At 40.6% G+C, this 461,373-nt stretch carries 388 protein-coding genes, 4 tRNA genes and 1 pseudogene (2 of these 393 running past the window's edge); 218 read left to right on the top strand and 175 right to left on the bottom strand.

The window, feature by feature from the left end:
• The 3 genes in view from WG989_RS02230 to hemA are tightly spaced (at most 1 nt apart) and all read right to left on the bottom strand, a layout consistent with a single transcriptional unit that may run on beyond the window.
• Positions 1-421 carry the 5' portion of a uroporphyrinogen-III synthase gene (locus WG989_RS02230; RefSeq protein ID WP_340427041.1) on the bottom strand. 281 nt of this gene lie to the left of the window's left edge, so 421 of the gene's 702 nt are visible here — the first part of the coding sequence; its start codon is at positions 419-421; its stop codon lies beyond the left edge, outside the window.
• Positions 408-1,346, bottom strand: a complete 939-nt coding sequence (gene hemC / locus WG989_RS02225; protein ID WP_340427039.1) for a hydroxymethylbilane synthase — start codon at positions 1,344-1,346, stop codon at positions 408-410. The genes WG989_RS02230 and hemC overlap by 14 nt, the downstream gene beginning before the upstream one ends.
• Position 1,347: 1 nt before the next feature.
• Positions 1,348-2,583: a glutamyl-tRNA reductase gene (hemA, locus tag WG989_RS02220; RefSeq protein ID WP_340427037.1), complete on the bottom strand. Its 1,236-nt coding sequence runs from the start codon at positions 2,581-2,583 to the stop codon at positions 1,348-1,350.
• A 250-nt stretch (positions 2,584-2,833) separates the two neighbouring features.
• Here hemA and hemH point away from each other — a divergent pair, with 250 nt between their 5' ends.
• The gene (gene hemH, locus WG989_RS02215) at positions 2,834-3,889 is read left to right on the top strand and encodes a ferrochelatase (RefSeq protein ID WP_340427035.1); all 1,056 of its coding nucleotides are present in this window, start codon (positions 2,834-2,836) and stop codon (positions 3,887-3,889) included.
• A 164-nt stretch (positions 3,890-4,053) separates the two neighbouring features.
• On the top strand, positions 4,054-4,596 hold the full coding sequence (locus tag WG989_RS02210) for a CopD family protein (RefSeq protein ID WP_340427033.1): 543 nt from the start codon (positions 4,054-4,056) through the stop codon (positions 4,594-4,596).
• A gap of 594 nt (positions 4,597-5,190) precedes the next feature.
• Here WG989_RS02210 and hemN read toward each other — a convergent pair.
• Positions 5,191-6,564: an oxygen-independent coproporphyrinogen III oxidase gene (hemN, locus tag WG989_RS02205; protein ID WP_340427032.1), complete on the bottom strand. Its 1,374-nt coding sequence runs from the start codon at positions 6,562-6,564 to the stop codon at positions 5,191-5,193.
• 154 nt (positions 6,565-6,718) lie between these two features.
• Here hemN and ileS point away from each other — a divergent pair, with 154 nt between their 5' ends.
• Both ileS and WG989_RS02195 read left to right on the top strand, forming a co-directional pair.
• The gene (gene ileS, locus WG989_RS02200; RefSeq protein ID WP_340427030.1) at positions 6,719-10,105 is read left to right on the top strand and encodes an isoleucine--tRNA ligase; all 3,387 of its coding nucleotides are present in this window, start codon (positions 6,719-6,721) and stop codon (positions 10,103-10,105) included.
• A gap of 1 nt (position 10,106) precedes the next feature.
• Complete coding sequence (locus tag WG989_RS02195) at positions 10,107-10,991, top strand: TraR/DksA family transcriptional regulator (protein ID WP_340427028.1); 885 nt, start codon at positions 10,107-10,109, stop codon at positions 10,989-10,991.
• 198 nt (positions 10,992-11,189) lie between these two features.
• Here WG989_RS02195 and rbp read toward each other — a convergent pair whose 3' ends face one another.
• Positions 11,190-11,606: an RNA-binding regulator gene (rbp, locus tag WG989_RS02190; protein WP_340427026.1), complete on the bottom strand. Its 417-nt coding sequence runs from the start codon at positions 11,604-11,606 to the stop codon at positions 11,190-11,192.
• Positions 11,607-11,775: 169 nt separating this feature from the next.
• Positions 11,776-13,599, bottom strand: a complete 1,824-nt coding sequence (locus WG989_RS02185) for an ABC transporter ATP-binding protein (protein ID WP_340427025.1) — start codon at positions 13,597-13,599, stop codon at positions 11,776-11,778.
• Positions 13,600-13,650: 51 nt separating this feature from the next.
• Between WG989_RS02185 and rbfA the strand changes: the two genes are divergently transcribed.
• Both rbfA and WG989_RS02175 read left to right on the top strand, forming a co-directional pair.
• On the top strand, positions 13,651-14,019 hold the full coding sequence (gene rbfA / locus WG989_RS02180; protein WP_340427023.1) for a 30S ribosome-binding factor RbfA: 369 nt from the start codon (positions 13,651-13,653) through the stop codon (positions 14,017-14,019).
• Between the two features lie 81 nt (positions 14,020-14,100).
• Positions 14,101-15,318 carry an FtsX-like permease family protein gene (locus WG989_RS02175; protein WP_340427022.1) on the top strand — a complete coding sequence of 406 codons (1,218 nt, stop codon included), beginning with the start codon at positions 14,101-14,103 and terminating at the stop codon, positions 15,316-15,318.
• Positions 15,319-15,393: 75 nt separating this feature from the next.
• On the opposite strand, the gene WG989_RS02170 is transcribed toward WG989_RS02175, so the two are convergent.
• Positions 15,394-16,233: a transketolase gene (locus tag WG989_RS02170; protein ID WP_340427020.1), complete on the bottom strand. Its 840-nt coding sequence runs from the start codon at positions 16,231-16,233 to the stop codon at positions 15,394-15,396.
• A 194-nt stretch (positions 16,234-16,427) separates the two neighbouring features.
• On the opposite strand from WG989_RS02170, the gene WG989_RS02165 reads away from it, so the two are divergent.
• Together WG989_RS02165 and frr are read left to right on the top strand one after the other, a co-directional pair.
• On the top strand, positions 16,428-17,582 hold the full coding sequence (locus WG989_RS02165) for a glycosyltransferase family 4 protein (protein WP_340427018.1): 1,155 nt from the start codon (positions 16,428-16,430) through the stop codon (positions 17,580-17,582).
• A gap of 76 nt (positions 17,583-17,658) precedes the next feature.
• Positions 17,659-18,222, top strand: a complete 564-nt coding sequence (gene frr / locus WG989_RS02160) for a ribosome recycling factor (RefSeq protein ID WP_340427016.1) — start codon at positions 17,659-17,661, stop codon at positions 18,220-18,222.
• Between the two features lie 46 nt (positions 18,223-18,268).
• Here the strand turns inward: frr and WG989_RS02155 are convergent, their stop codons facing one another.
• On the bottom strand, positions 18,269-19,138 hold the full coding sequence (locus WG989_RS02155; protein WP_340427014.1) for a DMT family transporter: 870 nt from the start codon (positions 19,136-19,138) through the stop codon (positions 18,269-18,271).
• A 74-nt stretch (positions 19,139-19,212) separates the two neighbouring features.
• On the opposite strand from WG989_RS02155, the gene WG989_RS02150 reads away from it, so the two are divergent.
• The 5 genes from WG989_RS02150 (at position 19,213) to WG989_RS02130 (ending at position 23,376) form a co-directional block, all read left to right on the top strand.
• Positions 19,213-19,959: a PPK2 family polyphosphate kinase gene (locus tag WG989_RS02150; RefSeq protein WP_340427012.1), complete on the top strand. Its 747-nt coding sequence runs from the start codon at positions 19,213-19,215 to the stop codon at positions 19,957-19,959.
• Between the two features lie 93 nt (positions 19,960-20,052).
• Entirely contained in the window at positions 20,053-20,418 is a 366-nt protein-coding gene (gene mscL / locus WG989_RS02145; RefSeq protein WP_182806726.1) for a large-conductance mechanosensitive channel protein MscL, read from the top strand.
• A 115-nt stretch (positions 20,419-20,533) separates the two neighbouring features.
• Positions 20,534-21,472, top strand: a complete 939-nt coding sequence (locus tag WG989_RS02140) for a DUF3078 domain-containing protein (protein WP_340427008.1) — start codon at positions 20,534-20,536, stop codon at positions 21,470-21,472.
• Positions 21,473-21,546: 74 nt separating this feature from the next.
• Positions 21,547-22,350: a segregation and condensation protein A gene (locus tag WG989_RS02135; protein WP_340427007.1), complete on the top strand. Its 804-nt coding sequence runs from the start codon at positions 21,547-21,549 to the stop codon at positions 22,348-22,350.
• A 117-nt stretch (positions 22,351-22,467) separates the two neighbouring features.
• On the top strand, positions 22,468-23,376 hold the full coding sequence (locus WG989_RS02130; RefSeq protein WP_340427006.1) for a carboxypeptidase-like regulatory domain-containing protein: 909 nt from the start codon (positions 22,468-22,470) through the stop codon (positions 23,374-23,376).
• Between the two features lie 53 nt (positions 23,377-23,429).
• On the opposite strand, the gene dxs is transcribed toward WG989_RS02130, so the two are convergent.
• On the bottom strand, positions 23,430-25,352 hold the full coding sequence (gene dxs, locus WG989_RS02125) for a 1-deoxy-D-xylulose-5-phosphate synthase (protein ID WP_340427003.1): 1,923 nt from the start codon (positions 25,350-25,352) through the stop codon (positions 23,430-23,432).
• 196 nt (positions 25,353-25,548) lie between these two features.
• Between dxs and WG989_RS02120 the strand changes: the two genes are divergently transcribed.
• From WG989_RS02120 to WG989_RS02110, 3 genes are read left to right on the top strand one after another with little or no spacing between them, the layout of a single operon-like run.
• Positions 25,549-26,604: a sensor histidine kinase gene (locus WG989_RS02120; protein ID WP_340427001.1), complete on the top strand. Its 1,056-nt coding sequence runs from the start codon at positions 25,549-25,551 to the stop codon at positions 26,602-26,604.
• A 43-nt stretch (positions 26,605-26,647) separates the two neighbouring features.
• Positions 26,648-27,385: a LytR/AlgR family response regulator transcription factor gene (locus WG989_RS02115; protein WP_340427000.1), complete on the top strand. Its 738-nt coding sequence runs from the start codon at positions 26,648-26,650 to the stop codon at positions 27,383-27,385.
• 29 nt (positions 27,386-27,414) lie between these two features.
• Positions 27,415-28,701 (top strand): M28 family peptidase, encoded by a 1,287-nt coding sequence (locus WG989_RS02110; protein ID WP_340426998.1) that lies wholly within the window; start codon positions 27,415-27,417, stop codon positions 28,699-28,701.
• A 74-nt stretch (positions 28,702-28,775) separates the two neighbouring features.
• Here WG989_RS02110 and WG989_RS02105 read toward each other — a convergent pair whose 3' ends face one another.
• From WG989_RS02105 to WG989_RS02095, 3 genes are all read right to left on the bottom strand, one after another.
• Positions 28,776-30,332 (bottom strand): DUF6770 family protein, encoded by a 1,557-nt coding sequence (locus WG989_RS02105; RefSeq protein ID WP_340426996.1) that lies wholly within the window; start codon positions 30,330-30,332, stop codon positions 28,776-28,778.
• 13 nt (positions 30,333-30,345) lie between these two features.
• Entirely contained in the window at positions 30,346-31,719 is a 1,374-nt protein-coding gene (locus WG989_RS02100; protein WP_340426994.1) for a M48 family metallopeptidase, read from the bottom strand.
• Positions 31,720-31,825: 106 nt separating this feature from the next.
• Positions 31,826-32,581, bottom strand: coding sequence for a phosphoglycerol geranylgeranyltransferase (locus WG989_RS02095; protein WP_340426992.1), 756 nt, complete (start codon positions 32,579-32,581; stop codon positions 31,826-31,828).
• Positions 32,582-32,997: 416 nt separating this feature from the next.
• Between WG989_RS02095 and WG989_RS02090 the strand changes: the two genes are divergently transcribed.
• Positions 32,998-36,372: a vitamin B12-dependent ribonucleotide reductase gene (locus tag WG989_RS02090; protein ID WP_340426990.1), complete on the top strand. Its 3,375-nt coding sequence runs from the start codon at positions 32,998-33,000 to the stop codon at positions 36,370-36,372.
• Between the two features lie 421 nt (positions 36,373-36,793).
• Here WG989_RS02090 and WG989_RS02085 read toward each other — a convergent pair whose 3' ends face one another.
• Entirely contained in the window at positions 36,794-39,226 is a 2,433-nt protein-coding gene (locus WG989_RS02085; RefSeq protein WP_340426988.1) for a hypothetical protein, read from the bottom strand.
• The gene (locus WG989_RS02080; protein WP_340426987.1) at positions 39,189-40,124 is read right to left on the bottom strand and encodes a hypothetical protein; all 936 of its coding nucleotides are present in this window, start codon (positions 40,122-40,124) and stop codon (positions 39,189-39,191) included. Before WG989_RS02080 ends, WG989_RS02085 begins: the two co-directional genes overlap by 38 nt.
• A 206-nt stretch (positions 40,125-40,330) precedes the next feature.
• Between WG989_RS02080 and WG989_RS02075 the strand changes: the two genes are divergently transcribed.
• From WG989_RS02075 to WG989_RS02020, 12 genes are all read left to right on the top strand, one after another.
• Entirely contained in the window at positions 40,331-41,695 is a 1,365-nt protein-coding gene (locus WG989_RS02075) for an alkaline phosphatase D family protein (protein WP_340426986.1), read from the top strand.
• A 19-nt stretch (positions 41,696-41,714) separates the two neighbouring features.
• Positions 41,715-42,194 carry a YcxB family protein gene (locus tag WG989_RS02070; RefSeq protein ID WP_340426985.1) on the top strand — a complete coding sequence of 160 codons (480 nt, stop codon included), beginning with the start codon at positions 41,715-41,717 and terminating at the stop codon, positions 42,192-42,194.
• A 141-nt stretch (positions 42,195-42,335) separates the two neighbouring features.
• A complete protein-coding gene (locus WG989_RS02065; RefSeq protein WP_340426983.1) occupies positions 42,336-45,470 on the top strand; it encodes a T9SS type A sorting domain-containing protein in 3,135 nt (1,044 codons plus the stop codon).
• Positions 45,471-45,597: 127 nt separating this feature from the next.
• Positions 45,598-47,847, top strand: coding sequence for a TonB-dependent receptor (locus WG989_RS02060; protein WP_340426982.1), 2,250 nt, complete (start codon positions 45,598-45,600; stop codon positions 47,845-47,847).
• 30 nt (positions 47,848-47,877) lie between these two features.
• Positions 47,878-48,177: a 2TM domain-containing protein gene (locus WG989_RS02055; protein ID WP_340426980.1), complete on the top strand. Its 300-nt coding sequence runs from the start codon at positions 47,878-47,880 to the stop codon at positions 48,175-48,177.
• A 28-nt stretch (positions 48,178-48,205) separates the two neighbouring features.
• Entirely contained in the window at positions 48,206-48,844 is a 639-nt protein-coding gene (locus WG989_RS02050) for a hypothetical protein (protein WP_340426979.1), read from the top strand.
• Positions 48,845-48,908: 64 nt separating this feature from the next.
• Positions 48,909-49,496, top strand: coding sequence for a hypothetical protein (locus WG989_RS02045; protein ID WP_340426978.1), 588 nt, complete (start codon positions 48,909-48,911; stop codon positions 49,494-49,496).
• Positions 49,496-50,155 (top strand): hypothetical protein, encoded by a 660-nt coding sequence (locus WG989_RS02040; protein ID WP_340426977.1) that lies wholly within the window; start codon positions 49,496-49,498, stop codon positions 50,153-50,155. Before WG989_RS02045 ends, WG989_RS02040 begins: the two co-directional genes overlap by 1 nt.
• Complete coding sequence (locus tag WG989_RS02035; protein ID WP_340426976.1) at positions 50,148-50,432, top strand: winged helix-turn-helix domain-containing protein; 285 nt, start codon at positions 50,148-50,150, stop codon at positions 50,430-50,432. Before WG989_RS02040 ends, WG989_RS02035 begins: the two co-directional genes overlap by 8 nt.
• 57 nt (positions 50,433-50,489) lie before the next feature.
• Positions 50,490-51,425, top strand: a complete 936-nt coding sequence (locus tag WG989_RS02030) for an ABC transporter ATP-binding protein (RefSeq protein ID WP_340426974.1) — start codon at positions 50,490-50,492, stop codon at positions 51,423-51,425.
• Positions 51,403-52,278 carry an ABC transporter permease gene (locus WG989_RS02025; RefSeq protein WP_340426972.1) on the top strand — a complete coding sequence of 292 codons (876 nt, stop codon included), beginning with the start codon at positions 51,403-51,405 and terminating at the stop codon, positions 52,276-52,278. Before WG989_RS02030 ends, WG989_RS02025 begins: the two co-directional genes overlap by 23 nt.
• Positions 52,279-52,326: 48 nt before the next feature.
• Positions 52,327-53,040: a LolA family protein gene (locus WG989_RS02020; RefSeq protein ID WP_340426971.1), complete on the top strand. Its 714-nt coding sequence runs from the start codon at positions 52,327-52,329 to the stop codon at positions 53,038-53,040.
• 11 nt (positions 53,041-53,051) lie between these two features.
• On the opposite strand, the gene pdxA is transcribed toward WG989_RS02020, so the two are convergent.
• Positions 53,052-54,155 carry a 4-hydroxythreonine-4-phosphate dehydrogenase PdxA gene (gene pdxA, locus WG989_RS02015; protein WP_340426969.1) on the bottom strand — a complete coding sequence of 368 codons (1,104 nt, stop codon included), beginning with the start codon at positions 54,153-54,155 and terminating at the stop codon, positions 53,052-53,054.
• A gap of 229 nt (positions 54,156-54,384) precedes the next feature.
• On the opposite strand from pdxA, the gene WG989_RS02010 reads away from it, so the two are divergent.
• From WG989_RS02010 to WG989_RS01995, 4 genes are all read left to right on the top strand, one after another.
• Positions 54,385-54,792: a hypothetical protein gene (locus tag WG989_RS02010; protein ID WP_340426967.1), complete on the top strand. Its 408-nt coding sequence runs from the start codon at positions 54,385-54,387 to the stop codon at positions 54,790-54,792.
• 64 nt (positions 54,793-54,856) lie between these two features.
• Entirely contained in the window at positions 54,857-56,839 is a 1,983-nt protein-coding gene (locus WG989_RS02005; RefSeq protein ID WP_340426966.1) for a T9SS type A sorting domain-containing protein, read from the top strand.
• A gap of 56 nt (positions 56,840-56,895) precedes the next feature.
• Entirely contained in the window at positions 56,896-57,651 is a 756-nt protein-coding gene (gene rsmA / locus WG989_RS02000; protein ID WP_340426965.1) for a 16S rRNA (adenine(1518)-N(6)/adenine(1519)-N(6))-dimethyltransferase RsmA, read from the top strand.
• Positions 57,652-57,663: 12 nt separating this feature from the next.
• On the top strand, positions 57,664-58,635 hold the full coding sequence (locus WG989_RS01995) for an NAD(P)-dependent oxidoreductase (protein WP_340426964.1): 972 nt from the start codon (positions 57,664-57,666) through the stop codon (positions 58,633-58,635).
• Here the strand turns inward: WG989_RS01995 and WG989_RS01990 are convergent, their stop codons facing one another.
• Positions 58,636-59,190, bottom strand: a complete 555-nt coding sequence (locus WG989_RS01990; protein WP_340426963.1) for a DUF2911 domain-containing protein — start codon at positions 59,188-59,190, stop codon at positions 58,636-58,638.
• A 104-nt stretch (positions 59,191-59,294) separates the two neighbouring features.
• On the opposite strand from WG989_RS01990, the gene WG989_RS01985 reads away from it, so the two are divergent.
• The 4 genes from WG989_RS01985 (at position 59,295) to WG989_RS01970 (ending at position 61,204) form a co-directional block, all read left to right on the top strand.
• Positions 59,295-59,504, top strand: a complete 210-nt coding sequence (locus WG989_RS01985) for a VF530 family protein (RefSeq protein ID WP_340426962.1) — start codon at positions 59,295-59,297, stop codon at positions 59,502-59,504.
• 257 nt (positions 59,505-59,761) lie between these two features.
• A complete protein-coding gene (gene greA, locus WG989_RS01980) occupies positions 59,762-60,232 on the top strand; it encodes a transcription elongation factor GreA (protein WP_340426960.1) in 471 nt (156 codons plus the stop codon).
• A 118-nt stretch (positions 60,233-60,350) separates the two neighbouring features.
• Positions 60,351-60,818 carry an HIT family protein gene (locus WG989_RS01975; RefSeq protein ID WP_340426959.1) on the top strand — a complete coding sequence of 156 codons (468 nt, stop codon included), beginning with the start codon at positions 60,351-60,353 and terminating at the stop codon, positions 60,816-60,818.
• Positions 60,815-61,204, top strand: coding sequence for a hypothetical protein (locus tag WG989_RS01970; protein WP_340426957.1), 390 nt, complete (start codon positions 60,815-60,817; stop codon positions 61,202-61,204). Before WG989_RS01975 ends, WG989_RS01970 begins: the two co-directional genes overlap by 4 nt.
• Positions 61,205-61,725: 521 nt before the next feature.
• Here the strand turns inward: WG989_RS01970 and ruvC are convergent.
• Positions 61,726-62,289, bottom strand: coding sequence for a crossover junction endodeoxyribonuclease RuvC (ruvC, locus tag WG989_RS01965; RefSeq protein ID WP_340426955.1), 564 nt, complete (start codon positions 62,287-62,289; stop codon positions 61,726-61,728).
• 118 nt (positions 62,290-62,407) lie between these two features.
• On the opposite strand from ruvC, the gene WG989_RS01960 reads away from it, so the two are divergent.
• Positions 62,408-63,313: a lysylphosphatidylglycerol synthase domain-containing protein gene (locus WG989_RS01960; RefSeq protein ID WP_340426954.1), complete on the top strand. Its 906-nt coding sequence runs from the start codon at positions 62,408-62,410 to the stop codon at positions 63,311-63,313.
• Positions 63,310-64,113, top strand: a complete 804-nt coding sequence (locus tag WG989_RS01955) for a DUF3108 domain-containing protein (RefSeq protein WP_340426952.1) — start codon at positions 63,310-63,312, stop codon at positions 64,111-64,113. Before WG989_RS01960 ends, WG989_RS01955 begins: the two co-directional genes overlap by 4 nt.
• A gap of 81 nt (positions 64,114-64,194) precedes the next feature.
• On the opposite strand, the gene WG989_RS01950 is transcribed toward WG989_RS01955, so the two are convergent.
• The 5 genes from WG989_RS01950 to WG989_RS01930 all read right to left on the bottom strand — a co-directional run bounded on the left by WG989_RS01950 (position 64,195) and on the right by WG989_RS01930 (position 68,564).
• Entirely contained in the window at positions 64,195-65,055 is an 861-nt protein-coding gene (locus WG989_RS01950) for an MBL fold metallo-hydrolase (protein ID WP_340426950.1), read from the bottom strand.
• Positions 65,052-66,362: an MFS transporter gene (locus tag WG989_RS01945; RefSeq protein WP_340426948.1), complete on the bottom strand. Its 1,311-nt coding sequence runs from the start codon at positions 66,360-66,362 to the stop codon at positions 65,052-65,054. The genes WG989_RS01950 and WG989_RS01945 overlap by 4 nt, the downstream gene beginning before the upstream one ends.
• A 63-nt stretch (positions 66,363-66,425) precedes the next feature.
• Positions 66,426-67,247 (bottom strand): undecaprenyl-diphosphate phosphatase, encoded by an 822-nt coding sequence (locus WG989_RS01940; RefSeq protein WP_340426947.1) that lies wholly within the window; start codon positions 67,245-67,247, stop codon positions 66,426-66,428.
• A gap of 115 nt (positions 67,248-67,362) precedes the next feature.
• Positions 67,363-67,599, bottom strand: a complete 237-nt coding sequence (locus WG989_RS01935; protein WP_340426946.1) for a DUF3098 domain-containing protein — start codon at positions 67,597-67,599, stop codon at positions 67,363-67,365.
• 113 nt (positions 67,600-67,712) lie between these two features.
• Entirely contained in the window at positions 67,713-68,564 is an 852-nt protein-coding gene (locus WG989_RS01930) for a cell division protein FtsX (RefSeq protein ID WP_340426945.1), read from the bottom strand.
• Positions 68,565-69,023: 459 nt separating this feature from the next.
• Here WG989_RS01930 and leuS point away from each other — a divergent pair, with 459 nt between their 5' ends.
• The 3 genes from leuS (at position 69,024) to WG989_RS01915 (ending at position 75,516) form a co-directional block, all read left to right on the top strand.
• Positions 69,024-71,801: a leucine--tRNA ligase gene (gene leuS / locus WG989_RS01925; protein WP_340426943.1), complete on the top strand. Its 2,778-nt coding sequence runs from the start codon at positions 69,024-69,026 to the stop codon at positions 71,799-71,801.
• A 45-nt stretch (positions 71,802-71,846) separates the two neighbouring features.
• Complete coding sequence (locus tag WG989_RS01920) at positions 71,847-72,269, top strand: hypothetical protein (protein WP_340426942.1); 423 nt, start codon at positions 71,847-71,849, stop codon at positions 72,267-72,269.
• A gap of 121 nt (positions 72,270-72,390) precedes the next feature.
• Positions 72,391-75,516 (top strand): S41 family peptidase, encoded by a 3,126-nt coding sequence (locus WG989_RS01915; protein ID WP_340426940.1) that lies wholly within the window; start codon positions 72,391-72,393, stop codon positions 75,514-75,516.
• Positions 75,517-75,744: 228 nt separating this feature from the next.
• Here WG989_RS01915 and WG989_RS01910 read toward each other — a convergent pair whose 3' ends face one another.
• Positions 75,745-76,836: a hypothetical protein gene (locus WG989_RS01910; RefSeq protein WP_340426938.1), complete on the bottom strand. Its 1,092-nt coding sequence runs from the start codon at positions 76,834-76,836 to the stop codon at positions 75,745-75,747.
• Positions 76,837-76,935: 99 nt separating this feature from the next.
• Between WG989_RS01910 and WG989_RS01905 the strand changes: the two genes are divergently transcribed.
• From WG989_RS01905 to ruvB, 3 genes are all read left to right on the top strand, one after another.
• Positions 76,936-77,415: a hypothetical protein gene (locus WG989_RS01905; protein ID WP_340426937.1), complete on the top strand. Its 480-nt coding sequence runs from the start codon at positions 76,936-76,938 to the stop codon at positions 77,413-77,415.
• Positions 77,416-77,519: 104 nt separating this feature from the next.
• The gene (locus WG989_RS01900; RefSeq protein ID WP_340426936.1) at positions 77,520-78,236 is read left to right on the top strand and encodes a peptidoglycan DD-metalloendopeptidase family protein; all 717 of its coding nucleotides are present in this window, start codon (positions 77,520-77,522) and stop codon (positions 78,234-78,236) included.
• Positions 78,237-78,311: 75 nt separating this feature from the next.
• A complete protein-coding gene (ruvB, locus tag WG989_RS01895; protein WP_340426935.1) occupies positions 78,312-79,346 on the top strand; it encodes a Holliday junction branch migration DNA helicase RuvB in 1,035 nt (344 codons plus the stop codon).
• Here the strand turns inward: ruvB and WG989_RS01890 are convergent, their stop codons facing one another.
• Positions 79,347-79,979: a response regulator gene (locus tag WG989_RS01890; RefSeq protein ID WP_340426933.1), complete on the bottom strand. Its 633-nt coding sequence runs from the start codon at positions 79,977-79,979 to the stop codon at positions 79,347-79,349. It abuts the gene before it with no gap.
• Positions 79,980-80,019: 40 nt separating this feature from the next.
• Positions 80,020-81,873 carry a tetratricopeptide repeat-containing sensor histidine kinase gene (locus WG989_RS01885; protein WP_340426932.1) on the bottom strand — a complete coding sequence of 618 codons (1,854 nt, stop codon included), beginning with the start codon at positions 81,871-81,873 and terminating at the stop codon, positions 80,020-80,022.
• Positions 81,874-82,347: 474 nt separating this feature from the next.
• On the opposite strand from WG989_RS01885, the gene WG989_RS01880 reads away from it, so the two are divergent.
• The 4 genes from WG989_RS01880 to WG989_RS01865 all read left to right on the top strand — a co-directional run bounded on the left by WG989_RS01880 (position 82,348) and on the right by WG989_RS01865 (position 86,895).
• Entirely contained in the window at positions 82,348-83,565 is a 1,218-nt protein-coding gene (locus tag WG989_RS01880; protein WP_340426931.1) for a hypothetical protein, read from the top strand.
• Positions 83,566-83,612: 47 nt separating this feature from the next.
• A complete protein-coding gene (locus WG989_RS01875) occupies positions 83,613-85,202 on the top strand; it encodes an SGNH/GDSL hydrolase family protein (RefSeq protein ID WP_340426930.1) in 1,590 nt (529 codons plus the stop codon).
• Positions 85,203-85,397: 195 nt separating this feature from the next.
• The gene (locus WG989_RS01870) at positions 85,398-85,952 is read left to right on the top strand and encodes a hypothetical protein (protein WP_340426929.1); all 555 of its coding nucleotides are present in this window, start codon (positions 85,398-85,400) and stop codon (positions 85,950-85,952) included.
• A 25-nt stretch (positions 85,953-85,977) separates the two neighbouring features.
• Positions 85,978-86,895 (top strand): hypothetical protein, encoded by a 918-nt coding sequence (locus WG989_RS01865; RefSeq protein WP_340426928.1) that lies wholly within the window; start codon positions 85,978-85,980, stop codon positions 86,893-86,895.
• Between the two features lie 67 nt (positions 86,896-86,962).
• Here WG989_RS01865 and WG989_RS01860 read toward each other — a convergent pair whose 3' ends face one another.
• Together WG989_RS01860 and WG989_RS01855 are read right to left on the bottom strand one after the other, a co-directional pair.
• Positions 86,963-87,769 carry a TerC family protein gene (locus WG989_RS01860; protein WP_340426927.1) on the bottom strand — a complete coding sequence of 269 codons (807 nt, stop codon included), beginning with the start codon at positions 87,767-87,769 and terminating at the stop codon, positions 86,963-86,965.
• A gap of 57 nt (positions 87,770-87,826) precedes the next feature.
• Positions 87,827-88,936, bottom strand: a complete 1,110-nt coding sequence (locus WG989_RS01855; RefSeq protein WP_340426926.1) for a quinone-dependent dihydroorotate dehydrogenase — start codon at positions 88,934-88,936, stop codon at positions 87,827-87,829.
• 134 nt (positions 88,937-89,070) lie between these two features.
• Between WG989_RS01855 and WG989_RS01850 the strand changes: the two genes are divergently transcribed.
• From WG989_RS01850 to WG989_RS01825, 6 genes are all read left to right on the top strand, one after another.
• Complete coding sequence (locus WG989_RS01850; protein WP_340426924.1) at positions 89,071-90,249, top strand: thiolase family protein; 1,179 nt, start codon at positions 89,071-89,073, stop codon at positions 90,247-90,249.
• 151 nt (positions 90,250-90,400) lie between these two features.
• A complete protein-coding gene (locus tag WG989_RS01845; RefSeq protein ID WP_340426922.1) occupies positions 90,401-92,086 on the top strand; it encodes a DUF1800 domain-containing protein in 1,686 nt (561 codons plus the stop codon).
• A 17-nt stretch (positions 92,087-92,103) separates the two neighbouring features.
• Complete coding sequence (locus tag WG989_RS01840; RefSeq protein WP_340426921.1) at positions 92,104-93,684, top strand: DUF1501 domain-containing protein; 1,581 nt, start codon at positions 92,104-92,106, stop codon at positions 93,682-93,684.
• A 107-nt stretch (positions 93,685-93,791) separates the two neighbouring features.
• Entirely contained in the window at positions 93,792-96,146 is a 2,355-nt protein-coding gene (locus WG989_RS01835) for a TonB-dependent receptor (RefSeq protein ID WP_340426919.1), read from the top strand.
• 28 nt (positions 96,147-96,174) lie between these two features.
• The gene (locus tag WG989_RS01830) at positions 96,175-96,714 is read left to right on the top strand and encodes a hypothetical protein (protein ID WP_340426917.1); all 540 of its coding nucleotides are present in this window, start codon (positions 96,175-96,177) and stop codon (positions 96,712-96,714) included.
• A 74-nt stretch (positions 96,715-96,788) separates the two neighbouring features.
• Positions 96,789-97,223, top strand: coding sequence for a DUF2721 domain-containing protein (locus WG989_RS01825; RefSeq protein WP_340426915.1), 435 nt, complete (start codon positions 96,789-96,791; stop codon positions 97,221-97,223).
• A 53-nt stretch (positions 97,224-97,276) separates the two neighbouring features.
• Here the strand turns inward: WG989_RS01825 and WG989_RS01820 are convergent, their stop codons facing one another.
• Both WG989_RS01820 and WG989_RS01815 read right to left on the bottom strand, forming a co-directional pair.
• Positions 97,277-97,705: a DUF983 domain-containing protein gene (locus WG989_RS01820; RefSeq protein ID WP_340426913.1), complete on the bottom strand. Its 429-nt coding sequence runs from the start codon at positions 97,703-97,705 to the stop codon at positions 97,277-97,279.
• A gap of 129 nt (positions 97,706-97,834) precedes the next feature.
• Positions 97,835-99,640 carry an ABC transporter ATP-binding protein gene (locus WG989_RS01815; RefSeq protein ID WP_340426911.1) on the bottom strand — a complete coding sequence of 602 codons (1,806 nt, stop codon included), beginning with the start codon at positions 99,638-99,640 and terminating at the stop codon, positions 97,835-97,837.
• 218 nt (positions 99,641-99,858) lie between these two features.
• Between WG989_RS01815 and WG989_RS01810 the strand changes: the two genes are divergently transcribed.
• Positions 99,859-100,740: a glycosyltransferase family protein gene (locus WG989_RS01810; protein WP_340426909.1), complete on the top strand. Its 882-nt coding sequence runs from the start codon at positions 99,859-99,861 to the stop codon at positions 100,738-100,740.
• 99 nt (positions 100,741-100,839) lie between these two features.
• Here WG989_RS01810 and WG989_RS01805 read toward each other — a convergent pair whose 3' ends face one another.
• Together WG989_RS01805 and WG989_RS01800 are read right to left on the bottom strand one after the other, a co-directional pair.
• Positions 100,840-101,901, bottom strand: coding sequence for a hypothetical protein (locus WG989_RS01805; protein WP_340426908.1), 1,062 nt, complete (start codon positions 101,899-101,901; stop codon positions 100,840-100,842).
• Between the two features lie 41 nt (positions 101,902-101,942).
• Complete coding sequence (locus WG989_RS01800; RefSeq protein WP_340426906.1) at positions 101,943-102,986, bottom strand: glycosyltransferase family 4 protein; 1,044 nt, start codon at positions 102,984-102,986, stop codon at positions 101,943-101,945.
• 214 nt (positions 102,987-103,200) lie between these two features.
• On the opposite strand from WG989_RS01800, the gene WG989_RS01795 reads away from it, so the two are divergent.
• Positions 103,201-104,490 carry an O-antigen ligase family protein gene (locus tag WG989_RS01795; RefSeq protein WP_340426905.1) on the top strand — a complete coding sequence of 430 codons (1,290 nt, stop codon included), beginning with the start codon at positions 103,201-103,203 and terminating at the stop codon, positions 104,488-104,490.
• A 4-nt stretch (positions 104,491-104,494) separates the two neighbouring features.
• Here the strand turns inward: WG989_RS01795 and WG989_RS01790 are convergent, their stop codons facing one another.
• From WG989_RS01790 to WG989_RS01695, 20 genes are all read right to left on the bottom strand, one after another.
• On the bottom strand, positions 104,495-105,229 hold the full coding sequence (locus WG989_RS01790; RefSeq protein WP_340426904.1) for an ABC transporter ATP-binding protein: 735 nt from the start codon (positions 105,227-105,229) through the stop codon (positions 104,495-104,497).
• Between the two features lie 10 nt (positions 105,230-105,239).
• Positions 105,240-106,037, bottom strand: coding sequence for an ABC transporter permease (locus WG989_RS01785; RefSeq protein WP_340426903.1), 798 nt, complete (start codon positions 106,035-106,037; stop codon positions 105,240-105,242).
• Between the two features lie 2 nt (positions 106,038-106,039).
• Entirely contained in the window at positions 106,040-108,199 is a 2,160-nt protein-coding gene (locus WG989_RS01780; RefSeq protein ID WP_340426901.1) for a glycosyltransferase, read from the bottom strand.
• Positions 108,196-108,873: a hypothetical protein gene (locus WG989_RS01775; protein WP_340426899.1), complete on the bottom strand. Its 678-nt coding sequence runs from the start codon at positions 108,871-108,873 to the stop codon at positions 108,196-108,198. The genes WG989_RS01780 and WG989_RS01775 overlap by 4 nt, the downstream gene beginning before the upstream one ends.
• A 202-nt stretch (positions 108,874-109,075) precedes the next feature.
• Positions 109,076-110,620 (bottom strand): rhamnan synthesis F family protein, encoded by a 1,545-nt coding sequence (locus WG989_RS01770; RefSeq protein ID WP_340426897.1) that lies wholly within the window; start codon positions 110,618-110,620, stop codon positions 109,076-109,078.
• Between the two features lie 84 nt (positions 110,621-110,704).
• Positions 110,705-111,514 carry a class I SAM-dependent methyltransferase gene (locus tag WG989_RS01765; RefSeq protein WP_340426895.1) on the bottom strand — a complete coding sequence of 270 codons (810 nt, stop codon included), beginning with the start codon at positions 111,512-111,514 and terminating at the stop codon, positions 110,705-110,707.
• A gap of 19 nt (positions 111,515-111,533) precedes the next feature.
• Positions 111,534-112,598: a hypothetical protein gene (locus WG989_RS01760; RefSeq protein WP_340426893.1), complete on the bottom strand. Its 1,065-nt coding sequence runs from the start codon at positions 112,596-112,598 to the stop codon at positions 111,534-111,536.
• A 5-nt stretch (positions 112,599-112,603) separates the two neighbouring features.
• On the bottom strand, positions 112,604-115,378 hold the full coding sequence (locus tag WG989_RS01755) for a rhamnan synthesis F family protein (protein ID WP_340426890.1): 2,775 nt from the start codon (positions 115,376-115,378) through the stop codon (positions 112,604-112,606).
• 24 nt (positions 115,379-115,402) lie between these two features.
• Positions 115,403-116,173 (bottom strand): class I SAM-dependent methyltransferase, encoded by a 771-nt coding sequence (locus WG989_RS01750; protein WP_340426887.1) that lies wholly within the window; start codon positions 116,171-116,173, stop codon positions 115,403-115,405.
• 36 nt (positions 116,174-116,209) lie between these two features.
• Positions 116,210-117,070 carry a dTDP-4-dehydrorhamnose reductase gene (gene rfbD / locus WG989_RS01745; protein WP_340426886.1) on the bottom strand — a complete coding sequence of 287 codons (861 nt, stop codon included), beginning with the start codon at positions 117,068-117,070 and terminating at the stop codon, positions 116,210-116,212.
• A gap of 4 nt (positions 117,071-117,074) precedes the next feature.
• Positions 117,075-118,028, bottom strand: coding sequence for an NAD-dependent epimerase/dehydratase family protein (locus WG989_RS01740; protein ID WP_340426885.1), 954 nt, complete (start codon positions 118,026-118,028; stop codon positions 117,075-117,077).
• Between the two features lie 26 nt (positions 118,029-118,054).
• Positions 118,055-118,624: a dTDP-4-dehydrorhamnose 3,5-epimerase gene (rfbC, locus tag WG989_RS01735; RefSeq protein ID WP_340426883.1), complete on the bottom strand. Its 570-nt coding sequence runs from the start codon at positions 118,622-118,624 to the stop codon at positions 118,055-118,057.
• Positions 118,625-118,647: 23 nt separating this feature from the next.
• Positions 118,648-119,037 (bottom strand): hypothetical protein, encoded by a 390-nt coding sequence (locus tag WG989_RS01730; RefSeq protein ID WP_340426881.1) that lies wholly within the window; start codon positions 119,035-119,037, stop codon positions 118,648-118,650.
• A 17-nt stretch (positions 119,038-119,054) separates the two neighbouring features.
• Complete coding sequence (locus tag WG989_RS01725) at positions 119,055-120,131, bottom strand: glycosyltransferase (protein ID WP_340426879.1); 1,077 nt, start codon at positions 120,129-120,131, stop codon at positions 119,055-119,057.
• Positions 120,132-120,288: 157 nt separating this feature from the next.
• A complete protein-coding gene (locus WG989_RS01720) occupies positions 120,289-121,092 on the bottom strand; it encodes a glycosyltransferase (protein WP_340426878.1) in 804 nt (267 codons plus the stop codon).
• Between the two features lie 12 nt (positions 121,093-121,104).
• Positions 121,105-122,646 carry a YifB family Mg chelatase-like AAA ATPase gene (locus WG989_RS01715; RefSeq protein ID WP_340426877.1) on the bottom strand — a complete coding sequence of 514 codons (1,542 nt, stop codon included), beginning with the start codon at positions 122,644-122,646 and terminating at the stop codon, positions 121,105-121,107.
• 78 nt (positions 122,647-122,724) lie between these two features.
• Positions 122,725-123,063, bottom strand: coding sequence for a hypothetical protein (locus tag WG989_RS01710; protein WP_340426875.1), 339 nt, complete (start codon positions 123,061-123,063; stop codon positions 122,725-122,727).
• Positions 123,064-123,098: 35 nt separating this feature from the next.
• Positions 123,099-124,262 carry a carbon-nitrogen hydrolase family protein gene (locus WG989_RS01705; RefSeq protein WP_340426873.1) on the bottom strand — a complete coding sequence of 388 codons (1,164 nt, stop codon included), beginning with the start codon at positions 124,260-124,262 and terminating at the stop codon, positions 123,099-123,101.
• A gap of 150 nt (positions 124,263-124,412) precedes the next feature.
• A complete protein-coding gene (locus WG989_RS01700; RefSeq protein WP_340426871.1) occupies positions 124,413-125,729 on the bottom strand; it encodes a MutS-related protein in 1,317 nt (438 codons plus the stop codon).
• A 21-nt stretch (positions 125,730-125,750) separates the two neighbouring features.
• Positions 125,751-127,145 carry a dihydroorotase gene (locus WG989_RS01695; protein WP_340426870.1) on the bottom strand — a complete coding sequence of 465 codons (1,395 nt, stop codon included), beginning with the start codon at positions 127,143-127,145 and terminating at the stop codon, positions 125,751-125,753.
• Between the two features lie 78 nt (positions 127,146-127,223).
• On the opposite strand from WG989_RS01695, the gene WG989_RS01690 reads away from it, so the two are divergent.
• Positions 127,224-128,939, top strand: coding sequence for a hypothetical protein (locus WG989_RS01690; protein ID WP_340426869.1), 1,716 nt, complete (start codon positions 127,224-127,226; stop codon positions 128,937-128,939).
• A 187-nt stretch (positions 128,940-129,126) separates the two neighbouring features.
• Here the strand turns inward: WG989_RS01690 and porT are convergent, their stop codons facing one another.
• Positions 129,127-129,843 carry a type IX secretion/gliding motility protein PorT/SprT gene (gene porT / locus WG989_RS01685; protein ID WP_340426867.1) on the bottom strand — a complete coding sequence of 239 codons (717 nt, stop codon included), beginning with the start codon at positions 129,841-129,843 and terminating at the stop codon, positions 129,127-129,129.
• Positions 129,816-130,562 carry a bifunctional demethylmenaquinone methyltransferase/2-methoxy-6-polyprenyl-1,4-benzoquinol methylase UbiE gene (gene ubiE, locus WG989_RS01680; protein ID WP_340426865.1) on the bottom strand — a complete coding sequence of 249 codons (747 nt, stop codon included), beginning with the start codon at positions 130,560-130,562 and terminating at the stop codon, positions 129,816-129,818. Before ubiE ends, porT begins: the two co-directional genes overlap by 28 nt.
• Positions 130,563-130,656: 94 nt before the next feature.
• Here ubiE and yihA point away from each other — a divergent pair, with 94 nt between their 5' ends.
• Complete coding sequence (yihA, locus tag WG989_RS01675) at positions 130,657-131,289, top strand: ribosome biogenesis GTP-binding protein YihA/YsxC (protein ID WP_340426862.1); 633 nt, start codon at positions 130,657-130,659, stop codon at positions 131,287-131,289.
• Positions 131,290-131,338: 49 nt separating this feature from the next.
• Here yihA and WG989_RS01670 read toward each other — a convergent pair whose 3' ends face one another.
• Positions 131,339-132,037, bottom strand: a complete 699-nt coding sequence (locus WG989_RS01670; protein WP_340426861.1) for a response regulator transcription factor — start codon at positions 132,035-132,037, stop codon at positions 131,339-131,341.
• 170 nt (positions 132,038-132,207) lie between these two features.
• On the opposite strand from WG989_RS01670, the gene WG989_RS01665 reads away from it, so the two are divergent.
• The 4 genes from WG989_RS01665 (at position 132,208) to WG989_RS01650 (ending at position 139,234) form a co-directional block, all read left to right on the top strand.
• Positions 132,208-132,579, top strand: a complete 372-nt coding sequence (locus WG989_RS01665) for a co-chaperone GroES (protein ID WP_340426859.1) — start codon at positions 132,208-132,210, stop codon at positions 132,577-132,579.
• Between the two features lie 403 nt (positions 132,580-132,982).
• Complete coding sequence (locus WG989_RS01660; protein WP_340426857.1) at positions 132,983-134,548, top strand: helicase HerA-like domain-containing protein; 1,566 nt, start codon at positions 132,983-132,985, stop codon at positions 134,546-134,548.
• 297 nt (positions 134,549-134,845) lie between these two features.
• The gene (locus tag WG989_RS01655) at positions 134,846-137,839 is read left to right on the top strand and encodes a SusC/RagA family TonB-linked outer membrane protein (protein WP_340426855.1); all 2,994 of its coding nucleotides are present in this window, start codon (positions 134,846-134,848) and stop codon (positions 137,837-137,839) included.
• 18 nt (positions 137,840-137,857) lie between these two features.
• The gene (locus tag WG989_RS01650) at positions 137,858-139,234 is read left to right on the top strand and encodes a RagB/SusD family nutrient uptake outer membrane protein (RefSeq protein WP_340426854.1); all 1,377 of its coding nucleotides are present in this window, start codon (positions 137,858-137,860) and stop codon (positions 139,232-139,234) included.
• A 55-nt stretch (positions 139,235-139,289) separates the two neighbouring features.
• On the opposite strand, the gene WG989_RS01645 is transcribed toward WG989_RS01650, so the two are convergent.
• Both WG989_RS01645 and WG989_RS01640 read right to left on the bottom strand, forming a co-directional pair.
• Positions 139,290-141,194: a RecQ family ATP-dependent DNA helicase gene (locus tag WG989_RS01645; RefSeq protein WP_340426853.1), complete on the bottom strand. Its 1,905-nt coding sequence runs from the start codon at positions 141,192-141,194 to the stop codon at positions 139,290-139,292.
• Between the two features lie 83 nt (positions 141,195-141,277).
• The gene (locus WG989_RS01640; protein WP_340426851.1) at positions 141,278-143,515 is read right to left on the bottom strand and encodes a heavy metal translocating P-type ATPase; all 2,238 of its coding nucleotides are present in this window, start codon (positions 143,513-143,515) and stop codon (positions 141,278-141,280) included.
• A 44-nt stretch (positions 143,516-143,559) separates the two neighbouring features.
• On the opposite strand from WG989_RS01640, the gene tsaE reads away from it, so the two are divergent.
• From tsaE to tnpA (WG989_RS01625), 3 genes are all read left to right on the top strand, one after another.
• Positions 143,560-144,003: a tRNA (adenosine(37)-N6)-threonylcarbamoyltransferase complex ATPase subunit type 1 TsaE gene (gene tsaE / locus WG989_RS01635; RefSeq protein WP_340426850.1), complete on the top strand. Its 444-nt coding sequence runs from the start codon at positions 143,560-143,562 to the stop codon at positions 144,001-144,003.
• A gap of 47 nt (positions 144,004-144,050) precedes the next feature.
• Positions 144,051-145,268, top strand: coding sequence for an alanine dehydrogenase (locus WG989_RS01630; protein WP_340426848.1), 1,218 nt, complete (start codon positions 144,051-144,053; stop codon positions 145,266-145,268).
• Between the two features lie 207 nt (positions 145,269-145,475).
• Positions 145,476-145,940: an IS200/IS605 family transposase gene (tnpA, locus tag WG989_RS01625; RefSeq protein WP_340426847.1), complete on the top strand. Its 465-nt coding sequence runs from the start codon at positions 145,476-145,478 to the stop codon at positions 145,938-145,940.
• Between the two features lie 158 nt (positions 145,941-146,098).
• Here the strand turns inward: tnpA (WG989_RS01625) and WG989_RS01620 are convergent, their stop codons facing one another.
• The 6 genes from WG989_RS01620 to WG989_RS01595 all read right to left on the bottom strand — a co-directional run bounded on the left by WG989_RS01620 (position 146,099) and on the right by WG989_RS01595 (position 151,655).
• On the bottom strand, positions 146,099-146,419 hold the full coding sequence (locus WG989_RS01620) for a cupin domain-containing protein (RefSeq protein WP_340426846.1): 321 nt from the start codon (positions 146,417-146,419) through the stop codon (positions 146,099-146,101).
• A 4-nt stretch (positions 146,420-146,423) separates the two neighbouring features.
• Positions 146,424-147,044, bottom strand: a complete 621-nt coding sequence (locus tag WG989_RS01615) for an ABC transporter ATP-binding protein (RefSeq protein WP_340426844.1) — start codon at positions 147,042-147,044, stop codon at positions 146,424-146,426.
• Complete coding sequence (lpxA, locus tag WG989_RS01610) at positions 147,025-147,831, bottom strand: acyl-ACP--UDP-N-acetylglucosamine O-acyltransferase (protein ID WP_340426841.1); 807 nt, start codon at positions 147,829-147,831, stop codon at positions 147,025-147,027. The genes WG989_RS01615 and lpxA overlap by 20 nt, the downstream gene beginning before the upstream one ends.
• Positions 147,824-149,254: a bifunctional UDP-3-O-[3-hydroxymyristoyl] N-acetylglucosamine deacetylase/3-hydroxyacyl-ACP dehydratase gene (locus WG989_RS01605; protein ID WP_340426840.1), complete on the bottom strand. Its 1,431-nt coding sequence runs from the start codon at positions 149,252-149,254 to the stop codon at positions 147,824-147,826. Before WG989_RS01605 ends, lpxA begins: the two co-directional genes overlap by 8 nt.
• Before the next feature lie 54 nt (positions 149,255-149,308).
• The gene (gene lpxD, locus WG989_RS01600; protein WP_340426837.1) at positions 149,309-150,361 is read right to left on the bottom strand and encodes a UDP-3-O-(3-hydroxymyristoyl)glucosamine N-acyltransferase; all 1,053 of its coding nucleotides are present in this window, start codon (positions 150,359-150,361) and stop codon (positions 149,309-149,311) included.
• A 76-nt stretch (positions 150,362-150,437) separates the two neighbouring features.
• Complete coding sequence (locus tag WG989_RS01595) at positions 150,438-151,655, bottom strand: HD domain-containing protein (RefSeq protein WP_340426836.1); 1,218 nt, start codon at positions 151,653-151,655, stop codon at positions 150,438-150,440.
• Positions 151,656-151,859: 204 nt separating this feature from the next.
• Between WG989_RS01595 and porX the strand changes: the two genes are divergently transcribed.
• From porX to WG989_RS01570, 5 genes are all read left to right on the top strand, one after another.
• Complete coding sequence (gene porX / locus WG989_RS01590) at positions 151,860-153,416, top strand: T9SS response regulator signal transducer PorX (protein WP_340426835.1); 1,557 nt, start codon at positions 151,860-151,862, stop codon at positions 153,414-153,416.
• 131 nt (positions 153,417-153,547) lie between these two features.
• Positions 153,548-153,835 carry a hypothetical protein gene (locus tag WG989_RS01585; protein WP_340426834.1) on the top strand — a complete coding sequence of 96 codons (288 nt, stop codon included), beginning with the start codon at positions 153,548-153,550 and terminating at the stop codon, positions 153,833-153,835.
• Between the two features lie 101 nt (positions 153,836-153,936).
• Entirely contained in the window at positions 153,937-154,713 is a 777-nt protein-coding gene (locus WG989_RS01580; RefSeq protein ID WP_340426832.1) for an MBL fold metallo-hydrolase, read from the top strand.
• Between the two features lie 90 nt (positions 154,714-154,803).
• A complete protein-coding gene (locus WG989_RS01575) occupies positions 154,804-155,748 on the top strand; it encodes a ComEA family DNA-binding protein (protein ID WP_340426831.1) in 945 nt (314 codons plus the stop codon).
• A gap of 172 nt (positions 155,749-155,920) precedes the next feature.
• Entirely contained in the window at positions 155,921-157,060 is a 1,140-nt protein-coding gene (locus tag WG989_RS01570; protein WP_340426829.1) for an acyl-CoA dehydrogenase family protein, read from the top strand.
• Positions 157,061-157,118: 58 nt separating this feature from the next.
• On the opposite strand, the gene WG989_RS01565 is transcribed toward WG989_RS01570, so the two are convergent.
• From WG989_RS01565 to WG989_RS01540, 6 genes are all read right to left on the bottom strand, one after another.
• Positions 157,119-157,292, bottom strand: a complete 174-nt coding sequence (locus tag WG989_RS01565) for a hypothetical protein (protein ID WP_340426828.1) — start codon at positions 157,290-157,292, stop codon at positions 157,119-157,121.
• A 182-nt stretch (positions 157,293-157,474) separates the two neighbouring features.
• A complete protein-coding gene (gene clpX, locus WG989_RS01560; protein ID WP_340426826.1) occupies positions 157,475-158,707 on the bottom strand; it encodes an ATP-dependent Clp protease ATP-binding subunit ClpX in 1,233 nt (410 codons plus the stop codon).
• Positions 158,708-158,847: 140 nt separating this feature from the next.
• Positions 158,848-159,480 carry a ClpP family protease gene (locus WG989_RS01555; protein ID WP_340426825.1) on the bottom strand — a complete coding sequence of 211 codons (633 nt, stop codon included), beginning with the start codon at positions 159,478-159,480 and terminating at the stop codon, positions 158,848-158,850.
• Positions 159,481-159,500: 20 nt separating this feature from the next.
• On the bottom strand, positions 159,501-160,199 hold the full coding sequence (locus WG989_RS01550) for a ClpP family protease (RefSeq protein WP_340426823.1): 699 nt from the start codon (positions 160,197-160,199) through the stop codon (positions 159,501-159,503).
• Positions 160,200-160,497: 298 nt separating this feature from the next.
• Positions 160,498-161,871, bottom strand: coding sequence for a trigger factor (gene tig, locus WG989_RS01545; protein WP_340426821.1), 1,374 nt, complete (start codon positions 161,869-161,871; stop codon positions 160,498-160,500).
• Between the two features lie 84 nt (positions 161,872-161,955).
• Positions 161,956-162,037, bottom strand: a tRNA-Leu gene (locus tag WG989_RS01540).
• A 171-nt stretch (positions 162,038-162,208) separates the two neighbouring features.
• Between WG989_RS01540 and WG989_RS01535 the strand changes: the two genes are divergently transcribed.
• The 5 genes from WG989_RS01535 to WG989_RS01515 all read left to right on the top strand — a co-directional run bounded on the left by WG989_RS01535 (position 162,209) and on the right by WG989_RS01515 (position 167,966).
• Positions 162,209-164,368, top strand: a complete 2,160-nt coding sequence (locus WG989_RS01535) for a RelA/SpoT family protein (protein WP_340426819.1) — start codon at positions 162,209-162,211, stop codon at positions 164,366-164,368.
• Between the two features lie 83 nt (positions 164,369-164,451).
• On the top strand, positions 164,452-165,714 hold the full coding sequence (locus WG989_RS01530; RefSeq protein ID WP_340426818.1) for an adenylosuccinate synthase: 1,263 nt from the start codon (positions 164,452-164,454) through the stop codon (positions 165,712-165,714).
• Positions 165,715-165,802: 88 nt separating this feature from the next.
• Positions 165,803-166,228 carry a hypothetical protein gene (locus WG989_RS01525; RefSeq protein WP_340426817.1) on the top strand — a complete coding sequence of 142 codons (426 nt, stop codon included), beginning with the start codon at positions 165,803-165,805 and terminating at the stop codon, positions 166,226-166,228.
• Positions 166,229-166,332: 104 nt separating this feature from the next.
• The gene (locus tag WG989_RS01520) at positions 166,333-167,520 is read left to right on the top strand and encodes an anthranilate synthase component I family protein (RefSeq protein WP_340426816.1); all 1,188 of its coding nucleotides are present in this window, start codon (positions 166,333-166,335) and stop codon (positions 167,518-167,520) included.
• A gap of 23 nt (positions 167,521-167,543) precedes the next feature.
• Positions 167,544-167,966, top strand: a complete 423-nt coding sequence (locus tag WG989_RS01515) for a hypothetical protein (RefSeq protein WP_340426814.1) — start codon at positions 167,544-167,546, stop codon at positions 167,964-167,966.
• Positions 167,967-168,390: 424 nt separating this feature from the next.
• On the opposite strand, the gene WG989_RS01510 is transcribed toward WG989_RS01515, so the two are convergent.
• From WG989_RS01510 to WG989_RS01475, 8 genes are all read right to left on the bottom strand, one after another.
• Complete coding sequence (locus WG989_RS01510; protein ID WP_340426812.1) at positions 168,391-170,169, bottom strand: patatin-like phospholipase family protein; 1,779 nt, start codon at positions 170,167-170,169, stop codon at positions 168,391-168,393.
• Between the two features lie 193 nt (positions 170,170-170,362).
• Positions 170,363-171,442: a lytic transglycosylase domain-containing protein gene (locus WG989_RS01505; protein WP_340426811.1), complete on the bottom strand. Its 1,080-nt coding sequence runs from the start codon at positions 171,440-171,442 to the stop codon at positions 170,363-170,365.
• A 9-nt stretch (positions 171,443-171,451) separates the two neighbouring features.
• Positions 171,452-172,915: an Asp-tRNA(Asn)/Glu-tRNA(Gln) amidotransferase subunit GatA gene (gene gatA / locus WG989_RS01500; RefSeq protein WP_340426810.1), complete on the bottom strand. Its 1,464-nt coding sequence runs from the start codon at positions 172,913-172,915 to the stop codon at positions 171,452-171,454.
• Between the two features lie 39 nt (positions 172,916-172,954).
• Complete coding sequence (locus tag WG989_RS01495) at positions 172,955-173,170, bottom strand: Sec-independent protein translocase subunit TatA/TatB (protein WP_340426808.1); 216 nt, start codon at positions 173,168-173,170, stop codon at positions 172,955-172,957.
• Positions 173,171-173,287: 117 nt separating this feature from the next.
• Entirely contained in the window at positions 173,288-173,413 is a 126-nt protein-coding gene (locus tag WG989_RS01490; RefSeq protein ID WP_340426806.1) for a hypothetical protein, read from the bottom strand.
• A gap of 174 nt (positions 173,414-173,587) precedes the next feature.
• Positions 173,588-173,941 (bottom strand): 50S ribosomal protein L19, encoded by a 354-nt coding sequence (gene rplS / locus WG989_RS01485; protein ID WP_340426804.1) that lies wholly within the window; start codon positions 173,939-173,941, stop codon positions 173,588-173,590.
• 124 nt (positions 173,942-174,065) lie between these two features.
• Entirely contained in the window at positions 174,066-175,631 is a 1,566-nt protein-coding gene (rny, locus tag WG989_RS01480; protein ID WP_340426802.1) for a ribonuclease Y, read from the bottom strand.
• Between the two features lie 207 nt (positions 175,632-175,838).
• On the bottom strand, positions 175,839-176,141 hold the full coding sequence (locus tag WG989_RS01475; protein WP_340426800.1) for a cell division protein ZapA: 303 nt from the start codon (positions 176,139-176,141) through the stop codon (positions 175,839-175,841).
• 123 nt (positions 176,142-176,264) lie between these two features.
• Here WG989_RS01475 and WG989_RS01470 point away from each other — a divergent pair, with 123 nt between their 5' ends.
• Positions 176,265-176,516, top strand: a complete 252-nt coding sequence (locus tag WG989_RS01470; protein ID WP_340426798.1) for a hypothetical protein — start codon at positions 176,265-176,267, stop codon at positions 176,514-176,516.
• On the opposite strand, the gene WG989_RS01465 is transcribed toward WG989_RS01470, so the two are convergent.
• Both WG989_RS01465 and pheT read right to left on the bottom strand, forming a co-directional pair.
• Positions 176,517-176,804, bottom strand: a complete 288-nt coding sequence (locus WG989_RS01465; protein ID WP_340426797.1) for a hypothetical protein — start codon at positions 176,802-176,804, stop codon at positions 176,517-176,519. It lies immediately after the preceding gene.
• 27 nt (positions 176,805-176,831) lie between these two features.
• Positions 176,832-179,255, bottom strand: a complete 2,424-nt coding sequence (gene pheT, locus WG989_RS01460; RefSeq protein WP_340426795.1) for a phenylalanine--tRNA ligase subunit beta — start codon at positions 179,253-179,255, stop codon at positions 176,832-176,834.
• A 550-nt stretch (positions 179,256-179,805) separates the two neighbouring features.
• On the opposite strand from pheT, the gene dnaB reads away from it, so the two are divergent.
• From dnaB to WG989_RS01445, 3 genes are all read left to right on the top strand, one after another.
• Positions 179,806-181,404, top strand: coding sequence for a replicative DNA helicase (gene dnaB / locus WG989_RS01455; protein ID WP_340426794.1), 1,599 nt, complete (start codon positions 179,806-179,808; stop codon positions 181,402-181,404).
• A 65-nt stretch (positions 181,405-181,469) separates the two neighbouring features.
• Positions 181,470-182,189 (top strand): RsmE family RNA methyltransferase, encoded by a 720-nt coding sequence (locus WG989_RS01450; RefSeq protein WP_340426792.1) that lies wholly within the window; start codon positions 181,470-181,472, stop codon positions 182,187-182,189.
• Between the two features lie 114 nt (positions 182,190-182,303).
• Positions 182,304-182,465: a hypothetical protein gene (locus WG989_RS01445; protein WP_340426790.1), complete on the top strand. Its 162-nt coding sequence runs from the start codon at positions 182,304-182,306 to the stop codon at positions 182,463-182,465.
• Between the two features lie 128 nt (positions 182,466-182,593).
• Here the strand turns inward: WG989_RS01445 and WG989_RS01440 are convergent, their stop codons facing one another.
• The 11 genes from WG989_RS01440 to WG989_RS01390 form a co-directional block, all read right to left on the bottom strand.
• Positions 182,594-183,067, bottom strand: a complete 474-nt coding sequence (locus WG989_RS01440) for a ribonuclease H-like YkuK family protein (protein WP_340426788.1) — start codon at positions 183,065-183,067, stop codon at positions 182,594-182,596.
• 213 nt (positions 183,068-183,280) lie between these two features.
• Positions 183,281-183,643: a CoA-binding protein gene (locus WG989_RS01435; protein ID WP_340426787.1), complete on the bottom strand. Its 363-nt coding sequence runs from the start codon at positions 183,641-183,643 to the stop codon at positions 183,281-183,283.
• Between the two features lie 44 nt (positions 183,644-183,687).
• Entirely contained in the window at positions 183,688-184,125 is a 438-nt protein-coding gene (locus tag WG989_RS01430) for a hypothetical protein (protein WP_340426786.1), read from the bottom strand.
• Between the two features lie 21 nt (positions 184,126-184,146).
• Positions 184,147-184,500 (bottom strand): hypothetical protein, encoded by a 354-nt coding sequence (locus WG989_RS01425; protein WP_340426785.1) that lies wholly within the window; start codon positions 184,498-184,500, stop codon positions 184,147-184,149.
• 88 nt (positions 184,501-184,588) lie between these two features.
• Positions 184,589-185,095 (bottom strand): GbsR/MarR family transcriptional regulator, encoded by a 507-nt coding sequence (locus tag WG989_RS01420; protein WP_340426783.1) that lies wholly within the window; start codon positions 185,093-185,095, stop codon positions 184,589-184,591.
• A gap of 55 nt (positions 185,096-185,150) precedes the next feature.
• Positions 185,151-186,287, bottom strand: a complete 1,137-nt coding sequence (locus WG989_RS01415) for an NAD(P)/FAD-dependent oxidoreductase (protein WP_340426782.1) — start codon at positions 186,285-186,287, stop codon at positions 185,151-185,153.
• The gene (locus WG989_RS01410) at positions 186,280-186,984 is read right to left on the bottom strand and encodes a methyltransferase domain-containing protein (protein ID WP_340426781.1); all 705 of its coding nucleotides are present in this window, start codon (positions 186,982-186,984) and stop codon (positions 186,280-186,282) included. The genes WG989_RS01415 and WG989_RS01410 overlap by 8 nt, the downstream gene beginning before the upstream one ends.
• Complete coding sequence (locus WG989_RS01405) at positions 186,977-188,065, bottom strand: type III polyketide synthase (protein ID WP_340426780.1); 1,089 nt, start codon at positions 188,063-188,065, stop codon at positions 186,977-186,979. The genes WG989_RS01410 and WG989_RS01405 overlap by 8 nt, the downstream gene beginning before the upstream one ends.
• Positions 188,058-188,921, bottom strand: coding sequence for a UbiA family prenyltransferase (locus WG989_RS01400; protein WP_340426779.1), 864 nt, complete (start codon positions 188,919-188,921; stop codon positions 188,058-188,060). Before WG989_RS01400 ends, WG989_RS01405 begins: the two co-directional genes overlap by 8 nt.
• 196 nt (positions 188,922-189,117) lie before the next feature.
• On the bottom strand, positions 189,118-189,876 hold the full coding sequence (map, locus tag WG989_RS01395) for a type I methionyl aminopeptidase (RefSeq protein WP_340426778.1): 759 nt from the start codon (positions 189,874-189,876) through the stop codon (positions 189,118-189,120).
• 248 nt (positions 189,877-190,124) lie between these two features.
• Entirely contained in the window at positions 190,125-191,780 is a 1,656-nt protein-coding gene (locus WG989_RS01390; protein ID WP_340426777.1) for a dihydrolipoyl dehydrogenase family protein, read from the bottom strand.
• Between the two features lie 187 nt (positions 191,781-191,967).
• Between WG989_RS01390 and WG989_RS01385 the strand changes: the two genes are divergently transcribed.
• Entirely contained in the window at positions 191,968-192,429 is a 462-nt protein-coding gene (locus WG989_RS01385) for an META domain-containing protein (protein ID WP_340426776.1), read from the top strand.
• A 4-nt stretch (positions 192,430-192,433) separates the two neighbouring features.
• Here the strand turns inward: WG989_RS01385 and WG989_RS01380 are convergent, their stop codons facing one another.
• A complete protein-coding gene (locus WG989_RS01380; protein ID WP_340426775.1) occupies positions 192,434-194,218 on the bottom strand; it encodes a DNA polymerase III subunit gamma/tau in 1,785 nt (594 codons plus the stop codon).
• A 151-nt stretch (positions 194,219-194,369) separates the two neighbouring features.
• On the opposite strand from WG989_RS01380, the gene WG989_RS01375 reads away from it, so the two are divergent.
• Positions 194,370-194,639 (top strand): hypothetical protein, encoded by a 270-nt coding sequence (locus WG989_RS01375; RefSeq protein ID WP_340426774.1) that lies wholly within the window; start codon positions 194,370-194,372, stop codon positions 194,637-194,639.
• Positions 194,640-194,643: 4 nt separating this feature from the next.
• Here WG989_RS01375 and WG989_RS01370 read toward each other — a convergent pair whose 3' ends face one another.
• Genes WG989_RS01370 through WG989_RS01360 form a run of 3 tightly spaced genes read right to left on the bottom strand, consistent with a single transcriptional unit; the run spans position 194,644 to position 197,957 of the window.
• Entirely contained in the window at positions 194,644-195,798 is a 1,155-nt protein-coding gene (locus WG989_RS01370) for a hypothetical protein (RefSeq protein ID WP_340426773.1), read from the bottom strand.
• Positions 195,795-196,775: a DUF2157 domain-containing protein gene (locus WG989_RS01365; protein WP_340426772.1), complete on the bottom strand. Its 981-nt coding sequence runs from the start codon at positions 196,773-196,775 to the stop codon at positions 195,795-195,797. The genes WG989_RS01370 and WG989_RS01365 overlap by 4 nt, the downstream gene beginning before the upstream one ends.
• Before the next feature lie 21 nt (positions 196,776-196,796).
• Complete coding sequence (locus WG989_RS01360) at positions 196,797-197,957, bottom strand: hypothetical protein (protein ID WP_340426771.1); 1,161 nt, start codon at positions 197,955-197,957, stop codon at positions 196,797-196,799.
• Between the two features lie 62 nt (positions 197,958-198,019).
• On the opposite strand from WG989_RS01360, the gene WG989_RS01355 reads away from it, so the two are divergent.
• The 4 genes from WG989_RS01355 to WG989_RS01340 all read left to right on the top strand — a co-directional run bounded on the left by WG989_RS01355 (position 198,020) and on the right by WG989_RS01340 (position 203,520).
• On the top strand, positions 198,020-199,480 hold the full coding sequence (locus tag WG989_RS01355) for a hypothetical protein (protein ID WP_340426770.1): 1,461 nt from the start codon (positions 198,020-198,022) through the stop codon (positions 199,478-199,480).
• A gap of 36 nt (positions 199,481-199,516) precedes the next feature.
• The gene (gene glpK / locus WG989_RS01350) at positions 199,517-201,001 is read left to right on the top strand and encodes a glycerol kinase GlpK (RefSeq protein ID WP_340426769.1); all 1,485 of its coding nucleotides are present in this window, start codon (positions 199,517-199,519) and stop codon (positions 200,999-201,001) included.
• A gap of 97 nt (positions 201,002-201,098) precedes the next feature.
• Positions 201,099-202,661, top strand: a complete 1,563-nt coding sequence (locus WG989_RS01345; RefSeq protein WP_340426768.1) for a glycerol-3-phosphate dehydrogenase/oxidase — start codon at positions 201,099-201,101, stop codon at positions 202,659-202,661.
• Positions 202,662-202,809: 148 nt separating this feature from the next.
• A complete protein-coding gene (locus WG989_RS01340) occupies positions 202,810-203,520 on the top strand; it encodes an MIP/aquaporin family protein (protein WP_340426767.1) in 711 nt (236 codons plus the stop codon).
• Here WG989_RS01340 and arsB read toward each other — a convergent pair whose 3' ends face one another.
• The 4 genes from arsB to WG989_RS01320 form a co-directional block, all read right to left on the bottom strand.
• Positions 203,521-204,597, bottom strand: coding sequence for an ACR3 family arsenite efflux transporter (gene arsB, locus WG989_RS01335; protein ID WP_340426766.1), 1,077 nt, complete (start codon positions 204,595-204,597; stop codon positions 203,521-203,523).
• Positions 204,598-204,603: 6 nt separating this feature from the next.
• Positions 204,604-205,221 (bottom strand): low molecular weight phosphatase family protein, encoded by a 618-nt coding sequence (locus WG989_RS01330; protein WP_340426765.1) that lies wholly within the window; start codon positions 205,219-205,221, stop codon positions 204,604-204,606.
• Positions 205,222-205,267: 46 nt separating this feature from the next.
• Entirely contained in the window at positions 205,268-205,603 is a 336-nt protein-coding gene (locus WG989_RS01325; RefSeq protein ID WP_324231944.1) for an ArsR/SmtB family transcription factor, read from the bottom strand.
• Between the two features lie 68 nt (positions 205,604-205,671).
• Complete coding sequence (locus tag WG989_RS01320; RefSeq protein ID WP_340426763.1) at positions 205,672-205,902, bottom strand: hypothetical protein; 231 nt, start codon at positions 205,900-205,902, stop codon at positions 205,672-205,674.
• A gap of 48 nt (positions 205,903-205,950) precedes the next feature.
• Between WG989_RS01320 and nifJ the strand changes: the two genes are divergently transcribed.
• Positions 205,951-209,508 carry a pyruvate:ferredoxin (flavodoxin) oxidoreductase gene (gene nifJ / locus WG989_RS01315; RefSeq protein WP_340426761.1) on the top strand — a complete coding sequence of 1,186 codons (3,558 nt, stop codon included), beginning with the start codon at positions 205,951-205,953 and terminating at the stop codon, positions 209,506-209,508.
• A 78-nt stretch (positions 209,509-209,586) separates the two neighbouring features.
• On the opposite strand, the gene WG989_RS01310 is transcribed toward nifJ, so the two are convergent.
• The 20 genes from WG989_RS01310 to WG989_RS01215 form a co-directional block, all read right to left on the bottom strand.
• The gene (locus tag WG989_RS01310) at positions 209,587-209,832 is read right to left on the bottom strand and encodes a hypothetical protein (protein WP_340426760.1); all 246 of its coding nucleotides are present in this window, start codon (positions 209,830-209,832) and stop codon (positions 209,587-209,589) included.
• A 65-nt stretch (positions 209,833-209,897) separates the two neighbouring features.
• On the bottom strand, positions 209,898-210,140 hold the full coding sequence (locus WG989_RS01305; RefSeq protein WP_340426759.1) for a hypothetical protein: 243 nt from the start codon (positions 210,138-210,140) through the stop codon (positions 209,898-209,900).
• 19 nt (positions 210,141-210,159) lie between these two features.
• Complete coding sequence (locus WG989_RS01300; protein WP_340426758.1) at positions 210,160-211,059, bottom strand: alpha/beta hydrolase; 900 nt, start codon at positions 211,057-211,059, stop codon at positions 210,160-210,162.
• A 78-nt stretch (positions 211,060-211,137) separates the two neighbouring features.
• A complete protein-coding gene (locus WG989_RS01295) occupies positions 211,138-211,590 on the bottom strand; it encodes a DUF1569 domain-containing protein (protein WP_340426757.1) in 453 nt (150 codons plus the stop codon).
• The gene (locus tag WG989_RS01290) at positions 211,581-211,988 is read right to left on the bottom strand and encodes a hypothetical protein (RefSeq protein WP_340426756.1); all 408 of its coding nucleotides are present in this window, start codon (positions 211,986-211,988) and stop codon (positions 211,581-211,583) included. Before WG989_RS01290 ends, WG989_RS01295 begins: the two co-directional genes overlap by 10 nt.
• A gap of 40 nt (positions 211,989-212,028) precedes the next feature.
• Positions 212,029-213,432 carry an NADH-quinone oxidoreductase subunit N gene (locus WG989_RS01285; RefSeq protein WP_340426755.1) on the bottom strand — a complete coding sequence of 468 codons (1,404 nt, stop codon included), beginning with the start codon at positions 213,430-213,432 and terminating at the stop codon, positions 212,029-212,031.
• A gap of 9 nt (positions 213,433-213,441) precedes the next feature.
• Positions 213,442-214,932, bottom strand: a complete 1,491-nt coding sequence (locus WG989_RS01280) for a complex I subunit 4 family protein (RefSeq protein WP_340426753.1) — start codon at positions 214,930-214,932, stop codon at positions 213,442-213,444.
• 102 nt (positions 214,933-215,034) lie between these two features.
• The gene (tnpA, locus tag WG989_RS01275; protein ID WP_340426751.1) at positions 215,035-215,496 is read right to left on the bottom strand and encodes an IS200/IS605 family transposase; all 462 of its coding nucleotides are present in this window, start codon (positions 215,494-215,496) and stop codon (positions 215,035-215,037) included.
• A 97-nt stretch (positions 215,497-215,593) separates the two neighbouring features.
• Positions 215,594-217,525, bottom strand: coding sequence for an NADH-quinone oxidoreductase subunit L (gene nuoL / locus WG989_RS01270; RefSeq protein ID WP_340426750.1), 1,932 nt, complete (start codon positions 217,523-217,525; stop codon positions 215,594-215,596).
• Positions 217,526-217,528: 3 nt separating this feature from the next.
• Positions 217,529-217,843, bottom strand: coding sequence for an NADH-quinone oxidoreductase subunit NuoK (gene nuoK, locus WG989_RS01265; RefSeq protein WP_340426749.1), 315 nt, complete (start codon positions 217,841-217,843; stop codon positions 217,529-217,531).
• On the bottom strand, positions 217,840-218,355 hold the full coding sequence (locus WG989_RS01260) for an NADH-quinone oxidoreductase subunit J family protein (RefSeq protein WP_324231934.1): 516 nt from the start codon (positions 218,353-218,355) through the stop codon (positions 217,840-217,842). The genes nuoK and WG989_RS01260 overlap by 4 nt, the downstream gene beginning before the upstream one ends.
• Before the next feature lie 28 nt (positions 218,356-218,383).
• Complete coding sequence (locus WG989_RS01255; RefSeq protein ID WP_340426748.1) at positions 218,384-218,824, bottom strand: 4Fe-4S binding protein; 441 nt, start codon at positions 218,822-218,824, stop codon at positions 218,384-218,386.
• Between the two features lie 48 nt (positions 218,825-218,872).
• Complete coding sequence (gene nuoH, locus WG989_RS01250) at positions 218,873-219,949, bottom strand: NADH-quinone oxidoreductase subunit NuoH (protein WP_340426747.1); 1,077 nt, start codon at positions 219,947-219,949, stop codon at positions 218,873-218,875.
• A gap of 28 nt (positions 219,950-219,977) precedes the next feature.
• Complete coding sequence (locus tag WG989_RS01245; RefSeq protein ID WP_340426746.1) at positions 219,978-220,409, bottom strand: ExbD/TolR family protein; 432 nt, start codon at positions 220,407-220,409, stop codon at positions 219,978-219,980.
• An 85-nt stretch (positions 220,410-220,494) separates the two neighbouring features.
• Positions 220,495-221,610 carry an NADH-quinone oxidoreductase subunit D gene (locus WG989_RS01240; protein WP_340426745.1) on the bottom strand — a complete coding sequence of 372 codons (1,116 nt, stop codon included), beginning with the start codon at positions 221,608-221,610 and terminating at the stop codon, positions 220,495-220,497.
• A 3-nt stretch (positions 221,611-221,613) separates the two neighbouring features.
• On the bottom strand, positions 221,614-222,072 hold the full coding sequence (locus tag WG989_RS01235; protein ID WP_340426742.1) for an NADH-quinone oxidoreductase subunit C: 459 nt from the start codon (positions 222,070-222,072) through the stop codon (positions 221,614-221,616).
• Positions 222,069-222,611 carry an NADH-quinone oxidoreductase subunit B gene (locus tag WG989_RS01230; RefSeq protein WP_324231929.1) on the bottom strand — a complete coding sequence of 181 codons (543 nt, stop codon included), beginning with the start codon at positions 222,609-222,611 and terminating at the stop codon, positions 222,069-222,071. Before WG989_RS01230 ends, WG989_RS01235 begins: the two co-directional genes overlap by 4 nt.
• 35 nt (positions 222,612-222,646) lie before the next feature.
• Positions 222,647-222,997: an NADH-quinone oxidoreductase subunit A gene (locus tag WG989_RS01225; RefSeq protein ID WP_340426740.1), complete on the bottom strand. Its 351-nt coding sequence runs from the start codon at positions 222,995-222,997 to the stop codon at positions 222,647-222,649.
• A 212-nt stretch (positions 222,998-223,209) separates the two neighbouring features.
• Positions 223,210-223,929 (bottom strand): ferredoxin--NADP reductase, encoded by a 720-nt coding sequence (locus tag WG989_RS01220; RefSeq protein ID WP_340426739.1) that lies wholly within the window; start codon positions 223,927-223,929, stop codon positions 223,210-223,212.
• A gap of 199 nt (positions 223,930-224,128) precedes the next feature.
• A complete protein-coding gene (locus WG989_RS01215) occupies positions 224,129-224,965 on the bottom strand; it encodes a dienelactone hydrolase family protein (protein ID WP_340426738.1) in 837 nt (278 codons plus the stop codon).
• Between the two features lie 319 nt (positions 224,966-225,284).
• Here WG989_RS01215 and atpD point away from each other — a divergent pair, with 319 nt between their 5' ends.
• Entirely contained in the window at positions 225,285-226,784 is a 1,500-nt protein-coding gene (atpD, locus tag WG989_RS01210) for a F0F1 ATP synthase subunit beta (RefSeq protein ID WP_340426737.1), read from the top strand.
• A 16-nt stretch (positions 226,785-226,800) separates the two neighbouring features.
• Entirely contained in the window at positions 226,801-227,052 is a 252-nt protein-coding gene (gene atpC / locus WG989_RS01205; protein ID WP_340426735.1) for an ATP synthase F1 subunit epsilon, read from the top strand.
• A 29-nt stretch (positions 227,053-227,081) separates the two neighbouring features.
• On the opposite strand, the gene WG989_RS01200 is transcribed toward atpC, so the two are convergent.
• Positions 227,082-227,765, bottom strand: a complete 684-nt coding sequence (locus WG989_RS01200; RefSeq protein WP_340426734.1) for a hypothetical protein — start codon at positions 227,763-227,765, stop codon at positions 227,082-227,084.
• Positions 227,766-227,877: 112 nt separating this feature from the next.
• On the opposite strand from WG989_RS01200, the gene WG989_RS01195 reads away from it, so the two are divergent.
• From WG989_RS01195 to WG989_RS01180, 4 genes are all read left to right on the top strand, one after another.
• Entirely contained in the window at positions 227,878-229,770 is a 1,893-nt protein-coding gene (locus tag WG989_RS01195; RefSeq protein ID WP_340426733.1) for a DUF4139 domain-containing protein, read from the top strand.
• A gap of 74 nt (positions 229,771-229,844) precedes the next feature.
• A complete protein-coding gene (locus WG989_RS01190; protein WP_340426732.1) occupies positions 229,845-230,531 on the top strand; it encodes a TIGR04283 family arsenosugar biosynthesis glycosyltransferase in 687 nt (228 codons plus the stop codon).
• Between the two features lie 48 nt (positions 230,532-230,579).
• Entirely contained in the window at positions 230,580-231,638 is a 1,059-nt protein-coding gene (locus WG989_RS01185; RefSeq protein WP_340426730.1) for a VOC family protein, read from the top strand.
• A 16-nt stretch (positions 231,639-231,654) separates the two neighbouring features.
• On the top strand, positions 231,655-232,731 hold the full coding sequence (locus WG989_RS01180; RefSeq protein ID WP_340426728.1) for a BamA/TamA family outer membrane protein: 1,077 nt from the start codon (positions 231,655-231,657) through the stop codon (positions 232,729-232,731).
• On the opposite strand, the gene WG989_RS01175 is transcribed toward WG989_RS01180, so the two are convergent.
• The 7 genes from WG989_RS01175 to WG989_RS01145 all read right to left on the bottom strand — a co-directional run bounded on the left by WG989_RS01175 (position 232,704) and on the right by WG989_RS01145 (position 241,250).
• Positions 232,704-233,330, bottom strand: a complete 627-nt coding sequence (locus WG989_RS01175) for a TIGR04282 family arsenosugar biosynthesis glycosyltransferase (RefSeq protein WP_340426726.1) — start codon at positions 233,328-233,330, stop codon at positions 232,704-232,706. The two genes, WG989_RS01180 and WG989_RS01175, sit on opposite strands and share 28 nt — an antisense overlap.
• 13 nt (positions 233,331-233,343) lie before the next feature.
• On the bottom strand, positions 233,344-234,318 hold the full coding sequence (gene arsM / locus WG989_RS01170) for an arsenosugar biosynthesis arsenite methyltransferase ArsM (protein ID WP_340426725.1): 975 nt from the start codon (positions 234,316-234,318) through the stop codon (positions 233,344-233,346).
• A gap of 24 nt (positions 234,319-234,342) precedes the next feature.
• Positions 234,343-235,323, bottom strand: coding sequence for an inorganic phosphate transporter (locus WG989_RS01165; protein ID WP_340426724.1), 981 nt, complete (start codon positions 235,321-235,323; stop codon positions 234,343-234,345).
• A 9-nt stretch (positions 235,324-235,332) separates the two neighbouring features.
• The gene (locus WG989_RS01160) at positions 235,333-238,539 is read right to left on the bottom strand and encodes a TonB-dependent receptor (RefSeq protein WP_340426722.1); all 3,207 of its coding nucleotides are present in this window, start codon (positions 238,537-238,539) and stop codon (positions 235,333-235,335) included.
• A gap of 80 nt (positions 238,540-238,619) precedes the next feature.
• A complete protein-coding gene (gene arsS / locus WG989_RS01155; RefSeq protein WP_340426720.1) occupies positions 238,620-239,687 on the bottom strand; it encodes an arsenosugar biosynthesis radical SAM (seleno)protein ArsS in 1,068 nt (355 codons plus the stop codon).
• 41 nt (positions 239,688-239,728) lie between these two features.
• Positions 239,729-240,064 (bottom strand): arsenosugar biosynthesis-associated peroxidase-like protein, encoded by a 336-nt coding sequence (locus tag WG989_RS01150; RefSeq protein WP_340426719.1) that lies wholly within the window; start codon positions 240,062-240,064, stop codon positions 239,729-239,731.
• A gap of 10 nt (positions 240,065-240,074) precedes the next feature.
• Positions 240,075-241,250 carry a DUF547 domain-containing protein gene (locus WG989_RS01145; RefSeq protein WP_340426718.1) on the bottom strand — a complete coding sequence of 392 codons (1,176 nt, stop codon included), beginning with the start codon at positions 241,248-241,250 and terminating at the stop codon, positions 240,075-240,077.
• 155 nt (positions 241,251-241,405) lie between these two features.
• Here WG989_RS01145 and WG989_RS01140 point away from each other — a divergent pair, with 155 nt between their 5' ends.
• The gene (locus tag WG989_RS01140) at positions 241,406-242,233 is read left to right on the top strand and encodes a purine-nucleoside phosphorylase (RefSeq protein ID WP_340426717.1); all 828 of its coding nucleotides are present in this window, start codon (positions 241,406-241,408) and stop codon (positions 242,231-242,233) included.
• Here the strand turns inward: WG989_RS01140 and WG989_RS01135 are convergent.
• Entirely contained in the window at positions 242,225-242,776 is a 552-nt protein-coding gene (locus WG989_RS01135) for a YqgE/AlgH family protein (RefSeq protein ID WP_340426716.1), read from the bottom strand. The two genes, WG989_RS01140 and WG989_RS01135, sit on opposite strands and share 9 nt — an antisense overlap.
• A gap of 169 nt (positions 242,777-242,945) precedes the next feature.
• Here WG989_RS01135 and WG989_RS01130 point away from each other — a divergent pair, with 169 nt between their 5' ends.
• The 27 genes from WG989_RS01130 to WG989_RS01000 all read left to right on the top strand — a co-directional run bounded on the left by WG989_RS01130 (position 242,946) and on the right by WG989_RS01000 (position 283,330).
• Positions 242,946-244,274 carry a sensor histidine kinase gene (locus tag WG989_RS01130; RefSeq protein ID WP_340426715.1) on the top strand — a complete coding sequence of 443 codons (1,329 nt, stop codon included), beginning with the start codon at positions 242,946-242,948 and terminating at the stop codon, positions 244,272-244,274.
• Between the two features lie 49 nt (positions 244,275-244,323).
• Positions 244,324-244,833 (top strand): hypothetical protein, encoded by a 510-nt coding sequence (locus WG989_RS01125; RefSeq protein ID WP_340426713.1) that lies wholly within the window; start codon positions 244,324-244,326, stop codon positions 244,831-244,833.
• Between the two features lie 311 nt (positions 244,834-245,144).
• Positions 245,145-245,600, top strand: coding sequence for a division/cell wall cluster transcriptional repressor MraZ (gene mraZ, locus WG989_RS01120; protein WP_340426712.1), 456 nt, complete (start codon positions 245,145-245,147; stop codon positions 245,598-245,600).
• 6 nt (positions 245,601-245,606) lie between these two features.
• A complete protein-coding gene (gene rsmH / locus WG989_RS01115) occupies positions 245,607-246,563 on the top strand; it encodes a 16S rRNA (cytosine(1402)-N(4))-methyltransferase RsmH (protein WP_340426711.1) in 957 nt (318 codons plus the stop codon).
• Positions 246,564-246,617: 54 nt separating this feature from the next.
• Complete coding sequence (locus WG989_RS01110; protein ID WP_340426710.1) at positions 246,618-246,944, top strand: FtsL-like putative cell division protein; 327 nt, start codon at positions 246,618-246,620, stop codon at positions 246,942-246,944.
• Complete coding sequence (locus tag WG989_RS01105) at positions 246,944-249,052, top strand: PASTA domain-containing penicillin-binding protein (protein WP_340426709.1); 2,109 nt, start codon at positions 246,944-246,946, stop codon at positions 249,050-249,052. The genes WG989_RS01110 and WG989_RS01105 overlap by 1 nt, the downstream gene beginning before the upstream one ends.
• Positions 249,052-250,518, top strand: coding sequence for a UDP-N-acetylmuramoyl-L-alanyl-D-glutamate--2,6-diaminopimelate ligase (locus WG989_RS01100; protein WP_340426708.1), 1,467 nt, complete (start codon positions 249,052-249,054; stop codon positions 250,516-250,518). The genes WG989_RS01105 and WG989_RS01100 overlap by 1 nt, the downstream gene beginning before the upstream one ends.
• A 63-nt stretch (positions 250,519-250,581) precedes the next feature.
• Entirely contained in the window at positions 250,582-251,859 is a 1,278-nt protein-coding gene (mraY, locus tag WG989_RS01095) for a phospho-N-acetylmuramoyl-pentapeptide-transferase (protein ID WP_340426707.1), read from the top strand.
• A gap of 235 nt (positions 251,860-252,094) precedes the next feature.
• On the top strand, positions 252,095-253,435 hold the full coding sequence (gene murD / locus WG989_RS01090; protein WP_340426706.1) for a UDP-N-acetylmuramoyl-L-alanine--D-glutamate ligase: 1,341 nt from the start codon (positions 252,095-252,097) through the stop codon (positions 253,433-253,435).
• A 41-nt stretch (positions 253,436-253,476) separates the two neighbouring features.
• Positions 253,477-254,718: an FtsW/RodA/SpoVE family cell cycle protein gene (locus WG989_RS01085; protein ID WP_340426705.1), complete on the top strand. Its 1,242-nt coding sequence runs from the start codon at positions 253,477-253,479 to the stop codon at positions 254,716-254,718.
• Positions 254,715-255,812 (top strand): undecaprenyldiphospho-muramoylpentapeptide beta-N-acetylglucosaminyltransferase, encoded by a 1,098-nt coding sequence (gene murG, locus WG989_RS01080; RefSeq protein WP_340426703.1) that lies wholly within the window; start codon positions 254,715-254,717, stop codon positions 255,810-255,812. The genes WG989_RS01085 and murG overlap by 4 nt, the downstream gene beginning before the upstream one ends.
• 118 nt (positions 255,813-255,930) lie before the next feature.
• The gene (gene murC, locus WG989_RS01075) at positions 255,931-257,304 is read left to right on the top strand and encodes a UDP-N-acetylmuramate--L-alanine ligase (protein WP_340426702.1); all 1,374 of its coding nucleotides are present in this window, start codon (positions 255,931-255,933) and stop codon (positions 257,302-257,304) included.
• Positions 257,305-258,462, top strand: a complete 1,158-nt coding sequence (locus tag WG989_RS01070) for a cell division protein FtsQ/DivIB (protein WP_340426700.1) — start codon at positions 257,305-257,307, stop codon at positions 258,460-258,462.
• A 195-nt stretch (positions 258,463-258,657) separates the two neighbouring features.
• Entirely contained in the window at positions 258,658-260,058 is a 1,401-nt protein-coding gene (gene ftsA / locus WG989_RS01065) for a cell division protein FtsA (RefSeq protein ID WP_340426699.1), read from the top strand.
• A gap of 113 nt (positions 260,059-260,171) precedes the next feature.
• Positions 260,172-261,998 (top strand): cell division protein FtsZ, encoded by a 1,827-nt coding sequence (ftsZ, locus tag WG989_RS01060; protein WP_340426697.1) that lies wholly within the window; start codon positions 260,172-260,174, stop codon positions 261,996-261,998.
• A gap of 632 nt (positions 261,999-262,630) precedes the next feature.
• Positions 262,631-265,558 carry a TonB-dependent receptor plug domain-containing protein gene (locus WG989_RS01055; RefSeq protein WP_340426695.1) on the top strand — a complete coding sequence of 976 codons (2,928 nt, stop codon included), beginning with the start codon at positions 262,631-262,633 and terminating at the stop codon, positions 265,556-265,558.
• A gap of 35 nt (positions 265,559-265,593) precedes the next feature.
• Positions 265,594-267,171 (top strand): RagB/SusD family nutrient uptake outer membrane protein, encoded by a 1,578-nt coding sequence (locus tag WG989_RS01050; protein WP_340426693.1) that lies wholly within the window; start codon positions 265,594-265,596, stop codon positions 267,169-267,171.
• A 50-nt stretch (positions 267,172-267,221) separates the two neighbouring features.
• Entirely contained in the window at positions 267,222-267,908 is a 687-nt protein-coding gene (locus tag WG989_RS01045; RefSeq protein WP_340426691.1) for a fasciclin domain-containing protein, read from the top strand.
• A 40-nt stretch (positions 267,909-267,948) separates the two neighbouring features.
• Positions 267,949-269,001, top strand: coding sequence for a DUF5007 domain-containing protein (locus WG989_RS01040; protein WP_340426689.1), 1,053 nt, complete (start codon positions 267,949-267,951; stop codon positions 268,999-269,001).
• A gap of 45 nt (positions 269,002-269,046) precedes the next feature.
• On the top strand, positions 269,047-272,232 hold the full coding sequence (locus WG989_RS01035) for a SusC/RagA family TonB-linked outer membrane protein (protein WP_340426687.1): 3,186 nt from the start codon (positions 269,047-269,049) through the stop codon (positions 272,230-272,232).
• A 25-nt stretch (positions 272,233-272,257) separates the two neighbouring features.
• Positions 272,258-273,814, top strand: a complete 1,557-nt coding sequence (locus WG989_RS01030; RefSeq protein ID WP_340426686.1) for a RagB/SusD family nutrient uptake outer membrane protein — start codon at positions 272,258-272,260, stop codon at positions 273,812-273,814.
• Positions 273,815-273,833: 19 nt separating this feature from the next.
• Positions 273,834-274,547, top strand: a complete 714-nt coding sequence (locus WG989_RS01025) for a hypothetical protein (RefSeq protein WP_340426684.1) — start codon at positions 273,834-273,836, stop codon at positions 274,545-274,547.
• A 57-nt stretch (positions 274,548-274,604) separates the two neighbouring features.
• Positions 274,605-276,275, top strand: a complete 1,671-nt coding sequence (locus WG989_RS01020) for a DUF5008 domain-containing protein (RefSeq protein ID WP_340426682.1) — start codon at positions 274,605-274,607, stop codon at positions 276,273-276,275.
• Positions 276,276-276,306: 31 nt separating this feature from the next.
• Complete coding sequence (locus tag WG989_RS01015; protein WP_340426680.1) at positions 276,307-278,064, top strand: DUF4983 domain-containing protein; 1,758 nt, start codon at positions 276,307-276,309, stop codon at positions 278,062-278,064.
• Positions 278,065-278,112: 48 nt separating this feature from the next.
• Positions 278,113-280,140, top strand: coding sequence for a M60 family metallopeptidase (locus tag WG989_RS01010; RefSeq protein WP_340426678.1), 2,028 nt, complete (start codon positions 278,113-278,115; stop codon positions 280,138-280,140).
• A 124-nt stretch (positions 280,141-280,264) separates the two neighbouring features.
• On the top strand, positions 280,265-282,025 hold the full coding sequence (locus WG989_RS01005; protein WP_340426676.1) for an alkaline phosphatase family protein: 1,761 nt from the start codon (positions 280,265-280,267) through the stop codon (positions 282,023-282,025).
• Positions 282,026-282,259: 234 nt separating this feature from the next.
• Positions 282,260-283,330 (top strand): phosphotransferase enzyme family protein, encoded by a 1,071-nt coding sequence (locus WG989_RS01000; protein WP_340426674.1) that lies wholly within the window; start codon positions 282,260-282,262, stop codon positions 283,328-283,330.
• Between the two features lie 126 nt (positions 283,331-283,456).
• On the opposite strand, the gene WG989_RS00995 is transcribed toward WG989_RS01000, so the two are convergent.
• Both WG989_RS00995 and WG989_RS00990 read right to left on the bottom strand, forming a co-directional pair.
• Positions 283,457-284,788 (bottom strand): hypothetical protein, encoded by a 1,332-nt coding sequence (locus WG989_RS00995; RefSeq protein ID WP_340426673.1) that lies wholly within the window; start codon positions 284,786-284,788, stop codon positions 283,457-283,459.
• A 407-nt stretch (positions 284,789-285,195) separates the two neighbouring features.
• Positions 285,196-285,603: a hypothetical protein gene (locus tag WG989_RS00990; protein ID WP_340426671.1), complete on the bottom strand. Its 408-nt coding sequence runs from the start codon at positions 285,601-285,603 to the stop codon at positions 285,196-285,198.
• Positions 285,604-285,794: 191 nt separating this feature from the next.
• On the opposite strand from WG989_RS00990, the gene WG989_RS00985 reads away from it, so the two are divergent.
• From WG989_RS00985 to WG989_RS00940, 10 genes are all read left to right on the top strand, one after another.
• Positions 285,795-286,868, top strand: coding sequence for a lipid A-modifier LpxR family protein (locus tag WG989_RS00985; protein ID WP_340426669.1), 1,074 nt, complete (start codon positions 285,795-285,797; stop codon positions 286,866-286,868).
• Between the two features lie 18 nt (positions 286,869-286,886).
• The gene (locus tag WG989_RS00980; RefSeq protein ID WP_340426667.1) at positions 286,887-288,188 is read left to right on the top strand and encodes a S8 family peptidase; all 1,302 of its coding nucleotides are present in this window, start codon (positions 286,887-286,889) and stop codon (positions 288,186-288,188) included.
• A 338-nt stretch (positions 288,189-288,526) separates the two neighbouring features.
• Positions 288,527-289,255, top strand: a complete 729-nt coding sequence (locus tag WG989_RS00975) for a hypothetical protein (protein WP_340426666.1) — start codon at positions 288,527-288,529, stop codon at positions 289,253-289,255.
• Positions 289,256-289,346: 91 nt separating this feature from the next.
• On the top strand, positions 289,347-290,195 hold the full coding sequence (locus WG989_RS00970) for a hypothetical protein (protein ID WP_340426664.1): 849 nt from the start codon (positions 289,347-289,349) through the stop codon (positions 290,193-290,195).
• Positions 290,196-290,379: 184 nt separating this feature from the next.
• The gene (locus WG989_RS00965; protein ID WP_340426662.1) at positions 290,380-293,118 is read left to right on the top strand and encodes a DUF1553 domain-containing protein; all 2,739 of its coding nucleotides are present in this window, start codon (positions 290,380-290,382) and stop codon (positions 293,116-293,118) included.
• Positions 293,119-293,126: 8 nt separating this feature from the next.
• Positions 293,127-294,635, top strand: a complete 1,509-nt coding sequence (locus WG989_RS00960; RefSeq protein WP_340426660.1) for a DUF1501 domain-containing protein — start codon at positions 293,127-293,129, stop codon at positions 294,633-294,635.
• Between the two features lie 82 nt (positions 294,636-294,717).
• Positions 294,718-295,644, top strand: a complete 927-nt coding sequence (locus tag WG989_RS00955) for a TIM barrel protein (RefSeq protein ID WP_340426659.1) — start codon at positions 294,718-294,720, stop codon at positions 295,642-295,644.
• A gap of 78 nt (positions 295,645-295,722) precedes the next feature.
• Positions 295,723-296,076: a four helix bundle protein gene (locus WG989_RS00950; protein ID WP_340426658.1), complete on the top strand. Its 354-nt coding sequence runs from the start codon at positions 295,723-295,725 to the stop codon at positions 296,074-296,076.
• 81 nt (positions 296,077-296,157) lie between these two features.
• On the top strand, positions 296,158-297,564 hold the full coding sequence (locus tag WG989_RS00945) for a c-type cytochrome domain-containing protein (RefSeq protein WP_340426657.1): 1,407 nt from the start codon (positions 296,158-296,160) through the stop codon (positions 297,562-297,564).
• 49 nt (positions 297,565-297,613) lie between these two features.
• Positions 297,614-298,495 (top strand): DMT family transporter, encoded by an 882-nt coding sequence (locus WG989_RS00940; RefSeq protein WP_340426656.1) that lies wholly within the window; start codon positions 297,614-297,616, stop codon positions 298,493-298,495.
• 61 nt (positions 298,496-298,556) lie between these two features.
• On the opposite strand, the gene WG989_RS00935 is transcribed toward WG989_RS00940, so the two are convergent.
• Both WG989_RS00935 and WG989_RS20930 read right to left on the bottom strand, forming a co-directional pair.
• Entirely contained in the window at positions 298,557-302,465 is a 3,909-nt protein-coding gene (locus WG989_RS00935; RefSeq protein ID WP_340426655.1) for a hybrid sensor histidine kinase/response regulator transcription factor, read from the bottom strand.
• A 60-nt stretch (positions 302,466-302,525) separates the two neighbouring features.
• Positions 302,526-302,696: pseudogene (locus WG989_RS20930) on the bottom strand (two-component regulator propeller domain-containing protein); the annotation flags it as partial.
• A 714-nt stretch (positions 302,697-303,410) separates the two neighbouring features.
• On the opposite strand from WG989_RS20930, the gene WG989_RS00930 reads away from it, so the two are divergent.
• From WG989_RS00930 to WG989_RS00895, 8 genes are all read left to right on the top strand, one after another.
• Positions 303,411-304,019 carry an RNA polymerase sigma-70 factor gene (locus WG989_RS00930; RefSeq protein ID WP_340426654.1) on the top strand — a complete coding sequence of 203 codons (609 nt, stop codon included), beginning with the start codon at positions 303,411-303,413 and terminating at the stop codon, positions 304,017-304,019.
• A gap of 150 nt (positions 304,020-304,169) precedes the next feature.
• Positions 304,170-304,403 (top strand): hypothetical protein, encoded by a 234-nt coding sequence (locus WG989_RS00925; protein ID WP_340426652.1) that lies wholly within the window; start codon positions 304,170-304,172, stop codon positions 304,401-304,403.
• A gap of 205 nt (positions 304,404-304,608) precedes the next feature.
• Entirely contained in the window at positions 304,609-307,713 is a 3,105-nt protein-coding gene (locus WG989_RS00920; RefSeq protein ID WP_340426651.1) for a SusC/RagA family TonB-linked outer membrane protein, read from the top strand.
• Positions 307,714-307,731: 18 nt separating this feature from the next.
• On the top strand, positions 307,732-309,558 hold the full coding sequence (locus WG989_RS00915; RefSeq protein ID WP_340426650.1) for a RagB/SusD family nutrient uptake outer membrane protein: 1,827 nt from the start codon (positions 307,732-307,734) through the stop codon (positions 309,556-309,558).
• A gap of 85 nt (positions 309,559-309,643) precedes the next feature.
• Positions 309,644-312,643, top strand: coding sequence for a SusC/RagA family TonB-linked outer membrane protein (locus WG989_RS00910; protein WP_340426649.1), 3,000 nt, complete (start codon positions 309,644-309,646; stop codon positions 312,641-312,643).
• A gap of 30 nt (positions 312,644-312,673) precedes the next feature.
• Positions 312,674-314,431: a RagB/SusD family nutrient uptake outer membrane protein gene (locus WG989_RS00905; protein WP_340426648.1), complete on the top strand. Its 1,758-nt coding sequence runs from the start codon at positions 312,674-312,676 to the stop codon at positions 314,429-314,431.
• A 32-nt stretch (positions 314,432-314,463) separates the two neighbouring features.
• A complete protein-coding gene (locus tag WG989_RS00900; RefSeq protein ID WP_340426647.1) occupies positions 314,464-315,492 on the top strand; it encodes a DUF5627 domain-containing protein in 1,029 nt (342 codons plus the stop codon).
• A 112-nt stretch (positions 315,493-315,604) separates the two neighbouring features.
• Positions 315,605-316,729, top strand: a complete 1,125-nt coding sequence (locus tag WG989_RS00895; RefSeq protein ID WP_340426646.1) for an endo-1,4-beta-xylanase — start codon at positions 315,605-315,607, stop codon at positions 316,727-316,729.
• Positions 316,730-317,319: 590 nt separating this feature from the next.
• Here the strand turns inward: WG989_RS00895 and WG989_RS00890 are convergent.
• Positions 317,320-317,403 (bottom strand) — tRNA-Leu (locus WG989_RS00890).
• An 89-nt stretch (positions 317,404-317,492) separates the two neighbouring features.
• Positions 317,493-318,641: a sensor histidine kinase gene (locus WG989_RS00885; RefSeq protein WP_340426645.1), complete on the bottom strand. Its 1,149-nt coding sequence runs from the start codon at positions 318,639-318,641 to the stop codon at positions 317,493-317,495.
• Positions 318,642-318,680: 39 nt separating this feature from the next.
• Between WG989_RS00885 and WG989_RS00880 the strand changes: the two genes are divergently transcribed.
• The 6 genes from WG989_RS00880 (at position 318,681) to WG989_RS00855 (ending at position 322,544) form a co-directional block, all read left to right on the top strand.
• Positions 318,681-319,721: a glycosyltransferase family 2 protein gene (locus tag WG989_RS00880; protein ID WP_340426644.1), complete on the top strand. Its 1,041-nt coding sequence runs from the start codon at positions 318,681-318,683 to the stop codon at positions 319,719-319,721.
• 48 nt (positions 319,722-319,769) lie between these two features.
• Positions 319,770-319,973, top strand: a complete 204-nt coding sequence (locus WG989_RS00875) for a hypothetical protein (RefSeq protein ID WP_340426643.1) — start codon at positions 319,770-319,772, stop codon at positions 319,971-319,973.
• An 88-nt stretch (positions 319,974-320,061) separates the two neighbouring features.
• Positions 320,062-321,579, top strand: a complete 1,518-nt coding sequence (locus tag WG989_RS00870) for a glucosyltransferase domain-containing protein (RefSeq protein ID WP_340426642.1) — start codon at positions 320,062-320,064, stop codon at positions 321,577-321,579.
• A 144-nt stretch (positions 321,580-321,723) separates the two neighbouring features.
• Positions 321,724-321,796, top strand: a tRNA-Gly gene (locus WG989_RS00865).
• A gap of 45 nt (positions 321,797-321,841) precedes the next feature.
• Positions 321,842-321,927: transfer RNA gene (locus tag WG989_RS00860), tRNA-Leu, on the top strand.
• A gap of 140 nt (positions 321,928-322,067) precedes the next feature.
• Positions 322,068-322,544 carry a hypothetical protein gene (locus WG989_RS00855; protein ID WP_340426641.1) on the top strand — a complete coding sequence of 159 codons (477 nt, stop codon included), beginning with the start codon at positions 322,068-322,070 and terminating at the stop codon, positions 322,542-322,544.
• Between the two features lie 98 nt (positions 322,545-322,642).
• On the opposite strand, the gene WG989_RS00850 is transcribed toward WG989_RS00855, so the two are convergent.
• Positions 322,643-323,479, bottom strand: coding sequence for an RHS repeat domain-containing protein (locus WG989_RS00850; RefSeq protein WP_340426640.1), 837 nt, complete (start codon positions 323,477-323,479; stop codon positions 322,643-322,645).
• Between the two features lie 74 nt (positions 323,480-323,553).
• On the opposite strand from WG989_RS00850, the gene WG989_RS00845 reads away from it, so the two are divergent.
• From WG989_RS00845 to WG989_RS00835, 3 genes are read left to right on the top strand one after another with little or no spacing between them, the layout of a single operon-like run.
• Positions 323,554-324,645 carry a DUF3667 domain-containing protein gene (locus WG989_RS00845; RefSeq protein ID WP_340426639.1) on the top strand — a complete coding sequence of 364 codons (1,092 nt, stop codon included), beginning with the start codon at positions 323,554-323,556 and terminating at the stop codon, positions 324,643-324,645.
• Positions 324,646-324,648: 3 nt separating this feature from the next.
• Positions 324,649-325,434 carry a nucleoside triphosphate pyrophosphohydrolase gene (mazG, locus tag WG989_RS00840; RefSeq protein WP_340426638.1) on the top strand — a complete coding sequence of 262 codons (786 nt, stop codon included), beginning with the start codon at positions 324,649-324,651 and terminating at the stop codon, positions 325,432-325,434.
• A 4-nt stretch (positions 325,435-325,438) separates the two neighbouring features.
• A complete protein-coding gene (locus WG989_RS00835; RefSeq protein WP_340426637.1) occupies positions 325,439-329,188 on the top strand; it encodes a sensor histidine kinase in 3,750 nt (1,249 codons plus the stop codon).
• A gap of 54 nt (positions 329,189-329,242) precedes the next feature.
• Here WG989_RS00835 and trxA read toward each other — a convergent pair whose 3' ends face one another.
• From trxA to WG989_RS00815, 4 genes are all read right to left on the bottom strand, one after another.
• Positions 329,243-329,623 (bottom strand): thioredoxin, encoded by a 381-nt coding sequence (trxA, locus tag WG989_RS00830; protein WP_340426636.1) that lies wholly within the window; start codon positions 329,621-329,623, stop codon positions 329,243-329,245.
• Positions 329,624-329,826: 203 nt separating this feature from the next.
• On the bottom strand, positions 329,827-330,915 hold the full coding sequence (locus WG989_RS00825) for a WD40/YVTN/BNR-like repeat-containing protein (RefSeq protein ID WP_340426635.1): 1,089 nt from the start codon (positions 330,913-330,915) through the stop codon (positions 329,827-329,829).
• 251 nt (positions 330,916-331,166) lie between these two features.
• Positions 331,167-331,547 (bottom strand): nuclear transport factor 2 family protein, encoded by a 381-nt coding sequence (locus WG989_RS00820; RefSeq protein ID WP_340426634.1) that lies wholly within the window; start codon positions 331,545-331,547, stop codon positions 331,167-331,169.
• Positions 331,548-331,601: 54 nt separating this feature from the next.
• A complete protein-coding gene (locus WG989_RS00815) occupies positions 331,602-331,811 on the bottom strand; it encodes a hypothetical protein (RefSeq protein ID WP_340426633.1) in 210 nt (69 codons plus the stop codon).
• Between the two features lie 148 nt (positions 331,812-331,959).
• Between WG989_RS00815 and WG989_RS00810 the strand changes: the two genes are divergently transcribed.
• The gene (locus WG989_RS00810; RefSeq protein WP_340426632.1) at positions 331,960-332,175 is read left to right on the top strand and encodes a hypothetical protein; all 216 of its coding nucleotides are present in this window, start codon (positions 331,960-331,962) and stop codon (positions 332,173-332,175) included.
• A 31-nt stretch (positions 332,176-332,206) separates the two neighbouring features.
• Here the strand turns inward: WG989_RS00810 and WG989_RS00805 are convergent, their stop codons facing one another.
• Both WG989_RS00805 and WG989_RS00800 read right to left on the bottom strand, forming a co-directional pair.
• Positions 332,207-333,235: a hypothetical protein gene (locus WG989_RS00805; protein ID WP_340426631.1), complete on the bottom strand. Its 1,029-nt coding sequence runs from the start codon at positions 333,233-333,235 to the stop codon at positions 332,207-332,209.
• Positions 333,236-333,467: 232 nt separating this feature from the next.
• Entirely contained in the window at positions 333,468-333,911 is a 444-nt protein-coding gene (locus WG989_RS00800; protein WP_340426630.1) for a DUF5990 family protein, read from the bottom strand.
• 527 nt (positions 333,912-334,438) lie between these two features.
• Between WG989_RS00800 and WG989_RS00795 the strand changes: the two genes are divergently transcribed.
• From WG989_RS00795 to WG989_RS00760, 8 genes are all read left to right on the top strand, one after another.
• Positions 334,439-335,044 carry an RNA polymerase sigma factor gene (locus tag WG989_RS00795; protein WP_340426628.1) on the top strand — a complete coding sequence of 202 codons (606 nt, stop codon included), beginning with the start codon at positions 334,439-334,441 and terminating at the stop codon, positions 335,042-335,044.
• A gap of 61 nt (positions 335,045-335,105) precedes the next feature.
• On the top strand, positions 335,106-336,338 hold the full coding sequence (locus WG989_RS00790) for a hypothetical protein (protein WP_340426627.1): 1,233 nt from the start codon (positions 335,106-335,108) through the stop codon (positions 336,336-336,338).
• Positions 336,339-336,431: 93 nt separating this feature from the next.
• The gene (locus WG989_RS00785; RefSeq protein ID WP_340426626.1) at positions 336,432-337,634 is read left to right on the top strand and encodes a FecR domain-containing protein; all 1,203 of its coding nucleotides are present in this window, start codon (positions 336,432-336,434) and stop codon (positions 337,632-337,634) included.
• A gap of 229 nt (positions 337,635-337,863) precedes the next feature.
• Complete coding sequence (locus tag WG989_RS00780; RefSeq protein WP_340426625.1) at positions 337,864-341,223, top strand: TonB-dependent receptor; 3,360 nt, start codon at positions 337,864-337,866, stop codon at positions 341,221-341,223.
• Positions 341,224-341,233: 10 nt separating this feature from the next.
• The gene (locus WG989_RS00775; RefSeq protein WP_340426624.1) at positions 341,234-343,012 is read left to right on the top strand and encodes a RagB/SusD family nutrient uptake outer membrane protein; all 1,779 of its coding nucleotides are present in this window, start codon (positions 341,234-341,236) and stop codon (positions 343,010-343,012) included.
• Positions 343,013-343,208: 196 nt separating this feature from the next.
• Positions 343,209-344,771: a sulfatase family protein gene (locus tag WG989_RS00770; protein WP_340426623.1), complete on the top strand. Its 1,563-nt coding sequence runs from the start codon at positions 343,209-343,211 to the stop codon at positions 344,769-344,771.
• A 330-nt stretch (positions 344,772-345,101) separates the two neighbouring features.
• Complete coding sequence (locus WG989_RS00765) at positions 345,102-347,966, top strand: glycoside hydrolase family 2 protein (protein WP_340426621.1); 2,865 nt, start codon at positions 345,102-345,104, stop codon at positions 347,964-347,966.
• A gap of 4 nt (positions 347,967-347,970) precedes the next feature.
• Positions 347,971-349,176 carry a hypothetical protein gene (locus WG989_RS00760; protein WP_340426620.1) on the top strand — a complete coding sequence of 402 codons (1,206 nt, stop codon included), beginning with the start codon at positions 347,971-347,973 and terminating at the stop codon, positions 349,174-349,176.
• 99 nt (positions 349,177-349,275) lie between these two features.
• Here WG989_RS00760 and WG989_RS00755 read toward each other — a convergent pair whose 3' ends face one another.
• From WG989_RS00755 to WG989_RS00730, 6 genes are all read right to left on the bottom strand, one after another.
• Entirely contained in the window at positions 349,276-350,022 is a 747-nt protein-coding gene (locus WG989_RS00755) for a hypothetical protein (protein WP_340426618.1), read from the bottom strand.
• Positions 350,023-350,080: 58 nt separating this feature from the next.
• Positions 350,081-350,869, bottom strand: a complete 789-nt coding sequence (locus WG989_RS00750; RefSeq protein ID WP_340426616.1) for a hypothetical protein — start codon at positions 350,867-350,869, stop codon at positions 350,081-350,083.
• A gap of 128 nt (positions 350,870-350,997) precedes the next feature.
• Positions 350,998-352,191 carry a hypothetical protein gene (locus WG989_RS00745; RefSeq protein WP_340426615.1) on the bottom strand — a complete coding sequence of 398 codons (1,194 nt, stop codon included), beginning with the start codon at positions 352,189-352,191 and terminating at the stop codon, positions 350,998-351,000.
• A 59-nt stretch (positions 352,192-352,250) separates the two neighbouring features.
• Positions 352,251-353,873: a DNA recombination protein RmuC gene (locus WG989_RS00740; RefSeq protein ID WP_340426614.1), complete on the bottom strand. Its 1,623-nt coding sequence runs from the start codon at positions 353,871-353,873 to the stop codon at positions 352,251-352,253.
• 803 nt (positions 353,874-354,676) lie between these two features.
• The gene (locus tag WG989_RS00735) at positions 354,677-355,057 is read right to left on the bottom strand and encodes a hypothetical protein (RefSeq protein WP_340426613.1); all 381 of its coding nucleotides are present in this window, start codon (positions 355,055-355,057) and stop codon (positions 354,677-354,679) included.
• A gap of 132 nt (positions 355,058-355,189) precedes the next feature.
• Positions 355,190-355,579 (bottom strand): helix-turn-helix domain-containing protein, encoded by a 390-nt coding sequence (locus tag WG989_RS00730; RefSeq protein ID WP_340426612.1) that lies wholly within the window; start codon positions 355,577-355,579, stop codon positions 355,190-355,192.
• Positions 355,580-356,102: 523 nt separating this feature from the next.
• On the opposite strand from WG989_RS00730, the gene WG989_RS00725 reads away from it, so the two are divergent.
• Both WG989_RS00725 and WG989_RS00720 read left to right on the top strand, forming a co-directional pair.
• On the top strand, positions 356,103-356,546 hold the full coding sequence (locus WG989_RS00725; RefSeq protein ID WP_340426611.1) for a hypothetical protein: 444 nt from the start codon (positions 356,103-356,105) through the stop codon (positions 356,544-356,546).
• Between the two features lie 244 nt (positions 356,547-356,790).
• Positions 356,791-357,324 carry a hypothetical protein gene (locus tag WG989_RS00720; RefSeq protein WP_340426610.1) on the top strand — a complete coding sequence of 178 codons (534 nt, stop codon included), beginning with the start codon at positions 356,791-356,793 and terminating at the stop codon, positions 357,322-357,324.
• 143 nt (positions 357,325-357,467) lie between these two features.
• Here WG989_RS00720 and WG989_RS00715 read toward each other — a convergent pair whose 3' ends face one another.
• From WG989_RS00715 to WG989_RS00705, 3 genes are all read right to left on the bottom strand, one after another.
• The gene (locus tag WG989_RS00715; protein WP_340426609.1) at positions 357,468-357,761 is read right to left on the bottom strand and encodes a hypothetical protein; all 294 of its coding nucleotides are present in this window, start codon (positions 357,759-357,761) and stop codon (positions 357,468-357,470) included.
• 132 nt (positions 357,762-357,893) lie between these two features.
• On the bottom strand, positions 357,894-359,561 hold the full coding sequence (locus WG989_RS00710; protein ID WP_340426608.1) for a DNA polymerase/3'-5' exonuclease PolX: 1,668 nt from the start codon (positions 359,559-359,561) through the stop codon (positions 357,894-357,896).
• A 313-nt stretch (positions 359,562-359,874) separates the two neighbouring features.
• The gene (locus WG989_RS00705) at positions 359,875-360,363 is read right to left on the bottom strand and encodes a hypothetical protein (protein ID WP_340426606.1); all 489 of its coding nucleotides are present in this window, start codon (positions 360,361-360,363) and stop codon (positions 359,875-359,877) included.
• A gap of 107 nt (positions 360,364-360,470) precedes the next feature.
• Here WG989_RS00705 and rimO point away from each other — a divergent pair, with 107 nt between their 5' ends.
• Positions 360,471-361,778: a 30S ribosomal protein S12 methylthiotransferase RimO gene (rimO, locus tag WG989_RS00700; protein WP_340426605.1), complete on the top strand. Its 1,308-nt coding sequence runs from the start codon at positions 360,471-360,473 to the stop codon at positions 361,776-361,778.
• A 109-nt stretch (positions 361,779-361,887) separates the two neighbouring features.
• On the opposite strand, the gene WG989_RS00695 is transcribed toward rimO, so the two are convergent.
• From WG989_RS00695 to WG989_RS00635, 13 genes are all read right to left on the bottom strand, one after another.
• Positions 361,888-362,388, bottom strand: coding sequence for a Spy/CpxP family protein refolding chaperone (locus WG989_RS00695; RefSeq protein WP_340426604.1), 501 nt, complete (start codon positions 362,386-362,388; stop codon positions 361,888-361,890).
• 10 nt (positions 362,389-362,398) lie between these two features.
• Complete coding sequence (locus WG989_RS00690; protein WP_340426602.1) at positions 362,399-362,701, bottom strand: hypothetical protein; 303 nt, start codon at positions 362,699-362,701, stop codon at positions 362,399-362,401.
• A 37-nt stretch (positions 362,702-362,738) separates the two neighbouring features.
• A complete protein-coding gene (locus WG989_RS00685) occupies positions 362,739-363,293 on the bottom strand; it encodes an RNA polymerase sigma factor (protein ID WP_340426600.1) in 555 nt (184 codons plus the stop codon).
• A gap of 66 nt (positions 363,294-363,359) precedes the next feature.
• The gene (locus WG989_RS00680) at positions 363,360-364,106 is read right to left on the bottom strand and encodes a LytR/AlgR family response regulator transcription factor (RefSeq protein ID WP_340426598.1); all 747 of its coding nucleotides are present in this window, start codon (positions 364,104-364,106) and stop codon (positions 363,360-363,362) included.
• The gene (locus WG989_RS00675) at positions 364,103-367,723 is read right to left on the bottom strand and encodes a two-component regulator propeller domain-containing protein (protein ID WP_340426597.1); all 3,621 of its coding nucleotides are present in this window, start codon (positions 367,721-367,723) and stop codon (positions 364,103-364,105) included. The genes WG989_RS00680 and WG989_RS00675 overlap by 4 nt, the downstream gene beginning before the upstream one ends.
• 110 nt (positions 367,724-367,833) lie before the next feature.
• Positions 367,834-368,958 (bottom strand): serine hydrolase domain-containing protein, encoded by a 1,125-nt coding sequence (locus WG989_RS00670; protein ID WP_340426596.1) that lies wholly within the window; start codon positions 368,956-368,958, stop codon positions 367,834-367,836.
• Between the two features lie 230 nt (positions 368,959-369,188).
• Positions 369,189-370,193 (bottom strand): DUF4097 family beta strand repeat-containing protein, encoded by a 1,005-nt coding sequence (locus tag WG989_RS00665; RefSeq protein ID WP_340426595.1) that lies wholly within the window; start codon positions 370,191-370,193, stop codon positions 369,189-369,191.
• Positions 370,194-370,237: 44 nt separating this feature from the next.
• A complete protein-coding gene (locus tag WG989_RS00660; protein WP_340426594.1) occupies positions 370,238-370,822 on the bottom strand; it encodes a hypothetical protein in 585 nt (194 codons plus the stop codon).
• On the bottom strand, positions 370,812-371,372 hold the full coding sequence (locus tag WG989_RS00655) for an RNA polymerase sigma factor (RefSeq protein ID WP_340426593.1): 561 nt from the start codon (positions 371,370-371,372) through the stop codon (positions 370,812-370,814). The genes WG989_RS00660 and WG989_RS00655 overlap by 11 nt, the downstream gene beginning before the upstream one ends.
• Positions 371,373-371,482: 110 nt before the next feature.
• Positions 371,483-372,106 (bottom strand): DUF4240 domain-containing protein, encoded by a 624-nt coding sequence (locus tag WG989_RS00650; RefSeq protein ID WP_340426591.1) that lies wholly within the window; start codon positions 372,104-372,106, stop codon positions 371,483-371,485.
• Positions 372,107-372,124: 18 nt separating this feature from the next.
• Positions 372,125-372,586: an IS200/IS605 family transposase gene (tnpA, locus tag WG989_RS00645; protein ID WP_340426590.1), complete on the bottom strand. Its 462-nt coding sequence runs from the start codon at positions 372,584-372,586 to the stop codon at positions 372,125-372,127.
• A 586-nt stretch (positions 372,587-373,172) separates the two neighbouring features.
• Positions 373,173-374,453, bottom strand: a complete 1,281-nt coding sequence (locus WG989_RS00640; protein WP_340426589.1) for a sterol desaturase family protein — start codon at positions 374,451-374,453, stop codon at positions 373,173-373,175.
• A 37-nt stretch (positions 374,454-374,490) separates the two neighbouring features.
• Positions 374,491-375,369: an AraC family transcriptional regulator gene (locus tag WG989_RS00635; protein ID WP_340426588.1), complete on the bottom strand. Its 879-nt coding sequence runs from the start codon at positions 375,367-375,369 to the stop codon at positions 374,491-374,493.
• A 125-nt stretch (positions 375,370-375,494) separates the two neighbouring features.
• Between WG989_RS00635 and WG989_RS00630 the strand changes: the two genes are divergently transcribed.
• The 9 genes from WG989_RS00630 (at position 375,495) to bshC (ending at position 388,280) form a co-directional block, all read left to right on the top strand.
• Positions 375,495-376,391, top strand: coding sequence for a dihydrodipicolinate synthase family protein (locus tag WG989_RS00630; RefSeq protein ID WP_340426587.1), 897 nt, complete (start codon positions 375,495-375,497; stop codon positions 376,389-376,391).
• 17 nt (positions 376,392-376,408) lie between these two features.
• The gene (locus tag WG989_RS00625) at positions 376,409-377,896 is read left to right on the top strand and encodes an aldehyde dehydrogenase (NADP(+)) (RefSeq protein WP_340426586.1); all 1,488 of its coding nucleotides are present in this window, start codon (positions 376,409-376,411) and stop codon (positions 377,894-377,896) included.
• A 45-nt stretch (positions 377,897-377,941) separates the two neighbouring features.
• The gene (locus WG989_RS00620) at positions 377,942-379,015 is read left to right on the top strand and encodes a 4-hydroxyproline epimerase (protein ID WP_340426585.1); all 1,074 of its coding nucleotides are present in this window, start codon (positions 377,942-377,944) and stop codon (positions 379,013-379,015) included.
• A gap of 100 nt (positions 379,016-379,115) precedes the next feature.
• Positions 379,116-381,083 (top strand): glycoside hydrolase family 127 protein, encoded by a 1,968-nt coding sequence (locus WG989_RS00615; RefSeq protein ID WP_340426584.1) that lies wholly within the window; start codon positions 379,116-379,118, stop codon positions 381,081-381,083.
• Between the two features lie 4 nt (positions 381,084-381,087).
• A complete protein-coding gene (locus WG989_RS00610) occupies positions 381,088-382,146 on the top strand; it encodes a glycoside hydrolase family 2 TIM barrel-domain containing protein (RefSeq protein ID WP_340426582.1) in 1,059 nt (352 codons plus the stop codon).
• 9 nt (positions 382,147-382,155) lie between these two features.
• Positions 382,156-384,501, top strand: coding sequence for a glycoside hydrolase family 127 protein (locus tag WG989_RS00605; RefSeq protein ID WP_340426581.1), 2,346 nt, complete (start codon positions 382,156-382,158; stop codon positions 384,499-384,501).
• Positions 384,502-384,510: 9 nt separating this feature from the next.
• A complete protein-coding gene (locus WG989_RS00600; RefSeq protein WP_340426580.1) occupies positions 384,511-385,755 on the top strand; it encodes an NAD(P)/FAD-dependent oxidoreductase in 1,245 nt (414 codons plus the stop codon).
• Positions 385,756-385,787: 32 nt separating this feature from the next.
• On the top strand, positions 385,788-386,618 hold the full coding sequence (locus WG989_RS00595) for an ATP/GTP-binding protein (protein WP_340426579.1): 831 nt from the start codon (positions 385,788-385,790) through the stop codon (positions 386,616-386,618).
• 66 nt (positions 386,619-386,684) lie between these two features.
• The gene (gene bshC / locus WG989_RS00590) at positions 386,685-388,280 is read left to right on the top strand and encodes a bacillithiol biosynthesis cysteine-adding enzyme BshC (protein WP_340426578.1); all 1,596 of its coding nucleotides are present in this window, start codon (positions 386,685-386,687) and stop codon (positions 388,278-388,280) included.
• Between the two features lie 2 nt (positions 388,281-388,282).
• On the opposite strand, the gene WG989_RS00585 is transcribed toward bshC, so the two are convergent.
• From WG989_RS00585 to WG989_RS00560, 6 genes are all read right to left on the bottom strand, one after another.
• Entirely contained in the window at positions 388,283-389,101 is an 819-nt protein-coding gene (locus tag WG989_RS00585; RefSeq protein ID WP_340426577.1) for a hypothetical protein, read from the bottom strand.
• A 31-nt stretch (positions 389,102-389,132) separates the two neighbouring features.
• Positions 389,133-389,648 (bottom strand): 5-(carboxyamino)imidazole ribonucleotide mutase, encoded by a 516-nt coding sequence (purE, locus tag WG989_RS00580; RefSeq protein WP_340426575.1) that lies wholly within the window; start codon positions 389,646-389,648, stop codon positions 389,133-389,135.
• A 146-nt stretch (positions 389,649-389,794) separates the two neighbouring features.
• Entirely contained in the window at positions 389,795-391,108 is a 1,314-nt protein-coding gene (locus tag WG989_RS00575) for a TolC family protein (RefSeq protein WP_340426574.1), read from the bottom strand.
• A complete protein-coding gene (locus WG989_RS00570) occupies positions 391,065-394,163 on the bottom strand; it encodes an efflux RND transporter permease subunit (RefSeq protein WP_340426573.1) in 3,099 nt (1,032 codons plus the stop codon). The genes WG989_RS00575 and WG989_RS00570 overlap by 44 nt, the downstream gene beginning before the upstream one ends.
• 3 nt (positions 394,164-394,166) lie before the next feature.
• Positions 394,167-395,216 (bottom strand): efflux RND transporter periplasmic adaptor subunit, encoded by a 1,050-nt coding sequence (locus WG989_RS00565; protein WP_340426572.1) that lies wholly within the window; start codon positions 395,214-395,216, stop codon positions 394,167-394,169.
• A 133-nt stretch (positions 395,217-395,349) separates the two neighbouring features.
• Complete coding sequence (locus WG989_RS00560) at positions 395,350-396,474, bottom strand: 5-(carboxyamino)imidazole ribonucleotide synthase (RefSeq protein ID WP_340426571.1); 1,125 nt, start codon at positions 396,472-396,474, stop codon at positions 395,350-395,352.
• Positions 396,475-396,696: 222 nt separating this feature from the next.
• Between WG989_RS00560 and hppD the strand changes: the two genes are divergently transcribed.
• The 3 genes from hppD to WG989_RS00545 all read left to right on the top strand — a co-directional run bounded on the left by hppD (position 396,697) and on the right by WG989_RS00545 (position 401,197).
• Positions 396,697-397,827: a 4-hydroxyphenylpyruvate dioxygenase gene (gene hppD, locus WG989_RS00555; protein ID WP_340426570.1), complete on the top strand. Its 1,131-nt coding sequence runs from the start codon at positions 396,697-396,699 to the stop codon at positions 397,825-397,827.
• A gap of 240 nt (positions 397,828-398,067) precedes the next feature.
• A complete protein-coding gene (locus WG989_RS00550) occupies positions 398,068-399,186 on the top strand; it encodes a L,D-transpeptidase family protein (protein ID WP_340426568.1) in 1,119 nt (372 codons plus the stop codon).
• A gap of 79 nt (positions 399,187-399,265) precedes the next feature.
• Positions 399,266-401,197, top strand: coding sequence for a T9SS type A sorting domain-containing protein (locus WG989_RS00545; protein ID WP_340426567.1), 1,932 nt, complete (start codon positions 399,266-399,268; stop codon positions 401,195-401,197).
• Here WG989_RS00545 and WG989_RS00540 read toward each other — a convergent pair whose 3' ends face one another.
• A complete protein-coding gene (locus WG989_RS00540) occupies positions 401,198-402,463 on the bottom strand; it encodes an aspartate kinase (protein ID WP_340426566.1) in 1,266 nt (421 codons plus the stop codon). It abuts the gene before it with no gap.
• A gap of 228 nt (positions 402,464-402,691) precedes the next feature.
• Here WG989_RS00540 and dnaK point away from each other — a divergent pair, with 228 nt between their 5' ends.
• Positions 402,692-404,596 carry a molecular chaperone DnaK gene (gene dnaK, locus WG989_RS00535; RefSeq protein ID WP_340426565.1) on the top strand — a complete coding sequence of 635 codons (1,905 nt, stop codon included), beginning with the start codon at positions 402,692-402,694 and terminating at the stop codon, positions 404,594-404,596.
• A gap of 136 nt (positions 404,597-404,732) precedes the next feature.
• Here dnaK and WG989_RS00530 read toward each other — a convergent pair whose 3' ends face one another.
• The gene (locus WG989_RS00530; RefSeq protein WP_340426562.1) at positions 404,733-404,885 is read right to left on the bottom strand and encodes a hypothetical protein; all 153 of its coding nucleotides are present in this window, start codon (positions 404,883-404,885) and stop codon (positions 404,733-404,735) included.
• 186 nt (positions 404,886-405,071) lie between these two features.
• Here WG989_RS00530 and WG989_RS00525 point away from each other — a divergent pair, with 186 nt between their 5' ends.
• From WG989_RS00525 to WG989_RS00500, 6 genes are all read left to right on the top strand, one after another.
• Positions 405,072-405,596: a TM2 domain-containing protein gene (locus tag WG989_RS00525; RefSeq protein WP_340426561.1), complete on the top strand. Its 525-nt coding sequence runs from the start codon at positions 405,072-405,074 to the stop codon at positions 405,594-405,596.
• Positions 405,565-406,113: a hypothetical protein gene (locus WG989_RS00520; protein ID WP_340426560.1), complete on the top strand. Its 549-nt coding sequence runs from the start codon at positions 405,565-405,567 to the stop codon at positions 406,111-406,113. Before WG989_RS00525 ends, WG989_RS00520 begins: the two co-directional genes overlap by 32 nt.
• A 95-nt stretch (positions 406,114-406,208) precedes the next feature.
• Entirely contained in the window at positions 406,209-406,703 is a 495-nt protein-coding gene (locus WG989_RS00515) for a cupin domain-containing protein (RefSeq protein WP_340426559.1), read from the top strand.
• 155 nt (positions 406,704-406,858) lie between these two features.
• A complete protein-coding gene (locus tag WG989_RS00510) occupies positions 406,859-407,287 on the top strand; it encodes a CBS domain-containing protein (protein WP_340426558.1) in 429 nt (142 codons plus the stop codon).
• 159 nt (positions 407,288-407,446) lie between these two features.
• On the top strand, positions 407,447-409,264 hold the full coding sequence (locus WG989_RS00505; protein ID WP_340426556.1) for an ABC transporter ATP-binding protein: 1,818 nt from the start codon (positions 407,447-407,449) through the stop codon (positions 409,262-409,264).
• A 112-nt stretch (positions 409,265-409,376) separates the two neighbouring features.
• Positions 409,377-409,856, top strand: coding sequence for a DUF3276 family protein (locus WG989_RS00500; RefSeq protein WP_340426555.1), 480 nt, complete (start codon positions 409,377-409,379; stop codon positions 409,854-409,856).
• 80 nt (positions 409,857-409,936) lie between these two features.
• Here the strand turns inward: WG989_RS00500 and WG989_RS00495 are convergent, their stop codons facing one another.
• Positions 409,937-411,034, bottom strand: a complete 1,098-nt coding sequence (locus WG989_RS00495) for a S1C family serine protease (RefSeq protein ID WP_340426554.1) — start codon at positions 411,032-411,034, stop codon at positions 409,937-409,939.
• Positions 411,035-411,036: 2 nt separating this feature from the next.
• A complete protein-coding gene (locus tag WG989_RS00490; RefSeq protein WP_340426553.1) occupies positions 411,037-411,603 on the bottom strand; it encodes an RNA polymerase sigma factor in 567 nt (188 codons plus the stop codon).
• A gap of 142 nt (positions 411,604-411,745) precedes the next feature.
• On the opposite strand from WG989_RS00490, the gene WG989_RS00485 reads away from it, so the two are divergent.
• From WG989_RS00485 to WG989_RS00430, 12 genes are all read left to right on the top strand, one after another.
• A complete protein-coding gene (locus WG989_RS00485; protein ID WP_340426552.1) occupies positions 411,746-411,931 on the top strand; it encodes a hypothetical protein in 186 nt (61 codons plus the stop codon).
• A gap of 412 nt (positions 411,932-412,343) precedes the next feature.
• Entirely contained in the window at positions 412,344-413,168 is an 825-nt protein-coding gene (locus WG989_RS00480) for a prephenate dehydratase (protein ID WP_340426550.1), read from the top strand.
• A 1-nt stretch (position 413,169) separates the two neighbouring features.
• On the top strand, positions 413,170-414,324 hold the full coding sequence (locus WG989_RS00475; protein ID WP_340426549.1) for a pyridoxal phosphate-dependent aminotransferase: 1,155 nt from the start codon (positions 413,170-413,172) through the stop codon (positions 414,322-414,324).
• Positions 414,314-415,192 carry a prephenate dehydrogenase gene (locus tag WG989_RS00470; RefSeq protein ID WP_340426548.1) on the top strand — a complete coding sequence of 293 codons (879 nt, stop codon included), beginning with the start codon at positions 414,314-414,316 and terminating at the stop codon, positions 415,190-415,192. The genes WG989_RS00475 and WG989_RS00470 overlap by 11 nt, the downstream gene beginning before the upstream one ends.
• Positions 415,189-415,650, top strand: a complete 462-nt coding sequence (locus WG989_RS00465) for a GNAT family N-acetyltransferase (RefSeq protein WP_340426547.1) — start codon at positions 415,189-415,191, stop codon at positions 415,648-415,650. The genes WG989_RS00470 and WG989_RS00465 overlap by 4 nt, the downstream gene beginning before the upstream one ends.
• A 38-nt stretch (positions 415,651-415,688) precedes the next feature.
• Positions 415,689-416,156, top strand: coding sequence for a hypothetical protein (locus tag WG989_RS00460; RefSeq protein ID WP_340426546.1), 468 nt, complete (start codon positions 415,689-415,691; stop codon positions 416,154-416,156).
• A 103-nt stretch (positions 416,157-416,259) separates the two neighbouring features.
• On the top strand, positions 416,260-417,348 hold the full coding sequence (locus WG989_RS00455) for a chorismate mutase (protein WP_340426545.1): 1,089 nt from the start codon (positions 416,260-416,262) through the stop codon (positions 417,346-417,348).
• A gap of 129 nt (positions 417,349-417,477) precedes the next feature.
• Entirely contained in the window at positions 417,478-418,497 is a 1,020-nt protein-coding gene (gene aroB, locus WG989_RS00450; protein WP_340426544.1) for a 3-dehydroquinate synthase, read from the top strand.
• 1 nt (position 418,498) lies between these two features.
• A complete protein-coding gene (gene aroA, locus WG989_RS00445; RefSeq protein WP_340426542.1) occupies positions 418,499-419,776 on the top strand; it encodes a 3-phosphoshikimate 1-carboxyvinyltransferase in 1,278 nt (425 codons plus the stop codon).
• Positions 419,777-419,791: 15 nt separating this feature from the next.
• Positions 419,792-420,787, top strand: coding sequence for a chorismate synthase (locus tag WG989_RS00440; RefSeq protein ID WP_340426541.1), 996 nt, complete (start codon positions 419,792-419,794; stop codon positions 420,785-420,787).
• A gap of 9 nt (positions 420,788-420,796) precedes the next feature.
• The gene (locus WG989_RS00435) at positions 420,797-421,240 is read left to right on the top strand and encodes a VOC family protein (protein WP_340426540.1); all 444 of its coding nucleotides are present in this window, start codon (positions 420,797-420,799) and stop codon (positions 421,238-421,240) included.
• Positions 421,241-421,242: 2 nt separating this feature from the next.
• Positions 421,243-421,542 (top strand): DUF952 domain-containing protein, encoded by a 300-nt coding sequence (locus tag WG989_RS00430; protein WP_340426539.1) that lies wholly within the window; start codon positions 421,243-421,245, stop codon positions 421,540-421,542.
• A 2-nt stretch (positions 421,543-421,544) separates the two neighbouring features.
• Here WG989_RS00430 and WG989_RS00425 read toward each other — a convergent pair whose 3' ends face one another.
• Together WG989_RS00425 and WG989_RS00420 are read right to left on the bottom strand one after the other, a co-directional pair.
• Entirely contained in the window at positions 421,545-422,201 is a 657-nt protein-coding gene (locus tag WG989_RS00425; protein ID WP_340426538.1) for a hypothetical protein, read from the bottom strand.
• Positions 422,202-422,203: 2 nt separating this feature from the next.
• The gene (locus WG989_RS00420) at positions 422,204-422,770 is read right to left on the bottom strand and encodes a M15 family metallopeptidase (protein WP_340426536.1); all 567 of its coding nucleotides are present in this window, start codon (positions 422,768-422,770) and stop codon (positions 422,204-422,206) included.
• A 228-nt stretch (positions 422,771-422,998) separates the two neighbouring features.
• Here WG989_RS00420 and WG989_RS00415 point away from each other — a divergent pair, with 228 nt between their 5' ends.
• The 5 genes from WG989_RS00415 (at position 422,999) to WG989_RS00395 (ending at position 428,394) form a co-directional block, all read left to right on the top strand.
• Positions 422,999-424,696: a L,D-transpeptidase family protein gene (locus tag WG989_RS00415; RefSeq protein WP_340426534.1), complete on the top strand. Its 1,698-nt coding sequence runs from the start codon at positions 422,999-423,001 to the stop codon at positions 424,694-424,696.
• 6 nt (positions 424,697-424,702) lie between these two features.
• Positions 424,703-425,119: a septal ring lytic transglycosylase RlpA family protein gene (locus tag WG989_RS00410; protein WP_340426533.1), complete on the top strand. Its 417-nt coding sequence runs from the start codon at positions 424,703-424,705 to the stop codon at positions 425,117-425,119.
• 90 nt (positions 425,120-425,209) lie between these two features.
• Positions 425,210-426,544 (top strand): OmpA family protein, encoded by a 1,335-nt coding sequence (locus tag WG989_RS00405; protein ID WP_340426532.1) that lies wholly within the window; start codon positions 425,210-425,212, stop codon positions 426,542-426,544.
• Positions 426,545-426,660: 116 nt separating this feature from the next.
• A complete protein-coding gene (gene trpS, locus WG989_RS00400) occupies positions 426,661-427,665 on the top strand; it encodes a tryptophan--tRNA ligase (RefSeq protein ID WP_340426530.1) in 1,005 nt (334 codons plus the stop codon).
• A 93-nt stretch (positions 427,666-427,758) separates the two neighbouring features.
• Entirely contained in the window at positions 427,759-428,394 is a 636-nt protein-coding gene (locus tag WG989_RS00395) for a deoxynucleoside kinase (RefSeq protein WP_340426528.1), read from the top strand.
• A gap of 81 nt (positions 428,395-428,475) precedes the next feature.
• Here WG989_RS00395 and pckA read toward each other — a convergent pair whose 3' ends face one another.
• Positions 428,476-430,080, bottom strand: a complete 1,605-nt coding sequence (gene pckA, locus WG989_RS00390) for a phosphoenolpyruvate carboxykinase (ATP) (protein WP_340426527.1) — start codon at positions 430,078-430,080, stop codon at positions 428,476-428,478.
• Between the two features lie 291 nt (positions 430,081-430,371).
• Here pckA and WG989_RS00385 point away from each other — a divergent pair, with 291 nt between their 5' ends.
• From WG989_RS00385 to WG989_RS00360, 6 genes are all read left to right on the top strand, one after another.
• A complete protein-coding gene (locus tag WG989_RS00385; RefSeq protein ID WP_340426526.1) occupies positions 430,372-431,661 on the top strand; it encodes an aminopeptidase P N-terminal domain-containing protein in 1,290 nt (429 codons plus the stop codon).
• Positions 431,662-431,727: 66 nt separating this feature from the next.
• The gene (locus WG989_RS00380) at positions 431,728-432,084 is read left to right on the top strand and encodes a four helix bundle protein (protein ID WP_340426525.1); all 357 of its coding nucleotides are present in this window, start codon (positions 431,728-431,730) and stop codon (positions 432,082-432,084) included.
• 50 nt (positions 432,085-432,134) lie between these two features.
• The gene (locus WG989_RS00375) at positions 432,135-432,896 is read left to right on the top strand and encodes a CDP-alcohol phosphatidyltransferase family protein (RefSeq protein ID WP_340426524.1); all 762 of its coding nucleotides are present in this window, start codon (positions 432,135-432,137) and stop codon (positions 432,894-432,896) included.
• Between the two features lie 15 nt (positions 432,897-432,911).
• Positions 432,912-433,157 carry a phosphoribosylformylglycinamidine synthase subunit PurS gene (gene purS / locus WG989_RS00370; RefSeq protein ID WP_340426522.1) on the top strand — a complete coding sequence of 82 codons (246 nt, stop codon included), beginning with the start codon at positions 432,912-432,914 and terminating at the stop codon, positions 433,155-433,157.
• A 77-nt stretch (positions 433,158-433,234) separates the two neighbouring features.
• Positions 433,235-433,900, top strand: a complete 666-nt coding sequence (gene rsmI, locus WG989_RS00365) for a 16S rRNA (cytidine(1402)-2'-O)-methyltransferase (protein WP_340426521.1) — start codon at positions 433,235-433,237, stop codon at positions 433,898-433,900.
• A gap of 77 nt (positions 433,901-433,977) precedes the next feature.
• Positions 433,978-434,424, top strand: a complete 447-nt coding sequence (locus WG989_RS00360; protein WP_340426520.1) for a PepSY-like domain-containing protein — start codon at positions 433,978-433,980, stop codon at positions 434,422-434,424.
• Between the two features lie 37 nt (positions 434,425-434,461).
• Here WG989_RS00360 and WG989_RS00355 read toward each other — a convergent pair whose 3' ends face one another.
• On the bottom strand, positions 434,462-434,698 hold the full coding sequence (locus tag WG989_RS00355; protein ID WP_340426518.1) for a hypothetical protein: 237 nt from the start codon (positions 434,696-434,698) through the stop codon (positions 434,462-434,464).
• 94 nt (positions 434,699-434,792) lie between these two features.
• On the opposite strand from WG989_RS00355, the gene WG989_RS00350 reads away from it, so the two are divergent.
• The 16 genes from WG989_RS00350 to WG989_RS00275 form a co-directional block, all read left to right on the top strand.
• The gene (locus tag WG989_RS00350) at positions 434,793-435,398 is read left to right on the top strand and encodes a contractile injection system cap protein (protein ID WP_340426516.1); all 606 of its coding nucleotides are present in this window, start codon (positions 434,793-434,795) and stop codon (positions 435,396-435,398) included.
• Complete coding sequence (locus WG989_RS00345; RefSeq protein ID WP_340426515.1) at positions 435,395-436,597, top strand: hypothetical protein; 1,203 nt, start codon at positions 435,395-435,397, stop codon at positions 436,595-436,597. Before WG989_RS00350 ends, WG989_RS00345 begins: the two co-directional genes overlap by 4 nt.
• A 26-nt stretch (positions 436,598-436,623) precedes the next feature.
• Entirely contained in the window at positions 436,624-438,693 is a 2,070-nt protein-coding gene (locus WG989_RS00340) for a phage tail sheath family protein (protein WP_340426513.1), read from the top strand.
• Positions 438,694-438,766: 73 nt separating this feature from the next.
• Positions 438,767-439,195 carry a phage tail protein gene (locus tag WG989_RS00335; RefSeq protein WP_340426512.1) on the top strand — a complete coding sequence of 143 codons (429 nt, stop codon included), beginning with the start codon at positions 438,767-438,769 and terminating at the stop codon, positions 439,193-439,195.
• 86 nt (positions 439,196-439,281) lie between these two features.
• Positions 439,282-439,734: a phage tail protein gene (locus tag WG989_RS00330; protein WP_340426510.1), complete on the top strand. Its 453-nt coding sequence runs from the start codon at positions 439,282-439,284 to the stop codon at positions 439,732-439,734.
• Between the two features lie 3 nt (positions 439,735-439,737).
• A complete protein-coding gene (locus WG989_RS00325; protein WP_340426507.1) occupies positions 439,738-439,911 on the top strand; it encodes a DUF5908 family protein in 174 nt (57 codons plus the stop codon).
• 1 nt (position 439,912) lies between these two features.
• Positions 439,913-440,593, top strand: coding sequence for a CIS tube protein (locus WG989_RS00320; RefSeq protein WP_340426504.1), 681 nt, complete (start codon positions 439,913-439,915; stop codon positions 440,591-440,593).
• A 5-nt stretch (positions 440,594-440,598) separates the two neighbouring features.
• The gene (gene vgrG, locus WG989_RS00315) at positions 440,599-442,350 is read left to right on the top strand and encodes a type VI secretion system tip protein VgrG (RefSeq protein ID WP_340426502.1); all 1,752 of its coding nucleotides are present in this window, start codon (positions 440,599-440,601) and stop codon (positions 442,348-442,350) included.
• A gap of 149 nt (positions 442,351-442,499) precedes the next feature.
• A complete protein-coding gene (locus WG989_RS00310) occupies positions 442,500-442,787 on the top strand; it encodes a PAAR domain-containing contractile injection system baseplate protein (RefSeq protein WP_340426501.1) in 288 nt (95 codons plus the stop codon).
• Positions 442,788-442,793: 6 nt separating this feature from the next.
• Complete coding sequence (locus WG989_RS00305) at positions 442,794-443,243, top strand: gp25 family contractile injection system sheath assembly initiator (RefSeq protein WP_340426499.1); 450 nt, start codon at positions 442,794-442,796, stop codon at positions 443,241-443,243.
• 1 nt (position 443,244) lies between these two features.
• A complete protein-coding gene (locus WG989_RS00300; protein WP_340426498.1) occupies positions 443,245-447,051 on the top strand; it encodes a baseplate J/gp47 family protein in 3,807 nt (1,268 codons plus the stop codon).
• Positions 447,048-450,095, top strand: coding sequence for a contractile injection system baseplate wedge protein (locus WG989_RS00295; RefSeq protein ID WP_340426496.1), 3,048 nt, complete (start codon positions 447,048-447,050; stop codon positions 450,093-450,095). The genes WG989_RS00300 and WG989_RS00295 overlap by 4 nt, the downstream gene beginning before the upstream one ends.
• Positions 450,096-450,136: 41 nt before the next feature.
• Positions 450,137-454,552, top strand: a complete 4,416-nt coding sequence (locus tag WG989_RS00290) for a carboxypeptidase-like regulatory domain-containing protein (protein WP_340426495.1) — start codon at positions 450,137-450,139, stop codon at positions 454,550-454,552.
• Positions 454,552-455,988, top strand: coding sequence for a contractile injection system tape measure protein (locus WG989_RS00285; RefSeq protein WP_340426494.1), 1,437 nt, complete (start codon positions 454,552-454,554; stop codon positions 455,986-455,988). Before WG989_RS00290 ends, WG989_RS00285 begins: the two co-directional genes overlap by 1 nt.
• A gap of 15 nt (positions 455,989-456,003) precedes the next feature.
• Positions 456,004-456,756, top strand: coding sequence for a CHAP domain-containing protein (locus WG989_RS00280; RefSeq protein ID WP_340426493.1), 753 nt, complete (start codon positions 456,004-456,006; stop codon positions 456,754-456,756).
• Between the two features lie 75 nt (positions 456,757-456,831).
• Positions 456,832-461,373 carry the 5' portion of an eCIS core domain-containing protein gene (locus tag WG989_RS00275; protein WP_340426491.1) on the top strand. Its footprint extends 453 nt past the window's final position, so the window shows 4,542 of its 4,995 coding nt (coding positions 1-4,542); the start codon lies at positions 456,832-456,834; the stop codon falls past the right edge of the window.

The following is a 461,373-nucleotide window of genomic DNA, read 5'->3' as shown; positions in this document are numbered from 1 at the left end:
TAGCTGGCAATTCATCTCTGCGTTGTTCGCCGCAAAAGAAAACCACTTCATCGATATCACTTTCTTCTGCAATCAGTTCAGCTAATTCTGCAGCATAGCCGGCAGTTCCGGCAACACTGTGTTCTCCAAAATTTTCCTTCAACAATAGTTTGGTGGTATTGCCCATGCAATAAATTACCCAATCAGGTTGTTGTCCGTCTTGCCAGGCAAGTACGGCATCCACTGCGTTCATGCTGGTGAATACAACAGTGGACGATTGCAGATAGGCCTGTTCAATTTCCTGTTGTGTGGCGATGTCTTGTATCGGTTCTGTGTCAATGAATGATAATTCATCGATCGAAATGCCCACAGCCTTCGCTTCGTGTACCAATGATTTATTCAGTGGCCGTGTAGATAGTATGTTGATTTTATTTTGCTGCATGTTGAATACTGTCTGCGATGGCTTGTCCGCCATGATTCAAAATTTGTTCGGCTGCATAAGAACCCATGTCTGTTGCTTCCCACACCGGCATGGTAATTTCAAATTCTGCTTTTTGTTTTCCATCGAGCGATAAAATATTTCCTTTAAAATGAATTTCATCATCTTTCATTTCTGCATAAGCGCTGATGGGAGTAGAACAACCGCCCATTAAAGCACGAAGAAAATCACGTTCGATCTTTGTGCAGAAGTCAGTATCCGCATCATTAAAATGAACACATGCATCCAATGCATAACTATCTTCTTCCCGACAAACAACCATGATGGCTCCTTGTGCAGGTGCTGGTAACATCCAATCTAATTCAATCGAATTTTCCGGACGAAGGTTAATGCGTTCCAATCCTGCAGCAGCAAAAATAGCTCCATCCCAATCTTCTTCTTTCAACTTACGTAAACGTGTATTTACATTACCACGCAGGTTATGAATTTGTGATGATGGAAATTTATTTAACCATTGCGCTTTTCTGCGAATGCTGCTTGTTGCTATTTGTTGTTCTGCTTTTCCAGGCATGATCCATTCGCCATTCACCATTGACCAATCACCTTTCCACACCAACAGATCTTTCACCGGTCCTCGTGGTAACACCGCAGCTTGTATAATTCCTTTTGGTAATTGTGTTGGCACATCTTTCATAGAATGCACGGCAATATCAATTGTATTGTTGAGTAAAGCAAGATCAAGACTACGAGTAAAAATGCCCTGCACACCCATTTCGTATAAGGGTGTTTTTAAATCGATATCGCCTTCACTTTTGATGTAAACTAATTCAGCAGTATAACCATGTTGGGCAAGCAATTCTTTTACTTGTGTTGCCTGCCATACTGCTAATTGACTTTCTCTTGTTCCAATGCGGATGATTTGTCCCATTTTAGTCTGTGCCCGTAGCAATAAACTCATTGATGGCTTCAATATAATAACAGCCACGCTGGTTTTGCTCCTTCATTTTTGACGCCATGCCATTGATCACCCGTTGAATTTTTTCATCGGTCTTGGTGCAGGCTGTATGATGCGGTTGCAAAGTTATGTATAATGGGGAAGTATGTATTTCTTTCAGCTTTGTTTTTACCGCTTTTAATACCGGTACATGTTTACGCATCTGGTACCAGTCGATAAATTCAGCTATATGCTCGGCAATGATGGCTTTTGCTTTCGGCACTTCAGCTTCACGCATTGCCAACGTCTCGTCTTTCAACTTCGATAGTTCATCCACATTCACAAGTGTGATGTTGGCTAGTTCCTTTGCCGACTGCTCCACATTGTACGGAATAGAAAGATCAATAATGAGTTTATGATTCAATCCTTCCAAGTGCGATTTTAAAATGGTAGGCTCTGTCGCATTGGTGGCTACCAGGATGATATCGGCTGTTGTAATATGTTGTTGCAAATCTTCTAACGGAGCCGATTGCAAACCTAATTCTTCAGCCAACGTTGTTGCTTTCTCTTCCGTGCGGTTGATAAGCGTTATATTTTTTGTACCGAGATAATCCACTAAGTTTTTGCAGGTGTTGCGTCCAAACTTACCGGTACCCAGCAACAATATCTTTTTGCTTTTAATTGCCTTGATATGTCTGCGGATATATTGCACAGCAGCAAATGAAACAGAAACGGTTCCATCGCTCAATGCTGTATTGTTCTTGATAGCTTTTGAAGATTGTAACATGCAATTCACCAAACGCTCTGTAAATGCATCGATACGATCATGCTGTTTGGCAAGCTTGGCAGCTTGTTTGATCTGTCCAACAATTTCGTAATCGCCGAGGATCTGCGAATCCAATCCACCGCCTACGGTAAAAAGATGGTTTATCGCTTCCTGGCCTTGTTTGATATAAGAAAGTTGTCTGAATTGCTCAACTGTTCCTTCGGTTTGTGTACAAAGCAAGCGAATAAGTTGATCGGCATTGTCAGCAAAACCATAGATCTCGGTACGGTTACAGGTTGAGATCAAAAAGAATTCATGCACAGCAAAATCAGGTGCGAGTTGCAGGATGGTATTGTATTGTTCCGGATTTACGGCAAACTGACCCCGGATCAATGCATCTGTTTTGCGGTAGTTGATACCCGCAATAAAAAATTTTGATATGTCTTTTGCGCCTGTTCTGTGCATGTGTTAATCGTAAGAAATTCTACAGCGCAAATGTAGTTGCAGACAGCACTATGAACCTAAAAAATCTGTCATTGCAATGTCATATTACCCATTGATTTTTATCATGATAACAACTGTTTGCTGTCAACGAAATCTTTGTAGCAAAAGCACTACAGTTCATCTTTAAAAAACGACAGTTAATACAGATTTCTTTGGAAAATGAACTTTTGTTTTGTATTGCCGTTACTTTTGCAAACCAGTAAAAATGCACATGGAAAAAGCAACACGCAAAGGAATCCTGTTAATGAATCTTGGTTCACCTGATTCAACCGAAGTAAAAGATGTTCGTCGTTACCTCAACGAATTTTTGATGGATGAGCGTGTGATCGATTATCCATATCTGTTGCGATTGTTACTGGTGAAGGGAATTATTACACGTTTTCGTGCACCAAAATCGGCAGAAGCGTACAGCACTATTTGGACTAAAGAAGGTTCACCTTTAATTGTGCTCACAAAGCAACTCCGTGATGCATTGGATAAAGAAGTTGATATGCCAGTCGAAATAGCGATGCGTTACGGCAACCCCACTGTGAAATACGCATTGGATCGTTTGCTGGAACAAAACCCTGAATTGGATGAAGTGATTGCTGTACCGTTGTATCCGCATTATGCCATGAGTAGTTACGAAACGGCGGTGGAGAGTGCAAAAGAGATCCATGCAAAAAATAACTACCCGTTTAAGCTGAGTTTTATTAAGCCTTATTATAATGAAGAGCATTATATCACGGCGATGGCCGAAAATATTCGCCCTTACCTTGAACAGGAGTACGATCACATTCTGTTCAGTTATCATGGTATTCCAGAAAGTCATTTAAAGAAATCAGATCCTACAAAAAGTCATTGTTTAAAAACAGGCGATTGTTGCAATGTGTCTTCAACAGCGCATGCAACCTGTTACCGTCATCAATGTTTTGTAACAACAGAACTGATTGCTGCAAAACTTGGTTTAACAAAAGATAAATACAGTTTATCGTTCCAATCGAGATTGGCAGGTGAACAATGGTTAACACCGTATACCGATTATCGTTTGCGTGATATGCCAAAAGAAGGCATTAAAAAATTATTGATCCTTTGTCCGGCATTTGTAAGTGATTGCCTGGAAACATTGGAAGAAATTGCAGAACGTGGAAAAGAAACGTTTGAAGAAGCAGGCGGTGAAACTTATACCATGATCCCTTGTATGAATGTGCATCCGTTATGGGTGGAAGCAATTGCAAACTATGTGGAAGGAGTGGCGAAGGGGGAGAGAGAGATGGTGCTTTCTTAATACGGTTATTATTGTAAGTAATTCTGAATATAGTTGGTTTTTGACTTTGTGAACTTTGTGGGGTATTTCTTTGTGCACTTTGTGGTTGAAATGGTTAACACTAAGAACACAGAGGGCTACACAAAGTACACGAAGAATATCACTGATTATTCATCACTCATCACATGTATTTATACATTAAGGCCATCCATATCATCTTTATCGTTACTTGGTTTGCGGGTTTATTCTACATGCCTCGGCTTTTTATTTACAATGTTGAAGCAAATACAAAAGATGAAACGAGCCGCAAAGTATTGCAGGAGCAGTTTGGCATTATGATGAAACGTTTGTGGTATGGCATTACCTGGCCATCAGCAGTGTTGACATTGGTCTTTGGAATATGGGTTTTGTTTGAAAGCGGTTACTCAGAAATTGTGTTTCAACCGGCAGGAAGGTGGATGCTCATCAAACTCATCTTTGTTCTTTTCTTATATCTCTATCATTTCTCCTTACATAGAATCTTTAAACAGCAAACTGCAGGTGTATTCAATTATTCATCACAGCAACTCCGTATCTGGAATGAAGTAGCAACGATCTTTTTAGTTGCAGTGGTGATGTTGGTAGTTGTGAAACAAAACCTCAGTGCATTGTGGGGAATACTTGGGCTTGTGTTGTTTGTATTGCTACTGATGAGTGCAATTAAGATTTACAAACTGATCCGAAAATAATACGATTTGTAACAACTAGGGCAGTTTAAAATCAAAGGAATAGTTGGGTGTCAAGAAAGATTAACGATTAAGTAATTTCGAATATGTATAGAGAGTTCTAAGAATTGAGCACCATCACTTTTTTGCAACAATTCTTATCTTTAAACGAAAGTAGCTAACATGAATAATCACTTTTCAAAGACTCTAATTGCTGTTATAACCGGTCTGTTTATGTATTCATGTAACTGTTCTTGTCTGTGTGATAGAAACATGGGGTGTGCTATTGCAGAAGCAAAATCAGCGTCCGGTGTGATTGTTGAGAGGCAGCTATATTGTTCCCTAACTAACTATGATACAGATAAGGCTGTCAACGATTCTGTTATCAAATTCAGGGAAAGATATCTGAATTCGAATGTTACAATTTCAATTCGGGATTCAATTTATGAAACGAAACAACTAAAAGGTTTAACCTGTAATGATGCTAATGACCTGAAGAGTCAGGGATATGGATGTTATTGTGCAAAATAATCTTACCGGATTTTGTTTAATTTAATGAAATCATTTGAACGCTGTCAACTATAAAAATGATTCGTTCGAGAAACTCATCACTCATCATCAGATCGCCTTACTATACAATTGTTTTCCATTCCGCTGTTTGTTCCGCTGCATGTACAAATCAAATGCACTGCAGATATTCCGGATAAACTGCCGGCCACTTGTTGTTACGGTTAAGCCTTGTTCATCCCATTCAACCAATCCATCTGCTGCTAATTGCTCCAACAACGGGAATGTATATTCCGTAAGCACTTCGGTGTCTTCTTTCCGGAAACTAGTTTTCCCGTTACAACTGATAGCAAGAATGTAGCGTCGAAAGCTGATATCTTCTTTGTTCAAAAAATAACCTTTGAAAACAGGCAATTCATTTTTTTGAATCGATTCATAATAATCATGAATTGTTTTCTTGTTTTGCGCAAAGGCTGTTCCAATATCACTGATACTGGATACACCCAATCCTAACAGCAACGAAGTATGTTGTGTGGTATAACCCATAAAGTTGCGATGCAAACTTCCATCACTCCATGCTTTAAACAAAGCATCATCCGGCAGTGCAAAATGATCCATACCAATGTCGGTATAACCTGCCGCCGTGAGTAATTCTTTTCCTTTCAAATACAGTTGTAATTTTTCTTCGGCCGTTGGCAAATCATTTTCATCAAACAAACGCTGGCCTCTGCTGGTCCACGGTACATGTGCATAGCTGTAAAACGCAATGCGGTCGGGTCGCAGCTCAACAACCTGTTGAATGGTGCGTGTAATACTTTCCAAGCTCTGTTTTGGTAATCCGTAGATCAGATCATAATTCACCGATTCAAAACCGATTTCCCTTGCATCGGCCGTTGCTCTGCGAACATTTTCTATCGGTTGAATGCGGTTGATGATGCGCTGTACTTCAGGATCATTATCCTGTACACCATAGCTGATGCGACGGAAACCAAGATTGCACAAAGTTTCAAGGTGTGCGAATGTTGTATTGTTGGGGTGACCTTCAATGCTGAATTCATGATCGGGATGAACAGTTGAGCGTTCCGTAATAAAATTGATCAGTCGTTTGAGGTTTTCCGGCGAAAAGAATGTTGGCGTGCCGCCGCCTAAATGCAATTCACGTATCACTGGTTTTTCAATGAACAGCGAAAGGTATAATGCAAATTCTTTCTCGATCATATCGAGATATTCTTCTTCAACGCTGTGATTTGTGGTGATCTTTTTATTGCAACCGCAATAAGTACATAGCGATTCGCAAAACGGGAGATGAATGTACAGGCTGATGCCTTTTTTGCTGTTGTGCAGGTTGAATTGTTGTTGCAGTTGTTGTTTCCATTGCTCCAGATCAATGGCTTCCTTCCAAACCGGAACGGTCGGGTAACTGGTATAACGGGGTACGGGCAGGTTGTATTTTTCAACCTGTGTTTTTTCGATTTGGGATTGCATGGCGCAAAATTCCCCGTTCTGGGAGCAAGCGGGACTGATGAAAATTGGGTGAAATGATGATTGCGGTCAGTTTGTCAAAGCCATTTTTACGTGTTCATTCACCCCTGAACTTTCTTACCTTTGGCCACTTTAAAAATTAGACAGGGATTGACTTATGAGCGTTAAATACAGAGAATTTTCGCAGCTGAATTTACCTTCCATCGAGCAGGAAATATTGGCGAAATGGGATGCTGAACAGGCATTTGAAAAGAGCATTGAAGTACGCAATGGCGCTGTACCCTTTGTGTTTTACGAAGGTCCGCCCAGCGCCAATGGTATGCCCGGCATCCACCACGTTATTTCAAGAACCTTGAAGGATCTGGTTTGTCGCTACAAAACCATGAAAGGTTTCCAGGTAAAACGCAAAGGCGGTTGGGATACCCATGGTTTGCCGATCGAGTTGGGTGTGGAGAAAGAATTGGGTATTACCAAAGAAGATATTGGTGTTAAGATCACCGTTGAAGAATACAATAAGAAATGCCGTGAAGCGGTGTTGCGTTATAAAGACAAATGGGATGAGATCACGAAGAAGATGGGTTACTGGGTTGATCTGAATGATCCATACATCACCTTCGAAAATAGTTACATTGAAACATTGTGGTGGTTGTTGCAGCAATTGTACAAAAAAGGATTGTTGTACGAAAGCGTAAGCATTCAACCATACTCACCTGCAGCAGGTACAGGTTTAAGTAGTCATGAATTGAACCAGCCCGGCACTTATAAAGATGTAAAAGATACCAGTGCAACCGTGATGTTCCGTGCAAGGCAAGATGAGCAAAGTAAAATTTTGCATGATGCAGTACATGGTGCAGAAGTGTTCTTTATGGCATGGACTACCACGCCATGGACATTGCCAAGTAACCTCGGCTTAACAGTTGGGCCACACATTGAATATGTGTTGGTACAAACCTTCAACCCCTACACACACTTGCCGGTGAACATTGTGTTGGCGAAAGATCTCGTTCATAAATATTTGAAAGCAGAAGGAGAGAATGGAGACTTTGAAGGCTACAATGGTGAACAGAAAATTCTTCCATGGAAGATCATCACTTCATTTAAAGGTTTACAACTGGAAGGATTGCATTACGAGCAACTCCTGCCTTATGAAGCAAACAGCATTGAAGAAGTTAAACGCATTACACCTGATGCTGATCCATTCCGTGTATTGATCGGTGATTTTGTTACAACAGAAGATGGTACCGGTATCGTTCATACTGCACCTGCATTTGGTGCAGACGATTATCGTGTAGGTAAGAAATACAATATTGGTATCTTAACCATGGTTGATCGTGAAGGAAAGTTCCTTGATGGCTTGGGTGAATTCAGCAACCGTTATGTAAAAAATTACAAAGACGAGAAAGATTATGTAGATGTGAATGTTGACATCTGTGTAAAACTAAAGAAAGAGAACAGAGCATTTAAAGTTGAAAAATACGAACACAGTTATCCGCATTGCTGGCGAACTGATAAACCAATTTTGTACTATCCGTTAGATGCATGGTTTATCAAAACCACTGCTATCAAAGACAGGATGGTGGAGTTGAATAAAACCATCAACTGGAAACCAAAGTCAACAGGCGAAGGTCGCTTTGGCAACTGGTTAGAGAACATGGTTGATTGGAACTTGAGTCGTTCACGTTTCTGGGGAACTGCATTGCCCATCTGGAAAACAGAAGATGGTGAAGAAGAAATCTGTATTGGTACTGTTGAAGAGTTAAAAGAAAATGCAGCAAAAGCAGATGCAACACTTGGCACCAAAAACGCAAAATATTTAGGCAACGATATCGATTTACATAAACCGTATGTGGATGAGATTGTTCTTATCAGCGCAAGCGGCAAACCCATGAAACGTGTACCAGACTTAATTGATGTTTGGTTCGATAGTGGTGCCATGCCTTATGCCCAATGGGGACTCGATCATGAGAAAGTAAAAAACGGAGACAAGTATCCGTTTAAACTTCCTGCAGGTGTAAACAAATTTGAAGATCTCTATCCTGCAAGTTTTATTGCGGAAGGTGTGGATCAAACACGTGGTTGGTTCTATACACTGCATGCAATTGCATCACTTGTATATGATAGTGTTGCTTACAAAACTGTTGTAAGTAATGGCTTGGTGTTAGATAAGAATGGTAACAAAATGAGTAAACGCCTCGGCAACGTGGTGAACCCGTTTGAAACTATTGAAAAGTTTGGTGCTGATGCTACACGCTGGTATCTCATCACCAATGCATCGCCTTGGGATAATTTGAAATTTGATATTGAAGGCATCAAAGAAGTGCAACGCAAATTCTTTGGTACGCTTTATAATACGTATCAGTTCTTCGCACTGTATGCAAATGTGGATGGCTTTGCGTTTAAAGAAGCAGCTATTCCCGTAAAAGAACGACCAGAGATCGATCAATGGATCTTATCATCGCTTCACACACTCATTAAAAAAGTGACTGAGGCAATGGATGATTACGAACCAACACAAGCTGGTCGATTGATCGAAGAATTTGTTGATGAACATTTAAGCAACTGGTATGTGCGTTTGTGCCGCCGACGCTTCTGGAAAGGAGAGTATGAGCAGGATAAGATCAGTGCTTACCAAACTTTGTATAAGTGTGTTGAAACTGTGCTTCGTTTAATGGCACCGGTTTCTCCATTCTTCAGCGATGCAATTTTCAGCGAGCTGAACAAAGTAAGCGGCAGGTTCAATGCAGCTTCTGTTCATCATGTTGATTTCCCCGTTGCCAACGAATCAGTGATCGATGCTGCACTGGAAGAACGCATGCAATTGGCGCAAGATGCCTCTTCGCTGGTGTTGTCGCTCCGTAAAAAAGTAAACATCAAGGTGCGTCAGCCTTTGCAGAAAATCCTGATTCCAGTGCTGAGCAATGGGATGAAGGAGCAATTCAGCAAAGTGGAGGATATTATCATGAGCGAGGTGAATGTGAAAGAGATCGAATACCTCACAGCAGATAATACCTTCATCAAAAAGAAGATCAAGCCCAACTTTATCGCTTTGGGTAAAAAAATGGGTGCAAAAATGAAAGCTGTATCGGCTGCACTGGGTCAATTCAGCCAGGAAAATATCAGTCAATTTGAGCGTGAAACTGTTTATAATCTGTTAATTGATAATGAAACGGTTACCCTATATTTGACGGATGTTGAAATTGTAAGCGAGGATGTGCCCGGCTGGATGGTTACCAACAAGGGAGCCGTAACCGTGGCGCTGGATGTAACCATCAGTCCTGAATTGCTCAACGAAGGCAATGCCCGGGAACTGGTGAACCGCATTCAGAAAATCCGCAAAGAGAGTGGTTTTGAGCTGACAGACAGGATCACCGTGCTGGTTTCCGACAACGAAAATCTCCGGCCGTCATTCACGCAATTTAAATCCTATATTTGCGCCGAAATTTTGGCAGACGATCTTGACTTTTCGCCAGCTTTACTGGATGGCACTGAAGTTGAGATAAACGATATTCCCATAAAAGTACAAGTACTCAAAAAAGGAGGATAGAATGGCAATCAAAAAGAAAGCAGCAAAGCCTGCTCCAAAGAAAGCGGCAAAACCGGCTGCAAAACCCGCCGCTAAAAAAACGGCGAAACCTGCCCCGGCTGCAAAAAAGCCAGCTCCTAAAAAAGCGGTTGCTAAGCCAGCAGTAAAGAAGGCAGCTCCTAAAAAAGCAGCACCGAAGGCAGCTCCTAAAGCGCCCGCCAAAGCGGCCAAACCAGCTCCTAAGCCTGTAGCGAAACCGGCAGTAAAGCCAGTTGCGCCAAAGGCGGTTGCTAAGCCAGAAGTAAAAACGCCTGCACCGGTTGTAAAACCAGACAGCGCTATTAAACCCACCGTTAAACAAGCGATTAAAGATTTGAAAAAAGAAGCAAAAAAGCCGGCTCCGCCGAAAGAAGTAAAGCCGATAAAAACCTCCGTATCTACTTCTGTGCGTTATCAACCTGATTTTACAAAGTCGGTACTTGATAAAAATGTAGTGGAAACACCGCAAGGTCCAATGGTTCGTTACAGTGATGCTGACCTGGTTGAGTTTAAAGAACTGATCCAACGGAAACACGAAGCGGCGAAAAAAGAACTTGGTTATCTGCAGGGATTAATTACCCGTAAAGATGATATGGGTGGCGATGGTGATGATGGCCGCTACATGACCATGGAAGATGGAAGTGTAAGTATGGAACGTGAGCAACTGAGTCAAATGGCAAGTCGCCAGATCACTTATATCGATCACCTTGAAAAAGCGTTGATGCGGATCGAAAATAAAACTTATGGTGTGTGCCGTGTAACCGGTAAGCTGATCGACAAAGCCCGTTTACGTGCCGTTCCGCATGCTACATTGAGTATTGAAGCAAAGATGGGAATTGTAAAAGGCCCTCAACCGGCTGGCGAATAAATCGTATTCAAGTTACTTGAAATATAAATCCTCCCATTACCGGGAGGATTTTTTTGTGCGTAAAGGGTTGCCAACCTTCTGCAATTTGCATCTGTTGATCATTATGCAAAAAGGTTGGCAACCCTGGATACACTTTACCCCAATAAAAAAATCCCTCCAAGTTGAAGGGATTTCAAATATTTGGACGAATAGAGCTGATTAATAATCTCTGTTATAACCGCCGCCGCCGCCACCTTTGTAGCCGCCACCGCCGCCACCTTTGTAGCCGCCACCGCCGCCGCCACCTTTGTAGCCGCCGCCACCGCCACTACCGCCGCGGAAGCCACCGCCTCCACCGCCGCCGAAGCTGCGCTTTTTAAATCCGCCATCATCTTTCTTAGGCTGAGCTTCGTTCACTACGATCTTGCGTCCCTGAACATCTGTGTCGTTCAGTTGGCTGATTGCAGCTTGCGCTTCTTCTGCATTGTCCATTTCAACAAATGCAAAACCCTTGCTACGGCCAGAAAATTTGTCGGTTAAAATTTTGGCAGAGGTTACTGCGCCAAATTGCTCAAACAGGGCAGCGAGGTCTTCGTTCGTCATGGACCAAGCCAGGTTTCCTACGTAAATGTTCACAAAAAATAAATTAAAAAAACAAAAATCATGAACCAGAGATAGCAACTGAAACCGGGGAAACTGATCGAGCGAAAAGCACCTTGCAGGTCAGAAAGCATGGACTGAATTCACATTAACTCTATAAAGATAGGGGAATTATTGAGAAAAGCGAATGGGCCAAAACAAAAACTTAACGCACTTCCTGCATGTCTACCAACTTGCGGTAAAAGCCTTGCTGGGCAACCAATTCATCATGTGTGCCCCGTTCTACAATTTCACCTTTTTGGAGTACCAGTATTTCATCGGCATGCCGTACGGTCGATAAACGGTGAGCAATCACCAAACTGGTTCGCTCTTGCATCAGGTGGTTGATGGCGTCTTGTACAAGTCGTTCACTTTCAGTATCAAGTGATGAAGTGGCTTCATCCAAGATTAAAATGGGTGGGTTTTTTAATACTGCACGGGCAATGGTAACACGCTGGCGTTCACCACCACTGAGTTTACTGCCGCGGTCGCCAATATTTTCATCGTAGCCATTTTCTTTTTTGATAATAAAGTCGTGGGCATTTGCAATTTTTGCTGCTGCTTCAATTTCAGCTCTGGTTGCTTCCGGTTTACTTAACGCAATGTTATTGGCAATACTGTCATTGAACAGAATGGGTTCTTGTGTTACAATGCCCATCAATTGTCGAAGACTGTTGATCGAATAATCTTTGATGTTAATACCATCAACAATTATTTCACCACTGCTTACATCATGAAAACGTGGAACAAGATCGGCCAGTGTTGATTTACCGGAACCGCTTGAACCAACTAATGCAATGGTTTTTCCTTTCGTTAATGTGAGGTTGATATTTTTTAAAATGGTTACATCAAAATAACCAAACGATACATTTCTAAATTCGATACTGTGTTCAAATGTTGGGATAACAATTGCATTTGTTTTTTCTTCAACCACCACCGGTGCATTTAAAATTTCTTCGATCCGCTCAATGGCAGCACTACCTCTTCGTGTATTATAAAATGCAGATGATAATGATTTGGATGGGTTGATGATCTGCGTAAAAAATAAAATGTAGGTAATAAATCCATCAGGTGTAAGTCCACCGGCATTATCACCTAGTACCAATCGACCGCCAAACCATAGCACACCACTTAACACCATTACTCCCATAAATTCAGATAGCGGTGAGGCCATGTCTTTCCTGAAATTCATTTTGTTGCGGATATGATTCAACTCACGGTTCATTTGATGAAACCGTTGCCCCAACAGCTTTTCAGCAGTAAATGCTTTGATGACCCGGATGCCCGTTAATGTTTCATCCAGTATCGAAATCACCATTCCGTTTTTTTCGCCGGCTTCAGTAGATTGCTTTTTTAACGAACGACTTACCCTACCAATGATAAAGGCAGTAATTGGTAAAAACACCAAAAGAAAAAGTGATAGCTGCGGACTGATGAGCACCATCATCACCAAATAAAACAAAATGGTCAGTGGTTCTTTGATCAATGCTTCCAACGCCATCATCACACTCCATTCAACTTCATTAGCATCGTTGCTCATACGGGAGATCAGGTCACCTTTGCGTTGTTCTGTAAAAAAACCAATGGGCAGTTGCAATACTTTATCATAAAGATCACCACGTAATCGTGTAAGTACGCCGTTGCGCATGGGTGCCAATGTGCGGTAAGAGAGATAGAGAAATACATTCTTCAGCAACACAGAGGAAATAATAATGCCACAGATAAATGCCAATGCAGCTTGCGTACCTTTTTCCTTGATAAGCATGCTGATGTTGTACATCATGTAATCAAGTATTCCTTTGGCTGATAAAGAAAACACGGGCTCTGTTAACAGCAGATCTTCCTGGTTAAATAGTAATTTCAGAAATGGTGCCAGCATGGCCAGCGATACCATCGAAAATAAGATTGATAACAGGATGAAAAGAAAGTATAAAGCGATCTTGCCTTTATACTCACTGAGGTATTTGAAAATGCGTTGAAACTGTTTCATGCGTTAAACGCCGCAAAGTAACTACTTTTACAGCGTTTAAATGTTGAAGATATGTTAGAAGGAAAAAGACAGAAACAGGTTGCCGGCGTTATTCATGAGGAAATAACGGGTATTTTCAGAAAGCTGGGATTGAGCATGATCGATGGGGGACTGGTGTCCATTTCATCTGTGAAAGTAACACCTGATCTGCTGGAAGCGAGGATCTACCTGAGTGTGTTCCAGGCAAAGGATAATGCGGCTGTTCTGAAAAAAGTGGAAGACAAAGCTCATGAGATCAAACGTGAACTGGCATCCAGCATCAAACACCAATTGCGCCGTATTCCCGAGATCAAATACTTCCTTGATGATACATTGGAACAGGTGTTTAAGATGGAAGAATTGTTTAAAAAGATCGAGGGAGAGAAGAAAGAGGAAGAGTAGGTAGCCCATAGTTGATAGTCGTTAGTAAAGTCGGCTTTGACTATTCACAATTGACCATTCACCATTCACAAAAAGACTCCATTGAATTTCCTGTTCGCCTGGCGTTATTTCAAATCAAAAAAATCAACCAATGCCATCAACATCATTGCGTGGGTAACCGTTTCTGCTATGGCAGTTGGTACCGCTGCGATTGTGGTGGTGTTGAGTATTTTTAATGGGTTTGAAGGATTGGTGAAAACATTGTACTCTTCGTTTTATCCCGACGTACGCATTACAGCATCGCAACAAAAAATCATGTTGCTGGATGATGCTACTCTTGCAAAAATAAAAGTGCTGAAAAATATTGCTGCCGTAAGTATGGTTGTAGAAGAAAATGTTCACTTGCAAAACGGGGATTACAGAACCAATGCGGTGATCAAAGCAGTAGATGAATCGTACAACAAAAGCAGCGGTGTTTCATCCATGATGGTGAATGGAAAATTTGAAACGGGAAGCATTGAAACCCCTGCATTGGTATTAGGAGTTGGAATAGAAAATGCATTGAACTTATTAAGCGACCGTTCGGTTACTCCGGTAACAGCATACCTCCCGAAACGTGGTGTTAGCTCCAGTAATCCGTTGGAATCGATCAGTACAGTAAATCTGCAACCAACAGGATCGTTTTCCATTCAACAGGATTTTGATAATAAATATGTGATCACCAATCTGGCGATCTTGAAAGAAATGCTGGGTATGAAGAGCAATGAATACAGTGCGGCAGAAATAAAACTCACTGATCCATCTGCTGAAAAAGAGACCATTGCAGCATTGCAGCAAATCATGGGTAATGGTTATTTGGTGGAGAACAGGTATCAGCAAAATCGTTCACTCTTCGCCGTTATGCAATTGGAAAAATGGGCCATTTATGGGATCCTTTCATTGATATTGGTGATCGCATCTTTCAATATGATCGGCGCACTCACCATGCTGGTTCTGGAAAAAGAACAGGATATACAGATACTTCAGGCCATGGGCGCCGAAAAGAAATTTATTCAACGTATCTTTTTAACTGAGGGAGTATTACTTGCATTTGTAGGTAGCGTCATTGGTATTTTATTGGCAATGTTGTTTGCTTATTTACAGGTAACATTTAAACTCATTCCGTTACAGGGTTCGTTTGTAATTGATTATTATCCGGTCGATATTTTTCTCACCGATATTTTACTTGTGATGTTCACTGTTTTTGTGATCGCCTTACTGGCATCGTGGGTGCCTTCGGTTAAAGCAGCACGGCAGAAAGTGTCGTTACGTGCACAATGATGAACTGAATCACGGACAAATAAAAAAGCAGAGAACTTTCATCCTCTGCTTCTATCTAAAAGTAAATCGTTGCAATTAATAATCGCCTAAGCTTGTTTCGCCAAGTTGGGTAAGGGCTTTTTCTAATTGCTCATCGTTTGGAGCAATACCATGCCACTCGTGACTTCCTTCCATAAAATCAATGCCTTTGCCCATCTCAGTTTTCATGAGGTTTACAATTGGCTTGCCTTTGCCAACAAAGGTTTTTGCTTTTTCTAAACCGGCAACCATCTGGTCCATATCATTTCCATCTTCAATAATGAGGGTTTCCCAACCAAAAGCTTCAAACTTTCCTTTAAGATCGCCTAGGCTCAATACTTTTTTAGTTGGACCATCAATTTGCTGGCCATTCCAGTCAACGGTAGCAATCAGGTTGTCCATTTTGTTATGCGCAGCAAACATGATCGCTTCCCAGTTCTGGCCTTCCTGCAATTCACCATCGCCATGTAATGAATAAACAACTGTATTTTCTTTGTTCAGTTTTTTAGTATAAGCTGCACCAATGGCAACACTCAACCCTTGACCAAGCGATCCGGATGCAATACGTACGCCCGGTAAATGCTCATGCGTAGTAGGGTGCCCTTGCAATCTTGTATTCAGTTTGCGGAAGGTATTCAACTCTTCTGCCGGAAAATAACCGCTGCGGGCCAATGTTGCATAAAACACCGGTGATATGTGCCCGTTAGAAAGAAAGAACAGATCCTCACCTGTTCCATCCATATTAAACGATGGATCGTGTTTCAGTAACTTGAAATACAGAGCGGTAAAATATTCGGTACAGCCCAAAGAACCACCCGGGTGGCCGCTTTGACATCCGTGTACCATACGTACGATATCTCTCCTGATTTGCGTTGCGATTTCTTTCAGTTCTGCCATGATTTTTAGAGTTGCGGGCAAAGCTAACAGAAAAAATAGTTCAACCGACTAAACTTTTTGCCCAAATTCGAGTCGATTACTGAGCTGTTTGTTGAAAAATAGGAAAACTACGATGGCATTTAATTTTATTGTTATCTGTTTCCGCTTTCGGCTCAGATAGTATAGATTTGCAACACACTTGAATAATCAACTGCATGGATCACCTGTTAATAGGATCAGTCATTGCTTTTTTAATCACATATTCAGCTATTCCGATCATTATTCGGGTAGCGGAAGCAAAGCATCTGTTTGATGTTCCTGATGATGATCGTAAGCTGCACAAAACACCGATCCCTTCACTCGGAGGTATTGGAATTTTTGCCGGGTTCATTTTAGGTTTTCTCATTGCTGTTCCTGCCGGTTGGATAGAAGTTCAATATTTTGCCGCCGCATTTTTAGTGATCTTTTTTCTTGGATTGAAAGATGATATTGTGGTACTTACACCACTCAAAAAATTCCTCGGTCAGTTATTGGCAGCGTTTATCATCGTGTACAAAGGAGGAATTCTCATTGATGGAATGTTTGGATTTATGGGCTTTGAGAAAATGCCTTTTATTTTAAGTCTTGCATTTACTTATCTCACCATTATTGTAATTACCAATTCATTTAATTTGATCGATGGGGTAGATGGATTAGCTGGTTCGCTGGGCTTATTTACATCGGCGGCATTTGGTGTTTATTTCTTTATGGCCGATCAGCCTTTCTATGCCATGATGGCTTTTGCTATGACGGGCAGCCTGGCTGGTTTCCTAATCTTTAATTCATCGCCAGCAAAAATATTTATGGGCGATACCGGTTCGTTGTTACTCGGTATCATCAACTCTATTCTTGTTATTAAGTTTATTCAAATAGCCACCGTTCCTACTGCTAAAATTTATTTGCCGGCAGCACCGGCCATTGGGTTTGCAATTTTGTTTGTTCCGTTGTTTGATACGCTGCGCATTTTTGCCTATCGCATTTTATCACGCCGTTCTCCATTCAGCCCCGACCGGAATCACGTGCATCATTTGTTATTGGCAAAAGGTTTTAGTCATCGGATGGTTACCTTCCTGGCCGTATCGTTTAACATCGTTATTGCCGGCGCAACCGTATTGGCACGTGAACTCAACATCACCTTTCTTTTGTTAGGGCTTATCAGTGTAGGGTTCTCGGTAATCAGTCTGTTGATCTACTCCAATCGCAGCAATCGTCAGAAACTGTTTGCACCTGATCAGCACATCGATGTGAATGGCAAAACAAAGGTGATTCCTCTTCCTACCAATGTAAACGCCTCAACTGCTGCCACCGAGAAAGGCGAAATCGCAAAATAATCGTTTGAAACTTTTCTTTGCATCGCAGCAATCAGCAACAATTTATTAGGTTTGCAGCTCATTAATTTTTACACGTATGTCAGAAGATCTATCGTTGATACTGAGTGATGCTGAAGAGCACATGGGTAAAGCTATTCAGCACCTGGAAATTGAATTGGTGAAAATTCGTGCAGGCCGTGCCAACCCCAATATGCTCGATAGTATTGTGGTGGATTATTATGGCTCGCCCACACCAATTGGACAGGTAGGAAATATTATTGCAGCCGATGCAAGAACAATTACCATTCAGCCTTGGGAAAAAAATATGTTGCAACCCATTGAGCGTGCCATCATCAATTCCAATATTGGCTTAACACCGCAAAACGACGGGAGTATTATCCGTTTGTTTTTACCACCGTTAACAGAAGAACGGAGAAGAGAATTGGTGAAGCGGGTAAATGCGGAAGGTGAACACACAAAGGTTGCTGTTCGTAATATTCGCAGAGATGCAATTGAACAGATCAAGAAACTGCAAAAAGATGGATTGAGTGAAGATGCAGCGAAAGATGCTGAGAAAGATGTGCAGGTGCTTACAGACAAATACAGTTCACAGATCGATAAACACCTCGAAGCAAAAGATAAAGAGATTATGTCGGTGTAAGATCGTTTGCAAATAAATGGAAGGGGTGCATTACTGCATCCCTTTTTTATTGCCGGTTGGCAAGATATACGCCTGACAAAATGATCAACAACCCGACAATTTCCAGTTGCCCGATTGTTTCACCCGCCAACAATCCCCAGCCAATAGCCACAAATGGAATTCCATACGTTACCATTGAAGAAAATAATGGACCAGCCCGTTTCATCAGCATATAAAATAAGATCGATGCAATGGCCGTTCCGAAAATTCCTAATACAGCCGATGCACTAATGGCTCTTATTACAGATGGTTCTGAAAAATTGTGATTAGCAAAACCTGCCACAAATAAAACGATCGTAGCAGGGATGATCAATGCTACAAATGCAATGGCAGCAATATCAAGTGATGCCACATGTTTTAAATAGCGATTGATGAGGTTTACATTCAACCCATACGAAAATGTAGCAATTACAATCAGCGATGCAAGAAAAAGATCGCTGTTAGCACTTCCTTTTTTTTGTGCGAGGAAGAGTAACAACATGCCGCCAAAACCGATCAATACACCTACTATTTTTTTCCAGGGAACAGATGTTCGAAATAAGAGTGCACCAATAATGATCACAAACAACGGCGTTAACGCATTCAACATACCGGCCAATGCACTGTCGATCTTTGTTTCCGCTACGCAAAATAAAATCGCAGGTATAAAACTGCCAAGTAAACCGGATATGATCAACAAGCCGAGATCCTTTCGTTGCATACGTTTAAAACTGTTAAGCGCAAAGGGTAATAAAACTACACCACCACTTAACATACGCATGGCCGCTACTTCATAAGCAGATAGTTCCTTTAATCCTTCTTTCATCAAAATAAACGAACTGCCCCATACAAGGCAAAGAATAAAAAAAAGCAGCCAGTTAAACAGTTTTGAATTCATAATGGAAGCTGCAAAGGTGTAGGAAAATTGCGTATTACAGGCAGCATGTTTTATATTCGTAGAAATGCAGATCTATGGCAAAAATTAAACTCAGTGCAATCAGTACTCGTGCGCCAAAAAAGGCTGACAAAGAAAAACTGAAAGCAGAAACAGAAAAGATACTTGTTGAATTAGATGAACTGCAGAACCGCCTGATCGCTGAAAGCAAACATTCATTGCTGGTGATCATCCAGGGAATGGATGCCAGTGGGAAGGATGGCATACTGCGTGATGTATTTGGATCGCTTAATCCGCTTGGCGTATCGGTCACATCATTCAAAGCACCCACCGAAGAAGAGTTTAGCCATGATTTTTTATGGCGTGTACATAAAGCTGCTCCTGCAAAAGGGATGATCAAAATTTTCAACCGCAGCCAATACGAAGATATTCTTGTAACACGTGTGCATGGCTGGTGCGATGATGCAACGGCTGTAAAACGAATGAAAGCCATTAATGATTTTGAAGAGTTACTGGTGAATCATAACAACACGAAGGTGCTTAAATTCTATCTGCATGTTTCCCCTGCTGAACAGCAGGAACGCTTACAGGAACGTACACATGATCCACGTAAAATGTGGAAGTACAATGAAAAAGATTTTGCCGAAGCAAAGCTTTGGAAAAAGTATATGAAGTATTACGAAGATTGTTTTCACTATTGTAACAAAGTGCCGTGGCAAATTATTCCCAGCGATCAGAATTGGTACAAAGAATATTTGATTGCAAAAACGGTGTACGATACGTTGAAGAAATTGAATATGCAATACCCGGGCCTGAAAAAATAGGCTTTGATTACTCAGATTATTTTGTAAGATTTGTATTGCCCTCCATAAAAAACCTACACTATTATTTAATTATTAAAATCAACAATTATGGGAATGCTGAAAGAATTTAAAGATTTTGCAATGAAAGGCAACGTAGTTGATCTTGCTGTTGGTGTAATCATCGGCGGTGCATTTGGTGCCATTGTTGGCGCTGTTGTGGATCACATCCTGATGCCGATTGTGGGAATTATTACAGGTGGTGTTAATTTCGACACCTTATCGATCAAAGTAGGTGAAGCAGAGTTGAAGTATGGGATGGCAATATCTGCCGCAGTTAAATTCATCATAATTGCATTCTTTCTTTTCCTTGTAATTAAGGCAATCAATAAAATGAAAAAAGCAGAACCACCTGCTCCTCCTGCAGCCACACCCGAAGACATTGTGTTGCTGCGTGAGATCAGAGATGCATTGAAAAAATAATTGACCCAGTTTGTATCAGCGGTAATAACAACCTGTTATTACCGCTTTTTAGTTTCTAAATTTCAGTGTGGCATTTTATTTGTCGACTTTTCTAATTAAAAATAAAACAACGCTTATGATAAAACAGATTTTCGCAGCAGTGCTGTTTTCAATAACAGTTGCAGAAGCACAGGCACAGGACGTAGAAGTAAAGCGATTAAAGGACGAATCAAATAAGACTGTAAAAAAAGAACCTGAGCAAAAAGAAGGCTGGACCAAAGGGGGCGTATTCAATCTCAATCTCAGCCAGGGTGCCAGCCGCAACTGGGCATCAGGTGCTGAAAAATTTTCGTTCTCCATCAATGCACTCATTAACAGCTTTGCCTATTATAAAAAAGAGCGCAACGTTTGGGATAATACGCTCAATGCACAATACGGTATTGTAAATGCAACCAGTATCGGTACACGAAAAAATGATGACCGTATTGATTTGCTTTCGAGATATGGATATCAGTTAGGCGATACGGCAACCAGCAAATGGTACTTGTCGGCATTAGCCAACCTGCGCACACAAATGACGCTCGGATACAATTATAGTGTTGATCCCAAACAAAAGAACTCCGGTTTTTTTGCTCCGGCTTATGTGCTCGTTTCGCCGGGTATCATGTACAAGCCCAATGCAACCTTCGATGTATTTCTGTCGCCGGTCACTTCCCGTTGGGTTATCGTAAACGAAGCTAATAAGGACATACGAAGACTGTTTAATTTTACAGATACCACCCAATCATCTATCAACGAGATCGGTGCATTTTTAACCGCCAATCTCAAAAAAGATCTGGCAAAGAACATCAGCCTGGCCAGTCGGCTCGATCTGTTCAGCAATTACAAAAACAACCCCCAGAATATCGATGTGTTCTGGACCAACACCTTGGGTTTCAAGGTGAATAAATACATCGGCATCAGCTACAATTTCGACCTCATTTACGACCACGATACAAAAAATGTGGAAACCGGCGGACTCATGGGTACGCAGCTCAAATCCCTCATGGGCATTGGTTTTACCGCCAACTTTTAATAAGGTTTAGTTCCCTACATTTGCAAGTCCCGGCACAGATTGGCCGGGACTTGTTCGTTAAAAACAGAAATACTTTGCAAACAGAATCATACCAGATAAAGCTACCCCAGTTTGAAGGTCCTTTCGATCTGCTGTTGTTTTTTATTGAGCGTGATGAACTGGATATTTACAATATCCCCATTACCCGCATCATAAAAGACTTCATGGATTTTATCCATCAAACCGAAAAGCTGAATATTGAATTGTCGAGTGAATTCATTTTGTTCATTTCAACGTTGATGCGGATCAAAGCAAAAATGCTGTTGCCCCGCAAAGAAATTGATGAGCAGGGAAATGAAATTGACCCACGTCAGGAGTTGATCGATAAAATACTTGAATACAAACGTTTCAAAGAAGCGAGTGTGCAGATGGCGGAGATGGAAGCAATGCGGATGTTGATGGTGAAGCGTGGCAATATTGCCAGCGAGCTCGCCGGCATTGGCGAAGAAGCAGGTGAAGGAACCGAGATACAAACCATTACCATGTTCAAACTCATGAAGACCTTTGAACGGGTAATGAAAAAACACCACGATCGTTTCAATAAACCGGTGCATACGGTGGTGCAATACAACTACACCATGGAAGGCAGCCGTGAGTACATGCTCGATGTGGTGAAGAAGGAAAAAACAATGGCCTTCGAAAAATTATTTGATGTAGTGGAGAATCGCATTCATGCTATTTTCTTATTCCTGTCGCTGCTGGAACTTTCGCAACAACGTTATATGACTTTGTTGGTTGGTGAAGGAAAAAATAATTTCATTGTTGAGTGGAACGAGAGCCGGGAAGAAGATGCAGAAGATTCATTTGTGTATCCACAGAATCCCGAAGAAGGAAATTGATTTTTACAAAACGTATTACGGAAGCCTCATCAGATATGGTGAGGCTTTTTTTATTGCTGTTGTAAGCCGAAAAATCATTTCCGTTTTTGTTAACAATCCAGGTATTATTTTGGCTGCATGAAACACCTTCTTTGCTTTGTACTTGTAAGTTTAGTTGCTAATAGCAAAGCAGTACAAGCTTTGGAAAGAATACAAGGTTTTTGTGTTGATGCTGATTCAAAAAAAGGTATTCCATTCGCCAGCATTCTTCTTCAAAACACAAAGCTGATTACCGATGCTGATAGTAGCGGTTTTTTTGAAATAGATATTATTGGCGATGATACGCTATTAATAACAAGTATCGGATACAGGGATCAGAAAATTGCTACCAGTGATTTAAAAAAGGAGCCTACTGTTTTTCTTCAACCTTTGCCTGTTCAGTTATCTGAAGTTTTTGTTGGCAAAAAGCAATCAATGACCATAGGTTTAACGAAAGGCAAGAAGAGGTTTGACATGAACTCCGATGATTGTGTGCGATTTGAAATGGCTACAAGAGTCAATGTCCCGGATAACGTTGGGCAATTTCAGCTAAAGCGTATTTCTATAAAAGGGATTGGTTTTAATGAAGCAAATCCTGTTCGTATTCATATTTACAACGTTGGAAAATTTGGAGAGCCCGCTTACGAGTTGATGAAAAAGGATATTGTTATAACAAAGAACTCATCAAAAAACAATGTATTGCACATTGATGTTGAAGACCAAGGTATTTTCCTGAGCGATGACCAGTTTTTTGTTGGGGTTCAGTGGATAGCTGATAGTATAAACAAGGAACGGATCAATATAAAAAAAAGACCTGTTGTTGGTCCAGGCATTTATTGTTCATTTAGCAATACTACTACCGTCACTTATACAAGGTCTTTGAATTTGAATGGATATAAATGGATGCTTCATGCCGATAGAATTCTTTATCCTTTTGACTATGATAAGATGCCATCAAAAATTAAGTCTCCATTAAATATGCTTGTGTCTTGTGATATTCTGTATTGATAAAAAAAATCCCACTGCTCAGCAATGGGATTTTCCTTTTATACAAAGTTCAATTAAGCATTTACTGTTACTCTTACATTCATCATCTCTCTCACCGTTTTTGCAATACCATTGGCATCAATGCCAATTTCTTCATATAATTGTTTCGGTGTGCCGTGTTCTACAAGGCTGTCAGGAATACCCATGATCTTAACTTCAGCTTTGTAATTATGTGCAGCCATAAATTCCAATACCGCACTTCCGAAACCACCCACTACCGTTCCATCCTCAATCGTTACGATCTTATCAAATTTCGCAAATACTTCATGGAGCATTTCTTCATCGATCGGTTTTGCAAAACGCATATCGTAATGTGCAGGATTGATGCCATCGTTCTTTAATTCACGAATAGCACTTGCTGCAAAATTGCCGGGATGGCCAAACGAAAGTATTGCAAGGCCTTCTCCATCTTTCAACTTACGGCCTTTACCGATTTCAATTTCTTTCATTTCGTTTCTCCACTCAGGCATTACACCTTCGCCTCTCGGATAACGAATCGAGATCGGTAATTTATGTGAATCGAGTTGAGCCGTGTACATCATGTTACGCAACTCCGCTTCATTCATTGGAGCAGCAACGATCATGTTAGGTACACAACGCATATAAGCAATATCATAACAACCATGATGTGTTGGCCCATCTTCTCCTACCAATCCTGCACGATCCAAACAAAAGATCACCGGAAGTTTTTGAATGGCCACATCATGCACCACCATATCATATGCCCGTTGCATAAATGATGAATAAATATTACAGTACACCTTCATGCCCTGCGTTGCCATACCTGCACTAAGTGTAACGGCATGCTGTTCGCAAATGCCCACATCAAATGCACGGTGTGGCATTTTGTCCATCATGAATTTGAGCGAGGAACCACTTGGCATTGCAGGTGTAACACCCACAATTTTTGCATTTTGTTCTGCCAGTTCAATCATGGTATGTCCAAACACATCCTGGTATTTGGGAGGCTGTACAGTATCGAATTTTTTCTTTTGAATTTCGCCGGTTACTTTATCAAACAAACCGGGCGCATGCCATTTGGTTTGATCTTTCTCGGCCAACTCATATCCTTTTCCTTTAACAGTTACTATATGCAACAGTTTAGGTCCGGGAATATTTTTGAGGTCTTTCAACGTATCAACCAGCTTGGTAATATTATGTCCATCGATGGGGCCGAAATAGCGCAGCTTCAACGCTTCAAACAAATTACTGCTCTTGTTCACAAATCCTTTGATGCTGTGTTCCAGCTTGCTTGCCATTTCACGGGTAAATGTTTTACCAACAGGAAGTTTGCCCAACGCCTTCCACACATCATCTTTAATACGATTGTAAGTAGGGGAGGTAGTAATATCGGTGAGATATTCTTTCAACGCACCCACATTCGGGTCGATGCTCATGCAGTTATCATTCAGAATGATCAGCACATCACTATCGGCCACACCGGCATGGTTCATGGCTTCAAACGCCAGGCCTGCCGTCATGGCACCGTCGCCAATTACCGCAATCGATTTTCTGTTTTCGCCTTTTAACTTGGCGGCCATTGCCATACCCAAAGCAGCAGAAATCGACGTGGAAGAGTGACCAACGCCAAATGTATCATATTCACTTTCGCTGCGTTTAGGAAAGCCACTGAGTCCGTTGTATTTGCGGTTCGTATGAAAGTTATCCCGGCGGCCGGTCAATATCTTGTGTCCGTAGGCCTGATGACCAACGTCCCATACCAATTGGTCGTACGGGGTATCATACACATAGTGAAGGGCTGTTGACAATTCCACCACACCAAGGCTGGCACCAAAATGACCACCATGCACACTTACCACATCAATAATATACTGGCGAAGTTCATCGCAAACCTGTGGTAATTGATCCATTGGCAGCTTTTTCAAATCGGCCGGAGAATCAATTTTCTGTAGCAGGGAACCGGGTTTTATTTCCATAAATTCCTGAATAATTAAGTAAAGGTAAAAAACTTACAAGCAATGTAAAGGAATGTTTGTGTAACAGCCAAAGCAGGAAATGGTTGAATTTGTGCACAAAAACTGTTTCGGCTCCTGACCATTTACCCAAATTTTTCGCCCTTTGTACCTTTAGGCAGGCGAAACCTATATCTTAACGGTTAGATTTGTAGCTACTATGCGTATAGGAATCAGTAAAATGGGAGCTTATTGGTGGTGCCAGCTGGCTGGCTGGGGCGGCAATATGCTCATGAATTTCTTTTTTGCCTGGACCTATAACCGGGAGATCACTTCTTCCTTCATCATACGTTCCCTCATTATTGCCGTGCTGGGGTTGATCATTACCCATTTCATGCGCTGGGTAATCATTCAAACCAATCTGCTGCATAAAACTTTTGAACGGCAGGTGGTTTATTTCCTTGTACTTACACTTGCTTTTTCGATGCTGTATCCGTTTATTTCGCTTTCGCTTTTTAATATATTCGACCTCTTTACACCGGAACAAAAACAATACAGTTTTACAAGGCTCCTGGTAGGTTCGGCCATTAATGCGTTTGTAACCTTACTGGTATGGAACCTCATTTATTTTATTTACCATTATGTTGAAAGCTTTCGTAAACAGCAACTCGATGCGTTAAAGATGCAGAGTGTGGTGAAGGAGCTGGAACTCAAAACGATCAAAGCACATATCAATCCGCATTTTATTTTCAATTCGTTGAATGGCATCCGTGCATTGGTCGATGAAAACCCTACCCGTGCAAGAACAGCTATTACCGAGTTGAGTAATATCCTGCGCAGTAGTATGCAGGTAGAAAAACAGGAAACCGTTCCGTTTGAAAAAGAACTGAGCATTGTAAAAGATTACCTGGCATTGGAACAAATGCGTTTTGAAGAACGGTTGAAAGTGAATTTTGATATTGATGAAGATACGTTGGAGCAACCTGTACCACCAATGATGTTGCAAACGCTTGTAGAGAATGCGATCAAGCACGGCATCAGCAAAAATGTTACCGGTGGTGTCATTAAGATCAGCTCAAAGTTTGTGAACGATCATCATGAACTGGTGATCCGGAATACAGGCCGGCTGAATGGCGATTTTAATCCGGATGGGTTTGGTATTTCCAGCACACAAAGCCGGTTGAAGCTGATGTTTGGTAATGATGCCGGTTTTTCCATCAGCGATGTAAATGGAAATGAAGTGGAAGCCAGAGTGGTAATGCCTGCGGGATTGTAGTAACTTTAAACTATTCGTTTAATTCGTATAAATAAAACCATCCATGAATAAAAGAGCAATCATTATTGATGATGAACGATTGGCCAGAAATGAGCTGAAAAAGCTGTTGATTGAATTTCCGGATATAGAAGTGATCGATGAAGCATCGAATGTAGATGAAGGTCTGCAAAAGATCGAAGCATTGAACCCCGATCTGATTTTCTTAGATATTCAAATGCCCGGCAAAACAGGCTTTGATCTGTTGAGTGAACTGGATCGTACACCCGAAGTGATCTTCACCACTGCGTATGACGAATATGCCTTGCGTGCATTTGAAGTAAATGCATTGGATTATTTGCTGAAGCCGATCGAACCCAAGCGTTTGGCAGATGCATTGCACAAACTCGACGAGGAAGAAAAAGAAACAACGGTTGATGGTGAACCACTGTCGGTAAACCGCAGCATGTTGAGTGAGAACGATCAGGTGTTTGTGAAAGATGGCGAACGCTGCTGGTTTGTAAAGCTGAGCGATATCCGTTTGTTTGAAAGTGTGGGCAACTATGCGAAAGTTTATTTTGGTCCCAACAAACCGCTCATCTTAAAATCACTGAATGCATTGGAAGAGCGACTAGATGAAAAAATATTCTTTCGTGCAAACCGCAAACACATTGTGAATCTCCGCATGATTGAAAAAGTAGAACCTTATTTCAACGGCGGTTTGTTATTGGAAATTCATGGTGGCGATAAAATTGAAGTGAGTCGCAGACAAGCTGTGAAGTTTAAAGAAATGATGAGTTTATAATCGAAACATTTTAAAGTAATACCTTATCAATGAAGAAATTTTTTGCAACGTGGTTATTGACCGCAATAGCCACGTTTTTATTTGCACAAACGAAAGTTGACAACATTATCAATGCAAAGGAAGTGGAACGGATTGAGCGTGTACTTGCATCCGATGAAATGAAAGGCAGGAGAGTATTTTCACCTGAGATCGATAAAGCAGCTGATTTTATTGCTGCCGAATTTAAAGCAGCCGGTTTAGAAACATGGAACAGCAGTGGCACATACCGCCAGGAGTTTACGATTCTTACTCCACGGTTCAAAGGATTGACTTGCAGCTTCGATCAGCAATCAGTTGATCCAAAGAATGTTGTTGTAATTACAACTGCAGCCAGTGTAACGATCAATGAACAATCGGGTTATGAAAAAGTAAAACTTGCAGCAGGAGTCAACCTGTTTTCAGAAGCTCAGAAGTATATCAGGTCTGGAAAAAATTACATTGTTTTAGTTGACACTTCATACAGTAAGAATTTTGGACGTTTGACCGGGTTCAAGCGTGGCATGTTTCCGATGAAGAACAGTGTTGTGTTTGTTTTAACTGCTGTTGATCCATCAACTTACAGTATTGAAGCACAGCATGAAATTACAGAACAAAAGTTGTCGAATGTTGTAGGAATTATTCCCGGAAAAAGTGAAAAGGATGAGTATGTGATCTTCTCCGGGCACTACGATCATATCGGTATTGGCAAGCCGGTTGATGGTGATTCGATCTTTAATGGTGCAAATGACGATGCCGCAGGAACTACCGCTGTTATTCTGCTGGCAAAATATTACAAAGCATTAAACAACAACGAACGCACCATCATCTTTGCTGCCTTTACTGCAGAAGAATCGGGTGGTTATGGTGCACAATATTTTTCAAAACAATTTGATCCGGCAAAAGTGGCTGCCATGTTCAATATTGAAATGATTGGTACAGAAAGTAAGTGGGGTAAAAACTCTGCATATATTACCGGTTTCGAAAAAACAGATATGGGTGCAATTATGCAGAAGAACCTGGAAGGAACAGGATTTGCATTTTATCCCGATCCGTATACTGATCAGAATTTATTCTATCGTTCCGATAATGCAACGCTTGCACGCCTGGGCGTTCCTGCACATACCATTTCTACATCAAAAATGGATAGTGAACCAAACTATCACAAAGTGTCGGATGAAGTGGAAACACTTGATCTTGATAATATGACCATGATCATTAAGTCCATTGCATTGAGTGCAAGAAGTATTGTGAGTGGGAAAGATTCACCAACAAGAGTGAAAGTGGAAGAGTTGAGATAATAACAGAAAACATTCATATAAATAAAGAAAAGGAGCATTGCTCCTTTTTTTATTTTCTGATCGATAGTCGAAACTTAATTCAGCTTTTCAAAATGCAAATCCAGTTTCTTATCTTTTTTATAATAATCCATAATCAATACTTGTCCCTGGCGGGCTGGTAATACAATTGATCTTGTGGCGTCTGATTTTGTTTGGATCTTATCCTGAGTAAGTTTGCCATCGCTGTATGTTATGGAGTTGAAGGTGGTTCCTTTGTAACCTTTGCCACGCTCATAATCACTGTAGCAAACAGAGAATGAACTACGATCTCTATTTACCTGTGTGTAAGCATAATCAAAAGCACCATAGCCATATTTTACAGCTTTCCCTAACATTTGGGTGCTCATAAATTCAGAACCGCCCGCAAGTTGAACATCGTTATCACTTTTCTTATAGATTGACGCTTCTTTAACAGTAAAATCAGGATCAAACTTAATAACAAGCATATCGGTTACTTTCAGTTTAACTGTGCTCACACTTGTACCACCGCCCGCAGCACCTACAAGTATAGTTGAGGCAATTCCAAGTGCGCTTGCAGCTTTTTTATAACCTTCGCCAATTGCATAAATGCTGCCATCTTCTGTTTGTATCATATTATGCAGGAACATAAACCCAAAGTCATCAATCTTACCACTACCACTTACCCCAAGATGTTTGCCAAGATCAAGAGCCCAGGAAGAATATTTTTCACTCAGCGTTTTTCCTGATTCGTCAATACCTATAAATGCAAACCCTTTTGATTTATCTTTCATTACATTGCCACCTTTATCAAAATACTCTCCGTACAAATAAGCTTTACCATCATTTAAAACGGACATACTGATTGGGTAGAAATTGTATTTCCCTTCGTTGGTTGATTTTTGAAACAGCAGTTTCCCGTTTTCAAGTGACAGGCCCAGTATATAGGAGTCGGGATTGCGATCCATTCTGCTGGAGTATTTCAGCATTTCAACATATACCACATTCTTATGGGTACCAAGGTAATCACCCACAAACATTTTGCCATCCATCGCCGGAACATAGGTCCATTGTTTTTTTGCAGCAGTGCCTACGTAGCTAATCTGAAATGTAAAATCTTTATTATCACGACTGGGGACATTTGAAATAAATCCTTTGCCCTCTACCGGATATAATCCTTTAAAATTACTGTCCTCATCATCCATTAAATAGTTCATTCTTAAGTAAGCTTCATCTTTTTTTGAAATACTTTTAGTGTAGGAGAATTTCTTTGTACCATCCGCACCGTAAACCTGATAGTCGAGAATATTGGCGTCAGAATTATAAAATAAAAACACAAGATCAGTTCCGTTAAACGACGATTCAATGATAGTGACGTTTTTCGAGTCCTGGAATTTTACTTCTTTTAATTTGTTCAGGTTTTGATCCATGATCTGTAATGTGTACTCGTTGGTTTTACGGTCGATCTTATCACTTACATAAAAGAAATAATAACCTTTCACCTCGCTGCCTTCTTTAATGGCATCGGAGTTGCGCAGTACGCTTGACTTCTGGATATTGGCGATACTTAACTTTTGTGCTTGCGTGCTTGCAATAAAGCTCATAAGCATAATTAAAACTGTTAGTCTTTTCATTTCTGAGATTTTTTTAATGTTGATTATTGTTTTTTTCGGCTATGTTTATTTGTTCTGCTACCGGTTGAAGTTCTTTTAGCGGCAATAAGTAACGGTTGCAGAAACTCCGGGTTACTTGCGCCATTTCATTAAGTCGTATGCGGTTGAGAAAGCGAAGGAGCTGATTGTAATCATCTGAATAGAATTTGTTCTCCGTATCAAGTAGTAAACCTGCCTTGTGATTTTTTTGTTGTTCGTACAGCTTATTCAAATCTCTTGCGATTAAATATGCAGCAAGATTTGTTTGTTTCTGCTGTTGTAATAAAAGCAAGTTATAATAGATGTTTCGGCTTACATTATCCGACTGATACGTATGTTCAATCATTTCAAGTAAAAGCTCTTCTTTCAGTTTCTGAAAATAATTTTCATCAACCAGAAAATCCTTACCGGTTGTTTGTGAAGCAACTGAGTCTTTCAATGCAGCAATACGTTGAGGGATATCTGGATGTGTTTTGAACGAGTCTATCTCTTTTGCTTGTTCTTCAGCAGTCTGCATATTTATTTTACTGAAGATTACCGACTCGTCCTGTATCCATTTCTTTTTAAACGGATAGTTTTCGAAGTTGAGTATTGTTTGTACGTTGAGCTTCGGAAAAACAGTTGCTTTATCAACCGTATCAAGTAATTGCAATAACGATACAATGCCGTTTGCATCATATCCTGTATTCTTAAAAAAGCTGAAAGCCTGCATATCAGCTTCTGTTTCCCTTGTGCGACCGTGATGCCTGCTGTTGAAAATCAAATTGAGACTGAGTTTTTCAAGCTCTGCATTTACACCATATTGTTTTTTCGAAAGCTCCTTGAGTTTCTTTTGGAATTCAGGACTGTTGGTTACTGTAACGTATTGATCAACCGACTGACGTGTATGTGACCGATAATAGTGCGCCAATTCATGACACAACACAAATGCGAGTTCTGCTTCGTTCTGCAGATGTATCACAAGCCCTGCATTGATGGCAATCGAACCATCGCCCATGCTGTAGGCGTTCGGCCACCAGTCACGTGTGAAAAATAAGCGAAGCTCATCGGCTTTCAGTACTGGATTCGCTTGAATGATTTTACTCAATACCCGTTGCAGGTACGAATATGGTTCTTTAGCTGTAATGCAACTTTTACCTGTGATTGTTTTTTCAATCTGTTCGAAATGTGTTTTATAGATCTCTTCATAATCTTTTTTCAATGATGGTGTTACTTGCGCCAGCCAGGATTTTTTTACGTTTTGTACAGATTGTACCCAATTCTTTTTCAGAATTGTATCATCGGTTTGAAAATTATAAAAAGGATTTTGCTGTGCCGAAAGCAACGAGCAGAGAAGTAACGAAGCGAACGTGTGGACAATGGTTTTCAAAAGCATACCGGGTTTAGGGTCCTGATAAAATCAAATGCCTGATCAAATGCATTTGGGTTAAACAGTGAATTGAATACCCGGTAAAAATAATACGTAGGAAGTAAACTTATGCTTTTACAGGCACACTATGTATAGCTGCGGCCATTTCTCTGATAAGTGTGGCGTTTTTCTCTATAGCATTGCCAATCACGATCACATCAGCACCTGCTTTACAGTTGCGGTATGCTTTTTCGGGGTCAGTAATACCGCCACCAATAATAAGCGGCACCTCTATTTGTTGTGCTACTGCCTGTATCATGTTTTCACTGATAGCACGTTTGGCACCGCTGCCGGCATCCATGTAAATCACCTTCATGCCCAGCATTTCGCCGGCCATAGCCGTACACATGGCAATTTCATTTTTATCGGAAGGAAGAGGCGTAGCATTGCTGATATACGATACCGTTGTTGGTGCACCACCATCAACTACCATGTAACCGGTTGAAATAATTTCCAGCCCACTTTGTTTTACAAAAGGAGCGGAGATCACATGCTGACCAATCAGTAATTCAGGGTTACGCCCGGAAATGAGCGACAGGTATAACAGCGCATCTGCATAATTGCTGATTTGTGAGGGGCTTCCGGGAAACAGGATTACCGGAATATCGCAGGAAGCTTTGATCTGCTGCACTACTTCATCCAATTGATTGGAAATAACCAGGCTGCCTCCTACTAAAAAATAATCCACTTTGGCGTCCACAGACAGGCGCACCAGTTGTTCAACAGCCGACGGATTTACTTTATCGGGATCGATCAAAACAGCGAATGATTTTTGTCCTCTCAGTTTTCTCTCCCGTAATTGTGTATAGATGTCTTGCTTCATTCAGCGAATACTATTCCTGCAAAAATGCAAAAAAATGTCCAGCTTTTCGAGATTGGACTGTTTTTATCTCACGGAACCCAAAACCGGTCAAAACGGACAGTTTTCAGGGCTGCTCAAATACTGCGTTTAGGTAGCTACGTTAGTTAAATTTCCGGCTGCTTACGCCTTCAAATTCAATGCAGGCAAGGCTAAGGGAATTCTTTTCATATCGCCAAGGTTTTTTATACTCATTTTGAAATCCGGAGGGTTGAAAACTCGATATCCACATGGAAAAGCATAGCTGTATTGCGTTTCCACGTGATTTCCACAACCTGTTTATAACTATGACTTTGGACTTTAGCTTGGAAAAAATATTTTCGTATTCTTTCGTTTAACGATTTCTTGGACTTACTAACCATCTAAACTTACACATTATTATGGCCAGCAAAAAGAAACAAGATCAGGGGCTGCAGTTCAGCCGCCGGTTCACAAAAGAGGGTGTAACTCCCTTCGACCTGTTTGAGTACGATTACCGCACCTCTGTAATCCGCAACCCATCGGGCGAGATAGTATTTGAGATGAATAATGTAGAGGTGCCGAAGGGATGGAGTCAGATTGCAACAGATATCTTGGCGCAAAAATATTTCCGTAAGGCGGGTGTTCCACAACCGGATGGTTCATTAGGCAGAGAAACTTCATCGAAGCAGGTTGCACATCGTATGGCCAACTGCTGGAAAGTATGGGGTGAGCGTTATGGTTATTTCGCCAGCGCAAAAGATGCAGAAGTTTTTTATGATGAGTTAGTATATAGCATTTTGAACCAGGTGTGCGTGCCTAACAGTCCGCAATGGTTCAACACAGGTCTGTATGAAAGTTATGGCATCACCGGAAAGCCACAAGGCCATTATTATGTAGATCCAACTGATGGGGAGTTAAAGAAATCGACTTCAGCATACGAGCGTCCGCAACCACATGCCTGTTTTATTCTTAGTGTAAGTGATGACCTGGTGAACGATGGAGGTATCATGGATCTGTGGGTACGTGAAGCAAGGATCTTTAAATATGGTTCTGGTGTAGGTACAAACTTCTCTACCATTCGTGGTGAAGGTGAAAAGTTGAGCGGTGGTGGTACGTCCAGTGGTTTGATGAGCTTCCTGAAAATCGGCGACCGTGCTGCAGGTGCAATCAAAAGCGGTGGTACAACACGTCGTGCTGCTAAGATGGTTTGTTTGGATTTAGATCATCCTGAAATATTAGACTTCATCAACTGGAAAGTTGAAGAAGAGAAAAAAGTAGGTGCGTTGATCAATGCAGGTTATGCATCTGATTATGAAGGTGAAGCATACCGTACAGTAAGCGGACAAAATTCCAACAACTCTGTTCGTATCCCGAATGAGTTTTTTGAGAAGTTAGAAAAAGGCGAAGACTGGGAACTGAAAGCAAGATCCGATGGCCGCACCATGAAAAAAATTCCTTCACAGGAAGTGTGGAACCAGATTGCTTACGCTGCATGGCGTTGTGCTGATCCCGGTACTCAATATGATACGACTATTAACGAATGGCATACTTCACCAAAAGGCGGACGCATCAATGCATCAAATCCTTGCAGTGAGTATATGTTCCTCGATAACACTGCTTGTAATCTTGCATCTGTAAACCTTCGTCGTTTGTTTGACGAAGAAACACAAGTGTTCGATGTACAGGGTTTTGAATATGTATGTCGTTTGTGGACTGCAGTATTGGAAATTTCTGTGTTGATGGCTCAGTTCCCATCAAAGGAAGTAGCGCAACTTTCTTACGATTACAGAACATTAGGTTTGGGATATGCCAACCTTGGTTCAATGTTGATGGTAATGGGTATTCCTTACGATAGCGAACAGGCACGTGGTATTGCCGGTGCATTGACCGCTGTAATGACGGGTATCTCTTACAAAACATCTGCAGAGATGGCGTCGTTCCTGGGTGCGTTTCCACGCTACGAAGAAAATGCGGAAGATATGTTGCGTGTAATGCGTAACCACCGTGCTGCTGCTTACGATGCAGAAGATGCGTATGTTGGATTGAGTATTAAACCACAGGGGATCAAAGCACAACACTGTCCTGATTATTTATTGACCAGTGCCTGCAAGAGTTGGGATGATGCTGTAGAGTTGGGTGAAAAATATGGTTACCGTAATGCACAAACAACCGTAATTGCTCCAACAGGAACAATTGGTTTGGTAATGGATTGCGATACAACTGGCGTTGAACCAGACTTTGCGTTGGTGAAGTTTAAAAAATTGAGCGGTGGTGGTTATTTCAAGATCATCAACCAATCAGTACCGGCAGCGCTTAAAAAATTAGGCTACAATGAAAGAGAAAGTGAAGCAATTGTAAAATATGCAGTAGGTGCTGCTTCGTTGAACGGTGCTCCACATGTAAACCCGCAATCGTTAAGTGATCGTGGATTTATTGCAGATGAGATCAAGAAAATTGAAGGCACATTGGCCAGCGCATTTGAAATTGGATTTGTATTTAATAAATATGCGTTGGGCGAAGAGTGTTTACAACGTCTTGGATTTACACCAGAGCAGTACAATGATTTTGAATGGAGCTTATTGGAAGCTTTAGGTTTTTCTGAAGAGCAGATCGCTGAAGCAAATGATTATATCTGTGGTACAATGACGGTGGAAGGTGCTCCATACCTGAAGCTGGAACATTATCCGGTTTTTGATTGTGCAAACAAATGCGGTAAAAAAGGCGAACGTTACATTCATCACAGCGGTCATATTCGTATGATGGGTGCTGCACAACCATTCCTGAGTGGTGCCATTTCAAAAACCATCAACCTCCCAAATGAAGCATCTGTTGAAGAAATTGCAGAAGCGTATTACGAAAGCTGGAAGCTTGGATTGAAAGCATGTGCATTGTATCGTGATGGTTCTAAACTGAGCCAGCCATTGAGCACAAAAGGTGATAAGCGTAAAAAGGGTAATGCTGATTTAGCTTCGGCTCAATCAACAGAAGAAGAAGCATCTACCGAAAGCCCGATGGTAGATATGGCGAAACTCACCGTTGAAGAATTACTGGAAGAGTTGAACAAGCGTGTGCAGTCATCGCCTGATACAAAATTGAAGCGTGATCTTGCACGAATTGTAGAACGTAGAAAACTACCAGCCAAACGCAGAGGCTTTACACAAAAAGCAAAGATCAACGGACAGGCGATCTTCCTCCGCACCGGTGAATATGGTGATGGTACATTAGGAGAAATTTTTGTTGACCTGGCTAAAGAAGGTAGTACGCTTCGCAGTTTAATGAACAGCTTTGCGATCTCAATTTCTGTAGGCTTGCAATACGGTGTTCCGTTAGAAGAGTTTGTAGAGAAATTTGTATTCACCAAGTTTGAACCAAGTGGTATGGTGGATCATCCGAATATTAAATCAACCACTTCGATCGTTGACTTTGTGTTCCGTTGCCTTGCATACGAATACTTAGGACGTACTGATCTGGTTCATGTATTAGACAAACCGGAAGTAGACAATACCGGCACTGATGATTGGGATGATATTCCTACCGGACTGGAGTACGAAAAAAAAACTCCTGAGTTAAGTGATGTACGTGTGGTAGGTGTAGTGAGCACACCGGTGCAAACACAAAAAGCACAACGTGTCATCAACACTGTGAAGATGGATAACAGTCTGGATGCAGTGAATGCCGCAGCAAAAAGTATGCAGAGTGATGCACCTACTTGTAACACGTGCGGACATATCACCATCAGAAGCGGTACATGTTACAAATGTTTGAATTGTGGTAACAGTATGGGTTGCAGTTAAATTCTGCATCAACAATTAATCTCAACAGAGGTTCCTATAACAAACGCTCCGGTTCTCCGGAGCGTTTTCTTTTTTGATGCAGTTGCCAGCGTATATGCTGAAAATAAAATAGTAGTACTACAAAGTAGTTTTTCGATTTTCTCAATTTTTCCAAGAGGAAACACTTATTTTTTTAATTATAAAATATAAAGGTTGGTTAAATAAATAATGAAAACCTATTTTTAAACCCTATTAAATCCGTACCCCATGAAGAAAACAATCGCTTACTCATTATTACTTGTAAGCATCTTTTATCTGAGTTCCTGTACTAGATCCCTGTCACCCTATGAAGCTGCTCATGGATCATATCGTAAATGTATACGTGTCAGATAAATAAAAAACCTCCCGGTAACACGCCGGGAGGTTTTTGTAAGTACCGTATTTACTTCCCGTTCACATAATCTTTCAAATACACACAGCTGTTAAATACTTCGGTAAATGTTTTTGTTTGCCGGTAGTTTTTTACAAAGTCTTCGAAGTATTTATTCTTCCGGAAATCTTTTGCGTACTGCTCATTTGCTTTTTCATATTGATCGTAATCAGCAAATGATTCATAAACCGGAATTGCATGTTGCTTTTGTGCACACTTCGCTGCCATAAATGTATAATGTGCTTTCAAATTCTGATTAGCTGTTAACTCTCTTGCTTTGAGATAAAGTTGTTCGGCAGCATACACTCCATAATACTCCCATTGCCAATCATCTTTTGTTGTATTGCTTTTTAATCCATCACCACTGCTCCAGCCATATTCCTGTAACATCCAGCTGTTACCCCAATAACTGGATTGATAAATACCATTGGCCATTTGAAAGTATGCGTTTGCTTTTTCTTCAGCCGTTCCTTTCGTTGTTTGCAGGGCAAGCTGTTTCATTTTTTGAACATATTGCAACTTGGTATACTGTACATTATCCTGTTTGGTTGGAGCATGTGTATCATACAGCAGATCGGCAAATGGATTTGCAGCCAGGTAAGTGCTGTACGGTTCTTTTTTATAATATGCAGCAGGCACTTGTTTGAACCATCTTTCTGCATTGTCCCAATCCTGTTCACGCAGGTAAGTAGTGCCAGCTATATCACATACATCGTCTTTTGAAAATTGATTATGATTTACGAGGTACTGTTCCCATTTTGATTTTGTGTTTGCCTGCATCAATGTGTGCAGCGCTTCCACTTCGTTACTGTTCATCTGTGTACGTAGAAACGCAATAGCGTTCCCGCTCCAATAGCTATACATGTCTTCTCCTTCGTTGGGCATTATCATGATCCTGTCTGCACAACCTAATACCAGTGCCGTTTTCGAAGCATCTTTTTGTTTACTGTACTGCACAGCTAATATTTCTGTAAAAAGATTCCGGTAAAACTTACGCCATTCTTCGTCTTTTTTTGCTTTGCTTTCGAGCCATTGAACAGCAGGCAGTATTTCCTCTTCAAACGAAGGATCGAGTTTTCCTTTTTCATTGATGCTTACCAATAAACTTGTCAGCATCCATTGATCTTTTACAGCGGCAGAAAGAGGCATGTCCTTCGCTATCCGCAAATACTCTCTTGCCTTTTTCAAGTCTTTGCTCATGTAGGCTGCATAAGCAGCAGCTACTTCAAATAATCCACGATTGGCAATCCGTTTGTCTTGCGCCACTTGATGACAGAAGTTGATCATCTCTTTGGTTTGCTTTTTACTTTCATTGTACAAACTATCGTAGTTAGCGTTATCGTAATCCCAGCTGAATAAACTCCAGGAATAGATCAGTTTTTTTCCTTTCAGTTGTTCAATAGAAGGATGCAGGTATTTTTCTTCCAGTTTGTTGATCTCACGAATGCTTAATAATTCCAATAATGGGGAAGTTGGATCCAGTTGATAAATTTCTTTCAACTCCGGCAGGTTATTGACTAAACTGTTGAATGCATACACAGCCGTAACATTTGCTTTTTCCCGATCGGTTTTGCAGAATTTCAACACAGCTTCTTTTGTTACTTTTTTTGTTCCTTCTTCATCTCTTGTGCTGAATGTAAAGCTCAGAAAATTACTTTTTCGTTTGATTGCATTGGTTGCACAAAGCTGCGTAAAGTGATAGGCCGCTTCTTCGTTGCTGCCCAATTTGTACATAGCGCCCGCTTTTAATGCAAGTGATAATTCCTGCAATACACTGTTTGTTTGATTTGGTTTGATGTATGTATCATAGTAGCTGATACATTCTTTGTATTGCTCACTGTAATGTGCCAATCGTGTTACTTGATAACCATAGCGGAGTTTTATAAATTCATTTTTAGCTACCGTCCAGAGTTGAATACCGTTTTTGATCAGCCGTTTCATTTTTGCATCATCACGGTTTCGCTCTTCCCAAAAATCTTCATCGCCAATAACAAATGGCTCCGCCTGTTTGGCAAACATGAGGTAGCCCAACGCTTCCAGATCTTTACTTTGCAAAAACCATTTCGTAAGACTGTTTTGTTTTACTGAATCAGGAACCAGGAGCGGTTGTTTTTTTTCAATATGATAATACAGATTACTGAGTTGTTTATAATTGTATTTCAATACAAAATCCTGTACATCTTTTTTCGTTGCTTTGTTTGATGCATAGTTGATCCATTCTGCACTGGTTGATTCCTTGGTGCTTACCGGTTCCTCTTCATCAAATAAAAACCGATAGCCGGTATAATAAAATGGTCGATAACTGTTGTCGTCCTGCAAGTGTTGTGAAAAGAAGGACGTATAATAGTCATACGGATCTGCATCTGGTCCGCAACCAATACTGTTTTGCGGAAAGCAGAGCAAACAACTACTGATAAAACTTACGATAAATTGTTTCCAGTTCATGGATGGGGTGTTTCGTTAAAAGTAATTGATCGAGATGATAAAATGAAACGGTGAAATGCTGATTTTGTGCTGCGGATTGACGAATAATATAATCGGCTGCTTGCAACAATTCGTCGGCTGTATTTTCTTCAAGTCGCAATTGATCCTGCGGTTGAAAATTTATTCCATTGAGTACAGCATCTTTTTGAAATGTAAAACGGTTTTGTTTCCATTCACCAATATTCCCGTTTAATTCTTCTTTTGGAATCTGATAAACGATGCCTTTGTATTGACCGTTTCGATACAATATATACCAATTGAAAACAGGCAACGCATAGTCCAATGGCAACGGATAGTGTTGCAAGCCGCCAAGGTATTTTTTTAGTTCATCCGTTTCAAGGATAGAATTGTTGGTTGCCGGATTTTTTAAATTGCCCATATTGTAACACATCAGCAAACCCCGGTCAACGGGCGGAATACCCGACTTGCTGCTGTACTTCACCTGATGCAAACGAATTGTTGCAGAAAGTATCGCAGTATCAGCAAATGTTTTTTTATCTGCACGTAACAAATGCTTCACGGTATTCACCAAACTGAAGTAGGTGTCTTTTGTGGAAACAGTCCAATCGCAATCCAATTGAAATTCAGGAACCTGATTCAATTGGTTCTTCTGCAACATTTCAGAAAGAAGTTTCATGATTTTTTTTGCCAATTCCTTGCCGGCAATTGTATCAAGTTTCGTTAATGCTTCATTGGTGATAAAAACAACAGGGATTATTTGAACCTGTTGCTTCTTTAGATGTTGAAGTGAAGCTGAATCGATCGATAGCTTTGCCACCGGTTGTGCAGATGATTGTTCTCCGTTCCATTCTACATCAAAAAACTTCACATACAATTTCTTTACTTCTAACTGTTGCAAAGCTGTTATTTCGTTTGTTGATAATTGAAGTGTGCTTTTCCAATAATAAAATCCACGGTCAACTATTACCTGCGGCGTTTGTTTGCAGGCGCTTATGCAAATTATCAGACAGATAACAGGAAACCATCGGCAGAAGCCGGTTATCAAACAAACTTTATTTACTTTGCAGCTTTCGAGCACTTACTTCCAACTTTATACACGAATTTATGAGAAGCTTTTATTGTTTCGCCTACCTGCCGGTACTGATTTTTTTTGCAGCACTTTCAACCAATGCACAGTTGGTTAGTGGTCCCATGCTTGGCCCGGTTGAATTACGCACTGCTAAATTGTGGATCGAAGTGAAACCCGGCAGCAGTGCCGACTTGTGGGTTTGGAAAAAAGGACAACCGACAACTGCAAAACGTATGATCAAGAAAACAACTGCTGATCAATGGTTTGCTCCACTCGTATTTGATGTGGTGGCGTTGGAACTGAATACAACATACGAGTATCAATTCATCATTAATAATGTTTCCAACAGGAAACCTGCAAAGGCAGATGGCTCATTTACAACAAAGGAATTATGGCAATGGCGCAAACCTGCTCCAGATTTTTCTTTCTTAACAGGTTCCTGTGCTTATATCAATGAACCGGCTATTGACCGGCCGGGAAAACCATACGGAGGAGACTCAAGTATTTTTGAAAGCATGGCGAAAGAAAAAGCAGCCTTTATGTTGTGGATGGGCGATAACTGGTACACCCGTGAAGTAGATTTTTATGATACATGGGGTTTGTGGAACAGAGCCAGTCATGACCGTTCAGTACCGGTGTTGCAAAAGTTTTTAAAATCAACTTCGCATTATGCCATGTGGGATGATCATGACTATGGCCCCAACGATATGGGGAAGAATTATATCCTGAAGAATACTTCCCGCAATGTATTTACCAATTACTGGCTCAATACTTCGTATGGTATGAATGATCAGGGCATTTATTCTATGATCAGTTATGCCGATGTAGATATTTTTATGATGGATGATCGTTGGTGGAGAAGTGCAGATAATATGAAAGATTCAATTGATGGAAAACCAAATGCAGATAAGCAGATGTGGGGCAAAGTGCAAATGGATTGGTTAAAAAATTCATTGCTGTACAGCAAAGCACCATTTAAAATTATTGCCAATGGAAGCCAGGTGTTGAATCCCGATTCACCATTTGATAAATTATTGAACTGCCCGGCAGAATACAATGAATTAATACAGTTTCTACAGGAAAATAAAATTACAGGTGTGTTATTTATGAGTGGCGATCGTCATCATACGGAAGTGATCAAAGTAAACCGCCAAGGTGCATATCCTTTATACGATATAACAGTTTCTCCTTTAACAGCAGGTACACATACATTTGGCGGAGCAGAAGCAAAAAATCCTTACCGTGTGTTTGGATTGGATGAAAAACAGAATTATGGAAAATTCAATTTTAGTGGTGCAAGAGGGCAACGTAAATTATCAGTTGAGTTTTTTGGTATAAAAGGTGATAAGCTGGGAGAGTGGAGTGTGAGTGAAAATGAGTTGAAATATCCACGTCAATAATAGAAAAGAAAATCGAGTTATGAATATTTCGTTCCGGTACGATCGTAAAAAAGTAATCCAGGCATTACGTTATCATTTTATTTCTAAAAAAGAAATACGCATCCTGATTATTCTGGTAAACGTGTTTGCGTTGTTTGCTGCAGCTATGTTCTTCTGGAAAAAAATTGCACCGGTTGCTTTTCTGTTGAGCTCATTTCTATGGTTTTCATTAATGGTATCGTTGTGGTTTATTTTACCGTTCACGGTTTACAGTCGTGCAAAAACCTTTCGGGATTCATTTAATCTTACGTTCCTTGATACATACATGCATCTTGAAAATCCAAATGGCAGTAAAAAATGGAATTACAGTGCATTTAAATACTTTATTGAAACACCGAACTTCTTTCATCTGTACATTGATGACCGTTCCTTTTTCCTGATTCCGAAAGATGCGTTTGATGACACGGATGCTACACACAATGCCCGGTTACTTTTACGGGAAAAGATTGGGCAGAAATAGGGATAACACTTAACCTAATATTTGTCAATCTTACGTTTGTAGAGAAACCTACTATAGATGAACCATAGCTTCTACTACATTCCTGCTAGTTGTTACTACTTATTTTTGTTTTTTATTCAATCTCTTTGTAAAACCTTTAGAATGAAATTCCCACACCCGCATTTTAAAGGGCTGCTGATGCCCTTTTTTTTATTGTTGCTGACATCTGTAACCTATGCCCAGTCACCTGGATTAATTGTCCGTCCTGCAGGTGCTGCAGGTCCGCTTGTTCTCAATCCAAACCAGGATTTTTTTAGTTCTGCAACATCTGCAGGCTTTACTACAAGCGATATTACTCAAAGTGAAATATTGTATAAGATTATTAAACCGGTAATGATTGAACCAACAGGCGACCTCGCTACAGGACCTGATGGTGGTTATTCTGATATTGTAAAAACAGTTGATAACAGCGGCTGTTATATTTACAATGATGGAACAAACCTCTTGTTCCGTTTACGAATTGGCAGTATTGTTAGTGGTGCAAAGGCGTATAATATTTTAATAGATACTGATCTGAAACTTGGCGCATCGGGTTCTGCTGCTGATCCCAATTATGTGGCTCCAACAAACAGTGGAAATGGTAACCCCGGTTTTGAACTGGAAGTGGCACTCGAAACAGGTACAAATGGGCGTGTGGCTATTTATAATGTGGATGGTATTGTAAACCCAACAGCAAGCAACACTTATTCTCTTGCAACCAATCAATTGATCTCTGTTGCACTGAGTCGTGAATCAGGTAATGCGGATTATTTCTATGATTTTTATGTGCCGCTGTCTGCATTAGGTATCACAGCATCAACACCAATCCGTCTGGTTATTTCAACCAATACAAATCCAGGGTCAGCATTCCAGGGAACACGTTCTGATATTTATGGTTTGAATGATGATAATTTTACAAGCACAACAGATGCATGGGAATTTTTAGGCGAGAATACGCCAAGCTTTACATTGACTGATATCACCTCAGGTGGCTCTGGCCCTTCGGATGCATGTACTGCTGCGCCAGCTGTAAATACAGGTATTGCTTCGGGATCAAACGTGAATATTACCGGCACGTGGACAAGACTTGATGCAACTAAACCTTCAACAGCTACTATCTCAGTTTATAAAAATGCTGTATTGGCCGGCACAACAACTGCAACGAGCGGAAGCCCGTGGACTTATATCATTGCAAGCGTTGCAAGTGGAGATATTATTACTGCAAAAGCACAATCAACCGGCGAGAGTATGTGTTTAACAAGTAACAGTGTAGCGGTAACAAGTTGCTCTCCATCAAATGTTTCAACTAACACAACAACCGTCATTACTTGTATTACGAATAAAGGTATACAAGGAACAAAACCGGCTAACGCACGAATCAAATTATATACAATTGCAGCGGGAGGCAACCTTGTTTTGTTGGCAGACGATGCAACAACAACGTTGAAAATTACTTATAACCAAACAACCGATCCTTCAGGTACTATTTGGGAATATAACAGTACAAACAATGGCGGACCAAACGCTGCGTGTACCGGTGGTGCGAATGATATGACATCGTCCAGTTATGCATTCTCGGTAATTGAATCAGGTAAGTGCGAATCCGCACCTGCCTTCAGTTGTTTAACACTCACACAAACCGCAGCGCCAACAATTACGCAAACAGTTCTCTATCCGGGCTCAACTATTAGTGGAACAGCAGTAACGGGTGCCACTGTTCGTTTATTTGTAAATGGATTTATTGTTGCATCAACAACAGCTTCAGGAAGTGCGTATAGTTTTTCCAGTCAAACATTTCAAACTGGTGATATAATTACTGTTCGTCAACAGGCAAGCGGACAGTGCATTAGTACAGCAGCAACGTTAACGGCTACCTGTTTTACATCGGCACCAGTTATTACAACAGATATTCAAGGTAATTTAACCGGAGCTGTAACAACAGTTACAGGAACTTCATCCGAACCTGCAGGTACAACTATTCGTGTCTATAATGGTTCGAATGTTTTACAAGGTACAACAACCGTTCAGGCGAATGGTACATGGTCTGTAACTGTTGCTGCGTTGGTAAACGGAACAAGCTATTATGCAACGGCACAAAACGGAAGCTGTTCTGTTAGTGCCAACTCTTCGTCTGCAACAGCAAGAGCTGCGACCACTGTTTGCCCCACGATCACCGGATCATACACCGAAGGCAATACATCCGTATCAGGAACCATCACCGGTCCGTTTACGGGTACAGTTTATTTGTACCAGGATGGAGGATTGATTGGCTCGGTGGCACTCTCTGCTCAATCAGCATGGACAGTAACCGTGTCAGCATCTAACCCATTGTATGCAGGCGGAGTATTAAGTGTTGGTGCGCAGGCAACAAGCAGCACATTAAACACCGCATGCGGTTCTACCACAACTGTTTCCTGTTCTGCTCCAACAACACCGTTGATCAGTCCAACAACATCATCGATCTCCGTTGGGCAAACAGTTACCTATACTGTATCAAATACACAGTCAGGTGTGTTATATATTGTTGAAGATGCAGGCAGCGGATTAAGTTATGCAACATCAGAATTTGGAAATGGTGGTGCAGAAACAATCACTACACAAACATTCACATCACCAGGTACATACAATATTGAAGTTGTTGCCGATAAGTTATCCGGCTCCGGTTGTTTATCTGTAGCAACGGCGTCAATTACTGTTTCAGGTACGTTGCCTGTTCAGTTGCTGTCGTTCAATGGACGTTTATTGAACGGACAATCACATTTGAACTGGAGAACAGCTACTGAGATCAACGCAAGTCATTACCTAATTGAAAGAAGTGGCGATGGGATTAATTTCCTTTCCATTGGTTCGGTAAAAGCAACCGGAAATTCAGTTACTGAAACTGCTTATCAATTTGTAGATGCATCTCCACTTGCAGCTTTTAATTTCTATCGTTTGAAAATGGTGGATGAAGATGGTAAATCAAGCTACAGTGCAGTTATCAAATTGTATAGTAGTGCATCCACCAAAGTGATCGCATCACCTAATCCATTTGACCAGTTAATAAATATACAGGCAACAGTTGAAGTAAGCGGAGATGCGTACGTCCGTTTATTCGATCAACATGGAAGGATTGTTTATACTACCATCAGATCGGTGTTTAAAGGGACAAATTCAATTCAGTTAAATAATCTTCCCCTGTTGCCGGCAGGCAATTATATTTTAGAGGTAAGAACAGGCCAACTTAAAAGCTCTCAACTTCTCCTGAAAAGAAAATAAGCAAATGAACTAACGGAAAATGCCCCCAGATCCAGGGGGCATTTTTTTATAATTCCTAAAAAAAATCTGGCTTGAATATTTGGTTTATAAAATAAACTAGTCTACGTTTGTGATATATTTATCAGAAATGAAAGCATTTACCTTCTTCATCAGCCTTATCATCACCCAATTGGTACTTGGGCAAACAACTATCACCGGTACTGTATTGGACAATAAAAAGAAGCCTGTGCCAGGTGCCTCTATTAGTATCAAGGATTCATACGACGGTGCTACTGCCGATTCAACAGGTCGCTTCAGTTTCAAAACAACAGATAAAGGCAATCAGATCCTTATCATCTCAGCCATTGGTTATAAAGCATTGGAAATGCCGGTTGAGTTAAAAGGAGGCGACCTGCAATTGCCTATTCAATTAAAAGAAGAGATCACCGAGATCAGCGCCGTTGTAATTACAGCAGGATCTTTTGAAGCCAGTGATCGTAACCGTGTTGCGGCGGTATTATCATCGATCGATATTGTAACAACAGCCAGTGCAAATGGCGACATAACAGGTGCATTAAAAACATTGCCAGGTGCACAACAGGTAGGAGAGAGTGAAGGATTATTTGTTAGAGGTGGAACTGCTACTGAAACAAAAACATTTATTGATGGAACATTGGTGAACAATTTCTTTTTCAGCAGTGTGCCCGGTATTGCACAACGTGGCCGCTTTTCTCCATTCATTTTTAAAGGAACGGTTTTCAGTACGGGTGGTTACAGTGCATTGTATGGTCAGGCATTATCGTCTGCTTTAATATTGGAGTCGATCGATTTGCCGGAGCAATCATCTGCCACATTAAATCTGTCGGTGTTAAGTCTTGGTGCCGGCTTTCAAAAATTGAATAAAGAGAAAACAGCATCATGGGGCGTAAATTATAATTACTCCAATCTTACAGCAGCATTTGCCGTGATCAAACAACAACAGGATTATTCAAAGGCGCCGAGCTCACATAACATGGATGCCAATTTTCGTATCAAGACATCAAAGAACGGGATGTTGAAGTATTATGGTTACTATATTACCAATGGTTTGGGCTTCACACAAAACAGTCTTGATTCATTGGGTTATAAAGACCGCTTCTCATTGGAAAACGGCAATATGTACCACAATCTTTCATGGAAAGAAAGTTTGAAGAATAAATGGAAGTTGATAACAGGTGTTTCTGTTTCAACCAACAAAGATGATATCAGCTTTGGAATGCAGGATGAAAATAAAAATGATGTGTTGTTGAGTGGATTAGAATTTAAACAGTTTGATATTAACAGCAAAGGATTCTATGCCAACGCCCGTTTTGTACTTGAAAAAAAGTTCAGAGGATTAAATACGTTGCGTGTTGGAACAGAGTATAATCATAGCGATGATAAAAGCAAGTTTACTGCCTTTAACGGCATGATGTTCAATACACGCCTCATTGAAAATATATATTCGGTATTTGCAGAACAGGATGTATATCTCACCAATAAACTGGCTGCAAAAATCGGAACAAGAGCTGAGCATTCGGCCATGCTCAATAAAACAAATCTCGCACCACGTGTTTCACTGGCGTACAAGCTGGGTAGAGAAAGCCAGGCATCATTGGCGTATGGAATTTTTTATCAGAATCCGGAGTTGCGCTATCAACCCGCTGTCAATCCACTCACATTCATGAAAGCAACGCATTACATTGCGCAGTATCAAAAAACAACCAGTCTTACAACTTTTCGTGTAGAAGCATTTTACAAAGAGTATGATAATTTATTGAAAACATCCAATGTAAATGGTAGAGAAATTGGAAGCAGCAACAATGGTTTTGGTGAAGCAAGCGGCTTTGAATTGTTCTGGCGTGATAAGAAACATGTAAAAGATCTTGATTACTGGATATCCTATTCGTTCCTCGACACAAAACGTGATTTCTTAAATTTCCCAACAGCTATCACTCCAAATTTTGCAGCAAAGCATACGGCTTCATTGGTGGTAAAGAAATTTGTAACGAAGATCAAAACCAATGTCAATTTTTCATACAATTATGCAAGTGGTCGACCGTACTATAATATTCAGTACGATCCCAATATCTCAAAAACATTTTTTGCAGATCAGGGTCGCATCCCTGCTTATCACAACATGAGCTTTTCACTGAATTATCTTCCGGCTATTGGAAAGCAAAATGCAAAAATGTTTCCGGTATATGTGTTAAGCATCAGTAACGTATTCAACTTTAAACAGGTGTATGGCTATAACTATTCAACCAACGGTATGCGCAAAACAGAACTGGTGCCGCCGTCACGCATGTTCATTTTCATTGGTGCATTCATCAGTTTTGGTGTAGACAGATCTGAGGATGCCATCAATAATAATTTATAAATCATCATTCATCATTCAACTTTATCAAACATGAGTAACTTTCAACGAATCCCTGATTCAAACGACGAAAAGGACAAGCAACTCTGGGAAATTGCAGAAAAACGTGCATCGTTCAAGCAACATCTGATCACGTATTTATTGGTCAATGCATTCTTCTGGATCTTGTGGTCCATCAATGGAGCAAAACATTACGGTGGTGGTGTTCCCTGGCCGGTGTGGCCAATGCTGGGCTGGGGTATTGGCATAGCATCGCATTATTTTGGTGCTTACGTTTATCCCAAAAGCAATAGTGTAGAACGGGAATATGAAAAACTGAAAAAGAACCAATAAAATTTTATCATCAATACAATTATACATCATGAAACAAGTACTTCTTGCCGTTCTTTTCGCTCATCTTTTTACAGCTGCTATTGCACAGAGTGAACGTTATACAGGCGCTATGCAAAAAAATATGCAGGCTATGGCCGATGCAAAAACACCGGATGCTATGCTGGATGTTGTCAACGCTTTTGAACGTATCGGCAATGCAGAAAAAAATCAATGGCTTCCGTTTTATTATGCAGCTGTTGCGCAGGTATGGCATGCATTTATGTTACAGGATACAAAACAGTTTGATCCGTTAGCAGATAAAGCAACAGCCTTTCTTGCAAAAGCGGAAGAGTTGGAAAAAAATAATTCTGAGATCGCACTGGTAAAATCAATGATCGCTACTGTGAAAATGAGTGCCGATCCCATGAGCAGGTACATGCAGTACGGCGCTATTATTGCTGAAAATATTGCATTATCAAAAAAACTGGATCCAACAAATCCACGTCCCTACATGTGGGAAGCGCAAGGGATCAGCAGAACACCTGAACAATTTGGTGGTGGATGTGCGAATGCAAAACCGGTATTTGAAGAAGGCGCAAAGCGTTTTGCAACATTCAAACCGGCATCTGCCATTCATCCGAATTGGGGCAAAGAACAAAACGAGCAGGCATACAATGCGTGTAAATAATGTGTATTAGTCCCGGAGTAAACACTTCGGGACTCCCTTATTTTTGACGTTTAAACATTCAAACATGGAACAACAGGAATTATCCACCCGTGACAGTTTGCAGTTGATCGAAAGCATGATTAACAAAGCGCAAAACCGTTTTAGCGAAAACGGTCATTTGTATTTATTATGGGGCTGGGTAGTTCTTGTGTGCAGTATTACCAGTTTTATTGCCATTTATTTTTATGGCAATGGGAAAAGCCTCATGTATGTGTGGATGCTCACCATTCCAACAGTGATCTATCAAATGATCTATCTTGCCCGTGTAAAGAAAAACACAAATGTTCGAACGTATACAGATGAGATCAACAGTTATGTTTGGCTGGTATTTGTAATTATGGGTTTTCTTGTTGGAATTATTGTTGGCAGAAGCGGACAACCCCAATTATTTAATCCGTTGGTTTTAATGCTCTATGGTATGCCCACATTTTTATCGGGAGTTATTTTAAAATTCAAACCGTTGCGTATCGGTGCAATTTGTTGCTGGGTATTGGCACTGGTATCTGTGTTGATTCCTTACCAATTTTCATTTTTGTTGCTGGCGCTTGCTGTTATCACCACATGGATTGTTCCCGGTTATCTCTTACGTTCACGTTTTAAAACTCAACACTGATGCAGGAAAAGCAATTGACGGAGCAGGAAAGTTTGCTGATCATTCAACAAATGATCAGCCGGGCAAAAAACGATTTTGTGGACACAGGCATTGGTCCCATTTTATGGGGTGCTGTTATAACTGTGTGCAGTTTGGTACAAGTAGGTATTATTCATTTTGGTTGGAGTTTGCCATTTGATATTTGGTTATTGGCATTATTGGCGATTGTTCCGCAAATATTTATATCGATCAGAGAACGGAACGAGCGGAAAGCAAAAGGTTGGGATCATGATATGATGGGTTATGTGTGGCTTTGTTTTGGCATAGGAATTTTTGTTGTAAATATTCTCAACAATATTGCTGCGAATGATCTGAATCCATTGTTACGTGATTACGGCGTTTTGTCCGGCAAAACAGATATTCCGAATTTCTGGACTTACGGCTCGGGATACCTCATGTTTGTATACGGTTATCCAACCATTGTAACAGGCGCTACCCGTAAATTTAAATTGATGGTGTTTGGTGGGATTTTTTGTTGGGTCGCAGCCATTATCAGTGCATTCACTATCGCAAAATTTGATTTTCTGCTCATGGCAGCTTCTGCTTCATTTGCCTGGTTAATTCCAGGAATTGTGTTGCGTAACAAATACCTGCAAAGCAGAAAGGAACAACATGTTTAAAGAACTGGATCCCATATTACATTCGCAGTTACGCCTGGCCGTAATGAGTCTGCTCATTGGTGTAAAGGAAGCTGAGTTTACCTTTATCCGTGAAAAAACAGGTTCAACAGCAGGCAACCTCAGTGTGCAGATCAGCAAACTCAAAGAAGCAGGTTATGTAGATGTGATCAAACAGTTTAAAGATAACTATCCACAAACCATTTGTAAGATCACCCCGCAGGGTATTACAGCTTTTGAAGCGTATGTGAAAGCCTTGCAAACTTATCTTCCCAAATAAGTTTCCCTTTGCTGCAAACCTTATCTTTACTTCGGTGTTATTGAAGCAGCAACGATTATGGAAACGATCATTCAGGTTACCCATCTCAGTAAAGTTTTTAAAGAAGTAACAGCCGTCAGCGATCTCTCGTTTACAGTAAGGAAAGGCGATGTGTATGGTTTTTTAGGGCAGAATGGCGCCGGAAAATCTACCACTATCCGCATGTTGCTTACACTTATTACTCCAACCGAAGGAGAGATCGAAGTTTTTGGATATAACCTGAACAAACACCGAAAAGAAATTTTAAGTAACACCGGTGCTGTTATTGAGCGTCCTGATCTCTACAAATATTTAACTGCATTTGAAACGCTGCAATTGTTTGCAAAAATGAGCAGTGTAAAACGCAGCAGGCAACAGTTGATGGATCAACTGGAACTGGTTGGTCTTGCACAACGGGCGCATAGTAAAGTGCGCACCTTTTCGCAAGGAATGAAACAGCGGTTAGGCATTGCCGTTGCACTGGTACACGATCCCCAATTGATCATTTTGGATGAGCCAACAAATGGACTAGATCCGCAAGGGATCGCTGATATCCGTAACCTGATACTTTTGTTGAGTGAAAAAATGCAGAAGACGGTATTGGTGTCTTCTCATTTGCTGAGTGAAATAGAACAGATTGCCAATCGCATGCTCATCATTGACAAAGGAAAAAAATTAGTGGAAGGAACAGTGAAGGAATTATTTCACCCCGATGATACGGTGGTGTATGTAGAAACGGGTGATAAAAATGCCTGTGAACAATTGATCAAAACAAGTCCGTACGTTAATAAATTTTTAGGAACAGATGCGTCCGGTATTGAGTTGAAGTTGTGTAAAGAAGAAGTACCTGCATTAACACGTTTTCTGGTAGAAAGAGGGGTGGAAGTGTTGGGTGTAACTGCACGACATACGTTGGAAGATTATTTTTTAAAGATCACAACAGCCAATCAACATGTGGAGCCTTTTAAAAATTGAGTTGTTCAAAGTGTTCAAGCGACCACGAACTTATATCGCATTTATTGCGGTGTTAGCGATCGTGGTATTAATACAGGTTGCCATTTATGCAGATGGTGCCAAGTATATGGACTTTGTGTTAAAAGATGTGAAAGATAATTTTGATGTTATTGGAAATCCGCTCAACGGTTATTTTGTTTGCTTTGTTATTTTACAAACGTTGTTGATACACGTGCCGTTACTTGTTGCATTGGTAAGTGCGGATATGATTGCAGGCGAAGCTAACATGGGTACCTTACGATTACTCATTACCAAACCGGTAAGCCGCACCAAATTATTGTTGAGTAAGTTTTTTGCCTCGGCCATCTATGCTGTTATTCTGCTCATCTGGATCGCAATACTTGGTCTGTTTGTTTCGATGCTCATATTTGGTACAGATGGATTGATGAATGCAAAAAGCTATGAGATCATTATCCTGAATGGAGATGATATTTTCTGGCGGTATTTACTTGCATTTGGCTTTGCGGCAATAGCACTCATCACAGTTTCTGCAGTCGGATTTTTCTTCTCCATTTTTGCAGAAAACTCGCTTGGCCCCATTGTTGCCACCATGAGTGTAATCATTGTATTCACCATTCTTACAACATTGGATATTCCGTTGTTTCAAAGTGTAAAAGATTTTTTCTTTACCTCGCATATGATCGCATGGAAAGGATTTTTTGAAATGAAGCTGAATGCAGATGGAGAATCGATCCCGGGCACCATTCGCAATTTACCGGCGGTGCTGCGTAGCGCAGGAGTGTTGTTGCTGCACATTGTTTTACTGGTAGGTGCATCGATCTTTATCTTTAAAAGGAAAGATGTGTTGAGTTAGATATATAGTTTTTAAAGTGAAAATGTAATGGCTAAAGTTGCAATAAATATGAATCAGAAATTCACTTGGGTGTTGTTGTGTTGTAAGATCGTTCTTACTTCATGTCTCTTATTTCATGCCTCATCAGCAACGGCACAACCGGCCGAAGAATTACTGAAGAAAGTAAAAGCAAAAATGGATAGGGTGAATGATTATATCGCCACCGGAAAAATGAAAACCGATGTGGTGTTCATTAAAGCGCCCATTGCCAATATCAAATCGTACTTTAAAAAACCAAACCGTTTTGCTATTAAACGGGATGGTGGAATTTCATTATTACCAAAAGGCGGAGTAAGTGTAAATGTAAGTTCGCTGTTGCTTACGGAAGACTATACAGCGATCGATGCCGGTCAAACAACCATTGCAGGAATTCCTTTACGCATCATTAAATTACTTCCGTTGAGTGAAAGCAGTGATGTAGTATTAACTACGATGTATATCGACGAAAAGAATTTCCTGATACGTAAGGCAAGTACTACTACAAAAGATAACGGTACGTACGATATGGAAATGCAGTTTGGGAAATATGCAGAATGGGGTTTGCCCGACAAAGTGATCTTTTCCTTCAACACCAAAGACTATAAACTTCCAAAAGGAATTACATTAGAATACGATGATGGAACAAAAAAACCTGAGCTGCCAAAAAATAAAAAGGGCAGAGTAGAGATCAGCTATAGCTCGTACGTCATCAACAAAGGTGTTACCGATGCGATGTTGAAATAAGCTGCAGCTGCTTACCGGTTACTTTGTTCTTCTTCAATTTTTTCGTCCACCACTCTTGCAAACATCGATGCACTAATTTTCCGCAATGGATTACTTCTTGCATCGGCATAGCCTTTTCTGCTACGGAAAATATCAATGGCTGTAAATAATGCTGCACGGAACGATGATTCATCAGCCTTGCCTTTTCCGGCAATATCAAATGCAGTTCCATGATCGGGACTTGTGCGGATGCCATCCAGACCTGCTGTATAATTTACACCTTCACCAATAGCCAGTGATTTGAACGGGATCAAACCCTGATCGTGGTACATTGCCAGCACCGCATCAAATTTTTCATACTGCCCTCTTGCAAAAAATGCATCAGAACTGTAAGGTCCAAAACAAAACACATCATTCTGTTTTGCTTCTTTGATGGCCGGTTTAATAATTTCTTCTTCTTCTTTGCCGATCAATCCTTCATCACCTGCATGTGGATTTAATCCCAGCACCGCAATTTTTGGCTTATCAATTCCAAAATCTTTTTTGAGCGATTGATTCACCAATTTCAATTTGCTAACAATGCTCTCACGTGTAATGTGTTGTGCCACTTCTGCAACAGGTACATGTTCTGTAACCAATGCCACACGAATATTATCAGCTACCATAAACATCACCACATCCTTTGCTTCAAATGCTGCCTTCAGGTAAGGCGTATGGCCCGTGTATGGAAATTCTTCCGATTGAACATTTTTTTTGTGAATAGGTGCTGTTACCAACGCATCGATCTGCTTTTCTCTCAACGCTTTTACCGCTTCGTTTAGCGATTTAATGGCATAAGTGCCGCCAATATCGGTCAGTTGCCCTGGTTGTATACTCACTTCCTCTTCCCAGCAACTATACACATTCACCGTTTTTGGACTCAGACGCTGGAAATCCCTTATTGCCTGATAAGAGAAATTTCCATCAGTCACCGACTTTTTATAAAAATTGATCGCTTTGTTTGAGGCGAATACAACGGGTGTGCATATTTCAGACAGCCGGGTATCGCTTAGTGTTTTGATTATCAATTCAAGACCAATGCCATTCAGGTCGCCACAGCTGAAGCCGATCACCGGTTTTTGTTCAGAAGTCATCATGGTTCAATGTTATTCCTACAAATGTAAAGGATTGCTTCCGTTCGCAAGTATCAGCTAAACGGATGGGAATCAATCAATTTTCACGAAGTGAAAATTACGGTTCGTAGAAATGTGCAGAATTTACGGTAAAAACGAAGGGAAAAAAGGTGGATTGATAAGTGGAAATTCATTGACAAATCTTAGGTTTTCGGATGCAGAGACTCTAATTTGTGCTAAAATCGTAATCCCCATGAAAACAATGATTATTGTGGCAGCGCTTGCGCTGTCGTTCAACTCAGTACAGGCCCACGATGGTCTGGTTTCCAAGCAACCATTTGCAATTGAAAAAGCAACTGCCGCAGCTCCGCAGGGTTTCGGTTATTTCCGCATTCACCGTCAGGCGGCCGATGTGGCACTGAACTGGGCTATTGAAGATCCGTCATCAGTAGTTTGTTTCAGCGTTGAACGTTCGTTCGACGGCGTAATGTTTTTTGAAATTGATGAGGTAGGCTGCACAGCAGGAAACCCAACTTACAAGTACAGAGATACGGGCGCATTTCCCGGCTCCCTTTACTACCGTGTTGTGGCCCGTATGGCTGATGGCACTACCGTTAATTCTCCTGTAGAGATGATTCGTATTGTTAGCAAAAGAGGTTAACTTTTTTGAAAGGCTGTACAGGTTACAGTGTACAGCCTTTCTTCCCTAATTTAAATCCGTTACTATGAAACAACTTTTACTCAGTCTGTTTCTTTTCGTTGCACTAACTGACCAAACACTCACTGCTCAAATTACAACGCATCAAATCAAAGCAAGGTTTGGTGTTGAGGCCGATTTGAGAGCCAACTACTATCTTAACGGAGCTGGAACTTCTGGTTTTATCACCATTGGTAGCGATGACTGGTTTAAGAATGATGCTTATAGTGGGCTGGGGGTTGGTGATTTTATTATCGACACAACTGGTGCTGCAAGTATTCTGGCATTGTATAATTCGCAACCTGCTACAAGAAACTATCCCTTCTTCCGGAATATGCGTTACCCTCAGTTTCATGTATTGAATGGGATGTTGCTGATTGATGCCATTTTTATTCGGGACCATCACGGTGATGATTCAACCATATTTGCATCGGGCAGTAATAAAAACGGAATGAATCCAAATACCTGGACAACTCCTGTTTCGCAAAGCATACCCGATAAGAACGAAATTCTTGATATGTTCATGCACGTAAGAAGGGATGGTGATGGTACTGAAACAAACGATTCGCTTTGGTTATTCGGTGGTGTGTCAATTGAAAACACAACAGGTAACCGTTATTTCGATTTCGAAATGTATCAAACAGATATTTATTACGATAGACCCAACCTCAATTTTAAAGGATATGGACCCGATGCAGGACATACTTCCTGGACATTTGATGGAGCCGGAAATATTGTAAATGCCGGCGATATTATATTAACAGCGGAGTATAGCAGTTCTAATCTTAGTATGGTTGAAGCAAGAATATGGGTTCATAAAGATGCATTGCTGATGACACCAACTGCTTTCAGTTGGGCAGGTTCATTTGATGGTGCAAGTGCAAGTGCAACTTATGGCTATGCAGGTATTATACCGAAAACGGCGGGCGCATTTTATAACGGATTGCAAAGTATCAACAATACATGGGCAGGTCCGTTTAAACTTGTATTAGGCAACCAAAACGTAGTAGATAATTATGTTGCCCGGCAGTTCATGGAATTCTCCGTAAACCTCAGTAAGCTTGGTCTTGATCCGTTGGTAAGGGATGGTGATGTGTGTGGATTGCCATTCAGAAGAATATTGGTAAAATCAAGAGCATCCACCTCATTTACCGCAGAGCTGAAAGATTTTGTGGGGCCATTCAGTTTCTTTCGTGCGCCGATGGCACAATTAGATACTGATTTCCCGATGTTGTGCCCTGGCGGTGCCGCTGATATATGGGTAACCAATGCCATTCCAACATCCGTTTACAATTGGACAACAACGAATGGAAGTATCGTTGGCCCTACAGTTGGTGGTCGTATAAATGTAGATCAGCCAGGTACTTATATTGTTTCGCAACAACTCATGGATAGCTGTGGTATTGCTTATGCAATGGATACTATTACACTTACAATGCTCAACTTTTGTGAAGTATTAAGTGGTAAGCCGCATAGCTTTAATGCACGGTTAAAAGGCAAAACGGCGTGGATCAACTGGAACAGTGAAAGCGAGGGAGGTGTTGCCTATTTTCAAATTGAAAGAAGCACCAATGGTGTAAATTATACAAGTGTGGGTTCACGAATTTCGCCACGTAGCAACGGTGCTTATCTTGAGCCCGATGACATCAGCACGCTCCGTTCAACAGAAGTATTTTATAGATTGAAATATGTTGGAACGGGTGGAATGGTACATTATACAAATTCAGTGCGTCTTTACCTGCGGCAAAACAACAGTTATGCCTTAGTGGTGGCTCCTAACCCTGTAAACGATCAATTTAAAATTACGTTTACAGCCGACCGGAACGAAACTGCTGAGATACGGATCACAAACAGTACCGGATCAGTAGTGTACCAAACATTCCAACTGGTGAACCCGGGAGTGAATACGTGGACAGTTCGTGAAGCGGCTAATTGGAGTCCCGGTCAATACAATGTTCAGTTTAAAACCGGTGATGAAACATTCCAAAAACGAATAATTGTATCGCATTAAAATTTCTAAAAAGCCCTCCGCAAATTCGGGGGGCTTTTTTCTGCTACTTTTGCAGCGTGGAGTATACGTTAAAGAAATCATTAGGTCAGCATTTTCTGAAAGATGAGACCATTTGTCAACGCATTGTTGATGCCGTAATGCAGGAGGAACCCAAACGATTAGTAGAAGTGGGTCCCGGTGCGGGAGCTATTACAAAATATTTTCTCAAACAACCAACTCTTGATTTTAAAGCAGTGGAACTTGATCTTGAAAAGATCGGTTACCTCGAACAAACATATCCGGCGATCAAAGGGAAGTTGTTACACGAAAGTTTTTTGGATACAGCCATGCCATTCACCGATCGTTTTGTGGTGGTCGGTAATTTTCCATACAACATCTCGTCACAAATTTTGTTTAAGGTGTTGGATTGGAAAGAACACGTGGATTGTGTAGTAGGTATGTTTCAGAAAGAAGTGGCCCAGCGTATTGCATCTAAACCCGGCAATAAATCGTATGGTATACTGAGTGTTTTGGTACAGGCTTATTTTGATGTGGAATATTTGTTTGATGTAGAACCGGCAGCATTTAATCCGCCACCGAATGTAAATAGTGGAGTTATCAAATTAAAGCCGGTAGCTGTTATACCCGAAATGAAAAGTGAACAGAAGTTTAAGTTATTGGTAAAAACAGCCTTCAATCAACGACGGAAAATGTTGCGGAATGGAGTGAGGGGAATGTTTGATGCAGAATTTTTAAAAGACGAGTTATTTAATAAACGGGCCGAACAATTATCAGTAGAAGATTTTGCAAAACTTACATTCAGAATGCAATAAGCAGTACGGATTTTGTATACAGCATCATCTTCTTCAACAATCAACAGCAGAAAATCAACAGTGAAAGTAATTATTACAGCCAGTTGTCATGAATACCTGCAGCAGAAACTGCAGGAGGGTGGATATGAAGTGATTTATACTCCTGCGATCACGTACGACGAATTGAAAGCAGTGATCCATGATGCAGCAGGCTTGGTTGTGTCAACACGTGTAAAAGTTGATCGTGGATTGTTGGAAGAAGCCAAGGAGTTGCGCTGGATCGGACGCCTGGGCAGCGGATTGGAACTGATCGATGTGCCATTTGCTGAAAGCAGAGATATTAAAGTATTCAGCAGCCCCGAAGGCAATTGCGATGCAGTGGGTGAACATGCATTGGCGCTGTTGCTCAACCTGATGAATAAGATCAACAGCAGTTACAACGAAGTAAAGCAACTCAAATGGCTGCGTGATGAAAATCGTGGGGTAGAACTCAATGGAAAAACAGTTGGAATCATTGGCTTTGGACATACCGGCCGGGCGTTTGCAAAAAAACTCCGTGGCTTTGATGTAACCATTTTGGCGCATGATAAATACCAATATGAATTTGGGGGCGAACAGGTAAAAGAAGCATCGCTTGAACAAGTGTTGCGGTATAGTGATGTGATCAGTATGCATTTACCGCTTACCAATGAAACCTATCATTATGCAGATACTTCGTTTTTTGAAGCAGCGCTGCAACGTCCGTTCTTTTTAAATACGTCCCGTGGTAAAGTGCATGGCAAAGCGGCCATCATCGATGCCTTACAAAGAGGATTGATCGCAGGAGCAGGATTGGATGTATTGGAAAATGAAAAGCTCACTACATATACAGAAATGGAGCAACAGCAATTCAACTGGCTGGCTTCGCAACCGAATGTAATATTAACACCACATATTGCCGGCTATACACACGAAGCATTTTTTAAAATGAGTAAAGTGCTGGCCGATAAGCTGGGGCTGCAATGATCAGTTGCTAACGGTAACGGGTACTTCAATTTTAAGTTTGTCCCAGCCAACGATGATCTTTCCTTTTTCAATAAAATACTGTAAACGTTCCAGCGGGTTTGATAATGTTATCGGTTTCACTTTAAAACGGATGATGTCATCTTTCGCATCATAATCATCAGTCAAATGCTGCTCATGATTTTTGTTGAGAATAAAGGTCCATTCGTTTTTCGACGGAATCGTGAAAATGGCATAGGTGCCGGCCGGAATGGTTTTGTTGCCGATACGAAATGCTTTATCAATTTGAATATTGGTAGCTGCATGAGCACCGGTAACCCATACTTCATCCAGCGGCACCACACCTCCCCAGATAATGCGGCCCCGCACACCCGGTGAGTAATAGTTGATACGTACATTGGCTGAACCGATTTTTCCAACAGCAGCTGATCGGATACTTTTTTTAGTGGTATCTTTTTTTGCGTTGGGGTTATAGTTGATACCGGCCGGCTTTTTATCCTGTGCTGATACTGTAATGCATGAAGAAATGAATAGAACCACGACAAGCAGATATTTCATGTACACGAGTTTGGTCAAAAATAGGCGATTCATTCATTGCAACAGTGAATAAAAGCAAATGGTTTCTCTTTGCTGAAAACACCGTTTTCATTTAACTTGGTTCCATGAATCAATCAAATGATCCGCTGCACGGCAAAACATTGGAAATGATCGTCACAAAACTGGTAGATCATTTTGGCTGGGAAGAGCTGGGGCAGTTGATCCGCATCAATTGTTTTACCAGTAATCCAAGTATCAAATCAAGTTTAACCTTTCTGCGCAAAACGCCATGGGCCAGGAAGAAAGTAGAGGAATTGTATTTGTCGATCATATAAAAGCGATCCGCATCCTTTTTAAAAATGGCGATTGCATCGAAATGCCCACAAATTAATTTTCATCAGCATTATCTCATCCGGCGCTTAATATAATCGATACAGTCTGTGGTCATACGGGCGGTTTTTTTACGTAAATAAACAAAGGCTGTTGGTTTCAAAAAAAAGGCTATTTTTGTTATTCAATAAAACATGCAACGCTTCAGCACAACTGAGGCGTTGTTATTTTTTTTGTATAACCGTAAACTCAAGGAGGATTTATGAGTGTCAATTATGTAACCAAAGAAACACTGGAGCGATTACAGGCCGAACTTCAGCATATGCGTGGAGTGGAACGTCCTGCTGCATCAAGAGCCATCGCCGAAGCAAGAGAAAAAGGTGATTTGAAAGAAAATGCAGAATACGATGCGGCCAAAGAAGCGCAGGGAATGCTGGAAGCAAAGATCAACCAATTGGAAAATGTGCTGGCCAACGCCCGTGTGTTGGATGAAACAACGATTGATACAAGCCGTGTTGCCATATTAACCAAAGTAACCATTACCAACCTGGCTACAAAAAAGAAGCTTACGTACCAGATCGTAAGTGAACAGGAAGCTGATCTGAAAGCCGGAAAAATTTCTGTTTCTTCTCCTATTGGAAAAGGATTGCTGGGAAAAGAAATTGGCGATGTGGCTGAAGTACAGGTGCCGGCAGGTGTTGTAAAATTTAAGATCGAAGATATTACGGTGTAAAGCTGCTGCGGGCTTTGAGCTTTGCGTGTTAATTTGAAAGCTTTGTAATGTGAGTATGTAAGTTGTTGTTAGCGAGTGGCAAGAAGCGAAGGGCGGATTTTGTACTAACTTTAATTTCATGAAAAAGGGAGCATTATTACAACGTGTCTTCTTTTATCTTCGTTCAAAATTGTTTGGCGGCATGAGTATTTTTTCAAAGATCATTGCGGGCGAAATACCATCTTACAAGATCGCAGAGAGCGATCGTTTTTTTGCATTTCTTGATATATTTCCTTTAGCTGAAGGTCATACGCTCGTTGTTCCCAAAAAGGAAACTGATAAAATTTTTGATGTAGATGATGCAGATCTGGCGGAGTTGTTGTTGTTTGCAAAACCAATTGCCAAAGCTATTGAAGCATCATTTCCATGCGATCGGGTGGGCATTGCTGCCATTGGGTTGGAAGTGCCGCATGCACATTTGCATCTTGTACCCATCAACAGTGCCGATGATCTGAATTTTACACGTGCAAAATTGAAATTAACCGAAGAGCAGATGAAAGCTGCTCAACAAAAAATACTGGACCATTTAAACCAACAGCAAGCATGAGTCAGCTCCACGATCAATACGGTTATAAACGGAAACGTGCCAAAAAAAGCCCACGACCTCAATTGATCACCATTCTCTGTGTGTTGTTATTTGCATGGGGCTTGTGGGAAATTGTGTATTCATTTACCGGCAACACTGCATTAAATAAAAGCGGGGTTGATACATTATATCCTGCAGTAAATGCGTTGATGATGGTGTTTTCGTTTGTTGCATTAAGTGGCACATGGAGCATGGAAAAATGGGGGCCGATCAGTTTTGTTATTGTAGTTACATTGAAATTATTGGTAGATCTGTTGTTTGGGCATTTCAACTGGATGTATGCATTGGGTTATATCCCGGCAGTGATCTTTTTACTATCGCTCAAAAAGATGCGGGTTACTGATTGATGGTTCCTGTTTAATAAACTGAAAAAATCTAACTTGTCAGCCAGATACCTGTTCCTGCTTTTTGTTTCCGTTATATGCTTTTCTTTGAGCAGTTTGTCTCAATCGTATTTATTGAGATCAAAACGAAATGTTGAAAAACAATTCAAAAAATATACTGCCGTTAATAAGGTCAGATCGTTTGTATATGCTACCGATTCTACGTTGCGTCTTTCGCTTCAGGATACTGCTTTCAATAAAATGGACCTTACCTGCTACTTTGATACAAGAGGAAAGTGTTATAAACAAACAAGAACAACAGATTGTGATGCTTGTTTCGAAAAGTATTTTTCAGAAATAAGAAATACGAAAATGTACAAATGGAAGAAGTTAAACGACTCTCTTTATTTGTCGAATACATTTTGGCAAACCGCTCTCATGGTTGATCCGTCTATCCCTTTTGCATTCACGCTGATTCATAAATATTATGAGAGGAAAAAACATGCATTATTGTATCAGCAAGCGAAGTAATAATGTGGCAAGGTCTATTTTTTTATTCTACCCGGATTTTGTTTCAAAAAATCATCCCAGCCTTTTAGTTTACCAGTAGATTTTAATACGGTGCCGGATGTTTGAAAATGATGGCACAAAGCAACAGACAATGCGTCGGTTGCATCAAAGTATTTTGGTTTGGCTTTGAACTGCAGATAGTGTTGCAGCATTTTCCAAACCTGTTCTTTGTCGGCATTGCCATTCCCGGTAACAGCCTGTTTTACTTTTTTGGGTGAGTATTCTGTAACCGATAAACCCGCACTCATAGCAGTTGCAATAGCAACACCTTGCGCTCTTCCGAGTTTGAGCATACTCTGTACATTTTTTCCAAAAAAGGGGGCTTCAATTGCAAAATCGGTTGGGTGATGGGTTTCAATTACTTCTTTTACTTTTTCATGAATGAGTTGCAGACGGATGTACACATCTTTATGTTTGGTCAACTTCAATACATCCATCTCGATCAAATGCAATTGATTTTGTTTAATACCGATGAGTCCGTAACCCATGATCACAGTTCCCGGATCGATCCCCAGAATGATTTTCGAAAAACTTTGCAAGGAGCAGGTTATTTTTGAACAAAATAAACTGAATCTGAGCAGGAATCTCAAAATCTTTATCAATTACTTTCTGGGGCCCGTACTTTTTGTGTGGATTAGCATCTCCTTATACAACCAAGTGAAGCTTCAACCCGACTTACCTCTTGCATGGCAGCAAATGAAAAATGCGTTTACCGGCAGCGATAGCTGGAAACTATGGCTGGCCATTGCACTGATGCCTGTAAACTGGGGTTTGGAAACATATAAATGGTATTTTCTTGTCAACAGGTTTGTGCCATTATCGTTTCAAAAAGCATTTGAGTCGGTGTTAAGTGGATTGTCGTTAGCGGTAAATACGCCCAATCGCATTGGAGAGTATGGAGGGCGGGTACTTTATTTGCCGGCGAATTTCCGGATGCAGGGAATAGCGTTAACCCTCGTGAGCAGTGTGGGTCAATTGCTGGTAACATTGATCTGTGGATGGATCGCATTGCAATTGCTGCAGCCGCAGTTATATAAGGTGCAACTGGGAGGAACACATTTTTCAGGAGTTTTGTTACGGGTGTTTGGTTTTTCGGTCTTGTTTTTTACAGCCATCACTGCTTTGTTCTTTTTCAGAATGCAATTGTTGGCGAGAATGTTGCAATGGATCCCGTGGCTAAAAGAAAAGTTATCATTTACCAGCGTGTTGCAAGGCTTATCGAACAAGACGTATCTTGCGATCCTGTTTTATTCGTTTTTACGATTCTTGGTTTTTGCATTACAGTACTTATTAATATGGCAGGCGCTGCAGGTTGAACTGCCTTTGTGGGAAGGATTCTGGAGCATTGCATTGATCTTTTTAGTAATGGCTATAGTACCGGGGTTTGCCATTGCAGATGTGGGAATAAGGGGTGCGGTGGCATTGAGTATTGTAAGTGTGTTCAGTGCAAACAGTGTGGCTATCCTTGCAGGTACAGCAGGCATTTGGCTACTCAACCTCGTACTACCGGCATTGATTGGGAGTTTGTTGTTGTTGACGATTAAATTATTTAAAGAACGATGAAGATCATTACGGCCTTCTTAACCTTGTTGCTTGTATCATTTACACCTGCTTCTACACAAACGGGTGATGAATTCTGTGGTGGTATCCGCAACTCAGCATGGCAAACCGGTGAATCGATCAAATACAATGTGTATTATACGCTTGCCGGAGTTTATGTAAATGGCGGTGAAGCGAATTTTAATATTAACCTTGAACGATATAATGGAAAACCGGTGTACCATATTATCGGTGATGGAAAAACAAATTCGTTCTTTGATGGTTTGTTTAAAGTAAGGGATAAGTACGAGAGTTTTATTGACACAAATACATTGCAACCCTACAAGTTCATCCGGAATATTTTAGAAGGTGATTTTAAAAAATTTGAAACAGTTACATTTAACCAGGGAGCTAATACTGCAACCTCGCAGGGTGGTACGTTTAAAACACCGGAATGTGTACAGGATGTATTGAGTGCAATTTATTATTCACGGAATATTGATTTTAATAAATACAAACCGAACGACCGTATTCCCTTCAATATGTTTATTGATGATAAGACCTATGGTTTATATATACGTTACCTCGGAAAGGAAACCATCAAAACAAAATACGGACGTTTCAACGCCATCAAGTTTAAACCATTGTTGATAGAAGGAACAATTTTTAAAGGAGGCGAAAAAATGACGGTATGGGTTACTGATGATGCCAACCGTATTCCTGTTCGAATTGAAAGCCCTATATCAGTTGGCAGTGTAAAAGTAGATATGATGGGCTATCGCAATACACGTCATAAAATGACGGCATTGATCAGTACACGATAATGAGTGGTTAGTTGTGAGTCTTCAGCGTGAGTCGAAGGACGGCATAGTCAATCGAGCGTAGTCGAGAGTGACAGCTTTAAATTACAACTCATCCAACCGAAACGCATCTTTCATCCGCACACCTTTTTCTGTTTGTTGTAAGCTGCAACATTCAATGTGCGGATCATGCTCGAAGAATAAGATGTAATCATTCTCCGCAGCTTCGGCTAAGAATTCTTTCTTTTCATTTAATGTTTGCAAAGGTCTTGTATCATACGCCATTACATAGGGAATAGGTAAATGTGCAGCCGAGGGTAACAGATCTGCCATGTACACAATTGTTTTTCCTTTGTATTGGATCTGCGGCAACATCATACTTTCTGTATGTCCGCTCACATAACGGATATCAATACCTGCAGCAAATGATGAAGAAGGTAGCTGATGAAACTTTTTTTCACCCGGTACCACAAACTTTAATTGTCCGCTTTCTTCAATTGGTAAAATATTTTCTTTTAAGAACGAAGCTTTCTCTCTGTCGTTGGGTTTAGTGGCCCATTCCCAGTGTTGTTCATTACTCCAGAATGTTGCATTCTTAAATGCAGGAACAAATTTATCGCCATCACGTACAATACTTCCACCACAATGATCAAAATGCAAATGCGTTAAAAACACATCGGTAATATCATCTTTTCCAAAACCATATTTTGCTAACGATTTTTCCAATGTATTATCGCCATGTAAGTGATAATGACCAAGAAATTTTTCATCCTGTTTATCACCAATGCCATTATCGATCAAGATCAAACGATTTCCATCTTCAATCAGCAAACAACGCATGGCCCAACTGCACAAATTATTTTCATCGGCCGGGTTTAGTTTATTCCACATTACTTTAGGTACTACACCAAACATAGCACCTCCATCTAACTTGAAATTTCCTGTATTGATCGTATAAAGGTTCATGACTGTTTTATTTGTTCCTTCTTTTGTGTGCGAAGTGTATGCCAAAGAAACACCAGGCCAATTGCAAAGAAGCCCATCAAGGCGAGTACAGAATTACGCTGTGAGCCATTGAACAACTCTGTGATAAGGCCAAAGCTAAACATCCCGATCACGATAGCGATCTTTTCTGTTACATCATAGAAGCTAAAAAAGGAAGTGGTGTCTTTTGTTTTGGGCATAAGCTTTGAATAAGTTGAACGGCTCAACGATTGAATACCGCCCATTACAAACCCAACGGCAACAGCCAATCCGTAAAATTCATAAATGCCACCCTTTGGAATCAGGTACCCAACATAACACAGCACGATCCATAGTGCAACAACAATCATAAGCGTTTGAATATTGCCGATCATACTGCTGATCTTGGAAATAGTGAAAGCGCCGGCAATGGCAACCAATTGTATCAACAGGATGGCGATGATGAGATTGTTAACAGGGATCCCCAGTTCGCTCTTTCCGTATAAGGTTGCTGCCAGCATAACAGTCTGAACACCCATATTGTAAAAGAAGAAGGAGGTAAGGTAACGTTTCAATACAGGCATTTGCATTACCTGGTGCCATACTTTCTTTAATTCAAAAAAACCATTTGCCAGAACATTGTGTTTGCTCTTTCGTTCTGTTTTTGGAGTAATGGGTAAGATGGCTAATGGGATCAACGAAAATAAAAACCACCAGATACCTACCAGTAAAAATGAAGAACGCAACGCTTCACCGGTTGTAAAACCAAACCATTCTTTATTAAACAATATAACAAAACAAACAAGTTGCAAAATAACACTGCCAATATAACCCATGCTGAAACCCTTTGCGCTGATGCGGTCTCTGTCTTCTTCTGCGGCAATTTCAGGTAAGTAAGAATTGTAAAAAACAAGGCTTCCCCAAAAACCAATACAGGCAAGAATGATCATGCCAATACCGAGATTAAGATTCTCTCCTCTAAAGAAAAACAACATGCTGCAGGAAATACTCCCAAGAATAGCGAAGAACCGCATGAAATGTTTTTTGTTTCCTTTAAAATCTGCAATGGATGATAAAATGGGCGAAAGAATGGCTACGATCAAAAATGCAATGCCCAATGCATAATTATACAAGGCTGTGTTTACAAAGTCCCGTCCCAGGAAACGAACCACGCCTGTGCCCGAATCGCCCCTGGTTACTTCTTCGTAATAAGCCGGAAACATGGTTGATGTAATAACAAGATTGTAAACACTGTTGGCCCAATCATACATGGTCCATGCATTTACAATTTTCTTTGGAGCTGTTTGCATACAGTTGGTTTATGTGGAACTGGTGATCTGCTGCTATGAAAATAAGATAATAAAACGAATTCCCTATTTGAGATAACCCGTGAAGATAAGAATGAGCAAAATGATGCCTGCAATAATTCTGTACCAGCCAAACAAACGAAAGCCGTGCTTTTGTAAAAAGCCTATAAAAAATTTGATGGCGAGCATGGCAACCACAAAGGCAACTACGTTCCCGATAATAAATGCCTGTGTGTTTTGGGCAGATGAAAGAATCAATTCATATCCTTTTTGCTCAATGCCGTTTTCTGTCCAGTCTTTCAAAAACAAGGAGTAGCCTGTTGCAGCGGCCATGGTTGGTACTGCAAGAAAAAAAGAAAACTCAGCTGCTAATGGGCGAGTAAGTTTTTGCTGCATACCACCAATAATACTGGCGGCACTGCGGCTAACACCGGGAATCATGGCCACACATTGCCACAAACCGATGATGAATGCTTTGCCAAACGAAATATCTTTTTCTTCGTGGATGGTGTGTTGCTTGAACACGTTGTCAATAAACAACAACACAACACCACCAACCAACAACGTAATTGAAACAGTAAGCGGACTCTCCAGTAATTCATCGATCTGGTCGCTGAATAAAAAACCCAGCAGCAACGCAGGTACTACAGCTACCAGCAACTTTGCATAAAATTCCCAGCGTTTGAAATCAACAAATTTTTTCCAGTATAACACCACTACGCTGAGGATAGCACCGAGCTGTATGGCAACGGTAAACAGTTTGGTAAAATTATCGGCCGGCACTTCCATCAGCCGTTCAGCAAGGATCATGTGCCCGGTAGATGAAACAGGAAGATATTCAGTTAAGCCTTCTACAATGGCGATGATGATTGATTCAAATGTAGTCAAGAATGCAAATTTGAAAATGGGTTAATTTGAAAATTTGAAAATAAAAAAACCGATTTGAGTATTTGAATTGTTCATTTTCAAATTTTCAAATCGGTTCATTTTCAAATTATGTCTTTTAGTCTTTTGGCTTTTTCATGATGGCGTAGATCTCAATGATCAATCCGGCAATGATCAGAATCGGTGCCAAAGTAATTCTGCGGAAACTGTACACCTCCTCTTTATTGAACACATTTGGATCGGCGCTCTTTCCACCGATCATCAGCAATAAGCCAACAATAATAGCGGCTGCGCCGATCATCATCCATTTGTAGTTCTCTTTTGTAAAAATCGTTGCTGTTTTTTTCTGACTCATAGTCTCAGTTTGAGGGGTGCAATATAAGGATTTTGGAATAGTTCATGGTCGATGGTTCATAGTTCATAGCCGGGCCATTTTTCCATGAACCATTAACTATGAACTATCAACTGTTAATACAACTCGTCGAGTTTCATCCGCAAATACTTCATCACACTTCGGTGGGTGCTGTACAGCGAAATGCCCACGCCAATCAGAATAATGGAACCAAAGAGAATGAGGTAAATTTTCGGATCACGAAGCGCCTTCATATCAGGAATATAGCTTTCGGCCCAGGTGATCACCGCCCAAATAGCAGCAATAGCAATACCTGAACTGATCAGTCCGTTGATGATCGCCCGTACGTTCATCGGCCGGGCAATAAACCCTCGGGTAGCACCCACCATCTGCATGGTTTTGATCAAAAACCGGTTGCTGAACATGGCCAATCGAATAGTGGTATCGATCGACACGATCACGATCGCACTCAATAAAATGGCGACGATCAGCAACACAAGTCCCACTTTCTGCGCCCGTTCATTTAATGTATTCACTAAGTCTTTGGGGTATTGCACTTCACTGATCACGCCGGGGAATTTCGTCAGCAGATCTGCCGTAATAATATCCAGACTGTCTTTCTGCACATAGTCTGCCTTGGCATAAAAATCCACACTTTCCGGTAATGGGTTTTCGTCAAGAATATTTTCCCAGCTTTCGTTGCCATCCTTGTTGTAAATTTCTTTGGCCATTTCTTTGTTGATGTAGGCCGATGATTTTACATAAGGTTGAGCTGCCACGTATGTGGTTAAACTGTCGATCGATTTTTTGTTGGTAGTGCTCAGCCATGCATGAAACTGGATATTTTCACGCAACGTGTTACCCACTTTCTGGAAGTTTAAAAAGATCCATCCAAGTACACCGAGAATGAAGAGCACCAATGCCACACCTATAATACTATACAGGTAAGATGGCTTCGAGCGTTTCATAGAAGCTTTGCTTTGTTCTTGCGCCATGCAGTGTTGATTTTGTAAGTTCGTAAAGCTTAAGAATCCTGCCCTACACAGGATGTGGGCAAATTTAGCAGATTTAGCCCTGCAATCCTTAATTTTGTTGCCCACTTAACGGTTGATATCTGCCATTATTTTACGGGTTGTGCAGAAAGAAGGAAGAATACAGTTTTTTAAGTCTTCTTTCACAGCTCTGTTCATCGCCTGTTGTGTCACTCACTTGTACGTTCTGTTTTTCAAATGAACAGAGAGTAGCACAAAGGTCACAGAGAACAAACACACAAAGCACACGAAGCCCGTGATCTTTGTGATTCACTTTGTGTTCTTTGTGGAACCAAAAATGAAGAAAGATGCATTGCAGATGCAGTGTGCGACGCAACAACAGATAAATAGAATTAATAATAGTCGACAACAAAATAAAACCAACCGAAACGGTACATGGAATATAAGTTCAGAGAAATTGAGAAGAAATGGCAACAGCAATGGATCAATACAAATGCCTACAAGGTTTCGAATGTAAGTGACAAGCCAAAGTTTTATGTGTTAGACATGTTTCCGTATCCGAGTGGTGCAGGATTGCACGTGGGTCATCCGCTCGGTTATATTGCCAGCGATATTTATTCCCGTTTCAAACGCCTGAAAGGATTTAATGTATTGCACCCGATGGGCTACGATGCATTTGGTTTGCCGGCTGAGCAATATGCCATTGAACATGGGGTACACCCCGCCGTTAGTACCGATCAGAATATTAATAATTTCCGCCGACAGTTAGATAATATTGGTTTCTGTTACGATTGGGACCGTGAGGTACGCACTTGTGATCCCGGTTATTACAAATGGACACAGTGGATCTTCTTACAACTCTTTAATAGTTTTTACAACCGTACAACAAACAAAGCTGAAAAGATCGATGTGCTGATCGCTTCGTTTGAAACAGAAGGTAATGCCAGCCACCCAATTCCTAATTCCCAATTCCCGATTACTTCGTTTACTGCAGAAGAGTGGAAGTCATTTGCTGAAAAAACGCAGCAGGACATCCTCATGCAATATCGCCTTGCCTATTGCGGTTATGGCGAAGTAAACTGGTGCGAAGCATTGGGTACTGTGTTAGCGAACGATGAAGTAGTGAATGGTGTAAGTGAACGTGGCGGACATCCGGTAGTGAAAAAGAAATTACGTCAGTGGTATTTGCGTATAACTGAATATGCTGATCGTTTACTCGAAGGGTTAGAGCGCATTGAATTCAGCGAAAGCATGAAAGAAATGCAAACCAACTGGATCGGAAAATCAAGCGGTGCTGAAATTGATTTTGCAATAAAAGGTCACGAACAACAACTCAGAGTTTATACAACGAGACCCGATACCATCTTCGGTGTTGACTTTATGGTGATTGCTCCAGAGTTGGAATTAGTTGATCAAATAAAATCAGCTGAGCAAACAACTGCCGTTGATGAATACATTGCTTATGTAAAAAGCAGAAGTGAGCGTGAACGGCAAGCGGAAAAAAAGATCAGTGGTGTGTTTACTGGCGCATATGCAGTGAATCCGTTTGATGGAAGAGAAATTCCGATCTGGATATCAGAATATGTATTAGCAGGGTATGGTACAGGTGCTATCATGGCGGTGCCATGCGGCGATGAACGTGATTTCAAATTTGCAAAGCATTTTAATATTCCCATCACTAACATTATTGGTAAACATTTTAATGGTGAAGATGCCAATGCAACAAAAGATGCAACGCTTGAAAACAGTGGTTTCTTAAATGGCACAGGCATGCGTGAAGCTGCTGAAATTGTAATTGGTAAGCTGGAGGAATTGGGAATTGGTACTCGCAAGGTAAATTACAGAATGCGTGATGCAGCGTTTAGTCGTCAGCGTTATTGGGGCGAACCGTTCCCGATTCAATGGAAAGAAGGAACAGCTTATGCGTTAAGCGAAACTGAATTGCCATTGCTGTTACCGGAAGTAGATAGTTATTCTCCCGGTCCTGAAGGTGAAGGTCCGTTGGCAAATATTCCTGAATGGGTGGCGAAAGAATTAGAAACAAACACGATGCCCGGCTATGCAGGTTCATCCTGGTATTTCTTACGTTATATGGATCCGCATAATGATAAAGCATTTTGTGATCGCAGTGTAAGTGATTACTGGAACCAGGTCGATATTTATATTGGTGGAACAGAGCATGCAGTTGGACATTTATTGTACAGCCGTATGTGGACGAAAGCCTTATATGATCTTGGACATATCGGCTACGATGAACCTTTTAAGAAATTGGTGAATCAAGGGATGATACAAGGTTCTTCCCGGTTTGTTTATCGCATTAACGGAACAAACACGTTTGTTTCAAAAGGTTTGTTGAAAGGTGATGAAGAATACGATGGTAAGAAATTAGATAAGCTTCATGTGGATGTAAACTTTGTTGATGGATATGAACTGGATATGGAAACATTCAGGAAATGGCGCAACAATGAACATGCAGGTGCAGAATTTATTTTAGAAGATGGTAAATACATCTGCGGCAGTGAAGTGGAGAAGATGAGTAAGAGCAAATTCAACACCGTCAACCCTGATGATCTTGTATCCAAATACGGTGCAGATACGTTCCGGATGTATGAAATGTTCCTTGGTCCGGTTGAGATCAGCAAACCCTGGGACACGAAGGGTATTGAAGGTGTACATCGCTTCATTAAAAAACTCTGGCGTTTGTTTTATGATGAAGTGAAAGGCCAGGTTTGGAATAACGATAAAGCAACTGATGCTGAACTGAAAGTATTACACAAGACCATTAAGAAAATTGAAGACGATACCGAACGTTTCAGTTTCAATACCGGTGTAAGTACGTTCATGATCGCTGTAAATGAACTCAGCGATCTCAAATGTCACAAGAAAGAAATCCTGGAGCAGTTGCTTATTCTTTTAACACCGTATGCACCGCATGTGAGTGAAGAGTTGTGGAGTGCATTGGGCAACAGTGGTTCTATTCTTGATGCTGCGTTTCCGAAATTTGAAGCGAAGTATGTAACTGAATCAACCAAAGATTACCCGGTTGCCATTAACGGTAAAACAAGAACCGAGTTAACATTGGATCTCAGCATTACACAAGCAGAAGTAGAACAGATCGTGTTGAACAACGAAGTGGTCTTGAAATGGCTCGATGGCAAACAACCAAAGAAGATCATTTATGTAAAGAACAAAATGATCAACGTAGTTATATAAGTTATTGCGGCGAAAAGCCGCATCACCCCTTAAATTCAAAACAGAATGAAAAGATTAGTAGTTATTGCAGCGTTAGCGTTTGCAGCTTGCGGCGAAAAGAATCCTAACAACAACGAACCTTTTGTAAAGGAACGTGCAACTGTAAATCCTGCAGCAATAAAGGAGTATGTAGTAAATGCTGCGGATAGTGCGCAGTTTAAAGTGCAATTGTTTGAGCAAAAAGAATCGTTGAATTTTGAAGTGAAGTTTTCGTATAAAGATGCAAGCAGTGAAAAGATCTTCACTTTGCCGAACATGGGCATCATGCCAAAACCTGAATTGAAAAGAGGTGATGATGATCTTTCCTGCATCATTGGATTTTATGATGCCGACAGTACATTTATGGAATACCGGTTGGTAAAAGTTGAGAACGGGTCATTATTCTATCGTCACCTGAAAGAGTACCAGGTAGAAGCGCCGAAAAAGTAATACAGTTGATACAACGATAGTGAAGGTTGATAAATGGTTTTTCACCATTCATCAACCTTTCTTCATTTCAAAGCTTTCCAATCGGGTAGTTTCGTACTTTCCCAGTACAAAACCTCCAAATATGAAATACTTGTTGTTGCTGTTGAGCAGCTTTATCATCAGTCAGTCCTTTGCGCAGGACAATGCATATTTTCTTTCCAATCCAACATTAACACCCGATGGCCAAACTGTGATCTTTTCTTTTGAAGGAGATCTATGGAAAGCCAATGTAAACGATGGACAGGCAGTTCGTGTTACAGCCATGCAGGGTTATGAAACATCAGCACGTGTTTCGCCCGATGGAAAGTGGATCGCATTTACCGGTCGTCAAACCGGCAATCCGGAAGTTTATATGATGTCGGTGAGTGGTGGCGATGTAAAACAAATCACTTATCACAGCGCTAATGATGAAGTAACCAGCTGGAGTTGGGATTCCAAACATATTTATTTCAACAGCGGCCGCATGGGACAGGTAGCCGGTTATAAAGTAAGCGCCGATGGTGGTACACCGCAACGTGTGTTTGGCAGTAATTTTTTCCAGTACGATCATAACCTGGTGGAACACCCAACCAGCGGTGAGATCTTTTTCAATGATACTTGGGAAAGCATAAGCCAGGTAAATCGGAAACGATACAAAGGCGCATTCAATCCTGAGATTCAGTCGTATAACCTCAAAACAAAACAACACAAGAAGTACACAAGCTGGGAAGGAAAAGATTTTGCAGCCAGCATTGACAGAAGCGGGAACATCTATTTTATTTCAGACGAAGCAAATGGTGAATACAATCTCTACACAATGGAGAGTGGAAAGAAAAAGGGCCTGACCCGTTTTTCTTCTTCTATCAAAACGCCGCAGGTAAATGCAGCAGGTGGCAAAGTAGTGTTTGAAAAAGATTATCAACTGTGGCTGTATGATGTAAAGACTGATAAAGAAAAGAAACTGAATATCTCGATTGTACGTAATCAGGTATTACCAAAAGATAAAGATTATGAAGTACGTGGCAACATCAGTGCATTTGATGTAGCACCCGATGGGAAAAAACTGGCATTTGTTTCCCGTGGCGAATTATTTGTGAGTGATGTAGATGGAAAATTTGTACAACAGATCAACCGCAACTCTGCAGAGCGTGTACGTGAAGTACGTTGGATGAGTGACAGTAAAACTGTATTGTTTAATCAAACACTCGATGGCTATACCAACTGGTACAGCATTCGTGCCGATAGTAGCAGCGCTGCTAAACAAATCACTAGCGATAAACGAAACAACAGAAGTCTTGTATTGAATAGAAAACGTACAATGGCAGTTTATCTCAGCGGACGAGATGAAGTGCGATTGCTGGATTTAAAAACCTTACAAAGCAAAACCATTGTGAAAGATGAGATATGGGCTTTTCAAAATAGTGATCCGGGTTTTTCTCCAAACGATGAGTATGTGTTGTTTACGGCGATCCGCAATTTTGAGCAGGACATTTTTATTCATCATATCAAAAACAATAAAACAACAAATCTTACCAATACCGGAATAACAGAAGCCGGTCCGGTATGGTCGGCCGATGGAAAATATATTTACTTCACTTCACAACGCCTGAAGCCATCTTATCCTTTTGGTATGGCCAATGCAAAAGTGTATCGCCTGCCGTTGGAAAAAATTGATGAACCCTATCGCCTTGATAAATACAATGAACTGTTTAAAGATGAGAAGAAGCCGGCTGCTGCAAAAACAGATTCGTTACAACAATCACAACCCATCAGTATTGATATGGATCTGCTGATGGAACGGATGCAGCAGGTAAGTCCTTCAGCCGGAGCACAATTTCTGATCAATGTATTCCAGAAAGGTGAGAAGGCAACAGTGCTGTATGTTAGCAATCATGGTGAAGGAAGAAATGCGATTTGGAAAACGGTGATCGAGCCATTTGAACAAAATAAAACTGAAAAAATTGCTGGTACAGATAATACCTTCGGCTTTGAAGTAGTGGAAGTGAGTGATAAATTATATGCGTTGACCAATGGAAATATCGTAAAGCTGAATCTCGATGCTAATAAAGTTGATCCGGTAGCCATCAGTTTTACATTTCGAAGAAGTCTGGCAGAAGAATTCAATCAAATGTTTTATGAAGCATGGGCCGGTATGGAAGAAGGGTATTATGATGAAAAGTTTCATGGACTCGACTGGAAGAAAACAAGAGATTATTACAAACAGTTTTTACCGCATTTGAACAGCCGTGCCGATTTGCGTACAATGTTGAATGATATGTTTGGTGAGCTTAACTCATCACACCAGGGCTTTGGCACATTTGGTGATGATGAAAACGTATCACTGCAAAGTGCAACTATGGAAACCGGAATTATTTTCGAGAATGATGATCCGTATAAAGTAAAATACATTGCACGTCGCTCGGCTGCCGATCGTAAATCAGTGGATGTTAAACCGGGTGATGTATTGGTGAAAGTGAATGATGTTATAGTTGATACAAAGATGGACAGGAATTATTACTTCACAGCACCATCAAGAGATAGGGAGCTACGTCTTACATTTAACCGTAACGGACAAATGATCAATGTGAAAATTCATCCGCAGGCAAGCTTGTTTTCAAATCTGTACGATGAATGGGTGGATGCAAATCAAAAGCGTGTGGATGAAAAAGGAAAGGGACGTATTGCGTATGGGTATATGAAAAATATGGGTACCGGTGAATTAGAGCAGTTCATTATTGATATGACGCAGGAGTTAACAACAAAAGATGCACTCATCTTTGATCTTCGTTATAACACGGGCGGAAATGTACACGATGAGGTGTTGAAGTTTTTAAGTCAGCGTACGTATTTACAATGGAAGTATCGTGAAGGAAAGCTGACACCACAATCCAATTTTTCACCAGCTGATAAACCAATTGTATTATTGATCAATGAACAATCGTTGAGTGATGCAGAAATGACAGCGCAGGGATTCAAAGCATTGAAGCTGGGTAAAATTATCGGGAATGAAACCTATCGCTGGATCATTTTCACCAGTGGTATTGGATTGGTGGATGGGTCAAGTGTACGCATGCCTGCGTGGGGTTGTTATTCACTTGATGGAAAAGACCTGGAGATGAGTGGCGTGCAACCGGATATTTATATCATCAATAGTTTTGAAGATAAGCTGAACGGAAAAGATCCGCAACTGGACAAAGCCATTGAAGAAATATTGAAGCAGTTGAAGTAATGAGTGATGAGTGATGAGTAATGAATGATGAGTGCAAGCCACAGTTCATCTTAATCTGAATTTATAAAGAAGGGTGTACATTCTTGTACACCCTTTTGTTATTTGCTAAATCATCATTCGTATGTTCATCGCTTGGCCGTTTGGAATGGCCTCGCTCAATCTCAGTGTTCTCCGTATCTCATCTCTCTGTGTTGAACTATTGTAAGTGAAGCGAACAATCTTCTCCACTCACTCTTTCCTTACAAACCGTATCATCGCACTGCTGTTCTCTGTGCTTTCAAGATTAGCCGTATAGCGTACACCATTCACATAGGCGATCATATAGGACGTATTCGGTGGTATGGAGCCGAGATTTTCGGCAACCATCACCAGTTCATTACTTTCACTCAGTTCAGTAACAGCAAACTTTACAATATGCGGTTTGTCGCTGAGTTTAACATGTTCAAAAACCAAACGGTTATTCATGAACAGTGAAATTGAATCGCCATCGATCTCTGCGTTGTCATAAAAATGAAGTTCAATGGTATCACCCAGTAATGGCAATTCTGTTGTTAATACTTTTTTGCGTTCAATAAATTTCTCTTTGATAGTTGGTGCTTTGGTAGAAATAACTGTTGGCTCTTTTACAGGTGGTTTGTTTTCTGTTTTGGTAACAGGTTGTGTTTCCTTGGGTATAGTTGGTTGCGGTTGTACAACTACGGGTTCGGGTTTTGGTTCTTCACGTTTCGGTTGTTCCGTTACAATAACCCGTGGAGGAGTAACTGCTACAATTTCCGGTTGTCTGTTTGTTTTATGAATCGTTGCCACACTGTCGATGAAGTAAGGATCGTTTGCACCTACTGTATAATTCTCGATCACATAATCCCATTCATCTGTAAACTGTGGTTGCTCCACTTTATCTAAATGCAGATCACCTTTGTTCTTTTGTTCTTCTTTGGTCACCGCTTTTCCATCAAGCATCATTACGCCACCGCCTGGACAATTAAAATCAGCTTCCATCAACAACGGCACAGCGCCGGGAGAGGTAATAGCAATCCGTCCTGTCTTTGCTTCGAGCAATTCATCATCCCACCAAATCACTTCATTGGTTTGCTGATTGAAATAACCTTTCACTGCATAGCGACGGTAGCTGTTCACCGATTCGTAGTAGTACGAAGTGCCAAACAAACTATCGCCCCGTTGAATCAGTTTGAGTTCCAGTTTAGCAGGACGTAATCCATTGCCCACTTTTCCCTTCCACACACCGGTGATCATTTGTGCCTGTGTAAAAAAGCTAAACAAAAGGAAAACAGTCAGTAAAGAGATGTAATGTTTCTTCATGCGATAGAGCTTAAACGAAATGTTGATCTAAATATTTTTTGCTGATGTTAATGTTTCAACAAAAGACGCAGGATTTTTGTATTAGTAGGAAATTAGCGTATGGCACAAGCAAATATTCAATTGATCGAAGCGCTGCGTGAAACAGCAGCCCGTCTCCGCAATGGAGCAGCTTATGCATGGGGCAACCATGGCGCCTGCAATTGCGGTAACCTTACACAGGTGGTTACCAAATTGAGCAAAGAAGAAATACTGGCGTATGCACACACCGGTATTGGAGAATGGACTGAGTTGGCAGAAGATTATTGTGGAGTTACAAATGCACCTGCCGGTTTGCTGATCACTAAATTGCAGGAAATTGGTTTAACGCCGAGTGATATCCATAATCTTGAATATCTGGAAGACAAAGCCGTGTTGCAACAATTGCCCGGTGGCTTTCGTTGGTTGAAACGGAACGTACGGGAAGATGTGATCGTTTATTTTGAAACGTTTGCATCGATGTTAGAAGAACAATTAGCAGAAAATATAACGATCCATTATGATCAGCTGTTTGAAGTACAACAGCCTGAACTTGTTTCGTAAGGCTCACCTATATTAACATCGCCCCGGTCACTTGACCGGGGTTCTTTTTTGAGAATATATTTCTGCATGCTTGCTGACAGAATGGTAATTTAGCAACATAAAGAATGCTTACACAAATGGCGACTCCACTCATCAATATTCTGGAAAAGAACAAACATCAATACTATCCCGTTGTGCCTTTTGAACCTGAAAAGGATCGATTGCTGAAAATGAATTTCACTGAATCAAATACAGAACTTACAAAAGAAGTGATTGAAGATGTGTCAAAGTTCAGCAGCTATGTTGATCAACAACTTGGAAATGCCGGCGCTCGTTATGGTATTGGCGGCTATGCTGAGCTTCGCAGTGTTTACAGCCGGAGTAATGTATTTGATTCACCCGATGGAGGAGAACCAAGGCGATTGCATTTGGGGACTGATATTTGGGGGAAAGCAGGAACACCTGTATCTGCACCTATCGGCGGCATGGTACACAGTTTTAAATTCAATGATGCGTATGGCGATTATGGTGCTACGATCATCTTATTGCATCAGTTGGAAAGTGTTGCGTTTTATACATTGTATGGACATGTAAGTTTGAAAGATCTGGCAATCACAGAAGGACAGTATATCAACCGTGGTGAACCATTTGCACATTTTGGTGAGCCGCATGAAAATGGTCACTGGCCTCCGCATCTGCATTTTCAGATCATTATTGATATTGAGTTAAAAGAAGGTGATTATCCCGGTGTTTGCCGTTTGAGTGATAAAGATTTTTATTTAGAAAATTGTCCGGATGCTGATTTGCTTTTGCAGATGAACAGGTATATCAATCATGAATAGCAAACTATCGCTTTACCACTCACCATTCACTACTCACCACTCACTTCATGCCCTTTTTCCTTAGTTTTACAACCGATGGCCAATCCCAATTTAAATAGCGATAAAGAAGCATTAACTTCTGTTGATAAGGAGTTTGAAAATAATATTCGTCCGTCGAGTATAGAAGATTTTTCCGGCCAGCCACAGATCATCGATAATCTCAAGATATTTATTAAAGCTGCGAAGATGCGTGGCGAAGCATTGGATCATGTATTGTTTCATGGTCCTCCCGGTTTGGGAAAAACAACGTTGAGTAGAATTGTTGCGAACGAACTTGGTGTGAACATTAAAGAAACAAGCGGACCGGTTATTGAAAAACCCGGTGACCTGGCGGGATTGCTTACCAGCCTCGAACCGCATGATGTGTTGTTTATTGACGAGATCCATCGCCTAAGTACTGTGGTGGAAGAATATTTATATGCGGCGATGGAAGATTACCGTATCGATATCATGATCGACAGCGGTCCCAATGCAAGAAGCATTCAACTCAACCTCAATCCATTTACATTGGTGGGTGCGACAACACGAAGTGGCTTGTTGAGTGCGCCATTGTTATCACGTTTCGCAATTAAGTCAAGACTGGAATATTATAATGCAGAAACATTGCAAAAAATTATTCAACGAGCTGCCGGAATTTTAAATGTGAAGATCACCAGCGATGCTACAAAAGAAATTGCTGGTCGCAGTCGTGCCACACCACGTATTGCAAATGGATTGTTGCGTCGTATGCGTGACTTTGCAATGGTATTGGGTAATGGTGTAATTGATTTGGGTGTAACACAACATGGCCTCAAAGCATTGAATGTAGATGAGTACGGGTTAGATGATATGGACAACAAAATTCTCCTCACCATAATTGAGAAGTTCAAAGGTGGCCCTGTGGGCATCACAACAATTGCAACAGCTGTTGGCGAGGAAGCGGGTACACTGGAAGAAGTGTATGAACCATTCCTGATACAGGAAGGCTTTTTACAACGTACACCAAGGGGAAGAGAAGTTACCGCCAAAGCGTATGAACATTTAGGAAAGAAACCCTACAGCAGTGGGGCTGGGCCAAATTTGTTCAGCTGATCAGATCAGTTTGTGTTCAAGGGCTAGTTTTAATAACTGTTGCGTTGAGCTTACATTCAGTTTCTGCATTAGGTTTTTGCGGTGTGTTTCGATGGTATAATGACTTAAAAAAAGCTTCTCAGCAATTTGAGGGCCATTGAATCCATCGTACAATAATTTCAGTATTTCTTTTTCTCTGCGTGTAAGACCGGGTAACTCTTGCGCAGCATCCTTTAATGAGTTGAATTGCTCCAGAATTTTTTGGTTGGCTGCTTTGCTGAGATAAATTTTGCCATTCATTACTTCATCAATAGCTTCCAGTAATTCATATCGCTCCATATCTTTCAGTAAATAGCCATTACCACCTTTTGCCAAAAACTGGCTGATGATGCCGGCTTCATTGGTGGAAGTAAGACCAATGATCTTTACTTCTTTGTTTTGTTTGCGGATGATGCTGCATAATTCGATACCATCAATATCAGGAAGGCTGATATCGAGGAGTATCACATCCGGTTCTGATTCAGTGAAAGATTCAATAGCCTGTTTGCCATTTTTACAAATGCCACAAACATTCAGATGCAGTTCATCTTTCAACATAGTGGAAATACCATCACCCACTAAAGGATGATCATCAACAACGAGGATTTTGATCATAGTACTTTGTTCGCTCCGCTGAAAATACAAAAAGCCAGCCTTATGTAACTATTTCTCCATCGTTAATTAAAAAATTCATCAGCACGGTTGTCCCAATCTCTTTTTGTGAATCGATAGACAACTGCCCGTTTAAATATTGTACCCTGCTTTTTACCGATGAAAGGCCTGCACTTATTTTCTCATCGCTTTCTTTCATATTGAATCCACGGCCATTATCTTCTACCGTAATACTTAAGCGATTGCCCTCTCTGTTAAATTGAACAATGGCTTCGGTTGCCTGCGAATGTTTAATAATGTTGTTAAGTAGTTCCTGTATAATGCGGAAGAGCATGATCTCCGTTGAGGCATTCAATCGTTTTTCCATACCGTACGATTGCATGGCTACTTTCAGCAATTTGCCTGCGCTGATGCTGTTGCATAATTCCTGTGTAGCTTGTACAACACCCATCTTCAGTAATACTTCAGGCATCATATTGTGTGCAATGCGGCGTACTTCTTCCGAAGCGGTATTAATAAGTTCATAGCTTTTAGAAAAGAGGGGATTGGTTTGCAACTCCTGTTGCTCGTGCTGCAATGTGCTGAAATGCATTTTTACAGTAGAAAATAAACCTCCAAGTCCGTCGTGTAAGTCTTTAGCAATACGTGTGCGTTCTGTTTCCTGCCCGTTCACCATACTTTGTAACGAAACAACCTGTTGTTGCCGTTCGAGGAATTTGATTTGTTCCTGTTGTAATATTTTGTCTTTTTCTGCAATGGTTCTTTTTTGTTGACTCACCCTATACAGAAATCCAAGAATTGATAATAATGTTATAGCAAGCAAACCAGTAATAATGAGCATCCTGTTTCTGCGTACTACAGCAAGCTCGTTTTGTGTGTTAGATAATTCGAGCGCTGAAATTTGTTTTTCCTTTTTACTGTTTTCAAACGATGCTTCGAGAAAAGAAGCATATTGTCTGGTTTTAGTTGATAGCACACTATCATTCAGTTTTTCATATTCAATACTGTATTTGTATGCATTTTTATAGTCATTAATGGCTGCATAATATGTACTCATTTGTGCACATACCCGGTATTGCACATCAATTGATTTTGATTTTTTTGCAAGAACTAATGCTTCATTAAGATAGTAGTATGCATTTGGTAAATCTTTTTTCTTTAAATAGGTCCTGCCTATTGCAAGATTGAGATATGCCGGCTGAAAATTTTCACGAAGTGATATTTTTAATCCGGTTTTATGAAGCATAAGAGCAGTGTCATATTCACCCTTACGTTCATAGTAGAGGCCCAGTATACTGTACGAGTCAGCAGCAAATGCAAGATCGCTGGTTTTTTCTATATATGCTCTTAAATAGGGAACGTATTTAGAAGCTTCATCTGTCTTTTTAATTCCGAGATATGCAACAATCAAATGATTATAAGCAAACGCTACTTGTGAGCTGTCGTTAAAGCGTTTTACTTTTTCAACCAACTCGAGGCTCAGTTTTATACTCTTATCATAATTTTCTAACGAACCGATCGTTGCAATGAGGTTCTGATAGGCTATTAATTCTCTGGCGGTATCTTTAACTAATTGAAAATATTCACACGCTTTGGAATAATGATAGGAGGCATTAAAAAAATCGCTCTGCATAAAATGCCAACTACCTCTGCCGTTACTGATTTTTGCAAGTAATTCCTGATTTTTTTCTGCTATAGCAATCTGTTCGGCTTCATCATACATATTGGCTGATTCTTTAAATTTATTCTGATCGGCATATACAAAGCCAAGGATGTAGGCCATTTTTGAAGAGCCTTTTTGATAACCAATTTTTTTACTAAGGGCCAACCCCTGCAATCCATAGTTGACGGCTTGGTCCAGATCGTAATAGCTTATATTATTACAGATTTCTATCAACAGGTTTACCTTATTTGAATCTTCCTTTTGTTTTGGTAATTCTTTTCGTAAACTATCTACTAATTGTTCCGGGGTTTGCGCAATAACATTTATCCCACAACAGCACAGGGTCAATAAGAGAAGACATAAGTTTAAGATTCTTTGCATAGTCATTTTTTTAGCTGTGCTATATATGCACGTAAGTATTACTGTGGCTTGATTAATTTGATAGTGAACAGGATTGTTATATAAAGCTGACTAATGAATTGCAGTGTGGAAGTTGAATAAGAAGAAAAGTGTGCAATCTTTCAGTTTATGAGAATAGTAGTACATAAGCAATTAGTTAATGTTGGGTTTATTTTCTTCGGTAAGATAAAATCTAAAGCCGTAAGTTCTCTACCTCCTTTCAGGTATTTTTTATTATTTAAAACCACAGGCATCAGGTATAGAAACAATTAGGGCACAACTGCAACTTTGAGGACGAAATAAATCACTATGCAGCGTTTCATTTTTTTACCCCTGTTTATAGTAATGCTTGTTGATGTTTCTGCACAGGATGCCGGTGCACCCAACAAAGTGTCTCCTAAAGAATTTGCAATACCTGCTTCTCCTGTATTTGACGTGATGGGTGTAACACCTTCACAAATCAATCGTACAGCCGATATTAAAGATTTTAAAGTTGACTGGTCGTTTAAATCATGGCGGCTGAGTCCCAACCTGGCAATACAATCGCAACCTTTCTGGGAATTATTCTATAACCGTAAAGATTTGAGTAAGTATCAAGCAGCATCCGGCTTTATGCGAAAGCTTGCTTCGGTTGATCTGTCTGTTGGTTCTGTACAAGATGAGAATAATGACCGGCGAATAGGGTTTGCAGTAAAGACAAACATTTTCCGATCAAGAGATCCGTTAATGGCAAAAGAACTGTATGCCGACATCTCCGAACGTTTCGGCGCCGAAAAGATCGAACTGGAAACAAAGCTGAAAGAATTAAAACAACAGTTAGACACTACTGTAAACATTCTTGCAAAACCTGAATTGCGGAACCAGATCAAAGCAACGGAAGATTTACTCTTAACAATCAACACTCGACGTAATGCAGAAATCAATGAACGGGCAAAAGTATTTATTGCCGAGCATTGGAATGTAACTTCTCTTGATGCAGCATTCGGCAGAGTGTATTCCTATCAAACCGATAGCAGCGGGTCTCTTAAATCACTTCGGTTAAACCGAAGTACGGCATGGGCCGGCTGGGCAAACTTCAGTATTGGTATGGGAAAAAAATGGCTGCTCTCCGGATTAGTGCGCAACAGCTGGTATCAGGAAGAACTGAATTTTCAAGTTCGTAATACATCAACCGGCGATGAGTTAACGCAGGTTGCAGTAGCAGATAATACATTACTAACGGCCGGGCTTAACCTACGCTACGGAGGTTCCTATTTTACCTTTTTTGCAGAATTTTTATATGAAAGAAAAGGCTTACGTACACCGGTTGAAGCATTGTCAAAAGTATTTGAATCGCCTGACGGATTTGAGGTAGTGGGTAATTCTGTTAAGTGGAATATCGTGCAGCCTAATACCATTGCCATTGGCGGCGATTGGCGCATGAACCGTAATGTGGTATTGAACTATGGTATGCGTGGCATTTTTGATAAGAACTGGAAGTTTACAGGGTTCATACCGGTGGTATCAATTGCATGTTTAATGCGGTAGGCCCAACTCAACAATAAATTAATGTCAACCCCCAAAAATATAATACCATGAACAAGCTTACAATGCCTGTTTTATTTTTAGCAGCATTCTTATTTTATCAAAGTGTGCATGCGCAGTTCTTTACTTCTTTGAAAGCTCCTCTGGCACCTGGTGAGCGTTTTGCTTCGGCTATTGTTGATTTAAGAGGTCTTTCGGTTTCTCAGGTGCGCATCAGTGTAGTGTATGGTACAGATTCTATTGCTGTCGCTAATGCATTTGATCTTGCCCGTCGGGATCCCACTAAGTATTTTGAATCAGTTACTACACAGGTTGGTGCTGTTATTGATGGAAAGGTTGAAGCTGTGGTCATCTTCCCGCATAGTGGGAGGCCGGCTATCAATTCAAGAGAAAGAGTTTTTTCAAAAGGTACAAAGCTGTTTTATTCATGGGCTCGAACGCACACCCCTTCAGGTGCCACCAGTTCCTTAACCATCAGCAATGGAAGAGTATTGAGTTTTGTTATGCCAAGGCCATTAACGATCGCTTTATTGGGAGATTCGTATGCGTCTGGCGAAGGTGCTAAAGGCAGTGCATGGTTGAATGATCCTTGTCATCGTTCTGCAAATGGCGGAGGTGAGTTGGCTGTGCGGAAATTGAAAGTAGAACGTAAACGTATTGAAATTGATTATATCAATGTTACATGCAGTGGTGCGAAACTTACAGACTTTTATCAGAATGCTCAATTAAAAGATGAGAAAAACCCTTCTGCAGGAACCAAGCAAGGTTTACAGGTTGATCTTGTAACAGCTTGGTTAAGGGCCAAAGGTTATGATGGTTTGGATATTTTATTATCTGACGGAGGTGGAAATGATTTGGGATTTGGAGATGTTGTTGTGCAGGGATTAACTTCTGTTTTTTCAGAGTTTAAAAATGATCAGGAGTTAATGTCTAGAGTACAAACTGCATTTACACGTCTTCCGGATAATTTCCTTTTGTTTAAGACTTATCTGCAATCAAAAGTAGACGTTGGAAGAGTTGTTTGGTTTAACTATCCCAATGTAATAACTGGTAATCCTTTACCAGGCGGGGGCTTTGATGCGAATTTTTGTATGCCTGGAATTGTTTCCGACAAACGACTTTGCTGGACAGCCGAGAATAATTTAAACGAAACAGACTGGAAATTTATTTATGATCGGTTTTTGGCTCCGTTGAATAAAGCTGTTGCGGTAGCTGCTGCATTGCACGGGTGGGATTTTGTGGATGTATCTAATGAAGCTTTGCGAAATGGAATCTGCAATTGCGAAGGTTATGTAAACTCTCTCTCCCAGTCACTTGCAAGGCAGGGCGATAAGTTTGGTACCATGCACCCAAATGCTACAGGCTTCAGGGAAATTTACAGAGATAAATTATATAATCAGCTTTTAACAAGTATTACGAATGTACATACAGCGTTTATTGCGGATGCAAAGGCGAGGGCAATTGCTGCGGCAAAAGAAAAAGCCATAGCAGAAATGGAGTTTAAAGCAATGGTATCAAAATTAACCACAATTATGTCAACCCAATCTCAGCTAACAAATAGTCTGTTGAAGTACAGAGTAGCTTTAGATCCTGTTAAACTTAACATTGATCCGAGTAAGTTGCAGAATTTGAATTTTTGATACAAACTGAAATTTTACAGGTTTTATACCTGTGGTATCAATTGCATATTTAGATGGGATAACACCTATTATGAATAAAAACTATTGTGATCGCTGTCAGTTGTAACAAGTAAACAGTTGTTATAATGTGAAATGATAGCATAACTATTTTCTGCTTTATACAATTCTACAATTTCATCAAATTAAAACAGTATTATGAAAAAAGTATTCTTTTCTATTACTTTAGTAATTGCAAGTATGCAATTGCATGCACAAACCCCTACTTTAACTTCTGAGTCAAGCAGGTTGTTGAAAACTGTGTTCGACTGTTCTACTCTTGCAAAGGCAGAGTACCGCTATATTTTTGATTATATCAAGAATAGACCGGGGTCTTGCGATGTTTATACAGCAATGGCCACATTAACGATGGTTGTACATGAAACCACATCAGATGTAATAACTACTTATACAGGCGCACCATTAATACCTCAGCTAATAACCTGTTCAAAGATTGATTTAACGCCAATGATTGTAAGATCAAATACAGGAGTAGTAACCACATTTGGGGGATTTCTTAATCCTACAACCGGCCGTCTGGCAACCAGTCTGTATCTAAAGTCGGGTATTTTAACAACAGATATTCCATTGCGGGAATTATCTGCAACCATACCAAATGGAGGCAAAGTATTTACCGGCAGTATTCAAATTGGTAATAGACAAGTAACAGCAGTTTTAACAGTACGTAATCAATGCATAAACATTGGTGGTTAATTTCTAAATCCCTAAATCACTTTGTATGAAACAGCGAATTATTTTGATCTTGTCTATATTCTCATTTACCTGCAGTTATGTCAACGCTCAGTCTTTATACTCCCGGCAGGCTTTTGCAAGCGGAACTCCGGAAAGTCATCAGATTGTGAAACGGCCGTATTATACTTCTACAGGAGAAGTGGTAGGCCCGTTCGATCGCAATTATCGTATTACAGGTTCTGGTAATACTGTTAATGCATTTACTGCTTTTGGTTCAACTTCAGAAAAATTAATTTTACTCATTGCACAAAAAGACTGGTTAGATCTTACAAATAGGATTGTTGTGAGCGGAACAGGAGTTACACTGTCAAGAATTATTTCGAAAGGAGTAGATGGTAGGGGATTATCTACTCAAAAATCCTGGATTTATTTTGAGTTAACGATCAGTCCGTCTGCTGCTGCCGGCAACCGAACAGTGAGGTTAATACGTCCATCGCTTCTTGGTACAGATGAAAGCACTTTTACATTAAACCTTCAGCAAAATGCAAGAATATTATTTCAAAGCTTATTTACAGCAGGGGGTAGAACTGTAACGGCAGGCACGGCTGAAGCACTTGGCACAGAAATAAGAGTGACTTTTGAAGGCCACCGTTTACACTTGGTGAGAGGTATAAAAAATAATGGAAACACTATAACTAACAGCATTCTTAGAAATCTCAGGATTGTTGAACGTAGTTCCAGCAAACTGGTGTTTGCATTTAATATTGCACTGGAAGGGGTGCTTACATATAGAGATTTTGCAATTAGATACCTAGATATGGAGCCTGGTTCAATTCTATTTAATTTAAACTGTGATGGAATTAACTTATGCAACTTTATTCAAACAAGAGCAACGTCTTCAGGTGGTTTTAATAGAGGGGTCTATTTTGTTTATGGTACTGATGCAGAGCGGGGAATTGAATAGTATTTTTTTAAATAAAAAAGGCGTCACTGAATAACCAGTGCGCCTTTCTGTTTATTTATGCAATTCTTTATTTCGCCATGTCATCATAACCTTCTTCTTTCGGTTGCAACACGGGCTCATTTAATTTCACTACATTCTTTTTCGATACACGTTTGCGCATTACCATGTTGAGCATTTCCACAGCAAAGGAGAACGCCATACCGAAGTAGATATAATTTTTCAAATGTAATTCGTGAGCAGCTTCTGCATTCCATCCTTCAATTACTAAACTTAAACCGATCATTACAAGAAAGGAGAGTGCAAGCATTTTCAATGTAGGATGCTGATGAATAAAACCTGCAATTTTTGGACTGAACAAAAACATCACCGTCATGGCAATTACTACAGCAGCAATCATGATCTCAACATGCTTTGCTGTACCACCGGCAGTAATAATGCTATCGAATGAGAACACCGCATCGATCAATATGATTTGACCAATGGCCTGACCAAACGAAATGCCTTTTGCATTTTTGGGATCCTGGTTCGGATCTTCCCCTTCCAGCTTTTGATGTATTTCGTGAACCGATTTATAAATAAGAAATAAACCTCCGGCGAGCATTACTAAACTTGCAAGGTCAAATCCTTTTCCTGCAATGGTAAATACTGCTTTTCCTTTTTGCGTCAGCAACCATCCTAAACCCATCAGCAATAAACTGCGGGAAAGAATACCGGTGATCATCCACAACCGGCGTGCCCGCTTCTGATCTTTGATCGATTTTAAACGGTTGAGAATAATACTTACAAAAATTACATTATCTATACCCAGCACTACTTCCAGCACAACAAGAACGATAAAACTGATAATACTCTCTGACGTAAAAAGATGTTCCATTTTTTTCCTGAATTGTCAATTTGCAAAAAGCAACAGGCAAATCATCTTGCCAATTACTTATTGATGTAAGTTGTTACAAATTTTCTTTGCGATTGCTGGGCCTTCATAAATAAAACCTGTCCACACCTGCACCAACGCTGCACCTGCATTTAGTTTTTCTTTTGCATCGGCCGCAGTGAAAACTCCACCACTTGCCATAACAGGTACCTCGCCTTTTAATTTTTGTGCAATGTACTGTACAATTTCTGTACTGCGTTGCTTCACTGGCAAACCACTGAGGCCACCTGCACCAATGGCCGTTACAACAGAAGCATCGGTGGTAAGTCCTTCCCGACTGATGGTTGTATTACTCGCCACCAATCCATCAAGTTGAATTTCTCTTGCCAGATCAATTACATCATCCAGCTGCGATTGAGTTAAGTCGGGTGCAATTTTCAACAGGATCGGTTTTTGTATATGTTCTTCTGCTTTTAGTTTTAAACGTGCAGCTCTCAGCGTTTGCAGATGTGATAAAATTTTATGCAGCGAATCTTTTTCTTGCAGCTCACGCAAGCCGGGTGTATTCGGGCTGCTTACATTCACCACAAAATAATCGACGTAATCAAACAGTTCATTAAAACAGATCTCATAATCTTTCCATGCATCTTCATTCGGCGTTACTTTGTTTTTACCGATGTTACCGCCGATGATGAGTGATGAATAATGAGTGGTGAGTTGCGTTTTGCTGCCATCGTACTTTGTATTTCGTACTTCGTTTTTCGAACGCCATTCCTTCAACCGCTGTGCCACCACTTTCACTCCTTCATTATTAAAACCCATGCGGTTGATGATGGCTTTATCTTTCGGTAAACGAAAGAGGCGTGGTGTATCATTGCCATCCTGAGGTTTGGGTGTAACGGTTCCTATTTCCACAAAACCAAAACCAAGCACTTCCAACTCCCGCAGGTATTTTGCATTTTTATCAAAACCTGCTGCAAGGCCAACCGGATTTTTAAATTCCAATCCCCATTTTTCAACAGCGAGGCCTTTTGCTGTTGGTTGAAAATTGTTGGCTAACAGTTTTCTGATGAATCCTATCGAACAGAAGAAATGCAGCGCATTCATGGCGAAGTAGTGAACTTTCTCTGCATCAAACAAAAAGAAAAACGAACGAATCAACTTGTACATGGCTGCGAAGATAAACCCCAAAAGCCGATCACAAATTAACAGCAATGATTTGGTGATATTTCTTTTGAAACCTTAACTTTGAACTAGAAAGTTGCATAAACAACTATTTAACGATTGAACCTAAAAATATTACTATGCAGGAAGCATATATCGTAGCGGGTTACCGCACAGCAGTGGGCAAGTCAAAACGTGGCGGATTCCGGTTTACAAGACCCGATGACCTGGCAATTGATGTTATCAAAGGATTGCTGGCAAGTGTGCCGCAGCTCGATCCAAAGCAGGTAGATGATGTAATTGTAGGAAATGCTGTACCCGAAGCAGAGCAAGGGTTACAGGTGGGCCGCATTATTGCTGCACGAGCTGTCGGTTTTCATGCACCGGGTATGACGGTGAACCGTTATTGCGCCAGCGGCTTGGAAACAATTGCTATTGCCACTTCAAAGATCAGGATGGGCATGGCCGAATGTATTATTGCCGGCGGAACCGAAAGCATGAGTATGGTGCCAACTGCAGGTTGGAAAACTGTGCCTGCTTATTCCATTGCAAAAGATGAACCTGATTATTATTTGAGTATGGGCTTAACAGCCGAAGCAGTAGCAAAAGAATACAATGTAAATCGTGAAGACCAGGATCTGTTTGCATACAACTCTCATATGAAAGCGAAAGCGGCTATTGAAAATGGTTATTTCAAAGGCGGCATACTTCCAATTAATGTTGAAGAAGTATCGCTTGATGCAAAAGGAAAAAAACAAACAAAAAATTATGTGATCGATACAGATGAAGGTGTGCGTGCAGATACCAACACAGAATCGTTAGCAAAGTTGAAACCGGCCTTTGCAGTGAACGGAACAGTAACTGCAGGTAACTCATCACAAACAAGTGATGGTGCTGCGTTTGTAATAGTGATGAGTGAACGTTTGGTGAATCAATTGGGATTAAAACCAATTGCACGTTTGGTAAATTGTGTTTCTGCAGGTGTGCATCCACGCATTATGGGTATTGGCCCTGTTGAAGCAGTGCCTAAAGTATTGAAACAGGCGAATATGAATTTGAATGATATTGATCTGTTTGAATTGAATGAAGCCTTTGCTTCGCAGGCGTTGGCAGTAATTCGTACGCTCAATCTTAATCCTGATATTGTAAATATCAATGGAGGTGCTATTGCATTAGGCCATCCGTTAGGTTGCACCGGTGCAAAATTGACCATCCAGATCACACAGGATATGAAACGACTCAATAAAAAATATGGCATTGTAACGGCCTGTGTTGGAGGTGGACAAGGCATTGCAGGAATTATTGAGAATATTATGTAAATGATGCAATCGTAATAAAAGCAAATGATCCCGCCTTTTTGGCGGGATTTTTTATGGTAGATATCCTCCGTACTATTTTTTATTCTCCTCATTAAACTTTTGTACCTTAAAACGTTCTAATTCAGGATTTCTATTCTAAACCAACTGCCTTATGGATCGCAGAGCATTTCTTACTGCAAAGAAAAAAACGCAACAGGTTGCTGTTGTAAAACCCAAACCCGTTGCTGGGCGCACTACAACCGACCTCACTATTTATACCGGTGCCTGGACCAAAACAGAAGTTACCCACCTGCTCAAACGAACAATGTTTGGCTCACGCCTAAGTGATATCAGCTATTTCGCAGCTAAAACCATGAATGAAGCTGTAGATGAATTATTAAATCCTGTTGATCCGTTACCTGCACCGCCGGTAAAAGAGTATGATGGTGTAACGGGTGTAACAACTCCCGATAACGATGTCGCCAATGGAGCAACCTGGATCAGCAATGTGAATAATGATGGTACCATTCAAAGCCGGCGCAGAGCCTCATTCAAAAAATGGTGGATCGGTTGTATGCTGCAGCAAGACAGGAGTATACGTGAAAAGATGACCCTGTTTTGGCATAATCACTTTGCAACAGAAACGGTGGATGTAGGTAATGCTAACTTTTTATACAAACATGCAAATCTTTTGCGCACAAAAGCATTGGGTAATTTTAAACAGCTGGTGCGGGATATTACACTTGATCCGGCAATGCTTATTTACCTGAATGGAAGATTAAATACCGCCAGTGCTCCTGATGAAAACTACAGTCGTGAGTTACAGGAGTTGTTTACATTGGGAAAAGAAAACAATCCAAATTATTCGGAGGCGGATGTAAAGGCTGCGGCAAAAGTGCTTACGGGATGGCGTGTTGATAGTAATGTGAATACATTTCCATCCTATTTCACTTCGTCACGCCACGATTCAACTAACAAAACATTTTCTTCTTTTTTTGGTAATACGGTTATTACCGGAAGAACAGGAACAACAGCAGGTGATCTCGAATTAGATGATCTGCTGAATATGATCTTTGCAAAGAATGTTGAAGTGTCACGCTTCATGGCAAAAAAACTCTATCGCTTTTTTGTGCATTATGATATTGATGCTGCTGCAGAAACAAACGTGATCGAACCATTGGCGTTACTATTACGTACCAACAATTGGGAAATAAAACCGGCACTGCAAGCCTTACTCAAAAGCGAACATTTTTTTGATGTAATGAATCAGGGAGCGATGATAAAATCACCCATTGATCATGCGGTTGCATTGTGCAGAGAATGGGAAGTTGTTTTTCCAGATGCGGTTTCATTTTATGCAGATGCATATGGTATGTGGAATTATATTATGACGGTTGCAGCAACGAATCAACAAAACATTGGCGACCCGCCAAGTGTAGCAGGTTGGCCCGCTTATTACCAGGTGCCGCAGTATTATGAGATATGGGTGAATACAGATACACTGCCCAAGCGAAATCAATTTAGTGATCTGATGATCGGAAATGGTTATTCACGCAGTGGAAAAAAGATAGTGATCGATGCCGTAGAGTTTACCAAGAAGCTCAGCAACCCTGCTGATCCAAACGCACTCATCAACGAGTTGTTTGAAGTGCTGTTCCAGATACCCATTACGCAGCAATCAAAAGATCAGCTGAAAAAAGATTTTCTGTTAACCGGGCAAGATCAGGATTACTATTGGAGCAATGCATGGAATATTTATATCGGATCGCCCACAACAACGAATTTCAATATTGTGAATACCCGTTTACGTGGCTTGTTTAAGTATTGCATGAATCTTGCTGAATACCAGTTGGCTTAATCCAAAAATCTGATTCAATGAAACGCAGAGACTTTTTACAAAATACAATACCTGCAGCTATACTGCCGTCCATCATCGATAATTTTTCGATCCGTGTGTTGGGTGATAACCCGGTAATGGCTGCATTGCTAAATACCTATGTTGAAACAGATCGTGTATTGGTGATCATACAACTCAATGGCGGTAACGATGGATTGAACATGGTGATACCACTCGATCAATACAGCAACTATTACAATGCAAGGACAAATATTGCGATACCGCAAAACAAAGTGCTCACCTTAAACGGTACGAACACAGTCGGCTTACATTCTTCCATGACGGGTTTGCAAACCATGTACAACAATGGTAAACTTCGTTTAGTACAGGCCGTTGGTTATCCGAATCCAAACTTTTCGCATTTCCGTGCAACCGATATCTGGATGAGTGCGAGTGATAGTGATGAGCAATTGTATTCCGGTTGGGCAGGTCGTTATCTCAACGATCAGTTTGCTAATTATCCTGTCGGTTATCCCAATACAACCATGCCCGATCCATTGGGCATACAGATCGGCTCTTCTGCATCATTAGCATTTCAGGGTCCGAGTGTAAACATGGGCATCAGCATTTCAAGTGCTACTAATTTTTATAATCTCATCAATGGTATAGAGGATCCGGCACCCGCAACAAAAGCAGGCAATGCATTGCAGTATGTACGTTTAGTGGCCAAACAATCCAATCAATATTCATCACGAATTTCTGCAGCGGCTGCTGCTGTGCCAACACAGGGAACTTATCCAACTACCAATACATTGGCCGACCAATTAAAAATTGTTGCCCGGTTAATTAAAGGTGGATTGAAAACAAGAGTGTACATGGTAAGTATGGGTGGATTCGATACGCACTCAGCACAAACCAATACAGGTGATACATCTACCGGCAATCATGCAACGTTGATGCAGCGGTTAAGCGATGCGGTGAAAGCGTTTCAGGATGATCTGCAGGGATTAGGTATTGAAGACCGTGTATTAGGTATGACGTTTAGTGAGTTTGGCCGAAGAATAAAATCGAACGCAAGTACAGGAACCGATCATGGAGCTGCTGCACCTTTGTTTGTATTTGGCAGCAAAGTAAATCCTGGCATCACGGGTGTAAACCCAACTATACCGGTAACTGCAGCGGTAAATGATAATATACCAATGCAATACGATTTTCGCAGCGTGTATGCTACCATTTTGCAAAACTGGTTTTGTGTTGATAATACAACGCTTGAAACGATCATGTTGCAAAATTTTCAGCAACTTGGTTTGTGTGCAAATGGTAATTGTGTATTAACGAATGTAGATGATAACCGTAATGCAGGTGTTACGTTGATCTCCAACTATCCAAATCCGTTTACATCAACCACCACCATAAGTTTTACAACCAAAGGCGGACATACATTGGTACAGATCATGGACGCCCTTGGTCGTGTACTTACTACACCGGTCGACCGAACTTACAGTGCAGGGAAATATCAAATCAGCTTCGATTCGTATACACTTCCTGCCGGTGTGTATTATATGCGTTTCCAGAACGGAAGCACACAGCAGGTGAAACCCATGCTGAAGGTGCGGTAAGCAATATCCTAAATAACGATTTGTGAAAATTTCAGCCTCATCCTCCCTTTTTTAAAATAGATTTTTCAAATTTGAAACTTTGTTGCATTTTTGCAACCATGTTTCAAATGAGCCGTATTTTCCTCTCACTGATTTTTATGTTGTGTTTGCAGCAAATGCATGCTCAATGCACACTTACACTGTCAGGTCATATCAATGATGCCGAAACAAAAGAACATTTGGATGAAGCGGTGATCCTGATCAAAGAGTTGAAGCTTACTCAAATATCTGATAAGGATGGATTCTTTGTTTTCAAAGGTCTTTGTCCCGGAACATATACAGTAGAAATTACACATGCCGGTTGTATTCCTGCTGAAAAACATATTCATCTTAAAGCAGATCTGGAAACGGATATTGATCTGGCGCATGCGGTAACTGAGTTGAGTGAAGTGGTGGTGCGTGGCGATCAATCATCAAAAAATGTAATTCCTGTTAGTGAAATAAAGGGTAAAGCACTCGAAGCAACACGTGGATTAAGTTTGGCAGAATCAATCAAAAAAATAAGTGGTGTAAGCGTATTACAAACAGGTGCCAATATTTACAAACCGGTCATTCATGGCTTGCATAGCAACCGTGTACTCATCTTAAACAATGGTGTACGTCAGGAAGCACAACAATGGGGTAATGAACATGCGCCTGAAATTGATCCGTTCATTGCCAATCGTATTTCTGTAATCAAAGGTGCGTCTGCTATTCGTTACGGTGCCGATGCTATTGCAGGTGTAATATTGGTTGAGCCGAAATTGTTGCGGTTCGATCCGGGTATTGGCGGCGAGATCAATACTTCGTTTTTCACCAATAACAGGATGGGTGTTTTATCGGCTATGATCGAAGGCAATAGTGCCAAACGTCCTGCTTTTAGCTGGCGTTTACAGGGAACTGCTAAACGTGGCGGGTATGCACGCACACCGAATTACTGGTTGGCAAATTCAGCCAATGAAGAATATAATTTTTCTGTTACGGCAGGATGGAAAAAACAAGACCGTGGTGCTGAATTATTTTATTCGCAGTTCAATACAAAGCTGGGCATTTTTGCAGGTTCACATATTGGTAATGTAACGGATCTGTGGAATGCGATTCTGGCAAAAGATCCACCTGATTATATTAAAGAGGTAGGTTTTTCGTATAACATAGACAGGCCTTATCAATCCATTCAACACCAGTTGTTGAAATTCAAAGCATGGAGAAATACAGGAACTATTGGTCGGCTGAATCTTGTTGTATCAGGTCAGTACAACAACCGCCAGGAGTTTGATCAAAAACGATTTGCCAGCAGCAGCAATGCACCACAGCTGGACTTAACAATTGGAACAGGTTTGGCAGAAGTAGTATGGGATCATTTTAATACCGGCGCATTCAGAGGAACAATTGGTGGTTCGTTCATGTATCAGAACAATAGTTACGAGCGTCGTTTATTTATTCCCAATTACGAATCAACCAATGCGGGATTGTTTGTGATTGAAAAATGGACAAAGAATAAACTGGACCTTGAAGCAGGTATCCGCTTCGATCGTAAATCAATTTTTAATACAACCGATAACGGGCAGGTAAATACCTATCCCGACAGGCTGTTCAACAATGCATCCGGGAATATTGGTTTCAACTATCGCTTTGTTCCTGCTTTTCGTGTAACAGTAAATGCATCTACTGCGTGGCGTGCACCACAGGTGAATGAATTGTATGCAGATGGATTGCATCATGGCGCTGCACGTATTGAAAAAGGTGATCCCAATCTTACACCAGAGCGTTCAAACAACATTGCAGCAAACCTCTTGTTCAACAACAGCAAATGGGATATTGATGCGGGTGTTTATCTGAAACGGATCGATGGATTTATTTTTCTTGAACCAACGTTTCCTCCGGAGTTAACTATTCGAGGAGCATTTCCATCGTTTCGGTATACACAAACCAATGCACGGTTAAGCGGATTGGATTTTTCTGCAGCCTATCAATTTGATGCACACGTAGCAGCTTCCGTAAAAGCATCATTGTTACGTGCATGGGATAAACAAAAAAAGCAATGGTTGATCCAGATGCCATCAGACAGGTACGAAGCAGCTGTTGAATATAATTTCGGCAATGCAAGGAAAGTGAATGATAGTTATGTAAGCATCAGCAGTACATGGGTATTGGAGCAAACAAGAGTTCCTTCAACCGGAAACATTGAAGTGCCCGGCACATCTATCAAGCAATCCGATTATCTTAATCCGCCACCGGCTTATTTTTTGCTTGCATTTGAGGCAGGAACAAAATTGAAAATGAAACATAGCAACTGGAGCTTTATATTATCGGTTACCAATCTTACAAATAAAGCTTACAGAGATTATATGAATGCGTTCCGTTATTTCAGTGATGAAATGGGACGGAATATTTCGCTTCGTGTACGCATTCCATTTGATCTGAAACATACACACAAATCATAAATCAATCATTCAACTAAATTTTATGAAAATGAAGCACTTGAAATTTTTAGCGGTAGTTATGCTTGGCGGACTGATACTCGCAGGTTGTAAAAAGAAAAACAACGAAGAAGAAAATGAAGAAGAACTGATCACAACCGTGAATGTAAAATTAACAGCGGCCGGTGGTGCAACGCAAACATTTACATGGAAAGATGTTGATGGACCCGGTGGTAATGCACCACAGATCAATACCATTTCAATTTCACCAAATACAACGTATGCCTGTGCGATCGAGTTTCTGGATGAAAGCAAAACACCGGCGGAGAATATTACAACTGAAGTGAATGCAGAAGGAGCCGATCACCAGGTCTATTACGAAGTAACAACTGCAGCACTTACCATTAATGGCTTAAATACAGATGCCGGCGGATTGCCATTGGGCATTACATCGAACTGGGTGGCCGGTACCAACAGCGGAGGTTCAGTAAAGATCACACTGAAACATAAGCCCGGTGTAAAAGCCTTAGGCGATTTGATTTCAAAGGGCGAAACCGATGTTGAAGTTACATTTCCTGTTGTGATTCAATAATTGCAATCGATATTATTTTTAAGGCCGCAGCAATGCGGCTTTTTCGTTTTGCAACACTTGATTACTTTTAAGGTATGAATGAGTTATCCATCACCACACCTGCTTTATTATTTCCTGCCATTACGTTACTGATGCTGGCGTACACCAATCGCTTTCTGGCATTGGCATCGCTGGTTCGTAAACTGCATGATGAATATGTAAAGGAAGAAGATACCGGAATGATTCACAAACAAATCAGCAATGTGCGTACACGCATCAGTATGATCAGGAATATGCAGGCGTTGGGTGTACTTAGTTTTCTGTTGTGTGTGGTGTGTATGTACTTGATATTTCGTGGTTTTGACAGCGCAGCCAAGTGGGTATTTGCCTTTAGCTTATTGAGTTTACTGGCGTCGCTGATTTTTTCATTATTGGAAATTTTTCTCAGCACAAAGGCCATCGACCTTGAGTTGAGCGATATGGAATTGAAACGCCCCAGCCTGTTAAAACATTTTCTGGACGACGAATAATGAATGACCCGTTATGAGTGGTAAAGTTTTCCACTCATCATTCATTACTCATCTTAATAATCAAACGTCTGTGGCTCCGATGTTTCGTAATCTTCATTATAGCGCACAAAGAAATAGAGATAAATGGCCCTGCTTAAACGCATCAGCCAGGGTTGCAATATCAGCAATAGAACAGAATTGATGCCCAGCCACCAGAATACACGGTTATCGCTAAACGAAACGCCGACCAATACCCACCATGCAACAAATGTTGCAACAGAAATAGCAACTGTTAGCGCATAGCTTACATAACCTGTTCCATACCAAAAGCCTGGCTCCATATCAAATTTTTGTTTGCATACAGGACATTCATCGTGCATGCTGAACGTGTGTTTGAAATTATAAGCGCTGTGATCTTTGAACAATTTCCCTCTTCTGCATCGTGGGCAATGCATGGAAAGCATGCTCCAGAAATAGTTCGGTCGTGGCTTTGATGCACTCATGTTCTGATTTTTTGCAAAGGTAGCCAACGAATAGTTACTATATGTGACAAAAAGCACGGGCCAAAGTTTCAAACCTTGGCCCGTGTAAATAGTTTCAATTTTTTATAGAAAGGTTACCTGCCTTTTTCACTAACTGGTAGCAGCCACCAGTTTTTTGCGCTCACCAATTTGCTGTCGCCACATTGCGTAGTACAATCCTTTCTCTTCCAGTAATTCGTGGTGCGATCCTGTTTCAACTACATCTCCTCCTTCCAACACGTAGATGCGGTCGGCATGCATAATGGTACTCAGCCTGTGTGCAATTAAAATACTGATCTGATTTTTTTCAGATGAAATATCCCGTATAGTAGTTGTAATTTCTTCTTCTGTAATGGAGTCAAGTGCAGAAGTTGCTTCATCAAAGATCAGAAGTCTTGGTTTGCGTAACAAGGCACGTGCAATCGACAAGCGTTGTTTTTCACCGCCACTCAATTTCAATCCACCTTCACCGATCATTGTTTCCAACCCTTTTTCTGCTTTGGCTAACAATCGCTGGCAACTTGCTTTGTTCAACACATCGGTTAACTCTTCATCTGTTGCGGATGGATTTACAAACATCAGGTTTTCTTTGATCGTGCCGCTGAACAATTGCGTATCCTGCGTTACAAAACCGATTTGGTTACGCAGGTCTTCGAAGTTGATGGAGTTTTCATCCATGCCATTGTATAAAATGCTTCCTTGCTGTGGACGATACAATCCTACCAGCAATTTCATCAACGTTGTTTTGCCTGAACCCGATGGACCAACAAAAGCAACGGTTTCGCCCACCTTTACATTGAAATTGATGGAAGTAATGGCATTTTGTCCCGCTGTTTGATGTTTGAATGAAACATTGTTGAATTGCAGGGTTTCGATGTTGCCGAGATGTAATGGATTGCGGGGAGTTGCTTCCGGTTTCTTTTCCATCAGCTTGTGAAAATTGGTAATGCTTGCTTCCGCTTCACGATAGGAGAGAAGAATATTGCCAATTTCCTGCAATGGCCCAAATACAAAGAAGGAAAATATCTGCATGGTTACCAACTGGCCTGCATCCATTCTACCATGAAAGATCGTCCACATGAGCATAAACAAGATAACCTGGCGCAATGTGTTTACAAATGTTCCCTGTATAAAACTGATGCTTCGGATGCGTTTTACTTTGGTGAGTTCAAGCCCAAGTATTTTAAACGTGTTTTTATTTAAACGGGATACTTCCTGTTCGGTTAATCCTAAACTTTTTACCAGTTCAATATTACGTAACGATTCGGTGGTGGCACCAGCCAGTTGCGTGGTTTGCGCTACAATGGTTTTTTGTACCGCTTTTACTTTTTTACTGAGCGCATTGGAAATGATGACCAATAAAATAATGCCGCCAAAGTAAATAAACGGAAGTGACCAGTGAATGCTCGAAGCGTAAATGGAAACGATGAGAATGCCAATGATAACGGGGAACAGAATATTGATAAAGGCCGATACAAATTTCTCTGTGTCAGTTCTTACTTTGGTTAAGATCGAAAGTGTTTCACCACTTCGTTGATCTTCAAAATCCTGGTAAGGTAGCTTCATGGCATGTTGTAATCCATCAGTAAAAACTTTCGTACCGAATTTCTGCGTAGTAAGATTCTGAAAATAATCCTGGAAGGCTTTGGCGATCCGACTCACCATAGCTACTGAAATTGACATGGTCAGTACAAAAAATACACCCGGTTCTTTCCAGCTAAACGAAGTAAAAAAACGGTTCCAGTCAAAATTTGAAGTAGGTGGTTTTTCAATACCCTGATGTTGGTTGGCAAGATTGATCAGCTTGCCAAACAGAATAGGATCGATCAATGAAAAACCGATATTGATAGCGGCCAGCGCCATCGTTAGTGCAACAAGTCCCTTGTAAGGGGTTAAATATTTGATGAGAAGTTTCATAATAAATGGTAAAGGCTGAAGAAGGTCAAAGTTTACACCATCTTTAAAAATAAGACAAGTTTGCAGGAAACAGCCTGCGGATTTTTTCTGAAAGCCGTAAATGATTCACAAGAACTGCCACATCCAACCGTATTGGTTTCCGCTTGGCAGAGATCGGTGGCAGCCATGTGAGCTGCTTTGTATCGAAAAAAATCGGTTCTTTGAAGATATTCTCAGTTATGAAGATTACCGGAGTTACCATTATCCGCAATGCTGTATTAAACGACTTCCCGGTGGTGGAAGCCATCCGTTCTATTTTACCTGTGGTGGATGAAATGATCGTTAGTATTGATAAAGGCGATGATGATACGGATGGATTGATCCGCTCGATTCAATCGGATAAATTGAAGATTGTGTATTCAACATGGGACATGAGTTTGCGTAAAGGTGGTGTGGTGTATGCATTGGAAACCGATAAGGTGATGCGACAGGTTTCGGCTGACACCGATTGGATCTTTTACATACAGGCCGATGAAGTGATCCATGAAAAATATCACAGCGTTATCCGGTCAACAGCAGAAAAATATTGTCATGAGCCACGAGTTGACGGACTGTTGTTTCAGTATTTACATTTTTATGGAACGTATGATTATGTAGGCGACAGCCGCAAGTGGTATAAAAGTGAAGTAAGGATAGTGAAAAACGACAAAACCATTACTTCTTACCGAGATGCACAGGGTTTTCGCAGAGGCGATAAAAAATTAAACGTAGTGCCGGTTGCAGCGGAAGTATATCATTACGGCTGGGTAAAAAGCCCGGAGCAGATGAAGCGAAAAATGGATAACACCCTTGTTTTTTACAGTGATGATGATGCGGTTGTGAATGAGTTTAAGCAACGGAACCAGGTATTTGATTTTAATGAATTTGATTCGATCCGGAAATTTGAGGGAGAGCACCCAATTGTGATGAAAGAACGTATTGCTTCAAAAAACTGGGAGGTGGTATTGGATGTAAACAAGAAAAAATTATCGCCCCGTATGAAGCTGCTTGCTTTCATCGAAAAATTAACCGGCGTACGACCATTTGCATTCAGCAATTCAAAAATAATCAGAATAAAGTAAGCCGTTTGCAAGCATGTGTACATGTTTCACATTCATCTGTTGTAAAAACGCAATTACCGTATCAAATTGAAACTACTCTAAGTTGTACATATCGATAGATCAAGAGGTAATGAAATGGTGCACTTTATCAGCCAGCAATTGCTCGTTATTGAATTTACCTGCTTTATAAGTTTGTACCAGTTTTTCCTTTCTGGTTTGATCAGCTTCAGTTTGTTGAATTAGTGCAAGCAGGTGCTGCATATTGTTGTAGTATATACTGTATGGTGCAATATCCTGGTTCTCCTGATAATTATCCGGCAGAAAAAACGGGAGTTGATAACCGAGGCCAAGATTAAATGATCCGGAAATTCTGCCGGAACCATAAAAGCCATCGTCGTCTGCCTTTAGAAGTGGAAGAATATAATCTGACTGCTGAATATAGGAGTGAAAGAGATCGTAGCTCAGGTAATGATCGAACGTAACAAAATGTTTTTTTAATTGCGGTGAGCTGTTTAGCAGCTTGTTTGTTTCTTCATCCAGGTGATTGTAGCCAAGCAGAATAAATTTAATATTCTCTGCAAGCTGGTTGCTATTCTCCACCTCATTGATAAGAGCAAGATAATCTCTCCGGGTTGTAAATACTTCTCCGGGTATCGTTATCCAGCATTCATTTGGCGGTTTTATAGGATTGAGCGTTGTAACAGCTGGAAAATAAACGGGATAAAAACTTTCAATCTGAAATTGATGATGCGGATGCAGCTTACTGATCAGGTAATCGCCCAGAACAAAAAATTTCTTCATCTTCCGGCTGATGATCTTTGTAAACGTAAAGCTTTTTTCAAGCCGCTTTGCATTGTGTACTATGCCCGTATAGTTGAGCCGGGGCAATAACAGCAGCAGGTTACGCACAATGGTAATTTCTGTTGTATTGAACACAACTGCCTGGATTTTATTTTTGATAATAAACTTGCGTAGCTGATATGCAATTCGCAAATGCTGCTTATTTGTTGGTCTGTCAGGAAGTTCCAGTAAAGCAACAATTTTTTCCCGCTCAGCAACTGAAGCAACTAACTTTTCATTGCAGGCAACGAACACCGAATTGTTTTTCATGTGCAGGTAATGCACCATGCTGTGTACACATTCAATATGCGATCCGCCAACTTCAATAATCAGTACATTCATTTCGTTCAGTTGCAGTAGTAAACTGTGTATACAACAGGCAATTATTCTGCCGGAAGTAATTTTGTATATAATTCCCAATACTGCCGGGCAGCATCTTCCCATTTAAAAAAAGCAGCCCGTTGTTTTACAATTTCCTGTTGTTGTGGGTTTGCATTGAAATGTTGCAACGCTTGTTGTAAAGTTTGCTGCATGTCTTCCGGATCAAATGAGTTAAAGTAATAAGCAGCATTGGATCCAATTTCAGGAAGACAGGTGTGCGTTGAAAGGATCACCGGTTTTCCAAAATGCATAGCTTCTACTACCGGTAGTCCGAAACCTTCCGAAATAGACGGAAACACAAATGCAGTCATGTGTTCAAGTAACCACCATTTTTCACTTTCAGTAACAGCGCCGGGAATGATCATTCTGTCGGCCACACCTGCTTTTTTTGCTGCTGCTTTTATTTCTTCAAGGTAATGATGATCCTGTGTAATGCCGGCAATTACAAGATGGTGATCATTGCCAACCAATAATGCAGGAAGGGTATGGAAATATTTCTTTTTTGTAATAGTGCCAATGGAAAAAATATAAGGTCTGTCTGTTTGAATAAACGATGGACGTTGACTCCCATCTGTAATGGCGGGGACGTTGCAACCGTTGTAAATTACCTGTACAGGTACATGATCAATGTTCAGGTGTTCCCGGATACACTGTAATGTAAATGATGATATTACTGTGAGTTGATCGGACCGATCGATGAGCGTTTGTACTTTTTTTAAATATCGTTTTTGTTTCTCAGGGCCTTTGGCTTCATCGTATAAAAAATTGAGATCATGGATGGTGAGTAGTTTTTTTACCTGCTTACTGGTCGGGTAGTAGTTGCTGCCTTGGTATGTACCATGCCATAGTTGATTTTTTTGTGTGACAGGATGATGCAGTTTATGCCACGAGCTTTGAAGGATGTACTTATCGGCCTGTTCTGCTAACTGCCTTTCTGAAGGAGGTATGTAAAGCGTAAGCGTAGGGTAGGTGGGTTGTTGCTGTTGAATCAGTGCTTTGCTAAGTTGTTTGCAGTAATGATAGATCCCGGTATTGGGATATTTCATGCGTTCACAATCAAAAATTATATTTGCCGGGTGCTGCTCTATTTTTTGGGCTTTATATGTTAAAGATAAGTGAAAAAGAAAATGATTTTAAAGAATAAGAACTGAAGCGTAGCTGCATGTTCGATTTGGTTGCTGATAAAACCGGATAGTATCATTACTTAAATAGTATGCAGGCAGCTTTAATTACCTGTAATTTTAACGGATATATTTTCGCATGAAAGCATTGTTTTTATTAGATACAGAAAGTAAGCTTTTCACTAAACGTGAAAAGGTATTGTATTGGCTTCTCTTTACTTTCTTCATCATTATTTTTATTCCACGGGCACCTGTGCTTTCAAATTCATTATTGGGAATTCTTGTTTTGTTTTCGTTTTCATTTAATTCAGTCAAAGAAAAGGTAGCCCTGTTGAAAAACCGAACGTTTGTAATGTTACTGATTGCGTACTACTTATTGCATGTGATCAGCACACTGTTTTCGGTAAATAAAGACGAAGCGATTGCTCAATTGCTGATACGGCTGCCCCTGCTCTTGTTTCCGATCGCACTTGGAACCATTGTTATCAGTAATGAGTTACGTGACCGTATTATATTGTGTATTGCTTCAATTATCAGCATTGTAGCAATTGTAAGTCTTGGCTTATCCTTTTCGCAATATGCTGAGAGCGGTAATTCCGGATTTATGTACAACGATAGTTTGACTGTTCACTTTGGCCAGCAGTCGATCTATGTAGCCATGCTGGTGAATCTATCGATTGTTGGATTTATTTATCTGCTTGCAAAAAAATCATCGTTGATCACAATTCCCGGGTTGATCTACCTGGCTATTGTTATTTTGTTCGGCTATCATTTTTTACTCGCCAGCCGCTCGGCCATGATCTTGTTGTATGGTGGATTGTTCTTTTATGCCGTTTATTACATTATTCGAAAGCGGAAATATCTCGAAGGCTTTACGCTGCTGCTTGGGATGTTTATCGGAGCGTTCATACTCTTTAAGTTTTTTCCAAAAACGATTCAGCGGTTTAAAGAGCTGACGATTACAAACTATCAATTTGGAAATACAGGGGCCGAGAGTCATTATGATATGAAGCTCAGTGAAGAACAGTGGAATGGCGCCAACACACGGTTGGCACTATGGAATTGTGGTTGGGAGCTTGCTCAAAAAAATCTGTTAACCGGAACAGGTATTGGCGATCGGGTCGATCAATTGCAGGCCGTTTACCGTGAAAAGAATTTCACCATGGCCATTCAAACAAACAAGAACGTACACAACAGTTACCTCGATGCGTTGCTCACATTCGGTATAGGAGGACTTTTTCTTTTCCTGCTAGGGTTTGTGCTGTTACCGCTTCTTCATGTGCTGAAGCGGCAGAACATGTTCGATCTGTTTGTTGTAACTGCCTTTATCGTTTCGATGATCTTCGAAGTATATCTTGGCCGAAGCTTTGGTTGTATGATCACGAGCTTCTTTTTCTCCTTCATCGCTGCAACAAAAAGAAATACATAGCCGATTATTGATTATCGGCCATGTAGAGTTCGATTGCTTTTTCAGTATTGCCGAAGTAGACCATTTCGCCGTTTTTCATAAAACCGGCACGACTGCAGTATTTCTGGATTGTATCCATTGAGTGACTAACAAGAACAACTGTTTTTCCTTGTATCCAGGAACTTTCAAAAACCTTGATCGCTTTTTCCTGGAACTTCATATCGCCTACCGCAAAAATTTCATCTAGGAACATAATGTCTGCACCAGCATTTACTGCAATAGAGAATCCAAGACGGGCAACCATACCAGATGAGAAATACTTGATCTTTGTATCAATGAACTCACGCAGCTCGGCAAAATCAACGATCGTATCAAAGATGGCATCAATCTCTTTGATCTTCATTCCTAATACAGAACCCGACACATAAATATTTTCCCTTGCAGTCAGTTCATGGCTCATACCTACACCTAGATTCATGAGCATGGTGCTGCCGTTTATTTTTACATAGCCTGTATCGGTAGGATATACGCCTGCTAATAATTTTACGAGTGTTGATTTGCCACATCCGTTTCGTCCTAACAATCCCACACATTCGCCTTTATTGATCTCGAACGAGGTCATTTTTAACGCAGGTATTTTTTTTCTTCTGGGAGGATTGAATAAGTTAAACAATCTGTGTTTTACGGTATTGTGACTATCCTCTGATATTTCAAATGTCTTACTGATATTTTTTGCGCTCAATGCGATCACTTTTTCCATAGTTTGTTATTTAAAGTTTTTCAGCAGCTTTTGAACCAAGTTTGTTTAATACTACTAATCCTAAAAGAAACAGAAACAATGCATAGGCCAAATCCCAGACAAGTAGAGTGAAATCAGGCGAACTTTTTTCCATCATTATTTTTCTAGCATTGATAATGAGCCCGGCAACAGGGTTGCCGTAATCAAATGAAGGCAACGCCTCTTTAAATACTTTTAAGCTGTAAAAAATAGGCGATAAGAAAAAAAGAAAGCTTGTAAATACCAGCCAGATTTGCGAAATATCTTTTGCGATAATGTAAATATTAGAGAGTATAAGTGATACTCCCAGTGAAAGAATGAAAAGGTTGAGAAAGATTACAACTATCCAAATGTTCTGAATGCTTATGCCAACAGAATCTTTTTCAAGAAAATTATAGAAAAGTAAAAACATTAGGAAATTGAAGAAAAAACCTATTGCATTACTCATTAAGGTAGAAATATAGATCTCCAGCTTATTCATGTTACTGTATTCGTACAAGTATTTTTTTGTATTAAGAATTTGTATGGTTCCAGATGTAGATTCTACAAAAAAGTTCCAGATTATGAGACCAATAAAAAGAAATGAAGCAAATGCAGGCACATCGGATTTCATAACAATTTTAAAAACAACATAGTAAATACAAATGTCCATGATGGGTTTAAGTAGTGCCCAAAGCAAACCCAGTTTGTTTTCATAGTACCTCAATTTAAACTCAATCTTAGCAAGAAGCCAAATTCTTTCAAGTTTATTGTTACTGCTAACCCAATCTTTTACAATTTTTAGAAGCATAATTATTTTTTTAGAAACCGGTATAATTGATAAGCAATGTTTTTTGTATGTCTGTTTCGCTTTATGAGTTTTATAACTTTTTGCGAATGCTTTCCTAAGAAAGGAATCTTGTCAGAAAGATGATAGTCTAACGAGGGGTTATCGTGTTGAACACCAGAACCATTTGTATTATAGAGATTAACCAACTCGTAGCCATAATTACTGTAAAAAGAACTAAACTTATTGCTGATGTACTGTACAAGCAGATTTTTCTTGTCCTTGGAAACATCCCGAATCATTGAATTGTTACGAACCCTATATCGGAATAGTGGTTCAGGTATAACTACTCCACCATAACCTGAAGCAAGCATGGAGACAACTGATGCGTAATCTTCAAGGCCTGCAAAAGTCATTTTTGTATCATATAAACCTGCTGCTATAATACTCTCTTTTTTAAAAACTAGTGCACTGGAATTGATAAGATTGTGGTACAAAATTAATGGCGGCTCTGGTGAAAATGTTGGCCATATTTTATCTGAGTTTTCAAAGTAGCGGGTCCAGCAACCAACAAAATGTACATTCTCATAAGTTGACAATATTCTTGCTGCAGTTGCGTAGTAGTCGGGTTCAACAATGTCATCTGCATCAAGCACAGCAATATATTCACCACTAGCGGCTTTAATTCCTATATTTCTGGCTGCGCCAACACCTGTGTTAACTGTGTCAATGACAACTACCCCAGCTTCAGATCTGTAAGTGTTTAGTTTTTGAATGCTTTCTTCTTCCGTACTGCCATCGTTAACAATTATAATTTCATGGACTTTACAAGAGCTGTTTTTGATCGAACGAATTGTTTCATCCAGGAAACGTCCCATATTATAAAAAGGGACTACGACCGATAGTTCTTTATTGCCCTTTGGAATATTGTCAATTCTTGAAATATCCTGTTTAATCCGAATATATGGAAACTTTTTTTTATAACTCCTTTGGAGAATAACACGATCAATGATTTGTTTTTTATTTTCATAAACTTTTTGATAGCCGAAATATTCGCTGATTCTTTTCTGTGCTCTGCTACCAATCTCCAGTTTCTTTTGCTTATCAAGTCCAAGGATAGTAGTTAATTGCTGTTGAAATGAGCCTGCTTTTTCATGGTCGAAAATAAAACCACTTATTGCGTTTTCAACTACTTCACGGTGCCCACCCTGTTCTGATACCAGGACAATTTTTCCTAAACTCATCATTTCTGCAGTAACATAGGGCAAGTTGTCGTTATTGCTTGGGACAATGACAACTTCTGCTTTTACCAGACGTTTTTCAACTGCTGATGGTTCAATCCTGTCTTCAAGTTTAAGTAAGCCTGAGTTAATATAAGATCTGTACTTTTTTCGAACGATTGCACCCATTGACAAGCCTTCAGGATGGTATACAATATCCTGTCCACCTATTAAGATCAGTGGTCTTTGAAAACCGTTATCCCAAAGTTGCTTAAAGTAGTATAGTAATTGCAGTATTCCTTTTTGAACAGTGAGTTTGCCAAAAAAAATAATTTCATTCCCGCCATCAATAGTAAATTGTTGTTCCTGAAATGTGTATGGGTTTGGAATAACAAAAATATTTGTATGATTCAGGGTGAACCTTTTGCTAAGCTCATCAATCATAAATTGGCTTGGTGAAATAACATGATCAGCTGCTTGCAAACAAAACCTTTCCATTTCACAGATCCAGTAATTTGGGTATCTGAATTCAGAAACGTGATTATACTCCATGTAAAGGAAAGATGGAGAATGCATCGTAATAATTACCGGCACATCTTTGCACCATGCGTAACCAAGATGTTTAAATTGTAAAAGATAGTACGCAATGCCAAGGTATTCCTGGGATTCTATTATGTCTGGTTTACCTTCTTGCTCAATAAACTCTTTTAAAATGTGGGCAAATTCGTAACTGATATTTGTAACATGTCCTAGAAATTCAGATGACTTTGTAGCTGTAGCGTTGAAACGAATAATCCTGATACTACCATCGTTAACGATGGTAGTATTCAGAGCAGTTGCATCGTTTACAAAAACAGAAACTGTATGTGCCTGTTGCTCCAGCATTTTTGCTGTATGATAACAGTAGGTGCTGATACCTCCTCCAAAGAATGGAGGATATTCTGTTGTTAGTAGCCAGTACTTCACAGCTTGTATTTTTTTGAATTGTCATCATAGAGTGATCGAAAGGTCCGTTTGCCTGTAATAACTTTTAGGATATGTCCCAGGCGCTTATACCAAAGAGGAAGAATTTCATATTCATTTTTATAAAAGTTAACAATGTCTGCAATTTTCTTTTTATAAAAAGAGCCAGGTTCATTAATATCTGAACCGTATTTGCTTAGTGACTCCAATGACTGGGCTAAAACACCATTTTGAAATGACAATTGCCTTCTGTCTTCATAAAGTTTGGTGTAATCTATAAAAAATTGCATTAACTGATGGTGTTTAGCTGCCAATATAATTTCAGCTCTATTCAATTTTAAGAGAAAAGGAGATATTTCATCTATAGAATTGATTTGAAAAAAAATCGGTTCATTAAAATCTTTTATTTTCATTAGTGTATTCGCATAATGCTCAACTACAGTTTTATCATCTGCGTTCAGAGTACTAATGAGATGATATTTTTTTACAGTAAGAGGGGAAATATTGGGAAAGCCCTGTTCTCTGCCTGCGCAATTTAATATGGAAAGAAAAGGAGCATTTGAACTTGTGGAAGCACTAGCTAAAATAAAGGGAGAGGAAAAGCTATCGTATTTATATTGGTAGTGAAAAAAAGAAGGAATGAGATATTCCTGAATAAACTGATTGATCTCTTCCACTTTTTTTTCTTTAATGTCAATATGAAAACAGAACCCCGGCTTTATTGATGAATGCAAAAGATGCGTGTAAAAAAAGGGTAGTGAGGATAAATTTTGATCAGTTATTTTAAAGCAAAAATGATACTCATTTGGCAGATTTAAATGGAGCGAACATTTAACATCTGATATGTCGTATAGAAAGTATGAATGTAGATACATGACGTTAAATGCCTTTAATTTTATAGCCTTGTGATGTCGAGATCATCGTAAATAATCGTTCCCATGCATGTATTAATGTTCCTTTGGTAAAGTCAAGTGCATTGCCAGTTTCAAAATCTTTTCTGATCGCAAGAGGCTTGTGTTCGGTAAAGAATGATTCTAAAACTGAACTTCGTATCCAAAAAATGGTGCCTGCAATGAAGTTGAAGTCTTTTGGGTGAAGCTTATAGTCTTTCAGCTTTTGTAAGAGGATATCATTACTTGTACAATCAAATTCTTTTTTATCGGGGTTGAATTCAGTTTTTACAAAATCTTTAGTGCCTATAATGCCTGTTTTTTTATTTGCTTCAAACTCTGATAGGACAATCTCAATTCTTTCCGGCTCAATCACTTTAAAAAGTTTATCTCGCCAGGTTTTTCCTGTTGGTGTGTGCGGGCTAAGCTTATCATGAATGATTAAAGTATAATCTGTTTTGTTTTCGGACTTTAACATTGCATCAATCAGAGCAAACTTCCCCCCGATGTCCCGTCCTTTGTTTGGAGTGTGTAAAATTACTGATCCTGAGAAAGATCGGGTAAGGACATCTATAAAATCTTCGTCATACATTAATCCATCTGAAAGGTTAAAATAAAAATCGGCTTTAAACGATTTTAAGATAGAGAGCTTTGAAAGGAAGTAATAGATACTATGAGGATAATAAAGATGACATAATATACTGATTTTTTTATCCGGTACTGTGACTGGCGATGTGGGCTCTAAACTATTTACTATAACTGATTTTATCAATTCTGTATTGAAATCGGAAACTTTCCGAACTACGTGAAATACTGAGTTTAGATTGCGAATGTTTTCAGGATTTTGTAGCAGCAGGTCACGTTTTAGAAATGGGTATTTAAATTTGGTTATTAGCGTATCCCAATAGAAATGAGTTGAATTCTGACTAAACACACTGTCTTTTTCAGAATCGAGATCTTCATAAGGAAACAAAGCCCTCCCTTTAAACCCTGCAGCAATCAATTCCTGACTTAGCCTTACTTCACCATCCTTAATAATTTCAAGCTTTGTTTTATTATTAAAATTCTGAGAGAATACTTTTTGGAAGGCATGCGATTGTAAAACCTGCCTATTCAACAGTAAAAAATACGATTGTATATGCCATGCCCCTTGAAAGTTGTCAGTTAATCCCCAAAAATCAGATTGATCGTCCTTGTACATGGATTCAAAGTGGTAGGCTAAATTGAAAAAAGGGCCAATGACACTGTCATTAGCTAATAGTAGATAGTCTGTATCTTTTGGTATAAGATTGTTTGCAAATGCCCAGCTCCATGCACCAAAATCAGCGCCTTTATTTTCCCGCAAAAAAAAACGGCAGTTAGGTATTTCCTTTTCAACCCTTGTTCTACTGTGCTCAGAAATCTCGGAATTTGACAAAAGCAGTATTCTATAGTGTAATGTAGAAAGTGACTTTAAGAAAATTAATACATAGTCAGATATTTCACTTCGACGATTGTAGTGTACAAATAAGCATATTTTAGAATGACTTTGCATTAAATGTATTTTATGTCAAATGCAGAAATTTTATTTCGCATTTCAAAGTATGAAGTTTTTATAATGTACAATAGTTGTAGTTATCTAAATTGATAATTCTGCTTTTATTGTCTTAAGTGCGTCTATCCGATTTGTTAAATATCCCGTTCCTTCTCTGCTAAGTTTGATAAAAAACTCACATCCTTCCGAGGGAAAGAAGGACACCTCTTTAAGATTAATTAGACCAAGCGAATTCAAGTCTTGTATTAAAAGCCTGAATGATGTTGGAGTAAAACACCATGAATGTAAATCAAGGTATATTTTATCTCTTATCACTGCATTCATCTGATTGTAGGCATCCTCTATTGAGAATTCGAGTGCTAATTCTCCTCTATATCCCTCAAACCAAGAAATATTCCCATCTCTTTTTGCAAAATTCAGAAAATATTCAGCTGCTGTACCGGGAGTGTGGATTTTGTTTTTGTGCAAATAGGCATCTATTACTTTAGAAACGCCGGTAATAGGCCGAAAATAGTCGAAGCAATATCGAACATCGGGAATGGCAAGGGACAAGACCCCGTTTTCTTTTAAAATCGCATCACATTCGTTTAGGAATGATATAATATCTGGCGTATGCTCAATTACATGCGATGCCAGTATCCAAGAGTAGGATTTACTTCTTCTGGTTAACTCAGAATATGATTCCCCTTTCCATACAAAATCTACTTCCTCAATATTCGAAAGATCTACATTGTGATCTTTGTATTTTTTAATAAGTTCGTCTTTGTTCATATGATCAATGATATGAACGTTGAATCCAGATTTTTTTGGAGCAATAGGGTTATGGCTTGGGCCAATTTCAACACCAAGCAAGGTTTTGTCAATCTTATACAAAAGTTTTTCTTCTCTGGTCATGAGTATTTCCAATAAATAATTACTTAGTAAATAGAGATTTGAATGTTCTTTTCCCGGTTGCAGCTTTTATTAAATGACCAACTCTTTTATACCAAACTGGTAGTACCTCGTATTCTTTCATATACCACTCAAGAATCGTATCTCTGTTTTTTACTACCTCATCAAGCCTGGTTTTTAATTCAAAGGAGTTTTGGTTGAAATCATTCGCAATTATTGGCGCTTCTACATGCACAAAAGCTGGAGTACTCCCATTATTTTCTACATGCCTTCTTAGATGATCGATTTCACGAATAACCTTGTCATATTCATAAACATACCACAAAGAATTGTTACGTAAAACTTTCAAGTTGTCATTGGTATTATCTAGTTTGATTTGTAATGCGCTTTTTTCAAATTCGAATTTGGCTTTAAGATCATCAGCGTTTTCATACAAGGATAATAACTTAAATACAACAGGATTTATCTGTGAAACCAAAGAAGAAAAGTGATCGGCTAGTTGATTCTTAGTGGTATAGTCAGATGATGATTCAATATGAATTATCCATTTTTTTTCTATGCTGTCAGGCGATATGATTTTCTTTATTAAGTCTTGCGAAACAATTCCTTTATCCGATGATGTAATATATTGGCTAAATGCTTCATTAGTAATACATAAGCTTTTTTTATCAGCATTTACTACTCGTTTCTTTTTATCAAGATCCGTTGTAATAATGTTTTTGATGCCCTGCAAGCGGAGCGTATTCAGCAATTCTTCTTTTTGCCGCCGAAACTCTCTTTCTGAAGACACTTCTTCATCAAAAAAGAATAAATAGTTTTGCCTATATCGTGCATAATTTGGTAAAAACGCAAAAAGCACCAGAAAGCTAACTAGGTATTCTTTGGTTATAACGCTGGGATTTAAAATGTCTTTAGTTATACAGAAACAAAATCTTGTTTCTGAGTTGTATAACTTTTTAAACAAGAATGCTTTATCGGAAAGGAGGTCCTTTGTAATTGGGAATATATATTCTTTTTTTTCCTTTTTATGTTCGGATAAAAGAAATTCAATCGGTTGCTCAATAAAAAAAAGGTAGTTTGATACCATATTAATTAAATGCCTTTTATAGTGTGTCCTGAATTTTTTGTAATCCAACAAAACATACGTTCCCACGTATGAACTTTCGTGCTAACCTTCTCATCAAGAACGTTGCCTGATTCGAGTTCATGTCGAAGGTTAATTGGATTATGCGTGGTAAAGAAATCTTTTATTATCGAAGATTTTAACCAATAAATCGTACCTGAAATATATTCATAGTCATTAATTTGAATTTTGTAATTTTTCAGGTACTCCTTTGAAAGATCATTATTATGTCTAAACGTTTCTGTTTGCGGATTATATTCATTAATGAAATGCTCTTTTGCACCTATGATGCCTGCGTTTTCGGTTTCAAAAAGGGATATAATACTTCTATAGTTGTTGGGGTCTAATATTTTAAAAAGATTTTTCTTCCAAGAATCACCAACCAATGTATGGAGGCTCTGCTTGTCATGCAGAAAGATCAAGTAACTACTATTAATGCCAAGCATTAAGTATAATTCGATGAGTGCAAACTTACTTCCAATGTCACGGCCAACGTTTGAGGTAACAATAACGTATGAGTTTCTAAAAGTTCTTTTTATGTCAGAAATAATCGCATCCTTATTTATACAGACCTCACTGATGCTAAATAAAAAATGATTATTACCTCTGTCGAAATGCCTGATACTTGTTTTTATTTCCTCCCAGGTATGATCGAAAAAGATATGTGTAAGAATTGTTACAGATGGTTCTTTTATAAGTGCAAGCTCAGTAATATCATACTCTTTTGAAATAACGTTCAAAACTTTTGGAGCCAGAATTTCAGTTGAAAAGTTTTGTTTTACGATTGAGGAAATTTTTGATCTTTCATTTTTCAACAAATGTGGATTTTGGTAATAGTCCATTACTTTAGATACCAACGAAGGAATATCTAGATATGGAACGGAGTGACCAGTGCCAAGCTTCACATATTCCTCAGAACCACCTGTATTTTCAAAACAGATAACGGGTGTTCCCATAGCACCACTTTCAAGGTTTACAAGTGGGAAAGGGTCCTCCCTCGAGATCATTAAAAAAACATTGAACAACTTAAAATAAGGTTGAGAGTCGTGTTGTTTTTCGATCAAATGGATTTTACTTTTAAAGTTGGTTTTGTTTATTTCTAAAGAAATGTCATTGTATAGTTGGCAGGTTTTATCGGCACCTAGCCAAACTATATGAATATTTTCAGCTTTATTACAGATGCTCATTCCAATAATTGGCAACAAGTCTGCTGATTTCCGCCATTCAAAAGTCCCGGACATGCCTATTACGAAGGCATCATTCGGTATGTTTAATTCTTTTCGTAAATTTTCTGTGTTGTCAGACTGTAAATCATTTTCTTGTATATCAATGAACTCGTTAATAACACTTGTCTTTGCAGGTTCTAGTTGTAAGAAATTAATTAAGTTCTTTTGCACAGATTCGGCACAGCAAATAAAGTGTTCTACCTCAGTACGAAACCAATCAAGATTATCTGTTATTGAGGAGAACTGATTGAGCACATATGAAAGCTCATGAACAAAAATGATTTTGGGGACTTCAAGAAATGACAAAAACTTCATTGCTTCCCCATTAACCATAGTATTTGAAAAAATCAGAGAAATATTTTCACTGATAAGCCTGTTTTTAATACTATTTTTTTCAATGTTTGAAAGTGAGTAGAAAAATGTCAAATTTCCAAAAGTAGAAAATTCTGTCAGTAAATCATGTCGGCCTTCTCTGCAAACTATAATTTCGAAAGGGATGTCAGTATTAGTTTTCAGCCATTTTAGAAAGTTCAGCAGCACTCGCTGCGCCCCTCCTATTTCAATGTTATGTGTAAGAAACAAAAACTTGCGTTTTTGAAGGATATAGTCTGTATTATTTTCTTTTTTTACTTCGTAATACTCTTTCAAAAAGGAATCAATTTTTTCTACTGGGTAGTTTGTATTTTTTTTGATTATACTCTTCCAATTTCCTGTGTTAACATATAATCCTCTTTGCCAGTAAATTTTGTCAATATCTTCTTTAATGAGTACTTCTCTCTTAAGAAACGGGAATTCAAAGCGTTCAATTAACAAACGCCAAAAGCCTAAAGTTGGATTCAAGTATTTTTCTCCATTACGATGGCTTTTGCTTAATATTTCAACATCAGTGTATGAACCTAAGCTGAAATTTGCCGACAAGAAATGCTTCGAGAGCCCCACTTCATAAAGGCCTATAACCTGTGTTTTGGTGAGTGTGGTATCGATATTTTGCCAGAAGCTTTTCCAATGACTGCTTTGAATAACCTTTTTTGAAAAATATAGAAAATAGCTTTGTAAATGGTATTCGATTTCAAGGCTTGCTGTCATTCCCCAAATGTCAAATCGCTTTTTCATGGATTTAATGATTGGAGGCAACTCATACAAAGGCCCAAAGACACTGTCATTTGCCAGCAGAATTGCATCAAAATTCTGTGGGAAGTTTAGAATTTCCAATGCAATTTTCCAAGATCCAAAATCAGGACACGTGTTTTTTCTTTCAATTATTAGGAAGGCGTATTCGCTAAGAATGTTAATACACTTATTTGATAATTTACTTGTAGATACAAATGCAATTGAAAACCCTGCTTTTTTTAATTGCTGCAAATAGTAATAAATGTATTCATCAATTTCTCCAGTAAAACTATAGGATGAAAAGACACATAATTGGGCTGTTAAATTCGATTCATTTCGAAATTTAATATCAAAATCTGCTTTGCTCTCTGTTGCTTTTAATATTTCCGGCTTAAAATTAATCGACATGGGTAATGTTTCTTAAATAAGAAATTAGTGTGGTTTTTGATATTGATTTATAAGGCTATTATCATCATCTAACAAAATGCTACCCTGGAGAGAAGGAAGCGTTTCTTTAGAACAGACTGCAATGAGATATTCTTTTTCTTTTTTAGAATCAGCTCTCCCTGGCTTATATTCATTTGCACCCATATGAAGATGGTCTATAGTATATATCGTATCATCTCCATTAGATATTTCACTGCCACCAATTATTTGTTGTTCAAAAAATGAAACATTAGGAAAGAACTGCCTTAGAAATAGTTCAAAATCTTTTCTATAAAATTCAGCTAAATGATAGGGGTTTGAGTAATTAGCTTCATCTGAATAGACTTTTTTGTTTGGAGTTGAGATAATCAATAAGCCATCCTGACAAATAGTTCTTGAAACTTCGCTAAGAAATAACTGTTGATCCACTTCGTTAATATGCTCAAGTGTTTCAAACGAGACGATAACATCAAAGAAGTTGTCATTAAAAGGCAGTTGTGTAGCGTTGGATTTCAGGAATTGTAAATTCTGAATCCTGTACTTTTCGTTTGCATGATTAATCGCTTCTTCAGACACGTCAACGCCGATTACTGAAGTGGCTGATTTTGCTAAGAAGGCTGATCCAAAACCTTCGCCACTTGCGATATCCAATACCTTTTTTTGGTTGCAAAAACGGCCGGCAAAAAAGTATCGATGCCAATGCTCGTAGCTAATTTTTGCAGCAGATAACTCTGGTACATATCTTTCTCCAGTATATTCCATTTCGTTATTCGACATTTTCAAGTCAATTAAAATCTGCTATTAAAGGGAATCTTATTTGAATTCCTTTGTTAAAAAGGAAGTCAGAGCCTGTTTCCATGTAGGCATCTTATTTATGCTTAATTGATTAAGATTGTTGTTCTCTAAGACGGAATAGAAAGGTCTTTTAACAACTAACGGAAAATCCCTAACACTGGCTGGTAATAAAGGGGTCTTTAAATCCAATGTGTCCCAAATTGCTCTTGCAAACTCATACCAGGAAACCTCTCCTTCACAAGTCATGTGATATAGTCCAAATGCATCTGTTTTAATAAGTTCAGCGGTATTTTTAGCAATTTCAAGAGTTGAAGTAGGTGTTAATATTTCATCACTTACAACTCTTACTTCAGGTTTTTCTTTCGCTAGCTTAATCATTGTCGTGATGAAATTCCCTCCTTTAGCTCTGCATGGAACTGAACCATAAATTCCAGATACACGAACTACGTATGCTGAGTCGCAATAGTTTCGTGCAAAATGTTCTCCAGCTAATTTGGTATTAGCATAAACATTTAAGGGATTGGGGGTGTCAATTTCTGTATAGGCCGTTTTTTTTAGTCCATCAAATACATAGTCTGTACTATAATGTACAAGCTTGATGTTTTCGCTAGCACAAATTTTTGCAAGATTAAGTACGCCCGATCCATTAACCCTAAATGCTTCATGAGGGAATTTTTCCGCTTCAGGAACAACATGGTAAGCTGCTGTATTTATAATGAAATCAGGTTTAATTGACTTCAATGTGTTATTCACACTATCAATATTGGAAATCTCAATTTCAGTATGTGTCAAACCAATAACCTCATGATCTTGTTTAGAAAGTACTTGAATTAGATCACTACCTAATTGCCCGTTTGAACCGATGACGGCTATTTTCATTATTTTAGTTTAACTGTTTGAATATGTGAATATTGTAGTAGTTGGGATTGTCAAAGTCTGTAAACTTATCCATGTTCACAATCAAGTTGTCTAAAATTGCAGTTACATCATGTTTAGGTTTAAAACTTAATGTTGTTACCGCTTTTTCATTGGAAACTTTATAGTTTCTGAAATCTTTAATGTTCTTAATGTTTAATTTGACTTGTTTACCCAATTTTTTTTCTATTGCCTCTTTTACAAGGTCTGCCACTTCGCCAACTGTATAGTTTCCGCTGGATAAATTAAATACGCCTGTAATACCATCAGAGCTTTCAATAGCACGGATGTAACCACTTACCGCATCTTCAATACTAAGAATAGGGCGCCAGATGGATGGGTTGTTTACAATAATTTCGCCGGTTTGCAAAGCTGTCTTAAACATTGTATTTACAATAAGGTCGAGCCGCATTCTAGGGCTATAGCCGCTTACGGTGCCTTTACGAAAACAGATTACTGAAAAATCTTTATCAGCCATACCGAGCACGCCCTCTTCGCCCTGCAATTTTGAAATTCCGTATGGATAATTTGAAACTGCAGGTGCAGTTTCATCATACAGCTCATTCACAGTATAACCATATACAGAACATGAGCTGGCATAAATAAATTTCTTTACTCCGGCACGTTTGGCGATATAAGCTAGATAAGAAGGGGAAGAAGCATTGTAAATAAAGTTTTTGGCTGGTGAAAATTCAGCCATCGGGTCGTTTGAAAGACCAGCAAGAAACATTACTTGGTCGTACTCTTTCAATTCGTTCTCGTTCAACTCAAAAATATCCTTTTGCAAAACTCTCACATCAGGAGGTAAATTGTTACCGAACCAAAGCAAGTCAATAACATCTACAACATACCCCCTCTCCAGTAATTTGGGAATAAGAGCTGATCCTACATAACCCGCACCACCTGCAATTAGTATTCTCATTTTTCTAAATAATTATCATTTGAATATTAGTAAATAAAATTTTTAGCCTCAGGGTTATTTATCCATTGCTCCAGTGTTTGTGCTTCTTCATCTTTTTTAGAAAGAATTGGATTCGATACTGGCCATTCAATACCAATGGCAGGGTCATTCCATAAAATCCCGGATTCTGCTTTTGTACTTGTGTACACACCTGTACATTTATATTGTATTTCTGCAAAGTCACTTACTACGCAAAATCCTCTTGCAAAACCTGCTGGAGCGTATACCATCTTACGATTTTCTACTGAAGCCTCAACTCCTTTCCATTTACCAAATGTGGGGGATCCTATACGAATATCAACGGCAACTAAAAAAGCTGCGCCCTGTGTTACTCTCATTAGTTTACCCATTGGAGGATCCCATTGAAAATGCAATCCTCTTACAACATTTTTTATTGAGCGAGAGTGATTGTCCTGAACGAATGTTGCATCAAGACCAAAAGCATCAAATTTGTCCTTTCGGTATGTTTCTGTAAAGAAACCTCTGTCATCCTGAAATACTTCCGGTGTAATAATTAAAAGATCTCTGATTTCTGTTTTTTCAACTTTAAATTCCATTTCTTATATATTGAAGACGTGTACTATTTTCTTTTATCCCAGAATTTCTGCCTTAAAACGCCTAAAAAACTCCTCTTCTCATATGTCCGCTTATACCACTCAATATCATTCTGATATCTCCTGATATCTTCCAGTAGTTTATTGATCAGTTGTTTCGTGCCTTCCTGTTTTTTGTTTTCTTCACTTAATGTTTTGTGAAGTTGTTTTTTCTCGTGCTCTTCCTCAGCAAGTTTAGCTTCGAGATCTTTTAAACGTTTGATCAACTCTTCGATCCGCTCACGTTTATATTCATTTTCCGAAAGTAAATGACTGTAAACCTGGCGTAACAGATCTTCTAATTGAAGTTCGGTGAGGTTGCCGGGTAATGCGATCAGTTTACCTTGATCTGATTGTTTGTTTTGTTGCGTATCCATATTGGTGCCTTACTGGTTTAATAGGTATAAGCAATACGATAGTTGCCTGCACTGCTGGCTGCATTGAACTCTGTTTTGCATAGATCTTTCGAATAACTGCCCATGGCATCCAACATAAATGGATTGTTGATGTAATAGAAGATCTGCGTACATGCCTGTGCTGTAGTTTCAAACAGATCGCCATTTACACCATAACGGATAATGTCTTTATTTCCTGTACAGTTCGATAAGATCAACGGTTTGCCAAGCGCCATTGCTTCCAAAACCCCAAAAGACAGTCCTTCGTAATCTGCAGTTGATAAATACAGGGAAGCTTTTGCTAATTCGCTCTTCACTTCATCTTCCGTAAGCCATCCAGTTATGCGAATATTAGGAGAGGTAAGTAGATCTTTTTCTTCACCATCACCGATCCAGACAAATTCAACATTTGAATAATTCAAAAACTGCTGAGCGATCTCATTAAAACGTCTCGGATTTTTTTGTGCCAGTATGCGACCTGAAAAAGCAATAATGAATTTGTTCTGATCAGTAGTTGAAGTAAAAAGTTTAGTACTCACAAACGGCAGGGTAGTGCCGTTGTTGATATATGAGGCATCGATACCCAATTGTTTGTACGCATCAGCTTCTGATGCAGATACACAAACAACCTTGCCTCCAAAAGAATGACCAATGAGTTCAAGTTGTTTGTATAATAATTGTTTAAATTTCCCCTGCTGCATAAGAAAGGGCGCACCATTTGGTGTATAAATCACATTCCTGATCTTTAACCAACGGCAGGCCAGCCTTCCAATAAATCCACTTTTCGATGAATGGAGATGTACAACATCAGCCGTGCGGAAACGCTTCAAAATATTGTACAGCTCAAATAAGGCTCTGGTATCTTTTACCAAATGAAGACCTCTTTGGGCCGATTTCCAATGAATGAATTTTACCTGGTGGGGTGGGAAAAGTTTTTTTACCTCAGCACGTTCCATTACTTCCTGCCGTTCGCCATGTATAACAATATGATAATCTTCCGGCAGATGCTCTACCAGTGATTTTACAAAGGTTACAACGCCCGATGCAAATGGCTCTACTACATGAACAATTCTCATTACAGATATTGTATTTTTTCTCAGGTTTAAATTGTTTGTCAGAAGTCTGACAAGCCAATCGTATAAACCGCTGCAAAGGTATTTGTTAGAATATTATTCGAGTGCACACTTATCGCTCAGAATGCACACTTATAAATTTTAACGAGCAAACAATTTCTTAATGTGGAAAAACAATCCGTTTGATGCGGATAATAATTTTATACGGAAGCAAAGCGAAAAAATATTGTCTGAGTAGACCAATGTAAATTAATGATTTAATTGATCCAAACGATTTGATGATGCGGATTTTTGATTGAATTTGTTCTTGTCTCTTTTTTACAGAGATGCCGCTTGTAGTTAATTCACTTTCAACCAGAAACTCTTGCTGGATATGGGTTTCATGCTTTTTTGCGAGTTCAAAAAAGAGTGCATAATCTTCAGCATAAGGGAAGTTATAGGGATATAAATTGGTTTCTTTCAATGCACTGTTTCTGAAAATAACTGTGGGGTGAATGAAGCTGCATTTCCAATGCATTTCACGAAGAATATCCTGATGATTTTGCTTTGCTGTATAACGGAATTGAATATTTTTTTTTCGATCAATAAACAAACAAAGTGATCCAAGTAGGCCTACATAAGTGTTTACACTTAAAAATTGAATCTGTTTGTAGAATCGGTCGGGGGTACAAGTATCACCACAATCTAAACGTGCTGTAAACAGCGCATCGTTTTTTTCAAGAATATATTTGAGGCCGCTGTTTAAAGCAAACGTAATTCCTTTATTTTCCGGCAGTCGTATAATTTCTATGTTCTGTTTTTGAAGAAATGCTTCAGGAAAACTGGCTGTACTAACCGGAATGTTGCTACCATCGTCCACTACCAGCACCTTGAATTTTTCTTTTGGATACTCAACCGAACTGAGAGAGTGGATAAGGCCCTCCGTATTGTTGTAACAAGGAATTAAAAGATAAAAATCAAGCATAACGATGTTTACTTATCCTGCCCATCCCTCCCTGTCGAGGCTCCTGTATTGAATGGCTTCGGCAAGGTGTTCCACTTTTATGTCTGAGCTTTGTGCAAGATCGGCAATGGTACGACTTACTTTTAAAATACGATCATAGGCCCGTGCACTCAAATTCAATTTATCCATTGCTGCTTTTAATAATGTTTGACCCGCCTGCGAGATCACACAAATTTCCTTCAGCTGTTTACTGCTCATTTGTGCATTGGCATAAATGCCTTCCACATCTTTGTATCGTTCGGCCTGTATTTCCCTGGCAGCAATTACACGGTCACGTATAACCGCACTTACTTCACTATTCTCAACCCTCGATAGCTCACTGAAAGGAACAGGTGTTACTTCTACATGCAGATCAATTCGATCTAACAAAGGACCTGAAATTTTATTCAGATATTTCTGCACAGCCCCCGGCGGACAGGTACATTCTTTTTCCGGATGATTATAAAAGCCGCAAGGGCAGGGATTCATGGATGAGATGAGCATGAACGATGCAGGAAAATCAATTGCGATCTTTGCTCTTGAAATAGTGACACGACGTTCTTCCATTGGTTGACGCATTACTTCCAACACCGTTCGTTTAAATTCAGGTAGCTCATCTAAAAATAAAACACCATTATGCGCCAATGAAATTTCGCCCGGTTGTGGGTTTGTACCACCCCCGACCAAAGCGACGTCCGAAATTGTATGATGCGGTGACCGAAACGGACGTTTTGAAATGAGTGTTGCATTCTCCGGAAGTTTACCTGCTACACTATGGATCTTAGTTGTTTCCAATGCTTCCTGCAAACTTAATGGTGGCAGAATAGTGGGCAATCGTTTTGCCAGCATCGTTTTGCCTGCACCGGGCGGTCCAATGAGTATTGCATTGTGACTACCGGCTGCTGCAATTTCCAAAGCACGTTTAATATTGCTTTGCCCTTTTACATCACTGAAGTCAAATTCAAATTCATATTGTGCGTTAAAAAATTCTTCTCTTGTATTAACAACCGTTGGTTGCAATGTTGTTTCGTCATTGAAAAAACCAATCACATCGTTGATGTGTTCCACACCATATACATTGAGGTTATTCACCATGCCCGCCTCTTTTGCATTTTGTTTAGGAACAATCAATCCTTTAAAATTTTCTTTGCGTGCCTGTATGGCAATGGGTAATGCGCCTTTGATCGATTGAATACTTCCGTCTAAACTCAATTCACCCATGATCACATAATCATACAGTCGTTCAGGATTGGGAAGTTGTTCTGTTGCTCCCAGAATACCCATGGCAATGGGCAGGTCAAATGCAGTTCCGGTTTTACGAATATCCGCAGGAGCAAGGTTAACGATCACTTTGGTGCGAGGGAAAAAATGTCCGGTATTCTTCAATGCACTTTCAATACGTTGCTCACTTTCTTTTACAGCACTATCGGGCAAGCCAACCATGAAAAACTTTTGTCCGCCGCTTACATTCACCTCAACCGTAATGGTAATAGCATTTACTCCGTACACAGCGCTTCCAAAGGTTTTAACGAGCATGTAGATGGTTGATGTTTTTAAATGAGTGTGTTAAAAATAATTTTTTTATGCGAGAAGCGGCAACAAATGAATATTCATTTAAAACCACAACGGTTGATTGCCCAGCAATACCTGCCAAATAAGTGTAACAATAGCAAGTATGCTGTACAATAGTTTCCGTACAAAAAACCTTACCTTTTCTTTGTTTGGCTGAAACCCCAGCCGCTCCAATAAAACTGAATAAAAAGTGCTGCCATCGTTCTCAGACAAGCCGTGTTTTGCATTGAGCAGGCAGCGTCCAAAAATTGCATGTTGAAGAATGATTGCAACAAATACAGGAACCGCAATTTGCCAGGATATCAGAAACGGAACAAAATAAGCACCGATCGTAATGATCAAATGAAAAATAAAAATAGCTGTTGATTTGGCTTGTGGCATATACATACAACAGGTTTATAGGAAGTTGGCGATACTTATTTATTCAGCCACAAACATACAATTCTTCCTTTACCAACTGCAGGTGGTAATACAGAGGTAGAATCGTTTTGCAAGAGTAGCACTCTTCCCTGCGGTTGCATATTCCACAAACTGCCAGTGAAAAATAGGTTCAATCCGTAATGGATGTTTGCTTTAAGAGCATGTGTGCCCATGCCGTATTTGAGCCAGGCATCGCCTTCTGTAATTTTCTTGTAGTCGGTTGTGTCAACATCGGCAGGTGCTTTCGATCCGTTGTAACCTTGCCATGCGGCTGACCAAATACTGTCCTTCCCGCCAAGTGATGGTACTACTATAAAATCAGCTTTGTTGGTGAGATTTGCATATGCCTGCGGATACCAGCTGTCGGCACAAATCAACACAGCCATTCTCCCGGCTTTGGTTGCGAAAATGGGTTGTTGTAATGAATCAGCAGCATGTGTAAAACCAAGTTCTTCATCGATCGGAAATTGTTTTCTGATCAATGGCGGAAGTATCTTGCCATCATTTCCAAATACAACCGATGTGTTATACAGTTCGCCCTTTTTTTCAATTACCAATTCTCCTGTGGTGCTGATCGATGCAGCAGGTAATAAAATGGAACCTGCAACAATGGTACAGTTGTATTCTTTTGCCAACAATGAAAATGTCTGTTGATATTGCTTCGCCATTTTTTCTGCTTTGAGATGAAAAATAGCGTACGTCGATTTGTCTTTTGCAGGTGAATTTAGATAGCCATATAGAAAACTGAACAGGTTCGATCGAACCATTGTCGTCATTGCTTTTTCTATACTTGGCTCCTTGTATACTTTTTCTTTTTCGTTAGCAGCTACCAACCATGTACCAATGTATTCAGGCAATACCACAATTGATTTATCGGTGAGTTTATTTTCACGTTTCAGTTGTTCAAAATAAAAACGGAGTGATGTTTCAAAATTAAAAGCGGTTGAATAGTTTACTTCCGTAAGGTAAGGTTGTATGCCGATGATGTTTCCTTTGCCACTGTCAACACCTGCTTCTATAAATTCAAAACGTGGTTTCAGCTCAGGCATTTTACTCCAGCCGGTTTCCTTTTCTTTTGCACGACCGGTGTACGACCAGATGAAGTAGCTGGTTAATACAACTGCAATAATGATTGTTATACGGATGAAGAATTTTTTCATAATCTGTAATTCCTTTGAGGTCTTTGTGAGTTGCTTCGTGTTCTTAGTGGTATAAATTAGTAGCACAAAGTGAACAAAGATTTCACAAAGTACACGAAGAAAAAATCGGCGAGAATCAGCTGTATCAGTGTCGTCTGCGACTCTATTCTTTTACAACTTCTCCAGCATCTCCACCACCTTCTCCCGTTTCAGAATCAAATAACCAAAGCGGTCGTTGCTGATTCCTTCTTTTAATTGATAACTGAATTGCAGTTGCTCATCAGTAGCCGTTGTTTCAAAATAGCGGAATGAAATGTTGGAATAGGGTTTCAACTCTTCACCAATTTCATACAAATGTGTTGAGAGAATAAATAATGAGCTTTTGATCTTTAATAATCCCTTGATCACAGCGGCGCTGCAATGCATGGCATCCTGTATATTGGTTCCTTTAAACAATTCATCGATCAACACCAGCCATTTTCGCCCATCTGTTATTTTCAATACAGTATTCTTGATGCGTTGCACTTCGTTGTAGAAATAGCTTTCGCCTTTTACAATATTATCCTGCACCTGAATATTACTCAATAAGCCGTCAAACAAACTTAATTCCATTGATGCTGCAGGAACTCCCATTCCCAAATGTGCCATGTACACAGCGCAACCCACCGACTTAATAAATGTGCTTTTACCTGCCATATTAGCACCGGTCAAAAACAAGAAGTTGGTTTGCGGATTTAAGGTAATGTCGTATGCCACGGGTGTTTGCAATAATAAATGGTACAAACCTTTTGCTTGTATCAACGGCTCATCCGTTTCTTTCATTTGCGGGAAATGAAGATTGAAATGAAGCACTGCCTTCGCCATACTGTAATACGCATCCAGCTTATGATAAATATCGATCAACAGCTCTGCTTGTGATTTATATTCGTTCCGCAGAAAATTACCAAACCGCAATAATTTTTGTGTACTCAGCTTTCCGGTTGCAGGAAGCCCGGTCATTTCCTGTATCAACGGATGCTTCATCAGTTTTCTGATGTCTTGCAACATGAACTGAAGAATAGGAGAGGCGTTATCTTTTTCCAGCAATTGTTGCAGCTTGTACATTCCTCTCAGAAAATCTACAAAATGTCCAACAGTATAACGCACCAAACGATAATCGGGTGCATCGAATACTTTGTATAAAAATGCCGGGATGGGTGAATAGCTGTCGGGTATTTTATCAAACGGATAACCATAGAACTTCTCCAGCATGAGAATAGTTCCATTGGTAATTTCTGTTGGCCATTGTGTAATTACTTCGCCGATCTGCAGAAGTGTTTGTTGTGTGTCAACGATCTTCTTCAGGTTATGATGCGGATGCGTTAACAGGTATTCCAGTTTCTGTTTACCGCCAAACGTATTGCAGAAGTTAATACGGTGCAGCAGCGAGTATTCCTCTTCACTGTTGAAGATGGAGAGGTCGTAGTATGTTACTTTATCTATTTCCAAGATTATACTGTCGTGTAAAAATTAATTCCTGTCAAATAAGATTCGTTGTCCCATCTGTGATTCATCAATACGTCCATTTCCATAAACTAAATGACCATTTACAAATGTATGTGTGATGCTGGCAGGAAATGTAAACCCTTCTAACGGACTCCAGCCACATTTGTAAAGTAGGTTTTCTTTGGTTACGGTTGATGGATTGTTTAAATCAACCAATACCAGATCGGCAAAATAACCTTCACGGATATAACCCCGCTCCTTGATCTGGAAACAATCAGCTACTGCATGACTCATCTTCTCAACAATTCGCTCCAACGAAATGCGGCCTTCTTTGTAATAATGAAGCATCAGCAACAGCGGATGTTGTACCAATGGTAATCCGGCGTGTGCATTTTCATACGAGCCTTGTTTTTCTTCCCATGTATGGGGTGCATGATCGGTTGCAATTACATCGATACGATCATCAAGCAATGCTTTCCACAATGCTTCTTTGTTTTCTTTTGCTTTGATGGCCGGGTTGCATTTAATGCGATAGCCAAGTGTTGTATAATCATCAGCCGTAAAATGCAGGTGATGCACACATACTTCACTCGTAATTCGTTTTTCTTTCAACGGCATCATATTTCCAAACAAGTCCAGTTCTTTTGCTGTGCTGATGTGCAGAATATGTAAACGGGTGTTGTATTGTCGGGCAATTTGTATCGCCATCAATGAAGATTCGTAACAACCATTTTCATCACGTACCAATGGATGATCAGCAGGTGATAATTCTCCCTTCAGTGCTTTGAGTCGCTCATAATTTTCTTTAATGATGCTTTCACTTTCGCAATGGGTAGCTATCAGCATTTCACTTTCACGAAACACTTTATCAAGTGTGTTGTAGTTATCGACCAGCATATTCCCGGTGCTTGCACCCATAAATATCTTGATGCCGCAAATGCTGTTTTTGAAATCATTTGCTTTCAATGTATCATCAGCACTTGTATTGCTGGTGCCCATGTAAAACGAATAGTTCGCTAACGAAGTTTGCGAGGCGATCTTGTATTTATCTTCCAGTAACTCGAGGTTCAGTGCATTGGGAATGGTATTGGGCATTTCCATAAACGAAGTAACGCCTCCGGCAACAGCTGCTTTTGCTTCGGAATGAATGTTTGCTTTATGTGTCAACCCCGGTTCACGAAAATGTACCTGGTCGTCAATAGCGCCGGGCAACAAATATTTTCCCTCGGCGTCTATTTCTGTAACAGCAGCATCGCCTGTAATAGAGGAGGCAATCTTTTCGATCCGTCCGTTCTTAATGAGCACATCGGCGGCTGTAATCTTCCCTTCATTGACCAATAAACAATTTTTCAACAGATAATTTTGCATAATATCAAGTAATGAATCATTCAATTTGGTTGATGTGAAACTGACATACATCCGGTTTTTTGAATTCGTCCACACATTGTCCGCATGTATCGTTGGTATAACTTATTTTTACCATTAAAACACAACCGCATGCAATTTAGCAAATGCAGTCTATGGTTAGCGTTACTTGCTATACCCTTTTTTTCCGCTGCGCAAAGTACGTACATGCAGCAGCAATCGAAACACCTTCATTTTATTGACCGGCTTGAATTGAAAACCGGTCATGTGAGCGATCTTAATTTCACCTCCACAAAGCCATACGACCGTCGTTATGCTGTGCAATGGCTGGGTGCCAAGGCCGATTCGATGCTGGCGCACACACCCTTATTTTATAACCAGGATACAGCGCTCCGGTTAAGCAAGGCCGATCAATACAATCTGCACAGTCTGTATCTCAACAACCAGGAGTGGGTAAAAGGCGATCGCAGTGTGTTTAAAAGTAAAAAACCATTCCTCAAGCATTTTTATAAAACGCCCGCCAGTTTTATTGAAAAGTATGGTGATGATTTTTTTATTGCCATCAATCCAATGATCAGTTATCGTCAATCAGTTGAATTGAATAATACCGATCAGAACATTTTCATCAACCAACGTGGTTTGAATGTGCGTGGTAACATTGGGCAACGGGTTGGATTTAGTGCCATGGCAATGGATGTGCAGGAGCGTGGGCCGTTGTTTGTGCAGAATTGGGTTGATAGTTTAGCGGCAGTGCCCGGTGCAAATTTTTATAAGACATTTAAACAAACCGGTGTTGATTATTTTGATGCACGGGGTTCATTCACTTTCAATGCTGCAAAGTATATCAACTTCCAGATCGGTTACGACCGCAATTTTATCGGCAATGGTTACCGTAGTTTAATGTTGAGTGAGTTTGCAGGTAACCAGTTATTTGTAAAACTCAACACACGCATCTGGAAATTCAATTACCAGAACCTGTTCATGGAATTGCACAGTGAAGGGAAAAGCAACAATAATAATAATCTGGTGCCTAAGAAGTATGCAGCCATGCATCATTTGAGTATGAATGTAATGCCGTGGTTGAATGTAGGTTTGTTTGAAGGTGTTGTATTTGGCCGCAAGGATAAGTTTGAATTTGGATATATGAATCCAATCATTTTTTACCGTACTGTAGAAGGAAATTTAGGAAGCAGTGATAATGCGATGGTGGGTGCTGATTTTAAGGCAAACCTGTTCAAGCGTGTACAGTTGTACGGACAATTGATCATTGATGAATTCAATTTTGCTGAGTTACGCAAAGACCGCAGTTGGTGGGGTAACAAAACCGGAACACAGCTTGGGTTGAAGTATATTGATGTAGCCAATGTAAACAATCTTGATCTGCAGTTGGAATGGAACAGTGTTCGTCCATTTACGTATTCGCATTTTGATTCAGTATCGAGCTACACGCATTACAACCAGCCATTGGCGCATCAGTTAGGTGCAAACTTCAGCGAAGTAATTGCCATGGTACGTTATCAGCCAATCGGCAAACTGAATTTAACCGGTCGTTTGATCTACTGGAAGCAGGGATTGGATAGTGCCAGTGGCCGCAACTCGGGTTCAGATATTTTTCGATTGAATACTGATGGCCGCAGCAGTAACTATGGGTATGCGTTGGGCAATGGTGTAAAGAGCACCGGTATCAATGCACTCTTCTTAGCCAGCTACGAGATCTACGAGAATATTTTTATTGATGCGAATCTGTTGTTTCGTCGATTTACCAAAGGAAATGAAGCTGCACAAAATACCACCATGCTTGGGTTAGGTGTGCGGATGAATTTGTGGTTCCGGGAGTATGATTATTGATGAGGGATAGAGTCACAGATCACACAGATGGAACGGATCAGAGCTGATTTTTATTCGTGTATTTAGTGAAAACTTTGTGTTCATTGTGTTACTTAATAGCACAAAGAACACAATGAATAGCACAAAGGAAACAAAGTGAAATCAGTGAAGATCAGTCCAATCAGTTTTATCAGTGTTTCTATTTCTCTTATCCTTCCAAATGGATGCTAAACACAATCATTCTTGCCTGAATCCGGTCAATCACATTTGAGTGAATCAAATTTGCATCCCGGCTGTGTACATTCTGAAAGCTGTTGCTGAATTTAATTTCAGGACTAAAAATAAACGTAGGGAAGTAGAAGTTGAAACCAAGTCCGGCTTCGTAACCCAAAGCAGCACGATTTAATTTTACAAGATCTTCTGCCCGGCGGGCCTGACTGTTACTGGCCAAATCATATTCATATTTGCCGCCGCCAAGAATATAAACTCGAAAATTATCAATGCGGTCGCTGCTGAACTTTAATTGCAACGGTAAGCTGATATAAATACTTTCAATATTTTTCTGCTGCCATTTTTCTTCACCCACCAATGGATAGTTCATGTAGTAATTGATACCACGGGTAGCAAAGATCAGTTGTGGGTTAATTCGTGCTTCCAAATGATTCACGAGGCGCAATGTACCCAACAAGCCTAATCCAAAACCACCACGGCTTACAGAACTAACGGTGGATACACTATCGTCCTGTAAAAATTTCGGATGATGGTTCATCTGAAAATATGAACTGTTACCGCTCAGTGTAATACCAAAATAGTAAGACTTCTGCTCATGGTTGGGCAAATTGGTTTCCCGTTGTGCAATTGCCGTTACAACACAAGTAAACAGAAACAGGGTAACGATTATTTGTCGCCGCAATAAATACTGCATATGCCAAGCGTAAGAGGTTTGCATGAAGTTTTTGTAAATCCTGTTTTATCCAGCACCGCCACAAAATTGTTTCCTTCCGGAAATGCTTTGATGCTGTTGTTTAGATATTGATAGGCTTTTTTGTTTTTACTGAATGCGCCGGCAACCTGTGGTGCCACCAATCCCATATAGAGATTGTAAGCTTGTAATACACCCGGCAGTTTGGGCTTCGAAAATTCCAGCACCACCAAACGACCACCCGGTTTCAACACACGGTAAATTTCACTGATGCCTTTTTCAAGGTTTTCGAAATTCCGTACACCAAACGCTACAGTTACTGCATCAAACGTGTTATCGGGAAAGTTTATTGTTTCACTATCGCCGCTTCTCAGCTCAATTACTGTCTCTAATCCCTTGGCTTTCACCTTTACACGACCGCCTTCCAGCATTCCTTCACTAATATCAATACCAATAATTTTTTCGGGCTGTAATTGTTTGGCTGCCATAATCGCTACATCACCGGTTCCGGTAGCCACATCCAGCATCAGTTTCGGCTGCAGATCTTTCAATTTGGCCAATGCTTTTCGGCGCCAGCCCGTATCAATACCGGCCGAAAGAAAACGATTCAGAAAATCGTAACGGGGAGCAATGTCATCAAACATCTCTGCCACCTGTTTCTTTTTGCTTTGTGAGGAGCCTGCATCGGGTACTACCTTGTCGTGTGAATATTGTTCTGCCATGGAGCGCAAAGGTAAGGAGGGAACTGTTATGGGTTATGAGTTAAGAGTTATGTGTTCCCCTTAACCTTTAACCTTTTAAAACTATCTTGCAGCCGTGAATATTAAATCAGCCACATACGTTATCAGCAGTCCAAGTGTTGAACAGTGTCCCAGCCCCGAAAAACGGGAATATGCCTTTATTGGCCGTAGTAATGTTGGCAAATCATCGCTCATTAACATGATTTGCAACAATACTAAGCTGGCAAAAACAAGTGCTTCGCCGGGTAAAACACAAATGATCAATCATTTTTTGATCGAAAGTATTGATGTGAAAACACATAAGGTACACGACTGGTACCTCGTCGATTTGCCCGGTTATGGCTATGCAAAAGTGGCGTTGGGCAAACGGAAGCAGTGGATCAAGATGATCGAGAATTATATCCGCAAGCGTGAAAATCTGGTGAACTTGTTTGTATTGATCGACAGCCGTCATACGCCGCAGGAAATCGATATCAGCTTTATCAATCAACTAGGCGAATGGAAAATTCCGTTTGCGATCGTATTTACCAAAGCTGATAAGAGTACACAGAAAGAAGTGGCTGCCAGTGTAAAAGCATTTTTGTATGCGTTAGGTGCAGATTGGTCTGAACTGCCGCCATATTTTGTATCGTCGGCGGTGAAGTACAGAGGCCGGAAAGAAATACTGGCGTTTATTGATGAAGCAAACAAAAGCGTTGAGTTCAAATAAAAAAAGAGAGATAATATCATCTCTCTTTTTGTTTATTGCTAAATCCTCTTTATTCTGATTCAACTAAACGGAAACCGTTACCGTGAATATTTACGATCTCCACTTTTGGATCTTCTTTCAAATATTTCCGAAGCTTGGCAATGTACACATCCATGCTGCGGCCGTTGAAATAGGTATCGCTGCCCCAAATGCGTTTCAACGCTGTTTCTCTTGGCAACAGGTCATTTTTATATTCACACAACATGCGTAACAATTCACTTTCTTTAGGAGAGAGTGTATTGGTTTTTCCTTCAATCGTGAGTTCACGCAATTTGGGATTGAAATGATATTGCCCCAGATCAAACTCTTTATTCTCCGTTTCCTGTTTTGTTTCTTCGTTACGTTTCAGGATGGCTTTGATCTTCATCAACAACACTTCACTATCGAATGGCTTGGTGATATAATCATCAGCACCCAGTTTGTAGCCGGTTAAAATATCATCCTTCATTGTTTTTGCACTGAGAAAAAACAACGGAACATCAGGATCAATATCACGAATATCTTCAGCCAATGTAAAGCCATCTACATGTGGCATCATTACATCCAGTAAACAGATATCGTACTTCTCACGTTGAAATGCAGCTAAGCCCAAACGGCCATCACGCTCCAGTGTTACATCAAAATCATTCAGCTCCAGGTAATTCTTTAACACATTTCCAAAACTGCTGTCGTCTTCAACTAACAATACTTTTGATTTAGCTTCTTCCATTGTTTCTTATTTATATTGACAAATAAAGATAAAACCTTTTGTAGCAACTTCTTTCAGGGAATAATATTTTGTTAAAGGAAGTACGCCAACTCTTGTAAGAGCAGCAAAAGTACACTGGGGTTGCAATCAGCTTTCCTGTTTCGTGTTATTTTTGCTGCTAAATGAATTTTATGCGTTTTACCTCCGATAACCGGTTTAAAAAGCTCATTGTAATTGGTGATCGTCTGTTGATCAAACCCAGTAAACCCGACGAACGTACGGCCAGCGGTTTATACCTGCCGCCGGGTGTGCAGGAAAAGGATAAAGTACAGCAAGGGTACGTGATCAAAACCGGTCCCGGGTATGCCATACCCATGCCGGTTGATGATGAGCCATGGAAAAGTGAAGACGAACAGGTAAAGTATGTGCCGCTGCAGGCACGGGAAGGTGATCTGGCAATTTTTTTAATGAGCGGCGCCACCGAAGTGATCTATGAAGGAGATAAATATTTTATTGTTCCGCAAAGCGCTATTCTGATGCTGGAGAGGGAAGAGGAGTTATAAAAAAAGCATCCCGTGAAAACAGGATGCCCATTATAGATAAGGAACCAACGTGAAAAAGAAAATGAAACTGTATCTGTTAAGGTGTTGAGCACATGTCAGCGATAAAAAATCTTATTGATTGATAAGGTGCAGAAACAGTTTCATAAAAACTAACTTGCTAAAGTGTTCCACAAAAGTAAAAGCTGCTTTGATTGATTGCAATACTACTTTTCGGGTGTTGGTTCCCGCTTGTAAAAAAGAATACCGCATAGAAATGCGGTATTGATAATAACGATCACTGAGAAAATTAATGCTTGAGCTGTAAAAGTATTCTGCAATAAAACCATTGTCAATACCACAAACAGGTATTTTTATAGACGAAGAGTTTTTTATTCTTATTCTTATCTTTCAATAAATTTCAACCATGGCAAGTAAGGAACTTTTTTTACAGGCAGTACAACAGGGTTACACATTCAAAGGCGAATCATTTCGTTTGGGTGTAGGTATGTTCGATAAACAGGTGGTGCAGGGAGCCGAAGTGTTATTGCCTTTAAAGACGATGAACCGACATGGATTGATCGCAGGGGCAACCGGTACTGGTAAAACAAAAACATTGCAGGTTATTGCTGAAGGTTTGAGTGATGCAAGTATTCCTGTTGTGTTGATGGATATTAAAGGCGACCTCAGCGGTATTGCTGCAGCCGGTGCTTCGAATTCAAAAATTGAAGAGCGTATTCAATTGATGGGAGGCGAATACAAACCCGCAGCTTTTCCGGTTGAGTTGATGACCTTGAGTGATGATGGGAAAGGAGTGCGGCTACGGGCCACCGTAAGTGAGTTCGGTCCCATCCTGCTTTCAAAAATTTTAGGATTGAATGATACGCAACAGGGAATTGTTGCCATGATCTTTAAGTTTTGCGATGATAACAAAATGCCGTTACTGGATCTGAAAGATTTTATCAAAATCATTCAGTACATCAGTGATGAAGGGAAATCAACAATAGAAAAAGATTACGGTAAAATATCAACATCCTCAACCGGTACTATTCTGCGCAAAGTAATTGAACTGCAGCAACAAGGTGCCGATGCGTTTTTTGGTGAACCCAGTTTTGAAGTAGATGATTTGATGCGAATCAGTGATGATGGGCGTGGTATGATCAGTATTTTACGGGTGATGGAGTTGCAGGACCGTCCAAAACTGTTCTCGACTTTCATGTTGAGTTTATTAGCAGAACTATATGCAACACTGCCCGAAGAAGGCGATATGGATAAACCTAAGCTGGTGTTGTTTATTGATGAAGCACATCTTGTTTTCCAGGAAGCCAATGAAGCATTATTGCAGCAAATTGAAACCGTGATCAAACTCATCCGTTCAAAAGGAGTAGGTATTTTCTTTTGTACACAAAACCCGCAGGATGTACCTGCCAGTGTATTATCACAATTAGGTTTAAAAGTGCAGCATGCCTTGCGTGCCTTTACAGCAGCCGATCGGAAAGTAATTAAACAAGCCGCAGAGAATTATCCAGAAACTGAATATTATGATGTGGATGAATTACTCACACAGTTAGGGATTGGAGAAGCCTTTGTTACCTTGTTAAATGAGAAAGGAATTCCTACGCCATTGGTACATACAATGCTGGTAGCCCCCCGCAGCCGCATGGATGTGTTAACCGATGCAGAAGTAGATACTCTTGTTGCCAAAAGTAAATTGGTAAAGAAATATGCCGAAACCATCGACAGTGAAAGTGCGCATGAAATAATTACTGCTAAGCTGGAAGAAGCAGCTGAAAAAACAAAAGCAGCTGAAGAATCGAAAGCTGAAGAAAAAGAAGAAAAGAAGCGACCTGCCAAAAAAGAGGAAACATTTTTTGATAACCCAACGGTAAAACAAGTGGGCCGTACAGCTGCCAGTATTATTACACGAAGTTTATTGGGTGCACTGGGCCTGGGTGGAAGAACAACCAAAAAGAAAAAAACGGGTTGGTTTTAAAGATTACTCATTAGACATACTTTTTTTTAAACAGAATTGCTGCGTTTTCGGCGGTGTACAGCTGTTGTTCAGGTATATGCAGCGACTTTCAGATACCCCGTGTCTTAACTTTAAATCAGTGGCTCCCTTGTCGATAAAAAAGACTCAATTCTTATAAACGACTGCAAGGGATTTACTATTTTGCTTTAATGAAAACTGACAACCTGTGGTCAGTGGACAGAGGAACGATTGCTTGCTATTTATCTATCGGCTGATCGGGTTGTTGGTTTTATTTTTTACAATCAAAACCAATTACGCATGAGAAAATCTGTGCAAAGGCTTGGACAGCTATTGCTGTTCCTGCTATTCTCCACTGCCGGCTTTAGCCAGTACACCGTTAAGGGAAAAATTACTGACGATGCCCGGAATGAACCATTACCGAATGTAAGTGTTCAAATCAAAGGAACAAGAATTGGAACTGTAACGGGTACCGATGGGACATTCAGCCTCGCTGTTCCCGACAACAAATCTGTTACACTTGTTATTTCTTTGGTAGGCTTCATGTCACAATCAGTGAATGTTACAAGCAGCAGTTCATCTGTTGATGTAGCACTGAAAACGGATGCATTGAATCTTGAAGAGGTAGTTGTAACAGGTTTGGCTTCCTCTGTTAAAAGAAGTAACCTCGCAAATGCTGTTACATCCATTAATTCAAAAGAATTAACCGGCACAACGCAAATTCAAACAACCGACGGTGCATTATACAGTAAAGTGCCCGGTGCAAACATTCGTATGAATGGTGGTGCGCCCGGTGGTGGCTTGTCGATTCAGTTACGTGGCGTGTCATCGCTGGTGGGTGCATCACAACCGTTGATTATCATGGACGGTGTTTATATCAACAACTCCTTCCAACGTACCGGCCGTGCAACTGTAAGTGGTGCTGCGGCTGGCGCCGGCGCACCTGCACAAGATGATGGATCTAATCGCTTAGCAGATATTAATCCCAACGATATACAATCTATTGAAGTATTGAAGGGTCCATCTGCCGCTGCTATTTATGGTACACGTGCCAATGCTGGTGTAATTATCATCACCACTAAAAAAGGTGCTACCGGTAAAACAGCGATCAGTTTCGGACAGGATATTGGTTTTGGTCGCCCACTACGTTTATTGGGTACCGATAGCTGGAGTGTAGATAAGATCAATTTCTTTTTCACAAATCCAACCAAACGGGCAACTGAGTTGGCTCGTTTTCAACAGGCGCAAAGCACCGGTCAGTTTTTTGATTTCGAAGATTTGTTTTACGGAAACACTGCCACGCTTTCAAATACACGATTAAGTTTATCGGGTGGTACAGATAAAACGAAGTTCTATATTGGCGGAGTTCTTACCAATGAAGAAGGGATCATTCGCCGTACAGGATTTGAGCGTTATTCGATCCGTGCAAATATTGATCATAAAATAAGCCAACGTTTAAGCTTCTCTGTTAATTCAAACTTTGTACGTTCTAATACAGATCGTGGATTTACAGGTAACCAGAACAATACAGGCGCTTCTATTGGATATAACATCGCTTATATTCCTAACTACTTTGATCTGCGTCCAAGTGCTGCAGGAATTTACCCGGATGTAGATTATGGCGGGCCAAGAGAGAATCCATTAGCAGTAACTGATAAAGCAACAAACAATTCATTGGTCAATCGTTTTATTCAGTCCGGTACATTGAACTGGCAAATTTTAAATCGTACAAATTCAGAACTGAAGCTCAGTATAACAGGAGGTATCGATTATTTGCAGAATACAACACTCATTCATCTCCCTGAAGACTTGCAGTTTCAACGTGCACAGGCAAACCCCGGCGATGTGTTACATGGCCGGCAAGAAAGCTTTAATAAAAATATACAGGCTGCATTGGTGCATAACATCACCGTTAAGAGTTTCAATTTTACAACACAGGCCGGTGTGGTTCGTTTGGAATTTGATAACAGCGGCATTTTTCTCAGAGGTCGTGGGTTAGCACCAAAACAAACGAATGTGCAGCAGGCGACAGTTCAACAAGTAGATCAGCAATTTGACAGCAGAATAAGAGAGGCTGGTATTTTTGCACAGGAAGAAGTTAACTGGGACGATAAAGTTGTTGGAACAGTTGGTGTGCGTTTTGATAAATCAACACTCAATGGCGATATCAATAAGTTCTATGCATTTCCAAAAGCATCGTTGGCAATAAACCTAACTAATTTTGATTTTTGGAATGTTGGATTCATCAATCAATTAAAACCACGTATTGCATACGGTGAAACAGCTGGTCCCGTTGGTTTTGGCTCCATCTTTACTCCGTTAACAGGTACAAATATTGGAGGGTTACTCGGTTCTGTTGTTTCCACTCAAATTGGTAATACCGCAATACGTCCTGAAACTGCACGTGAAATTGAATTTGGTATTGATGCGGGTTTTTTCAAAAATCGTTTTGCATTAGAAGCAACATATTATATCAAGACCACTGCAAATAATATTCAGAATCTTAATCTGTCACCGGCAGTAGGTGTAAATACAGTTCCAAGTAATGAAGCTGAACTTGAAAATAAAGGAATAGAGCTGGCTTTATCCGGAACTGTTATTCAAAAATCAAATATCCGCTGGTTCTCCCGTTTGATGTGGTGGAAGAATGATGTGATTGTAAAAAAACTTGGCATTCCTTCTTATCTCACCGGTGCATTTGGAACAGGTTTGGGAACATATCTTATTCAGCAAGGTGTAAGTCCACTAACAATAGTTGGATCTCCCGCAGTTACTCCGGGTGTATTTACAGTGTGGGGACAAAATCAACCTAAGTTTACAATGTCTTGGTTTAACACAGTAAGCTTCCTTAAAAATTTTGATTTAAGTATGATGTGGGAATGGAGAAACGGTGGAGATAATATTAACCTGTCCAGCTTTTTGACAGACTCAGGAGGCACAACAGATGGTTGGTTTGATGATGATGACAAAGACGGTATACCAAATGGTCGCCAGCGTCCACCGGCCCCTTATAACAATGCAGGTCGTTGGGTTCAGGATGCCAGCTTCTTTAAAATGAGAGAGATCGGTTTGTATTATAACGTTCCAAAAACATCCGTTAATAAATGGTTTAATGGTTTTGTTGACCGGATTCGTATTGGCGCATCAGGTAACAACGTATTCCTCATTACAAAGTATGAAGGTTACGATCCTGAAACATCTACGTTTGGGGCACAATCAGTAGCGGGTAATGTTGACGTAGGTCCTTATCCTACAACACGTCGCATTTTCTTTCATATTAACCTTGACTTCTAAAAAACTAAATACTATCGTATGAAATATAAATTCATAAAATCATTTCTTGGAAGCATTGCCCTTCTTTCGATGGTTGGATGTAATCCGCTAAAGCTGGAAGAAGTAGCCGATCCAAACAATCCATCTGTAGGAAGTGTGTCGAATAATGCTTCCCGTGCACAGATTCAATTTTTAATTACCGGACTTGAGTCACGCCATCGTGATTATCTGTTTACAGTAACCGCAGCGTTTGGAACTTTTGGCAGAGAGATCTGGTATTTCAATGCATCAGATCCCCGTTTTCAAACTGATTGGCTGGGACAAAGTGGACGCAGACCCGATGCGGCTTATTTTGGTTTCGGGGCAACAGGCGGAGCTGCTTATGCTTCACCTTATCAGGCTATCAGGCAAGCGATTGTATTACGGAATGCTGTTGCAAATACAGCTGTACTTTCGGAACAGGAAAAGAAAGCTGTAACAGGATTTGCTAAAACGATCATGGGTTATCAATTCATGATCCCTGCTAATTTTTTGTATAATAATGGCGTACGTGTTGATATTGAAGATCCACTAAATCCGGGGGATTTTGTTCCTTACCAGGATGCGTTAACATATATCAAAGGAGTATTGGATGAAGGATTTGCTGATTTAAATGCAGCGGGCACTGCCTTTCCTTTTACGCTTACTTCAGGATGGACGGGCTTCAATAATATTGATGGACTGAAAAAAGTAAACCGTGCCATTGCAGCAAGATTAGCCATTTACCGTAAAGATTGGCAAGGAGCGTTGGATGCTGCTAATGCATCGTTCATGAATTTAGCCGGAAATTTAACTGCCGGCCCGGCGCATACTTATGGCGCTGCTCCTGATGTATTCAATCCATTATTTTATGTGTTAGATGCAAGTCTCAGTACCATCATCGTTGTACATCCTTCTATGTTGGCTGATGCTACACCAAACGATGCACGTGTTGCTGCTAAATTCTTTCAACGTACTACTTCTGCAAGTGTGTCAACAGACGCAGGTACATTGTTTGGCACGCACCAGGATCGGCGTTGGGCTTCGAACACAACTGCTATACCGTTTATTAAAAATGAGGAGTTGATCTTAATAAAAGCAGAAGCTCATGCGCAACTCAATCAACCTGCTTTGGCTGTTGCTGCTATAGATGTTATTCGTAATGCCGCCGGTATTGGAGGTTACGGTGGCGCACAAACGCAAGCCGCATTGATCAGTGAAATTCTGTATCAGCGTCGCTATTCATTATGGGCCGAACCTTGGGGTCATCGCTGGATCGATACCCGCCGTTACGACCGGATGAATGAGATACCCGTTGCAGCCGATCAGGGAGCTGTGTTTACACAATTCCCGAAACCACAGGCCGATCTTAACTGGGATATTTATACAGGAGGATAATTATTTTTCTATTGAAAGAAGAAAGCACGTTGTACCAACAGCGTGCTTTTTTTGCTCATTTTATTTTCATCAACCCTTCTTTGCTCAATGTAATTTTTTCTTCCGCCACCAAATGGTCGATCACTTTCCAAACACGTTCTTTTTGTTTACTTCCCATTTTTGTCAACAGATCTTTAAGTACAACACCATTACCGCTTGCTTTTTCTGTTAAGAACAAACGGATTCGTTCAAACTCTGCGGTAGTAAGATCGTTTCCTTTTTTGCGTAAGCATACATCGCATACGCCGCAATCAACAATGGCCGCATCGCCAAAGTAATTACCGATTATTTTGCTGCGGCAACTGCTTTCATCGTTTACATAGTTGAGCATCGCTTTTACCCTTAATTCGAATTGCTCTTTACGCTGCAAACGGTTATGCGGGTTGATGAACAGATCGTCTACTGCCGGTCGGTTTTCACTGAACTGTAGTTGAGCATTGTCTTTTTGCGGCGAATAGTGAATGATGCCGTGCTGATGTAATTGCAGCAATGCCTGTTTCACAATCTCAAGATCAGTTTTTACAATGCTCACCAATTGTTTTTCTGATATGAACGATTCCATATCAAAGATGCCCCCATAGTTGCGGAGTAATGCTTTGATGAATGGCTCCAGTTGTGGATGCTGTTGTTCAAATTCAGCAATGCGATCTTTATTGGCGGTGAAAACAACTTTCGCCGGCAAGAATATCTGTTCAGCATAGTTGATCCAGCCTTCCTGCTCCAGTGTTTTAAGTGCATACACAGCTGTATGCATGTTCAGTTTAAACGTTCTTACAAAATCCTGCAGATCAAAATCCATCCAGATCAATTCACCACTTCCACTCGGCAGTTGCAAATAGTTCACCAAACATTGATATACTTTTTTTACTTCAGCAATGGATGGAAAACGAATCGCCGATGCATTGGCCAAGTCTGTGAGATCTTTTTCTTCGTACAATAAAACGGCATAGGATTTTTGTCCATCTCTCCCTGCACGTCCGGCTTCCTGGTAGTAATTCTCCAGACAGTCGGGCATGTCATGATGAATTACTACACGCACATCAGGCTTGTCGATTCCCATTCCAAATGCATTGGTACAAACAATTACCCGGGTTTGGTTTTGCAGCCAGGCTTCCTGTCGTTTACTACGCTCATCATTCGATAAACCTGCATGATAATAGTCGGCAGAAATATGCTGCAATTGTAATAATTGTGCGGTCTCCTGTGTCATCTTCCGGCTCTTGCAATACACAATGGCACAGCCCTGCACATTCGAAAGTATCTGTATGATTTTATTGATGCGGCTTTCTACTTTAAACACACTGAACGATACATTCGGCCGCAGGAAAGAGCCTTTGTAAATATGATGATTGCGAAACTGAAGTTGGTTACAGATATCGTCCTGCACAACAGGTGTAGCAGATGCTGTTACTGCTAACAGAGGAACGTTCCGTAACTCACTACGTAGTTCTTTTATTTTTAAATATGACGGACGGAAATCATAACCCCATTGTGAAATGCAATGCGCTTCATCCACAGCAATCAGTTGCACATTCATACCCGGCAAGTATTCAAGGAAGAGTTTTGTTTCCAACCGTTCGGGTGATACATAAAGAAACTTCAGTTGATCATTCACCGCCATTTGTAAAATATCTTTTACCTGTGGGAAAGGCATTCCCGTGTAAATGGCTGCTGCCCTGATATCTTTTCGATGCAATGCTTCTACCTGATCTTTCATTAAGGCGATCAACGGCGATATTACAATACACATTCCGTCTTTTGCCAATGCAGGTACCTGATAGCAAATACTTTTACCGCCGCCGGTTGGTAGCAGGGCAAGTGTATCCTTCCCCTGAAGTACAGATTCAATAATCTCTTTCTGTAAAGGGCGAAAGCTGTCGTAACCCCAGTATTGGGATAATATGTTTTCTAAATTGTCCATTTGGAAACACTACAAAGTAATGATGATCGATGCGATCTCCCTGACTTTTTTGAAGTCTTTATTGGCAGTATTTAGAAAAGTGGTTAAACCACTTTCTTCACAAACAACCGCACACTGTTGATTGCTAATACCACATCACTCAGTCCCATCACCAATGCACCAAACGTGGGCGTTAATAAACCAAAAGCGGCAACGGGAATAGCGATGATATTGTAAAAGAATGCCCAGAACAGATTCTGCTTGATTGTTAGAAACGTATGTTTTCCCAAGCCCAATGAAAGAGGCAGATTTTTTAATCCATGATTCATTAATACCACATCAGCTGTTTGCATGGCCACCTGCGAAGCTTCGCTCAACGATATACCAATGGTTGCTTTTGCCAATGCAGGTGCATCATTAATACCATCGCCCACCATTGCTGTTGGAGTTGTTTTACTCAATTGATCGATGGTTGCGAGTTTCTGCTCCGGTGTTTGCTCCGCAATAACTTCGTCTATCCCTAACTGTTTGGCAATCGCTTCGGACTTTGCTTTCCGATCACCACTCAATAAAATGGTTTTGATGTTTTTGCTTTTCAGATATTGAATAATACCGGTAGCTTCTTCACGTACTTCATCTTTCACGTCAACCCATCCAATCAAGACTCCGTTTCGTAATACATACACATTGTGTGTTTCGTCGGTTGTAAGGTTTGCAGCCGCTTTGTACGAACCGGCGATCCATTCCACACCATCTTTTGTTACAGCTTTCATTCCGAATCCTTTGATCTCTTCAATGGAAGCCCATCGCTCATCTTTATTTGTTTTCCAGGAAGTGGTAATACAAGCTGCAATCGGATGATTGGAATATTTCTCCAATGAGTAAACGATACGTTGAAATTCGTGAGTGGTGAGTAGTGAGTGTTGAGTGGGAGACTCCGCTGTTGAAGTCGTAGTATTATTGGTTGAACTGTTGTTTGACGATTGACTATTGCTCATTGCCAATTGTGTATTTCCCATTACCCATTCATCATTCACAATCTTATAATCGGCCAATACAAACTTTCCGGTAGTAAGCGTTCCTGTTTTATCGAATACAACCTGTGTAATATTTTTAAACAGCTCTAAACTTTTTGAATTGCGGAACAGCACACCATTTTTTGCAGCACGACCTAACCCCACAGCAATTGCAGCAGGTGTAGCTAATCCCATTGCACACGGGCAAGCAATCACCAACACAGCAATACTCCGCATCAACGCCGGTGTAAATTCTTTTAATATGATCCAGTTCACTGCAAGCGTTAATACTGCAATACCTAAAACAACAGGAATAAAAATGGCGCTGATCTTATCGGCCATTTGTTGTACAGGAGGTTTTTCACCCTGTGCCTGTTTCACAAGGTTTACAATATTGGCCAGTACAGAATCCTTCGCAGCAGCAGTTACCTGTGCTTTTACAGTACCATCCACCAATATACTTCCACCGATGAGTTGATCTTTTTGTTTTTTCGTAAGAGGTAAACTCTCACCGGTAATAATTGCTTCATTTACGGTTGCTTCACCCCATAATATTTTACAATCGGCCGGTATTTGTTCGCCGCTTTTAATAAGGATGAGATCACCTACATGCAACACGGTATTTTCAACCGGAAAAATTTGTTCCTGATGCTGATCGTCAAACGCAATCATATTGGCCATTACCTTTTGGCTTTTTGCCAAACTGTTAAGTGCCCGTTGTGTTTGCTGCACCGATGCATCTTCTAAATAGTTACCAAAGAAAACAAGTGTAATGATTGTTGCCGCCGTTTCATAAAACATGTACTCTTCGGCTTGTCCTGTAAGTGTACCATACAAACTGTATACAAATGCGGCCGTTGCGCCCACTGCCACCAATACATTCATATTGGGCATTCCGTTGCGGATACTTTTAATGGCACTTCGTCCAAAAAAACTCATCCCGATCACATATACCGGTAAACATAAACCCAACTGCACCCAAGGATTCATCAGCCAATGCAAATGAACCCAACCTTCAAACATATGGAGCATTAAGATCAATGTAAACGGAGCGCACAGCAATACATACCGAAGAAATTTATTCATCGGCTCTTTATCTGTTTGTTTGGTTGATACACCATTCTTTTCTGCCACCTGATAGCCAAGCGACTCGATCCCTTTTTCTATCTTATCGATTCCGTTTCCATCAACACTATCAAACATCACTTCGCCTGTTACCGGATTCACCTTCACATTTTTCATTCCTTCTTTTTCCAGGAATTTATTAATGGTGAGGGCGCAATTGGTACAGGTCATTCCATCTACTTTCCAATTCACTGTTTCCATAGTACAAATTTACGACGGAAGTAAAAGCACATCAATCAATATCTTTGCAACCACTATTCATTTTAACAGTGCAACGCACATTTACAAAACATACAATTCATACAACAGCAAAAGAAGTTTGGCAGCTTTGCAAACAGTACAAAGTATGGGCATTCGATGCGCCCATGGGCAGCGGTAAAACCACTTTTATACATGCGTTGTGTGATGTGTTGGAGGTGAAAGATGCGGTAGGCAGTCCTACGTTTTCCATCATCAACCAATACCAAACAAAAGAGGGGCAAACAATTTATCATCTCGATCTATACCGGATCAAAGATGAAAATGAAGCTATTCAGGCAGGTGTAGAAGATGTGTTGTACAGCGATGAACTTTGTTTGGTGGAATGGCCCGACAAAACGCCCGCCCTCTTTCCTCCCGATACCGTCTATCTTCATCTTGAGGTAATTGACAGCGACAGCCGAAGATTAACCATCCAAGTTCCAAAGTAGTTTTGTAATTTGAGTACTTTCTAAAAAATCAACCAGGCAGTGATTGTATGGCTTTATCGAAACCAATTGTAAGTGCATCGTTCAGCTACGAAACCTTAGAAGAAAAATTAGATATTAAGCCGAAAGGAGCCCAATTGTTTATTGGCATTCCCCGTGAGCAAATGTTTCAGGAAAACCGGATCGCCCTTACACCCGAAGCCGTAAGTGTGCTGGTGAGCAATGGTCATCGGGTGATGATCGAATACCTGGCTGGCGAGGGTTCCCATTTTACTGATAAAGATTATAGCGAAGCCGGTGCAAAGATCGCTTACGACCGCAAGGAAGTGTATCAGTGCGATATACTCATCAAATCAGCACCCGTATGTGAAGAAGAACTGGAGTTGCTGAAAGCCGGACAAACCATTATTTCGCCGATCCATATTGCGGTGATGAAACCGGAGATACTGGAAGGGATGATGGAAAAACGGATCACGGCCTTATCGTTTGAGAATTTAAAGGATGATTCCGGGCATAACCCTATTGTTCGGAGCATGAGTGAAATTGCCGGCAGTGCGGTGATGTTGATCGCCGGACAATACCTCAGCAGTTTCAATAACGGAAAGGGCGTATTGCTGGGTGGAATCAGTGGTATACCGCCAACAAAAGTCATTATCATCGGTGCCGGTATTGTGGGTGAATATGCAGCCCGAACTGCATTGGCCATGGGTGGAAGTGTAAAGGTGTTTGATAATAATATTTATAAGCTGAAGCGAATGCAAACGGCTATCGGTCATCGTATGTGGACATCCGTTGTTGAACCGAAAATATTAGCGAAGCAATTGAAGACTTGTGATGTGGCAGTAGGTGCGTTATCATCCATTGGTGGTGCACGAAGTCCTATTGTAGTATCCGACGAAATGGTAGCACAGATGCGGCCAGGTAGTGTGATCGTTGACGTTAGTATTGACCGTGGTGGTTGTTTTGAAACGAGTGAAGTCACCAGTCACGAAAGTCCCATTTTTATCAAACATGGCGTTATCCATTACTGTGTTCCGAATATTCCCAGCGGTTTTGCACGTACAGCCTCAACCGCTATCAGCAATGTATTGATGCCGTTGTTACTCGAAATAGCCGATGAAGGTGGATTGGAAAAATTACTCTGGCACAAACTGAATATCCGCAATGGCATTTATCTTTTCAAAGGATCACTCACCAATTTTTATCTCAGTCAACGTTTTGATCTGAAGTACACCGATTTGAATTTGTTGATTGCAAGCAGGGGGTAGGGAAACAAGAGGCTTATACTGAGCTATGCATTCTCTGTGTTGAATTCTTTAACGGAAAACTGCTGACGGGGCGACTCTACTAGAATAGAACAGTTTCGGTGATAATAGTGTTTTCGATAATTCGTTCAGTAGGAACATTCTGTTTCTAGAACATTTATTATCGGTGAGACGACTCCATAGGAGTCTCCTGATTTGAAAAACATTTATATGCCAAATACCTATTCCCAAATTTATCTCCAGTTTGTATTTGCTGTTAAACACAGACAAAGTCTTATCCCAAAAGAGCACAAAGAAGAATTACACAAATACATGACGGGCCTGGTGCAAAACCGAAAAGCAAAAATGATCGCCGTTCATTGTATGCCGGATCATGCACATTTGTTCGTAGGGTTTAAACCGGTGTTGTCGATCTCGGACTTTGTAAAAGAAATTAAAGTTGCCAGTAATGATTTTTTGAATGACAAGTCATGGCTGAAACATAAGTTTAATTGGCAGGAAGGATACGGTGTATTTTCATATGGCCATTCGCAAATTGATACAGTTGCCAAATATGTAATGAATCAGGAGCAACATCATCAAAAGAAAACATTTCAGCAGGAATACCTTGCATTTCTTGATAAATTTCAAATCCCGTTTGAGGAGCAATACCTGTTTGAATTTTTGGAGATGTAACAGGAGGCTCATACGGAGCCGGACCCATTGTGAGAGATGTTTTTAGAAACAGGAAGCTCCTCCGGAGCTATGCCACTTTGTGATTGGGAATTCTATAAACCGGTGACTCCTACGGAGTAAAAAAACAGCAATTTAAAATGTAAGGTAAAAACCAAGCATTATTTATATTCTTCTCTCTCCGGCATAAACACATCAATCACTTTGCAATTGGTAAGTGATCGACCGCCATGTTTTACATTTCCGGGAATGGTTACAACAGCACCGGCCGTTAATACTTCTGTTGTTCCATCAACCGTTAATTCAAATTCACCTTCTACTACATGCATGATCTGTTCATGAACATGCGAATGCTCTGGGATAGGAGAGTTGGCGGTAATATCCCAAAACGCAACAGTGGATGTGCCGGTGTGCACAAACTTACCGTTATAACCGGGGAACATTTCTTTCGATGGAATGGAGTTGAGATGATGGAAATACATGTGCTTATTGTTTATAATCCATGATACTGACTTTGTAATTGCAGAAGTTGTATTCCACTTCATCATTACTGCTTACGATCACCAAACGGTTGCTGCAATGTTGGTTGATCAATCGATGGTATAATGAAATGCCATCTGCATCTAAATTGGTGCAGGGTTCGTCGAGTAATACCACAGGTACATCACTCAATATGGCCTGTGCCAGTTTTACCCGTTGTTTCATACCACTACTGAAATTGCGGAGTTGCTTTTCTTTTGCTTTCTCTAAACCCAGCAAGTGAATAATACTGTCAACAGACAACGATGATAAAAAAGGTTTGAATGAATGATGAAACGACAGAAATTCATGCAAGGTCATTTCTTCCGGCAGTTCCAGGTAAGGAGCGGCAATGCCGAGATGTTGATGGTGATGTTCGGGTACAATTTTTTTATCAGCATCGGAAAAATCAATTATGCCTTCTGAATGTTGAACGGCACCGGCAATTACCTGCAGCAATGTTGATTTACCCGAACCATTGTTCCCGGTAATCGCATATGCATTAGCGTTTGTGAATTCGTAAGTAAAGTGACGAAAGATCCATTCTCTGTTGTATCGCTTACCGGCATCAGAAAGCAATATCTTCATCGCCACTGATTTGTGATTTACGTTTGATGACGCCGATCTCGGATTTCTTAATAAATCCAAGAATTTCATCTCTTGTTTCAGTAATTGGCAACATTTGCTCGATCAGCTCAACGGCTTTTGATACAATATGCTTTTCTACAAAAAGAATATGATAGATCTTAAAGATCTCTTCAATGGTTTCTTTACTGTAACCTCTGCGACTTAACCCCACATTGTTGATGCCCACATAGCTTAATGGCTCACGTGCTGCTTTTACATACGGTGGCACATCCTTACGGATAGCACTCATGCCGGCGATGTACGTGTGTTTTCCAATATGTGTAAATTGATGCGCTGCACTCATACCGCCAATAATAGCATAATCATCAATGGTAACATGTCCTGCTAACTGCACTGAGTTGGCAAGAATTACATTGTTGCCAACCATACAATCATGTGCAACATGTGCATAGGCCATGATGAGACAGTTGCTGCCAACTTTAGTTGTGTTCTTATCGGTTGTGCCACGATGAATGGTTACGCATTCACGAATGCTGGTATTATCGCCAATTTCTGTAAGTGTGTATTCGCCACGGTATTTCAGGTCCTGCGGAACAGCACCGATCACAGCGCCGGGAAAAATACTGCAGTTCTTTCCAATACGTGAAGAAGAGAAAATAGTGACGTTGCTCATTACATGCGTACCATCTCCAATTACCACATCGTCGTGAATAACGGAAAACGGATCAATGGTTACATTGGCGCCTATCTGAGCATTGGGGTGTATATGAGCAAGGTTACTAATCATTCTTTGTTCTTTTTACAATTTGAGCAGTAAGGTCGCCTTCACACACCACTTTGCTGCCCACAAAGATGGTTCCCCGCATTTCAACAATACCTCTTCTGATCGGATTTTTTAATTCCATTTTTAAAATTAAGGTATCGCCGGGTACTACTTTCTGTTTGAATTTACAATTATCTACCTTCAAAAAGTAAGTATCGTATTTATCTTCTGTATTTTTTGGAATCGCCAGCAAACCGCCGCATTGCGCCAATGCCTCGATCTGTAACACACCTGGCATCACGTAGTTGCCGGGGAAATGCCCTTGGAAAAAGGGTTCATTGTAGGTTACATTCTTTACTCCCACAATATAAGTATCTGTAAGGTCAATGATCTTATCAACCAATAAAAATGGATAGCGGTGCGGCAATATCTTTTCAATTTCCACCACATCATGTACCGGTGGTTTCTCCGGATAATACGGAGGTACGTTTACTTTGAAACGGTTCTTTTTAATATGCTCTTTGATCTTCCGGGCAAACTCTACATTACTCGCATGACCGGGACGGTTGGCAATGATATGTGCCTTGAACGGCATGCCCACCAACGCCAGATCACCAACAAGATCCAGCAGTTTGTGTCGTGCCGGTTCGTTGGGAAAACGTAATTCAAGATTATTTAAGTAACCTTCACTGGTAATTGCAAATTTCTCTTTACCAAATGCTTTAGAAAGTGTTTCTAATTGTTCATCGCTTACGGGTTTATCAACTACAACAATAGCGTTGTTCAAATCGCCGCCTTTGATGAGATTATTTTTGAGCAGGTATTCCAGTTCGTGAAAAAACGAAAAAGTTCTACAGGGAGCTACTTCAGTATTGAATTCACTTACATTTCGCAATTGAGCATGTTGCGTGCCCAATACCGGCGAGTTAAAATCAATTAATGTGTTGATGCGGTATTCGGTTGATGGCATTGCCACCATTTCTACTTTCTTATTTTCATCGAGGAAGTAGATATTATGATCGATCGTAAACCAGGTTTTGATGGCATCTTGTTTTTTACGGCCGGCTTTATCAAGTGCTTCCACAAACGGGCGTGAACTTCCATCGAGGATGGGGATTTCAGGTCCGTCGATTTTTACCAGTGCATTATCGATCTCACAGCCAACAAAAGCTGCCAGCAAATGCTCAACGGTATTTACAACGGCACCGTTGTGCGACAATGTCGTGCTGCGGTTGGTCTCTACAACAAAGTCCACATCGGCCTTTACAGTTGGTTGATTGGGCAGATCGGTTCGTTGAAAAACGATACCTGTATTTGGTTCGCCCGGCTCAAGGATCATCGTAACCGGTTTGCCGGTATGGATGCCTACCCCAGAGATGGTAATTGATTCAGCAAGTGTATGTTGATTGGCATGTTCGGTGCCATTACTGCCATTACTGTTATTCATGGGCACGAAAGTAATAAAAAAGAGGTGAAACGCTCGTAAGCGTGTAACGGCCAGTTAAATACTTTCTTTTTCAGCCATTAATTGTTTGATCAACAGTTCCAGTTCAGCGATCCGTTTTTCCAGGTCGGGGAGGTTTCGGAAGATGGCCTGACTCCGGAGTGTACTGGTATAATCGAAGGCGGGAGAGCCTGTTACAACACTGTTGGGAAGCTTCATGGATTTACTTACACCGCTTTGGGCGTTGATGCGGCTTCCATCAGCAATAGTAATATGGCCAACAATGCCGGCCTGTCCGCCGATCATTACCCGGTTGCCGATCTTGGTACTTCCGCTTACGCCGGTTTGAGCAGCAATAACGGTGTAGGTTCCTATTTCAACATTATGAGCGATCTGTATGAGGTTATCGAGTTTAGCACCTTTATGAATAATGGTTGAGCCCATCGTTGCACGGTCGATAGTGCAGTTGGCCCCGATCTCCACTTCATCTTCCACCAATACGTTTCCGATTTGCGGTACTTTTTTGTAGGTTCCGTCTGCCTGTGGAGCAAAGCCAAATCCATCGCCTCCTAAAACAGTTCCGGCATGGATGATCACTTTTTGTCCAACGACACAATCATGGTAAATTTTTACACCGGCGTGCAAAATGCTGTTATCACCAATCACCACATTATTGCCTAAGAAGCAATGGGGGTGCACTTTTACATTCTTACCCAGCTTTACATTTTCGCCGATGTAAGTGAACGCACCTACAAAAACGCTTTCTTCAATGATGGCCGATTTGGCAACAAACGATGGTTCCTGAATGCCCACCATTTTCTGCTCCATGATCTTTTCATAGGCCTGTAGTAAGGTAGCAAATGCGCTGTATGCATCCGGTACACGGATGAGTGCCGCTTTTACCGGTTCCCGCAACTCCAACGATTGGTTGATGATGATGATGGAAGCACCGGTGCTGTATAAATAATCTTCGTATTTGGGATTGGCTAAAAAGGCGAGCTGACCGTCAACCGCTTCTTCAATTTTACTGAAAGAACGAACTGTTGCGTTGGGGTTGCCTTCTATCGAACCATTAATGATGAGTGCAATTTGCGAAGCGGAAAACTCCATGTATCCTGTCTTAATATTTTAAAGTTACTTTCAAAAACGTTCCAAAACAATCTTTATGCTGGCATTTCTCCGCTTTTTATGCAAACGGAGGTCGGCAAAGGTAAAATTTTCGAACCGGGCTGTGAATGGCTTTGTGAATCAGTCCATATTCTACTTCCGATATATCTTTTACAGTTCCGTCCTTGTACAAAATGTTGATATGCTCATTGCCCGGGTTATACATTCTGTTTTCAGCAATCCCGTTAAATACAAAATAAGGCACTTCCTCGTCTGTTAATGACAACTGTTCTTTCGCTTTCCGCTGCACCAGTTCAATTTCTTTGCTATCAAACGGCTGCATCTGCAATTTTGTTTTAAGCATATTGCGGTTTAACAACCATTGGCTGAGTGTGCTCAACACTTTATCGGGATGATGCATCCATTTTTTGATGGAAGCCAGCACATCGTAATCGTCCAGTTCACAAAACTTAGCCAGGTTGTTTTTGATAAAGGTTGCCGATTGTGTTGTCCGCAAAAATTCATCCAGAATTGGGTTCGATGAAAAAGCACCCGGTTCTTTCTTCGCCAGTACTCTTGCCCGGTCCAGAATTTTTACCAGCATATTTTCTGCACTCAACACGGTTTTATGCAGATAAGCCTGCCAGTACATGAGGCGACGGGCCACTAAAAATTTTTCAATACTGTACACGGCCTTTTCTTCCACCATCAACTCATTGTTGTGCACCACCATCATTTTGATGATGCGATCGTACCCGATCACTCCTTCACTTACGCCACTATAAAAACTGTCACGTGTTAAATAGTCCATCCTGTCAACATCCAACTGGCTGCTGATGAGTTGATGCAAAAACAGTTTGGGGTAAGTTCCTTTGAAAATGGAGATGGCCATGTCCAAAGCGCCTTTGAATTCTTGATTCAGATGTTCAAATATGAGCAGCGATATTTCTTCGTGGTGCACATCTTCGATCAACACATGTTCCAATGCATGACTGAACGGACCATGGCCCACATCGTGCAACAGGATCGCTAATTTGGCTGCTTGTTCTTCTTCGGCCGTTATTTCAACTCCTTTGCCTTTTAACTCAGTCAGTGCAAGACACATTAAATGATATGCACCCATGCTGTGGTGCAATCGGGAATGAACAGCACCCGGATAAACAAGATGTGCCAATGCCATTTGGTGAATGCGGCGCAAACGCTGGTAAAAAGGATGTGATAAAACCCGGTAGATCAGCACATCATCGAAGGTGATAAAACCATGCACCGGATCATTCACTATTTTTCTGAACTTCATGTGCTTATTTATAGTTGCTTTTTATTGCCCCCATGTTATTCGCCATAAAAACGAACATCGCTATTGCGTAAATTACCCGTTCATTTTTATGGCTCATTTCATTTGTAAACTGTTAAATATCCAAACGGCAAGTGTGCAAAGGTAATGGCTTGTGCCTTGAAACTTGTACCTTGAGGGCTTAACTTTTGTTTTAAAACTGTAAGCATGGCATTAGCAAAAATTCTTTGGGTAGATGATGAAATTGAAAGTCTGCAATCACAAAAATTATTTCTTGAAAATAAGGGCTACGAAGTACATACATTAACTAATGGGTTTGATGCCATAGATTATGTAAAAGAAAACCCGGTGGATGTGGTGTTGATGGATGAAAGCATGCCGGGTATTACCGGACTTGAAACACTTACTAAGATCAAGGAAGTGAATCAATCCATTCCCGTAGTACTCATCACCAAAAATGAAACCGAGAACCTGATGGATGATGCCATTGGTTCACAGATCAGCGATTATCTCATAAAGCCCGTAAATCCGAATCAGGTACTATTGAGCTTAAAAAAGATCATCGATAATAAACGGTTGGTGAGTGAAAAAACAACTTCGGCTTACCAGCAGCAGTTTCGTAACCTTTTCATGGCACTCAACAGTAATCCCAACTTTAACGAGTGGATGGACATTTACAAAAAACTCGTGTATTGGGAACTGGAAATGAGTAAAGCCGACAGCCCCGAAATGAGCGAAGTGCTGCAACAGCAAAAGAGCGAAGCCAATAACGAATTCTTTAAATACATTTCACGGCATTATTCTGAATGGGTAAAATCGAAAAAGGCTGAGGCGCCCATTATGAGTCATACGTTGTTTCAGTTCAAAGTATTACCACATGCTGAAAAAGGAGTGCCGTTGTTTTTTATTCTGATCGATAATCTGCGCTTCGATCAGTGGAAAGCAATACAACCCATATTTGCTGAAAGCTTTCGCATTGCTGAAGAAGAATCGTTCTATGCAATTTTACCTACTGCTACGCAATATAGCCGTAACGCTATTTTCAGCGGTTTACTGCCGGTTGATATTGAAAAGAAATTTCCCAAGCAATGGAAAAATGACAATGATGAAGGCGGTAAAAATCTGCATGAAGAAGAGTTTTTCAGGGAGCAACTAAAACGCCTCGGCAAAGGCGATCTCAAAGTATCATTTACGAAAGTACTGAACCACCAGGCAGGGCAGGAGTTGGTGAATAATATTCATAATCTGCTGCAAAATGATATTAATGTGATCGTGTACAATTTTGTAGATATGCTCAGCCATGCACGTACCGAAATGGAAGTGTTGAAGGAACTGGCGAACGATGAAAAAAGTTATCGCAGCATCACCGTAAGCTGGTTTGAACATTCACCGCTTTACCAGGCGTTGCGGAAAATTGCTGACAAGAAGATCAACATAGTAATGGCAACCGATCATGGCAGCATCCGTGTACAAAAGTCAGCCAAGGTAATTGGCGATAAAGAAACCACGACCAACATCCGTTACAAACACGGACGCAATCTCAACTTCGAGCAAAAAGATGTGCTTTCGTTCCGTGATCCTGCCGATGCAGGGTTACCAATGCCCAACGTTAACTCATCGTATATTTTTGCAAGAGAAGATGTGTATCTCTGTTACCCCAATAATTATAATTATTACGCTAATTATTACCGTAACACGTTTCAACACGGCGGTGTAAGTCTGGAGGAAATGATCATACCGGTGGTAAGGATGACAAGCAAGTAACTGGATGTACGAAATAGGAAGTACGAAGTACGAATGTACGACTGTGGAAAAGTCCTCTGTACTGAAACAGGTTATGAGCAGAGGTAGAGGTAAATTTGCAACGAATTAAATACCCCTTTAGGGATTGTGGCATGAAGTTCAATCAATCTACATTAGATAAGTTAGAAGACGTTCTTGAACAGAGCGGTTATGTTGTGCGTTACGAACGTGGTACATTTCAAAGTGGCTATTGTATTCTGGAGCAGAAAAAAGTAGTGGTGCTCAATAAATTTTTACTGCAGGAAAGTCGCATCAACACCTTGCTCGAACTTATTCCTCAAGTGAACGTGAGCTTTGATGCATTAACAGCCGACAGCCAGAAGCTATATGAAGAAGTAATGGCGCTTGCTGAAGCGAAGGCGAAAGCGACAGAAGAATAATTAAAAATGATGAATGAGAACTAAAAAATGAAGAAGTTATCTCCCAACAACCAGTACTTTTTCATTGCTCATTTTCAATTTTTCATTTTTAATTTTACTTCGTGACCTATCCTCCCATCAAAATAACATTTCTCGGAACAGGCACCAGTAGCGGAGTGCCCATGATCGGATGCGATTGTGAAGTATGTACATCCTCCGATCCAAAAAACAACCGGCTGCGCAGCAGTATCATGGTTGAAACAGCCGATACCACCATTGTAGTTGATACCACACCCGATTTTCGTTACCAGATGTTACGACTGGGTGTAAAGAAAGTAGACGCCATTATTTTCACGCATCCACATAAAGATCACATGGCAGGTTTGGATGATGTACGTGCCTTTAATTACATCAACAAAAAGCCAATGGAAGTGTACTGTAATTATCTCACGGAGGAAGCCTTACGTCGTGATTTTTATTATGCATTTTCCGATACCAAATATCCCGGTGTTCCCGAGATCAATCTCAATACGATTACAGAAGCACCTTTTACGATCAACGAACTTACAATTGAACCTGTTCTTGTATGGCATTTAAAAATGCCGGTGCTGGGTTTTCGGTTTGGACCGTTCACTTACATTACCGATGCCAATTTTATTGAGGCCGATGAAAAGGAAAAGATCAAAGGAAGTAAAGTAATGGTGCTGAATGCGCTGCGAAAAGAAAAACATATCTCCCATTATAATCTCGAAGAAGCCGTTGCATTGGTGCAGGAATTGCAGGTGCCGGAAGCATACTTCACACATATCAGCCATCAGTTGGGCCTGCATGCATCTGTTAATGAGGAATTACCTTCAGGTATACACTTAGGCTATGATGGATTAGTACTGAATTTGTAAATTATCAGGCTGCTATACCCGCTTTGTAGTATTTCATTTCTCTGTTTGGACGATTATTTTTAGGGTATGCAGTTTACCCAAACCAAATGGATGAAGGAATATTTTTCCTTCACGAAAAAAGAACGCAATGCAGTATTGCTGCTTGGTACGCTTGCCGCATTGTTTGCCTTATTACCCACCATGTTTCCTTTCCTGGTAAAAGATGAGATCGAACTGGTTGTAGATACAGCGCTGCAAAATGAAATTGCTGCATTGCAGGTAGTCAATGAGTCATCAGACAGACGAACTGCTTCTTATTCGGATGCCGATCTCTATCAACCAAAACAATCACGATTCGAAAAATTCAGAAACGAACAATCAAATGCCGTGCTGTTTGCATTTGATCCCAATACAGCAAGCGAAGCAGAATGGCAACGATTGGGGCTTCGTGATAAAACCATTCAAACCATCCTCAACTATCGTTCGAAAGGAGGAAAATTTTTTAAAGCGGAAGATCTGCAACGTATTTATGGTCTTCGATCTGGCGATTATGAACGGCTGAAACCATATGTTCAAATTGCATCGCAACGAAAAGAACAAACATCGGGCTTTGCTGCTGCAACAGAACCTAAAATCGAACGGAAGGAATATGCCGCTGTTGCAGTTGATATCAACACAGCCGATACTGCCGAATGGAAACGACTCAAAGGCATTGGCTCCGGTTATGCCCGCAGAATTGTGAATTTCCGTTCCAAGCTGGGCGGCTTTGTTTCAGTTGAACAGGTAAAGGAAACATTTGGGTTGCCCGATTCTGTCTATCAACAGATCAAACCCCAGCTTCGTTTTGATGCTTCATCTGTACAACAAATTGATTTGAACAAAGCTTCGATTGATGAACTCAAAGCCCATCCTTATATTGCCTATGCTGTTGCCAATGCCATCGTTCAATACCGAAAAGAACATGGCGATTTTACGGACGTAGATGATATCCGGAAAATAGGCGCCATTGATGCGCCGTTATTCAACAAAATTGCTCCCTATCTTAGGGTCAGGTAGGAGGAAAAATATTTTTTTGCACTGCCACTAACAAATGTTAGCAATATTCCTATATTTGCATTGCCGTTTCGATTGATTGCTATAAGTAAGAAAGTTGAGTCATGGTACTGGTTGTAGGTCAGTTCATGGCTCAACTTATTTTAAAACCTATTTGAACAGCTTAAAACGAACAATGAATTTTATACAAGACGAAGTAACACAGCAGGTAGCACAGGTAGCAAAGGATTTCGCTCACAAACATATCAAACCACATGTAATGGAGTGGGACGAAACGCAGCATTTTCCAATCGATGTGATGAAGGAAATGGGAAAGCTTGGTTTGATGGGCATTTTTGTTCCGGAAGAATATGGCGGGAGTGGATTCAGTTATAATGAGTATGTAGCGGCCATTGTAGAAACTGCAAAAGTGTGTGGTTCTATCGGTTTAAGCCTTGCAGCTCATAATTCACTTTGCACCGGTCATATTTTATATTGTGCGAACGGAGAACAGAAGAAAAAATATTTACCCAAACTTGCAACAGGTGAGTGGATCGGTGCGTGGGGTTTAACTGAACCTAATACCGGTAGTGATGCGGGTAATATGCAAACAACCGCAGTAAAGGAAGGGGATGAGTGGATTTTGAATGGTACCAAATGTTGGATCACACATGGCATAAGTGCAGAACTGGCTGTTGTAATTGCACGCACCGGTGAACCAAGAACAAGTGGCAACTCCACCGCTTTTTTAGTTGAAAGAGGTACTGCCGGTTTCAAAGCCGGTAAGAAAGAAAATAAGTTGGGCATGCGTGCAAGCGAAACATCAGAAATGATCTTTGATAATTGCCGCATTCCTGATGCAAACAGAATTGGTGAAGTAGGTGATGGGTTTCGCCAGGCATTGAAAATTCTGGATGGTGGACGAATTTCTATTGCAGCTCTTTCATTAGGTATTGCAAAAGGTGCATTTGAAGCTGCTTTACAATATTCGCAGGAACGCTATCAATTCGATCAGCCGATTTCAAGCTTCCAAGGTATTTCGTTTAAGTTGGCAGATATGGCAACAGAAATTGCTGCGGCAGAGTTGTTGATCATGAAAGCAGCCGATTTGAAAAACCGTGGAGAAAAAGTAACCGAAGCCGGAGCCATGGCAAAATATTATGCAAGCGAAGTAGCAGTGAGAGTAAGTAATGATGCGGTACAAATTTTTGGCGGCTATGGTTACACCAAAGATTTTCCGGTAGAAAAATATTATCGTGATAGTAAACTCTGCACCATAGGTGAAGGCACCAGTGAAATACAAAAAATTGTAATTGCCAGAGAAGTATTAAAATAGGTCGATCGTAAATCAACATGAGAAAGCAAAGCCGTTTCAGTTTACTGAAGCGGCTTTCTTAGTCTAAGAAATCGTCTTCATCTTTCGGACTGTACTTGTTAAACAGTTTATCGATCGCTCCACCGAATACCGGAAATTTTTCCTTCGCAAAATTCTTGATCACTTCAATGGATTTGTATGCCTGCTGTTCGGTTAATCCTTCTGCCATTAAACGGTTGATGAGTTCCTGCATTTCTTAAAGTTTAAAGTGGAAAGTTAAAAGTTTAAAGTTGGATGGAGTCACTGATGACGCAGATTTTAATTAGTTAGCGGCGACTCTATCATTTTCTTCAAATAAAAAACCTGTTGACTTTACTCAACAGGTTCAACTATCGTTCACGTTCGTACTTCGTATTTCTTACCTCGTAGTTAGGCTTATGCCACTTTCAACAAGCCCAGCTTACTCTTATCAAACTTATGCATAGCATAGTCTAATGTAAGATGGAATTGTTTTTCCTCGCTGCCCGGCAGATCGAACATGGCATCGGTTAAAATACTTTCACAGATGCTGCGTAGTCCTCTTGCACCGAGCTTGTATTCCATTGCTTTCGCCACCATGAAATCATATACGTCTTCATCGATCAGTAATTCAATTCCTTCCAGGTCGAATAATTTATGGTACTGTTTGATGAGTGCATTTTTTGGTGTTACCAGAATTTCACGGAGCGTTTCTGCATCCAATGGATTGAGATAGGTAACAATTGGTAAACGTCCCAGCAACTCAGGAATCAAACCAAATGATTTCAGATCCTGTGCATTTACATATTGCAGGAGGTTCTTCTTCATGTGTTCCTGTTCTTCTTTATTTACATTGAAACCAATGGCATTGGTATTTACACGACGTGCAATCACTCTGTCAATACCATCAAATGCACCACCGCAAATAAAGAGAATATTTTGTGTGTTGATCTTGATGAGTTTTTGTTCCGGATGTTTACGTCCGCCCTGTGGTGGAACCAATACTTCTGTTCCTTCGAGCAACTTCAACATACCTTGCTGCACACCTTCACCACTTACATCACGGGTGATGGATGGGTTATCGCCTTTACGTGCAATCTTATCGATCTCATCTATATAAACAATTCCTTTTTCTGCTGCTGCTACATCGTAGTTACAAACCTGTAACAAACGTGTGAGAATGCTTTCCACATCTTCACCTACATAACCGGCTTCTGTAAATACGGTTGCATCAACAATGGCAAACGGAACATTGAGTAAGCGTGCAATTGTTTTGGCGAGTAATGTTTTACCGGTACCGGTTTCACCCACCATTACAATGTTGCTCTTTTCAATTTCTATTTCGCTTTCTGTTTTTTGCTTTAAACGTTTGTAGTGATTATAAACAGCAACGGCCAATACTTTCTTAGCTTCATCCTGGCCAATGATATATTCATCCAGGAAGCGTTTGATCTCCACTGGTTTTTTTACATTCAGTTTAAAGTTGGAAGTGGTTGCTTCATTGCGCAGTAATAATTCCTGAGCAATGATTTCCTGTGCATGCTCTACGCAGTTTTCACAGATATGTCCTTCCTGTCCCGCAATTAAGATCTTCACTTCGTCCCTGCTACGGCCACAAAAGGAACAGTGCAACATGTTGTTTTTCGCCATTTGAAATGGATTTTTCAGGTTGGTTTGATAATACAAAACCAACTCAAAGATAACAATGCTTTTTAATTAAGGTAGTATTATGATGAAAAAGGGATGGAATACTACAAGATTCCATCCCTTTTGCGATTAGATCGGATGAGTTAGAGTTTATCGAGAATGCCATCAACGATGCCATAATCAACGGCTTCTTTGGCATCCATCCAGTAATCACGGTCAAAATCTTTCAACACTTGCTCAATGGTTTTGCCACAGTTTTCTGCTAAAATCTTTGCTCCCATCTCCTTTGTTTTTGCAATTTGATTGGCGATGATCTCCAGGTCAGCGCTGGTACCCTGTGCACCACCAATACTTGGCTGGTGGATCATTACTTCACCACTTGGGAAAATGTAACGCTTGCCTTTTGTACCGCCGCTTAACAGGATAGAACCCATTGATGCAGCCATACCCATACAAATGGTGCTTACAGGTGAACTGATCAACTTCATGGTATCATAAATAACCATACCACTTGTTACGACACCACCGGGGCTGTTGATGTAGAGTTTAATTTCTTCACCGGGCTTTACAGCATCGAGATACAATAATTTGTTGACGATCTCTTTCGCAGAGTTATCGTGTACAACGCCCCAGAAAAAGATCTTGCGTTGCTCTAAGAATTTTTTATTGTAAGGACCAAATGCTGCTGCAGTAAAATTCTCTAACGGATTTTCTTTTGGTTCATCCTCTTCTTCGTCTTCAAAACGAACCGGAAATTTTAAATTATGCTGATACATAGTTTACTTGATTTTGAGGTTTAGCTTTCTTTTGTCTTGCGGGGATTCATTACCAATACTTCATCCACCAATCCATATTCTTTTGCTTCGATGGCTTTCATCCAGAAATCACGGTCGCTGTCTTCTTTTACTTTTTCAATTGTTTGACCGCTGTGGTAAGCAATGATCTCATAGAGTTCGTCTTTGAGTTTCTTTACTTCATTCACCATGATCTGAATGTCGGTAGCCTGTCCACCTGCACCGCCATACGGTTGGTGTAACATGATGCGTGAATGTTTTAAGGCAGTACGTTTTCCTTTTGTACCGGCACACATTAACACAGCGCCCATACTTGCAGCAATACCAATGGTGATCGTGCTTACGTCGGGAGTAATGTATTGCATGGTATCATAAATACCAAGCCCTGCATAAATACTTCCACCGGGACTGTTGATGTACATCTGTATATCACGAGTGCGATCGGTACTTTCTAAAAACAACATTTGTGCAGTTACAATGTTGGCTACATAATCATTGATCGGTTCACCCAGAAAAATAATACGATCCATCATGAGTCGTGAGAACACATCCATACTGGCTACGTTCAACGGACGCTCTTCAATAATGTAAGGCGTAAGATTGGTTGGGTTACTGAAAGCTGATTGATAATTATGCAATGTGGCGCCGGAGATACCACGATGTTTCACGGCGTATTTTTCAAATTCTTTATTCAAATCCATAATCGTTTTTTTTCCGGTTTGAAGTTAAGGGAAATCGTTTGGAATAAACTATTTTCAAATACCATGCGAGGCAGAAAATCAGGACATTAAGGCAGAACGTAAGTCGAAAGTGGAAAGTGGGAAGTGGAAAGTTGTTTAAGGTCGGTTATAATGGCTGGCTTTGTGGAGGAATGCAGATTTTAGATTGGCGATTGCAGATTTGCGAAATCGAACAAGACTAAGTGTAACTAAAACCCCGCTATTTTCTAGATAGCGGGGTTTATATCAATCTGAAATCTACATTCTTAAATCTAAAATCTTAATGGTGTTGATGTTGGTGCTCTTCGTTCATTTTAATAAACTCTTCTGCGCCTACTTCTTTCTCATCTTTATTCACCTGCTGCTCGGCCCAGTTAAATACTTTTTCTGTAACGAGGCGGCGGTAAGTTTGATCAACCTGTTGTTCATCTTTCAACAAACCATCAACGTATTGATCTAACCACTCCAGATTGCCATCACCAAGGTTCATGCTGCCGAAATAGCTCATCACCTGTTGACGCATACTGTCTTTTATTTCTTCCTGTGTTACATCTAAACTATTTTCAGTAACAATTTTATCGGTGATCAATGTCCAACGTAACTGATTGTTGAATGTTGGATACTCTTCTTCCACCTGCTCAGGTGTTTTTGGCTTTTCGCCGGAAGTAGCCAACCATTTTTTCAAAAAGCTTTCGGGCAGTTCCATGGTTGTTTCTTCCAGTAACACATGATACAGGTGATGCTGGAGTTGGTTGCTGCTTTGTTTATCCCAATACGCCTGAATATCTGCTTCAATGGCTGCTCGGAATTCGGCTTCTGTTGCAATGGTTTTACCGGGAAGAGCTTCTTTAAAAAACTCTTCGTTCATTTCACGTTTTTCAATCAAACCAACTTTTGTGATGGTGAGTTTGAAATGTTTTCCTTCTACTTCTGCTGCATCTTTAAAACCAAGATCACCAATTACCCAGTTGCGTTCTTTTTCTTCAAACGCATCCTGTAATGTAATTACAAGTGTATCGCCGGTTTTAGCGCCCTGCAATTTTGCACGGTATCCTTCAGTGAAATATTTAACCAGTAAAGAATTATCTTTTTTAACACCGCCTTCAACCACATTTCCGTCTGCATCGCTTTCTTCAAATGTGAGGTTGAGCACGCTATCGTCGCTGTTCACTGTTTCAGGCTCTGTCATTTTGCCGAAACGGTTTTGCAAACGCTCAATTTCTTCGTTCACCATCTCCGCCGTTGCTTTAACACGGAAGTAAGGGGCTTTCTTTTTACTGAGATCAATTTCAAAAGCAGGTTTCAAACCAATTTCAAAATCAAAGCTGTAATCAACAGGGGTATCCATGCTGGGCTTGAATTCAGTATTGGCAAGTGGGAGAGGCTGTGCAAAAATGTCCAGCTTTTCAGTGGCGAGGTAATCGTTCAATCCTTTTTCAATGTTGCGGATCACCTCTTCTGTAAAGATGCCGGGACCGTACATTTTCTTCACCATACCTGCAGGCACCATACCCTTGCGGAAACCGGGAATATTGGCTTGCTTGCTGTATGTTTTCAATGTTTTTTCAAATGCCGGGAAGTATTCCTCTTTTGTAATTTTTACAGTGAGTTTGTCTGTTAACAAACCAATGTTTTCTCTTGTAACTGTTGCCATATTTTTAGCTTTTAGCTTTTAGCTGCGAGCTTCAAGCTGTTTAAAAAAGCCCCTCCGCCAGAGGCGGAGAGGTTGAAGCGGTTGTCCGGATGGAGGGACTCGAACCCCCACACCTCACGGCATCAGATCCTAAGTCTGACGTGTCTACCAATTTCACCACATCCGGAAGAACTTTGTTTAAAAACGGGCTGCAAAGGTAGGGGTTTCAGTTATTCTATTCGTTTCGGAACTGAGCTTTTTCGTAAATTCGCCGTTACTGGAAACGATTACCACCATACCGGCCTATACCCTAACCCCCGAACAGGAGAAAAAGGAAATCCTTCGTCATTACCGCAGTTTGTTGCGCTCGCTCAAAACAAAACTCAAAAAAGGCGATAAGGAATTGGTGCGTACTGCCTTTGAAATGGCAGCCGAAGCTCACCAAACCATGCGCAGGAAAAGCGGCGAACCTTATATTCTACATCCGCTGGCAGTAGCGCAGATTTGTGTGGAAGAAATTGGCCTTGGTGTACGTTCTACCATTTGTGCATTGTTGCACGATACGGTAGAAGATACCGATGTAACGCTGGAAGACGTGGCCCGTGAGTTTGGAAATGAAATTGCACGGATCATTGACGGGTTAACGAAAATCTCAACGGTGGTGGACGCAAACTCCACGCAGCAGGCGGAAAATTTCAAGAAGATATTATTAACGCTTACAGATGATCCCCGTGTGATCCTCATCAAACTTGCTGATCGTTTGCACAACATGCGTACGCTCGACAGTATGAAACGGGAGAAGCAGTTAAAGATCTCCAGCGAAACGGTATATGTATATGCTCCACTGGCACATCGTCTTGGTTTGTACAATATCAAAACCGAAATGGAAGATCTGTCCATGAAATACCTGGAACCCGATACGTACAAAGAAATTGCACGAAAATTATCAGAAACAAAACGGGAACGTAGCCGCTATATCAATGAGTTTGTAAAACCGATCAAAGAAAAACTGGAGCGGACAGGCTTTACAAACTATGAATTATATGGCCGTCCGAAATCGATCCATTCCATTTCAAATAAGATCAAGAAGAAAGGCGTAAGCTTTGAGGAAGTATATGACCTGTTTGCCATCCGCATCATTATTGATTCGCCGGCCGATCGGGAAAAAGAAGATTGCTGGAAAGCTTATTCCATTGTTACAGATATGTACACGCCCAGTCCTGAACGTTTGCGTGACTGGTTGAGTAACCCCAAGAGTAATGGCTATGAAGCGTTGCATACAACGGTGATGGGGCCGCAAGGTAAATGGGTGGAAGTGCAAATCCGCACCAAACGGATGAATGAAATTGCAGAGAAAGGGTTGGCTGCACACTGGAAATACAAAGAGGGTAGTGGCGATGAAGACCGTTTCGATAAATGGTTTCATAATATTCGTGAGGCATTGAGTAATCAGGACAGCAGTTCTCTCGACTTTTTACAGGATTTCAAAAGCTCTTTCCTTACCGAAGAAATTTATGTGTACACACCAAAAGGCGATGTAAAAATGTTGCCGGTGGGTGCCACTGCATTGGATTTTGCATTTAGTGTGCATAGTGATGTTGGCAGCCGTTGTATTGGTGCAAAAGTGAATCACAAGTTGGTACCTATTGCACACAAGTTGCGCAGTGGTGATCAGATCGAGATCATTACCAGCAGCAAACAAAAGCCAAGTGAAGATTGGTTGAATTTTGTGATCACCGCAAAATCAAAGAGCAAGATCAAAGATGCGCTGAAAGAAGAAAAACGAAAAGTAGCAGACGAAGGGAAGTATGTGCTTCAACGCAAGCTGGAGCAGATGGGCGCAAGTTTCGATGTTCACAATGTAGAAACACTAACGCTGTTTTATAAATTGCCATCGCAGTTAGAACTGTTTTATAAGATCGCCACAAAATCAATTGATCTGAAAGAGCTGAAAGAACTTCAGATGCATGGCGATAAACTGGAATTACCAAAGCCGGTAAAACCTGTAATGGAGCCTAAACCGGAATACGATCCCAACCGCACAGGTTCGGCCAAGGATTCGGAGCTCATCATTTTTGGAGAAAGCAGCGACCGTATTGTGTATACATTGGCGAATTGCTGCAAACCTATTCCCGGAGATGATGTGTTTGGCTTTGTATCAACGGGCAAGGGATTGATCATTCATCGAACTACTTGTCCCAATGCATCAAGGCTCCTGGCCAACTTTGGTCATCGTGTGGTGAAAACCAAATGGGCGAAGAACAAAGAGATTTCCTTCCTCACCGGTATAAAGATCATTGGTGTGGATGATGTAGGTGTGGTAAGTAAGATCACAAATCTCATCAGTGGCGAAATGCGTCTCAACATCAGCGCCATTACCATTGAAGCGAAAGAGGGTGTGTTTGAAGGAAACATTAAGATTTTTGTGCATGATAAAGATGAACTCGACGAATTAGTGTCCCGTCTTTACAAACTAACGGGCATTCAGAACGTAGAACGTTACGACACCGAGCAGTAATTTTCCCCAACTGTATTTTTATTTCTTCTTCAGCTTGTGATTCACTTATTTTTGCCGCTCAAATTATTTACTCAAATTATTTTATGGTTGATGTAATTCTGGGCCTCCAGTGGGGCGACGAAGGGAAAGGAAAGATCGTTGATTTTTTTGCACCCAATTATGATGTGATTGCCCGTTTCCAGGGTGGCCCCAATGCCGGACATACTTTGTATGTAAATGGCGAAAAAGTGGTACTGCATCAAATACCCAGCGGTATTTTTCATAAAGGCATTGTAAACCTCATCGGAAACGGTGTGGTACTCGATCCTGTTACATTAAAACGTGAGTGCGAAAAAGTTGCGTCGATGGGTGTAAATGTAAAAGAGAATCTTTTTATTGCACAGCGTACCAACATCATCATTCCCACACACAGGGCTTTGGATAAAGCAGCTGAATTGGCGAAGGGTGATGAAAAGATCGGTTCAACCTTAAAAGGAATCGGTCCGGCTTATATGGATAAAACAGGCCGCAATGCGTTACGTGTTGGCGATCTGCTCGATCCGGAGTTCAATCAATTATACAATAAGCTGAAAGCAAAACATCAGCAATTACTCGGTAATTACAACTTCACAGATGATATCAGTGCATGGGAAGCAGAGTTTTTTGAAGCAGTAGAATTTTTGAAAACATTGAACATTGTGAACGGTGAATATTTCATCAATGCAAAAATCGCCGAAGGCAAAAAAGTATTGGCTGAAGGTGCACAAGGCAGTATGCTTGATGTTGATTTTGGAACATTCCCGTTTGTTACATCATCTAACACTATTTCAGCCGGTGTAAGCACAGGCTTAGGCGTAGCACCAAATAAGATCAGGGAAGTGATCGGTATCACCAAAGCATATTGCACAAGAGTAGGTAGTGGTCCGTTCCCAACTGAGTTGTTTGATGCAACAGGCGATGAGCTGCGGAAAGTAGGAAGTGAGTTCGGTGCAACAACCGGCAGGCCACGCCGTTGCGGCTGGATCGATCTGGTAGCACTGAAGTTCGCCTGCATGATCAACGGCATTACACAAATTGTGATGACGAAAGCAGATGTGCTGGACAGCTTTGCTGATCTGCAGGTTTGCACAGCATATAATGTTGGCGGAAAAGAAACACAGGAAATTCCATTCGAGATCAGCAAGGTAAAAATTGATCCGGTGTACAAAGCGTTCAACGGTTGGAGTCATCCAACGGCCGATTGCAAAACAGCCGCCGATTTCCCCGAACAAATGAATACCTATCTTGCTTATATAAATGAGTATCTTGGTGTAGAAGTAAAATATGTTTCCAACGGTCCGGGTCGTGATCAGATTGTAACCATATAAGACAAACTGCCTTACAAAAAAAATTATAAAGAAAAGTTTGGCTAATTCAAAAACCCGTTGAAATTTTACAGCATAATCGTTGTTACAAATGGCAAAGTCAATTAAGAAAACCGGCGACACATCTACTCCTCATCCGGAGAACACTAAGAAGGCTGATACCAAGCCAAAAAAGAATCACGAAGATGATGAGGACGAAGATGATGATCTCGAATTAGAAGATGATGAACCTGTCGTGAAGAAAGCCGGTAAAGGTGCCGCTAAATCAAAATCGAAAGATGATGAAGACGATGATGATGAAGCAGACGTAGAAGATGATGACTGGAACAAAGGCGATGAAGAGGATGATGATTACGATCCCGACTTTGAAGAGTTTGACATTCCGAAATCAAAAGGGAAAGCTGCCGGAAAGAAAAAAGCAGACGAAGAAGATGATTTCAAAATTGATGAGGACTTCAAAGAATTTGATATGATGGCCGGTGGTGATGATTTTGACGACGATGATGATGATTTTTAATCAATGAAGTGATACGAAGTTTCCAATCTTTTTCCATAACAGATTTTTCTGTAACCAAACGTCAAATGTTGAGCTGGTGTAACCGGTTCAACATTTGTTCTTTTTTGGACAACCATCATTACCAATTACCCGGCCATAGTTATGAATGCCTGGCGGGCTGCGGTGTTATTACTTCTGTAAAAGCAAATGCAGGCAATGCATTTGAATCTCTGCAAACATTTTTGGATCGACAGAACGATTGGTGTTTCGGGCACTTCGGTTACGATCTGAAAAATGAAACTGAACAATTAACCTCTGCACACGAAAATAAAATCGGATTTGCCGATCTGTATTTTTTTGTACCGCAGTATGTATTTCAGTTGAGTGAAACAACATTGCGGATCGGTACGTTGCAGGATGATCATGTAGCTATTTATGATGCTATCTGCAATGAAAAAATGGAAATGGCAGAAAAAGAAGCAGCCATTGTTTTTCAGGAACGTGTTTCAAAGGCAGACTACATCAACAGTATTAATCGTATTAAAGAACACATTCTTCGTGGCGATTGTTACGAGTTAAATTACTGCATGGAATTTTTTGCAGAACAATCAATGATTGATCCGTTGCGTGTGTATCAATCGTTAACAGCTATATCTCCCAACCCGTTTTCTGCATTTTACAAAGTTGACAGCAGTTATTTGCTCTGTGCAAGTCCTGAACGTTTTTTACGCAAACAGGGAACGCAGTTGCTTTCGCAACCGATCAAAGGAACCGTGAAACGAAATGTGGATGATGCCGTTGCAGATGCTGTGTTAAAGGAACAACTCCACAGTAGTAAAAAGGATCGTAGTGAAAATGTAATGGTAGTTGATCTGGTGCGGAACGATTTGAGCCGTGTATGCAAAGAAGGAACGGTGAATGTTGATGAACTGTTTGAAGTGTATTCATTTCCGCAGGTACATCAAATGATTTCTTCTATTGTTGGTGAAGTAAAAGAAGAATTGAATTTTACAGATATTATCCGTGCCACATTTCCCATGGGAAGTATGACGGGTGCACCCAAACGAAAAGTAATGGAGTTGATCGGGCAATACGAACAAAGCAGAAGAGGAATTTTTTCCGGAGCGGTCGGTTATATTGCTCCCGATGGAGATTTTGATTTCAATGTGGTGATACGAAGCATTCTTTACAACGAGGCCAGTAATTATCTTTCTTACATGGTTGGCAGTGGTATTACGTTTTACAGTGATGCAGAAAATGAATATGAAGAGTGTTTGTTGAAGGCAGATGCGATACGGAGTGTGTTGTCATAGAATGCTGAAAAAAATCTCAAAGAATGAGTAGAAAATTGAACTTTATTTTTCTGTTTTTTTTGGGTTTGTGTTCATGCATGAAGACAGAAAAGGATGTTGTGGGGATATATGTTAAAGAACCATCTTTTTATACAGTTGATAGCCTTTTTTTGTATGCTGACAGCACGAAAAATAGTGGGAAAGGCTTGACTTATATTTATGAGCAACGTTTTTATAACAAACTCAGTGGGGTCTTGTTGTTTAGAAATTTGCAGGATTGGAGGATTGGGAGTGATGGTCGAATTGAATTGTCAAACCTATATGTTGATTGGGATAATCGAACTGATTCGAAATCATTTTCGCCAGAAGCAATAACCAACTCAGTGATTTTTAGTAGCCTTCCTTTTGAAGGGAGTAATATAGTTGTAGACTATGATCGGAAGATATTTTATAAGAAAGTGAAATGAGTGCAGCTTGCCTCCCGACTAATCACATAAACGTAACTGCTGTCAACAATGAAACCAATCTATAAAACACTTTTGCTAAATGTTTTGATATCCATAATTGTTGTTATTGCGTTTTTCCTTACCGCTTTTTTGATGGGGTATGGTTCTAATAGTTCTTATGCCAGTGCTACGAATAGGCTGTATGTTGTGTTTATCTCCACCCACCTCATTGGCAGTATTCTGATTTTGCGAAAGCGGAAAATTTTAAATGCAACCAATATTGCTATAACGATACTGGAGTTGTTCATAATTTATGTATTGATAGCATGGTATTACAATAGCTAATTAAATTACAAAAGGCTCTTGCCCTTGCTGGCAGTATCGAAAAAAACACGCCGTGGTTGCGTCTCCCGACCAACCACTTCAAACAAGTACTAATTTCCCTTTACTTCCAGAACTGCATTTCCTCCTTTGTATCAGTAAGCTTCTGCTTGGTTTGTTGATATCCTTTCTCAATGAGCTGTTTCCAATTAGTCCAGTCTAAAAATTTAAACTCTTTCAAATCAAGTTCGAGAAATAGTGATACGTTGGGCTTACTGCTTTCCTGCCGATGGCGGCTGTTAATGGTAATACTGTTTACCAGAATTGAAGAAATGCCCGGCAGCTGATAGGTGGTTGTATTGGTGATCCTGCTCCAGAATAAGTGCCAGGAAGAAGGAATCTCATGCAGGTCAACCATGGTTGTTGCTTCAGCTGATAATGAAACAGCGATAATATGTCGTACCGGTTTTTTATACATTGCTTCTACCGGAAGATTATCAATTACACCGCCATCAATGTGTAAATGTTTGTTGATGATCACCGGAGGAAATACACCGGGTATGGCCATGCTGGCTGCTACCTGTAATTGTGTTAAACCACGTTCATGAATTTTCAAGGAAGCGCTGGAGAAATTAGCCGACACACAATAGGTATTCACCCATAGATCTTCGAGGTGTGAATCACCAAACATCGAGTCTAAAAATTTCCGGATCTTTTTACCCGACATCAACGATACAATGGGTAGCGTTAAATCGTTTGATGTTAATTTACTATCGGCCGCCAACTTGCACATCGCCGCCGACTTTTCAAAATCAAAATCAAGAAAAGATAATCCTGCACCATACACGGCACCTGCACTGGTACCGCCGATAAAATCAAATTCAACACCCTGTTCCAATAACGCTTTTGTGACACCTACATGAGCAAAACCCCTGGCACCACCACCGCCCAATACCAATCCGATTGCCTGGTGTGTAACAATGCGGCAAAATCGACGTGTATCAGCCGCATTATTTTTTCGCATGTGTAAATGCAGATCAACTTTGCGGTCATGAAACCAGCGTCTTGTATTGGAAGGCAAGGCTGCACTTTCTTCGTGTAACAATAGCAGGTAGATCTTTTTATTCATCACATTGTCTGAATACAAATGCAATACCTGTTCGATCTCATACAGCTCACTTTGTGCATGAAAATCGGTTGCTACGATCACAATATCACAATAAGCAATACATTGCCGGGCCCATTCCGGATTTTCCATATCACATACAAGGAAATTGAGACCGGGCTGTTTTTCCATTGCATCAAATGTGCTGTGATCCTGTTCACCTGTATGCGATGCAGAATCATAAATACTGATGCCGAAACCCATCTTTTGTAACTCTTGCTGGATAGCACCGGTGTATGCACTTACATCGTTGGCCGGTTGCAGATTGACAACAGCGATATTTTTTGGTGCCGCATCCATTTTTGTTTGATGGTTGTTGCGGCGCATCCGTTCAATAATAAATTTTGTAATAGTATTAGCGAAGGAAGGGAATTGCTGTACCAATGTTTTATAATCATCGTCCTCCAGTTGCAGAATCGTTGACTTCCGCAACGCTACTACCGATGCACTATGCGGCTCCTGTGTAAAGAGGGAAAATTCACCAATGGGTTCGCCGGTAGAAATATCGCCTAAAATAAAAATATCATTTTCATTATGCTGCATGGCTCTGAAACGGCCCGATAAAACAATATAAAACGAATGGCCTTTCTCGCCTTGCTGAAACAGGTATTGCCCTGCTTCAAATTCAAGAATGTTGGTGAGCTGTAGAATATTCTCCAGCTGCTCTTCATTCATTTTTCCAAATAAACGTTCCAGCGGCTGGCGGCAAAGCGATTTAAGGCTGAGTAGTTGACTCATGAAACTGACAGATAATCGTTAACAATATGGCTTGGGTTGTTTCAGAAGGAATGGAAAAATATCTGTTTGAAGATATGGTTTATTTGGAAGTATAGTTCATGCAATGAACTTTACATTTTACTCACCGTGTAGAGCTTTAATTGGCAATAAAGCAAGAGAGTTTGAGAAAAGCATTTTGATAGTAGGAAAAAGGTCAACCCCTTTTCTTCGGCACAGGTTTCTTCTTCACCTCAGGTAATTCCGATACTTTGGGATAAATATCTTTCATGCCATCATCGCCGTAAAAGCGCATCAACAGTTGCACGCTCTCATTGAGAATATTATAACGGTTGGCATTAAACTGCTGCATTTTATCGTTGGGCAAACGCAGATCAAAGGGTTGATTGCCTGCGAGCACTCCATCAAAATTGGGATTGAGTTGATTGAAGCGCAGCAGATCGATCACTAAATTTTTCGCCATTACCACCGAACTGAATTTTCCTACAATGGTTTGTACGCTGATGTTGGGATCTGTTTTCTCCGGTGCAAACACAGGAGCTGTTGGTTTTTTGCCATCGTTCACCATCGTGGTAATACCACCTTTGCCTTCCATGATGTAGTGCGTAGCGATAAACTTTTTTACATGGTTCCGGCTTTCGGTTGGTAAATAATATTGCAACTTCCAGAAGTCACGACTGCCACTTTTTTTAATTGCACTGTACACACGGCCGGGTCCGCCATTGTAAGCTGCTATCACTAATAACCAATCGTTGAGATCGTTATACAAGTAGGTAAGATATTTTGCGGCGGCATGTGTGCTGCGGAAATAATCGGTACGTTCATCGATCCAGCCATTCACATTCAATCCATATTCTTTGGCGGTGTACGGCATAAACTGCCACGGTCCACGTGCACCCACCCAACTGGTAGCATTGGTGCTGAGTCCGCTTTCAATTACGGCGAGGTATTTCAATTCATTCGGCAATCCGTATTGCATCAGTACATTATCGATCAATGTAAAATACGGGATGCCCCAGCTTTTCATTTTCTCCAGATTCTTACCATAGCGGTCAAGATAATCCTGGATAAAGCCCCATGCTTGTGGATGAATTTGGGCATCATACGAAGTGGAAGAGTTGAACTCCTTGTTCACGAACAAAGCCTGGAACCCATACTTCTCTACATTGCCTTGTTTTGTTGTATCAGCGGCTATGCCATTGGCAGCAGAATCTGTTTGTGCAAACGATCCATGCACACAACTGATAAAAACGAGGATGAGAAAAATTTTATACATCAGTAATTCTTACGATGCCTTGGAGGTTTTTAGTAACCCATCGGCAAGGCGGAGCAAAGATACTTCATCGAAATGCTTTGTCATGAGTTGAAGTCCGAAAGGTAAACCATTGCTATGTTGAAACAGGGGAATGGAGATGCCGGGGACACCCACAAGGTTGGCAAACACGGTATAGATATCGGCCAGATACATTTCAATGGGGTTGCTGTTTTTTTCGCCGATCTTAAAAGCGGTGGAAGGTGAAACGGGCATCAGCAAAACATCTATATCGCTGAATACCAGCTTTGTTTGCTCGTATAATTTGCGTCGCACCTGTTGTGCTTTTGTATAATACGCATCGTAATAACCGGCACTTAATACAAAGGTGCCCAGCATAATACGGCGTTGCACTTCTTTGCCAAAACCTTCGGAACGGTTAGCCGAGTAAAATTCTGTTAATTCTTCTTTCAACGGTACCGACTGGTGCCCGTAACGTACCCCTTCGTAACGGGAGAGGTTACTGCTGGCTTCGGCAGTAGTCAATACATAATAAGTTGGTACGATATAATCGATCAAGTCAAAGTCGAGTTCTTTCACTTCATATCCATCTTCCTTCAACCGGTTGATGAAATTTTTATGTGTTGTTCTTATCTCTTCATCCAACCCTTCGTGTTCCAGGGTTTGTTTGAAATAACCCAACACAGGTTTGGTAGAAGATGGTTGACTGATTGCAGCTGCATAATCAGGAACAGGTAATGAGGAAACAGTACTGTCGAACTCATCAGCACCTGCAATTACTGAAAGTACCAATGCTGCATCTTCAACAGAATTGGCTAATACACCGATCTGATCAAAGCTGGAGCCATAAGCAATGAGTCCATGTCGGCTCACTCTTCCATAGCTTGGTTTCATTCCAACAATTCCACAAAAATCGGCGGGTTGCCGAACGGATCCGCCGGTATCACTTCCCAAACTCACCATGCACAGATCAGCTTGTACAGCCACTGCAGAGCCACCCGAAGAACCGCCAGGTACTCTTGTTTCATCCAGTTTGTTTTTTACCGGACCGTACGCTGAATTCTCATTGCTGCTGCCCATGGCGAATTCATCACAATTATTCGTACCGATGATGATGGCATCTTCAGCTAATAATTTTTGTACCGCAGTTGAATTGTAAATGGAATGAAATCCATTGAGTATGTTGGAGGCAGCGGAGAGGGGGTGTTGCTGCCATGCAATTACATCTTTAATAGTAACTACTACACCATGCAGTTTGCCAGGTGTTTTACCTGCATTACGTGCCTCGTCCAACTCAGTTGCTCGTTTCATTGCTTCCTCTGCAAACACATGTACCAATGCATTGAGATGCTCAAATTGTTTGATTTGAGACAAGTAAAAATCAACGGCTTGTTTGCAGGAAGTAGTTCCGTCAAACAAATGCTGCTGGTATTCCTTTATGGTTGCAAATGGATACAATGAAGACGATCGCTTCAATACAATTGAAATGAAAAATAAAACAACAGACGAATGAACTTACTGTTTGTTCTGCGGAGGTGTGTCGGTAGTTGAGCTTTCCTCAATTTCCTTACGCACAGTGTTCTTGGCATCGTTAAACTCACGGATACCTTTACCCAAACCTTTCATCAGTTCAGGGATCTTACGACCACCGAATAACAACAGAATGATAATGGCAATGATGATGATTTCCTGTGTGCCGAGTACGCCTAAGAGTATGGGTTGAAAATTCATGATATAAATTTTAGAGGAACACAAAGTTACAGTTATTTATAACGCAGGCTTCGAAAGAAACCATAAAAAAAACCTTCCTGTTAGGGAAGGTTTCAATGCGTTTTGTTTCAAATGAGTTTAGCGGATAAAATTCTTACCACATTTACCTGCTTTGCCGTTAGCCGCCTGGTATGGCGAAATACCCCTGTTACAGGACATTAAAAACAGTGTAATGACAGTAAGTGCTACTAATACCTTTTTCATGATCGTAACCTGATTTTAGTTTAAAAATAGAGTAACGAAATTTCAAAAGGTATGGGATTATAAGGAATGGTTTAGATTCCGAGCTCGTAAATATAAGAACGAAATCTGATTATTAAAAGTATAAAGGGGGAAAGTTTTCTTTCCCCCTTTATACAAATATGCTTGAAACGATGATTATCTCATGCGCTTTTCCTTAATACGGGCACTTTTACCACTTCTTTCACGGAGGTAAAACAGTTTTGCACGGCTTACTTTACCTACTTTGTTCAGCAAAATAGAATCCACATTGGGAGAGTTTACCGGGAAAGTACGCTCAACACCAACACCATCAGAGATCTTACGCACTGTAAATGTAGCAGTTGCGCCTTGGCCTTGACGTTTAATCACGTCGCCACGGAAGCCCTGGATACGCTCTTTACCACCCTCAACGATCTTGTAGTTCACAGTAACGTTATCACCTGCTTTAAACTTGGGATGTTCTTTCCCAACAGTTAATTGTTCATGTATAAATGCAACAGCGGCGTTCATATCTCTTAATTTTTAGGACGGCAAAGGTAGGGGGTTTTTGCAGGAATTGGTAATTTGTTGGTAGGAATTTGGAAAAAAAGTTGAACCCCTGATTCCAAATCCCCAATTACCGATTCCTTTTCTATTATCTCGCTACGTTTACCGCTCTTTTTTCTCTGATCACAGTTACTTTGATCTGACCCGGATACACCATTTCTGTCTGTATCTTCTGCGCCATTTCAAAACTTAATTTATCTGATTCGGCATCGGTTACTTTTTCAGCTTCTACAATTACTCTCAACTCACGACCTGCCTGGATGGCGTATGCTTTTTCAACACCGGGATAAGCCATTGCAAGTGTTTCGAGGTCTTTGATACGTTGCAGGTACTGCTGCATGATCTCACGACGTGCACCAGGGCGTGCGCCACTGATGGCGTCACAAGCTTGAACGATCGGGGAGATCACATACTGCATTTCCATCTCATCGTGGTGAGCACCGATAGCATTTACAACCGCCGGATTTTCACCATATTTTTCAGCCAGTTTCGCACCTAACAATGCGTGGCTTAATTCCGTTTCTTCTTCGGGTACTTTACCAATATCGTGTAACAAGCCGGCACGTTTTGCCAGCTTCGGATTCATACCTAATTCAGCAGCCATGATCGAACAAAGATTGGCTGTTTCACGGCTATGCATCAACAGGTTTTGACCATACGATGAACGGAAACGCATACGTCCCACCATCCGGATCAACTCTTTGTGCATACCATGAATACCCAGTTCAATAACGGTACGTTCGCCGATTTCCATTACCTGTTCTTCTAACTGACGACGGGTTTTTTCCACTACTTCTTCTACACGTGCCGGATGGATACGTCCATCGGCCACCAAACGTTGTAAACTTAAACGTGCTACTTCACGACGAAGCGGATCGAATGAAGAAAGGAGGATCGCCTCAGGCGTATCATCAACGATCAGATCAACACCTGTTGCAGCTTCAATGGCACGGATGTTACGACCTTCACGCCCAATGATCTGGCCCTTTATTTCATCGCTTTCAAGGTTGAATACAGTTACGGTATTTTCAATGGTTTGTTCAGCTGCTGTACGCTGGATCGACTGGATCACGATCTTACGGGCTTCTTTATTTGCTTTCAGCTTGGCATCTTCAATAATTTCCTGTTGCAACACCAACGCTCTTGTGTGCGCTTCCTGTTTCAGGCTTTCTACCAATTGATTCTTGGCTTCTTCTGCACTTAAACCGGCAATTTTTTCGAGACGACGGATATGCTCTTCCTGGTGTTTTTCCAGTTCCGTACGCTTGAGGTTTACCACCTCGATCTGGCGATTGAGATTTTCTTTGATGGCTTCGTTTTCCTTGATCTGTTTGTCGAGGTTGGCCTCTTTTTGATTGATGGATTGTTCTTTCTGACGGGCACGATTCTCGCTTTCGTTGATCTTGCGGTTTCGCTCCATCACTTCACGATCATAATCCGATTTCAGTTGAACGAATTTTTCTTTTGCTTCCAGTTCCTTTTCCTTACGGATGGTTTCGGCCCGCAGTCCTGCTTCTTTAATGATGGATTGTGCCTGCAGATCGGCGTCTTCAAGTTGTTTCCTTGTATTTTTTGCGAAGATGATCTTCCCCGTTACCACTCCTATAATGAGTGCAACAGCTCCTATAATAATGTATAAAATTACTGGTTCCATTTTTGTTGACTGGTTTGTTGTTTGTTATCGGCAAATCGTTCCGTTCTATGGCGTTAACTAAGTTCATAGTGGGACAATAGTGAGCGAAAGTACAGAAAAAACAGGTAGAAAACGGCGAAAGCAACGGTCAAAGATCGCCGCTTTCGCATTGAAGCGCAATTTGTTCTGTTAAAAAAATGCAGATGGTTTGAGTAGTGGGATGAAAAACTATCCTTGTTGCAATAACTGATCGATCTGTTGTTCGAGTTTTTGCAAAGCAGCTTCACTGCTGGCTTGATCGGTTGCTTCGGTACCGGTTTTGTTGCCTGACGTTACATCGGTTGCATACCAGATGAGCACCATCGAAATATAGTCCTGCATATCCTTGCCTGCAAAACTGGTACGATATTCGAGCACTTTATCGTTGATGATCTTAACCGTTTTACGTACATGCTCTTCGTGCTCCGGACTTACTTTGATCCGGTAGCTACGATCGCCGATAACAATATTGATGGGAATTAATGAATCCATAATACCAAAATATGAAAAGGAAGCTATATATTAGATACTCGTAAAAAAATACCTTCTCTATCATCCGTTGCCAACTTTCATGAAACCGCACCGCTTTACTTATCTCTAAACCAACCTCAGGACATGTTTGCAAAAGTTAAACCACAAGTGTTTATTGATACACTTACGCTTGAACTTTCCACACCGGAGAAAACCGGGATCAAAGCTTTGCTGCGGGATGAATCGGGTATTGTATGCCGACGAATGGAAGCTGCTACTACCACACATCGCTCAGTTACTTGGAATGGTTTGAATGATCTGCCCTACGGCATTTACACACTTGAGCTGCAACAAGGAGAAGATGAGATGAAGATGCGTATCATCAAACGGGTGTAATTATTCAATAAGCAATGCTATACAACGATCGATCTCTTTGATGTAAAGCGACAACTTTTTTTCCAACTCCTTTTTTTCCTTATCATCCAAATGCTGTTGCGATGCTTTCAACATGGCATTCTGCATTTCAAGTACTTCCACTTCCTGTTTTTTCTCTGATTGGGTTTCTTTCAAACGCATCAACTCATTTTTCAGCTTCGCATTTTCTTTTTCCAGCTGCTGGTATTTTTTTACCAGCAACTGCATTTTTTGCTGAAGCGATTGGATATGTTGATCGAGTGTGGTCACAAAGCTGCTCTGTTTAGTTGAACGGTATTACTTTCTGATTTCTGCTGCCAGTTGTTTTTCCAATGATTGTACCAATGTATTCATCATCTTCTCTGTTTCATTATCGGTGAGTGTTTTTTCATCGTCCTGAAACACAAAATTGAGTGCCATTGATTTTTTACCTGCACCAATTTTTTCGCTTTCAAATACATCAAACAACGAAACAGATTGTAAGCGGCTCACTTTTGCCAGTGCAATAGTTTGTTCCACTTCTGCAAAGGTTGTTGCCTGCGGAATCACTATGGCCAGATCTCTTTCAACCGCAGGGAAACGTGCAATTTCTTTGTATTCCAGTTTTGCTTTAGCTGCCAACTGCGTTAAAATATTCCAGTTAATATCAGCAAAGTAAACCGGTTGTTTAATGTCGAATTGTTTCAAACGATTTGTATCCACAATTGCAACGGTTGCCACAACCTGTTTTTTGATCTTGTATTCTACACCTCCACTGAATCCAGCTGTTGCCTGCATCAGTTGTGTTTCAGCTTTTAAACCTGCCTGTTGCAAAATACTATTCACCACTGCTTTGAGATAGTACACATCTGTTGCAGATGCTTTCTGTTTCCAGGACGCTTCTGTGTTGCCGGATGTATAAATCGCAATATGGTCGGTTTCAAAATACTTGCCTGTTTCAGAAGTAGTGTAGGTTTTGCCAAACTCAAACAAGCGCAGATTGTTATTTCTGCGGTTGAGATTAAAAGAAACGCATTGCAATCCTGTTTCCAACATCGAAGGACGCATCACATTCAATTCTGCACTCAGGTTGTTGAGCATTTTTACAGTAGTGGCTAATACTTCTTCACTGTACCATGCACTGTTAGCAATAGAGTTGGTGAAAATTTCGTGAAAGCCCTGACCAACGAGTACATTGCTGATCTTTTCTTTATATGCAAAGCTTGTTTGATCTGATTCGGTGGAAGGAGAGATGGTAATGCTGGTTGGAATCTCCACATTATCTAATCCATCGATCCGCATTACTTCTTCCGCTAAATCGGCAGGAATTTCCATATCCGGTTTACTGAAAGGTGCAGCTACCCACAGTTCATCAATTGAATCTTTGATGATCTCAAATCCCAGCGACTCAAATATTTTCTTTACTGTATCGGGATGATAATTTTTACCACTGATCTTTTTCAGATAATGATATTTGATGGCGATCTGTGTTTTCTGTTTTGGTGTTGGATACACATCCACTACATCACTTGCAATTTCACCACCACCTAATTCTTTAATTAGTAAAGCAGCACGTTTCAACACGTTCACAGTATTGCTGATATCCACTCCTTTCTCAAAACGGGTGGCTGCATCGGTACGCAGGTTATGACGGAAGGATGTTTTACGTGTAGTGATGGGATTAAACCATGCACTTTCTAAAAAGATATTTTTCGTTGCTTCTTTTACACCACTTTTCATGCCGCCAAATACACCTGCAATACACATCGCTTCTTCTTTATTGCAGATCATCAGATCTTCGCTGCTCAGCTTGCGTTCTTTTTCATCAAGCGTTGTAAATACAGAACCTTCGGGTAAATTCTTTACAATTACTTCGCCGCCGGTAATGGCATCTGCATCGAATGCATGCAATGGCTGACCGGTTTCGTGCAATACATAGTTGGTAATGTCTACAATATTATTGATTGGTCGTACGCCAATTGCTTTCAAACGTTGCTTTAGCCAATCGGGACTTTCCTTTACTGTTACATTGCTGATGCTTACACCTGCATATCGCTGACATGCTTCTTTATTTTCTATCACCACACGAATGGGTAACGATTTATTATCAGCTTTGAAGCCGTTTACAAAAGGCGATTTAACGGTATAGTTTTTCTTATCGTGAAAATTCAAATAAGCAATTACATCACGTGCCACACCAATATGGCTCATGGCATCCATGTGATTAGGTGTTAATCCAATTTCAATGATCCAGTCGGTATAAGGTTTGAAATAATCGGCGGCCTCACTTCCAACACGCACATCATTTTTCAGGATCATAATGCCTGCATGGCTGCTGCCCATGCCGATTTCATCTTCAGCACAGATCATTCCATGGCTTTCAACACCACGGATCTTTGCTTTCTTCATGGTCATTGGTTCGCCTGAAGATGGATAGATGGTTGTGCCAACAGTTGCTACGATTACTTTTTGACCAACCGCCACATTGGGTGCTCCACAAACGATCTGCAATGGTTCGGCAGCACCAACATTTACAGTAGTAAGCGATAATTTATCTGCATCCGGATGTTTTTCGCAGGTCAATACTTCGCCGATCACCAGGCCTCTCAATCCGCCTTTGATCTCTTCGTATGCTTCCATGCTTTCTACTTCCAGGCCAATTGATGTGAGGATGCGGCTCAAACGCTCCGGTTCCACTTGCACAGGTAAATATTCCTGCAGCCATTTATAACTGATCGTCATTCGTTTACAACACTTTTATTCAGAAAGCTGCAAAGATAATTCTTTGAAGCCTTGCTCACGCAATCACTTTTAAGGGTTTTTGCTTATGAAAAATCGATTAAAATCGTCTAACAGTAAGCGGTAAACGAAAGTGCTGGTAATAATCGGAAACGAACGGCTGAAACCCTTGCTGTGGTTGATTTTTACAAGATTTTTTTGCTGAAAAAGAGGCGAAAGTTCATATTGTAGTTTGCAGCAGATGACCAAAAAAACGGTTCAAAATCTTTCTGCACAGCCGGTGTGCAAATAGTTCTGGAAAGGGCGAAGAAATAAATTAAATTGAGGATAACAGTAGTTAAAAATGTGAATGGAGACAATATTTGGGTGGATAACCGTTGAATGAATGTGAATAGAGCTTGCATAAATTTTACAAAAGAAATGTTTTTGCAGTCAGGTCTTTTGCATTTACATTCGTCGCCCTTGTTCCGTAACAATTGCTTAACATCAGAATTGCCGAAGCGATTGCAGGAAAAGGAACCCAAAATCACAAACTTGCATTTTACAGCGAAACATGGATCTTACTAACTTAAACAAAGACCGTAAAACAAAGAGAAAACCTGCTCTTGACCTTTCCACAATGGTGTATGGGAAGGTGCCGCCACAGGCCAAAGAACTGGAGGAAGCAGTACTAGGTGCCGTGATGTTGGAGAAGAGTGCGTTTGATGCGATCAGTGAAATTCTGCGCCCGGAATGTTTTTACGTAGACTCACATCAGCGTATTTTCAGAACCATGCAAAGTTTAACGGCCAAGAGTTTGCCGATCGACTTGTTAACGGTTGTGGAAGAGCTGAAGTTGAAAGAAGAACTGGAGATGGTAGGCGGTGCTTACTATGTAACCCGTTTGACCAATACAGTTGTTTCAACTGCGAACATTGAAGCGCATGCACGTATTATTCTGCAAAAATTTTTACAACGTGAATTGATCCGCATCAGTGGCGAGACCATTGGTGATGCGTATGAAGAAAGCACCGATGTATTCGATCTGCTTGATGATGCAGAAAGTAAACTGTTTGAAATAACCAATAACTATCTCCGCAAAAACTTTGATTCGTTTGATAATGTGTTGATCAAAACCATTCAGCGTATTGAAGACATGCGGAACAAACAGGAAGATATTACCGGTGTGCCAAGCGGCTTCCCGTCAATGGATCGGGTGATCTACGGATGGCAACCTTCGGATCTGGTAATTCTTGCTGCACGTCCTGCCGTGGGTAAAACTGCATTTGCGTTGAACCTGTTGCGGAATGCAGCGTTGAGTCCGTCGAAGCCAACACCTGTTGCCTTCTTCTCGCTTGAAATGGGTGCTGCACAGTTGGTGCAGCGTATTCTTTCGGCCGAAAGTGAAATTATGCTGGAGAAAATTTCCCGTGGTAAACTGGAAGATCATGAAGTGCAGCAGTTGTATAAAAAAGGAATTGAACGTTTGGCAAAAGCGCCCATCTTTATTGATGACAGTGCGGCGTTGAACATTTTTGAATTGCGTGCAAAGGCCCGTCGATTGGTAAACAAGCATGGTGTGGGATTGATCATCATCGACTATTTACAGTTGATGAGTGGAAGCGCCGGTAACAAGAATACCAACCGTGAACAGGAGATCAGTACCATTTCACGTGGTTTAAAACAATTGGCAAAGGAATTAAGTATTCCCATTATCGCATTGTCGCAGTTGAGTCGTGAGGTTGAGAAACGGAAGGATGGTAACAAGATGCCACAGTTGAGTGATCTCCGTGAATCAGGTGCCATTGAGCAGGATGCGGATATGGTGATGTTCCTGTATCGCCCCGAATACTATGATATTACGTCGAACGAATTTGGCGAAAGCAATCGTGGTGAAACACATATACGTATTGCCAAGCACAGAAATGGTTCGCTTGAAACAATTAAGCTGCGGGCGTTATTACATATCCAGAAATTTGTGGAAGATGATTTTGGTGACAATATGGGCAGTGGTGGATTCGGCGGACCACAAGGGCCAATGCCTGGTGGACCGGGTATGATGCCGGGTGGTGGTAACTGGAAGCCGGTTCCTACTGATGAAGGCCCGAAAGTATTTGTACAGAAAGGCAGTAAGATGAATGACATGAATTTTGATGAGGAAACGCCGTTCTAGATTTCGGATTGCCGATTTACGATTTTAGATTTGTGTCCTGCTAAATTATTGGCAGGACATTTTTTATGGCTTTACCTTTTTTTTACCTTGAATCGTTTGATGCATCGCAGCAACTCATTACGTTGAATGAAGAAACATCAAAACATGTTGTGCAGGTGTTGCGCATGAAAGAGGGTGAATTGTTACAGCTTACTGATGGAAAAGGTAGTTTGTTGTTGGCGAAGATCACGGATGCACACAAGAAACATTGTACGGTTCAAGTTCAATCTACAAGTTATAAACCCCAAGCTGCACGCAAAATAACCATCGCCATTTCGTTGGTGAAAAATGCGAATCGCTTTGAGTGGTTTTTGGAGAAAGCTACAGAGATAGGTGTTGCTGAAATTATTCCTTTGCTCTGCGAACGCACAGAACGGCAGCATTTCCGTTTCGATCGGATGAAAGGAATTCTTGTAAGCGCCATGTTACAAAGCCAACAGACATGGTTGCCTGTTTTACACGAGCCGGTAAAATTTGAAAATGCTTTACGTCAGACTTCCCCGTCTAACGGAATACTTAAACTTGTTGCCCATTGCGAAGAAACAGAGAAGAATTCATTGAATAAAGTCCTGAGCGAAGTCGAAGGGTCAAATTGCATTATCCTCATCGGTCCCGAAGGTGATTTTACCACTGCTGAAATTGAATTTGCACTTCAACAAAATTATCAACCTGTTGCGTTGGGTGAAACAAGACTACGTACCGAAACAGCAGGAATAGTTGCTGCTACATTATTGTGCATTGCCTAATAGCAGAAAATGCAAAACTGAAATATTGTTTTTTAAATTTAATAGGCCGACCTTACAATTGGTTCTATTTATCTCTGCCGCAAAATTTTTCTTTCATTTCTAAAACATGAGAATATGAAACGGGATATTTTATCTGTTGGCGGTATTGTATGTATTATTCTTTCTATTTTCTTTTTAGCGTATCTCTTTGTTACTTCTCTTACAAAACAATTTTTCAACGAAGTTCCTGACTATGCTGATACATGGATGGCCACGCCAGCAGCATTGAACAAGTAGACAGCATTGCACAGGCTGCTATACAATTCAAATAATTCAGTAAAAAAATTATGTTGGAGCCGAGGTTAGGGGAGACGAAGAACCTCACCGTGGTTCGCACAGTTGAAAGCGGAACCTGAATGAGTAGATCAGTTCACAATTTTGTTAGCACAGCTGCTACTGGCAAAAGCTTCCGGTTTGGCTTTAAAGGCAAAGCCCATTCCAAGAATATAGCCCATTGCTTCACGTAAGGCTTCGTTGCTTTTGAAGTGCGGATTGGTGTTAATGTCGGCATGTACTTCCATGTCAACATCATACTCTGTAAAGAGCTCGCATAACTCATAGGCAATTTCAATGCTCTTGGCCACTTCAACCAACATCCGTTCTTTGATGGAATACTTCTGTTTGGTTTTCTCGTTGTGGATGAACATAAAGCCACCATGACCTTCCCGCAGGAATACAATCACCGTTGCAAATTCTGTTTCGCTTCCTTTTACCTGGCTGTCGGTACCAATACATACTTTCAAGCGAAAACCTCTTCCCGTTTCCCTGAGAATAGCTGTACGCACTTCCTCTTTGATCGGGAGTTTGATGTGTTCGCCGTTAAATTTTCTCCAGTTCATAAAATGGGGTTTCCCTAATTTACGAAACTATTTCCGGCTGCTGCAAGTTTGTGGAGTTATGTGTTTATTAACAGTTGGGGATAAACGAAGAAGACGATAGACCACAGACCACAGACCACAGTCAATAGCAGAAGCTTTGTGTTGATTATTCATTCTGTAAAAGTGAGGGCTGTGTATTGATTTCTCCCCTTTGGGGAAATCAAGAGGGGCTGTTTAATACTGCCCTGTACTCAACATTACAAGCGTACATGCTTCCATTGGTTCGATGTTATTTTTCACTGCGAGTTGTTGCAGTTCTTCATTTTCTGCACCGGGGTTGAAGATGATGCGTTTAGGATGCAAGCCGAGAATATAATCGTAGTATTCTTTTTGGTGTGCAGGGTTCAGATAAAGTGTAACGGTATCAATATCTGAAAGTGGTAATTTTTCTGTTTCAATTTCTACAGTAGCTACCGTTCCTTTGTGCTTTCCGATTCCAACTACTTCATGACCTTTTGCCAACAAACTTTTCATTGCAAGGTAGCTGTAGCGATGTGGTTTGTCGGATGCACCGAGTACAAGTGTTTTCTTTTTCATGTTGCAAAGTTACGATTGTATTCAATGCTTTTTCGAGTGTGATTCTATCTCAAATAAATCATCATATTCGAAATAAATAACCAGATAAAGACTACAGCAAACGTGATGAACAACGTATTCATCAGTACTTCGCCAATTTTAAAGATGAGCTTGTTGGGAATTTCATACATCGGGTAATAAGCAAATTGTGTAATGACTTTCCCTGTCCAGTAGGCAGCGATCAAACCGGTTATTGCAATGGCAAGTTGACTGCCATTCTTTAATTCATCTGCAAGTAAGAATGAGATCAAGCCAAACGAAAAATTTAAACCTTGTATGTAACGGCCATATGTTTTTGCGATTTCCTGGTTAAGTGGTTTTAGTTTCTTGATATCGTTGTACCAATCGAAAACTTTATGACGAACGTAAGGATAAACCAAGGCGGTAAAAATTTGTCCGGCAGCACCAACATAAATAAGCCAGTTGGGGATTGTGTAGTTCATAACAATTTATTTATTGATCACTTATTTCAAATGCACAAACTCTCTCAGTTTCAGGAATTGCAATTCACGCCAGCAGATATAAGTATACATGATGGCCATAAAAGGTGCAGCATACAGTAAAATAAACAAGCCAATACCAAGAGGCGTAAGCAACAAAAGGATAGCGGTGAGCCAATGATAATAAATACGCCAGCTTCGGCTGCCAGTCAGCTCCTGTTTAATGGCATGTGCGATCATGCTGATCAATTGCACAGCACCAACCGTATAGTAAGCAATAAACAAGAGATTGTTATCGCTGGTAAGGATGTAGCTGATTATAAATCCGGCAATGAGCAGAAGGTTAAGATAGAGTTCAATTTGTTTGAGCTGTTTCATTTTCAAATATTTTAATATTTCAGAAAAAAATGAAAGTATTGTGTTTTAAAAAAGCCGAAACGAATCGGCTTGTATTGATCGTAATCAATTATTTAAAGAGCTTCAACGCAGTACTGATGAACCAGTTCTCATCACTTTTCACTACAACATCCAGCATATTATCGGCATGCGCACCAAACTTTTTGATACCTGCAATCGTGTCAAGAAAGGTTTTTACTTCCTTATCTTTTTTGTCGCCATCCACTTTACTTAACTGATCCATCAGTTTCATCATGGGGTCTAATTCACGCTTCTTACGTTCTTTAATGATCTGGCGGGCAACTTTCCAGATATCCTTTTCCGCAGTGAAATATTCTTTGCGTTCACCCTGAATAAGTACACGATCCACCAAACCCCAATCAATCAGGTCACGTATGTTCATGTTCACATTACCCCGGCTGATATTCAACTGGGCCATCACATCGTCCTGCGTCAATGGATCAGGACTGATCATCAGCAATGCATGAACCTGTGCCATGGTGCGGTTAATACCCCAATGTGTACCCATAGCGCCCCAGGTGCTGATGAACTGTTGTTTGGCTTCCGATAGTTTCATGGCCCTAAGTTAGCAAACAATTCCGAATTTTCAGTAATTACTGAAAATTAATTTTTTAATAAGATCGACCGTGTGTAAGCCGTATCAACGGTTTGGCCAGGAAGGGTAGCGTTTTGACTGAATTGATGAAGAGATTGGTGACGCTTGACTTGCCAAACAGCCCTTGAATCAGTCGGCCGGTTTTTAAACGTTTGGCAAACTGTTGTTGCCAGTTGCGGCTGTAGAATTCTTCCATTTGCTGCCGGGTGATTTGCTGTTGCAGAAACGCATGCACTTGTTCAAACGCAAGTTTGCTTCCATGCATGGCCATGCTCATACCGTTACCACAAAGAGGAGTGATCATACCGCCTGCATCGCCGATCATCAACATATGATTTTCCACCTGTTGTTTTTTATTGAAGCTGATCTGTGAAATGGTAACAGGCGAATCGTACAGAAATTCAGCTTCGTCAAATATTTTTTTAAGCTGTGGATTTTTACAGAGAATAGTTTTCTCCATCTGCTCAATACTGTTATTACTTTTTTGCAGATTAACAGCAGTGGTCAAATAACAAAGACAAATTTTTCCTTCTTCTATTTGCGAAATGCCACAGTATCCATTTTCAAAATTGTGCAAGGCAATTACATCAGCCGGACGGTTGATATTGATATGATATTTAACACCGATATAGTTGTTGAGCTTATTGGGCTTTTGCTGTACAAAATTTCGATTCCATTTTACATCGAGATTACTTCGTTTGCCAAAACAACCTGCGGCAACTGTTACGATGAACCCACCTGCAGTTGAATGAATACTAAAAACATCGTTCTGAAAAATCACATCATTCACTTTTGTTTCTTCCAGTAATAACACATTGTGTTGCCGGGCAATGTTTGCCAGCATTTCATCCAATTTGTAACGACTGATACCAAAGCCGCCAAGTGGCAGTTCGTGTTTAAAAATATTTCCATTCGGTGACGATAGTTCCAGCTGTTTGATGATAGGCAAGTTTAGTTTCGATAAAGGAATGCCTAACGATTCGATAAAGTTCCAGCTTTCCAAACTGATGTATTCGCCACAAACTTTATGGTAAGGATATTTTTCTTTTTCAAATAACACAACAGCATAACCTTGCTTTGCGGATTGAATGGCTAATGCCAATCCTGCCAACCCGCCACCAATAATTGCAATATCGTACTGTCGGTCAGTCATGTTTATAAATCAATAACCAACGAAAAGCCCACATCCACTTTAATTGATAATGGATGATGGATGATTGTTGTAGTATTTCGATTAGCTCATCTTTTTTAAAACCACGTGCAACACTTAAAGGTGCATCGTTTTTTACAAGATATGATTTTGAAAAGAGAGTCGTTAACAATTTGATGGAATGATAAGCAAGCAAATGACGGTGCAAGTCGTTTACAAAAAAACCAAGCGTGGAATGATTTTTCATCCACACAAATTGCTGTTGTAATTCTTCTTTAGTAAAGTGATGGCAGAACAAGGAAGAGAAAATAATACCTGGTTTTTGTGCGAACGCTACCGATGCATAATCGGAACAGATAAATTCAATTCCGTCATTCTCTTTTCTTGATCTGGCATAAGCAATGCAATGCGGGTTGATATCAACGCCAATCAGGTTAACATTAATACTTTTCTCTTTGCAGTAGTGTTGAATTGCTCTTAGATTATCGCCTCCACCACAACCAATTTCACAGATGTGCAGTGTTTTCGTGTGACTCGCCTTATTCATTAATTGCTGCAATCCCTTAATCGAAATTTGATGCCCACCCAACCATGTATTGATCACATCAAGTTCCTGCATATTCTGTTTGATGTCTTCAAACGGAATATCATCACGGTCGAGTAGTTCTTTTTGGTATGATCGTTTGGAAAGATCAGGCATGTGTTGAAGCTACAAAAGTTTCCATTGTTAAACCGGGTCCAAAGGCGGCACCAAAAATGGATTCATCAGAACTGCTGCGTTGCATCAGTTCTTTTAACACAAATAAAATAGTAGGAGAGGACATGTTGCCATAATCACGCAACACATCATAACAAGCCTGCAGTTTACCTTCCGGTAATTGCAGCGATTTGTGAATGGTATCTACAATACGTTTGCCGCCTGGATGAATACACCAGTTGCTGATCTCTTGCTGCTGCAAACCTGCATGCTGCAATGCACGTTCAACCAGCGGCGCAAAATCTTCTTTGATCAGATCAGGAATATATCCACTCAGCGTCATTAAAAAACCTGTGGACGAAAGCTCCCATGCCATATCCCGTTTTCCTTTCGGAACAACTTCGCTGTAAAAACTTTTCAGGTGTAATCCTTTTGGAGTCGCATCATCATGCATTACCAATGCTGCTGCACTTCCATCGCCAAACAAAAGAGTAGAAGCAATACTGTCCGGACTCGCATCTTTTTGAAAATGTAATGTGCACAACTCAGTACAAACGATCATCACTTTGGCAGCACGATCAGTTTTGCAAATCATATCCGCCATTTTTAAACCGTGAATAGCTGCATAACAACCCATAAAGTTGATGGACGTACGAAAGATATTTTTTGGAAGATCCATTAACTCCATCACCATCAGGTCAAGACCCGGCGCACTCATGCCTGTGCAACTAACGGTGATGAGATGTGTGATCTGCTGACTGTTGATCTTTCCCGCAATACATTGCCTGATGGCGTCAACAGATAACGGTGCCGCATAACGGTTGTACCAACGCATGCGATGTTCAAGATCTGGAAAGGGTTCAAGATTTTCGCTGTGCGGATAAAATTTCCATTCAGGTAATTGATGACTGTAATCGGGAATGGCTGAATAGCGTGTATCAATGCCGCTTTGGCTATAGAGAAATCTCAACTTTCTGTTTTCAACTGTGTCCAGTGCATACACTTCCTGCATGAACTGCAGAATATCTTTCTGCGCATGTTTAAATGCCGGAACGGCTGTGCCAATGGAAATGAGTTTACTCAAATTGATTCATGATTAAAATCGTAATAAATGCTGCGTTGGTGCATAAACTTGCCAAAACGTTCATTTGCATCGTATGTTTAAAATCTGCAAAACTTTCTGACTTCCATACTTTCACTGCCCACCATAAGAAATAAACGAGTATTGGAAGAAAAAAGATGCTGAGGATAAAAAATTCTTTGATCATGAGTGATGAAAAGAAGGTGTATCCAACAAATAACATAGCAACGGAGTAAACGACAGCGCAGAATACAAATGTTTTGCGATAGCCCAGCAGGTAACTGATAGTTATAACCCCATCTTCTTTATCCTGTTTGTGCTGATAAATTTGTGTGAGCGGATAAAATCCACCGATCAATAAGCTTGCTGCAATCATACCTGCAATCGGCATGCCCGTTTTTAACAGTTCTGAACTTCCATGGTACACCATCCAGAAAACCAAGCCACCCTGCAACGTTATAACGGTGAGATAGCCGACGATTGGATATTGTTTAAGCCTTACGCCACGATAACTGTATAACCTTGAGCCAAGGATGTAAACAAGAATTCCCAATGCAAACCATAAACTGATGAATAAACTCAATGCAACAGCTGAAACATCCATTATTATGGACGTATAGTATAATTGCTTTGTTGGTTGCAACGGATTAGCCAAGCCTCCAATAGGAGAAGTATCTCTATCCATGTAACTGTTATAGCCATTGCTCGATGGATACACAAGCACATGAAGAATAAAAAACATCAGTGCTGCGTTTACCCAGTTGATGTTTACACGTTGTGTTAAAGCAAACCAGTATACCGGCATCAAAAAAAAGGAAAAATGAAAACGCAGGAGTTGTATTGTACTTTTCTTGATCATAGTTGACGCTGCTGATTGTAAATGTAAGCTATGTTTATTGGGCGAATTATCGCCTGGCTGTCATTTGCTGTTTGAAGTTAGTACAACAAACCCTTCAAGAAAATGTTTTAAATGAATGAAGGGGTATAAAACTAAAATACCAACCGCATAGTGCTGGTTGGTATGAAGAAGTATAATGCAAGAGTAATTATGTTCGCTAAATCTCATTAGCTGCTGTAAGAATAACCGGCTTGCCATCAGTGATCATGATGGTATGTTCGTGTTGCACTACATAACCACCTTTGTTGCCAACAAAAGTCCAGCCATCTTCCAGCTCCACTGCCTGTGTGGAATGTGTGGCAATGAATGTTTCAATGGCAACCACTGAATTTTTGCGAAAACGGTTTGTATTGAAGCGATCGAAGTAGTTGGGTATTTCAAGCGGATCTTCGTGCAAACTTTTACCAACACCATGACCGGTTAAATTCTGGATCACCTTGCAGTTTGCTTTCTTCGCTTGTGTTTCGATGAGCTTTCCGATCTCTGCTATACGTACGCCACCTTTGATCTGGTCAAGTGCATTGTATAAAATACGTTTCGACAAATCAACCAATGGTTGATGTTGATACAGATCTTCACCTACAACAAAAGAACCGCCATTATCCGACCAATAGCCATTCAACTCAGCAGATACATCAATGTTCACCAGGTCTCCTTCCTGTAAAACAATATCAGTTGATGGAATACCGTGGGCAAATGATTTGTTTACACTGATGCAGGTGAAACCGGGAAAGTTATAGGTAAGATAAGGTGCGGATTTAGCGCCCATGTCTGCTAAAAGCTTTCCGCCAAACTCATCCAGTTCTTTTGTGCTGATGCCGGGCTTTGCATAGTCACGCATGGCTTTCAATGTGGAGGCCACAGCAAAGCTGATCGCTTGCATACCTTCGAGTTCTGCATTGTTGGTGATGGACATTTACTTGCTGTTTAGGTGGTAAAGATAAATCAGTGTTGTGTTTATACTTACATAAAAAGTACAATAGAATTACCAGCCCCTGAAGTGTGCGACGCAAGGAACGATGCGACTGGTACATCAGCTAAGTACAAAAATATTTTTTCTGCATTTTTCAGCAGATTCCTCGTACCTCGGAATGACAGCTGGCATCAACAAAAAAAATCCCGCCATTAAAGCGGGATAAATTTTTCAATAAAAGAACTTGTTACTTATACCAACATGGTAACAGGATTCTCAATATACTTTTTGAGTGTTTGTAAGAAGCTTGCACCCACGGCACCATCCACACTGCGGTGATCGCAACTCAAGGTTACTTTCATCACATTGGTTGTACCGAAGCTGCCATCCGCTTTCTTAATAACGATCTCTTTAATTCGGCCAACAGCAAGAATACAACTGTCGGGAGGATTGATGATGGCAGTGAAATCTTCAATATCCATCATTCCTAAATTCGAGATCGTAAATGTGTTGCCTGTAAATTCCTGCGGTTGCAGTTTACCTGTTCTTGCTTTATCGTATAAGCCATTTGCTTCAGCAGCGATCTGGCTTAAACTTTTTTGATCTGCAAATTTGAATACAGGAACAATCAATCCCTGATCAACTGCAACAGCACTGCCAATATGAATATGATTGTAAGTGCGGATGAATTCGCCCATCCATGAAGAGTTCACTGCAGGATGTTTGCGAAGTGCCATTGCACATGCTTTGATCATCATATCCTGGAAGCTGATCTTCACCGGGCTGATGGCATTCATTTGTGCACGTGCTGCCATGGCGTTATCCATGTTCAACTCCATTTTCAAATAGAAGTGAGGAGCTGTGAACATGCTTTCGCCCAAGCGACGTGCAATGGTTTTACGCATGCTGCCATTTGGCGTATCAACAAATCCTTCGCCAGCACCCGGTGTAAAGGCAATAACAGGAGCAGAAGGAGTTGCTGCTTTGGCTGCGGGAGCACTTGCAATAGCGGCAGCCGGTTTATAATTATCAATATCTGCTTTAATGATACGGCCACCATCGCCACTGCCTTGTACAGCGTGGAGATCAATGCCTTTATCAGCAGCAATTTTCTTTGCTAATGGTGAAGCTTTTACACGACCATTTTCGCTTGAAGATGTAGCCGGAGCAATTGATGTAGCTGTTGCAGGAGCGGCAGCCGGAGCAGCAGTACCTGCAGCTTGAGGTTGAGCCGGCGCACCCGGATTCTTAAACGCATTTACCAAAGCGGCCACATCAGTACCTGCTTTTCCAATTACGGCAATCACTTCGTTTATTTTGGCAGCCGAACCTGCCTCAACGCCTGTGTATAAAACAGTGCCGTCAACATAAGGAACTACTTCCATGGTGGCTTTATCGGTTTCAACATCAGCAAGACTTTCATCTGCTTTTACCGTATCGCCAACCTTTTTATTCCAGGCAACAATTTTCCCTTCCGTCATGGTATCGCTGAGCAGTGGCATGCGGATAACCGTTACACCCAATTGTGAAGCAAGTGCATCAGCATCAACACCGGCAGCTGCAGGAGCAGATGGAGTAGTTGCGGGAGCGGGGGCTGTAGTTTCAGTTGCCGCAGCGGCAGGTGCCGGTGCAGCAGTTCCACCTGTTATCAGGCTTTTATAATCTTCGCCTTCCTTTCCTACAATTGCAATGATTTCATTGATTTGTGCAGCCTTTCCTTCAGGCACGCCAATATAGAGTAATGTACCGTCGGCATAGCCTACCACTTCCATGGTTGCTTTATCTGTTTCCACATCAGCAAGCACATCGTCGCTTTTAACTTTATCGCCCACCTGCTTGTTCCATTTCACTATTTTTCCCTCGGTCATGGTATCACTTAACAGGGGCATACGAATCACTTCAGCCATAAGATCAATTTTTAGTCGTAATGAGGGCGTGAAATTAAGGCAATTTGAGCAAATATCGACCTGTGGTTTCTGGTCAATAACTGTTAGTTTTTAGGAGGACATGAAACAACCCGAAATAGTATAAAAAAATAATTTTTAGAAAGGCAACGGGTTTGGTAGTTTTAATGTCAGGATTTAAAAAACAGGTATGCGTTATTTTTTACTATCAGCAATATTGGTCGTGTTTATTGTGTCGTGCAAAAGAGAATCAAGCGGAAACAATGGACAAAGAACAGACCTTACAGGTACCTGGATGTTAACGGAGGTAAAAGATAAAAGTACCGGATCAACTATCAGCTATCCGGCAGGAACACAGGAGCGCATTCAAATTACGTTACGGGAAGATGGGTCGTTCGGTGGCAAAACAAGAGTGAATTTATTTGAAGGTGGAACTTACACGGTGCCGGCTACCGGCCGCATACTTTTTGGTTCATTGGGGATGATGACAAAAGTGGCAGAAGATCAATTAGGTACAGCATTTTTTACTGTATTGGGAGCCTGTCATCTTCAATCAATTTCGCCGTGTGCTCCTTCTACGTACACAATCAACGGGAACATGATGGTCATTGTCAGCCCCCTCCGTTATGATATAACATTTGTGAAGTTGTGAGTAATCAATAATCCAGTTCCAACCCTAAGCGGTCTTTCAATTCCTTTACCAACGGATATTTCTCCGTCATTTTCATGAATTGTTCTTTGGTAGATAAAGGCCGTTCGACGGGATTTGTATCTTCCGGTGCTTCAATAAGATCAACATGCATATTGAGGCCGGGGTTATGGAAAAAATGCTGGATATGCTCGAGCAAAGCGGTTTTTTCCTGTTTCAGAAAACCGAGCTGAATATTCCCGTTGCAAACAATTTCAAAATCAAGGGGCGATCTTAAGCGACATTCCATCATTTCGAAATTGGAAACCACTGAATGTTTGCTGGCCGTGCGAAGTTTGAGAATGTATTCCTGCCAGGCAATTTTGAGTTGCTCCGCATCCATTTCTTTTTGCTGGTCGGCTGTCTTGCTGCTCTCGGCTGCAATTTTTTCCCTGAGTTTGGACAATCCGCCTTTTACACCTGTAGTGGACGTTTGTTTAGGAACAGCTGTTGCTGTAGTTGGTTGTTGTGTATAGGTTGCCGGCTGTTCAACCCTGTAGCTCGGTTTGGGTTCTTCGATGATCAACTTCGCTGTACCTGATTCTTGAACTTTGTTCCCTGTACTTACAGCCTGCTCCTTCACTTCCATTGGCTTGAGTGCACGGAACTGAACAGCCTTTGCTTTATCAACTACTTTTTTTTTATCAGTGAGATCGAGTGCCTGTTGCAGGTAGGTGAGTTTGATCAATGCCAACTCAACATGCAGGCGCTTGTTACGGGCCTGTTTGTAATTGATCTCTGCTTCGTTCAATACATTCAATGCACTGATGATATAAGAAGCAGACGTTTTTTTAGAAGCAGAAGTGTATTTGTCTTTAAAGCTTTCCACCACTTCCAGCAAGTTGGCTACCTTTTCATCTTTACACACCAATAAGTTGCGGAAGAATTCAGCCATGGCATTTAACACCATATCACCTTCAAAACCTTTGCGGTTAATATCATCAAACAACAACATCGCATCCGCTAATTGCTGTTGCTGCATAGCTTCCAACAACTTGAAAAAATAATCTGCATCCAAAATATTCAGATGCTCCAATGTATTCTGATACGTTAATTCGCCATTGGTAAAACTTACGATCTTATCCATGATGCTGAGTGCATCACGCATACAACCTTCACTTTTTTGAGCAATTACCTGCAGGGCCGGTTTCTCAGCTTTGATCTCTTCTTTGTCAACGATCTCCTGCAAATGATCAACGGTATCGTTGGTGGTGATGCGTTTGAAATCGAAGATCTGGCAACGGCTTAAAATGGTGGGCAGAATTTTATGTTTCTCCGTAGTTGCTAAAATAAAAATGGCATAGGAGGGCGGCTCTTCCAATGTTTTCAAAAATGCATTGAAGGCACTGGAACTAAGCATGTGTACCTCATCGATGATGTACACTTTGTATTTTCCCATCTGCGGTGCAAAACGAACCTGCTCAATCAATGAACGGATATCATCCACCGAGTTGTTACTGGCAGCATCGAGTTCATGAATGTTGAGCGATGTGCCTTCGTTGAACGTGCGGCAACTCACACATGTATCACATGCTTCACCGTTGGGTTGAATGCTTTCGCAGTTGATGGTCTTTGCCAGAATACGGGCACAGGTGGTTTTGCCCACACCTCTCGGACCGCAAAACAAAAAGGCATGTGCCAACTGGTTGTGGCTGATGGCGTTTTTGAGTGTGGTGGTGATATGCGTTTGCCCCACAACTGTATTAAAGGTTTGGGGTCTGTATTTCCGTGCTGAAACAATGAATTTATCCATAACTGCGGGTGCAATTTAGGGAAAAAGCAGAGGATACATTTTTGTTCCCTGTCCATTTCCCTGGATTGTAAAGAACTTGCATTTACAGGCATCATTAACTAACTTTAATAGAGCCATTTTGATCCCGCCATATGGATTAAAAATTTCTTATATGAAAAGGGCTTTATTATTAATCGGACTTTCATTTTTTTTTGCTACTTGTGTAAAAGTAAATACTCCAAAATGTGAGGTATGGGAAGTGACTGATGAAAAAAACTATTTGGGAAGCGGTATTGATTGGAGTTGTGCGGGCAAGAGAACTTATCAACTTGTTTTTTGTGGCGATGCCTTAAAAGATGCCAGACCCGGCAATACAAAAGTGATCGGTGGTGGAGATTGCCAGACAACCAGGACTTTTGTTCGTTTTATAAGAAATTTTTAGAAATTCAAAACTCTCCCCCAGCTCCTCCGCCGCCAAAACTCCCGCCGCCAAATTTGGTCGTATCTGCCGGCTTTGCCTGTTGCCCCAATGTTTCAACAACTACCAGTGATTCGATCAGCGATTTTTCATCTTTGTGTTTGCTCTTCAACTCAGCATAAGTAAAACCAAACTTTGGTTGCTTTAAATAATTGATCAATGCATAGGAAAGAATAAGCAGAACTGCTCCTGCGATTGTCATTGCTACTTCTAATGGAACAACAGAATGATAATAACGGATCGTAAAGATCATGGCGGCAATCAACAGAATTCCTATTCGTAAAAAAATAACATCTTTCTTTTGGATGCCGATGACAATATAAACGAGCGGGATGAGAACCGTCAATATCCAGAACAACCATCCGAAAGGCAACGAACCATCACTGGTTAAATGAAACATGGCATTGTTCACTTCTCTCACCACATAATAATTTCCGGCTGCATAAAAGCTTAGCAAACTACAAATGATGATGACGGTAAAGCAATGCTCATAGTTTTTCAGGGTTTCTTTTTTTTCTAGTCGGTTCATTAAAAAATAAACGGTTGCGGAAGCAGCCATGAGCACAAATGGGATGACGGCTTTTGAAATTCCGAGATGATCTGTAAAGAGAAAAAAGAGCATGGCCAGAAAGCTGAGATACGCAACTGCACTCATGATCCTGTCTGCAAACCGGACCGAACAATAAAACGAAATGAAGAACGTAAGAATACAATTCGTCAATGCACCCGAATCAATGATGAGGATAAGGCTGCCCAACAGCATACCTGCAGAATTCCACATCAATGCATCATCTACTCCGGATTTATAATGATTGTTTTTATCAATCATGAATTCCAATGCTGCATAGGTAAGTAGTGAAAAGAACAACAACAACCCTTTCCATACATTTTCACCCGAACTCATGAAGACTAACGAAAAAAGACTGAAGGAAAACGAAACAATGATGCCGGTTAAGATGAACAGCCCGATGCGGATAAAAAAGTTCGGTGTATAAAATTGTACCGGGTATTTTTCTTTGATCTGCTGCAATTCCTCAGCGCTGAGCAGATTGTTTTCGAAGGCAGCCGTTGCTTGCTTGCGCACATCGTTATTGTGCAGCGATGTTTTGTTATAAGCGATCATGCTGCTTTTATTTTACGGTTCGATCGGATCAGGAATAAAACAAGACCAATTCCTGACGAAATAAAATAAAGTAATCCAATATAGATGGAGCTCAGTCCAAATCTCCCAACCGAATCGATCAGTTGAATAACTACGTAGCCCATACCAATATAAGTATATAAGGTAGTAGCTACTAAAAAATAGAATGATTTGTTTTGTATTGATCTTGTATAGAAAAAGAAAGCCAATGCGATCAGTAGCAGAAACCAGAGCAGGTACACATTATCGAAACGGAACATTGCTGCAAGGCAGGAAATAAAAAGAAGGTGGGTGCCAAAGTTGGCATAGATAAATTCAAAATGCGGTTTAAATGCTTTCATTTTTGAAATAAAAGCTAACGCAACAAGAAAAGCTCCAAGAAACAAACTTGTGTAAATAATGGTGCTGCTGTTAAAATCATTTGTCTTTAGTAATTGTGACGGTGTAACGGTTATTCCGATCCATGCGGCTAAGTTGGTAATAGCCAAACTGAGTATACCAAGGTGATCAAAAAAATAGGCAGAGAAGAATAAGACGAGCATTGGTAAAAAAGTAGCCAGTCCATATTTTGTTCCAAAAACATTGTATTGAAATTGCAGGTAAGCAATAAAACTCAAAAAGGTTAAACAGGCAAGGAGCAAAACATAATCAAAATAAACATTGGGCGATTCTACTTTAGATAACGCAAAAGGGAGTTTTGTTTTAAAACAATAAAAAAAGGCAGATGCACAGATTAATGCAATGAAAACTAAAATGGCTTGATGACCAATGGTATCAATATTTTTATAAATGAGGATACCAAGTCCGCCACTTAAAAGCAATACACCCAAGTATAGAAGCGTGCGGATATCCCAATGCAGGGAAATCGTTTTATTGTTTGAAGCGTTCTTTATTTGTTCAAACGAGCTGTCAGAAAGAAGACCTTCCGTGTGGATTTGTTCGAATAGCCGGGTATTCATGACAGTAATGATAAGAATTTTTTACAACACCGGATGCCGTTTAAATTCTTTCTTCCTGTCAAACAAAAAGCGATAGGTAATTAACCGACGGCTGATATGTGTGCCCAGGCTGGCAGCCACATTCATCATACGTGGATTAAAATCGCCGATCCATTGCATTTCATAATCATCATATAACATGGGGGCTTGTATCACTTTCGCCGCTTCAATGATCATGAACGCATCCACACCTTTGTGCTGATGCTCGGGCACAATACCGAAGATGATGCCCGTGAATTTTTTATTCCGCTTGGTTGCTTTTACCCAAAGAAATTTGAGTTTACTCCAAAGATCGAAACGCCCGTTTAATTCCATGAACCATTGATTGAGGTCGGGTAAGTTCAACCACACAGCAACCGGTTCATTGTTATAATAGGTAAACCAGCAAATGCGTTCATCCATCACCGGTTTCATCGCATTGAACATGGCCATGGCTGTTTTTTCTTCCATCTGCTTAAGCCCTGCATGACCAGCCCATGCTTTGTTATAAACCGTACAAAAATCTTTTGCAAATTTTTCGAGTTGATTCACTTTAATGTGAACGGCTTTGTAGTTGGGATCTTTTGCCAGGCGATCATGACGTTCATAAAATTTTTGATCCAGTTTATCCTTTACTTTCAGCGAATAGCAATATTGATTGAAGAATAATTGAAACCCGTAGTTCTCAAATAACTGTTGATAGTAAGGAAGATTATAATTCATGCAATACAGTGGCTGCTGAAAACCCTCTACCTGCAAACCCCACCAGCGGTCACGCTCACCAAAGTTGATAGGGCCATCCATGGCTTCCATTCCTTTGCTTTGCAACCAGTTCTTAGCTGTATCGAATAATAAGTTCGCTGCGTTTTGATCGTTGATGCATTCGAAAAAACCAATACCGCCAACGGGTACATCGTCACCTTTCGATTTGTATTTCTTGTTGACGAATGCAGCAATGCGTCCAATTAATTTGCCATCAGCATTTTTTAATACCCAACGGATCACTTCACCATGGCGATAAGCTTTGTTTTTCTTTTCATCAAATACCTGTTCAATATCCTTATCCAACGGACGGATCCAGTTGGCATCATGTTTATATATTTCTATAGCAACCTGTAAAAATTCTTTTGCCGATCGCCTGTCAATAACTTCAATTGTTTGCATAATGGAGTATCAAATTTAGCTGAACTTTCTTAACAGGATATTTTGTTTTATTTATGATTTATTTGCTGGTGAAAGAAGCGGCTACGTTTATTTTTGAACTACTAAACCTACTACTTATGAAGCAACTTATACTTCTCGTTACAATTTTCCTATTTATACTCCCTTTTGTTTCTAAAAGTCAAGACAGTAGTTTTCAATTGAAGGATTACAAATACCGCACACCTGGGTTTAAAGCATTACTGCTAAATTTCAACGCATCCGGAAGTTTATATGATGGGAAAGGGGGTACTCGAACGGATGTTAAGGGAAACCAATTTAACTCCAATTCCGTCATCAATTATTACCGGATAATCAGTACCGATAAGCGTCAACACATTTCCACAATTAGTTTTAACCCGGTATTCAATTTTGTTAAAAACGACAATGGTGGTGTGGTGACAGAACGTAACCGGCAACTTAGAATTGATGCTGACTGGCGCAGGATGGATCGTTTTTTTAACAGCAGAAATTTGTTTTTTGAGGTGGGAAATGAGCTGGGGGCTTCAAGCGCAAATCAAAAGAGTAGTTCACAATTCGTGGATTATAAATCAAAAAATAATACGGTTTCCAATATGCTGATACTTGGTGTTGGAAAAGGACGTTTGGAAAATGTGCAGGATGCTCAGATGGCAAAGTTCATTATAAACGACCTGCAGAAAATGGGGCTGCTTGATCGTCTGCCGGATGCTGCAACGGAATATGAACTAGCTGTGTTGATCACTGACATTAACAACCGTCGTGTGTTTGATGATCGCAAACGACTAATCTATGAATTGACACGTATCGATTCTTTTTTACAAAGTAAACAGTTGGTAAAGACCCCATCGATTGCCTACTTTACAACAGTGAATGATAACTGGTTGCTTGCATTCAATCCCGGACGGTTAAGTGGTACAAGAATCTATGCACAACTAAAGCCCGGGATTAGTTTCATTATTGCCGGAGTGAGACTGACAGACTCAACTTCATTTCCTTATAAGGATGATACGAAGCAGATCGAATATTTTTATGAACCGGAAATAGGAATTGAGCACCAAAAGCCAATAACACTGCAGTGGCAGCGGGTTGCTTCTGCGTCAATTCGTTTCAGACAAACTTTTAAGAGAGATACTAGAAAAAGTGAATCGATTTCCGGTCCATTGGAGTTTGAACAATTTGAAACATACCCGCAGTTATCGTTCAACTCTTTTTATGGGGTTGGCTATTTCCCAACAAACCGGACGATTGTAAATGGAGGCCTGAGCTTTGATGCTGTTTATAGGCAACAAAATATCGCAATAGGCCGACATTCATATTTTTCGCTTGTTCCGGGTTTGCGATTCTCGGCTGACTACTTTATTAATTTCCGTACAAGACTATTCCTTAATGCAGATATTAATTACTACTACACAGAGTTCAGGGATAATATACTCTCGATGCCTGTTTATAATAAAAATATTGTAACAGGCAATTTCAATTTCGGTTTTTCCCATGTCATTTTCTAATGATTGTTGCAACAGGTTTTTGTGTAACTTGTTTTCATGACGAAATACATTCTTGCCTTAGACCAGGGAACAACCAGCAGTCGTGCCATTGTGTTCGGGCATGATGGAAGCATTGTATCGGTTGCACAAAAAGAATTCAAACAGATATTTCCACAGCCCGGTTGGGTTGAACATGATCCTGAAGAAATCTGGAGTACACAATTGGGCGTAGCTGCAGAAGCGATCACGAAAGCAGGATTGAGCACAGAAAATATCCATGCTATTGGTATCACCAATCAACGTGAGACAACGGTGGTGTGGGATCGTAATACCGGCAAGCCGGTCTACAATGCAATTGTGTGGCAGGATCGACGCACAGCCGATTTCTGCGATGAATTGAAACGAAAAAATCTGCACATATTGATTCAACAACGAACAGGGTTGGTAGTTGATGCATACTTCAGTGCATCAAAAGTGAAATGGATCTTAGATAATGTGGAAGGCGCAAGAGCAAGAGCAGAAAAAGGTGAACTCTGTTTTGGGACTGTTGATACCTGGTTGTTGTGGAATCTTACAAAAGGACAGGTACATGCAACAGATGTAACGAATGCAAGCCGCACCATGCTCATGAATTTACAAACACTGCAATGGGATGGTGAGTTAGAAAAGATTTTCAATATACCCGGCAATATGTTGCCGCAAATACGCAGCAGCAGTGAAGTATTCGGCACCACACAAAACATACTAACGGCCACCAATATCCCTATTGCAGGCATTGCAGGCGATCAGCAGAGTGCATTGTTTGGTCAGTTGTGTACACACCCCGGCATGGTAAAGAATACTTACGGTACAGGTTGTTTTATGCTGATGAATACCGGTGAGAAAGCCGTTATCTCCAAAAACAATCTCTTAACCACTGTTGCATGGAAGATCAATGGTAAGACAGAATATGCATTGGAAGGAAGTGTGTTTATTGCCGGTGCGGTGGTGCAATGGCTGCGTGATGGACTGGGCATTATCCGCTCTTCAACCGATATTGAAAAACTTGCAGCGAAAGTAACCGATAGCGACGGTGTATATATGGTGCCGGCATTTACAGGTTTAGGTGCGCCTTACTGGAACCAACATGCAAGAGGAACCATTGTTGGTATTACAAGAGGAACAACTGCGGCACATTTTGCAAAAGCAGCATTGGATAGTATCGCTTATCAAACAGTTGATGTGTTGAAAGCCATGGAAGCCGATTCGGGCATTGAGATCAAAGAATTAAGGGTAGACGGTGGTGCTACTGTTAATAATCTGCTGATGCAGTTTCAAAGTGATCTGTTGAATACGGCGGTTGTTCGTCCCCGTATTACAGAAACAACTGCATTGGGCGCTGCATATCTTGCCGGACTCGCCACAGGTTACTGGAACAGTATTGATGAAATACAGGAGCAATGGCAGGTCGATCGAAAATTTGAGAGCAGCATGGACGAAGACAAACGGGAAAGCCTGATGAATGGCTGGAAGAAAGCGGTGAAGGCGGCACAGAGCTATTAAAGAAAGCCAATAGATATTAGCTGTTAGCCAACAAATATCTATCCCTTAACTTTAGGCGTTTAATTTTCGATTTTCCATTTTCAATTTTTCATTTTAGTTGAATCGTTCACAACAAATACAACAATTAAAAACCACTAACCATTGGGATATCATCATCATTGGTGGTGGCGCAACCGGATTAGGTGCAGCAGTTGATGCAGCAGCACGTGGTTACAAAACACTTTTACTGGAACAACACGATTTTGGCAAAGGAACATCCAGCCGCTCTACCAAACTCATACATGGCGGGGTGCGTTATCTGCAACAAGGGAATTTTCGTTTGGTGCGTGATGCACTTCGTGAACGTGGATTGTTGCTGAAGAATGCACCACATATTGCTCATCGTTTGAAATTGGTATTACCTGCTTATCGATGGTGGGAGAAATTATATTACGGACTTGGTTTGAAAGTATACAATTTTCTTTCAGCGAAATTAAGTCTGGGCCCGAGTGAAATTTTATCGATCAAGAAAACACAGGAATACATTAAAGGTCTTGATGGAAAAAAATTAAGCGGTGGCGTGGCGTATTACGACGGGCAATTTGATGATGCACGTTTATGTGTGTCGTTGGCGTTAACAGCTGCCGATGTAAGTGCAACAGTGTTGAATTATTGTAAGGTTACAAATCTCATTCATGAACAAGGAAAAGTAGCAGGCGTAAACATTCATGATTGTTTGACTGAGGAAACATACGAAGCAAGAGGCACTGTGGTGATCAACGCAACCGGTGTGTTTGTGGATGATGTGTTGAAGATGGATGATGATGGCTTGACAAAAACAGTTTCACCTTCGCAGGGAATACATATTGTTGTAGAGAAAACATTTTTCCCCGGCGATCAGGCCTTGTTTATTCCACGTACTGATGATGGTCGTGTTTTGTTTGCTGTTCCGTTTCATGATAAAGTAATTATCGGTACAACTGATACCAGTGTTGATACAGCGGTGATTGAACCATTACCATTGGAAGATGAAGTGGAGTTTGTGATCAATCATTTCAACCGTTATGTGCATACAGGTTTAAAACGCAGCGATGTAAAGAGTGTGTTCGCCGGTTTGCGTCCGTTGGTGAAAGTGCCCGGACAAAAGAAAACAGCTGTGCTTCCCCGTGATCATACCATTTGGGTATCAAAAGGCGGTATGATCAATATCAGTGGTGGTAAATGGACCACGTATCGCAAGATGGCACAGGAAGTAATTTTGAAAGCACACTATGAAGGTGGACTTGCATACACACGTTGTCAGACAGAAACCATGAAGTTGCATGGCTGGATGAAGAAAGTGGATTTCGACGATCCGTTGTATTATTACGGAAGCGATGCTGCTGCGATCCGTTACCTGCAACATCAGGGTTTTTCGCAATTGATTCATCCGAACTTACAATATACCATTGCGGAAGTAGTGTGGGCTGTAGGACATGAAATGGCCATGACGGTGGAAGATGTATTGGCAAGAAGAACAAGAGCGTTGATCCTTGATGCAAAAGCTGCAATAGAAGCAGCACCGCTTGTTGCTGATATTATGATGAAGGAATTGAATAAAGATGAAGTGTGGAAACAAAAACAGATCGAAGCATTTAATGAAGTGGCGAAGGGCTATGTGTTGGGAGAAGTACGAAGTTAGAAGTACGAGGTAAAAGAAGTAAGAAGCAGGAGGTAAGAAAGCGTTGTCACATTCTAACCATACCTGACGACAGGCAAGCGGTACAGATTTCTTTTGCTATGAACGATGAATCATCCACCACGAACAACTAAAACCAAACGACTGCCATATGTCACCCTTCCTTGCAGAATTCATCGGTACCATGTTTATCATCTTACTAGGTAATGGTGTTGTGGCCAATGTATTGTTGGCAAAATCAAAAGGACAAAACGGGGGATGGATCGTCATCACATTTGGATGGGCCATTGCTGTATTTGTAGGAGTGTACAGCAGTGCAACAGTGAGTGGTGCACATCTCAACCCGGCCATCAGTATTGCGTTGGCAGCGATCGGAAAATTTGAATGGACTTCTGTTCCGTACTATATTCTTGCACAGGTATTGGGTGCAATGACAGGTTCTTTTTTAATGTGGCTCGCTTACCGAAAACATTTTGATGAAGTGAATGATGCTGATGCAATGATGGCGATCTTTTGTACAGCACCAGCCATACGAAATACCGCTGCTAACCTTACAACAGAAATCATTGGCACATTTGTACTGATGTTAGGTGTGTTATTTATTGTAGCACCACAAAATAGTTTAGGAGCATTGGATGCATTGCCTGTTGCGTTACTGGTGTTAGGTATTGGTTTGAGTTTGGGCGGACCAACAGGTTATGCAATTAATCCTGCACGTGATCTTGGTCCACGGATCATGCATTTTATTCTGCCGATAAAAAATAAACGCAACAGTGATTGGAGTTATAGCTGGGTGCCGATTGTTGGTCCAATCATTGGCGCATTGATTGCTGTTAGAGTTTGGACCTTGCTGCAAGGCTGATCAGGCAGCTTGTTTTTGAACATAATATTTATTGCGTAACCAAAACGCAACATTCACCAAGGCGATCAATGCCGGCACTTCTACCAACGGACCAATTACACCGGCAAAGGCTTGTCCGCTGTTGATACCAAATACACCAATGGCCACAGCGATCGCTAATTCAAAATTGTTACCTGCCGCGGTGAATGCAATGGATGCATTGGTAGAATAATCAGCGCCCATTTTTTTACCGATGAAGAAACTCACCAAGAACATAATAGCAAAATAGATCACCAACGGAATTGCAATGCGTACTACATCCAATGGAATCTGTACGATCAATTCACCTTTTAAACTGAACATCACGATAATGGTAAACAACAATGCAATTAGCGTGATGGGTGAAACAAACGGAATGAATTTCGTTTGATACCATTCTTCACCTTTCAGCTTTAATAAAAAATAGCGTGTAAGAAAGCCGGCTAAAAACGGAATGCCTAAATAAATAGCAACCGTCTCTGCAATTTCTCCGATTGTTATATTCACAACTGATCCGCTGAAACCAAATAGCGGCGGCAATACAGTAATGAACACATAAGCATAGATGCTGAACATCAACACCTGGAAAATGCTATTCAACGCAACAAGTCCGGCTGCATATTCACGACTGCCTTCTGCCAGTTCGTTCCAAACAATCACCATGGCAATACAACGTGCAAGGCCAATCAGAATCAGGCCAACCATGTATTCCGGATAGTCGTGCAGAAAAATAATTGCCAGTGCAAACATGAGGATGGGGCCAATGATCCAGTTGAGCAGCAATGAAACACTCAACACTTTTGTATTCTTAAATACTTCTTTCAGTTTGTCGTATTTCACTTTCGTAAACGGCGGATACATCATCAGGATCAAACCAATGGCTAATAGAATATTGGTAGTGCCCGATGAAAATGAATTGATGAAAGTAGCTGAAGAAGGAAAGCAATAGCCAATGCTAACACCAATGGCCATTGCTAAGAAGATCCACAAGGTCAAATACCTGTCTAAAAAACTTAATTTCTTTCGCTCGTGTGCAGGGGCACAGTTGTTTGTACTCATAGTATGTTAGTTGTTTACAACTTTTGAAAACACATACAGGCATTCCATGGCAATCTGGTTGCTGCGTTCGGTATATTTTTCATCCTGCAGAATAGTGTTGTCAAATGCTTTCGGATCGTTGTAAGTAGTACCGATACGCAGATCGCAACCGGGAATGAACGGACAATTATCTTCTGCATCAGAACATGTCATGATGGCCGCAAAGTTTTGCGCAGGATTTATTTCGTGGTTATATACTTTCGAAAAACAAGTGGTGAATTTATCTTCAGCAAAGTACACTTCATACACAGGGTTCGTTGTTTCTGTTGTTTTTTTTACTTTGAAACCTGCTGTTGTAATTGCCTTGATCGCATTTGGGTTGAACGCTGTTGCTTCTGTTCCACCGGAAAATGTGTACACATTATCAATGTTATAATATGCTGCTGCTACTGCTGCCCATACCTGTCCTAAATGACTGCGACGGGAATTGTGCGTACATACATAAACGAGATTGATGGCTTCGTTTATTGCTGCTTTTCCGCTGATGTAAGCCGCAATTTTTTCCAGTAGTTCTTTACGCTCTGCCGGAATTTCTTTAAAGTTCTTTACCAGTGCTTCGCAACGTTCCTTGATTGGTTGGTACATGTATGATGTATTGTAAATTGAAATAATTTTTAATCGAAGAATATGTTTAACAGCATCCGTTTTCTTTTGCCGCAGGAAGACTATGAAAGAAACCTGTAACCAGTGTTTCTACTTTTTTCCATTCCTTTTCATTAATGCAATAGCTTACACTTGTGCCTTCGGTGCAGCCTTTGATGATGCCGATCTGTTTTAATTCTTTTAAATGCTGCGAAATCGTGGCCTGTGCTAAACCCAGTTCTTCCACCAGGCTGCCGCAGATGCAATGCTCTGCTTCCAGTAAATGTTGCAGAATGGCAATGCGAGCCGGGTGCGCCAAAGCTTTAAGAGTAGCTGCCAGCTTGTTTTGCTTTGCTGTAAAAATTTCTGTTTTAGTTGTACCCATTCAATCGCAATATTACGATCGATAAGGGAGCTGGCAAATTAATTTTGTGCTGGTTGAAGAATAGCACATCAATCGTTTTGCAGAAAATTCATCTTTAATGCAAGTTGTTGATTAGGCGACACAACAACGGAACAACCATGATCATCATTTGCACAATCGACGGGCTTAATGCCGCAATGAAAACAGAACCCCGACGAGTGCGACGCAACAGTTGACGCCATATAATGCAACTGCTGACCAACACCCATGCTTTCCCTGTTTTCCTCACCGCAATTAGTTTTTTTACTGATAAGCGTCATTCACCACCCATGCAGGGTCGGGTAATTTCGTTGCTTCAAATCAATTACATGGAAGCAACAACCAACCCCGTAACACAAGACAAAGCATTGTATGAAGTAATGGATGGCAATGAGGCCGCTGCATATATTGCTTATAAATGCAATGAAGTATGCGCCATTTATCCTATTACTCCTTCGAGCACAATGGGCGAGTGGGCCGATGAATGGAGTGCCAAAGGCATGAAGAATATTTTTGGTACTGTTCCCCGTATTATGGAAATGCAAAGTGAAGCGGGTGCTGCAGGTGCTATACACGGTGCATTGCAGGGCGGTGCATTGGCTTCTACATTCACCGCATCGCAGGGATTGTTGCTGATGATTCCCAACATGTATAAAATTGCAGGTGAATTAACACCTACTGTATTTCATATTGCCGCACGTAGTTTGGCTACGCATGCGCTTTCTATTTTTGGTGATCATAGTGATGTAATGGCGGTTCGTCCAACAGGTTTTGCGATGTTGTTTGGTAACAATCCGCAGGAAGTGATGGACATGGCGTTGATCGCTCAATCAGCTACGTTAAAAGCAAGAGTTCCGTTTCTGAATATTTTTGATGGCTTCCGTACTTCGCATGAACTCAATGAGGTTGAAGTAATCCCTGATGAAATCATTGAACAAATGATGGATATGGAAGCCATTCATGCACATCGTAACCGTGCATTGAATCCGAACAATCCTTCGATACGTGGTACGGCACAAAACCCTGATGTGTTTTTCCAGAACAGGGAAGCGGCCAATACTTATCATGCAAATGTTCCTTCTATTGTACAATCAACCATGGATGAGTTTGCAAAACTCACCGGACGTCAATACAGTTTATATGAATATTACGGACATGCACATCCTGATCGTGTAATTGTGATCATGGGCTCAGGGTCAGGTGCAGTAAAAGAAACTGTTGATTATTTGAATGAACGGGGATCGCATGTAGGGATGATCGTAGTACGTTTGTTCCGTCCGTTGGATGTGCAGGCGTTTATCAATACCATTCCGAAAAGTGTGGTAAGCATTGCTGTACTCGACAGAAGCAAAGAGCCAAACGGAATTGGTGAAGCACTTTACATGAACGTGGTGAATGCATTGAATGAAGCACAGGAAAATCATCATGCACATGTGATTGGCGGACGTTATGGTTTATCAAGCAAAGAATTTACACCGGCGATGGTGAAAGCAGTGTTCCGTGAATTGAAAAAAGACAAACCAAAAAATCACTTTACTATTGGTATTGATGATGATGTTACGCATACAAGTTTAGAGTACGACAAAACATTTAACCTGGAAACACAACATAAGTTCCGTGGTTTGTTTTTTGGATTAGGTGCCGATGGAACAGTGAGTGCAAATAAAAACTCCATCAAAATTATTGGTGATAAAACCAACGATCATGTGCAGGGATACTTTGTGTACGATTCAAAAAAATCAGGATCGTTAACGGTATCGCATTTACGTTTTGGTGAAAACCCGATTCATTCAACTTACTTAGTGCAATCTGCAAATTTTGTTGCTTGTCATCACTTCAATTATCTCACGAAGTATGATATTTTGAAAGATGCAGAAGAAGGTGCAGTGTTTTTATTGAATGCGCCATATGATCAGGATGAATTGTGGACTATGTTGCCGAAGAAAATTCAGGAAGAGATCGTTCATAAGAAATTAAAATTCTATGGCATTAACGCATACACTGTAGCAAAAGAAGCCGGTATGGGCAACCGTATCAATACCATTCTGCAAACCTGTTTCTTCGCCATCAGTAATGTATTGCCGAGAGAAGAAGCCATTGCAAAAATTAAAGAAGCGATTTATGATACGTATTGGAAGAAAGGTGAAGCAGTGGTGCAGAAGAACTATGAAGCAGTAGATCAAACACTGGCGAATTTATATGAAGTTGATTATTCAAAATATTTAATCGGCAACAGACCAATTGGTGATGCTGTTCCTGATTCTGCACCGGACTTTGTAAAAGAAGTATTGGGTAAAATTATTGCAGGCGAAGGTGATGAATTACCGGTGAGTGCGTTCCCGATTGATGGTACATTCCCAAGTGGTACAACCAAATGGGAGAAACGCAACATCGCTGATGCCGTGCCGGTTTGGGATACATCGTTGTGTACACAATGTGGTAAATGTTTTATCATTTGTCCGCATGCAGCCATTCGTCCGAAAGTGTACGACAAATCATTATTGGAAAATGCACCTGCAGGTTTTCAACATGTAGATCCGATTGGTAAAGAATGGAACAAAGAAATAGAAGCATACACGTTGCAGGTATCAACAGAAGATTGCACCGGTTGTACATTGTGTGTGGAGTTCTGTCCCATTACCAGTAAAACCGATCCCGGTCATAAAGCCATCAACATGATGGATAAAACACCGATTCAGGAAAAAGAAAAAGAGAATTGGGATTTCTTCCTGAGCATTCCTGAAGTAGACCGTACAAGAGTGAATAAGAATACTGTGAAAGGTTCACAGTTTTTTCAACCGTTGTTTGAGTTTAGCGGTGCATGCGCCGGTTGCGGTGAAACACCTTACTTGAAATTACTCACTCAATTGTTTGGTGAACGTATGATCGTTGCCAATGCAACAGGTTGTTCTTCCATCTTTGGCGGTAATCTTCCCACCACACCATGGACAACGAATAAAGCAGGTGTTGGACCGGCATGGGCCAACAGTTTATTTGAAGATAATGCAGAGTTTGGTTTGGGTATCCGTATGGCGAGTGAAAAGAAGAAAGAAATGGCGTTGCAATTGATGGATGAATTACGGCCGATGATTGGTGAAGAGCTGGTTGATAAAATTATCAATACCAATGAAACAACAGAAGCAGGCATTCATGAAAAACATGAATTGGTACTTGAACTGAAAAACCGTTTGAAGCATGAACGATCCATGGCTGCGTTGAACCTGTACCATCTTGCAGATTTTCTTGCAGAGAAATCGATCTGGATCATTGGTGGTGATGGTTGGGCTTATGATATTGGTTATGGTGGATTGGATCATGTACTGAGTACAGGTGAAAATGTAAACATCATGGTATTGGATACCGAAGTGTACAGCAATACCGGTGGACAAAAATCAAAATCAACTCCGTTAGGTTCCAGTGCGAAGTTTAGTGTGAATGGAAAAACTACCGGTAAGAAAGATCTGGCGATGCAGGCCATTGCACATGGTACAGCATATGTTGCGCAAATTGCGATGGGTGGAAATGATATGCATACCATCAGAACAATTCTTGAAGCAGAAGCATATCCGGGTCCATCGTTGATCATTGCATACAGTCATTGTATTGCGCATGGTATTGATATGGCTCATGGCGCAGAAGAACAAGACTTTGCAGTGAAGAGCGGTTACTGGCCATTGTTCCATTACAATCCAATGAAACCAAAAGGTCAACGCTTTGTGGTTGATTCAAAAGATCCTTCACTCGACCTGGCTGAGTTTATGTATCATGAAAACCGTTTCAACATTATTAAAGCAAAAGATCCTGAACTCGCTGCACGTTTTATGGAACAGGCACAGGATGCAAAAGTGAGCAGATGGGAACGATTGGAAACATTAAAAGGATTATAGCATATTGACCCATATGAATAAAGAAAAGGGAGTTTCGTGAGAAGCTCCCTTTGTTGTTTTTGGTATTCAATGCTTGATTTATTTCTTTCTCGAATCCAACTCTGCTTTAATTTTTTTCAGATTCATGAAGTTAATGATTGCAATAGGCATGAAGGCAAAAGGTAAAATAGCTGTAACGCTGAAACCTTTCTTCATGTAGGAAAAAACAGCAGAAATAAACATGATGATGATGGATGCAATAATAACTGTGACTGCGATGGTCATTATCCGCATGTTTTTCTTTAATTCTTCATCTGTCATTTCTGAAAGTTGCTTTTGTGCCATGTATTGAGTAGTTGGTTTAGTTGAAAGATGAATATTCGACACCTGATTGTTCAAAAAATGTTTTATTACTTTCTCAAAGCTAATTCTGCTTTGATCTTTTTAAGATTCAATAAGTTGCTAATAGCGAGTGGCGTAAACAAGAGCGGAAGAATAGTGGTAGTTGAAAATCCTTTTTTTGAATAGCCAATGATGGCAGATATCGTCATTACCAAAACCGCAACTGCCATCAGAACGACTGCGAAAGTTAATTCTTTCTGTCTTTTCTTTAACTCTTCGTCTGTCATTTCTGAAAGTTGCTTTTGCGCCATAAGTCTTGATTTGTATTTTTTAGTTTGCTTGTTGCAGGAAACGAGATACATCCGCTACCCATTCCTCTTGATATTTCAGCAGGTAATTTTCATGTCCTGCAAGTTGATATGTTTTCAATTCTTTTTTGCCTTTAATGTTTTTAAAGATCGCATCAATTTCTTCACGACTTACGTTTCTGTCTTTCTCACCATATAAAAGTAAGGTTGGACAATTTACTTTCAAAGAATATTTAACCGGATTGTGACCAAACGCCCAGAATCCATTTTGCACGCCACCCCAAAAAACCAGCAATCCCGCCATCGGAAAAACAGGCGCATTCATGATTCGGAACCGTGCACATGTAGTTTGATACATGGATCCAAATGGACATTCAATGATGATTGACTTTGGAGTTAGGTCGTGATCGCTGATCGATTTAAGTATGGCGACGGCACCCATTGAAGTCCCGAATAGATAAATATTTTGTTCTCCTTTCGTTTTTAAATAATCATAAACGGTTTTGACCTGCTCGGCTTCTTTGTAACCAAGTGTGGTTTGATTTCCTTCGGAGCCACCGCTTCCCATAAAGTCCACAAGTATTGTATTGTAGCCAAGCTTTTGAAATTCTTCCGCCTTATCCATCATGGAAGATTTTTCACCACTGTATCCATGAAAGATGGAAACAGTACCTTTTGCTGAATCTCTGTTGTAATGAGACTTCATATACCAGCATTCAATTCGCTTATTGCTTTGGAGTGTTACAACTTCCACGGTCTTTCCTGTATCCGTTTTATTGTTTGGTCGGGGATTGTTTACACCTGTAAGTAATGTTTTGATCTTATCAAGTGACGAAAGTTTTTCCGGGCTTTTTGTTTTTTCAACGGCTGCTTCTGAAAAATGTGTGAATTTATATGCATGGAAATATGCCACTGCATTCATGAAGAGAAATGCAATAACGAAAAGCCATAAAAGCCTTTTGTATGTTTTACGCTTAAACATAGTAGTGAAGATAATTGATTACACTCCAAACTGCCGCAGATGATGATCGAGATGTTTCCACATACTCCTGCCCCATTGCTCTGCTTTCATGGGGCCGAAGGTGGGATGCATTTTATCGCCGATACCACTTGCACCTCTTTCGTGAAAAGCTTTTACGATGGAAAGCATTTCTGCTTTTTCTTTTTCAAAATCACGATCGTCTTTAATAATAAAGTTTGGGGCAGTAGGTAAACTTTTCCGGTAAGGTCTTGAATTATACAACACAGGACGAAAGATCCAGCCGATATAACTGATGGGAAGTCGCTTTAATTTTTTACTGGTGAGTGGAACTTTGTAGGCTTCTTTGCAATGGGCCAGCATTTGTGCTGCAGTCATCTTTCCCCATTGACGTTCACTGGTTGCCGTTAGGTTTTGCAAACGAATGATGATCTCTTCATAGGCCTGCTGATCAAACAAATTCTTTACTTCCATTGATGACTGTTTTCGTCTAGAGAAAAGTAAGGGATATTATCGCTGCTTGTCGCTTCTTCCTGTTGCCAGTAAGCCAATGTAACAACACGGTTATCTTTTGTTTTCAACAACCGACCAAAAATCGCATTCGTTGCATTGAATGTAACATCGGTAACACCAACTGTAAATGTTTCAGGTGGCGGTGGGGCAGGAGCTGCTTCAACCGGAGCTTCACCTTCAACCGGTTTAGGAGCTGGCGCTGATTTTGGCGGAGGAGATGGAACAACAATTACTTTATAGCGATTGAATTCAAGCAAGTCTTTTAAAAACGCAACACGTTCTTTTGAAGCATTCTTTTCCACGATGGCACATTTCACTCCATCAAGGTCTTCGAATTCATGATTTTTATTAATAGCCATACACGAAAAGTTAAACACGAATTAATCGAATTACACGAATTTATTTCACCAATGAATAAATATATTCATAAGCACCGCTTACAATGCCGGTGATCACAATACCTGCAACACAAATGGCCATTGAAAGTTTTGGTGCCCATGTTATCTCTACTTTTTCAATCGGCGTTTCATTGGCATCCATAAACATGGCTTTGATGATACGCAGATAATAATAGAGCGATACCACCATGTTCAATGCAGCAATAGTGATCAACGGGTAATTATTTTTTCCAGCACCTGCTAGTATCAAAAAGAATTTTCCAAAGAAACCGGCTGTCGGTGGAATACCTGCCAATGAAAACAAAGCAATTGCTAATACCCATGTCAGCAATGGATTGGTTTTATAAAAGCCTTTGAAATCATCAATCGTCTCTTTCCCTTTTTCTGAACTTACCAAACTCAACACGCCAAACGCTGCAAGATTAGAGAATATATAAATGAGCACAAAATAAATAACCGAACTCTGTCCGATGGAATTTGCACCGGTTACACCGATCAAAATAAAACCAACCTGCGAAATCGAAGAGAAGGCGAGGAATCGCTTTACATTTTGTTGACGTATGGCAAAGAGATTACCAACGATCATTGATAAAACTGCCAGCACTGCAATGATATTGTACCAATGAAATATTAGTTGAGCAAACACAGAAAAAAGTACCGTAGTCATCGCAAAGATCATACTGCCTTTGGAGATCACGGATAAATATGAAGTAACAGCAATCGGCGAACCTTCGTACACATCGGCTGTCCACAAATGAAAAGGTACTGCTGATATCTTAAAACCAAAGCCCGCTAAAATGAGTATAAAAGAAAATAAGAATAGTGGTTGATCAGATGCTGCTGTCTGTAATTCCGCAAAACTCACCGTGCCGGTAACCCCATACATCATCGAAATGCCAAATAATAACAAACCTGATGCAAATGCAGACGACATGATGTATTTCATGGCTGCTTCAGATGAACGTCTTTTCTCCAGATCAAAATTGGCCAATGCTGCCAATGGAATACTTGCCAGTTCCAATCCTACATAGAACATCAAAAGATTACTGCTGCTCAGCATAAAGAACATGCCCAGCAATGTAGAGAGCATCAGCAAATAAAATTCTGTTGCATGTTTATGTTTCAGTAACCAGTTGTACGATTGTAAGGAGATAAGAAGCGTTCCGAGGTTGAGAATATTTTTTTCCAATCGAAGCAGATCATTTTGTTGAAACATATCGCCAAATAAACTTCCTTTTCCTTGAAAGAAAAATCCGGCAGCAAGGTTGATCGCTAATAAAACATTCACTACCAGCAACACATTCTTTGTCTTCCATTCCACTGTACTCAGCTTCATGAATAGTAAAATAAAGATGATTGCCGTTAACAGCAATTCCTGTTGCATCAAAAGAAAAAAGTTACTCATTGCTTCGTTTTACTTTATCGATCCTAACTTTTGTATAATTACTTCTGTCCCGGGGTTGATAAGATCTGTTAACCAGAACGGCACAATACCCATCACTAATATTCCAACTAATAGAACAACGGCCGCTGTTTTTTCATTCCAGCCGGCGTCACCTAATTGCAGATGTTCATTATTTTTTATTGGTCCCATGATCGATGAACCAACTGCTCTTAAAATATAAACCGCTGTTACTACAATGGAAGCACAGGCAACAATGGTAGCCGTGTGATAGAATGCGCCTGCACGTTGCCAGCTACCCATAAACACCGTCATCTCTGCAACAAATCCACTTAAGCCGGGTAAGCCAAGTGAACACAAACCTGCAATTACAAATACAGAAGAAATGAACGGCATTACTTTTAATAAGCCGCCAAGTTGTGCAACCTGTCTTGTATGTGTTCGATCGTAAATCATGCCGATGACAGCGAAGAAAAGGGCCGTCATTAAACCATGACTTACCATTTGCAACACAGCACCGTTGATGGACGTTTTCGTTAACATACCAATACCCAGCAATACAAAACCACAATGGCTCACGGAAGAGTAAGCGTTGATGTATTTAAGATCGGTCTGCATCATTGTCGCAAAGGCGCCATATAAAATTGCAATGCAGGATAAGATGATAATGATGGTTGAATAATATTCGGCTGCATCAGGCATTAAATACGTTGCAACACGCAGGCAACCATAACCGCCGAGTTTCATAGAGATACCCGCCAAAAACATCGATGCTGCTGTTGGTGCACTTGAGTGACCATCGGGCACCCATGTATGAAAGGGAAAGAGTGCAGTGAAAATACCAAACCCAATAAATGCAAACGGGAAGAATAAGTTTTGCAAGGCAGGCGAAATATTCTGTTTTGAAATCTCCAAGAGATCAAATGAATGAACGCCGTTGATGCTGGTATTATAATATAAACCGGAGAGTCCCACAAACACTAATGCAGAACCGGCCATCAACATCAACGCCAGTTTCAGGGCACTGTATTCTTTCTTGCCACTTCCCCAGATACCGATCAATAAAAACTTTGGTATCACTGCTACTTCCAGGAAGAAGAACATGGTAAAGAGATCGAGAGATATGAAGAATCCGTATGCTCCTAAACTTAAGAAGAGCAACAAAAAGAAAAATTCCTTATGCATGGTTTCCTGCTTCCATGAAACCAACACACCAGCTAATACCACAAATGCTGTTAAGAGAATCATCGCTACTGAAATACCATCTACGCCAACATGATAACCTATATTGAGTGCTTTGTACCATGTATGATTCTGTTCAAACAAGAACGCAGCATTGTTCGTTGCCCGTTCTGCAAGGAACTGCATCAACAGGAATAAACCTGCGCCCAATTGTACAACGGCAGCAACTAAAGCAACGAGGCGTACCTGTTTTTGTCCTTTCACTACTAATAACAGCAGCGAAAATACAAGTGGTAATATGAGTAGTAACGTGAGGTTCATATTCTGTTATTCGTTTTAGTGAAGTGCCATCGGCACGCCATATTAGTAGCCCCAAATTGTACAGGGGTTGTTGAGCTCCGTAGGAGCGATATGTTGAATTTGTCAGTCATAGAATTCAAATAGATATTTTGGGCTGAAATCAATTTCAAATTTTTCCAGAAATTCCACGTATTCCTGTTGAAAGGTTTTTCTTGTATGATGTTCAGGCTGATTCAGAATATAGTTTACAACAGTAGGTGCCTGTGATTTTGAATAACTGAAAGCTCCAAACCCTTCTTGCCAGCTAAATGACTCCGGAACAATTTTTTTGTCTTTGAGGAAAGAAGAAGAATTTGATTTAATATCTCTTGCTAAGTCTGATATAGATAAATCGGGCTTCATGCTCACAAGCAAATGCGTATGATCAGGCATGCAATAGATTGCATATAATTTTTGCTTCTTATTGTTTATAATACCTGTCATATACTTTTGCAGTTCTTCTCTAAACGGTTCTTTTATAAAATGCTCTCTGCCTTTTACAGCAAACACAATTTGTATGTATATCTGTGTGTAGGTGTTTGGCATTTCGGTTGATTTACATGTCGCTCCTACGGAGCTTGGCCTTTTATTGTGTCTTTATGTTCTACTAATATTACGCCCTTACAGGGCTTTTCTTCATTTATTATGGTTTCCAGAAATAAATAAATATGATTAAGAATGCAGCCAGTCCACCAAAGAAATACAACGTGTAGTTCTGTATTTTGCCGGATTGCAGATTTTTGATGAGACTTGAAATTTTTCCTGTACCTGTTGCAATACCATTCATCAACCCATCAACTATGTTGCGATCGATCCATGCAGCGGGCCGGCCAATAAAATTGAAGATGACTTTCTTTGTAATGAACAGGTACAATTCATCAATATAAAATTTCTTATATGCTGCTTTGTACAATCCGCCGAGTGCTGTTGCAACCTGTTGCGGTTTGTTGTTTTCATTTTTGTACATCAGCATTGCAATTAAAATACCTGCAAGACCAAGTGCCACAGGTGCAATAGAGAAACTTAAATGAAAATGCGATTCGAGTGCTTTGCCATCTGCAGAAACAAATTCGCCAAATGGAATAAAGCCTGCAGCAAGTGTACATACTGCTAAAAGGATCAACGGAAGTTTCATGGAGAATGTTCCTTCACCATGGTTGTTGTGGACGTCTGTTTGTTTATTCCAGAAAATAGAAAAATACAAACGGAACATATAGAAAGCAGTTAGCCCCGATGTGAGCAATGCGATCACGTACACGATCATGCTTGAATTGTAAGCAGCCAACAAAATTTCTTCTTTACTGAAGAAGCCTGCAAATGGAGGAACACCTGCAATCGCAAGACAAGCAATTAAAAAGCTGATATGTGAAATGGGCATGTATTTGCGCAGGCCGCCCATATCTTTCATATTGTTGCTGTGTACTAAATGAATAACAGCACCTGCTCCGAGGAACAATAATGATTTGAAAAATGCATGTGTAAACAAATGAAACATAGAAGCAGTGTAGCCCAAACCGTTTTCACCACCTGTGCCACTTACACCTAATGCAAACATCATGTAACCGATCTGGCTCATGGTAGAGTAGGCGAGTACACGTTTAATATCTGTTTGGGTACAGGCGATCACTGCAGCAAATAAGGCAGACACTAAACCAACAATTGTAACAATGGATAATGCTTCTTCATTCACAGCGAACAAAGGGAATAATCTTGCAACTAAATAAACACCGGCCACCACCATTGTTGCAGCATGGATCAATGCAGAAACAGGTGTAGGGCCTTCCATTGCATCGGGTAACCAGATATGCAGTGGGAACATGGCACTTTTGCCGGCTCCACCCATGAACACGAGGGTTAATCCCCATGTTAAGGCCGATACGCCAATGAATGATGCAGATGTGATGGTAACAAACTGTGATGATTGCTGCGCCGTTAAATTTTGTATAATGGTGTTGAAGTCTAAACTTTCGCCATAGAATGCCAATACTAAAATGCCGATGAGAAAACCAAGATCAGCAAAGCGTGTGACAATGAATGCTTTTTTTGATGCAGCCACTGCTGATGGTTTCTGAAAATAATAACCAATGAGTAAATAAGATGATGCGCCTACCAATTCCCAGAACATGTATATCTGGAAGAGATTAGATGACACCACCAATCCCAACATTGAAAAGGTAAACAGGCCGAGGAATGCATAGTAAGTTGCAAAGCGTTCTTCGCCTTTCATATATCCAAGGCTGAAGATGTGCACCATTAGCGAAACAAATGTTACCACCACCAACATCATCACCGAAATTGGGTCGAGAATGATACCCATGTCGATGGAAACATTTTCAGAAAACGATAACCAGGTGAATTTAAATGCAGTGATGGTTTGATAAGTGTCACCCACCTTTCCATCAACAAAAAAATACTGATAAGCAGTGTAGATGGAAAGCACAGTTGAGATCAACAGCAAACCTGTTCCTATAATGCCTGCTGACTGATTCATGTATTTCCTGCCAAACATACCCAGCAGTACAAATGCTGCAAGCGGTAGTAAAGGAATCAATGCGATGTATGAAGAGTAATTCATGTCTTAGTATTTCATTTCAGTGGCGTCTTCCACATCAATGGAATTATGACTGCGGTAGAGATTGATGATGATGGCAATCGCTACAGCTGCTTCTGCAGCTGCAATCGTAATAATGAAGATGGTAAAGAAGATGCCGTCTAATTTATCGGGATACAAATATTTATTGAATGCAACAAAGTTGATGTTGACACTGTTCAGCATTAATTCAATGGCCATGAGCATGGTGATCATGTTTCTTCTTGTAAACAAACCATACATGCCAATGAAGAACAGGGCCGTGCTGACGAATAGAATATTTGAAACAGGAATGTCGCTCATTTTTCTTCAGGTTTTGTTTTTAATGCAATAACAATACAACCAACCATGGCTGCCAGTAATAACATACTCACTACTTCAAATGGCAAAGAATAACCACCTTGCTCTGTATTCAACATTGCTTTACCAATGCGTGCAACATCATTATCAAACGGCTGATCAATGGTGACAAAGCCATATTGATCAATTAATAAATAGGTAAACGCAAAGCCAAACAATACGGCCAAGGCTCCTGCAATGGTTCTTACCAGTGGCGCTTTGGGCATTTCCTTGCCTGATTGCTGCGTTAGAAAAATTGAAAAGATAATGAGTACAACAATGCCGCCTACGTACACAACAATTTGCACCGCAGCAATAAACTGCACATCCATCCAGAAATAAAGACCGGCTATGCCAACTAATGAAAACAAAAGCCAGATAGCCGAACGGAAAATTTTTCTCGTAGTTACTGATAAAACACCCATGCTCAGAATAAAAGCTGAGATGAGATAAAATATAATTTGTGATGCAGTCATTTCAGTTCGTTATAAAACCAATATTCAATTATTCAACACCCTCCCTGATCTTCGATCCGGGTTGGTTCAATGTCTTTGTCAGTTTACTTCTGTCGAACACACTGTGTTCAAATGTTTGCGCCATCTTAATTGCACCTGTAGGGCAAGCCTCCACACATAAATTGCACATGGTGCATAATTCAAGATGATAAACAAATGTGTCGATTGCTTTTTTCTTCTTGCCTGTTTCTGCATCCACATCAAACTTGGTAATGATCTTGATGGTTGCATTCGGGCAAGCCAATTCACAAGCAGTACAACCGGTACACGCATGTTCATTGTTCTCATCATGTATCATTACCACTTCGCCTTTGAAGCGTTCGGGCAATACCAACGTATCCCTGTTATCAGGATATTGTTCAGTAATGATCTCTTTGTGGTGTGTGAAATAATAGCCGGTACGTTTCATACCTGTTGCTAGTGATTTCATTGCACCCCAGACGTCTTTTATGTATTGTTTTAAAAACATAATGCTACATTAAAAATGCCAACCCAATATGGCGATCAACGTTACCAGCAATAAATTAAACATGCTGATCGGTAATAAATATTTCCACTCAAGATTCAATAACTGATCAATACGTAACCGTGGGAACGTCCAGCGGAACCACATGATCAGAAATATTAAAAAGAATGTTTTTCCAAAGAACCATATACTCGATGGAATATAATCCATCACATGATTGAATGCATCCCAGTTACCAATGTGAAACGGCATCCATCCACCTAAAAATAATGTTGCACCGATCGCACAAACAATAAACACATTCACATATTCAGCCAGGAAAAAGAGTGCGAATTTCATCCCTGAATATTCTGTATGAAAACCTGCTGTTAATTCACTTTCTGCTTCTGCCATATCAAATGGAGCACGGTTCGTTTCTGCTGTTACAGCGATAATGAAAATGATAAAGGAAATAATAGCAGGGATATGTCCTTTAAATATCCACCAGCCATCAGCCTGTGCATTGATAATATCGCTTATACGCAAACTTCCTGTTAATACAACAATGGCAAGGATAGCAAGACCGGCAGATAATTCATAACTCACAATCTGAGCACCGCTGCGCATTGCACCAAGCAACGAGTATTTATTGTTGCTGGCCCAGCCTGCCATTAAAATGCTGATTACTGAGATAGATGATACTGCAGTAATATACAATACACCAATGTTGAGATCCCATAGTTGAAAATCTTTGGCAAAGGCGATGGGCGCCATCAACAACATGGCAACAATCATGGCCACAAACGGTGCTACATTAAATAATAATTTATCAGCGCCACCGGGTGTCATTCCTTCTTTCACCAATAACTTTAAGGTATCTGCTAATGATTGAAACATTCCCTTCGGACCCACACGATTTGGTCCTAAACGGATTTGTATCCATGCAGATACTTTGCGTTCCATGATCACCAATATTAATCCGAGCATTGCAAATAAGCCAATCACTGCCACACCTGCTATCAGCATTTCAATAATGAGTGCTAATGTTGGATTTAAGGTTTCATTGAGCCATTGATCAATGCTTGTTGCTATGTTACTTAAGCTCCACATTTATATTTGTTTATTCTTCTTCATTGTTTTACTTCAGCTTATTAGCTAAGTCGATGTCTTCCTTCTTAACATCTACGATTGCGTATTTCATGATCTTGTTAATCTGCATTTCATCTAAAATATCTACTGTGTTTTTGTAAGCTGTTGTTTCTAACGGAACAATAAGAACGGTAAAAGAATTCTTTGCTACTTCTTCTTTTACCAGAAAAGTTCTAACGTCCTCAAGTGATCCCTTTTTTGCTTCAGTATTGTTTTTATAATAAATAAATTCATTTACGCCACTAATCAAAACCGTTACAGTCGAATCCGGACTTATCAGTTCTCCCTTTGTTTTGTCAGCATTTACTACTACCGTTTTCGGGCTTGACATCCTTGTTGTTATATAAAAGAACACAACAGGTGTTGCAATCACAAATAGCAGTAGCACCGCTATAAGTAAAATCACTTTTTTACGTTTCATAGTTTGCGTTTTATAGATGTGTTATAGTGTTTTATAAATTAGTAAGTGTCTACAAATAAGTGAGCCCTGTGTTTTGGTGGTCTTCTTATCTATCAATATCCGGTATCACCAGATCCAATGTCCCCATTGCGGCAATCAAATCGCCGATCTTTCCACCTTTCACCAAATGATTCAATGCCGATAAATTGGAGAATCCTGGTGAACGGAATTTAATACGGTAAGGAGTTGTTCCACCTTCGCTCACAATGTACACACCCAACTCGCCACGTGCTGTTTCTGCTTTTGTATAGAATTCACCTTTGGGTAATTTCAACACAGCTTTTGTTTTTGCCTGAAAATCACCTTCCGGAATATTATCAATTAATTGTTCAATAATGCGGATCGATTGTTGCATTTCACGAAGCCTTACCATATACCGAGCGAACGAATCGCCACCTGTCTCCAGCACTTCATCAAATTCAAGCTTATCATAAATTTCATACGGATAGTGCTTACGTGTATCACAACTTACTCCGCTTCCTCTTGCTACCGGTCCCGTACAACCGTAGGAGATGGCATCTTCGGGAGAAATATAACCAACAGCTTTCATTCTGTTCTGGAAAATGATATTGCCGGTTACCATTTCATCGTATTCGTGAATTTTACTTTTGTATAGTTGTATGAAATCCTTCACCCGTTTTTGAAAGTTGGGATGAAGATCATGCATTACACCACCGGGTACCATGTAGTTCATGGTAAGTCGTGCACCACATGTTTCTTCCATAATATCATTGATGCTTTCCCTTTCACGAAATGCATGAAAGAAAGGAGTGAAGGCACCAAGATCCATCGCCATTGCTCCCCACCATAATTCATGTGAAGCAATACGTGTAAGCTCATCCATCAACACACGGATCACTTGTGCTCTTGCCGGAACTTCTATTTGCATTCCTTTCTCTACACACATGGCACATGCATGATTGTTGATGTGTGCAGAAAGATAATCCATGCGACTGGTTACATAAATAAACTGGCGGTAGGTAAGGCTTTCGCACATCTTTTCAATTGAGCGATGAATATAACCGAGATGCGGTTCTACATTCTTAATGGTCTCGCCGTTTAGCGTAATTACCAAATGCAATACGCCATGTGTGGCAGGGTGCTGTGGTCCTACGTTAATGATTAAATCGCCTTCTGTTGTTGTACCTACTTCTTCAAACATAAATTAGAGTCTGATCATGTTAATCGGATCTTCAAAATCTTTCAGCATTGGTTTCTTTCCTTCCCATCCATCGGGTAATATCAGCAAACGCAGATCGGGATGGTTCAGAAATTTCACACCAAACATTTCATATACTTCACGTTCGTGAAATTCTGCCGTGCGCCAAATATGGCTTACGGTTTCGATTTCAGGATTTATTCTGTCGACTTTTGCTTTTACCACCAGTTCGTGACGATGAATGGTTGAACGCAGATGATACACCATTGTTAAATGCGTTTTCCAATCAACACAGGTCAAACAAAAAAGAAAATTGAATTGCAGTGAAGCATCATTGCGTAAATGTTGAGCAAAGGATACCCAATCAGTTGCTTCGATGTTGATAGTTAGGAAATCGCTGCCATCTTCCATTACTGCGGAAGGTAGCCGTATTCCGATGCTTGTCTTTAATTCTTCGTTCGTCATATACTTTCTTTTCCTTCCTTTATTTGTTCTCTTGTTAAACCACTTTTGATCTTTTCCTGCAATGAGATCAACGCATGTAATAATGCTTCCGGGCGTGGCGGACAACCGGCCACATACACATCAACCGGTATAACATGGTCTGCACCTTTTACAACCGAGTATGTATTATAAAAGAAAGGGCCTCCGCTGATAGCGCAGGCACCCATTGCAATCACATATTTTGGATCGGCCATTTGATCGTACAAACGTTTCAGCACCGGTGCCATTTTATTTACGATGGTACCAGCTATAATAATTACATCGGCCTGACGTGGTGTGGCACGTGCTACTTCAAAACCAAAACGGGAGAAATCATATTTGGCACCTGCAGTACTCATCATTTCAATACCACAACAACTTGTGGCGAACGTAAGCGGCCATAATGAATTGGAACGTGCCCAGTTGATCACATCATCCAATTTGCTGAGGACAATACCACCGCCCGGTGTTTCGTGGATCTGTCCGGGAAAATCTGTTGCGGTATGTTGTTGTTCTGTCATCTGGTACTTTTGGTTGGGTGTTGTTTACGATTATTTTATTTCCATTTTAATGCGCCTTTTTTATGTGCATATAAAAAGCCCATAAATAAAATGAAGAAGAAGATCACAATTTCAATGAGCGCCAGCCAGCCAGTTTGTTTCGCTGCAACGGCCCATGGATATAAAAAGATGAGCTCCACATCAAAAATTAAAAAGATGAGAGCGAATAAATAATAACCTACATTAAATTGGATCCAGCTGGGGCCAACGGTTGGTATACCGCATTCGTAAGGCTCAGATTTTTGCTTGTTCTTTGTGGCCTTGGTCACCACTTTTGCGATAAGAATAGCGCCGGCCGAAAAGGCAATGGCAGCAAGTATTAACAGGATGAGTGAGGCAGCACCCATAAACAGATTGGTTTGTTTGTGGTTTAAATTACATCATTATTCTCTTCCACCTGTCGTTATCATATAAAAAGTTATTCAGAATCTTTTTTCAGAAAATGATTTCGACAAATGCTTTTCTTTTGAAAGGCGAAAGGTCGCAGTTGAATGAATGACATCAATTGATGATCGTCATCAAAAAAACTGTTTCCTCTCATCTGTTGTAATGATGAACATTATCCATATAACTCCTGATGAATCGCTTTCTTATCGTAGCCCATTTCCATAATGCGCTTCTTTGTTTCATCGATCATGGCTTTCCATCCGCAGAGATAAAAACTTGCTTCTTGTCTGCTGCTGCATAACTCTTCGTAGATAGGATGTACATAACCGGTGCGACCCTCCCATTCTTCCCGTGAAAGCGTGGGTACATAATGAAAGCCCGGAAGTTCTTTCTGCAGCTGTGTTAATTCTTCGTAATAAAGAAGGTCTGTTTTTTTGCGTGTGCCAAACAACAGATAAATATTTTTATGCGGAAGATTATGCAACTTAATATAATGTGCCATACTGCGGAATGGTGCAATACCTGTTCCTGTACAAATAAAGAAGAGATCTTTTTCAATTGGGTCGGGCAACGTAAACACACCCATAGCACCACGTACAGGAAATTCGGTTCCTACAGTTGCGTTATTAAATAACCAGGTGGTGCCTGCACCTGCTTCATTTAATACAATGAGCAGTTCAAATACATTGGTACCATCGGGCCATGATGCAATGCTGTAACTGCGTAGGCGTTTGCTTTGCTGTTCGTGAATCGGAAATTCGAGCTGCACAAATTGACCGGGCTTAAAATCAAATACATCCAGTTCTGAAAGCTGGATCCAGTAACGTTTTGTATTGGGCGTTTCGTCAACAATACGAATGATCTTGCCGGTACGCCAGGGTTGAAGCGCCATGAGTTGGTTGTTTTTGGTGCCTCAATTTATTTTATATGAAGTTATAAACCAATCTTTTTTACGAAAACGAGTGCGTAGAAATGTGTTTCATGCAGAATAACCTATTTACTCAAATGAGGAACTGATGAAGTTGCAGTAAAACTGCCTGCAATAAAAAAAGGGCTTTCTTTCGAAAGCCCTTCCACTAATTGAATAGTAATTACTGTTGTTGGAACAGCGAGGTAAAGAATTCGTTCATATCCTTCCAGCTGGCTGTATCAGCTGCTGCGTTATACTTGATTGGAATTTTAAATTTTTCGCCCATTGCTGTTGCGTTGGGATTGGTGAATGCGTGCACCGCATCTGCATATTCTTCAAATGTATAAGCAATGCCTGTTGAATCCATCTCTTTTTTGAATTTGGCCACTTCTTCAACCGGTACAAATGGATCGGCCGCACCATGACAAACAAGGATCTTTGATTTCAACAAGTCCTTATTAAGTGGAGTGCCAACTAAATTTCCATGAAAGCTTACCACGCCTTTTAAGTCGATACCCATGCGGGCAGTATTCAATACCATTGCTCCGCCAAAGCAATAACCGATAGCTGCAACATTGGCTGCATCGGTTTGCGGATAGGTTTTGATTTTAGCAATGGCCGCTTCAATACGGGTTTTTGCCATTTGTGGGTTTTGATAAAAAGGAGTTGCAAACGCTCCGGCACTATCCGGGTTATCGGCTGTTTTACCATTGCCATACATATCAATGGCCATAGCAATATAGCCAAGCTTCGCAAGTTCACGGGCACGCATCATTCCATAGTCAGTCAATCCCCACCATTCCGGAACTACCAATACAGCCGGGCGGGCACCTTCAATATTTTCATCGTACACCACAAAGCCATTCATGGTAATACTGTCGCCGGTATACGTGATGCTTTCTTCTTTCAGAACAGGTTCTTTCGTTTCAGTTGTTGTTGTGGCTTCTTCGTTGTTACAGGCAGCAAATGCTGCAATTGCTAAAACTGGTAACAAAAAGCGGAGAGACATACGTTTCATTCGTTTGTATTTAAGATTAAACATTGTGCTCAATAACCACAAAGTGAGCAAAAAGTTTTGAATTGACGGGTATTGTGCAAAAAGAAGCGGTTTTGTAAATCAGTCGATGGGCTGTGGGATGGAAGCGGCACCGGAGCAAAGCGGAGGTACAGCGTACAGCCCGAACCAAAGAAAAACCAAGGCTCAAAAGTCCACAGCCCCAAGGTTTTCCGGCTTTTTTCCCCAATTTTAAAAATCGGGGTCAACAAATTGGCAATTCATTCTCCCACCCTTACCTTTGCGCCCTGAATAATAACCCCTTTTCTTAAATACATTGACTATGGCCAATATTGGTAAGGTTAAACAGGTGATCGGAGCCGTTGTAGACGTTCAGTTTCACGGTACTCTCCCCGAAATTTACAGTGCTCTTGAATTAAAGCGTCCAAACGGTGAAATCCTTGTAATGGAAGTGCAACAGCACCTCGGCGAGGACAGTGTTCGTACCATTGCGATGGACGGAACCGAAGGTTTGGTACGTGGAATGGAAGTGGTGGATACAGGTAAGAACATTACCATGCCAACCGGTGAACTCATCAGCGGCCGTTTGTTCAATGTAACTGGTGATGCCATTGATGGTTTGCCACAGGTAAGTAAAGAGGGTGGTCGTGCAATTCACGCCAAACCTCCTGCATTTGAACATTTGAGTACAACCAACGAGATCCTGTTTACAGGTATCAAAGTAATTGACCTGATCGAGCCATATGTAAAAGGTGGTAAGATCGGTTTGTTTGGTGGTGCCGGTGTAGGTAAAACGGTATTGATTCAGGAATTGATCAACAATATTGCAAAAGGTTACGGTGGTTTGTCGGTATTTGCCGGTGTAGGTGAGCGTACCCGTGAAGGAAATGATCTGTTGCGTGAAATGATCGAAGCAGGCATTATGAACTATGGTGATGCTTTCAAGCACAGCATGGAAGAAGGTGGATGGGATTTGAGCAAAGTGGATATGGAAGGATTGAAAGAATCAAAAGCAACCTTCGTATTCGGACAAATGAACGAACCTCCAGGTGCACGTGCTCGTGTGGCTCTTTCAGGTTTGACAATTGCTGAGTATTTCCGTGATGGAGATGGTACAGGCAAAGGAAAAGATATCTTGTTCTTCGTTGATAATATCTTCCGTTTCACACAAGCCGGTTCTGAGGTATCAGCGTTGTTGGGCCGTATGCCTTCAGCGGTAGGTTACCAACCAACGCTTGCAACTGAAATGGGATTGATGCAGGAGCGTATTACTTCAACACGTAACGGTTCAATTACCTCTGTACAGGCGGTATATGTACCTGCGGATGATTTGACCGATCCGGCACCTGCAACAACTTTCGCTCACTTGGATGCTACTACGGTATTGGATCGTAAGATCGCCGATCTTGGTATCTATCCGGCGGTAAGTCCGTTGGAATCTACTTCACGTATCCTTACTCCTGCAATTGTAGGTGATGCACATTATAAAACTGCTAACCGTGTGAAGTTGATCCTTCAGCGTTACAAGGAACTGCAGGATATCATCGCCATCCTTGGTATGGATGAATTGAGTGAAGAAGATAAAATGACTGTATTCCGTGCACGTAAAGTACAGCGTTTCCTTTCGCAGCCATTCCACGTTGCAGAAGCATTTACCGGTTTGAAGGGTGTATTCGTAAGTATCGAAGACACAATCCGTGGTTTCAATATGATCATGGATGGTGAAGTGGATGAATATCCTGAAGCATCATTCAACCTCGTTGGTACAATTGAAGATGCCATCGAAAAAGGTAAGAAGTTAATGGCAGCAGCAAAAGGATAACTAATTTGAAAATTGTATGAATTTAGAAATATTAACTCCACTCGGAAAGACATACAGCGGCGATGTAATTGGTGTACAGTTGCCGGGTATCGACGGTAGCTTTGAAGTATTGGATAACCATGCTCCGTTAGTAAGTGCGTTGAAAGCCGGACAGTTAAAGATACTGGTTGAAAAAAACCGTAACGAACTGTTTAAGATCCAGGGTGGTTTTGTAGAAGTGCTGAACAATAAAGTAACAGTACTGATTGAAGGAAGCGAAGCTGTGTAAACAGATTTAGATAAGTTTTGCAAGTCCCGTCAATTTTTTGTCGGGACTTTTTTATTTAGTGGCCAACTGAAATTATCTCCTAATTGACGTTTGAGCATTTCAACAAGTCCAACGATTTTCTGACACTCTTTATAATCGTAAATCTGGGGTAACCAGTAAGAGATGTATCGATATGAATGTGGCGTTGCAATCTCGAAATCATAGCCATAACCATCAAGTACTGGCTTTATTTTAAAGTTTTTAATGTCTCCTTGGGTGGGTAACTGCAATAAGCTGAAATAATTTATGCTGTCACGAAACAGTTTCCAGCCGCAATACGGTACAATCTTTTTTACAACAAATACACTGTCGCCCAGCCCTGTTAAATCAGTTAGGGTAAATACATTTCCATCAGCATTAGTAATTGGTAACATAAAAGAGTTGTAATGGTGGCCACTGGCTGTACCATTACCTAATTTAAAAATTAAGACATTTTTGGTGATATCGAATGCATGATTGGGCCAAATCCTTATTTCCAGTGAGTCAGAAGTTCCCACAGTGATATCTGGTAAATCAAAATAGCCATATAGGGATCGTCGGAAATTTAACAACTGTTTCTTATGCAAAGAAGTATCGTTTAAATTCGGGTAAAATTGGAACTCGTTTTCTTTTTGAGAACTGCAACCTAGTATTATTAGAATAAAGCCAAGGCTGACTTTTTTAACTTTGTTCATGTTGGTTTAACGAATTAAATTCAGCTAAAGTATTTTGTTGTTTAACAAGGCTTGTGTTTAGGTTATGTAATTGTCCTTTTTCCTGCATCCATCGTTCATAAAACAATTGTTTATGAAAACGAAATGGCTGCAATTTCTTCTTTATGTTCTTCCAATTACAGTAGTTGCTCAATCAGTAAAACGTGTTCCTGTTGAAACAAAAATGGAACAGGTAACTGTGTTTACGAAAGGGGCACAGGTAAAGCGAACCGTGAAACAATCCATCTCTGCAGGTAAGCAGGAGATCGTGTTCACCGGTATCTCCACCGATATTGAAAAGCAAAGTGTGCAGGTGAAAGCCGATGGCAGACTCACTATTTTATCGGTGCGTGTTCAACGTGATTATTTAAAAGAACAGGAAGTACGGGAAGAGATCAAAACAACGCAAGAGAAATTCTTTCAGCTGAATGACAAGATCAGTCTTACATCTAAAGTGCTGGAAGTATTTAAACAGGAAGAAGCAATGCTGATCAAGAACCAGCAGATAGCAGGATCAACTGTTACATTGAAGCCAGAAGAATTAAGACAATCACTCGATTTTCAAAGAACACGATTAACCGAAGTATTGAAACAAGAACTGACGTTGCAAAAAGAGATCGAAGAGATGAACAAGGAACGAAACAAACTTTCGAATCAACTGGCAGAAATGAGCAGAAAGATCGATCTCTCTACCAATGAAATTGTCATTCTCGTTGATGTAAAGGAAACAGCAACCGTTCCGTTTGAAATAACTTATCTCGTGCAAAAAGCTGGCTGGTATCCTACTTATAATATCCGTGTGAAAGATGTGGTGAGCAAGCTGCAACTTGAAATGAATGCGAATGTGTATCAAACAAGCGGTGAGAACTGGAACAACATCAAACTGGTTTTATCAACCGGTAATCCGAATGATAATAATTCAAAACCATTGATCAATCCATGGTTTATATCTTATGTAGATGCACAGATGAGTAATTATATGAAGCAATGGACCATCAGCGGCAGCGATCAAATGTTAATGGGAAGAGTAACGGATGATAAAGGAATACCAGTCCCGGGTGCAATCGTAACAGTGAAAGGAACAACACAAAACACCACAACGGATGCGAATGGATTTTACCGCATCAAAGCAAATGGAAATACACAATCATTAGTTGTATCATCAGTTGGGTATGAAGCTTATGAATTTGCAGCAGGAAGAAGTTTTGTTAGTGTGGCTATGAAACCTATGAATAATAATCTGCAGGAAGTAGTTGTGGTTGGCTATGGAACTTCAAATGATTTGGCTGGGGCAGTTCCGGGTATACAAGTAAGAGGAAAAACATCATTGAAAATGGAAAACAAATCAACCCCTTTGCAGGTTATTACTACTTTTCAACCCATCACTACACAATACGAAATACAGGAAATCGCAACGGTGAATAACGATGGCAAAGTAAATACGATGAGCATCAATGATAAAAGTATTGAAGCATATTATGAATACTACGCTGCACCAAAACTGGATGAAGCTGCATACCTCACAGCCAAGCTTATTAATTGGCAGGATCTTAATTTAATTCCCGGCGAAACCAATTTGTTTTTTGAAGGAACATTCCTTGGTAAATCCTACCTCGATCTGTCAACCGATTCTGATACGTTATCACTTTCATTGGGAGTTGATAAGGGTATCACCGTTAAACGAACGTTGTTGAAAGAATTCAGCAACAAGAAATTCCTCGGTAGCAATCGTACCGATACCAAGCATTATGAAATAACTGTTCGCAATAACAAGAATGTGCCGGTGAATATTATTGTGGAAGATCAGTTCCCTATTTCAACAATCAAAGAAATTGAAGTGGGTGATCTGAAATATGATGGAGGAAAGTTAAATGACGAGACAAAGATCATCACTTGGACTTATACCATTGATCCAAAGCAATTGAAGAAAATGGAAATGAAGTACAACGTAAAATACCCAAAGGAAAAGAAATTACAACTCGACTAAAGAATCAAAAACCGCAGCAAATCACTGCGGTTTTTTTCTGCGCCTTGCCTATCTTCATCCCCAATTTTGTTTGCATGATCTCAGTTATCATTCCTGTTTACAACGAAGAACAAACCATTGCAGCGCTGGTAACTTACCTGAAGCAGCATGGCGGCTCTTTGCTGGAGGAAATCATTGTATGTGATGCTGCCAGTACCGATGCAACAAAAGACGAAGCAGCGAAAGCAGGAGCAACGGTTGTTGTATCGCCACAAAAGGGCAGAGGTGCCCAGTTAAACTATGGTGCATCAAGAGCAAGTGGTTCAGTCTTTTATTTTGTACATGCTGATGTGTTTCCTCCGCAAAGTTTTGCAGCCGATATTCAACAGGCAATCCGGGATGGATTTGCACTCGGGCGTTACCGAACAAAATTCAACAGCAACAAATGGTTTTTATCAATCAACGCATGGTTTACCCGGTTCGATTGGTTTATTTGTTATGGCGGTGACCAGACCTTGTTTATTACAAAAGAACTATTCCAGTCTACTGGTGGTTATCGAAATGATATGCGGGTTATGGAAGATTATGAGTTTGTAAAACGGGCGAGGCAACAGGGGCGCTATAAAATTCTCCGTAAATCTGCGCTGATCTCAGCCCGCAAATACGATAAGAACAGTTGGTGGAAAGTGCAAACGGCCCATCGCAAAATCATAGCCATGTATCGAAAGGGAGCCTCGCAGGAAGAGATGGCTGTTGCCTACAAACGCTTACTGAATTGGTAAATACAAAAAACTAATATCTTCACGCTTTCGTAAATAAAAATAAGTTCAATGAAACGGATCATCAGTGGTATTCAGCAGGTAGGAATCGGTGTAACAAATGCGGATGAAGCATTTATCTGGTATAACAAACATTTCGGCACCGATGTGGTGGTGTTTAAAGATGCTGCCCGTGCAGAGTTGATGAAGCGTTATACCGGTGGCGAAGGACATGAGCGTTATGCAATTCTTGCATTGAATATGCAGGGTGGAGGCGGTTTCGAAATTTGGGAATACCGCAGCCGTAAATCGCAACCGGCAGCATTTGAAGTGCAGTTGGGCGACACAGGCATTTTCGTGATCAAGATCAAATGTAAAAATGTAAAGGCTGCCTATGCTGAATATCAGAAAGCAGGTTTAAATCTGTTGAGTGCACCAAAAGAAAATCCGGGTGGCATTGAATCATTCTTTCTGAAAGATCCATACGGCAACATCTTTGAAGTAATGGCGGATGAGAACTGGTTCAGCGATACAGGACGACATACAGGTGGTGTTTGTGGCGTAACCATCGGCGTTATTTCAATAGCGAAAGCAATTCCGTTTTATGAAAAAGTATTGGGTTACGATAAGCAATTGTTTTTGGATGAAGGACATTACGACGAGTTCAGCAACATACCCGGCGGGCAACACAATTTCAAACGTGTGATGCTCGGACATACACGTAAACAGGAAGGCGCATTTTCAAAATTACTCGGCCCAACCTATGTTGAGTTGATTGAAGTAACAGACCGCACACCAAAACAAATTTTTGAAAATCGTTTATGGGGCGATCAGGGATATATTCATGTGTGCTTTGATATTAATGGTTACGAAGAACATGAACGCATCTGCAATGAAAATGGTTTTCCATTCACTGTTGACAGTGCCAACAGTTTTGATATGGGCGAAGCAGCCGGTCACTTTTCATACAATGAAGATCCGGATGGTACATGGATCGAATATGTGGAAACACATCGTGTGCCGATCCTGAAAAAAATAGGATGGTATTTAAACTTAAAAAACAGGAAGCCTGAAAAACCGTTACCCAACTGGATGGTAAAAAGTCTCAGTTTCTCGAGGGTAAAAGTGTAGCAGGCGCAACACAATTATGAGGTTTATTTTTTCTGCAGTCATCGTCTTCTTCTTTACAGCAAATGTTTTTTCGCAAGACAGCAGCAGAAAAAATAAACCTCGTCGTTTAACGGCGTTTCCTGTTGTGTTCTATTCACCTGAAACAAGTGTGGCTGTTGGTGGATTTGCAGCCTATACATTCCGGAATAAAAAAGATACGGCACAACGTTATCCTTCTCAAGTGCAGTTTGGGGCTGCTTACACATTTAATAAACAACTGTTATTGTATGCACCGTTTCGTATTTACACACCTGGAAGCAAGTTCACTGCTTATGGCGAAATAGGTTATTATAAATACTCTTATTATTTTTTCGGCATTGGAAATGATCAGCCAGCTGATTACAAAGAATTATACAAAGTAAACTATCCAAGAGTGCGATTGAATGTGTTGCGTAAGATCAATCCAAAGCTATATGCAGGCTTACGTTATTGGTTGGAAGATTATCGTGTGGTGGAAACAGAACCGGGCAAGCAACTTTCATCTGGTACAATCGAAGGAAGTACACGAAGCTTTATTTCAGGTATTGGCCCCGCATTGAATTACGATACCCGTGATAATATTTTCTATGCCGGCTCAGGGGTGTTTGTTGATGCAGGTGCACAGTTTTATGGCAATGCAACAGGCAGCAATTATCAATACAACCGATATACACTTGATGCATCTACATATCTTTCAACCAAACGAAAAAATGTGTGGGCCTTTAATCTGTTTGCAGATATGGTTGATGGAAATGTACCGTTCAGTCAACTGGCATTGCTGGGTGGTAATAAAAAAATGCGTGGGTTTTATGAAGGGCGCTACCGGGATAAAAATCTCCTGGCAGCTGGAACAGAATATCGTTTTAAGATCTACAAACGATTTGGGGGAACGGTGTTCGCCAATGCAGGTGCAGTAAATGATCAACTGAAAAATATGGCTGAAAAGATTCGTACAACGTACGGTGCCGGACTTCGATTTGCATTAAACCCTGCCGAAAAAATAAACCTGCGTTTAGATGCAGGTTTCGGGAAAAATTCAACCGCTTTTTATTTTACTATTGGCGAAGCTTTCTGATAATCAAGCAATTCTTTCAACTCTTCCCAATCAGTAAGCGTATCTACATCTCTTAACTGTTCGGTTACAGCAACCGTTAATCCTGCTTCTGTTGCATCGTTGATGGTGCTGCTGTAAACACTGTCGGTACTCCATGCTTTGTTACTGAAGAAAGGCAGATGAACAGCACGCAAGCCGAGTAAATAATAACCACCATCATCAACAGGGCCAATACAAACATCATGTGTTTCTAACAATTCAAATGCATGGTTCAGATGTACGGTGGAAAGTTGTGGACAATCGCTGCCAATAATGAGCACACGCTCATAGCCTAGTTCAAACAAAAATGAAAAAGCGTGTTGCATCCGTTCGCCCAAATCATTTCCATGCTGCAGTTGTTTGTAAAACGAATTTGTTTCCCACAGATCTAGACGGTTGATCTCATCTGCATAGAAAATAAATTTACCTGCAGAAACTGGTACCAGTACATCATGCGTATGCCGCAGCAACTGACGGTAAACGTCAACCGCTGCAGCATCGCCGATATCCTTTGCTAATCTTGTTTTTACTTTTCCCGGTTCGGGATTTTTTACAAATACAATAATCGCTTTTTTCGTCATGTAAGTTTTCGCATTAGCAGCATCCACCACCGTCGTAAAACCAGGTAGATCCTGAAATATAAATATCTTCACGGTTTAATGAAGCCAATGCTGCCGCAGTTTTATCGCACACCGCCAACGGCTGGTTGGGCAACAAGACATGTCCATTGTCATCATCAAAGCATTCTTCATTTCCAAAATAAATTGCTGTTTTACCGGTAAACACACAAGGTCCATCAGCAGGCATCGGATCTTTAATGGCACACACTTCCACACTTTCAATAAAGAGCAATTCATTGGTATCATAATTCTTTGGATCAAGAATACGATACGGACGCTTCGCTCTTATTTCAACAGTACCAAATCCAGCATCAGTGATCATCTTCACATAATCCCACAATGGTAAAGAACCACTCAAACACAAAGCACGCAAACGTTCATCTTCACGGAGGTTCTCCGGTATATCCTGCTCACAGGTTGGATCACTCATCACCAAACGGCCTCTTGGTTTCAACACACGATACATTTCTTCTAATGCCAGTTTCAATTCTTCCTGTTTAAAAATATTGAAGAGGCAATTTTGTGCAGCCACATCAATACTGTTGTCTTCAACCGGCAAATTCAATGCATCACCTTTACGCAGATCTACAAACTCTGAACGGAACCACGGATTCAAACGTTCAGCCTCCACAAAATTATCACGGCTCGCCTGCAACATTTCATCCACTACATCAACACCAATAACACCGTTCAACTGGCGACTGAAATAGGCAAACTGCAACAACTCCATTCCTCCGCCAACGCCAACATACAGTATTCGTGGATTCTTTACGAGATCTCTTGGATGAACGGTACTGCCACATCCGTAATTCATCTGTTGCATACGCACCGGAATATCTAATCCTGGCAATTGCCAAATGGGTGTAGTGGTGCAGCACAAACCAACTTGCGGGTTTTCAGCGGCTTCTTTGTAAACATTTTTTGTTGTTTCGAGATAAGTAGTGCTCATTGTCTTTTTTATTTGATGGTGAGTTTAGTTGATATACGATATAATAAAATAAATGGTTGCACTGATGATGGCTGCAATTGGCAATGTGAGTAGCCATGATAATCCGATCTTCGCTATTTCTTTGTTATCGGCAGTTTTTGCAGAAAGACCAATGCCATAAATACTACCAACAGATACATGTGTGGTAGAAACGGGTAACCCAAACTTACTGGCCATGATCACCATTGTGCCGGTAACCATATTCGCCAATAATCCCTGTTGGGGTGAAAGCCTTGTAATTTTTTTACTCATGGTCTCAGCAATTTTGCGTGCATTGATCAATCCTCCGATTGCCATTACAACTGCAAGTAGTAAAAAGTTGATGGGCATACTGAAATATGTTGAAAGTAATAGCAGTGAAATGAGTTTAGGTGTATCGTTCAACCCTCTTGCAAAACTTACAACGCCTGCGCTGACATAGTGAAGCGGGTTAAGAAACGATCCGTTGCCTGTTATGGATAATCCAGCAACAGTATAGTCGGTTTTCTTTGTTGTGGAAATGATTTTATGCAGAATGCCTGTTATAAGAATGGCGATCAACGGACTGAATAGTAAGGGAAGAAAAAATGTTTTGCCCAATACACTCAGATCAACCTTGCTGCCTGCTGCTACAATACCTGCACCAACCAATGCACCTACTAACCCATGTGTGGTTGAAACAGGAAAACCTAAAAACGTTGCCAGTAAAATAGTAATGCCGGTGCCGCCTGCAACGGCTAATACAAATTCTTTCGTTTGTAATATTTCATCGGGCACCAAACCTTTACCCGAAAAATTTTTTACCAAACCGTTTGCCAGGAAATAGGAACAGATCGATCCGGCAAATGTAAATAGTGTGGCAAGTAACAGTGCTTGCTTGTAATTCAACGTACCACTTCCCCATAAAGTAGCAGTTCCTTTAAAATTATCATTCGCACCATTGGCGTATGTAAGTAAAAGCACAGCAAGAAATAAGAGGATCGTCATGTGGTGGATTTAAAAGCTGTAACGAATACTGAATAACCCCTGCGCTCTGGAGATCAGTGCATCGTATTGCCAGGCTGTTGTTTGCGGATTCGAAAAATTTAATTCCGGTTGTAATGAACTGTTCACTCTTGCAACAGTGAGTAATTGGTAACTGCTGTTTAAAATATTGGGCACATAATATTGCCGTCCCCAGTTTCTCGAAATAAGATTGGAAAGATTAAATACATCCAGTGAAAAGCCAAGTGTATGCTTTTGTTCTTCGGAACCTAATTGTATCGAATACGTAACCTTCATATCAAGTTGCTGATTCCAGGGAGTGCGGGCTCCATTTCGCTCTGCATACTGGCCTCTTCGTTTCCTGAGATAGCGATCACGTTCGATATAGTTATTCAACTGTTCCCATTGTGCAGCAGCAGTTGTTACAATAGTTCCGGCTGCATCTTTTATATCAACCAGGTTACTTTCAATTTGATTGCGTGGAATATAGATCAGATCGTTATTGGGCGAACCATCACGGTTTATGTCGCCAATATAGGTATAGGTAAACGGACTGCCGGATTGCAGCGTGTAAACAAAGATCACATTTACACTGCTGTGTTTCCATTTTTGATTGTATTGAAGATTGCTGATGCTTCGATGACGCAGATCGAAGTTAGAATAAGATAACTGCGGGGCATTCGGTAAAATCGTTTGATTGAATTCCCAATTCGCTTGTGGTGAAACACGCACACCATTGGAAACATCTTTTGATACGCCATAAGTGTAAGCAGTAAAAAATTGAAATGCTTTGATGCGCTTTCCAGCTGTAACAGAAAGTTGATAGCGGTAACCTTGGTTGGTATTGGTGAGCAGGAATACATTGGTGAATGAAGGATTCAGCTTTTGTGCATTTCCATTTCCAAGATACACCGTTCTGTTATCACCTGCTCCGGTTAAGCTGGCGGTGCTGTCTTTGAGATTGATGGTTTTATACAAAACATCATTCAATGTTTTTGTATAAACAGCTTCAGCAGATATTGACCATCCATTTTCAGTTTTGAAATCAATCCCTAAACTGTTACGGAATACCTGTGGCAGTTTGTAATTGTTATCAAGCAAATTGATCTCCCGTATGCCGGGCTGATACGTGGCAGCGATCTGTGATACATCGTTGATCAACGGAACATTTGTTGTTGGACGAAAATCTACATTGCCATATGTTGTACCACTGTTGTAATACGGATAGGCAAGCCATGCAAATGGCATACGACCATTGAAGATGCCGCTTCCACCTCTTACAACAAGTTGTTGCGTTCCATTAATATTCCAGTTGAAACCGATTCTTGGTGCAATTTGCGGATATGGGTTGTTACTGTTTGAAAAGTTTTCGAATCCTTTTGTTTTTGTTACATCGGGATTTACATTAGGCCTGTCGGGGTAAGCTGTAAAATCAAAACGGATGCCTGCTGTTACACGTAAGTTTTTTGTTACCGCAATTTCATCCTGTATGTATTGACTCAATAAAAACACACGAAAACTGGCTGATGGATTGTTGCGGTTGAATTCATAATCGTTATTCTGCAAGTTGTACACGCCACGTATGCGGCTTGGCTTATCGGCATAAAAATCATCTACACTTCTGTAAGCCCATCTTCCGTTAAAAGCTGTAAGAAAGCGATAGTCGATATTGTAAAATTCATTGTGCGTGCCAATGGTGATCGTTTGTTTTCTTCGGTAGAACGTAAGGTTATCCGTAAGTTCAAGTGTTTTTAAATTCAATCCATATACCGCTGCTTCACGGTAAGCACCCAGGTAAATAGTGTTGGCAGTGTTGTAAGTAATTTCAATATGTGGGAACAGATCTCCTTTGATTTGGCGCTCATCTTTTGTATTTGTAAATCCGATGATCAGGTTATTGGACAAACGGTCGGAGAAATTTGATTTTGCTTCAAACACGGCACTATGCGTTTTACTGTTGTGCCGAAAGCCCTGGCTGCCGAAGTTGAGAATATTGGCTGAACGTTCATTGTTATCTGCAAATGCCTGTACATAATTATGCCGGATGCTCAGCTTATGTACACTGTTCACATTCCAATCCAGCTTCATAAAAAATTTATCGCTGTTGATCTTTAAGGTGACATCTTCATAAGAGCCAAGATCATAATTGTAACGGGATAGAACCGTATCGTACAATGCTTTTGCAAGTGCAAACGGTATCGCTGATCCATCGCTGCCTGGTGCAAATGCAACAGGTTCGTTTCTTCTGGCAATTTCAATAGCTGTAAAATAGAAAAGTTTATTCTTCACAATGGGGCCGCCTAAACGAAAGCCGGTTTGATAATCAGAAAAGTTTTCAATGCGTTGACGTTTTGCATCTGCAGTAGGTCCCGTTAACCATTGATTTCTTCCGGAGAAAAATGTAGAACCTGAAAATTGATTCGTACCACTTCTTGTAACAGCGTTGATACTGCCGCCTGTAAAATTCCCCAATGTAACGGTGTAAGGCGATACTTCTACCTGTACTTCCTGTATGGCTTCTAAACTGATCGGTTGTGTTTTTGCTAAACCACCCGGCGTGCCCGATGCCAATGATCCACCTGCACCGCTTGCAGGTTCAGTAAAACCAAAAGCATCGTTCAATGCAGCGCCATCAATACTTAAATTATTGTATCGGTAATTGGTGCCGCTTAAACTGTTACCATTTGCCTGCGGACTTAACCGTGTAAAATCCTGCAGGCTTCTGCTGATGGTAGGAAAATTTTCAATCTGGCTTTTTGAAATAGAAGTGCCGGCACCGGTTCTGCGAATGATTTTTTTATTACTTCTGATAATAATATCGTCTAATGTTGTAGCAAGTGGTTGCAACACAGTGTTGATAGTTTCGGTGTTGCCTAAACTTAATTGAATATCTGTAAGTGTATCACCCGCAAAACCGATATAGGAAAAAATGAGTGTATAAGGACCACCGCTTTTGAGGTTGGGTAAGTTGTACGTACCGCCTTTTTGCGAAGCGGTTGTATAAATTGATCTTGTTGGTTCATGAATTGCCTGCACCGTGATCTTTTCAAGCTCTTCACCATTTTCCGCTTTTACAGTACCACGTATACCGGCACTTGTAACCTGCGCAATTGTTGGTAAAACAAAAAGAAACGATAATACAGTTACAACAACAAATCGCTTTGTGAGAATAAGCAGGAATGATTTATTATAATGAATTACCGAAAATTGTTTCGCCATACCACAGTTATTACGCCTACGTATAAACGAAATAATTGTGCATGCGGTTTTTAAAAATCAACTATATAAACGGTTTTCAATTAGGCTACAGCGCCTCCACAACTACTGCCCATACCGGCTGTGCAGCCATAGCAATGCTGGTTGATGATAATTTCTCTGTTAGTTAATGCTGCTGCATTAAAGGTTGATAAATGCTGCGATCCTTTACACGATACTTTCATTTCCAGCATCTGGTTGAAATCACAATCATAGATATAACCATCCCAGCCAATGGAAAGTGTTGTTCGGCACATCACGTTTGAAGCAGCAGCCGGATTAAATGCAGCGATCAGTTTTTCCATATACTTCTCGTAGTTTTCTGTTTGCAACAGGTAATCGAGATAACGGCTGATAGGCATGTTTGTAATCGTAAACAACGAATTGAAAACGATATTGAAATCTTTTTTCAACGCTGCTTTGTATTCTTTTTCCAAAGCGTTTTGTGGTGCCGGTAAAAAAGCTCCGGCGGGATTGTAAACAAGGTTCAGAATTAACCCCGTGCCTTCCACTCCATAACCAACTGCATTTAACATTTGTAATGCTTTCACCGAATCTTCAAATACACCATCACCACGCTGACGGTCTGTACGGTCTTTTGAATAGGAGGGAAGAGATGAGGCAACTTCTATTTGATGCTGTTTGAAAAAATCAGGCAGGTCATGAAAACGTTTATTTGCCAGAATGATGGTGAGATTACAACGGACGATGATATGCTTCCCAAGCTTTTTGATCTCTTCCACAAACCAACGGAAATCCGGATTCAATTCCGGTGCACCGCCTGTAAGGTCAACTGTTTTAAATGAAGGATTGGCTGCAAGTATATCCAGACACAACTGCATGGTTTCACGGGTCATGATCTCTTTACGGTCGGGGCCTGCATCCACATGGCAATGTTTGCACACCTGGTTACACATTTTACCAACGTTGATCTGGAATATTTCCAATTGTGTTGACAGTAATGGATACAGACCAATGCTCTCTAGTTTTTGCTGAAAAGGTACCAGACGATATTCGTTGCCGTTATAACCATGTTCTAAAATCTCGATCTGCTCATGTACATCTGCCAAACTGTTTCCCTGTGCCTTTAATGATTTCGTGTTGCTGCTCATCTGTTGAGTAATTGATGGTTGGTAATTCGTTGGGTCTGGTTTTACATAGCGATCTCTTTCACCTTGTTCATCATTTGCACACCATGCACCAATGCTGCACCGCCTTTAATGGCTGCCGCTACATGCACTGCTTCCATCATTTGCGCTTCATCCCAACCCTTTTCAAATGCATCGCTGCTGTATGCATCAATACAATAGGGACATTGCACGGCATGTGCTACTGCCAAAGCGATCAATGATTTTTCTTTTGCTGTTAGAGCACTGTCTGCAAATGTGGCGCCGTACCATGCGAAGAATTTATCTGCCAGGTCTTTTTGGTATTCACCGATCTTTCCAAATTTGCCGAGATCTTCTGCGTTGTAATAATGATTGTGCATGATGTTGGTTTTAGTTCTGATAATTGTTTAAGTATAATGTCCAGTCGTATGATTTGAATTTGATTTTCGGATTCACATCAGTTGGTATAATCGCTTTTTCTTTCAGCAAACGGATCATTCCTTTCTTGCCGCCAAAGTCTTTCCGGAACCATCCCATAATAGCAGGAAGCTTCATGGTATTTGCTTGCTTATCATATTCCGCTTCGCCGGTTAAGTAAGCAGTTGCTGCAATATCCAATTGTTGATGTAAGTTTTCAGGATTATAAAAAGCAATCGGCGGACAACTTTTCGCTCCACAATTCAGCGAAAAGTGTAAACGATAGTCTAATTTCTTTACACGTAATTCCTTTTCAGTTTTACCGGGAAAAAGTTTATTAAGATAGCCGCCGCTCCATTTAATTTTTGAACGACGTAGAAAATCATGTTCAATATCATCAAGACTTAACTGCAATCCTGCAATAGTGATTTGCTTGCTTTTGAAGAATGCACTTCTGCTTTTGTAAGCATCAGGATTCTTTTGCAAAGCAGCCTGTACATAACCGTTATAAAGATTGATCCAGAATGCTTTCTTCTCATCATCCGTACTTAATTTGTTTTGCAGATCAGTGATTGTGATCGACCGGAGTTGTTCTTCCAATGCCGCAGTGCTTTCGCCTGTTTTTGCAGCATAGATATAATCCTGCGACAGTTTTACTAACACATTTTTGCTGCGTGTTTTTGTATTCATCACTTCATTGTAATTCGTGGTTGGTACACTTGTCGTTTTCTGTTCTTCGATCGGTTGCTTTTCTCCTTTCATCCAGTTAGCAACTGCTTCCTCTGTAATTTTTTCAGCTTCTGTAATGGCAATGATCTTTCCATCTTTCAAAATGATGGTATAGGGGTAGGCTGGCGGCTGAAATAAATTGGTAATGCTGTTATCTGCATCCGAAACAATCGGGAAAGCAAAATCTTTTCTTGCCGCAAGGAACTTCTGTAATCTTGCTTCTTCTTCATTTGATACCAGAACAACCGTCAGCTTATCTTTAAACTTCTCCTGGATTTTTACAAGCTGTGGTATTGCTTTGATACAGGGAACACACCATGTGCCAAAAAAGTCAAGAATCGTAATGTCATCCTGTAACGAATTGAAGTTCGTGGCAGGTTTTTCCTGGTTCAGTGTTTTGTTGATGGGAAAGTTTTGCACAGCATCACCCGTTTTGTATCCGTTCTGAGCCGATACAAGGGATGCCGGAAAAAGAAACAGTATGAAGAAGGGTCGTAATCGCAAAAAACCTATTTTCATGGATATACGTAAGTGGGAAAATTATAGATTAATAAATAACTCAATTAATACAACGAATGAACAATATTGTTGCAGCAATTCAGGAATCAGCTTCTTTTTTAGCAGAACGGGGTATGAAAGCAAAGCCGGTGGTGGGTATTGTACTTGGTACCGGGCTTGGAGCATTGGTTAATAAAATAGAGGTGGAGCTCACGATTCCTTATACCGATATCCCTCATTTTCCACAAGCTACCGTTGAGTTTCACAAAGGAAATTTATTATACGGCAAAATTGGAGGTGTGCAGGTAATTGCCATGCAGGGAAGGTTTCATTATTATGAAGGGTATAGTATGCAACAGGTTACGTTCCCTATTCGTGTAATGAAAGCATTGGGTGTTGAAACACTGCTGTTGAGTAACGCTGCCGGTGGTATGAATCTCCATTACAAAAAAGGCGATCTTATTCTCATCGATGATCATATCAATATGCTTCCTGATAATCCATTGCGTGGATTGAGCGATCCTTCGTTGGGTGAACGATTTGTTGATATGAGTGCGCCGTATGATGCTTCATTACAACAACGCATGTTACAAAAAGCAACGGAGCAAAATATTCCATTACACAAAGGGACTTATGTTGCAGTGATGGGGCCAAACCTGGAAACAAGAGCAGAGTACAGATGGTTGCGCAGCACCGGTGCAGATATGGTGGGCATGAGTACGGTACCGGAAGTAATTGTTGCCAACCAGATCGGTTTAAAATGTTTGGCAGTAAGTGTGATTACAGATGAATGTGATCCCGAAAATTTAAAGCCGGTAAATATTGCCGAGATCATTGAAGTGGCAGGTAAGGCGGACGAAAAACTCAGTACCTTGTTTGCATCGTTAATTGAAGGCTTAGTTTAACTGCGGGTCGATGGGGTAGTGGATCAATTGTTCAAATTCACCGCCCATTGATTTAACGGATTCTTTCCAGATATGATCGATATCGGTTTGAAACACGAGTTTTCGGGTAGCGTTTGCCGTTAGCCAGCTTTTTTCTTTCATCTCATCAGTGAGTTGTCCATTGCCCCAGCCGCTGTAGCCAAGATAAAAACGGATCTTGCCAAGGTCGAGTGTACCTTTTTTCAACATGCTGATCACCATTTCAAAATCGCCTCCCCAATAAATGTCTTTTGTAATGGCTTGTCCGCCGGGAATTTCATCGGGCAGTTGATGCAAAAAATGCAGCGTATCCATTTGAACTGGACCGCCATAATGTACGGGAACAGAATAGCCCTCCAGTTCCGTGATCAATTGATCGAGTGTTTGTTCAAATGTACGGTTGATCACCAGCCCAAAACTGCCTTCGTCTTTGTGTTCACAAAGCAACACAACCGTACGCATAAAGTTGGGATCTTTTAAAAATGGATCGGAAATCAATAATATGCCTGTACCCGGTTCAATCATAGAATTAATTTACATCGGAAATTTCAATTTTTCATGTTTTTTAGCAGGCTTCTGTCAAAACCACGTTAAAAAGAGCAGGTCTTTTTAAAACAGTTATTTCCTGTTACTTTCACGGGTATTTTTGCAGACATTGCAGGTTCCTTAACCAACTCAATTGTAAACAGTAGGCATGAAAAAGATTTTCCCGGTCATCATTGCATTGATCACATTGTCGTTGTTGGGTATTATCTACGTGCAGGTATCCTGGCTACGCAATCTGGCATTGTTGCGGGAAGAGCAGTTGAAGGAAAAATTATCAGCAGTTATTCAGGGTGTGGGCGAAGAATTGGTGATGCAGCGAAGCGATGCGTTCAATAACCTTGGCCGCATGCCGGGCATGAAATTTCCGGGCGACGGCTATGATATTTACAAACAATTTTCAGTTACCAACCGGTTCACCATTTTTGAAATAAAAGAGAAACTGCAAAAAGCATTTCTGCGGCAGAATTTAAAAGACACGGAGTTTGAGTTTGCAGTAGCAAGCGATAATGTGTTTGGTCATTATGAATTGAAATCGCCTCGCTTTATGGAAATGGCGGCTGATACTGTGCATAATTTAAAAGCATGGTATCCGTTGGTAGCCAGCAGTGGCAGCATATTGGAAAGTCTTGCGCCCGATGAAGTCTTTGTAATTGTGGTGCCCGATGTAAAAAGTTATGTGATCCAATCGCTCGGTTGGATGATCGCCGGTTCTGTTTTGTTTACATTGATCATCGTCACTGCGTTTTTTCTTACTGTAAGAACATTGTTGCGACAGAAAAAACTGGGCGACATGAAAAATGATTTCATCAATAACATGACGCATGAATTGAAAACGCCACTGGCTACTATTTCGCTGGCAGTAGATGCGCTCAAGAATGAGAAAGTACTCAGCAACCCCGAGAAGATGAGCTACTTTACCAACATGATCAAAGATGAAAACAAACGCATGAACAAGCATGTGGAATCCATTCTGCAGGCAGCACAAATGGAGCGGCAGGAAGTGCAGTTGAGTTTGCGTGAATTGCATGTGCACCAGATCATCAAAAATGTATTGAACAACTTGCAATTACAAATTGAAGAAAAGCAGGGAAAAGTAGATGTGCAGTTGAATGCAAGTAATGATTTGATGGATGCAGATGAAGTGCATCTAACCAATCTCATCAACAACCTTGTTGACAATGCATTGAAGTATTCAAAAGATGATTCGTTTCAATTAAATATTTCTACAAAAAATATCGGCAAGTCCATTCGTATTACGGTGGAAGATCATGGTATTGGTATGAATAAAGAAACACTGGCCCGTGTGTTTGAAAAGTTTTATCGTGCCCACACCGGAAATGTACACAATGTAAAAGGCTTTGGTCTTGGTTTGAGTTATGTAAAAACAATGGTGGAAGCCCATGGCGGCAAAGTAAAAGTAGATAGTGTGTTAGGCAAAGGCAGCACATTTACGGTTGATCTGCCGTTGAAGAAATAGGACTAAGCGGATTTCTATTTTTATACTGTTCATTAATGCAAGATTAACTATGAAGCAACTCACCTACTTTATTTTCTTGTTTCTGCTGTTTCACAAGAATGGAGTAACGCAAAAAAAAGATTTAGAATACACGATCTGGAAGCAAGAGGTTGAAAAAGTTGTTTTTAAAACAATCACCGATTTTGATCAAGATTCTACCCGATTTATCGAAGTTTTTTTAGTTTTTCAAGTCAGGCAGAATACTCAGCCTCTCATACATACTTTCCTCGTGTCTCAGAGTGGTATTCTAGATAGTTCATTAAATAAACCCGAACGCTTATACGGTACATCTTTTTTCGAAAATATTGTTTTGCAAAAGCTTAGTAGTTCTCAAACTGGTACCTACTTTATTCAACCGTTACTGTTTGGCAGGACAAGGGAAATTGATAGACATGTTATTGATCCCGAGTTTTATACAATCACTAATGTCCCTACGGGTGCATTTTTTGAAAAGAATGCCGACCTCAAAACATTAATCGTTTCAAAGCAGTTGAATTATATCTATACGGTAGGCCGATAATTATTTCCTCATTATTGTTGTTGCCAACTTCAACCCTCACCATTGCAAGGTTACATACCCTTCGTCAATGAAATAACATACTATACTGCTGAGTTATCTCCTTAATTCACACCCACCCGTCGGTTTTCCACAGGTAATACAGTTCTATTCACACCCACTTCACAAAAAAATCACCAAAACGGCGCTGTAATGCTTGCCTGCATTGGCTTTGGGTCGTGTGGAAAAAATAAAACTTCTACCATTTGTGTTGAAAGTGGGAAAAAGTGTTATTTTGTGTGTAATTGTGTTTAAAACGAATTAATTCATTCTAAATGATTGGTTTTCTGGGAGAATATGAGGTTACGCTCGACGCAAAAGGTCGATTCCTGCTCCCGGCTGGCTTTAAAAAGCAGTTGCCGGAAGATTGGAACACCCAGTTTGTGGTGAGCCGTGGTCTGGACGCATGTCTCAGTTTATACCATATGAAACAGTGGGAACCCATATTTGCCCGCATCAGTCAGTTGAATGATTTTGATCCGAAGGTACGCCAATTCCAACGCTACTTTTTGAACGGTGCAACCGTAGTGGAGCTTGATTCTGCAGGTCGATTGTTGGTACCGCAACAGTTGAAAGAGTATGCCGGGCTGGGGAAAGACATGGTGTTATTCGCCAAGGGCGACAAAATTGAAATTTGGGATAGTAATAAGTACAAACAGTTCTTTGACACCCTTTCAGCCGACGATTTCAGTAGTCTGGCGAATGAGGTAATGGCGAAACCATTGCAGTAATTGTGCATGGCAAAAAAGAAAACGATACTGCCTGCGGAAGATGGAGCGAACGGTGAGCAAGCGGATGTATATCACATTCCGGTAATGCTCACGGAAGCAGTGGATGCATTGAACATTGAGCCAAGTGGCGTTTATGTTGATTGCACATTTGGTGGTGGCGGGCATAGCCGGGAGATTTTAAAACGATTGGGGCCGGAGGGCCGACTGGTTGCATTTGACCAGGACCCCGACGCCAAACGAAATCTGCCCGACGATGAACGCATTGTTTTTGTGCCGCACAACTTCAAACACATCAGCCGTTTTTTAAAACTCAACCGTTTTGAAAAAGTGGATGGCGTGCTGGCCGATCTGGGCGTGTCCAGTCACCAGTTCGATGAAGGTGCAAGAGGTTTCTCTACCAGGTTTGATGGCCCGTTGGATATGCGCATGGATCCCATGCAGCCATTAACAGCCGCTATCATTCTGCAAACTTATTCGCAACAACAGTTGCATAAACTGTTCGAGTTGTATGGTGAAGTAACCAATTCCAAAACATTGGCCGCTACCATCGTTCAGCAACGCACTACCAATCCGTTTCAAACCATTGAACAGTTGAAACAGGCATTGCAATCAGTCGTGAAAGGGAATCCCAATAAATACTTTGCCCAGGTATTCCAGGCCTTGCGTATTGAAGTGAACCAGGAACTGAATGTGTTGAAAGAATTGTTACAGCAATTGCCGGGAGTATTGAAACCCCACGCACGGGTGGCGATCATTTCCTTTCATTCGCTGGAAGACAGATTGGTAAAAAACTTTTTTAAAAAAGGAAGTTTTGAAGAGGAGGCGTATAACCCATTCGATCGGGAAGAAAAAGAAAAGGTATTTCATATTATCAGTAAAAAACCTGTTGAAGCAACACCTGAAGAACAGAAAAAAAATCCAAGATCAAGAAGCGCACGGTTACGTGTAGCCGAAAAAATTTAAAACCCATTGTAAAACAAACGAACAGCATTACAAACGGAAATTACAAACAAACCAATGGCAGTAAAAGAGCCGAAGATTGATTTAAAAAAGTGGTTCAATTACCAGTGGATCGTACGCAACGTTCCATACTTCCTCTTTCTCTCTGTGCTGGCGATCATCTACATCGCCAATGGCCATTACGCCGACAATACCATCCGCAACATCAATCGTACAACCAAAGAACTAAAGGAGCAGGAGTATGAATACAAAACGCTCAACGGGAAACTGATGTTTCAGAACCGCCTGAGTGAAGTGGCAAAAGCAGTAGAGCCAATTGGTTTAAAAGAAAATATTCAACAACCCATCAAACTAACTGACAGCACCAAGCTGAAAGGAAATTAATGGAAGTAAAGAACGACATATTATGGAGAGTGTACCTGGGTTTCCTGGGGTTGATGCTGCTGGGTATACTCATACTCGGTAAGGCATTTTATACCCAAAGTATTGAAGGGAGCTATTGGAAAAGTATGGGTGATAGTATGCACACCCGCATTCTTGATCTGGCGGCTGAGCGTGGTACTATTTACAGTGAAGACGGAAGTATGCTCAGTACATCGTTACCACAGTTTGATGTTTACATTGATTTTGCTGCTGAAGGATTACGTTACAAGAACGGATTACGATTTAATGAGAACATCGACTCTTTGTCAATTGAATTGGCTGGTTTATTTAAAGATAAAACTGCCGCTACCTATAAAAAGGAATTGAAGCAGGCGTATAAATCAAAGTCACGCTATTATTCTTTGAAGAAGAAAGTATCGTTTGAAGAGTACAAACAGTTACGTGAGTTTCCATTGGTACGTCTTGGTAAAAACAAAAGTGGTTTTATTGCAGAGGTAAAAACCAAACGGTTGAATCCGTTTGGTGAGTTGGGTTTCAGAACAATTGGATTGTACAGAGAAAATTCAAAACTCGTTGGGCTTGAGCGTTCGTTCGACAGTGTTTTACGTGGTACTACCGGCAAGCGTTTGGTTCGCTATGTGTCAGGTGGCGTATTGATGCCGGTTGAAGGATACGAAGTAGAACCGGAAAATGGAGATGATGTGTACACTACGATCGATGTAAATATTCAGGATATAACCGAACGTGCATTGATGCGCACCATGACTACGAACGAAGCTTTGGAAGGTACCTGCATTGTAATGGAAGTGGCAACCGGAAAGATCAAGGCCATTGCAAACCTTGGTCGCACAAAAGACGGAACTTATTTCGAAACCGACAATTATGCATTGCGTACAGCAGAACCGGGTTCAACCATTAAGCTGGTAACCTTACTGGCTGCGTTGGAAGATAAGCATGTAACCATCAATGATAACATCACCATTCACGGTGGTCGATGGAATTTGAACGGCCGAAATATTGTGGATGATCATCATGGTCCTGAAGTAACAACTATTAAAACAGCCTTTACACAAAGCTCGAATGTGGCAATGAGTAAACTGGCCTATCAGTATTACACAGCTGATCCAAAAAAATACTACAAGCATTTCACCAATCTTCATCTCACCACCAAAACAGGAATTGAGTTGAACGAAGAATTTAATCCGTTGATCAGAAATCCGAATAAGGTAAAACCAAAACAATGGCATCCGCAAACATTGGCTTCGTGGGGTTTTGGTTATGAGTTGATGGTATCGCCTTTACAATTATTAATGGTGTACAATGCTGTGGCGAATAATGGGAAGATGATGAAGCCCTATTTGCTGAATGAGATCAGAAATTTCGGAACAGTGATCCGCAAAAATGAACCGGTGGTATTGAACGAAGAAATTGCAAGCGAATCAACCATCAAACAATTACAGGAATGTTTAGCTGCTGTGTGTACAGAAGGTACAGCACGTAAACAATTTGAAACAGCGCCGTACAGAGCATCGGGTAAAACAGGAACAGCGAAAGTAAATGATGGTACTTATAAATACAGAGATGGTGTATATCAATCAGCGTTTGCCGGTTACTTCCCAAGCGAAGCGCCGAAATATTCCATCATAGTTGTGGTAAAGAACAAGCCACATGCCGCCAACTATTATGGTGGTTCAGTAGCAGGGCCGGTGTTCAGAGAAATTGCAGATCACTTATATAAATACAGTCAGGAACAACAGCCATACACAATGGCAAAACCGTTTGCGGATTCAATGCTGTACAGTTTCAGTGGAATGAAACAGGAAGTGCAACAGATCTCAAAACAGTTTGGTTTCAGTTATACGGATCAGTTAGTGGGTAACTGGCGGATATCGTTCTTGAAAAATAATACCGTTCAATCACAAACCTATGCAACCAATGGGAAAGTGATGCCGAATGTAAAAGGTATGGGATTGAAAGATGCACTGTATGTATTGGAAACAGCCGGTATGAAAGTGCAGGTAACAGGAAAAGGAAAAATTAATGATCAGTCCATCGCTGCCGGTGCGCCGGTAGCAAAGGGACAGGAAATAACATTATATCTCAATTGATGGCAGTATTGAAAGACATATTGTACAAAGTGCATCTACGCAGCGTTCACGGATCAACTGCTCTGGAAGTAAGTGATCTGCAGATCGATTCACGTTTTGTGAAGCCGGGCACTTGTTTTATTGCCATCAAGGGAGTAGCTGTTGACGGGCATGCATTTATCTCAAATGCAATTGAGCAAGGCGCTGTTGCAGTGATCTGCGAAGAATTGCCGCAGCAGTTGAATGAGAATGTTACTTATATACAGGTAGCGAACAGTGCAGAGGCAGCAGGTTTTATGGCGAACCAGTTCTTTGGAAATGTAACGGAGCAAATGAAAGTGGTGGGTGTTACCGGCACCAACGGAAAAACAACGATCGCAACATTGCTGTTCAAAGTATTCAGCGGATTGGGTTACCGGTGCGGATTGGTTTCAACTGTAGAATATCATATCGGCGATAAAGTAGTTCCATCAACACATACAACACCGGATGTGATCAATTTGAATCGTTTGCTCAAAGAAATGTATGATGCCGGTTGCACTTATGTATTTATGGAATGCAGCAGTCATGCCATTCATCAGCATCGCATTACAGGTATTCATTTTACCGGTGCATTGTTCAGCAATATCACACACGATCATCTTGATTATCACAAAACCTTTGATGAATACATCAAAGTGAAGAAACGTTTTTTTGATGGATTAACAGCCGATGCATTTGCTATCAGCAACAAAGATGATAAGCGTGGTGAAGTGATGTTGCAAAACTGCAAAGCAAAGAAGCAATATTATGGGTTGAAGAATATTGCTGATTACAAAGGAAAGATATTGGAGAACAGTCTCACCGGTTTGCAGATGATGGTCAATAATGATGAAGTGCATTTTCGGTTGATTGGTGAGTTCAATGCATATAATCTGTTGGCCGTTTTTGGTGCGGCAGTTTCGTTAGGAGAAGACAAACATAAAGTGTTGCAGGTATTGAGCAGTGTAACAGGAGCAGAGGGTCGCTTTGATTATATCATTTCACCCAATGATCTAATTCTTGGTATTGTTGACTATGCACATACACCCGATGCATTGGAAAATGTATTGGCAACTATTAAGAAATTAAGAAGAGGCCATGAGCAGATTATCACCGTAGTTGGTTGTGGTGGCGACAGAGATAAAACCAAACGCCCGGTAATGGGTGAAGTGGCATGTGAATTAAGTGACCGGGTAATTTTTACAAGTGATAATCCACGCAGTGAAGATCCATTGGAAATTTTGGCTGACATGGAGTTCGGATTAAGCTCTGCTGCAAGGAGAAAATTTATTTCTATTGCTGATCGTAAAGAAGCCATCAAAACCGCAGTAAGCATTGCGAAGCATGAGGATATTATTTTGATTGCAGGTAAGGGTCATGAAAAATATCAGGATATAAAAGGAGTGAAATACTCTTTTGATGATAAGAAAGTATTGGAAGAAATGTTTGAATTATTAGAGAGATGAGTGATGAGTAATCAGTGATGAGTAACTATTCGCCACTGACCATTCACAACAAATAGAAAACGTATGTTAAAAAACTTGATCGATTGGTTGAACAGCATTGGGATTCAATTCCCTGGCGACAATCTGTTTCAGTTCATCACAAGCAGGGTGATGCTGGCAATGGTACTGTCGTTGGTGATCTCAGCCGTATTCGGTAAAAAGTTGATCAACTATCTGCGTAAGCGACAAGTAGGCGAAACAGTTCGTGATCTTGGTTTGGCAGGAGAGCAACAAAAGAAAGGAACACCAACCATGGGTGGACTCATCATCATTGTTGCCATTGTAGTTCCTACATTATTGTTAGCCGATGTAAGCAAAGTGTATATCCTGCTGATGTTGTTTGCAACCATCTGGATGGGCATGATCGGTTTTATTGATGATTATTTAAAGCTCCGTGCCAAGCGCATGGCACAACAGCAGGGAGTAAATTATAAGAAAGGCGATAAAGATGGATTGGCAGGTTGGTTTAAAATTCTTGGGCAGGTTGTATTGGGTGTTGCCGTTGCAACTACATTGATGTTTAACGATTCGGTTAGTGCTTACCGTGAGTTTGTGGGAACTGAATTGCCGGCAGATGCAAATGTGAAAATTGTGAAAATGGATGGTGTTGAAAAAACAATGATCAAAGCAGATGGACCTATTACCACAATTCCATTTGTAAAAGGGCATGAATTTAATTATTCAAAACTATTGCCGAAAGCGATCCGTGGAGCCACCTGGGTACTGTATGTAATGATCGTTGTGTTTATTGTAACAGCAGTATCAAACGGTGCAAATATTACCGATGGTATCGATGGGTTGGCAACAGGTGTATCAGCAGTGATCGGTATAGGGTTGGGCATATTTGCGTATGCAAGTGGTAACGTTCGCTTAGCAGATTATCTCAACATATTATATATACCCGGCATTGGTGAGTTATCCATTTTCATTGCGGCAATGGTAGGCGCATGTATCGGTTTCCTCTGGTACAATTCTTATCCGGCGCAAGTGTTCATGGGCGATACAGGAAGTTTAATGCTGGGAGGAATTATTGCATCACTTGCATTTTTAGTAAGAAAGGAATTGTTGATACCCATTTTCTGTGGCGTGTTTTTAGTGGAAAACCTGAGTGTGGTGCTGCAGGTCGGCTACTTTAAATACACAAAGAAAAAGTATGGTGAAGGCAGAAGGATCTTTTTAATGAGTCCGCTGCATCATCACTATCAAAAGAAAGGATTTCATGAGAGTAAGATCGTTACCCGCTTCTGGATCGTTACGATCCTTTGTGTGGTGATGGCGATCGTAACACTCAAAATTCGCTAAAGAGGTTATTGAAAAACCACCCCTGGTTTTCAATCCTTACCCAACCAATCCTATGTAAGACTAAATGACAAACCATCTATGTAGCACCTCTGAGATCCTGTACTAACCCATACTTGTGAAGAGCCTTTTTTATTTCTCTGTGAGAAATAGAAAAAGTAGAAAAACCAAAAAAGAAAACGTTACCGGTTTCCAGTAACCGGTAACATTTATCAAGCAACTGGAAACTTGAATGAACATGGCACACAAATGTTACATACTTGGTAGCGGCGAGAGCGGAACGGGCGCAGCTATTCTTGCAAAAAAGCAAGGGTATGATGTATTTGTGAGCGATGCAGGACCTGTGAAATCCTTGTATAAAGATGAGTTGAATGAGTATGGAATTGCATTTGAGGAAAGTATGCATTCGGCCGATCTCATTTTACAGGCCGATGAAATTGTGAAAAGCCCCGGTATTCCTGAAAAGAGCGACATGATGAAGCAGATCCGCAAAAAAGGAATTCCTGTGATCAGTGAAATTGAACTGGCGTGGCGATTTAAAGGCAATAGTAAAATTGTTGGCATTACCGGCAGCAATGGAAAAACAACCACTACCGCATTAACCTATCACATCTGCAAACATGCAGGATTGGATTGTGCAATGGTTGGAAACATCGGCATCAGCATTGCCAAACAAGTTGCGTTGGATCCAAAAGAAGTGTACGTAGCAGAGATCAGCAGTTTTCAATTGGATGATATCAAAGATTTCAGAGCAGAAATTGCGGTACTCACCAACATTACAGAAGATCATTTAGACCGGTACGATTACAAATTTGAAAACTACATCAACGCAAAATTTAAGATCATCCAAAATCAAACGAAAGACGATTATTTCATTTACTGTGCCGATGATCCGGTAACAGCAACGTATTTAAAAAAACTTACTCTCCATTCAACCCCATTACCATTCACCATGAAACAGGAACCACAAAAAGGCGCAATCATCAAAGACGGCACCATGACGATTGCAGTGAACGACGACAAAGTAACAATGAGCGTAGACGATTTTAAGATCAAGGGTAAACACAACCAGTACAACACCATGGCAGCAGGTATTGCAGCGGCTACATTAGGTATCCGCAAGGAAAAGATCAGAGAGGCCGTTACCACGTTCGAAAGCCTTGAGCACCGGATGGAAATGGTGGCAATGGTAAAAGGTGTGGAATACATCAACGATAGTAAAGCAACTAATATCAATTCTACCTGGTATGCATTGGAGAGCATGTCGAGACCAACCATTTTGATCTTAGGTGGTGTTGATAAAGGCAATGATTACGAGGTATTGAAAGAACTGGTGAAAGAAAAAGTAAAAGCCATAGTGTGCCTCGGTTTGGATAACCGTAAAATTCATGAAGCGTTTGGCGATTCTGTTTCACTGATCGTGAATACAACGAGTGCAGAAGATGCCGTACGTGCTGCTTATCATTTTGCAGAAAAAGGCGATTCAGTTTTATTAAGTCCTGCCTGTGCAAGTTTTGATCTGTTCAAAAATTATGAAGACAGAGGCGATCAATTTAAGAAAGCGGTAAGAGAATTATAAATACGAAGTAAGAAATACGAGGTAAGAAGAAAGAAAAATAAATGAGTCAATTAACCGACATATCAGCGAAGTTTTCACCAAGCGGCTTTCGGGATAAAACCAAAGGCGATAAAGTGATCTGGGCAATCGTCATTGTTCTGTCGCTGGTGAGCTTACTCGTAGTATATAGTGCTACCAATTCATTGGCGTATAAACTATACAAGGGAAATACGTTTGTGTATTTGTTCAAGCAAATTGCATTCATCACGCTCGGTATCATCATTGTTTATTTTGCGCATCGGGTAAACTATACCATTTATTCACGTGTAGCGAAATTGCTGTTTTATATCTCCATTGTACTGTTGATCTATACATTCTTTTTCGGTGCAACCATTAACGATGGAAGCAGATGGATCAAATTGCCCATCATCAATCTTACAGTACAAACATCCGACATTGCAAAGCTGGCGTTGTTCATGTACATATCACGTTTATTGTCGAAGAAACAACATGTGATCAAAGATTTTAAGAAAGGATTTCTTCCGTTGATGGCACCGATCGTTATTATTTGTTTACTCATTGCGCCTGCCAATCTTTCAACCGCATTGTTAACAGGCGCAACCAGTATGTTGTTGTTGTTTATCGGACGGGTAAGCATGAAACACATTGGTATTGTTGCGGCCGTGATTGCAATACCCGTGATTATTTTAATTGCCATTGCCGGCAGTTATTACGACAAAGAAGAAGGAAAAGCAAAAGAGTTGCCGGCAGTTCTTTCTGCCGGTCGTGTACCAACATGGATCAAACGTGTACAGGATTTTATGTATGCTAATAAATCGGAAGCACCGTACCAGGTACAACAGGCAAAAATTGCTGTTGCTAAAGGAGGCTTGTTTGGTTTAGGCCCGGGTAACAGTGAGCAGCGTAATTTTTTACCGCATCCGTATTCCGATTATATCTATGCGATCATCATTGAAGAATACGGTTTGATCGGTGCAGCCTTTATCATCTTTATCTACATGGTGTTTTTGTTCAGGAGTATTCGTTTGTTCCGGAAATGTCCGTTTGCATTCGGCGCCTTCCTGGCATTGGCACTCAGTTTTACATTGGTGATACAGGCCATGACGAATATGGCAGTGAATGTGGGTTTGTTTCCGGTAACAGGTGTAACACTTCCATTGGTGAGTATGGGTGGCAGTAGCTTTCTGTTTACCTGTTTATCCATTGGAATTATTTTAAGTGTAGCAAGGAATGTGGAAGAAGCGGAGGGTGATGCAGCAAACGCAAAAGCAGTAGCGGCATGAGTGTGAAAATTATAATGGCAGGTGGAGGTACGGGCGGACATATTTTTCCGGCCATTGCCATTGCCAATGCGATCAAAAAATTGCAACCCGATGCAGAGATCTTGTTTGTGGGAGCAAAGGGCAGAATGGAAATGGAAAAAGTGCCGCAGGCCGGTTATGAAATAAAAGGGATCGACATTATCGGTTTTAACAGAAGTTCTTTGATAAAAAACATTGGTTTGCCGTTTAAGTTGATACGAAGCTTTGTGCAGGTGCGTTCGATCGTTAATCAATTTAAACCCGATGCAGTGATTGGTGTAGGTGGTTATTCCAGTTTTCCGGTGTTGCGTTTTGCACAGAGCAAAGGCATTGCAACCTTTATTCATGAAAGCAATTCGTTTGCAGGCAAAGCAAATATGATGTTGGGTCGCCAGGCGAAAAAAGTATTTGTAGCCAGCGATGGAATGGAAAAGTTTTTTCCTGCACAAAAGATCATTATCACCGGTAATCCTGTACGTGCAGCCATTGCACATACAAAAGTTACTCGGGAAGAAGGGTTGAAGTTCTTTGGATTGAATACAGATAAAAAAACAGTATTGGTTGTTGGTGGAAGCCTTGGTGCAAAAAGTATCAACGAAGCCATAGATGCAGGGATTGATGCGTTTGAAAAAAATAATTTGCAGCTGATTTGGCAAACCGGGAAACCGTATGCAGCACAAGGCAAAGCAAGAGCAAACGGAAAAGCAAATGTGTGGGTGAATGATTTTATAAAAGAAATGGAGAATGCCTATGCTGCTGCTGATGTGGTGATTTCAAGAGCAGGTGCCATGGCCATTGCAGAGATCTGTTTGATTGCAAAGCCGGCTGTATTTGTTCCTTACCCGCATGCGGCTGAAGATCATCAAACGGTCAATGCAAAACACTTGGTGCAGAAAAATGCAGGACTGATGGTGAAGGATAGTGAAGCAAAAGAAAAGCTGGTGAACGCCATCATTGAGTTGGCGAAAGATGAAGCAAAACAAAATGAATTGAAACAGCAGATCGCAAAGCTGGGCGTGGGTGATGCTGATCTGGTAATTGCAAATGAAGTATTGAATACGATCGGGACGCTCTAAGCGGCCTGAACGAATAATGATCATGCTCCGTCAGACGCCCTCGTCGGACGGGACAACAGGAAGAACAAAACGAATAATAAGAATCGGTCCGACGAGGGCGTCTGACCTGACAACAAGAATGATTCAGTTGAACGATATAAAAGAAGTGTATTTCGTAGGAATAGGCGGCATTGGAATGAGTGCAATCGCAAGGTTCTTTAACGAAAAAGGAGTGAAGGTGAGTGGTTACGATAAAACAGTTACACCGCTTACATCGCAACTGGAAGCCGAAGGAATTGAAGTTCATTATAAAGAAGAAGTAGAACGTATTCCGAAGAATGTGCAACTGGTAGTGTATACACCGGCCATTCCGAAGGAGCATAAAGAGTATCAGTATTATTTGCAGAACGGATACAGCGTGGTAAAGCGAAGTGATGTACTGCAGATCATTACACAAAGTTCTTTGAATATATGTGTGGCAGGTACGCATGGTAAAACAACCATCAGTACAATGACGGGTCATTTGTTGCGCCACAGTGGTTTTGGTTGCAATGCATTTCTTGGAGGAATTGCAGTGAACTACAATCGAAACTTCTGGAGTAGTGAGAACAATGTGTGTGTGGTGGAAGCAGATGAGTACGATCGTTCTTTTCATAAGCTGAGCCCCGATATCGCTGTGATCACTGCAATGGATGCGGATCATTTAGATATCTACGGAACAGCCGAAGCAATGGAAGAAGCCTTCATCGAGTTTACACGAAAAATTAAACCCGGTGGCTGGCTCATCAGCAAACATGGATTGGAAAGAAAGAATGATCTCGTTGCAGAAAATCATATTACCTATCATTTGAATGATGCACAGGCAACCGTTCATTCAAAAAATCTGAAAGTACAAAACGGAAGTTATTTGTTTGATGCGGTAATGAATGAGTGGGTGTTGAACGATGTACAGTTGAATGTGGGTGGATTACACAATGTAGAAAATGTTTTAGCAGCGATCGCTGTTGCACATATACTAAAGATCGATGACGACAAGATCAGAGAATCAGTGAAATCGTTCAAAGGAGTGAAGCGCAGGTTTGAATATGTGATAGCGCCAGGTGAAGCGGATGTAACATTTGTTGATGACTATGCACATCATCCGGAAGAATTGAGAGCGTTGATCAGCGGTGCACGAAGCATGTTTGCAGATAAGAAGCTGGTATTGGTTTTTCAGCCACATCTGTTTACACGCACAAGAGATCTGGCAGATGGATTTGCAGAAAGTTTAGATATGGCTGATGAAGTAATGCTGCTGCCCATTTATCCGGCAAGAGAATTACCCATTGAGGGAGTAACAAGCGAACTTATTTTAAATAAGATGAAGTTGGTGAAGAAACAGATCGTAACAAAAGAAGAGTTGTTGAATGAGGTAAAGAATAAAGTAGATAAGGATACAGTGTTTGTAACAGCAGGTGCAGGCGATATTGATGCAATGCTGCCCGAATTAAAAAAGAAGATCGAACAGAAATAAATGAGCAGTAAGAAATTTTCATGGAAAAAGTTAGTAACGGCAACCGTTTGGTTGTTGGTAAGTTCAGCCACAATTGTGCTGCTGATCGCTGCTACCCGTAACCAGAATGGAAAGTTGTGTAAGGAAGTGGTGGTAAAGATCAAAGGTGCAAATGCGGTGGGGTATGTAAGCAAGCAACATATACTGCAAACAATTTCCGGTGGTCGACCCGATCTGATGCCGGGGCAGCTTATTAAAACATTTGATCTGCAGCAATTGGAAAAATTACTGGAACGCAACTTATGGATACGGAATGCCGAACTGTTCTTTGATAACAATGATGTGTTACATGTAGATGTTACGGAGCGTGAGCCCGTGGCAAGAGTGTTTCGTGTAGATGGTGAATCGTTTTATATCGATGAGTTGGGCGATGAATTACCGATCACCAACGATCAGGTGGCACGTGTGCCCGTGTTTACATCATTTCCAAATGAAACAACGGCTGCACGTACAAAGGATAGTGTGTTGAAACAGCAGGTAAGAGAAATGGGACAGTTCATTTTAAAAGATGAATTCTGGATGGCGCAGATCGATCAGGTGAATATCAACAACTATGAATTTGAATTGATGCCGAAGTTGGGTAACCATATTATTCAGTTTGGAAATGCGGAAAAGATCGCACCAAAATTTGACCGCCTGTTATTGTTCTATAAAAAGATCATGCACAAAACAGGATGGAATTATTACAGCACACTGGATGTACGTTACGATAAACAATTGGTGGCATTACGCAGAGACAGTGTAAGCTTATTCAAAAGTTTTGTAGTAGAACAAAATAACTATAAGATCAATACAACAATAGACAGCAGTTATATACCGAACGATTCATTGATCGGTAATACAAACGAATCCAATAACAGTTTGCTTACCTCTGGGCCCTATAAGAGAGAACCAACATCCGCAGAGCCCGTTTTAAAGTCCGCTACTGTGAAACCAGAACCAACGGAAAGTCGCAATGCGATGAAAAACCAATTCCCTACCCCTAAAGGAAAAGCACCAACACCAACATCCATTGAACAAAAACCTAAGCCCGTGAATGAAGAAGAAGCAGTGTTAAATGAGGCGAAGAGCCAACCTGTGAAAAAACAACCGAAAGCAGTGATGAAGAAGAAAGATTAAACGGCCTCCCCCAAACCCCTCCGGCAGAGGGGCTTTGCAAGGCACAAAGGCCAACTTGTCTAAGAGAGTAATGAATGGATAAGAAGTTGAAGTAAAAAGAAAAGATGAAGTGAGTGACACAACGAAGAACAGCTAAGCACAACAGTTGATAACCATAAAAACAAAAAAGCACACAACTAAAAACAACATACAACTATGACATCGGAATTACCAACAAACGGAGCCACATCGACCGCACAGGCTGTGAACAACAATCCCATTATTGTGGGGTTGGATATTGGTACCACAAAGATTGCAGCAATTGCCGGACGAAAAAACGAATTTGGCAAACTGGAAATTCTCGGCTTTGGCCGGGCAAACTCCAGTGGTGTGCAGCATGGAATGGTATTGAATATTGATCAAACCATTAAAGCCATTGAACAGGCATTGCAGAATTGTTATGCCAGCAATCCCAACTTAGAGATCAACGAAGTGTATGTGGGTATTGCAGGTCATCACATTAAATCGTTGCAAACACGTGGCGATATTGTTCGCCAGAACAACGAAGAGGAAATTGCACAACGTGAAATTGATCAACTCATCGGCGATCAATACAAAACCTATATTCCTGCAGGCGATCAGATCATTGATGTGATACCGCAGGAGTTTACGGTGGATAATTTTCAGAATATTCCCAACCCGATCGGCTATAGTGGCGTGAAAGTTGGTGCTAACTTTCATATCATCACCGGCGATAAAAATGCGATCCGCAATATTAACCGCAGTGTTGAAAAAAGTAATTTGAAAGTGAAGGACCTGGTACTGCAACCACTGGCTTCAGCAGCAGCAGTTATGTGTGAGCATGATCTGGAAGCGGGTGTTGCCATTGTGGATATTGGTGGTGGCACAACTGATCTTGCTGTTTTTTATGAAGGCATTTTAAAACATACAGCCGTAATTCCTTTTGGTGGTGAGAACATTACCAATGATATTAAAATGGGATTGGGCGTGTTACGTACACAGGCTGAACAAATGAAAGTACAGTTTGGAAGTGCGTTGGCCGATGAAGCAAAATCAAATGCATTTATTACCATTCCGGGTATTCGTGGAATGGCACCCAAAGAGATCAGTGTAAAAAATCTGTCGCACATTATCCAGGCACGCATGAGCGAGATCATGGATTTTGTAACCTATCATTTAAAGCAGGTTGGTTTAGATAACCGCATGCTCAATGGTGGTATCGTATTAACAGGTGGTGGATCACAATTGAAACATCTTATTCAGTTAACTGAATATGTTACAGGATTAAATGCACGTATTGGTTTTCCGAACGAGCATCTATCATCCGGGCATATTGATGAATTGGCGAAGCCAATGTATTCAACCTGTATTGGTTTGATCTTAAAAGGATACAACGTATTTGAGAACACACAAAACAAACTGAAAGGCATCGAAATAAAAGAAGAGCCTGTAGCAGAAGTGGTAAATGAATACGACGACCAGACAGAAACACATGTGGTACGTGTGAAAAAACGCAAGAGCCTGAAAGGATTTATGGACAGTATAAAAGATGGTTTGATCGATCTGTTTAACGAAGAAGAAGACAGGAAACTTTAAAAGAAAGTCTGTAGCCGATAGTTTTTAGTAGATAGTATAGGGACTACTAATGATTTAAGACTACAGGCTATCGGCTAATAAAAAACTTACTAACCCAGCAAACCCGGAAAGTTATGATACATTTTGATCTGCCAAAGGAAAAGTCATCCATCATTAAAGTAATTGGTGTAGGTGGCGGTGGTAGCAATGCAGTAAATCACATGCATGCTCAGATTATTGAAGGCGTAAATTTTATTATTTGTAATACAGATGCACAAGCCATTGCACAAAGCATGGTGCCGAATAAAGTGCAGTTAGGTCCGCATTTAACGCAGGGCCTTGGTGCAGGCGCCAATCCTGAAATTGGAAGGCAGGCAACCGAAGAAAGTTTAGAGGAATTAAAAACCATGTTGGAAGTAAATACCAAAATGGCGTTTATTACAGCAGGTATGGGTGGTGGAACAGGCACAGGTGGTGCTCCCATCATTGCAAAAATTTGTAAAGATCTTGGCATCCTCACCGTTGGCATTGTTACCACACCGTTTGGATACGAAGGAAAGAAACGTATTCAACAGGCAGAAGATGGTATCAACCGTTTGAAAGACTATGTTGATACATTGCTCGTGATCAGCAATGATAAATTGCGTCATCAGTTTGGTAATTTGAAAATGAAAGAAGCATTTTCAAAAGCAGATAATGTATTGGCTACTGCTGCCAAATGTATTACCGATGTGATCAACAGCACCGGCCAGATCAATGTGGATTTTGCCGATGTATGTACTGTAATGAAAAACGGAGGTGTAGCTATTCTTGGTAATGCAAGTGCAAACGGTGACAACCGTGCACAGCGTGCCATTGAAGAAGCATTGAATTCACCATTGTTGAATGATAACGATATTAAAGGTGCAAAATGGATCCTAATTAATATCAACAGTGCAGAAGGTGATCATGAATTTACAATGGATGAAGTAGAGATCATTCAAAACCATTTGTTATCACAAGCTGGTGAAAACACAGATGTGATCCTTGGTTTAGGTTATGATAGTACGTTAGGCGATAAGATCGGTATTACATTGATCGCAACAGGTTTTGAAGCAAAAGATCCGTTTGATAAAAAGCCTGCTGTTGTTGAAGAGGTAAAACCAAAGGTTGAAAAAATTGTGATGACACTTGGTGAACCGGAGAAGAAAGAATATTCACAACCGGCATTGTTTGCAGAAGAGATCAAAGATCCGATTGCGCCGAGTATTGTGGAAGAAGTAAAGAAGGTAGAGGTACCTGTAATGCAAACGCCTGCTGCACCAAAAGTTGAAACAGCACGTATTGAATTTACATTGGAACCAACAGCACCAGCACCAATGCCGGTTGCAGAAGAGAAACAAGTAGTGCATGAGCCAACACCGGTACCCGTTCAACAGAAAAGTATTGACACATATACAAACGAACCTGTTTCCCGGCCTGTAAGCGGGGGCTATTTAGCCAAGCCCGCCATTATTTACACCGAGGAAAGAGAAGAATCCATTCCGGAAAAAATAGCCGAAGAAAAACCGGTTGCGATTCCTGCTCAGTTGCAAATTGTGAAAGACGATGAAGAATCGTTTGACATGCAGCTGGTGGAAAAAACAGATCAACCAACGGCGGAGAAAGAGCTTCGGGCCGATCAAAATGTTCATCTTGCTTCTTCGGAAGAGCCTCCGGTAACGGATGAGGCAGAAGAGCAACGGAAGAAGGCAGCCGATCGTTTACAGAAGTTGAGAAACCTCTCGTTCAACATCAATGCACCGGATCCGAATAATGAGTTTGAAACTGTGCCGGCTTATCTCCGCCGTAATTTAGAATTGTACAACACGATTTCACCGGCTGAAAATTTTTACAGCAATTACACGGTGCAAAGTGATGAAAATAACCAGGCACAGATCAATACCATCAACACATTCTTAGATGGTAAAAAACCCGATTAATGAATTGCTCTGTGTTTCAACACAGAGACATCTTTGTTTTATAGTTGTAAGTTGAATTTTAGAATCGTAAGTTTTATTAGTTGTGTAAAAGCCCCGCCTTAAAAAGCGGGGCTTTGTTTTGCTTAAACCTTAAACATAAGAAAACTAGAATCAATTTTTTTTACTGTTGTTGAAAGATGAAAGGTAGCACTAAGTATAAGCTGATTTCATGACAATGGTAATCTTGCTCACTGATTCATATCAAGTACAGTTTCCAATCGTATAATTATCAAGTGGAATAAAATTCTTGTTTTTTATTCTTCTTTTTTAGCATTCATATTGCGTGTATAAAAGATCAATTGAATCTGCTGTAGTGAGTAGTAGAACATGCATTTTTCTTCATACAGGTTTTTCCCTTTTTAAAAAATTGCGCAAACGGTTGAAACCCCTGCGCAACCGTTTGCGCATGCGTTTTGGAAAATTGCCGCTGTTAAATCATTAATAATTCCTTCTAACTTGGTCTTGCTTTAAACGGGATAATGTATAGCGATTGATTTTACAAATGATATGTTTTTAAGAAACAAAAAATGTAAGATCTGATAACGGAAGAGTTGTTGTCGTTTGAAGTAAAGCTTAAACTAACTATTATAATTATGAGTACACGATTGTCATTAGCCACGGCTAAACAACGGCTTATTTTTTTTGCTTTCGTACTTTTTTCTGCTATTAACGGAAACGCACAAACTGATACGTCTGCACAGGCAACAGACGATTCCATTTTAGTGATTGCAACAAACGGGGTTAAGATACAGCAAATGTCTGCCGGTGTAAAAGGGATCAACCAGGTGCCTTTAAAATATGCAACTACTCAACCATACATTTCTTTACAACAAATCGTAAAAGGTAATTTGGCTGCTGTTTATGTACAGGAGCCAAGTGGCGAACCGGGTACAGAACAGAATATATTTGTTCGTGGTATTTCTTCGCCTCTTTTAAGCAAGCGTGAATTGTTTGATCAGCAGGCGGCTGTTTATCTGAACGGTATTCCACTTGTACAGGATAATCCGTTTGCATACGAAATTCAGAAATACGATTTCAACCGTATTGGACCTGCCACCAACTTACTTGCTGCCATTAACTTAGATAACATTGAATCGATCGAAGTAATTAAAGATCCGGTGATGCTTGCAAAACTTGGTCCCATTGCAACAAATGGTGCTATCTGGATCACAACAAAAAATGCACATTCGGGTTACAGAGAAATATCGATCAATAGTTATTATGGTTTTGCACAAAGCCCTTCGATTACTCCTGTAAATGCTGCATACGAAAATAATTTCCGCAAGCCGTTTTACGACAGGTTCGGAACTGTTGCCGACAGGTTGAACTATCCACCATATTTAAGAGATTCGACCAATGCAGATTATTATGGCCCGGCAAACTGGAGCGATAATTATTATAAGAATACACCGTTGTATAATGTTGACCTGAGTTTAACTGGTGGATCTGAACGTGCCAACTTCCGCTTTTTTGGTGGTGCTACTAAAAATGCATCAAGTGCAGATGAAACAGCGATCAACCGTTATACAGGATCCTTCTTTATTAATGCTGCTCCTATTAAATGGTTGATGGTATCAAGTATGATCAACTATACCCGGTTAGAACGTACACGCAACCTTAATATACGTGACAGGCTTGCTGAGCAGCGTTACATTCCTGATCTTACCAATCCGCTTACGCCAAATAAAAGTCTTTACGGTTCTTATCTCAATGAGTTTAATAAAGCCATTGATGATAACACATCAAACGTAATACAAGGTTACTTTGCTTTATCGGCCGATCTTAACAAGTTTGCTTACAACGGTCGTATTGCATTCGATTACAACGAAGGTATCCGTGATGCATTCTGGCCAACCACGTTATTAGAGAAGAATAATTTTGTATCGAATTATTTCGGGTACAACCAACGGGTGGTAATCAGCAATACACTGTCTTATAAAGTAAACGTAAATGAAAGACAGAAATTAGTACTGGAAGCCGGGCAGAATTTTATGGCCGATACTTACAAGTATGATTATGCATATGCATACAATGGCCCTAACGATTTCGTGAAGATCAATGTAGTGAATGGAGATCCCAATGCAGCTGATTATTTATTGCCAACCGCTTTCAGAGTGAATTACTTTCCAAGTAAAATGCGTTCGGCATTAGCATCTTTTTCGGGCAACGCTACCTACTCATTTAACGATGTTTTGAAACTGAGTGCGGTTGTAAGCAGAGATGGTTCATCGAACATGCAACCAGATAATCGCTGGACAACTAATTTCTCCGGCGGTGCAGAATGGGATATCAAAAAACAATTTGAAACAAAATTAAAACGTATCAATGCATTTACAGCAACTGCATCATGGGCACGTTTAGGCAGACTGTTGAGTGATGACAGGTTTAATGCAGGTGCACAATATCGTGTAGATATGGGCTGGGGAAGTGAACCAACATTGGGATCGTATGTTGGCATGCCAGGCATTTCAAGACCTTATACAAGCGGATGGATCGGTTATGGTATTCCATGGGCGTACAGTGATCAGTTGAATATCGGTGTTCGTTTAGCCACATTGAACAACCGCTTAAAATTTGCACTCGATATTTATAACAGGGATGATAAGCAAATGCTTTTACCTGTTCCGGTTCCTGTTGAATGGGGTTATACAAGTGCATATAAAAATGGTATGCATGTTCGCAACAATGGAGTGGAACTTACGGTGGTTGCTGATCTGTTGCCTGCTGAATCAAATGCAGTAAGTTGGAATTTTGCACTCAACATATCTCAAAATAATAATAAACTGATTGCTTTACCTGATGGATTGCAGGAGGTGATCATTGGAAATAACAAACTGTCTGTTGGCCGTCGTATTGATGCGTTTTGGGTACTCTTAAATAACAACAACGGAACAGCCTATCCTCCAACAGGACCGGTGCTAAGTTACAGAGGCGTTCCGTTCAAAGCAGGAGATCCACGATGGGTTGATGTTACAAGTGATGGTGTAATTAATGATGATGATAAAGTTTTAAGAGGAAATTATATTCCAAAAGTAAGTGGCGGATTCAATAACTCGATCGGGTTCAAATCATTTACACTTGATGCGCAGTTTTATTTTGCACTCGGCCGCAAAGTAATGAACCAGTATGCATCATCTCGTCTCAATTTTATAAACGTCGAGGCAAGCAACAATATTAACTCAGTAAAGGAAATTACATTCTGGGAAAAGAAAATGGATCTGTCATCTTACCCCATGTATAATCCATGGAGTGCGGTTGTTCCTTACCGTCTTGAACAGGATCTTTTTCTTGATGATGCATCATTTTTAAAACTCCGTTCGCTTTCTCTCAGCTACAGTTTAAAACCGAAAAAAGATAAGGGTATCACCAGTTGTGTATTTTATGTAACAGGTACAAACCTCTTTACACTTACACCATTTAAAGGTGATGATCCCGAACTCGTGAACTACAACGGCATTTATACTGGTTATGGCTTGCCGTTTTCACGCACATTCATTACAGGTGTAAGACTTGGTTTATAATCTCAAACAGAAATCATTCAAAATAATCAGGAAACATGAAGATTATGTCAGTAACAACAAACAAGCTGATAAGCATTGGAAAGAAACTGGTGCTTGCAACAGCGTTGGTGCTTTTCATGGGAGCTTGTAACAAGCAATTGGATATTCAATCATCACGCCAGGCAGATGAGTTGGGCCATTGGGATTCGTACGAAGATGCACGAAGCGGACTCATTGGATTATATGGATTGCTGCGTGCAGCAGTTGCGGATAACAATGCACATTGGATGTGGGGCGAATTAAGGAACGGCGATTTTCAGTCAGTTTCACGTCCCGATCTGAAAGCAGTGATTGAAGGAAACCTCAATGCATCGTTTCCAACAATTGAAGCGGTTACAAACTGGCGTCGTTTTTATGCAGTGATCAATGCAAGTAATCTGTTTATTGAACGTGTGGCAGGTTGCAAAGCCGATCAACGTTATACTGAATCGTATTATAAACTTGATGTTGCACAGGCAAGGGCCATTCGTGCATTCACATATTTCTACATTGCAAGGATCTGGGGCGATGTTCCGCTTATCATTAATACAAAAGAAGGAAGCTTTGATGAACTGCCACGCACCAGTCAATCAACAGTACTTTCATTTGCTGAGCAGGAATTGATCCAGGTAGCGCCTAATCTTCCGTTCCTGTATTCAGGTATTGATCCGGCACAGATATTTCCAAATAATTATTACGGTTATAATTCTTCTCAATGGTTAAATGCGCCAATTACAAGATTGGCTGCTTATGCAATGCTTTCACATATTGCTGCATGGCAGGGCCGTTACATTGATGTGGCTGTTTATACTGAGTTTGTGGTAAACAATGCAACAAAAAGCAACCTGTCGCTGGTAACAACTGCAAATCTTGTTTCAACATTATTTAACAGTGGTGTAAGTAATAACTATAACCAGCTGATTGGTTTCAGCTTTAACCGCAACATGGGCGAAACAACTTCCGAAGGTCATTTAGAGCAACTCACATTGGCAACTACAACACTTTATCCAATGTCGAAGCAGTTGCCTGAAATATATGTTTCAAAAGATTCTATTGCTGCAGCATTTCCAAGAAGCAATGGTGGTACCGATCAGCGTTTTGGTGTTGATCCGGCATCTGTGCAGCAAACAATTTATACCAATTACTTTGAAAACTATAGTGCAGCAGTTCCTGTGTTCAAAAAGATAAGAGTGGTGGATGGCAACGTGGGTAACGCAGGACAGTTTGCAGTATTCAATTCATCGATTGTTTTTACACGCCTCGAAGAAATAAAATTATTGCGTGCGGAAGCATTGGCTGTATTAGGACAAACAGATGCTTCGTACCAGGAATTAAATGGCATCAGAAGTATCAGAGGGCTGGCTTCTATTTCTCCGGCACCATCAAGAGATCTGTTAACTGAAGTGTTTGCAGAGAGGAGAAGAGAATTAATGGGCGAAGGATGGAGATGGTATGACCTGGTGAGGTTTAACCGGTTGAAACGTACAAACCCTGCTTTTAATGAGTTGATCGACAGAGGCGGTATTTACTGGCCAATAGCACAGGAAGTGTTGAACAGAAATTCGAAGATCACACAAAACAGTTACTGGCAATAATCGATTGCTTACACAACAGAAACTTCTTCATAAAAGTAAAAACGTACAGAATGAGTTTTATCAGAAAAAATTATTTGTTGATTGCAGCAGGCGTGTTGATCGTAATAGCATTAACAAGCTGCAGCAAAACCGACAAAGCTTATTACGATTACAAAAACACTGCGGGTGTTTTTAAAGGAACAACCTACGAGTACCTCTCTGCACAAACAGGTTTGTATGATTCGCTGCTGTTTGTTGCAAGTCGATTAACGGGATTAACTGACGTTTTGAAAACAGGTAACGTTACATTGTTTGCAGCTAATAACAGGAGTTTTGAACTGGCTCTCTTTAATATTAATCAGGCCCGGAAAGATTCGATTCCTGCCATGCCGCAGGTATCATTGGCTACGATTGATTCTGCAACACTAGATACTATTGTGTGCCGCTATATTATTCCGGGATTACAACATACAGATAGTTTGAAAGGGTTTACAGATGGTAAACTGTACACATCGTATCGTCACAATTACAATATGCAATTGCAATATGTTGCTACCAATGCATCGGGTTATGTAGGCGGTGGTCCTAAAGCCATTTCGTTCAGCGATCCACGGAATTCCATTTTTACACGCAACTGGGTAAGAGTAAATACAATTACGGTTGATATTAAAACATCAAACGGAATGGTGCATCTGCTACCGCCCGGTCACGACTTTGGTTTTGGAAACGATTTTATTAAACGAGTGAATAAACGATAGGTTTCAGCAATCTCTCATTTTCTATAAAAAGAAGATAACGATGAACAAGAGCATAAAAAATTTAGTACATAGCCGCCGTTATTATCTGGTAGCAGTTGTAGTGGTGCTGGCAGTAAGTGCCTGCAAAAAATACCTGCCGAAAGAACGGGAAACAGTTGGTGCCGATTCGCAATACACCATTGATACCTATCAACCGGTGCTAGGCCGCACTACTTTCTTTACTGATAATTTCTATCAAGGCAGCACTACATATCCATCCGATTTCAAGATCGTGAACCCACGCAGAAGAAATGGTGATCCTGCACCTGAGCTTACCGATGTTTTTCCTGTGCTTGTTTGGAAAAAAGCATACACCGGCAATGAGCAATCAGTTGCCGAAATTGAAGCGAAGCGTGAAAAACAATATCGTACACTACTTGAAATAGGGCCACACTCTGGTGCATTAACATTGTGGGCTGAAGCGAAATCAGCTTTTATCAGATCACAACCCGATTCCGGTTATTTGTTTGATGTGGAACTATCGAACTCAGGTGGTCGTAGATTCTATCGCAATCTAAAACTGATGCCATTGAAAGAGCGTCCCTATGAACCATCAAATTATAATTCATCAACTGGTCAGCCAACAACAAACGGCGTATATGCTTCTGCAATTTTAAATATCAAAGGTGCAAATACAAACCGCTATCTCTCTTACAACGATATTGATGTATATATCCGCAAAATTGAAAAAGCGGGTGTACCTGCAACCAATACATTGACCTTCCGTTTTTTGGATACGTTATATAATCCGATCGATCCTGCAAGGTTTTCTCTAACCGATTGGGATAATCTCGTGCATGGGTTTGAAAAAACAATGACCACAACCGGTGTTACTTATAAAATGGCATATCCAATTCCTGCTGTTGAAATACCAACACGCTACACATCATCCGACGGGCGACGTGCAAGAGCTGTCTTTGGTTATTCCCGCATAGGTTTTAATGGCGCAAGAGAATATGCATTACTGGGACTCGACTTCGCTATTTATGAAGCCGGCGATTGGGAGATCGTGTTTGCATTCAAAAACGATAATCCAAAATTTATCAACGATTAATACAGGACGCACATGTTAAGTATAAAACCAAAAAAATTAACGGCTATGAGATTGTTACCCTGTATCGGGATAATGGCACTTGCACTTCTTTTTGCTGTGAATGCGAAGGCACAAAACAAGATAACTGTGAAAGGTGTTGTAAAAGACAATGCACAGCAAACAGCTATGCAGGGTGTAACAGTATCTACTACCAAGCCTTCCAAAACAATTGCAACTACAGATGCAAATGGTGCGTTTACAGTAACCATTGATGCAGGAACTGAACTTGTGTTTTCGCACTCAGGTTATACAGCTTCACGCAAAACATTTCTCTCAAGTACTTCATCCGTTGAAATATCACTTTCTGTAAAGGATAACACCATGCAGGAAGTAGTGATCCAGGGCTTCCGTCAAAAAACAAAAGAAACTGCAACCGGATCAAGCACCGTTATCAATGGTAAAGCATTACAGGATGTTCCTGTATCGAATGTGGTGGAACTGTTGCAGGGTAAAGTGGCCGGATTGAACGTACAGAATAACTCAGGTTCTCCGGGTGGTATGGGCACCATTAACTTACGTGGTATATCAAGTATCAACATCAGCAGTGATGGTTTCTTAACACCCACATCTCCTTTGTTTGTGATAGATGGTGTTCCGGTTGATGTAAATACAAATTTTGAATATGGATTTCAAAGTGGTGGCTCAGGTATCAATCCATTGGCATTGATACCGCCGGAAGATATTGAACAGATGGAAGTGTTGCGTGATGCAGCAGCAACATCTGTATACGGAGCAAGAGCAGCGTACGGTGTTATTATTGTTACCACAAGAAGAGGTAAATCAAAAGTACCGATTGTACAATACTCATCCAGCTACTTTGTAAAATCACCTCCACGTTTACGTGAAGTACTTGGTGGTAAGGAAGAACGTTTGTTCCGTATACGTACCATTCTTGATTATGATACTTCTGCTACAGCAGCACAGGCGCTGATCAATCAAACCCCGTTTTTATCCGATAGCCTTAATCCTTACTACAACAACTCTACCAACTGGCAGGATTATTTTTTCCGTTCTACTTCTAACCAGCAGCACAACCTAAGCATACGTGGTGGTGATGACCGTTTCAACTACAAAACCAACCTGAACTATTACCAGGAAAATGGGATTGTGCAGAATACAGGATTTAAACGTTATGGTCTCAGCATGAATGCACAATATGCACCTACCAATCAGTTGCGTGTACAAATGAATCTTTCAAGCCAGCTTGGACAAAAACAAAACGGTAGCGGTGTAGGGTTGATACAAACAGGGTTGGCAAGTGGCGGATCAGCTTCTTCCTTACTTCCATCACCATCATTGTTCTCTGAAAATAACAGTGCCCTTGCTACAGCAAGAGTTACCAATAATAATAAAACAGCAAATATTCTTACCAGTCTTGATATTTCATACGAGCCGGTAAGAGGACTTCGTGTTGGCAACCTGCTCAGTTACAATTTTAATTCAGGTACAGAAGACAGGTTTACACCATCGTTTCTCAGCAATGGTTCATCACAGTCATTTAGTTTTAACAGCAGGTCCTATCAGTTAAACAATCGTTCGAATATAAATTTTACAAAGAGTATAAATAATCTGCACAATTTTAATGCGTTTGTATTTAATGAGATCACTTCAAATGGGTTTCGTGCAAATGCTGTTCGGTTAGTTCGTACCGCAAATGATCAGATAACAGGACCTATCGGTTATGGATGGGCAGCTACACGTGGAGGTACATTAGATAATATTTTTGAAAGAAGACAGCATGGTTATGGCGGATCTTTTTCATACAACTTCGATCGTAAATATGTAATTGATTTCAATTTCCGTTTTGATGGGTTATCAAATATTGGTTCGAAACAACCTTATTCAAAAAATCCTGCTGTGAGTGCACGCTGGAACTTTAACCGGGAAAAATGGCTGGAAAAAGTTTCCTGGTTAAGTTATGGGTCTGCAAAGGTTTCGTGGGGACGTAACATTAAACCTACCGGCGACATATTTGATACCTATGGCCGATACATTGTTGGTTTACCGTACAACAACAACCCAACTGTAACCATCGACTATTCTACTGTTCCGAATGAAAACTTTTTACCGGAAACACAAACACAAACAAATGCCGGTTTGGAATTAGGTCTTTTCAACAACGCTTTACAACTTACATATGAAACATACTACCGGTCTATTGATAACCAGATCATGGAAATTGAACTGGCCAATACAAGTGGTTTTGCTGAGTTGCAAACAAATGCTGTGAGTTTGGTAAACTATGGTATGGAGTGGTCGGCAACAGTACGTATGTTCAAACAAAGCAAACCCTTTCAGTGGACAGTTGCAGTGAACGGAGCTTTTAACCGTGAAATACTCACTAAGCTGCCCGATAATCTCCGCCAGATAAGGAAAGAGATAAAAGATAATGGAAGCGATGTGCCGGTTATTTATAGAATAGGACGTAATGCAATCTCCAATCTCATTTATCATACACAAGGTGTTTATAGCAGCACGTCGGATGTGCCCGTAAACATTGCAACAGGAAGGCGTCAACAGTTGGGCTCAGGTATGGGTTATTATTTTCAGGGAGGCGATCCACGCTGGACCGATGTAAACGGCGATTACATCATTGATGAAAAAGATCTGTTGCCAATTGGTAATCCCATTCCAAAAGTGATCGGAGGAATTCTTTCACAAATGCAGTATCGAAACTTCCAGTTAAATATTAATGCATCCTACACGCTGTTTCGTGATCTGCTGAATGCTTCGCTGGCGCAAACCATGCAAAACTTTGGAAACCCCGCAGCCATCGGACCTAATGGCGAACGTTTATTGCCCGGTGCATTGGTGCCGATTGATGAATACAATTACTGGAAACCATCTCCAGGAGATAAAGGAACCGGTACAGTAAATGCTCAATATCCAAATCCATTCGATTTCAGAAGAGCACGTGTAATGCAACCATTCCGTTCAAATCAAACCTTGTTCCTTGAAGATGGTTCGTACTGGAAAATCAACAACATCGTATTGGCGTACAACCTAGATCGAAAATTCATTTCACGTTTTAAGATGACTTCGTGCAGGTTTACATTAACGGCCAACAATGTATTTACATTTTCAAATTACAGCGGTCCCGATCCTGAATTGGTTACACAGTTGGGAAGAGATAACTCCGGTGGTTATCCCAACGCTAGGAGCTATGCAGTTGGTTTAAATGTTCAGTTTTAATTGTAAAAGAAAAAACAAAAATCAGATGAAACGTATTATCAGCATACTTACAGTTACAACAATACTTCTGTTTGGCAGCGGTTGTAAAAAATATTTAAGTCTTGATCCACCCAATGCGCTTTCAGGAAATAATTTCTGGAAAACAAGAACTGATCTTGAAAACTATACCAATGGTATGTATGAGCTGCTGCGCAAATCTGTTGCAAGGCTCGACATGAAAGCCTCTGCAGGTTCATTCAACTTTCCCTTCTTTGCTTTCTCCGGCGATTTGAGAGGTGGTATGGCGAAAGAGAACACCGAATTGAACTGGGGGCGTACTTACATTGGTAATTTATCAAACAATAATATTAATGCACTTTTTGTTGATGCGCCAAGTGGTGGTAATAACTGGTATCGTGTATTTAATATGATCCGTTTCAGCCAGTGGGATAATTTTTATAAAGTGATCGCTGCGGCTAATATTGCGGTTGATCGTGTTGATGGCGTACCCGATCCTTCATTAACTACGGAAGAGAGAAAGCAATACAAAGCAGAAGCGATCTTCATCCGCAACATGGCTTATTTCCTGATGGTTCGTCAGTGGGGTGATGTTGCTTACTATACAGATGCTTACCACAGTGCACCATTGAAACGTATGCCAATGGTGGAAGTATTAAAAAAATGCCGGGAAGATTTGATGGCTGTAAAAGATGATCTGCCATGGACGTATAAAGATCCGGTGTTTGTGGCTGTGCGTGGCATGAAAGGATCGGCTCTTGCATTGTTAATGCATATCAACATGTGGCTTGCTGCATTTGATACAGGGAATGAAAAAGGATATTACGAAGCTGTAGATGTATTGGGCGATGAGCTGTATAACGATAACGAAGGTGCGTATGCGTTGTTGCCATTGGAACGTAATGGTGAAATTTTTAAAGGCCGTTCAAAAGAAGGTTTGTTTGAAGTGCCACAGAATGCAAACTATGGCGAATCATTTGGCTGGTCGTACTACTATGATCTTGTTTATTATGATCGGTTGAATCCGGATCCCAGCCATCCTTATATCAGTTACGATACCAAATTCATGGAAACCATTTATCCGGTTGGACAGGCTGACAAACGAACTGATTACTGGTTTGATGTTACAACCATGTACAGTGGTAACAGAACCTTTAAAATGCTGAAGTTTTTTGTGAACCGTGATCCGAATTCGGTTGATGGTACTTCGTTTGATGCAAGCCAGATCATTTTCCGCTATACCGATGCAATTCTGTTACATGCAGAAGCATTAGCAAATCTTGGCAACGAAGCAAAAGCAAAAGACAAAGTAAATATTGTGCGTGAAAGAGCTGCTGCTGTTCCATTAACCAGTACAGGTGCCGATTTAAAAACAGATATTTTTTATGAACGCTGCAGGGAGTTATTGGGCGAAGGTCATTATTGGTTTGATGTGGTACGCACAAAACGCATCATCGATCCAACATATAAGTTCGGTTACCATTGCACGGTAGAACAATTTAAAGCAGGTGCATGGACATGGCCTATTCATCCATCGGCATTGGTCAATAATCCCGGTATGACATTAAATAATTACTGGCAATAACAAATAAAAATAAAGGCAGATGAAATATATGAATCGCTCCATCATCATCGCTGTTCTCATCACAACCATTTCAGTTGGTTGTCAGAAAAATGATTACTTCACTGATACAGGGAAGCATACACCCAATTACGAGGGTACTGTATTTGATTATTTAAAATCAAAACCATACATGTGGGATTCGTTGTTGAAAGTGATCCGCATTGCAGGGATGGAAGATGTATTCAAAAATGAAAAGATCACCTTCTTTGCTCCTGCCGATTCAAGCATTGCACTTTCAATACGGATATTAAATTTCGAGTTGGACAGGAAAGGGAAGCCACGTGTAACAAGGCTCGATCAAATTAAACCGGAAGTATGGAAAAAACAATTGAGCCGTTACCTGTTTAAAGATGCCCGTTCAATGAACGATTATCCGCAGCTCGACCCGGGCAATTTATCCGCTTATCCCGGACAGATCTACAGTTCTTATCTCGGCGACATTATGAATATCGGCGTGATCTATAATGATGCCGGTGGTGTAAAGTATGCAGGCTACAGGCAGTTGATGATCTCCTTTATCCCATCTGTTTCAGCACCGAGAGATTATAACAGTTGGTTCCCGGCTATTGTTGCATCGGTGAATGTTGCACCCACTAACGGATATGTACATGTGTTGAATTATCAGTATCACTTTTTCGGATTTGGAACCACCCAGTTTATTGAAGATGTAATTGACAAAGGCATTATTTACTGAGTATAAAAAGCGTAAGCGTTTTTCATGATAAAGCAAACGATTAAAAATTTTTCAGCGATGACAATAAAGAACAGGCAGGTAAGCCTTGCAGCAATCAGTTGTTTTCTTGTAGCTGTACTTTTAAGTTCATGCTCAAAACAAAAGGTAGAGCCTTCGGAAGTATATCCCGCCCCACCCCCTGTATTGGTAAAGTTTCTGGATGGTGGTCCTTATCCTGCCATTGGCAGTGAAGGTTCCATTGTAAAATTTAATGTGAACGGTTTGAAAGGAAAGGAAGGACAGTTTAAGTTTTTCGTTCATCTTACCGAAGCAGAAATTATAACAGTTGAAGAAAATGCAATTACAGTAAAGGTTCCGTTAGGAGCAAGTACAGGTGCTGCCAATGTGCTCATCAACGGACAATACTACTTCGGACCAACATTTGTGATCAAAGGAAAACTTTCCATTGATGCTTCCTTTAATCCAGATGCATATGTTTCAGATGGTGCGATCAATGGTATTTTTCTGCGTTCTGATAATACTTCCTATTTTCTGTACGGACGTTTTTCTAACTACCAAAACAGTGCTACCGTAGCGAATCCGATTACAGGTATGGCAATTGTTGATCTCAACTGTGCATACAAAGCTGTAGCCGATCAAATGAAGGTTGGCAAAACGGGTGTTGCAGGAAGTTTAACAAGTGTAATTCAACAACCCACCGGTCAATACTTGATCGGAGGCGCTTTCAGCAGTTACGATACTACCAATGGCATCAACAATATTACCCGTTTAACATCAGCCGGTGTATTGGAAACGCAGATTGTTGACATCATTAATCCAGACCCGGTCAATTTTCCAAATGACGGAACGGCAACAGTGGCATCTCTGAATGGAGGAACATCCGGTGGTGGTATTACAAAAATGTTTTTCAATTCAACAACAGGTGATATTACCCTGATAGGAAATTTCTCAAGTCATGTAAGTACGTTTTATGAGCGCTCAACCAAAACAGGTCCGTTTGTGGATCTGGTGAAAGTGCGTCAGTTGATTCGCATGAAATCAACCGGTGCATTTGATTCTTCATTCAATTTCAATTTTGCAACGAAGGAAGGTTACGAAGGCGGTAATGGATTTATTTATGATGCCGTGCAGTTGAACGATGGAAAGATCATTCTTGCAGGAAATTTTACAACGTTTAACGGAACAACCACAAACTATATCACACGCATTAATCCGGCAAACGGATTGGTAGATGCTACGTTTAATCAAGGCGGAGTTGGTGCTGATGGCCCAATCAATAAGATCAGATATAATGCAACTACCAATAAAATTTTACTTGTTGGTGATTTCAAGAAATACAATGGACAGGATGCAAATGGTGTTGTGATGATCAACCCTGATGGTTCAACAGACGCAACGTTCAAGTTTGGACGGGCAACAGGTGGTATACCAACTTTTGCTGCACAGTTAAACAATGGAAAAATTATTGTTGCCGGCAGCTTTAGTCATTACAACTACAATTATTTGACTACACCCGATAAATCAATTGTTCGTCCCGGTTTTATGGTGCTTGAAAGTAACGGTGAATTGGCGTTGGGTTACAACAACACCGGATTATTCAGAGGAACCATCAATGATCTGGTACAGATCGTTATTAACGGAACACCTGGTGTAATACTGGTAGGAGATTTTGACAGGTTCGATGGTAAGACAGTTGGAGACATTGTAAAAATCCGTATGGAAAACTAACAGATTCATAAACACATTAATTGATACGATTATGATACGTCTGAAATATCTAAAGGTTTTATTTCTCTTTGCCGGAGCAGGATTTATAGCAGCAAGCTGCAATAAATCATTTCCCAATCCTTTGGAAACAACTGCAGGTGGAAATGCTGCAACAGTTGTTAATCCAAAAACATTGGTGATCGTAGTTGACGGTGCAGTAGGTACACAGGTGCAGGTATCGAACCCGCCCGTGCTTAACAGCCTTGTAGATTATTCCATCTTTTCATGGGATGCATTGAGCGATTATGATAACGTAAATGTTACAAATGAATTAGGTTGGTCGAACCTGTTTACCGGCGTAAAAGTAAATAAGCACAATGTTACCGGTGCAAATTTTACCGGTAACCGTTTTGCAGATTATCCTTCGTTGTTTACAAGACTCAAGCAACAAAGGCCCGGCATGCGAACAACTGCGTTCTTTTCATCAAATGGTATTGCCGGTGAACTGGCAGCAGACGCTACAAAACATGAATCGTTCAATGAAAATGATGCAGCGGTAAAAGAAGCAGTGAAAGCTGAATTGAATACACAAAACCCTGACCTGGTGCTGGCACAATTTCATGCGGTTGATAAAGCAGGTGTAGCATCATCGTACACAGTTGGTTCAACAACTTATAAAGATGCGATCTTACAAACCGATGCATACATTGGTGAAATATTAACTGCTCTCAGAAACCGTCCATCATTCAAATCAGAAAACTGGATGGTGATCATTACTTCAAACAAAGGAAGCAATACAGTTTACAATCCATCCGGCTCATGGTCTGCGTTTGAGGATACACGACATAATACGTTTTTCTTTTGCTTTAACCCACGCTTTAACAGCAAAGGATTATCAAAGCCCGGTGCATTGATTCCGTACACAGGAACGGCGCCATTGTTTTCAGGTACACTCGCACAAAATCGCAGAGCGAAAGTATTGGATGGAGGATCGGCATTTGATATTGGATCAACAGGGGAAATGACGATTTCATGTAAAGTAAAGATACCGGTCGGGAATTACTACTATCCTGCGATCGTATCAAAACGTGCATCTTTTTCCGGCGGAGTTGTTGGATGGGTGTTTTTTCTGGAAGCTAACTATTGGATGGTGAACATTGGACAAACAAGTTTAGGAAACCGCCAGATTCGTGGGCATGTAATTGCCGATGGTCAATGGCATACACTTACCGTTGTAATAAGAAAAGAAGGCGCTGCCAGAAACGTTTATACCTATACTGATGGTGTTCTTTATAACACAGGTATTTCTGCAGCTACAAGAGATATTACCAGTTATGGAAATCTCAACAGTCCTCAACCGCTTACAATCGGAAATCTTCCTCCAGATAATGTAACAGGGCTCAGCAATTATCATATAACGGATATCAGGTATTTCAACGTGGCCTTGCCCGACAGCTATATTGCAAATACGTATTGTACAACAAGCATTGAACCATCCAGTCAGTATTATAATAATCTTGTTGGTTTCTGGCCAGGCTTCCCTGTTATCAATGATAATGGTGTGTTTAAAATGCAAGACGCAAGTCCGTTCGGTCGTGCTTTCACACTTGAAGCTTATTCTCCGGGCAGCTTTAATGATCTCAATGCAAATGTTTGTCCTCCTGTTAGCGAACCTGTTTACAAAACAGTTCCAAACTCGGTGGATGTAGCAACGCAGATCTATGCATGGTTTGGAATTACGGTACCTGCTGCATGGGGATTAGATGGAAAAAACTGGATTCCGACCTACAGCGATGTAAGTGGAGGTTAATAAAGAAAACGAACGATCAATAAACTAGTTACAATAAAACGAACAAGCATGAATTCTGTTATTCTTGTTAAGCGATTATCGGTTTGCCTGCTGTTACTTTCAGTAGCAGTAACCGCATGCAGAAAAAAATATGCATACGAATTTGAAGATGGTACTCCCGGTAATGGTGCGCCTGCAGGCAGCATTACGGTTGATACAAGTATTAAAAATGTAGATGCAAGTAAGTACGCACAGGCAAGGGTGTTTCCCGGTTTGGTGTGTGCATCTGAACCACGAACCAAAGTGGATATTGCAATGAATTTAAATTACAACCATGTGCAGGATGAGTTGCGTATCTCTGTTCCGCCAAGTCCGCAATTCAGTACGGGGCTTTATGCAGCTCCCGGTGAGTTGGTGATCATTGATGTTCCGCAAAACGAATATTCATTGTCTGTACAAATAGGTGCATGGACGGATAATCTTTCTACTATCCAGAATGCACCACGTGATCCCGTTATTTATACACGCAGCCAGTTAAATCCCGGAAGAAATTATTTACGGAATTTATACGGAGGCCATATTTATATATTCGCAGGTCGCCCAATTGCAACTCCGGTAAACTTATCATTTACGAATGTTGTGAAGTCGCCTGATTTTGTACTGGGACAAACTGATCGGGCAACCTGGGAAGCTGCCATACGTTCATCCTGTGTACCATGGCTTGAATTAAGAAGTGCCAACATGATCTTTGTTGTACCACGTCAATATTGTATCGACCGGCCGTTTGCTGATATTCAAAAAGCAATGCAGGATTGGGATGATATTATCAATCTTGATTTTTACCAATGGGAAGGTTTGAGTGAAAATCCTGTTGATGCAATTGATGAAGCACCGCTTCTTCCATGGAGAGTGGTGATGGATATTAAACCTGTTGTAGGTTATGGTCACTCTGGTTTCCCAATTGTTGTGCAAAACGATTACAGTTGGTTCGATGGAATTGGCAACGTCACCAACATTAATGGCGGCGGTAACTGGGGTGTATTCCATGAAGTGGGGCACAACAATCAGCAAGGTACTTATTGGAGCTGGAGCACATTAGGTGAAGTTACCTGTAACATTTTCTCGTTTAAAGTTGCCAATCGGTTGAGCGCAATAACTCCAACTGCATGGCCTCCGAAACATCCTGCGCTGGCAACAGCAATACCCGGAGCAATCACATGGGCATCTTCTGCTATAGGCACAAGAAATTTTGATGGCACCGATGCTGCGATCAATGATCCGTTTGCACGGTTAACACCATTCATTCAGATCATGAGTAAGATACCGGCTAATTGGGGTTATCCCGGGCAACCGGATGGATGGAGCTTTGTAACAGAGTTGTACAAAAAAACAAGACGTTCAAACAGGATATCGTTGACCGATCAGAACAAACGTGATTTTGTGTACGAAACATTATGCGATTTTACCCGCAGGGATATGCGTGCATTTTTCAAAGCATGGGGTATTACCGTGAGTACTATTTCACTAAACAAGATGGCAGGCGTTTATCCTTTATCATTCCAGGAAATATGGAAGTATAACCCATTAACAAAAACAGGTGGAGATGGAGAGGCAACTGAAAAGAGAACGATCTGGACGGCCACTGCAAGTTCATGGTCTACAAGTGAAGGTTCAAACGGAACCATTAATAATGCATTCGATGGTTCGTTCACTACGTATTGGCATAGTAATTATGGAACCGGTACCGGACCAACATCGCCAACGCACACAATTACGGTGGATATGGCTGTGCCAACAGTCATCAAAGGTTTTGCTGCTGCATTAAGGCAAAGTGGTACAGGTACAGCAACCCGTATTAAAAACATACGGGTACAGGTAAGTGACGATAATATTAACTGGACCCCGGTTACGTTTGTGACCGGTGCAAGTACAATTGCCGGTGCTATGACATTGTTGAATCAACAGGGATTACAAAGCTTCAATCTCACTGCAAATATTACAGCCAGGTATTTCCGGTATGTTGTATCTGCTACATCCGATAATGATCCAACAGGTAACAACTCAGCATTAGCTGAAATAAATATTGTACGACCTTAATTTTTTATTCGAGATAAATGAATAATATGAAATGAGCCATAAAATTTTTGAGGTAATTTATAACAACTACCGATAAAAATTTTATGGTGAATAACATGTGGCCAAAAAAAATAAATAATTACACATGAAAAAGAACAAACTGCATATTGCTCTCTTACTTTCTTCTGTAGGAATCATGATCATATTGTTTGCCTCCTGTAAACGTTATGTTGATCCGCCTCCTTATTTTGAGGATCCGGGCGATACAACAAAGCCTGCATCACGCAGAATACTGTTCATTGGTATTGATGGTGCAGTGCCCGGTGAGTATAAAAAAATGACATTGCCTGCATTGCAGGGTATGTTGGCAAAAAGTAAATACAGCTGGGATGGTATATCAGATGAATTAAGTACTTCAGGTGCATCGTGGAAAACACTCATGAGCGGTATCTCTTATTCACGTCACAAAATAAAAGACAGTACATTCATTTATACGCAAGGGATCAATGATCCGCAACACGGAGCAATACCGAATTTCCCTTCAATTTTTTCGTACATCCTTTCTTCACCCAAAAATGAAATGCGTACAGTGTTTATTTCGCCTTGGTCAACCATGGTTGAAAAACTGGTGCCTGAAGTACAGGATCCTGTAACAGCAGCCAACGATGTAGCGGTGAAAGATTCTGCAGTAAAGCGAATTAAAAATGGCAATCCTGAATTTATGGTGGTGCATTTCAACTCTGTTGCTATTGCCGGTAAATCGGGTGGGTTCAGTGAAGCAAACAGCGATTATAAAAATGCAGCATCACAGGTTGACAACTATATTGGCGAAATGATGATGGCATTAAAAGCAAGGCCCGGGTATAATAAGAATGAAGAATGGTTGGTGGTGGTAGCCAGTACACATGGTGGTACAGGAAACAGCCATGGTGGCTTTAGCCCTGAAGAAACAACGGCTTTTTCTTTTTATTACAACGAAGCATTTAAGCAAACAGAATTTACAAAGCAAGGGTCTTTTGTGAATGTACAAATGAAAGGAGGACAGGGAGGTGTAAGAGCAGTTATGAGCGATGCTTCTGCTTATAATCCGGGTACAGGGCCTATGACGATAGAAATGAAAATGAAAGGCAGCCGTAGTGGTGGCTTTCCGTTGTTTGTTACGAAGAAAGGACCTGCATCAGGTAATATTCTTGATTCGGGCGATCCCGGCTTTGCCTATTTTTCCGGCGGTAACAATAACTGGAATTTACAGTTAAGAGGTGCCAGTGGTAATGTGCGTATTCAACCGGGGCTTCCGCAATCACCTGCGGTAGTTGATAACAGTTGGCATACGCTTACATTGGTGTTTGTTGACAGTGCTTCAAAACGTTGGGCCAAGCGTTACAGGGATGGTGTAAAAATTGACGAAACAGATATTTCTTCGTTTGGTGCAATTACGTCGCCTCAACCATTGATCTTAGGTTGGGGTCAGGGAAATGCAGGCGATGCACTTACATCGCATGTTGCATACAATGTATCCGATATTAAAATATTCAATGTAGGCTTAAGCTCTGCAGAAGTAGCAGCAAACCTTTGTGTAAAAAACATTACACAACACAGTAAGTATGCGAACCTTACAGGCTACTGGCCATGTACAGATGGATTAGGTGGTCGGTTTAAAAACTATGCACCCGGCGCTGTTAATAAAGATTTTATTCTGCAAAGCAGTTTTGAATGGAAGCCCGTTCCTGAATTTCCATGTAGTTTCTCAAGTGTTGTGGATCCGGGAAAAACAAACTTGTTCTTAACAAACTCAGGGTTTGCTACAACAGTTTTTTATTGGTTGAAATTAAATACACAGGCAGTATGGGGATTGGAAGGCAGTAAATGGCTTGAGCTGTACGAGCAGGAATTTGTGAAATTGTAAACAGCAGCGCAAAGTATAGAAGTGTGGATTGATTTAAATACCGTTTCACAGATCGCCGCCCATGAAAACGAATTTTTTATTCATCGATCATGCATACTTGTTATCGAAACATCATTCAACTGTTGACCTTTGTGTAAAAAACACTGATTTGTTGTGCATTAAAGAAGGCAGGCTGTTTATTATTCATCTGTAATTTTTTCTGAGGGCAGGCATTGTTCAATTAAAAAGAAAGTAATGTTGGAGTTTGTTATAAGGCGTTATGGGTTGAAGAGAGATGAATTGCATATGTCTCCTTTAGGAAATGGATTGATCAATTCAACCTGGAAGCTTTCGGTAGATGGGAAGGATTATGTACTTCAAAAAGTAAATGATGAAGTATTCAAGAAACCTGAAGATATTGATAAGAATCTGAATCTTATTGCGGCACATTTGCAGCAATACTATCCTCAATACAATTTGTTGCAACCGATTTTTGCATTGGACGGAAGTACGCTTGTACAAAAAAGCGAACATGAATATTTCCGCATGTTTCCGTTTATTCCCGATTCACATTCAAAGGATGTGGTAGAAACACCAGAGCAAGCGTTTCAGGCCGCAGCAAGGTTTGGTAAGTTTACAAATATGCTGGCCGGCATTTCCGTTAGTGATTTGAAAATTACAATCCCCGATTTTCATAATTTGTCCTTACGGTACCAGCAGTTTTTAGAAGCGCTTACAACAGGCGATAAGAGCCGAATAAACGAAGCTGATGAACTCATTCAGTTTATTAAGCTGAACAATGATATTGTTCGTGATTTTGAAAAATTAAAAAACGGAACCGGCTTTAAAATAAGGGCTACGCATCACGATACCAAGATCAGTAACGTGTTATTCGACAGTTACAATAACGGTATCTGTGTAATTGATCTGGATACTGTGATGCCCGGCTATTTCATCAGCGATCTTGGCGATATGATGCGTACCTATCTCTCACCTGTAAGCGAAGAAGAAAGTGATTATTCTCTGGTTGAAGTGAGGGATGAATTTTATGAAGCAATCGTCAGCGGTTATTTCAATGAAGTGAAGAACGAGTTATCAGCAGAAGAAAAGAAATACTTTTTTTATTCGGGTACATTTATGATCTATATGCAAGCCATCCGGTTTCTTACAGATTATCTCAACAATGATGTGTACTATGGCAGCCGGTATCCGCAGCATAATTTTGTACGGGCTAAAAATCAGATCGTTTTATTACAACGCTTGCAGGAAAAGAAGGAGTTATTTGAAACCATGCTGAACAAAGCTGCTGACATGAGCGAAGCATAACAACTTTCATTTGTACAACATCATGTTATGCTGATAAAACTCATTACTCCAGATTCGATTCAGAAATATTTCCAGCAATAGAAAAGCCCTCGAATGAGGGCTTTTCAGTAAGCAATGCTCAGGTAGTTATTTTCTCTTCTTCTTTTTCTTCTTTGTGAACGGAACTTTCACAATTACAGTTTCTCCACGGCCTTTTTCATTTGCAATGCTTTGAATGGTCCACAAGTCAAGTAAGTTGTCGCCATCAATTACACTTCCGCTGTAGTCGCCCCAGGCAACACCATCAGCAGCACCCTTTCCTTCTCCAACGTTTACAATTTCACGAACAGTTCCTGCTGCATCATTTGCATATCTGTAAGCAAACCTCGGGCTGATGAATGAAGCACCATTTACTTCCTGGAAGCCAATGAGCACATCGTTTCGTTTATTCACCGCTAATGTGGTTTGTATATAGTTGGTTGTATCACTTGAAATAATACCTGTTTGCAGAATAGTACCATCATCTCCTTTGATCTGGTGCCATTGTACTGCAGAATGTCCGTTCTTATTAACGGCGTGGGAAAACCAAAGACTACCGTTTTGATACACTAAGTTTTTAGGATTACGATCGCCACTTGATACTTTTTGTGCAGTTCCTTTTTGTGATGATTGAGGTGGATAATTATAATATTGCAATTGATGTGGTTTCTTCGAAACAACTACACAATATGGAACACCATCCGCACCTTCAGTTACTTTTCTGATGATAAAGTTGGGCCCGGCAATATCAAAGAAATACAGATCATCCACATTATCCTGCATAGCAACAGGATGACCTAAGCTTCCTGCGAAATGATAAATTGTTGCAGGCTTTCCTGATTTTGCTTCAGCAAGTTTTAATACAAATGTTCTTTCCTCTCCACCGGGAAATGAATAACCGATCCATTTTTTGCTGTAACCAATACCACCACCATCAACACCTTTTTGTGCAGGAACAGGGTAGGTGTTCCAGGCAGCAGTTGGATCGCTTGTTTCAGAGACAGAAATATTAACGGGTTTTACTTTTTCTTTATCGTAGTACCACCAAAGATCGAACAGGAATACTTTATTATGAAGTTCGTAACCCATCTTTGGATCAATGCCATTGTTAAAATGTTTTTGCGAAATACCTGCAACAAACTCACCTTTTTTGGTATAAATAATAAGGCCGTTGTTTGTTCCGTGCAATACATAACCACCACCCACAGCAATTTGCGGATCTACCTGGCGGTTACCATCGGTTGAGCCGTTAAATAGCAGGTACCCATCTTTGGTTTGTGGATTACCGCCTTGTTTTCTGGAGTTGCGTAAACTGTCTTCGCAAAATTTATCTTTATGAAGTGGTGTAATAATTTCTGTGCGTGAAGGCAATTGTTTATCGCCTGTAGTTTGTGCATGTAATGTGCCGGATAAAAGAAAAAACAAAAGAAAATGTCGCATAATGAATTTGCAGTTTAATTAAGTTTACTAGGGAATTTCAATTGAAATGTCCTTGCTAAAAGTAGAGTATAGGAGTTAACTTATGCTGATTCAGAAGGCGAAATACAGCACAACCGATTGCACACTGTTTAAGTGGTTAATGCAATGAAAATGGAGGTCTTTTTTCCGCTGCGGATGGACGTAGCGATGCAGTCAATTCAGTAATTCACCAGACGTATGATGATGAGTTGATTGAGTAATTTTATTGCCATGGATTGGCAGAGCAAAAACACAGGAGATCAAGATGTGCATTCTCAATTTTTGCTGCAGCTGAAGTATGCCGATAGTGCAAAGCCAACACTGAACTACTTGCTCAACAGGGTAGCACAATACAAATCGAAAGCGGTTGTAATGAAGTTCAGGTTTTTTTATGCATGCATCCTTGAAAAAATAATGCCGGCGATCAATGCCTGGAAAAATCCATATACTAACCAGGAAATGATGGTTAAAAACGATACGTCAATTGCACTGAACGTAATGAGTAGCGATGGAATAGTGGCAATGGCTACATAGATCAACGCCATTTCAATTCCCTGCATCAGTGCATTTCCTTTTAATAATTTTTTGAAGCGGTTCCAGAACCATGCAAGACCAAATGCCAATACAACAGGATGTACATAGTACAACAGGTTGCGGGATTCATCGTTTACAAATGCCGGACTATAGTATTCTTCCGCCACTTTTGGAAGCAGAACGGGCATTATCAATAAACACAGGTAGGCAAAAGCCAGTAACACAAGGCTAACGACAAAGCCGGAACTGATGATCTTTTTCATGAATGAACATTTAAGGGCGAAAGATAGCATGCCGAATTTACTGCTTTCCTAATGCTGGTAATACAAAATCCTGACCTTCGTCAGGGCGTTGCTGCACCCGTGTAATACACTTATCCCCAACCGTATTTTCACTCTTTCAAAAGCGTTTTCTTTTTTTTACATTGGTTGATCTTATCACTAACAATTGTCAAATGAAAACACTCACCATTTTGCTATGCTGCTTTGCAGCTTCTTTTAGTTATGCTCAGGAAAATGAGCAGACGCAGGATTCATCGTATGGCTTTGGCCTTATTTTCGATCAGGATTTTTTCACACCGCAAAACCAGGACCGCAATTACACAATGGGTGTAAGCATTAATATGAACGGCCCGGTGTTTGATAAAAATTACCTCATCGTTCCGCTTTTAAGAAAAGGTGCCGATTGGCTTTTTGGAATCAAAAAATGGCACAAAGAAGGTGACAACTATCTCACCGGGATGCAATTATTTGATGGTGCCTTTACACCCTTGAATTTGGAATCGCTTACACCTGTAACAAACGACCGGCCCTATGGAAATATATTGGGCATTGGAGCTTCACGCACCACCGTTATCAATTCATCAGAAGACTTACGGGAGCAAAGTAGTATTACCAGCCGCTTTGTATTGGGCATTATTGGTACCAGAGTAGCAGAAGCGGTACAATCATATATCCATAAAAACTTCTTTGATGGAAAACGGGCAGTGCCTGTTGGCTGGCCCACACAAATTTCTGATGGAGGTGAACCTACGCTGCTATATCAACTGCAATTCATGAAACCCATCTTCGAAGAAACACATCCCACACAAACACAGTTGAAACGAATGCAGGCAACGTGGTTGCTCGAAACAAATCTTGGCTATTATACCAATATGGCGAGTGGTCTATCATTTCGCATCGGTCGGTTTACAACACCGTTTTGGAAGTTTAATAATTCAGGAATGTCGGTGGTGTCACAAGCGCCTTCACGGATCGATAAAAAACCGGAGTTCAGTTTTTTTGTACAGTTCAGAGGAAGGGCCGTGGTGTACAATGCGTTATTGACAGGTCAGTTCAAGCAAAATGAATTTGAGTTAACGAAAGAACAAGTGAACCGCTTTTTGTTTGAAGCAGAAAGTGGAGTGATGTTGAATATTGGTAAACTCACGGCTATTTTTCAACCGTACATTTTACGCACATCGGAAACAAATCTTCCAACTGCACGCAATCATTCCTGGGGTAGTGCGGCCTTGTATTATAATTGGTAACAGCATCAATCAATCGTCATGTCTTATTTTGTTTATCAACAAGGAATCAAAAAAAAGATCAACAGTAAAAATATCAGCAGCGAAAAAAAACAGGAGTACTCGATATTGATCATACGGTTCAGAGGCGGTGTAAGCAAGCATACCGATGAATTTAATAAAGCCAACGGACTGCTGCGAAAAAAAGTACACGACAAAGCCGGTCATATTTATCTCTGTTATTTCAAAAAAATGTCGGTGAACAAACTGGCTGCACTTGCAAAAACATATTATGATAGTGGCATTGCAGAATTCGCTGAGCCTTATGTATTACATCATATACAAAACACAGCAATTTCATTGAATGATCCTAAGTTTTCAACGCAATGGATCTTGGAAAATACCGGTCAGTTCAACGGAATTCCCGGAGATGATATCGGAATACTGGATGGATTGAAGTTGATCGCAGACAATCAACTCACACTCGACAAAACGATTTGTGTAGCTGTATTGGATGAAGGTGTGGATACAACACATCCTGATCTGAGGGATCCGAATTTATGGCATCAGAATTTCAGTGTGTTTGGTGCCAATAAATTATTGCCGAAAGATAAAGATCATCATGGCACATCAGTAGCTGGTGTTATTGCAGCGATACAGGATAATGGGGTAGGTATTGCCGGGATCAATCCGTTTTGTAAGATCATGTCCGGACGTATTTATTTTACACAGGATAATGTAGGAGGTGTAAATGCATTACGCATCAGTGAAGGAATAAAACGTGCAGTTGATAACAATGCACGGGTGATCAATTTAAGTTGGCGAATGGAACCAAGTCCGTTGGTAGCAGAAGCCATTCAATACGGCTTTTCAAAAGGAGTGATCTTTTGTGCAGCAGCCGGAAACTATGTGCGTGCAAGTGATGATCATGCAGTACAGTTTCCCGGAAGAATGGATGAAGTGATTACCGTTGCTGCTGTTAACAATAAATCAGAATGGGTGAATCTCGTCAATACTCCATCCGATCAGAAATTTGGTTCCTGTTACGGGCGTGAAGTGGATATTGCTGCGCCGGGTTTATTTATTTCCACTACCAGAAACAACGGGAAATACACCGATATCTTTTGCGGTACCAGTGCTGCCACTGCCATTGTATCGGCAATAGCTGCCATACTTGTAGCCATCAATCCTGCACTAACGGCTACGGATGTACGTGATTGTTTATTATCAACAGCAGATGCTGTAAGCAGTGAAGCAGGGTTAGAACATCTCAATAGGGTCGGACATGGAAAGATCAATGCATACAAAGCAATTGAAAAAGCAATTGAAACAGTATTATTGTAATGATCAATTTGTTTTGCAGCAAAAGAAAAAACAAATAGTTACGTAAAAGAAAAAGTAACGGATTTACATTCATAAAATAAAAAAAGAACAGCAACAGTGCTGTTCTTTTTTATTCACAAAAACGATCGTTTCTTATTGATTTTGAGCAGTCAATAAGTAGAAGTTTATTTTTATGAATGATCAATTATTTCTGTTGGCACACTTTCTGCTTTATACCGGATGTTGATGTAAAAAAATAAGTTATCAACAGTTTTAAACCTGCGAAAACATCCTCTGTCTGTATATCCGGAAATAAAGCAAAACGCTTTTAATTTATCAATCACAAAAAAAACAATCAAATGAAGAACAAGATGAAACAATTAACAGCCGCTGCAGTAGTGATGCTTTTAGGTAACGCAGTTTTTGCTCAGGTGAACCTGAATTTGAACAGTACAACCAGTGCTGTTACAAAAGCTACTGTAAACACAAGTAAAGTTGCAGATGTGGTAAGTAAAACAACACAGGCTACTACAAGAGTGGTACAGGCAACCGGTAAAGTAGTGCAAACTACTGCGAATGTTACAACACGTACAACAGCAAACGTAACTGCAAAAACAAATGCAGCTGCAAATGCTACGGCCAAAGGAACTAATGCGAAAGTAACAAACGAAACAGCAGTGGATACCCGTGTAAAGGGTGAAACAAATGCTGCTGAGCAAGGAAATGGTATGGCAACAGAAGTAAAAGAATTAGTTGTAACAGAAGCACAAGGCATCCGCACAACAACAAAAGAAATGCGGAATGAAGTAAAGCCGGGGCTCAACATCAGCAGTAACACCAATGCCAATGCAAACGGTGAGGTTAATGCAAACGATGCATCTGCCAATGGTGATGTGAATAGTAGTACAGAAGTAACAACTGATGCAAAACTGAAAACAAAGAAAATTAAAACGAAAGCAGGCAACACAACAGCTGAGGCAAAACAAACTACAAAAGCAACTGTAAAGAAAGTGAAGAATACGGAAGCGGGCGCTGATGTAGAAGTGTCAGCAAACAGTAACTCAACAGTTACTGCCGGTCGTCAATAAGTTTTATAGGTAGTTATAGAAATCATGACGATCGGGAACTGGAAGTCCCGCAGAAGCGGGACTTCTTTCTTCCGAACCAAACTGTAAGGCCATGAAAAAAATAAAACAACTCTTTTCCTTTTTGTTGCTCTTGTGTCCGCTGTTTCTTGCAGCACAGGACGACACAACAAAAACTGATACACGAAAACCTGTATTTACAGCAACACTTGCTCATCAAACGCTGGTACATTTTCTCGGACGTACAGATAGTTTAAGCAGCAGCGCTACGTTGCCAATCGTGGGATATCAATTGAAAAATGGATTGTATGCACAAGGTGCTGCCATCTTTATACAAAACAGTGCATTGCCGTTTCAATTAACAGGAGGTAGTGTGGAATTGGGTTATCGTTTCCCCGAGAGTGAACATTTTACAGGCAATCTGTTTGCATCAAGGTTCTTGTACAAAGAAGAATCTTCATTGGTACAATCAGCCTTGAAATATCAAACCGGGATCAACACAACCATACAAACAAAGATCATCAATATAAATCTTGGTGCCGATCTTAAATTCAGCAGCAATACAGATATTGGTGCAACAGCTGGGCTCGATCATTTATTTATTATTAAATTAAAAGAAGGAAAGCCACGGGCATTGGCTATTAATCCAACCATTACAGCATACGGAGGTACACAACGGTTTGTTGAAACCTACGAGGAAAAAAGAAATGGAACCATTGGCGGATTACCGGTTGGCCCTCCGCAAACAGTAACCGGTACAAGAAATGTAAATACGTTTTCATTACTCGCATACGAATATACCATGCCGATTGTGCTGGTTATGGGTAAAATGAATGCGGTAGTAAGTCCATCGTTTGTAATGCCGCAAAATCTGATCGCATCAAACGGTGAATACGGCCGTAATCGTTTTTACATCACAGCAGGTATTGGAATTAGATTGTAACTTCTCATCGCTCAATATATATGGTAAAACCTGGCAATTATTGGCCGGGTTTTTTTTATTGCAGTCGATAAGCCGGAGTGTAGGCATACCATTTATTTAGTTGTACAATCGTTTGTGCAAATTGATGAAGCAGTAAAGGAAAATAAATGTAAATTGAAGGCACAAGTTAACAGGGTATTGCTGTATGAAATCATTCTTCAAACAAAAAACGGTTCTTATTATCGGGTTGCTCATTGTACTGGTAGCAGGCTATTTGTTCCTGATGCCATCACGTACAGTTGATTTCAGTGCCGATGTAAAACCCATCCTCAATAATAAATGTATTTCCTGCCACGGTGGTGTAAAAGCAAAAGCCGGTTTTAGTGTATTGTTTCGTGATGAAGCATTAGCCAAAACGGAGTCGGGAAAGCCGGCGATCATTCCAGGTGATCCCGACGCAAGTGAAATGATCAGAAGAATTACAGTGAACGATCCGGAAGAGCGGATGCCTTACAAACATGAACCGTTAAGTAAGGAAGAGATAAAGATTTTAAAGCAATGGATCAAACAGGGTGCAAAGTGGGGTGACCATTGGGCGTATCTGCCGGTGAAAGAAACCGAATTGCCGGATGTTACTGATCCATGGATACACAATGATGTTGACAAATTCATTTTTGCAAAACTGAAAGAACTGGAATTGAAACCTTCTGTGCAAGCCGACAAACCTTCATTATTAAGAAGAGTTAGTCTTGATTTGATCGGTATGTATCCATCCGAGGCTGTTGCAAAACAATTTTTGCAAAGTACAGATGAGAAAGGATATGAAGTGTTGGTTGATTCATTACTGGCATCACCACGTTTTGGTGAACGATGGGCATCACTCTGGCTCGATCTTTCAAGATATGCTGATACCAAAGGTTATGAATCAGATGAAGGTCGCACTATTTGGAAATACAGAGACTGGCTTATCAATGCATTTAATAAAGACAAACCGTATAACGAATTTTTAGTGGAACAACTGGCCGGTGATCTGCTGCCAGACCCAACCGATGCACAATACATTGCTACTGCCTTTCACCGCAACACCATGAATAATATGGAAGGCGGAACGGATAATGAAGAGTTCAGAACAGCAGCAGTGATTGACAGAGTGAATACAACATGGGAATCATTGATGAGTACAACATTTAGTTGTGTGCAATGCCACAGTCATCCATACGATCCGATCAAACATGCTGAGTACTATAAATTTTTGGCGTACTTCAATAACACAAGAGATGAAGATGTACCTGCTGAATATCCATTGCTGCGGGAGTACAACGATACATTGAAACAAACGTTGAACGAAGTTGTGAACTGGGTACAGCGATATGCTTCTAAAGATGAAGCAAGCAGAGTGAAACTTTTTTTGCGTACCTGGCAGCCATCAGTTAATTCAACTACGGCCGATAGTTTGAACAATGCAGTAATTGGAAATAACAATTATGCGTTGATGATGCTGAATTATTCTTCGGCACGATTAAAACGCATCGATCTGCAGCATTCAAATCAACTGATATTTAATTTCATTTCAAGAATAAAGGGAGGCGTATTAAAATTCCGTACCGATAGCCCGGAAGGACCGGTATTTGCTAGTGTACCGTTGCAGAAGATGGATAAATTTCAAAAGTTCTTCCTTTCGTTTACACCGCAACAGGGCATTCATGATGTATATGTAACGTATGAAAATGCAACATTGCCTGCCAACAGTAAAGAGTTTGCACTCATTTTCGATTGGTTTGCATTCGTGAATGAGTTACCAGGAAAAACAGAACCTGGATTTGCAAAAATCAATCAGGCTTATCGTACACTCTTAGATGCAAATCCTGTTACCACACCGGTGATGGTTGAAAATCCTTCGTGGATGTGGCGAACCAGTAATGTGTTTGAACGTGGTGCGTGGACGAGTAAAGGAGAAGAAGTGCAGCCGGATGTGCCGCAAACATTTGCTTTTGCAATGCCAGCCAATGCGCCAAAAAATCGTTTGGGATTAGCGATGTGGTTAACAGATAAAAAGAATCCATTGGTATCACGCACATTGGTGAATCGTTTTTGGGAACAGTTGTTTGGTACAGGCATTGCAGAAACATTGGAAGATATGGGTACGCAGGGAGCACCGCCCACACACCAGGAATTACTGGATCATCTTTCGTGGAAATTGATGAACGATCACAAATGGAGCATGAAAGCATTATTGAAAGAATTGGTGATGAGTGCTGCTTACATGCAGGACTCAAAACTTACCGAAGAAATAAAAGCAAAGGATCTGTTCAACCGATATTATGCACGTGGTCCACGAGTGCGGTTGAGTGCAGAACAAATACGTGATCAACATTTATGCATCAGCGGCACCATGAGTAATAAAATGTATGGCCCCGGTGTAATGCCCTGGCAGCCGGAAGGCATTTGGTTATCACCTTACAACGGCGATAAATGGAAAACAAGTGAAGGTGAAGATCAATATCGGAGAGCAGTGTACACATATTGGAAACGTACGGCTCCCTATCCATCGATGATTGCGTTTGATGGTGTTGCGAAAGTGGTATGCAATGCCCGTCGTATTCGTACCAACACACCATTGCAGGCGTTGGTGACCTTGAATGATTCAGCATATCTTGATATGTCACGACATTTTGCATACCGCATGCAGAAAGAAGCAGGAAAAAATCCCGAACAGCAAATTGCAAAAGGATATGAACTGATGCTGTACAAAAAAATTGATGCAGCAAAATTGAAAACATTTACCAGTCTCTATCAAAAGGCATTCACTGAGTTTAAAACAGATCAAACAAAAACACGTGAATTGATTGGGAAAGATGATGAACACAACAATGCGGAGACAGCGGCATTGGTAGTAGTGGCAAACGCCATGTTGAATATTGATGAAGTGATTATGAAAAATTAGAAGAAGCTATGACTCAACAAGAATTACATGCACAACGGATGGTGAAAGAGGCCCAGGAAGCACAGCTTCGGTTGCATACACGCCGGCATTTTTTAAAAGAAAGTGCAATGGGACTTGGTGCATTAGCGATGGGTTCTTTACTTGGTGGTTGTGGAAATAAAACTGCAGGCACCAATCCAATTGTGTTTGATCCGGCACATCCATTGTTGCCAAAATCGCCACCGTTCATTGGCAAAGCAAGAAGTGTGATCTATCTACATATGGCTGGTGCTCCTTCGCAACTGGAGTTGTTTGATTACAAACCGGAGTTAATGAAAATGGATGGACAGGATTGTCCGCCTTCATTACTGGAAGGGAAAAAATTCGCTTTCATTCGTGGCGTTCCGAAAATGATGGGACCACAAACAAATTTTAAACAGCACGGACAAAGTGGTGCATGGGTTAGTGAAAATCTTCCGCATCTCTCAACTGTTGTAGATGATATCAGTTTTTTAAAAGCAGTAACAACCGATCAGTTCAACCATGCACCTGCACAGTTGTTATTGCACACAGGCAGTGCACGGTTGGGCCGGCCAAGTATTGGCAGTTGGGTAACCTATGGTTTAGGAACAGAAAATCAAAACCTGCCCGGCTTTGTGGTATTAACAAGTGGTGGTAGTTTTCCCGATGCAGGTAAGAGTGTGTGGGGTAGTGGATTTTTGCCGTCGGTTTATCAAGGTGTGCAATGTCGGAGCGAAGGCGATCCTGTTTTGTTTATCAAAGATCCGCATGGAATGAGTCGTGATTTGCGGAAAGCTTCGATCGAAGCGATCAATGAGGCAAACATGCAAGAGTATGCAGAGTACAATGATCCCGAAATTCTTTCACGTATTTCTCAATATGAAATGGCTTATCGGATGCAGATCACGGCACCCGATGTAATGAACATCAATGATGAGCCGCAATATATTCACGACATGTATGGCACGCAACCCGGCAAAGCATGTTTTGCCAACAACGTATTGCTTGCACGAAAACTCGTAGAGAAAGGTGTTCGTTATGTACAGTTGTTTGATTGGGGTTGGGATGCACATGGTGATCATGCAGATAATGCGGTGAACATTGGTATGGTGAATAAATGCAAAACGGTTGACAGACCAATTACTGCATTGTTACTGGATCTCAAACAACGTGGATTACTGGAAGAAACATTGGTGGTGTGGGGCGGAGAGTTTGGTCGTACACCTATGATGGAAAATCGCAACGGTTCGGATGCGCCATACAAAGGAAGAGATCATCATACAGAAGCATTCACGATGTGGATGGCCGGTGGCGGTATAAAAGGCGGTACAACGCATGGCGAAACAGATGAGATCGGTTACAGTCCTATCAGTGGAAAAGTAAATGCCTTTGACATACAGGCAACTATTTTAAACCAGTTAGGATTTAATCACGAAGAATTTACGTATCAATTCCAGGGAAGGCCTTTTCGATTGACTGATGTAGAAGGAAATGTGATTCGTGATATCATCGCTTGAGGATGAGTGATGAACGATGAGTGGTTGATCAGCTGTGGCCTGTCGTCAATCCAACAAATTGAAACTCTTAAAATTAAACTGATTGAATCGCAGAAACTTTTTACAAACGTCAACTTCTGCTGCTGCAGCAACGATTCTTGCTTCAGTGAATGACGTGGACGCACAAACGAAATTGAATGTTGTGTCTGCTCCCGGCTTTCAACTAACGGTGATGGCTACCGACTGGGGTTTTCAGGGAACTGTTGATGCGTTTTGTGCTGCTGCTAAAAAAGAAGGCTATGATGGCATTGAGATATGGTGGCCCGATGATGCAAAAGCACAAACTGATCTGTTTGCTGCATTGAAAAAACATGCACTGGAAGTTGGTTTTCTGTGCGGTGGATGGCAAACCGATTACAACGAACATCTTGCTACATTTAAAAAAGCAACGATAGCCGCAGCAAAAAATTCGTTTCAAAAACCGTTGTACATCAATTGTCATTCCGGAAGAGATCACTATAGCTTTGAACAATCAAAAGCATTTGTTGATCATACTACACAATTATCAAATGAAACGGGAATTACGATCTGTCATGAAACGCATCGGTCACGGATCATGTTTGCAGCGCATACCACAAGACAGTTCATTGAAAAAATTCCTTCATTGAAATTGACTTTCGATGTATCGCATTGGTGCAATGTGCATGAGAGTTTGTTAGGTGATCAAAAGGAAACAATTGACCTGGCATTGCAACGGGTGGAGCATATTCATGCACGCATTGGTTATGCCGAAGGGCCGCAGGTAAATGATCCCCGTGCACCTGAATGGGAAGCGGTGGTGAAACAACATTTCGATTGGTGGGATAAAGTAGCGGAACGTAAAAAGAAAAACGGTGAGCGATTAACCTTCTTAACGGAGTTTGGTCCGCCCGGTTATATGCCCACGCTTCCTTATACACAACAGCCGGTGGCTGATCAATGGGCAATCAATGTGCATATGATGAAATTGTTGCGGAAGAGATACGGGTAAGAAGCTGTGAGCGATGAGCTGCGAGCCTTGAGCTGGGTCGTTTACAAGTTATTATTTTATCACCTATAAAATTTGCGTATGAAAAATTTCAAAGATCTTAAGATCTGGCACAAGGGATTTCAAATTGCCGTTCATTCATTTAAACTCGTTGCAGCATTTCCTAAGGAGGAGCGATTCGGCATATCATCTCAAATAACGAGAGCAGCTGTTTCTATTTCATCAAATATAGCGGAGGGAAGCAGCCGAAGCAGTGAAAAGGACTATAACCGCTTCATTGAAATTTCATTAGGTTCAACTTTTGAATTAGAAACGCAGCTTTTAATCGCAGAAGCTGTAAACTATGGCGATGCGAAGTTAAGAAGTGAAATGCTAAAAGATATTGATGAAGAGCAGAAAATGCTTATCAGTTTTATGAATAAGCTAAACAAATAAAACAGTAACTCATTAACCCAAACGCTTACTGCTGTAAGACTCGTAACTCGTAGCTCACAGCTCAAAGCTCACCGCTTTTTTATGTTTCTTTCACTTCCCGATTTCATTGGTCGTTTTCACCCAGTGCTTGTGCATTTGCCTATTGGCATTTTATTGCTTGCTTGTTTTTTTCAACTGCTTACTGTTAAAGCAAAATTCGCTTTTTTGCAGCCAGCCGTTCCCGTTATTTTGTTTTGGGGAATGTTGGGTGCTGTGTTCTCCTGCATCAGTGGTTATATACTTTCGTTGAGTGGTGATTATGAAGAACAGTTGGTGGGTCGTCATCAATGGCTAGGAATTGCTACGGCTGTTGTATCGTTTGTATTATGGTTATTGTATCGATTTTCAATTTCTGTGAAAACGACACGTATTGTTTCTGTAGTTATCATTGCGTTGATAACTGTTACAGGACATCTCGGTGGTTCATTGACACATGGTTCAAACTATTTAACCGAGGGACTGCAAAGTGGAGCGGAACAAGGCACAGCTATCAAGCCAATTCCCAATATTCAGGAGGCAGTTGTTTATACAGATGTAGTGCAACCGTTGCTTGAAGCAAAGTGTTACAGCTGTCATGGAGCAAGCAAGCAAAAAGGAAAACTTCGTCTTGATCAACAGGAATATATCGTTAAAGGCGGTAAGACTGGATATACCATGCAGCCGGGCAATGCAGATGAAAGTGAAATGATCAAGCGAATGTTGTTGCCGGTTGATAACGAAGACCACATGCCACCGAAAGAAAAATCACAATTAACTGCTCAGGAAATTTCGTTGTTGCATTGGTGGGTGAATTCGGGTGCTCATTTTAATAAGAAAGTAAAAGAGCTGCCGCAAACTGAAAAAATAAAACCGGTATTACTGTCGTTGCAGGCAGGTTCATCCGATAACGAAGAGAAAGTAGCAGATGTGCCGGTTGAACCTGTTGCGAAAGCGGATGAAGCCATCATCAACCGGTTAAAAAAAGCAGGTGTAATTGTGATCCCTGTTGCACAAAACAGTAATTATCTCTCCGTAAATTTTGTTGCGGTTACAAATGGTATTGATTCATTGCTGCAATTACTTCAACAGTTGAGCAAACAACTTGTATGGTTGAAGTTAGATCATGCAGCTATTAACGATGCATCGATGGATGTACTTTCTAAACTAACAACTCTTACCCGTCTGCAACTCAGTAATGCAACGATCACTGACAAAGGCTTGTTGAAACTGCAATCATTACAACAACTGCAATCGCTCAATCTCACCGGTACAAAAGTTACAGCACAGGGAGTAATGCAATTAAAAGGTTTGAAAAAATTAAAACATTTATATCTCTATCAAACTGCTGTTGGTTCTGCTGATTGGGTGCTGTTGCATCAATCGTTTCCAGCTGCACAACTTGATTCAGGAAAATATACGGTCCCTGCACTCGCAAGCGATACAACGTTAGTGACTGCTCCCAAAAAATAGAATCGTTGAAAAACCGATTTGTTCCTATTTTTCCTTTTTCATTTTCTTTATGAACGGGAAATATCTTTTGGCGGGTGTATTATTTGCGTTGTTGTGGTCATCGGCCGCAGCCGCTACTAAAATTGCTTTGCAATCAGCACAACCATTTGTAATAGCAGTAGCCCGTTTCTTCATTGGTGGCGTAGGCATGTTGATCTTCGTACACCTTATCTGGCGCAAACGCTTACCGCAAAAAAAAGAATGGCTGGCTGTTTCCATTTACGGCTTGCTCAATATCAGTTTGTATCTCGGTTTATACGTGGTGGCCATGCAGGAAGTATCGGCAGGGTTAGGAAGTATGGCCGTTGCTGTTAACCCTGTACTCATCAGCATTCTGTCTGCTGCCTTATTCGATCATAAGATGAGCGTAAAACATTGGCTGAGTTTATTACTCTGCAGTGCAGGTGTGGTTGTAGCTGCATGGCCGTTGTTACAAAATAGTTTTGCAACGGTCAATGGTATTCTAATTATGCTGGTGAGTATGTTGGCTTATTCTGTCGGCGCTATTTATTTTTCAAGTAACAAATGGACCGATCTGCATATTCTTACCATCAATGGTTGGCAAACATTGATCGGCGGTGTATTACTCCTCCCTGTTTTACTGTTTACCTACAAAGCAGAACTCAACCGGTATGATATGGATTTTTTTGGTCCGGTCTTGTGGTTGGCTGTTCCGGTATCTATTGCTGCCGTGCAGCTTTGGTTATGGTTGTTGAAACGAAATGCCGTAACTGCATCTTACTGGTTGTTTCTTTGTCCGGTGTTTGGATTTATTATTGCTGCAATTAGTTTGAACGAACCGATCAGTCTTTACACAGTTGCGGGTGTGCTGCTGGTTTCGGTTGGGTTGTATCTTGTACAAAAGAAACGGGCAATTAGTAAGAAAGCATGATGTAACAATGCCAATGTATTTGTGCATACTTATCTTATAGAATTCTGATTACTATATCGCATTATTGGTTTGATTTTCTTTTCTTGATGATATACTCCGAAGGCAGCATATTAAATTTCGCCTTAAATGCTTTGGCAAAATAATTCGGAGTGGAGAACCCTGCTGAGTAAGCTACTTCTGCAATGGTGAGCTCATTATTTTCTAAGAGCTCAGCAGCTTTGTCAAGTTTAACTGAACGAATAAATTCCACGGGTGTTTGACCTGTTAACTCAAGTAATTTATTATAGAGTGTACCTCTGCTCATGCCCACATGCCGGCTTAAGGTTTCTACAGACAACTGCGTGTCTGTAAGATTGTCCTCGATATAAAGTACAATTTTTTTAATTAGTTTGTCATTGGACGATTCTGCTTTCACCTTGGGAGTTAATACCTCCACTCTTTTTGTATAGGTATTCTTTAGTGTATCATTCAACACTAAAATATTTTTAACCTTGGCTATAAGCACTTCAAAATTGAATGGCTTTGTGATGTAGTCGTTAGCTCCTGTCTTCAAACCTTCGATTTGATTTTTTTCATCAGTTAAAGCAGTTAACAGAATTACCGGTATATGACCGGTCCGTTTATCTTCTTTAATTTTCTTGCACAGTTGAATGCCGTCCATGTACGGCATATTAATATCACTTACAATCAAACTTGGGTGTACGGACAGGGCTTTTTGCCAACCTTCTAATCCGTTGGTAGCTTCAAAAACTTTATATTGTAAACGAAGGTTTTCTTTGAGATAAAACCGGAAATCGTCATTGTCTTCAACTAATAAAATTGACGGGATGATTGATGTGGGATTGTCTTGAGCATATTCCTTTGTCTCTTCTTCAATTAAGACAGGCTCCGTAAATTCTGATTCTGTTTCAGATGGTCGAACCGCTTGTTCGTTTGTTGTTTGTAACTCCTCAAAGGGAAGATGTATGGTGAATGTACTTCCTTTTCCAACTTCACTTTCCACCTCAATTTTCCCGCCATGCATTTTTACAAATTCTTTGGTAATTGCAAGCCCAATTCCGGAGCCTTGATTCAGTATTGATTCAGCCGTTGTATTCTGAAAAAAGCGTTCGAAAATAATTTCTTGTTTATCGGGTGGAATTCCAATCCCCGAATCTTGAATTTTCATCGCTATCCATTCCACCTGCTCTGTAGTGTTGCTACTTCTCTTTTCAATTTCGAAATTGATGGCTCCTCCTTCAAATGTAAATTTGAATGCATTGGATAAAAGGTTGAAGAGTATACGTTCTACTTTATCGTGATCAAATAAGGTGTTGAATTTTTCAATGCTGCACGTAAATGAAAAATTAATTTTCTTTCTTTCAGACAAGTCCTGGAACGAATCAAAAACATCCTTCGCAAAGAAAATAAGGTCGCCTTCTTTTACTTGCAACTTTAATTCCTGTTCTTCCATTTTACGGAAGTCGAGCAGTTGGTTAACAAGGTTCAACAGTCGTTTGCCATTACGCTTGATCATATTCAGCTGAACCTTGAAAGCGTTGTTTTTTTCCTCTTTCATAAGGCTGTCAACAGGACCAAGTATCAACGAAATAGGTGTCCGGAATTCATGACTGAGGTTTGTAAGAAATTTAAGTTTCAGTTGGTCCAGCTCATGCAATCGTTCTGCTTCCTTCCGTTCCTGCTCTGCATGAAACCGTTCCTGCTCAAGTATATACTTACGTCTTATTTTTTCAATACTTCTGTGGCGGAAATAGGTAAGTGCAGCAATAATGATCAATGCATACAACAGATAAGCGTAAATGGTGCGCCAGAACGGGGGATGTACATTGATCTTTATCGACGCTCCTTGTGTATTCCATACACCATTATTATTGCTTGCCCTTACCCGAAAAACATAGTTGCCGGGAGATATATTTGTATACGATACCGTTGAAGCATTGCCGATATTGATCCATTCTCTGTCAAAACCTTCCAGCTTGTATTCATACTGATTTTGTTCAGGATCAGTATAGTTTATGCCCACAAAACTTATTGCAAAGTTTTGCTTGTACTTGAGATTTATTGCTGCAGCAGTAGTAATATTTTCCTGTATGGGTCCGTCTTCCGATGGAACTACAGATGTATTAGAAATTTTCAGGTCGGTAAAGATCACAGGCGGTATAATCTTATTCCGTTTAAGATTTGCAGGATTGAAATAGTTGAAACCTTCGTGGCCTCCAAAAAACAAATCACCGCTTTGTACTCGTAAGCCTGATCCACGAATAAACGTATTGTTTTGAATGCCGTTATGATGATTATAGTTGTTGATCTTTTTACTGTCTGTATCAAAGCTGCTGAGCCCCTTGTTTGTACTGATCCAAAGAAGCCCGTTATTGTCTTCAAGAATTTTGTAGACATTATTGTTGTTGAGTCCTTCTTTCTCGGAGTAAGAAATGAACTCGCTTGTCTTCCGGTTAAATAACCCCAAGCCTCCGCCAAACGTACCGGCCCAAATATTTCCTTTTCTGTCTTCCAATAAGGTAAGAACCTTATCGTTCGGCAATTTTCCATTGAAAGTTGTGTAAATCGTAAATTTTTGAGAAATAGGATTATAAACGGCGATTCCTCCACCATGCGTAGCAATCCACATCTCGCCATTTTTAGCTTCCAAAATATCACGAATGTATCCGTTGATAGGTAATTTAATGTCATTCGGCAAAGTGGGGTTAGGCGTAAATTTGAATAACGCCTTATTTTCCTTTGTTAAAACCACAATACCATTTCCGTTAGTACCGATCCATCGGTTTCCTGCTTTATCTTCTTTAATACAATAGATCTGATTGGAATTAATGTCTGTCGGTTTTGGTCCCCGTAGCAACTGTTCGTATTTACCTGATGAAGGATCATACACAAAATACCCATCACCGAACGTTCCGATCAATAACTGCTGATTCCTTGACATTGTCAGGGTCATGATCGCAAGCCGGTTACCTTCCGGACGCCTGGTCTTAATATTGATTTGCTGAAATAATTTTGTTTTCGGATCAAACAAACTAAGCCCTCCGTCATCAGTGCCAATAAAAACATTTCCATCTTTAGTTTCTGCGAACGATGTAACAATGGAAGCGTTCAATCCTTGTTTGTCAAAGGGGTTGCTTTGTACCAAATTAAACAGGGTAAGATTCTTATCATATTTGCTTATACCGCTTAAAAATGTACCGATCCAGCATATACCTTCTTTGGCAAGGTAAACACAACGAATACTATTGCCTGAAAGACTATTTGTATTTCGTGGATCAAACGTATAACCTGTAATGCGTTTTGTTTTTAGATCCAGTATGTTCAGTCCCTTTGATGTACCGATCCACAGTTTATTTGAATCATCAGCAACGAGTGAATAAATTACATTGCTGTTGAGTGTTTGTTGATTTCCTTCGGTATGCCTGAACTTGATAAATTCTTTACCATTCTCAGCTAAGATATTCAACCCGTCATGTGTGCCGATCCATATATTTCCATCTTTGTCTTCCGTTATGCTTTGCACGAGGTTGTTACTTAAACTAGTTGGGTCGTTTGCAGAATAAACGAATTGAGTGAGAGAGTTTGTTTCTTGCAGATATAGGAACAATCCTTCTGAAGTTCCGATCCACATCCTCTGTTTGCTATCTTCAAAAAGGGTGTTACAGTTTTTTGTAAAACGGGAGCCATTGCTGGTTGTGAAATCTGAGATCTGTTGCGTTTTTTTATCCAGTAAACTTATGCCGTCGTAATGACCGATCCACAACCTATCCTGTGAGTCGCTGCAAACACTTGGAATTACATTGTGCCGAATGGCATTTTTGCCCAGGTAGTTAGCCGGAAAATTAATGAAGTGATCTTTTTTTCGATCGTATAAGCTGAGAGATCCACTACTTGTACCAACCCATAAATTACCGTCTTTATCTTCATGGAGCGATAAAATTTCATTGGCTTGCAAACTGCTAGAATCCATTGGTTTGTTTCGATAAACCTTAAAATTGGCGCCATCAAATCTGTCCAATCCATCGTCGGTGGCAAACCACATAAACCCATACCTGTCTCTTAAAATTGCGTTTACATTATTTGACGACAGCCCGTCCTTTGTGGTTAGTGAGGTAAAATTGATATCCTCTTGTGCAGTGGCTGTTGAGAGCCAGGTGAAGAAACATATGCAGAAAAGTAAAAGAGATGTATTTTTTGACATTTGGGCCGGCAGGCAATTGCTTTAAATGTTACACAATACTGCAGTAATTGAACTGCAACTCATCGGTTAAAATAAGATGCGATCATTTGTTTTGAAAGACAACTTGGAAACTCATTTCGTTACTTGGTTCAACAAGATTTTCTGTTCACTCAAAAGGCTGCTTTGCTTCAAAATTTTACAAAAGAGCTCATTCTGATGCACACAAAATTTCTACTAAACAGAAAGTAAAACACATCCACACAGTGCCATTTTTTATCCAAATCAAAAAAGCGATCACAACTGCTAAAGTAAAACTTGTTTTCTAAAGTTGCGCATTGTTCAAAAAATAGGCAAAAATGTAACTAACTGAATATCAATCAATCTAATCGGTTGCATAAAATCAAAATTGAACATTTGTTCTATAAGTTTCAACAAATGAGCCAGCCCTTAGAGGATTCAAAAATTAGTTTTGGATACACAAGAAGAGTTTTTTAGCACCGATGGATTTTTACTTGAATTGCTGAAAAAAATTTGAAGTGTTACCCGGTTGGATTCTTGCAAACGCAAAGCTTTCAAAATAAACATTTGAGCCCTTTGCCAGCCGTGTTTTAACCGGTATTCGAACGATTGTGTAGATAACCAAACATTAAAGTTGAGTCAGCTGCTTTGAGCATTCAGGGAAAGTTTTCGTGATGCCATTGCATGTGATTCAAGTTTACCATTACTAATTGCCATATGGAAGTAGTTAAAGATTTGCAACGCCAAATTGCTGTACATGAGGACATGCGTGCATATAAGGAACTGTATATGCTTTTGTTTGATGGTCTTCATCGATTTTCTTTTTCCCTCGTTAAGTCTCGGGAAGGTGCAGAAGAAATTGTCTCCGACGTATTTATTAAATTATGGCAGATCAGAAGTCAGCTTCTTCAAATCGATAATCTCAAGGCCTACCTCTATACCACAGCCCGGAATTTTTCCCTCAACTATATCGAAAAAAATGCAAGAAACCCGGCATCCCAGCTACATGATGTAGATATGGAAACTGTTGTTGAGTTCAACAGCCCGGAAGATCTGTTTATTTCAAATGAAACAATTAAAGGAATCGAACAAGTGGTGCAGGGGCTTCCTACCCAATGTAAAATTGTGTTTCAATTAGTAAAGGAAGAGGGGTTAAAATATAAAGAAGTAGCGGCTGTATTGAATATTTCTGTTTTTACGGTACGTAATCAAATGTCAATTGCTACAAAAAAAATTGGAAATGCACTGTCGTACCGGGTTTCTGCCCGATGTGGTTTGGCTATTCCAAATTTGATAGGTGGCGGTAATCCTTTGCAAACAGACTAAGCGGATTACAGGTTTGTTGGTGACAACTTTTCGATCGACGGTCTTTTCCTCTCGGACCGGCAAAAGTTCTTTCAAATAAAAAATAAATGTCTTTAGTACATTTTAAATTCTCCGCTGTCTATGCTTATATAAAGCTACACAGTAATGTTTTTGGATCAGCGACTTTGGATATTGTACAGTTTAAAATTAAATGGCGAAGCAGGCAACGACAAAGAGAAATTGAACATGCTATTGAATCAATATCCTGATTATTTCAGCCGCATGATGATGTTTGAGAATTTACGAAACAAAACAGTGAGCGATTCAACCAGAAGAAAAGAAAAGGCTTACGAAAAACATTTGCAACGTTTGAGAAGCCACTTGCTTGGTTCATCTCTGAAATAAGAATAGGAACGAGTCAATCAGTCGGCATTAGCTAAGGCTTATGAAACACACCTGAAGATCCGGCAATAAAAAAGGATTTACTTATTGAGAAACGATAGGAGTAGTTACAGGAAGATGAAGTGAGCGAATAACCACAAAGTATTCAGGAAGGAATGTTATATAAAATGTCAAAATCAAGGCTTTCTATAAATTAAAAAAATCAAGTATGAAATGCGTGGCAAACAACTGGCTGCATAAGCTGACACTTGCTCTTTTCGGGATTTTATTGGCGGGGTTACCGGTTATGGCACAAGTAAGTGCACAAACGGTTTCGGGGTCAGTTAAAGATTCTTCTGGTGTTGCCCTTTCCGGGGCTACCGTTAAGGTAAAAGGTACCGCTATTGTAACTACAACCGATGCCGCTGGTAATTTCAAAATAACAATTCCATCAAAAGACAAAACGCTTTTGATCAGTTATGTTGGAATGGATGAGTTGGAAGTGAATGTAGGAGACCAAAATATCATCGAAGTAAGGTTAAGTGTTGCACGCTCTACGTTAGAAGACGTTGTGGTGGTGGGTTATGGTCGACAGAAGAAAGAAAGCGTTGTTGGTGCCATTACTCAAACAACAGGTAAAGTACTTCAGCGTGCGGGTGGTGTTTCCAATATAGGTGCCGCACTTACAGGTAATGTACCGGGCGTTATAACTGTACAGGGAACAGGTATGCCGGGTGCTGAAGATCCGCTCATTTTTATACGGGGTCAGGGAACATGGAACAGTGCAGGACCACTCATTTTAGTAGATGGTATTGAACGTCCTATGGCTGGAGTTGATATTGGTTCAGTAGAAAGTGTTTCGATATTAAAAGATGCATCTGCTACAGCCGTGTTTGGTGTAAAAGGTGCAAACGGTGTTGTTCTTATCACTACTAAAAGAGGTGTAGAAGGTAAAGCAAACATCAATATTACAGTTAACTCTACAATGAAAGTTCCTTCTCGTTTGCCCGAGAAGTACGATGCATATGATGCGTTAACAATCAGAAATATGGCGATCGAACGGGAGTTGGGCGTTAGTCCGGCATCCTGGCAAGATTATACACCGCAGGCAATTATTGATAAATATCGTAACCCTGCAAATGCGCAAGAAGCACAGCAATATCCCAATATTGACTGGCAGGCTGAGTCATTAAAGAAAATGGCGATGGCACAAAATGCCAACATCAATATTTCAGGCGGATCAAGTTTTGTAAAATATTTTACTTCTGTAGATTTTCTTCATGAAGGCGACATTATGAAAATCCCTGACAATGGAAAAGGTTACAAGCCGGGATTTTTTTACGACAGGTTAAATATTCGTGCAAACCTTGATTTCAAACTAACAAAAAGTACTACGCTCTCAACTAACATTTCCACACTTTATGGAAAAAGACAGGATACATGGAGCGGTTTTGAATATTCATGGTATCAGGGAATTTATGGTCTTGCACCCGATCTTTTTTATCCGCAGTACAGTGATGGTGCTTTTGGTTATTATCCGCTTGATCCAGTGTCAACCAATAACCCTGCACACATACTTTCAAACAACGGGGTAAGAAATACGAAGACTACGCAGATGACAACCGATTTTATATTGACACAGGATCTGGGGATGTTGGTAAAAAACCTTTCGTTTAGAGGTTCGTATTCTTTAGATAATACGTTTGTTGCGCAAGGTGGTCAATTTGATGATGGAAGTGCGATCGTTAAATGGATCGCTCCTGACGGAAGAGTGCAATACAGAAACACAGCAGGTCCTAATCAGTTCGATTATATATTACCGCAATGGTCAGTACGTCCTGATGCTTTCCAGAATGGACAAACAAGAAGAAGGCGTGTGTATCAGTTACAACTGAATCATTCTGCTAAAATCGGAAGGCATAATATCACAACCATGGGCTTGTTTATGCGCAATGAAAATGCACAGGGCAGCTCGTTTCCTGAGTTTCGTGAAGACTGGGTGTTTAGAAGCACATACAATTTTGCAAACAGATACTTTGCTGAGATCAACGGAGCTTACAACGGTTCACAAAGATTTGGTCCTGATTACAGGTTCGACTTTTTCCCTTCTGCCGCAGTAGGTTGGACATTGACGAATGAAAAGTTCATGGACAAATTGCCATGGGTATCCACGTTGAAGATCCGTGGTTCGTACGGTCTGGTAGGTAACGACGCTATTGGTGGAAATTATCTTTATCTAACACAGTGGGCCTTTGGAGGTCAATCACGAATGGGTGATAACAATGCAAACAGTCCTTATGTATGGTTCAGAGAAAATACAATTGGTAATCCGGATATCCATTGGGAAACAGTGGCCAAGGCCAATATCGGTTTAGATTTCTCATTATTCAGAGGACTGATTGAAGGTACGTTCGAAGTTTACAGAGATCAAAGAACCGACGTGTTAGTAGCGGGAACTCAAAGAGCGGTGCCTGCTTATTTCGGCGGTACACCACCAACATCTAACCTGGGTAAAACAATTGTACAAGGATATGAAATTGAATTGAAGTTCAACAAAAACTTTGGCAGCAAAAGAGAGATGCGTTTATGGGGAAATGTAGCCATAACGCATGCAAAGGATGAGATCATCGATCGGGACGATCCTCAATTATTGGATGATTATTTAAAGCAGGCGGGTTATCAGATCGGACAGTACAGATCGCAATTGCGTTCAGGTTATTACAATACGTGGGATGAAGTGTACGGTAGCAGTGTTGTGGATCAAAACGATAATAACAAATTACCCGGCAACTTTAATCTGATTGATTTCAATGGTGATGGTGTAATTAACAATTTTGATAATGTACCCTACGCCTATCCGGAACGTCCTCAAAATACATACACCGGCAGCGTGGGATTTGATTACAAACGTTTCTCAATTTTCGTTCAATTCTATGCAGTTAATAATGTAACAAGGAATCTTGCGCAAACAAACTTCGCTGCAAATCTGAACTCTGTTTTCAAACAAGGAGATTATTGGACAAAAGAGAATACAGATGCTGCTTCACCACTTCCCCGATGGAAATCCCGGTTATATAGTTATGGCGATTTCTTCAACTACGACGGTTCTTATGTTCGTTTAAAAACAGCGGAAATATCGTATACGTTAGATCCATTATGGTTGACAAAAACAGGTATTCAATCAATGCGTCTTTATGTAAATGGTAATAACCTTCTTTTTTGGAGTAAGATGCCCGATGATCGTGAAGCAAATGTTGGTTCAAGCAATTTCTCCGGTCAGGGAGCATACCCAACGGTTCGCCGGATCAACTTTGGAATTAACCTCAGTTTATAATTGATAAATACTATGATTATGAATAATTCTGTAAAATTAGCCTTAGCTACAAGTATTATACTTATAGTGTTTGGATTACCGTCTTGTAAAAAATATCTTGATCGGCCACTGGATGCAAACATCTCAGAGAAAGACGTGTTCACCAATTTCCGAAGCTTTCAAGGTTTTACCGAAGAGTTATATTCCTGTTTACCAGACATGTCTAAATCTACATGGAACAGTGAATGGAATATGGGTGACGATATTTTGTCAACAACTAACGCAAATTACAGGCTCAGTTCTGAATTCGACAATGGTAATTACCGGGCCTGGCAAACCGGTGGAGGTGGCTGGGATAATAGCTGGCTCGACGACAGAGCGGCTACCACAAACCCGAACGAGTGTCATGATAAAGGCTTGTGGCCATTAGCATGGTATGGTATACGTAAAGCCAATCTGGGTTTGGCAAATCTTGATATGCTGAGTAATGCAACGCAAAACGAAAAAGATGTTATAAGAGGACAACTATTATTTTTCCGTGGATTTTTTCATTTTCAGTTAATGAGTTTCTGGGGTGGATTACCTTATATCGATACGGTGTTATCCAGTTCAGCAAGGCTTGAATTACCAAGATTAAGCTATCGGGAAACAGCACTTAAAGCTGCAAAAGATTTTGAAGATGCTGCAGCTTTATTGCCAAGCAATTGGGATAACTCTCCCGTAGGTCAGGCAACGTTGGGTAATAACCAGCAACGTGTAACAAAATCAATGGCACTCGGCTTTAAAGGTAAAAACCTACTTTATGCTGCAAGCCCAATGATGAATCAGTCATCTACCGGAAATGCAGGTTATGATGTGGAGTTGTGTAAGCAGGCAGCAGATGCATTTGCGAGAGTAATCAAAATGTCGGAGACGGGTGAATCCTATCATAAATTATTGCCTTGGGATAAATACAGTGAAAACTGGTTTACGATCTCCAACTACTCAAAACATCCGGGTTATCCTGAAGTAATTTTTGGACCGCCAACTTATGTAGGATGGAAATCACGCTGGTCGTTAGTGAACATGTTTATACCACCACCATTAGGTGGAGAAGCAGGTATTTCATCACCGGCAGCAAACTATGTAAATTATTTTGGAATGGCCAATGGCCTCCCCATTGATGAAGCAGGATCTGGTTACGATGTAAACGATCCATGGACAGGACGTGATCCACGTTTTTACAAGTCAATTACTTACGATGGTGTACGATTAATTCGTGGTACTGCTAATGCGGCCTATCGTTTTGCCAATCTTTATAACGGTGGAAATTTGCGCCTTGATAATACAGCAAGCCGTAGCGGATACCTTGTTCGCAAGTTTGTAACAGACGGTTGTAACAATACAGACAATGAATGGAACAATATCAACATTGTAATTCCTTATCTGCGTTTAGCAGATGTGTATCTCATGTATGCTGAGTCGGTATTGCAAGGATATGGAACACCGCAAAGCAGTCACCCAAATAGTTTAACAGCGGTAAGTGCTGTTAATACAATCAGAGAAAGAGCAGGTGTACCACCTGTAGATGCGAGGTTCCTTGGTTCAAAGGATGCATTTATGAGTGAACTCATGAGAGAGAGAGCGGTTGAACTCGCATTCGAAGGTTTGCGTTGGCACGACCTTCGTCGATGGAATATTGCGGATCAGAAAAAATATGTTGAAAAAACGGTTATTGATTTTGACCGTGGTACAAACGGCAAACCCATAAATCTCAGAGAAAGAGTTGTTGTAACAAGAGTGTTTGAAAAGAAACACAATTGGCTGCCTTTACCAACAAGCCAGGTGAATCTTTATCCAAGCTTCGGGCAAAATCCGGGATGGTAATGAACATCGATTGATTACAGGAACAAATCAAAGATTGATATCGATTAAGCACAAACGAAACTCTTTAAGCCTTAAAACCTAGTTAATGAAGTATATTAAAATATGCGTGGTATTCTGTGCGATTGTCTCTTGCTTTGTCATGAAGTTGAAAGCGCAGGATGTTCCCCAGGTTAACATCACGTCAGTTGTTTATGATGATAAGGGTAATCCCGTTTCAGGAGTAATAGTGTCGGGTAACGAGGGCAAAACCGTAGCTTATACGGATAATGCCGGAAAATTCTCGATTACAGTAGCTGCAAATTCTGTTGTAGTGTTAACCGCCAAGGGGTTCAAAATGCAAACCTTGAGAGCTACGGCAATTCCGGCAAGCATCAGTCTTGCAGTAAACAGTGGATCACAGGAAGAAGTTTATCTGCCCTTTAGAAAGATTCAGAAACAGGATGTATCAGGAGCTATCAGTACTTTAAATCCAGACTCCTATATTGATCAGGACTTTAACCTCAACGTTGAAGGCGGTATGAATGGAAGGGTAGCTGGTTTATTATGGAGTAATAATATTTGGGGATTGGAGAATGCGATTGTTATGATTGATGGTGTACGTCGTGAATTTAGCGACATCACTCTCAACGAGGTAGAACAGATCTCTGTGTTGAAAGGAGTAAATGCTGTTGCACTTTATGGCAGCCAGGCAGCGAAAGGCATTGTTTTCATCACAACAAAGAAGGGAGTAGCGAATGGCCGTAAAATCGGCGTACGTGTAAACACAGGTGTTGGTATGCCGAGTGCACTTCCTAACTATCTCAATTCTGCTGATTACATGACGTTGTATAATGAAGCACGTCGTAATGATGGCCTTGCAGATCTTTACAGCGCTACTACCATTCAAAATCATCGCACCGGAAATACATTTCGTTTTCCAAGTGTAGATTATTACTCATCACAGTACCTGAAAAAATATCAGAATTTCACAAATGCGAATGCTGAATTTTCGGGTGGTAACAGTAATGCACGATTTTATTCGAATGTTGGTTGGACAAACAGTTCCACCTTGCTGAACATCGGCGAAGGTAAAAATGAAAATGACAATCGTTTGAATGTAAGAGGTAATGTTGATTTGAAGTTGAATGATAAAATTTCAAGCTCTGTTTATGTGTCAGCAATTTTCGGTGAAAGTCGCAGAGCACGTGGTAACTATTGGGGCAATGCTGCTTCATTATTGCCGAACAGGTTTACCCCGCTTATTCCTATCGATTTAATTTCGCCTAACGACAAAGTATCGCTGGGATTAGCAAATGCGAGTCGTAATCTGATTGACGGTAAATACTTATTGGGTGGCTTGCAAGGTTTTCAAACAAACCCCATCGCCGATCTGTATGTTGCAGGTTATGATATCAACATCAGTCGTGTATTTCAGGTAACAAATGAAATCAATGCAGACCTTGGTTCTGTGTTGAAGGGCTTATCGTTTCATACGTTATTCAATTTGGATTATGCAAATTCTTATCTGCAATCGATCAACAACACATACGCAGTATACAACCCAATATGGAATGCGAATGCCGACTCGTTATCTTTAAGTTCGAGCCAGCGATTTGGGGAAGACGCTCGCCCGGGTACACAAAATATCAATAACTCGGCGCAAAGGCAGAACATTGGTTTTTCTTCCTGGTTAAGCTATGATAAAACGATCAACAGTAATCATAATATTTCTGCAAAACTGTTGGGTTATACTTCATCTACTTCTGTAAATGATATCTATCAGCCAATTACCAATTCGCATCTGGGTTTACAAGTTGGTTATAATTACAAGCATAAATATTGGGCCGACTTTAGCGGAGCTTATGTAAACTCAACAAAGTTGCCCGATGGTAACCGCACAGGTTTTTCTCCAACCATGAGTGTAGGATGGTTAGTTAGTGGAGAAAATTTTCTGAAAAATTCCAAAGCAGTTAATTATTTGAAACTATCTGCGTCTGCAGGTATTCTAAGCACCGACCTCGATATCGCCGATTACTATTTGTATAACGATATTTATCAAAGAGGTGGATTTTTTACATGGAACGATGGGGTTGCAGGGCAAAACCAAACAACCACTTCTCGATTTGGTGCGAGTCCTAATCTTTCATTTCCACAGCGAAAAGAGTTGAATGCAAGTCTTGAAGGAGCTTTGTTTAATAATCTGCTGACTTTTCAAACAACTTTTTTCAGGACACAAATGGCTGGTCTTCTTACACAGCGTTTTTCACAGTATCCAAACTATTTCAGTACGTTCATCCCTTATACCAACTACAATACAAATCAACGTACCGGTTTTGATTTGATGATGAATCTTGATAAGAAATTTGGAGATGTTCATTTGAACGTTGGAGCTGTAGCTACTTACTCACAATCAAAAGTTACAAAACGTGACGAACTGTTTCTGGATGATTATCAGAACAGAACCGGCAAGCCTGCTGATGCCATATTTGGTCTTGTGAATGATGGTTTCTTTATGGATCAAAACGACATCAACAGCAGCCCACGACAATTGTTTAGTGAAGTAAAGCCGGGGGATATTAAATACGTAGATCAAAATGCTGATAATGTAATTGATGGCAGAGACGAAATAATGATCGGTCGCTACATTGCTCCTTTTACCTACGGAATCAACTTCACCGTTGGATATAAAAACTTCAGCTTATTCGTACTGGGTACAGGTAACAACGGAGCTAATGGTATTACCAATAACAATTACTATTGGGTAACCGGTGATCTTAAATATTCTGAAGTTGTAAACAACAGATGGACAGAAGCTACAAAAACCACCGCCACTTATCCCCGCCTGAGTTCACAGCAGAATAACAACAATTTTCGCAATTCTGATTTTTGGTTATATAAAACTGACCGGTTTAACCTGAGCAAAGTGCAGCTTACATACAATTTCTCAAATACAATTTTACGTAGCGCATTTGTAAAGGATGTGGTTGTGTACGTTTCAGGTGCCAACTTGTATACGTTCTCGCAGAATCGGAAAATTCTTGAGTTGGCAGTTGCCAGCACACCACAGTTCAGAAATTTCAATATCGGAATCAGAGCCAAATTTTAAAGTATGATCTCACGTAGTAAAATGATAAACATGTTTAAAAAATTACTGATACTTTTTGTTGTTGGTTTAGTGCTGGGAGGGTGTAAAAAAACACTTGCTCCACTGGACGATAACCATCGCACACTGGAAGATATTTATGCTGATCCTTATTATGCAGAGGGCATATTGATGAATGCGTATACAAGGCTTCCAACAAATGGATATTCGTTTAACGAAGTAGCTACAGACGATGCAGTAACCAATGATAAGTTTAATCCGTTGTTGAATATGGCCACTGGTTCATGGTCTGCAGCCAACAATCCCGTTGATCAATGGAATAATTCTTATACAGCAATTTTGTATTTGAATCTGTTTCTTAGGGAGGTTGATAGTGTAAACTGGTCGCCCACAAGTAAAGATGTGCGTACGTTATTTACAGATCGGTTGAAAGGAGAAGTGTACGGGTTAAGAGCACTCTTTATGTTCAATCTGCTTCAGGCACATGCCGGTTACACTTCCGGCGGTGAGTTGATGGGCGTGCCCATTATTACCGAAGCGCTTGAACCAAATTCTGATTTTAAAAAACCACGTAATACGTTTGATCAATGTATACAGCAGATCTATACTGATCTTGCAGAGTCAGAAAAATATTTACCACTCGATTATGTCAATATTTCTGCCGGACATTTACCTGCAAAATATAGCAGCATGGCGGTAGCAGATTATAACCGTGTGTTTGGAACCTTCAGCAGACAACGTGTATCTGGAAGGATTTTAAAAGCAATCAAAGCAAAAACAGCGTTGCTCGCAGCTAGTCCCGCATACAATCCGCAGGCAACAGCCAGCAAATGGGAAAATGCGGCAAATTATGCAAGTGAAATTCTTAATTTGAATGGAGGTATCAATGGCTTAGATCCGCAAGGCGCTTTGTTTTACACGGCAGCGAATGTAAATGCAATTAATATCAACCCATCTGCAGGTTCCCCAATCGAACAACGTGAAATGTTGTGGAGAGGCAATATTGTTAACACAAATAATTTAGAGATCAGCAATTTCCCTCCAACACTTTTTGGAAGCGGAAGAGTGAACCCAACACAAAATCTTGTAGATGCATTTCCAATGGCCAATGGATTACCAATAACAGATCCTGCCAGTGGTTATGTTGCAACAAGCCCCTACGCCAACCGTGACCCGAGGTTAAGAAACTATATCGTGGTAAATGGTGGTACTATTTCAAACAGAACAATTTTTACAAAAACCGATGCTCCTACCAATGATGCAGTGAACATACTTCCTACATCAACAAGAACCGGTTACTATCTGCGTAAGTTATTACGGGAAGATGTAAATGCGAATCCGGCTTCGAGTTCAACGCAAAAGCATTACCCTGTTCACATCAGGTATACAGAGATATTTTTGATTTGTGCTGAGGCGGCGAATGAAGCCTGGGGACCCGACGGAACAACTACACATGGGCTCTCTGCCCGCAACATCATTGCAGCTATCCGGAAAAGAGCAGGAATTGCACAGCCGGATAACTATCTGGCATCCGTTACTACAAAAGAGGCAATGCGTAATTTGATTCGTAATGAGAGAAGATTAGAATTATGTTTTGAAGGGTTTCGTTTTTGGGATCTCCGTCGCTGGAAAGCAAATCTCACTGAGCCCGCAAAAGGAGTTACTATTAACAACAATGTGTTTAGCATACAGAACGTTGAAAACAGACAATATACAAATGACATGTACTATGGTCCTATTCCGTTAACTGAGGCGTTAAAAGCCAACCTTCAACAAAACAAAGGGTGGTAACACCTATCTATAATTATTTAATGCTTAAGAATATGAAACGAGTTTTTTTAATATCCTTTACATTGCTCTTGATCGTAACTGCCTGTAATAAAAAATGGGAGTTCCCAGACTACAAATACAGCACTGTGTATTTCCCTTATCAATCGCCGGTAAGAACGCTTGTACTTGGAGAAGATATTATTGATAACACATTGGATAATCAGCACAAGTTTTTGATCATGGCCACAATGGGCGGCGTGTATGAAAACAAAAAAAATATCACGCTTACAGTTGCATTGGAAAACACACTTACACAAAGGCTTAAGTTTGGTTCTTCCAACGGAAGTGATGTTGTTGCTATGCCAAGCAATTATTATACGTTGCCACAAGACATGAAGATTGTTATTCCGGCAGGCAAAGTAATGGGAGGGATTGAGGTTCAACTCACGGATGCATTTTTTGCTGATCCACGGGCTATTAAAAACACCTTTGTTATTCCGTTGAAGATTGTTTCTGTCGCAAATGCAGATTCTGTTCTGAGAGGTTCAACCACAAAAACATCTCCTGATCCCCGTTTGGCAGGCGACTGGGGAGTTTCTCCAAAGGACTTTGTTTTGTATGCTGTTAAATATGTGAATCCTTTCCACGGTGTTTACTTACGCAGAGGTGTAGACGAAGTAAAGGGAAGTGGCGGCAACACTGCATTAGATACAACAGTAGTGTATCGCAATACATTTGTTGAAAAGGATGAAGTGTGTAATCTGTTTACCAAATCAATGACGCAGGATAGTATTTCGCTGAACGCCAAGAATAAAGGAAATATCAATGCGCCTTTTCAGTTAGTACTGAACTTTGATAATACCGGCAAGTGTACGGTTGCAGGGCCGGCTACAGCTGCCTACACGGTTACCGGTAATGGTACATTTGTAAAGAAGGGCGATATGTGGGGTAATCAAAAACGAGATGTATTGCATCTGAAATACCAAGTCGATTTCGGAACAACAACACACAACTTTACTGATACCCTGGTGCTGCGTGACAGGGGAGTGAAATTTGAAACATTCACTCCTGTCGTTTACTAAAAATATCTGAAAGCAGAATTAAGGTTTTCTTATCTCCATTCGAATGAGTAATGGAACGGTTTACAATTTTGCTTATAAATTCTATTCGGCACAAATCAATTTCACAAAAAACATGCGCATAAAGTATTTAAATATTCTCTTTGTTGTTTTTGTAGGCATCACATTTTTGAATTGTGCCGGTGTTCAAAAAACAGCAAATGGTTCAGGTACTCCCTCACTCAAAACAGCATTTAAAGATGATTTCTTTATTGGAACTGCATTGAACAATGCACAAATTGAAGAGAGGATTCCCGGTGCAGCTGTTTTAGTTCCACAACAATTTAATGCAGTAACACCGGAGAACATCATGAAAGCGGAAGTGATGCACCCGGAGTGGAACCGCTATAATTTTGACATGTCAGACAAACTGGTTGCGTATGCCAAAAAACATAACATTGTTGTGAATGCACATACATTGATCTGGCATAGTCAATTGCCGCCATTTATTCGTCGCATGAAAGATGCAGATTCGGTTCGTCTTTTTTTCACAGATCATATTAACACCATTGCAGGCCGTTACGATGGCCAGGTGTATTCGTGGGATGTGGTAAATGAAGCATTGAATGAAGATGGCACCATGCGTAAATCTATTTTTCTTGAAAAGCTGGGAGATGATTTTGTTGTAGAAGCTTTTCGCCTGGCACAAAAAGCCGCACCCAACACCAAGCTGTATTACAATGATTATAATATTGAGCAACCCAGAAAAAGAGCAGGTGCTATTGCACTCATAAAGAAAATACAAGCCGCCGGTGTACGTATTGACGGTGTGGGTATTCAAGGGCATTGGCATGTAAAAAACATTCCGTTGAAAGATATTGAGCAAAGCATTCTTGAGTTTTCTGCTTTGGGTATTGATGTAATGTTTACTGAACTCGATGTAAGTGTATTGCCAAATCCCCGTGATATCGTTGGTGCCGATGTAAATCAACGTGCCGAATACGAGGCAAAGCTGAACCCTTATAAAGCGGGGTTGCCTGATTCCATGCAGGTATCACTGGCCAACGGATATGCGGATTTGTTCCGCTTATTTTTAAAACACAAAGAAAAAATCAGTCGTGTTACACTTTGGGGTGTAGATGACGGCCAGTCCTGGTTGAATGGTTTTCCCATTCGTGGCAGAACCAACTATCCGCTGTTGTTCGATAAAGAGTTTAAACCCAAGCCCGCTTTTTATAAAGTAATTGAACTGAAAAAATAACAACAAATACATCTTTTATAAGCCCGGGCAGTAAGTGCCCGACTATAAAGAGATATTGTTTCTCATACAGCAATCGATAAACAACGTCCGCCGTTTCTACAGCGGACTTTCTTTTAGTTACAAAAATCACAGCACAATTTCATCGTTGATCATTTCAGCAGAAATATAATCTGGCAGCCAGGAAGTAGTACAATATCAAATACGATAAAGCTTTGATAATATCCTGTATTCAACAATAAGATTGCGCATGATAGCACTACGAAAAGTGGACACATAATTTTAATAGCAACGTAACTACAACGATCAAGAACAAAAGCACAATCGGTTTTATTTCATTCATATACCTTAAAAAATTATGGGGCAGTAACAAGATGCCAACAAAAGCATTAGTCAAATGCGACTAGTTTTGAAACAGTACGAAGGCCGCTTTCCAGTGGCCTTCTTTTTTTATTTTTAATTATGAATTACAATATCGACTACCAAGCTCAATGAAGTAAACTGTACAGCTGATATACAGTCAGGAAAGGTAGGATTAGCAAAAAATAAAAATGGACAAACCGAATCAATCTTCGATCTATCCATTTTATTCGTGCCCGGGACTGGATTCGAACCAGCACGTCCTTTCGAACACCACCACCTCAAAGTGGCTTGTCTACCAATTTCAACACCCGGGCAACGGGAGGGCGCAAATGTAAAATGAAAAATGTAGAATGAAAAATAAAAAACAAGAGAGAACTATCGGCTAATGGCTACCGGCTTGCCCTCACTTCTTCAACACGATCCGAAATGTTGTTCCTTTTCCCGGCTCCGAATGTTTTACATACAACTGTCCTTTATGATATTGTTCAATAATGCGTTTACTCAGCGATAAGCCTAAACCCCAGCCACGTTTTTTAGTGGTAAAGCCCGGTTTAAACACACGGTTGATGTTTTGCGATACAATGCCTTTGCCCGTATCAGTCACATCAATCACAATGGCTTTTTCTTCTTCGTGCATATCCACCGTAATATTTCCTTTTCCATCCATGGCATCCAATGCATTCTTCAATAGATTTTCAATGACCCAATCGAAGAGCGGGGGAGAAACAGCAGCGATCATATCCGCTTTATTCTTCTTCACTTCCAGGTGTACTTTTCCGGTAGCCCGTTTGCGGATGTATTCCACCATTTCTTCTACTTGGCGCACTATATTATTCGGTTCTAACTGTGGTGTGCTGCCGATCTTTCCAAAACGATCACTCACCAAACGCAACCGTTGTACATCTTTTTCAATTTCAGTAGCAATTTGTTGGTGTACATTTTCTTCTTTCAGCATTTCAACCCAGCCTTGTAACGATGATACAGGTGTGCCCAACTGGTGTGCCGTTTCTTTGGCCATACCCGCCCACACCTGATTTTGGGTTGATTTATTGCGTGCCTGTAATGAAAAGATGGTGATGATGATGAACAACGCAACAATGAACAATTGCACCATCGGGTAATACCGCACCTGTTGCAACAGCACCGAATGACCATAATAATATTTGTTGATGAGCAACGGATCTTCACTCACCGTTAAAACGATGGGTGGATTGAGTGTTTTGAACTCTTTCAATTTTTTCCGGAGGTAATCGGGATCGGCGGCAATTTTTACAGAATCAATATTGATATAACTCACCACACTGTCTTTCTCATCTGTCTCAATGATGGGAATTGATTTCTGCTCGTTTCGTATCAGCGATGGCAGTTTTGTATCTGCATCAACAGGCGCCATAATAATAAACCGTCCTGCTTCCACCCATTGCTCAACTTTCAACCGTTCGTCAATTGCTATTTTACCGGCGAGATAGTTCGAATAAAAAATTGTACCGGTAACAATACCTATTGCAATCAATGCCAGAAAGGTGCGCCAGTTAAAATATTGACCAAGCATGCCCTAATTTAGACAAGGTTTCACTGTCAACCGCTATTTTTGAAAAAATATTTAGCACACTTGCATTCTCAACCCACTGTTGCTGTTGTAATTCTGAACTGGAATGGAAAGAAATTTCTGCAACAGTTTCTGCCATCTGTACTTGCATCAACGTATGGCAACATGCGTGTGATCGTTGCTGATAATGCATCCACTGATGATTCGGTTGCTTTTGTACAACATCAATTCCCTGCAGTGGAAGTGCTTGCCAGCAATGAAAATTTTGGTTTTGCAAAAGGCTATAATTTTTTTCTGCAACAGGTAAAGGCTGATTATTATGTGTTGCTCAACAGTGATGTGGAAGTGGAACCGGGCTGGATAGAACCTGTGATCGATCTGATGCAAACAGATACAACAATTGCTGCCTGTCAACCCAAGTTATTGGCCTTTCACAACAGGAACTTGTTTGAATATGCCGGTGCAAGTGGTGGATGGATCGATGCATTGGGTTATCCGTTTTCACGTGGTCGTGTGTTTGACGTGTTGGAAAAAGATAACGGACAATACAACGATGCCGCTCCTGTTTTCTGGGCCAGTGGTGCAGGGCTGTTCATCCGGGCAGAACTGTTTCATGCAATGCATGGGTTTGATGATTTCTTTTTTGCACACCAGGAAGAAATTGATCTTTGCTGGCGACTGCAACGTAACGGCTATAAAATCATGGTGTGTCCGCAATCGGTGGTGTATCATGTGGGTGGTGGCACGTTGCCAACGGGAAATCCGCAGAAAGTATTCCTCAACTTCCGGAATAACCTGGTCATGATCACGAAGAATATGCCGCTTCAACAACTCATCTGGAAATTGCCATTGCGGATCGCATTGGATGCTGTTTCTGCATGGAAGGAATTGCTGAGTGGAAAGCCCGGCTATTGGTGGGCAGTGGTACGGGCGCATTTTGCCTATACTGCATGGTTTTTTACCGGAACACGCAAAGCAGAGCCTGGTTATCCAACCTTACAGGGCGTATATCCCGGTTCGGTAGTGTGGAAGTACTTCATTCAAAAAAAGCAGATTTTTTCTGAAATTGTAAAGCCGCAGTAAACGGATATAACGTTCAACCCTTACATTTGCAACTGAAAACTGACTATTATGGCGCAAGAAATCATCGACGAAAAGAAAAAAGATATTACCAGCAACTGGGTAATCTCTTCCCGTTTCCTGTTTTATGTACAGTTGTTTTGTATCGTGGCGTTTTTGCTGGGCGGTTGTTACAAACTCTACAGCTATCGTTACAAAGGAAAGCCGCAGGTAGAAATTCCTGAAAGCACTTTGTACAATCCGAAGTATAAATAAGATTCTAGATAAATAATAAAGGGCCCTCTTTCTTACAAGGAGGGCTTTTCTGTTGGTACAACCTATCCGAAACATAATTTTTCAGCACATGTATTCAAAGCAACCTGCACTTATTATTGGCATCGCTGTATTGGCCAGCCTGTTGATCTATTATCCGGTTTTTTTTGCTGACTATGCGTTTACAGATGAAGCACATCAACTCTGGAATAATCAGGACGGATCAAATTTCACGATGTTTCTGAATCAGGGAAGAATTATTACCGGCTGGTTGATCGATGGCGCATTCGGAAACATGGACAGCGTTGCTGACATAAAGTGGCTGCGGATCTTTTCGTTTGCAACCATGCTCGTTTTTATTGTTGTGTACGGGCTGTTATCAAAAAAACTATTTGATGCGTTGAAGTTGGATCGAAAGCTATGGGCTTTATCGGTTGTATTTATTCCCTGTAGTTTATCAACAGCCATTTATATTGGTTGGGCTTCCTGTGCAGAGATATTTACAGGTACACTTGCAGCATTTCTATCCGGTTATGTTTTATTCAGCAAAGTAAACAGCAGCGAACAGTATATCCAGATTCCTACACTCACCTTAATTGTAAGTTTATTCTTCGCACTATGTTCGTTGTTTACCTATCAAACAACATTCGGTTTTTTTCTGCTTCCGTTTTTTCTCTATTTTATAACGAATAAACCGGCAAAGCTTGACAGAACAATTTTGATCGGGCTGGGCTTTTATCTTGCCTGTTATGTAGTCTATTATTTCCTGTTTAAATATTCACTCAAAGTATATCAAGTTCCGGCAAGTGATCGTGCAACCATTAACATTGATCCGCTTGGTAAGCTGAGTTTTTTTCTTTCTTATCCATTGGCGCAGGCGTTCAGTTTTAATTTTTTATACAATGCCCGCAGTATTCTGTCGCAGGTATTTTATCCATTAGTTATTCTGTTGTGGGTGTTGAGTACAGTTGTGCAGATCGGGAAAAAGAATATTGGCAGAATTGTTACCTACATCATCATTTGCTTTACATTTTTTATACTTAGTTATTTGCCCTTGATGATCTCGATTGAAAATTTTGCTTCGTATCGAACCATGTTTGCGTTGAATTTTCTGGCATTTGTGATGATTTGCGAGACCGGGTTAGCATTCCTGAAAAAAGCCAGCCTGCAGAAAGGCATTACCATTTTCGTTGGAGTTGTGTTGTTCGTGGTTGCGTTTTATAATTATCAGTTTCAATTCACAAAGCCATTGCAAAAAGAATATACTGCACTACGCAACCATTTCCTCGATCATTATACTGATTCAACCACAACAGTGATCTTTTACCGGCCACCGGTGAGTCTGTTTCGATCAGCATTTGGCGTACATTATTACACTGATGAGTTTGGTTATCCTTCCACTGAAAAAGACTGGACAATTGAGCCGTTGGTAAGGCAATTTGTGTTGGAGAAACGAAGTGATCGTGCAAAAGCCAAACAGCTTAACGTTGTTAATCTGTCCAATGCTGAATCTCTCTCCAAAAAGCCACAGCAGCCGGCACCAAACGAACTTGTAATTGATATGGAATCTGTTTTTCATGTAGTTGCGAAAGCAGGGAAAGAGAAATAAAAGCGGTGCTGTAACTAATTGCTTCGCACTGATGCTCAATGGTTGCCGGAGAAGTTTTTACAGGGTAATCTGAAAATTTTTCATGAGTTTTTTGTCAGTTTATTGAACGTACCTTACATTTGCACCCCAATCGTTCTTTTACAAGCGGAAGTAGCTCATTTGGTAGAGCACGACCTTGCCAAGGTCGGGGTGGCCGGTTCGAGCCCGGTCTTCCGCTCACAGTCCCCCGCTTAAACGGGGGATTTTTTTTCACTTGACCATTGCCCCGGTGGTGGAATTGGTAGACACGCAGGACTTAAAATCCTGTGACCCGCAACGGTCGTAACGGTTCAACTCCGTTCCGGGGCACAAAAAATGTAAAAGCCTTGATCGAGATTCGATTAGGGCTTTTTTGTTTTAGGTCAATATAAAAGGTAATCTCCAGCCTTTATTGAACGAAATTTATATATTGTAATACAAGAATGTACGCAATCGATAATAGTGGAACCATGATACAATCCATCGACTCGCATAAAGTGAAAAGTCTGAAACTGTTTTTGTTAATACTCTGTATTACTTGTTTTGTTGTGTCTTTATTTTTGTTACCGTTCACGATATTTGGCGATAATGCAAAACCTTGGCCAATTGGATTATGGTGTTTTTTATTTGGTTGGTTGACAGTTGGGAAAGTTGGCGGCATTTCTTGGCTTGCTAATCCTCTTTTAATATTAAGCTGGTTTATGTTTAAACGAAATATTAAAGTAGCAATTGGATTGAGCTTCGCATCGACAATATTTTGTTCTAGTTTTTTATTTTTTGACGAAGTCGTTATAAATGAAGCAGGCTTGTCTGGAAAAATTGCTAGTACTGGAATCGGATATTACTTTTGGTTGGCTAGCAGTATTTCAACTTTTGCTTCAACTATTATTATTTTAATTTTTCAGAATAAGCAGCCATTTATACACCCGCATAAACTGGATTCTTAAACCGTCGAACTTCAATTTGATTGATGCTGTAGTAAGAAGATAATAAAACCTCCAGGGGCTCAAAAAACCTGAGATTTAAACTCATCATTCATCATTCATCATTCATACCTGTACGTCACATACCCCATCAATTGCTTCTGCTTACTAAAACAGCTTTCTTTTATTTTCAATCCTTTTGCATCGTATTGATAGCGCCAGGTAACATAATCGCTGGTGCCCGATTGCACAGAGATCATTTGCGTGAGCATTGATTGCTCGTTGTACTCATAAATATAATCGGGCAGCAAACGGCGGGCACGCTCATTGAAACGCACAATATCCGTTAACCGGTTTTGCTCATCATAATAATAGTACCAATTCTGAGCAGGTTTTCCTTTGGCAGTTGCAATTTCTTCCGCAACATTTCCTTTTTCATCAACAACAAAACGTACAACAGTTGTATCGCTTCCGTTCTTGATGCGTAACATCGTTTGTGGCACACCGGTAGAATCGTAACTGTATTGATGCCGCACCACTTCTTTTGTTTTGTACGCATAAGCCTGCGATACATTTTCTACCACGGTTAAACGTCCTTCGGCATCATAGGTATAACTCGATACATTCAAGGTTGTGTTGGAACTATCGGCACTGCGAATGAGTTGTCCTTTTGCATTGAATTGGCTCACCAACACCGATTGCATGGTTTGCATGGTTTGGCTAAACGTTTTAATGATATTGTAGGTAGGGCTGATTTCCTGAAAACAAAGAAACTGATCAACGGGTTGGCCTGTACCTTCAAACGAAGTAAGGATCACCTTTCGCACCTTGTTCGCTTTGTATTGTTTGATCTGTTCCATGGTTTGGCGGGTACTGAGGATGTCTTTTTGATAATATTGCCCGATACTGAACAATGGCAGTAAGCAAACGAGGAGAAAGGCGGGTAGTAGTTTGTACATAGTGATGTTCAAAGATATTCCTGAAATAGAAAACGTATGGTTAATCTTTTTATTTTTAGCAAAACTTCGGCCACATGTCTCACGAAAAGGAGCGGAAAGAAAAAAACTGTTTGAATTGCAATGCACGAGTGTTTGGCCGGTATTGTCATGTATGCGGACAGGAAAATATTGAACCCAAAGAAACAGCCTGGGGGCTGGTGGTCCATTTCTTTAATGATATTACCCATTTTGAGGGCAAATTTATCACATCGCTCCGCTATTTGTTCTTTCGCCCCGGTTACCTAACGGCAGAATATATCCGTGGCCGCAGGGCCAGTTATATGAATCCGGTGCGGATGTATGTGTTTACTTCTGCTTTTTTCTTTATCCTCTTCTTTTCGTTTTTTGCGGGCAGTACCAAAGATCCGGAGATATTCAAACTCAATGAGCCCAAGAAAAAAGGCGTGAGTTTAACAACACCCACCAGTAAATCGAAAGCAAAACAGGATGTTTTGAACCAGGCCGATACAAAGGTGGACAGTGCTATTCTTGAAAAAGTATTTGACATTGCCGACAGCAGCTCCACCTGGTTGCTGCAGGACAGCGTGGCTTCAATATCGAAAAGTGGAAAGAAGAAAGAAGTAAAGTATAAAACAATGGCCGAGTACGATGCTGCTCAAAAAAAATTACCTGCTGAAGAAAGAGATAGCTGGTTCGAATGGGTGTTTAAGCGAAGGTTGATATTGGTAGATGAACGTTACGGTGGTGATCTCAGTAAATTCAACCGGGCATTGTTTGATCATGCCATGCATTCGTTGCCCAAAGTATTATTTATCTCATTGCCGTTGTTTGCGTTGCTGCTTTCGTTATTGTACATCAGGCGTAAACAATTTCATTATGTAGCACATCTCATCTTCACCATTCACCTGTTTGTATTTGCGTTTCTGATGTTGTTGCTCATTTTTGCACACGATAAATTATTGAATGCAACAGGATGGGGCTCCGGCTGGATCACTGCTGCTTTATGGATCTACCTGTTCGTTTATCTTTACAAAGCCATGCGCAGAGTGTACCAGCAAGGCAGGGCCAAAACAATACTGAAGTACAGTTTGTTATTACTGATGGCTTTCATTCTGAATATGTTTCTCTTCATTGGACTATTTTCTTATTCGTTTTTTAATTTATAATGTATGAATGAACAACAGGTGCAGGAATCGTTTTTGCGATTGGTAAAGATCATGGATGAACTGCGGGAGCAATGTCCGTGGGATAAAAAGCAAACCATTCATACTCTCCGGCAACTTACCATTGAAGAAACCTATGAGTTGACCGATGCCATTGCCGACAATAACTGGAAAGATATCAAAGAAGAATTGGGCGATCTGTTGCTGCACATTGTATTCTATTCTAAGATTGGAGCAGAACAGGAGCAATTCACCATCCCTGAAATGATCAATGGGGTGTGCGATAAACTCATTGCACGGCATCCGCATATCTATGGCGATGTAAAAGTGGAGGATGAAGAAGATGTAAAGCGGAATTGGGAAAAGTTGAAAATGAAAGAAGGAAAAACATCGGTGTTGAGTGGTGTGCCGAAAGGGTTACCCTCCATGGTAAAGGCTATCCGCATCCAGGAAAAAGCAAAACAGGTTGGGTTTGAGTGGGAGAATAAAGAGCAAGTGTTTGAGAAAATTGAAGAAGAGATCAGCGAGTTGAAAGAAGTGATACAAACTAATGAGATCGATAAAATAGAAGATGAGCTGGGTGATGTTTTCTTTTCATTGGTAAATTATGCACGGTTTTTGCAGATTGATGCAGACAATGCACTGGAGCGTACCAACCAGAAGTTCATCCGGCGGTTTACACAAATGGAGCAGGAAGCGATGAGTGAAGGAAAACAACTGGTACACATGAGCCTTGAGGAAATGGACAGCATCTGGAACCGCATCAAACAAAAAAACAGGGAAGCACAATAATATCTTGAACCACATTTCAACCATCCGCCGCTTTGTTTACAAAAATGGCTACCTGCTTATTTTAGCAGGTTGGTTGCTTACATTCTCTTATCTGTTTCAATATTACTGGTCGTATACGTCTGCACCGGCACAGGTAAAAAAAGCATTGCAGAGTGCTATCAACAGTCGTGAGCGTGAGTTTGAAAAACTGCTTACTGATACTGCTTTGTTAACCAAACTCGAAAACGGTACAGTTGAACGGGAGGATTATCTGGAATTACTGGATAAAGATTATTTCATTTTTATTGCTTCAACAGGGAATGATGGTTTTCAAACACGTTTCTGGAACACACAAACCATTTTGCCCAATATTGAATTGTGGCAGCGGGCCGATGGTATTTGGTTTGAACAGTTGATCAACGGCTACTACACGGTTTATAAAAAGGAGATCAAACTGCGGAATGGTACTACTTGCTATGCCATGGCATTGATTCCGGTGAAGTGGAATTATTTTTTAACGACCAGTTATCTCAGTAACGGCTTTACTTATCTCGACGGAATTGAAAAATATTATACACTCAGTGATGTACAGAAATCGCCCTTGCAGATCAATAGTACAGATGGCACCGGACTTTTTTGGTTGAAAGCACAAACCAATTTGCCCCAGCCACTCAATCGCATTACCATCATTTTGCGATTACTTGCTATGTTTTGTTTTCTGTTGCTGTTGCACAAGGCAGCAACGGGTATTGCTGAAGCAAGATCATTTAACGAAGGGTTATTATTTCTTGTAATGGTAATTGTATTGCTGCGGGTGACCAGTTATTATTTGCCGATACCACTCAACCTGCGGCAATTTGAATTGTTCGATCCTTCTGTGTACGGTTCCAACTATGTTTTAAAATCGCTGGGCGATCTGTTTATAAATTCGTTCCTGCTGTTATGGATCTTATTATTCATCCGAAGGAATGGGAAGAAGGCCGTGTTATTACCGGTTCGCATCGATGAAAAAACAGGATTGGTAATTACCTCCATCCTGATTTTCTTTTTGACCATCTTGTTTGGAAATATAGTTCGGAGTCTGGTTGCTGATTCGGCAATATCATTTAGTGTAACCAACTTCTTCAGTTTAACGGTATTTAGTTTTGCAGGATTCTTTGTACTTGGTTCACTGGCGCTAAATTATTTTTTACTGATCGACTGGCTGTTTATCTTTTTCAAACAATACAGCCGTAGTAAATTAAAAATTCAGTTACTGGCATTAACCATCACCGGGCTGCTGTATCTCACATTCACGATCAATTCATCTATTGTACTGTATCATTTGTCGTTGCTCATCTGGTTATTGCTGATCACTTTATTTTTCAGCAACAGAAGCATGCAGTTGAGCTTTCTTCCATCGAATGGAAAAACGATTTTCTGGTTGTTTTTCTTTTCCATTTCATTGACCACCTTACTCATCAGCGAAAACAGCAGAAAAGAATGGGAACAGCGAATCCGTATTGCCGAGAAATTGAGCTTGCAAACCGACCCCACCATTGAAAACCTGCTCAACATTGCATTACAGAATTTCAGATCCGATTTTCTGGACGATAATTTTTATCGTTTCGCTACAGCCAGTGGCAATCAGTTTTTGAAAGACAGTTTGGTGAATGAAAACTTCAGCGGTTATCTCAATAAATTTGAAACAGAGATCTACACCTATACGGTAACGGAGCAATCGTTGTTCAATACCGATTCAACATCGTTCAATACACTTAATACAGTCCATCGCCTCCAAAGTAAACCAACCTCATTCCGGGATTGGAAGTATTATGAAGAATCGTTTGATAAGTTTTATTATATCGCCCGGAAAGATGTGATTGACCGTGAAACAAAAGAATTGATCGGGTATGTATTTATTCTTTCACGACCGAAGCGTTACGACGATGAAAAATTCTATCCGGAGCTGTTTGCAAAGTCGGTAAATGAAACAGACGAGACAGCAGCTTCGTATGCGTATGCCATTTATAAAAACCGTGAGCTCATCAGCAGTGTGAACGATTACCCGTTTCCGATCCATTTAAACGGTGCACAACTCGATCGCCCGTCATTGGAGCGGAAGCAACGGGACGGTTACTCTGAATTATGGTTTACTGCAACAAAGAGCTTAACAGTTGTGGTAGTAAAACCACAGAATATCGTACTTGAAACCATTACGCTGTTTGCGTATTTGTTTTGTGTATTCCTGTTGATGTTGTCGTTGTTTCGCCTGGTGCAACGTGGTTTACAGCTGGGAGGTAATTTATCGAACTGGAGAAAAGAGTGGCAATTCACTTTTCGAACACAGGTGCATACAACTATTATCGGTATCAGTATTTTTTCATTTCTGATCATTGGTGCATCCACCATCTTCTTTTTTATTAACCGGCATAGCCGTATCAATAAAGAGCGATTGGCAAGAACAATCGGCATTATGAAAAAAGAAGTGGAAGTGGCATTGGACAGGCAAACGGTTTTTGATGATGTATTGAAAGTGTATGATGATGTTGCATCGTCTGAATTGCAGGGAAAAGTGAATCGTATTTCGGAGATACATGGGGTTGATATTAATATTTATGATACATCCGGTAACCTGCGGTTGTCATCGGAGCCATATTATTACAACAAGGGATTGCTCAGCAGAAAAACAGAGCCACTCGCATACTATAAATTATCAAGAGAGTACCTGGTGCAAACTATTGAAGATGAAAAAGTGGGCAAACGTTCTTACATGAGTATTTATGTGCCGGTGCGTGATGAAGCAGGGCAGGCGTATGCTTATCTCAACATTCCTTATTTCACATCACAAAATGAATTGAAGCAGGAGATCTCTAACTTTCTTGTTACGTTGATCAACCTCAATGCATTTATCTTTTTAATTGCAGGATTGATCGCCTTTTTTGTTACGAGCCGTATCACTAATTCGTTTACCATCATCAGCGAAAAAATGAAAGCTATTAAGTTGGGTAAAACCAACGAAGCCATTGTGTGGAACCGTAACGATGAAATTGGTGAACTCGTACAGGAATACAACCGAATGGTGAAACAACTGGAAGAAAGTGCCAGCTTACTTGCACGAAGTGAGCGTGAAGGTGCATGGCGTGAAATGGCAAGGCAGGTGGCGCATGAGATCAAGAATCCGCTTACACCCATGAAGCTGAGTATTCAATACCTGCAAAAAGCAATTGATTCCAACTCAGCCGATGCAAAAACCATTTCGCAGAGTGTTGCAAAAACATTGGTTGAGCAAATTGATTATCTGTCCAACATTGCATCCGATTTTTCCAGCTTTGCCAATATTGGAAATCCACGTTTGCAGAAAGTAAATGTTGTAGAATCCATTCAATCGGTCGTAGGCTTATTCAGCATGCAGGAAGAAGGACTGATTGAATTTGCCAGCACCGATGACGAACTGTTTGTAATGGCTGATAAAACACAACTGAATCGTTTGTTCACCAACCTCATCCGTAATGCAATCGAAGCTGTACCTGCCGGTACAGATGCGCATGTGCAACTGTTTATTGAACGGGGAAATGAAAATGTATTGATTCGTATTGAAGATAATGGCGGCGGTGTGAAGCCAGAACTGCAGGATAAAATTTTCTATCCCAACTTCACGACCAAAACATCAGGAACAGGATTAGGCCTTGCAATGTGCAAAGGAATTGTAGAACAAATGAAAGGCGATATCTGGTTCACTACCGAACAGGAAAAAGGCAGCACCTTTTTTGTGGAACTGCCTTTGTTGGATTAAAAGTTAGTAGTGAGTGGTAAATGATGAATTATTTCACTCATCACTGATTACTCATCACTGATCATTCATCTGCTTCGTTGCATTCAGCAAATGATCTTCAATAATATCTTTAAATACTTTCTTTGGAAATGCACCGGGTTGCATCATAGGATCTGCATCAACCGGAATAAATAAAAAGGTTGGTATACTCTGGATGCCAAACACGCCGGCCAGTTCCATTTCAGCTTCTGTATCTACTTTGTAGATCACAATGCGTCCTTCATATTCGGTTGCTAATTCTTCCAACACAGGCGCTACCATTTTACAAGGGCCACACCAGTCAGCATAAAAATCAATGATGGCCGGCACGGTGCCTTTGTACTTCCATTCTTTTTCTGTTTCGTAATTGAACACCTTGTCTTTAAAATCCTGTGTGCTGAGTTTGATGGTTGCCATGTGCTGTATTTGCAGCAAAGATATTTATTGCAGGCAGATGCTTGTGTGACGAATGTTACTTACAATACTGCATATGGAAAAGATGCTCCGCTCATTTATGTCGATTACTATTATTTGGAAGCGTTGTTGAGGAATGAGAAGAATTCAACTAGTAAGCATTGGTCATTCACCACTCACGACTCACCATTCACGACTCACCTGCCTTAACATCCACCCTTGCTGCGTATGGCATAGATCACGTTCCCTGAACCAAATAAATTGAAGACCTTACCTTTTACAGAAGGAAGTAATAATGTCCATGTTTTTCCTTTGTCGGATGATTTGAAAATGCCGTCAGGATGAGTACAAAAAAAGTTTTCACCAACCTGGCTAATTGAAGTTTGAAAGGCTTGCACACGGGGGCGATCATTCCAGGTCCGAAATATTGAATCAATGACATCTTTGTCCTGACGCCCGGCATCACCGTGTTGCCAGGTTTTACCGCCGTCGTAGGATGTACTTACCCCTCTTCTATTTGCTGAAGTGGGAGTCAAAGCAGCGAATCCACGGTTGACCCGCTTTACATCGAAAACTTCAGCACCTTCACTGGTCACAAACTCCCAGTTTTCGCCATCATCAGTAGATCTGATGATCCTTCGATTACTGATCGCCAGCAGTACGCCATCCCTTTCTGCCAAATGCCCTACGAGGCGTCCGTCATGCACTTGTTTCCAGGTTTTTCCGCTATTAGTAGTTTTAAAAAAGCCCCTGTCGGTGCCAATGAAAATAGCACCTCCGGCAGTTTCAAAAGCGCTGCGTATTCGTGGCTCATGAAAATGTTCGAATATCGGCGACCATACACTCGTTCCGTTTGAATTTTTCAGATTTATACCCCAGTATTTGAAGGTAAATATCCCGCTCTTACCGGGTGCAATGCTGTTCTGTTGGCCAGAGAAATTCTCTTTAGTCCAAAGAGTAGCTGTAGCATTTGCTGTACTGTGATAGAGTTGGTTTCCAACCCTTACAAACAGCCCTTTGTCATTTGCAAAGATGCTATCTCCCCGCACACCATCTTCCTGCAAATGTTCCGGCAGCCCTTTGCTGATATCCTGCCATGTTTGTCCGCCATCGGTAGATTTAAAAACAATGTTTGCAGCCCCCGTTTTTTGCTTACTATCAGTAATAGGGAATGCAACGGCGAATGCAAAAAGAAGCCCCGCAATAATCGGGATACACAACAAAAAAGCAAGACGGTAAATTTTCATGACGATGATGATTTGGTGAAACAAGAACCTAAAGCTATCGGTTGTCAATCAGCCTGCAGATTTTTTATAGTAAAGAGATGTAAAGGATAGGTAAAAACTTTGTAAAACCCCGGAAACTGTGATTTGATGGATTAGTATGCACACAAAGAGCCACGTATTTTCAGCAATGTGTCTGCTTGCACAAAGTAAATATCCTCTACAAAAGATAGGGCAGGACGTTGCGCTGCACAATTTAGTTTTTTCAGTTACAAATCGAATGAACTGTTGGATGCATACTTGCACGAATAGCTTTCAGCAGCTTATTTTTTCACCGGTGTCAAATGTGTTAACACGCAAAGCCAATGATCATGTTCTTTCTTATAAACATCCGTGATCCATTCGTCGGCTTCCATTGGTTGCCCTTGCCATGTACCTGTATTTTGTCCACGGCCGGTTACCAAGGCAATATCGCCATATACTTTCACACGTAGAATTTCTTTCGTCATGCTGGAATGAGAAAGTAATCCCTTTTCAAGTACATGGAAAAATCCTTCCTGCGGAATAATACCACCCCCGCTGTCTACAAGTACCCAATCGGCTGTAATGCATTTTTTGATCTCAGCAACACTGTTGGAAATTACAGCTCTGTTGAAGTTGTCTTCGATCAGTTGAAATTCTGCGATGAGTTGTTCTTCTGTCATGTTGTGATGTTTAGGAGTTTGTTACTATGCTGATGATGCAATGTGAGCCTGCACTTATTTTGCTATTTCGTATTGAATATGAGTAGCGCCGGCCGTATAAATTACGTTTGTTTTCTTTAATTCAATTTGATGGATCCCGATCTGGTCAAATAAACGGATGCCTGCATCACTCCATCCAATGTGATCATTGATAAAACAATTATTATTCTCATCGTAAAACTGCTTGAATAAGATGTCTGCCGCATAACAAAGACGGCCAAACAAATTTCGTGAATAAACAGGTTGAACCTGCTGTGTAAATGCGACAATAACAGTGGCTGATTACGAAACGATTTGCAGGGAGCTGATTAACCGCAACCGCTTTTCAGTTTGTGGCATTATAATTGGCTTATCTGTTACTAAACCAAAAGCCATGAAGATTATTGGAATTGTTCTGATCGCAGCCGGCATATTAATGCTGGTAATGAAAGGGTTTAGTTTTACACAGGAGAAAAAGGTAGTAGACATTGGTCCGATCGAGATCAATGCAAAAGAAAAGAAAACAGTAGCGTGGCCAACTTATGCAGGTGTGATTGCACTCGTTGCCGGCGTTGCATTGGTAGCATTGGATAAGAAGAAAGCAAGCTGATAAGTGGTGAGCCTTTCGAATGAACGTAGTTCTATTTCTCCTGCATTTGACGCAAGAAAAATTTTATAACGTCGAGGTTCATGTTTGATGTAGTCCAGTGTCCAACATCATCATAGGTTTTAAAGACGGGGCTGATTTTATTCTGCAGGTAAATTCTCTGACATGCAAGATACCTGTCCTGCACATATCTCCCGATATTTTCGTTGATCAGTTTGCGTTCAGTAAAGTTATAGGCATCATCAAACTGAACTGCATCATTATCATCCAGTTTTCCCATATAAATGTATTGTGGAATGGATCTGTATTTTTCAATATCAAATGTTTGTCCGTATAATTCAAAGAAATCGTTTGTTCCAACGGGGTAGTTGAGTTTTATTCCATTTAATTCGGTTTGAGGAAGCATAAGTTTTCCATTGAACCCTCCAATGGCTAAGGCTTTTATTTTTTCAGGATGCAGAAACGAAAAACGGTTTGTAAATGTAGCCGACGCTGAAAATCCACTCATAAAAATTTTCGGATCTGTAAGGATATTTAAACCGGTTAATATGCTTCGGGCATCCTTGATCATTTGCAGTAATTGTAAATCAAGTCGTTTGAGTTCAGGTGTTTTCTCCAGCATTACATCTCTGTCCAACGCATGTGTATACACAAGCGGTTTCGATGCAGGCCGGGGGAAAATCGGAACAAGCAAAGGGAGTTTAAGTTCTGTTGAAATATTGTTACCAACTGAACTTACTGAAGCCAGATCAATCGCATATTGTTTATGAATTTCGATGCTGTCTGTTATCTTGCCTGTGTTATTCGGTTCAACGAGCAGGTATAATTTTTTGTTTACAGGAGTTCCTTTCGGTATAAACAGAATGTAGTCGTTGTAAAATCCCTTTTCCGGGTTCTTGCTCACAACAACTAAACTGTCGTTCTGAAATGTTTCTGTAGTTACGTTTTGGCCGAAGGAAACAAAACAGCAAATGCTGAAAAGCAGGATGTATAGTAAACGCATGAAGGGGTTGCGGATAAAATTGCCGGATGTATAAAACCACTTCATATGCAGATGTTCCATTTTTTTATTTTGGAACGAAAATAATCAGCATGGCTCTTTCGTAAATTGAAACAGCGTTGATTTGTTATTTATTGATCATGTATTGATTGAAATACGATATCAATTGAAAGTCAGCCGGGTGGTTACTTCAAGGATGAGATGATTGTGCGTTTGCCGCAGTCCTTCACGACAGTAGCAATATTTCCAGGTCAGTGAACCATTGGCTGCCCATTGACCACTCACTACTCACCATTCACGTTTTCATTCTCCACCCTGCAAATGGTTTCACAGTGGCGCAATTGGGTCCGCCATCTTTTCCTGTTCCCGGAACTTTAGTTTCAAGTATCGACGTTGGCTCAGCCATCAGTTGATCGATCAGTTCCCAGGTAATGCCGGTTAACGGAACTTTTAATCTTCTTGACCACATTGTATCAAATTGCCCTGCGTATGTTCCGATATCAATGTAAACGAATTTGCCAGCTGCAGGGCCTTGCACAAACGGACCGGAAAATTTTGGAAACGCATCTTTTCCTTTATCGCCTTTGATGGTTATCGGGAATGTAAAGAACAAATCTTGCGATGCTGATGTTTGCTTTTGCACCGTTTCATAATTATTGCCCGATCCCTTTTGCAAACCAAATAATACATTAGGCGGGGGCTGCACAAGAATGATTTGAAGATTGATTGTTGGTTCCATATTTTAAGAGATGTGAATGGCTGATGTTAAGAAAAGTAACGCTGCACTGGTTCAAGTCTTCACGAACCAATTTAAAAATACTTTTGATTTGTGTAAACAGCAACTTAGTGCAATTGAATTCAACTCATTGAACGTTTCCATATTTTATTTTCTTTACTATGAAAAAAGGGCACTATCACACAACTGAAAAAGTCTTGCTCCGGAATATGTAAGCAGTCTATCAACAAAATAAGAACTTGTGCAGGTTGTTTCTCCGACAACTGTTCTTAGCGTATCGTAATAGTATTATCTTCCTTCATATGATGTTCAATTTTCATGAATCTGCAAGTTCAATGAACGTTTTTAACCTGAATAGAGTTTGATTATAAGTTTCTTCTATCTGTTTGTACAGATTATGAACTGGAACTGTAATATTTGTGTTATGTAGCTGAAAATCCTTTTGGGAAGATCTGTCTGCACATAGAGCCCGTATTATGTTTCAGTATTTTCCTTTTACTTTTGATTGAAGGGAATTTCGACGATTGCTCATGAACGATAACGCAAGGCCATTATATAATGATGAATATTGCCTCTCCAAAATAGAGGAGGGGGATGAGCATTTTTTTAACCTGATATTCGAAAAGTACCGAAATCAGCTGTTTGCCTATTTATACAAGGTCACCAAATCAAAAGAACTGTCTGAGGAAATAGTGCTCGATGTTTTTTTAAAACTTTGGCATGGAAGGGAAGCGATCACCGAAATACAAAACTTTGAAGCCTTTTTGTACAAGGTTGCACATAACAAAGCCATCGATTTTTTCAGGGCGGCCAAACGCAGCCAGGCTTTACAGCAGGCTTTATGGCAAGCAATTACCGAAGCCCCGGCCACGGATAATGCCGATAATCGGCTGATTTATAAAAACACCGATGCTTTAATAAAAGAAGCCATCAATCAATTATCTCCCCAACGGAAAAAAGTTTTTGAGCTGCGTCACTACGAAGATATGAGCTATGCTGAAATAGCCGCAACCCTCAACTTGTCGTCCAATACGGTGCGCAACCACCTCGCTGCATCCCTGCAGTTTATCCGGGAGTATTTAGAAAAAAACAACGCACTGTTACTGCTGCTTGCCATTTATTTTGAAAAAAAGTAGGGGCGGCATTGGTACATGCTTTCTTTTCATTCGTCTGTTATCTGGCACAAATCTCATTAACATGAAGAAAAGAATACCAATCCGGCTGTTATCGGTTATAATCATCTTTTTATTTTCCTGTGGCAAAAAAGATGTTGTAAACAACACGCCCAACGAACCACCAACAAATACGCTTCAGCAACTGGAGCCTTATAATTTTGTACTTGGTACACATGCCATATCGGGCAGTTACCAGTTTACTTCAGAAAACAAACTGGTGGAGCAGGCGAAGAAAGTGCGGGAGATGGGCTCGAATATCCTGAAAATTACATTGGGTAAAAACTCAGCAGATATTTATGGTATCAATGAGGTTACAAAAAGCACGACCACATTAGCGTTGTTCACGAATAACCTGCCGTATAAAACGGTCTGTAACATGGATTTTAAATACATCTTTTTCTGGGTGCATACGTTAACCAATGTGGATTGGAAGAAGACCCTCAGTGCTGCCGAAGAAAAAGTTTTATATGATGAAATGTTCAATTTTGTATCGCACATACTTACAACATATGATAACTCCGGTAAAACATTTTTAATCGGTAACTGGGAAGGCGACTGGTTGTTAATTCCTAGTTACGACAGAACGGTTACACCTGCTCCCGAATTGCTTGCAAACATGAGCAAGTGGTTTCAGATAAGACAAAAAGCGATTGATGATGCAAAGCAGGCATCAACAGCAAAAAACGTTTCGGTGTATCATTACATCGAAGCAAACCTGGTATTAAAAGGAATGAATGGCGAGCCTTGTGTTGCAGAAAGTGTGATTCCGAATGTTGATATCGATCTCATCTCTTACTCCAGCTATGAAGCGATCAAGGATAAAACTGCTGCACAGAAAAAAACAGATCTGCAAGCGATTTTCACCTACCTCGAATCGAAACTTAAACCAAAAACCGGAATGCCATTCAGCAGAAGGGTTTTCATTGGCGAATATGGTTACCAGGCCAATGCTTCCAAGCCTGAAACGTTTCAAAAACAATATGATGAAACAAAGGAAATTATGCGGATTTCATTTGAGCTGAATCTTCCATTTGCATTGCATTGGCAGATGTATAATAATGAGTACGAGAACGGGGTATCGAAGCAGATGTCATTGATCAATGAGTCAGGATCCAAAACACGCCAGTATGGGCTGCACAACAATTTTTATAAGGCCATGAATACTTACCTGAAGGACGAAAAACAGAAAAACAATACGTACCCGACGTCCGATGAATACAGAACAAAAGCACTACAGGTGTTATCATCGCTTTAGAGCCGGTATTTTAGGTTTAAAAAAAAGTACAGAGAACATTAGTACATGTTCTCTTTTCAATCGTCAGTAATCTAGCACATCTTATTTTACCATATGACTGATAACAAGGAGAAGCTCTCCGATCTTATAGATAAATACCTGGATAACCGGTTAACCTCTGCTGAGTTTGCGGAGCTGTGGCGGTTATTGAACGAAGAACCTGATGAAACACAATTGAACGAAGAACTGCAACACCTTTGGCAATCTGCTAAAATTGAAGCTCCGTTCATAGCTGCTGCCGAATGGGATCAAAAAATTCAGGAAGCAAAGCAAAAACTTACTGAATCTGATCAAACAGAACAACAACCTTCTATCAGCCGCTTCCAACGCTATCGTTGGGTTGCTGCTGCTGCCATTCTTTTACTGATTGTTTCTTCTGTTTTTGTTTTGGTAAATCGAAATGAGAAGAACAGCACTATCGCAAAAAAGGCACAACCTCAATTGCAGCAAGACGACAGGTTGCCCGGTGGAGACAGAGCCATACTAACATTGGCAGATGGCAGTTCAATTGTACTGGATAGTGCGGGTAACGGTATGCTTGCCCAACAGGGAACAACAGAGATTATTAAGAAAGAAGATGGACAACTATTATACAACAGTTCAGATAATGCAACCGATGCAGTTGCATATAATTTACTTCAAACACCCCGTGGCGGACAATATAAAATTACTTTACCCGATGGCAGTAAAGTATGGCTCAATGCCGCATCTTCTTTAAAGTATCCGGTTGTATTCAGCGGTAAAGAACGCCGGGTGGAAATAACAGGGGAAGCCTATTTTGAAATTGCGAAAGATGCAACAAGACCATTTAAGGTGCAATTGAATCAAATGGAAGTAGAAGTGCTGGGTACACATTTCAACATCAACAGTTATACCGATGAAGAAACTGTACGCACCACCTTGCTGGAAGGAAGAGTAAAAGTTACTGCCGCAAGTGAAAATAGATTTTTACAACCCGGTCAACAGGCGCAACTGAAACCATCGGGTAATATGAAGATCGTTGATGATGTAAACCTGGAAGAAACAGTAGCGTGGAAGGATGGAAACTTTCAGTTTGAAAATAGTGATATTAAATCGGTGATGAGACAACTGGCCCGTTGGTATGATGTAGAGGTAAGTTACCAGGGCACCATAAACAAACATTTTATTGGTGGCATTTCCCGCAATGTAAAGCTGTCGCAGGTGCTTTCAATGCTGCAGCAAACAGGGGAAGTGAAATTTAAAATTGAAGGCAAAAAAATTATTGTTATGCCGTAAAAAACAGAACAATGTAAAAGGAACATCCGAAGCAAGAGTTCAAAAAAAACCGGAAGTGGTTGCAACACTCCCGGCGAAATTTTCGGGCTCTTCAACAAGCAATCAAATTATCTGAGACTGTTTATCGTTAAACCCAAAAAACGAAGTTATGCCATTTACTGCTTTTAGTTTTCGGCACAAGCGAAAACTAACCAAAACATGCCCTCCTGTCAGGAAGGCACTATTGATTATGAAACTTATTGCTGTCTTGCTATTCGTGGCCAGTATGCAGGTATTTGCAGAAGCCCATTCACAAACTGTGAACCTTTCACTTAAAAATGCGCCCTTCCAGAAAGTATTGAAAGAAATCAGAAAGCAAACAGGCTACAATTTTATTTGTACTGTTGAGCTGATGGAGATGGTGGGCAATGTAAGTGTTGATGCCAAAAATGTTTCACTGCAGGATGCTCTTCAGGCGTGCTTGCAGAAAACGCCACTTACATTCACCATTGTAGAAAATACAATTGTAATCAAACGCAGGTTGCCGGCAGAAACAAATGCAAATTTTGCAAAAGAATCGCCCCCTGCTGACATTACGGTGAAAGGAAAAGTAACCGATGACAGCGGAACACCGCTGCCGGGAGCGTCTGTCAATTTAAAAGGAACCGGTACAGGTGTAAATACCGATGCCAACGGAGAGTTTACAATCAGTATCCCCGACAATTCATCCATGATACTGGTGATCTCTTTTGTAGGTATGGAAGCAAAAGAAGTAAATGTAAAAGGAACCACCAACGTGCAGGTTGCATTAAGCAAACAAGAAATTCAGCAGCAGGAAATTGTAGTGGTAGGTTACGGTACACAAAAGAAAGCAACGGTTACAGGAGCCATTGCACAGGTAGGAGCAAAAGTATTACAGTCGGCACCTGTGCCTAACACCTCGCAACTGCTTGTTGGACGAATGCCCGGGCTTTTGTCGAAAACAGCAAGCGGTTTACCCGGTGAGGATAATGCCAGTCTGCAAATCAGAGGCTATGGTAATGCGCTGGTGATTGTGGATGGATTACCAACACCTTTCAACCGTATTGATCCGAATGATATTGAATCAGTTTCTATATTGAAAGATGCATCTGCTGCCATTTATGGTGCAAGAGCAGGCAACGGTGTGATACTCGTTACAACAAAGCGTGGTAAGACAGGTGCTCCACAAATTACGTATACCGGCACCTACACGTATCAGATGCCTTCGGCTTTTCAGAATACAGTAAATGCAGGCGACTGGGCTGAGCTACGCAGAGAAGCGGCTTTGAATTACGGATTGAGCCCGGGTGAATTTACAGAAGAAGTAGTACAGAAATACAAAGCAGGTACTGAAGCCAACTTCAAATCGTATAACTGGCGTGATGCGATCTTCCGTACAGGTGCTCCCATGTTTCAACAAAGTATAACTGTTAGTGGTGGTACGCCTGCTTTAAAATATTTTGGTTCATTAGGTATGACTGATCAACAGAGTGTTTTCACCTCAGGAGATTATTTTTATAAGCGTTATAATACACGATTAAACGTTGATGCAACCATTGCAAAGAATTTGTCTTTGCGGTTTGACATGCAGTATCGTTTTGGTCAGGATCAGCAGGTAGGTTCAATTGAAGATGTAATGGTAGATTTTAGCACAGCACAACCACGTTACAATCCCTACCTGCCTGACCCGACCAGAAATGCATATACAGGTTTTCAAGGTCGTAATCCATTACTGCGTATCGATGCAGACCGTAAAGGATACAACCGTACCAGTTCTAATTTCTTCAACGGACAGGTAGGACTTAATTACAAAGTACCTTTTGTACCGGGCTTAAGTGTTGGTGCCGATTTATTGGTTAGTCAATCTGCTGACTATACAAAAATATTTAACGTACCAGCTGAGGTGTACGATTATGACTATGACACCGATGTTTATACCTATTTGGCCAACATGGGTAATTTTATTACACTCAGAGAAACCAATGCCCGTTATTACCAGGTTTACCCAATGCTGAAAGTGAATTACGATCGTGAATTTGGTAAGCACCGCATCAGTGGTATGGGTATTGCCGAACAACTCCAGAATGGTGGCAATTCATTGATGGCTTTTCGTAGGGATCTGTTGTCGCCATCCATCCAGCAACTCTTCTCCGGTGGTCAGGATTTTCAGGATAATACCGGATCGCAAAGTCAAATGTCGAGAGTAGCGTATATCGGTAAATTGAATTACGATTACGAAGGCAAGTATCTGGCAGAATTTATTTTAAGGGCCGATGCAAGTGCGAATTTTCCAAAGAATTCAAGATGGGGTTATTTCCCCGGGGTTTCAGTAGGCTGGGTGTTTTCAAGAGAAAACTTTATGGATAATGCATCATCATGGCTTTCGAATGGTAAACTCAGACTTTCTTATGGACAGTCGGGCAACGATGGTACCAGTCAGTTCAGTTATCTTACCGGATATGATATTGATGCAGGTGGATATATTATGGGAAATACGTTTTACAAAACGATCAGTACTACAGGCCTTCCAAATCCCGGTATTACCTGGGAAAGTATAACCAACTATAATATTGGTCTTGATTTAGTGTTGTGGAAAGGCAAACTGGTATTTGAAGGAAACGTGTTTTACAGGTTACGAGATGGAATCCTTGCTTCGCAACAAAGAGCTGTTCCTTCAACATTTGGAGCAACATTGCCACCGGTAAATTTGAACAGTCAGAGTAACAGAGGTTTTGAACTCATGATTGATTATCGCCCAAAGATCAAGGATGTACAACTTTCCATTATGCCTACGTTTACGCTTACGCAAAACAAATGGGAGTTCAGAGATGAAACAGCATATACCGATCCGGATCAAATCAGAATCTATCAGTTAACAGGTAAATCAGCCAACCTTTCATGGGGTTATAAGTCGGATGGTATTTTTATGTCGCAGGATGAAATAGATAAACTGCCATTTAACCAGGATGGTGTGGGTAATAGCAGTCTGCGTCCGGGCGATATCCGCTACGTTGATTTAAATAATGATGGCATTCTCGATTGGCGTGATCAGGATGTGATTGGTAAAGGCACGTTCCCTGAAATCGTCTACAGTTTAGTGATGGGTGGCACTTACAAAGGATTGTCGTTAGAAATGTTGTGGCAAGGTTCAACCGGGTTTAACTTTTATGTAACCGGTGCATCAGCATCCATGTTTTCAAATGAATCAATTCCGTACGATTATCACTATACGTATCGCTGGCAGCCCGATCCTGCAAATCCAACAGTTAATATCAACCCCAACGCACAATTACCGGCAGCATCATTGGGTTTAAATCCCAATAACATCAAGCGTTCTGATTTCTGGATGAAAGATGCCACATTCATTCGTTTGCGGAATGTGAATTTATCGTACAGCTTCAATGGAAGTATGGTAAAAAAAGTTGGGATTAAAAACCTGCAGGTCTTTGCTTCTGCTACCAACCTTCTTACGTTCAGTAAGCTTGGATTTTACAAGAACACATTTGACCCCGATGCGAATTTAAGTGGTGAAGGACGTAACTATCCGATTCATAAAAATATTGCAGGCGGAGTGCGCTTAACATTTTAAATAAAGGTTTATGAGAAATATAATCATTGCTTTCATTATAACAGGAATGATCGGTTGTACCAAAGTGTTGGATATACAACCGCTCGATATGATTGCTGAAACAGCAGTTTTTACAGATAAAAATCTGATAGAAGCCAACCTGCTTAGTTTATACGACCGTACTAAATTCCAGGAACTGGGCAACCAGGAAAATTTCAGAATGGGATTGTTAGCAGGGCCTGGCGGCGAATGCAGAGCGTTTGGTGATTGGCAGGATCCTTACATTGCTTCGATTAAGATTTATGATAATACAGGAGCTGGGTTGCTCGACTATTGGGCGTACACCGCTATCAGACAAATCAATGAATTCATTGATGGTGTAAATGGTTCATCATTTGAGCAAACGTATAAAGACCAGAAAATAAGTGAAGCACGTTTTCTGCGTGGTTTTATTTATCATCAAATGGTGAAACGTTTTGGTGGAGTTCCCATTATTACGAAAGTTCAACAGTTAACCGATCCCGAATCAGAATTATTTCCTGTGCGCAACAAAGAAGCAGAGGTGTATGATTTTATTGGAAAAGAAATGGACGAGATCGCCGCATTATTACCGGCTTCGTATGCCGGCAATGATTATGGCAGACCCACGAAATTTGCTGCACTTGCACTCAAAAGCAGAGCGATGCTTTACGCAGGAAGTATCGCAAAATTCGGTACAGTAGATTTGAACGGTGTTGTAGGTATTCCGGCCAGTGAAGCAGATAAATATTTTACGGCTGCAATGGATGCTTCAAAAGCAATCATGGATAATCCTGCATTTAGTTTGTACAACAAGGTTCCTTCTGATCCCGTTAAAAACTTTACGCAGTTGTTTACAGATGAAAATAATAACCCCGAAATAATCTTTGGCGTTAAATGGGATGCAACACTTAACAAAGGACACTCATGGGATGCGTTGTGTACACCGGCAGGTTTTACATCGGGCTGGAACTCGAACTTTAATGTGTTTCTCGAATTTATGGATCTGTTCGATTACCAGGATGGAAGATCCGGCGTGATGAACAGAACATTGCTTACAAACAACAGGTTACATGATATCGATTCATTGTTTGGAAAGCGTGATCCCCGCTTCAGAGCTTCTACCTTTTATCCCGAATGTATCTGGCAAGGCAAGAAAGTGTTTTTTCATTCCAGTACCAGGTATAGAAATGCAAGCGGCCAGGTGGTTACAAGCTCCAGCGAAACCTTCCTGATTCCGAATTCTGTATCAGCTCAATTCCCTGATGGTTTTTATGCGAAAGCACCCAACCGCAATACACAAAAAACAGGTGTGCATGTCCGTAAGCGTTGCGATGAAGCACTTACGCCTGCTGCAAGCGGACAATCCAGCACCGATTACATTGTATTCAGGCTTGGCGAAATTCTGCTCAACTATGCAGAGGCTGCTTTTTATCTTAATAAAAATGCAGAGGCGCTTAATGCTGTTAACTTAATAAGAACAAGAGCGAAAATGCCGGTACGTACCACCTTAACCGAAGACAATATCCGCCAGGAAAGACAAGTGGAATTGGCCTTTGAAGAACACAGGTATTGGGACTTACGCAGATGGCGCATTGCAGAACAGGTGTTGAACGGAAAACGTTTACAAGGTTTAAACTATGTGTACGATTTCGAAGCAAAAAAATACATCATCACATTAAAAAATGCAGAGGGTACAGCAAGGGTATTCCAACCCCGTCATTACTATTTACCATTGGGTATCGACAGAATTGCTGATAATCCCAGTTTGGTTGAGAACCAAGGATACTGATGTTTTTAAAGGAGGTTGTATCATTTGAAATAACTCCTCCGCAACGGGAGAATCATCATCGTAAAGTTTACCTGATAATGATCAATAAAGGTGCTTGAATAGTTGTTCAAGTGCCTTTATTGATACATGAATTTGTAATGAAGCCTTCGTTCTGAAAAAGAAATTCAGTTGTGAAGGCTTCTGAAAAAAAGATAGTATGCAACGACAGAAGAAAAAAAACGGCGGTCGTAAAGCAATATTAATTGCTGTGTTTTGCATGGCAGTTACAATTGTGTTTGGGTTTGATCATAAGCAGAAAACGAATCCGCCCAAACCCATGAATGTGATTTTCATTTTAACCGATGATCACAGGTTCGATTTTATGGGGTTCACCGGTAAAGTTCCGTGGCTGGAAACACCGGCGATGGATCGAATGGCAAAGGAAGGAGTGTGGGTGCGTAATGCTACAGTAACAACAGCACTTTGTTCTCCTTCAAGAGCATCCATTCTTACAGGGCAATATGCACACACACATAAAGTGGTTGATAATTTTTCACCATTGCCTGATAATTTAAATTTCTTTCCGGAGTACCTGCAGAAAGTTGGCTACCGTACTGCATTTTTCGGCAAATGGCATATGGGTCATGCAGGTGATGATCCGCAAAAAGGATTCAACCATTGGGAAAGTTTCAGAGGGCAGGGTGTGTATTACAATCCGTTGCTGAATATTAATGGACAACGTGTGCAATACAAAGACAGTGCATACATCACCGATCTGTTAACCGAACATGCTGCAACATGGATGCGTCAGCAACCGAAGAATAAACCCTTCTTCATGTATGTATCGCACAAAGGTGTACACGATGAATTTATGCCTGCACCACGTCATCGCAACAAGTATCATGGCAAGCCCATCAATTATCCTTCTACCATCAACTTAACAGCAACAGAAAATAGCAAACTGCATGGTGATGTGTGTAAAAGTCCGATTGCGGCGATGGTGAAGAATGATACCAATTACAATGTAAAAGATATTCCGCAATGGGTGTGGGCACAGCGTAACAGCTGGCATGGTGTAGATTTTATGTACGATGGTCGTGTACAGTTCGATGATTTTTATTACCGCTATTGCGAAACATTATTGGCCATTGATGAGAGTGTAACGAGCATTAGAAAAACAGTAGAAGAATTAGGTATTGCTGATAATACCATGATCATTTACATGGGCGATAATGGTTTCCTCATGGGTGAACACGGACTCATCGACAAACGCAATATGTACGAAGAAAGCCAGAAAGTGCCTTTACTGGTGTATGCACCTGGTATGTCGCACAATGGTAAACCACTCGACCAAATCATTCAGGGAATTGATATTGCTCCAACTGTACTCGAAGTTGCAGGTGTAACAAAACCCGCCAATATGCAGGGACAATCGTTCTTGCCGCTGCTGCAGGATAAAACAGTGAACTGGCGCAACAAAGCCTTTTACGAATACTATTGGGAGTTCTCTTATCCTCAAACACCTACTACGTTGGGTGTAAGAGAAGGTGCACACAAATTTATTTTCTATCCCGGTCTTTGGGATGTATCTGAATTTTATGATTTAAGTACGGATCCCGAAGAAAAGAAAAATCTCTATCGTCATCCGGCATGGCAAAATGAAATTGGTCGTATGCGCAAAGAATTATGGAGTTGGCTCCAGGAAACCGGTGGCTTACAAATTCCGCTAAAACCAATCAATGAAAAGAGAGGCGATTACGGTAGCAAGGGATTGTATTAAAAGCATGTTTAAAAAATAAAACGTCGAATCTTCTGGCAAGCAGTCGGTAGCGATTGATAGCAACGGCGGCGGTCCGCAGTGGTCGGTGGAGACACCGGCCACAGATCGCCAATAAGAAATTAAGAACAGTATTTTATATAGACGCTCATATACTTTGTTATTAAATATACAATCATTGATGCTTTATCAATCGTATTCGCTGTTATGCAGGAGTAATCTTTTTTGCAATGGGATGATGCAAAGGATTTATTCATCCGGTAGTTGTATAGCAACTATCTGACATTGTAATCAGCTGATAATTCTGTAACACATCGAACTATTCATTTTTTCATGAAATATTCTGTACATACTAAAATCGGGTTAGCTGTTTTTGTTGGTATGCTGCTGCTTTGTAAGAGCGTTGTATTCGCTCAGAAGCAACCCAATTTTGGATTAACAAAAAAACAACCGGCAGCAACCTTACCAAAAGGAAAAGCGCCGTTTCAAACGGCAGTTGAAAAACCAAGATCGGGAAAAGCTGGTGAAGCAACAGCACTGGGAAATGCAAGTTATACGCTTACCAGCGGATGGGAATTGACCGATGATCTCACGAATTTGTTGGGTACTGCTTCTGTGTTTACGGAAGCCATCAATACAAAAGGCTGGTACGATGCAGTGGTTCCGGGTACGGTGTTAACCTCATTGGTTGCAGCAGGAAAATTTCCCGATCCTTATTTTGGTTTGAACAACATGGCCATCACCGATTCTTTGTGCAGGAAAGAATGGTGGTACCGTACAACATTTGAAACACCAAAAAATGAAAATGGAAAATTAGCCTGGCTTTGGTTCAACGGCATCAACTACAAAGCACGTGTTTGGTTGAATGGTAAATATCTTGGTGATATCAAAGCTGCATTCATACGTGGTAAGTTTAATGTAACAGATCATTTAAAAACAAACGGACGCAATGTATTGCTGGTGCAAATAATGCCGCCACATAATCCCGGCATACCCGATGAACAATCTGCATTGTCGGGCATGGGGAAAAATGGTGGTGTACATACATTGGATGGTCCCACGTTTTTTGCAACAGAAGGCTGGGATTGGATACCCGGCATCAGGGATCGCAACATGGGTATCTGGCAGGATGTACAACTTTCTTTCACCGGTACTGTCACATCTTCTGATCCGCAGGTAGTTACTGATTTGCCGTTGCCTGATACAACCAGTGCATCTGTAACATTGCGTACAACAGTTATCAACAACAGCGCAACAACACAGGAAGCAACGATTCATTTTTCGTTTGAAGGAGTAGCCGTTTCTAAAAAAGTAAAGCTGGCACCGGGACAAATATTGCCTGTTGCATTTACGCCTGCTGATGCGGCGCAACTCATCGTAAAAAATCCACGCTTGTGGTGGCCCAATGGTTATGGCTTACCGAATTTGTACAACGCTAGCATCAAAGTAACGGATGCGAAAGGTGTTGAAGAAATCAAACAATTTCGTTTCGGCATCAGAGAATATGCTTACGAAATGATGGCGGATACAGAAGAGAAACAAGCAGTTCGTTTTGCATATAGTCCAACTGATAGTAGAATTGATAAACCAATCATTGATTTTACAAAACGACGTGCATTCAAAGACAAAATATTTATACCAACACTACGTCCGGAATTTCCGTTGGAGAAAATAGAAGTAATACCAAACAACGACAATCCTTTTTTGGTGATTAAAGTGAATGGTGTTGCCGTGTATTGTAAAGGTGGCAACTGGGGTATTGATGATGCCATGAAAAAAGTAAGCCGTGAAAACCTGGAACCTGCCTTTCGTTTGCATCGTGAAGCAAACTTCAACATGATTCGCAACTGGACAGGTGAAAGTACAGAACCAGTATTTTTTGATCTGGCAGATGAATACGGTATGTTGGTGTGGAATGATTTCTGGCTGAGTACCGAAGGCTTCAACCTCAATCCAAGCGATGATCAATTGTTTTTGGATAACAGTTTAGACATGATTAAACGTTACCGAAATCATCCATCCATTGCTATCTGGTGCCCGAGAAACGAAGGCTATGCACCGGCAGGTATTGAAAACGATTTGGCAACACAAGTGGCAAAAGAAGATGGCACACGGCATTACATCGGCAATTCAAGAGAAATCAATCTGCGGCAGAGCGGTCCCTGGCATTTCTTCGTCAACAACAAAGATTATTTCACCAAACAAGGCGATGGTTTTACAACAGAGATCGGTACATTCTCTGTTCCTGAAGCCAGCACGATCAGAAAGTTTATAGCACCGGAAGATCAGTGGCCCATCAATGATGCATGGCATTACCATGATCTGCACACCAATAATCAAAACCTCGAAGGTTATCTGCATACAGCAGACAGTTTGTATGGAGTTTCGAACAGTCTTGATGATTTTAACCGCAAGATTCAACTCATCAATTATGACAGTCACAGGGCCATCTTTGAAGCTTGGAATAATAAATTATGGAACAACAGCAGTGGTGTGTTATTGTGGATGAGTCATCCTGCATGGCCGAGCATGATCTGGCAAACCTATTCATGGGATTTTCAAACACATGGTTCGTTTTACGGTTCGAAGAAAGGTTGCGAACCATTGCATATTCAACTGAACCTGCACAATAACCAGGTGATAGCCGTGAATACTTCGTTAAACAACATGAAGGACGCAATGGCTGTACTGCAGGTATACACGATGGATGGAAAACTATTGCAAAATAAAACTGCTCCGGTTGATGTTGCAGCAAATACAAAAGCCGATGTGTTTACAGCTACATTGGATGAAGCAAGCTTACCTGCTAATTATTTGGTACGTCTTTCCATAAAAGATAAAAAAGGAAATGTGCTGGCTGCCAATGAATACTGGAAAGCCAATACTGCAACAGGTCATTTTAAAGCATTCAACCAGTTGCCTGTTGTAACCCTTTCTTCGAAAGCAGTACGTCTTGCAAACAATCAGATCAAAATTGAATTGGAAAATAAAACCAAACATCCGGCTATTGGTATCAAGTTAGATGCATTGGATAACGCAGCACAAATTGTACTGCCTGCTTATTTCAGCGACGGATATTTTACATTACTCCCCGGCGAAAAGAAAATAATCTTACTTGAAACTGCAGCTGATAAAGCAATTGAAAAAATAAAGGTAGCCGGTTATAATGTCACTGGAGTCGTATCCATCAAAAACTAATTACATGAAGAAGTCTGTTATACTATCTGTTTGCGTTTTGCTGTTTACTGTTGCACAAGGACAAAAAGTTGTTCCGTACGATAGCATCAAACCGATGGAGCCATATAATTTTATTTTGGGTACCAATACCATCGGGGGTCAGTACCAGTTTACAAACGAATCCAGACTCTTGGAACAGGCAAAGCATGTGCGGGGTATGGGATCAAACATTTTAAAAATTTCGTTGGGTGCCAACTCGCCGAAAAGTTATGCATTAACCATCGATCAAAAACCGTCTACTACCTTGGAGTTATTCAACGCTTCGCCGGAATACAAGAAAGTAGTTGACATGGATTTCAAATACATTTTTATATGGGTACATACCATCACCGGTATTAATTGGAAGAAGGGTATTGACTCCGAGCAGGAGAAACATTTGTATGATGAGATGTTTGATTTTGCTACTTACCTGCTGAAGACCTACAACAATTCGGCGAAAACATTTTTGATCGGTAACTGGGAAGGGGATTGGCTTTTGCTTTCCGATTACAACCGCACTGCATCTCCACCACAGGAACACCTGCAAAATATGACCAAGTGGTTCCAGATAAGACAAAAGGCAATTGATGATGCAAAGAAAGCAGTTGCAGCAAAAAATGTTCAGCTCTATCACTACATCGAAGTTAATCTGGTGCTGAAAGGCATGAAGGGTGAGCCTTGCATTGCCAGCAGTGTATTGCCGTATGTAAATGTGGACCTGGTATCGTACAGCAGTTACGAAGCCATTAAAAACAGAACTTACAGCGAAAAGAAAGAACAGTTGAACAGCATCTTCAACTATCTTGAAAAACAACTGCAGCCAAAAGAAGGACTGCCCTTTTCACGCAGAGTGTATATCGGCGAATACGGTTATCATGCCAACAGCAATAAGCCCGAATCGTTTACCAAGCAGTACAATGAAACAAAAGAGATCATGAAGATTTCACTGGAGCTTAATTTGCCCTTTGCTTTGCATTGGCAGATGTACAACAACGAATACGAAACCAACGGCGAGTCCAAACAAATGTCGCTCATTAACGAGCAGGGCGAACGAATGCCCTTGTACTTTCTGCATCAAAAATATTATCAGCAGATGAATCGCTTTTTAATCAACTATAAAGCAGGTAATAACGCAGCACCCTCAGCAGAAGTGTTTCGGAAAAAAGCATTGGAACTGCTAGATGCGTTGTAACGTTTTAGAGAATAAATTTATTGACGCTAACTTGTAAAGATTGATTTCTGTTTCCATTGTTTCAGAAGATGAATGGTTGATGTTACGGTTCATGGTTGTTTAATGTAAGTCGCTGTTGCCTTCCCATTCATATTTGTCTAATATTTTTTCAAGATAAAGACCTTTAAACTTCTCTGCTTTTAATTTTGCTCCTGTTTCAAGTCCAACTAAAATGATTGCATCTTTTGCATAACCTCGCCCAAATTCAATGTCAGTCCTGTAAAAGCCGTCCGACAGAATTGAGTTGTCTGATAAACAAACTGGTGTCGCTCCAACAACTTCGTTATATTCATTGCAAACTGAATTGAACTCGAGAAAATTTGTTTTTCGCCTGGTAGTGTCGAATGTAATAGTATTAGCCACCAGCATTAAAAATTTTTTCTCATAAGTTGGTATTGGAAAAAAGGAAACGCCATCATAGTTATTTTCAATACAAAACCGCATAAATCGTTCTGATACGATCAAGTAAGAGTCATACGTGTAAGAAATATCATAAGTCTTCTTGGTAAGTTTGAAATTGGGGTTCAAATGAAGTTGCCTGTTTTTTACAAAGTCCAAACAATTACAGATATTAACCTCGTACTGGTCAGGGTTCATGTAAGAATCATTGTCTGGTCCTGATATGGAATATCCTAAAACTTTCATGTTAGTGAGATGTGTCAACTGGCAGTCCAGACAACGTTTAAGGCTTTGTAGTTTGGAATGTGCCAACTGCGGAACGGCCCGGAACTGAACCAGCCTGCAGGCAGGGCTAAATTTATAAATAAAAGCCGAAGTTAAAACCCCTGCCTTGGTTCGTGTCTTCACGAACAAATTTAAATATACTTCTGTCTCGTGGAGACACCGAACGGAGACATAGAGTATGCTATTTTTTTTTCGATATAAATGTAATTAGGTTAATTGTAATCTCTCTTTGTCGAAGAATAGTTTCGTAGTATAATTCTAATGAAGCTTTATATGCTGCGAAGTCGTTGTAGCAGGCTATAATTTTTTCTTTGTTATCAGTCACCATTTTTATTCTATTGTCCATATAAGCAAGCAAGGTGTCATTTGAAAAATTTTGTAGTTCGTAACTATTACTAACACCAATATTATCTTGAAATGCAAGCCTGTCTCTATAGTTGTACACAAATTTTTGAGTAGAAAATGTTTCTTTGTAAGCATCTATAACCATGTTGGCATCTTTATGGCATAGGTTTAGTCCAATTTGATATACTCCAATTGAATCCAATAAGTCTGGATTGTCTATTAAGGTTAGCCCTCCTGTCGACTTTAATTGCGTAATGGTTCCTTCGTTAAAATTTACTACGGGAGGAAACCAATCATATTTCATTATCAATATGTAGTTAAGCTTAATGTTTAAAGCTTTATCCATTGGTTTTTGCATTTGTTCAAGTGCAGTATCCAATCCTAATGTGGTAGTAGAGATCAGTTGCAAAATGCTATCAATTCGGGAGATGTCATGCGTAAGATCTGATTTCAAAGAAGACAGGTATTGACTCTCCTTTTTTCTATCATTCTTTTTTTGATTACAAGTTTGGGCTTGCAAGGCAAAAAAGAGGCCAAAAAAACTTAAAATGAAAGGGAAGAGAAGATTATTAAATGGATTTATGTCACCAACAACCCTTACTTTAAAACCGGTAAAAATACTCATTGTTGAAATTTATTATTTTTTGAAAGCGTTCTTGAGCAGGCTTTTCATTTTAGTGATTTTTTGTTTAACGGTTGTATGCGCCAACTGTATGTTTTAATTGGGTTGTAGAACAACAGCAACGGGTGTATTTAATTGTATTTATATTCTTTGTTAATAAAACAATTACAACCAATATGATATGGCATTTTAGGAGGATTATTTTTGGAAAATATTTTCGTTGATAGGTCTTTTGCACAAGGGCAAGGGTAGTCTTTGTCAAGCGGCTCGATTTTATAAGCCTTTATATACTCATCATTTTTAAGGTCACGCCAAGCATAATATGAATTTCTGAAAGTATCCATTAAGAGACGAACTTCTTGTTCATGATATGACCAAGCCGCCGATATCTTCTGAATATCGATTTGACTATATTTTTCTGGTAAAGGTTTGAGTTTAAATAATTCTCGTAGCGAAATATATTTACCTATTCTTTCATCTATCTTTTCCAAAGACAAAATATACTCGATTGCTTGATTTTTTCTTTTAAATTCCTTAGAAGGATTCTCTGCAATTAAATTTAATTCTTTAAGTGTAAGGACAGATAATACCTCTTCTTTAGAAATATCAGCTCCTCTGATTGCTAGATTTAACTCAACTAGTTTTTCAAAAATTGGTCTGGAATAATTGTCACTCGAAACAACTCTCACTTTTTCCAATTTGTCTGCACATCCGAGATAGGTTTGTAGATTTTCAAACCCAAATTCTGATATAAGTTCGTCATCAATAGAAATATCAGTTGGTTCATTTTCAAATAGGATTTCTATATCGCAATTAGCTCTCTCAAATATTTCAGCGATTGCAGCCTGTCGGAACTCGAAAAGTAGATCATCTTTGTCTTTTTCTCCTAATGAGCCCCATTCAGTTGAAGCAGCTTTCAGATTATCAATTTTCTGGAAGTACTTTGCCTTGTATTTTGTTTTATAATCCTCAATTTCCTTTATTTTTAAATTGTGCTCAGCAAAAATTGCTACCAATTTATCATCTTTCCTATAATCTCTAATTTCTTCATCATCTAAAAGATTTCGTATTTGATCAGCAATTTTCTTATCAGCATTTAAGAGGGTAAGAATAAAAGGCGCCTCTGGATTTAAAATCCAATTGCCTTGGTTGTCTTTAGTTATAGGTTTAAATTTTTCTTGAACGTATGATGAATTGGAGCCAAAAGAGGTTGTTATTTTAATTTCAAAGGGCAACTCTTTTTCATTGGATGATTTGTTTAAGTTGTCACTTTGGATTGATTCGGTTTTCGAGGTGAGACCAAATAGTTTTTTTAAAAAATTCATATAATGCTTTTAACGGTTCAGGGGACTTCGACTTCGTTTAAATGTTGCTGGTTCGTTGTTCATTGTTCCGTTTGATTTTCATTTTCAATTTCAGTGCCATCAACGTTGAACGGAAGTAATTTGTCAGAAACTTTTTTATCTGACTTTAACCCCAAATTTTTCAAATGAATAGCTTGACTTATTACATTTCCCCTTCCTGTTTTTAGTTGCCCCAACGCATTATCATAGGCCTTTTGAGTTGAATTTAGCTTGTTACCTATTTCTTCAAAGTTTTCCGTAAAACCAACAAATTTTTCATACAATAATTCACCACGTTTAACTATGTCCATGGCGTTTTTATTTTGCCATTCACGTCTCCAAAGGTCAGAGAATAATTTAAGGCAAGCGATCAATGTTGTAGGGCTAACTAATAAAATTCTTTTAGAGTATGCATATGACCACAAGTCGGAGTCGCCTTGAACTGCCAATAAATAGGCGGGTTCTATTGGTATAAACATCATGGTAAAATCCAAAGCCGTATCAATGTTGTCATATTTTTTTGTGTTTAATTGCTCAATATGAAGCTTAATTGAATTGATGTGTTCTGTAAGAAATTTCTTTTGTTCATCACTATCTTCACTTGCTGAATAACTATCATACGCAATTAGCGAAACTTTCGAATCAACAATGATTACTCTTTCATCAGGCAAGTTTACTTTTACGTCAAGCCTTTGAGTTTTACCTTCATCATCTTTAATGGATTGTTGAACAAAATATTCTCTGTCTTTTGTTAAACCCGATGACTCTAGTATTCTTTCCAAAATCATTTCGCCCCAATTTCCTCTTTTTTGAGCTTTCCCTTTTAAAGCAGTTGCTAAATTGTTTGCTTCCGTGCTTACCTTATTGGTTTGTTCAATTAAACCCTTTATTCTTTCTTCTAATGATGTTCGTTGTTTCGTATCTTCAGTGTGGGTTGCTTCAACTTTTTCTTTGAATTTGTTAATGTCTTCCTTTAGCGGATTTAATAGTATTTCGATATTTGTTTTATTTGTTTCAGTAAAGTTTTTGGATTTTTCTTCAAGCAATTTATTCGCAATTTTTTCAAATTGTAAATGAGCTGTCTTTTGAAGTTCTTCAACTTCTGCTTTTTGTGTCGTCAGTTTCTCTGACAAGGCCGTGTTGTTCGCTGTTAATTTGCTGACTTGTGCTGTTAGATCTGTTAGTTTTATTGTAAGTTCTTCAATTTGTTTTATTTGCTTATCGTTTGTTTCATTCTGTTTTGCCAAATTTTCGGTAATTGATTTGTTATTTGCTGAAAGTTCAGAATTTGTTTGCTTGTGAAGATTTATATCGTTTTGTAGGCTTTTATTCGTTTCTCGTTCCGTACTTAGTTCTTTTGAAAGTTCGTTGATTCTTCTTTCACTATTTGTAAAGTTTGTTTCTAATGAAGCTGCTTGTGTTTGGAATTGGGCAACCTCATTTTCTTTTAAAGTTAATTTTCTTGTAAGTGAATCATTGGACTCTTGAAGTATTTGTGTTTTATTTTCAATTAATCTGAGATTGGTATTCGTCTCGTTGTGTTTTGCAGAAAGTTCATCAAAGACAGCTTTTGAAACATTTTTTGTCTTGTTAAGCAAATAAAGAATGATGTAGGAAACTAAAGTACCAGTTAAAAGTCCTACTAATAAGCTTGTTATATTCATTTTCAGGCGTTTATTTGTCTCTTGTTTACAATATGTCTGTCATCAATCACTGATAACACTAATCGTTTCGCTATAATACGCAACATCTTTTAAAAATGCAAAGCCTTTGTTCGCCCGAGGTTTCAAGTTGTGGAGCTCGGTAATTATATGTTTAACTCCTAGGTCGGTTACCAGACCCGGATCCGACGGAATTTTAACTTGTAAGCTAATTTGAAAAACTTGAATCGAATATGCTTTTCAGTAGGCAGTATATTCAAATTATCTTTGCCCATTTATGGTTTGAATCCAGTCTTGGTATCTGATTATGTGATTGCTTGTTTTTTATTAAAAGTTTCTTTTTTTTATTATCTGGATGTATTGATAAAACCCTTTATATTTTCCTTAATCTTGTCGGAAGTGAACCCGTATTTATTTGTTACTAAATCATAGGCGTTTACTTCGTCAATAGGAATGATATTTCCATTTCCTTTTTTAGTAAAGTGCCCGATATGTAGAAAAATAATTTTGAAGATTTACTCCGGTTGATAACGGTGATTTGGTCTTCAAAAATGCCATCAATTTCTAAACCATTCTTCTTTGAGAAATAATCGTTCATTTTTCCCATTAAAATAAATTGGCCATTGAGTACACCAACTGTATATAAACTAACAGTAAGATTTGCAGGAGAATGTTTATAACAATACGAAAAATAAAATCTAATGTATCGCCATGCCTTTCTTGAATCTTAATACCATTGTTACTACAAAGGCCAAAAATTGGGTCGTTACCCTGTATTATTGTAATATTTTTTTTCGAAGAATCGCTTATGATTTTTCTATTGTTTTTTGAGCCGTGTCATACTTAAGACCATATTTAGCTAAAGCTTCAATTGTATTTTTATTGCTACTATTTAATTGCTCAGTATAACTTTTGCCTGCTTCAATAATTCTTTGTTGATGAATTGAATCTCTTTCTTGTAGTTGGGAAAAAAGGCTTGATTTGCTTTCCTCTTCTTCTGCATCAGTAACGAGAAAAAATATTACTGTACAAAAAGTTGTCACAATATAACATGAAATAAGAACCCAGCCTAGTTTGGTAAAGTTCTTAGTAAATTTAGACGTGTTGTCAGATAGTTTGCCTTTTAAAGGAATAATGACAATTAGGGTTTGCATTATTGCTATTATAATTGTCAGTATAATTTTCATATATGTGAAAGGTTTTTTGGTTTTTTTAATTAGTGTTGCTTTGAGTTTGCTGCTAGTGAAATACACTAATGAAATTGTCGTGTTGTTTTCTCACAAAAAAGCCACCGTAACACAGTGGCTTTTATTTCTTTTTTATCTCTTTTCCAACAATCTCTCAAGCAACACAATTTTTTCACGCTCGCTTTTGAGTAATGCGTCGTATAATTCTATCATTTTTTCTAAAGCATTAAAAGTAGGGTAGTAGTTAACAGCGTTCATAGTTGAAGTGTCATGACTTGTAAACGTATTTGATATAATATTTACTACGCTTTCTTCACTAAAAGTTTTAATTGATTCCGGTGTAACCTTCATCACTTTCGCAATCTTCTCAATCATATCCTTATCCAACGCCTCCTTCTGTTCCAATGCACTCACAGCCTGTTGGCTCAATCCTAATTCCATGGCAAGAGCATCCTGCTTAATACCCAATATTTCACGGATGCGTTTTACATTCCTTCCTTCGTGTATGGTCTTTTCTGTCATAACGCTAAAGTAATTATTTCTGTTTGTTTATAAAACGGTATTTCTACCCGTAACTCATAACCCATAACCCGTAACCTGGAGCTCACAAAATGTAACATACAACCATATCATTGTAAAATACAAACAACACAGGTAGGTTACCGCTTCCCGCCTTCGTTACTTTATACCAGAAACCGCCGGGTACCTGTAACACAACCAATTTCTATCGAAAAACCTTTTTCTTTTGTGTGTCCCTGTTATCACTACGGCTCTGTCCTCTTGACTACAGGCTATCAACTACCGGCTACCAACTCTATGAACAATCAATCTGTATCAGACAACCAGAATGCTGCACATGAGATGTTCATGAAAGTACAGCAGCAATTCACTACAGCAGTACCAAACTCGATCAAGGCTTTTACCGAAAACCAGGCTGTACATTGGTTTTCGGGGCCCTTTTTGGTTACTTTTTGGGCAAACAAAAAGTGACAAGAACTCAAATTGTGCCTGCACAATTCATCACTTAAAAATTAAAAATATAGAAATGCTTATCACCAAGGATACACCGAAGCTTCCCCGAAAATTGCCAAAGCCCGAACTAAAATGGCAAACCGAACACTACAGCCGCCGACAGGAATTTCGTTTCCAAATACCCTACGGCTTTCTCCTGCTCTGCAAACTTTTAGACACCACACCCAACGACATGCTCCATTGGTTCATGGAAAATTGCAGCTACAGCAGTTTTGAAGGAGAAGGCAAAGAACAGGCAAGGCAACACCTGCAAGACTATATCATCGCCATGCACTACGGACAAGAATATTACACAGAAGAAAACATCCGCCAAATGATGAACGAGCTAAAAGCCATCAACATGCTCTGGCCCAACAATACCAAACCAAAATTCATGACCGCCCATGCCCATTGGCGCCACAACTATTTCAACTGGTGGTACAAAAAATGGCACCGCCATCCCCGCCGACGAAATTAAAAGGCAATAGGCAATAGCTGATACGCAATGGGCAAAACAATATGGCTAAATAGAAATATAACTGTTGCACATAGGATGTTCAAGCTGGCAGCAAAGTAATTAACTACAGTAGTGCTAAAGTACATCAAGGCGTTATCCGAAAACCAGGCTGTATATTGGTTTTCGGGGTCCTTTTTGGTTACTTTTTGGACAAGCAAAAAGTGACAGAAAAAGAAATTGTGCTTGCACAATTCCATCAAAAAACATGAAGCAAAAGAACAGTGCACCACGCCAACCCACTCACAACTCACCACTCCCCATGTTCAACGAACCCCACTTCATCAAACTCATCTTCACCCTCGCCGACACCCAAGCCTGGCTCGACGAACTCTGCCACGAAACCTACAACAGTATACCGGTGCTCTGTAAGCGAAAATTTCGTTCCAGCACCTACTACCTGAGCGTAACAGCGCTGGCCCATATTTTAGAACGGCATTACTACAAAATACCCCGCCATCCCGACGCAGGAAAATTCCACATCTCACTTAATGAAATCCTGCACTTCATCAAAGAAGCACAGCCCATGCCCGTCGCACCCGTTGCCGGCAAAGCAACCTTCCAACGCACACTCCAAACCAATCAACACATCGGCTTCGATCGAAACGGCCTCCCCGCTACCCACATCACCGTCATCACTACCGCCAGCGGCAACATCCTCACCGCCTTCCCCGGCCACACTGATAATGCATGTGGGAACGCTTTAGTCAACAAAAACGAGAGTAAACTCAATGATGAGTAGTAAAAAAAGGGCCGATTTACAATTCACCATTCGTGTAAATTCGTGCTATTCGTGGCCAAGTACATCTGTGTTCATTTGCGTCCATCTGTGGCCCCACATCTATGTAAATCAGTAATAAACAAAAGCTTGCGTAAGCGCCGCTTTCAAGGGTTATTCTTCAAATATTCCTGCAACGCCGTTTGATAAACCTTTTTCCCCTTCTTCAACTGTTTCGCATACGCCGCCCTCAACACGGGATCGTTGTTAATAGCTTTTGCATAGGCAACCGCCTTCCCAAAACGGGTTTGGTTTTCTAATTGTAATAAACTTGGCTTTACATTGCTCATATCAGGGTAGCGGCTCACTACGGTTTTTGAACCGTATTGCTTAAAAACAAGCTGCTTACCGATCTGGCCTTGCAGGCCTTTCAAAAGAGAGTGTTGCCGGATACGTGCCATAGGGGTAGGTATTATCTAAACAAGATAAACAAAAAGCCAGGCAAATGCAACCATCCTTCGCTCATCCTTCGCTCATTAAGGCACAATACGCCCACGCAAAGGGCAGTTTTCGCCCTGTTTAATGGCAGGGAGCTATATCCCTTTCTCCATCCGCACATCCATAATGTATTCTTCAAACTCCCGCAACGAAAAGCTGCTGAGGTTACGGCTGGCCGTTAGTCTTCCTTTTTGTGCGGCGAGGGTACCATACTTCACATCGTTATAGCCACTCAGTTCATGTGCATCGGGGTTAATGGAAAGGAGAGCACCTTTGTCTAACGCATACGGTATCCAGCGCCAGTCAATATCCAGTCGGCGTGGATGTGCGTTCAGTTCAATCACCACACTGTTGGCCACACAGGCATCAATAATTTTTTTATGATCGAGTGGATAACCGGCACGGCTCAATAACAATCGTCCCGTCATGTGACCGAGTATGGTGGTGTAGGGATTTTCAATCGCATTCATTACACGCATCATCGCTTTCTCTTCATTCATTTTTAAATTACTGTGTACCGATGCGATCACCAGATCAAATGTGGCAAGCGTATCATCATCATAATCCAGTGATCCGTCACCCAATATATCAGCTTCAATACTTTTGAAAATGCGGAAGCCGTTGAGTTTGCCGTTGAGTTCATCAATGTATTTGTGTTGTGCTTCAATACGCTCCACACTTAATCCGTTGGCATAACCGGCACTCTTGCTGTGATCGCTGATCACTAAATACTCAAACCCTTTTTCCTGTGCATGACGTGCCATGGTTTCAATGGTTTCGCCACCATCGCTCCAGTTACTATGACTGTGAATAATCCCTTTAATAGATGAAGCTTGTACAAGATCAGGAATACCACCGGTCAGCAATTCTTCACGCAAACAGGAAGGAATAAAAGCCACGCCTTTTTCTTCAAACAATAATTGCTCTTCTGCCACCGTTGCTACTGTGCCCCATGTTTCTAAGAACTCTTCAGAAGCGGATGTTTGAAATAATCTCGTTCCGAAATTGTCTGCCGTTGCCAAATGAAACTGCAATACAATATTCTCCGGTCCTTTAACGGAAAGAAAGGAATCGTTTTGTTCCTTCACTTCAAAATTATTATTGGTAAAGATGGGCGATAATACAGCCAATGGAGTAGTGGTAACCCATTCAAGCTGATGAATAATTTCCATCTGTCGTCTGAACTCACCCGTTAGTTCAAAACGATAATCAGTAAAATGAGTTCGCAGGTTTTTATCAACAGCCATGGCGTAGGCTTCCACGTCAGCATACAAATGAATGTCTTTGTGCTTCAGAAAAAACTCAATCGATTCTTTTACATTGGCCTGTGTTTTTTCACCAAAGCCTTTAAAGAGTAACAAACGGTTTTCTTCGCAGGCATATAATAATTCACCAATACTTTCAATTTCCATTTCTTTCCAGATGGTGGAAATTTTCTTGGGGCCAATGCCTTTGATCGAAAGCATTTCAATTACACCGGGAGGCGTGCGTGCAATAATATCGGTGAGAGCTTTCAGTTCGCCCGTTTGTAAGATCTCCAGTATTTTTTTGGACGTACTGGCGCCAATGCCTTTGTAGGTAGAAATTTTGGCAGGATCAACATCGGCCAGCTGTACCGGTAGTTTTTCAATATTAAAAGCTGCAGCAGCGTAAGTCTTTGCTTTAAAACTGTCTTCGCCATGAATATCCATGAGTTTACTCAACAGCGAAAACATATCGGCGATCTGGTAATTATCGGGCATGAAGGGGAGTTCTTTGTACAAAGAAAATACTTTTCATGAAGAAGTCCGGAAGACAGGAAGATGAGATGAACGAAAGTGAGGGAGATGTACTAAAAAGAAAAACTTCCATGCGGAAGTTTCTCAAGGGACATTGGTGGACAGGTTCGTCCGTTGTTCTTCATAAGATACCGTTGTTCGGCTTTCTTCAGGATTGGATAAAATTGGTTCTCTTATAGGGTAGTTGGTGGTTGCCAACAGGATAAAAGTAGTGCAGTTAAAATAGAAAAAAGGATACACTCAAACTTGGTTTTTAAGTTTAAGAGTATCCTTTTACTCCCATCACAGGAATACCTGTTTAGAATGTGTAGCGGATGGCAAAACCACCCCAGTTGCCACTGAAACCGGCTCCGTAATCACCAAATTCAAACGATGGCTGCCAGTCGATCGACATATTGATCGGCGCACCATTGAACTTGTAATCAAGACCCAATACACCATCAATACCAACTACTGCACCACCTCTGTAACCCGGGTAGCGTCTGTCCCAATAACGGTTATTCCAGAAACCAACGTGGGCACCCGGACCAACATACCATTTTAAACCCGGCGCTCCATTGATATTGCCATGAAATTCATACAAGCCGGTAATACGTACGCCATCTCTCCAGAAATAAGCGATTCCTTCGAGGGCGGCATTGCTTTTTACAAAATGCTTCAATGTAACACCTCCACCGGGATAAAATTTTACACCCAAAGCGGTTTTGTAGCTGCTTCCTTTTGCCTGTGCTGTTGCCCCTTGTGTAAATGCTGTTAACACAATGATGGCCATAATTAATCTCTTCATAAAATGTGAGTTTTAGATGTACAACCCCCATTGAAAAAATGATGCCAAACTTTAACAGATCGTGTTGAATGGCCTCCTTTCTGCCTGAATCTGTTACCTTTGCCGCCATGAAAAGTAAGACGTTAAAGAAGGATAAGGTCAACATCATCACCCTCGGCTGCAGTAAGAACATGGTGGATAGCGAAGTGCTGAGCGGCCAGTTATTGGCCAATGAAATTGATGTGGTGCACGAGAGCAGTAAGAAAGATCACAACATCGTTGTTATAAATACCTGCGGCTTTATTGATAAGGCGAAGGAAGAAAGCATCAATACGATTCTAGACCAGGTGGAACTGAAACGCCGTGGCAAACTGGATAAAGTGATTGTAACAGGCTGCCTGAGCGAACGTTACAAAAATAACCTTGAAGCCGAGATACCTGAAGTGGATGCATTTTATGGCACCATGGAATTGCCCATGATCCTGAAACAGTTTGAAGCCGATTATAAAACGGAGCTGGTGGGTGAGCGTTTGTTAAGCACACCATCGCACTATGCTTATTTAAAGATCAGTGAAGGTTGCAACCGCACCTGTTCCTTTTGTGCTATTCCGTTAATGCGTGGTCAGCATGTGAGCAAGAGCATGGATGATCTTGTGAAGGAAGCTGAAGGCTTGGTAAAGAAAGGTGTAAAAGAAATTATGCTCATTGCACAGGAACTGACATATTACGGGTTAGACCTCTACAAAAAACGCATGTTGGGTGATTTAATGCATCGTTTGGCAGACGTAAAAGGTTTAGAATGGATCCGTTTGCATTATGCATACCCACATAAATTTCCATTGGATGTATTGGATGTAATGCGTGAACGACCGAACATCTGCAACTATCTCGATATGCCGTTGCAACATGCAAGTGATAATATGCTGAAAGCAATGCGCAGACAAATCACCAGAACTGAAACAGAAGAATTGATTGCAGCAGTAAGAGAAAAAGTTCCGGGGCTTTGTTTACGTACAACCTTGATCGCTGGCTTCCCCGGTGAAACATTGGATGATATTGAAGAAACAAAACTCTTCCTGCAAAAACAACGTTTCGACCGTGTGGGCATTTTCACCTACAGTCATGAAGAAGGCACCAGTGGTTTTGATTTAATTGATGATGTACCTGCAGAAGAAAAAGAACGTCGTGCGCAGGAGATCATGGGCGTGCAGCAGGAGATTTCGTTTGAACTCAACCAGGAGAAAGTTGGTAAGACGTTTAAAACAATTGTTGATAAGAAAGAAGCAGGTCGTTATTTAGGTCGCACCGAATTTGATTCAGTTGAAGTAGACAATGAAGTGATCATTCAAACAGACAAGCGTTTAAAGATCGGTGAGTTTGTAAATGTAAAAATTACAAAGGCATTTGATTACGATCTGGAAGGAGAAGTTGTGTGAAGAAAGAAAGCCGGTAGTGGTTAGTGGAAAACCAATAGGCAATCGTTATAAAAAGAATAATCCCGATCATATCGATCGGGATTATTTATGTAATGAAGGAAATACTTTTTTATTTTTTCTCTTTTGATTGTTGTGGGCCTTTTTTATCTCCACCAAAACCTTGTGTACGGCGTTTCTTCATTTCGTCCAGAGTTTTATTGAAGAGTTCTACTTGTTCGGGCCTGCATAAAGCACGTATCTGTAAAAAATGATTGTGAAATGCGAGTTCAAATTTTTTCTTATTGGCCACGATCAACGTAAGGATCGAATCAAGTTTTAAACTATCAGTTGAACCTTCTTTCAGCAATACAAATTTTGCTTCCTGCAACTGTTTGTCTTCTTTCCACAGCTCGCCTAATTCCTGTTTGTGTTTATCCCGTAAGTCTTTGAGTTGTGCAACTTGTACTGTGTCTAAATTTAATTGCTTGGTGAGGTATTCAGAATAAGGTCGTCCGCCACCACCAGGTCGGTTTTTACTTCCATCTTTTTTACCGAGCAGGAAAAAAAGTGTAACTGCATTTAATACCAGCAACAGCAGTACAAGGATTGTAAGGAACTTTGTCTTATTCATGTTTCAACGGTCAGGGTAAAGAAGTATAATTATTTTCGAGGTCGTATTCGTTGATCACTGTTTCAATGCCAATGGTTGAAATAGAATCTTCATTCGTGGTGGAAGCGTTCCAGCCCAACACGTTCAGCACCAACATAAAAATAAAAACGGTAACAGTAGCGTACACCCATTTCAATTGGATGGGCTGTCGGGTAATGGGGTTTTGCAAACGGGCCATTACACGGGTATGAAGATGGGGGTTGCCTTCTGCCGGCTGCATTTGCCGCAGGCTGCCCATAATTTCATCGATCCACTGTTCTTGATCTTTTTTCATTTCTGTACTATTTGACGGTCAAAGAATAAAAAACTTGCTATTGGTTGATGTTTTTGTAATAATCGGCCAAAATGCGTCGTAAGTTTTTCCGTGCCCTGAACAATAACGACTCAATGGAAGATACGGAACTGCCGGTAATTTCGCTGATCTCGGCATAACTCAATCCACCGGTTTCACTTAATAAAAAGGCAATTTTCTGAGTTTCAGGTAGTTGTTCAATGGCTTTGTAGAGTGTGGCAGCCTTCTCTTTGTTCTCCGATACAATGCCCGGATGCACAAAATCGCTGGCATCGCTGATAGGTTCGCCGCTGTCGTGAAAAAGCTGGGTTAGAAAGGCAAAGCGCTTTTTCCGCTTTTTGCTCCGGATCAGGTCGATACATTTATTGATGGTGATGCGGTAGAGCCAGGTGCTTACCTGCGATTCGCCTTTAAATGTATGGGCCTTGTGCCAGGCTTCCACAAACACATCCTGTGTAATTTCTTCCGCATCTTCCGCATTCTGCAGCATATTCAATGCAGCATTGTACACCCTTGGTTGGTGTTGTGTGATAAAGTCCCTGAATGCCTGTTCATTATCCTGGAATAGCAGCATGCGGTTGTCTGTGGGCGATCAAGATAAGAAGGAATGCTTTAATGAACGAAAAAAAGTGCCGGTCGGTCAGAGGTTTTTCAACGCTTCCTGCACGTATTCTTTTTTCCTGCGGGCCACTTCCACTTCTGATCCATCACTCATTTTTAACCAACCTTGTTTATCGTAGCTTTCAATATGTGTGGGGTTGATGAGATGTGATTTATGAGTTCGGAGAAAATGTTGCTCTTTCAAGATCTCATCATACTCTTTTAATGTTTTGGCCGAAACAAATACACGGTTTTGAGTGAGATGAACTTTCGTGTAGTTGCTATCGGCTTGTAATCGAATGATCTCATCGAGTGTAACATATTTTACTTCTGATGCATCGGCCAAGGCAAGTTTGAATTTTTCTTTTTTCCCTTGCGAAATATTCTGGATGAAGTTGCGGAACAATTGCTGACCAGCAGGTGCATAAATGCGTTTGGCTTTAAAACGTTCCACTGCTTTTTTTAATTCTGTTTCATCAATTGGTTTCAGCAAATAATCCAATGCACTGAAGCGGATGGCTTGTATAGCAAATTCGTTGAAGGCAGTAGTGAAGATCACTTCAAAGTTCCATTGATCAATCGTAGTGAGCAGATCGAAACCGCTTTGATGCGGCATTTGTATATCGAGAAAAACAATATCGGGTTGAAAGTTATGAATGAGCGGCAATGCATCCTTTACACTGCGTGCACTCTGCACCACAGAAATATCAGGGCAATACTGTGCAATAAGCCATTGCAGCAGATCAATGCTCGATTGCTCATCATCAACGATCAATGCTTTTATCATGTTTCTTCCGGGTTATAATAAGGAATCGTAATAATTACTTTGGTGCCCACTGCATGTTGCTGCGCATCAAACATGTCTTTTATTTCCACATGCGCAGGTTTGCCGGTTTTCTGTTGCAACAGTTTCAACCGTTCTTCAATAATGCCAATGCCTTTGCTTTCATGTATTTTACTGCTGATCTTTTGTTGCTGTATGGCTGCAGCATTGCTTCGACCAACTCCATTATCTTCTATTGTACATGTCAGGTGATCATCGCTGTGGTTTACAAATTCGATCTTTAGTTTCTTTTCTCCTTCTTTGTGTAATAAACCATGCCAGATGGCATTCTCTACAAATGGTTGTACCATGAGCGATGGCACCAGCACTTCATCATTGCTCAGATTTTCATCCACATTAATTTCATAACTGAACGATTGATCAAAACGTAATGATTCTAACTCTACATACATCTGTAACACTTTCAACTCTTCATCCAATGGAATAAAATTCTTTTCTGCATAGTTGAGCAGTGAACGTAGGAAGTTGGAGAAGATAGTGAGATACTTGTATGCTTTTGTTGTTTGCTGCGATACAATTAAATGCTGAATGGAACTTAATGCATTGAACATAAAATGCGGGTTCATCTGTAACCGCAGGTTCATGAATTTTGATTCGGCCATTTTTACATTCAGCTCCATCACTTCCAGTTTTGTTTTCTTCATAGCATCCATAGCCATGGCACGGGAAATTTTGGCTGAGCTGAGGGAAGCAATGGTTTGCAATGCTTCAAGATGTTGTTTGGTAAAAAAGTTTTTGCGTTGATGTTCTGAATCGATCACAGCAATTACTTTGCCTTCGTGAATGATGGGAACTGTTATTTCCGAAAAACGTTGTTCATCATCAACAATATATCGTTTGTCTTTTGAAGTGTCGTTGATGATGTTGGCTCTTCCTGTTGCAGCCACATCACCCACAATTCCTTTTCCGAACGGAATGATGATGGGGTTTTTGATCTCGTATGCTTTCGGACTTTTTGGTCCGTACGCTGCTTTTTGCAACAATACTTTTTCATCTTCATTAACTGTATAGATTACACAATCTTCAAAACCCAAACGGGAGATACAGTTACGGGCAATATCCCAAAGGATATCATCTACGGATGAATGTTCAAATCCTGAATGAGCGAAATAATCGATCATCTGCTTTACTTCTTTTTCTCTTTTGCGTCGTTGCAGGAAATTAAAAATGCTATACAGCAGTGCAAAGAATGCAGCGATGTAAGTAAGTCTGAACCAGGTTTGCTGCCACCAGGGTTTACTGATGTTGAGTTGAACAGGATGTGCAGCTTCAAACCAGTTAATACCATCTCGTGATGCTTTTACATGAAAGAGATAGTTGCCTGGTGGAAGTTTGCTGTAAACAGCCTGTCCGTAAGCGATTGGTTTTTTCCAATCGTTATCATAGCCATCGAGCTTATAGAGGAACTGTATTTTTTTTGATCCTGTTAATTCACCGGATGAAAAATAGAAATGGAAGGATGAGGTATTGTACGGAAAGCGAATGGTATCTGTTGTTGTAAAATGATAATTGCTATCTGTCGTGTACAATGTATTGATCGATGGTTGCAGCTGAACAGAGATGGTATTCAGTTGCTGCGGATAAAAAGAATTTAGTCCTTTATCACTTCCCCAAAACATTTCACCATCTGCTGCTTTAAAACAGCTACGCATGCGAAAACCTGCATGACTAAAACCTAAACCTTCTTCATACACTGCATAATTATTGGTAGCAGGATCAAAACGGATCAAACAATTGAGATTGCCGATCCAGAGAAAACCATTTTCATCTTTTAAGATGCCTTCGCATTTATCATTGCGTAATCCTTTGCTGCGGTTGTACACAGTTGTTGTTCCGTTTGGTGCAAGTACGGTTAAGCCTGCAATGGTGCCAATATAAATATTGCCTTTATTATCTTCATTGAACGAGAAAACACGGTTGTGTGATAGTCCTTGTTTGTCGGTATAATGTTTCAACGTTTGTTTCTGCTCGTTATAACACCATGCACCACGGTTTGTACCGATCCATAGTTGTTGTTTACTATCGATCCACACCGTATTTGTATAGATACCATTTAATTCTTTCAATAAAGGATGAGCTGTAAAATTTGTTATCTGTAAGTTATTGGTATTGATCTTACAAATGCCACGCATGGTTGCTACCCAAAGATTAGCTGTGGCATCTACACAAAATCCATTTGTCCAGGTTGAAGGGAGTGAATCGGTAGCGCCTTTCCTTCTGCCAAAATGTGCAATTGTTTTTTGGTCTTTGTTAAGAAGCAATATACCATAGCGTGTAGTTCCAACCCACAAACGATCCTGCTCATCGGCATACAATGCCCGTACTGTTTCTTCTTTGTTAAGATTCGTTCCATCAGGCAAATAATAATTGATAAAGGATGTTTGATTGGTTGTTCTGTTTATTCGGATCAACCGATCCTGTGTGCCCAGCCATACCAATCCCTCTTTTGCAGCAATGGTTTGAATAAACCCATCAAACAAATTACCAGCTTCATCTTTAAAATAAGGACGATACGCAATCTGTGGTTGTTTAAGGTTCAGGTAATGCAAACCCGATGTACGTGTTGTAACAAAGAGATAGCCGCTGCTGTCGTAATGTAATAAACTTGTATTATCGCCACCAATACTGCGGTCATTCAATGGATCATGATTCAACAGCTGTAAACTTTCTTTTTCCAGATCAATGAGATACATGCCGGAGAACCGTGTGCTGATTGCAAACTGCTGCTCATTGATACGGGTGATATTTCGAAGGTCTTTTGCCAATGCGTTTCCGTTTTGATCTTTCAGGTTTGTGTAACTATGCGTTACAGTTTGTGTGTTTATGTTGATACGGAAAAAACCGCTTCCGGAAAGTGTATAGGTAAGGATCTCGTTATTATTGATTCGTGCAGCACCCATTAACACCCCGGGTAGTTTAATTTCCATTAATTTTTGCTGCGTTGAATAATCGATCAGCAGTAAACGGCCGTTACCATAAACCATGAATTTATTTTCATCAAACGGCTCAACAAAACGTACTGTTTCTGGTAATAATGAATCGATCGCTGTATTCCATTTTTCAAAACGATGGGTCGATTTGTTATAAACATAATGCCCGTTTACTTTTCTAACAATAAGCCCTTTTACTTTTGTAAATAGGTAATTAGCAGCAAATGTATTTTCTGTTGAATCGCCAATAGGGAACGAATGAAAATTCCTCTTTTCATCAAGCATGGTTACAAAATTCGTTGCTGTTCGTAACCAGATGCGGTTTTCATTGTCACAGATCACTTGCAGCACATCATTGCCTGCAAGTTTTGGATGATCATATTTATAATATGTGCTGATGCTGTTGCCATCAAAACTATTGAGCCCTTCTGATGTGCCGATCCAAAGAATTCCATTTCTGTCACGCTTTACATCATTCACATTGTTATCGCTCAACCCTTCTGCTGTGCTGAGGTGATAAAATGCAGGGCCTTGTGCAGTTACTTTTTGGGCAGTACATGCAATGAACAGTAGAACGACAATATGGATGACTCTGATCAAACGAATAGAACAATTGGTTTCACGGATCAAAAATTACTCTTTTTCTTTCAAAGCGTTGTAACCAAACTCCGCATTAAGCGGAGCCTGATCAACAACTAAAAAAACACAAGGTGAAACAAGGTCAGCAACTTAACTTCTTATTACCATGCATCATCGTAAGCCTTTGCCAGTTTCGAAGGACTGGCCACATGTTGAATATCATCACTCACATTACTATTTGAATTGATGCTCACATATATACTGTTGGGAAAACTCATAATGATACATTCGCCACCAGGACCCGGACCACCGGGGCCACCGCCGTTTTTCCAGAAGTATCTTCCTTTTGCTCCACCAATACCATTTACTCCATCAAAACCACAACCGGCTATTTTCATTAATTGTTTTGTTTGTTCAGGCACCAGTTGATTGTTTTCAAAGGCTATCATTACCTGTGCAATTTCATAGGTGCTCATCACCAAACCTCGTGAACCGGCAATCAATACGTCATCGCTGTTGGTTACAGGTGCCAGGTTGCTGTTCCAACGGTAGAACATGGTGTAATTATAGTTATTCAATCCCTGGTGGTTCCAGTTTTTAAAATCAATTTTTTCCCAATGTGCAATGTTCGATGGTTGCAATACAAGATCACGCATAATTTCCCGGAACTCCAAAGCCGTTGCAGATTCCAGTGTATTATTCATTTCAGCCGCTGCAAAATAGCCTTTGCCATATTTCATGTAAGGAAGGAGGATACGACAAAGGGCAAAGTTTGCATTGTTGTAAGTGCGTGTTGTATCAATTTGCGCTATGTTCATCATTTGTTTTAAGGATGCATAGTCACGATCGTTTTTTGCGAAACCGCTGTTGTGTGATAATAATCTGCGGAAGCTGATCTGCATCAACGAGGGATGTATGGTCCACGAATTAGGCAGATAATTATGGATATAGGCGTCAGGCGAAATGCCTTTTATCTGCAGCATTTTAAATACTGCAATTGCTGTCATGAATTTTGTAACGCTGAAAATTTCTTGTCTTGTTTCAATGGTGTAAGGAACATCTCCATCCGATCTGGTGGCTTTACCGGCTGCACCAAACCGCATGATCTTATCACCAATTGCAATGGTATAAGAATAACCCACGGCCTGCGGACCATAAGTAGTTTTGATATTCTGTTCAAATTTGTCGAGATCAAATTTTGGTTGATTGCTGTTGATCCCTTGCTCTTTTTTTTGGCAAGCAACTAGCAGGAGAATAAAACTGGCAAGAATAAGTGTTTGTTTCATGTCTTTGATTTTTGGTTTATTTTTTTGGTACTGCTAAAGTAGATGGCCAAAAATCAATTACAGGTATACCGGTTAGTTTGCGGCAGTTGTGTTTGAGTTAGCGGTTAATACAATAAAAAATCCCCTTTTGCGCAAGCAAAAGGGGAGCGATGATAAGGTTAGCTGTTTTTTCCAAACTTGTCCCTCTTGAAGAATCAAAAGGGAGTAATAATCAACATGAGAAAAAGGTTTTAGATCACTTGTTTATTTTTTGTTTTCGTTTTTTCTTTCTCTTTCATTTCAGCTTCGGTTGCTTCGCCAATAATGATGCGGCCAAAGTTTGACTTCACTTCTATTTTCGATGAACCGGAACCTGATTTTCCTTCGTAACTACGATTAGAATCCGGGCCATATTTATCAGGCGTATCTGTACGTTTGATGTTGGCATTGGTACGGTCTACCACTGAGCCAAAACTTGTTTTGATGGTATAAGTGGCAGAGAAATTTGAAGCAGGGCGTAGATTGACAGTGCTGTATGATTCATTCAGCGTTAGGGAAGTAAGATCATTGTCGATATTGATGCGGCTGCTGTTGCAAAACTCCATATTGATCTTGTTGCTGCCTGTAAGATTTTCAATGGTTACAGTTGAAAATTTGAATGTAGAAGTTGAGTTGTTTACATTCTTCAAGGTTGCTTTACCAAATTCAACTACCAGTTTTTCCGTTTTAGGCAGGTTACCTGCGGTTAATGAACCAAACTTACTGCTGAGTGAAACGCTGCCGTTGTAGTCGGGTAATTTGATAGCACCAAACGAGTTTTCAATTTTCAATGTATTGTTTGAAGGTATCTGAACAGTATAGTTAATACTCATACTGCTTTTACAATTCTTACAATTGTAATTACTGTTCTTGTTTTTACTGGTAGTGGTTTTGAATTTTATTTCATTGCCGTCTTTACTTTCAGTAACATCGATGTTCTCAAACATTTTCTCAGCTAATTCTTTTTCGGTTGAACTTGCTTCAATATGGATCTCCACTTTAATTTCATTTCGGTCCCAGGTAGTAACAGTTACGTTGCCGAAGCTGTTATCGATATTCAGGGTATTACCTGAAGCTGAGTAGGTTTTAGAAATAGTGCGTTCCTTAAAATGCTCGTAACGTTTTTTCTCTGTTTTCTCTTCCTTTTGCTGAGCGGTTGCCTGCACTGTAATAAACAGCAGGGCCATACCAAGAATGGTTTTGAATGAAAGGTTCATGTTCATACTTTTTTAATGATGTAAAGTGAATCAGTTGAATGGCACTAACCATTCGGCAATTCATTGTTTTGTTTTGTTTGTTTCTTGATGTCGTTGGTGATCATCAGCTGGCGATACAACAGTTCTGCCTGCAGTTGCAGATTCTGAAGCATAGCTTTCATGATCACATCTTTATTGGGTGTGTGTGCTGCTTGTTTTTGCAGCATGTTATATGTACTGTCGAGTAATTGCAGATCATCTAAAAACTGTTTGTATAATTCAGGATTATCAGCCGTTGCTTCTTTCAATTCTTCCTGACGTGTTTCGATAGCATTGAAAACCTGCTTTGCTTCTGCTGCATACTCTGGCGCAATGCCGGTAAGTTGTGCAGTATTGGTTGTTGCTTTTGGATCAGTTGCTGCCAGTTCATTTTTCTGTTGATGGACATACAGGAAGTACACTGATGTCAGCACAATACAAACCACAGCGGCCGCTGCTGAAAATTTATAGATGTCTTTCAGTGAAAAAACCTTTGCTTCTTTTTTGATGGGGAGCGTTTTTTCGATCTTGCTCCATACATCGGCACCCGGGTGCTCCGTATCAAACTCACTTCGGTTTCTGTTCACGAATTTTTCCAGGTTACTGCTCATATACTTCTTGTTTTAACAGCTGTAATAATTTTTGTTTGGCCCGCATGTATTGTGTGCGAACGGTTGAATGTGCCACTTTCATCATCTCCGCCACTTCTTCCTGTTCGAACCCTTCAATTAAATGAAGCGTTAACACAGTGCGGTAGCCATCGGGTAATTTTTGCATGGCTTGTTTAATACTGTCAACCGTGTACCAAACTTCATCTTCTTCAACTAGCGATTCATCAGCAATATTTTCTGCATCCGTTTCCAACCCATTCACATGCAGTTTTTGTTTTTTAAGATGTGCAATGCTTTTATACACCACGATCTGTCGTAACCATGCACCAAAAGTTGACCTGCCTTCAAACGACTTCAGTTGCTGAAATGCATCGGTGAATGCTTCCTGCAGAATATCTTCTGCATCATCGGCCCGGTTCAATATCCGCAGCGCTGTATTGTACATGGCCTTTGAGTAGCGGTCATACAGGACCCTGTATGCCGAAACTTCTCCGTTGAGGCATTGCTGCACCAATACGTCTGCTGATGGGATGATTGTTGACAGGTTCAATGGTTTTTATAATAGAAAGTATAAAGTTCATTGATTTTGTTGCACGGCCCGGGCAGGAATTTTTGGGTGAAGAGATGGAAGGAGGAAAAAGAGGATGAGTGGTGGGACGTCTACCATGCTAATAATGCAAGCTCGGGATATTTAAAGAACGCTTCGGTTTCCTTAAACATTATTCCCCCATCTGAATAAGGAATATCAGTGACCAAGGCAATATCGCTGTCGTTTTTTTGTTGATATGCTAGATATGCGCAATTTGCGATTCCTTCATAGTTTTCGACCAGTTCTTTTACACCGATAAGAAACAGAATCCTTGGGAATTTCAATGCCCAGTAAAACTTATTCCTCCCCTGACCTATTAACCAAGAGCGAAAATATTCAAACGCATCGTCAGAGCTACCTCCGTTTAAAGAATAGACCGCTTCCCAAAGTTTATAGCTATAAGATTTCGCCATTAGCAAGGTAAATGTTCGGTTGAATCCAATGATTTCGTCGTTTGATAATTTAGATAATGTATTTGTGAGTAGCGAACAATGTGCAGGGTAATTTTTATTGGCACCATTTCGGGTTGTTTCAATGATTTTCCAAAACTCTTCTTCAGGCATTAAGTTGCTTACTGGAAATTTATTTGTTAATAACTGGCCAGTATAGTTTGGAAGGTCGATGACTTTTCTGAATATTAAACGAATAAGGAGTAGTAAAAGAAATATGCTTATGGCTACGAATGTTATGTTCATAATGGAGAATGAATGATTTTATTCCGGTTCTTTAAAAATATACTTTTCATCATATTCAATTTCAAAAGCTTTCAACAATTTCAGGTATTCATCGAGAAAGCTTTCTTTTTGATGATGTATTTCCTGATTTTGAATATAACGGATAACATCGGGTACATGGCTTTTAGAGTAAGAGAAAGCGCCATAACCTTCCTGCCATGCAAACGGAGATGAACACAGTCTGTTATCATTGACCCATTTGCTACTTTCTGTTTTTACATTTTGAATGAGTGATGAAACAGATTGTGTTGGTCGCATGCCAATAAAGAGATGAACATGATCAGGCATACCGTTTATCTGCAGCATTTTGTGTTCGTTATGTTGAATGATGCCCGTGATATATTGGTAAAGACGTTCTTTCCAATTGGGGAGAATGAGTGCTTTTCGATATTTTACAGCAAATACAAATTGTAAATGAATTTGGGTGTAGGTATTTGGCATAGTTGTGTTTTTGTGAATTTAGATATTGCCAGTTGAAATTGCAATAGCTGATATGATAGGATTGGAGCGCCAACCGCTCCTACGGAACGGTAAATTCTTCCGCACCTATGTTCTACCCATGAGATATCCCTACGGGACAAGTCGATGTTTTGTTGCATTAAGGTAGAGGACAAGGAAGAAATGTTTGGTATGCGGATTTTATGTTCCGTAGGAAAATTTGCCGGGTAGAGATGTGAATTTAGATTTGCGTTCCGCTAGGAACGCTTGGTGATGTTTCAATGGGTTTGAATAATTATAAGAATCCACCAGCCGTTCCTACGGAACGGAAAACCTATCCGGGCATTTATTCTACCTACGAGATGTCCCTACGGGACAAGTCGAAGTGTCGTTTATATTATGTTAGAAAGAGAGGATGTTTGGGTAACAGAGTCTATGTTCCGTAGGAACATTTGCTGGGTAGAATGGTGAATGAGTTGTATTTGCGTTCCGTAGGAACGCCTGGTAAGATGAATAGAATTAGCGAACGATAAACGGATTGCGACGCAACAGGCGATGCTATGAAAAACTATTGCTGGTATCTAAAAAATCACGCCACCATCATAACCTGCTGATCTTCCTTTGCATGCTTCATCACAAACCAAAGCGTAACGATTGTGGAGAGCAGAAAGTAAGCGCCAATGATATACTTAAGTACAGGGCTAAGTGCTGCGGCGCCAAACCAATCGCCGGTTTGTAAAATGATAGCAATGCCGAAACTGTTCTTGATGATCTCCCACACGATGGCGTATTTGTTACGATCCATCAGATCGGTGTAGGCATAAACGCTTAGGAAGATGAAAAAGCCGTAGATATAAATATAATAAGCGTTCAATGCGTTGATGGATGCAATATTGCCAAACAGATAACTGATGAATAACAACGCCATGGTGATCTGCACCCAACTCCATACATGTAATGAAGTGGAAGCTTTGGTATCGTACTTCTGCATGTTGTACACATCGTTGATCTTGTGTACCGGATATTTCTCTGCAACATCTGCTGGCCGCCAACCCGTTGGCATCATCCAAATGCGGAATTTATCGTTCCAGCTTTTAGTTAGCCATGCATCTTTAATCAACAAACCCAAATGCATGAAATTTATTTTGATCGGGTTCCATGTTTGCACCGGCCTTGTAATACCATAAACAGGTTTTTTGTCAGGGAGTTCTTCCTGATACGTCCCAAAGAGTTTATCCCAGATGATGAATATCTGTCCATAGTTCTTATCTAAATACTCAGGATTGATAGCGTGATGCACACGATGATGCGAAGGAGTAACAATGATCTTCTCCAGAAATCCCATCTTGTTGATGTGTTGTGTATGATACCAGAACTGAGCAAACAAATGCAGTGGAGCAACAACAGCAATCACCATAGTTGGCACACCCAGCAACGCAGCCGGTAATAAAAAGATGGTGAAGAGACGGAACACAACAGAGATACTTTGTCGCAAGGCGCAAGCCAGATTAAAATCTTCACTGCTGTGATGAATGATATGTGCATTCCAGAAAAAATTATATTCATGATCGAGACGATGCACCCAATAACCGGCAAAGTCGAGCGCTATAAACGCAATGATGTAAGTAAGAATGGTATTCTCAATATGTACGATCGCTAATTTATCTGCCAGCCAACCATAACCGATAATGGCAATACTTAAACCCAACACATCTTTTGTAACATTGGTAATGCCACTGCTGAGACTGGAGATCATATCCAGGTTGCGGACAGTTTGTTTTCCTTTCCAAACACCATACCAGGCTTCGGCAAGCACCAGCAATAGAAAAGCCGGCATGGCGATGAGTAAAATTTTACCGTAGGTTTCCATGTGCAAACAATCTTACTGCGAAAATACGGAAAGGCCGTCAGTTTACCTGCTCCCGGTAATCGGCCATGTATCGGGAAGGAGAAACACCAGTCACCTGTTTAAACACCCGGTTAAAACTTACCGCACTGCTGAAGCCACATTCATACGCTACAGATGAAATAGCAACTGCTGTATTGCCTGTCATTTTTTTGCAGGCTTCGTTAATACGTATTTCGTTCAGGAAACTGATATAGGTTTTGCGGGTGTGTTTTTTAAAGTAGCGACAAAAAGCCTGCACCGTTAAATGTGCAACTGCAGCGATCTGTTCAAGGCTGATGTGCTCCGTATAATGTTCCATGGTGTACCGATATACATCATTCATACGCAAGCCTTCGGTATCGGAAATACTGTAAATAGTTGATGCCGATGAAAGGACCCGATTGCCTCTGCTGTTGCTGAGTGTTTGCAACAGCTGAATGAAATAGGAAAGTCGATACGCTTGTTTTGCCTGCTGCACCTGTTGCATTTCCACAAGAATCTTTTTGATTGCTGCAGCAGCAATTTTTAACCCGGAGTTTGTCTGTTCAATGAAGCGACGTATTGGTTTTGTTTCTGGCAATGCAAGTACAGTTTCATAAAATTGTGCAGGATTAAAGAAAAGTGACAGTGCTTCTACCTTTTTCTTCTTGCGTTTATCAAAGTAAACAGGATCGCTTTTAAACAGGTGCGGTTGATTGGCGCCGAGTATATAAATATCACCAGGCAAGAATGGTTGCATGTAATTACCGGCGACCAATGTACCTGTTCCTTCTTTGATCCAGGTGATCTGAATTTCCTGATGCCTGTGCAGGTGTACATAAAAATGCGGCAACACTTCGTGCTGCACCACAATGGAACTGTCACCTGCCACCGGTATAGTAAACTGTACAACCTTCATTTTAGCAAATATTATCCTGTTTTGTAAAAATACAAGTATATCGAGTTAATATCGGTAAAGAATCCGTTAAGAACCGCCTCTGTTTTCATTCAGGCATCGGTTACTTTCGTTTAAAATTTTATACTATGTCATTTGAATGGAAAGGAGTATTTCCCGCTTTACTTACACCGTTTACCGCTAATGATGAAGTTGATCTGCAAATGTTTGAAAAGAATCTACAGGCACAACTTGACGCAGGCGTGCATGGTGTGATCATTGGAGGTTCACTTGGCGAAGCCAGCACCATTACTGCTGAAGAAAAAGAATTGCTCATTAAACATGCGATCAAATTCCTAAACGGAAGAATTCCGGTGATCATGAATATTGCAGAGAGCACAACGAAAGATGCAGTGCAACAGGCAGCCAATGCAAAAGCATGGGGAGCAGCAGGATTGATGTTGTTACCACCCATGCGATACAAAAGTGATGACAGGGAAACAGTGGAATATTTTAAAACCATTGCAAAGTCAACCGACCTGCCGATCATGATCTATAACAACCCGGTTGATTATAAGATTGATGTTACGCTTGACATGTTTGAAGAACTGATCGAGTGCAGCAACATCACCGCTGTGAAAGAAAGCACAAGAGATGTAACCAATGTTACTCGATTGATCAATCGTTTTGGTACACGTTTAAAAATTCTTTGTGGTGTTGATACATTGGCAGTGGAAGAATTGTGTTTGGGAGCCGATGGCTGGGTGGCAGGTTTGGTTTGCGGCTTCCCAAAAGAAACCGTAACCATTTATAATTTGGTAAAGACAGGTAAGATCGCCGAAGCAGCAGCCATCTATCGTTGGTTCATGCCATTGCTTGAACTGGATATTCATCCCAAGCTCGTGCAGTATATTAAACTCGCTGCCACACAAGCAGGAATTGGAAGCGAATATGTTCGTGCCCCACGCTTAACTTTACAGGGCGGCGAACGGGATCGTATTTTAAAAATTATTAACGATGGACTCGCAGCACGACCGGTTTTATAATCCATCAAACAACAAACATGAATTTAGCAGATACGCCGTTACATGAAATTGATGCTTACATGCAGGAAGCATGGAAAGCGTTTCATATCTATCGTAAAAAAAGTTTGAAAGAACGTGCAGCCTTTTTGCGTTCCATTGCCATTGAGTTGGAGAATTGTGGCGATACACTCATTCAGACTGCCATGCGTGAAACGAATTTACCGGAAGCAAGATTAAGAGGTGAACGTGGCCGTACTATTTTTCAATTGAACAGTTATGCCGATGCATGCGAACGTGGCGAATGGCTTGAAGCAAGTATTGACACAGCTATTCCTGATAAAGTGCCGGCAAAACCAGATATCAGAAAAATGCTGATACCAATGGGGCCCGTTGTAGTGTTTGGCTCAAGCAATTTTCCATTTGCGTATTCAACAGCAGGTGGTGATACAGCATGTGCATTGGCTGCGGGTTGTCCTGTTATTGTGAAAGCACATCCTGCACATCCCGAAACATCGCACATAGTAGCAGATGCAATTTTTAAAGCAGCTGCATTTAATAATTTACCATTGGGTGTATTTACGCATGTATATGGTGCAGGGTTTGAAACAGGAAAAGCATTGGTTACACATCCGCATACAAAAGCAGTTGGCTTCACCGGTTCTTATGGTGGAGGTAAACAATTATTCGATTGGGCCAATCAACGTAAAGAACCGATTCCGGTATTTGCAGAAATGGGCAGCGTGAATCCTGTGTTTTTATTACCGGAGAAATTGGCAAGTGATGCAGCAGGTATTGCAACAGCCTATGCAGGTTCAATTACGTTAGGTGTGGGACAGTTTTGCACCAATCCCGGTTTGATCATTGCAATTGAAAGTGAAGCGTTGAAAACCTTTACGCATGATCTGGGGAAAGCAATACAAAAAACACAACCTGCTGCTATGTTGCATGCAGGTATTGTAAAAGCATACAAAGAGAAGAAAGGAAATGCATTGTTGCAGGATGATGTACACCTGGTTGCAGAAAGTGAAACAGCTGTGAAAGAAGATGAAGGTTTGCCAACTGTTGCAACTGCAAGTGCAGAAACATTTTTAAACAATCCGTTGTTGCACCAAGAAGTGTTTGGTCCGTATTCACTCATTATCCGTTGTAAAGATGAAGCAGAGATGCTGGCTGTTGCACAACAACTGGAAGGACAGTTGACGGCTACACTCATGGCAACAACAAATGAGTTGAAGAAGAATGAAGAATTGATAGAAGCCGTTAAAAATATTTGCGGACGTTTTATTTTGAATGGTGTGCCAACCGGTGTAGAAGTTTGTTTGAGTATGCACCATGGCGGTCCGTTTCCTTCAACAACCGATAGTCGTTTTACAAGTGTTGGTGCCGATGGCATTAAACGTTTTGCACGACCGATCTCTTTACAAAACTGGGAGAATGAATTATTACCCGATGAATTGAAGAATGAAAATCCATTAGGGATTTGGAGAAGAGTGAATAGCGAACTGACGAAAAATGTTGTTCAGTAAAGTTTATAAAGTTTCAATACATATTGAACGAAGAATTGATAAATCATGAGCCGAATCGATCAACCCATCATAAAGAAATATCCCAATAGTGAACTCTATCGTTTTGGTGGTTGGGTATTTCATTGTGTGGATGCACATACCTGCGGCAACCCGGTTCGTTTAGTCGCTGAAGGTGGTCCTGCATTGCAGGGAAATACGATGAGTGAAAAACGTCAGCACTTTTTAAAAGAGTATGATTGGATACGCAAAGGATTAATGTTTGAACCAAGAGGTCATGATATGATGAGTGGAAGTATTCTCTATCCACCACATGATCCGCAGAATGATGTAGCCGTATTGTTCATTGAAACAAGTGGTTGTTTGCCGATGTGCGGCCATGGAACAATCGGTACCATTACCATTGCAGTGGAAGAAGGTTTGATCGTTCCGAAAACACCGGGTGTTATTCGTATGGAAGCACCGGCTGGGTTAGTAATGATCGAATACAAAATGACTGGCCTTGGCCTTCAGGCCAAGGTAAAAAGTGTAAAGCTCACCAATGTACCTGCCTATTTACACTCAACAGAATTAACCGTTGAATGTCCTGAGTTGGGTGAGTTGGTTGTAGATGTTTCGTATGGTGGAAATTTTTATGCCATTGTGGATGTGCAGAAAAATTTTAAAGGTCTTGAACATTATGCTGCTGATAAATTAATTGCATGGGCAAGAGAATTGCGGAAGAATATCAATGCAAAATATACATTCGTTCATCCACAGGATGCAACGATCAATGGCTGCAGTCATATTTTATGGGCGGGTTCTGTGATCGATCCCACATCTACTGCACGCAATGCAGTATTCTATGGTGATAAAGCAATTGACCGTAGTCCATGTGGTACCGGCACCTCTGCACGCATGGCGCAATGGTATGCAAAAGGGAAGTTGAAAAAAGGCGATCAGTTTATTCACGAAAGTATTATTGGCAGTAAGTTCATTGGTACCATTGAAGAAGAGTTAGAAGTGAATGGTATGAAAGCTATCAGGCCCGGTATTGAAGGTTGGGCAAAGATCTATGGTTACAATACCATCAGCATTGATAAAGACGATGATCCGTATGCTTATGGCTTCCAGGTTATCTGAACCATGATTTATAGGATTTATGGGATGAGCAGGATAGAATCAGGAAAGCAGAGTTTTCGCATAACAATAATTTATTTACAAGTTTTCAATAGCTGGTTACATGAAAAAAGTATTTCTCCTTTTGCTTGTTTGTCTGTTTCAATTAAACCTGTTTGCGCAAAACAGTTTTCAGAAAATTGAGTTCATTAATTTCTCACAGGTGAATGTGACTGATGCATTCTGGAAACCTAAGATTGATAAAGTTGCTACCAAAACATTAGCTGCCTGTATTTATCAAACAGAAGTAGCCACGCCACGCATCCGCAATTTTGAACGTGTTGCAAGAAACAAAGGTGAACAGCACGAAGGCATTTTTTATGATGATAGTGATGTGTTCAAAGCATTGGAAGCAATGGCGTATTCATTAAAGACGCATCCCAATGCAGAAATGGAAAAGAAATGCGATGAATGGATTGATAAGATCGCTGCTGCACAACAACCCGATGGTTATCTCAATACCTGGTATACGTTGAAAGGTTTACAGGATCGTTATACCGATATGAGCATGCATGAAGATTACAATGCAGGCCACATGATTGAAGCTGCAGTTGCCTATTTCAATGCAACAGGCAAGCGTAAATTTTTAGATGTATGTATCAAATGGGCCGATCATTTTGATGCATTGTTTGGCCCGGGTAAACGTCATTGGGTAACGGGTCACCAGGAGTTAGAATTAGCATTAGTGAAATTGTATAAGACCACTAAGAATGAAAAATATTTAAAGCTGGCCGATTGGTTATTGAGCGAACGTGGCAAACGTTTAGCAAAAGGTTATACATGGACCGATTGGAAAGACACAGCTTATGCACAGGATATTCTTCCGGTGAAAGAGCAAACACAAATCACCGGTCATGCAGTACGTGCCATGTACATGTATACAGGTGCTGCTGATGTGGCAGCACAAACAGGTGATATAGATTATATGCGTGCAATGAAAAAAGTGTGGGAAGATGTGGTGCATCGCAACATGTATATCACCGGTGGTATTGGCTCTGCAGGAAGTAACGAAGGTTTCAGCAACGATTATGATCTGCCGAATGAGCAAGCCTATTGTGAAACATGTGCAAGTGTCGGCATGGTATTTTGGAATCAGCGTATGAATGCACTCACTGGTAATGCAATGTATATGGATGTATTGGAACGCAGTTTATACAATGGCGCATTGGATGGATTAAGTTTAACAGGCGATCGTTTTTTTTACGGTAATCCACTTGCATCACGTGGACAGCATCAACGCAGAGAATGGTTTGGTACGGCTTGTTGTCCGGCAAATATTGCACGCATGGTGGCATCACTCGGTGATTATATTTATGCAAAAAGCAACGATGGCATTTATGTGAATCTGTTTGTTGGAAGCAATACAAGTATTCAGTTGCCCAAAACAAAAGTGGATGTAAAGATGGAAACAAATTATCCATGGGATGGGAAATTGAAAATTGCTGTTACACCACAACAGAAAAAATCGAAATTCAAATTACATATCCGTATTCCCGGTTGGTATAACAATGGTTCAGTACCCGGTGATTTGTATAAGAATGCAAGCGCAGACTTTTCTTCAGCTCCTGTAGTTACAGTAAATGGTAAGCCTGTTACTGTAGTGAATAAAGATGGATACCTGACTGTGGATCGTGAATGGAAACAAAGCGAAGTTGTGGAACTGGAGTTTGCAATGAATGCGTACACTGTTGTTGCAAAAGATTCCTTGAAGCAAAATAACAACCGCATTGCCATTCAACGTGGACCAATTGTATATTGTGTTGAAGGTGCAGATAACAATAACAAAGCATGGAATATTGTACTGCCTCCCAATACAAAGTTTGAAACGATCGATTATAAAATAATGGATGAACCAGTGAAAGCATTAACGGCTGAAGTACCTGTTGTACTTGTTGCAGAAGATGGTTTGTCTATCCGTACAGAAAAACGAAAGATCATTGCTATTCCTTATTACACATGGGCCAACCGTGGTAAAAATGAAATGCAGGTTTGGTTGCCAACAAGTATTAAAGATGTAAAAATTAATTATTAAGATCATGAAAAGAGTATTCATTGTTGTTGCTGTTTTAATGTCTCTGTTTCAAAATGAAATAGTAGCACAGCAAACAAATATCTGGTCTGTTGAAAAAGCAAATGCCTGGTATCAAAAACAAGGTTGGCTTGTGGGTGCAAATTTTTTACCCAGCACTGCCATCAATCAACTGGAAATGTGGCAAGCAGAAACATTTGATCCTGCAACGATCGATAAAGAGTTGGGCTGGGCTTCAGCAATAGGCATGAATGTAATGCGTGTTTATTTGCATGACCTTGCCTGGAAAGCAGATGCAGCGGGGTTTAAAAAGCGAATGGATCAGTTTCTAAAGATTGCAGTAAAGCACAAGATCAAAATTCTTTTTACCATTTTTGATGATTGCTGGAACCCAGATGCAGCTATTGGTAAACAACCCGATCCAAAACCGGGTATTCATAACAGCGGATGGGTTCGTAGCCCGAATATGAATGTGCACAATGATTCTTCTCAATGGAACTATCTTGAGCTGTATGTAAAAGATATTCTCAACACATTTAAAAACGATGATCGTATTTTAATGTGGGATCTGTACAATGAGCCCGGTAACAGCAAATACGATCTTACTTCTTTGCCTCTGCTGAAAAAAGTATTTGAATGGGCATGGGCAGTTCGTCCATCACAACCACTCACCTGTGCAACCTGGTATAACAATAAAGAATTAAATGAATACCAGTTAAGCCATTCTGATGTGATCAGTATTCACAACTATAACGATGCGGATAATCTTGAAAAAGAGCTGCAGGAAAAATTAAAACTCGGTCGACCTGTTATTTGCAGTGAGTACATGGCCCGCACAAGAAACAGCAAGTTTCAAACACACTTGCCTATTTTTAAAAAGTATAATGTAAGTGCTATCAATTGGGGACTGGTAGCTGGTAAAAGCAACACCATTTATCAATGGGATACACCAATGCCGGATGGCAGTGAACCAAAACTTTGGTTCCATGATGTATTTCGGAAAGATGGGTCGGCTTATGATCCCAAAGAAATCGAAGCAATCAAAACCTTAACAGGAAAAAAATAATTATAAGGCATGAAGCAAATTCTCTTTGCTGTTTTTCTTTTTACAATTACCTTTTCTTACAGTCAATCGTATATTCCTGAAAAGAAGAATACAAAAGTAAAAGTGCAACCTGTTGTACCTGTAAAAGCATTTGCATTTCCGTTGAGTGATGTGAAACTGTTGCAGAGCCCGTTTGCAAAGGCCATGCAGTTAGATAGTGCCTACCTGCTATCGTTGAGTGCAGATCGGTTGTTGTATCGTTTTTATGAAAATGCAGGATTACCTGTGAAAGATTCTGTGTATGGCGGATGGGAGATATTAGGGTTATCAGGTCATACATTGGGGCATTATCTTTCGGCTGCATCGATGATGTACGTGTCAACAGGAAATATTGAATTTAAAAAACGTGTTGATTATATCGTTGCAGAACTGGAACGTTGTCAGCTTGCACGCAAGACCGGTTACATTGGCGCCATACCAAAAGAAGATTCCATTTTTGGTCAAGTGGCGAAAGGAGAAATTAAATCATCCGGTTTTGATCTGAACGGAGGATGGAGCCCCTGGTACACCGTGCACAAAGTAATGGCCGGTTTGTGCGATGCCTATTTGTATTGCAACAGCAACAAAGCATTGAAACTGGTTACAGGCATGGCTGACTGGACGTACAATACCGTGAATCATTTACCCGATTCAACAAGATTAAAAATGTTGAACTGTGAATATGGCGGCATGAACGATGTGCTGGCGAATATCTATTCCTTCACCGGCAATAAAAAATATCTTGATCTTTCCTATAAATTTTATGATGAATTTGTAATGGGTAAACTGGCACAACGTATTGATCCGTTACCCGGCAAACACAGCAATACCAATGTGCCGAAAGCAATTGGCAGTGCAAGACAATATGAGTTAACAGGCAATAAAAGTGATCGAACCATTGCTTCTTTCTTTTGGGAAACCATGGTGCACAACCACAGCTATGTTATTGGCGGTAACAGTAACTACGAGTATTGCGGCGAAGCAGGTAAACTCAACGATCGTTTAAGCGATAATACCTGTGAAACGTGCAACACGTACAATATGCTGAAGCTGACAAGACATTTATTTGCCTGGCAACCTTCTGCACAGTTAATGGATTATTACGAGCGTGCTTTGTACAATCATATTCTTGCATCGCAAAATCCTGAGAACGGCATGATGACTTATTTTGTTCCGCTGCGGATGGGTACAAAGAAACAATTCAGCGATCAGTTCAATACATTCACCTGTTGTGTGGGCAGCGGTATAGAAAATCATGCGAAGTATGCGGAGCAGATCTATAGTTACGATGGAAAGAATAATCTCTATGTAAATCTTTTTATTCCTTCAACATTAAACTGGAAAGAAAAAAATATACGCATCACACAAACAAATTATATTCCTGAAAGTAAACAGATAAGGCTTGTTGTGAATACTCCAACACCAACTTCGTTTACACTCAAAATTCGCAAACCATCGTGGAGCAATGCTACACAAGTTATTAAAGTAAACAATGCAGCAATAAAAACAGAAACAGATGCAGCCAGTTATTTAACTGCAACACGATTATGGAAAACCGGCGATGTTGTAACGGTTGATTTGGAGATGAATCTTTATACAGAAGCAATGCCCGATAATCCAAACCGCATTGCATTCAAATATGGTCCGTTGGTATTGGCCGGTTTGTTAGGAAAAGAAAAACCCGATCCCGTTATTGGTGTGCCGGTGTTGTTAACTTCAAATCGTAATGTGAATGATTGGGTTCAGTCAACTTCGTCTTTACAATTTCAAATGAAATCAGTTGGTAAGCTGTTTGATGTAAAACTCATTCCGTTCTATCAAACCTACGATCAGTATTACAGTGTGTATTGGGATTATTTTACACCGGATGAATTTACCAAGCTGCAAGCCGATTATGAAGCCGAGAAAAAGCGTATTCAGGAAATTGAAAACAGAACGATTGATAACTTCCGTGTTGGGGAAATGCAACCTGAACGTGATCACAACCTCAAAGCAACAGAACGTTCTTATGTAAGCGATGCCATGGATCGTATGGGGCGTGAAGCAAGAAGCAATAATTCCTTTGAGTTTGAAATGAAAGTAGATGCATCAACAAGTAATTCGTTACTGTTGACTTATATTGGTGATGATAAAGACCGTGTGTTTGATATTTTAATAGACGGTGTAAAATTGGTGACCGAAGAATGGAAGGGTGGTAAAACAGGAAAGTTTTATGATGTCGAATACAAACTGCCTCCAACCATGATCAGTGGTAAAACAAAGATCGCCGTGAAGATCGATGCGAATCATGGTAAAACGGCAGGCCGTATTTTTGGTGTGCGTACTATAAAAGAGTAACAATAAATTATGGGCAAAGCAATTGTTGTTGGCGGTGGAATTATTGGTTTAAGTTCAGCTTACTATCTTCAACAAAGCGGATGGGATGTAACCGTTTTGGATAAAGGCGATTTCTCAGATAACTGTTCGTATGGAAACGCAGGCTATGTTTGTCCGAGTCATTTTATACCATTAGCAACTCCCGGTATTGTAACCCAGGGTTTGAAATGGATGTGGAATTCAAAAAGCCCGTTTTATGTGGAGCCACGTTTGAATGCTGCATTGATTTCATGGGGGTTAAAGTTTATGAAAAGTGCAACGGTCAAACATGTTGAAGAATCAGCGGTGCCGCTTCGTGATATTGCGATTCTCAGTCAGCATTGTTATGAAACCTGGGCAAACATTCCTGATTTTGATTTTGCTTATGAAAAGAAAGGCTTATTGGAATATTTTCAAACAACAGAAAAAGAGGAACATTCTCATCACGCTGTTGAAGACGCAAAGAAGTTAGGTCTTGATGCAGTGATGTTATCTGCGGCAGAAGTACAGGCAATGGAGCCACAGGTGCAACTAAATATTCGGGGAGCGTTATATTTTAAATGTGATGCACATCTGTATCCGCAAAAGTTGATGAAAGGCTTGCTGACGATTTTAAAACAATCTGGTGTGCAGTTACTTTCAAACGCAGAGGTAACCGGTTTTGAAATGAATGGTCAGCAAATCAGGTCTGTAAAAACAAAACAACAACAGTATGATGCGGACTTGGTAGTGATTGCTACAGGTTCATGGTCGAGAGAAATTGCATCGATGGCTGGTTTAAATTTACCATTAATGCCTGGCCGTGGTTATTCGGTTACATTGGAAGATTCGCCATTTAAATTAAATTATCCAGCCGTGTTGCAGGAAGGTCGTGTAGCTATTACACCAATGGATGGAAATAAGATCCGCTTTGGCGGTACGATGGAGATCACATCAATCAATACTCCTCCACGCATGAAAAGGGTAGCAGGTATTCTGGATGCAGTGGAACGGTATTTACCAGAATTTAGAATACCGATGCCTGCTGAAAAGGATATTTGGTATGGCTACCGCCCTTGTTCAGCTGACGGAATGCCCTATATCGGTCGTGTAAAGAAGAATGTGATCATTGCAACCGGTCATGCAATGGTTGGATTGAGTTTAGGTGCTGGTACCGGTAAGCTGGTGGCCGAACTGGCCAATCAACAGTCAACAAGCGTTGATTTAAAACCTTATGATCCTCAACGATTTTCGTAATTTGCTGTTATCTCTCATTAACAACCAACAAAATGAAAAAGATATTCCTTTTTTCAATTGCTGTCATCTTATTTACTGTTGCATCAGCACAACATCAATTAGTAAAATTATGGTCAACCGATACACTTTTAAAAGTACCGGAATCTGTTTTGTTTGATGGAAAGAACAAAGTGTTGTATGTAGCTAATATCGATGGACAGCCTTGGGCGAATGATGGAAAAGGTTCGATTGGAAAAGTGGGGCTTGATGGAAAGATCATTGCAGTTGATTGGGTGAGTGGATTGCAGGCACCAAAAGGAATGGGGTTGTACAAAAATAAATTATACGTTGCTGATCTTACTGACTTGGTTGTGATCGACGTAACTACTGGAACTATAATTGAACGGATAGCAGTTGAAGGTGCCGGGGGTTTAAATGATGTATCGGCCGATGAAAATGGAACTGTTTATGTAACCGACTCACGTGCAAGACGTGTGTATGAAGTAAAAGACAGTAAGGCATCAATGCTGCTCGACAGTTCAAAACTAAAAGGGCCGAATGGCATTTTAAAACACAAGGGTAATTTATATGTGTTGGATGCCGGCAGTATGTATCGTATGGAAAAAGATGGGTCGCTTACGAAGCTGGCTGAAGGAATGGAAGGCGGTACAGATGGTATTGAAAACGTTGGCGGCGGGGATTTTCTTGTATCAACATGGGGAGGTGTGGTTTATTATGTTGCGGCCGATGGCAGCAAACAGGTATTACTGGATGGACGGGCAGACAAAATAAACTCAGCCGATATAGGTTATGATGCTGCGAAACGAATCGTATATATTCCTACTTTCTGGAAAAATTCAGTAGTAGCTTACGAGCTTCGATAAAGGATTGTGAAAACTTTTCAGGCGGTTGAATGCATCCGTTAGAATGTCGCTATTTTTACAAAACGTATGGACTGTACATCACAGCGGTTAAGTTACCGCAGCACGGCTGCTTTTTCGAACATTGTATTGGATTATTTAGATGATGCTGTTGCATTGAAGCCGTTCTATGTGCACAGGCCAACTGTGGATGGTATTAAACAGACGATTGCGGAGCGTAAATCGTTTTCAACCAATCGTAAAGTATTGGTCGATCATTTGAAAAACCAATACAGAAACGTTCCTTCATCAGCGTTAGTAAATCAGCATATCGAATTATTGTTGCAGGAAAACACATTCACAATCACTACTGCTCATCAACCCAATTTATTTACCGGTCCGCTTTATTTTATTTATAAGATCCTGCATGCAATAAAACTCGCTGACACATTAAAGCAGGAATTAACACAATATAATTTTGTACCGGTGTATTACATGGGTAGCGAAGATGCCGATTTTGAAGAGCTGAGTCATGCAACTGTGAACGGCGTAAAGTATCAGTGGGCAACAAAACAGAACGGTGCTTTTGGCCGCATGGTTGTTGATAAGAATATTACACAATTGATCCATGCCATCAGCGGACAATTATTGGTGCAGCCGCATGGGAAAGAAATCGTCGACGCATTGCTTGCAGCGTATAAAGAAAAGACAACCATCCAGGATGCAACATTTGCATTTGTTCATTTTCTGTTTGAGCGTTTTGGTTTGATCGTGATCAACGCTGATGCAAAAGAACTGAAGCAACAAATGATCCCTGTATTTGAAGAAGAGTTATTGCAACGTTCATCTTCTGCGATCGTTCATCAAACAACAGTTGCACTTGAGCAACATTACAAGGTACAGGCGGGAGGCAGAGAGATCAACTTATTTTATTTTGATGAAGACCTGCGTGAGAGGATAGAAGCAGAGGGAGATGGTTTTGCAGTTGCAAATACAACCATCAAGTTTACAAAAGATGAAATGCTGAAGGAGTTGAACGAACATCCGGAGCGTTTCAGTCCCAATGTAATTCTGCGTGGTTTATACCAGGATACCATTCTTCCCAACATCGCATTTATTGGCGGTGGAGGAGAACTGGCTTACTGGCTGGAGTTGAAGAATGTATTTTCACATCACAAAGTTCCTTTCCCTGTTTTGGTGTTACGTAATTCATTTTTAGTTACTGAACAGCAATGGATCGATAAAATTCAGAAGCTTGGTTTTACAGCAACTGATTTCTTTGCAAGTGAAGATGAATTGTTGAACAAATTTGTACACCGCATTACAACAAACCCCGTAAAACTAAATGGTAGTTTTTCTGAAGCGGAAGCGTTCTATGAACTGCTCAAACAAAAAGCCGCTGTTGTTGATTCTACATTAACGCAACACGTGGAAGCGTTAAAAACAAAAGCACTGTATCGGTTACAGGAACTAGAAAAAAAATTACTTCGTGCGGAGAAACGAAAATATGCTGATCAACAAAGGCAGATACAAACCATTAAACAGCAACTCTTCCCCGGCAAAAGTTTGCAGGAACGGAAAGAAAGTTTTCTCGGCCTTTATGCCAGGTGGGGAAGTGGGTTTATCGATGCTTTGTATCAACACTCGCTGTCGCTGGAACAGGAGTTTGTTGTTTTGACAAGCTGATATTATTTCTTCGCAAATGCTTTTACAGGATCAAACTGGAATCCCACACTGAAATAGTTACTACGATAATTTGTATTGGTGCTTCCTGCAAGCATCGACACATTCATTTGGGCCTGTATTCGAAACCAAGGTGCACTTTCAAATCCAAAACTGGTCATCAATGCAGGTTCAACAAAAAATAAACGTCTGTTTCCTATTTGCAGCAATTGATAATTCCCCAATTCGTTATTGTCGTAACTGGTTGAAATATCAGTATAGCCAATCGAAGTAAAACGTAACACCGGCGTTATCGTAAAATTATCGCCGGGGTGGAAACTAAAGGATGGTTGAAAATAAAACTTGTTGGTTTTACTGTTGTGAAATCCGTTCGGGCCACTGTTTGTAGCAACATTGTCAGAGATATCATTCTTACCAAAACCATAACCACCATATAATTCGAAAAATACTTTTTTATCTTTTGAAATTGGATAGAAAATACCTGCACCAAACTCAGCGGTGCTTCGGTTGTATTTCACAATTTCGGTGTTTGTTGTACCACCACCATTGGTTATGGTCAGCTCATCCTGACTGCGCAATGAGCCATTCCATGAAGCGGTTAATGCAAAGTGATCGGAAACAGCGTAGGCTCCCTGTAAACTGTAGCTGTTTTCAGTTCCTGTTAATGTGCTTGCAACGGAAGCGTTGATACGGGCCTCGTTTTTTTCTTTAAAGGCCGGTATGTTTTGTATGGTTGGAGAATACGCAAAGCGAAATAAAGTACATGAACTAATAAGCATGCTCAAAAGGAATGCAGAAACAAGGAGATGTAATTGTTGTTTCATTGGAAGTTATTATTTATGATAAGGAAATCGATCAGTCGAATTTGTTTTCCCAGCCATCCTGCTTCAGTTTTGCAACCTTCGCAATCACTTCATCATTCATGTTCGATTTATAGGCTGCAAGTTTTGCTGCAACAGTTTCTTCATAAGTGCCTATGATCTCTGCTGCAAGTATACCTGCATTCTTTGCAGCATTCAACGCAACAGTTGCAACAGGCACACCATTCGGCATTTGTAAAATGGAAAGAACAGAATCCCATCCGTCAATTGAGTTGCTCGATTTCACCGGTACACCAATTACCGGTAAAGTAGTAACACTGGCAACCATACCAGGTAAATGAGCAGCACCACCTGCGCCTGCAATAATTACTTTCAATCCTCTTCCCTTGGCAGTTTGGGCATACTCCATCATACGTAACGGAGTACGATGAGCTGATACAACTGTTAATTCATAATCGATCCCAAATTCTTTCAGAATATCAGCTGCGGGTTGCATAACAGGGAGATCACTGTCGCTGCCCATGATAATGCCGATGATTGGAGTTGCCATAAATTGATTTGTTGCAAAGAAACAAAACTAAAGGCAGTAAAAAAAGAAAGCCGCTGATGGGATTATCAGCGGCTCACTGTCTGACGCCCTTGTCTGACAGAATATTTTTTGAAATCGTCAGACGTGGGCGTCAGACGAAGATTGTACTATAACTTACTCAAATCCCCCGCTAACAACTTCATTTCCGCTTCGGCCAATTTTGCCATATAGAGTGAATTGATGTAACGGGTTTGTCCGTTGATATAATCGATCTGAACCTGACGTAGTTCAAGCGATGTAATGGCCAGTTTGCGAAAACGTTCTGTAGCGATCACATTATTTTCTTCAATTAACGCCAATGTATTTTTTTCCAGCGTCACTAAATTAATTGCGTTCTGGAAATTATAGTATGCATTCAAGATACTGGTGTTCACCTGGTTCTTTAATTGATCAATTACAATCTGTTGATTCTTGATGCCGATTTCTGCAACCTGTTCCTGGCGTTTGATATTTCCTCCCTGGAAGATCGGGATGGCTATTCCAACGTTGCCGCTTGGCCCAAGATTACGGTTGAATAAAGTAAAACCTGCATCATTTCTGCTTTGTGCAAGATTGAAATTTCCATTGAGTGTAACAGAAGGTAAACGCTGCGAAAGAATTTCCCGTTTCTGTTGTACCAATACAGTCAAATTGCTTTGTGCCAACAACAGATCGTAGTTATCAGTTTGTGCTTTCTGTAAAAGCGAAGCATAACTTACGGTTGCATCAGGTTCAATAATGTCAGTTACTTCAAAAGCAGTATCCGGTTTACGTCCCAACAGGTTGTTGAAATTTGCTTTCGCAACACGGATGTTATTTTCTACTGCCAGTAAACTTCCTTTTTGTTGATTGAGATCAACTTCTGCTTGCAGAAAATCTGTTTTGGGTGCAGTACCAATGGTGAAGCGACTTTCAGCGATCAACCGGCGTTCTTCAAAAAATTTGATCGTTGCCTGTAATGCTTTGCGTTGTTGATTGAGTTGTACAATCTGGTAATACGAACCAATGATGTTATACACCGTTGTATTGATCTGACTGCGAAAACTCAGCTCCCCAATTTTTTCAAGTTCTTCTAAACGACGTTTGCTGGCAAACATCCGCATGCCATCAAAAATTCGCCAGCTTACTGCTAAGCCCGCATTCTGATTTCGAAGAATAGCGCCATTTCGTTTGATCACTGTTCCGTTAGTGAGACGTTGTTCAAGATTGTTTGAAGCAATACCAAGCGTGCTGTTCAATGAAACATTTGGCAATGCACCGGCTGTTCCCCAATTATTGTTGATGATGCCGATCTCCTGCTCATTCTTTACAATTTCAACATCAAAGTTTTTTTCGACGGCAATGCGAATGGCCTCATCAACAGTGAGCCTTGTTGTTACCTGCGCAAACGCCACTATATTAATCAGACAGCTTAGCGATAGCAGCTTCAGTTTCTTCTTCATGCACTTTGATTTTTTTTGATGACAGGTACGAATACATGGCAGGAATTACAAATAATGTTAAAAGCAGAGAGAACATAATTCCACCAACAATTACTATACCTAACGGAATGCGGCTTGTAGATGCAGCGCCCAGTGATAATGCTAATGGCAACGCACCAAGCGCCATTGCCAGACTTGTCATGAGAATTGGACGTAATCGCATAGTGGCTGCTTCAATAACCGCAGGTTTCTTTAACATGCCTGCGTGTTTTTTCTGATTGGCAAATTCAACAATCAAAATACCATTTTTAGTTACAAGTCCAATTAACATGATCATCCCTATTTGTGAGAAGATATTAATTGTTTGATCGAACAACCACAATGAAAACAACGCACCGGCAATAGCTAATGGTACCGTAAACATAATAACCAGCGGATCAATAAAGCTTTCAAACTGTGCAGCTAATACAAGAAAAATTAATATTAAAGCAAGGCCTAAGGCAAAAAATGTATTGCCACTACTTTCTGCAAAATCTCTTGAGTTGCCCGACAGTGCTGTATTAAACGATTCATCGAGCAATTTATCTGCAATAGCTTCCATTTCTTTTATACCATCGCCAATCGTTTTGCCTGGTGCTAAACCTGCACTAATAGTTGCTGATTTGTATCGGTTAAAATGGTAAAGTGTTGGTGGCGTGGTTTCTTCTTCGAAGCTTACAAATTGATCAACAGAGATCATTTGCCCGGAAGCATTACGAACAAAAAGATTTTTAAGGTCAGTAGGGTCATCACGGTCGCTACGGTATACCTGACCAATTACCTGATACTGCTTACCATCTTTAATAAAGTAGCCAAGTCTTCTGTTACTGAGCGATAACTGCATTAATTCTGAAATATCTGTTACACTTACGCCTAATTCACTTGCACGCAAGCGATCAATATTTAAACGTAATTCAGGTTTATTAAATTTAAGATCGATATCAACACTGGAGAAAACAGGATTTTTTTGTGCTTCTTCAAGAAATTGGGGCAATACACTTTTTAGTTTTTCGAAATTGTTGTTTTGTACCACAAATGAAACGGGTAAACCACCCCGGCGGTTTACTGAAATGGTTTGTTCCTGAATGGCAAACGCTCTTCCTTCGTTATACTTTGGTAGATTTCGGTTGATAAGATCAACGATCTGTTGTTGCGAACGCTGCCGCTGATCGGGATCAACGAGCATTGAGCGAACAAAGCCGCTGTTGGCCGACCCTGTTCCCGTAAACCCAGGCGCTGTCATAGAAATGAGTACTCTGTTTTCCGGTACGCTATCTAATACAAGTTGGTTTAGTTTATCAATATATGCATCCATTGCATCAAAACTTGTTCCTTCGGGCGCACTTACTTGCAAACGAAACTGGCTACGGTCTTCCATTGGTGCAAGTTCACTTTGCAGGGAATTGCCAATTAGCCAGATAGTACCAAAGCAACCAAGAATTAAAAGTATGGCAACCCATCTTACACGCATGAAACCTATCAATAACTTATGATAACCACGTTCCATCCCTGTAAAAAACGGTTCAGTTACACGATAGAACCATCCGTGTCTTGTGCCACCTTTTCGGGTAAGATAAACATTGAGTACGGGTGTTAAAGTAAGCGATACAAATGCAGAAATCAATACGGCACCTGCTACCACAATCCCAAACTCACGGAACAATCTTCCCACAAAGCCTTCTAAGAAAATGATGGGTAGAAATACAACCGCCAGCGTGATCGATGTTGCAATAACCGCAAAATAAATTTCTTTGGAACCTTCACGGGCAGCTTTGTATTTATCCATGCCCTGTTCCATTTTCTTAAAAATATTTTCTGTTACCACAATACCATCATCTACCACTAATCCTGTTGCCAATACGATCGCAAGCAGTGTGAGTACATTAATGGTAAAGCCACTGAGATACATAATAAAGAATGCACCAATCAGTGAAACAGGAATATCAATTAACGGACGTATTGCAACGATCCAATCACGAAAGAAGAGAAAGATAATGAGCACCACCAACGCAAATGAGAGAACAAGTGTTTCTTCTACTTCAGCAATAGATTTCCGTACAAATCTCGTTTGATCCATTGCTATGTCAAGCGTTATATCAGAGGGTACTTCTTTTTTTATTTGTTCGTAACGTTTATAAAATTCATCAGCAATGGCAACATAGTTGCTGCCTGGTTGCGGTACAATGGCCAATGCGATCATAGGTGTACCGCTTTCTTTCATACCACTCTCTTCATTCTCCGGTCCCAACACGGCTTGGCCAACATCTTTCAATTTAATATCACGCCCTTCAATATTTGCAACAATGAGATTATTGAAATCTTCTTCCGTAGTTAAACGGCCAAAGGTGCGTACCGTTAACTCCATGGTGTTCCCGGTTATTTTACCGGATGGTAATTCCAGGTTTTCACGTTGCAGTGCACTTTGTACATCTCTTGCAGTTAAGTTATAGGCCAATAGTTTTTCAGGTTCAAACCAAACACGCATAGCGTATCTTTTTTCACCCCATATATTTACTGTACTAACACCAGGGATCGTTTGAATACGCTCAAGCAAACTGTTGGTTGCGTATTCTGTTACCTGTAGTTGATTACGGCCCTCACTTTGCACCGTCATGGAGATAATGGGATCACTACTGGCATCTGCTTTTGTAACTACTGGCGGGGCATCAAGATCTGCAGGAAGTGAGCGAACTGTTTGTGATACTTTATCACGCACATCATTTGCAGCTTCTTCTAAATTAAAACCTAATTCAAACTCAACATTGATGTTGCTGTTTCCCTGGCTGCTGCTGCTGGTAATATTTTTTACACCTGCAATACCGTTAATCGATTTTTCCAACGGCTCAGTAATTTGTGATTCAATTACATCAGCATTTGCGCCGGGGTATGATGTACGAACGCTGATATTGGGGGGATCGATTGCGGGATAGTCACGAATTCCCAGGAAACGAAACCCGATAACACCAAATAAGACAATCATGATGTTCATCACAATTGCTAACACCGGTCGCTTCAAACTCAGTTCGGAAATAGTCATACTTTATTTTTGAACTTTAGAGAGTTTAACTTTTGCATCGGGTTTTAAACCGAGTAAACCTGTTGTAATTATAGTATCGCCGGGAATAACACCGCCGATGATCTCTACATTGGCAGAATCACGAATGCCGGTTTGCACATCTACAAATTTTGCAACACCGTCTCTGTATAAGATCAGTTTTTTACCTCTTGCCTGTGGCAAAATGGCTTGTGATGGAACAAGGATCGCATTATCGTTTTTCGCAAAATCCATATCCACTTTTGCAAACGAACCAGGCACGAGCGATGCATCATTCTGTTGTACCATGCAACGCACATTCAATCCACGTGTGGTTTCGCTTACAGTAGATTCGGATGCATATACCCGGGCCAGAAATTTTCGTGTACTTCCTTCAACCGAAAAGCTGATGGATTGTCCCATGCGTATTTTGGATGTATATTTTTCGGGAACACTGAACTGCAACTTCATTTGACTCAACTGGCGAAGATTGGTGATGATGGTTGCCGGTGTAATATAAGCACCTATTGAAATATTTCTGAATCCGATCTTTCCGCTGAAGGGTGCACGAATTTCCGTTTTTACAATGTTTGTACGTAACAGTTCAATATCTGCTTTAATATTACTCACCTGCAGAAAACTGAGATCGTAATCCTGTTGACTAATACCACTGATCTTTAATAATTCTTTGTTTCGCTCTTCTGTTTTTTCAGCGATCTGCAACTGAACCTCTAATTTTTTCAACTGCGCCTGCAAGTCGCCATCAAACAATTTTACCAAGAGAGCGCCTTTATTAACATAGGCACCTTCGTTAATGGAATGTGAAACTACACGGCCACTTACTTCAGCTTGTATTTGGGTTTCTTCCATCGGTAAAAGAGAACCGGGTAGTTGAATAGGTTCGCTTACCGGTCCGGTTTTAACGATATAGCCCACCACTGTCATTGTATTTTGCGGTCGGGCTCCTCCTTGTGCAGATGCGGATTGTTTCTTTTCGTCTTTACAGCTTGAGACCAGCAATAATGTGGCACCAGCAATGATTGTAACTATTCTCATGTTTATATAGATGTGCTAAAGGTAACGATAGAACAATTTTTACGCCCGTTAGTTGGATGAGTGGTAAAAACAATGGCTGGCCATTCTGTTTTCAGATAAATGGAGGTCGTAAATACCGGAGTATTTGTGTGAATTAACGGGTCTTCACTTTCAATAAATGCTTTATACGGTTGGCTTTGTAGGTAAGTTCGCTCCTGTCTTTTCCAATAACAGTTACATGTCCCATTTTACGACCAGGCTTTGTTTGCGCTTTGCCATAGATATGCACGAATGCATGTTCCATTTTCAATACATCCTCAAGACCTTCGTAATAGGCAGGGCCGCTGTGACCTTCTTCTCCCACAATATTTAAAATAACAGACGGATAGGTAGCATCGGTACAGCCTAATGGATAGCCCATCATGATACGCCACAGCATATCAAATTGCGATGAATAATTTCCTTCTATGCTATGATGTCCGCTGTTATGAACACGGGGTGCAGTTTCATTCACCAGCACATCTCCATTTTTATCTACAAACAATTCAACTGCAAATAACCCCGGCGATTCAAGGTTACGAACAACAGCCATAGCAATGGCTTCTACTTTCCAGAATATTTTGTCTGGAAGCTCGGCTGGTGAAACCTGGTAATCGAGTAAATTCAGATTTTGATCAAAGATCATTTCGGCCGGAGGGTACATGGTTATATCACCATCTTGTCCAACTGCCACGATCATGGCAATTTCTTTTTGGATCGACACCAGTTTTTCCAACACCGAAGGCGCATCAAATCCACGCTCCAGGTCAGCAGCAGTTTTTAAGATCTCAACACCACGACCATCATAACCACCCATTCCTACTTTATGAGCGGCCGGTAAAAAAGAAACCAATGCATTCAGTTCTTCTTTGTTTTCGGTGATCACAAATTCCGATGTTGGTATTTGGTGATGCTGATAGAATTTTTTCTGTTCGATCTTATTTTTAATGATGCGTAATGCAGCCGGCTTCGGAAAAACTTTCACACCTTCCGCTTCCAGCTTTTCCAGTGCATCCACGTTAACACTTTCTATTTCAATTGTAATTGCATCCAAACTTTTTCCAAAGTTGTACACTGTTTCAAAATCTTTGATATCGCCTTTGGTAAAATGATGGCACAGGTGAGCCGATGGGCATTGCTCATCGTTCTCCAATACAAATGTTTCAACCGGATAATTTGCTGCTGCCTGTAATAACATGCGGCCGAGCTGACCACCACCGAGGATACCTACTTTTTGCATGGCGCAAAGATAATTGCTGAGAAGCTTTCAGTCAGAAGTTGCCGGTTTTATTTAATTTTACCCAATGCACCCCGATTATGCCAACAAACGCTTCAACGATAAACGCAGCAATTACTGTTTGCTGATGGAAGTGTTGGCAATTGATTCCAACTGATTGTTTGAGAAAAGGTTCGTTCTCCCTGAACCGTCAATTTTTATTCCTGAATTGAAAAAACAAAGATCATGTCAACAATCACTGTTAACAAACAACAAGCTGTGCAAAAAGATTTTCTTCCCTTACATGGAACTGATTATGTAGAATTTTATGTGGGTAACGCCAAACAGGCAGCTCATTATTATATTACTGCTTTTGGTTTTCAACCACTGGCGTACGCCGGTCCGGAAACAGGTATGAAAGACAGAACGAGTTATGTAGTTCGTCAGAATAAACTCACCCTGATGCTGACAACGCCATTACGTTCGGGTAACGACATAGCAGACCATATTTATAAACATGGCGATGGAGTAAAAGCATTGGCGTTGAAAGTAGAGGATGCTGCATCGGCTTTGGAAGAAACCACCAAACGGGGTGCAAAAAAATACAAAGACCTTACAACACTTACGGATGATGATGGTGAAGTTGTCATCAGCGGTATCCATACCTATGGCGATACCGTTCATTTATTTATTGAAAGGAAAAACTACAATGGAATATTTATGCCGGGCTTCCGTGCATGGAGTAACCCTTATTTTAAAACAGCAGAAACAGGTCTGCAATATGTGGATCATTGTGTGGGGAATGTTGGATGGAACCAAATGAACCCCTGGGTGAAATTTTATGAAGAAGTGATGGGCTTTCGCAATATTCTCAGCTTCGATGACAATGATATTTCCACTGAATATTCAGCGTTGATGAGTAAGGTGATGAGTAACGGCAATGGCTATGTGAAATTTCCTATTAACGAACCGGCCGAAGGAAAGAAAAAATCACAGGTAGAAGAATATCTTGATTATTACGATGGCGAAGGTGTGCAGCATGTGGCCATGGCTACCAATAATATTGTAGAAACAGTTACAGCTTTACGCAGCAGGGGAGTGGAATTTCTGCAGGTACCCACTACGTATTATGATGATCTGCTTGATCGGGTTGGTCATATTGATGAAGATCTGCAACCATTAAAGGAACTCGGTATCCTTGTTGACAGGGATGATGAGGGATATTTACTCCAGATTTTTACGAAGCCAGTTGAAGACAGGCCCACCTTGTTTTTCGAAATCATTCAACGCAAAGGTGCGCAGAGTTTTGGCAAGGGAAATTTCAAAGCCTTGTTCGAAGCAATTGAGCGTGAACAGGAAGCCAGAGGAAATTTGTAACAATACGGGGCAGTTGTACTGCCCTTTTTTGAATCAGCTTTTTTGGCGTCGTATATTATACAAGATCGCAGGTAAAAAGCACAGACAATCGTTCGTGTAAACTCGGGGTATTAATTTATGTGTTATTTCACTTAATTTTATGCACATTTTGAAATATTTTTGTTGGCAAGCCGTTCAATAAAATCCAGTATGCTCAATAAAAGACTTTTAGTCAAACTTTTATTTTTCCTTCTTCCGGTCATGTCCGTTAAGGCACAGTATGCACTGGAAGGTTCAGTTTCTTCTTCCGGAAAAAATCTTCGCTTTACAAATATGTTCGCAAAGGTGGAAGACTCTTTAAAAAAGGAGTTGAAGGAAAAAGGATTTCAATGGCCTGCCAAATACATGTACGTACGAGCATTCAAACATGAAAAGCAATTAGAGGTTTGGTTAAAAAATGATTGGGCAGAAACATTCCAGTTGTTTAAAGTCTATAAAGTGTGTGCTACCTCCGGCACATACGGTCCAAAACGAAAAGAAGGCGACAAACAAATACCCGAAGGGTTTTATTACATCAATGAGTTTAAACCCAACAGTAATTATCATCTGGCACTTGGTTTAAATTATCCCAACGCATCTGATGCAATTCTCAGCGATCATAATAAACCAGGCGGCGATATTTATATTCATGGTAACTGTGTTACTATTGGATGCTTGCCACTTACTGATTCATTGATCGAACAGGTGTATTACCTGGCTTCGGTAGTAAAAGATCAGGGACAGGATTTTATTCCGGTACATATTTATCCTGTGCGTTACGAAAGTAAAAAAGCAATGGATCAACTTGTTTCCAAAACAAAAAATAAACAAGGAGTACAGGAGTTTGCATCGCAGATCAGAGATGCATACGAATATTTTGAAGATACCCATCAACTTCCAACAGTATTGATTGCAAGAGATGGCAGTTATGTTGTAGCCACCAATCCCGAAACACCGAAGGTGAAACGGATAAAAATTGTTGAAACAAATAATGTATCAAATCCATATGCCGCATGGGCATTGGAGGAGAAAGTAGATGTGGTTCCTTTTTACAAAGAAGGAAATGCAGCCTTGCAGAAATGGTTATACAATTTGAGCCAGTCGTTAGTGCCTATGTTGAATGGCAATGCTTCGATGTCGATACAGGTAGAATTTATTGTTGATAAAAACGGTAATACTGCATTGGCCAATGTAATTCGTGGCGGTCATACAGAATTAAATAAGCTGGTGAAACAAAAATTCGAAAAAGAATTGAAATGGCAACCTGCAACGAAAGATGGGGAAGCCGTGAATACAAAACTGATACAGAATCTGAATATCTCTGCTCCCGAAGATTTGTAGTATCTTTCAAACGCAAACCACAACCCAAACTCCAACATTCATGTAAAGCGCTATGTAAGCCAGTGGAAAAACCCACCACATGAAACCTGGACAGTTTATAATTATCTGCTTATCTCTAACTGCTTTTTTTATTTCACAGAAAAGCGAGGGGCAAACTATATCCGGTACAAACCTCAATAGATATTATAAGGCAACAGCCATTATAAACAACGGCACTCACAATACTTATTCATATTCAGGTATTACATTAGAAAGTATAACAGGGCTGTCAACCGGCGATCGTGTGCTGATTATACAAATGAAGGGAGCTACGATTAATCAAGCAAACAATTCAAATTATGGAAACATTAGTTCCATTGCAAATACCGGTAAATACGAGTTCTCATCTATCTGCGGGTTTTTAAATAATACTATTGTTTTAAGTAATCATCTTCTTCATGATGATTATGACGTATCAATGGTTCAGGTGGTACGTGTTCCCGTTTTCAATCAAGACATTTTTGTAACGGGTACTTTATCTCCAACTCCATGGAATGCATCAACGGGTTTGGGAGGTGTATTGGCATTTGAAGTAAATGGAACTTTGTCACTGGCTGCAAATATTAATGCAGATGGGGCAGGATTTACAGGAGGATCGCTTGTTCGTTTTTCAGAATGTGTGTTCACAAGTTCAGCGTTTAGCTATGCAATTAACGCAGGTACCTTAGATGACTGGACAAATGGCGCATATAAAGGCGAGGGGTTGAATGTTACAAATATAAATTACGAGGGCGGAAAGGGTAAGCAATCCAATGGAGGCGGGGGGGGTAATAATCACAATACAGGTGGAGGTGGAGGAGGTAACTATGGAGGTGGCGGACGTGGTGGCATGCAAGATAATCCTACGGGTTGTTCAGGCACTCATTTTGGAATTGGAGGAGCTTCTCTCGACATTTATGGTTACGATACAAGTATGAACAAAATTTTCTTAGGTGGGGGAGGAGGTTCTGGACACGCAAACAATGCAGAAGGTACTCCCGGTGGAAATGGTGGGGGTATTATCTATATTAAATCCAATCAAATTATCGGTAATTCTTATACTATTTCAGCAAATGGCTCTCAAGGTTTAAATGCCGGAGTAAATCCCTCAAATGCGTCCAAGGGAGATGGTGGAGGTGGTGGTGGAGGCGGAGGGACCGTTTTATTGAATGTAACAAGTTATTCAGGTAGTGTAACAATAGAGGCAAAAGGTGCGAATGGAAATAATTCCGGCTTTCAGGCACAATGTCCTGGACCGGGCGGAGGTGGAGGTGGGGGAATAATTTGGTATGCTGGTGCCGTTCCTCCCACAACAAACGTAATTGGTGGAAGTGCCGGAACAATAACAAGTACTTCAACTTGTAATGGCGGAACAAACGATGCAGCTTCCGGCAGCCCAGGCCTTGTCAAATCAGGTTTTGTTGCCCCCCAAGGAACCAACACCATCAACTGCTCTATTTTGCCACTTGATCTGTTGAAACAATTTAGTGGTAAACGACACGGTGGATCAATACGACTCAACTGGACATTCACGAATGTTGATAATGTTCAGAAAGTTATTTTGGAACGAAAAACAGGTAATGAACAGTTCAAAAAAGTTACTGAACAATTTCATCCATCAACAGTAAATGGTTTTTATACGGATGAAGAAATTAACTCAAATGCTACTTATCGACTTATAGTTTATGCGTTGAGCGGCGAACGTCAATATTCGAATCATGTATTTTTTGAAACAGGCGTAGCGAAAACGTTCAATCTTTATCCAAATCCTGCAACCAGTGAAGTAACAATCCAACTGCCTGCAAATGTCAATGGCAGAGCTGGAATTGTTGTGACAGATGTTAACGGAAGACGGGTACAAACGCAGCAAATAATAATACCAGCATCTCAAACAAACACAAAACTTGATTTGAAAGATTTACCTGCGGGTATTTATCATCTTCGTTTAGAAATTAATGGCGAAGTTTATTCTGCTAAACTGATCAAACAATAATCAATTCACCATCAACAATTGAATCGTTTCCGGACTTTGCTGTTTCAACTCAATAGTTTTCCCGGCAGTAAGTTTTTCAATGATCTCATTGTTGTAATGGCGGATGCTGAGCAGTGTTAAGCCTTTCTCCACCTGCACATCAAATTCTTGTGATGCTGCCAATGCAAGCTTTTCAATTTTATCGCTGCGATCGTCCAGGCAGAGTTGTAAACTCACAGCATGTGTTTGAATGAGGTTGGGTTTGATGTGGAGCTTCGCCATCATTTCATACAAGTCACTCATCGGTTGTTCACCAATGAACGAAAAATCTTTTGTGTGCAATTGCAGCAACACCTGGTTTTGTTTCACAACAATGATCGGTGGCAGATTTTTTACGGAATGATTGTGGATCACCGTGCCGGGTAACGAAGCATCAGCAAAACATTTTACGTACAACGGAATATTTTTATTCTGTAACGGTTTGATGGTTTTTGGATGAATTACCTGTGCGCCATAATAAGCCATCTCGATCACTTCATCATAATTCAACTCACTGATGTATTGTGCATCGGCAAATTGTTTAGGGTCAGCATTCATCACTCCTTTTACATCTTTCCAAATAGAAACACTTTCTGCATCGAGCATATAAGCAAATACGGCTGCTGAATAATCACTTCCTTCCCTGCCCAGTGTAGTGCTTTCGTTTTCATCGGTGCAACCAATAAAGCCTTGTGTAACCACAATATTGTTTGTAGCAAACAAAGGCTTTACCAATGAATTTACCTGCTCTTGGGTGAAATCAAAATCAATGGCTGCGTCTCTAAAATTATCATCGGTGCGGAATACATCCCGCACATCGATCCATTGATTCTTCAATCCGATCTCATTTAAGTAAGCACTTACAATAGATGTGCTGAGCAATTCTCCTAAACAAACGATCTGATCGTAATAATAATCGTATTCACGAACAGGCTGATCGTACAATAACCATTCTATTTCGGTAAAGAAATTATTGAACTGCTCCATCAATGGGTTAAAATGAGTAACCAGTAAATACTTGGCTTCATCCAGGTGCTGCAGTTTCACCGCCCGGAATAATTGCAGTGCTTCCTCTTTCTTTCCGGCAAAAAATGCTTCGGCTACTTTTTCGAGTGCATTGGTGGTTTTGCCCATGGCCGAAATAACGATCATCAATTGCTCATCGGGAAATTGCTGAACAATGCGGCCAAGGTTCTGTACTTTTTCATAGTTGCTTACGCTGGCACCACCGAATTTGAAAACCTGCATGCTGTGTTTTAGAATTTGCTGGCAAAGATAGGGCTGGTTCTTATCTGCCCAATTGAAAGTCTCAACCTGTAGCATCTGGGCTGACATCTACTCATAAATAGCTGGCTAAGAGCGCCAGTACTGCTTCATCCGACCATAATGCAGGATGGTATCTGCCAATTTTTCACATCCACCCCCCATGGCATTATCATTGAGTAATATCAGTGAACTTAAAAAACAATCCAGATCATGGGAAAGATTATAGGAATCGACTTAGGAACTACCAATAGCTGTGTATCCGTAATGGAAGGGGCAGAACCGGTAGTAATTGCAAACGATGAGGGCCGTCGTACAACCCCGTCAATCGTAGCTTTTCTGAAAAATGGTGAACGTAAAGTGGGTGATCCGGCGAAGCGTCAGGCAATCACAAACCCTGTTAATACCATCAGTTCAGTAAAACGTTTTATGGGCCGCCAGTTTAACGAGGTAGGCGAAGAAATTAAACATTGGAGCTATAAAGTAGCTCAGGGTGACAATAATACCGTTCGTATTGACATAGATGGCAGATTGTACACTCCGCAGGAAATTTCTGCGATGGTGTTACAGAAAATGAAGAAGACGGCTGAAGATTATCTCGGCCAGGAAGTAACAGAAGCGGTGATTACCGTGCCTGCCTACTTTAACGATGCCCAGCGCCAGGCTACAAAAGAAGCCGGTGAAATTGCAGGATTGAATGTTCGTCGTATTGTGAACGAACCAACTGCTGCGGCCTTGGCATATGGCTTGGATAAAAAGCACAAAGATCAAAAGATCGCCGTGTTCGATCTCGGTGGTGGTACATTTGATATTTCTGTATTGGAATTGGGCGATGGTGTATTTGAAGTAAAATCTACCAATGGTGACACACACCTTGGTGGTGATGATTTTGATAAAGTGATCATCGATTGGTTGGCTGATGAATTTAAAAATCAGGAAGCAATCGATCTTCGCAAAGATCCAATGGCGCTGCAACGTTTAAAAGAAGCAGCTGAAAAAGCAAAAGTTGAATTATCATCTTCAAGCGAAACAGAGGTTAACTTACCATATGTAACAGCAGTTGATGGTGTTCCAAAACACTTAGTGGTGAAATTAACCCGTGCAAAATTTGAAGCACTGGCCGATAAATTGTTTGAGCGTTGTTTGAAGCCATGCGAACTGGCATTGAAAGATGCAGGACTTTCTACCTCTGATATTGATGAAGTGATTTTGGTGGGTGGTAGTTCACGAATTCCGAAAGTACAGGAGATCGTTGAAAAGTTCTTTGGTAAAAAACCAAACCGTAGTGTAAATCCGGATGAAGTAGTTGCCATTGGTGCAGCTATTCAAGGTGCGGTATTAACAGGTGAGGTGAAGGATGTATTGTTGCTCGATGTTACGCCGCTCAGCTTGGGTATTGAAACCTTAGGTGGTGTAATGACAACGTTGATCCCAAGCAACACAACCATTCCTTCGAAGAAATCAGAAACATTCAGTACGGCTTCCGATAATCAACCCGGTGTTCAAATTCATATTCTGCAAGGCGAACGCCCGATGAGTAAGGATAATAAGAGTCTGGGTATTTTCAACCTTGATGGTATTCCACCGGCCCCACGTGGTGTTCCGCAAATTGAAGTAACGTTTGATATTGATGCCAATGGTTTGTTGCATGTAAGTGCAAAAGACAAAGGCACGGGTAAAGAGCAGAAGATACGTATTGAAGCAGGTAGCGGATTGACCAAAGAAGAGATCGAGAAAATGAAGACCGAGGCGAAGGCCAATGAAGCAACCGATAAAGCAGAAAAGGAAAAAGTAGAAAAGATCAATACAGCCGACAGTTTGATTTTCCAAACAGAAAAGCAACTGAAAGAGTATGGTGATAAAATTGGTGACGATAAAAAAGCACCGATCGAAGCTGCTTTAACCAAGCTGAAAGATGCACACAAAGCACAGGATGTAGCAGCGATCGATACCGCTATGACCGAGCTTAACACAGCATGGACTGCAGCCAGCGAAGAAATGTACAAAGCAACACAGGAAACGCAGGGAGCACAACCCGGTGCTGATGCCGGTCCAAGTGCAACGGCAGGTGCTGCGAACGACAATGTGGAAGATGCGCAGTTTGAAGAAGTGAAGTAAAGCACAAAGGAATTGTGCTACGATGATAAAGATGAGCCCCGACTGAGAAGTCGGGGCTTAGTTATTTTTAGAAAAATATGAAAATAAAAAGCCCGTCACTTTTCAGCAACGGGCCGTATAAAAAGAGATTCGTTTATTAGATCAGATCCAACGCTTTTGCCAGGTAATACACAATAAAAGGAAGTGTAACGGTAATGTAATTTGCATATGGGCTGATGTACAGCAGCACAAAAGCAGCTACAGAAACAAAAAACAAAATCCAGTTTAATGCAGATGATTTCTTTTCCATGCGTTGAAATTTTGGCGAAGATAAGGGAAGAAGGCAGAATAGAAAATATTCCGGTAAAGAATCAATTCAAACAAACGAACTAACAGTTTATCCACTTGTTTGAACATCACATGTTTATGCTATTGGTTATGTAAAACGATTTTTAGTATTTTGCTGCTATTCTTAACCAAAATCATAATTTTTTTTATGCGGAAATTCGCTCTTCTTCTTGTTACCCTCGTTGTAACCCTCACCTCAAATTCAGGAATTGTTTACGTACCCGGAAACGCATCCGATGCTGCTAAAGCAAGTTTCGTTGCCGCTCCTGCGAAAACAGCTGTTGCTTCAAAGCAAAAAGTTTCAAAAGGAAAGCTCTTCATGAAAGTTTTGAAAAGCAAATTTGAAAAAATTGGAAAAGCTGGTAAAAGAGCTGGGGATAAAAATAAAGTTGTTGCTGCTGTTTTAGCTTTCTTTCTTGGAGGTTTCGGGGTGCATGACTTCTATCTTGGCAATAAGCGAAATGGCTTCATTAAACTTGGATTAACGCTGATAGGCATTGCACTTTATGTAGCCGGCATAGTAGCATTTGCTGCAAGTGAGGCTGCAACACTTCCTATTCTTGCAATCATTGGTTATTTGATTATCTTAGGAGTAGGTATCTGGGCATTCGTTGATTTCATCCGAATCCTTACCGGAAGTTATGAGCCTGTTGATGGTTCTTACACCAACTAAATTTGTATATTTAATTATTATAAACCAAAAACCAAAACTCGCCATGAGAAAGTTTACAATTCTACTAGTCGCAGTTGTTTTCTCTCTTGTAACCAACGCAGGAATTATTTATGTACCTGCAAATTCAACTGACAATGTTAAAGTAGGTCAAACTGCCGTTGTTGACATTTTAAGTCAATTGGATGCTAGGTCTTTTGTTGCTTTGACTCCTGCTAAAGTTGCTGAGATGACAGGTCGGAAAATGACCCTCAATCAAAAGATCAATTTAAAGTTGGCTCAAAGACAAGTAAAAAAAGATATAAAAAAGGGACGTGATGTTAACATGACTCAAATGGCTCAAAGAGCTGGAGATGGATCCTTTAATTGGGGTGCAGCTGCTCTTGGTTTCTTCTTGGGCTTAATTGGTGTTCTGATCGTTTATCTGGCCTTTAAAAATGATAAAGAAGCCGCCAGAAAAGCCGGATGGATTGGCTTTGCTGTAGGATTAGCATTGGCGCTTATCTTTATTTTAATATAACGTTCTGATCTTTTGATAAAAAGACCCTCAGTTTTGAGGGTTTTTTTTTGCCCTCACATGGGCTTCGATTATTTTTACCACGAAACAAATTTTATATGAGCGAGAAACAGGATTTTTTAGAAGAACAACAACAGATCATTGAACAGGAAGGATTTCGCATTCAGTCTTCTGACCTCAGCCGTCCCTGGGGTGGTTTTTTTGTATTGGATGAGAGCCAGGCCGATCAGTTTATTGAAACGTATTTCCCTACCTATAAAAAAGAAGAATTGATGCTGGGCAATAAACTCAGTCCAAAAGTTTTGGTGGTAGAGCCGGGCAAACGTTTATCGTGGCAGTATCACTACCGTCGTGCTGAAATATGGCGTGTAGTTGAAGGTGAAGTAGGTGTAGTAATGAGTGAAAACGATGAAGAAACTGAAGTGAACCTGTTTGAAGCTGGTGATATTATTGTACTTAATAACGGGCAGCGTCACCGACTGGTTGGTTTGAAAGACTGGGGCGTAGTTGCAGAGATCTGGCAACATACCGATCCGGCCAATCCTTCGGATGAAGATGATATTGTTCGGTTGCAGGATGATTTTGGAAGATAAGGTTGTCAAACTTTGAATTGAATATCAGCGTTGCCAACCTTGCTACAATTATTGCTACCAAAATGCAATCAGTAAAGGTTGGCAACCCTTTTCAACACTCCACATCTTTTTTTATAGATTTTCACTAACTTAAGGCTGAATTAAACGATGAATTTATGAGAAAGGTTGCACACATTTTACAGCGTAAAGGGAGAAATGTTATTTCAGTAGAACCCGGTTTACCGGTGATCAATGCATTGCAATTGATGGCTGAAAAAAATATCGGTTCTGTAATGGTAATGGAGGCAGAGGAATATCTTGGTGTGCTGACTGAGCGTGACTATGCACGAAAAGTAATTCTCAAAGGCCGTTCATCAACCGAAACATTTGTAAAAGATATTATGACCACAGGGTTGCCACGTATTACGCCGGAAAACTCCATCGAAACCTGTATGCATATTATGAGTGAAAGCAATATCCGTTATCTGCCGGTTTTTGAAAACGATGAGGTATGCGGTATTATTTCCATTAATGATGTGGTAACTGAAACTATTCTTTCACAAAAAGAAACCATCGAACAACTGCAGAATTATATTCAATCATAGTGCATGTGGGTCGGCGACCAACATGAGCAAGGAGCTTCTTCAGACGTGCCATCGGACGGAAAAACTGCGCAACATATTTGTTCGGCAGCAGCGTTAAACAAATCATTCATTTGATGAACGGACTTTCAGTAGGTATCCACATTGTACCTTTGCAACCGCATGAAGCAACTCTCTTATCTCAATAAATATTTCTGGAAGTACAGGTGGCGGTTAACACTGGGTATCGTCTTCATTTTTATATCCAACTATTTTGCTGTGCTGGCGCCGCAGGTTACCGGTTATATTATTGATAAAGTACAGGCCTTTTTAACGGGCACAGCCAAAGAAAATATTGTACAGCAAAACGACTGGCTTGTAACACGCACTATCCAATGGATCGAAACGCTTTCATTTTCATTTACAGGAATTGTTGCGCTTTTTGGGATCATTCTGTTGATCTTCGCAGTTCTGCGTGGTTTTTTCATGTTCCTCATGCGGCAAACCATTATTGTAATGAGCCGTCATATTGAGTTTGATCAGAAAAACGAAGTGTTTCAACACTATCTCCAACTCGATACTAACTTTTATAAAACCAATGAGACCGGCGATCTGATGAATCGTATTTCAGAAGATGTCAGTCGTGTGCGGATGTACACAGGTCCGGCCATTATGTATCTCATCAACCTCATTGCATTGATTTCGTTGAGTGTGTTTTACATGGTGAAGAAAAATGCAGAACTATCCTTGTATGTATTGGCTCCCATGCCCATTCTTGCAATTACCATCTACTATGTAAATAATATCATCAATAAACGGAGTGAAGAGGTACAATCCAAATTATCTGATCTTACAACCAATGCACAACAATCATATTCAGGAATTCGTGTGATCAAATCATTCGTGCAGGAAAAAGCAATGCTTCGTTTTTTTCAGTCGAACAGCGAGCAATACCGCACCAGTGCTATGAGCTTGTATAAAACAGAAGCTATCTATTTTCCCATCATGGGTTTGATCATTGGCATCAGTACACTGCTGGTGATCTTGATCGGTGGTTTAAAATACATGGAAGGGGAGATCAATTTTGGCGACATGGCTGCCTTCATTATGTACTTGACCATGCTGGCATTTCCTGTAAGTGCCATTGGTTGGGTGGCCAGTACTATTCAACGGGCTGCAGCCTCACAGCGACGGCTAAACGAATTTCTGTTAACAAAGTCAACCATACAACCACCAGTCGATGCCATCAAACATCAGTTGCTGGGCGATATTGAATTCAATCATGTAAAATTTGTGTATCCCCATACAGGCATCGTTGCATTGGATGAGTTTAATCTCAAAATCAGGAAAGGAGAAAAGATCGCATTGATCGGCCGTACCGGTTCAGGTAAATCAACGATCGGGCAATTGTTGTTACGGTTTTACGATCCATCAAGTGGAACAATAAAAGTAGATGGCGTTGATATCAAACAGCTCGACCTGCAACGGTACCGAAGCCAAATAAGTTACGTGCCGCAGGAGGTATTTCTCTTCAGCGACAGTATTGCTAATAATATTTCGTTTGGCGGTGGTGGTGAGGTTGATCGTATTAAAATGGCAGCCACTTCAGCATCAGTACATAAGGATATTGAATCGTTTCCTGCATCATATCAAACAATGGTGGGTGAGCGGGGAGTAACGCTCAGCGGCGGACAAAAACAACGTATCTCTATTGCCCGTGCATTGGTAAAAGATCCGGGACTGATCATTCTTGACGATTGTTTGAACGCAGTAGATGCAAGAACCGAACAGGAAATACTTACACATTTATCTACTTTTCTGGAGGATAAAACCGCTATCGTAATTACACACCGCATTTTTTCATTGCTGCAGTTCGACCGGATCATTGTTATGGATGATGGACGAATTGCAGAACAAGGTACGCATGAAGAACTGCTGCAAAAGCAAGGATTGTATGCTGATCTGTACAACCGTCAGCAGTTGGAGGAAGACCGTTCCTGAGAGTGAAAAACGGGCACTGAAATGCTTTTTTGGAAAATTTTGCTAAATCGAAAAGAAATATATCTTTGTCGCTGTTTGAAAAATAGCATTGCACTAACTAAAACTTAAAACTGTGGCGTACGAAAACAACGACAAACGGATGGAAAGCATTTACAGCAAGCGGATCCGTGCCGGTAAGAGAAGAACGTATTTCTTTGATGTAAGATCTACACGTGGCAACGATTATTACCTCACCATTACGGAGAGCCGTAAGCGCTTTACAGGTGAAGGATACGACCGTCATAAGATTTTTCTGTACAAAGAAGACTTCAACAAGTTTATTAAAGGATTGAATGAAGCGGTAGATTATGTGAAAACAGATTTGATGCCTGATTTTGATTTTGATGCCTTTAATCATGACGATGCTCCTTCAAGTGGTGATGGCGAGTATGTAAATGAATCATCGAACGGCAGCAGTGTTGCAGTTGCTGAACAAGCTCCCGCTCCTGCACCGGTAGAGGTGGAGGTAGAAGAAGCACCGGCTGCTTCCGCAGATATTCCAGCCGCAGCTGCAGGCGATAACCTCGCTAACGAAGAGGTTGATAAATGGTAAGAACCAAAACCGACTGATAAAAGTAAACCCCCGACTCGTCGGGGGTTTTTAGTTTCATAACCGTACAGGAAAACCAACTTTTAATACACTTTCACCATATAAACGTAATCCTGAATTTTCTTCACCTGCTCGCTTGCGCCCATTCCTTTTACAGATGACTTCGACGGGAGCTTCAATTCAATGGTGGAATCGTCTTTCTTCAACTGATTCACGGTTTCAATAATATATTTCGACTGGATGGCAAATACTACACCATCCGCTTTTGTTTCTTTTGTACTCAGTATACCGATCACTTCACCACTCTTGTTAAATACTGGTCCACCACTATTGCCGGGATTGGCTGCAACTGCTATCTGGCAACTGAGCGTATCACCGTTAAACCCGGTTTTGGCACTCAGGTAACCTTCGCCATAAACAATTTCATTACGAGGATAACCGAGTGTGAAAATAGGTTCAGCAATATCGGTTGATGATTTGCGGATACCATACGGCAGTGTTCCAAGTGATTTATAATCTTTATCAACGATCTTCAAAATGGCGATATCTTTCGACTCATCCACTTTTACAATGATCGCTTTAAATTCAGCACCCTTACTGTTCAACACGATAATTCCTTTTGCGTTCCGTAACACGTGTGCGTTGGTAACCAGATAACCCTTGCCATCAACCAAAAAAGCAGAACCGCTTTCTTTAATTACAGCGCCGGGTTCCAGTTTACTGATAACTGTGTTGATCTTATTGTCTTGTTGAAGTTGCTTGCGTTCAAGATTGTCAACTTTTTTACTGAGATCAGTAAGTGCCTTCGTATTGTTTTTTGGACCAAGTAACAACGTCATTCCGCTTATGCTCAATGCAGTAATACCGGCAATAGAAGCTGCAATAGTGATGGTACGTTTGTAACGCTTCCACATGTTTACCACCTTGGCGCCGGTTGACAATACTTCTTCCTGTATTGCACCATCCTGCAGCAATTGGTTGTGTACCTCATGCAGGGAATGTTTCATTTCACGGATGCCACCATAGCGGTTGATCTGCTGCAGAAAAAAAGAATGTTCTACCACCATTTGATCAACTTCCTGGCTAGTTTGCCGGAGCTGCTCAAACATAGCTTTCTCTTCAGCGTTCATTTCACCGTTGAGGTATCGCTCAGTTGCATCTAATAATAAAATTTCATCCATCTTCAATCCGCTTTTTTATATTGAGCAAAGAATAATTTCTTTAACCGCATCAAACACTTGTACTTCTGGTTCTTGGCGTTATCGGCGTTGGTATAGCCAAACTCTGCAGCAATGTCCAGCATTTGTTTTTTCTGGATGTAATAGGCTTCGAGTAAGCTTTTACAAGGTTCACCTAAATGGGTCATTGCCTTTTCCATCACACCAAAAGCTTCATTTTTACGCTCATGCTCTTCCAACTCTTCCTCCACCGGTACTACTTCTTCGAGACTTTCAACCGGGGCACCAAATCGCTGCAATTGCTGTAACCGTTTCAACCAAAGCCGCCTGCAAACCGAATAAACATAAGTCTTTATCTGGCAGTTCAGCTCCAATTGTCCATCTTTTGCCTTCTCAAAAAGAACGATCATGGCTTCCTGAAAAACATCCCTTGCATCGTCGGTTGTACCATTATTATTAAGTATAAACGCCTGAACCATACTATAGTTCTGCTTATACAAGGTTTCAACTGCCTTTCTGTCGTTCCGGGCCAATCCTTCCAGTAATTCCGATTCGTTTATCTCAGGTTTCACGATGTCTGTTATTTTAATACCCAAACGGGCAAATTGTAACCCAAAGAACGGCTAAAAATATTTTTTAAAAAAACCGGGTTACCTTTTTCCGCTTCCTGTATTAATCCCTGATAATTATCTTAAACTTTAAAAATTAGAAAGAATGAAAAAGGTTTTATTAGCGTTCGCTATTCTCGGTTTTGTAGCTTGTAACAATGAAGGTGACAAAGTTGAAGCAACTGATTCTACAACTGCTCCTGCTGTTGATTCAGTAGCTGCTCCAGTTGATTCAGTAGCTGCTCCAGTTGATTCTGTTGCTGCTCCTGCTGTTGATTCAACTGCAAAGTAATTTCAGTATAGGATTTCGGTGAAGAGTGAATACCCAGCTTGCCGGGGATAGAGAAATCCGAATAAGATTTTCATATGGCAAGCAATCGTTAACGGCCGTTCCATTCCTGGAATGGCTTTTTTCGTGCCCTGAAACAACCTTTTTTATTCCAACTAACTATTAAGCAGAGATAGTTCCTGAACATGCTCCAAACGGTTGCACAGATTTTTTTTACGACTAACACTTGTTTTATGCGTTCCCTGCTTTACTTTTGATTCGATGACAATCAACAAAGGATACCGTTTCTTTTATTTTAGCTTCTTTTATTTTAGAATGAAGCCGGGAATCCTGTTGTTGAAAGTGAACTAAACGAACGAAACGAATCAACATAAAGAATCCCGGCCAAAAGGTCGGGATTCTTCATTTTAGCACTATGGCAAAAGTTACGATACAAGGTTACGAAGGCAGTTTTCACCAGGAAGCGGCAAGACAATTCTTTGGAAAGGATGTGGAAGTGATCCCTTGTGCCACATTCAGGGAAGTGGTAAAGATCGGTGCCAATAAAAAAGAAAGCGACGGCGCAGTGATGGCGATTGAAAATTCTATTGCCGGCAGCATTTTGCCGAACTATAATCTATTACAGAAAAGTAACCTGGTGATTGTAGGTGAAGTATACCTCCACATTAAACAAAACCTGATCGTAAACAAGGGAGTAAAACTAGAAGACATTAAAGAAGTGCATTCGCATACAATGGCTTTGCAGCAGTGCTACGATTATCTCGATAAGCATAAATGGAAGTTGGTTGAAACAGATGACACGGCGTTGAGTGCAAAACATATCTATCAGCATAAGAGCAAACATATTGCAGCCATCGCCAGCAAGCTGGCAGCTGATCTATACGATTTACATGTGATTGCGCCGGGTATTCAAACAATGAAGAAGAACTATACGAGGTTCCTCATTTTGCAACGTGAACAAAACGGTTCAATTGAAAATGCGAATAAAGCATCGGTGAATTTTGTTACCGATCATTCAAAAGGAAGTTTGGCAAGAGTACTTGGACAAATTGCAGATGGTGGCATTAATTTAAGTAAGCTGCAAAGTTTTCCGATTCCGGGAACAGATTTTAAATACAGCTTTCATGCAGATATGGAATTTGAAACAATTGAGCAGTTTCATAAAGTGATTGAAGCAATCAAACCTTCAACTGTTGAGTTGAAGATCTATGGTGTTTACAAAAACGGAAAGACAGTTTAATATGATACAGACAGCAAAACGATTGGACGGTATTGGTGAATATTATTTTTCGCAGAAGTTGCGGGAAATTGATGAACTGAACAAACAAGGTAAGCAGATTATCAACCTTGGCATTGGTAGTCCTGATCTGCCACCGCATCCTGATGTGGTAAAGACATTGCAGGAAGAAAGTGTAAAACCAAATGTACATGGCTATCAATCGTACAAAGGTTCAATTGTGTTGCGTAAGGCCATGAGTGATTGGTATAAGAAATGGTACAATGTTGAGTTGAATCCTGATACAGAAATTCTTCCGCTCATTGGCAGTAAGGAAGGTATTATGCATATCTGCATGACTTATTTGAACGAAGGAGATGAAGTGTTGGTGCCGAATCCCGGTTACCCAACATACAGAAGTGCGGTGAAGTTAGCAGGTGGCGTTTGTGTTGATTATGATTTGAAAGAAGCAAATAATTATGCACCTGATTTTGCTGCATTAGAAGCGGCTGATCTTTCAAAAGTGAAGTTGATGTTTGTGAATTATCCGCAGATGCCAACCGGTCAAGTGCCAGAACATAAGTTGTTTGAGCAGTTAGTTGCTTTCGCAAAGAAAACAGGCATCCTCATCATTCATGATAATCCATATAGCTTTATCCTGAACGAAAACCCGATGAGTTTATTAAGTATTGAAGGCGCAAAAGATTGTGTGTTGGAATTAAACTCTCTCAGCAAATCGAGCAATATGGCAGGATGGAGAGTGGGCATGTTAAGCGGAGCAAAAGAACGCATTGATGAAGTGCTACGTTTCAAAAGTAATATGGATAGCGGTATGTTTCTGCCGTTACAATTGGCAGCAGCAACTGCATTGAACCTCGGTAAAGACTGGTACGATGGAGTAAATAAAATTTACCGAGAACGCAGAGAGAAAGTATTTGAATTATTGGATCTATTGAACTGTGTGTATTCAAAAGACCAGGTTGGTATGTTCGTGTGGGCAAAGACCCCAGCGAAATACAAAACAGGTTATGAGTTGAGTGATGAAGTGTTGTACAACAGCAATGTGTTTATAACACCGGGGGGCATTTTTGGTAATGCAGGTGATGGATATATAAGAGTGAGTTTGTGTGCGCCGGTTACAAGATTTGAAGAAGCGATTGAGAGGATAAGTGCGAAGTAAAAAGTCAAAAGCAAAAAGTATGGAACGTAAACGAATTGCAATCATTGGAGTGGGTTTAATTGGTGGTTCACTCGCCATTCAGCTGCATGAGAAAAAAATCTCGTCACGATTGATTGGTGCTGATGCCAATAAAGAACACGAAGCAAAAGCTTTGGAACTTGAACTTGTGGATGAAATATTACCATTAGATGAAGCCATTGCACAAAGCGATGTAGTGATACTTGCATTCCCCGTTGATCTGATGGTAGGTTTGCTGCCTTCTATTCTTGATAAAGTAGATCAGCAGATCGTTGTTGATCTTGGTTCTACCAAATCGCAATTAACAGAAGCAGTAGCAAATCATCCCAAACGTGGACGTTATGTTGCAACGCATCCCATGTGGGGTACGGAGTACAGCGGTCCCGCTGCTGCAGTACGTGGCGCTTATGAAAATAAAGCGGTGATCATTTGCAACGAAGGCGATAGCGATCTCGATGCATTGGAATGGACAAAATACATGTATAAAAAAATAGGTATGCACCTGCTGAGCATGGAAGCTAAAGCACATGATCTGCATGCGGCGTATGTGAGTCATATTTCACACATCACATCTTTTGCATTAGCAAATACAGTATTGGAAAAAGAAAAAGAAGACAATGCTATTTTCGAAATGGCGAGTGCAGGTTTTGAAAGCACGGTGCGTTTGGCAAAAAGTAATCCTGCTATGTGGGTTCCCATCTTTTTGCAGAATAAAGTAAATGTGCTGGATGTGTTGAATGAACATATTCAACAGTTAACAAAATTCAGAGACAGCATTAGGGATGATAAAGGAACAGACTTACAGAATTTAATTGAACACGCAAACAAAATAAGACGCATCATCAAATGATCTTTCGTGAAGCAACGATACAAGATATTCCGCAGATACAGGTTGTACGTAACGCTGTAAAAGAAAACATGTTGAGCAATCCAGCATTGGTGCCAGATAAAGATGTGGAAGATTATATCACCAGAAGAGGCAAGGGTTGGGTTTGTGTAATTAATGATGTGGTGGTTGGTTTTTCAATTGCTGATTTAGTGGATCATAATATCTGGGCTTTGTTTGTTGACCCCAACAGTGAAGCAAAAGGAATCGGCAAGCAATTGCATGATCTGATGATGAACTGGTATTTCAATCAAACAGATGAAACAGTTTGGTTGAGTACAAGCCCGGGAACAAGAGCGGAAACATTTTATCGGAAGCAAGGATGGATCGAAACAGGAGTGTATGGAAAAGGAGAAGTAAAATTTGAAATGTCTGAACCACGATTTAAAGAGATGAAACAGATGCAGAAGAACAAATCATAAACAGAAACAAAAGAAGATTAATAAACTTCCTAAGTAAAATGAAAAGAAATTCAATTATAGCAGGTGTATTAACTTCCATTATTGTTTTTGGTGGCGGTTACTTGCTATCGAAGTTGATTTGGAAGTATGTCGATGGCGGCTATATTCATGGGCTTGGTTTTAGCCATTTGTTTCTTTTTCTTTTATATATGTTTTGTTTAGCTTGGACAGTGGTAGCAATTAGAAAAATTAGAGGTCATCAATTGCGGCTTTTTTGGATTGGCCTAAGTATTTCGAACATATGTTTTGCCTGTACTCCTTTGTTTTTGTTGGTTGGTGGTTTGTTTAAAGAACCAAAAGAGCAAGTAGATATACCTAAGCAGAGCATAACAATCTTTAAAGATAGTTCAGGTGGAGTTGTCGTGAATCAAGATGGGGACACTTTGATCTACAGAAAGAACGATTCCACACTTATCGATAGGACAAATGATATTGATTATGAAACTTTAAAACCGAATGAGAAATAATGTTTGTTGAATAGAATTAAGAACGCACAAGAGTGCGACGCAACAAAGAAACATAGCAGAACAAGTGTTCGTAACATAAAACTTAACTTTACAACCAATAACAATGCAAACATTAGAAGCAAACATGAAAGAGAAAGTGCAGGAAGCATGGAGCAAGAAGCCACTGATCATTGGCGGACCATGCAGCGCCGAAACCGAAGATCAATTAGTATCAACCGCACAGCGCCTGGCAGCAACAGGAAAAATAAATATGTTGCGTGCAGGTATCTGGAAACCACGTACCAAACCCGGAATGTTTGAAGGGATTGGCGCTAAAGGTTTACCATGGCTGCAAAAAGCAAAAGCATTAACAGGCTTACCAACAACTGTTGAAGTTGCAACGGGCAAGCAAGTGGAAGATGCATTGAACTTTGAAGTGGATGTATTGTGGATCGGTGCACGCACAACCGTAAACCCTTTCAGCGTACAGGAAGTTGCTGATGCGTTACGTGGTGTTGATATTCCGGTGTTGATCAAGAACCCGATCAATCCAGATCTTGAATTGTGGAGTGGTGCAGTTGAACGTGTGGCTCGTGCAGGCATTAAACAAATCGGTTTAATTCACCGTGGATTTTCTTCTTACGGTAATACAGAATATCGCAATGCACCAATGTGGCATTTGGCCATTGAAATGAAGCGTCGTAATCCTGATCAGATCATCATAAATGATCCTTCTCATATTTGCGGTCGCAGAGATATTTTACAAGAGACAGCACAAAAAGCAATCGATCTCGACTTTGATGGTTTGATGATCGAAAGTCATATTGATCCGGACAATGCATGGAGCGATGCAAAACAACAGGTTACTCCTGAGCGTTTGGCAGAAATGTTGAGCAGCATCATCTGGCGTAAAGAAGATGTAGCATCAGATGAGTTTCACCAGGCATTGGAAAAATTGCGTCAGCAAATTAACCAGCTTGATGATGAGTTGATGCAGATCCTTGGTCAGCGTATGAAAATTGCTGAGAACATTGGTCAATACAAAAAAGATAACAACATCACCATCTTACAAACAAACCGCTGGAACGAAATTCTGGAACGTGCATTTAAAGAAGGCGAGCGTAAAGGTTTGAGCAAAGATTTCATCACTAAGTATTTTGATGCGGTGCATATGGAAAGCATTAATCATCAGAAGAAGGTGCTTGATTCGTGAGTGGTGAATGCTGAGTTGTGAGTGGGCTGCAGTGCAATCATTTTGCTTTCGTTGTGTCACTCACTTGTGCTGTAACAATTCTATTCATCTTTTTTCTTTGCGTCTTAGCGCCTTTGTGGCAATGATATTATGGTAAAGCGTACATATAAATTTTCTACCGCTTCTGTTGATTACTACTTTGAAGGACAGCTTTCACAGTTGGGTAAGATCGTTGACAAAACTCATACGGTCATCATTACTGATGAAAACATTTTCAAAGCACATGGCAACAAGTTGAAGAACTGGAACACGATTGTATTAAAAGCAGGCGAAGAATTTAAAATTCAAGCAACTGTTGATACGATTGTTGAACAGTTGATCGAATTAGGTGCAGATCGTAAATCAACTTTAGTTGGTATTGGAGGTGGCGTGATCACCGATCTTACAGGATATGTTGCATCGGTGTACATGCGTGGTATTAAGTTCGGTTTTGTGCCAACAACAGTATTGGCATTGGTTGATGCAAGTATTGGTGGTAAGAATGGAATTGATGTGGGTATGTATAAAAATATGGTGGGCGTTATCCGTCAGCCGTCTTTTTTATTGCATGATATGTCGTTGCTTTCATCGTTACCGCAAAGCGAATGGGAGAATGGTTTTGCTGAGATCATTAAACATGCATGTATTAAAGATACAGCGATGTTCAAAGAACTGGAAGCGCATACACTGGCTGACTATCAGAAAAAGAAAAACCTGATGGCCGCACTTATTAAACGCAATGCACTCCTTAAAACAAAAGTGGTGCAGGCCGATGAATTTGAAAGTGGCGATCGCAAGTTGTTGAACTACGGACATACGTTGGGTCATGCAATTGAAAACATGTATGAGTTATCACATGGACAAGCCATCTCAATCGGTATGACCTATGCCTGTCATATTTCTGAACAACTCACAGGATTTAAACAAACAGAGAAAGTGGTGAACTTATTAAGTAAGTATGGTTTGCCAACCTATGCTGAGTTTGACAAGAAAAAGGCATTTGAAATTCTGCAAAAAGATAAAAAGAAAGTGAAAGCGGAGATGAGTTATGTATTGCTGAATAAGATCGGCAAGGGAGTGGTGAAGAATATTCCGTTGACACAATTGAAAACCATTATCGAAAGTTTATAACGTGAAGGTAACAATACAACCATCTACACTCACCGGAACCATTCAATCGAATGCATCAAAAAGTTCGATGCAGCGTGCCTGTGCTGCTGCATTGGTGGCGAAAGGAAAGAGTATCATTAAAAATCCCGGACATAGTAACGATGATAAAGCGGCGATGGATATTACCCAACGCTTAGGCGGCACAGTTACAAACAATGGAAACGAACTTATTATTGAAAGTAATGGTGTACAACCGGTGAGCAGCGAAATCAATTGCGGCGAAAGTGGTTTGAGCATCCGCATGTTTACTCCATTGGTTGCATTAAGCAATCATGAACTTGCAGTAAATGGGACAGGCAGTTTGACTACAAGACCAATGGATTTCTTTGATGAGATCTTACCACAGCTTGATGTGCATGTAAAAAGTAATCAGGGCAAATTACCATTGAATATTCAGGGACCAATCGTGCCGAAAAATATTACCATTGATGGTTCACTCAGCTCACAGTTTTTAACGGGATTGTTGCTGGCTTATGCAGCAAGTGCAGCAAGTGATGTAGCGATTACAGTAACCAATCTTAAAAGCAAACCATATATTGATCTTACACTCGATGTGATGAAACAGTTTGGTTTGAAAGTGCCGGAGAACAGAAACTATGAAGAGTTTTATTTTGCTGCTGAGACTCATTACTCATCACTCATCACACATCACTATACTGTAGAAGGCGATTGGAGTGGTGCTGCATTCTTACTCGTTGCAGGTGCAATAGCCGGAAACATCGTGGTGAAAGGATTAGATGTGTTTTCAACGCAAGCTGATAAAAAAATACTGGAAGCGTTGATGGATTGCGGATGTAAGCTATCTGTGAGCAATGATCAAATAGAAGTTGGTTATCCCCCTTTAGGGGTTAGGGGTTTTCATTTCAATGCAACAGAATGCCCGGATCTGTTTCCGCCATTGGTTGCATTGGCAGCTTATTGCAAAGGTAAATCGGTGATTGAAGGCACCACACGTTTAACACATAAAGAAAGTAACCGTGCATTAACGCTGCAGGAGGAATTCGCAAAGTTGGGTGTAACAATTGAGTTGCAGGATGATCTGATGATCATTCATGGTGGTGGCGGATTAAAAGGAGCAACTGTTCATTCACGCCACGATCATCGAATTGCAATGGCTTGTGCAGTGGCTGCATTAAAAGCAGATGACGATGTAACGATTGAAGAAGCAGAAGCCATCAACAAATCATACCCTGATTTTTATGAGCACTTGAAAGTATTGGGTGCAAACGTATCTTTATAATCAAACCATTCAACTTTGAACTCATTCGGTAAATTATTTCGTGTATCCATCTTTGGCGAATCGCATGGCGAAAGCGTAGGCATTGTAGTAGATGGTTGTCCGGCAGGTCTTGCATTAACGGTTGATGATCTGTTGCCCGATCTCGAACGCAGAAAAGGCGGTAAACAAAAAGGAACTACTCCACGCCAGGAAGCGGATTACCCGTTTTTCAAAAGCGGAATTTTTAATGAGAAGACAACCGGTTTCCCGATTGCCATCTTCTTTGAAAATAATAATACACGCAGCGAAGATTATAATAAGCAACGCAGTATTCCTCGTCCCGGTCATGCCGATTGGGTGGCACATCAAAAGTTTGGTGGTCATGAAGACTATCGTGGTGGTGGACATTTCAGTGCACGACTCACAACAGGCTTAGTGGCGGCCGGTGCAATTGCAAAAAAACTCATGACCGGTGTTTCTATTCATGCTGAGGTAACAGAAATTGGTGGCGAAAAAGATTTAGAGAAGGGATTACAGAATGCAATTGATGCAAAAGATTCTGTTGGTGGTTTGGTTGAATGCAAAGTAACAGGGTTACCTGTTGGTTTAGGTGAACCGTATTTCGATTCAGTAGAATCATTGCTTGCACAAATGATGTTTACCATACCTGCAGTACGTGGTGTTGAATTCGGAACCGGTTTTGCCGCAGCAAAAATGTTTGGCAGCGAGCATAATGATGCCATTGAAACAATGTCTGGCAAAACAATTACCAATCACGCAGGTGGTGTGGTGGGCGGTATTACCAATGGAAATGAACTGCTGTTCCGTATTGCTATCAAACCAACATCTTCAACTCCAAAAGAACAAACAAGTTTAAACTGGGATACAGAACAGATGGAAAAATTTTCCATCAAGGGTCGTCATGATCTTTGTGTGGCATTGCGTGCTCCTGTAATTGTAGAAGCTGCAACAGCGATTGTCTTGGCTGATTTAATGTTGCAGGAACAACAGATCAAAAGAATCGTCTCTTAACTTTACAGTATGCTTCAACGAATAACGATTGCCTTTCTTGCCTTATTCATCACAACATTTTCATTTGCACAAACAGATGCAAAGATCGAAGTGGTGAAACACAATCATGTTGCCTTACACGTAAAAGATATTGCAGCAAGCACTAAATTTTATAAAGAAGTAATGGGGCTTGAACCTGTTGCTGTACCTGATTCACTCAAAGCAATCCGTTCCTGGTTTAAGTTGGGAACTGATCAACAGATACATTTACTGGCAGGAAGAAATTTTGAAGTAAAGAACGATCGTAACGGTGGTCACTTTGCATTGTTTGTAACTTCTATTGCTGCTGCTGAAAAATATTTAACGCAACACAAGATGAGCTTTCATAAACAGGTTCGTTTTGATGGTGCTGTACAGATCTATCTTGCCGATCCTGATGGTTATTTAATTGAACTGAACGAAGTAAAACGTTAACGATGCCCATTATTTATCATGTTACTACAGCTGCTGAATGGAATGCAGCAAAAGAAGTTGGTGCTTACGAATCTCCCTCTTTAAAAGCGGAAGGATTTATTCATTGCTCACAGGAAAACCAGGTTGAAGGTGTGCTTGAACGCTATTTCGCCGGCAAAACTGATTTGGTTAAGCTTGTTATCGATACGGATAAACTCACCAGCCGTTTTGTATTTGAATGGAGCCCTTCAACTGAAGATACTTTTCCGCACGTGTATGGAACAATTAATGTGGATGCAGTGGTGGATGTAGTTGGACAATAGATTTATTTAAGACTGTATCGTACCGTAATTTGTTTTGTAACGATAACCTTTAGTTCATCCGGCTCTGCTTCTGCTGCACGTAACACAGACAATGGCGGGTATGCAGTCCAACCTCCAACATATGAGTCTTCAATATCTTTCACTGTAATCTGAATTATCTTATTCAACTCTCTTTGCGATTTTGATGCCAACAGGAGTGCATCTTGTTTTGCTTTAAGAAGCAATTTTTCATAAAAGGCTTCATTCGCTTCTTTAAGCTTAGATGTAGCCTTGTCTGAAACAAATCCTTGCAAACCTTTTTTTAAGCGGATTTTTTTGCTGAATTCTCGCAGATCGTTTATTGAATTAAAAAGTATTGAAATTTGCTTTTGCCCAACATTCTCGGTATTGAAAGAAATTTTGGCAGGCATCGTGTCTAACTTCATGTCCTTTAAAAGTGAATAAACATATTTGATATTTGGGTTCTCCGTAATCTTAGCATTTCCACGGGCGTCTCTTTCAAAATCATCGCTTAAAAAGAATATGGAAAATATTAATTGCTCCGGTTCAACTTGAATTGAATCACTAATTGTTACTTCAATAAACTCTTCGTTGTTGTTCTGAGCGAATACGGCTGAGTAAAACACCACGAACGAAAACAGGACTATGATTTTCTTCATAATTAGTTCTTTTTTGTGAATTTATAGAGTTTTTTAAAATCAAGATCGAGCACTTCATAATTCCGATCATTCGGCCAATAGTAATGCCACCATTCTGTTTCCAATAAGTTGAAACCATATTTCAGCATCACATCTTTCAACAGTCTCCTGTTTTGCAAAACGGTTGTGTTTAATTGTGTGAATGTATGGTGTGCAGTATCCGTAAAATTATCAAAGCCGGTTCCCATATCTAATTCAACACCTGTTTTCAAATCAACAATTGTTAAGTCAACCGCTAAGCCACGGTTATGTCCGCTTCCTTTTGCTGGGTTGGCTACATAACGTTCATCTTTGATTAACTCCCAGAATTTTATAGTAACGGAGTAGGGGCGATAGGCATCAAAGATCTTCAACCCAAATCCTTTTTCATGTAATTCTTCCTGTACTTCTTTCAATGCATTTGCTGCAGGCAGGCGTAAAAAGGTAATGCCTGTATTGGCAGGATAAAGCGACTGTTTTACAAAATTATCATTTGTTGCATACCGCAGGTCGAGCACCAGATCTGGAATCAGTTGTTTCAGATCTTTCATCTGTTTGTTAACGTCAGTTGTTAATGTTCGCCTGTAGCTTTTTTCGGAATCAATATATTTCACACCATAACTACTGGTTTTCAGCGGCTGGGCAAAGGATGGTAAAACCAACAGGGAAAAAAACATAATGCCCGTTATTGCTATGTGCAACCGTTTCACTATTTTGACTATCTGAAAAGCATCCATTACTGAACTTTTTGGTGATGGAACAATAAATGTAGTCATTACATGAGAAAACAATTTGCCCGTCTTTCTTATTCGTTCCTGTTGTTTCTTTTCCTGTTCGCCATCAATGCTTGCGGCGATGGTTCGGGCGAGGAAAAGGATATTGTAACAGAACCTGAAAAAATGAATGATCGGGTAACAACCAATATCACTCAATTACTTTCTCGCATTAAAGATGGTGGTAAAGCCGATGACAGTACAACCATTTCCCGTTTCAATGCAGTTGATGCATATTATAATCAATCGGGTTACAAAGCAGTTTGGAGCAGCGACGAACGATTTCTTTCGATCGCTGATTCGATGATGTTATTTCTTCAGCAGGCAAAATTGTACGGATTATTTCCGGAGGATTATCATTTTCCTGTTTTAAAAAATATGGCTGCACGCTTTGCCGCAGATACAGCGTCTGTTGGCGATCGACGTGATGCAGCACTCTGGTCGAAGGCAGATGTGCTACTCACCGATGCATTCTTTCATATGGCTGCACATTTGCATATCGGCCGTTTGAAAGTGGATAGTACGTTCATGAATCCTGATTCGGTTTTAACAGATAAATTTTATCAATCGAATCTATCTGCAGTTGTAAATGGAAAATCATTATCGGAAGTATTTCATGCATTAGAGCCATCGCATGAGGGGTATGTAGAATTGAAAAAAGCAACAAAGCAATTTATTGATAGTGCCGACTTTGAAAAAAAATACACCTATGTTTCTTATCCCTATAAAGATTCATTGGCTTTTGTAAAAACATTAGTAAAGCGTTTGCAGCAGGAAGGGATGCTCAGTTGGCAAACGGAGCAAGTAGATTCGAGTCAGCTAAAAGCAGCGTTGATCAAACTTCAGCAAAGAAGAGAGATGACCGTTGATGGTAAGTTTGGCGTGCAGGTAGTTAGTTATCTCAATAATACAGACGCAGAGAAATTCAAACGAATAGCTATTAATCTGGATCGATACAAAGTATTGCCACCAAAAATGCCGGAACGTTATATATGGGTAAATCTTCCGGCTTATAAACTGGAGTTATGGGATAATGATACAATGCGTCTTGAAAGCAAAGTGGTAGTTGGCAAACCCAATACAAGAACGCCGTTATTAACGAGTAGAATCAGTGATATGGTTACCTATCCGCAATGGACCATTCCCAATAGTATCATTATGAAGGAAATTGTACCGGCCCTTCGTCGTGATCCCGGTTATCTTGCAAAAAAAGGGTATTCACTTCTAACATGGGAAGGAGAGGAAGTTGATCCTTATACTGTTGATTGGACAAAATATAAAAAAGGGATTCCATACAAAGTTGTACAGGGCAGTGGCGATGATAATGCGTTAGGTATTCTCAAATTTAATTTCCCGAATAAATATTCCGTTTATCTGCACGATACCAATCAACGTTACCTGTTCAAGAATGCAAAACGAGCCTTGAGTCATGGATGTGTACGTGTACAGGAGTGGGAAAAACTTACATATTACATTTCTGCTTTGGATAGTATAAATTATGAAAGCGATCCAAAAAGAGTAGTGAGTGATTCGATCAAAGTTTGGCTGGAACGCAAGGAAAAGCACATCGTTCGGGTGAAAACGAGGCTTCCGGTTTATTTCCGTTACTTTACCGCTGCGGGAAAAAATGGAAAGCTGTTCTTCTTCGACGATATTTATCATGAAGATAAGATGGCACGTGAAGCATATTTTTCAACTAAATAACGATTGATGACGAAATTGTATCTTCTTTTATGGCTGCTCACTTCCGTGTTCGCAATACCTGTTCAAGCGCAGCGGGAGGGAAGTCAACCGGTAAAAAAAGCTACTCCAAAAGCAAAGATCCAATATGGCATGGCAAGTTTTTACTCCAATAAGTTTAATGGACGTAAAACAGCAAACGGCGAAATCTTCAGCAATCAAAAACTAACCGCCGCACACAATACACTTCCTTTAGGCACTTATGTACGTGTAACCAATCTCCGTAACGGACGAACCGTAACGGTGAAAATCAACGACCGGCTTCACCATCGAAACAAACGGATTATTGACCTTTCAAGAGCCGGGGCTACAAAGCTTGGGTTTATAAAAAGCGGTCTTACCCGTGTAAAAATTGAAGTTTTGGGTAAAAAACCACCTTCAAAGTAAAGCGTAGATTAAGTATTTAACAATGTGGGTAATTTATTTTACGATTAAGCTACCTACCGTTATTTTTGCTCATTCCAAAACAATTCATTTATGAAACAATTGATCGTATTACTGGTTGCTGTTTGCAGTTTTTTTGCTGCCGGAGCACAGAATAAGGATTTAAAGAAACTTCCCTCTATTGGATTCCAGGTTTCCTTTTTTGATTTTGAAACAGGTAGTGACTTACGAAATCGTGGACTTACAACCGTTCTTAGAGAAAAAAACTACAAAAAATCTGATCGCCTTAACCCAGGTCTGACCATTCATTATATACAGGGCATTACCAATAATCTTGACGTTATGGCAAGATTGGGGGGAAGCTTTTTTTCATACCCGGTAAGAAACTCGCAGGACATCAGCGTAAACGAAAAACTTTACATTGAAGCTGATGCAAATTTCAATCTGAAATTATTACCTGATAATTATTGGGTTGTTCCTTATTTGCAGGCAGGTATTGGGGTTTCAAAAGAACGTTCATCATTTATGGCTTATATCCCGTTAGGTGCGGGTTTACAGGTAAATCTTTTCGATCAAACCTTTATTCACGTTAACACAGGGTATAGAGCGCCTATTACTTCAAGAGCAAATTATGGATTGGTGCATTCTTTTGGTATCAGTATCCCTTTGAAAGAACGAGTTGCTCCACCACCACCTCCTCCTCCGGCGCCAGAGCCTCCAAAAGATAAAGATGGTGACGGTGTGTTAGATGTGGATGATGCATGTCCTGATGAAGCTGGTGTTGCTGCACTCCGTGGTTGTCCTGATAAAGACAGAGATGGTATTGCAGATAAAGATGATAAATGTGCTGATGTAGCAGGTGTTGCACGTTACAATGGTTGTCCAATCCCTGATAGCGATAAGGACGGTATTAATGATGAAGAAGACAAATGTCCTCAACAGGCAGGTGTTGCACGCTACGGCGGTTGCCCTGTACCCGATACGGATGCTGATGGTGTGAATGATGAAGAAGACAAATGCCCTACTGTTGCAGGTATTGCAGCAAATGCAGGTTGTCCGGAAGTAAAAGAAGAGATCAAAACAAAAGTTGAATTTGCGGCACGCAATATCTTCTTCAATACCGGTAGCTATCAATTACAAAAGAAATCATATGCTCCTTTAAATGAAGTAGCGCAGATTCTGAAAGATAACCCAACGCTTCAACTGGATGTGGAAGGACATACCGATAATACAGGTGATGCTGCAAAAAATCAGATCCTTTCTGAAAACCGTGCAGCAGCAGTTAAAGCTTACCTGGCAGCACAGGGAATTGAGAAAGATCGGTTGACCTCTGCAGGTTATGGTTCAGATAAACCAATTGCCGACAATAAAACCGCAGCTGGCAAAGCAAAAAATCGTCGTGTGGAATTGAAGTTGAGAAGCTATTAATTAGTACGTTTCTAATATTGAATCCCCCGTTATTACGGGGGATTTTTTTATGCCCTGCACGCTAAACAAGTTTTATCTTCGCCCACTTATAATTGTAAGAAAGATCACAGAAACGTATGAGCAAGCAGAAAGAAATTGTAATGAGTGGCCTCCGCCCCACAGGTTATTTACACTTGGGGAATTATTTTGGGGCAATGCGTAATTATGTAAAGATGCAGGATGAGTATGAATGTTTTTTTATGGTGGCCGATTGGCACTCACTCACTACACATCCTGAAACAAAAGAACTGAAAGAAAATGTAAGAAGAGTATTTGCAGAAAATATTGCCTGTGGTTTAGATCCGGAAAAAGTTGCATTTTATTGTCAGAGCCATGTGTATGAAACAGCTGAGCTGTATCTCTATCTCAACATGATGGCGTACAAGGGTGAATTGGAAAAAACAACCACGTTTAAAGATAAGGTTCGTCAGCATCCTGAAAATGTAAATGCGGGGTTGCTTACATATCCTGTTCTGCAAACAGCAGATATTATTCTGCATCGTGCAAAGTATGTTCCTGTGGGGAAAGATCAGGAGCAACATCTTGAAATGGCCCGCACATTTGCCAACCGTTTTAACCATCGTTATGGAGATGTATTTCCTGAACCAATGGCGTTCAACTTTGGTGGCGAGTTGGTGAAAGTGCCAAGTCTTGACGGTACAGGTAAAATGAGTAAGAGCGAAAATCAAAATGCAACGATCTACCTGGCCGATGAAGATGAAGTGATCCGTAAAAAAGTAATGAAGGCAAAAACTGACGCTGGTCCAACCGAACCTAATTCAATAAAGCCCGATTATATTGAAAATCTCTTTCAGTTAATGCGTTTGGTAAGCACACCAGATACAATTGAGAAATTTGAAAGCGATTTCAACAATTGTGTGATCCGCTATGGCGATATGAAAAAACAGCTCGGTGAGGATATTGCAAAATTTGTAGCACCCATTCGTGAAAAAGCAGCAGCCATTCAAAGCGATGATGCATACTTGAAAAACGTGATGTTACAGGGAGCTGAAAAAGCAAGGATCAGCGCACAAAAAACCATTGAATTAACAAGGCAGGCAATGGGCCTTAATTATTTTTAAAAAACCCAAGATCCAAAACTCAAAATCCAAAAAGAAGTTTTACTTTGAACGTCCTTCTATTTTGGATGGTGTACATTGGAATTTATCTCAGTTATGGCGAAAAGTAAAAAACCAAAACATGTGGCAATAGCCGGTAATATCGGCGCCGGAAAAACAACCCTTACTGAAATGCTGGCAAAGCATTACAAATGGATTCCGCAGTTTGAAGATGTGGATCACAATCCCTACCTCAACGATTTTTATGAGGATATGCCACGCTGGAGTTTTAACCTGCAGATCTACTTTTTGAATAATCGTTTGAACCAGGTGTTGGAAATTCAACGTGGCACTGAAACGGTCATTCAGGATCGCACCATTTTTGAAGATGCACACATTTTCGCACCCAATCTGTACGATATGGGTTTAATGGGCAAACGTGATTTTGATAATTATTTTTCTTTTTTCTCTACATTGAAGACAATGGTATCGCCCCCAGATCTGTTGATCTATCTGAAAGCATCGGTACCAACGTTGGTGGCGCAAATACAAAAGCGGGGAAGAGAATATGAAGAAAATATCCGACTTGACTATTTGAAAAAACTCAATGAATACTACAACAAGTGGGTAGATCAATACAAAGAAGGTGGCCTACTGGTGATTGATGTAGATACCAATAAGTTTGCGGAGAATGAAGAGCATTTTGGTGAGATCATTAATAAAATTGATTCGCAATTGTACGGTTTGTTCTAATCAATTTAATTCAACGAAATAATAAACCCCGCCAGGAATAGCGGGGTTTTCTGTTCTTAGCAAACAATCGATTACGACCACTTACACTTGCGGCGCTGCGGCTAGAATTTCTTCGCCACTGCCGGAAGCATATTTTTTGAAATTAGTTATAAACTGTTCAGCTAAAGACTTCGCTTTTTCATCATAAGCTGCTTTATCTGTCCATGTATTTCGGGGATTCAATAATTCATCGGGAACTGCTGTACAGGTTGTTGGTATTGCAAGATTAAACACCGGCATATTTTCATACTGTACATCATTCAATTCTCCATTTAATGCAGCGCTGATCAAGGCTCTTGTGTACGATAATTTAATACGCTTACCAATACCATAACAACCACCTGTCCATCCCGTATTTACCAACCACACATTCACTTTGTTTTCATTCATTTTCCAACCCAGCATCTCCGCATATTTTGCAGGATGCAACGGAAGAAAAGGAGCGCCAAAGCATGCACTGAATGTAGATTTGGGTTCGGTAACACCAGCTTCGGTTCCGGCTACTTTTGCAGTATAACCGCTAATGAACTGATACATCGTCTGGCCTTCTGTAAGTTTTGCGATTGGTGGTAATACACCCGTTGCATCGCAGGTCAAAAAGAAAATATTTTTGGGCAGTCCGCCAACCGCCGGTTGCAAAGCATTGCTGATATAATGCAATGGATAACTTACCCTTGTATTTTCTGTGATGGCTTTGTTGCTGAAATCAATTTCATTGGTTCCTTCAAAAAACCGAATGTTTTCAACCAATGCACCATGACGAATAGCGTTAAAAATTTCGGGCTCTTTTTCTGCTGTGAGATCAATGCATTTAGCATAACAGCCGCCTTCAAAATTGAAGATCGAGTCTTCGTCCCAACCATGTTCATCATCGCCAATCAGTTTGCGATTTGGATCTGCACTTAGTGTTGTTTTACCTGTGCCGCTCAATCCAAAGAATACAGCTACATCGCCTTCGGTTCCCATATTGGCGCTGCAGTGCATGCTCAATACATTTTTCTGCTGCGGTAACAAGTAATTGAGTACAGTAAAAATGCCTTTCTTCATTTCACCGGTATAACCACTGCCGCCAATCAAGATTATTTTATTCGTAAAACTTACCAATGCAAAATTTTTGCTGCGTACACCATCTGTTTCGGGGGTTGCAAAAAAACCGGGAGCTTGTATAATATGCCAATCTGGTTCAAACGTATCAAGTTCATCTTCTGTGGGCCGCAGAAATAAATTATGCGCAAACAGATTGCTCCATGGATTTTCATTCACCACACGGATGTTCAATCGATAAGCGGGTTCGGCGCATGCATACGCATCTCTCACCCAAATCTCTTCTTTGGTACCGAGGTAGTCCATCATCTTTTTGTATAGCATGTGGAAGTAACGCTCATCAATAGGTTGGTTGAAATCGTTCCAATGCACAGTGTCTTTGGTAATGTTATCCAACACAATAAACTTGTCCTTAGGAGATCGACCGGTAAACTCACCGGTGTTGATGCAAAGTGCGCCGCTGTTATTATAAACACCTTGTCGACGGTTGATCGTTTGCTCACACAATTCATCAGCACTAAGCTGGTAATGGATGTTGGCCGACAGTTTCAATCCGAGCTTGATCAATTTCTGCTCGGGGAAAAATACACTTGGTATTGACATAGCAATCGTTGAATTAATTTGACTTTGCCAAAAGTAAAGGCTTAACAAGAACTGGCGAAATTCCACAAACGGTTGCGGTTAAACAAAAGTCTGCAAATACGTAAAATTGTTAGATTTTTTTCACAAAAAGGCCCTGTATTCTGCTGTTTGTTGAATTTATTGCAAGCGCCGATAGATGGTTTAGAAATCTTTTGCAAACAGCTGTTAGTTTTTCACTTTCTGTGGATTATTTGCCGGCAGAATTGGGCGGCCACCTGCATTGGCTTATTTTGCAGCTTCAATACTTGTTATATGAAATTTCAGCCCGTTAAGCCACAACTGTTCACTAAAAACAGGGAGCGTTTTATAAAAGCCATGCAGCCAAACTCAATTGCAGTGTTTGTAAGCAACGATGAGTGGCCCATGAATGGTGATGCGTTACATGCCTATAAACAAAACAGTGACCTGTTTTGGCTTACCGGTATTATGCAGGAAGACAGCATGGTGATTCTCTTTCCAAACAATCCCGATCCAAAATACAGGGAAGTGTTGGTGTTGGTTCGACCAAACGAATTGAAAGAAAAATGGGATGGCAAACGTTTACGTGCAAACGAAGCACGGGAAATTTCAGGTATTCAAACCATTGTTTGGTTAGATAGCATTGAAGGATTATTACAAGCTTGGATACATTTGGCCGATACTATTTATTTAAGCAGCAACGAGAACGATCGCAAGGCTTCGTCTATCCGTAGCCGTGATTATCGGTTTATTGATGAAATGAAAGCAAAATATCCGCTGCATAATTTTTTACGTGCTGCAAAAATTATGAGAGATCTGCGTGCTATTAAAACAGCGGAGGAAATTGAGTTGATGCAGAAGGCGATGGATATTACCGATGTTACATTTCGCCGATTACTCAAGTTCATTAAGCCAGGTGTTTTAGAAAATGAAATTGAAGCGGAAATTTATCATTCATTTTTATCGCAGGGATCAACAGGTCCTGCATATGGAAGTATTATTGCCAGTGGTGATAATGCAAGAACATTGCATTACGTTAGCAATAACGGCTCATGTAACGATGGTGAATTGATCCTGATGGATTTTGGTGCAGAATATGGAGGCTATTGCGCCGATCTTACACGTACTGTTCCGGTGAATGGTAAGTTTACACGCAGACAAAAAACAGTATACAATGCATGCCTGAATATTCACAATTATTGTAAAGGCATTCTGAAGCCGGGCATCACCATTGTTGATTATACTAACAAAGTAGGAGAGGAAGCAACGCAACAATTCTTAAAGATCGGTTTGTTGAAAAAAACAGATGTAAAGAATGAAGATGCCGAGAACAGAGCGTACCGCAAGTATCTCTATCATGGCATATCCCATCATCTGGGTATTGATGTGCACGACCTTGGTACAAAAACCGAACCTGTAAAAGCAGGAATGGTATTTACCATTGAGCCGGGTATTTATATTGAAGAAGAACAAATGGGAGTGCGTATTGAAAATAATTTCTGGATCACTCGTAATGGAAATAAAGATCTCATGCAGAATATTCCAATTACTGTTGAGGATATTGAAGCGTTGATGAAAAAGTAGTTTAGTCCACGGTCAACAGTCGATGGTCCATGGCAGAGTTTGATATTGTAAAGTCATTGATGATATATGGCATTTAAGTTTGAAAGTCTGAAGGTTTGGCAGCAGTCGTTAGAGTTAACGGATGATGTTGATTTGTTGGCAAAGTCTTTCCCATCGCATGAACTTTATTCTTTATCAAGCCAAATGCGAAGAGCGGCCAATTCTGTGTCATTGAACATTGTTGAGGGCTCGACGGGATTATCAAATGCGGAATTCAAGCGATTTTTGGTAATTGCCAATCGTTCGGCACTTGAAGTTGTTGGATGTTTGTTTTTGGCAAAGCGAAGAAATTATTTAGGGGAAGAGTTATTTGCAAAACTGTATATCCAAATTGAAATCTTAGTAAAAATGATTCAGGCACTCATCAATTCATTAAACGATTAAAATATAAACGCTCGTCTGTGGTCTGTGGACCATCGACTGTTGACTACTATATGAAACAAATCCCAAACCTTTTCACATTACTCAACCTTGTATTTGGTTGCATTGCAATTATTCTCATTCTGCAGCCGGGTGAAAACATTACGGCAATTGACCAAGGAAATCTCATCATCAATCTGCCAGAGAAGATCATGTATGCTTCGTTTTTTATTTTTGCCGCAGGCTTGGTTGATTTCCTGGATGGATTTTTAGCAAGATTGATGAAAGCATCTTCCGAAATGGGCAAGCAACTCGATTCATTGAGTGATGTAGTAACGTTTGGTGTTGCACCGGCCATGATCATGTATCAATTGCTGCGTATGAGTTATTTGAAAGAAGAATCGGCATTGGATACATCGATTTTGCTGTTGTTACCTGCGTTACTGATTGCTTGCTGTGCAGCGTGGCGGTTGGCGAAGTTTAATATCGATGAACGTCAGACAACTTCTTTTCGTGGAGTGCCTACGCCCATTACAGGTTTTGTAGTAGCGGCATTGCCATTGGTGGTGTGGTACGATTCATGGGATCTTGCTTCGGTGGTGATAAACCGCTGGGTATTGTACGGTATTACCCTCCTCATCAGTTACCTGATGGTGTCGGATATACCTATCATGAGCCTGAAGTTTAAAGATTACAGCTTCAAGGGAAATCAGCCCAAGATCATACTGGCGGTATTGGCAATTATTCTTGGTATTGTTTTTCAATGGGCAGCCATTCCGCTTATTTATTTAGCCTACGTTGCTTTATCTTTGCTGCTTCGAAAACAAATTTCATAATTTAATTATACGACAATGACGTACACAGTTCAGGTGAAAGTAATGCCACTCAAAGACTTATTGGATCCACAAGGAAAAGCTGTAATGGGTGGATTAAGTAATTTAGGTTTAACAGGTGTGGCAGATGTGCGCATTGGAAAAAACATCAGCATGCAGATCGATGCGGCTACAGCCGACGAAGCAAAAGCAATTGCCGAAGAAGCAGCTAAAAAACTACTGGCCAATGCGGTGATGGAGCAGTACGAAATTTCAGTGAACTAATCAAGTTGTAAGAGGGAAGAAACAGGAAGTAGAACCTGTACATTCGTACCTCGTACTTCTAACCTCATACTTCTTTCATGTTGATTATAGTTCCAACTCCCATCGGTAATCTCAAAGATATTACGCTTCGTGCTTTAGAAGTGTTGCAGGAAGCCGACCTTATTCTTGCCGAGGATACACGCACAAGCGGGGTGTTGCTGAATCATTACAATATACAAAAGCCTATTTCTCCCTACCATCAGCACAATGAACATAAAATTGTGCAGCACCTCGTTGATCAATTGAAAGAGGGAAAGAAGATGGCTTTACTTACAGATGCCGGTACACCAGGCATCAGCGATCCTGCTTTTTTATTGGTACGTGAATGTGTAAAGAATGATATTGTTGTGGAAACACTTCCCGGCGCAACAGCATTTGTTCCGGCATTGGTCAATAGTGGATTGCCTGCAACCCGTTTTACATTTGAAGGATTTCTGCCACAGAAAAAAGGGCGGATGACAGCGTTGAAGCAATTGGTTGAGGAAGAACGTACCATGATCTTTTATGAATCGCCGTTTCGATTGTTGAAAACACTCGCCGATTTTATGCAATACTTTGGCGAAGACCGTTTGTGTTGTGTTAGCAGAGAACTCACAAAAAAGTTTGAAGAAAATAAGCGTGGTACATTAAAAGAAGTACACGACCACTTTGCAGCCAAAGCAATCAAAGGCGAGATCGTTATTGTAGTTGCCGGCAAAGAATAAGTAAATCATTTTTGCAACTACTCATTAACAATTCTTCATCGCAAACAGTTTTATCTTCGATTCATAAAGCCTTCAAGATGAAGCATCTTTTTATCCTTTCCATATTTCTTTTTGCAGCTGTAATTGTTGCGAACGCACAATTGTTTCAGGTGCCTGATCTTGTAAAGCAAACATTCGAAAAACAATTTCCCGATGCCAAAGATGCGAAGTGGAGCGGAGGGATCGATAATCATTCCGTGCAATTTTCATTGGGCGACAAAAAACTCAAAGCCAATTTTACACCGAAAGCTGATTGGGTGAGTACAGAAGAAAAAGTAGTGATCGATTCTCTTCCCTTAACTGTTCAGGATAATTTTAAAAAATCGAAGTACAAAGATTGGACAGTGAAAGATGCCATCATCATCAGCAAACCAAGAGCTGAGGCTAACGAATACCGTATCATTGTTCAGAAATCAATGCTCAATAAAAAGTTATTGGTGTTTGATGCAAAGGGACGCTTGCAGGAAGAGTTGCTTGCACTTTAGTTCCAGCTGATCTGGTTATTTCACAAATCATTTTTCTTCATTTTCGCCCCGTAAATTTACGGGCTGTCATAGAAAAACCGGCAGCGGTTTCCTCATTTCGTATAAATTTTCTGTTAACAGAATTTATTTTTTTAAGCTGTAAGCATAGTGGATTGATCGAATAAAAACCTTTAGTATCAATTATTTCAGCAGTTTTTAATGTTGTGCCATTTGATGTTGCATCAAATGGATATTGAACTGCATTAAAAAATTTACCGCAATGTAGTATTGACAAAAAATATTTTTTCTATTAATCTTGTTTCGCATACCTGCCATCCCACTGTAACCTCACTTTACTCCGTTACCATTAACCGTTAAACCAACTTGTAATGATTCACGAATCATTGAAATTCCTTTGTGAGGAAGTGAACAAATATTTAAATAGTAAGAAGGCTCCGATGTCGCTCAGTGAGCCATGGCTTGTGGTTAGCAATATTGCTGTAGCCGGCGAATCAAACAGTTCAGTAGCAGTAGAGCCTGATGTGAAAGACAAGCTGGTATTGAGTTTGATCAATGTAGAAGAAGACAAAGTAGCGAAGCAACAGGAACACTATCAAAAATCCGATACCAAAACTGTTTATAAAAATCCACCACTCTATCTTAATTTTTACATACTCTTTTCAATGAATAAAAAGAGATATGACGACAGCTTATTTTTTCTTGGAAATATTATTCAATTTTTTCAGCATCAATTTGTATTTACACCGGTAACACATCCGGGGCTTGATAGTCGCATCCAACGCATCATTGTTGATCTGCACAATACCAGCTTTGAACAAACCAATCATTTATGGAGCATTCTGGGTGGAAAGTATTTTCCATCGGTGATGTACAAAGTGCGGCAGGTGGTAATGGATGAAAATGTAACCATCAGCGAAAGTGGATTTATCAAAGAAATTCAGTTGAACGATAAAATGAAGACACCGGTATCATGACCACTGCATTTAAAATATTATTTACAGTTGACGTGTTGCACGATTTTTATAAGGAAGGCAATTGCACTGATTTTCGGTTTGTGCCTGCAGCGCAAACAAGACTTCTGTTAGCCAATCATCAGGCATTGTTTAAAACAGTTGGAAACCGGTTGATCGTTTTGATCAAGTGTGATGAAACCGGCCGCCCATTTATTCCAATTGCAGCAACTGCAAAATTTTCATTCAACCTGGAATTAATGAAGCCCTTGTTTATGACAGTTTCAAATCTGGAATTGCAGACATTGGCAAGTAAACGTTTTTATTTTACCAACCTTCATCAAAACAAAGTAAACGTAGCAGTTAATACAAATGTATTATACCTCAGTAATTCCATTGACAGTTATAACGGAGCAACCAATTATTTGCCGGGTGATTTTGTAAAGCATGCTGGCATTGTTTACGAATGTATAAAAGAATCAACAGGTAATACTCCGCCTGTTGCAGGCTTTTGGGTGAGTAGGGAGAATCATCAGTATGCTTCAAAAAATGATATGCTGCAGTTCATCACAGATCAACAGAATTTTACTGTATCGCCCGACGCAGATCAGGTTGTAATAAATGTTTTTCAATTGAATACAGCTACTGATTTGTTTGATGAGTTGGTATTTGAACAAGTACTCAATTTTGAGGCACCAATAAAAACTGTTTCGGTTGATCTCTCAAAACTTCCTGATGCAACGTACAGGTTAATGATCAATGCAGAAGAGAGGATGGTTTATAAAAGCAATGAAGCAGTTTACCGAAATATGTTTGGTGTCGTTGAGCTGTTTAATCATTTAGCCAATGGAAATGAGTTTGCTTTTTTTGATGCTGGTGGATTGCTCAAAGATCAGTTCATCAATGGAAAAAACATTTGGTTGAATTACACAATTCGTTTTGCAAACCGTCTGGCTTACTGGACCTATCTCACACCCAAAAAAGGAGTTCAGGTAATTGATGGCAATCCCAAGTATTCATTTACAGGTAATGCAAACCCTGCCGATTTTTTTACTTCGGCACAGCCCATACCCCTTACAGAAAAACCACATGAATTTAAATTAACACTTTTTCAACCGGTAAGTTCTGAACCACCGTTGGCACCCAATCCTGATGTACATGCATCCGGAATGCTCAGCCGCAAAGGGACAGATTATTATTGTAACATATACTTAAACTATTAAATCATTCATCATTAAACTGAATCATCATGGCAACAACGTACAAAACTCCTGGTGTTTATGTAGAAGAAATTCCGAAGCTACCGCCTTCGGTTGCACAGGTAGAAACGGCAATCCCGGCTTTTATCGGGTATACAGAGAAGGCCGAAAAAAATGGAGAAGGTCTTACCGGTAAACCTGTGCGGATCAATTCACTGATTGAATTCGTGCAATACTATGGAGGCGATATCAATCCTTCCACCATCAACGTAAAAGTGGATACAGCAAATAACCATGCTGTTACAGAAGTAGCAATGGCAAACACACAACGTTATTTTATGTACGACAGCATGCGTTTGTTTTTTGATAATGGTGGTGGCGATTGTTACATTGTTTCAGTAGGTAAACATGGAGTGGCACCAACTGCGGGTGATGAAATTGCCGGCACGGGTTTCAGAGGTGGTGTAAAAGCATTGGAAAAAGTGGATGAACCAACCATCATTCTTTTCCCGGATGCATGTAACATGGTTACAGGAGGTAGTGACGATGCGGGCTTTTATTCATTACAGCAAATGGTATTGGAGCAATGTGCAAAATTGCAGGATAGAGTTGGACTGTTTGATTTGAAAGAAAATATCAGCGGAGGACAAAAAGAAGCTGTGAATAATTTCAGAAATAATATTGGTATTAACAATCTCAAATATGCGGCTGCTTATACACCTTGGGTATATGCTACTTACCCACGTGATGTAGAGTTTACTTCATTTAAAGGAAATGTTACTCCTTCAAGCGGTGGTGGCGCAATAGATCTCGGTACGCTTTCATCTGATCCCGACTTAAATAAATTGGTTGCAGAAACAAACGCTTCGTTTGGAGAAATTGGTAAAGTGCAGGATGTACTCACTGCAATCAAAAAAGCTGATGCCGCCAACGGAAACCTGAATGTAGCAGCAACGGCAGCTCCTTCTTTGAAAGATAAATTCAGAGAACTGAAAGCAGCAGTTGATGCAGCTGCAAATTCTGCAGATGCAAAAGCAAAGATGGTGATCCTCTTAAATTTCTGCAGGTTATCGCTGCTTGAGTTTCAAAAACTGAATACCACATTAAATAATCCATCTGCATTACGTAGTGATGTGAATTCATATGCAACCTCAGAGTCATTGTGGCGTGGTGCTGCAAAAGCGTTTATCCTCATTGACCGGAATGAAGATACAAGAGCATTGTCAGGTTTAGCAAACAATGCTGCTGCAGTGAATGATCTTTATCCGGCTGTTATTGAAGCGTGGTTAGGTGGAGCCGTTGCAACAATTGTATTGCCCGGCACACCAAAAGACTATGGTGATTCTGCAACAGCAGCCAATCATCCGGCAATTGGCCGTCTCATTGCGATTGATCTGCAAATTGCATTCGATAAAATTTCTTCGTTTGCCGATACAGTTTTAAATGCAGCTAAAGCGTATAAGAAAGCATCGCAGGATGCATTGTATGAACGTCATCCCGTTATCAGCAATATTGTTTCCAACATAAAAAAAGAGTGGAATAAACTTCCTCCAAGTGGGGCGATAGCAGGTGTGTATGCACGTGTTGATAATGCAAGAGGTGTTTGGAAAGCACCTGCCAATGAAAGTTTGAATTCTGTGTCGGGCCCATCGGTGCAGATCAGTGCCGATGAACAGTCGAATCTGAATGTAGATGCAGTGGCGGGTAAATCCATCAATGCCATCCGTTCATTTACAGGAAAAGGAACGTTGGTGTGGGGTGCAAGAACATTAATGGGGAACGATAATGAATGGCGATACATCAGTGTCCGTCGCTTCTTTAACATGGTGGAAGAAAGCTGTAAAAAATCAACTGAGCCATTTGTGTTTGAACCAAACGATGCCAACACATGGGTGAAAGTACAGGGCATGATCGAAAATTTCTTAACAGTATTGTGGCGACAAGGTGCTTTGCAAGGTGCAAAACCTGAACATGCATTTTATGTAGCCGTTGGGTTAGGAAAAACAATGACAGCATTGGATATTCTCGAAGGAAGAATGATCGTTGAAATTGGAATGGCGGTTGTTCGTCCGGCTGAATTTATTATCCTTCAATTCTCTCATAAAATGGCAGAGAGTTAAGCAGCAAATTCCTAAGTGGAGAGCAACAACAGAGATGAATAACTATTAACTACAAACTTTAAACTAAATTATTATGGCAACATATCCTCTTCCGAAATTTCATTTCCAGGTACAATGGGGTGGAGTAAGGATCGGTTTTACAGAAGTAACGGGTCTTGACATGCAGGTGGAAGCAATTGAATACCGTGAAGGCAGCAGCCCCGAGTATTCAAAGATCAAAATGCCCGGCATGCACAAATTCAGCAACATTACATTAAAGCGTGGTACCATGCAGGGGGATAGTGATTTTTATAAATGGGTCAATACCATTAACCTCACAGTTACTGAACGCAGAGATATCATTATCAGTTTGCTCAACGAAACACATGCACCTGTTATGACATGGAAAGCAAAAAATGCATTTCCCGTGAAAGTGCAGGCGAGTGATTTGAAAAGTGATGGTAACGAAGTAGCGATTGAATCACTGGAAATCGCACATGAAGGATTAAATATTCTGAGCTAGGAGATGAATGATGAGTGTGTTCGTCAGAGACCCTCGTCGTACGTAAATAATAAAGCTTCTTCCATAAACAGTGTAAATGAATTTCTATGGCTGTATCGCCCGGTGGATATTATCCTCCTGTTGGTTTTCATTTTAAAGTGGAGTTTGTTGGTATCGGAAACGATAACGACATCCGCTTTCAATCCGTATCTGGTTTGTCGATCGAGTACGATACCGAGAGTTTTAAGGAAGGTGGTGAAAATCGATTTGAACATAAATTACCGGTACGTACAAAATATGCAGACCTCTCTTTGAAGCGGGGGATGCTGACCGATTCAAAAGTAATTGAATGGTGTTTGAAAGCATTTGAAAACCGGGAGTTTCAACCGGCACAAATAAATGTAATGCTGCTCAATGAAAATCATCAACCGATCAAACGTTGGGAAGTAATTGATGCATGGCCAAAAAAATGGAGTGTAAGTGATTTGAATGCACAGGAAAATGGATTGGTCATTGAAACGCTTGATCTCGCCTATAAATACTTTAACGTTAAAACCTGACAAATGCCTATTGAAATTCGGGAGCTGGTGATCAAAGCAACCATCAACCAGGATCAGAACAAAGCTGCATCTGCAACTAATACAGGCGGTGCAGATGGTAACGAGGAAAAAGAAGCAATTGTAAGAGAAGCAGTAGAAGAAGTATTACGCATTATGGAAAGTAAAAAAGAACGCTGATATGCCGGAAGGACAATTTGAAAAATTGAAAATCTATGCTTACAGTGATCCCGGTTGCGAAAACCAGGTGGGAGAACCATTTACTGTGATGATGAATCCTGAAAACTATACGCAGGAAATCAAAATGGAATTTGAAAATGGACAGGGACAAGGTACAAGCGGAAGCCAGCCACGTTTCAAATTAAAACCACCGGAAGAGTTGTCGTTCGAAATTTTATTTGATAATACCGGTATCATTGATAAAAACCCACGATCTGATATTGCTGTGGATATTGAAAACTTCAAGCAGTTCCTCATGGGTTATGAAGGAGATATTCATCAGCCAAAATTTTTCAAATTCGTTTGGGGTACTTCACTCATGAAAGGAATCTGTGTGTTGTTGAATATTGCTTACAAGTTGTTTAATCCAAACGGGAAACCCATCCGGGCCATTTGCAAAGTATCGATCCGTGAGTTAAAAGAAGAAGAGCGACGTGTAGCAGAAGAAAGGAACAGTAGTCCCGATCTCACACATTATCGAACCGTAAAAAAAGGTGACACACTTCCATTGATGTGTTACAGGATCTATGGTCATTCAAAATATTATTGGCAGGTGGCTCAGGTAAATGGTCTTAGCAACTTTCGTGATCTGCAACCGGGAACTGAATTGTTTTTTCCACCCTTCGAAAAAAATATGAACTGATTGTAATGCCGAATGAACGCACCATACCATCCGATCAACCAAAAACCGTTGTAACATCCACCATTACTTCAGGAGGTACGCAAATACCAGAAACCTGTCATGTGTTATCAGTAGTTGTGAGTAAAGAAGTGAATCGTATTCCTGTGGCAACTATTGTAATTGCAGATGGTGATCCTGCTGCGCAGAGTTTTGAGATGAGTAACAAAACAGAGTTTGAACCGGGAAAGGAAATTGAAATTAAACTGGGATACAGAAGCAGTGAAGAAACGGTGTTTAAAGGAATTGTAGTAAAGCATTCGATCAAAACACGAAAAAAAAATTCGTTATTGATCATTGAATGCAGAGATAAAGCAGTAAAGATGACGGCTGCGTGTAAGAGTAGTTATTTTAAAGAGATGAAGGACAGTGATGTAATGGAACAGCTCATTGATACTTATGGTTTGGATAAAGATGTTGAAGGTACAGGCATTGAACATAAGCAACTGGTACAATACAATTGTAGTGATTGGGATTTTCTTGTTTGTCGGGCTGATGCTGCTGGCATGCTTTGTATTCCGAACGACGGAAAACTGGCCATTAAGAAACCCAACTTTAGTGGTGATACAGTTCTTACCGTTCAGTATGGCGCAACGATACATGAACTCGATGCAGAAATTGATGCAAGACTGCAATACAAATCAGTAAAAGGAACAATGTGGAATTATACTGATCAGGAATTACTGGCAGATGTAGAAGCTGAAGAACCAGCAATACCAACTGCAGGAAATTTAGATGGAGCAACATTGGCGAATGTGTTGGGTGAAGATGAATTTATGTTGTACCACAGTGGAAAAATTGAAGAGCCGGAATTACAGCAATGGGTGAATGCAAAAATGATGAAGCATCGGTTGGCAAAGATTAGAGGCCAGGTAAAGATCGATGGAACAGCTGCTGTAGCACCGGGACAGATCATTGAATTGCAGGGAGTGGGGGAACGTTTTGAAGGGAAGTTATTTGTTACCGCTGTTCGTCAGCAATATGAAAACGGAAATTGGCAAACGAATATTCAATTCGGCATCAACCCTGAATGGTTTGCACAAACATTCAATGTACAGCAACCATTGGCCGGTGCATTGCTACCGGCTATTGAAGGATTACAAATTGGAATTGTAACACAACTGGAAAGTGATCCGGATGGTGAAGACAGAATATTGGTTCGTATTCCGGTTGTTCATAAAGATGATGAAGGTGCATGGTGCAGAGTAAGTTCGTTGGATGCAGGCGATGAACGGGGAATGTTTTTTCGGCCGGAGATCAATGATGAAGTAATAGTAGGATTCATTAACAATGATCCACGGCATGGCATTGTGTTAGGCATGCTTAACAGCAGTGCAAAACCGGCACACCTTTCAGCAAAAGATGATAACCATGAAAAGGGATACCAGAGCAGGAGTAAAATGAAACTGATCTTTAACGATGATAAAAAAAGCATCAACATCGAAACACCGGGCGGACATAAAGTGGTGATTGATGAAGATGCAAAAAAAATTCACTTGGAAGATATGAATGGCAATAAGATCATCCTGAATGAAGATGGGATTACAATTGAAAGCATCAAAGAGATCAAAATGAAAGCGGCAACAGATCTGAAAATGGAAGGTGGAGCTAATGTAAACCTCAAAGGAGGGACGCAAACAAAAGTAGAAGGCGGAGCAGGAGCTGAAATTTCAAGCGGTGGTGCTACCAATGTAAAAGGGAGCATTGTGAATTTGAATTAAGTACCCTGCAGTTTAGAGAGATATTGGGATAGTATGTTGAATAGAGATATAGAACGTAAAAGAGAGTGACACAACAAAAGATGAACAGACATACTGAAGCCGGTTACAAATAATCGCTTCGGCATCTATAATTTTTTAAACCTTATCTCATGCCATTTGCAGCAAGGGTTGGCGACATGCATGTTTGTCCGATGGTAACCGGAACAGTACCACATGTGGGCGGGCCGGTTCTTCCACCCGGATGTCCTACTGTTTTGATCGGTGGCCAACCCGCTGCAAGGGTGGGTGATATGCTTACCTGCAGCGGACCTCCCGACACCATAATCATGGGATCAACAACAGTATTAATTGGCGGAATGCCCGCAGCAAGAATGGGCGATAGTACAGCACACGGCGGCGTAATTGTTGCCGGTTGCCCAACCGTAAATATTAATTAATCAGCTATGGCTTTTGATCAACAAAATAATTTTTTAGGAAGAGGATGGAGTTTTCCACCTGTATTCAGCAAACAGTTGAAAGAAGTGCAGATGACAGAGAAAGTGGATGACATTGAAAAAAGTTTGCAGATCCTTTTAACTACTTCAATTGGTGAGCGGATCATGCAGCCACGTTATGGTTGCAATATGGAAGACTTATTATTTGAAAGCCTGGATACTGCAACTAAAACAATTATTGTTGATCGTATAAAAACAGCCATCCTGTTTTTTGAACCACGCATTGATGCAAAGAAAATTGAACTGAATACACAAAATGAACTGGAGGGGGAAATCGTAGTTGAAATTGAATATGTGATCCCTTCCACTAATTCACGTTACAATTTTGTATTTCCTTTCTATCGGAAAGAAGGTACTGAATTGGATCTGTTAACCGGAAACCATCCATTAGGAAACTGACATGGCAAACTGTAATGATAAAAAAAATCCTTTGCAACGAAGCGGCACAGCCCGCAGCGAACGCATGTTGCCTGGTTTGCAAAAGGGTTATGTACAGGTGGATGAAAAAACATTTGCTGACTGGATCGTTTTTGCACGGGAGTTTGCACAGTATTTAAAATACTATGAAATAAATGATGCAGCAAGTGGCGACTGGGTTCCGTTTTTCAGTAATGATGTGTCGGCTGTATTAGGAACCATTGCCATACAGGATGTAGATGCTTATAAACGAAGCGTTAAAGATCGATTTGATTTTTTGAAAGATGATGATCATGTGAGGCAATTAACAACTGCAGAAAAAAAGTTGAATGAGTTGTTTAGTATTGTGTTGAGTTTTTGTGAGGCGTTGGATGAATTGTATCGGTTGTTGCCGGCAGATGTAGCATTAAAAGCCAGTATTGAAAATCTGGTAAAAGTAAATTTATCACCAGCACTAAGCAGGTTACTTCGTTATTACAAAGCAGCAAAACAGTTGGGCTATTTAACAAAGTCGGAAGTTGCTGACTGGAAAGTGCTTGGTACGCCGGTAAAAAATGCGAAGCTGATCGTTGAAGAAAATGGATTGAGTAAGCTCTGGTGGTATCAAACAGCTGCTGCTTCGTGGAGCGATTATTTTGATAACTACATTCAAAAGGATGAAAGTATTTTCGGGAATACTGTTTTAGATGGCTACTTCAACAGCCTTTACTTTGCAACAACCGATTATACAGCGGCTCAATGGTTGCAGTACATGAAAATGAATCATGCAGCCAATCATAATTTGTTTGCCGGGTTATTTGATCAATTCCTGATGGTGTACAGCAAGCTGGTGAAAGATGCTGAAAACGAATTGCTGCAAAGTCTTGAAAAACGAAATACACATCCGGCACATTACGCATTATTCCTTGCCTTTCTCCGGTTGTTCAGGTTTGCGCAGGATGATATCAATACCATCACACAGCGGCATCTTGATTTTTATTACAAGCAAGTATTGCAATTAAAGCAACGGGCACCTGTACCTAACAGTTCGCATATTCTGGCCGCATTAGCAAAACCTGTTGATGATCATTTACTTTCAGCAGGAACTTTATTCAAAGCAGGGAAGGACAGTGAAGCAAAAGATGTAGTATATGCATTGATCAGCGAAACAACATTCAATAAAGCAAACGTTAAAAGTTTACGTTCTGTTTATATTGGTAATGAAAATGATTCGCATGGGTTGGTGAACAACAAAGACCGTTTGTTTGCTGCACCCATGATCAATACAGATGATGGAGTAGAAGCAGAACTTACATCGACGAACAAAGAATGGCATCCTGTCGTCAACAGGTTGTATACTGAAAGCGAAGTAATTGATATCAAAATGCCTGCTGCAGAAATTGGGTTTGCAGTTGCCAGTCATTATTTGTTTTTGCAGGAAGGTGTTCGAAAGATAATGATACGGGTGGCAACCGATAATAACACAGCATTGGAGGGTAAAGACTATGTGTTATATCTCACAACAGAAAAAGAATGGTACCAGGTAACATCTGCAGTTACGGTTATTGCCAGCAATAAACTCAACAATGGAACGGAGTCTTGTGCTGAATTTTCATTTACACTTTCAGGCGATGAACCACCAATTACCAATTACAATGCAGAAGTACATGGTGGTACATTGAATGTGCAAGTGCCGGTTGTAAAGATCATGTTGCTCAATGAAGAGACGCAGCCTTATCAGTATAATGCATTACGGAACATCCGTATCCAGAAGCTGGAAGTGGCCGTAGAAGTGGGAATGCGAACCTCAGTTTTTAATCAACAAGGTGTAAAGCAATTGGTAGTAAGTACTGATGGTGGACCTGTTGATACATCTAAACCGTTCATGCCTTTCGGTGCACAGCCAAGAAAAGATGCAACATTGGTGATAGGAAGCAAAGAGATTTTTAGCAAGAAAAATGCAAGCATCAAATTAAATATTGAGTGGGGTGGTATTTCAGACTTTACTCCCGGTAATATAGATTTTGACAGTGTAGGGGATTATTACCCTTACACAAAGATGGATTTTTTGCAAGGCGGTTTATGGAACAATCAAAACAGCTCACTCAATATTTTTGATACTAATTCATCAAAGGTTCAGTTGTTTGGGTCTGCCCCTCTTTCAATTCCCGATGCTGCGCTTGTCCCTTTCAATGATGAATATTTGAATTATGCTGTTGATTCAGTTAAAGGATTTATGCGTTTTGTTTTGAATGGAACATTCGGGCATAAGGAGTTTTTAAATGCACAATCAATCTATTTAATTAATAAAGCAAATGAGGTTGCCGATTCTGCAAATCCAAAACCAACTGAACCTTACACTCCAGTCATTCAATCCATCTACATCAGTTATGCTGCACACAGTGATGTGATCGATGTAAACAGCACAACCGAGGTGTCATTTAAACAAAAGCAAGTCAGTTTGTTTCATCTGTATCCGTTTGGGGATGCAGAGCAGCATCGCTATCTCACAAGTAATTCCATTCATTTCTTATTACCGCAGTTCAGGCATATTGATAAAGATGCAAAACCGGTATTGCATGAAGGTGAGTTTTATGTTGGTTTCGAAAATTTAGCAGCGAAGCAATCCGTGAACGTATTGTTCCAGGTAATGGATGGTACAGCAGACCCTACCATCAGTAAGCCAGTTGAGCATATTCATTGGAGTTATCTGAGTAATAACCAATGGAAGAGTTTTAAGAAAGAGGAGATCAGCGATTCAACCATGCAGTTGATCCAATCCGGCATCATTCGTTTTATTATTCCTGCTGATGCAACAATAGGTAATACAATTTTACCGGCAGGGTATTTATGGATCAAAGCTGCTGTGTCAGAAAAAACAGATGCCATCTGCAAATTACTTTCGGTTGATGCGCAGGCTGCCGTAGTAACATTTAGTGATCAAGCGAATACTGCTGATTTTTTAAATACAGCATTACCTGCATCATCCATCAGTAAATTAAAAATACTACAATCGGCAGTTAAAAAAATTACGCAACCATATTCTTCGTTTGGCGGAAGAGCGTTGGAAAACAGCGATGCGTTTTATGTACGGGTGAGTGAACGGCTTCGGCATAAGGCAAGAGCCATTACCATTTGGGATTATGAACACCTGATACTGGAAGCATTCCCGCAAATTCATAAAGTAAAATGTTTGAATCACACAAAAAGTGTAGATGCCGTTTACAACGAAGTGTTGCCGGGGCATGTAACGATTATTACAATTCCCGATCTGCAACAGCGGAATGATATCAATCCTTTAAAACCTTATACCAGTCAGGCAACGCTGCAGGCTATTGATGCTTACTTGCGCAAACGAATTTCCTGTCATGTAAAACTGCATGTTGTGAACCCTGTTTTTGAAGAAGTACAATTGAAATTCAAGTTGAAGCTGGCAAAAGGATTTGATGATTTTACGATTTACTCTACCAGGCTGCAGGAAGAGATCACCGCTTTTCTTTCTCCCTGGGCTTATGCCGATAATGCCGAGATCAACTTCGGCGGCAAAGTATACAAATCTGTATTGATCAATTTTATTGAAGAGCGCTCTTATGTCGATTTTATAACAGATGTAGAAATGTGTCATTACGCAGAAGACCGATCGATCATAAAACCGGATAACGATGAGATCATTGCATCATCTGCTAAAAGTATTTTGGTTTCCGTTCCCGCTTCAAAACATTTGATCGAGGAAATTCCGATACAAAGCATAAAAGAGCAATATGAGTGTGCCATGTTAGCAGATCAGAAACATTCACCCGTTAACCGATGATGAATTCAATTATGCAGAACAGCATTACCATACAGAAACATCCTACACTTTCAAACAGCAGTAATTATGAATTGCTGCGAAAGAAAGGGTTGGAATATATCGAACAGCTTGGCAGCAGTGTATGGACCGATTATAATATTCATGATCCGGGCATTACCATCCTGGAATTACTCAGCTATGCCATTACTGACCTTGGCTACCGCACTTCTATCAACATCAACGATCTGCTGGCAGAACCTCCATCAAAAATTCCGGTTGAAGATCCAAAAAGGCAGGGCTTTTTTACTGCAAGGGAAATATTAACCGTCAATCCATGGACGAATGCTGATTATCGCAAATTGTTGATCGACATCAATGGGATCAAAAATGCATGGCTCAAGTGTAAGGAGTGCGCCTGTAATGATCTGCTCATTTATGCAAAGTGCAGTACAAGTGTGTTGCAGTATCAGCCAACAGAACATCCCATCATCATCAAGGGATTTTATGATGTGTTGGTAGAGTTTGAAAACGAAGAAGGTGCCGGTGATTTGAACAGTGGTAAAGTGAGATACAATTTTTCATTTCCTGTTACAACCGGTTTTTCAACAGCCATGATTGAAATGCGTCTTCCTTCCTGGCAACAATTGGAAGACAAACTTCAGGCGTACAAGAATTTTCGAAATGCAAATAGTGAAATTCAATCTGTAACCGTTCAGTTTATTTCAGGAAACAGAAACGATAACCTGGATGTACCTGCAACTGAATTGGCAAACGTATTGCGCAGGCCGGTATATGCAACCATGAAGGTAGAATTCAAACCCGATAAATTGCTGCCTGCTACAGAGAGTTTGTTGTTTACAGATATTCCAATGAGCATCTGGTTCCGGAGCGATAGCGATCGTAAGCAGGTACAATTAAAGGATATCAAACAGGCAATGGAAGATGCATCACCTTCCGGCATTTTTGCAAAATACCTGGCACTGATCCACCGTGCAGATGAAGTAATGAAGCTCACGAAAAACACATTACACAGTCATCGGAATCTCAGCGAAGATTTTTGCAGTATTAAAAGTATTGCTGTGGAAGATGTTGGTGTTTGTGCAGATATGGAAGTGGAACCATCTGCTGATATCGAAGCCATTCTTGCAGAAGCCTATTACAGGATCGATCAATATTTCAGTCCGGATATCAAGTTTTATTCACTCAAGGAATTAATGGATGCAGGTGTACCTGTTGATGAAATATTTGAGGGCCCGAAGTTGAGTAATGGCTTTATCAATAATGATCAACTCGACGCAACCAATCTCAAACAGTTTATTTATACTTCTGATATTATCAACTTGTTGATGGATATTCCGGGAGTAAAGAATTTGAAGAATTTTGTACTTACAAAGTTTGATGCAGATGGAAAACTGATCAAGAATGAAGAGTGGGTGATGGAGATCAGTTACAATCATCAGCCGAGATTATATCTCGAAGCTTCTAAAATTCTGGTCTTTAAAAACGGGTTGCCATTTCTGCCTGATAAATTTGAACTGAGCGATACACTGCAGGTGATCAAAGGGCAGCATGCACAACCAAAATATGCAGTGATCGAAAATGATCTGCCTGTGCCGAAAGGAACATTTTTTCAACTCAACTCATATCATCCGGTTCAGTATTCGTTGCCGCTTACGTATGGAGTCGGATACGATGGATTGCCATCAACCGCATCTGTTGAACGCAAGGCGCAGGCAAAACAGTTGAAAGCCTATCTATTATTTTATGAACAACTGCTGGTCAACTATCTCGAACAATTGAGCCAGGTAAAAGAATTATTTGCACTCGACACTTCTGTGAGTAAAACCTATTTCAGCAGAGTATTGAGTGAAGCAGACATCAAGGGATTGGATGAATTGGATAATGGCCTGGATGCATCAGTACTGCAATCTCTTGTTGAAACACAGTCTGTATTCTTTGATCGGCGGAATCGTTTTCTCGATCACCTGCTTGCACGGTTTGCCGAAAATTTCAACGACTATGCATTGATGCTGTATGCATACAGCAGCAGCAAAGCCATTGCCGATAATAAACTGATAAAAGACAAGATTCATTTCCTAAACGATTTTCCATTCATGAGTGCCAACAGGGCAAGGTCAATCAATTACAAAGATCCGGCACATGTTTGCAACAGTGAAAATATTGCCGGCCTGCAATTACGCATTCAACGTTTACTTGGCATGGATGCCTTTGGTGGTTTTTTTGAATTGTATGAAGAAAGCGATACAGATGCGGTTTCGTTTGAACGCAGATGGAGGCTAAAAGATGAAACAGGAAAAATTCAACTCAGCAGCAGTACAAGATATACCGACGCTGAACTGGACATGAGTGAACAAAAAGCAAAAGCTGAAATAGCGATCGTAAAAAAATATATTACTGTTGAAGCACGCTATCAGATCAAAAAAGTAAAAAAATGGGTGGTAAATCTTACTGATGAAACAGGCGAGATCATTGCTACACGAAAGCAAGCTTTTGCAACCAAAGCGGCTGCAGAAACTGCAAGGGATGAGATCGTTGCCTTTGGTAACAAATTATTGGCTGCCGACAAAGTATATGTGGTAGAGCATTTGTTATTACGGCCACGGAATATTCCTTCAGCCGATTTTCCGCAAGGCGATCCATTGCTGTCGATTTGCATCCCGGATAATTGTGAGTTGTGTGGTGAAGAAGATCCGTATTCGTTTCGCTTAACGGTTGTATTGAGTGGTGAAACAGGAATTGCAAACAGCGGTATTGAGTTTAGACGATTTGCGGAGCAAACGATTCGGCTGGAAGTGCCGGCACATTTGGGTGTAAAAATTTGCTGGGTCTCGAATGACCAGTTGGAAACATTTGAAAAACTGTATTGCGATTGGTTGGCTGAATTGGCAAAGCCCGAGCCCATTGCATTGGACTTACACGAAAAATTAAAAGCGCTGTTGTTGGAATTTGAACAATTGAAGAGTGTATATCCAGCAGCAAAACTGCACGATTGTATTGATGGCGACGATAGTAACAGAGTATTTCTTGATAACACCATTATTTAATCAGTTTCTGCACGGGCAGGTAACACATAAAACCTTATTATATGCTTCCGGTACAAGTTGAGTTTCCAAAGTTTGTAGCAGATCAATTGCTCACATCTGAAGATCTGAATCAATTGTTCGGCTATCTTGATGAACAGAATCGTATCACCCGTACGAACCTGATCGGCATTGGTATTGTGTGCGGGCTGCAAATGCAGATCAACAATACAAAAACACAAGTTACCATTACAAAAGGTTGTGGTGTAACATCGGAGGGGCACCTTATCTCCGTCAATACCAAATCGTACACCCAGTATAAAAAATACAAAGTTGATACAGCCCGTGTGTATGATAAATTTTACAAGTTGGATGGTAGCGGCAATAAAATTCCAATGGATGTGTGGGAACTGAAACAACCGGCAGTTGATCCTGATCTGGAAGATATTGATGAGGGTTTTTTGAAAGACAAAGTGATCCTCTTGTTTGTAGAGCTCAAAGAAGAAGACAATAAAAACTGCGATCCAAATTCATGCGATGACAAAGGGATCAATGTTACAGTATCATTTTTGCCAATGGCAGTTACAACAGAGGATGCGAAACTGTTGATGGGCACAACAGCCGGAAGTTTTGCTGTTAACACCTACACCGCTTTGCCGGAAATAAGAATGAAACGTTGGGATGTAACAAATACATCGCCTGTTTACAGTCAGGATATTTTTCAGGCATATTTTAAAGTGCTGGATAAACCATTTCTTGATCAGGTTGAAACTACACTAAAGAATGTGTATTCAGTTTTTGGAACAATCGTCGGATCGGACTATGCATCCAATCCATTTACCGGATTGGCAACAAAGTTTTCGTATTTGCATGATGGCAGCATCAATCTAAATCAACTCATTCATCTCCAGTATCATTATGATCTGTTTAGTGATCTGTTATTAGCCTATCAGGAATTCAGACGGGCGGGTACTCATGTATTAAGCACTTGTTGCCCTGATAGTGATTTGTTCCCACGGCATTTGCTCTTGGGCGAAGCAATACCTTCTGTTACAAGTGGAGTGGTTCCATACCGTCATTATTTTATTTATTCACCGTTGTTTGATCAGCAGGGAATGGTTGATGAGTTAAAAAGTTTATTCAAACGGCTGGTGCTTTTGATCGATAGCTTCTTTCTGCCAACCGTTTCGGGGAACAACACAAAAGAAGATGCATCACTTCGTATTACACCAAGCATGTTATGGGATGTGCCGTTGTCAAAAAAAGCGATTCCTTACTATTACCTTGTAAACAGTGGTGCACAACCGCTTTATCTCAGTTGGGATCACCGCCGCACATTGTTGCATGATGCCAAACGTCATTTGTCATACCATGCTGCTTTGTATAATAATGGGGTGAATGATGATTTTGTTCGAAATCCACTTCAATACGATCTGGAGCCATATAATTTTTTACGGGTTGAAGGAATAGTAGGTAAATCGTATGTACATGTTCTGAAACAGGTGAAGCAACAGATCCAACGCAATCGTTTACCGGTTGATATTATTGCATTGAGTACAGATACCGCATCAGGTTTCAGCAATCAATTTAATTCTGTAGCAAACAGGTTGGAAAGTTCAAAAGATGCAATGGAGATGCTTTGTCATTTTCAGGATCTTGAATCCATGTACGATAGTATGCGCCGGGAAATATTGTGCATGCTGTGTAAAGAGTTGAAATATTATTATGATTTTACGTTTACATTGGTCAATGCTTTCTTTCGTAAAATGTCGCTGGCAGGTGAGCTATCTACCGTTGATTTGTTTGATGTGTGCGATAAAGGATACGTGATCAAAGAAAATTCATTGGGTGTAATGATCGAGTTCCTTCACCGCAAGGGATTAACTGATGAAACACTTACGATTGAAAGTTTCTTCCAGGCGTTTGGAATCAATGTGCAGGATATCAACAACGATGATATTCCCGATAACTTAAGCAACCAGGCTTCTACCATTTATCTTGCCTTGCTCAACTTCTTTAAAATACCATTGGGCATTATTCGTCTTTCAACATTGCTCACTGAAGATTTATCTGAATTTGATGTAAAAGCGTATTGTAGTGCCACAGAAAAATTGGGCGAATATGCAAAAAGTTTGAAATCGCTTTTTACCATTATTACCGGAGGTGCAAAAGCCGCATCAACAGTGGGTAGAGATGCTGTAACCAATGCAGCAGGTGCTTCTGTAGTTGGTACAAACAGTGCAACAACGAATACGCTTGCAACAAATCCACTTTCAGGCAATACTCTGCTTCGGTTATTATCAGCAATCTTGTTAGTGGAAGATTTTTTAGATCACCTTGATGTACTCATTTATAATTGTAAATGCAGTGCCTTGCTTTCATTGAAGAAAGATTATATGAAGCGATACCTGATGCTTACAAGATTGCGTCAGTTTGGATACTTTAATAAACTGCATCCCGGCCTGCAACATAAAGCAGGCGTACCGATGGGCGGAACATTTGTGATCGTTTATCATGCACGAAGTCGCTCACGTGGAAACAGTAATCTGAGTTTTGTGGCAAGAGAAGCTTCGGCCGAACGCAGAACTTTTTCAGCAACCAATAATTTGTTTACCGATTCAACAGAAACATTCATTGAGAAAAAAACAAGTATTGCAGGATTTGTACTGGATGAAGCAAACGATGCAGTAGCAGGAGCAAAAGTGTACATCGCTGAAACAAATGAAGGAACACTTACAGCTGCCAATGGAAGTTTCCGTTTTACAGGCAGTATACTTCCTTATACGTTAGTGGTGGAAGCAATTGGTTATGAAGTACACGAAGTAGTGAAAACAGATGATGATACCAATATGAGGATCATCCTGCGTGAAGCAAAAGATAATTTGCAGGAGCAACTGCAACAGGGCATGGTGATCGCTGATTTTTATTTGCCTTACAGGTGTTGCTCCGATTGCCCGCCGATACAATATATCGTCAATGATGTAGTAGCGCCGGATGTTCCAAATAAAGGGCCCGTTGCAAATGCCGGACCTGATCAAACAATTACATTGCCGCAAAGCCAGGTAACGCTCGACGGCTCTGCATCAACTGATCCCGATGGAAGCATTACTTTTTTCCAATGGGCAAAATTGGTTGGACCAGGAAATCCTGCGATCGTTACACAAAACAGTTCACAAACAGATGTACGGGATCTGGAAGAAGGTATCTATGTGTTTGAGTTAAGTGTTACTGATGATAAAGGCGCTATTGCCAGAGATACCATGCAGGTAACCGTAAATCCTCCCCCGGCACCTGAGAACAAGCCTCCTGTGGCTGATGCGGGACAAGATCAAACAATTGTATTGACAACCACAAACAATGCTGTGATATTGGATGGAAGTAATTCCAAAGATGAAGATGGTACCATTGTAGCTTTTAAATGGAATCAATTAAGCGGCCCTTCGAATGTCACAATTGTTACGCCCACATTAGTGCAAACAGTTGTAACAGGATTGCAACCCGGCGTGTATCAATTTGAATTGATCGTTACAGATAATAACGGAGCAACAGATACAGATACTGTAACGATCACTGTAGCCGCACCTGCCAATCAACCACCCGTTGCAAATGCCGGAGCCGATCAGGTTGTTACGCTCACTGCAACCAATGGAGCCATTACATTAAATGGTACTGCTTCCACTGATCCGGAAGGTGCTGCTCTTACATTTAACTGGACAAGAATTGCCGGTCCGAATACTCCTGTTATTGTGACTCCTAACCTTGCAATAACAAGCGTAACAGGATTGGTTGCCGGTACTTATTCGTTTGAATTGAAAGTAACAGATGATAAAGGCGCAAGCGACAGCGATACAGTTACAGTACAAGTGCAGCTTCGTGATACAACTCCACAAAAAGTATGTGGTCCGCTCCCGGATATTATCAAACTCTTTGATGGTATTACAGACGTTGATCCAAACCGATTCTCAACATTTATCAATGCCGATGGATTTGTTTCGTTTGGAAATGTAAAAGAGTTGTTTGAGATGATGCGAGGCATCGTTAGCAGTTCAGTTGATAAGCAGATCGAATTCTTTGCTAACCCGATCAATGGAGTAGCCATTCAGGATTCATTGATCAAATGGCTAACGGAGTTACAACGATTGATCGTGAACCGCAAAGATCTCCGCTTGCTGGCGCTGGCAATGTATCGTATCCTCAATCAATTGGCTATGTACATTGTTTGTATTCAGAAGGAAGATTTTGATGTAGCCAAAGTGCCAATGAACAGAGTGTTTGCTATTATTCAAAGGCATACCAGTGAATGGGCACAGTTGATCGCAACAGGTGTATTTGCCCCTGCTGAAATGAGCATGGTAAAAGCTATTGCTGAAGATATTAACAGAGAAATGCAGCGTACACAGGCCAATGGCGAAGCGCTAAATAAGCCGAAGTATTTGCGTTTGATGAAACAAATTCTTGATATACTCAGGAGCGTGATCTGATGAATCCAAATTCAACACATATCATTAAGCGAACCGTGCTGGACTTTCAGTTCAATGGAAGTACAGATGGATTTTCATTTCAGCAGCAGGTAAAAGATTGGTTTGATGAATTTATCCAACAGCTTACTTCAAAACTCGATGAAGTGGCAATTCCTGATACAATGATTTCAATTGACGAATTGCAACTGGAAGTTGAACTTACAGCAACCGATTGGAAACAACAGGCATCGCAAAAAATAACTGAGCAGTTGAAAGATAAAATTCAGTTGATTCAGAACGGAGCCATTTCTTCATCCGGATATAAAGAACAAACAAGCGATCAATACTTTGCGAATGCATTTTTGTTTTATCTGCAGCATGGTTATCTGCAATGGAATGCGGCAGGTATCTCCATTGAAAAATGGAATATGCAATTAGAGAAACTGTTTCTGCAGGCAGATGAAAATTTTGCAAATCCATTGAGAGAAATTGTAGGAAGTTCCGCTGCTGCCCGGGAACGGTTGATGCAGTTGATCCCGTTTCAATCAACTGTTGAATTGTTTAATTCCTATAACGAGCAACGTCCGCCTCTTTATTTGAAGCTCATTCATGATTTGCAGCTGCTTATGAAAATTGCCATTGTTCATAATTACTATTATATGCGGCAGGTGGTGTACAAAGCGTTTTTGCTGAATCTTTCACCAACTGCTGATCCTGTTCAGATCAAACAGGAACTTGCACAATCCATTCATAAAAAAGCACTCATCGATCCTTCGGTAATTGAAGTGGTGGCAGAACTTCAGTTTCAATCAAAACGATTGCTTGCATTACAGACAGAGTTATCGGCAGAAAAGAAATCAACACGGTATAAAAACGAAGCCAGGAAATTCAGAATACAGAAGTTAATACAGCAAGGGCAGGACCTGTTGGATATGCAGGAATTGCAGCAATCGCTGGGCGAACCGGTTTTTATTTCCAATGCAGGACTTGTAATTGCTGCAGCGTTTTTACCTGCATTCTTTGAGAAACTAAAACTGGTATCGGATCAATCAATTTCAGATCATCAGAAAGCAACTTGCCTGTTGCAATATATGGTTACAGGAAATGATAAAATACAGGAGTATGATCTGGCGCTTCCAAAAATACTTTGCGGATTAGCTGTTACGAAGCCGGTGCACACAGGAAGCTTTCGTATCACAAAAGTGTTACGGAAAGAAGCAGACGAAGTATTGTTATCAGTAATTGAATACTGGAATATTTTGCAAAACACATCGCTGGAAGGTTTGCGGCAATCGTTTTTGCAACGCAATGGAAAACTCAGTTACAATGGAAGTGAATGGCTGTTACAGGTTGAACAGCAACCCTACGATATGTTATTACAGCATCTGCCCTGGAATATGTCCATGATCAAATTACCATGGATGGAACAGATGTTGAAAACGGAATGGATTCATTAACCAAAACGATAAAACATGAAATACCCAAACCGGATCATTAAAGAAGGAGAGGCAAATACAGCAATTGTAAAAGCCATTCAGAAAAAACTGATGGAGTTACACATCGGCGATCTGCAGGGAACAGGTGTGTATGCAGCCAAAACGAAAAATGCAATAAAACTTTTTCAGGCTACGCACATGGATCAGTTTGGAAATCCATTGGAAGTGGATGGACAGGTTGGCTCTCTTACATGGGCCGCATTATTTGGTACTGATACAATTGTAGTAACAGATACCGCACCAAATCAACTTTTGACGGAAGCAGTGAACGTTGCCATCAGCCAGCTAGGAGTAATGGAAGATCCCCCTGGCAGCAACAAAGGACCGATCGTCAATCAATATCTTGCCAGCGTAGGTTTACCGCCGGGTTTATTCTGGTGTGCAGCATTTGTATATTGGTGTTTTGATAAAGCAGCCGTTAAAAATGGCAGAGCAAATCCATTGGTAAAAACAGGTCATGTGATGACGCATTGGAATAAAACCAAAGGAAAAAAAATATTGACTGCTGAAGCAGTTGACAAACCATCGCTCATTAAACCCGGACATATTTTTATGATGAATACGGGAGGTAGTTCAGGTCATACCGGTATTATCGAAAAAGTAGAAGGTGGATTTGTACATACTATTGAAGGCAACAGTAATAATGCAGGCAGCAGAAATGGTATTGGTGTATTTCGGCTGCAACGAAAAATTGCAAAGATCAACAGAGGATTTATTGAATACAAATGATGAGTAATGAATGATCAGTGATGAATGCTGTTTTGATTTTCGATTTTTTATTTTCAATTTTCAACTTCCGAAAACGTGTTTTCATCTGCAGAAAAAACAACGAATGTGCATGTGCAACGGCAGCAACAGCAGCCGGGGCAATCCTTCTTTCGGAAAGCAGGTGAAGAATCGTTTTTTGGTGCGAAAGAAAGTCCCTCTTTTTTTTCGTCAGCAATACAGGCAAAACTTTCGGTAAGCAGTCCCGATGATCCGCAGGAAAAAGAAGCCGATACAGTGGCCGAGCAGGTAATGCGCATGCCCGACACCGTTCCATCAATCGCATCAAACGATGAAAAGGATGTGCAGCGGAAGGAGGAACAGGAAGAGCAACTCCAGGCAAAGCAGGAGGCACCGGTGATCAGTATTCAACGCAAATGCACAGACTGCGAAAAAGAAGAAACAGCACAAGCCAAACTTTTCCGGATGATTCAACGAAGTGAAGAAACTCCATCTTCTTTTGATCATACAAATGCAGCAACTGATACTGATTATTCAATTGACCGAAAAGAATTATCCGTTTATCATTCCGATGTTATTCAACGCAGTGGCAGGGGCCCGCCGGCAGGCTCTATACAAGGATCGTTTGCACAAAATCTTTCTTCTTCCAAAGGAGCAGGAACTGCGTTGCCATCCGGTACCAAACAATTTATGGAAAGTCGTTTCGGTGCTGATTTCAGCGGCGTACGTATTCACACAGGCAGCTATGCCGAAAACCTGAGCAGTACTATTCATGCACAGGCATTCACGCATGGCAATGATATCTATTTCAATGCCGGTAAGTATTCGCCGAATACATCTGCCGGAGGAACGTTGCTTGCACATGAACTTACACACACTATTCAGCAAGGTGCGAGTCATTCGCATGCTCCAACCACAGTCGCAACAAAATCAGTTGCACGTAAACAAATAATTCAGCGAAGCGCCACAGGCGTTCCTTCGCAATTAACCAATGCCGTTGAAAAAGCAAAAACAGTTGAAGGAAAAATTGATGCGAATAAACCACAGGCCGATGGTAACAGAACCGGATGGGAACATCTGGTTGAAATTTTTAAAACAACGTTTGGTGAAGAAATGATAGTGAGTGGAGGAGGTAGCGCTGTAAAAGGTGCAGTAGCAGAACAGGATATTAAAAAGAAACGTGAGCAGCATGGTGTGATGGTAGTTGATACTACCAGCAAAACAGACCGCAGCGGAATGATGGGTACAAAAACAGGATCAAGAGATGCGATGCCAAGCTGGTGTGGCATTTTTGTGTTCTGGGCTTTGAATAAAAGCGGAGTGCCTATGCCGAAATGGAAATTGGGCGAACGCATGATCAAGCCCGAAGCTGCACGTGCTCCCGGTACCATGCCATTGCCGGGTGATATTGCTTATCGAAATGCATTTTCACATTTTGCAATTGTTGAAAGTGTAAACGGCAACACCGTTAAAACTGTGAATGGAAATACAGCAGGTGAAGATAACCTTGGCGGACAAGTGCAAACAAAAGATCATCCGCTGAGTGAATGGACAGCTTTCTTTGATCCGTTATTGATCATGACAGGTGCTTTGGGCGATGGTGAAACAACTGCTGTTCCGGAAGTGCCGAAAACATTAGCTGAATTACGAAACGAAGCAGTGCTGCTCGAACGGAAAGAAGAACCCGGTGACGAACATGAAACCAATATTCAGGCGAAACAGGAATTGAGTAATTGGAGTGTAGATGCAACGCAGGGATTGCAAACAACAGCTCAGACAATTCAAAAATCGGAAGAGAAGAATGAGCTACAGAAAAAAGAAGAGGAGATTAAAGAAGAGGAAAAAATAAATGCAGGCCCGGTAAACCAGGTACAGAAAAAACAAGCGGATGAATTCATACACGACGAAGCTGTTGCAAATAAAACAATTTCAACTGCCGCAGCTGCACACGGAATTCAAACAAAAACCGACAACAGTTCTTTGAATCAGGATAGTGAATTTCACGATCATGAAATGCATGATGCGCAGGGGCGTGGCCCGCCGGTGCAGATGAAGAGCAACGAAGAAGAAGTGGTGCAACGTTCGGTGATTGATGATGCATTGAGTTATGTAAGTACATCCAGCTTGCTGGGTTGTGTTGACATCACCAGCTTCAACGATACAAGCGCCTGTGTATTGCGGAAAGCAAGAGATGTTGCCATGCACATTCCGGGATACAAAGCATTGCGGGTTGTATTAGGCAGAGATCCGATTACGGGTGATGATGTAATACGTAACGGGCACAACTTTATTGAAGCGGCATTTGATATAATGCCGGGTGGCGAATTGCTGCATCAAAAATTGGATGAGCAACATCAACTCGATGCTGCTGCTGAATGGATCGACGGACGAATTGCTGATCTCGAAACAATTGTGAACGATCTGTTCAGTGAGTTTGATCAGTTCTGGAACGAACTGGAGCTGCTCGATCTGCGTTCACCCACCACCGTTATTAGAAACGGTGCGGCCATCGTATTGCGGTTCATCAATCGCATCATTGATTTTGCAGTAAGTGCGGCAGGGGAACTACTCGAAATGGTGAAGCAGTTCCTGCTGGAAAAAATTGTGGACTTTATTAAAGAACACACCAATGCTTATCCATTGCTCACAGTGATTTTGGGCGAAGATCCCGTTACCAAACAACAGGTTGACAGGAACGGAACCAATATTCTCAATGCATTGCTGGAGCTGGGCGGAGAAGAAGGAATACAGCAGCGTACGCAAATGCAGGAAACGGGTACGTTCCAGAAAGTGGTTGACTATATCGATGAAGGTATTGCTGTGTTCAGCGATCTGTACAACAGTATTGTCCAAAACTTCAGTGCTATCTGGGATCGGGTAACAATTGATGCATTGATGAATCCCGTTGATACTTTCAGAAGTATCTATGACACATTTGCTGATCCTATCAATCGTGTACTTGATTTTGTGATACGTGTAGGCACTGAAATTTTAAAGCTCATCAAAGAAGTTTTGATGCTGCGGCTGAGTGCATGGGCACGAACGGTGCGTGGTTATTCGTTGATAACGGTCATCATTGGCGAAGATCCGTTTACACACGAAGCCGTACCGTTTACTATTGAGAATGTGATCAAAGGGTTCTTCAGTTTAATGGAAGGTGGTGAAGAGCAGTACAACCAGTTGAAAGAAACAGGAGCAATCGACCGGACAGTAGCCAAGATAACGGCGGCGGTTAACCGCTTGAATATGACGCCGGCTGCGATCATTCAATTGTTCATTGATCTGTGGAATTCGTTCAGTATTCATGATCTGATGGATCCCGTTGGAGCATTCAGACGAATACTGGCAACATTCGGCGAACCCATTGGACGATTGATCGCATTTGTGATCACCATTGTGAAGATCGTGATCGAAGCTATTTTGATTGTGATGAATTTTCCGTTCGATCTTATCAATAATATCATCACACGGGCAATGGCAGCGTTCGATCGCATCAAGCGTGATCCGGTTGCGTTCCTGAAAAATCTGCTGCGTGCAATTAAACAAGGGTTCATTCAGTTCTTTGATAATATCCTGCAACATCTCATACAGGGTTTGGTGGGATGGTTAATGAGTGAACTGCGAGATGCAGGAGTGCCGGAACTCAGCGATCTGTCATTACGTGGTGTAATTGCATGGGTACTGGAAGTGTTGGGCATAAGTATGGAAAAGATATGGGAGAAACTGGCAGCGCATCCACGCATTGGTCCGCAACGTGTAGCACGCATCAGAGGAATGATCAACACATTGGACGGCATCTGGACATTTATCAAAGATGTACAGGAACGTGGTATGGCTGCTATCTGGGATAAAATTCAGGAGCAACTCAGTAATCTCTGGAATACAATTCTGGATGCAGTGAAAAACTGGGTGATGGAGCAGATCATCAATCGGATGGTGGCCCGTTTGCTCAGCATGCTTGATCCAACTGGTATTATGGCGGTTGTGAATAGTGCAATTGCAATTTACAGTGCCATTCAGAGTTTTATCAAGTACCTGCGTGAAATGCTGGAAGTAGTTAATTCGTTTGTGAATGGTGTAGCAGAAATAGCGGAAGGAAATATTACAACAGCCGCTAATTATTTGGAACGGACAATGGCACGTGCTATGCCGGTAGTAATTGGATTCCTTGCGAACCAAGTGGGCTTAAGTGGTATTGGCCGGCGAGTAGGCGAAATGATTGAACGTGCAAGGGAAATGGTAGATGAAGCATTGACATGGTTGGTGAACAGAGCAGTTGATACGGGAATGAATTTGTTGGATCGGGTGATGGGAAGAGCAGAGCCGGCTGCGCCTGATTCAGCAAGAGTAAGAAGTTTTCCAGATGCAGATGAAGCAGTTCCTTTTATGATGGGCGATGAACATCATGAATTGAGATGGACAAGCAGGGGAGGTGTTATTGAAATAACAATGTCAAGTGACTTGCGAATCTTATTGCCTCTTTATTTGTCTAGGGCTATTGAGCAACTGAATGAAATGCCATCATTTCAAGGGAAACCAAGAATCAGAAGAAATCTGGATCACGCATTAAGGCAGGTTGATGATAATGCGATTGATAGATATATCGAAGATTGGAATACG

Origin of the sequence: Lacibacter sp. H407 (genome assembly GCF_037892605.1) — a bacterium.
Classification (GTDB): domain Bacteria; phylum Bacteroidota; class Bacteroidia; order Chitinophagales; family Chitinophagaceae; genus Lacibacter.
The sequence above is the reverse complement of the archived record's forward strand: the minus strand, read 5'-3'. Positions and strand labels throughout refer to the sequence as shown.

Bases quoted from the DNA above. Each gene is read 5' to 3' on its own strand.
- hemC (WP_340427039.1), bottom strand. From the start codon at position 1,346: ATGGGACAAATCATCCGCATTGGAACAAGAGAAAGTCAATTAGCAGTA.
- hemA (WP_340427037.1), bottom strand. From the start codon at position 2,583: ATGCACAGAACAGGCGCAAAAGACATATCAAAATTTTTTATTGCGGGT.
- hemH (WP_340427035.1), top strand. From the start codon at position 2,834: ATGGAAAAAGCAACACGCAAAGGAATCCTGTTAATGAATCTTGGTTCA.
- WG989_RS02210 (WP_340427033.1), top strand. From the start codon at position 4,054: ATGTATTTATACATTAAGGCCATCCATATCATCTTTATCGTTACTTGG.
- hemN (WP_340427032.1), bottom strand. From the start codon at position 6,564: ATGCAATCCCAAATCGAAAAAACACAGGTTGAAAAATACAACCTGCCC.
- ileS (WP_340427030.1), top strand. From the start codon at position 6,719: ATGAGCGTTAAATACAGAGAATTTTCGCAGCTGAATTTACCTTCCATC.
- WG989_RS02195 (WP_340427028.1), top strand. From the start codon at position 10,107: ATGGCAATCAAAAAGAAAGCAGCAAAGCCTGCTCCAAAGAAAGCGGCA.
- WG989_RS02185 (WP_340427025.1), bottom strand. From the start codon at position 13,599: ATGAAACAGTTTCAACGCATTTTCAAATACCTCAGTGAGTATAAAGGC.
- rbfA (WP_340427023.1), top strand. From the start codon at position 13,651: ATGTTAGAAGGAAAAAGACAGAAACAGGTTGCCGGCGTTATTCATGAG.
- WG989_RS02170 (WP_340427020.1), bottom strand. From the start codon at position 16,233: ATGGCAGAACTGAAAGAAATCGCAACGCAAATCAGGAGAGATATCGTA.
- WG989_RS02165 (WP_340427018.1), top strand. From the start codon at position 16,428: ATGGATCACCTGTTAATAGGATCAGTCATTGCTTTTTTAATCACATAT.
- frr (WP_340427016.1), top strand. From the start codon at position 17,659: ATGTCAGAAGATCTATCGTTGATACTGAGTGATGCTGAAGAGCACATG.
- WG989_RS02155 (WP_340427014.1), bottom strand. From the start codon at position 19,138: ATGAATTCAAAACTGTTTAACTGGCTGCTTTTTTTTATTCTTTGCCTT.
- WG989_RS02150 (WP_340427012.1), top strand. From the start codon at position 19,213: ATGGCAAAAATTAAACTCAGTGCAATCAGTACTCGTGCGCCAAAAAAG.
- mscL (WP_182806726.1), top strand. From the start codon at position 20,053: ATGCTGAAAGAATTTAAAGATTTTGCAATGAAAGGCAACGTAGTTGAT.
- WG989_RS02140 (WP_340427008.1), top strand. From the start codon at position 20,534: ATGATAAAACAGATTTTCGCAGCAGTGCTGTTTTCAATAACAGTTGCA.
- WG989_RS02130 (WP_340427006.1), top strand. From the start codon at position 22,468: ATGAAACACCTTCTTTGCTTTGTACTTGTAAGTTTAGTTGCTAATAGC.
- dxs (WP_340427003.1), bottom strand. From the start codon at position 25,352: ATGGAAATAAAACCCGGTTCCCTGCTACAGAAAATTGATTCTCCGGCC.
- WG989_RS02120 (WP_340427001.1), top strand. From the start codon at position 25,549: ATGCGTATAGGAATCAGTAAAATGGGAGCTTATTGGTGGTGCCAGCTG.
- WG989_RS02115 (WP_340427000.1), top strand. From the start codon at position 26,648: ATGAATAAAAGAGCAATCATTATTGATGATGAACGATTGGCCAGAAAT.
- WG989_RS02110 (WP_340426998.1), top strand. From the start codon at position 27,415: ATGAAGAAATTTTTTGCAACGTGGTTATTGACCGCAATAGCCACGTTT.
- WG989_RS02105 (WP_340426996.1), bottom strand. From the start codon at position 30,332: ATGAAAAGACTAACAGTTTTAATTATGCTTATGAGCTTTATTGCAAGC.
- WG989_RS02095 (WP_340426992.1), bottom strand. From the start codon at position 32,581: ATGAAGCAAGACATCTATACACAATTACGGGAGAGAAAACTGAGAGGA.
- WG989_RS02090 (WP_340426990.1), top strand. From the start codon at position 32,998: ATGGCCAGCAAAAAGAAACAAGATCAGGGGCTGCAGTTCAGCCGCCGG.
- WG989_RS02085 (WP_340426988.1), bottom strand. From the start codon at position 39,226: ATGAACTGGAAACAATTTATCGTAAGTTTTATCAGTAGTTGTTTGCTC.
- WG989_RS02075 (WP_340426986.1), top strand. From the start codon at position 40,331: ATGAGAAGCTTTTATTGTTTCGCCTACCTGCCGGTACTGATTTTTTTT.
- WG989_RS02070 (WP_340426985.1), top strand. From the start codon at position 41,715: ATGAATATTTCGTTCCGGTACGATCGTAAAAAAGTAATCCAGGCATTA.
- WG989_RS02065 (WP_340426983.1), top strand. From the start codon at position 42,336: ATGAAATTCCCACACCCGCATTTTAAAGGGCTGCTGATGCCCTTTTTT.
- WG989_RS02060 (WP_340426982.1), top strand. From the start codon at position 45,598: ATGAAAGCATTTACCTTCTTCATCAGCCTTATCATCACCCAATTGGTA.
- WG989_RS02055 (WP_340426980.1), top strand. From the start codon at position 47,878: ATGAGTAACTTTCAACGAATCCCTGATTCAAACGACGAAAAGGACAAG.
- WG989_RS02050 (WP_340426979.1), top strand. From the start codon at position 48,206: ATGAAACAAGTACTTCTTGCCGTTCTTTTCGCTCATCTTTTTACAGCT.
- WG989_RS02045 (WP_340426978.1), top strand. From the start codon at position 48,909: ATGGAACAACAGGAATTATCCACCCGTGACAGTTTGCAGTTGATCGAA.
- WG989_RS02040 (WP_340426977.1), top strand. From the start codon at position 49,496: ATGCAGGAAAAGCAATTGACGGAGCAGGAAAGTTTGCTGATCATTCAA.
- WG989_RS02035 (WP_340426976.1), top strand. From the start codon at position 50,148: ATGTTTAAAGAACTGGATCCCATATTACATTCGCAGTTACGCCTGGCC.
- WG989_RS02030 (WP_340426974.1), top strand. From the start codon at position 50,490: ATGGAAACGATCATTCAGGTTACCCATCTCAGTAAAGTTTTTAAAGAA.
- WG989_RS02025 (WP_340426972.1), top strand. From the start codon at position 51,403: ATGTGGAGCCTTTTAAAAATTGAGTTGTTCAAAGTGTTCAAGCGACCA.
- WG989_RS02020 (WP_340426971.1), top strand. From the start codon at position 52,327: ATGAATCAGAAATTCACTTGGGTGTTGTTGTGTTGTAAGATCGTTCTT.
- pdxA (WP_340426969.1), bottom strand. From the start codon at position 54,155: ATGATGACTTCTGAACAAAAACCGGTGATCGGCTTCAGCTGTGGCGAC.
- WG989_RS02010 (WP_340426967.1), top strand. From the start codon at position 54,385: ATGAAAACAATGATTATTGTGGCAGCGCTTGCGCTGTCGTTCAACTCA.
- WG989_RS02005 (WP_340426966.1), top strand. From the start codon at position 54,857: ATGAAACAACTTTTACTCAGTCTGTTTCTTTTCGTTGCACTAACTGAC.
- WG989_RS01990 (WP_340426963.1), bottom strand. From the start codon at position 59,190: ATGAAATATCTGCTTGTCGTGGTTCTATTCATTTCTTCATGCATTACA.
- WG989_RS01985 (WP_340426962.1), top strand. From the start codon at position 59,295: ATGAATCAATCAAATGATCCGCTGCACGGCAAAACATTGGAAATGATC.
- greA (WP_340426960.1), top strand. From the start codon at position 59,762: ATGAGTGTCAATTATGTAACCAAAGAAACACTGGAGCGATTACAGGCC.
- WG989_RS01975 (WP_340426959.1), top strand. From the start codon at position 60,351: ATGAAAAAGGGAGCATTATTACAACGTGTCTTCTTTTATCTTCGTTCA.
- WG989_RS01970 (WP_340426957.1), top strand. From the start codon at position 60,815: ATGAGTCAGCTCCACGATCAATACGGTTATAAACGGAAACGTGCCAAA.
- WG989_RS01955 (WP_340426952.1), top strand. From the start codon at position 63,310: ATGAAGATCATTACGGCCTTCTTAACCTTGTTGCTTGTATCATTTACA.
- WG989_RS01950 (WP_340426950.1), bottom strand. From the start codon at position 65,055: ATGAACCTTTATACGATCAATACAGGAAATTTCAAGTTAGATGGAGGT.
- WG989_RS01945 (WP_340426948.1), bottom strand. From the start codon at position 66,362: ATGCAAACAGCTCCAAAGAAAATTGTAAATGCATGGACCATGTATGAT.
- WG989_RS01935 (WP_340426946.1), bottom strand. From the start codon at position 67,599: ATGAGTCAGAAAAAAACAGCAACGATTTTTACAAAAGAGAACTACAAA.
- WG989_RS01930 (WP_340426945.1), bottom strand. From the start codon at position 68,564: ATGAAACGCTCGAAGCCATCTTACCTGTATAGTATTATAGGTGTGGCA.
- leuS (WP_340426943.1), top strand. From the start codon at position 69,024: ATGGAATATAAGTTCAGAGAAATTGAGAAGAAATGGCAACAGCAATGG.
- WG989_RS01920 (WP_340426942.1), top strand. From the start codon at position 71,847: ATGAAAAGATTAGTAGTTATTGCAGCGTTAGCGTTTGCAGCTTGCGGC.
- WG989_RS01915 (WP_340426940.1), top strand. From the start codon at position 72,391: ATGAAATACTTGTTGTTGCTGTTGAGCAGCTTTATCATCAGTCAGTCC.
- WG989_RS01910 (WP_340426938.1), bottom strand. From the start codon at position 76,836: ATGAAGAAACATTACATCTCTTTACTGACTGTTTTCCTTTTGTTTAGC.
- WG989_RS01905 (WP_340426937.1), top strand. From the start codon at position 76,936: ATGGCACAAGCAAATATTCAATTGATCGAAGCGCTGCGTGAAACAGCA.
- WG989_RS01900 (WP_340426936.1), top strand. From the start codon at position 77,520: ATGCTTACACAAATGGCGACTCCACTCATCAATATTCTGGAAAAGAAC.
- ruvB (WP_340426935.1), top strand. From the start codon at position 78,312: ATGGCCAATCCCAATTTAAATAGCGATAAAGAAGCATTAACTTCTGTT.
- WG989_RS01890 (WP_340426933.1), bottom strand. From the start codon at position 79,979: ATGATCAAAATCCTCGTTGTTGATGATCATCCTTTAGTGGGTGATGGT.
- WG989_RS01880 (WP_340426931.1), top strand. From the start codon at position 82,348: ATGCAGCGTTTCATTTTTTTACCCCTGTTTATAGTAATGCTTGTTGAT.
- WG989_RS01875 (WP_340426930.1), top strand. From the start codon at position 83,613: ATGAACAAGCTTACAATGCCTGTTTTATTTTTAGCAGCATTCTTATTT.
- WG989_RS01870 (WP_340426929.1), top strand. From the start codon at position 85,398: ATGAAAAAAGTATTCTTTTCTATTACTTTAGTAATTGCAAGTATGCAA.
- WG989_RS01865 (WP_340426928.1), top strand. From the start codon at position 85,978: ATGAAACAGCGAATTATTTTGATCTTGTCTATATTCTCATTTACCTGC.
- WG989_RS01860 (WP_340426927.1), bottom strand. From the start codon at position 87,769: ATGGAACATCTTTTTACGTCAGAGAGTATTATCAGTTTTATCGTTCTT.
- WG989_RS01855 (WP_340426926.1), bottom strand. From the start codon at position 88,936: ATGTACAAGTTGATTCGTTCGTTTTTCTTTTTGTTTGATGCAGAGAAA.
- WG989_RS01850 (WP_340426924.1), top strand. From the start codon at position 89,071: ATGCAGGAAGCATATATCGTAGCGGGTTACCGCACAGCAGTGGGCAAG.
- WG989_RS01845 (WP_340426922.1), top strand. From the start codon at position 90,401: ATGGATCGCAGAGCATTTCTTACTGCAAAGAAAAAAACGCAACAGGTT.
- WG989_RS01840 (WP_340426921.1), top strand. From the start codon at position 92,104: ATGAAACGCAGAGACTTTTTACAAAATACAATACCTGCAGCTATACTG.
- WG989_RS01835 (WP_340426919.1), top strand. From the start codon at position 93,792: ATGAGCCGTATTTTCCTCTCACTGATTTTTATGTTGTGTTTGCAGCAA.
- WG989_RS01830 (WP_340426917.1), top strand. From the start codon at position 96,175: ATGAAGCACTTGAAATTTTTAGCGGTAGTTATGCTTGGCGGACTGATA.
- WG989_RS01825 (WP_340426915.1), top strand. From the start codon at position 96,789: ATGAATGAGTTATCCATCACCACACCTGCTTTATTATTTCCTGCCATT.
- WG989_RS01820 (WP_340426913.1), bottom strand. From the start codon at position 97,705: ATGAGTGCATCAAAGCCACGACCGAACTATTTCTGGAGCATGCTTTCC.
- WG989_RS01815 (WP_340426911.1), bottom strand. From the start codon at position 99,640: ATGAAACTTCTCATCAAATATTTAACCCCTTACAAGGGACTTGTTGCA.
- WG989_RS01810 (WP_340426909.1), top strand. From the start codon at position 99,859: ATGAAGATTACCGGAGTTACCATTATCCGCAATGCTGTATTAAACGAC.
- WG989_RS01805 (WP_340426908.1), bottom strand. From the start codon at position 101,901: ATGAATGTACTGATTATTGAAGTTGGCGGATCGCATATTGAATGTGTA.
- WG989_RS01800 (WP_340426906.1), bottom strand. From the start codon at position 102,986: ATGAAATATCCCAATACCGGGATCTATCATTACTGCAAACAACTTAGC.
- WG989_RS01795 (WP_340426905.1), top strand. From the start codon at position 103,201: ATGAAAGCATTGTTTTTATTAGATACAGAAAGTAAGCTTTTCACTAAA.
- WG989_RS01790 (WP_340426904.1), bottom strand. From the start codon at position 105,229: ATGGAAAAAGTGATCGCATTGAGCGCAAAAAATATCAGTAAGACATTT.
- WG989_RS01785 (WP_340426903.1), bottom strand. From the start codon at position 106,037: ATGCTTCTAAAAATTGTAAAAGATTGGGTTAGCAGTAACAATAAACTT.
- WG989_RS01770 (WP_340426897.1), bottom strand. From the start codon at position 110,620: ATGCAAAGTCATTCTAAAATATGCTTATTTGTACACTACAATCGTCGA.
- WG989_RS01765 (WP_340426895.1), bottom strand. From the start codon at position 111,514: ATGACCAGAGAAGAAAAACTTTTGTATAAGATTGACAAAACCTTGCTT.
- WG989_RS01760 (WP_340426893.1), bottom strand. From the start codon at position 112,598: ATGGTATCAAACTACCTTTTTTTTATTGAGCAACCGATTGAATTTCTT.
- WG989_RS01755 (WP_340426890.1), bottom strand. From the start codon at position 115,378: ATGTCGATTAATTTTAAGCCGGAAATATTAAAAGCAACAGAGAGCAAA.
- WG989_RS01750 (WP_340426887.1), bottom strand. From the start codon at position 116,173: ATGTCGAATAACGAAATGGAATATACTGGAGAAAGATATGTACCAGAG.
- rfbD (WP_340426886.1), bottom strand. From the start codon at position 117,070: ATGAAAATAGCCGTCATCGGTTCAAACGGGCAATTAGGTAGTGATCTA.
- WG989_RS01740 (WP_340426885.1), bottom strand. From the start codon at position 118,028: ATGAGAATACTAATTGCAGGTGGTGCGGGTTATGTAGGATCAGCTCTT.
- rfbC (WP_340426883.1), bottom strand. From the start codon at position 118,624: ATGGAATTTAAAGTTGAAAAAACAGAAATCAGAGATCTTTTAATTATT.
- WG989_RS01730 (WP_340426881.1), bottom strand. From the start codon at position 119,037: ATGGATACGCAACAAAACAAACAATCAGATCAAGGTAAACTGATCGCA.
- WG989_RS01725 (WP_340426879.1), bottom strand. From the start codon at position 120,131: ATGAGAATTGTTCATGTAGTAGAGCCATTTGCATCGGGCGTTGTAACC.
- WG989_RS01720 (WP_340426878.1), bottom strand. From the start codon at position 121,092: ATGCTTGATTTTTATCTTTTAATTCCTTGTTACAACAATACGGAGGGC.
- WG989_RS01715 (WP_340426877.1), bottom strand. From the start codon at position 122,646: ATGCTCGTTAAAACCTTTGGAAGCGCTGTGTACGGAGTAAATGCTATT.
- WG989_RS01710 (WP_340426875.1), bottom strand. From the start codon at position 123,063: ATGCCACAAGCCAAATCAACAGCTATTTTTATTTTTCATTTGATCATT.
- WG989_RS01705 (WP_340426873.1), bottom strand. From the start codon at position 124,262: ATGAAAAAATTCTTCATCCGTATAACAATCATTATTGCAGTTGTATTA.
- WG989_RS01695 (WP_340426870.1), bottom strand. From the start codon at position 127,145: ATGTATGTCAGTTTCACATCAACCAAATTGAATGATTCATTACTTGAT.
- WG989_RS01690 (WP_340426869.1), top strand. From the start codon at position 127,224: ATGCAATTTAGCAAATGCAGTCTATGGTTAGCGTTACTTGCTATACCC.
- porT (WP_340426867.1), bottom strand. From the start codon at position 129,843: ATGCAGTATTTATTGCGGCGACAAATAATCGTTACCCTGTTTCTGTTT.
- ubiE (WP_340426865.1), bottom strand. From the start codon at position 130,562: ATGGCAGAACAATATTCACACGACAAGGTAGTACCCGATGCAGGCTCC.
- WG989_RS01670 (WP_340426861.1), bottom strand. From the start codon at position 132,037: ATGGAAGAAGCTAAATCAAAAGTATTGTTAGTTGAAGACGACAGCAGT.
- WG989_RS01665 (WP_340426859.1), top strand. From the start codon at position 132,208: ATGCGTTTTACCTCCGATAACCGGTTTAAAAAGCTCATTGTAATTGGT.
- WG989_RS01660 (WP_340426857.1), top strand. From the start codon at position 132,983: ATGGCAAGTAAGGAACTTTTTTTACAGGCAGTACAACAGGGTTACACA.
- WG989_RS01655 (WP_340426855.1), top strand. From the start codon at position 134,846: ATGAGAAAATCTGTGCAAAGGCTTGGACAGCTATTGCTGTTCCTGCTA.
- WG989_RS01650 (WP_340426854.1), top strand. From the start codon at position 137,858: ATGAAATATAAATTCATAAAATCATTTCTTGGAAGCATTGCCCTTCTT.
- WG989_RS01645 (WP_340426853.1), bottom strand. From the start codon at position 141,194: ATGGACAATTTAGAAAACATATTATCCCAATACTGGGGTTACGACAGC.
- WG989_RS01640 (WP_340426851.1), bottom strand. From the start codon at position 143,515: ATGGAAACAGTGAATTGGAAAGTAGATGGAATGACCTGTACCAATTGC.
- WG989_RS01630 (WP_340426848.1), top strand. From the start codon at position 144,051: ATGGCTTTATCGAAACCAATTGTAAGTGCATCGTTCAGCTACGAAACC.
- tnpA (WP_340426847.1), top strand. From the start codon at position 145,476: ATGCCAAATACCTATTCCCAAATTTATCTCCAGTTTGTATTTGCTGTT.
- WG989_RS01620 (WP_340426846.1), bottom strand. From the start codon at position 146,419: ATGTATTTCCATCATCTCAACTCCATTCCATCGAAAGAAATGTTCCCC.
- WG989_RS01615 (WP_340426844.1), bottom strand. From the start codon at position 147,044: ATGAAGATATTGCTTTCTGATGCCGGTAAGCGATACAACAGAGAATGG.
- lpxA (WP_340426841.1), bottom strand. From the start codon at position 147,831: ATGATTAGTAACCTTGCTCATATACACCCCAATGCTCAGATAGGCGCC.
- WG989_RS01605 (WP_340426840.1), bottom strand. From the start codon at position 149,254: ATGAATAACAGTAATGGCAGTAATGGCACCGAACATGCCAATCAACAT.
- lpxD (WP_340426837.1), bottom strand. From the start codon at position 150,361: ATGGAGTTTTCCGCTTCGCAAATTGCACTCATCATTAATGGTTCGATA.
- WG989_RS01595 (WP_340426836.1), bottom strand. From the start codon at position 151,655: ATGAAGTTCAGAAAAATAGTGAATGATCCGGTGCATGGTTTTATCACC.
- porX (WP_340426835.1), top strand. From the start codon at position 151,860: ATGGCATTAGCAAAAATTCTTTGGGTAGATGATGAAATTGAAAGTCTG.
- WG989_RS01585 (WP_340426834.1), top strand. From the start codon at position 153,548: ATGAAGTTCAATCAATCTACATTAGATAAGTTAGAAGACGTTCTTGAA.
- WG989_RS01575 (WP_340426831.1), top strand. From the start codon at position 154,804: ATGAAGGAATATTTTTCCTTCACGAAAAAAGAACGCAATGCAGTATTG.
- WG989_RS01570 (WP_340426829.1), top strand. From the start codon at position 155,921: ATGAATTTTATACAAGACGAAGTAACACAGCAGGTAGCACAGGTAGCA.
- WG989_RS01565 (WP_340426828.1), bottom strand. From the start codon at position 157,292: ATGCAGGAACTCATCAACCGTTTAATGGCAGAAGGATTAACCGAACAG.
- clpX (WP_340426826.1), bottom strand. From the start codon at position 158,707: ATGGCGAAAAACAACATGTTGCACTGTTCCTTTTGTGGCCGTAGCAGG.
- WG989_RS01555 (WP_340426825.1), bottom strand. From the start codon at position 159,480: ATGTATCAGCATAATTTAAAATTTCCGGTTCGTTTTGAAGACGAAGAA.
- WG989_RS01550 (WP_340426823.1), bottom strand. From the start codon at position 160,199: ATGGATTTGAATAAAGAATTTGAAAAATACGCCGTGAAACATCGTGGT.
- tig (WP_340426821.1), bottom strand. From the start codon at position 161,871: ATGGCAACAGTTACAAGAGAAAACATTGGTTTGTTAACAGACAAACTC.
- WG989_RS01530 (WP_340426818.1), top strand. From the start codon at position 164,452: ATGGTTGATGTAATTCTGGGCCTCCAGTGGGGCGACGAAGGGAAAGGA.
- WG989_RS01525 (WP_340426817.1), top strand. From the start codon at position 165,803: ATGGCAAAGTCAATTAAGAAAACCGGCGACACATCTACTCCTCATCCG.
- WG989_RS01515 (WP_340426814.1), top strand. From the start codon at position 167,544: ATGAGTAGAAAATTGAACTTTATTTTTCTGTTTTTTTTGGGTTTGTGT.
- WG989_RS01510 (WP_340426812.1), bottom strand. From the start codon at position 170,169: ATGAGTCAACTACTCAGCCTTAAATCGCTTTGCCGCCAGCCGCTGGAA.
- WG989_RS01505 (WP_340426811.1), bottom strand. From the start codon at position 171,442: ATGTATAAAATTTTTCTCATCCTCGTTTTTATCAGTTGTGTGCATGGA.
- WG989_RS01495 (WP_340426808.1), bottom strand. From the start codon at position 173,170: ATGAATTTTCAACCCATACTCTTAGGCGTACTCGGCACACAGGAAATC.
- WG989_RS01490 (WP_340426806.1), bottom strand. From the start codon at position 173,413: ATGAAAAAGGTATTAGTAGCACTTACTGTCATTACACTGTTTTTAATG.
- rplS (WP_340426804.1), bottom strand. From the start codon at position 173,941: ATGAACGCCGCTGTTGCATTTATACATGAACAATTAACTGTTGGGAAA.
- rny (WP_340426802.1), bottom strand. From the start codon at position 175,631: ATGGAACCAGTAATTTTATACATTATTATAGGAGCTGTTGCACTCATT.
- WG989_RS01475 (WP_340426800.1), bottom strand. From the start codon at position 176,141: ATGGATTCATTAATTCCCATCAATATTGTTATCGGCGATCGTAGCTAC.
- WG989_RS01470 (WP_340426798.1), top strand. From the start codon at position 176,265: ATGTTTGCAAAAGTTAAACCACAAGTGTTTATTGATACACTTACGCTT.
- pheT (WP_340426795.1), bottom strand. From the start codon at position 179,255: ATGACGATCAGTTATAAATGGCTGCAGGAATATTTACCTGTGCAAGTG.
- dnaB (WP_340426794.1), top strand. From the start codon at position 179,806: ATGGATCTTACTAACTTAAACAAAGACCGTAAAACAAAGAGAAAACCT.
- WG989_RS01450 (WP_340426792.1), top strand. From the start codon at position 181,470: ATGGCTTTACCTTTTTTTTACCTTGAATCGTTTGATGCATCGCAGCAA.
- WG989_RS01445 (WP_340426790.1), top strand. From the start codon at position 182,304: ATGAAACGGGATATTTTATCTGTTGGCGGTATTGTATGTATTATTCTT.
- WG989_RS01440 (WP_340426788.1), bottom strand. From the start codon at position 183,067: ATGAACTGGAGAAAATTTAACGGCGAACACATCAAACTCCCGATCAAA.
- WG989_RS01435 (WP_340426787.1), bottom strand. From the start codon at position 183,643: ATGAAAAAGAAAACACTTGTACTCGGTGCATCCGACAAACCACATCGC.
- WG989_RS01430 (WP_340426786.1), bottom strand. From the start codon at position 184,125: ATGAACTACACAATCCCCAACTGGCTTATTTATGTTGGTGCTGCCGGA.
- WG989_RS01425 (WP_340426785.1), bottom strand. From the start codon at position 184,500: ATGAAACAGCTCAAACAAATTGAACTCTATCTTAACCTTCTGCTCATT.
- WG989_RS01420 (WP_340426783.1), bottom strand. From the start codon at position 185,095: ATGAAACTATCGGAAGCCAAACAACAGTTCATCAGCACCTGGGGCGCT.
- WG989_RS01415 (WP_340426782.1), bottom strand. From the start codon at position 186,287: ATGACTGACCGACAGTACGATATTGCAATTATTGGTGGCGGGTTGGCA.
- WG989_RS01410 (WP_340426781.1), bottom strand. From the start codon at position 186,984: ATGCCTGATCTTTCCAAACGATCATACCAAAAAGAACTACTCGACCGT.
- WG989_RS01400 (WP_340426779.1), bottom strand. From the start codon at position 188,921: ATGATCAAGAAAAGTACAATACAACTCCTGCGTTTTCATTTTTCCTTT.
- map (WP_340426778.1), bottom strand. From the start codon at position 189,876: ATGTCCATCACCAACAATGCAGAACTCGAAGGTATGCAAGCGATCAGC.
- WG989_RS01390 (WP_340426777.1), bottom strand. From the start codon at position 191,780: ATGGCTGAAGTGATTCGTATGCCCCTGTTAAGTGATACCATGACCGAG.
- WG989_RS01385 (WP_340426776.1), top strand. From the start codon at position 191,968: ATGCGTTATTTTTTACTATCAGCAATATTGGTCGTGTTTATTGTGTCG.
- WG989_RS01380 (WP_340426775.1), bottom strand. From the start codon at position 194,218: ATGGATAAATTCATTGTTTCAGCACGGAAATACAGACCCCAAACCTTT.
- WG989_RS01375 (WP_340426774.1), top strand. From the start codon at position 194,370: ATGAAAAGGGCTTTATTATTAATCGGACTTTCATTTTTTTTTGCTACT.
- WG989_RS01370 (WP_340426773.1), bottom strand. From the start codon at position 195,798: ATGATCGCTTATAACAAAACATCGCTGCACAATAACGATGTGCGCAAG.
- WG989_RS01365 (WP_340426772.1), bottom strand. From the start codon at position 196,775: ATGAATACCCGGCTATTCGAACAAATCCACACGGAAGGTCTTCTTTCT.
- WG989_RS01360 (WP_340426771.1), bottom strand. From the start codon at position 197,957: ATGCAAACAATTGAAGTTATTGACAGGCGATCGGCAAAAGAATTTTTA.
- glpK (WP_340426769.1), top strand. From the start codon at position 199,517: ATGACGAAATACATTCTTGCCTTAGACCAGGGAACAACCAGCAGTCGT.
- WG989_RS01340 (WP_340426767.1), top strand. From the start codon at position 202,810: ATGTCACCCTTCCTTGCAGAATTCATCGGTACCATGTTTATCATCTTA.
- arsB (WP_340426766.1), bottom strand. From the start codon at position 204,597: ATGAGTACAAACAACTGTGCCCCTGCACACGAGCGAAAGAAATTAAGT.
- WG989_RS01330 (WP_340426765.1), bottom strand. From the start codon at position 205,221: ATGTACCAACCAATCAAGGAACGTTGCGAAGCACTGGTAAAGAACTTT.
- WG989_RS01325 (WP_324231944.1), bottom strand. From the start codon at position 205,603: ATGGGTACAACTAAAACAGAAATTTTTACAGCAAAGCAAAACAAGCTG.
- WG989_RS01320 (WP_340426763.1), bottom strand. From the start codon at position 205,902: ATGACGCTTATCAGTAAAAAAACTAATTGCGGTGAGGAAAACAGGGAA.
- nifJ (WP_340426761.1), top strand. From the start codon at position 205,951: ATGGAAGCAACAACCAACCCCGTAACACAAGACAAAGCATTGTATGAA.
- WG989_RS01310 (WP_340426760.1), bottom strand. From the start codon at position 209,832: ATGGCACAAAAGCAACTTTCAGAAATGACAGATGAAGAATTAAAGAAA.
- WG989_RS01305 (WP_340426759.1), bottom strand. From the start codon at position 210,140: ATGGCGCAAAAGCAACTTTCAGAAATGACAGACGAAGAGTTAAAGAAA.
- WG989_RS01300 (WP_340426758.1), bottom strand. From the start codon at position 211,059: ATGAATGCAGTGGCATATTTCCATGCATATAAATTCACACATTTTTCA.
- WG989_RS01295 (WP_340426757.1), bottom strand. From the start codon at position 211,590: ATGGAAGTAAAGAATTTGTTTGATCAGCAGGCCTATGAAGAGATCATC.
- WG989_RS01290 (WP_340426756.1), bottom strand. From the start codon at position 211,988: ATGGCTATTAATAAAAATCATGAATTCGAAGACCTTGATGGAGTGAAA.
- WG989_RS01285 (WP_340426755.1), bottom strand. From the start codon at position 213,432: ATGAGTAACTTTTTTCTTTTGATGCAACAGGAATTGCTGTTAACGGCA.
- WG989_RS01280 (WP_340426753.1), bottom strand. From the start codon at position 214,932: ATGAACCTCACGTTACTACTCATATTACCACTTGTATTTTCGCTGCTG.
- tnpA (WP_340426751.1), bottom strand. From the start codon at position 215,496: ATGCCAAACACCTACACACAGATATACATACAAATTGTGTTTGCTGTA.
- nuoL (WP_340426750.1), bottom strand. From the start codon at position 217,525: ATGAATTACTCTTCATACATCGCATTGATTCCTTTACTACCGCTTGCA.
- nuoK (WP_340426749.1), bottom strand. From the start codon at position 217,843: ATGAGCGACATTCCTGTTTCAAATATTCTATTCGTCAGCACGGCCCTG.
- WG989_RS01260 (WP_324231934.1), bottom strand. From the start codon at position 218,355: ATGACTGCATCACAAATTATATTTTATCTCATCTCAGCTTTTATTCTG.
- WG989_RS01255 (WP_340426748.1), bottom strand. From the start codon at position 218,824: ATGAAATCACTAGCAACAGGTATGAAACGTACCGGCTATTATTTCACA.
- nuoH (WP_340426747.1), bottom strand. From the start codon at position 219,949: ATGTGGAGCTTAAGTAACATAGCAACAAGCATTGATCAATGGCTCAAT.
- WG989_RS01245 (WP_340426746.1), bottom strand. From the start codon at position 220,409: ATGAAACGTAAAAAAGTGATTTTACTTATAGCGGTGCTACTGCTATTT.
- WG989_RS01240 (WP_340426745.1), bottom strand. From the start codon at position 221,610: ATGTTTGAAGAAGTAGGTACAACAACAGAAGGCGATTTAATCATTAAC.
- WG989_RS01235 (WP_340426742.1), bottom strand. From the start codon at position 222,072: ATGACGAACGAAGAATTAAAGACAAGCATCGGAATACGGCTACCTTCC.
- WG989_RS01230 (WP_324231929.1), bottom strand. From the start codon at position 222,611: ATGACAGAACAACAACATACCGCAACAGATTTTCCCGGACAGATCCAC.
- WG989_RS01225 (WP_340426740.1), bottom strand. From the start codon at position 222,997: ATGGGTGCTGCCTCACTCATCCTGTTAATACTTGCTGCCATTGCCTTT.
- WG989_RS01220 (WP_340426739.1), bottom strand. From the start codon at position 223,929: ATGGCGCTTCAACCCTGGCGTACCGGCAAGATCATTCGTATTGTTGAC.
- WG989_RS01215 (WP_340426738.1), bottom strand. From the start codon at position 224,965: ATGAAACGTATGTCTCTCCGCTTTTTGTTACCAGTTTTAGCAATTGCA.
- atpD (WP_340426737.1), top strand. From the start codon at position 225,285: ATGGCCAATATTGGTAAGGTTAAACAGGTGATCGGAGCCGTTGTAGAC.
- atpC (WP_340426735.1), top strand. From the start codon at position 226,801: ATGAATTTAGAAATATTAACTCCACTCGGAAAGACATACAGCGGCGAT.
- WG989_RS01200 (WP_340426734.1), bottom strand. From the start codon at position 227,765: ATGAACAAAGTTAAAAAAGTCAGCCTTGGCTTTATTCTAATAATACTA.
- WG989_RS01195 (WP_340426733.1), top strand. From the start codon at position 227,878: ATGAAAACGAAATGGCTGCAATTTCTTCTTTATGTTCTTCCAATTACA.
- WG989_RS01190 (WP_340426732.1), top strand. From the start codon at position 229,845: ATGATCTCAGTTATCATTCCTGTTTACAACGAAGAACAAACCATTGCA.
- WG989_RS01185 (WP_340426730.1), top strand. From the start codon at position 230,580: ATGAAACGGATCATCAGTGGTATTCAGCAGGTAGGAATCGGTGTAACA.
- WG989_RS01180 (WP_340426728.1), top strand. From the start codon at position 231,655: ATGAGGTTTATTTTTTCTGCAGTCATCGTCTTCTTCTTTACAGCAAAT.
- WG989_RS01175 (WP_340426726.1), bottom strand. From the start codon at position 233,330: ATGACGAAAAAAGCGATTATTGTATTTGTAAAAAATCCCGAACCGGGA.
- arsM (WP_340426725.1), bottom strand. From the start codon at position 234,318: ATGAGCACTACTTATCTCGAAACAACAAAAAATGTTTACAAAGAAGCC.
- WG989_RS01165 (WP_340426724.1), bottom strand. From the start codon at position 235,323: ATGACGATCCTCTTATTTCTTGCTGTGCTTTTACTTACATACGCCAAT.
- WG989_RS01160 (WP_340426722.1), bottom strand. From the start codon at position 238,539: ATGGCGAAACAATTTTCGGTAATTCATTATAATAAATCATTCCTGCTT.
- arsS (WP_340426720.1), bottom strand. From the start codon at position 239,687: ATGAGCAGCAACACGAAATCATTAAAGGCACAGGGAAACAGTTTGGCA.
- WG989_RS01150 (WP_340426719.1), bottom strand. From the start codon at position 240,064: ATGCACAATCATTATTACAACGCAGAAGATCTCGGCAAATTTGGAAAG.
- WG989_RS01140 (WP_340426717.1), top strand. From the start codon at position 241,406: ATGAACAATATTGTTGCAGCAATTCAGGAATCAGCTTCTTTTTTAGCA.
- WG989_RS01135 (WP_340426716.1), bottom strand. From the start codon at position 242,776: ATGATTGAACCGGGTACAGGCATATTATTGATTTCCGATCCATTTTTA.
- WG989_RS01130 (WP_340426715.1), top strand. From the start codon at position 242,946: ATGAAAAAGATTTTCCCGGTCATCATTGCATTGATCACATTGTCGTTG.
- WG989_RS01125 (WP_340426713.1), top strand. From the start codon at position 244,324: ATGAAGCAACTCACCTACTTTATTTTCTTGTTTCTGCTGTTTCACAAG.
- mraZ (WP_340426712.1), top strand. From the start codon at position 245,145: ATGATTGGTTTTCTGGGAGAATATGAGGTTACGCTCGACGCAAAAGGT.
- rsmH (WP_340426711.1), top strand. From the start codon at position 245,607: ATGGCAAAAAAGAAAACGATACTGCCTGCGGAAGATGGAGCGAACGGT.
- WG989_RS01110 (WP_340426710.1), top strand. From the start codon at position 246,618: ATGGCAGTAAAAGAGCCGAAGATTGATTTAAAAAAGTGGTTCAATTAC.
- WG989_RS01105 (WP_340426709.1), top strand. From the start codon at position 246,944: ATGGAAGTAAAGAACGACATATTATGGAGAGTGTACCTGGGTTTCCTG.
- WG989_RS01100 (WP_340426708.1), top strand. From the start codon at position 249,052: ATGGCAGTATTGAAAGACATATTGTACAAAGTGCATCTACGCAGCGTT.
- mraY (WP_340426707.1), top strand. From the start codon at position 250,582: ATGTTAAAAAACTTGATCGATTGGTTGAACAGCATTGGGATTCAATTC.
- murD (WP_340426706.1), top strand. From the start codon at position 252,095: ATGGCACACAAATGTTACATACTTGGTAGCGGCGAGAGCGGAACGGGC.
- WG989_RS01085 (WP_340426705.1), top strand. From the start codon at position 253,477: ATGAGTCAATTAACCGACATATCAGCGAAGTTTTCACCAAGCGGCTTT.
- murG (WP_340426703.1), top strand. From the start codon at position 254,715: ATGAGTGTGAAAATTATAATGGCAGGTGGAGGTACGGGCGGACATATT.
- murC (WP_340426702.1), top strand. From the start codon at position 255,931: ATGATTCAGTTGAACGATATAAAAGAAGTGTATTTCGTAGGAATAGGC.
- WG989_RS01070 (WP_340426700.1), top strand. From the start codon at position 257,305: ATGAGCAGTAAGAAATTTTCATGGAAAAAGTTAGTAACGGCAACCGTT.
- ftsA (WP_340426699.1), top strand. From the start codon at position 258,658: ATGACATCGGAATTACCAACAAACGGAGCCACATCGACCGCACAGGCT.
- ftsZ (WP_340426697.1), top strand. From the start codon at position 260,172: ATGATACATTTTGATCTGCCAAAGGAAAAGTCATCCATCATTAAAGTA.
- WG989_RS01055 (WP_340426695.1), top strand. From the start codon at position 262,631: ATGAGTACACGATTGTCATTAGCCACGGCTAAACAACGGCTTATTTTT.
- WG989_RS01050 (WP_340426693.1), top strand. From the start codon at position 265,594: ATGAAGATTATGTCAGTAACAACAAACAAGCTGATAAGCATTGGAAAG.
- WG989_RS01045 (WP_340426691.1), top strand. From the start codon at position 267,222: ATGAGTTTTATCAGAAAAAATTATTTGTTGATTGCAGCAGGCGTGTTG.
- WG989_RS01040 (WP_340426689.1), top strand. From the start codon at position 267,949: ATGAACAAGAGCATAAAAAATTTAGTACATAGCCGCCGTTATTATCTG.
- WG989_RS01035 (WP_340426687.1), top strand. From the start codon at position 269,047: ATGAGATTGTTACCCTGTATCGGGATAATGGCACTTGCACTTCTTTTT.
- WG989_RS01030 (WP_340426686.1), top strand. From the start codon at position 272,258: ATGAAACGTATTATCAGCATACTTACAGTTACAACAATACTTCTGTTT.
- WG989_RS01025 (WP_340426684.1), top strand. From the start codon at position 273,834: ATGAAATATATGAATCGCTCCATCATCATCGCTGTTCTCATCACAACC.
- WG989_RS01020 (WP_340426682.1), top strand. From the start codon at position 274,605: ATGACAATAAAGAACAGGCAGGTAAGCCTTGCAGCAATCAGTTGTTTT.
- WG989_RS01015 (WP_340426680.1), top strand. From the start codon at position 276,307: ATGATACGTCTGAAATATCTAAAGGTTTTATTTCTCTTTGCCGGAGCA.
- WG989_RS01010 (WP_340426678.1), top strand. From the start codon at position 278,113: ATGAATTCTGTTATTCTTGTTAAGCGATTATCGGTTTGCCTGCTGTTA.
- WG989_RS01005 (WP_340426676.1), top strand. From the start codon at position 280,265: ATGAAAAAGAACAAACTGCATATTGCTCTCTTACTTTCTTCTGTAGGA.
- WG989_RS01000 (WP_340426674.1), top strand. From the start codon at position 282,260: ATGTTGGAGTTTGTTATAAGGCGTTATGGGTTGAAGAGAGATGAATTG.
- WG989_RS00995 (WP_340426673.1), bottom strand. From the start codon at position 284,788: ATGCGACATTTTCTTTTGTTTTTTCTTTTATCCGGCACATTACATGCA.
- WG989_RS00990 (WP_340426671.1), bottom strand. From the start codon at position 285,603: ATGAAAAAGATCATCAGTTCCGGCTTTGTCGTTAGCCTTGTGTTACTG.
- WG989_RS00985 (WP_340426669.1), top strand. From the start codon at position 285,795: ATGAAAACACTCACCATTTTGCTATGCTGCTTTGCAGCTTCTTTTAGT.
- WG989_RS00980 (WP_340426667.1), top strand. From the start codon at position 286,887: ATGTCTTATTTTGTTTATCAACAAGGAATCAAAAAAAAGATCAACAGT.
- WG989_RS00975 (WP_340426666.1), top strand. From the start codon at position 288,527: ATGAAGAACAAGATGAAACAATTAACAGCCGCTGCAGTAGTGATGCTT.
- WG989_RS00970 (WP_340426664.1), top strand. From the start codon at position 289,347: ATGAAAAAAATAAAACAACTCTTTTCCTTTTTGTTGCTCTTGTGTCCG.
- WG989_RS00965 (WP_340426662.1), top strand. From the start codon at position 290,380: ATGAAATCATTCTTCAAACAAAAAACGGTTCTTATTATCGGGTTGCTC.
- WG989_RS00960 (WP_340426660.1), top strand. From the start codon at position 293,127: ATGACTCAACAAGAATTACATGCACAACGGATGGTGAAAGAGGCCCAG.
- WG989_RS00950 (WP_340426658.1), top strand. From the start codon at position 295,723: ATGAAAAATTTCAAAGATCTTAAGATCTGGCACAAGGGATTTCAAATT.
- WG989_RS00945 (WP_340426657.1), top strand. From the start codon at position 296,158: ATGTTTCTTTCACTTCCCGATTTCATTGGTCGTTTTCACCCAGTGCTT.
- WG989_RS00940 (WP_340426656.1), top strand. From the start codon at position 297,614: ATGAACGGGAAATATCTTTTGGCGGGTGTATTATTTGCGTTGTTGTGG.
- WG989_RS00935 (WP_340426655.1), bottom strand. From the start codon at position 302,465: ATGGATTCTAGCAGTTTGCAAGCCAATGAAATTTTATCGCTCCATGAA.
- WG989_RS00930 (WP_340426654.1), top strand. From the start codon at position 303,411: ATGGAAGTAGTTAAAGATTTGCAACGCCAAATTGCTGTACATGAGGAC.
- WG989_RS00920 (WP_340426651.1), top strand. From the start codon at position 304,609: ATGAAATGCGTGGCAAACAACTGGCTGCATAAGCTGACACTTGCTCTT.
- WG989_RS00915 (WP_340426650.1), top strand. From the start codon at position 307,732: ATGAATAATTCTGTAAAATTAGCCTTAGCTACAAGTATTATACTTATA.
- WG989_RS00910 (WP_340426649.1), top strand. From the start codon at position 309,644: ATGAAGTATATTAAAATATGCGTGGTATTCTGTGCGATTGTCTCTTGC.
- WG989_RS00905 (WP_340426648.1), top strand. From the start codon at position 312,674: ATGTTTAAAAAATTACTGATACTTTTTGTTGTTGGTTTAGTGCTGGGA.
- WG989_RS00900 (WP_340426647.1), top strand. From the start codon at position 314,464: ATGAAACGAGTTTTTTTAATATCCTTTACATTGCTCTTGATCGTAACT.
- WG989_RS00895 (WP_340426646.1), top strand. From the start codon at position 315,605: ATGCGCATAAAGTATTTAAATATTCTCTTTGTTGTTTTTGTAGGCATC.
- WG989_RS00885 (WP_340426645.1), bottom strand. From the start codon at position 318,641: ATGCTTGGTCAATATTTTAACTGGCGCACCTTTCTGGCATTGATTGCA.
- WG989_RS00875 (WP_340426643.1), top strand. From the start codon at position 319,770: ATGGCGCAAGAAATCATCGACGAAAAGAAAAAAGATATTACCAGCAAC.
- WG989_RS00870 (WP_340426642.1), top strand. From the start codon at position 320,062: ATGTATTCAAAGCAACCTGCACTTATTATTGGCATCGCTGTATTGGCC.
- WG989_RS00855 (WP_340426641.1), top strand. From the start codon at position 322,068: ATGATACAATCCATCGACTCGCATAAAGTGAAAAGTCTGAAACTGTTT.
- WG989_RS00850 (WP_340426640.1), bottom strand. From the start codon at position 323,479: ATGTACAAACTACTACCCGCCTTTCTCCTCGTTTGCTTACTGCCATTG.
- WG989_RS00845 (WP_340426639.1), top strand. From the start codon at position 323,554: ATGTCTCACGAAAAGGAGCGGAAAGAAAAAAACTGTTTGAATTGCAAT.
- mazG (WP_340426638.1), top strand. From the start codon at position 324,649: ATGAATGAACAACAGGTGCAGGAATCGTTTTTGCGATTGGTAAAGATC.
- trxA (WP_340426636.1), bottom strand. From the start codon at position 329,623: ATGGCAACCATCAAACTCAGCACACAGGATTTTAAAGACAAGGTGTTC.
- WG989_RS00820 (WP_340426634.1), bottom strand. From the start codon at position 331,547: ATGACAGAAGAACAACTCATCGCAGAATTTCAACTGATCGAAGACAAC.
- WG989_RS00810 (WP_340426632.1), top strand. From the start codon at position 331,960: ATGAAGATTATTGGAATTGTTCTGATCGCAGCCGGCATATTAATGCTG.
- WG989_RS00805 (WP_340426631.1), bottom strand. From the start codon at position 333,235: ATGGAACATCTGCATATGAAGTGGTTTTATACATCCGGCAATTTTATC.
- WG989_RS00800 (WP_340426630.1), bottom strand. From the start codon at position 333,911: ATGGAACCAACAATCAATCTTCAAATCATTCTTGTGCAGCCCCCGCCT.
- WG989_RS00795 (WP_340426628.1), top strand. From the start codon at position 334,439: ATGAACGATAACGCAAGGCCATTATATAATGATGAATATTGCCTCTCC.
- WG989_RS00790 (WP_340426627.1), top strand. From the start codon at position 335,106: ATGAAGAAAAGAATACCAATCCGGCTGTTATCGGTTATAATCATCTTT.
- WG989_RS00785 (WP_340426626.1), top strand. From the start codon at position 336,432: ATGACTGATAACAAGGAGAAGCTCTCCGATCTTATAGATAAATACCTG.
- WG989_RS00780 (WP_340426625.1), top strand. From the start codon at position 337,864: ATGAAACTTATTGCTGTCTTGCTATTCGTGGCCAGTATGCAGGTATTT.
- WG989_RS00775 (WP_340426624.1), top strand. From the start codon at position 341,234: ATGAGAAATATAATCATTGCTTTCATTATAACAGGAATGATCGGTTGT.
- WG989_RS00770 (WP_340426623.1), top strand. From the start codon at position 343,209: ATGCAACGACAGAAGAAAAAAAACGGCGGTCGTAAAGCAATATTAATT.
- WG989_RS00765 (WP_340426621.1), top strand. From the start codon at position 345,102: ATGAAATATTCTGTACATACTAAAATCGGGTTAGCTGTTTTTGTTGGT.
- WG989_RS00760 (WP_340426620.1), top strand. From the start codon at position 347,971: ATGAAGAAGTCTGTTATACTATCTGTTTGCGTTTTGCTGTTTACTGTT.
- WG989_RS00750 (WP_340426616.1), bottom strand. From the start codon at position 350,869: ATGAGTATTTTTACCGGTTTTAAAGTAAGGGTTGTTGGTGACATAAAT.
- WG989_RS00745 (WP_340426615.1), bottom strand. From the start codon at position 352,191: ATGAATTTTTTAAAAAAACTATTTGGTCTCACCTCGAAAACCGAATCA.
- WG989_RS00740 (WP_340426614.1), bottom strand. From the start codon at position 353,873: ATGAATATAACAAGCTTATTAGTAGGACTTTTAACTGGTACTTTAGTT.
- WG989_RS00735 (WP_340426613.1), bottom strand. From the start codon at position 355,057: ATGAAAATTATACTGACAATTATAATAGCAATAATGCAAACCCTAATT.
- WG989_RS00730 (WP_340426612.1), bottom strand. From the start codon at position 355,579: ATGACAGAAAAGACCATACACGAAGGAAGGAATGTAAAACGCATCCGT.
- WG989_RS00725 (WP_340426611.1), top strand. From the start codon at position 356,103: ATGCTTATCACCAAGGATACACCGAAGCTTCCCCGAAAATTGCCAAAG.
- WG989_RS00720 (WP_340426610.1), top strand. From the start codon at position 356,791: ATGAAGCAAAAGAACAGTGCACCACGCCAACCCACTCACAACTCACCA.
- WG989_RS00715 (WP_340426609.1), bottom strand. From the start codon at position 357,761: ATGGCACGTATCCGGCAACACTCTCTTTTGAAAGGCCTGCAAGGCCAG.
- WG989_RS00705 (WP_340426606.1), bottom strand. From the start codon at position 360,363: ATGAAGAGATTAATTATGGCCATCATTGTGTTAACAGCATTTACACAA.
- rimO (WP_340426605.1), top strand. From the start codon at position 360,471: ATGAAAAGTAAGACGTTAAAGAAGGATAAGGTCAACATCATCACCCTC.
- WG989_RS00695 (WP_340426604.1), bottom strand. From the start codon at position 362,388: ATGAATAAGACAAAGTTCCTTACAATCCTTGTACTGCTGTTGCTGGTA.
- WG989_RS00690 (WP_340426602.1), bottom strand. From the start codon at position 362,701: ATGAAAAAAGATCAAGAACAGTGGATCGATGAAATTATGGGCAGCCTG.
- WG989_RS00685 (WP_340426600.1), bottom strand. From the start codon at position 363,293: ATGCTGCTATTCCAGGATAATGAACAGGCATTCAGGGACTTTATCACA.
- WG989_RS00680 (WP_340426598.1), bottom strand. From the start codon at position 364,106: ATGATAAAAGCATTGATCGTTGATGATGAGCAATCGAGCATTGATCTG.
- WG989_RS00670 (WP_340426596.1), bottom strand. From the start codon at position 368,958: ATGAAACAAACACTTATTCTTGCCAGTTTTATTCTCCTGCTAGTTGCT.
- WG989_RS00665 (WP_340426595.1), bottom strand. From the start codon at position 370,193: ATGAACCTTTCATTCAAAACCATTCTTGGTATGGCCCTGCTGTTTATT.
- WG989_RS00660 (WP_340426594.1), bottom strand. From the start codon at position 370,822: ATGAGCAGTAACCTGGAAAAATTCGTGAACAGAAACCGAAGTGAGTTT.
- WG989_RS00650 (WP_340426591.1), bottom strand. From the start codon at position 372,106: ATGAACATAACATTCGTAGCCATAAGCATATTTCTTTTACTACTCCTT.
- tnpA (WP_340426590.1), bottom strand. From the start codon at position 372,586: ATGCCAAATACCTACACCCAAATTCATTTACAATTTGTATTTGCTGTA.
- WG989_RS00640 (WP_340426589.1), bottom strand. From the start codon at position 374,453: ATGGAAACCTACGGTAAAATTTTACTCATCGCCATGCCGGCTTTTCTA.
- WG989_RS00635 (WP_340426588.1), bottom strand. From the start codon at position 375,369: ATGAAGGTTGTACAGTTTACTATACCGGTGGCAGGTGACAGTTCCATT.
- WG989_RS00630 (WP_340426587.1), top strand. From the start codon at position 375,495: ATGTCATTTGAATGGAAAGGAGTATTTCCCGCTTTACTTACACCGTTT.
- WG989_RS00625 (WP_340426586.1), top strand. From the start codon at position 376,409: ATGAATTTAGCAGATACGCCGTTACATGAAATTGATGCTTACATGCAG.
- WG989_RS00620 (WP_340426585.1), top strand. From the start codon at position 377,942: ATGAGCCGAATCGATCAACCCATCATAAAGAAATATCCCAATAGTGAA.
- WG989_RS00615 (WP_340426584.1), top strand. From the start codon at position 379,116: ATGAAAAAAGTATTTCTCCTTTTGCTTGTTTGTCTGTTTCAATTAAAC.
- WG989_RS00610 (WP_340426582.1), top strand. From the start codon at position 381,088: ATGAAAAGAGTATTCATTGTTGTTGCTGTTTTAATGTCTCTGTTTCAA.
- WG989_RS00605 (WP_340426581.1), top strand. From the start codon at position 382,156: ATGAAGCAAATTCTCTTTGCTGTTTTTCTTTTTACAATTACCTTTTCT.
- WG989_RS00600 (WP_340426580.1), top strand. From the start codon at position 384,511: ATGGGCAAAGCAATTGTTGTTGGCGGTGGAATTATTGGTTTAAGTTCA.
- WG989_RS00595 (WP_340426579.1), top strand. From the start codon at position 385,788: ATGAAAAAGATATTCCTTTTTTCAATTGCTGTCATCTTATTTACTGTT.
- bshC (WP_340426578.1), top strand. From the start codon at position 386,685: ATGGACTGTACATCACAGCGGTTAAGTTACCGCAGCACGGCTGCTTTT.
- WG989_RS00585 (WP_340426577.1), bottom strand. From the start codon at position 389,101: ATGAAACAACAATTACATCTCCTTGTTTCTGCATTCCTTTTGAGCATG.
- purE (WP_340426575.1), bottom strand. From the start codon at position 389,648: ATGGCAACTCCAATCATCGGCATTATCATGGGCAGCGACAGTGATCTC.
- WG989_RS00575 (WP_340426574.1), bottom strand. From the start codon at position 391,108: ATGAAGAAGAAACTGAAGCTGCTATCGCTAAGCTGTCTGATTAATATA.
- WG989_RS00570 (WP_340426573.1), bottom strand. From the start codon at position 394,163: ATGACTATTTCCGAACTGAGTTTGAAGCGACCGGTGTTAGCAATTGTG.
- WG989_RS00565 (WP_340426572.1), bottom strand. From the start codon at position 395,216: ATGAGAATAGTTACAATCATTGCTGGTGCCACATTATTGCTGGTCTCA.
- WG989_RS00560 (WP_340426571.1), bottom strand. From the start codon at position 396,474: ATGCAAAAAGTAGGTATCCTCGGTGGTGGTCAGCTCGGCCGCATGTTA.
- hppD (WP_340426570.1), top strand. From the start codon at position 396,697: ATGTCAACAATCACTGTTAACAAACAACAAGCTGTGCAAAAAGATTTT.
- WG989_RS00550 (WP_340426568.1), top strand. From the start codon at position 398,068: ATGTCCGTTAAGGCACAGTATGCACTGGAAGGTTCAGTTTCTTCTTCC.
- WG989_RS00545 (WP_340426567.1), top strand. From the start codon at position 399,266: ATGAAACCTGGACAGTTTATAATTATCTGCTTATCTCTAACTGCTTTT.
- WG989_RS00540 (WP_340426566.1), bottom strand. From the start codon at position 402,463: ATGCAGGTTTTCAAATTCGGTGGTGCCAGCGTAAGCAACTATGAAAAA.
- dnaK (WP_340426565.1), top strand. From the start codon at position 402,692: ATGGGAAAGATTATAGGAATCGACTTAGGAACTACCAATAGCTGTGTA.
- WG989_RS00530 (WP_340426562.1), bottom strand. From the start codon at position 404,885: ATGGAAAAGAAATCATCTGCATTAAACTGGATTTTGTTTTTTGTTTCT.
- WG989_RS00525 (WP_340426561.1), top strand. From the start codon at position 405,072: ATGCGGAAATTCGCTCTTCTTCTTGTTACCCTCGTTGTAACCCTCACC.
- WG989_RS00520 (WP_340426560.1), top strand. From the start codon at position 405,565: ATGAGCCTGTTGATGGTTCTTACACCAACTAAATTTGTATATTTAATT.
- WG989_RS00515 (WP_340426559.1), top strand. From the start codon at position 406,209: ATGAGCGAGAAACAGGATTTTTTAGAAGAACAACAACAGATCATTGAA.
- WG989_RS00510 (WP_340426558.1), top strand. From the start codon at position 406,859: ATGAGAAAGGTTGCACACATTTTACAGCGTAAAGGGAGAAATGTTATT.
- WG989_RS00505 (WP_340426556.1), top strand. From the start codon at position 407,447: ATGAAGCAACTCTCTTATCTCAATAAATATTTCTGGAAGTACAGGTGG.
- WG989_RS00495 (WP_340426554.1), bottom strand. From the start codon at position 411,034: ATGGATGAAATTTTATTATTAGATGCAACTGAGCGATACCTCAACGGT.
- WG989_RS00485 (WP_340426552.1), top strand. From the start codon at position 411,746: ATGAAAAAGGTTTTATTAGCGTTCGCTATTCTCGGTTTTGTAGCTTGT.
- WG989_RS00480 (WP_340426550.1), top strand. From the start codon at position 412,344: ATGGCAAAAGTTACGATACAAGGTTACGAAGGCAGTTTTCACCAGGAA.
- WG989_RS00475 (WP_340426549.1), top strand. From the start codon at position 413,170: ATGATACAGACAGCAAAACGATTGGACGGTATTGGTGAATATTATTTT.
- WG989_RS00465 (WP_340426547.1), top strand. From the start codon at position 415,189: ATGATCTTTCGTGAAGCAACGATACAAGATATTCCGCAGATACAGGTT.
- WG989_RS00460 (WP_340426546.1), top strand. From the start codon at position 415,689: ATGAAAAGAAATTCAATTATAGCAGGTGTATTAACTTCCATTATTGTT.
- WG989_RS00455 (WP_340426545.1), top strand. From the start codon at position 416,260: ATGCAAACATTAGAAGCAAACATGAAAGAGAAAGTGCAGGAAGCATGG.
- aroB (WP_340426544.1), top strand. From the start codon at position 417,478: ATGGTAAAGCGTACATATAAATTTTCTACCGCTTCTGTTGATTACTAC.
- WG989_RS00435 (WP_340426540.1), top strand. From the start codon at position 420,797: ATGCTTCAACGAATAACGATTGCCTTTCTTGCCTTATTCATCACAACA.
- WG989_RS00430 (WP_340426539.1), top strand. From the start codon at position 421,243: ATGCCCATTATTTATCATGTTACTACAGCTGCTGAATGGAATGCAGCA.
- WG989_RS00425 (WP_340426538.1), bottom strand. From the start codon at position 422,201: ATGAAGAAAATCATAGTCCTGTTTTCGTTCGTGGTGTTTTACTCAGCC.
- WG989_RS00420 (WP_340426536.1), bottom strand. From the start codon at position 422,770: ATGAAAGATCTGAAACAACTGATTCCAGATCTGGTGCTCGACCTGCGG.
- WG989_RS00415 (WP_340426534.1), top strand. From the start codon at position 422,999: ATGAGAAAACAATTTGCCCGTCTTTCTTATTCGTTCCTGTTGTTTCTT.
- WG989_RS00410 (WP_340426533.1), top strand. From the start codon at position 424,703: ATGACGAAATTGTATCTTCTTTTATGGCTGCTCACTTCCGTGTTCGCA.
- WG989_RS00405 (WP_340426532.1), top strand. From the start codon at position 425,210: ATGAAACAATTGATCGTATTACTGGTTGCTGTTTGCAGTTTTTTTGCT.
- trpS (WP_340426530.1), top strand. From the start codon at position 426,661: ATGAGCAAGCAGAAAGAAATTGTAATGAGTGGCCTCCGCCCCACAGGT.
- WG989_RS00395 (WP_340426528.1), top strand. From the start codon at position 427,759: ATGGCGAAAAGTAAAAAACCAAAACATGTGGCAATAGCCGGTAATATC.
- pckA (WP_340426527.1), bottom strand. From the start codon at position 430,080: ATGTCAATACCAAGTGTATTTTTCCCCGAGCAGAAATTGATCAAGCTC.
- WG989_RS00385 (WP_340426526.1), top strand. From the start codon at position 430,372: ATGAAATTTCAGCCCGTTAAGCCACAACTGTTCACTAAAAACAGGGAG.
- WG989_RS00380 (WP_340426525.1), top strand. From the start codon at position 431,728: ATGGCATTTAAGTTTGAAAGTCTGAAGGTTTGGCAGCAGTCGTTAGAG.
- WG989_RS00375 (WP_340426524.1), top strand. From the start codon at position 432,135: ATGAAACAAATCCCAAACCTTTTCACATTACTCAACCTTGTATTTGGT.
- purS (WP_340426522.1), top strand. From the start codon at position 432,912: ATGACGTACACAGTTCAGGTGAAAGTAATGCCACTCAAAGACTTATTG.
- rsmI (WP_340426521.1), top strand. From the start codon at position 433,235: ATGTTGATTATAGTTCCAACTCCCATCGGTAATCTCAAAGATATTACG.
- WG989_RS00360 (WP_340426520.1), top strand. From the start codon at position 433,978: ATGAAGCATCTTTTTATCCTTTCCATATTTCTTTTTGCAGCTGTAATT.
- WG989_RS00350 (WP_340426516.1), top strand. From the start codon at position 434,793: ATGATTCACGAATCATTGAAATTCCTTTGTGAGGAAGTGAACAAATAT.
- WG989_RS00345 (WP_340426515.1), top strand. From the start codon at position 435,395: ATGACCACTGCATTTAAAATATTATTTACAGTTGACGTGTTGCACGAT.
- WG989_RS00340 (WP_340426513.1), top strand. From the start codon at position 436,624: ATGGCAACAACGTACAAAACTCCTGGTGTTTATGTAGAAGAAATTCCG.
- WG989_RS00335 (WP_340426512.1), top strand. From the start codon at position 438,767: ATGGCAACATATCCTCTTCCGAAATTTCATTTCCAGGTACAATGGGGT.
- WG989_RS00330 (WP_340426510.1), top strand. From the start codon at position 439,282: ATGGCTGTATCGCCCGGTGGATATTATCCTCCTGTTGGTTTTCATTTT.
- WG989_RS00325 (WP_340426507.1), top strand. From the start codon at position 439,738: ATGCCTATTGAAATTCGGGAGCTGGTGATCAAAGCAACCATCAACCAG.
- WG989_RS00320 (WP_340426504.1), top strand. From the start codon at position 439,913: ATGCCGGAAGGACAATTTGAAAAATTGAAAATCTATGCTTACAGTGAT.
- vgrG (WP_340426502.1), top strand. From the start codon at position 440,599: ATGCCGAATGAACGCACCATACCATCCGATCAACCAAAAACCGTTGTA.
- WG989_RS00310 (WP_340426501.1), top strand. From the start codon at position 442,500: ATGCCATTTGCAGCAAGGGTTGGCGACATGCATGTTTGTCCGATGGTA.
- WG989_RS00305 (WP_340426499.1), top strand. From the start codon at position 442,794: ATGGCTTTTGATCAACAAAATAATTTTTTAGGAAGAGGATGGAGTTTT.
- WG989_RS00300 (WP_340426498.1), top strand. From the start codon at position 443,245: ATGGCAAACTGTAATGATAAAAAAAATCCTTTGCAACGAAGCGGCACA.
- WG989_RS00295 (WP_340426496.1), top strand. From the start codon at position 447,048: ATGATGAATTCAATTATGCAGAACAGCATTACCATACAGAAACATCCT.
- WG989_RS00290 (WP_340426495.1), top strand. From the start codon at position 450,137: ATGCTTCCGGTACAAGTTGAGTTTCCAAAGTTTGTAGCAGATCAATTG.
- WG989_RS00285 (WP_340426494.1), top strand. From the start codon at position 454,552: ATGAATCCAAATTCAACACATATCATTAAGCGAACCGTGCTGGACTTT.
- WG989_RS00280 (WP_340426493.1), top strand. From the start codon at position 456,004: ATGAAATACCCAAACCGGATCATTAAAGAAGGAGAGGCAAATACAGCA.